General features: G+C 66.3%; 372 protein-coding genes, 4 tRNA genes, 1 other RNA gene and 3 pseudogenes. 148 read left to right on the forward strand and 232 right to left on the reverse strand.

Going from position 1 to position 432749, the window contains the following annotated elements:
* Positions 1-863: pseudogene (locus tag AB4Z37_RS05985) on the reverse strand (hypothetical protein); the annotation flags it as partial.
* Positions 864-1138: 275 nt separating this feature from the next.
* Between AB4Z37_RS05985 and AB4Z37_RS05990 the strand changes: the two are divergent.
* Positions 1139-3976, forward strand: coding sequence for an ATP-binding protein (locus AB4Z37_RS05990; RefSeq protein WP_441515788.1), 2838 nt, complete (start codon positions 1139-1141; stop codon positions 3974-3976).
* Here AB4Z37_RS05990 and AB4Z37_RS05995 read toward each other — a convergent pair.
* On the reverse strand, positions 3949-4647 hold the full coding sequence (locus AB4Z37_RS05995) for a response regulator transcription factor (protein ID WP_441515789.1): 699 nt from the start codon (positions 4645-4647) through the stop codon (positions 3949-3951). The genes AB4Z37_RS05990 and AB4Z37_RS05995 overlap by 28 nt on opposite strands.
* A gap of 161 nt (positions 4648-4808) precedes the next feature.
* Positions 4809-4979: a YbaK/EbsC family protein gene (locus tag AB4Z37_RS06000; RefSeq protein ID WP_441515790.1), complete on the reverse strand. Its 171-nt coding sequence runs from the start codon at positions 4977-4979 to the stop codon at positions 4809-4811.
* 56 nt (positions 4980-5035) lie between these two features.
* Between AB4Z37_RS06000 and AB4Z37_RS06005 the strand changes: the two genes are divergently transcribed.
* Entirely contained in the window at positions 5036-5365 is a 330-nt protein-coding gene (locus tag AB4Z37_RS06005) for an autotransporter outer membrane beta-barrel domain-containing protein (protein WP_441515791.1), read from the forward strand.
* Positions 5366-5381: 16 nt separating this feature from the next.
* On the opposite strand, the gene AB4Z37_RS06010 is transcribed toward AB4Z37_RS06005, so the two are convergent.
* The gene (locus AB4Z37_RS06010; RefSeq protein ID WP_441515792.1) at positions 5382-6377 is read right to left on the reverse strand and encodes an alpha/beta hydrolase; all 996 of its coding nucleotides are present in this window, start codon (positions 6375-6377) and stop codon (positions 5382-5384) included.
* Positions 6374-7318, reverse strand: a complete 945-nt coding sequence (locus AB4Z37_RS06015) for an MBL fold metallo-hydrolase (RefSeq protein ID WP_441515793.1) — start codon at positions 7316-7318, stop codon at positions 6374-6376. The genes AB4Z37_RS06010 and AB4Z37_RS06015 overlap by 4 nt, the downstream gene beginning before the upstream one ends.
* A gap of 80 nt (positions 7319-7398) precedes the next feature.
* Between AB4Z37_RS06015 and AB4Z37_RS06020 the strand changes: the two genes are divergently transcribed.
* Positions 7399-8364, forward strand: coding sequence for a LysR family transcriptional regulator (locus tag AB4Z37_RS06020; protein ID WP_441515794.1), 966 nt, complete (start codon positions 7399-7401; stop codon positions 8362-8364).
* A gap of 21 nt (positions 8365-8385) precedes the next feature.
* Here AB4Z37_RS06020 and AB4Z37_RS06025 read toward each other — a convergent pair whose 3' ends face one another.
* Both AB4Z37_RS06025 and AB4Z37_RS06030 read right to left on the reverse strand, forming a co-directional pair.
* A complete protein-coding gene (locus AB4Z37_RS06025) occupies positions 8386-12048 on the reverse strand; it encodes an autotransporter domain-containing protein (RefSeq protein ID WP_441515795.1) in 3663 nt (1220 codons plus the stop codon).
* Between the two features lie 285 nt (positions 12049-12333).
* Positions 12334-16254 (reverse strand): autotransporter domain-containing protein, encoded by a 3921-nt coding sequence (locus AB4Z37_RS06030; RefSeq protein WP_441515796.1) that lies wholly within the window; start codon positions 16252-16254, stop codon positions 12334-12336.
* A 144-nt stretch (positions 16255-16398) separates the two neighbouring features.
* Between AB4Z37_RS06030 and AB4Z37_RS06035 the strand changes: the two genes are divergently transcribed.
* From AB4Z37_RS06035 to AB4Z37_RS06045, 3 genes are all read left to right on the forward strand, one after another.
* Positions 16399-16551, forward strand: coding sequence for a hypothetical protein (locus AB4Z37_RS06035; RefSeq protein WP_441515797.1), 153 nt, complete (start codon positions 16399-16401; stop codon positions 16549-16551).
* An 8-nt stretch (positions 16552-16559) separates the two neighbouring features.
* Positions 16560-17561: a helix-turn-helix domain-containing protein gene (locus AB4Z37_RS06040; protein ID WP_441515798.1), complete on the forward strand. Its 1002-nt coding sequence runs from the start codon at positions 16560-16562 to the stop codon at positions 17559-17561.
* A 225-nt stretch (positions 17562-17786) separates the two neighbouring features.
* Positions 17787-18719 (forward strand): MBL fold metallo-hydrolase, encoded by a 933-nt coding sequence (locus AB4Z37_RS06045; protein WP_441515799.1) that lies wholly within the window; start codon positions 17787-17789, stop codon positions 18717-18719.
* Between the two features lie 52 nt (positions 18720-18771).
* Here the strand turns inward: AB4Z37_RS06045 and AB4Z37_RS06050 are convergent, their stop codons facing one another.
* From AB4Z37_RS06050 to AB4Z37_RS06070, 5 genes are all read right to left on the reverse strand, one after another.
* A complete protein-coding gene (locus AB4Z37_RS06050) occupies positions 18772-19962 on the reverse strand; it encodes a PepSY-associated TM helix domain-containing protein (RefSeq protein WP_441515800.1) in 1191 nt (396 codons plus the stop codon).
* An 8-nt stretch (positions 19963-19970) separates the two neighbouring features.
* A complete protein-coding gene (locus AB4Z37_RS06055; protein ID WP_441515801.1) occupies positions 19971-22259 on the reverse strand; it encodes a TonB-dependent siderophore receptor in 2289 nt (762 codons plus the stop codon).
* 162 nt (positions 22260-22421) lie between these two features.
* Positions 22422-22742, reverse strand: coding sequence for a hypothetical protein (locus tag AB4Z37_RS06060; protein ID WP_441516152.1), 321 nt, complete (start codon positions 22740-22742; stop codon positions 22422-22424).
* Positions 22676-23119, reverse strand: coding sequence for a type II toxin-antitoxin system Phd/YefM family antitoxin (locus AB4Z37_RS06065; RefSeq protein WP_441515802.1), 444 nt, complete (start codon positions 23117-23119; stop codon positions 22676-22678). The genes AB4Z37_RS06060 and AB4Z37_RS06065 overlap by 67 nt, the downstream gene beginning before the upstream one ends.
* Positions 23120-23427: 308 nt before the next feature.
* The gene (locus AB4Z37_RS06070; protein ID WP_441515803.1) at positions 23428-23667 is read right to left on the reverse strand and encodes a hypothetical protein; all 240 of its coding nucleotides are present in this window, start codon (positions 23665-23667) and stop codon (positions 23428-23430) included.
* A gap of 79 nt (positions 23668-23746) precedes the next feature.
* On the opposite strand from AB4Z37_RS06070, the gene AB4Z37_RS06075 reads away from it, so the two are divergent.
* Positions 23747-24478: a winged helix-turn-helix domain-containing protein gene (locus AB4Z37_RS06075; RefSeq protein WP_441515804.1), complete on the forward strand. Its 732-nt coding sequence runs from the start codon at positions 23747-23749 to the stop codon at positions 24476-24478.
* A 45-nt stretch (positions 24479-24523) separates the two neighbouring features.
* On the opposite strand, the gene AB4Z37_RS06080 is transcribed toward AB4Z37_RS06075, so the two are convergent.
* Entirely contained in the window at positions 24524-25249 is a 726-nt protein-coding gene (locus AB4Z37_RS06080; RefSeq protein ID WP_441515805.1) for a LuxR family transcriptional regulator, read from the reverse strand.
* A 424-nt stretch (positions 25250-25673) separates the two neighbouring features.
* On the reverse strand, positions 25674-26591 hold the full coding sequence (locus AB4Z37_RS06085; protein ID WP_441515806.1) for a TIGR01459 family HAD-type hydrolase: 918 nt from the start codon (positions 26589-26591) through the stop codon (positions 25674-25676).
* A 275-nt stretch (positions 26592-26866) separates the two neighbouring features.
* Here AB4Z37_RS06085 and AB4Z37_RS06090 point away from each other — a divergent pair, with 275 nt between their 5' ends.
* The 3 genes from AB4Z37_RS06090 to AB4Z37_RS06100 are packed head-to-tail and all read left to right on the forward strand — an operon-like array spanning position 26867 to position 29564.
* Positions 26867-27850: a dihydroxyacetone kinase subunit DhaK gene (locus tag AB4Z37_RS06090; protein ID WP_441515807.1), complete on the forward strand. Its 984-nt coding sequence runs from the start codon at positions 26867-26869 to the stop codon at positions 27848-27850.
* Between the two features lies 1 nt (position 27851).
* Complete coding sequence (locus tag AB4Z37_RS06095) at positions 27852-28478, forward strand: dihydroxyacetone kinase subunit L (protein WP_441515808.1); 627 nt, start codon at positions 27852-27854, stop codon at positions 28476-28478.
* An 18-nt stretch (positions 28479-28496) separates the two neighbouring features.
* Positions 28497-29564: an ABC transporter ATP-binding protein gene (locus AB4Z37_RS06100; protein ID WP_441515809.1), complete on the forward strand. Its 1068-nt coding sequence runs from the start codon at positions 28497-28499 to the stop codon at positions 29562-29564.
* A 158-nt stretch (positions 29565-29722) separates the two neighbouring features.
* On the opposite strand, the gene AB4Z37_RS06105 is transcribed toward AB4Z37_RS06100, so the two are convergent.
* Genes AB4Z37_RS06105 through AB4Z37_RS06115 form a run of 3 tightly spaced genes read right to left on the reverse strand, consistent with a single transcriptional unit; the run spans position 29723 to position 32804 of the window.
* A complete protein-coding gene (locus AB4Z37_RS06105; RefSeq protein ID WP_441515810.1) occupies positions 29723-30556 on the reverse strand; it encodes a carbohydrate ABC transporter permease in 834 nt (277 codons plus the stop codon).
* Positions 30553-31476 carry a carbohydrate ABC transporter permease gene (locus AB4Z37_RS06110; RefSeq protein ID WP_441515811.1) on the reverse strand — a complete coding sequence of 308 codons (924 nt, stop codon included), beginning with the start codon at positions 31474-31476 and terminating at the stop codon, positions 30553-30555. Before AB4Z37_RS06110 ends, AB4Z37_RS06105 begins: the two co-directional genes overlap by 4 nt.
* Positions 31477-31514: 38 nt before the next feature.
* Positions 31515-32804 (reverse strand): ABC transporter substrate-binding protein, encoded by a 1290-nt coding sequence (locus tag AB4Z37_RS06115; RefSeq protein WP_441515812.1) that lies wholly within the window; start codon positions 32802-32804, stop codon positions 31515-31517.
* A 207-nt stretch (positions 32805-33011) separates the two neighbouring features.
* Here AB4Z37_RS06115 and AB4Z37_RS06120 point away from each other — a divergent pair, with 207 nt between their 5' ends.
* The 3 genes from AB4Z37_RS06120 to AB4Z37_RS06130 all read left to right on the forward strand — a co-directional run bounded on the left by AB4Z37_RS06120 (position 33012) and on the right by AB4Z37_RS06130 (position 36627).
* Positions 33012-34373 (forward strand): FAD-dependent oxidoreductase, encoded by a 1362-nt coding sequence (locus AB4Z37_RS06120; protein WP_441515813.1) that lies wholly within the window; start codon positions 33012-33014, stop codon positions 34371-34373.
* A 153-nt stretch (positions 34374-34526) separates the two neighbouring features.
* Complete coding sequence (locus AB4Z37_RS06125) at positions 34527-35339, forward strand: IclR family transcriptional regulator (RefSeq protein ID WP_441515814.1); 813 nt, start codon at positions 34527-34529, stop codon at positions 35337-35339.
* 328 nt (positions 35340-35667) lie between these two features.
* The gene (locus AB4Z37_RS06130; protein ID WP_441515815.1) at positions 35668-36627 is read left to right on the forward strand and encodes a dihydrodipicolinate synthase family protein; all 960 of its coding nucleotides are present in this window, start codon (positions 35668-35670) and stop codon (positions 36625-36627) included.
* 24 nt (positions 36628-36651) lie between these two features.
* Here the strand turns inward: AB4Z37_RS06130 and AB4Z37_RS06135 are convergent, their stop codons facing one another.
* The gene (locus AB4Z37_RS06135; RefSeq protein ID WP_441515816.1) at positions 36652-37695 is read right to left on the reverse strand and encodes a DMT family transporter; all 1044 of its coding nucleotides are present in this window, start codon (positions 37693-37695) and stop codon (positions 36652-36654) included.
* A gap of 416 nt (positions 37696-38111) precedes the next feature.
* On the opposite strand from AB4Z37_RS06135, the gene AB4Z37_RS06140 reads away from it, so the two are divergent.
* Positions 38112-38921, forward strand: a complete 810-nt coding sequence (locus tag AB4Z37_RS06140) for an acetoacetate decarboxylase family protein (RefSeq protein WP_441515817.1) — start codon at positions 38112-38114, stop codon at positions 38919-38921.
* A 168-nt stretch (positions 38922-39089) separates the two neighbouring features.
* Here the strand turns inward: AB4Z37_RS06140 and AB4Z37_RS06145 are convergent, their stop codons facing one another.
* Positions 39090-40436: a KpsF/GutQ family sugar-phosphate isomerase gene (locus AB4Z37_RS06145; protein WP_441515818.1), complete on the reverse strand. Its 1347-nt coding sequence runs from the start codon at positions 40434-40436 to the stop codon at positions 39090-39092.
* A gap of 65 nt (positions 40437-40501) precedes the next feature.
* On the opposite strand from AB4Z37_RS06145, the gene kdsA reads away from it, so the two are divergent.
* On the forward strand, positions 40502-41359 hold the full coding sequence (gene kdsA, locus AB4Z37_RS06150; protein ID WP_441515819.1) for a 3-deoxy-8-phosphooctulonate synthase: 858 nt from the start codon (positions 40502-40504) through the stop codon (positions 41357-41359).
* Positions 41360-41635: 276 nt separating this feature from the next.
* On the opposite strand, the gene AB4Z37_RS06155 is transcribed toward kdsA, so the two are convergent.
* Both AB4Z37_RS06155 and AB4Z37_RS06160 read right to left on the reverse strand, forming a co-directional pair.
* Entirely contained in the window at positions 41636-43717 is a 2082-nt protein-coding gene (locus AB4Z37_RS06155; RefSeq protein WP_441515820.1) for an autotransporter domain-containing protein, read from the reverse strand.
* Positions 43648-44373 carry a hypothetical protein gene (locus tag AB4Z37_RS06160; RefSeq protein ID WP_441515821.1) on the reverse strand — a complete coding sequence of 242 codons (726 nt, stop codon included), beginning with the start codon at positions 44371-44373 and terminating at the stop codon, positions 43648-43650. The genes AB4Z37_RS06155 and AB4Z37_RS06160 overlap by 70 nt, the downstream gene beginning before the upstream one ends.
* A gap of 514 nt (positions 44374-44887) precedes the next feature.
* On the opposite strand from AB4Z37_RS06160, the gene AB4Z37_RS06165 reads away from it, so the two are divergent.
* Positions 44888-46273, forward strand: coding sequence for a tyrosine-type recombinase/integrase (locus AB4Z37_RS06165; RefSeq protein WP_441515822.1), 1386 nt, complete (start codon positions 44888-44890; stop codon positions 46271-46273).
* Between the two features lie 422 nt (positions 46274-46695).
* On the opposite strand, the gene AB4Z37_RS06170 is transcribed toward AB4Z37_RS06165, so the two are convergent.
* The 4 genes from AB4Z37_RS06170 to AB4Z37_RS06185 all read right to left on the reverse strand — a co-directional run bounded on the left by AB4Z37_RS06170 (position 46696) and on the right by AB4Z37_RS06185 (position 50605).
* Entirely contained in the window at positions 46696-47766 is a 1071-nt protein-coding gene (locus AB4Z37_RS06170; protein WP_441515823.1) for a hypothetical protein, read from the reverse strand.
* 5 nt (positions 47767-47771) lie between these two features.
* Positions 47772-48887 (reverse strand): hypothetical protein, encoded by a 1116-nt coding sequence (locus tag AB4Z37_RS06175; RefSeq protein WP_441515824.1) that lies wholly within the window; start codon positions 48885-48887, stop codon positions 47772-47774.
* Between the two features lie 590 nt (positions 48888-49477).
* On the reverse strand, positions 49478-50212 hold the full coding sequence (locus AB4Z37_RS06180) for an AbiU2 domain-containing protein (RefSeq protein WP_441515825.1): 735 nt from the start codon (positions 50210-50212) through the stop codon (positions 49478-49480).
* Between the two features lie 66 nt (positions 50213-50278).
* Positions 50279-50605, reverse strand: coding sequence for a hypothetical protein (locus AB4Z37_RS06185; protein ID WP_441516153.1), 327 nt, complete (start codon positions 50603-50605; stop codon positions 50279-50281).
* Between AB4Z37_RS06185 and AB4Z37_RS06190 the strand changes: the two are divergent.
* A pseudogene (locus AB4Z37_RS06190) lies at positions 50520-51119 on the forward strand (SOS response-associated peptidase family protein); the annotation flags it as partial. The gene AB4Z37_RS06185 and the pseudogene AB4Z37_RS06190 overlap by 86 nt on opposite strands.
* A 129-nt stretch (positions 51120-51248) precedes the next feature.
* On the opposite strand, the gene AB4Z37_RS06195 reads toward AB4Z37_RS06190, so the two are convergent.
* On the reverse strand, positions 51249-52049 hold the full coding sequence (locus tag AB4Z37_RS06195; protein ID WP_441515826.1) for a hypothetical protein: 801 nt from the start codon (positions 52047-52049) through the stop codon (positions 51249-51251).
* Between the two features lie 215 nt (positions 52050-52264).
* Between AB4Z37_RS06195 and AB4Z37_RS06200 the strand changes: the two genes are divergently transcribed.
* The gene (locus AB4Z37_RS06200; RefSeq protein ID WP_441515827.1) at positions 52265-53686 is read left to right on the forward strand and encodes a hypothetical protein; all 1422 of its coding nucleotides are present in this window, start codon (positions 52265-52267) and stop codon (positions 53684-53686) included.
* A gap of 52 nt (positions 53687-53738) precedes the next feature.
* On the opposite strand, the gene AB4Z37_RS06205 is transcribed toward AB4Z37_RS06200, so the two are convergent.
* The 8 genes from AB4Z37_RS06205 to AB4Z37_RS06240 are packed head-to-tail and all read right to left on the reverse strand — an operon-like array spanning position 53739 to position 67721.
* Entirely contained in the window at positions 53739-55763 is a 2025-nt protein-coding gene (locus AB4Z37_RS06205) for a hypothetical protein (protein WP_441515828.1), read from the reverse strand.
* A complete protein-coding gene (locus tag AB4Z37_RS06210; RefSeq protein ID WP_441515829.1) occupies positions 55760-58159 on the reverse strand; it encodes a sensor histidine kinase in 2400 nt (799 codons plus the stop codon). The genes AB4Z37_RS06205 and AB4Z37_RS06210 overlap by 4 nt, the downstream gene beginning before the upstream one ends.
* A gap of 47 nt (positions 58160-58206) precedes the next feature.
* Complete coding sequence (locus AB4Z37_RS06215) at positions 58207-59124, reverse strand: phospholipase D family protein (protein WP_441515830.1); 918 nt, start codon at positions 59122-59124, stop codon at positions 58207-58209.
* A 3-nt stretch (positions 59125-59127) separates the two neighbouring features.
* Positions 59128-60951 (reverse strand): ATP-binding protein, encoded by a 1824-nt coding sequence (locus AB4Z37_RS06220; protein WP_441515831.1) that lies wholly within the window; start codon positions 60949-60951, stop codon positions 59128-59130.
* The gene (locus tag AB4Z37_RS06225) at positions 60923-62551 is read right to left on the reverse strand and encodes a DEAD/DEAH box helicase (protein ID WP_441515832.1); all 1629 of its coding nucleotides are present in this window, start codon (positions 62549-62551) and stop codon (positions 60923-60925) included. The genes AB4Z37_RS06220 and AB4Z37_RS06225 overlap by 29 nt, the downstream gene beginning before the upstream one ends.
* Positions 62552-62560: 9 nt before the next feature.
* Positions 62561-63388, reverse strand: coding sequence for a phosphoadenosine phosphosulfate reductase domain-containing protein (locus AB4Z37_RS06230; RefSeq protein ID WP_441515833.1), 828 nt, complete (start codon positions 63386-63388; stop codon positions 62561-62563).
* Entirely contained in the window at positions 63385-66768 is a 3384-nt protein-coding gene (locus tag AB4Z37_RS06235; RefSeq protein ID WP_441515834.1) for an ATP-binding protein, read from the reverse strand. The genes AB4Z37_RS06230 and AB4Z37_RS06235 overlap by 4 nt, the downstream gene beginning before the upstream one ends.
* Complete coding sequence (locus AB4Z37_RS06240) at positions 66768-67721, reverse strand: DUF4007 family protein (protein WP_441515835.1); 954 nt, start codon at positions 67719-67721, stop codon at positions 66768-66770. The genes AB4Z37_RS06235 and AB4Z37_RS06240 overlap by 1 nt, the downstream gene beginning before the upstream one ends.
* 92 nt (positions 67722-67813) lie before the next feature.
* On the opposite strand from AB4Z37_RS06240, the gene AB4Z37_RS06245 reads away from it, so the two are divergent.
* Positions 67814-68974, forward strand: coding sequence for a cysteine desulfurase family protein (locus AB4Z37_RS06245; RefSeq protein ID WP_441515836.1), 1161 nt, complete (start codon positions 67814-67816; stop codon positions 68972-68974).
* 311 nt (positions 68975-69285) lie between these two features.
* On the forward strand, positions 69286-74049 hold the full coding sequence (locus AB4Z37_RS06250; protein ID WP_441515837.1) for a DEAD/DEAH box helicase: 4764 nt from the start codon (positions 69286-69288) through the stop codon (positions 74047-74049).
* A gap of 7 nt (positions 74050-74056) precedes the next feature.
* Here the strand turns inward: AB4Z37_RS06250 and AB4Z37_RS06255 are convergent, their stop codons facing one another.
* The 3 genes from AB4Z37_RS06255 to AB4Z37_RS06265 form a co-directional block, all read right to left on the reverse strand.
* Complete coding sequence (locus AB4Z37_RS06255) at positions 74057-74257, reverse strand: hypothetical protein (RefSeq protein ID WP_441515838.1); 201 nt, start codon at positions 74255-74257, stop codon at positions 74057-74059.
* Positions 74258-75101: 844 nt separating this feature from the next.
* Positions 75102-75176: transfer RNA gene (locus AB4Z37_RS06260), tRNA-Glu, on the reverse strand.
* Positions 75177-75342: 166 nt separating this feature from the next.
* The gene (locus AB4Z37_RS06265; protein ID WP_441515839.1) at positions 75343-75678 is read right to left on the reverse strand and encodes a hypothetical protein; all 336 of its coding nucleotides are present in this window, start codon (positions 75676-75678) and stop codon (positions 75343-75345) included.
* 94 nt (positions 75679-75772) lie between these two features.
* Between AB4Z37_RS06265 and AB4Z37_RS06270 the strand changes: the two genes are divergently transcribed.
* The 3 genes from AB4Z37_RS06270 (at position 75773) to AB4Z37_RS06280 (ending at position 78364) form a co-directional block, all read left to right on the forward strand.
* Positions 75773-76747, forward strand: coding sequence for an RluA family pseudouridine synthase (locus AB4Z37_RS06270; protein ID WP_441516139.1), 975 nt, complete (start codon positions 75773-75775; stop codon positions 76745-76747).
* 220 nt (positions 76748-76967) lie between these two features.
* Entirely contained in the window at positions 76968-77879 is a 912-nt protein-coding gene (gene rpoH, locus AB4Z37_RS06275) for an RNA polymerase sigma factor RpoH (protein ID WP_441515840.1), read from the forward strand.
* 143 nt (positions 77880-78022) lie between these two features.
* Positions 78023-78364 carry a hypothetical protein gene (locus AB4Z37_RS06280; RefSeq protein ID WP_441515841.1) on the forward strand — a complete coding sequence of 114 codons (342 nt, stop codon included), beginning with the start codon at positions 78023-78025 and terminating at the stop codon, positions 78362-78364.
* A gap of 254 nt (positions 78365-78618) precedes the next feature.
* On the opposite strand, the gene AB4Z37_RS06285 is transcribed toward AB4Z37_RS06280, so the two are convergent.
* The 3 genes from AB4Z37_RS06285 to AB4Z37_RS06295 all read right to left on the reverse strand — a co-directional run bounded on the left by AB4Z37_RS06285 (position 78619) and on the right by AB4Z37_RS06295 (position 82216).
* Complete coding sequence (locus AB4Z37_RS06285; RefSeq protein WP_441515842.1) at positions 78619-79209, reverse strand: formyltransferase family protein; 591 nt, start codon at positions 79207-79209, stop codon at positions 78619-78621.
* Between the two features lie 100 nt (positions 79210-79309).
* Entirely contained in the window at positions 79310-80890 is a 1581-nt protein-coding gene (locus tag AB4Z37_RS06290; protein ID WP_441515843.1) for a hypothetical protein, read from the reverse strand.
* A gap of 33 nt (positions 80891-80923) precedes the next feature.
* Positions 80924-82216, reverse strand: coding sequence for an adenylosuccinate synthase (locus AB4Z37_RS06295; protein WP_441515844.1), 1293 nt, complete (start codon positions 82214-82216; stop codon positions 80924-80926).
* Between the two features lie 428 nt (positions 82217-82644).
* Between AB4Z37_RS06295 and AB4Z37_RS06300 the strand changes: the two genes are divergently transcribed.
* The 3 genes from AB4Z37_RS06300 (at position 82645) to AB4Z37_RS06310 (ending at position 87153) form a co-directional block, all read left to right on the forward strand.
* Entirely contained in the window at positions 82645-84675 is a 2031-nt protein-coding gene (locus AB4Z37_RS06300) for a pyrroloquinoline quinone-dependent dehydrogenase (RefSeq protein WP_441516140.1), read from the forward strand.
* Between the two features lie 201 nt (positions 84676-84876).
* On the forward strand, positions 84877-85797 hold the full coding sequence (locus AB4Z37_RS06305) for a DMT family transporter (protein ID WP_441515845.1): 921 nt from the start codon (positions 84877-84879) through the stop codon (positions 85795-85797).
* Positions 85798-86010: 213 nt separating this feature from the next.
* A complete protein-coding gene (locus tag AB4Z37_RS06310) occupies positions 86011-87153 on the forward strand; it encodes an FUSC family protein (RefSeq protein WP_441515846.1) in 1143 nt (380 codons plus the stop codon).
* 198 nt (positions 87154-87351) lie between these two features.
* Here the strand turns inward: AB4Z37_RS06310 and serA are convergent, their stop codons facing one another.
* The 8 genes from serA to AB4Z37_RS06350 all read right to left on the reverse strand — a co-directional run bounded on the left by serA (position 87352) and on the right by AB4Z37_RS06350 (position 96723).
* On the reverse strand, positions 87352-88938 hold the full coding sequence (gene serA, locus AB4Z37_RS06315) for a phosphoglycerate dehydrogenase (RefSeq protein ID WP_441515847.1): 1587 nt from the start codon (positions 88936-88938) through the stop codon (positions 87352-87354).
* A gap of 119 nt (positions 88939-89057) precedes the next feature.
* Complete coding sequence (locus AB4Z37_RS06320; RefSeq protein WP_441515848.1) at positions 89058-90230, reverse strand: phosphoserine transaminase; 1173 nt, start codon at positions 90228-90230, stop codon at positions 89058-89060.
* Positions 90231-90367: 137 nt separating this feature from the next.
* The gene (locus tag AB4Z37_RS06325) at positions 90368-90952 is read right to left on the reverse strand and encodes a glutathione S-transferase family protein (RefSeq protein WP_441515849.1); all 585 of its coding nucleotides are present in this window, start codon (positions 90950-90952) and stop codon (positions 90368-90370) included.
* 113 nt (positions 90953-91065) lie between these two features.
* The gene (locus tag AB4Z37_RS06330) at positions 91066-91935 is read right to left on the reverse strand and encodes an outer membrane protein (RefSeq protein WP_441515850.1); all 870 of its coding nucleotides are present in this window, start codon (positions 91933-91935) and stop codon (positions 91066-91068) included.
* A gap of 218 nt (positions 91936-92153) precedes the next feature.
* Positions 92154-92972: an outer membrane protein gene (locus tag AB4Z37_RS06335; protein ID WP_441515851.1), complete on the reverse strand. Its 819-nt coding sequence runs from the start codon at positions 92970-92972 to the stop codon at positions 92154-92156.
* A 350-nt stretch (positions 92973-93322) separates the two neighbouring features.
* Positions 93323-94570, reverse strand: a complete 1248-nt coding sequence (locus tag AB4Z37_RS06340; protein WP_441515852.1) for an MFS transporter — start codon at positions 94568-94570, stop codon at positions 93323-93325.
* 249 nt (positions 94571-94819) lie between these two features.
* A complete protein-coding gene (gene glmM, locus AB4Z37_RS06345) occupies positions 94820-96166 on the reverse strand; it encodes a phosphoglucosamine mutase (RefSeq protein ID WP_441515853.1) in 1347 nt (448 codons plus the stop codon).
* Positions 96167-96522: 356 nt separating this feature from the next.
* Positions 96523-96723: a hypothetical protein gene (locus tag AB4Z37_RS06350; RefSeq protein ID WP_441515854.1), complete on the reverse strand. Its 201-nt coding sequence runs from the start codon at positions 96721-96723 to the stop codon at positions 96523-96525.
* Positions 96724-96824: 101 nt separating this feature from the next.
* Between AB4Z37_RS06350 and AB4Z37_RS06355 the strand changes: the two genes are divergently transcribed.
* Entirely contained in the window at positions 96825-97967 is a 1143-nt protein-coding gene (locus tag AB4Z37_RS06355; RefSeq protein WP_441515855.1) for an alpha-hydroxy acid oxidase, read from the forward strand.
* A 179-nt stretch (positions 97968-98146) separates the two neighbouring features.
* Here AB4Z37_RS06355 and AB4Z37_RS06360 read toward each other — a convergent pair whose 3' ends face one another.
* The 9 genes from AB4Z37_RS06360 to AB4Z37_RS06400 form a co-directional block, all read right to left on the reverse strand.
* Positions 98147-98767, reverse strand: coding sequence for a hypothetical protein (locus tag AB4Z37_RS06360; RefSeq protein ID WP_441515856.1), 621 nt, complete (start codon positions 98765-98767; stop codon positions 98147-98149).
* 138 nt (positions 98768-98905) lie between these two features.
* Positions 98906-99739 (reverse strand): shikimate dehydrogenase, encoded by an 834-nt coding sequence (locus AB4Z37_RS06365; RefSeq protein ID WP_441515857.1) that lies wholly within the window; start codon positions 99737-99739, stop codon positions 98906-98908.
* Between the two features lie 39 nt (positions 99740-99778).
* Entirely contained in the window at positions 99779-100210 is a 432-nt protein-coding gene (locus tag AB4Z37_RS06370) for a GlcG/HbpS family heme-binding protein (RefSeq protein ID WP_441515858.1), read from the reverse strand.
* 139 nt (positions 100211-100349) lie between these two features.
* Entirely contained in the window at positions 100350-102101 is a 1752-nt protein-coding gene (locus tag AB4Z37_RS06375; protein ID WP_441515859.1) for a SulP family inorganic anion transporter, read from the reverse strand.
* Positions 102102-102161: 60 nt separating this feature from the next.
* Positions 102162-102431, reverse strand: a complete 270-nt coding sequence (locus tag AB4Z37_RS06380; protein ID WP_441515860.1) for a helix-turn-helix domain-containing protein — start codon at positions 102429-102431, stop codon at positions 102162-102164.
* 145 nt (positions 102432-102576) lie between these two features.
* Positions 102577-104631 carry an elongation factor G gene (locus AB4Z37_RS06385; RefSeq protein ID WP_441515861.1) on the reverse strand — a complete coding sequence of 685 codons (2055 nt, stop codon included), beginning with the start codon at positions 104629-104631 and terminating at the stop codon, positions 102577-102579.
* A gap of 223 nt (positions 104632-104854) precedes the next feature.
* Positions 104855-105331 (reverse strand): DUF992 domain-containing protein, encoded by a 477-nt coding sequence (locus tag AB4Z37_RS06390; protein ID WP_441515862.1) that lies wholly within the window; start codon positions 105329-105331, stop codon positions 104855-104857.
* Positions 105332-105543: 212 nt separating this feature from the next.
* Positions 105544-106062: a DUF992 domain-containing protein gene (locus AB4Z37_RS06395; RefSeq protein ID WP_441515863.1), complete on the reverse strand. Its 519-nt coding sequence runs from the start codon at positions 106060-106062 to the stop codon at positions 105544-105546.
* A 140-nt stretch (positions 106063-106202) separates the two neighbouring features.
* Positions 106203-107405 carry a pyridoxal phosphate-dependent aminotransferase gene (locus AB4Z37_RS06400; RefSeq protein ID WP_441515864.1) on the reverse strand — a complete coding sequence of 401 codons (1203 nt, stop codon included), beginning with the start codon at positions 107403-107405 and terminating at the stop codon, positions 106203-106205.
* A 183-nt stretch (positions 107406-107588) separates the two neighbouring features.
* Between AB4Z37_RS06400 and AB4Z37_RS06405 the strand changes: the two genes are divergently transcribed.
* From AB4Z37_RS06405 to AB4Z37_RS06435, 7 genes are all read left to right on the forward strand, one after another.
* The gene (locus tag AB4Z37_RS06405) at positions 107589-108848 is read left to right on the forward strand and encodes a glycosyltransferase family 87 protein (RefSeq protein WP_441515865.1); all 1260 of its coding nucleotides are present in this window, start codon (positions 107589-107591) and stop codon (positions 108846-108848) included.
* 190 nt (positions 108849-109038) lie between these two features.
* A complete protein-coding gene (locus AB4Z37_RS06410; RefSeq protein WP_441515866.1) occupies positions 109039-109692 on the forward strand; it encodes a glutathione S-transferase family protein in 654 nt (217 codons plus the stop codon).
* A 259-nt stretch (positions 109693-109951) separates the two neighbouring features.
* The gene (locus tag AB4Z37_RS06415; protein WP_441515867.1) at positions 109952-110113 is read left to right on the forward strand and encodes a hypothetical protein; all 162 of its coding nucleotides are present in this window, start codon (positions 109952-109954) and stop codon (positions 110111-110113) included.
* A gap of 85 nt (positions 110114-110198) precedes the next feature.
* Positions 110199-110360, forward strand: coding sequence for a hypothetical protein (locus AB4Z37_RS06420; RefSeq protein ID WP_441515868.1), 162 nt, complete (start codon positions 110199-110201; stop codon positions 110358-110360).
* 174 nt (positions 110361-110534) lie between these two features.
* Positions 110535-111356 (forward strand): PAS-domain containing protein, encoded by an 822-nt coding sequence (locus tag AB4Z37_RS06425; protein WP_441515869.1) that lies wholly within the window; start codon positions 110535-110537, stop codon positions 111354-111356.
* Between the two features lie 512 nt (positions 111357-111868).
* A complete protein-coding gene (locus AB4Z37_RS06430) occupies positions 111869-112708 on the forward strand; it encodes a lysophospholipid acyltransferase family protein (RefSeq protein WP_441515870.1) in 840 nt (279 codons plus the stop codon).
* Between the two features lie 105 nt (positions 112709-112813).
* A complete protein-coding gene (locus AB4Z37_RS06435; RefSeq protein ID WP_441515871.1) occupies positions 112814-113029 on the forward strand; it encodes a cysteine-rich CWC family protein in 216 nt (71 codons plus the stop codon).
* Positions 113030-113184: 155 nt separating this feature from the next.
* Here AB4Z37_RS06435 and AB4Z37_RS06440 read toward each other — a convergent pair whose 3' ends face one another.
* The 3 genes from AB4Z37_RS06440 to AB4Z37_RS06450 all read right to left on the reverse strand — a co-directional run bounded on the left by AB4Z37_RS06440 (position 113185) and on the right by AB4Z37_RS06450 (position 116080).
* Positions 113185-113880: a glutathione S-transferase family protein gene (locus AB4Z37_RS06440; RefSeq protein ID WP_441515872.1), complete on the reverse strand. Its 696-nt coding sequence runs from the start codon at positions 113878-113880 to the stop codon at positions 113185-113187.
* Positions 113881-113884: 4 nt separating this feature from the next.
* Positions 113885-114589 carry a glutathione binding-like protein gene (locus AB4Z37_RS06445; RefSeq protein WP_441515873.1) on the reverse strand — a complete coding sequence of 235 codons (705 nt, stop codon included), beginning with the start codon at positions 114587-114589 and terminating at the stop codon, positions 113885-113887.
* Positions 114590-114751: 162 nt separating this feature from the next.
* Positions 114752-116080, reverse strand: coding sequence for a hypothetical protein (locus tag AB4Z37_RS06450; RefSeq protein ID WP_441515874.1), 1329 nt, complete (start codon positions 116078-116080; stop codon positions 114752-114754).
* Between the two features lie 129 nt (positions 116081-116209).
* Here AB4Z37_RS06450 and uvrB point away from each other — a divergent pair, with 129 nt between their 5' ends.
* From uvrB to AB4Z37_RS06470, 4 genes are all read left to right on the forward strand, one after another.
* The gene (gene uvrB / locus AB4Z37_RS06455) at positions 116210-119086 is read left to right on the forward strand and encodes an excinuclease ABC subunit UvrB (protein ID WP_441515875.1); all 2877 of its coding nucleotides are present in this window, start codon (positions 116210-116212) and stop codon (positions 119084-119086) included.
* Positions 119049-119519: a tRNA-binding protein gene (locus AB4Z37_RS06460; RefSeq protein WP_441515876.1), complete on the forward strand. Its 471-nt coding sequence runs from the start codon at positions 119049-119051 to the stop codon at positions 119517-119519. The genes uvrB and AB4Z37_RS06460 overlap by 38 nt, the downstream gene beginning before the upstream one ends.
* Positions 119520-119713: 194 nt before the next feature.
* Positions 119714-120169 (forward strand): nuclear transport factor 2 family protein, encoded by a 456-nt coding sequence (locus AB4Z37_RS06465; protein ID WP_441515877.1) that lies wholly within the window; start codon positions 119714-119716, stop codon positions 120167-120169.
* Between the two features lie 324 nt (positions 120170-120493).
* The gene (locus tag AB4Z37_RS06470) at positions 120494-120925 is read left to right on the forward strand and encodes a nuclear transport factor 2 family protein (RefSeq protein WP_441515878.1); all 432 of its coding nucleotides are present in this window, start codon (positions 120494-120496) and stop codon (positions 120923-120925) included.
* Positions 120926-121018: 93 nt separating this feature from the next.
* On the opposite strand, the gene AB4Z37_RS06475 is transcribed toward AB4Z37_RS06470, so the two are convergent.
* Positions 121019-121669, reverse strand: coding sequence for a 3-oxoacid CoA-transferase subunit B (locus tag AB4Z37_RS06475; protein WP_441515879.1), 651 nt, complete (start codon positions 121667-121669; stop codon positions 121019-121021).
* A gap of 20 nt (positions 121670-121689) precedes the next feature.
* Entirely contained in the window at positions 121690-122397 is a 708-nt protein-coding gene (locus tag AB4Z37_RS06480) for a CoA transferase subunit A (RefSeq protein ID WP_441515880.1), read from the reverse strand.
* Positions 122398-122662: 265 nt separating this feature from the next.
* On the opposite strand from AB4Z37_RS06480, the gene AB4Z37_RS06485 reads away from it, so the two are divergent.
* The 4 genes from AB4Z37_RS06485 to AB4Z37_RS06500 all read left to right on the forward strand — a co-directional run bounded on the left by AB4Z37_RS06485 (position 122663) and on the right by AB4Z37_RS06500 (position 126407).
* Entirely contained in the window at positions 122663-124642 is a 1980-nt protein-coding gene (locus AB4Z37_RS06485) for an AsmA family protein (protein WP_441515881.1), read from the forward strand.
* Between the two features lie 155 nt (positions 124643-124797).
* Complete coding sequence (locus AB4Z37_RS06490; protein ID WP_441515882.1) at positions 124798-125367, forward strand: DUF2975 domain-containing protein; 570 nt, start codon at positions 124798-124800, stop codon at positions 125365-125367.
* Positions 125368-125371: 4 nt separating this feature from the next.
* Positions 125372-125632 (forward strand): helix-turn-helix domain-containing protein, encoded by a 261-nt coding sequence (locus AB4Z37_RS06495; RefSeq protein ID WP_441515883.1) that lies wholly within the window; start codon positions 125372-125374, stop codon positions 125630-125632.
* Between the two features lie 124 nt (positions 125633-125756).
* Positions 125757-126407 carry an outer membrane protein gene (locus AB4Z37_RS06500; protein ID WP_441515884.1) on the forward strand — a complete coding sequence of 217 codons (651 nt, stop codon included), beginning with the start codon at positions 125757-125759 and terminating at the stop codon, positions 126405-126407.
* 25 nt (positions 126408-126432) lie between these two features.
* Here the strand turns inward: AB4Z37_RS06500 and AB4Z37_RS06505 are convergent, their stop codons facing one another.
* The 4 genes from AB4Z37_RS06505 to AB4Z37_RS06520 all read right to left on the reverse strand — a co-directional run bounded on the left by AB4Z37_RS06505 (position 126433) and on the right by AB4Z37_RS06520 (position 132169).
* The gene (locus AB4Z37_RS06505) at positions 126433-127248 is read right to left on the reverse strand and encodes an ABC transporter permease subunit (protein WP_441515885.1); all 816 of its coding nucleotides are present in this window, start codon (positions 127246-127248) and stop codon (positions 126433-126435) included.
* Positions 127248-128162 carry an ABC transporter permease gene (locus tag AB4Z37_RS06510; protein WP_441515886.1) on the reverse strand — a complete coding sequence of 305 codons (915 nt, stop codon included), beginning with the start codon at positions 128160-128162 and terminating at the stop codon, positions 127248-127250. Before AB4Z37_RS06510 ends, AB4Z37_RS06505 begins: the two co-directional genes overlap by 1 nt.
* A 4-nt stretch (positions 128163-128166) precedes the next feature.
* Positions 128167-129291: an ABC transporter ATP-binding protein gene (locus AB4Z37_RS06515; RefSeq protein ID WP_441515887.1), complete on the reverse strand. Its 1125-nt coding sequence runs from the start codon at positions 129289-129291 to the stop codon at positions 128167-128169.
* A 214-nt stretch (positions 129292-129505) separates the two neighbouring features.
* Positions 129506-132169: a sensor domain-containing protein gene (locus AB4Z37_RS06520; RefSeq protein ID WP_441515888.1), complete on the reverse strand. Its 2664-nt coding sequence runs from the start codon at positions 132167-132169 to the stop codon at positions 129506-129508.
* A gap of 308 nt (positions 132170-132477) precedes the next feature.
* On the opposite strand from AB4Z37_RS06520, the gene AB4Z37_RS06525 reads away from it, so the two are divergent.
* Complete coding sequence (locus tag AB4Z37_RS06525) at positions 132478-133578, forward strand: NAD(P)/FAD-dependent oxidoreductase (protein ID WP_441515889.1); 1101 nt, start codon at positions 132478-132480, stop codon at positions 133576-133578.
* A gap of 70 nt (positions 133579-133648) precedes the next feature.
* The gene (locus tag AB4Z37_RS06530) at positions 133649-133870 is read left to right on the forward strand and encodes a hypothetical protein (RefSeq protein ID WP_441515890.1); all 222 of its coding nucleotides are present in this window, start codon (positions 133649-133651) and stop codon (positions 133868-133870) included.
* Here the strand turns inward: AB4Z37_RS06530 and AB4Z37_RS06535 are convergent.
* The gene (locus tag AB4Z37_RS06535) at positions 133867-134052 is read right to left on the reverse strand and encodes a YdcH family protein (RefSeq protein ID WP_441515891.1); all 186 of its coding nucleotides are present in this window, start codon (positions 134050-134052) and stop codon (positions 133867-133869) included. The genes AB4Z37_RS06530 and AB4Z37_RS06535 overlap by 4 nt on opposite strands.
* A gap of 347 nt (positions 134053-134399) precedes the next feature.
* Here AB4Z37_RS06535 and AB4Z37_RS06540 point away from each other — a divergent pair, with 347 nt between their 5' ends.
* On the forward strand, positions 134400-134606 hold the full coding sequence (locus AB4Z37_RS06540) for a YdcH family protein (protein ID WP_441515892.1): 207 nt from the start codon (positions 134400-134402) through the stop codon (positions 134604-134606).
* Between the two features lie 15 nt (positions 134607-134621).
* On the opposite strand, the gene AB4Z37_RS06545 is transcribed toward AB4Z37_RS06540, so the two are convergent.
* Complete coding sequence (locus tag AB4Z37_RS06545) at positions 134622-135317, reverse strand: GGDEF domain-containing protein (RefSeq protein ID WP_441515893.1); 696 nt, start codon at positions 135315-135317, stop codon at positions 134622-134624.
* A 588-nt stretch (positions 135318-135905) separates the two neighbouring features.
* On the opposite strand from AB4Z37_RS06545, the gene purE reads away from it, so the two are divergent.
* The 3 genes from purE (at position 135906) to rpsU (ending at position 137961) form a co-directional block, all read left to right on the forward strand.
* Entirely contained in the window at positions 135906-136394 is a 489-nt protein-coding gene (purE, locus tag AB4Z37_RS06550; RefSeq protein WP_441515894.1) for a 5-(carboxyamino)imidazole ribonucleotide mutase, read from the forward strand.
* Positions 136391-137506 carry a 5-(carboxyamino)imidazole ribonucleotide synthase gene (locus AB4Z37_RS06555; RefSeq protein WP_441515895.1) on the forward strand — a complete coding sequence of 372 codons (1116 nt, stop codon included), beginning with the start codon at positions 136391-136393 and terminating at the stop codon, positions 137504-137506. Before purE ends, AB4Z37_RS06555 begins: the two co-directional genes overlap by 4 nt.
* A gap of 170 nt (positions 137507-137676) precedes the next feature.
* Positions 137677-137961: a 30S ribosomal protein S21 gene (rpsU, locus tag AB4Z37_RS06560; protein ID WP_441515896.1), complete on the forward strand. Its 285-nt coding sequence runs from the start codon at positions 137677-137679 to the stop codon at positions 137959-137961.
* Between the two features lie 84 nt (positions 137962-138045).
* On the opposite strand, the gene AB4Z37_RS06565 is transcribed toward rpsU, so the two are convergent.
* The 11 genes from AB4Z37_RS06565 to AB4Z37_RS06615 all read right to left on the reverse strand — a co-directional run bounded on the left by AB4Z37_RS06565 (position 138046) and on the right by AB4Z37_RS06615 (position 150741).
* Positions 138046-138849, reverse strand: a complete 804-nt coding sequence (locus tag AB4Z37_RS06565; RefSeq protein ID WP_441515897.1) for an alpha/beta hydrolase — start codon at positions 138847-138849, stop codon at positions 138046-138048.
* A gap of 83 nt (positions 138850-138932) precedes the next feature.
* Positions 138933-139910, reverse strand: a complete 978-nt coding sequence (locus AB4Z37_RS06570) for a hypothetical protein (RefSeq protein WP_441515898.1) — start codon at positions 139908-139910, stop codon at positions 138933-138935.
* 232 nt (positions 139911-140142) lie between these two features.
* A complete protein-coding gene (locus AB4Z37_RS06575) occupies positions 140143-141237 on the reverse strand; it encodes a calcium:proton antiporter (protein WP_441515899.1) in 1095 nt (364 codons plus the stop codon).
* Between the two features lie 162 nt (positions 141238-141399).
* The gene (locus tag AB4Z37_RS06580) at positions 141400-142236 is read right to left on the reverse strand and encodes an enoyl-CoA hydratase-related protein (protein WP_441515900.1); all 837 of its coding nucleotides are present in this window, start codon (positions 142234-142236) and stop codon (positions 141400-141402) included.
* 80 nt (positions 142237-142316) lie between these two features.
* Entirely contained in the window at positions 142317-143720 is a 1404-nt protein-coding gene (locus AB4Z37_RS06585; RefSeq protein WP_441515901.1) for an NAD(P)(+) transhydrogenase (Re/Si-specific) subunit beta, read from the reverse strand.
* Between the two features lie 22 nt (positions 143721-143742).
* Positions 143743-144066, reverse strand: coding sequence for a proton-translocating transhydrogenase family protein (locus tag AB4Z37_RS06590; protein WP_211966814.1), 324 nt, complete (start codon positions 144064-144066; stop codon positions 143743-143745).
* Between the two features lie 11 nt (positions 144067-144077).
* Positions 144078-145208, reverse strand: a complete 1131-nt coding sequence (locus AB4Z37_RS06595; protein WP_441515902.1) for a Re/Si-specific NAD(P)(+) transhydrogenase subunit alpha — start codon at positions 145206-145208, stop codon at positions 144078-144080.
* A 72-nt stretch (positions 145209-145280) separates the two neighbouring features.
* The gene (locus AB4Z37_RS06600) at positions 145281-145427 is read right to left on the reverse strand and encodes an aa3-type cytochrome c oxidase subunit IV (RefSeq protein WP_441515903.1); all 147 of its coding nucleotides are present in this window, start codon (positions 145425-145427) and stop codon (positions 145281-145283) included.
* A 227-nt stretch (positions 145428-145654) separates the two neighbouring features.
* Positions 145655-147550 (reverse strand): M3 family oligoendopeptidase, encoded by a 1896-nt coding sequence (locus tag AB4Z37_RS06605; protein ID WP_441515904.1) that lies wholly within the window; start codon positions 147548-147550, stop codon positions 145655-145657.
* 156 nt (positions 147551-147706) lie between these two features.
* Positions 147707-148477, reverse strand: a complete 771-nt coding sequence (locus tag AB4Z37_RS06610) for a DUF4198 domain-containing protein (protein ID WP_441515905.1) — start codon at positions 148475-148477, stop codon at positions 147707-147709.
* 11 nt (positions 148478-148488) lie between these two features.
* Positions 148489-150741, reverse strand: coding sequence for a TonB-dependent receptor (locus AB4Z37_RS06615; RefSeq protein WP_441515906.1), 2253 nt, complete (start codon positions 150739-150741; stop codon positions 148489-148491).
* Positions 150742-150941: 200 nt separating this feature from the next.
* On the opposite strand from AB4Z37_RS06615, the gene nikR reads away from it, so the two are divergent.
* The 4 genes from nikR (at position 150942) to AB4Z37_RS06635 (ending at position 157449) form a co-directional block, all read left to right on the forward strand.
* Complete coding sequence (gene nikR / locus AB4Z37_RS06620; protein WP_441515907.1) at positions 150942-151397, forward strand: nickel-responsive transcriptional regulator NikR; 456 nt, start codon at positions 150942-150944, stop codon at positions 151395-151397.
* A 102-nt stretch (positions 151398-151499) separates the two neighbouring features.
* Positions 151500-153035: a sigma-54-dependent transcriptional regulator gene (locus AB4Z37_RS06625; protein WP_441515908.1), complete on the forward strand. Its 1536-nt coding sequence runs from the start codon at positions 151500-151502 to the stop codon at positions 153033-153035.
* Positions 153036-153348: 313 nt separating this feature from the next.
* A complete protein-coding gene (locus AB4Z37_RS06630; protein WP_441515909.1) occupies positions 153349-155499 on the forward strand; it encodes a L,D-transpeptidase family protein in 2151 nt (716 codons plus the stop codon).
* Between the two features lie 297 nt (positions 155500-155796).
* Positions 155797-157449 carry a DUF882 domain-containing protein gene (locus tag AB4Z37_RS06635; RefSeq protein ID WP_441515910.1) on the forward strand — a complete coding sequence of 551 codons (1653 nt, stop codon included), beginning with the start codon at positions 155797-155799 and terminating at the stop codon, positions 157447-157449.
* 138 nt (positions 157450-157587) lie between these two features.
* On the opposite strand, the gene AB4Z37_RS06640 is transcribed toward AB4Z37_RS06635, so the two are convergent.
* Complete coding sequence (locus AB4Z37_RS06640) at positions 157588-157866, reverse strand: DUF2312 domain-containing protein (RefSeq protein WP_441515911.1); 279 nt, start codon at positions 157864-157866, stop codon at positions 157588-157590.
* Positions 157867-158242: 376 nt separating this feature from the next.
* Here AB4Z37_RS06640 and AB4Z37_RS06645 point away from each other — a divergent pair, with 376 nt between their 5' ends.
* The 3 genes from AB4Z37_RS06645 (at position 158243) to AB4Z37_RS06655 (ending at position 161255) form a co-directional block, all read left to right on the forward strand.
* Positions 158243-159691, forward strand: a complete 1449-nt coding sequence (locus AB4Z37_RS06645; protein WP_441515912.1) for a caspase family protein — start codon at positions 158243-158245, stop codon at positions 159689-159691.
* A 95-nt stretch (positions 159692-159786) separates the two neighbouring features.
* Positions 159787-160479 carry a tetratricopeptide repeat protein gene (locus tag AB4Z37_RS06650; protein ID WP_441515913.1) on the forward strand — a complete coding sequence of 231 codons (693 nt, stop codon included), beginning with the start codon at positions 159787-159789 and terminating at the stop codon, positions 160477-160479.
* A gap of 125 nt (positions 160480-160604) precedes the next feature.
* The gene (locus AB4Z37_RS06655) at positions 160605-161255 is read left to right on the forward strand and encodes an OmpA family protein (protein ID WP_441515914.1); all 651 of its coding nucleotides are present in this window, start codon (positions 160605-160607) and stop codon (positions 161253-161255) included.
* A 58-nt stretch (positions 161256-161313) separates the two neighbouring features.
* On the opposite strand, the gene AB4Z37_RS06660 is transcribed toward AB4Z37_RS06655, so the two are convergent.
* The gene (locus tag AB4Z37_RS06660; protein ID WP_441515915.1) at positions 161314-161631 is read right to left on the reverse strand and encodes a DUF1244 domain-containing protein; all 318 of its coding nucleotides are present in this window, start codon (positions 161629-161631) and stop codon (positions 161314-161316) included.
* A 202-nt stretch (positions 161632-161833) separates the two neighbouring features.
* On the opposite strand from AB4Z37_RS06660, the gene AB4Z37_RS06665 reads away from it, so the two are divergent.
* Together AB4Z37_RS06665 and pyk are read left to right on the forward strand one after the other, a co-directional pair.
* Positions 161834-162430, forward strand: a complete 597-nt coding sequence (locus AB4Z37_RS06665; protein ID WP_441515916.1) for a DUF1036 domain-containing protein — start codon at positions 161834-161836, stop codon at positions 162428-162430.
* Entirely contained in the window at positions 162427-163863 is a 1437-nt protein-coding gene (gene pyk / locus AB4Z37_RS06670) for a pyruvate kinase (RefSeq protein WP_441515917.1), read from the forward strand. Before AB4Z37_RS06665 ends, pyk begins: the two co-directional genes overlap by 4 nt.
* Positions 163864-163928: 65 nt before the next feature.
* On the opposite strand, the gene AB4Z37_RS06675 is transcribed toward pyk, so the two are convergent.
* The 4 genes from AB4Z37_RS06675 to ykgO form a co-directional block, all read right to left on the reverse strand.
* On the reverse strand, positions 163929-164354 hold the full coding sequence (locus tag AB4Z37_RS06675; protein WP_441515918.1) for an OsmC family protein: 426 nt from the start codon (positions 164352-164354) through the stop codon (positions 163929-163931).
* Positions 164355-164470: 116 nt separating this feature from the next.
* Positions 164471-165433, reverse strand: coding sequence for an alpha/beta fold hydrolase (locus tag AB4Z37_RS06680; protein WP_441516141.1), 963 nt, complete (start codon positions 165431-165433; stop codon positions 164471-164473).
* Positions 165434-165616: 183 nt separating this feature from the next.
* Positions 165617-166240: a hypothetical protein gene (locus AB4Z37_RS06685; RefSeq protein WP_441515919.1), complete on the reverse strand. Its 624-nt coding sequence runs from the start codon at positions 166238-166240 to the stop codon at positions 165617-165619.
* Between the two features lie 128 nt (positions 166241-166368).
* Positions 166369-166494 (reverse strand): type B 50S ribosomal protein L36, encoded by a 126-nt coding sequence (ykgO, locus tag AB4Z37_RS06690; RefSeq protein ID WP_006611362.1) that lies wholly within the window; start codon positions 166492-166494, stop codon positions 166369-166371.
* Positions 166495-166862: 368 nt separating this feature from the next.
* Here ykgO and AB4Z37_RS06695 point away from each other — a divergent pair, with 368 nt between their 5' ends.
* The 3 genes from AB4Z37_RS06695 to AB4Z37_RS06705 all read left to right on the forward strand — a co-directional run bounded on the left by AB4Z37_RS06695 (position 166863) and on the right by AB4Z37_RS06705 (position 169706).
* Positions 166863-167732: an amidohydrolase family protein gene (locus AB4Z37_RS06695; protein WP_441515920.1), complete on the forward strand. Its 870-nt coding sequence runs from the start codon at positions 166863-166865 to the stop codon at positions 167730-167732.
* 160 nt (positions 167733-167892) lie between these two features.
* Positions 167893-168375 (forward strand): YbaK/EbsC family protein, encoded by a 483-nt coding sequence (locus tag AB4Z37_RS06700; protein ID WP_441515921.1) that lies wholly within the window; start codon positions 167893-167895, stop codon positions 168373-168375.
* A gap of 140 nt (positions 168376-168515) precedes the next feature.
* Positions 168516-169706 carry an ABC transporter substrate-binding protein gene (locus tag AB4Z37_RS06705; RefSeq protein WP_441515922.1) on the forward strand — a complete coding sequence of 397 codons (1191 nt, stop codon included), beginning with the start codon at positions 168516-168518 and terminating at the stop codon, positions 169704-169706.
* A gap of 247 nt (positions 169707-169953) precedes the next feature.
* On the opposite strand, the gene AB4Z37_RS06710 is transcribed toward AB4Z37_RS06705, so the two are convergent.
* The gene (locus tag AB4Z37_RS06710; RefSeq protein ID WP_441515923.1) at positions 169954-171633 is read right to left on the reverse strand and encodes an acyl-CoA dehydrogenase family protein; all 1680 of its coding nucleotides are present in this window, start codon (positions 171631-171633) and stop codon (positions 169954-169956) included.
* A 116-nt stretch (positions 171634-171749) separates the two neighbouring features.
* Between AB4Z37_RS06710 and AB4Z37_RS06715 the strand changes: the two genes are divergently transcribed.
* On the forward strand, positions 171750-172718 hold the full coding sequence (locus tag AB4Z37_RS06715) for a LysR substrate-binding domain-containing protein (protein WP_441515924.1): 969 nt from the start codon (positions 171750-171752) through the stop codon (positions 172716-172718).
* 144 nt (positions 172719-172862) lie between these two features.
* Complete coding sequence (locus AB4Z37_RS06720) at positions 172863-173186, forward strand: hypothetical protein (RefSeq protein WP_441515925.1); 324 nt, start codon at positions 172863-172865, stop codon at positions 173184-173186.
* A 26-nt stretch (positions 173187-173212) separates the two neighbouring features.
* On the opposite strand, the gene AB4Z37_RS06725 is transcribed toward AB4Z37_RS06720, so the two are convergent.
* The 6 genes from AB4Z37_RS06725 to AB4Z37_RS06750 all read right to left on the reverse strand — a co-directional run bounded on the left by AB4Z37_RS06725 (position 173213) and on the right by AB4Z37_RS06750 (position 179194).
* Positions 173213-174790: a gamma-glutamyltransferase family protein gene (locus tag AB4Z37_RS06725; RefSeq protein ID WP_441515926.1), complete on the reverse strand. Its 1578-nt coding sequence runs from the start codon at positions 174788-174790 to the stop codon at positions 173213-173215.
* Between the two features lie 25 nt (positions 174791-174815).
* Complete coding sequence (locus AB4Z37_RS06730; RefSeq protein ID WP_441515927.1) at positions 174816-175676, reverse strand: aldo/keto reductase; 861 nt, start codon at positions 175674-175676, stop codon at positions 174816-174818.
* A 134-nt stretch (positions 175677-175810) separates the two neighbouring features.
* A complete protein-coding gene (locus tag AB4Z37_RS06735) occupies positions 175811-176830 on the reverse strand; it encodes a glycosyltransferase family 4 protein (protein ID WP_441515928.1) in 1020 nt (339 codons plus the stop codon).
* Entirely contained in the window at positions 176830-177636 is an 807-nt protein-coding gene (locus AB4Z37_RS06740) for a UDP-2,3-diacylglucosamine diphosphatase (protein ID WP_441516142.1), read from the reverse strand. The genes AB4Z37_RS06735 and AB4Z37_RS06740 overlap by 1 nt, the downstream gene beginning before the upstream one ends.
* Before the next feature lie 333 nt (positions 177637-177969).
* Positions 177970-178599 (reverse strand): DedA family protein, encoded by a 630-nt coding sequence (locus AB4Z37_RS06745; RefSeq protein ID WP_441515929.1) that lies wholly within the window; start codon positions 178597-178599, stop codon positions 177970-177972.
* Positions 178600-178612: 13 nt separating this feature from the next.
* Entirely contained in the window at positions 178613-179194 is a 582-nt protein-coding gene (locus tag AB4Z37_RS06750) for a class I SAM-dependent methyltransferase (protein WP_441515930.1), read from the reverse strand.
* 328 nt (positions 179195-179522) lie between these two features.
* On the opposite strand from AB4Z37_RS06750, the gene AB4Z37_RS06755 reads away from it, so the two are divergent.
* The 3 genes from AB4Z37_RS06755 (at position 179523) to AB4Z37_RS06765 (ending at position 183065) form a co-directional block, all read left to right on the forward strand.
* Positions 179523-180197, forward strand: a complete 675-nt coding sequence (locus AB4Z37_RS06755) for a response regulator transcription factor (protein ID WP_441515931.1) — start codon at positions 179523-179525, stop codon at positions 180195-180197.
* A gap of 5 nt (positions 180198-180202) precedes the next feature.
* Complete coding sequence (locus AB4Z37_RS06760) at positions 180203-181591, forward strand: sensor histidine kinase (protein ID WP_441516143.1); 1389 nt, start codon at positions 180203-180205, stop codon at positions 181589-181591.
* Positions 181592-182024: 433 nt separating this feature from the next.
* Positions 182025-183065 carry a hypothetical protein gene (locus AB4Z37_RS06765; protein WP_441515932.1) on the forward strand — a complete coding sequence of 347 codons (1041 nt, stop codon included), beginning with the start codon at positions 182025-182027 and terminating at the stop codon, positions 183063-183065.
* A gap of 18 nt (positions 183066-183083) precedes the next feature.
* On the opposite strand, the gene AB4Z37_RS06770 is transcribed toward AB4Z37_RS06765, so the two are convergent.
* The 5 genes from AB4Z37_RS06770 to cpdR form a co-directional block, all read right to left on the reverse strand.
* The gene (locus AB4Z37_RS06770) at positions 183084-184250 is read right to left on the reverse strand and encodes a PepSY-associated TM helix domain-containing protein (protein WP_441515933.1); all 1167 of its coding nucleotides are present in this window, start codon (positions 184248-184250) and stop codon (positions 183084-183086) included.
* Entirely contained in the window at positions 184243-185235 is a 993-nt protein-coding gene (locus AB4Z37_RS06775; protein WP_441515934.1) for an extracellular solute-binding protein, read from the reverse strand. Before AB4Z37_RS06775 ends, AB4Z37_RS06770 begins: the two co-directional genes overlap by 8 nt.
* Before the next feature lie 83 nt (positions 185236-185318).
* Positions 185319-187664 carry a TonB-dependent siderophore receptor gene (locus AB4Z37_RS06780; RefSeq protein ID WP_441515935.1) on the reverse strand — a complete coding sequence of 782 codons (2346 nt, stop codon included), beginning with the start codon at positions 187662-187664 and terminating at the stop codon, positions 185319-185321.
* A gap of 564 nt (positions 187665-188228) precedes the next feature.
* Positions 188229-188303 (reverse strand) — tRNA-Val (locus tag AB4Z37_RS06785).
* A gap of 121 nt (positions 188304-188424) precedes the next feature.
* The gene (gene cpdR, locus AB4Z37_RS06790) at positions 188425-188784 is read right to left on the reverse strand and encodes a cell cycle two-component system response regulator CpdR (RefSeq protein ID WP_441515936.1); all 360 of its coding nucleotides are present in this window, start codon (positions 188782-188784) and stop codon (positions 188425-188427) included.
* A 208-nt stretch (positions 188785-188992) separates the two neighbouring features.
* Here cpdR and AB4Z37_RS06795 point away from each other — a divergent pair, with 208 nt between their 5' ends.
* Together AB4Z37_RS06795 and hisN are read left to right on the forward strand one after the other, a co-directional pair.
* The gene (locus tag AB4Z37_RS06795) at positions 188993-189880 is read left to right on the forward strand and encodes an N-formylglutamate amidohydrolase (protein ID WP_441515937.1); all 888 of its coding nucleotides are present in this window, start codon (positions 188993-188995) and stop codon (positions 189878-189880) included.
* Between the two features lie 667 nt (positions 189881-190547).
* The gene (gene hisN, locus AB4Z37_RS06800; protein WP_441515938.1) at positions 190548-191330 is read left to right on the forward strand and encodes a histidinol-phosphatase; all 783 of its coding nucleotides are present in this window, start codon (positions 190548-190550) and stop codon (positions 191328-191330) included.
* Positions 191331-191449: 119 nt separating this feature from the next.
* Here hisN and AB4Z37_RS06805 read toward each other — a convergent pair whose 3' ends face one another.
* Positions 191450-192370, reverse strand: a complete 921-nt coding sequence (locus AB4Z37_RS06805; protein ID WP_441515939.1) for a LysR substrate-binding domain-containing protein — start codon at positions 192368-192370, stop codon at positions 191450-191452.
* Positions 192371-192515: 145 nt separating this feature from the next.
* Between AB4Z37_RS06805 and AB4Z37_RS06810 the strand changes: the two genes are divergently transcribed.
* Positions 192516-193280, forward strand: coding sequence for a sulfite exporter TauE/SafE family protein (locus tag AB4Z37_RS06810; protein ID WP_441515940.1), 765 nt, complete (start codon positions 192516-192518; stop codon positions 193278-193280).
* Between the two features lie 18 nt (positions 193281-193298).
* Here AB4Z37_RS06810 and AB4Z37_RS06815 read toward each other — a convergent pair whose 3' ends face one another.
* Complete coding sequence (locus AB4Z37_RS06815; protein WP_441515941.1) at positions 193299-194213, reverse strand: LysR family transcriptional regulator; 915 nt, start codon at positions 194211-194213, stop codon at positions 193299-193301.
* 100 nt (positions 194214-194313) lie between these two features.
* Here AB4Z37_RS06815 and leuC point away from each other — a divergent pair, with 100 nt between their 5' ends.
* Positions 194314-195735, forward strand: coding sequence for a 3-isopropylmalate dehydratase large subunit (gene leuC / locus AB4Z37_RS06820; protein ID WP_441515942.1), 1422 nt, complete (start codon positions 194314-194316; stop codon positions 195733-195735).
* A gap of 2 nt (positions 195736-195737) precedes the next feature.
* Complete coding sequence (leuD, locus tag AB4Z37_RS06825) at positions 195738-196331, forward strand: 3-isopropylmalate dehydratase small subunit (RefSeq protein WP_441515943.1); 594 nt, start codon at positions 195738-195740, stop codon at positions 196329-196331.
* A 43-nt stretch (positions 196332-196374) separates the two neighbouring features.
* Here leuD and AB4Z37_RS06830 read toward each other — a convergent pair whose 3' ends face one another.
* A complete protein-coding gene (locus AB4Z37_RS06830) occupies positions 196375-197016 on the reverse strand; it encodes a LysE family translocator (protein ID WP_441515944.1) in 642 nt (213 codons plus the stop codon).
* 179 nt (positions 197017-197195) lie between these two features.
* Entirely contained in the window at positions 197196-198143 is a 948-nt protein-coding gene (locus AB4Z37_RS06835; RefSeq protein ID WP_441515945.1) for an alpha/beta fold hydrolase, read from the reverse strand.
* Positions 198144-198387: 244 nt separating this feature from the next.
* Here AB4Z37_RS06835 and AB4Z37_RS06840 point away from each other — a divergent pair, with 244 nt between their 5' ends.
* A complete protein-coding gene (locus AB4Z37_RS06840) occupies positions 198388-198855 on the forward strand; it encodes an Hsp20 family protein (RefSeq protein ID WP_441515946.1) in 468 nt (155 codons plus the stop codon).
* 100 nt (positions 198856-198955) lie between these two features.
* Here the strand turns inward: AB4Z37_RS06840 and AB4Z37_RS06845 are convergent, their stop codons facing one another.
* The gene (locus AB4Z37_RS06845) at positions 198956-199663 is read right to left on the reverse strand and encodes a hypothetical protein (protein ID WP_441515947.1); all 708 of its coding nucleotides are present in this window, start codon (positions 199661-199663) and stop codon (positions 198956-198958) included.
* Between the two features lie 513 nt (positions 199664-200176).
* Between AB4Z37_RS06845 and gltB the strand changes: the two genes are divergently transcribed.
* Positions 200177-204937: a glutamate synthase large subunit gene (gene gltB, locus AB4Z37_RS06850; protein ID WP_441515948.1), complete on the forward strand. Its 4761-nt coding sequence runs from the start codon at positions 200177-200179 to the stop codon at positions 204935-204937.
* A 21-nt stretch (positions 204938-204958) separates the two neighbouring features.
* The gene (locus AB4Z37_RS06855; protein WP_441515949.1) at positions 204959-206410 is read left to right on the forward strand and encodes a glutamate synthase subunit beta; all 1452 of its coding nucleotides are present in this window, start codon (positions 204959-204961) and stop codon (positions 206408-206410) included.
* Between the two features lie 135 nt (positions 206411-206545).
* Here the strand turns inward: AB4Z37_RS06855 and AB4Z37_RS06860 are convergent, their stop codons facing one another.
* A complete protein-coding gene (locus AB4Z37_RS06860; protein WP_441515950.1) occupies positions 206546-208225 on the reverse strand; it encodes an SGNH/GDSL hydrolase family protein in 1680 nt (559 codons plus the stop codon).
* A gap of 225 nt (positions 208226-208450) precedes the next feature.
* On the opposite strand from AB4Z37_RS06860, the gene AB4Z37_RS06865 reads away from it, so the two are divergent.
* A complete protein-coding gene (locus AB4Z37_RS06865) occupies positions 208451-209587 on the forward strand; it encodes a pyridoxal-phosphate dependent enzyme (protein ID WP_441515951.1) in 1137 nt (378 codons plus the stop codon).
* Between the two features lie 15 nt (positions 209588-209602).
* On the opposite strand, the gene AB4Z37_RS06870 is transcribed toward AB4Z37_RS06865, so the two are convergent.
* A complete protein-coding gene (locus tag AB4Z37_RS06870; protein ID WP_441515952.1) occupies positions 209603-211054 on the reverse strand; it encodes a lytic murein transglycosylase in 1452 nt (483 codons plus the stop codon).
* A gap of 297 nt (positions 211055-211351) precedes the next feature.
* Here AB4Z37_RS06870 and galU point away from each other — a divergent pair, with 297 nt between their 5' ends.
* On the forward strand, positions 211352-212224 hold the full coding sequence (gene galU, locus AB4Z37_RS06875; RefSeq protein WP_441515953.1) for a UTP--glucose-1-phosphate uridylyltransferase GalU: 873 nt from the start codon (positions 211352-211354) through the stop codon (positions 212222-212224).
* Positions 212225-212247: 23 nt separating this feature from the next.
* Here the strand turns inward: galU and AB4Z37_RS06880 are convergent, their stop codons facing one another.
* The gene (locus tag AB4Z37_RS06880; protein WP_441515954.1) at positions 212248-213747 is read right to left on the reverse strand and encodes a sensor domain-containing diguanylate cyclase; all 1500 of its coding nucleotides are present in this window, start codon (positions 213745-213747) and stop codon (positions 212248-212250) included.
* Between the two features lie 144 nt (positions 213748-213891).
* Here AB4Z37_RS06880 and AB4Z37_RS06885 point away from each other — a divergent pair, with 144 nt between their 5' ends.
* Both AB4Z37_RS06885 and AB4Z37_RS06890 read left to right on the forward strand, forming a co-directional pair.
* Positions 213892-215052: an OpgC domain-containing protein gene (locus AB4Z37_RS06885; RefSeq protein ID WP_441515955.1), complete on the forward strand. Its 1161-nt coding sequence runs from the start codon at positions 213892-213894 to the stop codon at positions 215050-215052.
* A 69-nt stretch (positions 215053-215121) separates the two neighbouring features.
* Positions 215122-215388 (forward strand): hypothetical protein, encoded by a 267-nt coding sequence (locus tag AB4Z37_RS06890; protein ID WP_441515956.1) that lies wholly within the window; start codon positions 215122-215124, stop codon positions 215386-215388.
* Between the two features lie 21 nt (positions 215389-215409).
* Here AB4Z37_RS06890 and AB4Z37_RS06895 read toward each other — a convergent pair whose 3' ends face one another.
* The gene (locus AB4Z37_RS06895) at positions 215410-216399 is read right to left on the reverse strand and encodes a zinc-dependent alcohol dehydrogenase family protein (RefSeq protein ID WP_441515957.1); all 990 of its coding nucleotides are present in this window, start codon (positions 216397-216399) and stop codon (positions 215410-215412) included.
* Between the two features lie 105 nt (positions 216400-216504).
* Between AB4Z37_RS06895 and AB4Z37_RS06900 the strand changes: the two genes are divergently transcribed.
* Positions 216505-217404: a LysR family transcriptional regulator gene (locus AB4Z37_RS06900; RefSeq protein WP_441515958.1), complete on the forward strand. Its 900-nt coding sequence runs from the start codon at positions 216505-216507 to the stop codon at positions 217402-217404.
* 152 nt (positions 217405-217556) lie between these two features.
* Here AB4Z37_RS06900 and AB4Z37_RS06905 read toward each other — a convergent pair whose 3' ends face one another.
* Positions 217557-219209: an outer membrane beta-barrel protein gene (locus AB4Z37_RS06905; RefSeq protein ID WP_441515959.1), complete on the reverse strand. Its 1653-nt coding sequence runs from the start codon at positions 219207-219209 to the stop codon at positions 217557-217559.
* A gap of 315 nt (positions 219210-219524) precedes the next feature.
* Between AB4Z37_RS06905 and AB4Z37_RS06910 the strand changes: the two genes are divergently transcribed.
* Entirely contained in the window at positions 219525-220538 is a 1014-nt protein-coding gene (locus tag AB4Z37_RS06910) for a KpsF/GutQ family sugar-phosphate isomerase (RefSeq protein WP_441515960.1), read from the forward strand.
* A gap of 116 nt (positions 220539-220654) precedes the next feature.
* Here AB4Z37_RS06910 and ubiA read toward each other — a convergent pair whose 3' ends face one another.
* Together ubiA and AB4Z37_RS06920 are read right to left on the reverse strand one after the other, a co-directional pair.
* Positions 220655-221608 (reverse strand): 4-hydroxybenzoate octaprenyltransferase, encoded by a 954-nt coding sequence (gene ubiA / locus AB4Z37_RS06915; RefSeq protein ID WP_441515961.1) that lies wholly within the window; start codon positions 221606-221608, stop codon positions 220655-220657.
* Positions 221609-221736: 128 nt separating this feature from the next.
* Complete coding sequence (locus tag AB4Z37_RS06920; protein ID WP_441516144.1) at positions 221737-222390, reverse strand: hypothetical protein; 654 nt, start codon at positions 222388-222390, stop codon at positions 221737-221739.
* 263 nt (positions 222391-222653) lie between these two features.
* On the opposite strand from AB4Z37_RS06920, the gene AB4Z37_RS06925 reads away from it, so the two are divergent.
* The 6 genes from AB4Z37_RS06925 to AB4Z37_RS06950 all read left to right on the forward strand — a co-directional run bounded on the left by AB4Z37_RS06925 (position 222654) and on the right by AB4Z37_RS06950 (position 228659).
* A complete protein-coding gene (locus AB4Z37_RS06925; RefSeq protein WP_441515962.1) occupies positions 222654-223412 on the forward strand; it encodes a 16S rRNA (uracil(1498)-N(3))-methyltransferase in 759 nt (252 codons plus the stop codon).
* A 164-nt stretch (positions 223413-223576) separates the two neighbouring features.
* Positions 223577-224734, forward strand: coding sequence for an ATP phosphoribosyltransferase regulatory subunit (locus AB4Z37_RS06930; protein ID WP_441515963.1), 1158 nt, complete (start codon positions 223577-223579; stop codon positions 224732-224734).
* Complete coding sequence (hisG, locus tag AB4Z37_RS06935) at positions 224731-225708, forward strand: ATP phosphoribosyltransferase (protein ID WP_441515964.1); 978 nt, start codon at positions 224731-224733, stop codon at positions 225706-225708. The genes AB4Z37_RS06930 and hisG overlap by 4 nt, the downstream gene beginning before the upstream one ends.
* Positions 225709-225810: 102 nt before the next feature.
* On the forward strand, positions 225811-226860 hold the full coding sequence (locus AB4Z37_RS06940; RefSeq protein ID WP_441515965.1) for a glycosyltransferase family 2 protein: 1050 nt from the start codon (positions 225811-225813) through the stop codon (positions 226858-226860).
* The gene (locus AB4Z37_RS06945; protein ID WP_441515966.1) at positions 226857-227735 is read left to right on the forward strand and encodes a ChbG/HpnK family deacetylase; all 879 of its coding nucleotides are present in this window, start codon (positions 226857-226859) and stop codon (positions 227733-227735) included. Before AB4Z37_RS06940 ends, AB4Z37_RS06945 begins: the two co-directional genes overlap by 4 nt.
* Before the next feature lie 78 nt (positions 227736-227813).
* A complete protein-coding gene (locus AB4Z37_RS06950; protein ID WP_441515967.1) occupies positions 227814-228659 on the forward strand; it encodes a DUF2076 domain-containing protein in 846 nt (281 codons plus the stop codon).
* Between the two features lie 112 nt (positions 228660-228771).
* On the opposite strand, the gene AB4Z37_RS06955 is transcribed toward AB4Z37_RS06950, so the two are convergent.
* Positions 228772-229560, reverse strand: a complete 789-nt coding sequence (locus AB4Z37_RS06955) for a L,D-transpeptidase (RefSeq protein ID WP_441515968.1) — start codon at positions 229558-229560, stop codon at positions 228772-228774.
* A 308-nt stretch (positions 229561-229868) separates the two neighbouring features.
* Between AB4Z37_RS06955 and AB4Z37_RS06960 the strand changes: the two genes are divergently transcribed.
* On the forward strand, positions 229869-230630 hold the full coding sequence (locus AB4Z37_RS06960) for a protein phosphatase CheZ (RefSeq protein ID WP_441515969.1): 762 nt from the start codon (positions 229869-229871) through the stop codon (positions 230628-230630).
* Between the two features lie 156 nt (positions 230631-230786).
* Here the strand turns inward: AB4Z37_RS06960 and AB4Z37_RS06965 are convergent, their stop codons facing one another.
* Positions 230787-231311, reverse strand: coding sequence for a hypothetical protein (locus AB4Z37_RS06965; RefSeq protein ID WP_441515970.1), 525 nt, complete (start codon positions 231309-231311; stop codon positions 230787-230789).
* 373 nt (positions 231312-231684) lie between these two features.
* Between AB4Z37_RS06965 and AB4Z37_RS06970 the strand changes: the two genes are divergently transcribed.
* The 4 genes from AB4Z37_RS06970 to AB4Z37_RS06985 all read left to right on the forward strand — a co-directional run bounded on the left by AB4Z37_RS06970 (position 231685) and on the right by AB4Z37_RS06985 (position 236694).
* Positions 231685-231981 (forward strand): co-chaperone GroES, encoded by a 297-nt coding sequence (locus tag AB4Z37_RS06970; protein WP_441515971.1) that lies wholly within the window; start codon positions 231685-231687, stop codon positions 231979-231981.
* A gap of 150 nt (positions 231982-232131) precedes the next feature.
* Entirely contained in the window at positions 232132-233775 is a 1644-nt protein-coding gene (groL, locus tag AB4Z37_RS06975) for a chaperonin GroEL (RefSeq protein WP_441515972.1), read from the forward strand.
* A 207-nt stretch (positions 233776-233982) separates the two neighbouring features.
* Positions 233983-235188: a hypothetical protein gene (locus tag AB4Z37_RS06980; RefSeq protein WP_441515973.1), complete on the forward strand. Its 1206-nt coding sequence runs from the start codon at positions 233983-233985 to the stop codon at positions 235186-235188.
* A 30-nt stretch (positions 235189-235218) separates the two neighbouring features.
* Complete coding sequence (locus AB4Z37_RS06985; protein ID WP_441515974.1) at positions 235219-236694, forward strand: phytoene desaturase family protein; 1476 nt, start codon at positions 235219-235221, stop codon at positions 236692-236694.
* 43 nt (positions 236695-236737) lie between these two features.
* Here AB4Z37_RS06985 and AB4Z37_RS06990 read toward each other — a convergent pair whose 3' ends face one another.
* Positions 236738-237148 (reverse strand): META domain-containing protein, encoded by a 411-nt coding sequence (locus AB4Z37_RS06990; protein ID WP_441515975.1) that lies wholly within the window; start codon positions 237146-237148, stop codon positions 236738-236740.
* A gap of 252 nt (positions 237149-237400) precedes the next feature.
* Positions 237401-239065, reverse strand: a complete 1665-nt coding sequence (locus AB4Z37_RS06995) for an L-lactate permease (protein ID WP_441515976.1) — start codon at positions 239063-239065, stop codon at positions 237401-237403.
* 469 nt (positions 239066-239534) lie between these two features.
* On the opposite strand from AB4Z37_RS06995, the gene AB4Z37_RS07000 reads away from it, so the two are divergent.
* Positions 239535-241280, forward strand: a complete 1746-nt coding sequence (locus AB4Z37_RS07000; RefSeq protein ID WP_441515977.1) for an ABC transporter ATP-binding protein/permease — start codon at positions 239535-239537, stop codon at positions 241278-241280.
* A 211-nt stretch (positions 241281-241491) separates the two neighbouring features.
* Here the strand turns inward: AB4Z37_RS07000 and AB4Z37_RS07005 are convergent, their stop codons facing one another.
* From AB4Z37_RS07005 to AB4Z37_RS07025, 5 genes are all read right to left on the reverse strand, one after another.
* On the reverse strand, positions 241492-242466 hold the full coding sequence (locus AB4Z37_RS07005) for a TorF family putative porin (protein ID WP_441515978.1): 975 nt from the start codon (positions 242464-242466) through the stop codon (positions 241492-241494).
* A gap of 462 nt (positions 242467-242928) precedes the next feature.
* A complete protein-coding gene (locus AB4Z37_RS07010; RefSeq protein WP_441515979.1) occupies positions 242929-243291 on the reverse strand; it encodes a hypothetical protein in 363 nt (120 codons plus the stop codon).
* A 391-nt stretch (positions 243292-243682) separates the two neighbouring features.
* Positions 243683-244999: a glycolate oxidase subunit GlcF gene (gene glcF / locus AB4Z37_RS07015; RefSeq protein WP_441515980.1), complete on the reverse strand. Its 1317-nt coding sequence runs from the start codon at positions 244997-244999 to the stop codon at positions 243683-243685.
* Positions 244999-246237 (reverse strand): FAD-binding protein, encoded by a 1239-nt coding sequence (locus AB4Z37_RS07020; RefSeq protein ID WP_441515981.1) that lies wholly within the window; start codon positions 246235-246237, stop codon positions 244999-245001. The genes glcF and AB4Z37_RS07020 overlap by 1 nt, the downstream gene beginning before the upstream one ends.
* 9 nt (positions 246238-246246) lie before the next feature.
* Positions 246247-247740 (reverse strand): FAD-linked oxidase C-terminal domain-containing protein, encoded by a 1494-nt coding sequence (locus AB4Z37_RS07025; RefSeq protein WP_441515982.1) that lies wholly within the window; start codon positions 247738-247740, stop codon positions 246247-246249.
* Positions 247741-247931: 191 nt separating this feature from the next.
* Here AB4Z37_RS07025 and AB4Z37_RS07030 point away from each other — a divergent pair, with 191 nt between their 5' ends.
* Positions 247932-248321, forward strand: a complete 390-nt coding sequence (locus tag AB4Z37_RS07030; RefSeq protein WP_441515983.1) for a c-type cytochrome — start codon at positions 247932-247934, stop codon at positions 248319-248321.
* 37 nt (positions 248322-248358) lie between these two features.
* On the opposite strand, the gene AB4Z37_RS07035 is transcribed toward AB4Z37_RS07030, so the two are convergent.
* The 4 genes from AB4Z37_RS07035 to AB4Z37_RS07050 form a co-directional block, all read right to left on the reverse strand.
* Positions 248359-248718 carry a hypothetical protein gene (locus tag AB4Z37_RS07035; protein ID WP_393011831.1) on the reverse strand — a complete coding sequence of 120 codons (360 nt, stop codon included), beginning with the start codon at positions 248716-248718 and terminating at the stop codon, positions 248359-248361.
* Positions 248719-248767: 49 nt separating this feature from the next.
* Positions 248768-249463 (reverse strand): TetR/AcrR family transcriptional regulator, encoded by a 696-nt coding sequence (locus AB4Z37_RS07040; protein WP_441515984.1) that lies wholly within the window; start codon positions 249461-249463, stop codon positions 248768-248770.
* A 237-nt stretch (positions 249464-249700) separates the two neighbouring features.
* Entirely contained in the window at positions 249701-250015 is a 315-nt protein-coding gene (locus tag AB4Z37_RS07045; RefSeq protein WP_441515985.1) for an AzlD family protein, read from the reverse strand.
* A complete protein-coding gene (locus AB4Z37_RS07050) occupies positions 250008-250739 on the reverse strand; it encodes an AzlC family ABC transporter permease (protein WP_441515986.1) in 732 nt (243 codons plus the stop codon). The genes AB4Z37_RS07045 and AB4Z37_RS07050 overlap by 8 nt, the downstream gene beginning before the upstream one ends.
* A gap of 370 nt (positions 250740-251109) precedes the next feature.
* Here AB4Z37_RS07050 and AB4Z37_RS07055 point away from each other — a divergent pair, with 370 nt between their 5' ends.
* The gene (locus tag AB4Z37_RS07055) at positions 251110-252570 is read left to right on the forward strand and encodes an amidase (protein ID WP_441515987.1); all 1461 of its coding nucleotides are present in this window, start codon (positions 251110-251112) and stop codon (positions 252568-252570) included.
* A 309-nt stretch (positions 252571-252879) separates the two neighbouring features.
* On the opposite strand, the gene ftsH is transcribed toward AB4Z37_RS07055, so the two are convergent.
* The 15 genes from ftsH to AB4Z37_RS07130 form a co-directional block, all read right to left on the reverse strand.
* Positions 252880-254802: an ATP-dependent zinc metalloprotease FtsH gene (ftsH, locus tag AB4Z37_RS07060; RefSeq protein WP_441515988.1), complete on the reverse strand. Its 1923-nt coding sequence runs from the start codon at positions 254800-254802 to the stop codon at positions 252880-252882.
* 293 nt (positions 254803-255095) lie between these two features.
* Positions 255096-256178 carry a tRNA lysidine(34) synthetase TilS gene (tilS, locus tag AB4Z37_RS07065; RefSeq protein ID WP_441515989.1) on the reverse strand — a complete coding sequence of 361 codons (1083 nt, stop codon included), beginning with the start codon at positions 256176-256178 and terminating at the stop codon, positions 255096-255098.
* 3 nt (positions 256179-256181) lie between these two features.
* Positions 256182-257207: a tol-pal system protein YbgF gene (gene ybgF / locus AB4Z37_RS07070; protein ID WP_441515990.1), complete on the reverse strand. Its 1026-nt coding sequence runs from the start codon at positions 257205-257207 to the stop codon at positions 256182-256184.
* A gap of 172 nt (positions 257208-257379) precedes the next feature.
* Positions 257380-257877 (reverse strand): peptidoglycan-associated lipoprotein Pal, encoded by a 498-nt coding sequence (gene pal, locus AB4Z37_RS07075; RefSeq protein WP_441515991.1) that lies wholly within the window; start codon positions 257875-257877, stop codon positions 257380-257382.
* A 283-nt stretch (positions 257878-258160) separates the two neighbouring features.
* Positions 258161-259477 carry a dicarboxylate/amino acid:cation symporter gene (locus AB4Z37_RS07080; protein ID WP_441515992.1) on the reverse strand — a complete coding sequence of 439 codons (1317 nt, stop codon included), beginning with the start codon at positions 259475-259477 and terminating at the stop codon, positions 258161-258163.
* A 94-nt stretch (positions 259478-259571) separates the two neighbouring features.
* Positions 259572-260333 (reverse strand): N-acyl amino acid synthase FeeM domain-containing protein, encoded by a 762-nt coding sequence (locus AB4Z37_RS07085; protein ID WP_441515993.1) that lies wholly within the window; start codon positions 260331-260333, stop codon positions 259572-259574.
* A 163-nt stretch (positions 260334-260496) separates the two neighbouring features.
* Positions 260497-262836 carry a putative bifunctional diguanylate cyclase/phosphodiesterase gene (locus AB4Z37_RS07090; protein WP_441515994.1) on the reverse strand — a complete coding sequence of 780 codons (2340 nt, stop codon included), beginning with the start codon at positions 262834-262836 and terminating at the stop codon, positions 260497-260499.
* A 189-nt stretch (positions 262837-263025) separates the two neighbouring features.
* Positions 263026-264294, reverse strand: a complete 1269-nt coding sequence (gene tolB, locus AB4Z37_RS07095; protein ID WP_441516145.1) for a Tol-Pal system beta propeller repeat protein TolB — start codon at positions 264292-264294, stop codon at positions 263026-263028.
* Between the two features lie 98 nt (positions 264295-264392).
* A complete protein-coding gene (locus tag AB4Z37_RS07100) occupies positions 264393-265346 on the reverse strand; it encodes a protein TolA (protein ID WP_441515995.1) in 954 nt (317 codons plus the stop codon).
* 1 nt (position 265347) lies between these two features.
* Complete coding sequence (gene tolR / locus AB4Z37_RS07105; RefSeq protein WP_441515996.1) at positions 265348-265806, reverse strand: protein TolR; 459 nt, start codon at positions 265804-265806, stop codon at positions 265348-265350.
* A gap of 86 nt (positions 265807-265892) precedes the next feature.
* The gene (gene tolQ / locus AB4Z37_RS07110) at positions 265893-266606 is read right to left on the reverse strand and encodes a protein TolQ (RefSeq protein WP_441515997.1); all 714 of its coding nucleotides are present in this window, start codon (positions 266604-266606) and stop codon (positions 265893-265895) included.
* Positions 266607-266864: 258 nt separating this feature from the next.
* Positions 266865-267878, reverse strand: coding sequence for a Na+-dependent transporter (locus AB4Z37_RS07115; protein WP_441515998.1), 1014 nt, complete (start codon positions 267876-267878; stop codon positions 266865-266867).
* 263 nt (positions 267879-268141) lie between these two features.
* Positions 268142-269161: an LLM class flavin-dependent oxidoreductase gene (locus AB4Z37_RS07120; protein ID WP_441515999.1), complete on the reverse strand. Its 1020-nt coding sequence runs from the start codon at positions 269159-269161 to the stop codon at positions 268142-268144.
* Positions 269162-269331: 170 nt separating this feature from the next.
* The gene (locus AB4Z37_RS07125; protein ID WP_441516000.1) at positions 269332-269997 is read right to left on the reverse strand and encodes a sulfite oxidase-like oxidoreductase; all 666 of its coding nucleotides are present in this window, start codon (positions 269995-269997) and stop codon (positions 269332-269334) included.
* A 19-nt stretch (positions 269998-270016) separates the two neighbouring features.
* Positions 270017-271288, reverse strand: coding sequence for a bifunctional alpha/beta hydrolase/OsmC family protein (locus AB4Z37_RS07130; protein WP_441516001.1), 1272 nt, complete (start codon positions 271286-271288; stop codon positions 270017-270019).
* A gap of 193 nt (positions 271289-271481) precedes the next feature.
* Between AB4Z37_RS07130 and AB4Z37_RS07135 the strand changes: the two genes are divergently transcribed.
* Complete coding sequence (locus AB4Z37_RS07135) at positions 271482-272336, forward strand: alpha/beta fold hydrolase (protein WP_441516002.1); 855 nt, start codon at positions 271482-271484, stop codon at positions 272334-272336.
* A 35-nt stretch (positions 272337-272371) separates the two neighbouring features.
* Here AB4Z37_RS07135 and AB4Z37_RS07140 read toward each other — a convergent pair whose 3' ends face one another.
* The 5 genes from AB4Z37_RS07140 to AB4Z37_RS07160 form a co-directional block, all read right to left on the reverse strand.
* On the reverse strand, positions 272372-273445 hold the full coding sequence (locus AB4Z37_RS07140; RefSeq protein WP_441516003.1) for an alpha/beta hydrolase: 1074 nt from the start codon (positions 273443-273445) through the stop codon (positions 272372-272374).
* Between the two features lie 50 nt (positions 273446-273495).
* On the reverse strand, positions 273496-274230 hold the full coding sequence (locus AB4Z37_RS07145) for a helix-turn-helix transcriptional regulator (RefSeq protein WP_441516004.1): 735 nt from the start codon (positions 274228-274230) through the stop codon (positions 273496-273498).
* A 94-nt stretch (positions 274231-274324) separates the two neighbouring features.
* Positions 274325-274831, reverse strand: coding sequence for a DUF2852 domain-containing protein (locus AB4Z37_RS07150; protein WP_441516005.1), 507 nt, complete (start codon positions 274829-274831; stop codon positions 274325-274327).
* 135 nt (positions 274832-274966) lie between these two features.
* Positions 274967-275635, reverse strand: coding sequence for a TetR/AcrR family transcriptional regulator (locus AB4Z37_RS07155; protein ID WP_441516006.1), 669 nt, complete (start codon positions 275633-275635; stop codon positions 274967-274969).
* Between the two features lie 114 nt (positions 275636-275749).
* Complete coding sequence (locus tag AB4Z37_RS07160) at positions 275750-276454, reverse strand: glutathione S-transferase family protein (RefSeq protein ID WP_441516007.1); 705 nt, start codon at positions 276452-276454, stop codon at positions 275750-275752.
* Between the two features lie 232 nt (positions 276455-276686).
* Between AB4Z37_RS07160 and AB4Z37_RS07165 the strand changes: the two genes are divergently transcribed.
* Positions 276687-277061, forward strand: a complete 375-nt coding sequence (locus tag AB4Z37_RS07165; protein WP_441516008.1) for a winged helix-turn-helix transcriptional regulator — start codon at positions 276687-276689, stop codon at positions 277059-277061.
* Here the strand turns inward: AB4Z37_RS07165 and AB4Z37_RS07170 are convergent.
* Positions 276994-277710: a TetR/AcrR family transcriptional regulator gene (locus tag AB4Z37_RS07170; RefSeq protein WP_441516009.1), complete on the reverse strand. Its 717-nt coding sequence runs from the start codon at positions 277708-277710 to the stop codon at positions 276994-276996. The two genes, AB4Z37_RS07165 and AB4Z37_RS07170, sit on opposite strands and share 68 nt — an antisense overlap.
* Before the next feature lie 95 nt (positions 277711-277805).
* Here AB4Z37_RS07170 and AB4Z37_RS07175 point away from each other — a divergent pair, with 95 nt between their 5' ends.
* Positions 277806-278447 (forward strand): glutathione binding-like protein, encoded by a 642-nt coding sequence (locus tag AB4Z37_RS07175; RefSeq protein WP_441516010.1) that lies wholly within the window; start codon positions 277806-277808, stop codon positions 278445-278447.
* A 91-nt stretch (positions 278448-278538) separates the two neighbouring features.
* Here AB4Z37_RS07175 and AB4Z37_RS07180 read toward each other — a convergent pair whose 3' ends face one another.
* Together AB4Z37_RS07180 and AB4Z37_RS07185 are read right to left on the reverse strand one after the other, a co-directional pair.
* Positions 278539-279102: a TetR/AcrR family transcriptional regulator gene (locus AB4Z37_RS07180; RefSeq protein WP_441516011.1), complete on the reverse strand. Its 564-nt coding sequence runs from the start codon at positions 279100-279102 to the stop codon at positions 278539-278541.
* A gap of 18 nt (positions 279103-279120) precedes the next feature.
* Positions 279121-279588, reverse strand: coding sequence for a nuclear transport factor 2 family protein (locus AB4Z37_RS07185; protein WP_441516012.1), 468 nt, complete (start codon positions 279586-279588; stop codon positions 279121-279123).
* Between the two features lie 119 nt (positions 279589-279707).
* On the opposite strand from AB4Z37_RS07185, the gene AB4Z37_RS07190 reads away from it, so the two are divergent.
* A complete protein-coding gene (locus tag AB4Z37_RS07190; RefSeq protein ID WP_441516013.1) occupies positions 279708-280130 on the forward strand; it encodes a GFA family protein in 423 nt (140 codons plus the stop codon).
* Here AB4Z37_RS07190 and ybgC read toward each other — a convergent pair.
* The 8 genes from ybgC to AB4Z37_RS07230 form a co-directional block, all read right to left on the reverse strand.
* On the reverse strand, positions 280112-280573 hold the full coding sequence (gene ybgC / locus AB4Z37_RS07195) for a tol-pal system-associated acyl-CoA thioesterase (protein WP_441516014.1): 462 nt from the start codon (positions 280571-280573) through the stop codon (positions 280112-280114). The two genes, AB4Z37_RS07190 and ybgC, sit on opposite strands and share 19 nt — an antisense overlap.
* Positions 280566-280979: an NUDIX hydrolase gene (locus AB4Z37_RS07200; protein WP_441516015.1), complete on the reverse strand. Its 414-nt coding sequence runs from the start codon at positions 280977-280979 to the stop codon at positions 280566-280568. The genes ybgC and AB4Z37_RS07200 overlap by 8 nt, the downstream gene beginning before the upstream one ends.
* Positions 280976-282022, reverse strand: a complete 1047-nt coding sequence (gene ruvB, locus AB4Z37_RS07205) for a Holliday junction branch migration DNA helicase RuvB (RefSeq protein WP_441516016.1) — start codon at positions 282020-282022, stop codon at positions 280976-280978. The genes AB4Z37_RS07200 and ruvB overlap by 4 nt, the downstream gene beginning before the upstream one ends.
* Complete coding sequence (locus tag AB4Z37_RS07210; protein WP_441516146.1) at positions 282019-282432, reverse strand: cytidine deaminase; 414 nt, start codon at positions 282430-282432, stop codon at positions 282019-282021. The genes ruvB and AB4Z37_RS07210 overlap by 4 nt, the downstream gene beginning before the upstream one ends.
* A gap of 22 nt (positions 282433-282454) precedes the next feature.
* Positions 282455-283072: a Holliday junction branch migration protein RuvA gene (ruvA, locus tag AB4Z37_RS07215; RefSeq protein WP_441516017.1), complete on the reverse strand. Its 618-nt coding sequence runs from the start codon at positions 283070-283072 to the stop codon at positions 282455-282457.
* Positions 283069-283578 (reverse strand): crossover junction endodeoxyribonuclease RuvC, encoded by a 510-nt coding sequence (ruvC, locus tag AB4Z37_RS07220; protein WP_441516018.1) that lies wholly within the window; start codon positions 283576-283578, stop codon positions 283069-283071. The genes ruvA and ruvC overlap by 4 nt, the downstream gene beginning before the upstream one ends.
* A 38-nt stretch (positions 283579-283616) precedes the next feature.
* Positions 283617-284990 (reverse strand): magnesium transporter, encoded by a 1374-nt coding sequence (gene mgtE, locus AB4Z37_RS07225; protein WP_441516019.1) that lies wholly within the window; start codon positions 284988-284990, stop codon positions 283617-283619.
* A 257-nt stretch (positions 284991-285247) separates the two neighbouring features.
* A complete protein-coding gene (locus AB4Z37_RS07230; RefSeq protein ID WP_441516020.1) occupies positions 285248-285994 on the reverse strand; it encodes a YebC/PmpR family DNA-binding transcriptional regulator in 747 nt (248 codons plus the stop codon).
* 293 nt (positions 285995-286287) lie between these two features.
* Here AB4Z37_RS07230 and AB4Z37_RS07235 point away from each other — a divergent pair, with 293 nt between their 5' ends.
* The gene (locus AB4Z37_RS07235) at positions 286288-288051 is read left to right on the forward strand and encodes a methyl-accepting chemotaxis protein (protein ID WP_441516021.1); all 1764 of its coding nucleotides are present in this window, start codon (positions 286288-286290) and stop codon (positions 288049-288051) included.
* Between the two features lie 76 nt (positions 288052-288127).
* Here the strand turns inward: AB4Z37_RS07235 and AB4Z37_RS07240 are convergent, their stop codons facing one another.
* The 3 genes from AB4Z37_RS07240 to ssrS form a co-directional block, all read right to left on the reverse strand.
* Complete coding sequence (locus tag AB4Z37_RS07240; protein ID WP_441516022.1) at positions 288128-288949, reverse strand: TIGR00282 family metallophosphoesterase; 822 nt, start codon at positions 288947-288949, stop codon at positions 288128-288130.
* Position 288950: 1 nt separating this feature from the next.
* Complete coding sequence (locus AB4Z37_RS07245) at positions 288951-289550, reverse strand: 5-formyltetrahydrofolate cyclo-ligase (protein ID WP_441516023.1); 600 nt, start codon at positions 289548-289550, stop codon at positions 288951-288953.
* Positions 289551-289676: 126 nt separating this feature from the next.
* Positions 289677-289838: non-coding RNA, 6S RNA (gene ssrS / locus AB4Z37_RS07250), on the reverse strand.
* A 640-nt stretch (positions 289839-290478) separates the two neighbouring features.
* On the opposite strand from ssrS, the gene AB4Z37_RS07255 reads away from it, so the two are divergent.
* Positions 290479-292560, forward strand: coding sequence for a pentapeptide repeat-containing protein (locus AB4Z37_RS07255; protein WP_441516024.1), 2082 nt, complete (start codon positions 290479-290481; stop codon positions 292558-292560).
* On the opposite strand, the gene AB4Z37_RS07260 is transcribed toward AB4Z37_RS07255, so the two are convergent.
* Positions 292557-292685 carry a hypothetical protein gene (locus tag AB4Z37_RS07260; RefSeq protein ID WP_441516025.1) on the reverse strand — a complete coding sequence of 43 codons (129 nt, stop codon included), beginning with the start codon at positions 292683-292685 and terminating at the stop codon, positions 292557-292559. The two genes, AB4Z37_RS07255 and AB4Z37_RS07260, sit on opposite strands and share 4 nt — an antisense overlap.
* Between AB4Z37_RS07260 and AB4Z37_RS07265 the strand changes: the two genes are divergently transcribed.
* Both AB4Z37_RS07265 and AB4Z37_RS07270 read left to right on the forward strand, forming a co-directional pair.
* The gene (locus AB4Z37_RS07265) at positions 292684-294756 is read left to right on the forward strand and encodes a pentapeptide repeat-containing protein (RefSeq protein ID WP_441516026.1); all 2073 of its coding nucleotides are present in this window, start codon (positions 292684-292686) and stop codon (positions 294754-294756) included. The genes AB4Z37_RS07260 and AB4Z37_RS07265 overlap by 2 nt on opposite strands.
* A gap of 45 nt (positions 294757-294801) precedes the next feature.
* Entirely contained in the window at positions 294802-299148 is a 4347-nt protein-coding gene (locus AB4Z37_RS07270; RefSeq protein ID WP_441516027.1) for a hypothetical protein, read from the forward strand.
* A gap of 161 nt (positions 299149-299309) precedes the next feature.
* Here AB4Z37_RS07270 and AB4Z37_RS07275 read toward each other — a convergent pair whose 3' ends face one another.
* Positions 299310-299693 (reverse strand): cell division protein ZapA, encoded by a 384-nt coding sequence (locus AB4Z37_RS07275; RefSeq protein WP_441516028.1) that lies wholly within the window; start codon positions 299691-299693, stop codon positions 299310-299312.
* Positions 299690-300016, reverse strand: coding sequence for a DUF4164 domain-containing protein (locus tag AB4Z37_RS07280; RefSeq protein ID WP_441516029.1), 327 nt, complete (start codon positions 300014-300016; stop codon positions 299690-299692). The genes AB4Z37_RS07275 and AB4Z37_RS07280 overlap by 4 nt, the downstream gene beginning before the upstream one ends.
* A 328-nt stretch (positions 300017-300344) precedes the next feature.
* Between AB4Z37_RS07280 and tkt the strand changes: the two genes are divergently transcribed.
* The 8 genes from tkt (at position 300345) to AB4Z37_RS07320 (ending at position 309476) form a co-directional block, all read left to right on the forward strand.
* Positions 300345-302336 (forward strand): transketolase, encoded by a 1992-nt coding sequence (gene tkt / locus AB4Z37_RS07285; RefSeq protein ID WP_441516030.1) that lies wholly within the window; start codon positions 300345-300347, stop codon positions 302334-302336.
* Between the two features lie 175 nt (positions 302337-302511).
* Complete coding sequence (gap, locus tag AB4Z37_RS07290; RefSeq protein WP_441516031.1) at positions 302512-303519, forward strand: type I glyceraldehyde-3-phosphate dehydrogenase; 1008 nt, start codon at positions 302512-302514, stop codon at positions 303517-303519.
* Between the two features lie 77 nt (positions 303520-303596).
* Positions 303597-304793 (forward strand): phosphoglycerate kinase, encoded by a 1197-nt coding sequence (locus AB4Z37_RS07295; RefSeq protein ID WP_441516032.1) that lies wholly within the window; start codon positions 303597-303599, stop codon positions 304791-304793.
* Between the two features lie 132 nt (positions 304794-304925).
* Positions 304926-305951: a class I fructose-bisphosphate aldolase gene (locus AB4Z37_RS07300; RefSeq protein WP_441516033.1), complete on the forward strand. Its 1026-nt coding sequence runs from the start codon at positions 304926-304928 to the stop codon at positions 305949-305951.
* A complete protein-coding gene (locus tag AB4Z37_RS07305; RefSeq protein WP_441516034.1) occupies positions 305948-306610 on the forward strand; it encodes a thiamine phosphate synthase in 663 nt (220 codons plus the stop codon). The genes AB4Z37_RS07300 and AB4Z37_RS07305 overlap by 4 nt, the downstream gene beginning before the upstream one ends.
* A gap of 201 nt (positions 306611-306811) precedes the next feature.
* Positions 306812-307936: a tetratricopeptide repeat protein gene (locus tag AB4Z37_RS07310; RefSeq protein ID WP_441516035.1), complete on the forward strand. Its 1125-nt coding sequence runs from the start codon at positions 306812-306814 to the stop codon at positions 307934-307936.
* A 120-nt stretch (positions 307937-308056) separates the two neighbouring features.
* Positions 308057-308848 (forward strand): inositol monophosphatase family protein, encoded by a 792-nt coding sequence (locus tag AB4Z37_RS07315; protein ID WP_441516036.1) that lies wholly within the window; start codon positions 308057-308059, stop codon positions 308846-308848.
* A gap of 76 nt (positions 308849-308924) precedes the next feature.
* The gene (locus AB4Z37_RS07320; protein WP_441516037.1) at positions 308925-309476 is read left to right on the forward strand and encodes a hypothetical protein; all 552 of its coding nucleotides are present in this window, start codon (positions 308925-308927) and stop codon (positions 309474-309476) included.
* On the opposite strand, the gene AB4Z37_RS07325 is transcribed toward AB4Z37_RS07320, so the two are convergent.
* Together AB4Z37_RS07325 and AB4Z37_RS07330 are read right to left on the reverse strand one after the other, a co-directional pair.
* On the reverse strand, positions 309448-310473 hold the full coding sequence (locus AB4Z37_RS07325; RefSeq protein ID WP_441516038.1) for an SAM-dependent methyltransferase: 1026 nt from the start codon (positions 310471-310473) through the stop codon (positions 309448-309450). The genes AB4Z37_RS07320 and AB4Z37_RS07325 overlap by 29 nt on opposite strands.
* 32 nt (positions 310474-310505) lie before the next feature.
* Complete coding sequence (locus AB4Z37_RS07330; protein WP_441516039.1) at positions 310506-311321, reverse strand: DUF1295 domain-containing protein; 816 nt, start codon at positions 311319-311321, stop codon at positions 310506-310508.
* Between the two features lie 205 nt (positions 311322-311526).
* Here AB4Z37_RS07330 and AB4Z37_RS07335 point away from each other — a divergent pair, with 205 nt between their 5' ends.
* The 3 genes from AB4Z37_RS07335 to AB4Z37_RS07345 all read left to right on the forward strand — a co-directional run bounded on the left by AB4Z37_RS07335 (position 311527) and on the right by AB4Z37_RS07345 (position 314218).
* Positions 311527-312543: a flagellar motor protein MotA gene (locus AB4Z37_RS07335; RefSeq protein WP_441516147.1), complete on the forward strand. Its 1017-nt coding sequence runs from the start codon at positions 311527-311529 to the stop codon at positions 312541-312543.
* A 27-nt stretch (positions 312544-312570) separates the two neighbouring features.
* Positions 312571-313599: a peptidoglycan -binding protein gene (locus AB4Z37_RS07340; RefSeq protein ID WP_441516040.1), complete on the forward strand. Its 1029-nt coding sequence runs from the start codon at positions 312571-312573 to the stop codon at positions 313597-313599.
* A 166-nt stretch (positions 313600-313765) separates the two neighbouring features.
* Positions 313766-314218: a GNAT family N-acetyltransferase gene (locus tag AB4Z37_RS07345; RefSeq protein ID WP_441516041.1), complete on the forward strand. Its 453-nt coding sequence runs from the start codon at positions 313766-313768 to the stop codon at positions 314216-314218.
* A 120-nt stretch (positions 314219-314338) separates the two neighbouring features.
* Here AB4Z37_RS07345 and AB4Z37_RS07350 read toward each other — a convergent pair whose 3' ends face one another.
* A complete protein-coding gene (locus tag AB4Z37_RS07350) occupies positions 314339-316192 on the reverse strand; it encodes an ABC transporter ATP-binding protein/permease (protein WP_441516042.1) in 1854 nt (617 codons plus the stop codon).
* A 202-nt stretch (positions 316193-316394) separates the two neighbouring features.
* On the opposite strand from AB4Z37_RS07350, the gene rpmE reads away from it, so the two are divergent.
* Entirely contained in the window at positions 316395-316619 is a 225-nt protein-coding gene (gene rpmE, locus AB4Z37_RS07355; RefSeq protein ID WP_441516043.1) for a 50S ribosomal protein L31, read from the forward strand.
* Between the two features lie 138 nt (positions 316620-316757).
* Here the strand turns inward: rpmE and rcdA are convergent, their stop codons facing one another.
* Both rcdA and AB4Z37_RS07365 read right to left on the reverse strand, forming a co-directional pair.
* Entirely contained in the window at positions 316758-317264 is a 507-nt protein-coding gene (rcdA, locus tag AB4Z37_RS07360; protein WP_441516044.1) for a protease adaptor protein RcdA, read from the reverse strand.
* Between the two features lie 324 nt (positions 317265-317588).
* Positions 317589-317780, reverse strand: coding sequence for a DUF1192 domain-containing protein (locus tag AB4Z37_RS07365; protein WP_441516045.1), 192 nt, complete (start codon positions 317778-317780; stop codon positions 317589-317591).
* A 181-nt stretch (positions 317781-317961) separates the two neighbouring features.
* Between AB4Z37_RS07365 and AB4Z37_RS07370 the strand changes: the two genes are divergently transcribed.
* Together AB4Z37_RS07370 and AB4Z37_RS07375 are read left to right on the forward strand one after the other, a co-directional pair.
* On the forward strand, positions 317962-318960 hold the full coding sequence (locus AB4Z37_RS07370; RefSeq protein WP_441516046.1) for an NAD(P)H-quinone oxidoreductase: 999 nt from the start codon (positions 317962-317964) through the stop codon (positions 318958-318960).
* Positions 318961-319235: 275 nt separating this feature from the next.
* Complete coding sequence (locus AB4Z37_RS07375) at positions 319236-322112, forward strand: EAL domain-containing protein (protein WP_441516047.1); 2877 nt, start codon at positions 319236-319238, stop codon at positions 322110-322112.
* Positions 322113-322216: 104 nt separating this feature from the next.
* On the opposite strand, the gene AB4Z37_RS07380 is transcribed toward AB4Z37_RS07375, so the two are convergent.
* Both AB4Z37_RS07380 and AB4Z37_RS07385 read right to left on the reverse strand, forming a co-directional pair.
* Positions 322217-322729, reverse strand: a complete 513-nt coding sequence (locus AB4Z37_RS07380) for a methylated-DNA--[protein]-cysteine S-methyltransferase (RefSeq protein WP_441516048.1) — start codon at positions 322727-322729, stop codon at positions 322217-322219.
* Complete coding sequence (locus AB4Z37_RS07385; RefSeq protein ID WP_441516049.1) at positions 322722-323336, reverse strand: bifunctional transcriptional activator/DNA repair enzyme AdaA; 615 nt, start codon at positions 323334-323336, stop codon at positions 322722-322724. The genes AB4Z37_RS07380 and AB4Z37_RS07385 overlap by 8 nt, the downstream gene beginning before the upstream one ends.
* A 132-nt stretch (positions 323337-323468) precedes the next feature.
* Here AB4Z37_RS07385 and AB4Z37_RS07390 point away from each other — a divergent pair, with 132 nt between their 5' ends.
* Positions 323469-323912, forward strand: coding sequence for a nuclear transport factor 2 family protein (locus AB4Z37_RS07390; protein WP_441516050.1), 444 nt, complete (start codon positions 323469-323471; stop codon positions 323910-323912).
* A gap of 72 nt (positions 323913-323984) precedes the next feature.
* Here AB4Z37_RS07390 and AB4Z37_RS07395 read toward each other — a convergent pair whose 3' ends face one another.
* On the reverse strand, positions 323985-324689 hold the full coding sequence (locus AB4Z37_RS07395) for a YqgE/AlgH family protein (protein WP_441516051.1): 705 nt from the start codon (positions 324687-324689) through the stop codon (positions 323985-323987).
* Between the two features lie 138 nt (positions 324690-324827).
* Here AB4Z37_RS07395 and AB4Z37_RS07400 point away from each other — a divergent pair, with 138 nt between their 5' ends.
* Positions 324828-325676 carry a protein-disulfide reductase DsbD domain-containing protein gene (locus tag AB4Z37_RS07400; RefSeq protein ID WP_441516052.1) on the forward strand — a complete coding sequence of 283 codons (849 nt, stop codon included), beginning with the start codon at positions 324828-324830 and terminating at the stop codon, positions 325674-325676.
* 167 nt (positions 325677-325843) lie between these two features.
* The gene (locus AB4Z37_RS07405; RefSeq protein WP_441516053.1) at positions 325844-326329 is read left to right on the forward strand and encodes a peroxiredoxin; all 486 of its coding nucleotides are present in this window, start codon (positions 325844-325846) and stop codon (positions 326327-326329) included.
* A 148-nt stretch (positions 326330-326477) separates the two neighbouring features.
* Here the strand turns inward: AB4Z37_RS07405 and rnhA are convergent, their stop codons facing one another.
* Genes rnhA through ispH form a run of 3 tightly spaced genes read right to left on the reverse strand, consistent with a single transcriptional unit; the run spans position 326478 to position 328882 of the window.
* On the reverse strand, positions 326478-326927 hold the full coding sequence (gene rnhA / locus AB4Z37_RS07410) for a ribonuclease HI (protein WP_441516054.1): 450 nt from the start codon (positions 326925-326927) through the stop codon (positions 326478-326480).
* Positions 326924-327901, reverse strand: coding sequence for a homoserine kinase (locus AB4Z37_RS07415; RefSeq protein ID WP_441516055.1), 978 nt, complete (start codon positions 327899-327901; stop codon positions 326924-326926). The genes rnhA and AB4Z37_RS07415 overlap by 4 nt, the downstream gene beginning before the upstream one ends.
* Before the next feature lie 6 nt (positions 327902-327907).
* Positions 327908-328882, reverse strand: coding sequence for a 4-hydroxy-3-methylbut-2-enyl diphosphate reductase (gene ispH / locus AB4Z37_RS07420; RefSeq protein ID WP_441516056.1), 975 nt, complete (start codon positions 328880-328882; stop codon positions 327908-327910).
* A 215-nt stretch (positions 328883-329097) separates the two neighbouring features.
* Here ispH and AB4Z37_RS07425 point away from each other — a divergent pair, with 215 nt between their 5' ends.
* The gene (locus AB4Z37_RS07425; protein WP_441516057.1) at positions 329098-329796 is read left to right on the forward strand and encodes a DUF1013 domain-containing protein; all 699 of its coding nucleotides are present in this window, start codon (positions 329098-329100) and stop codon (positions 329794-329796) included.
* Positions 329797-330016: 220 nt separating this feature from the next.
* Here the strand turns inward: AB4Z37_RS07425 and AB4Z37_RS07430 are convergent, their stop codons facing one another.
* From AB4Z37_RS07430 to AB4Z37_RS07445, 4 genes are read right to left on the reverse strand one after another with little or no spacing between them, the layout of a single operon-like run.
* On the reverse strand, positions 330017-330826 hold the full coding sequence (locus tag AB4Z37_RS07430) for a MetQ/NlpA family ABC transporter substrate-binding protein (protein ID WP_441516058.1): 810 nt from the start codon (positions 330824-330826) through the stop codon (positions 330017-330019).
* A 27-nt stretch (positions 330827-330853) separates the two neighbouring features.
* Positions 330854-331630: a MetQ/NlpA family ABC transporter substrate-binding protein gene (locus tag AB4Z37_RS07435; protein ID WP_441516059.1), complete on the reverse strand. Its 777-nt coding sequence runs from the start codon at positions 331628-331630 to the stop codon at positions 330854-330856.
* Between the two features lie 25 nt (positions 331631-331655).
* Positions 331656-332321, reverse strand: a complete 666-nt coding sequence (locus AB4Z37_RS07440) for a methionine ABC transporter permease (RefSeq protein WP_441516060.1) — start codon at positions 332319-332321, stop codon at positions 331656-331658.
* Positions 332311-333420, reverse strand: a complete 1110-nt coding sequence (locus tag AB4Z37_RS07445) for a methionine ABC transporter ATP-binding protein (RefSeq protein ID WP_441516061.1) — start codon at positions 333418-333420, stop codon at positions 332311-332313. Before AB4Z37_RS07445 ends, AB4Z37_RS07440 begins: the two co-directional genes overlap by 11 nt.
* A 368-nt stretch (positions 333421-333788) precedes the next feature.
* On the opposite strand from AB4Z37_RS07445, the gene AB4Z37_RS07450 reads away from it, so the two are divergent.
* From AB4Z37_RS07450 to AB4Z37_RS07460, 3 genes are all read left to right on the forward strand, one after another.
* On the forward strand, positions 333789-334763 hold the full coding sequence (locus AB4Z37_RS07450) for an aliphatic sulfonate ABC transporter substrate-binding protein (protein ID WP_441516062.1): 975 nt from the start codon (positions 333789-333791) through the stop codon (positions 334761-334763).
* A gap of 25 nt (positions 334764-334788) precedes the next feature.
* Positions 334789-336195, forward strand: coding sequence for an FAD/NAD(P)-binding protein (locus AB4Z37_RS07455; protein ID WP_441516063.1), 1407 nt, complete (start codon positions 334789-334791; stop codon positions 336193-336195).
* Positions 336196-336471: 276 nt separating this feature from the next.
* Positions 336472-336681: a cold-shock protein gene (locus tag AB4Z37_RS07460; RefSeq protein WP_441516064.1), complete on the forward strand. Its 210-nt coding sequence runs from the start codon at positions 336472-336474 to the stop codon at positions 336679-336681.
* A gap of 159 nt (positions 336682-336840) precedes the next feature.
* On the opposite strand, the gene AB4Z37_RS07465 is transcribed toward AB4Z37_RS07460, so the two are convergent.
* The 11 genes from AB4Z37_RS07465 to AB4Z37_RS07515 form a co-directional block, all read right to left on the reverse strand.
* Positions 336841-337497 (reverse strand): DsbA family protein, encoded by a 657-nt coding sequence (locus AB4Z37_RS07465; protein WP_441516065.1) that lies wholly within the window; start codon positions 337495-337497, stop codon positions 336841-336843.
* Positions 337498-337615: 118 nt separating this feature from the next.
* Positions 337616-337882: a hypothetical protein gene (locus AB4Z37_RS07470; protein ID WP_441516066.1), complete on the reverse strand. Its 267-nt coding sequence runs from the start codon at positions 337880-337882 to the stop codon at positions 337616-337618.
* 128 nt (positions 337883-338010) lie between these two features.
* Positions 338011-339921: a propionyl-CoA synthetase gene (locus tag AB4Z37_RS07475; protein WP_441516067.1), complete on the reverse strand. Its 1911-nt coding sequence runs from the start codon at positions 339919-339921 to the stop codon at positions 338011-338013.
* A 164-nt stretch (positions 339922-340085) separates the two neighbouring features.
* Positions 340086-340322 (reverse strand): hypothetical protein, encoded by a 237-nt coding sequence (locus AB4Z37_RS07480; RefSeq protein ID WP_441516068.1) that lies wholly within the window; start codon positions 340320-340322, stop codon positions 340086-340088.
* 130 nt (positions 340323-340452) lie between these two features.
* On the reverse strand, positions 340453-341868 hold the full coding sequence (locus tag AB4Z37_RS07485) for a tetratricopeptide repeat protein (protein ID WP_441516069.1): 1416 nt from the start codon (positions 341866-341868) through the stop codon (positions 340453-340455).
* A gap of 76 nt (positions 341869-341944) precedes the next feature.
* Positions 341945-343192 carry an RNA polymerase sigma factor gene (locus AB4Z37_RS07490; RefSeq protein WP_441516070.1) on the reverse strand — a complete coding sequence of 416 codons (1248 nt, stop codon included), beginning with the start codon at positions 343190-343192 and terminating at the stop codon, positions 341945-341947.
* 14 nt (positions 343193-343206) lie between these two features.
* Entirely contained in the window at positions 343207-343557 is a 351-nt protein-coding gene (locus AB4Z37_RS07495; protein ID WP_441516071.1) for a YciI family protein, read from the reverse strand.
* A 124-nt stretch (positions 343558-343681) separates the two neighbouring features.
* The gene (locus AB4Z37_RS07500) at positions 343682-344068 is read right to left on the reverse strand and encodes a DUF1850 domain-containing protein (RefSeq protein ID WP_441516072.1); all 387 of its coding nucleotides are present in this window, start codon (positions 344066-344068) and stop codon (positions 343682-343684) included.
* Positions 344069-344078: 10 nt separating this feature from the next.
* Complete coding sequence (locus AB4Z37_RS07505; RefSeq protein WP_441516073.1) at positions 344079-346220, reverse strand: TRAP transporter permease; 2142 nt, start codon at positions 346218-346220, stop codon at positions 344079-344081.
* 222 nt (positions 346221-346442) lie between these two features.
* On the reverse strand, positions 346443-347390 hold the full coding sequence (locus tag AB4Z37_RS07510; RefSeq protein ID WP_441516074.1) for a TAXI family TRAP transporter solute-binding subunit: 948 nt from the start codon (positions 347388-347390) through the stop codon (positions 346443-346445).
* A 171-nt stretch (positions 347391-347561) separates the two neighbouring features.
* Positions 347562-348059 (reverse strand): hypothetical protein, encoded by a 498-nt coding sequence (locus AB4Z37_RS07515; protein WP_441516075.1) that lies wholly within the window; start codon positions 348057-348059, stop codon positions 347562-347564.
* Positions 348060-348188: 129 nt separating this feature from the next.
* On the opposite strand from AB4Z37_RS07515, the gene AB4Z37_RS07520 reads away from it, so the two are divergent.
* Entirely contained in the window at positions 348189-348605 is a 417-nt protein-coding gene (locus AB4Z37_RS07520; protein ID WP_441516076.1) for a DUF1330 domain-containing protein, read from the forward strand.
* A gap of 25 nt (positions 348606-348630) precedes the next feature.
* On the opposite strand, the gene AB4Z37_RS07525 is transcribed toward AB4Z37_RS07520, so the two are convergent.
* The 10 genes from AB4Z37_RS07525 to AB4Z37_RS07570 form a co-directional block, all read right to left on the reverse strand.
* A complete protein-coding gene (locus tag AB4Z37_RS07525; protein WP_441516077.1) occupies positions 348631-349620 on the reverse strand; it encodes an NAD(P)-dependent oxidoreductase in 990 nt (329 codons plus the stop codon).
* Positions 349621-349741: 121 nt separating this feature from the next.
* The gene (locus AB4Z37_RS07530; RefSeq protein WP_441516078.1) at positions 349742-349969 is read right to left on the reverse strand and encodes a hypothetical protein; all 228 of its coding nucleotides are present in this window, start codon (positions 349967-349969) and stop codon (positions 349742-349744) included.
* A 22-nt stretch (positions 349970-349991) separates the two neighbouring features.
* Positions 349992-350252, reverse strand: a complete 261-nt coding sequence (locus AB4Z37_RS07535; RefSeq protein WP_441516079.1) for a hypothetical protein — start codon at positions 350250-350252, stop codon at positions 349992-349994.
* A 31-nt stretch (positions 350253-350283) separates the two neighbouring features.
* Entirely contained in the window at positions 350284-350901 is a 618-nt protein-coding gene (locus AB4Z37_RS07540; protein WP_441516080.1) for a PAS domain-containing protein, read from the reverse strand.
* 546 nt (positions 350902-351447) lie between these two features.
* Positions 351448-352926, reverse strand: coding sequence for an amidase family protein (locus AB4Z37_RS07545; RefSeq protein WP_441516081.1), 1479 nt, complete (start codon positions 352924-352926; stop codon positions 351448-351450).
* Positions 352927-353254: 328 nt separating this feature from the next.
* Positions 353255-365647 carry a filamentous haemagglutinin family protein gene (locus tag AB4Z37_RS07550; protein WP_441516148.1) on the reverse strand — a complete coding sequence of 4131 codons (12393 nt, stop codon included), beginning with the start codon at positions 365645-365647 and terminating at the stop codon, positions 353255-353257.
* A 244-nt stretch (positions 365648-365891) separates the two neighbouring features.
* Entirely contained in the window at positions 365892-366857 is a 966-nt protein-coding gene (locus AB4Z37_RS07555; RefSeq protein ID WP_441516082.1) for a FecR family protein, read from the reverse strand.
* A 108-nt stretch (positions 366858-366965) separates the two neighbouring features.
* Positions 366966-367478 carry an RNA polymerase sigma factor gene (locus AB4Z37_RS07560; RefSeq protein WP_441516083.1) on the reverse strand — a complete coding sequence of 171 codons (513 nt, stop codon included), beginning with the start codon at positions 367476-367478 and terminating at the stop codon, positions 366966-366968.
* The gene (locus AB4Z37_RS07565) at positions 367475-368230 is read right to left on the reverse strand and encodes an STN domain-containing protein (RefSeq protein WP_441516084.1); all 756 of its coding nucleotides are present in this window, start codon (positions 368228-368230) and stop codon (positions 367475-367477) included. The genes AB4Z37_RS07560 and AB4Z37_RS07565 overlap by 4 nt, the downstream gene beginning before the upstream one ends.
* Positions 368231-368365: 135 nt before the next feature.
* Positions 368366-369514, reverse strand: a complete 1149-nt coding sequence (locus tag AB4Z37_RS07570; RefSeq protein ID WP_441516085.1) for a tetratricopeptide repeat protein — start codon at positions 369512-369514, stop codon at positions 368366-368368.
* A gap of 370 nt (positions 369515-369884) precedes the next feature.
* Here AB4Z37_RS07570 and AB4Z37_RS07575 point away from each other — a divergent pair, with 370 nt between their 5' ends.
* Positions 369885-370400 carry a hypothetical protein gene (locus tag AB4Z37_RS07575; RefSeq protein WP_288933976.1) on the forward strand — a complete coding sequence of 172 codons (516 nt, stop codon included), beginning with the start codon at positions 369885-369887 and terminating at the stop codon, positions 370398-370400.
* Positions 370401-370579: 179 nt separating this feature from the next.
* Here the strand turns inward: AB4Z37_RS07575 and AB4Z37_RS07580 are convergent, their stop codons facing one another.
* The 3 genes from AB4Z37_RS07580 to AB4Z37_RS07590 are packed head-to-tail and all read right to left on the reverse strand — an operon-like array spanning position 370580 to position 373219.
* Entirely contained in the window at positions 370580-371287 is a 708-nt protein-coding gene (locus AB4Z37_RS07580; RefSeq protein WP_288933975.1) for a class I SAM-dependent methyltransferase, read from the reverse strand.
* Positions 371288-371330: 43 nt separating this feature from the next.
* Positions 371331-372395, reverse strand: a complete 1065-nt coding sequence (locus tag AB4Z37_RS07585; RefSeq protein ID WP_441516086.1) for a UbiA family prenyltransferase — start codon at positions 372393-372395, stop codon at positions 371331-371333.
* Positions 372396-372436: 41 nt separating this feature from the next.
* Positions 372437-373219 (reverse strand): putative nucleotide-diphospho-sugar transferase, encoded by a 783-nt coding sequence (locus AB4Z37_RS07590; RefSeq protein ID WP_441516087.1) that lies wholly within the window; start codon positions 373217-373219, stop codon positions 372437-372439.
* Between the two features lie 151 nt (positions 373220-373370).
* Between AB4Z37_RS07590 and AB4Z37_RS07595 the strand changes: the two genes are divergently transcribed.
* The 4 genes from AB4Z37_RS07595 to AB4Z37_RS07610 all read left to right on the forward strand — a co-directional run bounded on the left by AB4Z37_RS07595 (position 373371) and on the right by AB4Z37_RS07610 (position 376918).
* Positions 373371-374480, forward strand: coding sequence for a glycosyltransferase family 2 protein (locus AB4Z37_RS07595; protein ID WP_441516088.1), 1110 nt, complete (start codon positions 373371-373373; stop codon positions 374478-374480).
* A 78-nt stretch (positions 374481-374558) separates the two neighbouring features.
* Entirely contained in the window at positions 374559-375587 is a 1029-nt protein-coding gene (locus AB4Z37_RS07600) for a glycosyltransferase family 2 protein (RefSeq protein WP_441516089.1), read from the forward strand.
* Positions 375588-375778: 191 nt separating this feature from the next.
* Positions 375779-376243, forward strand: a complete 465-nt coding sequence (locus tag AB4Z37_RS07605; RefSeq protein WP_441516090.1) for a DUF2306 domain-containing protein — start codon at positions 375779-375781, stop codon at positions 376241-376243.
* 255 nt (positions 376244-376498) lie between these two features.
* Positions 376499-376918 carry a hypothetical protein gene (locus AB4Z37_RS07610; RefSeq protein WP_441516091.1) on the forward strand — a complete coding sequence of 140 codons (420 nt, stop codon included), beginning with the start codon at positions 376499-376501 and terminating at the stop codon, positions 376916-376918.
* A 493-nt stretch (positions 376919-377411) separates the two neighbouring features.
* On the opposite strand, the gene AB4Z37_RS07615 is transcribed toward AB4Z37_RS07610, so the two are convergent.
* The 10 genes from AB4Z37_RS07615 to AB4Z37_RS07660 all read right to left on the reverse strand — a co-directional run bounded on the left by AB4Z37_RS07615 (position 377412) and on the right by AB4Z37_RS07660 (position 384389).
* A tRNA-Phe gene (locus AB4Z37_RS07615) sits at positions 377412-377487 on the reverse strand.
* Between the two features lie 173 nt (positions 377488-377660).
* The gene (locus AB4Z37_RS07620; protein ID WP_441516092.1) at positions 377661-378635 is read right to left on the reverse strand and encodes a Bug family tripartite tricarboxylate transporter substrate binding protein; all 975 of its coding nucleotides are present in this window, start codon (positions 378633-378635) and stop codon (positions 377661-377663) included.
* Positions 378636-378722: 87 nt separating this feature from the next.
* Positions 378723-378917, reverse strand: a complete 195-nt coding sequence (gene yacG / locus AB4Z37_RS07625; RefSeq protein ID WP_441516093.1) for a DNA gyrase inhibitor YacG — start codon at positions 378915-378917, stop codon at positions 378723-378725.
* Positions 378907-379530, reverse strand: a complete 624-nt coding sequence (locus AB4Z37_RS07630) for a Maf-like protein (protein WP_441516094.1) — start codon at positions 379528-379530, stop codon at positions 378907-378909. The genes yacG and AB4Z37_RS07630 overlap by 11 nt, the downstream gene beginning before the upstream one ends.
* Before the next feature lie 272 nt (positions 379531-379802).
* The gene (locus AB4Z37_RS07635) at positions 379803-380273 is read right to left on the reverse strand and encodes an arsenate reductase ArsC (RefSeq protein WP_441516095.1); all 471 of its coding nucleotides are present in this window, start codon (positions 380271-380273) and stop codon (positions 379803-379805) included.
* A gap of 4 nt (positions 380274-380277) precedes the next feature.
* Positions 380278-380772, reverse strand: coding sequence for a UPF0262 family protein (locus AB4Z37_RS07640; RefSeq protein ID WP_441516096.1), 495 nt, complete (start codon positions 380770-380772; stop codon positions 380278-380280).
* Positions 380769-382064 (reverse strand): histidinol dehydrogenase, encoded by a 1296-nt coding sequence (gene hisD / locus AB4Z37_RS07645; RefSeq protein ID WP_441516097.1) that lies wholly within the window; start codon positions 382062-382064, stop codon positions 380769-380771. Before hisD ends, AB4Z37_RS07640 begins: the two co-directional genes overlap by 4 nt.
* An 86-nt stretch (positions 382065-382150) precedes the next feature.
* On the reverse strand, positions 382151-382639 hold the full coding sequence (locus tag AB4Z37_RS07650) for a DUF2948 family protein (protein WP_441516098.1): 489 nt from the start codon (positions 382637-382639) through the stop codon (positions 382151-382153).
* Between the two features lie 18 nt (positions 382640-382657).
* Positions 382658-383947, reverse strand: coding sequence for a UDP-N-acetylglucosamine 1-carboxyvinyltransferase (gene murA, locus AB4Z37_RS07655; protein ID WP_441516099.1), 1290 nt, complete (start codon positions 383945-383947; stop codon positions 382658-382660).
* A 265-nt stretch (positions 383948-384212) separates the two neighbouring features.
* Complete coding sequence (locus tag AB4Z37_RS07660) at positions 384213-384389, reverse strand: hypothetical protein (RefSeq protein WP_441516100.1); 177 nt, start codon at positions 384387-384389, stop codon at positions 384213-384215.
* A 110-nt stretch (positions 384390-384499) separates the two neighbouring features.
* On the opposite strand from AB4Z37_RS07660, the gene AB4Z37_RS07665 reads away from it, so the two are divergent.
* The 3 genes from AB4Z37_RS07665 (at position 384500) to AB4Z37_RS07675 (ending at position 386981) form a co-directional block, all read left to right on the forward strand.
* On the forward strand, positions 384500-384940 hold the full coding sequence (locus AB4Z37_RS07665; protein WP_441516101.1) for a nuclear transport factor 2 family protein: 441 nt from the start codon (positions 384500-384502) through the stop codon (positions 384938-384940).
* 192 nt (positions 384941-385132) lie between these two features.
* Positions 385133-385207: transfer RNA gene (locus tag AB4Z37_RS07670), tRNA-Thr, on the forward strand.
* Between the two features lie 94 nt (positions 385208-385301).
* Positions 385302-386981 (forward strand): hypothetical protein, encoded by a 1680-nt coding sequence (locus AB4Z37_RS07675; protein WP_441516102.1) that lies wholly within the window; start codon positions 385302-385304, stop codon positions 386979-386981.
* A gap of 143 nt (positions 386982-387124) precedes the next feature.
* On the opposite strand, the gene AB4Z37_RS07680 is transcribed toward AB4Z37_RS07675, so the two are convergent.
* Complete coding sequence (locus AB4Z37_RS07680) at positions 387125-387364, reverse strand: hypothetical protein (protein WP_441516103.1); 240 nt, start codon at positions 387362-387364, stop codon at positions 387125-387127.
* A gap of 199 nt (positions 387365-387563) precedes the next feature.
* On the reverse strand, positions 387564-391007 hold the full coding sequence (locus tag AB4Z37_RS07685; RefSeq protein ID WP_441516104.1) for a phage tail tape measure protein: 3444 nt from the start codon (positions 391005-391007) through the stop codon (positions 387564-387566).
* A 501-nt stretch (positions 391008-391508) separates the two neighbouring features.
* On the opposite strand from AB4Z37_RS07685, the gene AB4Z37_RS07690 reads away from it, so the two are divergent.
* Entirely contained in the window at positions 391509-392072 is a 564-nt protein-coding gene (locus AB4Z37_RS07690; protein ID WP_441516105.1) for a recombinase family protein, read from the forward strand.
* A gap of 188 nt (positions 392073-392260) precedes the next feature.
* The gene (locus AB4Z37_RS07695; RefSeq protein WP_441516106.1) at positions 392261-392752 is read left to right on the forward strand and encodes a hypothetical protein; all 492 of its coding nucleotides are present in this window, start codon (positions 392261-392263) and stop codon (positions 392750-392752) included.
* Positions 392753-392791: 39 nt separating this feature from the next.
* Here AB4Z37_RS07695 and AB4Z37_RS07700 read toward each other — a convergent pair whose 3' ends face one another.
* The 5 genes from AB4Z37_RS07700 to AB4Z37_RS07720 form a co-directional block, all read right to left on the reverse strand.
* The gene (locus AB4Z37_RS07700) at positions 392792-393040 is read right to left on the reverse strand and encodes a hypothetical protein (RefSeq protein ID WP_441516107.1); all 249 of its coding nucleotides are present in this window, start codon (positions 393038-393040) and stop codon (positions 392792-392794) included.
* Positions 393037-393435: a hypothetical protein gene (locus tag AB4Z37_RS07705; RefSeq protein WP_441516108.1), complete on the reverse strand. Its 399-nt coding sequence runs from the start codon at positions 393433-393435 to the stop codon at positions 393037-393039. The genes AB4Z37_RS07700 and AB4Z37_RS07705 overlap by 4 nt, the downstream gene beginning before the upstream one ends.
* Positions 393432-393623, reverse strand: a complete 192-nt coding sequence (locus AB4Z37_RS07710) for a hypothetical protein (RefSeq protein ID WP_441516109.1) — start codon at positions 393621-393623, stop codon at positions 393432-393434. Before AB4Z37_RS07710 ends, AB4Z37_RS07705 begins: the two co-directional genes overlap by 4 nt.
* A 486-nt stretch (positions 393624-394109) precedes the next feature.
* Entirely contained in the window at positions 394110-395069 is a 960-nt protein-coding gene (locus AB4Z37_RS07715) for a helix-turn-helix domain-containing protein (RefSeq protein ID WP_441516110.1), read from the reverse strand.
* A gap of 78 nt (positions 395070-395147) precedes the next feature.
* On the reverse strand, positions 395148-395327 hold the full coding sequence (locus AB4Z37_RS07720; protein WP_441516111.1) for a CopG family transcriptional regulator: 180 nt from the start codon (positions 395325-395327) through the stop codon (positions 395148-395150).
* A 525-nt stretch (positions 395328-395852) separates the two neighbouring features.
* Between AB4Z37_RS07720 and AB4Z37_RS07725 the strand changes: the two genes are divergently transcribed.
* From AB4Z37_RS07725 to AB4Z37_RS07735, 3 genes are all read left to right on the forward strand, one after another.
* Positions 395853-397037: a type I restriction endonuclease gene (locus tag AB4Z37_RS07725; RefSeq protein WP_441516112.1), complete on the forward strand. Its 1185-nt coding sequence runs from the start codon at positions 395853-395855 to the stop codon at positions 397035-397037.
* Positions 396979-398481 (forward strand): N-6 DNA methylase, encoded by a 1503-nt coding sequence (locus AB4Z37_RS07730; protein WP_441516113.1) that lies wholly within the window; start codon positions 396979-396981, stop codon positions 398479-398481. The genes AB4Z37_RS07725 and AB4Z37_RS07730 overlap by 59 nt, the downstream gene beginning before the upstream one ends.
* A 473-nt stretch (positions 398482-398954) precedes the next feature.
* Positions 398955-400193 (forward strand): aspartyl protease family protein, encoded by a 1239-nt coding sequence (locus AB4Z37_RS07735; RefSeq protein WP_441516114.1) that lies wholly within the window; start codon positions 398955-398957, stop codon positions 400191-400193.
* 8 nt (positions 400194-400201) lie between these two features.
* Here the strand turns inward: AB4Z37_RS07735 and AB4Z37_RS07740 are convergent, their stop codons facing one another.
* The 8 genes from AB4Z37_RS07740 to AB4Z37_RS07775 all read right to left on the reverse strand — a co-directional run bounded on the left by AB4Z37_RS07740 (position 400202) and on the right by AB4Z37_RS07775 (position 409488).
* Positions 400202-401656, reverse strand: coding sequence for a GntP family permease (locus tag AB4Z37_RS07740; RefSeq protein WP_441516115.1), 1455 nt, complete (start codon positions 401654-401656; stop codon positions 400202-400204).
* 4 nt (positions 401657-401660) lie between these two features.
* The gene (locus AB4Z37_RS07745; RefSeq protein WP_441516116.1) at positions 401661-402680 is read right to left on the reverse strand and encodes a patatin-like phospholipase family protein; all 1020 of its coding nucleotides are present in this window, start codon (positions 402678-402680) and stop codon (positions 401661-401663) included.
* Between the two features lie 211 nt (positions 402681-402891).
* Entirely contained in the window at positions 402892-403254 is a 363-nt protein-coding gene (locus tag AB4Z37_RS07750) for a hypothetical protein (RefSeq protein ID WP_441516117.1), read from the reverse strand.
* Between the two features lie 263 nt (positions 403255-403517).
* Positions 403518-405140 carry an ABC transporter ATP-binding protein gene (locus AB4Z37_RS07755; RefSeq protein WP_441516118.1) on the reverse strand — a complete coding sequence of 541 codons (1623 nt, stop codon included), beginning with the start codon at positions 405138-405140 and terminating at the stop codon, positions 403518-403520.
* A 7-nt stretch (positions 405141-405147) separates the two neighbouring features.
* Entirely contained in the window at positions 405148-405981 is an 834-nt protein-coding gene (locus tag AB4Z37_RS07760; RefSeq protein ID WP_441516119.1) for an ABC transporter permease, read from the reverse strand.
* A gap of 2 nt (positions 405982-405983) precedes the next feature.
* Entirely contained in the window at positions 405984-406961 is a 978-nt protein-coding gene (locus AB4Z37_RS07765) for an ABC transporter permease (protein ID WP_441516120.1), read from the reverse strand.
* Positions 406962-406985: 24 nt separating this feature from the next.
* Entirely contained in the window at positions 406986-408602 is a 1617-nt protein-coding gene (locus tag AB4Z37_RS07770) for an ABC transporter substrate-binding protein (protein WP_441516121.1), read from the reverse strand.
* Between the two features lie 40 nt (positions 408603-408642).
* Positions 408643-409488: a VOC family protein gene (locus tag AB4Z37_RS07775; protein ID WP_441516122.1), complete on the reverse strand. Its 846-nt coding sequence runs from the start codon at positions 409486-409488 to the stop codon at positions 408643-408645.
* Positions 409489-409732: 244 nt separating this feature from the next.
* Between AB4Z37_RS07775 and AB4Z37_RS07780 the strand changes: the two genes are divergently transcribed.
* Positions 409733-411172 (forward strand): FAD/NAD(P)-binding protein, encoded by a 1440-nt coding sequence (locus AB4Z37_RS07780; protein WP_441516123.1) that lies wholly within the window; start codon positions 409733-409735, stop codon positions 411170-411172.
* 228 nt (positions 411173-411400) lie between these two features.
* Here the strand turns inward: AB4Z37_RS07780 and AB4Z37_RS07785 are convergent, their stop codons facing one another.
* Both AB4Z37_RS07785 and AB4Z37_RS07790 read right to left on the reverse strand, forming a co-directional pair.
* Complete coding sequence (locus AB4Z37_RS07785) at positions 411401-411817, reverse strand: PaaI family thioesterase (RefSeq protein ID WP_441516124.1); 417 nt, start codon at positions 411815-411817, stop codon at positions 411401-411403.
* On the reverse strand, positions 411814-413040 hold the full coding sequence (locus AB4Z37_RS07790; RefSeq protein ID WP_441516125.1) for an MFS transporter: 1227 nt from the start codon (positions 413038-413040) through the stop codon (positions 411814-411816). The genes AB4Z37_RS07785 and AB4Z37_RS07790 overlap by 4 nt, the downstream gene beginning before the upstream one ends.
* Positions 413041-413225: 185 nt before the next feature.
* On the opposite strand from AB4Z37_RS07790, the pseudogene AB4Z37_RS07795 reads away from it, so the two are divergent.
* From AB4Z37_RS07795 to hemA, 4 genes and pseudogenes are all read left to right on the forward strand, one after another.
* Positions 413226-413687, forward strand: a pseudogene (locus AB4Z37_RS07795) (LysR substrate-binding domain-containing protein); the annotation flags it as partial.
* A gap of 89 nt (positions 413688-413776) precedes the next feature.
* Complete coding sequence (locus tag AB4Z37_RS07800) at positions 413777-415915, forward strand: methyl-accepting chemotaxis protein (RefSeq protein WP_441516126.1); 2139 nt, start codon at positions 413777-413779, stop codon at positions 415913-415915.
* Positions 415916-416106: 191 nt separating this feature from the next.
* A complete protein-coding gene (locus AB4Z37_RS07805; RefSeq protein WP_441516127.1) occupies positions 416107-417171 on the forward strand; it encodes an MBL fold metallo-hydrolase in 1065 nt (354 codons plus the stop codon).
* A 147-nt stretch (positions 417172-417318) separates the two neighbouring features.
* A complete protein-coding gene (hemA, locus tag AB4Z37_RS07810) occupies positions 417319-418548 on the forward strand; it encodes a 5-aminolevulinate synthase (protein ID WP_441516128.1) in 1230 nt (409 codons plus the stop codon).
* Positions 418549-418646: 98 nt separating this feature from the next.
* Here the strand turns inward: hemA and AB4Z37_RS07815 are convergent, their stop codons facing one another.
* Entirely contained in the window at positions 418647-419297 is a 651-nt protein-coding gene (locus tag AB4Z37_RS07815) for a response regulator transcription factor (RefSeq protein ID WP_441516129.1), read from the reverse strand.
* Positions 419298-419609: 312 nt separating this feature from the next.
* On the opposite strand from AB4Z37_RS07815, the gene AB4Z37_RS07820 reads away from it, so the two are divergent.
* Positions 419610-423119, forward strand: coding sequence for a PAS domain-containing hybrid sensor histidine kinase/response regulator (locus AB4Z37_RS07820; RefSeq protein WP_441516130.1), 3510 nt, complete (start codon positions 419610-419612; stop codon positions 423117-423119).
* A 42-nt stretch (positions 423120-423161) separates the two neighbouring features.
* On the opposite strand, the gene AB4Z37_RS07825 is transcribed toward AB4Z37_RS07820, so the two are convergent.
* On the reverse strand, positions 423162-423839 hold the full coding sequence (locus tag AB4Z37_RS07825; protein WP_441516131.1) for a response regulator: 678 nt from the start codon (positions 423837-423839) through the stop codon (positions 423162-423164).
* Between the two features lie 336 nt (positions 423840-424175).
* Here AB4Z37_RS07825 and AB4Z37_RS07830 point away from each other — a divergent pair, with 336 nt between their 5' ends.
* Entirely contained in the window at positions 424176-425945 is a 1770-nt protein-coding gene (locus tag AB4Z37_RS07830; protein ID WP_441516132.1) for an MFS transporter, read from the forward strand.
* A 90-nt stretch (positions 425946-426035) separates the two neighbouring features.
* Here AB4Z37_RS07830 and AB4Z37_RS07835 read toward each other — a convergent pair whose 3' ends face one another.
* From AB4Z37_RS07835 to AB4Z37_RS07845, 3 genes are read right to left on the reverse strand one after another with little or no spacing between them, the layout of a single operon-like run.
* Positions 426036-426497, reverse strand: coding sequence for a secondary thiamine-phosphate synthase enzyme YjbQ (locus AB4Z37_RS07835; RefSeq protein WP_441516133.1), 462 nt, complete (start codon positions 426495-426497; stop codon positions 426036-426038).
* 43 nt (positions 426498-426540) lie between these two features.
* Positions 426541-427446: a hypothetical protein gene (locus AB4Z37_RS07840; protein WP_441516134.1), complete on the reverse strand. Its 906-nt coding sequence runs from the start codon at positions 427444-427446 to the stop codon at positions 426541-426543.
* Positions 427446-428069 carry a 2-hydroxychromene-2-carboxylate isomerase gene (locus AB4Z37_RS07845; protein WP_441516149.1) on the reverse strand — a complete coding sequence of 208 codons (624 nt, stop codon included), beginning with the start codon at positions 428067-428069 and terminating at the stop codon, positions 427446-427448. The genes AB4Z37_RS07840 and AB4Z37_RS07845 overlap by 1 nt, the downstream gene beginning before the upstream one ends.
* Before the next feature lie 276 nt (positions 428070-428345).
* Here AB4Z37_RS07845 and AB4Z37_RS07850 point away from each other — a divergent pair, with 276 nt between their 5' ends.
* From AB4Z37_RS07850 to AB4Z37_RS07870, 5 genes are all read left to right on the forward strand, one after another.
* The gene (locus AB4Z37_RS07850; RefSeq protein ID WP_441516135.1) at positions 428346-428735 is read left to right on the forward strand and encodes an AtpZ/AtpI family protein; all 390 of its coding nucleotides are present in this window, start codon (positions 428346-428348) and stop codon (positions 428733-428735) included.
* A gap of 81 nt (positions 428736-428816) precedes the next feature.
* Positions 428817-429566, forward strand: a complete 750-nt coding sequence (locus AB4Z37_RS07855; RefSeq protein WP_441516136.1) for a F0F1 ATP synthase subunit A — start codon at positions 428817-428819, stop codon at positions 429564-429566.
* Between the two features lie 56 nt (positions 429567-429622).
* Positions 429623-429850, forward strand: a complete 228-nt coding sequence (locus AB4Z37_RS07860) for a F0F1 ATP synthase subunit C (RefSeq protein ID WP_211968243.1) — start codon at positions 429623-429625, stop codon at positions 429848-429850.
* A gap of 100 nt (positions 429851-429950) precedes the next feature.
* On the forward strand, positions 429951-430508 hold the full coding sequence (locus tag AB4Z37_RS07865) for a F0F1 ATP synthase subunit B family protein (RefSeq protein ID WP_441516150.1): 558 nt from the start codon (positions 429951-429953) through the stop codon (positions 430506-430508).
* 6 nt (positions 430509-430514) lie between these two features.
* Positions 430515-430997, forward strand: a complete 483-nt coding sequence (locus AB4Z37_RS07870; RefSeq protein WP_441516137.1) for a F0F1 ATP synthase subunit B family protein — start codon at positions 430515-430517, stop codon at positions 430995-430997.
* A gap of 85 nt (positions 430998-431082) precedes the next feature.
* Here AB4Z37_RS07870 and AB4Z37_RS07875 read toward each other — a convergent pair whose 3' ends face one another.
* Both AB4Z37_RS07875 and AB4Z37_RS07880 read right to left on the reverse strand, forming a co-directional pair.
* Positions 431083-431775, reverse strand: a complete 693-nt coding sequence (locus AB4Z37_RS07875; RefSeq protein WP_441516151.1) for a hypothetical protein — start codon at positions 431773-431775, stop codon at positions 431083-431085.
* A 124-nt stretch (positions 431776-431899) separates the two neighbouring features.
* A complete protein-coding gene (locus AB4Z37_RS07880) occupies positions 431900-432487 on the reverse strand; it encodes a GNAT family N-acetyltransferase (RefSeq protein ID WP_441516138.1) in 588 nt (195 codons plus the stop codon).
* Positions 432488-432749 lie beyond the last annotated feature (262 nt).

The raw sequence follows: 432749 nt of genomic DNA on the forward strand, positions 1-432749 counted from the left end.
AGGTTGAGGTTGCTGCCGATGATGGCAGCGCCGCCCGCACCGGCGCTGTCCCTGAGACGCGTGGGGCCGGGAGAGCCGGCGAGACCGCCAGCCGCACCGCCGCTGCCGGCACCGCCACGGGTGGGATCGCTGGCATTCGCCGTGCCGGCACCGCCCCAGCCGCCATTGATCGTCCCGTTGTTCACGATGGTGAGACCCGAACCAAAGATACCGGCCCCGCCGCCGCCGCCTGCGCTGGAGAGATAGTAGACGCTGCCATCGCCACCGTTGCCGCCGGCGATCAAGCCATAGTTGATGACGGTGCCGCCGCTGCCGATAACGCCCGCGCCGCCACCGCCGCCGCTGCCGCTGCCCGACGAAGCGGTGTTGCCCATATGGGTCACATCGATGTTGCCCGAGCCGCCAGCGCCACCGGCGCCGCCGAAGATCGAACCGAAGTTGGTGAGGCTTCCTCCCGTGATCAGCCAGGCGTCGCCGCCGCCGCCACCGCCGCCGCCGGTGCCGGTGCTGGTCCCGGTGCCGCCGTTGCCGCCGCTCCCCCCCCTCGACACTCCGGGGTTGTCGACGGTGCCGTTTGTCGAATTGGCGAGACCGCCGCCCCCGCCGCCACCGAAGTCACCATTGGCGCCAGCGCCACCCTGGCCGTTTGCATTGCCCGCCTGGCCCGGGTTACCCGCGCTGGTCTGGTACACCGCGCCGCTGTCGCCGCCGGCGCCGCCCGCGAACGCAGGTCCAGCTTCGAGCGCCAGCGCGAGCAGGCCGACCAGCGCGGTCGATCCGAGCAGCGCCCGCCGCCGCGCCATGGCGACATGCAACCGGGTGGCGCGCGTGTGATGTCGGGAGGTCCGGGAGATGTTGTGCATGGCGAGCAGGCCGCTCCAATTTCACTCAAAAGGACAGAAATTTGATCAGGTCCGGTTTACCTGCCTTCACGCCAGAATTGCGTTCCAATGCGCCTGCGCGTTGTAAGTGCATGTAAAAGGCGGCGGGGGCACGCCGACGCCAACCGCGCCCTGCGAGCGGGTCGCGCAAGCCGCGACTGCGCACGGATGCTGCGCCTTCATCTCGGGGCGGGTTTGGGCTAGAGCAGCGGAATTCGCATCCTCCCCATCCGACCGGCAGCCCATCCATTGTGACCTTGATCGCTCGTCCTGACGCACACCGCTGCCACACGCGGGGTGTCGTCATCCTGATGCTCGTGCTGGCGGCGTTTCTCGCGGGCCTCACGTGGCCGGGCCGCGTTGCCGCAGCTGACGGCGACAGCATCGATCTGGCGCGCATCGCAGACCATCACGCGCTGTTTCAATCCCTGACGCTGCTCGAGGATCGCGCTGGCCAGCTGTCGGCCATCGAAGCGCTCGCCCAGCCGGGATGGAGCGCTGTGACCGCGACAGCGCTGGCGCGCGGCTATTCCCGCTCGGCGTTCTGGCTGCGCGGCACCTTCGAGAACAACAGCCGCCTGCCGGTGACGCGCTGGCTGGCGGTCGGCGCCCCGCGCCTGGAGGACGTGCGCTATTACCGCTTTGCGGCGGGCGCAACCGTCCCCTCCGAAACGCTGCAGGGCGGCAACCGGGTGCCGCTCCAGAGCCGCCCGGTCCGCGCGGCCCGCTCCGTCTTTCCGGTGACGCTGGCGCCGGGCGAGCGCATCGTGGTCGCAGTGCGGGTGCAGAGCCGCTCGTCGGTCAGCATCGACGTCGACCTGTGGACGCCGGCCGCGTTTCAGGAGGCGGAGACCCCCGACGCGCTGATCGAGATCCTGTTCGTCGGATCGATGGCCACCATGGCGATCTTCACCCTGCTGATGGGCCTGATCCGGCGCGACCTGGTCTTCCTGACGCTTGGTGGCGGCGCGTTCGCCGAGATCGTCTACGATCTCGCCTTCCAGGGGCTGCTGTACCGCTACATCCTGACCGATGGCGGCGAGATCGTGCTGCGCACACCTGGCGTGATGGGCGCCGTCGCCCATGTGCTGCTGTGCACGATGGGCATCCTGTTCAGCGGCATGTACCGCATCGCGCTGTGGCGCGTGACGCTCGGCGCCTACAGCTGCATCCTGCTGGCGGGCGCCGTCTATGCCGCGCTCGGCGACTACCGCACCGCCGCCGCCAGCCTGACGAGCCTCGAGGTCCTCTATGAGGTGGTCTGGATCGTCGCGCTGCTGGACTGCTGGCGACGCGGGCTCGGCAATGCCCGCCTGGTGCTGCTGGCGAGCGGCCCGGCGACGCTGCGCTTCTTCCTGTATCTCGGCCACATCCTCGGCGCCTGGCCGGCATCATGGTCGGTCGGATCCGAGATCGCCTGGAACAATCTCACCGTCATTCTGCTGCTGATCCTGGTGACGGCCGTCCGCTCCAAGGAGATGCAGCATGAGCGGGAACGGGCGCAGCGCGAACTGCTCGACCACAAGGAGCACGAACGCGAGCGCCTGCAGCACGCGGTCGACGAGCGCACGCGCGAGCTACAGTCCGCGCTGCTCGCCGCCGACGACGCCAACCGCGCCAAGTCGGATTTCCTCGCCGTGATGAGCCACGAGATCCGCACGCCGATGAACGGCATGCTCGGCGCCATCCACCTTCTCAAGTCGATGCCGCTGGACGACCGCGTGCGCACCACCGTCGATGTCGCCGAGCGCACCGGTGCGGCGATGCTCGCGACCATCGGCGACATTCTCGACTTCGCGCGGATCAGCAATAGCCAGTTCGACACCGACCATGCGCCATTCGACCTGCGAGCGCTGCTCGCCGACGTCGAGACGATCATGGGTCTGCGGGCGGCCCAGAACGGCATCGCACTCGTCGTCGTCGTCGATGCGGCGCTGCCGGCCGCCGTGACGGGCGACGCCGACCGGTTGCGGCAGATCCTGCTGAATCTCGTCAGCAATGCAATCAAGTTCACGGATGTCGGCGAGGTCCGCCTCGTCGCGGCGCCGGATCCGGATCGGGGCGACACCATCGGGCTGACGGTGACCGACACGGGCATCGGCATCGCGGCGAGCAAGCTCTACACGCTGTTCGAGCCGTTCGTGCAGGCGGACACGTCGGTTGCCAAGCGCTTCGGCGGCACGGGCCTCGGCCTTGCGATCTGCCGGCGCCTGACCGAGGCGATGGGCGGCACCATCACGGCGGAGAGCAAGGTCGGGCATGGCAGCACGTTTCATGTCCGCCTGCCGCTGCCGGCGGCCGATCCGAACGACATCGCCGCCCCGACACGCCCGGACGACGACGCCCCGACCCCGCGCCGCCTCCTCGTCGTCGACGACGACGAGAGCAACCGTTTCGTGCTCGCAGGCCTGCTCCGGGCAATGGGGCATCAGGTCGTCGAAGCCGCCGACGGCGCCGGCGCGCTGACACGGCTGGCGATCCATCCGGTTGACGTGATCCTGACCGACCTGCAACTGCCGGACATGACCGGAACCGATCTCGTGCGCACCATCCGCGCCCTGCCCGACATGCGCAAGACGCTGCCGACCGTCGCGGTCACCGCCAACGTCTCGGCGGGCGTGATCGAACGCTGTCTGGCGGCGGGGATGGACGGCTATCTATCCAAGCCGGTGATGCCGCAAAATCTGCGGCGGACCATCGACGCGGTCTGCGCCGGCCGAACGCCGGACACGACCGCGTCCGTCGCGAACGCGCACGACTTCCTCCTCGAACTGCAACGCGAGTTCGGTGCGGAGGCCACCGGCCAGCTGGTCGAGCAGGCGCTCTCGTCCGTCGAGCGGGGAGCGGCCGACATCGACCTGTCGCTGCGGCGTGGCGACCGGCTGGCCGCGCGTCATGCCGCACACCGTCTGGCAGGATCAGCGGGGCTCGCCGGACTGACGACGCTCGGCCTCGCCGCCGCCGCGCTCGAGGAACGCCTCGCCGGTTCGCTCGTGGACGGCATCGACAGCGATGCGGACGCGACGCTCGCGCTGGCCCGGCGATCGGCGCAGGACCTGCGGCGTGTCTATGCGGAACTGGCGCAGAACCGGTAGCCCACGCCGGGCACGGTCACGATCAGGCGGGGCGCGCGCGCCGCATCGCCGAGCTTGCGCCGCAAGGTGCTGACGATGACATCGACCACCCGTGACGGCCCGGCATCCCCTTCCGAAGCGATCGCGTCAAGCAGATGGGCGCGCGAGACCGTCCGGCCGGCGGCAGCGATCAGCGCCGCCAGCACATCGAATTCGGACGGCGTCAACGACACCGGCTGTCCATCCGGATCGGTCAGGACACGCGCGGCGGCATCGAATGACCATCCCTCGAACCGGATCGCGCCGCCGCCTTCGCCGGGACGGCCGAGCAGCTCCAGCAGGCTGGCAGTCAGCTGCTGCGGATGGAACGGCTTCACCAAATAGTCGTCGACACCGAGTTCCGCCGCAACCGCGCGGCTGGCGGCGGAATCATCCCGTGTGGTGATGCAGATCGGCACGTCCAGACGTGTGCGCAATTGTCGCACAAGCGCGAGCCCTTCCTCGTCCGGCAGGCCGAGATCGAGCGCGATGGCGTCGACCGGCTGCCCGGGCAGCCGCAACGCCGCGCGCATCTCCGCTGCGGTCGACGCTACCGTCACGGTAACGCCTTCCTTCTCCAGGTAAGCCGCCAGAAGCGTCTGTACAAAGACCTCGTCCTCCACCAGGAGGACCGATGGACGCCGCTCTGCCATGGTCGCGTGATCCAGCCCCTTGTCGAATCGACAAATTGTCCCAGTCCGACCCTTAGTCCATTGCGCCGGGATCAGGCACCCGGAAAATGTGCAGGGCAGGCTGGCATCTCGTCAGGGCGCGTCCGATCCGCAACCTTCAGTTGCCAGTCGCGAGCAACACCTCATTCGGTGAACCGCGCATGCCGGGCATCTGCCAGCAGTTCCTGAAACGTACTGCCGGCGACATGGACCAGGCTGGCGTGGTCGCCTCCCTCGAAATAGATCTCCGGCTCGTTTGCCAGGCTGTCGTCGACGATGACTTTCAACCCGTAGGCCGCCCCGAGCGCCGGCACGGCGCCTCGCTCGCAGTCGTGAGACAGCGCTTCGATCTGCTCCCGCGCTGTCGGTGATGAGCGGCACGACGGCGACGACCTTCACCACGCTGGGGCTGCGGACCTCCGGCGACTTCGCCCTCGGCAACCTCAACGCTACGGCGCGCGGCACGCTCGGCTGGCGGCATGCGTTCGGCGACGTGACCCCGGTTGCGGTGATGGCCTTCGCCGGCGGCACGCCGTTCACCGTCGCGGGCGTCCCGATCGCGCGCGACGCGGCGACGATCGCTGCCGGGCTCGATCTCGCCATCGCCCTCAATGCCACCGTCGGCATTTCCTACACCGGGCAGCTTGCGTCCCACGCGCAGGACAACGGCGTCAAGGCGCGGCTGGACTGGCGGTTCTGAGCCCGGCCGCGGCCTGTCACGTCTCAACGTCCGAGGATGCCGCCGCGCGTTCGCGCGGCGCTCCAGCCGATGTGAGAAAGCCGACGACGGCATCCAGCACCTGCCAGCGGTTCTTTTCCATCACCACCATGTGGGTGCCCTCGCCGATCTCGAGCCAGCGCCGATAGGCGCTGTTGTTCAGGCGCTGGAACAGCGCCTGCATGCGCGGCAGCGGGACATCGAGGTCCCACTCCGCATGGACCAGCAGCACGGGAACGGTGATGGCGCCGGGATCGTAGAACGGCCGGCCGACGGCCCAATACTCGCGGACATCCTGGATCACCCCCGCCGGCGCGCGCACGATGCCATCCTGCGCGCCGCTGTCGCTGGCGATCATGACCTCGGCCCAGCGCGCGAACCACTCTGGGGGCAGGATCTCGTCGCGCCGGTGCGCCGGCACGCCTTCGAGCCAGCGCTGGCGAAACGCCCGCACATCGAAGCGGCGATAGGCCTGCAGCACCCCGCCCGGATCGATCCGCGGCGGTCCGTCGCTCAGCCATTGCGGCGCGATCAGCATCAGCTTCTCGATGCGGTCGTTGTGCGCGGCGGTGTAGGCCCCCGACACGGTGCCGCCCCATGACATGCCGATGAGCGACAGGCGCGACAGACCGCGCGCCGCCAGGATGTGATCGATCGCGCTGCCGAGATCGCGCACGGCGGCCTCCGTGCGCACCTGCGGCGGTGCTGCGTCCGGCGCGCCGAGCATGCCCGCCGGCCGTGTCGAGGCGCCGAAGCCGCGGACGTTGAGCGCATAGACGTCGAAGCCGGCTTCGGCGAGGACGTCCATGAAGGCCCCCTGCCCGACCGCGACGTCGTACAGGCTTTCCGCCGGCAGCGTCGCGCCATGCATCAGGAGGACGGTGCTGGCCGGCGTGAACGGCGCCCTGTCGGCGCGATGCTTGCGGCGAATATGCAGCGCGATGCCCGGCTCATCGCCGGGAATGAGATAATTCTCGGTGCTGATCCGTGTCATCGGTTCGTACCCGCGATCGGTGAGGCGAACTGCCAGGCGAAGCCGCCGTCACGGCGGCGCACGTAACCGGCAGCGGTTTCCGCGAAATGAGAGGAGAAGCACAGGCTGCCGCTGGCGGCGGCCTGCTCGAGCATCCAGCGCCGCGAGCGCTCGGCCGGCACGATGAACTCGCAGTACACCGAGCGCAGATCGGGACGATAGACCTGCAGCGGATGATGCATGACGTCGCCCATGAACCACGCCTCCTCGCCCCTGGAGCGCAGCCGGATCGAGGCGTGATCGATGCTGTGGCCAGGGGTCGGGTGGAACGACAGCCCCTCGGCGACCTCCGAGCCGTCGACGGTGATCGCTTGACCAAGACCAGCCTCGAGCACCGGCAACATGCTGTCCCTGTAGACGCGCGCCAGCGGCTTGTGGTCGGGCGGCCCCAACGCGGCCGGCGGCAGATCCGGCGCCGGCGTCTGCCCATCGCAGCTCGCGGCATAGCGGGCTTCGATCGCCGAATAGATATGCCGCGCGTTGCGAAACGTCGGCACCCAGGCGCCATCGTGCAAATGCGTGTTCCAGCCGACATGATCGGCATGAACATGGCTGATGAGCACGAGATCGACCTGCTCGGGCGCAACGCCCGCATCCTTCAGGTGCTGCAGGTAGGGCGTCTGTAGATTGTGGAGCTTGGGAGCGGCGGGGAGCGATTTGCCGTTGCCCGTCGCGGTGTCGATGAGAATGGTCAGGCCGGCATGGCGGACCAGCCAGGAATGCGTGCCCTGCTCCAGCCGCCCGGTGGCAGGATTGTACGAGCCCGGCGACAGCAACGAGCCGTGGTCACGCAACGCTGCGCTATCGAGATCGGGATAGAGAATGGCCGGATCGGTGTCGGTCCAGCGCAGTTCGAGAATACGGGTGACGAGCGCGTCGCCGACCCGAAACTGGTCTGCCATCAGCGTGCCTCCATGACGGTTGCCGTGGGATGGCAGGGAAGCTAGTGTCCTCCCATTCATTACACAAATCGATCTGCCCGATGCGCTCCATCGACCATTTCAATCTCAGGTCATTCGACCTCAACCTGCTGGTGGCGTTCGACGCGCTGATCACCGAGCGCAGCGTCACGAAGGCCGCGCAGCGGCTGCGGCTCGGCCAGCCGGCGATGAGCCATGCGCTGTCTGCGCTCAGGCTGCTGCTCGACGATCAGATTCTGGTGCGCATCGGCACCACCATGCAGCCGACCGCGCGGGCACTGGTACTGGCGCCACGCCTGCGCGAGCTTCTGGTGCAGATCCAGGGCGCCCTGACGCCGCAGGCCGCTTTCGATCCCCTGAAGGAAGAGCGCATCTTCCGCCTCGGCTTCTCATCGGAGCTCGAGGTTCTGCTGATGCCAGGATTGACCGCGCATCTGCGCCGGCACGCGCCGGGGATTCGCCTGCTGACACGCCAGACGTCGCGCAGCGATGTGCACACGATGCTGGATACGGCGGAACTCGACCTCGCCATCGGCTGCTTCGACTTCGGCCTCGAGCGCCATCGCGGCGTCCAGTTGTTCGAGCAGACCCTGGCGTGCTGCTTCAACCCGGCGCTGATCAAGCTCAAGCAGCCGATCAGCGAAGAGACCTATGTGACGCGGCCGCATGCGCTGATGACGCTGAAGGACGACATCCAGGGCTGCCTGTCCGAGGCGCTGGCCCGCATCGGCCGCGAGCTCAATGTCGTGCTGGCGGCGTCCGATTTTCTCACCGTGCTGGCCGCGGCGGCCGAAGGGCCGGTCCTGGCGACGCTGCCGGCCCGCATCGCCCGCCGCTATGCGCCGCGGTTCGCCCTGACGGTGGCCGCGGTGCCACTCGACCTGCGCGTCCCCGCCGTCGCGATGGTGTGGTCGGCGCGCAACGATCGCGACCCGGCGTCCGCCTGGCTGCGCGACGCGGTGCGCACGGTTCTGGCGACCCGCGACCTGCCGGGCGGACAGCGGCGCGATCGCCGGTTGACGGCGTGATCGCGCCGCGCGCGAGGCGTGTCACCACGCGTAGCGCACGACGCCCTTGCCGGCATAGCTGCGACTGACGTTCGAGAACTCGCCTTCGAAGGTCGCGCTCGCGGACCAGCCGTTGCGCCAGGTCACTTCCGCCGCCGCGGTGGTGAGCGCCACTTCGCGCGCCTGCGCCGCGCCGTTGACCACGAACGAGGCGCCCGGCAGCGCCTGGAAGGTCGCCGCGATCGCACGGTCCGGATTGAAGTCGTGCGCCCAGGCGGCACGGCCGCGCAGCGTGACAAGCGTATCGCCCAGCGCGAACGACTTGTCGGCGCGAACGCCGAGCTCGCTGCGGCTGTCGGTGACGCTGCGGGAGTTATAGCTCAGCGCGAACGCGGTGCTGCCGGCGAGCGTGCGTTCCGCAGTGGCCGGCAGGTCGAACACGGTGAACTGGCCGGCGGCATAGGGCGTGAGGCCGACGCCGCCAAGCCACGGCGTCGCGACGCGATAGCCGCCCTCGAGACGTCCCGCATAGGCGTTGGCGTTGAAGCGCGCCTGCAGCTGATCGGCCCCGGCAGCCGTGACGGTGCGGTTGGTGGTGATGTCCTGCCAGCCATAGGCCAGCGCGCCGCTGAGATACGCCGCGCCGACGGTGTGGCGCACGAAGGCGCCGGCCTGGAACAGGTCGGAGCGGCCGGAGCCGCCATTGGCGACGCTGAAGCTGGTGCCGCCGCCGGCGAGCGCGAAACCCGCCAGCGTGTCCGGCGACAAGCGATAGTCCGCCCCGACGGCCGAGCCGAACACGCGGCTGGTCGCGGTGTTCGATCCCGCCGCGCCGTTGCCGTCGGTGGTCTGCGTGCCGCCATAGCCTGCGGCCCACACGTTCCAGCGCGGATCATAGGCGTCGCGCGGCGGCGCCTTGGTGATCATGCCCAGGGCTTCGCGCTCGGCGACGCCGCGCCGGCCGCCGGCGGCATAAGCCATCGCGTCATCCGCGAACGGCAGCGCGCCGGGTGATCCGCGGCCATCGGCGAAGGGATCGCTGAGCACGCCGAGGAACTGGTTCATGGCATTGAACGTCGTCTGCTGCACGCCGGTGGCGGCTTCGCCCGAGGCCTGTGTCAGGCCGGCCGGCGTCAGCGCGCCATACACCGCGGCAATGCCGCCCGTGGTGTTGAAGAAGGTCGTCAGCGCATTGGCGACCCGCTGCTGGTTGCCGTTGAGGCCCGACGGCAGCGAGAAGCTCAAGGTGAGGTCGAGGTAGACGTCGCGGGCGTCGTAGCTCAGGCTGGCGCTGAGGTTGCCCGCCGGCGCACCGCTCAGCACCAGCGAGCCGAACGCGCCGCTGACACCGCCGGTGGCAGTGAGGATGGTGTAGCGCCTGGCGATATAGCTGCCGGCGGCGAAGTTCGCCCCCGCTGTCGCGCCACTGATGGTCGCAGTGCCGGCAACAGCGGCAGAAGATGATGTCGCAGGACTGACCTGGACAAAATAGAGGGCACCGGACTGCAGGGCGAGGTTGCCGCTGACCGCGATCGACGACCCTGCGGTGCCATTGCCGGGCACGAACACGCCGCCGCTGGCGACTGTGGTCGCCCCGACGGTGCCGCTGCCGCTGAGCGCGGCGCCATTCAAAACCGTGACCGGGCTCGACGCGATCATGCCATTGACCTGCAGCATGCCGCTGCTCACGGTGGTCGCGCCCGTGTAAGTGTTGATGCCGGTGAGACCCAGCACACCGCTGCCGGTCTTGGTCAGCGCGGTTGCCCCGGCACCGTCCTGGATCACGCCAGCGAAGACCGTCGACGTCGCGCTGCCGCCACCGACGGTCAGCGTCGCGCCGCTGCCACTGTTGGTCACAGTGCCGTTGCCTGTCAGCGAGCCGATGGCGTTGGAGAAGCCGCCGAGATCGAGCACGGCGCCGCCGGCGATCGTCACAGCCGAATTGTTGCCGAAGGCGCTGGTCGAGCCGGCCTGCAGCGTGCCGGTGGTGACCGTGGTCGGACCGCTGTAGGTGTTCACACCCGCGAGAACAAGCGTGCCGGCATAACCACCCGCGGTGTTGACGACGACGTCACCGGCGCCGGACAGCGCGCCTGTCAGGGTCGTCGTGCTGCCGGTCAGCACGTTATAGGTCGGGTCGCCGGTCGCGACGATGGCGTTGCCGATGGTGAAGCTGCCGTTGAAGTTCACGGTGACGCCGGACGTGCCGCCGTTGAGCGTCAGTGTGCCGCTGCCAAGTGCCTGGCCACTGCCGACGGCGAGGGTGTTGCCCTCATTGATGGTGGTGCCGCCGCTGTAGGTGCTGGCCCCCGACAGCGTCAGGGTGCCACCACCGCTCTTGACGAGCGCGACGCGGCCGCCCTGGTTGGTGACGTCGGTGCCGCCAGTGGGATTGGTGCCACCCGAACCGATATAATCGGCGATGCCGTCGGCAATCGACTGGTTGCCGGCGCCAAGACCGAGGACGCCAGTCGTGCCGCTCGCGCCCTGAAAGAAGATGCCCGAACCCAAGGCGCTGCCCGCACCACCTCCGGTGCCGCCGCCGGCGCCGCCCGCAACGCCATTGCCGTTGACGCCGAGCGCGCCGCTGATGCTGACCGTGCCGCCGGCCTGGACATAGACCGCGCCGCCGGCACCGAGGCCGCCGCCACCGCCATCCAGCGGCTGGCCGGAGTTCGCATGTGCCGTGCCGCCGCCGAAGCCACCTTGTCCCGCGACCACGGAGCCCGAGTTGTAGCCGGAGCCGCCGCCGCCGCCGAAGCCACCGTGCCCACCGGTCGCCGGCTGCCCGCTTGCGGCACTGGCTGCCCCGCCACCGCCGCCATACCCGCCGCCCCCCGCCGCCGCGCCCGAGTGGGCCCCCGCGCCGCCACCGCCGCCACCGAAACCGCCCCGACCTGCGACCGCCGTACTAGCATCGATGCTGCCCGCGCCGCCGCCGCCGCCGCCCAATCCGCCACTGCCGCCGACCACGGCGCCGAACGACGAGCCGCCGCTGCCGGCGCCACCATTGGTCCCACCACCGTTCGTGCCCTGGCCGGACGTGCTGTTGCTGCCGACGGCGAGACCACCACCGCCGTTGCCGTAACTCGCGTTGGTGCTTCCGCCATTACCGCCCATACCGCCGCCGCCGCCAGCGAGGTTATTGACGAATGAGCCTCCCTGGCCACCGCTCGCCTGGTTGCCGCTGAAGCTGACATTGCTCAGCGTCAGCGCGCCGTTGCTGGACACGAACACCGCGCCGCCGAGCCCGGCGCCGCCGCCGCCGCCGTCGATGCCGCTGCCGCCCTGGGCCTTGCTGCCGGACACCGAAAGATTCGCCAGCGTGACCGTGTAGGTCGTGCCGGTGGTGCCGGCATCGCCGATGAAGAACGGCCGGTAGCTGCCACCGCCGCTGATCACCGGGTTATTGCCGTTGCCGTCGATGGTCAGGTTCTTGGTGATGAGCGGCAGCTCGCTTGCCAGCGTGACGGTGCCGCCGACCTGAAACACGATGGTGTCGCCGCTTGCCGCCGCGGTGATCGCCGCCCGCAGGCTCCCATTGCCGCTGTCGGCGGTAGAGGTCACCACCAGCGTGGCCGCATCGGCCTCGCCGGGCACAGCCAATGCCGTTCCGAGCATGGCGACGCCGGCCAGCGCCGAGCTCCCAAGAAAATGCCGCCGGGCGCGAGACGGGGACAAAGGCAGAACCAGTCGGTTGGTCATGAAACGTCTCGAATGGAAGTCGAACAGGAGCGGCGGCAAAGGGATCGGACCACGCCCATAGCAAACCGGTCAGCGGTAAAATGTGCCTATTGTCTCAGGCGTCGATTTCCCCCGGAGAGTGATGCAGCCACGGCACACGGGACCAGATGCGGCCCGGATCGAGCCCATCATGACCGCGCCCGATTTCCGCCTGACTGCGCGACGCGGTGCGCACGGTTCTGGCGACCCGCGACCTGCCGGGCGGGCAGCGGCGCGACCGCAGGCTGACGGCGTGATCGACGCGCATCACCACGCGTAGCGCACGACGCCCTTGCCGGCGTAGCTGCGGCTGACGTTCGAGAACTCGCCGTCGAAGGTCGCGCTCAGCGACCAGCCGTTGCGCCAGGTCATCTCCGCCGATGCGGTGGTGAGCGCCACTTCGCGCGCCTGCGCCGCGCCGTTGACCACGAACGAGGCGCCCGGCAGCGCCTGGAAGGTCGCGGCAACCGCGCGGTCCGGATTGAAGTCGTGCACCCACGCGGCGCGGCCGCGCAGCGTCAGGATCGCATCACCCAGCGCGAACGACCTGTCAGTGCGGAGACCGAGCTCGCTGCGGGTGTCGGTGACGCTGCGCCCATTATAGTTCAGTGCGAACGCGTTGCTGCCCGCGATCACACGTTCAGCGGAGGCCGGCAGATCGATGGTGGTGAACTGGCCGGCGACATAGGGCGTCAGGCCGACGCCGCCAAGCCATGGCATCACGACGCGGTAGCCGCCCTCGATCCGCCCCGCATAGGTGTCGGCGTTGAAGCGTCCCTGCAGCTGATCGGCGCCTGCAGCCGTAACCGTGCGATTGGTGGTGACGTCCTGCCAGCCGTACGCCAATGCGCCGGACAGATAGGCCGCGCCCATCGTGTGACGCACGAATGCGCCGGCCTGAAACAGGTCGGAGCGGCCGGTGCCGCCATTGGCCACACTGAAGCTGGTGCCGCCACCGGCGAGCGCGAAACCCGCAACGGTATTGGGTGCGAAGCGATAGTCGGCGCCGACCGCGGTGCCGAACACCCGGCTGGTGGCGGTGTTCGATCCCACGGCGCCGTTGCCGTCGGTGGTCTGCGTGCCGCCATAGCCGGCGGCCCACACATTCCAGCGCGACGCCAGCCCATCCTGCGGCGGCGCCTTGGTGATCATGCCCAGGGCTTCGCGCTCGGCCGCGCCGCGTCTCGCGCCGGCATACGCCATCGCGTCGTCGGCGAACGACAACGGAGCGCCGCCAGCCGTCCCGCGGCCATCGACAAAGGGATCACCCAGGAGACCGAGAAACTGGTTCATGGCGTTGAAAGTCGTCTGCTGCACGCCGGTAACCGTTTCGCCGGAGGCCTGCGTCAGGCCCGTCGGCGTCAATGCGCCATACACCGCGGCAATGCCCCCCGTGGCATTGAAAAATCCCGTCAGCGCATCGGCGACCTGTTGCTGGTTGCGGTTGAGGCCGGATGGCAGCGCAAACCTCAGCGACAGGTCGAGATAGACGTCGTTGGCGTCGTAGCTGAGGCTCGGGCGGAAGTTGGCCGGCGTCCCCAATGTCGCCAGCGTTCCGAACGTGCCGCTGACACCCCCGGTGGCGGTCAGGATCGTGTAGCGCTTGGCGACATAGCTTCCGGTCGCAAAACTTGCGCCCAGCGTGGCGCCGTTGATCGTCGCGGTGCCCGTGACCGCCACCCGCGAAGCGGCCGCGGGCGTGAGCAGCGCCAGGTAGATCGCGCCGGATTGCAGCGCGAGATTGCCGCCAACGGCGAGCGTGGCGACCGAGGAACCGTTGCCCGGCGCGAGTATGCCGCCGCTGGCGATCGTGGTCGCGCCGACGGAGCCGCTGCCGCTGAGCACCGCCCCGCTCGCGACCGTCGTCAGGCTCGACGATGCGATCGATCCGTCGACCTGCAGTATGCCCGCGCTGACCGTCGTCGCGCCGGAGTAGGTGTTGACGCCGGTGAGATCGAGCACGCCGCTACCCGTCTTGGTCAGCCCCGTCGTCCCGGCGCCGTTCTGGATCAGGCCGGAGAACACCGTCGAGGTGTTGTCGCCTCCCGCGGTGAGGATCGCAGCGCTGCCGCTGTTGGCGACGGTGCCGGAGCCTGTCAACGAACCGACGGCATTGGAAAAGCCCGCGAGATCGAGCACCGCGCCGCCGGCGACGGTCATCGCCGAGTTGGTGCCAAAGGCGCTGGTCGAGCCGGCTTGCAGCGTGCCCGCGATCACCGTGGTCGGCCCGCGATACGTATTGAGGCCGGAGAGAACCAGCGTGCCGGCATAGCCGCCCGCGGCATTGACGACGACGTCGCCGGAGCCGGACAGCACGCCGGTCAGGCTGGTGGTGCTGCCGGTGAGCACGTTGTAGGTGGGATCTCCGGTGGCGACGATGCTGTTGCCGATCACAAAACTGCCGTTGAAGTTCACGGTGACGCCTGCGGCGCCGCCATTGAGCGCCAGCGTGCCGCTGCCGAGCGCCTGGTTGTTGCCGACGACCAGGGTACTGCCTTCGTTGATGGTCGTGCCGCCGCTATAGGTGTTGGCGCCCGACAGCGTCAGGGTGCCGCTACCGCTTTTGGTGAGCGCGCTCTGCCCGCCGGTGCCGCCGAGCCCATCCGCGGCGGCAGCGCCGCCCGAGCCATTTTGATCGGCGATGGCATCGGAGATCGTGTAGCTGCCGGCACCGATCGTCAGCGCCGAGCCCTGCAGGAAAAAGCCCGCGCCGAAGGCGGAGCCCGTGTTGGCGCCTGAACCACCCGTCGCGGTGTTGCCCGTGACGCCGCCGCTGCCGTTGATGGTCAGCGTGCCGCCCTTGGCGACAAAGACGGCGCCCCCCATGGCGCCGCCGCCGCCTCCCGCGGCCGAGCCGCCATTGCCGGCACCAAATCCGGCCTGCCCTGCAATGGGACCGCTGCCACCGCCCGCGCCGAAGCCACCATTGCCTCCCACGCCCGTTGTAGACCCGAAACCGGCGGCGCCACCTCCGCCGCCGTATCCACCATTTCCGCCGGTGCCGCCAAATCCGTTGCCGCCGATGCCGCCGCCGCCGCCGCCGAAGCCGCCCTTGCCTCCCGTGACAAAGCCAACCGCACCGCTGCCGCCCCCGCCGAAGCCGCCCGCAGTACCGGCCGTGGTCCCGTTCGGTCCGCCGCCACCGCCGCCGAACCCGCCGTTCCCCCCTTGCGTCGGGTTGCCTGCCTGGCCACCAAATCCACCGCCGCCAGAGCCGCCGAAGCCGAAGGCATCCTGGCCGCTGCCACCGCCACCGCCGCCTTGGGCGCCGCCCGTCGTGCCATAGCCGTTTCCACCGCGCTGAGCGGCGAGACCGCCGATGCCGAGGCCGCCGTTCTGCCCATTGGCGGTGAGGCTACCGCCGGCGCCGGTGTATCCGCCGCCACCGCCGCCGGCCGGATATCCGATGCCGCCGGAGCCGAAAACGCCGCCACCACCCGCGGCGCCGTTGCCGGAGCCGCCGCCTCCGGCACCATACAAGCCACCGCCCCCACCGCCATTGAGACCACTGGAGTTTGTCGCCCCCCCGGCTCCGCCGAGGCCGCCACCACCCCCGCTCGTCCCCGTGGCACCGGCACCGCCGATGGCGCTGTTGCTGCTGAATGAGACGCCGGACAGGGTCACATTTCCTGATTGATTGACGAACAGCGCGCCACCGGCACCCATCCCACCCCCGCCGCCACCGCCGCCGGCACCGCCTTGCGCAACGGCATTGGCAAGGGTCAGGTTGTTGAGGGCGACGTTCTGGGTCTGCGCAACGATCGAGCCGGCAACGGCCGCGCTGGTCTGGGTTGCACTGTCGACGCCGACGAGAAAGATACGCTGCGAGCCGTTGCCGCTGATCGTATTGCCGTTGCCATTGATCGTCACCGAGTTGAGGATCGGCGACAGCGCGCCGGACAGGGTGACGCTGGTCGCGATGTTGATGGTCACCGGCGAGGACTGCGCATTGGCATAGGCGAGTGCGTAGCTCAGCGTCCCGGCTGCGCCGGTGGTCCCGCTCGGCGTTGTCCCCGGATCGCTCGCGATCGTGACCGTGCAGGTATTGCCCGCGCATTGGGCATGCGCCGCCGCGAGGCCAAAGAGACTCGAGACGATGAACGCGACGACGGTCCATCCAGCGTGATGAGCGGCGGCAGGCGCAAGCGCCCTGCCCGAAGACAAAGGCAGAACCAGTCGGTTGGTCATGAAACGTCTCGGACAGGAGTTGAACAGAACGGCGGCGAAGGGGTCGGGACACATCCTTAGCAAACCGGCCGTCGGTAAAATGTGCCTGCTGTCTCAGGCGCCGATTTCCCCCAACGGTGATGTAGCCACGGCACAGGAGACCAGATGCGGCCCGGATCGAGCCCGAGCCGCGCGGTGCCCCATGGCGCCCACACCATGGCCATGTCCGCCGGACGCTTCACGCCGCCGTCGCTTGCGCAGCGATTCCTGGATCGCTACATGCCAGGGATGGTGGTGGTGTGGGGCAACATCCTGTGAACGACGGCATGGTGGCTAACGACGCCGAGCGCGGCGCCGGCGCGCTCAGGCAGTTGCGCGAAGCGACGGTGGACATCTGCGACGTCATCCCGCTCACCGCGGAGGAGGATTTCCGCGTCACCACCGTGACGAGGATGACAGGCAACGCCCTGCTGGTCGATTCGTCCGTGACCGCGCTGGAGTATGACCGCACCCCCGCCCACATCGCGCGCGGCGGCCTCGACCACTATCACATCGTGCTGTGCCTGCGGGGGGAGATGTGGTTCGGCGCCGGGCGGCGCGAGCTGACGCTGCGCCCCGGCGACATCGGCCTCGTCGACATGGCCGTGCCGAACCGGACAGTGCTGCGGGACGCGACCGGCGCCCGTGCCCGGATGATGTCGGTGATCCTGCCGCGCGCGCTGCTGGCGCCGCGGCTTGCCCACCCGGATTCGGCGATGGCCTTCCTGCCCGCGAGCCATCCTCATGCGCGCCTCCTCGCCAGCCAGTTCGACGCGCTGTGGCGCCCCGAGCCCGACGCCGGCGGCGCCGAGGCGACGATCGTCGCGATGGCCGACATCATCGCTGTCGCGGCGGGCTGCACGGCCGACACCGAACACGGCGCCGAGGGGGCCGAGCGCCATCTCTATCTCGCGATGATCAAGCGCCATATCGCGGCCCATCTCGAAACCCCTGCGCTCACCGTCCAGGAGCTGTGCCAGCGTTTTGAGATCTCCCGCGCCACACTTTATCGGCTGTTCGAAGCCGATGGCGGCCTCGCGCACTATATCCAGGAGCAGCGGCTCAACCGCGCCCTGATGCTGCTGATCGCCCCGGCGGCACAGGGCCGGCGCCTGATCGATCTCGCGGTCGACCTGCAGTTCAGCAGCGATTCCACCTTCGTGCGCGCGTTCCGCCAGAAATTCGGTCTGACGCCCGGTGAAGTGCGCAAACGCGCCGAGGCCTGGCTGCGCGACACCGGCACGGCACCGACCACGGACAACTTGCTGCACCAATTGACGCGGCGCTGATCCCCGGCACGGCGACGCCGCCCGATCACGATCGCCCGGGAAGGCGTCATGCGGGAGGGCCTTGCATTTTCGCGGCGCGTCGTCGAGGGTCACCGACCATCGCCGCCGGGCATGCCGACGATTTTTGCGCGCGGCGGCATATCGCAACGACACGACCACGGACGCCGCGACCCATCGATCCCGGCCCTCGCTGCGGCCGTGGACATCCAGGGGAGGATTGCCGGCGTGACTTCTGCTACCGATCCGGCGACGGCGCGCGCATCCATTCCACGCGCCGACTTCGGCCGCGTCTCCGTGTTCTTCGGCGAGAAGAACGGCAAATACCCCGATGGCAACCAGGTGCTCGTCCGCGGCGCGGACGTGCGCGCGGCGTTCGACGCACCGCTGGTCTCCAACTCCATCGGCCCCGCATTCGACGCCACGGAGCTCGTGGTGATGGGCCATGTCCATGAAGATCACATGGCCGGCCTGCACCGCCTGCCACGCGCCTCTGTGCATGTGCATGAAGCCGATCTCGATGCCGCGCGCAGCTGGCAGGGCCTGCTCGCCGCATTCGGCGTGACGGATGAGACGCGCATCGCCGAGATGCTGACGCGCTTCCAGCAAACCCTGTTCTACGCACCGCGCCCCGACGCGCAGGGCTACACCGACGGCGCGACTTGGGATCTCGGCCGGGTGACGGTGCGCGCCATCCATGCGCCCGGCCACACCGCCGGCCACTGCGTGCTGCTGGTCGAGCAAGAGGGCGTCGCGTTCATCGGCGACATCGATCTCACCGGCTTCGGCCCCTACTACGGCGACGCCAGCTCGAACCTCAGCGACTTCCGCCGCAGCCTCAAGCTGCTGCCGGACATTCCGGCGACGGTGTGGGTCACCGCCCATCACCGCGGCGTCTACACCGATCGCGAACGCTTCCTGGCCGACCTCGCCGCCTACACCGCCAAGCTCGACGAGCGCGGGCAGCGTCTCCTTGCCATGCTCGGCGACACACCGAAGACGCTGGACGAATTGGTGAGGCAGCGGCTGCTTTATCCGGCGAGCTATGACAGCCCCTGGGTGGACGACGCCGAAGCGCGGACGATCTCGCTGCATCTGGAAGAGCTCGTCGCCGATGGGCGGGTGCGAATGGACGAGCGCGGCGCCTACCGCCGGGGATGATCGATGCGAACAGCCGCCGGCCGGCTGCCGATCACCGGCGGCCGACGCGGCACTAGCGGCGCACCGCGCTCGCAGCCCGCCTCTTGCGCCACCATAGCCAGGGCCCCGTCAGGGACAGCACCGCCACGGCAATCCCCAACGCACTGACCAGCAACCGGCTTGGCAGGCCGGCGATGCGGCCGCTATGCAAGGGATATTGCAACGCCAGCACGGCATCGCCCGACAGCCGGCGCGCATCACTGTCGATGCGCAGCACGCTGCCGTCACGCGCGGCGATCCAGACGATGTCCGGCCCGAGCCCCGTCCAGACGCCCCGCTCCGGCGCCGCCATGGCGACGAGATAGAGCCCCGCCCCCTGCAGATAATGTGCATCGGCGGGGCGCCGTCCGGGAGCGACGTCCGCGGCTTGGCGCAGGGCGGTCGTGAAGCCGATGGCCTCGGAGGGCGGCGTCGGCGGCGCGTCGCGATCCGGCGTCACCGGCAGCATCGCCTGGACCGCGGGCTGAAACACCTCCGTCCGCAACGTCAATGCGACGCCGCTGACCGCCACGGCCAGGAGACAAACCCAGCACCACAATCCGCCGGCACGATGGATATCGAAGGTCAGGCGAAAGGAATTGCGTGTCGGCTTGATGCCGAAGGCCGGGCGCCACTGCCCCAGGAAGGGGCGCGAGCGCGGAAAGGTGAGACAGAGCGCGACCAGACAATCGACGCACCACAGCAACGCGACGATGCCCATCACACGCTCGCCGGCGGGCCCGATGCCGAGCGTATAGTGCAGGCGGAACAGGAAAGGCACCAGCACCGGAGCGGCCAGGCAGCAGCCCGTGCTGTCACGCTGCCCAAGGATCTGCCCGCTGGCCGGATCGACGAACACCTGGTCATAGCCAAGGGACACCGCCGGATCGCGCGCGGCCACGGTCATCAGGACACTGCCGCGCGATGGCGTCGGAAATCCGATCCGCGCAACCTCAGCGCGCGGATCGTGGCTCTCCACGGACACGATCAACCGATCGATCGGCAGGATTGCACCGGACGTCGCCCGGAACAGCGCCGGATTGAGCCAGGCATCAAGCTCGTCGTCGAACGCCAGGATGGCGCCGGTGAGCCCGGCGATCACGAGCACGCCTGCCAGCGTCAACCCCATCCAGCGATGCGCGCGCACCAGCCACGGCCGCACGGTCCAGCGACGTCGGGCACTGGACGGCAGTGCGACCACGCTGTCGACGGACGAAAACGACATTCCGCCCGTTACCAGCGGTAGGCGATGCGGCCGACCACGGCGCGTCCGGGGCCAAGCCAGCAGGCATAGGTCTCGAAGCACATGCCGTTGCGGCGATTGAACAGGTTGGTGCCATTGATGGACAGACGCCAATGCTGCTGAAAATCGTAAGCGAGGTTGGCATCGACCAGGGTGTAGCCCGGCACCTTGAAGGTGTTGAGATTGTCGCCCCAGGTCTCGCCGATGTAGCGCACGCCAGCGCCGACGCCGAGGCCGGCGACAGGACCGCTGGCGAAACGATATTTGGCCCACAGCGACGCCATGTCGCTCGGCGTGTTGTACGGCGTGTTGCCCTGGGTCGCGTCGTTGGTCTTGGTGAACTTGACGTCCTGGTGGGTATAGGCGGCCGTCAGGTCCAGCCCGTCCGTCACGCTGACGAGCGCTTCGACCTCGATGCCGCGGGACCGGGTCTCGCCGACGGCCGTCGAGTAGAGAGGATTGACGGGATCGGCCGTCAATCCGTTCTGCTGCCGGATGTCGTAGGCCGCGAGCGTGACCATGCTGCGCGAGCCCGGCGGCTGGAACTTGATGCCGATCTCGTTCTGGGTCCCGGTCAGCGGCTTGAAGCCCTGCCCGTTCCGATCCGTGCCGATCTGCGGAATGAATGACTGGGCGAAATTATAGTAGGGCGCCAGACCGCCATCGAGGTTGTAGATGGCGCCCGCACGGCCGCTGAACGCGTTATCGTCCTGCTCGCTGGCGATGTTATTGACCTGCTCGTACTGGCTGGTCCTCGCAAAGTCCCCTCGCCCGCCGAGCACCACGGTCAGGCGGCCGAGCTTGATCTGGTCCTGCGCATAGACGCCGACCTGCGAGGAATTTCCGGTCAGACGCGTATCGTCGAACACGGGAGGGATGAAACTCACGCCATAGACCGGATTGAAGATATTCAGATCCGGCAGCGCGCCGTATCCCTTCTTCGCGCGGGTGTCCTGATATTGGTAATCGAGGCCAAAGAGCAGGGTATGGTCGAGCATGCCGGTCGAGAGCTTCTTCTCGGCCTGGTTGTCGACATGGAACGTCGACAGCGTCGCCTGGGCGATTCCGCTCTGGCGGCTCAGCGACACGTTGTCCGCCGCAAGCCCCGGATACCATCCGTAGGTGGCCTTCGAATTGAAGTCGAGATGCGCAAGGCGCAGGTTCTGCCGGAATGTCCAGCCGTCGTCGGCCTTGTGCTCGAACTGATAGCCGAACGAATACTGGTCCTTCGTCGTTGCGTTGAAGGACGGATCACCCGCAAAGAAGCTGTTGGACAGGCGGCCATAGGGATTGGGCAGAAACGTGCCGGAGGCCGGCAGATAACCGGCGACGCCGCCGGCACGGATATGCATGTAGGTCGCCTCGATGTTCAGCCTGGTCGAGGCGTCCGGCTGATAGGTCACCTGCGGCTGAAAGAAGATGCGGTCGTCCGGCATGTAGTTGACGTAGGTGTCGCTGTCGCGCGCGATGCCGGTGAGGCGGTAGAGCAAGGTCCGGTCGTTGTTGACGGGACCGCTGAGATCGAACTGAACCTGCTTGCGATTGAAGCTGCCGTATTGGACGGCGATTTCATGCAGCGGATCCTCGGTCGGCTTCTTGCTGACCAGACTGACCAGACCGCCGGGATAGTTCTGGCCGAACAGCACCGAACTCGGCCCTTTTAGAATGTCCACCCGCTCCAGGGCATAGGGCTCGCTCGACCACGACGTGTCGGGGCTTTCGATGCGCGGCAGGCCGAGGCCGTCGAGATAGAAGCCGGCGGTCGACTGATTGAAGCCACGGATCGAATACCAGTCCATGCGCGCGTCCGGCCCGTAGAGATCGGTCTGGACCCCGGCCGTGTACCTCATGGCGTCGTTGACGGTCCGGGCGTCGCGGTCGACCATCTGCTGACGCGTCACCACGGAGATCGACTGCGGCGTCTCCATGATCGGTGTGTCGGTCTTGGTCGCCGCGGCGCTGCGCGAGGCGACATAGCCCTGGACGGGCCCCCAGGCTGTCTCCGCCCGTTGCGCCGCCGGATTGCTGCTCGCCGCTGGCGCTGTCGCCGCATGGCGTTCGGCAGCGCGCCCGCTGCGCATGGCCGAGCGCGACGACCGATCGGCGCGCGCCAGCTTGGGCTTGCTGCGTCTTGCCTGCGGCGCCTGGATTTCGACGGGAGGGAGCGCGGTGACGCCGGGAGGCGATCCCTGAGCCGAAGCGTCGTGGACCAGGAAGGAGGCGAGCACCAGACAGCTCGAGGCGGCGATTGCGCTCTTGGCGGCGCTATAGCTGAACATTGAGAACGTACGCTCCGGACGTGCATGAGAAGAAGAAGCCGGACCTCCTTGAGCGAGATGCTGTTCGTGTTCAATCTGTGCGCGGCTAGAACGTCTCCAGCTTAGAAGTATTGTATGGTGTTTGTTGCTGCACGCTGGCACCGCCCTCGCAGTTCAGCTCGGTCACCGAACGTCTGCCAAGGCATGCGGCTCGATCAGCAAACCCTGTCGTTCATCGCGACGACGGGACCTGCTGAAGCGCACGACGACCGCATATCGGGCGCTTTTCGCTTTCGCACGGCGCGTGAGCAAGGCATCGCCCGCCGGCAGAAACGCGAGATCATCAAGACTCGCACAGCGCAGGCACGCAGGCCCCGGAGTCTCCATCATCAAAAATTCGCCCGTGCTGCCGCAGCAATGGCATGTCCACTCGGCATTCAAAGGCTGGACGACCACCATTTCGGGGGCGCGGCTGGTCTTTTCCGCCAAGCGCTCGCGCTGCATCTCGGAGAGCTCAGGCGTAGCGTTTGCGCGAGCGTGTCGTCAGCGGCCTGGAGGGGGCCAGCGGCTCCATTCGTCACGCAGCTTTCGAAGCGTACGGGCGCTATTCTGTCCCAGAGCCCGCGACCTGATCCTGCGACGGGCAGCAACGGCTGCTGGCGAACAGCGGCGCCATACGCCTCGATCGGCACCAACGCCGCAACAGGGCGGCCATGCCGGGTGATGATCGTCGAACACCCCTTCTCGGCGGAACAACGGCGAACGGCCCCGTCGATGGCCGCGACCGGCACGATCTCGGCGGACGACCAACGGGTCGGCAAGCAGGGTGTCGGGAATGCCGCACGCCCAACCTGGAATAGATGCGGGTACACAGACGTCACCGGAATGATTCAAAAAACGCCGGCAGTGGAGGCTTTCTTCAGGCTGGACGTGTTCAATCCCGCGCGCGGTTCATCATCAACGATATCATTCGACGGAGCGACAGCACTTGCCGCCCACAGGCACGGGAACGCTGCGCACGTTCTGCACTGAACGGTGGCGACACGGAGCTGCAGATTTCGGTCGCGCAGGAAACGCTATCTGCGACGATCGTATGACGAGATCGATGCCACGAATTGTGGCCCTCGTCGGCTGTCAATCTGGGAATTCCCTAGTTGCGTTGCACCATGCATCGGACCAGGATGCATCGCTACGGAAGTGCGGTCGCTCCGAAGGCAGGATTGAAGCGAAGCAGTTCATCCGCATGAGATGGGCTCTCGAACGGAGCGTACCATTTGCCGCAAGCACGCGACCTGCGCGCGATCGGCGCACCGGCCATCATGGCCGCAATGACAAGATTGGCGCACCAGCCGTCGGAAGCGATCGCCATCAACACGGCGGCATGATCCATCGCTTTACGGCGAGGCGCATCGGAGGAGGACACGTTCAACGGCAATGGTCGGCCGCTTGTCTTCGAAGAGCGATCCGGTCGGGGTTTGGGGGATTGAGATAGCCACGGTTGTTGAACAATGACCCTTGCCGCAAAGCCTGTCGTGCTGCTGGCTGGTGAGAACAGCTTCATCGGCCTGCTGAAATACATTGTCGAACAGGAGGGCTTTCATGGCGTCCTGGCTGACAATATGACGGATGTGATTTCGCTCGCCGAAGTCCGGCGGCCGCAACTGATCGCGCTCGACGACCTGCCACCACACGGCTCGGCGCTCGCGGTCCGGGAGAAGATCTACAGCAGCGCCAGAACCGGCCACATTCCGGTGATGGTTCTGCTGGCCGACACGACCAGCACCGATGACCTGGACACCCGGCATCTTGAACGCACCGACTACCTGCTCAAACCATTTTCTCCAAACGACTTCATCGTCCGGATGCACAGCCTGCTGCGCCCAACGCTGGAAAACCGGGCAAACGTTCTCAGCTTCGCCGACATCGTCGTGGAGCTCGATGCCCACCGCGTGTATCGTAACAAGAGCAGTGTCCATCTCAGCCGGGTCGAGTTTCAGCTCCTCAAGCATCTGGTCGGCAGCCCGCGAAAGGTCTTTTCGCGGGAAGAGCTGCTCATCGCCGTCTGGGGCCGCAACATTCACATCATCCCGCGCACGATCGATGTCCACATGAGCCGCATCCGCAGGGCATTGAGCCCGTGCGGCGAGCCGAGCTGCATTCGCACGGTTCGCGGCATCGGCTATTCGCTCGATTCCGAACCCGACACGCCGCCTGCCCCGCAGCAACCCGCCGATCAATAGAACGTCACGGCAGGCGGATACGATGCGGCTGGACCTGACGACGGCTCACGCACCGATGATATTGCAATGGAACGCGACGCCGACGGCTTGCGGGAGCGTGGTGCAATCGAGCTTGCCAAGAATGGAGTGCAGATAGATTCGCACCGCGCTTGGCGAAATGCCGAGATCGACTGCAATCTGCTTCGGGGTGCGGCCATTGCTGATCGCCTCCAGGCACTGCACTTCGCGAGTGGACAGGGGCGCCTTCGGCAACGTCAGGGAAAATCCTGCCAGGCGGATCGCCCGGTCATGGATGAGCTGCCCGATCATCTGGAGATCGCGCAGGCAGACGACACGCTGGGTCGTCCAGTCCTGTTCCGTGACATCCGAGGTCACGGAAAAAATCGCTCTCTCGCCATTCGCGCCGCGGATCGGCCACGACATCCCGCGACGTCCGACACCGTATCGCGTGGCTTCGGCGAAGAAGTGGCGCGCATCCACCGAACTGTGATCGACCTCCCGCCAGTCGATGGGCAGAAAACTGCGACGTCCGGCCTTGATGATCGGATCGATGCGCAAATAGTCGCGCTGCATGTACAGCGAGGTCCACTGCGGATCACAGGTCAGCAGCATGATCGGGCTTTCGCTCTCCACCCCGGGGATGCGGATCGCGTGATAGATGACGTTTGCCAGTCCATAGACCTCTCGAATGTTCTGCAAGGCCTGCTCGATGCCGGACAGCGTGTGGGCCGATGAAATCAGGTCCAGCAGCGCAACGAAACGATCAGGCATCAACGATCTCCTGGAGATCACTCCAGTCCCGGTCCGCACCATGGCGTTCACAGGTGGACAACATCGTTCCCGCATCCGACTTGGGATGTTCAAAGCCTCCCTGGAAATGACGTCGCGTTTCTGGGCCGAGCACGCTGTCGTTCGCAACCACCCTCCGGCGAGGGGCAACCTGCCGGCAGCCCGGCCTGCCGAAGCGTGCGCTGAACAGCCGGTTCGGCGTCACGATCTGCGCGCTTGTCAGCGCGCAGAAAATTCGGATCAAGCACCTCAAGATTTTCAATTTCTGGTTGAGCTATTAGCACTTTCTCTCGCGGGCAACAAGATCGCACGGGTCGCGTGACGGATACGCGCCGGCGCGCTGCTGCTCCATCAATCTTGTCCAAGGTTTGGCGAAGAAGTCCCGAGCCTGATCGCGACGCAATGATTACCACCGCAGGTGTTTCAGCGTCGCGGTCGGCCGCAGTGCCTGATCGGTGAGCCAGCGCGACAACAGATCATCGGCAATCTCGCCGTTTGCGCCGCTGTACTCGGGCGCATGAATACCACCGGCGATGAACACCGCAGGCAGGCCCATCGCGATCGCTCCACGGACATCGGTGCGCATGGCATCGCCGATCGCAAGAACGCGATCCGCACGGACCGCGCCACCCCGGATCTCGGCGGCCCGCGCCAGCGCGCGCTGGTAGATCGCACGATGGGGCTTGCCCATATGGATCACCTCGCCGCCGATCGCTTCAAAATGCTGTGCAAGAGCGCCTGCGCAATACACCTGCCGAGCGCCGCGGTGAACGATGATATCCGGATTGGCGCAGATCATGCGAAGCCCGCGCTGGCGCATGACTTCGAGGCGCTCGCGATAATCCTCCGGTGTCTCCCGCTCGTCGTGCACGAGACCGCTGCACACCACCCAGTCAGCTTCCGCCAGATCGACCAAGGATACATCCAACCCGGTGAAGATCGCCCGATCGCGCTCGGGACCGACATGATGCAGGCGGCGGCTCGACAACCCTGCGATTTCATCGCGGGTGACGTCTCCCGACGTGACGATGCCGTCGAAAGCATCTACAGCGACACCCAGCCCTTCGAGCTGGCGCTGCACCGACGCCGCCGGCCTCGGCGCGTTGGAGACGAGCAGCACCGATCCGCCCGTTTCACGGAAGCGGCGCAGCGCGGCGCTGGCCGCGACGAAAACGTCGACGCCATTGTGCAGGACGCCCCAGACATCGCACAGCACGAGATCGCACCCCGGGGCGAGTGCCCGGAGGCCTTCGGGATTTGGCACCACAACGTCACCACCTTCCATGATCGATCGACGACCACGCACGCCCGCATCCCGCAGCACTGGATGTAATCAGATCGGGCGCGGTGGCCGTGCGACGTTTCCGTAAAAGTCCGGCGACGCTTGTGCGCGTGCCCCCATGGCGACGGAGCTTTGCAACGCGGGGGGCCGCCGCCCCGGGGAGGTCGGATCGACAACAGCCGATTTGACAGCCAAGTCCACGACCTTTATTCTCATAAAATGGTCATTTATCCCGATATTCGGGATAAGAAACAAATGGGGGGACGATGCACCAGTTGGCACCGGATCAGGCCCGCCAGCAGCGGGCGAAAAAGCTGATGAACGCACCGGACGCGTTCGTCGATGACATGCTCGAGGGGCTCTGCGCCGCCTATCCGTCCCTTCGGCAGGACGGCCCGGGCGGTCGCGTGATCAGAACGCAGCACGCGCTGCGCCGGGACAAGGTCGGCGTGGTGTCGGGTGGCGGATCGGGCCACCTGCCGCTGTTTACCGGCTATGTCGGGCGCGGCCTGCTCGACGCCTGCGCGATCGGCGACGTGTTCGCAGGCCCGTCGGTCGAAGCATGCGCTGCGGCCATCCGCGCCGCCGACGGCGGCCGCGGCGTCCTGCGGCTGTACGGCAATTACGGCGGCGACCGCATGAACTTCGACCTTGCCGGCGACCTTCTCGAGGCGGAAGGCATCCGCACGACCACCGTTCTCGGCAGCGACGACATCGCCAGCGCATCCCCCGCCGAAAGCGGCAAGCGGCGCGGCGTCGCCGGCATCCTCTATGCTTACAAGCTTGCCGGCGCGATGGCCGACCGGGGCGCCGATCTCGACGAGGTCACCCGTATCGCCGCCAAGGCGGTGAGCCATGCCCGCACCATCGGCTGCGCGCTGTCGCCGTGCCAGATCCCCGGCGCGGCCGCGCCGACCTTCACCCTCGGCGACGACGAGATCGAAATGGGCATGGGCATCCACGGCGAGCCCGGTATCTGGCGCGCGGCGCTGCGCCCGGCGGATGCGATCGCCGACGAAATGGTCGAGCGGCTGCTGGGCGACCCGGCCCAAGTCCGATCGCACCGCATCTCGGTGATCGTGAACAGCCTCGGCGCCACGCCACTGGAGGAGCTTTTCATTCTCTACCGCCGCATCAAAGCGCAGTTCGCCGCAGCCGACATCGACGTCGTGCATTCCCTGGTCGGCCGCTGGGTCACGTCGATGGAGATGGCTGGCGTATCGCTCAGCCTGCTTTACCTCGACGACGAGCTGGAGCCGCTGCTCACAGCGCCCTGCGACTGCCCGTTCTGGAAGGTCTGACATGGGCATCACAGCTTCCACTGTCCGCGATGCCGTTCGTCGCGCCGCCACCGCTGCCCGCATGGCCGAGCATGAATTGAACACCGCCGACAGCAAGCTCGGCGACGGCGATACCGGGTTGATGCTGCGGCGGTTGCTGGAGCGCGTCAGTACGGCGCTTCCGGTCACGGAGGACGACATCGGCAGTGTCTTCCAGGCCTGCGGTGTCGCCAGTTCGAGCGCGACGGGATCGAGCCTCGGCACGCTCGGAACCATCGCGATGCTGACCCTCGCCAAGGCGACGCGCGGCCGGAGCGACATCCCCTGGACCGAGCTCGGCGCCCTGCTCGTGGGCGTGCGCGATGCAATGCTCGCGCGCGGCGGCGCCACCCTCGGCGACAAGACCGTCGTCGACACGCTGGACGCCGTGGCCGCGGCGGTGGACGGACTTGCCGACCGCGAGCACGTCGCACAGGCCGCAGTGGCTGCGGCGGCGCAAAGCCTCGCGACATTCCGGCCGCGCGCCAATCGCATCGGCCGCGCCCGGATGTTCGCGGACCGGAGCATCGGCCTCGACGACCCGGGCATGCTGGCGCTCACCCGGCTGATCGAAGGCCTGCACCAGCCTGATCCGGCGCAGGCCGGCTAACGAGAGCGAGGACTATCCGTGGCACGTGTTCAAGTCTGCGATGCGCGCAAGACGTTCGGCGCAACCCCCATTATTCGCGGTGTCTCGATCGACATCGCCGATGGCGAATTCGTCATTCTGGTCGGCCCTTCGGGCTGCGGCAAGTCGACCCTGCTGCGCATGGTGGCCGGCCTTGAATCCATCACCGACGGTGAAATCCGGATCGGCGAGCACATCGTCAACGATGTGCCTCCCAAGGAGCGCGACATCGCGATGGTGTTCCAGAACTACGCGCTCTACCCGCACAAGAGCGTCCGCGACAACATGGCGTTTTCGCTGAAACTCAAAGGCACGCCCAAGCCCGAAATCGAGGACCGCGTCGGCAAGGCCGCCGATATTCTCGGCCTCAGTCCGCTGCTCACGCGCTTTCCGCGCCAGCTCTCCGGCGGCCAGCGCCAGCGCGTCGCCATGGGCCGGGCTATCGTCCGCGACCCGCAGGTGTTCCTGTTCGACGAACCGCTGTCGAACCTCGATGCGAAGCTTCGCGTGCAGATGCGGACCGAGATCAAGGAGCTGCACCAGCGGCTGGGGACGACCACGATCTATGTGACCCACGACCAGATCGAGGCCATGACCATGGCGGACAGGATCGTGGTGATGCGTGAAGGGCGCATCGAGCAGATGGGCTCGCCACTGGAGCTGTACGACTGCCCCGAGAACCTGTTCGTGGCGAGCTTCATCGGCTCGCCCGCGATGAACCTGATCGAAGGACACATCGCCCAGGGCGGCGTCCCGGGTTTCGTCACCGAAAGGGGACTTGCGTTGCCGCTCAGGGAGGTGCCGGCGGGCGCCGGCGGACGGGCCGCCGTCTATGGCATCCGCCCGGAGCATTTCGTCATCGACGAGGCGCACGGCCAGCCGGCCGAGGTGATGGTGGTCGAGCCGACCGGCTCGGAAACCCAGGTGTTCGCGCGGATCGGCGGCGAGACCCTTGTGGTCCTGTTCCGCGAGCGCATGACCATCCGACCCGGCGACACGCTGCCCCTCGCTCCCAATCCCAATCTCATCCATCTGTTCGACGCGGACAGCGGCCGGCGCATTCGCTAGAGCGCTGCCCCACGGAGCGCCCCGGGCCTCGTGCACCTCGCGGCGCACGGTCTCCTGCACGCTGTCCATCACACAACCGCCGTCCGCACCTTGCCCGGTGCGGACGGCGGAAACGCATGTGCCGACGGTGACCGCCCGGACGTGGACGTCCGATCAGCCTATCCCTTGACCGCCCCCGCCATCACGCCGCGCAGGAAGTAACGCTGGACGCTGAGGAAGAGCACGACGACCGGCACCGTCGCCAGCGTGCCGATGGCCATGATCTCGCCCCAGCGGATATCGAACGACGTGATGAACTCCGCGATGCCGAGCGGAATCGTTTTCAGTTCGCTGCTCGAAATCATCACGCTCGCGAACAGGAACTCATTCCACGACAGAACGAACACGAATACCGCCACGGAGAAGATCCCGGGTAGCGCCAGCGGCAGAATGATGACGACGAAGGTATACATGAACGAGGCGCCGTCGACCCAGGCCGCTTCATCGATCTCCCGCGGGATGTTGCTGAAGAACGAGTTCAGCATCCACAGCGCGAACGGGAACGTGAGGATGCAGTGGCAGAGGATCAGCCCCAGCAAGGTGTCCGTAAGCCCCAGCGCGCTCACGATCATGTAGACCGGGATGAAGAGCACGACCGCGGGAAACAGGTAGCTGAGCAGACCGCCGAACAGGAACAGACGCTTGCCCGGAAACTGGAAGCGGGTGACGCTGTAGGCGGCGAGCGTGCTCATTGCCAGACAGATCGCAGTCGTCGCCACGGCGACGATCAGGCTGTTCCTGAACAGCGCGATGGTGTCCGAGCTGGCCAGAATATGCTGGTAGGACACGAGCGTCAGCTCGTTCGGCAGCAGCCGCGGCGGCCGGACGAACAGCTCCGACCCCGGCTTAAGCGAGGAGATGATCATCCAGAACAGCGGAAAGCCGATGAAGATCGTCAGCAGGCCTGCGGTGGCATAGGTCAATGTCCGCGCCACGAGATGTCGGGATGTCATGCGTTGTCCTGCCTCCGCAACAGCCACAAATACAAGGTGCTCAACACGATCAGAATGCCGGCGAGGACGACAGACAAAGCCGCGCCCGAACCGAACCGGAAGAAGCCCATGGCCTCCTCATAGATCCAGATCGGCCAATGCTGCGTCGCCCCGCCGGGACCCCCGCGGGTGATCAGCCAGATGATGTCGAAGAACGTCACGGTCCAGATCAGCCGCAGCACGAACATCACCTTGGTGATTGCGGCGAGATGCGGCAGCGTCACATAGCGAAACTCCTGCCAGGCGTTGGCGCCGTCGACCTGTGCAGCCTGATACTGCTCCTGGGGAATGCCTTGCAGGGCGGCCCAATAGGAGATCATCACGAAGGGGAAGCCGCGCCAGATGTTCGCCAGGATGACGCTGACGGTCGCTCCGAACGGAAGCGCCAGCGGCGACTGATCCGCCTGCAGGAGATGCGCCGACTGCAACACCGCGCTGACGATGCCGAACGATCCGTCGAGCAGCCACCGCCAGAACAGCGCCAGCGCGATCACCGGCACCACATAGGGCAGCAGCAGGATGGTGCGGATCAGCTTCATGCCCGGCAGGTTCTGATTGATGCACAATGCGGCCACCAGGCCGAGGCCGAACTGCCCGATCAGCGAGAAGAACGTCCAGACCAGGGTGTTCCAGGCAACGGTCCCGAGCTTGGGATCGCGCAGGATCATTCCGAAATTCTTCAACCCGACGAACGTCTCGTCATCGGCGACGAAATTGACGGAGAACAGGCTGAGGCGAAAGACGTCAAGGACGGGATAGACCACGAAAACGCAAAGGAAGACGACCGCCGGCAGCACGAACAGCAGGCCAGTGCGGGTCTCGTGGTTTCTGAGCCATTTCGCCTTGAGGGTCCGCAGGAATGTTGGACGCGACGGCGGCATGATGACCGTCGTCGATGCAAGGCTTCCAGGTGCATGCATCATCGCGCCAGCACCTCGAGCTGGAAGCGAAGCTGCTCGTCGATCTGATCCACGGCGGCCTCGACGGAGAGCTTGCCGAGGGCGGCATTCTGGATGGCGTCGCCGACGAACGAGGTGGCTTCGATCTGCCCGGTGATCGGACTGAGGCCGGCTTCGAGACCATAGCGATACCATGTCGGCATCACCTCGTTGAAGATGACGTCGAGCTGCGGCTTGAAACGCTTCACGGTGTCGTTCGCCTGGAACATGTCGCTGTGGAACGCGCTCTTGGTCGCCGGGATGGCGAAAATCGGCCGCGAGTTGGCGCGTTCGGCGACACGGCCGGGCTCGTAGAAGCAGCGCAGCAGCTTCTTCGACGCATCGACCTTGTCCGGCGTGGATTTGCCCACCAGGTAGTAGTAGCCGCCGCCCAGCGAGGCCACCGGCTTCTTGCCGGCGCTCGGCCCCGGGAACGGGAAGACATCGAACTTGTCGAGCATCTCCGGGTTCTGTTCTGCGGCCATCTGGACGACCGCTCCCCACTCATTGGCCATCGCCACCTGCCCCTTGATCAGCGCGGTGCGGTATTCGGCCCACGACCATTCGAGGCTCGCCGGCGGCGACGCCGCCTTGTAGAGCTCGATCATGAAGGCGAGCGCCTTCTGCGCCAACGGCTTCTGGCTGCCGAACACATACTCGCCGCTCGTCGGATCGAAGACGGTCCCGCCCGCCGAATAGAGAATCTGGAAGTAGGTCTGCGGCGCGACCAGCGAGCGTCCCATCGGGACGGCAAACCCGAAGCGCGCCTGTCCGCCGTCCGCTGCCGGCTGGTTCAACGCCTTGGCAGCCTGCAAAAGCTCGTCCCAGGATCGCGGCACCTTGAGGCCCGCTTTCGCAAACAGATCCTTGCGGTACCAGACCTCCTGGTGCAGCGCCCAGTCTGGAAGCCCCCAGATCTTGTCGTTCTTGCTGACCGCGTTGAGATAGGAGGCGATGAAATCGCTCCGGCCGAGTTCATCGACCAGATCGCTCACGGGCTCCAGCCCGCCCTTCGCCTGCATGAAGGCCACGGCGCCTTCCAGCGTATTCATGATGTTCGGTGCATCATTCTTGCGCATGGCGGTGATCAGGCGCGTGTACATCGACCCGAACGGCACGGTCTCGAATTTGACGGCAAGACCGGGCTGCTTCGCCGAGCATTCGGCGATCTGCTTCTGAATGACGTTGGCTTGCGACGCCGTCGTCAGATTGGTCCAGAAGCTGATCTCGACGGCCCCCGCGGGACCTGCGCCGACGAGACATCCGATCAACGCGGCGCCTGCGATGAGCGCCCCTGCAGACCGGCTCCTGTTTCCCAGGCGCTGTGTCACGCGGTCCATTGGCATGCGGTCGTCCTCCCTTTGACACATGTTTGACTTAGTTGTTAGTTATATCCCGCAATGTGGACCACAATCCCAATTTGTGTCAACAGTGCTATCGGCAATATGGCAAACTGGTGGAGGATGGCTTTGGCAACGATGATCGAGCCCGCTCGCGAGATCCCGCTGATCGACGGGTATGACGTCATCGTCGGCGGCGGGGGGACGGCTGGCGTGCTGGCCGCGGTCGCGGCCGCCCGCAGCGGCGCGCGCGTGCTGCTGCTGGAACGGGCCGGCTTTCTCGGCGGCCATATCGCCACCCAGCTGCTGGAGCACAGCGCCGGCTGGTTCGACGCGCTCGGCCAGCAGATCGTCGGCGGCCTGCCCGAGCGGCTTGTCGAGCGTCTCGTGGAGGCCGGCGCCTCGCCCGGACATGTGCGGGACGACACCGGCTACACCAAGTTCCGCGTCCCGGTGAACCATGAGGCCTACAAGTCGATCGTCACCGCATGGCTGGTCGAAGCCGGCGTCGAATTCCTGGTGTTCTCGCCGATCTGCGGCGTGCTGCGCGAAGGCAACGCCGTCACCGGCGTGATCGTCGAGAACAAGTCGGGCCGCACAGCCTTCTCGGCCAAGGTGGTCGTCGATTGCACCGGCGACGCCGATATCGCCGCCCTCGCCGGCGCCGAATTCCACTCCGATCCGGACAACGTCACTCAGCCGGTCAGCCTGCTGTTCAAGGTCGGCGGTGTCGATCACCGGGCGCTGCTCGACTATGTCGAAGCCAATCCGGCGGATTTCAAGCTCGGTCTTGATCCGCGTGAGCTGCGCGACCAGCCGTTCGTCAATCTCTGGGGCTTTGGTCAGTTGCTGAAGCAGGCGCAGGCGGACGGCGTGCTGTCGTTCGCTCGCAACGAGCTGCACTATGCCGGCGCGATCCAAGAGCGCGAGGCCGTGATCAACCTGACCCGTCATGCCGCCGATGCGACAAAGGCCGGCGAGCTCGCCCGGGCCGAACACGTGCTGCGGCAGCAGATCATGGAGGGCCTGCACTTTCTCCGTCGCTATGTCCCGGGGTGCGGCAACGTCTTTCTCTCGGCCACTGCCGCCTGCGTCGGTGTCCGCGAAAGTCGCCGGATCAAGGGGCGCTATACACTCACCGACGAGGACGTCCGCTCCGGCCAGCAGTTCGACGACGCGATCGCGCTCGGCGGCTTTCCCATCGACAGCCACGATTCGCGCGGCCCGAGCATGGACGGCGCCGAGCATGTGCGGCGGGCATACGGCATCCCCTATCGCGTGCTGGTGCCCAACACGATCGACCGCCTGCTGGTCGCCGGCCGCTGCATCTCCGCGGCCCGCAAGGCGCTGGCGAGCGCGCGCATCACCGGAACCTGCATGGCGATGGGCCAGGCGGCGGGACTGGCCGCGGCGATCGCGGCCCGCTCTCATCTCAGCACCCATCGGCTCGACGTCGGCGAGCTTCGGGGGGCCCTGGCCGAGCAGGGCGCCATTCTCTAGGTTCGGGAACAGACGGCAGGCGATCCACCGGATTCCAATCTCGTGTCCCGGATTGTGGACAATGTGCAAGCCGCTCCATTAAGCTGCCGCACCGCATTGCAACCGAGGTCGATCTCATCTTTGGTTCGCCGCGCCCCCGACCCGAGGAGCCCCATGGATACCGGAAGCCCACGCCCGAGCAGCACCGACAAGCCGGAACGCCCGTCCGGTCGGGCACAGCCAGCGGACGACACCAACAAGTCGATCGCCAAGATCATCCGGATCCTGGAATGCTTTTCGACCACGCATCGTTCGCTGTCGGTGGCTGAGATCAGTGAGCGATCGGGATATCCGCGCAGCACGGCCCATCGGCTGTGCGCCTCGCTGCGTGAGGGCGGGCTGCTCGACCAGGAGCGCCAGAGGGATCGCTATCGGCTCGGCCTGAAGCTGTTCCAGTTCGGCAACATCGCATTGTCCAACATGGATCTGCACCGCGAGGCACGGCCCTTCATCGAGCAGCTCGGGCGCCTCACCGGACAGCTGGTCCATCTCGCGGTGTTCGACGGCCATCAGGCGATCGTGATTCACCGTTCCGATCCGGCGGCCGGGCCGACACCGCTGACCTTTATCGAAACCGCGCCGATCCATTGCACCAGCGTCGGCAAGGCCATCCTCGCCTTTCAGCCGCCGGATATCGTCGACAAGCTGATCGGAAATGGCCTCCCCCGCTACACCGACACCACGATCACCGATGAGGACGCGTTGAAGGCCGACCTCGCCGCCATTCATGCGCGCGGCTATTCGCTGGATGAAGGCGAGCATCAGCCGGGCCTGCGCTGCATCGGCGCGCCGATCCATAACCACGACGGGCGGGTCTTTGCCGCGGTCAGCATCAGCGGCCCGGCCTGGAAAGTGCCGGCGACGGAGACCGACAACCTCGCCCGGATCGTCAAGCACACGGCCAACCAGATTTCAGCGGCGCTCTGACGCGTCCCGACGGGCGGCAACGAACGGCCGCTCGATCGCCGCCGCCGGCCGGGCCGTGTCCCGCCGGCGACGATGCCCCGAAGACCGATTCGCGAAGACGCTTCCCCGACGCGCGCCGCCGACGGTCGCACCATCTCCTATTACGCTGCGAAACAGGCACCGCTGCCCGGCGGCGTGTGCGCGCTGTCGCATGCCCGTGCCCTCATTTTGGTCAATCCCGAAATTCGGGATATAATTCCAATTGACAGGACAAACGATCGATGGAAAATTTGTGACGATCCCTCGCAGAGTTCCCTCTGCGCAGCCCGCAGCCCCTTCGGAGAAGGCAATGTCCAATCCCGTGCTGACGCGTCCCAAAGCATTCCTCCATGGTATTATTCCACCATTGACCATTCCATTCGATCAGAAGGGCGAGGTGATCTATTCCGCGCTCGGCGAGGTGGTCGATCAGGCGATCGACAACGGCGTCACCGGCATCGTCGTCGGCGGGAGCACGGGCGAAGGCCACACGCTGGATCGCGACGAATTCGCCAGGATCATGGAACGCAGCCATGAAGCGCTGCGCGGTCGCGGCGCCTTCGTCGCCGGGCTGATCGTCAACAGCACGCGTGAGGCGATCGAACGCGTGAAGCTGCTCAAGGGACTGAACATGACCGCCCTGCAGATCACTCCGGTGCACTATCTGTTCAAGCCCGATGCCGAACGGACGATCGAACACTTCCGGGCGATCTACGAGGAGACCGGCATCCCGATCCTCATCTACAACGTCATTCCCTGGAATTACCTCAGCGCCGACATGATGCTTCGGATCATGCGCGAGGTCCCGGGCGTGGTCGGCATGAAGCAGAGTTCCGGCGACCTCAAGTCGGTGTCCGATCTGCTCGGCGGCGCATCGGCCGACAATGTGGTGCTCACCGGCATCGACGCCCTGCTCTATCCGTCATTCGCGCTCGGCGCGCACGGCGCCATTACGGCGCTCACCGCCGCCGTTCCCGGCGTCTGCGTCCAGCTCTGGAAGCACGTTCAGAACGGCGATCATCCCGCCGCGCTCGATCTGCACCAGCGGCTCAACACGCTCTGGAATGCGCTGAGCCACGACAATCTGCCGGCCTGCGTCAAGTACATCCAGCACCGGCAGGGGCTGGGCCTGCATCTGCCCCGCGCGCCGATGCAGCCGGTCTCCGACCAGCAGAAGGCGGTGATCGATGCCGCGCTGGCCGGCCTCCCCATCACGCTGCGCCCGTCCCATTCCACGGTCCTCCACGACCTGAAGCGGCACAGCGCCTGACGCTGGCGTGCAACAGCGCATCGATCATGGAACGGGCGACTTGCCACGCCACGCCTGTGGCATGCGGCGGCGCCCGTTCTGCATCGGCCCGACGAGACCGTCCGCCCTGGTATCGATCTCCTCCGTCTGCGGCGGACACGGCTGAAGGCGGGGCGCGGCGTCATCGCCGCCAGGCATGGTCAACGCCTTATCCACCACTGCGGGCCCTGCGGTCTTCCGCTCACCGCCGAGCAGATAGAGACCCGAACCAATCACGATGAGCGCACCGAGCAGCGTCCATCGATCGGGAACGTCGCCGAAGACAACGAAGCCGAGCGCGATCATCCAGACGATCTCGGTATAGATGAACGGCGCCAGCACCAGCGCCGAGGCGCGACGGTGCGCGATGATCAGAAGCCAGTGGCCGATGGCGCCGAACGCCCCGATCGCGATCGCAACCGCCCAGACCAGCCATGAATCGGGCATCGTCCACACCTGCGGCATCACCGGCGCCAGCAGGACGACGCCGGCGACACCCGAATACACCATGGTGGTCTCGGACGAATCGCTGCCCGCCAGCACGCGGGTCGCGACGTTGTAGAACGCATAACAAAGCGCACCGGCAACCGACAGCAGCGCAACCGGATGCAGCCCGTTCAGGCCGGGCCGCGTCACCACCAGCACGCCGGCGAAGCCGACCACGATCGCCGTGATCTGCCGCACCCCCGGCCATTCGCCGAGCAGCGGCCCGGTCAGGAGCGCGACAAAGAACGGCGTCGCGAACATGATGGACATCGTTTCCGCCAACTGCAGGTGCTGCAGCGCGATGATGTTGAACGCCGTCGCCAGCAGCCCCATCAGAGACCGAAACAGCTGAAGACCCGGCCGCCGCGCGCGCAGGACGCCCGGCCGCGTCACCGGATTGAGGACGGCCAGCACCAGAATGACGCTGCCCAGATAGCGAATGAACGTCGTCTGCACCGGATCCATGACATGGTTGAGCCACTTTCCGCTGGCGTCGAGGCAGGCGAAATAGAACAGCGCCGCACACATCAGGGCGATGGCCACAAGGCGGTCGCGGTCGGGCATCGGCAGCGCACGTGCAGACCGATCATCGCTCGTGGTCGCCGACCCACGCAGAGGATCTGCCGCCGGAGCTAACGTCACCGCCTCGCGTCGCGACAACGATGCGTGCGGCCAACGCCGGCGAAGGATCGAGGCGATCTGAGGCATGAGGTCATCCACGTCGCGGTTCAACACCACGACAGTAGCCGCGCGCCGCCGGTCCCCGGATCAAGAGATCATGAAGTGATTGTGCAGATCATGTTGCGACACGGCGGCGGCCCGCCTTGGAAATGACATCGGAATTTTACCTCGCCGCAACAGCATCGCTGATAGCATCGGACACGCTCGCGACAGCGCTAGGCAGAGGTTGGCGTGGCATGCCGCCCGGCCGCTGCGGCTCATCGATCCCACACATGAAAACCATACACAGGGCATCCGCCATGCTGACCGGTTTCACCGCCCCCCTGACGCCGACAGGACGATCGTCTCTCATTCCCGCGCCGCCGTGGCACTACGCCGCGTGGATCTTCACCATCGAGTACGAACTCGATCCAGCCGTGGCGGGACGTTTCCTGCCGCCGGAGCTCGGGCGCGCGACGGGACTTGCCTCGATGAACTTCACCGAATGGCAGGTGACGTCGGACGGCTCCGAGCTGCAGGACCCCGCCTATGCACAATACAAGGAGAGCTTCGTCCTGATCGAGACCGAACTCGCCGACGGTTCGCATGCCAACTTCACACCCCTGATCTATGTCGACCAGGATCTTTCGATGATGCGCGGCTGGCTGCAGGGTCTGCCGAAGAAACTCGGCAGCGTCTGGATGACGCGCAGCTTCGGCCTCGATCATTTCGCGGCGGCTCCACTCCAGGCCGGTACCCGGCTCGGCGCGACGCTGGCGGTGAAGGACCGCCGCCTTGCAGAGGCGCGTTTGCGCCTGACCGGCGAGCCCGGCGACAAGCTGGGCTTCTTCAAGCTGCCGACTTACGGCCTTGTCGGTTTTGCCAATCTAATCGAGGACCCCACGCCGAGCCGGCCGCGCCTCGTCCGGCATATGTCAGAAGGCGCGGTGCATGGTCCGTATCATGCAGCGACCGCCGAGCTGCAGGTCTTCGAGAGCCCGCGCGACGAACTCTATGATCTGCGGCCGCACCGTATCACCCGCGCCGCCACCCACACCTTCGCCTGGACTGTCGCCAGGGTGTTCAATCCCACGGCCAGCGTCATCGAACGCGAGGCCATACCGGCCTGATCGCACTGCGCATATCCCGGATCAACGCAACACAGCCTGTGCGTGGCTTCCCGTCCCGGGAGGCCATGCACAGGATGCTGACGCTATTCTGATCGAATTTATCGCGTGAAGCGCGTGCGCACGGTCCCGCAACAATTCCTGTCGCAGGACCGCAGACAGCACCTGGGCTCAGGCCGGCCTGGCCTGGCGGCCTTCATCCAACACGGCCGCGCGTGGCAGCAGGCCCACGAAGCGAGCGGCCGAATCCTCGACCACCAGCACCTCGCAACCGCCGCGACGGAACAGTTGCATGGCCTCGAGCGCCGGCGCATCGTCGCGAACCGTCCCCCTCGGGCTCTCCATGTGCGCCTCCACCAGGATCGTCAGATCCGGCTGCGCGCCCCGCCCCAGGGCCTGTTCGACCGCCTCATTGGTCAGCACGCCGACTGGACGCGCGCGAGCGTCGAGAACCACTGCGACGCCGGAAACGCGGGCGCGGCGGCACATCGCCACCAATGCCTGGGCGAGCGTCGTGTCCGGCGACAACACCGGGATGCCCTCCAGCGGCCACATCAGATCGCGCACATGCATCAATTCCCGGCCAAGGCTGCCGCCGGGATGAAGACGCGCGAAATCCTGACGCGTGAAGCCGCGCCGCGCCAGCAGGATCAGCGCCAGCGCATCGCCCAGCGCCATCATCGCCGTGGTGCTGGTGGTCGGCGCCAATCCCAGCGAGCAGGCCTCCTGCATGACGCCGATATCGAGCACGATGTCGGCCGCCCGGGCGAGGGAGGAGCCGGAGCGACCGGTCATCACCGCGACAGCGGCCGGCAACGCCCGCACGGCCCGCACGACCTGCAGCAGCTCGGCCGTCTCCCCGGAATTCGACAGCGCCAGGAAGATGTCCCCGGGGCCGACGCGCCCGAGGCTGCCATGCATGGCATCGACAGGGTCGAGCACAATCGAGCGCGTGCCGGTCGAAGCCAGTGTCGCCGAGATCTTCTCGCCGACAATGAGCGACTTGCCGACCCCTGACACCACGACGGTGCCGGGTGCGGCCAGAATGCGATCGGCGAGGACGCAGATCTGGTCGTTGATGCGGCCGGACAGCGCATCGAGCGCCATGGCCTCATGGCGGATCACGTCCCGTGCATGCTCCAGCATCTGCTGCCGGCTGATGGGGCGGATCCGCGTCGCGGCGCTCAGCTGAGCAAGCGGCGGCGCGGCGCCGGGCGCGAGATGGAGCGGAGCGATCGGCTTTGGAGAAACGGAGGTCGGAGAAACGAGATTGCTCATCATCAATAACCTTTCCGCAAGCGTCAACAACCGTCGGCTGTTTGATGCGGAGCATACCCCGGGCCACGCTGCGTCCTGCATCATCTTTCCATAAAGCAACTGCATCCGTTTCTTGACGGCGGTATGCGCGGCAGTGTGACTTCCACGCATCGCACCGTGTCGTGAGGCGTGAACGCCTGCGCATGACGGCAACCAAAGCTTTGCAAAACGTTGTTCGAAGCAAGGCTCAAGTTGCCACATCCTCGCCTGATAGTGCCGCGCGTCGACAACGCCACATTCTCCGGCAACCAGCGGATGACATTCAGATGCCCGAGCAACGCGTGATCACCATCGGACGTAGCGCTGTCGGCAACGAGCTGCCGATCACCCTGATCGCCGGTCCCTGCGCCATCGAGAGCCGCGCTCATGCGCTCGAGACCGCGCATGCGCTGGTGGAGATGACGGGTCGGCTTCGCCTCAAGCTGATCTACAAGAGCTCGTTCGACAAGGCGAACCGGACCAGTCTGGACGGCGCACGCGGGCTCGGCATGGCGGAAGGGCTCGCCATTCTCGCCGAGGTCCGCGAGACCTGCGGCTGCCCGGTGCTGACCGACGTCCACGCACCGGAGCAGTGCGCGCCGGCCGCCGCCCATGTCGACGTCCTGCAGATTCCGGCTTTCCTCTGCCGCCAGACCGATCTCCTGATCGCGGCCGCGAAAACCGGTCGGCCGGTGAACGTCAAGAAAGGTCAGTTCCTTGCACCGTGGGACATGATCAATGTCGCCCACAAGCTGGCGCAATCGGGCAATTCCGACATCCTGCTCTGCGAGCGCGGCGCGAGCTTCGGATACAACACCCTGGTCTCCGACATGCGGGCACTTCCAATCCTCGCGCGCACCGGCTTTCCCGTCGTGTTCGATGCCACCCATTCCGTCCAGCAACCGGGCGGCCAGGGCGCGCGCTCCGGCGGCCAGCGCGAGTTCGTCGAGGTGCTGGCGCGGGCCGCGATCGCCATTGGCGTGGCGGCGGTGTTCATCGAGACCCACCAGAACCCCGATGCGGCGCCGAGCGACGGGCCGAACATGGTCCCGCTGCAGGCGCTGCCGCAGCTGCTGGAAACACTGATCGCCTTCGACGAGCTTGCCAAACGCAATCCCTGCAGGCTCCCGGCCGATGCCGCGTGATCAACGACGCGGCTCAACGCGCAGGGAATGTCATTCCGCGCGCGATATGGAGCGCTTTCAAGCGAAGAGGATACCGGTTCGCAGAAAACGCATCACGAACGCGCGAAACGCCGGCGGCGGCAACGGATCAAACAGCAACAAGCGCCAGCCGTGCGTGAACATCCGCCTTGCCGCTGCAGCGGGAGGTTCGCAGTTCCGCTCTGAATGGAAAAAAATGGCGCGCCACCCCCACCGAGCATTTCATGCTGACGGCTCGCTGATGCGATCGGGCCCCGGCTACCATGCGTATCGCACCATACCCCTTCCGGCATAGGATCTGGTGACGTTGGAGAACTCGCCGTCGAAGGTGGCGACCGCCGACCAGCCGTTCATCCACTTCATCTCGGCTGACGCCGTGGTCAGCGCGGAGTCGCTCGCCAGCCGCGCGCCGTTGACGACGAAGCTCGCGCCGGGCAGCGCCTGGAAGGTGGCGGCGATGGCGCGGTCCGGATTGAAATCGTGCGCCCAGGCGAAGCGGCCGCGCAGCGTCAGCACGCCGCTCGACACGGCGAGCGATTTGTCGGTCCGGAATCCCAGTTCGCTTCGGCTGTCGGTCACGCTCTTCGCGGCATAGGCGAGCGCAAAGGCCGGCGTGCCTGGCATGGCCTGCTCGGCATAGGCCGGCAGCGCGAAGATCGTGGCCTGGCCGGCGGCGTAGGGCGTGATGCCGATGCCGCCGGTCCACGGCGCGAGGAAGCGATAGCCGCCTTCGAGGCGGCCGCTCCACGCATTGGCATTGAAGGCGGCACGCAACCGATCGACGCCGGCGATGGTCACGGTGCGGTCGGTGCTGATGTCTTGCCAGCCATAGGCGAGCGCGCTCGAGAGGTAGAACGGCCCGTCGCTGTGCCTGACATAGCCACCGGCCTGGAACAGGTCGGAGCGGCCCGACCCAAAGCCGTTGACGGCAAAGCTGGTGCCGCCGCCGGCCAGCGCAAAACCGATGAGCGTGTTGGGCCCGAGCAAATAGTCGGCGCCGACGGCGGTGCCGTAGATGCGGCTGGTGCTGCCGTTGGTGCCAGCCACCGTGTTGCCGGCGGTGGATTGCGCGCCGCCAAAACCGGCGCCCCACACGCTCCAGCGCTGCAAGGCTGAGGGCGGTGCCTTGGTCAGCATCGCAAACGCATCGTCGCGCATGGGCGCGGCATAAGCGCTCCCGGCAAAGCCGGGCGCGCCAGACGCTGTGCCGTCGCCGCCGTTGCGCGCGATGAAGGGATCGGTGAGCAGGCCCATGAACTGGCCCATGGCGTCGAAGGTCGCTTGCTGCGAAGCGGTTGCGGTCTCACCCGAGGCCTGGGCGAGCCCAAGCGCGGTCAGCGCGCTGTAGATGATAGGAATGCCGCCGTTGCTGTTGAAGTAGTTGGTGATGGCGGCGCCGACGCCTTGCTGGTTGCCGCCGAGCCCGCTGCCCGGCGGCGGAACGAAGCTCAACACCAGATTGAGATAGGCATGGGTCGCGTCGTAGCTCAGTGTCGTGCGCAGGTTCGACGGCAGATTGGTCTCGGCCACCGCGCCGAATGTGCCGGAAACGCCGCCCTTCGCGGTCAGGATCGTGTATTGCCTTGTGATGTAGCTGCCGGGCGCGAAGACGGCGCTGACGGTCGCGCCGCCGAGCGTTGCCGTGCCGCCCACACTGACAAAGGACGCCGTCGCGGGACTGAACTGGACGAAATAGAACGCGCCCGACTGAAACGCGAGATTGCCCGAGACCGCGAGCGAGGGGCCGGCGGTGCCGTTGCCGCCCAGCAGCGCGCCGCCGCTGTTGACCGTCGTGTTGCCGACGGTGCCGGTGCCCATCAGCAGGCCACCGCTGTTCACCGAGGTGAGCAAGGAGGACGCGATCGAACCGCCCACGCTCAGGATGCCGCCGTTCACCGTCGTCGCGCCGGTATAGGTGTTGACGCCGGACAGCGTCAGCGCGCCCGTCCCGATCTTCACCAGCGCCCCGCCGGTGGAGCACGCGCTGCCGCTCGCGCCGCAGTCGCTGATCACGCCGCTCACCTCTTGGCTGAGATTGTTGCCGCCGACGGTGAGCTCCCGCGCGCCCAGATAAAAATTGCCAGCGCCCGCAATCGAACCGGCGCTCAGCTTGCCGTCCCCGGCAGGTCCCACCGATCTCGAAAAATCAACCGTGCCGCCGGCAGCATTGGTGATGGCCGCGTTGCCTGCCGTGCTGGTGGCGAAGAAGTACAGGAAGCCGCCGTTGTTGGTGATGGTAGCGTTGCTGGCCGTGCTGGTGCCGGAGAAAGTCAACCGGGCGTCGCCCCCATTGTTGGTGATGGCGGCGCTTCCGGCCGTGCTGGCGTTGGAGAAATCCATTGCGCCGTAGTTGGTGATGGTGGCGCTGCCGGCCGTGCTGCCGTTGCGGAACGAGACCCCCCCGGGATCCCCCCACCATCACCTCCCCCATCGCCATGGTTGGTGATGTGGGCACTGCCGGCAGTACTGGTGTTGTAGAAATTCAAGTAACCGTCGGTGATAGCCGCGTTGCCCGCCGAGCTGGTGTTGTAGAAATTCACGTCACCGGTAGTGGAGGTGATGGCCGCGCTGCCGGCCGTGCTGCTGTTGCGGAAATTAACGCTGACCCCGTTGAGGATGGTGGCACTGCCGCCGTTGATGGCGATGCCTGCACCATTGAAATTCAACAACTGGCCGTTGGCGAACGTGTAATTTCCCGCCCCGGCGTTGAAGGTCCAGCCGCCGACGTTCGTTCGGTTGGCTTCATCGTTGGAGGGGATTGACAGGCTGGTGATGTGCGATGCGCCGAAGGTGGCGGTACCTGACGGCACTGCGCCGCCGCTCCAGTTGCGGAAGCTGTCGTAAACGCCGCTGACGGGAGCAGCGAGCCAGGTCGCATCCTGGGCCGCCGCCGGCAAGCTGGCCCAGACGGGCGCTGTCGCGGCCAACAGCGCCGCACGCAACGGCCTGCCGCAGACGCCGCGCAGCCCGACACAATGATAACGCGCACCGACCATCTTCCGCCCCCGACCTCGAACGCCCGCGCGCCTGTCCGGCATCGCAGTCCGCCTTCGGCCCGACTCCCCACATCAACCTCGGCCAATCCTGCCATAGCGGGGCGGCAAGGTCCCGCGATTGCGGCCAGGACATTCTGAAATTTTTCTGATATTTGCCGCGCCCCGCGCGCTTGCGCACATTTTCAGGGTTTCTTCGGCGGTGCGCACGGTTGCCCGAAAGCTGAACCCGCGCAGCAATGAGAGCATCACGCCACGCGCGATGCAGCGCGTCTTCGGTTAGCGAAGCGCGGGTCCGCAGTCCTGTTCTCAATCGTAGAGAATTGGCGCTCCCTAGGGGAATCGAACCCCTGTTTCAGCCTTGAGAGGGCCAAATAATGGATCCGCCTTCGTCCGTCATCGTTCGCCAGTATTCAATAATTTCAATAGCTTAAGCGTCCACAATACGGTACTGTTCGCCCATATACATTGTCGGATATTCGACGGATATTCGACGTAAAACTCCGCGGCGAAAGCTATGTCGAAGACGCTCACCGAGGCTCAGATCACGACGGCTAAGGCGCGCTCCCGGCTCGAGCTTGGCGTGCATTGGCGTCGCCTCGATGCCGAAGCCCATCTGGGCTATCGCAAAGGAAAACGGGGTGGCGTTTGGCTTGTCCGCTGGCGCAATCACCACGAAGGCGGCAATTACAAACAGGCGCCAATTGGCATCACCAATGACATCAATGACAAGCTCGCCGACGGAATTCTAACCTTTGAACAGGCCGTCAGAACGGCTCGGGAGGCGGTAGCTCGAGCCAGAACAGAAGCCGCGGCACAGGCGGCGGGCCCGGCGCCCACCGTGCGATCGGCCGTAGAAGCCTACGTCAAGGATCGAGATACTCGAGAAAGACGCCGAACAGGTCGCGACGTCCAATCCGACGCCGGTACGAAGCTTCGGCGCTACCTCCTTGGTCAGGAAAAGCGCGGCAATCAGGAAGCTATGGACGCTGCTCCTCTCGCATCGGTGCATCTGCATGCCTTGAATGAAGCCGACTTGATAGCTTGGCGTGAGGGTTTACCGGCGGACTTAAAGGTCACTACCAAGCAGCGGTTCGTCAATGACCTCAAGGCCGCACTAAATGCCGCGTGGCCGCGGCTTTCCGCAGATCGGAAGAAACTAAACCCGGCGTTCCTCGCCATTGTGAAGGCCGGCTTTAAAGCCGAGCGGGTCGATGATGATGATGACCTGTCGGTCGCTCGGGATAACCAGATTCTCACGGATGAGAAAGTTGGCGCGATCCTTCAGGCTGCGTGTGAAGTCGATCAGGAGCAAGGATTCGATGGCGATCTATATCGTATCATCGTATGTCTGGCCGCGACGGGCGCGCGGTATGCCCAGGTCAGGCGAATGCGCGTAGGCGACGCCCAGGTTTCTGCACGGCGTCTGATGCTGCCGGGTTCCTACAAAGGGCGTGGCGGCAACAGCGGCTCAGACCCGGTTCCAGTGGGTGACGACGTGGTTGAGGTGCTTTTGCCTGCAATCGCCGGGCGGCCAAGCGAGGCACCTCTTTTCGAGCGATGGATCCATGAACAGGAGCCGGGGGGTATCGCGTGGAAGAAGTCTGAACGCGGTCCGTGGAAAAGAGCCGAACTTGCACGTCCGTGGAAGGCCATTCGCGAGCGCGCCGGTATGCCGGAGGTGATTCCCTATGCTTTGCGGCACTCGAGCATCGTGCGCGGTCTCCGAAAAGGCTTGCCCATCCAACAGGTCGCTAAACTGCACAACACCTCAGTCAAAATGATCGAACGGCGCTACGCGAAATACATTGCGACGGCCTTGGAAGACCTCGCAAGGGCGGCAGTCGTGCCCCTGGTACCGCGGAGCGATGGAAACGTGGTGTCAATGCGGAAACGCGCGTAAGGATCATCCTGCCGTCTTGATCGAATTCGTTCGTCGGATGGTGCCCGTAGCCCCCTTGCATCACTAGCAGTGCGTTCGCCTTGCGAGCTGTCGGGGGTTCGAGTCAGTAGACCGCTACAGCGCGAAACCCACTTTTGAGAATAGTGGGGGACGCATGGTAGCGGGGGAGCGTTTCCATCGAAGCCCCCCGGCAAATCCCTGCCGTTTTCGGTGTTCGCGGCCAAGAAAGCGGTGCTCGCTGGCTAGACTAGGCAGGCCCTTCCGCTTCTCCAAGGCTCTTGGACATTGGAAGAAAGGCACGGAGTGGGCTACCAGCCAAAGGACGACATCATCAACGTTCCGTAGGGGCTCATCGAGCTCCGTTAGGGATTCATTTGATATATGGAGCCATAGGGGTTGCGCCGGGCTACTCTTCTCGGCAGCTACTGCTTTGGCTTCATTTCGACCTTTCCAGATCTCAGTTCCCAGTCATTTCCGTTGCGGGTCAAAACACTATAGTAGAAGGTTTTGCCTTTTTCCTTTTTTGGCTCCTCACCTGCTTGCCCCCCAGAAGAACCGGTAAGTCCCATTGAAATCCAGTTGACCATGGATTGAAACTTCGAGATGCCCGCGTTCCACTTGCGTATCTCTGAAGCCTCTTCGCGCATTTTCTCAGCCAGCTCCATTGTCGCCTTCGAGTCTTCCTGCATGTCGCTACCGATCTCGGCCAGCTTGACCGCACTCGTCCCTGGGACGGCGGAGGCGTCGAGCCCGTTGGCGCTGCCGACATGCTGTGCGAAAATGGCATTTGCAAAAAGCTTGGATTCGTTGAAGTCCTTCAGATCTTTCTCAGAACTCTTGATAACCTGATCCAGCCGGTCGGCGGCGCGCTCTGCGGCCTCTTGGCGCTTCGCAAGCGCCGGCAAAAGCTCGGTCTCGAAATCCGCCCAGCTCAACCCGACGCTTCGACCTGTCAACCTGGAGTAAAACTCTATTGTCGGGCTCGATGCCAGTTTTCCAATTTTGTCGCTGAGTTTGCCGGCAACTTCCGTCGTGTCCTTGTACGTTGAAGCAAGACCTTTTAGGTCATCACGCGCTTTCTTCAGCTGAGCGATTTCTTCTTCCCTCGCTCGCCCTGCCCTGTCGAGACGCTGCAGCTCATCACTTGCTCCCGTCAACGTCCCGCGACCCTTGCCGCCACTTGCGATCTTTTCGATGGCCTCTTTGTTGTTCAGGGCCGGAAGCGGCTTTGGCACCACACGGTTCAGTTCAAGGGTGTTGGTCTCCAGCTGCTTGAGCGAAGCCTCATCCATCATCGATTTTGGCAGCGCTCGCTCGACATTTTCATTCAACTTGTCCAGCGCCAGCCGGAATGCAGTGGCATTCGGAGCGACGGCCTTGATGATGCCAAATATCGTATTCGTTGCTAGTTCAGTAAATTCATCCGCAGCGAACGAGGGCGCGGACCAGCTTACTGCCAGAATGGCAAGCATCCCTAGGGATAGGCGCTTCATCGAGTTCATCCTTGCCGGTCATACAGGGCGGTCACTCTCTGCAGATCGTCCTCCGCAACGTGCTGCAGAGCCAAAATCCTGGCCTCCAATCCTACGAGGGCTGAATACCCCTGCAGATACCCTTGAAATAGACCAAACGCCTGCGGCGATCCGTGAACATTGTCTGCAACCTCGACACAGCCATCCATTTTTGTTCGAGGTTCGGCCGATGTTTCGCGATCATTCCAATCCGATTGTTTCCGGACCATTCTGGACCAACTATCGGCCCTCCACGTATCGCTCGGCTTCATCGAAACTTGGAAGGCTCGCCTCCCGCCGTAAGCCCTCAAAGAAACAACGTCGTATTGCACCGTTTCGAGTGATCGCGTCTCTCGGACATCGCTTAAGAACCCCGAAACGTGAGTACCAGCTCCGCTGGGATTGACGTCGCGCAAGACTTCGTGATGCGTTACAGATGAAGCAACGCTGCTCATCAAGCACAAAGACTTTGGGTTAGATGCGCTTCTATTTTCATCTTGATCTGGGACAGGCTGGCTGTAGTCCTTCGGGAGAAGTTTCGCGAACGGCTGGGATGCGATTTCCGCGGTTCTGAGCTTGTACTTTTCGTTTATGAGCGGAAGCCGCGTCTTGATGCCGCCGTCGCCTGTCATCGTTTGGAGAGAACTCCGGATATTGAACAGCACCGTTTTGAAGCGCTCGGAATCGGTATCGGAGGCGCGGCGCTTTGTTCGACTGCTATCGTAACGATCAATCAGCGCTGCCGCGTTTACAAGATGATTGGCTGCGATGGTAATGCCCGGCGGCCGGGTCGTCGCAGCGATGGCCGCAAACAGACTATTCGAAAGATCGTACAGCTTTTTCCGGTCTTCTTGAAGACCTGCAAGAGCCTCCTTGTCTTGCGGACGACGGCTTAGGGCAGAAATGTTGTCTGCAACGCTCTTGAACCTGCTCTGCGCTTCGATGACTTGCGTCAAAGTGATTGTCTCGGACGGAATCTCAGTGATGTATCGCTGAACGTTGTCAAGCGTCTCGTTCATCGCCTGGAGCGCAGCGAACATCTCCAGCTGATTCCGAAGTATCAGGTCGAGCTTTAGATTGATGGCGCCCAGTTCGAGCTGCATGTCGCCCGAACGCTTCATGAACTCAAGTGATTGATTTATGAGGCTAAAGACGGGGACACCGCCACTTCCCTCAGCTCGGGCGGGCTGATGGAGCCAAAGGGGACTTCCGAGCGCCAACAGAGAGCCGCCCCCAAGCAAATGAATAAACGTGCGACGCCTCATTGGTGCTTTACTCCCCCGGAAAGCAATTCCTCGATGCAAGACACAAAGCTCTTATCAGTGAGTTTGGCCGCTCGCGCCAAAAGTTCAAGTCGGCGTCGGTGAAATTTCTCGATGAACGGTTTTTAATGTTGTGATGCAGTGTTGCGACGGCGCCCCGGCTATCCTTCGACCAGGAGAATGTCTTCGTTCGGTTAGCCGCGCAAATTTGCATTCTGTCTGGAATGTCTGTTGGAGGTCACTAAGGGACGTCAGCGCCCGTCCGCACCAATGTCCACTTGATCCCAAGAGCAGTCCATCCGATCGGGTGGGATTGTGAAGGCTCTACGTTCAGTCGACTTCTATCTGAGCGTTGCGGGCCTCCCTCAATAGCTGGCCAGCAGAGGTTTACGCCTTGCGATTTCTTGGGCCTGGACAGGCGAGAATCGAAATTAGGCTGGCTGCTCGCCGACCATCGAGAGCAGCGACGCCTGCGCCTCGGCATAGGCCTTGTCACCGGGATGGCGTGGCTTGGCCGGCGGGGGATTGAACGTGACATCCGGAAGCGGCAGCGGGTTGCGGCCGTTGAGGTAAAGCTCGATCAGCGCTTCGTGGAGCACGTGCAGGAATCCGAACATGCGCTTCATCTCGTCGATGTTGGTCTTCGCGAGGAACGGATCGATCTCGGAGACACCCCGCTTATTATGCGCAAGGTGGTCTCGGACCTCACCGTAGACGGGCTCATAGATCTTGCGCCACGCCCTCACCTCCTTCCGCAGCTCGCGCACGTCGTCGATGACGGTGTCGTGCCGGTCCTTGACGTAGTCGGCGGCCTGCTGAGGCGTGATGACTTCTCCCTTGCGCTTGCGCAGGGCGTCCCGGCCGAGCTCCGGCAGGTTCTGCTCGACGGCCTTCAGCAGGAGGTCGACGTTGTGCGCGGACTTCTGATCGAAGATGCGGCCAAGCCAGATGAAGGTCGACACCAACAGGGCGTGGTTCGTCGTCAGCCAGAACATGGAATTGCGGTTCACGGCCGCGAGGACATCAGGGCGCTCGGCGAGCAGATCGCGGATTCCGAGGTAAGCGAAGAAGGTCTGCTGGGCCGCCTCTTCCTCCTTCCGGAAGGTCTCGATCTCCTCCTGGATGTCGGGCGGCGTCGGCGGAACGTAGGGCTTCTTTTCGTTCATCTTCGGAGCGCACCATTCAATCCGACGGCCCTGCAGATTTCTGCGAGGTTCGAGTGCATGACGATCTCAATACTGGCTAATCGGCGGCAACGGCTGGCCGAGGAAGACCATCCAGGCGTCGAAAACATTCTGCAGGATTGACGACAGAGCGCGCCGGTCGCCGTCGTTGGTCGCGACCACGATCTGCTCGACGCCGCCATACTTGCCTTCGCCCCAGCGGCATTGCCCGAATCCGAAGTCGCCCGGAGCGATGTCGTTCGACACGTCAATGCGGCCGGTCCGTGGGCGGTGGTGCTTGAAGGCGACGGTGCGCAACGGAGCCGAGGGTCGCGAGCTCGCCACGGCCCGGTGGGGAATGCCATCGTCATCGAAGGCGCTGATGGACGCCACCAAGAAACGAGCCGAAAAACTGCAAGCCAAGGGCAAGGCAGTGGATTTCAAGGAATTGCTCAGAATGGAGCCGGACGGCGGTACGACCAACATCCGCAATGTGAAGAGCAAGCACTGGACGCGATGGCTGGGGACCGAAAATCGCTGCATAGTGCCGTTCAACTCGTTCAGCGAGTTCAACAAGGCCGAGGGCGGCGACATCTGGTTCGCGCTCGACGAGAGCCGTCCCCTCGCCTGCTTCGCCGGCATCTGGACCAACTGGACGTCTGTCCGGAAGGTCAAGGAAGGCGAGACCACCAACGACCTCTACGCGTTCCTCACGACGGAGCCGAACGCCGAGGTCCGCGCCATCCACCCGAAAGCGATGCCGGTCATCCTGACAACACCAGAAGAAGTCGAGACCTGGATGACGGCTCCACCGGACGAGGCCCTGAAGCTGCAGCGGCCTCTACCGGATGAGACACTTCGGATCATCGCCCAGGGCGTCAAGGAAGATCCGGTGAGGCCAGCAACCTGATCATTGAGGCCGACGAGCAGGCGAGGCCCTCGTCCGTCATCGCAAGACTCATCGACGTCGACATAGACGCCTTCCATGCGTCCGTCGAACAACATGACAATCCGGATCTCCGTGGCAAAATTACCAGGTTCATTTTTGCTCCACGGGGACGTTCAACTCGGGGCGAGGCACGCGAGCGGGTTTAGGCCATTCCTTCAACTTCAGACTGTCAGATATGACAAGATCTTCGATCGGCGGGATTGGCTTTCCCGGATGTGACCGGATCAACTCTTTCCTTTTTTCCAACCGCTTCACTTCTAAAGTCAGCACATCATCGAGTTGAATGGGAAAAACATAAAGATCTACGAAAGGCTTGGCGTCGTTGCCCAATTGCCCCGCATGCGCGAGCTCCAAGACTCGGTAGTGCGCCGCAGCGCGCGAGAGATAAGGCTGCACCTTTGCGTTCACCATCTTCGCGTTGGCCGCGATGAATTCTCTCAAGGTCTTTGCGTTGGCAACGATCTCCGTCACGAGCGTTTTCTCTCCTTGAGGGAGATTGTTCAGCCATTCGCGGTCGAACAAGCTTTCGAGCAACAGAAAGCGCTGCGAGTCGGCCTGTCGGGCTCTAAGATCTCGGGATAAGAGGCGATTCACATCGGACATGCGCATGAACGGGCCGAAAAATCCATCAAGTTGCGCCTGAATTTCGTTGACCTCGCCGTCATTGGCTTTTTGCCAGATGCTCGCTTCCGTATTGGCCAGCGACGCCTTCAGCGTCCGCGAGCTGATCAAGGAGCTAACAATGAGTGCTACGATGCCCGTAATAGCCGTGATCAGCGCAAAGTAATCCTTCGGCTCCCACCCGCCGGTTGCCGGCGCCGCCGCGGGCGATGCCGGTGCTGCGTTGGCCCCAGTTGCCACGAGGAGCGAAAAAATATCGGCACCAGTCATCGTTCACCTCCACGAGCCCAGCCGCGACGCACCTTGTAGTGATGGGCATACAATCAATTTGCGACGCCGAACTGAACAGCTCACCACAATAAGTTCGCTTTTTGTTCCAGTCTCAAGCTAATGTCAACCGGGATGTAGAATGATGGGTCCCGGCTACACTGAGCGGCAATGCCAGGTCTGTGAACCTTCGGGCGCGAACATCCTCGATCTTGAGCATGGCGGATATGGACATTTCAGCACCATGCGACTGCGGCGATCCCGATTGCCCGGGCGGCGTGCCTGTACGACACCCGTTCGGGATCTCGGTCGACATGGTCTCCGACGACTTCGCCGGAGCGGAACTCTATCTCACCGTGCGAACAACGTCGTGGGATTTCGACGGTGAGCGCACAGATCTGCACGATGTCTTCAGCCTGCTTTGGGCAGCCATGCTGCGTGCCCGAGAGGTGGCTTCAGGCCGACTCGTGACAGTGTTGAATGGGTTCTCTGGAATTGATAGCGAGATTTACGCTCGTCTCATCCGTCTCGATCAACCCGGCACGCTGCCGAGCGGCATGAGAGCACAGGCGCTAGCTTTAGCAGCTGAATCCTTTGATGTCGGCAATCTTATAACTGATGCGTTTGGTCAACCAAGCGGTGACAGTGCGAGCGACGATATTGACCTGGATTCGCCTGAACCGCAGTGGATAAAGAACGTTCGCCGACGCTATCGGCTGGCGGAATTCAAAGACAATGAAGTTCGCCAACGCGCCTATCCCAAATGGATCTATTTCGGGTCGACCAAGCGCGGCATCAGCGCTGTACAGATCGACGAAAGCGCAGCGACCACGTTGAAGGCGGCTCTCTCGGTATTTCAATCAACGTCAGTTCCCGGTGTGAACGCACGACTTTATCGTTCGCAACGCATCCGCAATGCCGCAGAAGATAAGGCTCTGGCGCAACTCAATTGGCTCGTGGGCGAAATAGACGGCTCGTCGCGCCCTCCACTTGTCATCCCTGTGGATTCTCATCTGATTGGGATCGGTGAGCGGAGTTTGGCAGCCGTCCGCTCATGGAGTGGGCGAGACAACTATGATGCCGCACGCGACGAACTCAACACAAGGCGAGCCAACGAAGCCAGGCTCCTCTTTGATGATAACATCTGCCGGTGGGCGGACGTTATCGACGACGGCCGCTTCGAGCTGCTTGTCTATGATCTGCTCGCCGTGGAGAGAGGCGTGCACCGTGTTCGTCAGGTAGGAGCGAGCCGCGAACCCGACGGCGGTCGAGACCTCTTAGTCGAGTGGTCTACCGCGCCGGATCGCGGTGGCAATACCTGGAAGGAAAAGACAGGCCTGAAGATTTCGGCCGTTCGAAACATAATCGTACAGGTCAAGATTCGCCAAAGAGCGGTCAACAAGGGGGATCTCTCTGACCTACGCGACACCCTTGAGCACTATCGCAGCGACGGGCTTCTTGTCGTCGGATATCCCCGCTTAACTGTCCCCTTGATGGACCACCTCGATGCATTACGCCGTAGAGGCGATTGGTGGGTCGACTGGTGGAGCCGGAGCGAGTTGGAAGAACGGATGCGCCGTCATCCTGAGATCGCGGCTCGCTATCCCGATATTGTCACGCTGACTCCATCACAGGCTTGAATAGTTTCTCCGCGTTCATCGTGGTCAGACCGTATCGCAACGGCATCTGGGATCAGCCCTGCTTTGGATCCGTTGGCCCCGCGGCCTCCGGCTTCGCGCCCACAGGGCCGTCAGGTTCAGCAGCTGGTGCTGCGGCAGGCGTACCGGCCAGCGCAGTTGGGAGTGATACGGCATCGGTGATCACGAGGACCAAGGCTGCGAGCTTGGGATCGACCTTGATGTTGGTCGCGGGATTCCTGGCGATTTGCGCGATCGTGATCTGTTCGATTACACCGCCCTGGTTTGGAATCGCCGCCTTGATGGGGGCATAGCCCGTCTTATCGTTGCGCGGGACCAGAAGTCCCTTCTGAAGGTCCGAGGACAGCGTTTTCGCCTTCTGCAGCTGCGCGAGCACCGGCCTCGTCTTCACATCCAGGTTTTCGGGCGGCATAGCGTCGATCTTTGCGAGCAGCTCGTCGATGGCCGCCTCCGTCAAGATCAATCTCGTTTGCTCCTTGCCTTCCTCGTCACGACCGACATAGCAGACGCCACCTTCTCGGGCGGCCACTTCGAGATCGTACTTCTTCAGCCCTTCCGGCGAATTGTAGTGGGCTTCGACCTGGACCGCGAAGGTGCCGGGCATATGCGCGACGAGACCAATGCGTCCCATTTCGGCGAGCAGGCGTTGCTGCAATTCGAGCGCATGCGCTTCCCTGAGCCGCAGATGGAGACCGTACCGACCGTCGGCTGAGAGCATCGCACGGATCTGCTCATGCGTGAGAGTAACAATATCCTTTGCGTCCCACCGAAGGAACACGCGCTTGTCTCCTGGCAGCTTCATTATGGGCGTCTTGAAGCTGGTCGCCCCGTAGGTCCACGATTTCGGTGAGATCTCGGTCACGGTGCCGCTCAGCAGCAACACGCGCTTCGCACCTTCTTTGCGCACGAGATCGCATGCCGCCGTCATGACGACGTAGGCGTCTGGCGGCTCGCCGGGTGCAGCTCCGTCGAGAAGATCCTTCCTGATCAGGACATCGCCGAAGCCAACTGGATTCTCGTCGACCGTCGTCTTGACCTTCAGGCGCTTGGGATTCTGCCAGATCGTCCTGAAGACCAAATCTTGAAGGTCGGTGGTTCCCGCGATGTGTGGTGCCGGGTATTGCGATGGATCGATCTCGTTCAACGCTTGCGCCGCGTCGATCGTAGGCTCGTCTCCCTCGATTTCGTGGGCCAGAACGCGATCGAAAACGTCGAGCATGTAGCTGCCGAGCGGCTGCCCCTCATAGGCCAGCAGGACGTCCCTGATCTGGGCGTAGTCGGAGAGGTCGAGCCGGCCGATGCCGTGCAGGAATCGCTTCGAGGCCTGCTCCAGTCCGGTCTTCCACCCGTAGACGAATCTCGCGACGCGGAGCGCATCGGCTCGATGCGTCGCGAGCCGCTCCAGCGTCGTTTCAAGCGTGCGCCCTTCCAAAAGCGGTGCCTTCCGATAAGCGCGGAACAAGGCGCCCAGGAGACCCGCACCGTCACGAAAGCGCTCCTTCTTGTCGCCCAACAGCTCGCTTCTGGACATCAGCACCACACAAGGCGGCTCTTTCTCGTGTCCCTGCAGCATCGGCGCAAGAGCGGCGAGCGAAAGGTCGATATCGCCCTCTTGCTGGGTCGCACCGAGAAAGAGATCCACGAATACGAGTGGCACGCCAATCGCCTCTTGCGGAGGGACGCGCCCGGACTGGATGACGTCGAGGCCAGCGGCCTTCAGCCGCGCCTCCAGATCGTCGAGATATTTCCGGTCGGTTGCGATCGCTTGGCGATAGCCCTGGAAAAGCGGATCCCGCAATGCGGCGGGAAGTTTACCTTCCGCTCCCCACACGGCTGCAACGAATTGATCGGACAGCTGAAGCTGCTCAGGCTGCATGTCCGGATAGGCAGGGAATATCTCGGCCAGCGCCGCTTCTGAGGGATTTGCGTCAGCCCAAAAGGTCGACCATATCTCCTGTCCGTCGAGATCTGACGCCTTGGGCACTTTGTCGTAGGCGTCGTCAATGACCACCGCGGATTTGATTCCGCTGCTTTCGAGGAGTTCTTTGAGCACGGTCATTTCACCACCGCGCTTTCCGACAGCTCCAGGATGAATTCATGAAGCCGGCCGGTTTCTCGATCGGGCTTATCCGAAAGCGTCAACGTGGCACCAAGGCTTTTTGCATGATCGCGGGCGACGAATAGCCCGAGCCCGCGCCGCTTTCCTCTTTCCTTCAGCGACCAGAACGGGCGGAAGACTCGTTCGATGTTTTCCGGAGCGATACCGGGTCCATTGTCCGAGATGGTCAAGGTTGGAGGGTCCTCTTCGAGCGTGATGTTCAGTCGCGGCGCATAGTCGGTCTGTCGCTTGGCACGGGTTTCCATCCAGTACATCGAGTTGATCACGAGATTCTGAACGATCTGGACCACCATGCCTTTTACCAACCTGACGCGGACGGGATGCTTGGGATGCTTGAAGGAAGGCTTGATCGCGTGTCGCCGGAACTTGGCAGCATGCCCGTCGAGCACTTCCTGCACGAGATCGACCAGATCAAAGGTTTCGGACCGCTGGCGACCGGACACGCTCAATTCGTCGAGAACGCGCAGCCGCTTCGTGACGGTCTTCATCTCGGCCCGCAGCGTTTCGAGCTGGGATCGCACTTCAGTCGGAAATTCTTGGCCGTGAAGGCGCTCGAGAACGCCGAGCGCGCTCTCGGCGGCGCGGGCCAATTCATGGGCGACCGATTCGACCATGAGGCCGACGCCCGCCATGTCGATCATCTGTCGGCTGTCCTCCTCGACCTGTTCGATCTTCATTTGCGCGCGCGAAGACAAATCTCGGAATTCGTTGAAGGCGTGCTGTAGCGCGTCGAAGGATTCGCGCTCTTCCTTCGGAATGAGCTGACGCACCTTGGTCAGCGCATTTTTCGCGCGCGTTTCCAGGGTGTCGATATCGGCCTTCAGATCGTCGAGCTCGATCGGTGCCTTCTTGTATTTGCGGTCAGTCTCCCTGAAGAAATCCCAGAGCATATCCCGTATGACGTGCTGCAGGATTCCAATCAGTGCCCGCTCTTCGTCGGTGCGCCTCAATCCCTCGCGATTGGTCTGATCGACCAGTTTCGGGTTCTTGGCGCGCGCTATGCGCACATGACCGACGAACTGTGCCTTGTTCAGAACGTAGCCGGGCCGGCTCAAGGCCTTGCGGTCCAGGCCCAGCCAATCATCCTCTTCATTTCCATACGGGAAGACGCGGAAGTCGTCCCTGAAGAGCATGATGCCGGACCAGTTTCGCTGCAGGTCTCGGACTTCCTTCTGATTGCCCAGCTGATCGATTCCACCGAGGAGCCGCCGGTTGTACCAGTACGCCTCGAAGTCGAATGGACCGAGCGTCTGCAGCGCGGACGCGGGAAGCTCGTGCGATGCGTCCTGCAAGAGATCTGCAAGCTCCTGCGACGAGCGTGAGACGTCGTCAATCTCCTTGGGGTGGGGATACCCCAGGCGTACGGCCTCCATATGAACGCTGAGCACGCCGCCTGAGAACTTCCCAGAGAATTTGGCGTGGGCATTTTCGAGCAGCAGACGATTCATGACCGGAATCGTCACCCGCGTACCATTCCAGACGAGCGCAATGCGCTTGCGCTTGCGGACATCGACGAACGGATCCGTCAGGCGCGCGAACTCGAGCCGGGCCATCTCCTCGACGCGCTTCTCGGTCCAATCCTCCGTGAGATCGCCGATCACAAGCGTCGTTCCGCTAAAAGCAGCGTCGCTCTTGATTTCACCCTTTTTGGCTTCAACGTCGATATCTTCGACTCGTGCCTCGATGTCCGCGAACTTATTCCAGTCCACCTCGAGCACGTTGAATCGGCGATCGTTTGAACGAGCTGTCACGACGGTGAGGCGATTGCCTAGCCGCATCGACGACAGGCGGCCGATGCCTTTTTCGCCCAGATAGGGCGACGTTCCGCCTGCACCGAGCGCCTTTTCCACTTCGCGTTTGCGGGAGGGGGTGCCGATGGTCAGGAAATTTTCGACGAGCTCGTCGAGCGACATGCCGCTTCCGGTATCCGCGACTTCGATCGTATTGCCGGCGGCATATGCCTCGTCGAGGGCAGCGAGGAATTCCCGCAGAGATGTGGCTTTGTCGACGATCGAATTGAAAGCGTCGACCGACTTCTTGCCCGCGGCTGGGTCGAGCGCTTTGCTGACGGCAACCTTCAGGTCCGCGAGCATGCCTGCCAATGCAGCCTTGCCCGGCTTCGGCTCCTTGCCAGCCACCGCCAGATTCCCCGAAGCCTTGCTCCGCAATCGCAGATAAGCGTTCCGCCGGAGCACGACATTGAATGAGATGGTCGCGCCTGTCTTCGAACCCGCATCGAACGCATTCTTGATAAGCTCATAGAATGCGATGATGTCCGAACTGATCAGTTCGGATCCGAGCTCCAGAACAGCGCGGGCGTTGACGCGAAAGCTCAAACAATTCCCCCTAAAGCGAAGCCAGATCGCTTTTCAGTCGATCCTGCTCACCCCAAAACGCGCCGATAGCGAAGCACTTCGCCGGTCGGTTCCATTCTATATCGGTCCGGAAAGTAATACTGAAGCCAGGCGGCCAGGATTTCCCACATCTCCTCCGTGGCATACGGGGCGGTGCCGCCGGCAGCAGCTATCAACTCGACGGCCTTTGCCGCATCCAGCCCGGTCTCGGCCTCGCGCTCGATGAGCCTGACCAGGGGCATTTGGTTGAGAGCGCCGGACATGACGCGGTAGAACTGGATCTCGCTCAGCCCTTCGCCGACCTCAAGGCATGAGATGTCCGCACGTGCCGCCTCAAACGCGGATTCCACCATCCTGCGGCGCGCATTCACCGGATCGGAATATACGTCCCAGAGCTTCTCCGGCGACGGGCAGGTTGGCAACCAAGATGCCGACAGACCGCCGATCTCGGCTGCCAGCGGTCGGGGGTCGAAGCCCGACTTCATCAAGAGATCGACCTGACGTCGGATCTCGTCCCTGTAGCGCGCATCTGCCGGCATCGACGTCGCCAATAGCCTCTGCTCGAGAGCGCGCAGATCGGCATCGGGGCCGTCCGCCGTTCGCAGGATCTCGATGTTCGACGGCGCCCTCCATCCGAGCGCCCTTCCGGTCAGGTTGGCCGAACCGAGCCGGTAGCTCTGATCGAACCGGTAGAGCTTGGCGTGCAGCATGTTGTTCAGGAACAGCCGCGTGCCGGGGCGCACTGAGACCAGATCGAATACTTCGAGGTCGCTCACGCCGGCAGCGACCTCCGCCGGGATCCATCGCGTTACCATGTCGACTCGGACATCCGGGGACAGTTCGCCGAAGATGCGTTCAACCACCTCGGCCTTGACGAACGGCGCGATCAGGCAAGACTCTGAGCGCGCCGTGCGGGCCGCTTCGAGCAGCATATCCCCGAGGGCCAACGATCAATCCTCGCGTTCGTCGGTGAGGAAGTCGCGCGCCATCCGACCCCAATCCTGGCGCATCCGTCTGATCCTTTCGCGGTTTGGCACGTCTTCGAGCTCCTGGCGTGCCCACGCGGCGAACAGCATCTTGATGGTATCCGACGCGTTGATGATCCGGTTGACGAGATCCTTTTCGGTCGCCTGTGTCGTGTCAGCGTCGAGCGTCTTGATCAGAAGATTGTAGGCCGGATGAGACCTGTTGAAGACGATCTCCGTGACGCCACCTGGCTTTGATTCGACTGCGAAGAAGGCATCCATGTCGCTGGCGGCTTCGACGAAGATGACCTTGCGGCGACGCAGCAGGACGGCCGCAGCGATTTCCTTTGCGACGTCTTCCTCGTACTTCTTCTCCTTAACGAGGTCTTCGACGAGTTGGTCCTGCGCCGCGTCGTTGAACACTTCCGCATCACTGGGAGCCGTATGGCCGGCATCGGCGCGTTCCTTGAACTTGGTGGACGCCCTGTCCTCGACGTTGGTGTCGTCGTGTCGCTTTCCCGGCCCGCGGCGTCCCTTGCCTTGATCGGCGATCGCGTTGCGCAAGGTCGAAAGGGTCTTCTCGATGTAGCGTACAATTTCGATCAACGGTACACGATGGTCGCCCTCCTCAGTGAGCCGCCGCTTGAAGTCGACATAGGATTCGTTCGGCTCGGCCTCCGTCTGCCATTCGAAATTGACCATATGCGAGAAGGTGGTCGCGGCTTGTTTGTTGTTGGTGACGCCGAATATCTCATCAAGCTCGGGCGGGAACTCGACTTCAAGCCCCCACCAGCGTTCCCGCGGGTCGTAGCTATTGGTCCAGGATGGATCGAGGTCCAGCTCACGGCCGGCGCGCACTATCGAGACGCCAATGTTCTTGGCTGCGTGCTTGCCGTAATCCTTAGCTCCTCGATCGGTGCCGTCGGCGGGCAGCGTCGCGGGTGTGGCCCAGGACGCCCTGACGTGAACGATGTGAGTTTTGCTCCCAAACTCGATGTGGAATTCCTCGTCCCGCTCGCCAAACCTCTGGAACATCGCAGTGGTGTCGAAGGGTGCGGGAGTTGCCGAAGGTGCACTCAAGTACAATGGATCGTTTACTTGAGCATCCTGCTCCTTCACGACCCGGCCGCCTTCAGCCGCGCACAGGCGTAGCCGCAACGAGCCGTCCGCGATGAATTTGCGGTAGATGCGTCCCACAAGCATCCCGGTGTTTTCCAGGGTGTGCTTCGCGCCCTTCCAGGTCAACCTTTCTTCGTCGAACTTGCTCCAGACGACGAGCGTGCCGGTCGTCTCGAGCCCGACCGACAGCGACCGCCACTCGGCCGGCACCGGATCCAGGACGGGCTCCGGAATCATCTGCATGCTGCCCGCTTCGATCTCGTCGACGTCGAGGTAGCACCGCACGGCGTTGGCCGGTCCCCGCTGCCAGGTCCAAACATCGACCCGCCTGCCTTGCGAGATCGAAGCGTTGGGAAGCCCGATCCCGAAGCGTCCTATTCCCGACCGGTCGTCGAGATGGGTCCCGTAGCCGAATTGCAGTGCGTGGCGCAGGAGATCGGGCGTCATGCCGGTGCCGTTGTCGAGGACGCCGATGCTCTTGACGCGCCTGCGCCGTCGTTCTCCGACTTGGATCATCTCCTCGTTGCAGATCAGCTCGACAACGGAAGCCGTGGCCTGCACCGAGTTGTCGATCAGCTCGGCGAGTGCATATGCCGTGTTACGGTATCCGCTGTCGCGCATCGCCTTGATGGCGAGCTCCGCCGGAATGATGTAGCTGTCCTTAGGAAGTTGCTTCGCCCCGACCCCCATTGCCCCACACGTCCTCCCAATTGACGAAAGCGTCAGCCACGCTTCCAAAGCCCGGTAGATCGGTATCGACCACCGTCACGATCTCGGCCGTCGCATTTCCGCCCGCGGCCGGACCCCGGATGGCCCTTCCGACCATCTGGCTGTACAGGACAAGCGATTTGGTCGGTCTGGCGATCACTGCCGCGCTCGTGTTAGGCGCGTCAAATCCGGTCGTCAGCACACCGTAGTTGCAGACGACCTGCGGCTCAACTCCATTGCCCTTGAACCTCCGTAGTATACGCTCCCGAGAGGCGCGGTCTGTCGAGGCCGTAACCACGTGGGATTCGGTGCCTCGAAGTGTCAGGATCGAGGACAGCAGATGGGCGTGGGCGACGGAGGCCGCGAAAACGATTATGCGGCGGTGCCGCTTCGCCAGATCCTCAATGGTGTTGAGTACCTGCACGTTGCGGCGATGGTTCTCGCCCAGGCGGGCGATTTCGTCCGATTCCTCCGCGTAGGCCTGCTTTCCCTTGTGCTCGTCCGCCGCAATTTCCAGGACGCGGAAAGTCGGGCGGGCGAGAAAGCCCCGGTCGATGAGGAAGTCAACGGCATTGTCGTAGCCCCCGACCTCGATCGTGATCTTCCTGTTGTCGAAGAATGACGCCAGCTCCGCGTCTTTAGCAATGTCCGACCAGGTGCGGCCTGGAGTGGCCGTTAACCCCAAGAGGGCATTGGCGGGCCTCTTCTCTGAGATGAACGAGATGAGCGCCCGGTAAGTGGGAGCAATGGCCTGGTGCGCCTCATCGACCACTGTAAGCGTCGCGCGGTCGCCCAAGCGCAGGATCATGTTCGGATCCCGACGGTACAAAGCGTACAATTTGGCAAAGCCTGCAACCAGGAAACCGGATCGGGCGTGCGAGAGGTCGGGTTCGTAGTCCCCCCAGTAGCGGTAGACCGTCGCCGCGGACCGGCCGCGCGAGGACCACGCTCTTTCAAATTCGGAGGCTGCTTGTTCGAGAAGTTCCGAGCTTTGAGCAAGCCAAACCACGAGACGATCGCCGGCGCGATTATGCCACTCGCACACCAGGTGCATCGCGGTCCTGGTCTTACCCGCCCCCGTCGGCATGTGGACGAGAGCCTTGTGAGGATGCTCCAGGAGGGCATCACGAGCCCGATCGGCCACGGACAATTGGTGCGCGAACAGAGGATAGGCCGGGTCGACCGTCCGTTCGGCCGATTCCTCGCCGCCGGGCGCGCGCTCCGGCACGACGACGCCGAAGAATTCGAGCAGGTGGTCGCCCACGCCCTTTTGGCGCACGATGGCTGATAACCGGTCGAAGACGCGGTTTCCTGCCGCACGCAGTCCCAACTTCTCGGCGAGCTCCGTCGCCTTCGCGAGCGGCAGCATCGCGATCAGCCGATCGCGCGATACCGGATCGCGCAGCATTTGCCACGGTTCGGCCAAGTGCAGGGCGAGAGCGACGAGATTGTCCTTGGTGAGCAATTCCGGACTCATGATGGCGACGACGCCCAAGGTCGCCTCGCCCACAAAATCCCGCAGCGCAGTTTCAGGCGCTCGCTCCAGCAGCTCTCGGATCGAAATGCCGGGGACGGAGACCATCCTTACGGTTCACTTATGGCAGACGACGCAGGAGCCCGCGTCCGCATAGAGCTCCTCGATTTCCGGCGACGCATTAGGACGAAGCGGATTTGGCGGCACCGATCTGCGCATCTTTTCAATTCGCTTCTCGTGGTCGGCGCGGATTGCCGCGACGCGCTCCGGCCGAATCAGTTCGGCGAGCGATTCGCCCTGGCTCCAGGTGAAGGGCGAGCCGTTTTCCAGTGCCGTCTTCTCGTAGGCCTGTGCCTCTTCGAACCGGTCGGGATGCCGCTCGTTCAGACGGACCCATTCAATCTTTTGCTGGAAGAAGCAGAAGGTGCATCCACTGCGGGAGCGCCATTCGTAATACTTGGGTAATCCAAGCCCAGAGCCGTCCAGGATCTCCGTGACGCCTGCTTTGGCGATGCCCGCTTCCTTGAACGGCAGCTTCACGACAAGATTGTCGAAGGTCGAGGTGTATCCGTCCCGGAAGTCCTCGTCCGCTCGGATGGCCACATAACTCACCACCTTCGTTCCAGCCTCTAGCATAGGCCTGACCCAGGCCTCGAACGGCCTGATCTTCAGCATGCGGGTGCACCAGCGGGTCCGCACCGAAGGCAGGAAGCTCTTGTAGCGCTTAAGCCAGAAGTCGAAGTCCCGGTCTGGATTGAGGCGGACAATCGGCTTGCCGAGAATTCCTTCGAGCTTGTCGAGAAACGCGTAGACCTCCGGCAACTCCTTGCCGGTATCCGTGAAGAAGTATTCCATATCGATTTCGGGATGGAATTGCCGCATGTAGACGGCGAGCGCTGCGCTATCCCGCCCTCCCGACAATCCCAGCACGTGCCGCTCGGTCATGCCTTCGCTCCCACCTTCGGCTCGGCCGACGGTCGATCGGAAGGCTCGGCCATATAGCGCGCACTGATCTCGGCGAGAGCCGCAAGGATGATGTTCTTCCGCTGCTTCGAGGCCGACTTCATGGCCTGCTCGACGGTGGCGATGACCTCGCGTACCGCCTGTGCGTCATGGTCAGATACCGCGAATTCGTGCGAGCGGGTGTCCTTTCTATCGCCCATACCAACGACCACGGCCATCGCATGGCGCTTGGGCTTCCGCCCGTTCACGATAGCAAGCGCCTCGAGCCGGATGAACCGCTGCGCAAAGGCGACGATCTCGACGCGCGCGCGATCGAGATCTGCGTCGGTCCAATCCTTCGCCGGTTTATGCGCGGCAAGGCTCGCGATGCTTTCGATATCGACCTTGTCGCCGAGTGGCTGCGCCAACCGCAGGACGAATGCATCGAGATCGAAATCGCCTGATATTTTCTTGACGTTCTCAGCCCTGTCCCGGAGGACGTCTGCGGCATCTGCGACGCCATCCATGTCGAGTTCATGCAGCATGAGCACCAGAAGCTCGTCGAGCATGCCCTGATAGCGGCCTTTGAGCACACGTACCGCAGCGCCGATCCGCGCGATCACCTCTCGGATGCGTTTTCCGTCACTCGTGGAGTCCTCGCCCAAAAACAGCTTCGGAAGCTCATCGAACAGGAGCGTATTCGGATCCGAGGCATGGCGGAGGATGTCGCGGATCGGCAACACCTCAGCGTCGAGCCGCGATGTCCGTCTGGTCCACGGCTCCAAGGCGTCGAAGCTTGCGACCAGAGCCCGGGCGACATCGAGCGGAGAAGTCGAAGCCACCGCGTCCGCCCCCTCGAGTTCGATCAGCACGTCGCGCACCCCGTCGAGGAGCTTGCGGCCCGCGGCGGGAATTTCCAGCCAACGGACCTGGATGTCCTTTGGATCGTTGATGAGCAGGTCGGCATCGTAGTCGGTCCAAAGCGGCTGGAACACGTGCTGCCTGTAGTAGGCCAAGTGATCGCGCCGCGATAGCGCGTATGCAAGGCCCAGCACCGCGTGGACGCCGTCCTTGATGCCAAACGGTGGATCGCGCCAGACGTCGAAGATCTCGCCGAGCGTCACAACCCGCTGCGCGTTCTTGCGCAGAAAATCGTCGGTCGCGCTCCACAACGGCGCCAGTTCCGCTGGATCAATGTCGTCGGTACCAGGAACGACGTACTTCCACTTTCTCCCCACCCGCCTGTATAGCTCGGTCTTTTCCAGCAGAGAGATGAACAGTCCCGCCTCGGCGGGCAGGCCCGTCATTCCGAGACGCTCGATACCCTCGCTCGCCACCATCGCCTTCAACAGCGTGTTCTTGGCGGTGTTGGCATTCGAAGACGGCGACACCCTGATCAGGAGTTCGTTGAAAAGCTTCGGAGCGGAGCCGTACCGGTCATCGGCTAGGTCAGAGGCGAGCGAGCTGAGGTCGGCCGCCGAGAGGCGCTTGTTCGCGCCTCCTCTGCGCACCCACACGGCGGAGTCCAACACCAGACGGAGAACGTTTTCGAGCTGGCTTTGCGCAGACGAAAGCCGCGCGGTCACTTCGCGTTTTGCCACCGGGTCGCCGTGGAGCTCGGGCCGCTCCTCGTTGATGCGTTCGAGTGCAAGTGCTTCCTTTGCGGCGTCCAATACCGCCGTCGCGTTAGGCGAAACCCCGATCAGGACATCGTTGTCTGCCGACAACGCCTGCCGCGCCGCAGCGATAACAATTTCCACGGACTCGTTTGCGGTCGGTATCGGCAGCAGCAACAGCCCCATCGCGCCCTTACCAACCTTGTAGCGCTCGACCCGGCTTTTGAGCTCGGAAGCCGGCACGACGTCGAGGTCGAACCAACGCAAGGATCCGGTCTCGTGATAATGACGTTTGGCGACGACCGGCTGGAATGAGGCGAGCGAGCGCAGCGATGTGAAGTCGGGCTGGAGCTGTTCCGATAACGCCTTTTCGAGCGCGGCCTCGATATCGAAATCGCTGCCCGCATAGACCCCGTAGGCACTGAGATGCTTTCGGAAGACGATCAATGAACGGATCGCGAGATCATCGAGCGCGGCGCGTATATCGGTTTCGGAAGCACCCGGTATGCAGTTCGATAGCAACGTCTTGGTTGCGGCGATCCCGGACCGCTCGCGGAAGAGTTCGATGACCGCGATCGCCTTTACGAGATCGACATGGAGGCGCTCACCCTGCGCCGCTTCGCAGCGCTCGACGACTTCGACCGCCGAGGACCACCGGTGCCCGTCGGGGGACGCTAGGATGGAAGGCTCGAGATTGGAACGAAGGTAGTTCCAGAGGCGAGGAACATCGTAGGTGTCGCCGTCGTCGGACGAGCGCAGGAATTCCTGGAAACCGTACGGTTCGGCCGAGTTTAGAAAGCCGAACATGCTGCGTTGGTTCTGCCCGAAGCGGCGGCGCGAGATTGGGCCCAGCAGCGCAGTCACAATCGGATGCAACGGCAGACACTTCGCCAGCGCGCTACCGATCTTGCCGGCATCGCCACGCCTCGAATTCGCGATGGACTCCGCGACCGCCCTGATCGATTTGGACCTATCGGGACCGGAGCCGTCCATCTGGATCGCCCTGGCGAGCAGTTCGAGCTGCTCTTCGCCGGCAGTATCTACGAGAAGATCGATGTATCGACCCTGCACCTTCGACCACTCGTCGCGCTGCTCGCGCGACAGGCGCTGGGCATATTCCTCAAACGCCTGGTGGAGGATGCCGATCACGACAAGACGGCCGCCGCTCCTGCTCGCGATCTCAGCCACCTGCTGGAAGAAGAAAATGTCGGTATTCTCGCCGACCACACCCTCTAGAAATTTCCCCATTTCGTCGAGAACGAGGATGAGCCCACCCCGCGTCCGCGGCTCCTCCTTGGCCACTTCGGACAGAGCCTCGAGCACCTTTGCCTCGGTCCACTCGCCCCGCGGGCGCCGATAAAGCTTCGCCGTCGCGAGAGCTTCGCCAACTGCGGCGACGGGCGAACCGCGCCGGCCGACGATAGGCAGCATCCGCCAACCCTTCGACAGCGGCGGCAAAGACTTCCACAATTGATCGGCAGGCTTCTTGCCGATGATCTCGGCCGCGCGGGCCCTGCGCTTCGTATCCCCGCCCAAAATCGCATTGAGGGCGACGACAAGACTGGACTTCCCGCTTCCATAAGGACCCGTCCAAGTAAACGCCGAGTGCCCAGTTTCCGCAACGTGGCGCCCCATCGTTAGGAGTGTCTGGACCGCGGACTGCGGGCACAGAAACCCCTCCAGCGCGCGCGGATCTTCGAGATCGGTGTCGATCCGAATAGCCCTCTGGAAGCGCGGCGCGACGTGAACCCTTTCGGAAAGCGTCATCAGCCCATCTCCCCCTGCCGGCTCTTCTTGTAGGACGCTTTGATCAGCGAGTTGAGAGCGCGACCATCGAAATCCCCTCCGCGAACAACCTGACGAAGACCGGCCGTCTCGGACCACCGGAAGAGACCGTCAGATTGATCCTCTAGTTTGACGAGACGATCGGCTAGGCCCGCCTCGTCGAGCAGGAAGACGCGGCCGGGCGAACCCGGCTCGTGCGCAATCATCTCGAAAGACAGCGTCCGGGTCGAACCAACCCGCTCCCAGAAGGAGTTTAACGCCAAGGCGAAGACGCTTGCGGGAAGCGTAGGCTTCGGACCACGCGCGAACTGATAGTCGTCGCGCCGCCCGATCGTCCGGATGAGGCCCAACTCGGCAAGAGGGGACTCGAGCGCATCTTCTGGAGCCCCAACGAGAGAAGCCGCCGTCGACGAGTACGTCCGGAGGAAGCATTCAACGTCGCGGCGCACCGTCGTCTCGGACGCTTTGGGCCATCCGCGCGCCGCGGCGAGCTTGAGGAGCCCTTGGATCAGGTCATCACGCCTGAAGGTCTGCGCGCCGAAATGGTTGAACGCCCAGAACCACGTCGTCTTGGTCGCGCGACCGCAAAGCTTCCAGTGGAGCAGCCACATGGTGGCATGATGCTCCATGAAGGGATCTTGCCCCGACGGACCGAAAATCAACTTCCCGAAGGCGGTCGGCCTGACGCAGTCACCCTCATCCTCGATGATCTCGGTGACGGTCGCCCAATGCCGTATGGAGGCGACCATATTCTTGCCCACGCCGAACCTTGCGATTGCATCGTCGGCAAGAAACACGGTACGCTTGTTGTTGGGCTCGTCCGCCGTCTCCAACGTGGCATCGATGGCTTTTTTCAGCCATCCGTATCGTAATGGGAAGGTCTCGTGACCGGAAAACTGCGAACGGTAGTCTTCCTCGAACAGCGGACTTTTCACGGACCCGGGCTCCCCTGGCGGATGTCTCCAGGTGGACAGTAGGCGTCGCTTCCGGTAGGGTCAATGTGCAAACTGGATGAAGTCCCCAGCCCATGACCGAACGACCCGTTTATCTAGACAACATGGCTTCCACCCCCGTCGATCCGCGCGTCGTCGAAGCGATGGCACCTTTTTGGTCGACGGCTTTCGGCAATCCGCATTCCGTCGAACATGCGTTTGGTTGGCAGGCTGATGAAGCGGTGGAGCGGGCTGCGGCTTCGGTTGCGGCACTGATTGGCGCTGACGCGGACGAGATCATCTTCACCGCGGGAGCAACCGAAGCGAACAACCTTGCCATCCTCGGCTTGGCTCACCGCGCACCTGCCGGGCGGCGGCGAATGCTCGTGTCGGCTGTCGAGCACAAGAGCGTGCTCGCCGCAGCCCGCGCTGCCGCGGGCAGGTACGGGACGATCGTCGAAGTCATTCCGGTCGACGCGGAAGGACGGATCGACCTCGATCGTCTCGCCGGGATGATCTCGGAGGATGTTATCTGTGTGGTGGCTATGGCCGTCAACAACGAGATCGGTACCGTTCAGGACATTCCGGCCGTTGCGGCGATCTGTGCTACGGCCGACGTTCATCTCGTGTGCGACGCCGTGCAGGCTCCATTGGGCGTCGACCTTGATGTGGACCGGTGCAAGATTCCGCTGCTCGTTCTGTCTGCGCATAAGATCTACGGTCCCAAGGGAATCGGAGCACTCTACGTTCGCCGCGATGTCCAGAATATGATCGAGCCTCAAGTCTACGGTGGCGGACAGCAGCGTGGGTTGCGGGCAGGCACGTTACCGACGCCCCTTTGCGTAGGCTTCGGGACCGCGGCCGAACTTCTTGGGACGGAGGAGGCTATCGGAGAACGGGCGATGATCGCATCTCTCCGTGACCATTTTGAAGACGGCCTCCGAAGGCTTGGACATCCCGTCGTGATCAACGGTGGCGGGGCCTCTCGCCATCCGGGCAATTCGAACGTGAGATTTCGCGGACGGGATGGTCGGGATCTGATCGCAGCGCTTCAACCGAGGTTCGCAGTCTCCTCAGGTTCGGCCTGCTCATCTGGAATCGTCGAACCTTCGCACGTGTTGCGAGCAATCGGTCTGACGGGTGAGGAAGCGAATTCTTCGGTGAGATTTAGCTTCGGTCGATTCACCACCGAGGCAGATGTTGCAGCGGCGATGGAGGCACTTTCCGACGCGATCTTCAGCGATGAGGCTGCGTAGCGAACAACTTGGTCTCGTCGGGAATCGCGGATCGGCCCGATCCCGCACAGTCATCTAAGTCTTTGATAACGTTCGGAAATACTCGAATGAAAATTGGTCTATTTTCCCGCCGGCGCTTTGAGTCGACGCGCTTGAGTTCGAGATGAGCATCCCGGTGCTGGCAGAAGCTGTTCGGCAGGGATGGCCACTCCTGCAGAAATCTCGGATTAGGCCCTGCGCGGCGGGTTGTGGCGCCCTGCCCAACCTCGAGGCACTTGTCGCTGGCGCCTCACTACTTTGGTCCGGCCCGTCGCGCCTATACGATCCGTGCCATGCTGGAGCGGGACAAAGCACGGGCGCGCGCAGGCACGGGGTGGTCTTCTCCAGATCCGTTGCTCCTCGCTTACGTGTTGGCGGATCGCGACAAGATCCTCCAAGTCTACAGGATAAAGCCCGACCTCATCCGGGAGCACTTTGGCACCGAGCAATCCGTGCTCTCCAGCGGCTATCGCTATCGCCAGGTCTTTGAGGTCGTTCAGAACGGCGCCGACGCCATCCTTGAAGCGGCGGAGGCGGCAGAGGGTGGCGGCAGGATCCTAGTCAGAGCGACCGAGACGCATCTATACGTCGGTAACACCGGTGCACCTCTCAACAAGGACGGCATCGTTGCGCTTCTGGGCGCCAATTCCTCTCGAAAGGGCAGAAATCAGATCGGCCGCTTCGGGCTGGGATTCAAGTCGCTGCTCGCGCTCGGCGGCACGATCGACCTGTTCAGCCAATCAATCTCCATGCGGTTCGATCCGGAAGCCTGCCAGCGGACGATAGCCGAGGCACTACAGCTACCACCCGGGGAGATGCCCCCCGGCCTGCGGATGGCCGAGGTTGTCTCCTTCGCCGATGAAGCAGAGCAGGACGAGCACCTAGCGGAGCTCGGCTCTTGGGCAACAACCGTTCTCCGCGCCGAGATCAAGGCGGAAGGCCTGGGCGAACAAATCCTTCAGGAGCTCAAGAACTTTCCGCGCGAGTTCGTACTGTTCTTGCCGGTCGAGGTGTCGCTGGAGCTAGAGCTCGGTAACGGGACATCGCGAACAATTCACCGAGTGCACGACGGCGACACCGTCATCCTTTGCGAGGGCGACAACGAGGAGCGATGGCTCGTAGCTGAACGCGACGTCCCTATAACCGACGCCATGCGCAAGGACGCGGGCGCGCTCCATGGCAGGAAGGAGATACAGGAAATACCAGTCATTTGGGCCACGCCGCTCGACTCCTCCGAGGACAGTGCCGGCAAGTTCTGGGCCTTCTTCCCGACGGAGACGCGCAGCCGGGTGTCCGGCATTATCAACGCACCGTGGAAAATCGACTTCGGCCGCTCGGCCCTCGTTCCGGGAGAGTTCAACACAGCCCTGATGAAAGCGGCCGCCGCACTCATCGTCGATACGATTCCTGAGCTCTGCCTACCGGATGACCCTGGACGTACATTAGATGCCCTGCCCCGAACCCTCGAACCAAAGGACGAGCCCGCGGCGCCGCTCGTCGAGGAGATGTGGACCCTACTCGCCAAGACCGCCGTTGTTCCTGACGGGACGGGCAGCCTGCATTGCGTAGAAGAACTTTCATTGCATCCGACGGAAGATCAAGCGCTCGCAGAGCGTTGGCTCTCGGTTGTTAAAGCCGAGCACGCGCTCAACGAAGTTGTTCATCCTTCTTGCTTGAAGCGCCCTCGCATGTCCCGCTTGCGGGAACTGCGCTCCCGCTCCAAGCGCGAGCTGACAGAGCACGACTTATGCTGGTGGCTCGAAGCAGCATGCGATTCCACTGTTCCGAGCGGTAAGGCATGCTTGGCACTAGTATCAGCGCTAAGCAAGTCGGTGGAGTGGTGGTCCTTTAGGGAGCCCGTTCGCCAAGCCAAAATCGTTCTCGCCGACACGGGCGAGCTTGTGGCTGCGCAAGACGCGGTCGTTGACGGAGCAACCACAAAGATCAGTGAGATCTACCAGGTCGAGCCAAAGCTGCTTGCCGACGTCACGTCGCGCAAAGTTCTAGTGGAGGTGCTCTCGATTAAAAGCCTCGACTACGACGAATGGGAGCGCCGTATACGACGACTTGTTGGGAACGCGCGCGGCCAACAAGGAATGCGAGAGACACTTGCTTGGAAAGCCGGGTGGAGACTTCTGAGAGCTGCACCGCCGGTGGTACTCGAAAAACTTTCCGATCTCTTTGACCAGATAAAGATACAGTGCCTGGACAAGGGCTGGCGATGTCGGCACGAAGTTTTGCTGCTAGGGCGCATTCTATCCGAAGATGAGGTAGGCTTAAGCGCCAGTCTCCTCGTCAATTCCGAGCTTCACAAGGCGGACACATCGATCCTCAAGCTCATAGGTGTCGGTGATGTCCCCTGCGACAGTCTGCATGAATTCGAGCATTCCAGCGCGCCGAGTGAATACATCGACGCAATGCGAAAGTTGTATTGGCCTCATCTGAGGGACGACAGCCCGAATCCGCACACACACCTGATCCGCATCATCGACGATTTTTCAGCACCGCATGGCTGGGAGCTCGTGGAACGGACAACTGGGCACATACGGGCTCGTATTTCGCAATACTTTCTCGAAACTGTCGCGTTCGACGCAGTTCGTCCCGTCACATTCGGCCATAGGTCCCGGCCCGAGACCTATCCGAAAATCGACATGATGAGTCCCGCGGCGTGGTCGCTTCTGAAGCGCGGAATAGTCGAAGCGCACGGCCAATCGGTGAGCGTCGAGATACTCGCTACGCGGCTCGAAGGACTACGAACGCTCGACAGCCATCCTTTCAAGAGATGGCAACGCGGCATCGAGGGCCTCGTCGCCTGCATTCCCGACGACGATTATTCCACGCTTCCGACAAAGCGCAAAAAGAGAGCTGATGAAGAAGAGCGCTCCTTTTGGATCGCCCTATCCAGTCATTGCGAGCAGGACGACGTGTCAGTGGAAGAATGTCGCGTCATTTACGAATGGATGGCGGAAGCGGGCTGGTATCCGTCGACCGTCGGCACTGCGATCGCCAACGCTGCTCTCAAAGACTGTTATGTGACGCAATCCTATGCACTGGCTGAGGCCGCTCGCGAAGCCGCCGTACCCGCCATTGTGCTCTCACCGAGTGCGGCCGCCATGTGGCTCAAGAACGGCGCTCAGGCCTTGGAGTCGCAAATACGAATTGAAACTGCGTCGAAAGACGAAATACCCGTGTCACTTATCGAGGTGGTTCCGGAGTTCGCCCAGATTCTTGCCGACGAAGCGAAAGGCTCGACCTTAGTAAGGTTCGTAACGGGACTTGCGCTCAGGGTCGCAGGAACGCGCATCAAAAAGCCCTGCATCCTTGATGCGGGAGAGCTCTTGTTGGATCGATACCAATTCGACGACCTACCGTGGAAAGCGCAAATACGGTCCCTCATCGATGAAGCCGTTACCGCGAAATGGTTCTCGGGTGATGCGACCGCTGCGCTCGACCAGCTCCTCGGTCACAGTGTATTTCGTCTCCGCGCATCGGTGGCTGAGGGTCACGATCTTCCTGACCGGCTCCTTCGCGCGGTTCGCAAGAACTCAAGACAATTGTTGGACAGCTTTGACCAAGGAACGCGCACGGCGATTTCCAAAGTTGTCGCGAGTGACGGTCGAAAGCTTGCTCAGCTAGCGCTCCACGTGCATGGACCAGCTACGCTTTCCCATCTATCGGAGGCACTCAAAGATAATGGGCTCGAGCCACCCGCTAGGTGGGGCACGCAGGACGCCCGGGATTTCGTAGCGTCGCTTGGTTTTCCTCCGGAATTTTCAGTCAGCCCGTCCCAGAAGCGTCCCTCGGAGCTATCAGCATCTGGGCCTATGCCGCTTGGCGACCTGCATGCGTACCAGGAAGATATCGTGACTGCACTTGCTCCCATTGTCGCTTCACGCGGAGCCAAAGCACGTACCAAGGTAAGCCTACCGACGGGCGCGGGGAAAACGCGGGTCGCAGTCGAGGCGGCGGTTAAGCACGTGCTCGCGATGAAGGCCGGTGACAAATATGTGCTGTGGGTCGCTCAAACTGACGAGTTGTGCGAGCAAGCGGTCCAAAGCTTCCGTCAAGTCTGGAGCAACCGTGGCAAGGACTGGACCGACCTCAGGATTGTGCGCTTGTGGGGAGGAAATCCCGACCCGACGCCATCGGCGGATGATGCACCGACGGCTGTTGTAGCGACGATTCAAACATTGACTTCGCGGCTTGGGAAAGACCGTCTCGCGTTTCTTAAGAGCTGTGCTTTAGTCGTCATTGATGAGTCGCACCACGCGATCACCCCGAGTTATACGCAGCTACTGGACTGGTTCCTTCCAGAGGAGGCTGCTGATGCTGACGAGAACTTACCTCCTGTCATAGGTTTGACGGCTACACCGTTTCGCGGCACGAAAGAGGAGGAAACGAAGTGGCTCGCGAACCGGTTCGGTCGAACCGTGCTGCCTCCTGCGGCGAAGCAGCCTGAGCTATATGACCAGCTGCGCCGGGACGGCATTCTCTCGAATGTCGAAGCCGAGCCGCTTCCCTACGAGGCTCCCTTCAAGTTTACGCCAGACGAACTAGATCATTTCCGCCGCTTTAACGAGTTTTCGGACAGCGCGCTGCGACGACTGGCCGACGACCGCGATCGCAACAACCTAATCGTCGATTGCGTTAAAAATGTCATTCAAGACGGGCCCGTCCTGCTTTTCGCCAATTCGGTCGAACACGCCCAGCACCTGAGCGCCCGACTATGCCTCTCAGGCGTGCCGGCGGCATCCATCTATGCGGATACCGACTCGGGAGTGCGGCAGTATTTCATCCGTCAATTTCTCGACGGCCGCATCAAGGTGCTCACCAACTATCAGGTACTCGCGACCGGCTTCGACGCGCCAAAGACAGCGACGATCCTCATTTCGCGTCCGGTATTCAGCCCTGTGCGCTATATGCAAATGGTCGGCCGCGGACTGCGAGGGCCCAAGAACGGCGGCACCGAAACCTGCAAGATAATTACCGTGGTGGACAACCTGGTGCAGTATGGGGACCGCCTCGCCTATCATTACTTCATGCGTCACTATTCGTAGGCGCCTTCTAGCGCTGGTGACCGAGCCGGATTCCAAGCTTGGGCGCCATTTGGCGGAGTGAGCCTTCAGAGCGCTTTGTGAGCTTCGCAATATTTGCGACCGGCGTCTTCGCTTTCGAATGAGCGCGCAGCTCCTTCACGTCGGCCTTTGTGTATTCGCGACGCACGGGTTTCTTCTTCGTAGCCCTCTTCTTTGCCTTCTTCGCCACTTTTAGCTCCTCGATTCGAGAGTGGGCGTACTAGCACAGCAGCATTGATGCGCAACTCTCCATCGGTTGGCTCTATGCTGGTCCGATGTGTGTGCCTCAACACCGCGGCCGATATACCCATGCCGCCGAATTCTGATAGGATCGCGATGGTGCGGTGGTGGGCGGACGAGTTCGACCAGCTGAGGGAGCACCATCGTCATCAAAATGTTGACTGAGGAAAAGCGCGTTCAAGGTGGGGTCGCTTCCTTAAGTCGCACGTTCATTAGTTCGACATGTTGGAGTCAAGGAGCGCCAGAAGTGAGCGCACCACTACTAGGCGCCGACGTCCGATCGTTGTCGTGACGACACGCCCAGCTCCTATCAACTCGTAAAGCTTCGTGCGTCCCAAGCCGGTCGCTTCGCATGCATCGTCAATCGTGCAGGAAAGCCGTTGGGCGAATGGCATCGTGCTCAGTTCTGCGGCTTTCGGAGCGGATAGACTGTCTTGTGACTGTTGTCCGCTGGTTTTCTCCCGTCGATTGTATCTCACATAGCCCTCCTATTCGCACACGCTTGACAGGAGAGTTGGCTGTACGACGAGCAACATCAATGCGCACGTCCGAGGGCGCTGGCGTACGACAGCGCACGTCAGCGATGGTTTGAACATTTCTGGATACCCAAGCGCGACGAGGAAATTTCTCGCGAATGCTTCAGCCACAGTGAGAGGCGAGGCTAATCTGCCGACGAGGCTAGTCCGCTAATGTCGGCAGCAAAATTCCCCCAGCGTTCGCTGCTGTTCACCAGCGTCTTATTCAACCAATATTCAACGAATGCGGCTGGCGGCTAGCTAAGTGCCTGAGTTTGCTGGCGCTCCCTAGGGGAATCGAACCCCTGTTTCAGCCTTGAGAGGGCCGCGTCCTAACCGCTAGACGAAGGGAGCGTTGGCGGAGGGAATAACCTCGAACGGCGTTCGCCGCAAGCGTGCAAATGCAACAATCCCGGGAATGGTCAACGAAGGCCGGTCTCGGCCCGGCCGCCTGGCCCACCGGGTGGGAACCGGGCCGGCAGCCCCGAATCTCGCGATTCCGGACCCGTGGCCCCGGTCCTTACGGCTCGTTCGCAAACTTCAGCCGGCCGGCAGGCTTCAGCGTGCGGGCGTCGAAGGTGCGGATTTCGGTGACGCCGCCCACATCCAGGGTGACGATCAGGCGGTCGGCGGCGATCCCGGTGGCGACGATTTTCGCCCCCCGCGGCAGGGTGGCGGTGAGGTCGGCGGCCGGAAGGCTTCCCTCGCTGCGGAAAAGGCGGTAGCCGATGGCGATGAACACCGCGGCGATGCCGATGCCGGTGGTCAGGCCGGCGATGATCATCATGCGGCGGACCCGGGCGGCCAGCAGCGCGGTCTGTTCAGGATTGGGGTCGGGCGTCACGGCGTCGGTCATGCGGCCCCTTCAAGCAGGTTTGGTGATGGGTGACAATGAACTTCGGGGCGATGAACCCGCCGAAGACGCTCTTTCCGCAGACGGGGTGCGACAGGTGGTCGTCTCCGGCGACGAAGGCTCGCCACGGCTCGACCGCGTGCTCGCCGTGCGCAGCCTCGGCCTCTCCCGCTCGCGACTGAAGGCGCTGATCCTTGCCGGCCATGTGGCGCGCGACGGCCGCGCCCTCACCGACCCGTCCGCCCATGTCGCCGCCGGCGACGTCGTCACCATCGATGTGCCGCCGCCGGTGCCGGCGGAGCCGGAAGGCGAGGACATCCCGCTCGACATCATCTTCGAGGACGACGACATCATCGTGCTCGACAAACCCAGGGGCCTCGTGGTGCATCCCGCCGCCGGGCACGAGACCGGCACGCTGGTCAATGCGCTGATCGCCCATTGCGGCGCCAGCCTTTCCGGCATCGGCGGGGTGCGGCGGCCCGGCATCGTGCACCGGCTCGACAAGGACACCACCGGGCTGATGGTCGCCGCCAAGAACGACCGCGCCCATGCCTCCCTCACCGCGCAGTTCGCCGACCACGGCCGCACCGGCGCGCTGCGCCGCGGCTACATGGCGTTCGTGTGGGGCGTGCCGGACCGGCCGCGCGGCACGGTCGACGCGCCGATCGACCGCCATCCTCACGCCCGCGAAAAGATGGCGGTGCGCCAGGGCGGCCGCGACGCCATCACCCACTGGGAGCTGATCGAGAGCTACACCGGCCGCGATGGCAAGGGCGTCGCCTCGCTCATCGCCTGCCAGCTCGAGACCGGCCGCACCCACCAGATCCGCGTCCACCTCGCCCATATCGGCCACCCGCTGCTCGGCGACGACGTCTATGGCTCCGGCTTCAAGACCAAGGCCCGGCAGCTAGGACCTCAATCCCAGGTGGTATTGGAAGCCCTCAACCGCCAAGCGTTGCATGCATACCTCCTGGCCCTGGAGCACCCGGGAACTGGAGATGTTCTTCACTGGGAGGCAGGCCTGCCGGAGGATATGCTTCTCCTGCAAACACAGCTGCGCGCGGCGACATGACGCAGGCCATCTTGAAAAGATTCAGAATTACAATACTTTAATCCGTGTCACAGCAACGTGACAGGGCAGTATCCTTCCCCTAATCCACCCCTTTCATGTATTGTGCACCTGCGTTGGATATCCCAGCGCGGAACAACGCAGCGCTTGCTGGCTTTGACACAGCAGCAGGCCTGCCTGGCCCGCCGCTATCGGGGGTCTGAAAACACTGGAGGGCGCACAAATGGCCCGAGCAGCTACCTTACCGGTTCTCAGTGGAGAATCCGGTCTTGCCCATTACCTCGCCGAGATCCGCAAGTTCCCGATGCTGGAACCGCAGGAGGAGTACATGCTCGCCCGCAGCTGGCGGGAGCATGGCGATCGCGACGCGGCACATAAACTCGTCACCAGCCACCTGCGCCTCGTGGCCAAGATCGCCATGGGCTATCGCGGCTACGGCTTGCCGATTTCCGAGGTCGTCTCGGAGGGCAATGTCGGCCTGATGCAGGCGGTGAAGCGCTTTGAGCCGGAAAAGGGTTTCCGTCTCGCCACCTACGCTATGTGGTGGATCAAGGCGTCCATTCAAGAATACATCCTGCGGTCGTGGTCGCTCGTGAAGATGGGTACCACCGCCAACCAGAAGAAGCTGTTCTTCAACCTGCGCAAGGCGAAGAGCAAGATCTCGGCACTGGACGAGGGCGATATGCGCCCCGACCAGGTGCAGACGATCGCCAAGCGTCTCGGCGTGACCGAGCAGGACGTCGTCGACATGAACCGCCGCCTCGGCGGCGACGCGTCGCTCAACGCGCCGATCCGCGACGACGGCGAACCCGGCGAATGGCAGGACTGGCTGGTCGATACCTCGCCCAACCAGGAAGCCGTGATGGCGGAGAGCGAGGAGTACGATCATCGCCGCGACGCGCTCAGCGGCGCCATGGGCGTGCTCAACCCGCGCGAACGCCGCATCTTCGAGGCACGCCGCCTCGCCGATGAGCCGATGACGCTGGAAGACCTCGCCGCCGAGTTCGGCGTGTCGCGCGAGCGCGTGCGGCAGATCGAGGTCCGCGCCTTCGAGAAGGTGCAGGCGGCGGTCAAGAGCGCGATGGCGCGCATGGAAGCGAACCGCCAGCAGCTGGCGCACGCCCACGCGCACTGACGCCTCGACGAGGCAATGACGAAAAGCCGGCGGCAACGCCGGCTTTTTTTGTTGGCCGCGGATGCTCCGCATGAACCCGCCCCGGCGGCCGGCCGACCAATGGACATGACACCCTTGGCAGAGATCAGCCGTCGGAGGCGTCCATGCCCATCATGCTCCGCAGCAGCGTCGGCCCGTTCGACGACACCTTCATCCAGCGCCTCGCCCGCATCGAGCGCAGCCTGATCGCCCATGGCGTGTCGCCGTCGCAGTTCACGATTGTAAAGGACCGCGCGCTCGCCGATCCGCCGAACTGGGACTACACCATCAGCCGCGGCGATCAGTCATGCCGGCTGACGCTGCCTGATGATTTCACCTTGATGAACCATGTCGACGCCTGCTGCCGCGCCCTCGACGACGAGCCCGCGACCGCCGCGCGCGACGCCGACAGCGACACCGTGGTTACGCAGCTGATGGAATGGATGGAGCTGCTGGCGACGGTATGAGCGCGATGCCGATCACCACGGCGCTTCATGCTGGACAGCACGGCGGCGTTGAACATCTTCACGCAGAACACACCCACCGCGTCATTGCCGGGCGAAGACCCGGCAATCCAGCTTATTCACAACAGAACGTGCGTCTCTAAAGCTGGATCACCGGGTCACGGCGCTACGCGCCGGCCCGGTGATGACGCAGAAAATGTAAAGTCGCAGCATCGTCACCCGGGTGAGCGCAGCGACACCCGGGATCTCAGTCACCTCTAGCGCGGCAGCGCCGGCGCCTTGGTGGCGAACTGTTCGTCCTGGGGTTTTGCCGGCAGCGTGCCGAAGGCCTTGGCGTGATCGATCGCCTGCGCCAGCAGCTTGAGCCCGAGCGGCGCGAGCGCACGCTCCCACAGCTCGCGCGCGGTCTCGCCCTTCTTCACGAAGCACCAGTCCTGCACCACGATGGCGCCGGCATCCATGCGGTCGGCGAGGTGATAGATGGTGCCGCCGGCGATCGGATCGCCTTCCTTGACGGTCCACTCCACCGCGGCGATGCCGCGATGGCGCGGCAGCAGCGAGGGATGATAGCCGATGGCGCCGAGCCGCGCCGCGGCGATCGCCTCGCGACTGACGCGGGCATGGCTGTGGGCGGTGATGATGATATCGGTGCCGGGCGCGATCTCCGCCGGCACCACCAGCTTCGGATCGGCCTGCACCACCACCTCGACACCCGCCTGCCGCGCCTGCGCCGCGAGGCGGTCGTCGCCGTCATGCACCACGACCCGCGCCACGCCGACGCCGTGCTGGCGCAGCATCTCGAACACGGTCACGCCGAAATGGCGGGAGCCGACCAGCGTCAGCCGCATTCTCTCACCCCTACCCCTGTCTCACGCCCGCCGGCCGCATCTTCGGTGCCGGGCGCCGCCCGTTGCGGACGTCACTGAAACAAACGCCGGAACGGCCGCGCTACTGGCCCCACGCCATGAACGCCTCGTTGAATGCGCGCTCGCCCGGCGCGCCCTTCTCGACCGCGAGAATGGCGCGGCGCTGATTGACGTAGACCAGCGGAATATCGAACCACGAGCGCTCCTTGAGCAGCTGCAGGTTGCGCGACTTGTCGGCCTCGATGTTCGACAGCCCGACCAGGAAGAAGCCGTCGGTCACCTTCACCGCGAGGCCCGCCAGCGGCAGGCCCTTGGTCTGCTCGTTGGACTTCATCAGGATGCCGGGCACGTTGGCGACCCCGCCGCCGGCAAAGTCGGGCGGCAGCGCGAACGTCAGCTCGGCGGTATGGCTGGCCGGCAGCGACGTGTCCATGTTGCGGCGGATCGTCATGCTCATCTTGAGCTTGCGCTCCGGCACCTGGATGTCGGCGCGGATCGCGAGATCCTGCGGCTGGCCGCCAGTGCCGCCGACCTGATCGGTGCGCCACACCACCGTGCCTTCATAGCGCTTGCCCTGCGGATCCGACGGATCCTCGTCGTAGAGCACCACCTTCTGCGCCACCGGCGCGATCTGCGAGCCGGGCTGGCCGACCCGATCGGCGATCTTGGGCCGCGCACCGCTGTCGGAGGCCGGCGCCTTCGGCGCCTCCGCCACCGGCTGCGACTTCATCAGGCCCTTGACCGTGCCCCACAGCTTGGGGCCGACCAGGAAGCCGACGCCGGCAAGCGTGAGCACGAGGCCGAGCACGATGGCGAACGCCAGCGGGAAACGGCTCGGCGGCCGTGGCGGCTTCGCCACCTTCGCGGGCTTGGGCAGCTTGGCGGGCTTGCCGCGTCCGGCCGGCGAACGGTCCGGCGTATAGGCGGCATCGCCAGGCAGCGCATCGTAGGGGACCTCCGCCATCGGATCGACGCGGTTGTCCATGTTCGGCTCGATGCGGTCGAACTCGGGCGAGGGCGACGGCACGTTGGCGTAGGTGCGCCGCGCGGCACGGTTGGCCTGGGCCGCGGCGGCTCCGAGATCGTCGGCGTCGGCGATGACATCACGAAAGCCGCGCACGCCGGGCGGCGTGGCGCGTGCCGCACCCTCGCGGGTCGCCGGCACGGGCGGCGGCGGCGGCACCGGACGCGCGGGCTCGCTGTGCGGCGGGTCGCTGTCGGCCTGCTCCGGCGCCGGCGCGGGCACCGGTACGTCGGCCCGCAGGTTGCGCGGCGGCCGCGGTTCGTCATGGCCGAGCGGGGTGCGCTCGCTGCGCGGCGCCGGACGGTCGCGCGAGGCGGCCGTCGCATCGCTGGTCGGGGTGGCGCGGGAGCGCACGCTGCTGCGCAGCGCATCGCCCGGACGGGCGCGTCCCAGCGGATCGGGCTTGGGCACATCGATGCGGGCCCGCTGCGCGGCCTCCGCCTCGACCTTGCGCACGGCCTCTTCCAGCGCCAGGCGCTCGCGCGTGATCTCGCTCTCGGTCAGCGGCGGCTCGACGCTGCGCAGCTGTGAAATCAGCGCCGCGCGCGCCCGTTCATACAGTGCACGCCGCGCCTCGCCAGGAGCCCCGGGCTCGAGACCGGCAATCGCGCGCGCGATAAGCGGATAGTAATCTGCCATGAACGTCCCGCCTGCGGTCCGAACCGCTCCCGGTTAGGCCTCGAAAGGATTCTGCACCAGGATTGTATCTTCGCGTTCCGGGCTTGTCGAAAGCAAGGCGATCGGACAGCCGACCAATTCCTCGACACGCCGGACATACTTGATCGCCTGCGCCGGCAGCTCCGCCCAAGAGCGCGCGTTGGCGGTCGGCTCCTTCCAGCCCTCGATGGTCTCGTAGATCGGCTTGACGCGCGCCTGCGCGCCCTCGCCGGCCGGCAGGTGATCGATCACCTTGCCGTCGAGCTCGTAGCCGATGCAGACCTTGATCTCGTCGAAGCCGTCGAGGATGTCGAGCTTGGTCAGCGCGAGGCCGTTGATGCCGCAGGTGCGCGCGGTCTGGCGCACCAGCACCGCATCGAACCAGCCGCAGCGCCGCTTGCGCCCGGTGTTGACGCCGAACTCCTTGCCGCGCCGCCCGATCTCCTCGCCGATCTCGTCGGTGAGCTCGGTCGGGAACGGGCCGAGGCCGACACGGGTGGTGTAGGCCTTGCAGATGCCGAGGACATAGCCGACTGCGCCCGGGCCGAGGCCCGTGCCGGTGGCGGCCTGCGCCGCGACGGTGTTGGACGAGGTGACGTAAGGGTAGGTGCCGTGGTCGACGTCGAGCAGCGCGCCCTGCGCGCCCTCGAACAGGATGCGCTTGCCTTCGCGGCGCTTGTGGTCGAGCAGGTTCCACACCGTCTCGGCGTAGGGCAACACCTTCGGCGCCAGTTCAGTGAGCTCCTTGAGCAGCCCAGCGCCGTCCACTTCCGGAATGTTGAGGCCGCGGCGCAGCGCGTTGTGGTGCGCCAGCAGGCGATCGATCTTGTGCGGCAGCGCCGGCAGGTCGGCGAGGTCCATCAGGCGAATCGCACGGCGGCCGGCCTTGTCCTCATAGGCCGGGCCGATGCCGCGGCGGGTGGTGCCGATCGCGGTGCCGGTGTTGGACGATTCGCGCAGCGCGTCGAGCTCGCGGTGCAGCGGCAGGATCAGCGTGACGTTCTCGGCGACGCGCAGGTTCTCCGGCGACACCGCGACGCCCTGGCCGCGCAGCCGCTCGACCTCGTCGAGGAAGGCCTGGATGTCGAACACCACGCCGTTGCCGATCACCGACAGCTTGGAGGAACGCAGCACGCCCGACGGCAGCAGCGCCAGCTTGTAGGTGTTGCCGTCGATCACGAGCGTATGACCGGCGTTGTGACCGCCCTGGAAGCGGACGACGATGTCAGCCTGCTCCGACAGCCAGTCGACGATCTTGCCTTTTCCTTCGTCGCCCCACTGAGCGCCGACGACGACAACATTGGCCATTCGCGTGGATCCCCTGAAATCCTTGATCTGAAGAGGGTGAACGCCTCGCCTTGCGGCCGGGGCCGCGCGCATGTGAGACAAATCAACCGGATAAAGGAAGCAGGCTCCAGACGCAAGCCAAATGGGCGCTTTCCAGTGTTGCCGCGACCAGCCAAACCATTGATATCCCCGAAAAATCTCGTGTTCCTGACGCGGAACGCACTCTGCCTTGCACCGCCGGCCATGGTTTTCCGGCGAAGGCCTGGAACCGAAAGCCGAACCGCAACCCGGCGGGCACCGCGGCCCGCTGCAAGCCTCGCAGAATGTTCCGAAGGCACGTTGGGCGGAACCCCGAACGCTCCGCCCGTCGCAGATCCATGCTATCGGTGCGCAGCGCCCTCCACCGGCCGCCCTGTCGAGGCCACATCCTCCTGGAGACAACCTTGATGATGCGCCTTCGCCCCCTGCTCGCGCTTGCCGTCATTGCGGCGACATCACTGGCCCCGGCCCGCGCCTGGGAATTCTGGGGCGGCGACGCCGGCGGGACGCGGTTCTCGCCGCTCGCGCAGATTACGCCGGCCAATGTCGGCAACCTGATCCGGGCCTTCGACTTCCGCACCGGCGACGCCGCCAACCGGCCGGCGGCGCTGATGGCCCGCACCAAGCTCGAGGTCACGCCGCTGCTGGTCGAGGACAGCCTCGTGTTCTGCACCGCGTTCAATGACGTCATCGCGCTCGATCCCGGCACCGGCGCGCAGAAGTGGCGCTTCGATCTCAACATCCCGACCGACCTGCGCCCCGCCAACCGCTGGACCTGCCGCGGCCTCGCCGCCTGGCGCGACGACACGAGGCCACGTGACGCCGCCTGCGCCAACCGCCTGTTCATGGGCACCAACGACGCGCGTGTCGTCGCGCTCGACGCCCGCACCGGCAAGCGCTGCAGCGATTTCGGCGACAACGGCGAGACGAAGCTCGATCCCGGCACCACGCTGGAATGGCCCGGCGAATTCCAGATCACCTCGCCGCCGGTGGTGGGTGACGGCGTCGTGGTGGTGGGCTCGTCGATTTCCGACAACCGCCGTGTCGAGGGGCCGCGCGGCACCGTGCACGCCTTCGACGCGCGCAGCGGCCGCCCGCGCTGGCAATGGGATCCGCTGGTGCATGACGGCATCACCGCGGGCACCGCCAATGTCTGGGCGCCGATGTCGGTGGATGCCGCGAACGGCCTCGTCTTCCTGCCGACATCGTCGCCGAGCCCGGATTTCTGGGGCGGCGCGCGTCCCGGCGACAACGCCCACGCCAACTCGGTGGTGGCGCTGCGGCTCGCGACCGGCGAACGTGTCTGGTCGTTCCAGACCGTGCATCACGACGTCTGGGACTACGACCTGCCGGCGCAGCCGACGCTGGCGCGCATCGACACCGGCAACGGCGAACGCGACGTCGTCATTCAAGGCACCAAGCAGGGCTTCGTGTTCGTGCTCGACCGTCTCACCGGCCAGCCGGTGTGGCCGGTGGAGGAGCGCAAGGTGCCGCAGCATGGCGCCGACGGCGAAGTGCTGTCGCCGACCCAGCCCTATCCGACCCATGTCCCGGCGCTGGCGCCGCAGACCATCTCGCCCGACGACGCCTTCGGCCTGCTGCCGTTCTGGGACAAGGCGTCCTGCCGCGCGCAGTTCGCGAGCGCGCGCAACGAGGGCCTGTACACGCCGCCGTCAACACAAGGCACGCTGCTGTTTCCAATGACCGGCGGCGGCATCAACTGGGGCGGCGTGGCGTTCGATCCGGTGCAGCAGATCCTCTATGCCAACACCAGCCGCGCGGTGCATCGCGTCACCCTGATCCCGCGCGCCGCCGCCACCGACTTCAAGACGCCGCCCGGCCACGACTTCGGCCCGCAGCGCGGCGCGCCGTTCGCCATGACCCGTGCGCTGGTGATGTCGCCGCTCGGCATGCCCTGCAACACGCCGCCCTGGGGCGAACTGGTTGCCGTCGATCTCAAGGCCGGCCGGATTCTCTGGACATCGACCGTCGGCACCACCGAGGATCGCGCGCCGCTCGGCATCGCCTTCCATTTCGGCGGACCGCTGGTCAACGGCGTGCTGGTGACACAGGGCGGCCTCGTGTTCACCGGCGCGCTCGACGCCTATCTGCGCGCCTTCGACGCCACCACCGGCGCCGAGCTGTGGCAGGGCCGCCTGCCGGTTCCCGGCATCGCCAATCCCATGACCTATCGCTGGAACAACGAGCAGTATGTGGTGATCGCCGCCGGCGGCCACTCGGAGGCCGGCACCACCGTCGGCGACAGTCTCGTCGCGTTCCGCCTGCCGCGCGCTGGCGAAGCGCCGTCGCTGTGGTCGCGCACCATCGATCGGCCCGGCGGCCGCTTCCGCGCCGGCGCCGCCGGCATCGTCGCTCTGCTCGTCATGCTGATCGGCATCACATTATGGGTCCGCCGCCGCAGGCGTGCACGCACCGCCTGACGCATGCGGTGCGGATGCACCGCTCGGCCGCATCACATCGCGCCGTCGCATGCCCATGCGCGCGTCAGGCAAATCGGCATGGGACGGTCCCGGCATTGGCTGTTGTGATCACGCGCCAGCTGCGCGACACAAGGAGCGTGCCGAATGAGTGGCCGCCCCGCGTGGGGTCCACTCGCACCTTTCCCCCAAAATACCTGTTCGATGACCATCGTCGTTCGTCCGCAGCCGTCACCGTCCATTCTCGCGCGGCTCGCCAATCAGCCGTATCTCCTGCTGAGCCTGACCTCGCTGTTCTGGGCCGGCAATCTCGTGCTCGGCCGCTTCGTGGTCGGCCACATTCCGCCGTTCACCCTGGCGTGCCTGCGCTGGGGCGGCGCGGTGCCGGTCGTGCTGCTGATGGCCTGGCCCCATCTGCGGCGGGACTGGCCGGTGATCCGCCGCTCGCTGCCGATGCTGCTGCTGTTGTCGGCAACCGGCTATGCCGGCAACAACGTGCTCGCCTATTACGGCCTGCAGTACACCCAGGCGCTGAACGGCCTGTTGATCCAGTCGTCGGGTCCGCTGTTCGTGGCGCTGTGGTCGCTGGTGCTGTTCGGCGTGCGGCTGACGCTGGCACAGGCGCTCGGCATCGCGATCTCGCTGACCGGCGTGTTCGTCATCCTGCTACACGGCGACCTCGCCGCGATCGCCAGCATCCATCTCAACAAGGGCGACCTGATGCTGACGCTCGCCCTCGTGGTGTTCGGCATCTATGCGGCGGTGATGCCCAAGCGCCCGCCGATGCATCCGCTATCGCTATTCGCCTGCACGGTAACCGGCGGCGCGCTGCTGCTGGTGCCGCTGATGGCGACCGAGCTGGCGCGCGGCGAACTGCCGGCGTTCGACCTGACCACCGCGCTGTCGTTCGGCTATGCGGTGCTGTTTCCCTCGATCTTCGGCTACCTCTGCCTCAACCGCGGCATCGCCCTGATCGGCCCCAACCGCGCCGCACCGTTCGTGCACCTGATCCCGGTGTTTGGCTCGGTGATGGCGATCGCGTTCCTTGGCGAGCGGCTGGAGCTGTTCCACATCCTGGGCTATGCGCTGGTGCTGGGCGGCATTTTCATGGCGTCGCGCAAGTAGCAGGCTTGCCCCATCTGGTTGCGGCGGGCGCCACACCCACTGCGTCATTGCCGGACTTGATCCGGCAATCCAGCTGACTCAAGACGCAACGGAAAGGTCTCAAGCTGGATCACCGGGTCTCGACGCTCCGCGTCGGCCCGGTGATGACGAAGCATCTGGTCCCGGCGGCATCTCTGTGCCAGCATTTGGCCGCATCACATCGGAACCAGGATCTTGCCGCTTCTTCCCCGTCCCGCGCTTCTCGCCGCTTGGCTCCGCACCCGCCTGAACCGGCGGCGGGCCCAGCTGGTGCTGACGCTGCGCATCACCGTCTCGGCGCTGCTGGCGCTGGCGCTGGCGCTCGCCCTCGGCATGCCGCTGCCGCTGTGGGTCGTGATGACCGCGCTGATCCTGACCCAGGCGAGCGTCGGCCGCTCGCTGCGCGCCGCCATCGACTACATGATCGGCACCCTCGGCGGCGCGATCTATGGCGGCGCCATCGCGGTGCTGATCCCCCACGACAGCGAGATCGCCCTGCTTGCGGTGCTGGCGCTGGCGGTGGCGCCGCTGGCGCTGATCGCCGCGCTCAATCCCCGCATGAACGTCGCCCCGATCACTGCCGTGATCGTGCTGCTGCTGCCGGCCATCACCCACCACAGCCCGCTCGATTCCGCGATCAACCGCGTGCTCGAGGTCGCGCTCGGCGCATTCACCGGGCTCGTGGTGTCGCTGATCGTGTTCCCGTCCAGCGCCCACCGCCAGGCGATCGAGGCCGCCGTGCGCACGCTCAACTTGATGGCGAGCGCGTTCAGCCAGCTGATCTCCGACCTCACCCACGGCCGTGACGTCGAAACCCTGCACGAGATCCAGGATGGCATCGGCACCGCGCTGGTCCGCCTCGATGCGGTCGCAGCGGAAGCCGGCCACGAGCGCTCGGCGCGCCTCGCCTCGGAGCCCGAAACGGGCCCGCTGCTGCGCACCCTGCTGCGGCTGCGTCATGACCTCGTCATCATGGGCCGCGCGGTGGCGCTGCCGCTGCCGGACGTGCTGGCGTCGCGCCTGGCGGCGCCGCTGTCGCAGGTGAGCAAGGCCTACACTGCCTACATGCGCGGCTGCGCGCGGGCGTTGTCGGCACGCGAGAACCCGCCACCGCTCGACGACGTGCGGCTCGCGCTGGAAATGTATGCGGTCGAACTCTCGAAGGTCCGCAGCGAAGGGCTGACGCGGGCGCTGTCGGCGGAGACCATCGAGCATTTCTTCGCGCTCGGCTTCGCCCTCGATGAGATCCACCAGAACTTCCGCGACCTCGAGCGCTGCGTCACCGAATGGGGGCCGGGCCCGACGCCGGCCACCGCCCCCGCCGCCGCGAAAAATTGAACCCGCGGCGCCGCGGCTGCGCGATGCGCGGCCGACGAGGTGACGGCAGCGACAACGACATCGCCGGCGTCGCCCGCCTTGTCGCCGACGTCATCGCCGCGACGGGCGGCGAGCGGCCATGACGAATACGTCATACCAAACAAAAAGCCGCCCCGAAGGATCGGGGCGGCTCTTCGAATCGTCCGTCAGCGCCAGGGCTCAGAAGCGCAGTGCCTTGGCCTGCTTGACATGCGGCAGTGCCAGCGTCTTGGTCAGCACGTCGGCCGGCGCTTCGCCGTCGATCTCGACCAGCGCGATGGCGTCGCCGCCCGGCGCGTTGCGGCCGAGATGGAAGGTCGCGATGTTGACCTTGGCATCGCCGAGCAGCGAGGCGAACTGGCCGATGAAGCCCGGCTTGTCCGCGTTGGTGACATAGATCATAGACTTGCTGAACTCGGCGTCGACGCGGATGCCCTTGATGTCGACGAGGCGCGGCTTGCCGTCGTGGTAGGCCGTGCCGGACACCGAACGCTCCTGCTTGTCGGTGGTGACGGTCACCGTGATCAGGCTCTCGTAGTCACTCTGCGCGGCACGGGTGACCTCGTCCACGGTCATGCCGCGCTCCTTGGCCACGACCGGCGCCGACACCACGTTGACGTCGCCGAGCATCGGCCGCAGCAGGCCCGACAGCGCCGCCGAGGTCAGCGCCTTGATCTTCATCTCCGCGACATGCCCCTCATAGGTGATCTGCACCTTGGTGATGCCGGTCTCGGTGAGCTGGCCGGCGAACGATCCCAGCTTCTCGGCGAGATCGATGAAGGGACGCAGCTTCGGCGCTTCCTCGGCCGTGATCGACGGGAAGTTCACGGCATTGGAGATCGCGCCGTTCAGCAGGTAGTCCGACATCTGCTCGGCGACCTGCAGCGCGACGTTCTCCTGCGCTTCCGAAGTGGAGGCGCCGAGATGCGGGGTGCAGATCACGTTGGGATGGCCGAACAGCACGTTCTTGGTGGCCGGCTCCTCGACGAACACGTCGAAGGCCGCGCCTGCCACGTGCTTGGCATTGAGCGCATCGACCAGCGCCTGCTCGTCGACGAGGCCGCCGCGGGCGCAGTTGATGATGCGCACGCCCTTCTTCATCTTGGCGATGGCGCCGGCGTCGATGATGTTGCGGGTCTTGTCGGTGAGCGGCGTATGCAGGGTGATGAAGTCGGCGCGCCTGAACAGCTCGTCGAGCTCGACCTTCTCGACGCCGATGTCCCTGGCGCGCTCCTGCGACAGGAACGGATCGAACGCGACCACCTTCATCTTGAGGCCCTGGGCGCGATCGCAGACGATCGAGCCGATGTTGCCGGCGCCGATGACGCCCAGCGTCTTGCCGGTGATCTCGACGCCCATGAAGCGGTTCTTCTCCCACTTGCCGGCCTGGGTCGAAGCGTCGGCCTGCGGGATCTCGCGCGCCAGCGACAGCATCAGCGTGATGGCGTGCTCGGCGGTGGTGATGGAGTTGCCGAACGGCGTGTTCATCACGATGATGCCCTTGGCGGTCGCCGCGGGGATCTCGACATTGTCGACGCCGATTCCGGCGCGGCCGATCACCTTGAGGTTCGCGGCCTTCTCCAGCATCTTGGCGGTGACCTTGGTCGCCGAGCGAATGGCGAGGCCGTCATAATTGCCGATGATCTCGGCGAGCTTGTCCTTGTCCTTGCCGAGGGCCGGCTGGAAGTCGACCTCGATGCCGCGATCCTTGAAGATCTGCACGGCGGCGGGCGACAGGGCGTCCGAAATCAGAACCTTGGGTGCCATCTGAGTTGTCCTTCATCTCCCATGGAGGGAGGGACCGGCCACGTCGGCCGGCGGGTGAACCAGGAAAAATGCAACAGAAGCGGAAAGCCCTCCCGGATCGCGGGAGGGCTCAAAGCAGGTCAGGCCGCCTTGGCGAGCGCCGCCTTGGCTTCCGCAAAGGCCCAGTCGAGCCAGTGCGTCAGCGCGGCAACATCGCTCGCCTCGACCGTGGCGCCACACCAGATGCGAAGGCCCGGAGGCGCATCGCGGTAGTGACCGAGGTCGTAGCCGGCGCCTTCCTTCTCCACGGCGCCGACCAGCGCCTTGGCAAACGCCGCCTGGGCGTCCGCCGGCAGCGCGGTGATCGCGGGATCGACGACCTTGAGGCAGACCGAGGTGTTGGAGCGGATCGCGGGATCAGCCGCCAGGAAATCAACCCACGGCGTCTTCGCCACCCAGTCGGTCAGCACCCTGGTGTTGGCGTCGGCGCGGCCGATCAGGCCCTTGAGGCCGCCGACCGACTTCGACCAGTTCAGCGCATCGAGGTAATCCTCGACGCACAGCATCGACGGGGTGTTGATGGTCTCGCCAACGAAGATACCGTCGATCAGCTTGCCGCCCTTGGTCATGCGGAAGATCTTGGGCATCGGCCACGGCGGGGTGTAGCTCTCCAGCCGCGCGACGGCGCGCGGGGACAGGATCAGCATGCCGTGGGCCGCCTCACCGCCGAGCGCCTTCTGCCAGGAGAAGGTGACGACGTCGAGCTTGGGCCAGTCGAGCGGTTGGGCGAACGCCGCCGAAGTGGCGTCGCAGATGGTCAGGCCTTCACGGTCGGCCTTGATCCAGTCGGCATTGGCGACGCGCACGCCGGAGGTGGTGCCGTTCCAGGTGAACACGACGTCGGACGCCGGATCGACCTTGGAAAGGTCCGGAATCTCGCCATAGCCGGCGCTGAGCTTGGTGACGTCCTTGAGCTTGAGCTGCTTGACGATGTCGGTGACCCAGCCGTCGCCGAACGATTCCCAGGCGATGGTGGTGACCGGGCGGGCGCCGAGCAGCGACCACAGCGCCATTTCGACGGCGCCGGTATCGGACGCCGGCACGATGCCAATCTTGTAGTCGGCCGGCACTTCAAGCACTTCGCGGGTCAGGTCGATCGCAAGCTTGAGCTTGGTCTTGCCGATCTTGGCGCGGTGCGAGCGGCCGAGCGCTGCATCCTTGAGGGCTTCGGGGGTCCAGCCGGGGCGCTTGGCGCAGGGGCCGGAGGAAAAATGCGGAATGTTGGGCCGCGTGGCAGGCTTGGCTGCAGTCATGATCTACCCTTCCAGATAGCTGCCTCTCGGTGGGGAGAGGTTTCCCGCTGGCGGCTTTAGAAAAAACGGCGGTTTTCGTCAAGAAACTTCGGCGCGAGGCCATCACAACCCCGGCAGGCCTGCCGTGCGGACCGGCCTCAGCCGGCGAGGCCAAGCGCCTGTTCGGCCTCACGGATCCAGCGCTGGACGGCTGGATAGGCGGCGAGATCGAAGCCCCCTTCATGGGCGACACGGGTGTAGGCGAGCAGCGCCACGTCGGCGAGCGAGACGGCGTCCGTCGCCAGAAAGCGATGCTTCTGAAGGTGCTCTTCCATGCGCGCCAGCGCCGCCTCGCCGCGCCGGACCTTGTCCGGATCGCGTTCGTCACGGCTGCGGCCGAGATACACCATCTGGAAGCGGCACACCGCCACATAAGGCTCGTGGCTGTACTGCTCCCAGAACAGCCACTCGTCCATCTTCGCCGCATCGAACGGATCGGACGGGATCAGCGCGCTGCCGCGGGCGAGGTAGCGGATGATGGCGTTGGACTGCGCCAGCGTCCGGCCGTCATCGAAGCGGACGACCGGCACCTGCCCGGCGCCGTTCATGGCGAGGAAAGCGGGCGTTCGGCTCTCGCCTGTCATGATGTCGACGGCGATCCAGTCATAGGGCAGTGCGAGATGATCGCAAACCCACTTCACTTTCAGGCAATTGCCGGACTTGGTGTCGCCGTAGATCTGCATCACACCCCCGCTCGCTGTCGCCTCACGCGATCAGCGAACCAGAGCGATAGGGCAGAGTCAACGCAGATCAAGGCGACACGCGGCGCGCGCATTGCCGCGCCGCGGGCGGAGCCTCAGAACTTGTAGCCGACGCCGGCACGGACGGTACTGATATTGATGCTGATGTCCTTGATGTTCGTGAACTTCACGTACTCGTACTCAGCACGGGCGAACACACCGCCGATCAGCATGGCCTCGAGGCCGAGGCCGGCTGTGTAGCCGTAGACGAATGTCCCGCCGCCCCCCTGGGTGGTCGACTGAACGAGCGGCGGATCCGACTGCACATACTTGCCGGTGGTCGAGTTATAGTAATCGTTGGTCTCCACAGTCGTCGCGGTTCGGGTGATATCCGCACGGCCGAGCGCGAGACCCGCAAACATGTAAGGCATGAAGTTGTCAATCGCCCAGCCAGCGCGACCGCGCAGCGTGAGCACATCAGTCACCTTCGCAGCGGCGGTACCGCTCAGCTGGATACCGCAAATGTCAGTCGTCGCCGGAGGGGGAGCGGTGCAACCTTGTGGAATATTGATGGACGGCAAACTATTCGTGGCCGAACCGTTCAAACCGGACAATCGACTGTAGTTGGCTTCGATGCCAAGCACGACGTCATCCCACTGCGCGTTGTAGCCGACAAAGCCGCCGAAGCTCGTGCTCGTCGGGCTGGATTTTCCAAGCAACGTCCAGTTCGACACCGTACTCGCGTAACGGATGTTCTGATACAGGAAGGATGTCAGCGACGACGTCGCCTTGCTGAAATCCATGTTGGCGCTGGAGTAGCCGACCTGGCCGCCGACATAGGCGCCCTGCCAGTTGACGGCCGAATGGCTCAGGCCGTCGGTGATGCCACCGCGCAGGATCGGAAGATCGGAGAGATCGGGAAGATCGGCCGCCTGCGCGCCCTGCGCCATTCCGGCCACTACCGCTGCCAACATCCACCGACGCATGAATACACTCCAACCACCACGACCGATGCTGCGGAGTATCACGCGTTAACCTTAATCATTCGTTGCCTTAACGCCGATTTCGGCGCAGCGCCGGCCAGGCCCTGCGATTCGCCGCGCGTGCCGCAGCGCTCACGCAAAAGCGGCCCCGCGAAAAGTGAAGCCGCAAAAGAAAAACGGCGCGGAAGCGATCCGCGCCGTCAAGGTGGTGGAGAAAGCGATCAGCCCTTGGTGATGAGCGGCGGCGGCGCGTAGACCGGCGTCGGCTCGAGCGACCAGCGAACGCCGAGACGGACGTCCTGCGAGGTGATGTCCTTGAACTCGATGGTCCGGCCACGGGTGAAGCCGAAGTAATTGGTGAGCGCGCCGGTGCTGCCGTTGCCGAGATCGACATAGCGGTAGGCGAGTTCGATGGTCGTGCTCGGCGTGACCTTGTAGGCGAGACCGGCGTGAGCGGCCCAGGCGAAGCTCCACTTCGACGCGTCGGGCGCGAACGCGACGCTGAGGTTCGGCGTGTTGATGTCCTGGAAGCCAGAGATCGTGTTGCGCGACATGCCGACGCCGGCGCCGATGAACGGCGTCACGCACCACCAGGTGCCGAGATCGACATAGGCGTTGGCGAGGAACAGCCATTCCGACTTGCTGCCGTGATACTCGTCGGTGCCGATCACGTTGCCGTTGAACGACACGATGTCGAGGCCGTGCAGGTTGGCCTTGCCGCGATATTCACCGGTCAGGTCGGCGCGGAACCAGTTGTTGAAGCGATAGCCGACGCCGACGCCGTAGATGCCGGCGCTGTCGAAGCCGAGACCGTTGGTCCGCGGAACGGTGATGCCCGGATCATGGTAACCAGGAGTGTCCAGCCGCTTCACGCTCTGATTGCTCATGCCGATGTCGCCACGCAGGTACCAGCCACCGAAATCGGCGGGCGGCGGCGGGGCATAAGCCGGCGGGGGCGCGATCGGAAGATCGGCAGCCAGCGCCGCAGTCGACAATAACGAGGCCGCGGTCGCGGCAAGCAGATACTTCAAATGACGCATGGATCGGTCCCTTTCGTCCGGTGAGGCAGACGACGCAAAAGGCCTCACAAAAAAACTCACGGCCGGGACGATCGCATCAAATGCTTAAGCGGCGCTTAACCCTAATAATTAAGGTTGATTTTCGGTGAGGAGCCTGCATTTCGGCAACATGTTGCGGCGGACGGTGCGGGTTCCACCGGCCATCCCTTAACGATCCGTTGACGCGATGAAGGGGCGCGGCCTTGCCGTGGCGCCGGAACAGGACAGCGAGAGTCTCTGATCCGGACGCGACACCGGATCAGAGACTCAAGCGGCGACCTGCCGAGAGCATGGGATTCGACAGGCCGATTCGTCGTCCACGAGCGGACGCATCAGGCGCGCGAGACACGCCGGAGGTTGGGCAGGAACACCGCGAGCAGGCCAAGCGCGGGCAGATAGGCGCAGATCGAATAGACGAAATCGATGCCCATGCGATCGGCCACCTCGCCGAACACCGCGGCACCGATGCCGCCAGCGCCGAACGCGAAGCCGAAGAACAGCCCCGAGATCATGCCGAAGCGATGCGGCATCAGCTCCTGGGCATAGACGATGATCGCCGGCATCGCCGACGCCATGATGAAGCCGATGATGACACTGAGCACGGCGCTCATCGTGAGGCCGGCGTGCGGCAGCAGCAGCGTGAACGGCAATGCGCCGAGGATCGACACCCAGATGACGTAGCGGCGGCCGATGCGGTCGCCGATCGGCCCGCCGAAGAACGTGCCGGCCGCCACCGCGCCGAGGAACAGGAACAGATAGAGCTGCGCGCTCTGCGTCGACACGCCGAACTTGTGAATGAGATAGAACGTGTAATAGCTGCCGATGCTCGCCATGTAGAAGTACTTGGAGAACACCAGCACGATCAGGATCGCGAGTGCCGTCGCGGTGCGCGCGGGCGACGGCGCATGCGGATCGCGCTCGCGCGCCACGGCCTTGCGCGGCACGATGCGCGGCTGATACCAGCGGCCGATCCGCCACAGGATCACGATCGCCAGGAACGCGATCGACGAGAACCATGCGAGCGACGGCTGGCCGAACGGCACCACGATCAGCGCCGCCAGCACCGGCCCCATCGCCGAGCCGAAATTGCCGCCGACCTGGAACACCGACTGCGCGAAGCCGTAGCGCCCGCCCGAGGCGAGCCGCGCGATGCGAGCCGATTCCGGATGAAACACCGCCGATCCCAGACCGATGAGCGCCGCGGCCAGCAGGATGACGGCGTACTGATGCGCCACGCTGATCAGCAGCAGGCCGATGAAGGTGAAGCCCATGCCGATCGCGAGTGAGAACGGCATCGGCTTCCTGTCGGTCACGATGCCAACGACCGGCTGCAGCAGCGACGCCGTGACCTGGAACACCAGCGTGATCAGGCCGATCTGGGCGAAATCGAGCGCGTAGTTGTCCTTGAGGATCGGATACACCGACGGGATCAGCGACTGCATGGTGTCGTTGAGGAAGTGCGAGAAGCTGATGCTGCCGAGCACGACATAGGCCGGCCCCGCGGCATTGGCCGCCGGAGACGCCGACGTCACGCTCGGCACCGCGACCGCATCTGCATTGATGACGACAGGCTTGTTCACGGCAATGATCCGGCAGGCTGGAACGCCTCCATGCCCGCGCGGAAGCCGCGGCGGGTGACGTCAGGCGCAAAGATTGATCGAGACGCAGAAGAGGGGCGATCGGATCGCCCGCCCCTTTCTAGGGTGCCGGCACGTCGGGAGCCAGCGCCTTTTCACCATGGCTGCGTTGCAGCAAACGGAGACTGCAGCGACGGCGTGTAGGGATTGTGCAGGACTTGTAGAAGGATCGTCGAAGGGATCGTCGGGAGGTCAGGCCGCCGCGGCCTGACTGAGCGCCGACACCACGCTGTCGACCACCTCCTCGACCACGTCGCGGTCGTCACCCTCGCCCATCACCCGGATCACCGGCTCGGTGCCCGACGACCGCACCAGCAGCCGGCCATGGCCCTTCAGCCGCTTCTCCGCGCTCGAGATCGCCGATTTGACCTCGGCGTTGTCGAGCGGCTTGCCGCTGCGGTAGCGGACGTTCTTGAGGATCTGCGGCAGCGGGTCGAAGCGATGGCAGACCTCCGACACCGGACGCCCGAGCTTCTGGATCACCGCCAGCACCTGCAGCGCCGAGACGAAACCGTCGCCGGTGGTGTTGAAGTCGGACAAGATGATATGGCCGGACTGCTCGCCGCCGACATTGTAGCCCTGCGCCAGCATCTGCTCGATCACATAGCGGTCGCCGACCGCACTACGCACCAGCGACAGCCCCTCGCCTTCAAGATAGCGCTCGAGGCCGAGGTTCGACATCACCGTGGCGACGATGCCCGGCTTCGACAACCGGCCGTCCTCCTTCCAGCTCTGCGCCACCACGGCGAGCAGCTGGTCGCCATCGACGACATGGCCGCGCTCGTCGACCACGATCAGGCGATCGGCGTCACCATCGAGCGCGATGCCGATATCGGCCCGCATCTCGCGCACCTTGTTGCGCAACGCGTCCGGCGAGGTCGATCCGCAATCCTTGTTGATGTTGAAACCATCGGGCTCGACGCCGATGGAGATCACGTCGGCCCCCAGCTCCCAAAGCGCCTCCGGCACCACCTTGTAGGCGGCGCCATGGGCGCAATCGACCACGACGCGCACGCCATCGAGGCTGAGCGAGCGCGGCAGGGTGCGCTTGGCGAATTCGATGTAACGATCATGAACGCCGTCGATGCGGCGGGCACGGCCGAGGCTGGCGCTGGCGGCGAGCTTCTTGGTGATGCTCTCGTCCAGCAGCTGCTCGATCTGCAGCTCGACATCGTCGGACAGCTTGTAGCCGTCCGGCCCGAACAGCTTGATGCCGTTGTCGTCGAACAGGTTGTGCGACGCCGAGATCATGACGCCGAGATCGGCGCGCATCGAGCGCGTCAGCATCGCCACCGCCGGCGTCGGCATCGGGCCGACCAGCAGCACATCCATGCCGACCGAGGTGAAGCCGGCGACCATGGCGTACTCGATCATGTAACCGGACAGACGGGTGTCCTTGCCGATCACGACACGATGACGATGATCGCCGCGCTGAAACACGAGGCCGGCGGCCTGCCCGACCTTCAGGGCGAGCTCCGGCGTGATGACACCGTTGGCGCGTCCCCGAATCCCGTCGGTTCCAAAATATTTGCGAGTCATAACTCCCCCGCTCCGCGGTCCATCCCCCTGGACCGGCGAGCTCAAACTATATGTCGAGCCCGCTTATAAAGCTTTTGAGACGGTGGCGACTTCAAAAAATATGATGAATCATTACTGGGGGAAACGCCATCCCAGCAGCAATGCTTTGAAATCAAATGGAAAATTGACACCCCGCCACGGCAGCTGCCTGGCCGGCCAGCGCTGAGACATCCGCCCCGGGTGTACCGCCACCGTCGCGCCGTGGCGCGGAGCCCCGCAAATGCCGGCCGGGCCGCGCCACTGACCACGAATCGACGTTCCGTCGCGCGGCCGGTCGGTCCGGCCGAACGGTGCCTGCGCGCGCAGCCCGCTGACGATCAGTGCGGCGGCGCGGCCTTTGGTGCGGCCTTTCGACCCGCATCGCGGGTCGGTGCCGGCTGCACCACGCTGACCGGATCGGAGCCCGGGAATGTCTCCTCGAGACCCTCCTCCAGTGCCTGGTCGAGGGCCGCCTTGTGCGCCTGCGCCGCGCGCTTACCTGCGTCGTTATGCTTTGCGTGTGATCCCGTATCGGCCATTATGCTCTCCACGCCTGCTGGATGGGACAACGTCCAGCGACCCCTGCCGTTCCCGCGTCCAGCGGCCGACCCAGCGAACAAGAGGGCTTTTGCAAACTCCCATGAAAGACATCACCTGCATCGAGGACCTGCGGCAGATCCACAAGCGACGCGTGCCGAAGGCATTCTTCGATTATGTCGACGGCGGCTCCTATGCGGAGGAGACGCTGCGCGCCAACCGGGAGGACCTGCAGAAGATCAAGTTTCGCCAGCGTATCCTCGTCGACATCTCGCAGCGCGACCTGTCCACCACCGTGCTCGGCGACAAGACCAACCTGCCGCTGATCCTGGCGCCCGTCGGCTCGACCGGCATGCAGCACGGTGACGGCGAGATCCACGCCTGCCGCGCCGCGCAGGCCGCCGGCATCCCCTACACGCTGTCCACCATGTCGATCTGCTCGATCGAGGACGTCGCCGCCAATGTCGACAAGCCGTTCTGGTTTCAGCTCTACGTCATGCGCGACCGCGGCTTCTGCAAGGCGCTGATCGAGCGCGCCATCGCCGCCAAGTGCAGTGCGCTGGTGCTGACCGTCGACCTGCAGCTGCTGGGACAGCGCCACGCCGACATCAAGAACGGCCTGTCGGTGCCGCCGCAACTGATGAAATTCAAGAACATCGTCGACTTCATGAGCAAGCCGGCGTGGCTGTCAGGCATCCTGCGCGGCAAGAGCCGCAACTTCGGCAACATCGCCGGCCATCTGCCGGGCGCCGACGACCTCGCTTCGGTGTCGGCCTGGGTCAATTCGCAGTTCGACCTGTCGCTGAACTGGAAGGACGTCGAGTGGATCCGCAGCATCTGGCCGGGCAAGCTGATCCTCAAGGGCATCCATGACGTCGAGGACGCCCGTGAGGCGGTGCGCACCGGCGCGCAGGCGCTGGTGGTGTCGAACCATGGCGGCCGCCAGCTCGACGGCGCGCCGTCGTCGATCTCGGTGTTGCCGAAGATCGCGGACGCCGTCGGCTCGCGCATGGAGGTGCTGTTCGACGGCGGCATCCGCTCGGGCCAGGACGTGATGCGCGCGATCGCGCGCGGCGCCCGGTCCTGCATGATCGGCCGCTCCTATATCTACGGCCTCGGCGCCGGCGGCGAAGCCGGTGTCGCCAAGGCGCTCGACATCATCGCCAAGGAGCTCAGCGTCACCATGGGCCTGTGCGGCGTCAACCGCATCGACGAGATCGGCCCACAGGTGATCGCGGAAGGCTGACATCGCCATGCACACCCGGCGTCGGCGCAAGGCCGACGCCGGCCCGATGTGTACTTTGCCGTCAGCCGCGCTCAGTCCGAGAACTTCAGGGGCAAGACGATCGATTACGTGAACGATCGTTTCGTCTTCAACCCGTGAGCTCGTCCCGCCTGCTTGCGACACGATCTGCGCTCCAGCCCTTACATTGGCGGCGTCAGGCCGTCCTTGCCGACGCTGATGCGCGGCGCGGTGAGGCTGCCGTCCTCGTTGCGGGTTGCGAGCGCGATGATCTTGGCGCCGGCTTTGAGGTCCGCGCGGTCACCCGGCACATAGGTGACGATCGGCGTCTCCGGCGTGACCATGACGATCTTCTCGCCGTCCTTGTATTTCAGGGTCAGCCGCTGGCCATCATTGCTTTCCACCGTCTGGTCGACGGTGGCGTTGGTCATGGTGCTGTTGGGCCGCAGGTCCCAGGGCCGGAAGCCTTCCGCGGTGCCGCGCATCGCTTCCGGAAACAGGTGCACCGACAGCGCCTTCTGGCTGCCGTCGGCCTGCGGCATGGCGGCGACGCCGATATAATCGCCGGCCTTGATGTCGGACAGCGCGATCTTGACGATGCCGCTGACCTGGACATTGTCCGGCGTGCGCAGCGTCAGGTGAGTGCCGTCACGCGCAGTGACCGCCAGCGTGTTGCCGTCGACGCTGTCGATGGTGGCACGAATGCGCGAAGGCTGGGGTTGCTGGGCCGGTGCCGGGCAAACCGCCGGCAGCATTGCAAGCCCGAGCGCCGTGGCGAAAAGCAGAACGCGTGATGATGGCATGAAGACATCCGTGAGGTGTGAGGTCAGCCTCCCCTCAACCCCACCGTGTCGGCTCTATTCCCGCGACGCGCCGCCTTCACGCAGCCGTGAGCGCGCCCGCGCCCGCATTGTGTCCGGACGTGTCTGCCCGCACGCGGTTCAGACTTTCGCGAGATCGGCCTCGACCAGCGCCCGCAGCTCTGCCGTCACCTGTGGCATCTGTCCGAACCACAGCGAGAAGCCGCGCACAGCCTGGTGGAGCAGCATGCCGAGCCCGTCGGCGGTCTTGAGGCCCCGCGCTGCGGCGGCGGCGAGCAGCGGCGTCACCAGCGGCGCGTAGACGAGATCTGCGACCACCGCGTCATCGGGCAGTGCCGCGATGTCGACCGCGAGCGGCGGCTGACGGGTCATGCCGAGCGAGGTGGTGTTGACCAGGAGGCCGACGCGGCCCATCAAGCCTCCGACGGCCGACCATTCCACGGCCTCGACCCGCGCGCCGAAACGCGCGGCCAGCTCCTGCGCCCGTGCCAGCGTGCGGTTGGCGACATGCACGCGGGTGATGCCGCGCTCGAGCAGGCCGAACACCACGGCCCGCGACGAGCCGCCGGCGCCGAGCACCAGCGCCTCGGACGCCGCCGTCCAGCCCGGCGCGCAGGCATCGAGATTGCCGACAAAGCCTTCGACATCGGTGTTGGTCGCACGCAGCACGCCATGATCGAGCCACAGCGTATTGGCGGCACCGACCGCGTGGGCGCGCGCGTCGGCCTCGGCGAGCGCCAGCACGCGCTCCTTGTGCGGAATGGTGACGTTGGCTCCGACATAGCCGCGCGCGGAGAGATGCGAAACGAAGTCCGCGACCGCATCGGGCGGCACCGGCTCGATGCGGTAGTCACCGGCGATGCCGAGCGTCTTCAACCAGTATTTGTGGATGAGCGGCGAGCGCGAATGCGCCGCCGGCCACCCGATCAGACAAGCCGCACGCACCTCACTCATCGGAGCGGTCCTTTCATCGGCGGGGATCACAGACCCGCATCAGACTCCGGCATCGGCCTTGAGGCCGGCGAACTCGATGGCAGCGATGGTGCAGGCCTCGTCGTTGTCGGACGTATCGCCGGAGATGCCGACCGCGCCGATGATCGCGCCCGCGGCATCACGCACCAGCGCACCACCCGGCATCGGAGCGAACCGGCCGCCACTGATCTCGGCCATGGCGGCGGCGAACTCCGGCTGCTTGGCGGCGCGCACCGACAGCGGCCGCCCTCCCGAATTGAAGCCGAGGCAGCCATACGCCTTGGCGCGGGCGATATCGGGGCGAAACAGGCCGCCGCCGTCCTCGCCGGAGAACGCCACCAGCACGCCACGGGCATCCAGCACGGCCACGCCGACCGGTTTCAGCTTGAGATCGCGCGCCTTGATGAAAGCACCTTCGATGATTTTGGCAGCCTGGGCGAGCGTCAGCGACATGGTAGGGCAGTTCCTCAATGTGAATGGGGCGGACGGCAGCACTCCTGCCGCTCTCCCGGTGTCCCGCCTCGCAGGTTCGCTGCGTTTCCGGCGGGCTCCAAGCGAACACGGCGGTCAAACCACGGCAGGCTACGCAGAGTCAATCAACCGCGGCGGGCGGCAGCGCCGGCTCGTCGCTCTCGGTCGCGCCGGGAGCCTGCATGGCGGCCCGCGCCTGTGCGACCGCGGCCGGCACGCTCGCCATGAACCGCACCTCGGGCTGCCGCACGCCGTGGCGCAACAGCATCCGCCGTACGGCCGGGCGGGCCCCCGCGACATAGACCCGCGCCCGCCAGCGTGCCGCCTTGCGTACGAAGCCGTTGAGCGTCGCGGCCGCGCTGGAATCGAGCAGCGGCACCGCCGACAGATCGATCACATAAGCCTTCGGGTGCTCGGCGATCTGGTCGAGCGCGGCGGCGACGCTCGCCGTCGCCCCGAAGAAAAACGCGCCGGAAATGCGCACCACCACGATGTCACGGTCGGTGGCCAGCGCCGCGTCATAGGGCACACGGCCGCCGTTCGCGGTGTCGGCGCGATCGTCCTCGCGCAGCGAGGGCATCTGCTCGACATCGACCGTCTGCGCCATGCGGTGCAGGAACAACAGCAGGCTGAGGCCGAAACCGGCGAGGATGCCTTCGGTCAGGTCGCGGAATACGGTGAGCAGGAAGGTCACCAGCAGCACCAGGGCATCGGCGCGCGAGGCCCGCAACAGCGTCGCGAACGCGTGCCGCTCCGTCATGTTCCAGGCCACCGTCGCCAGCACGCCGGCGAGCGCGGCAAGCGGGATGTAGCTCGCCAGCGGCGCGGCAAGCAGCATGAATGCCAGCAGGAACAGCGAATGCAGCATGCCCGACACCGGACCGCGCGCGCCGGACCGCACATTGGTGGCCGTGCGCGCGATGGTGCCGGTGACGCAGATGCCGCCGAACAGCGCGGAGGCGATGTTGGCAACCCCCTGGGCAACCAGCTCGCAATTGGAGCGATGGCGCCGGCCGGTCATGCTGTCGGCGACCACCGCCGACAGCAGGCTCTCGATGCTGCCGAGCAGCGCAAACGACAGCGCCGACGGCAGCACATCGAGGATCTTGGCGACGCTCAGCGCCGGCAGATGCGGCGCGGGCAGGCCACGCGGAATGCCGCCGAACCGCGAGCCGATGGTGTCGACCGGCAGATCGAGCACGACCGCGACAATGGTCGCCGCCGCCACCGCGATCAGCAGGCCCGGCCACTGCGGCCGGACGGCGCGCAGCCCGGCGATGATGACGATCGCCAGCCCCGACAGCGCCACCGCCGACGGGCTGACCGTCGGCCAGGCGACGGCGAGCGCCTGCAGCTTCGGCCACAGCGGCCCCGGCTCCCCGCCCGCGAGCGTCAGGCCGAACAGGTCCTTGAGCTGGCTTGCCAGGATGATGACGGCAATGCCGGCGGTGAAGCCGACGGTCACCGGATAGGGAATATACTTGATGAAGGTGCCGAGCTGCAGCAGACCCGCGGCCATCAGCACGAGACCGGCGATCAAGGTGGCGAGAATCAGGCCGTCGATGCCATGGGCCTGCACGGTGGCGGCGACCAGAACGATGAAGGCCCCGGCCGGACCGCCGATCTGAAACCGGCTGCCGCCGAGCAGCGACACGATGAAGCCGCCGACGATCGCGGTGGTGAGGCCGCGGTCCGGGCTGACGCCGGAGGCGATCGCGATCGCCATCGACAGCGGCAGCGCGACGATCGCCACCGTCAGGCCGGAGATCAGGTCGGCGCGAAAGTCCGCCAGGCGATAGTGCTCGCGCAGCACAGTCACGAGCTTGGGCGTGAACAACGCGGTGAAGCTGGGAGGCAGAGCTGTGGCGGCCACGATCGTCCTTTCCTGCCGCTGGCGTGGAGAACCCGGCGGCGCGCGACCACCGGACGTCGGTCAGCGCAAATCTGGCGGCGGCTTGGGCTGCTTGAGGCGGACGCCGCGTCCGCCGATGACGCTCTGGGCATTGTCGCCGATCAGCTCGACCCCGGCCCGGTCGAGCGCCTCGACCACCTTGGTCAGGGTATCGATCACCCCGCGCACCGTGCCCTCGCTCGCCTCCATGCGCTGGATGGTCGGCAGCGACACGCCGGCCATCTCGGCGAGTTGCCGCTGGTCGACGCCAAGCAGGGCTCGGGCGGCGCGCATCTGGGCGGAAGTGATCATCCGGACATCTCGATGATTGATGTTTTATACATCAATACTACCGTAATTAGATTGCATTCTAAAACACCTGGATTGATCTTTGTCAAAATAAAAAGGGGCCGCGGCAAGCGGCCCCTTCATTGCTGGTATTGCGTAACCGCCGGCGTCAGGCGGCGGCGGAGCGATGTGCGGCGATGATCTGCTCGGCCGCCCGGCCGGTGACTTCGGCCATGTGGTCGAAGCGGCGGGTGAAGCCGCCGGCACCGGCGGTCGCCGAGCGCAGCTCGACGATCAGGTCACCGATCTCCGCTTCCGGCATCAGCGCCTTGACCGCATCCCAGCCGCTCCAGTTCTCGCGGGTGTCGAACGACAGGATCTGGCCGCGCCGTCCGGACAGGATGGCGTTGATCCTCGCGGTGGCATCGGTCGGGCAGACAATCTCGACCTCGCAGATCGGCTCCAGCAAGACTGGCTGACACTGCGGCAGCGCCTCGCTCATGCCCGCCCGCGCCGCCGTGCGGAAGGCGAGGTCGGACGAGTCGACGCTGTGATAGGAGCCGTCGGTGAGGGTCACCGCGACATCGATCACCGGGAAGCCGAGCGGCCCGCGCAACAGGCCATCCTTGACGCCCTCTTCCACCGCCGGGATGTAGTTGCGCGGCACCGCCCCACCCACGATCTTCTCGGTGAAGGCGAAGCCGGTGCCGCGCGGCAGCGGCTGGATGTCGAGCACGACGTCGCCGAACTGGCCGTGCCCGCCGGACTGCTTCTTGTGGCGGCCGCGCTGGGTGATCGGCTTGCGGATGGTTTCCTGGTAGCCGACCCCCGGCGCGTGCTGCTTGACCGTCACCCCGAAGCGATCACGCAACCGCTCCAGCGCTACGCGCAGATGCATTTCGCCCTGCCCCCACACCACGATCTCGTGGGACACCGGATCGTGGATCATGGTCAGCGAGGGGTCTTCGTCGCTGAGGCGCGCCAGCGCCTGACCGAGCTTGACGTCGTCCTTGCGATCGACGGCGGCGAGCGCGATCGCCAGCACCGGCGACGCCGCGGCAATTTCGGTGAGGGCCCGCGGCGCGGTCTTGCCCGACGACAGCGTATCGCCGGTCCGGACCGGATCGAGCTTGCCGAGCGCGACCACCTCTCCCGCTTCGGCCGACGTCCGCTTGGTGTCGTTCGCGGCGGACGCCGCCGACATGCCGGAGATGCGCGCAGCCTCGCCCCGCGACGACTGCACGGTGGCGCCGTCATCGAGATGGCCCGCCAGCACACGGCTGAGCGACAGCTTGCCGCCGTGCTGCAGATGCGCCGTCTTCAGCACATAGGCGATCGCATCCTTGCCCGAGACCTGGACACCGAGACGCTGCGCCGTCGCCTCCACGCCCGGGCACTCGTGCCGCAGCGCCTTCATCAGCCGCAGCACGCCGTTCTCGCGGGTCGCCGACCCCAGCAGCACCGGGCAGATCTGGCCCTCGCGCAGCTCGCGCGCCAGATCGTCGAACACCGCATCGCGCGGCGGCGGAATATCCTCGAGCAGCTGCTCCATCAGGCGGTCGTCGTGATCGGCGAGCTTCTCCAGCATGGTGAAGCGGGCTTCCTTCTCGCGGTCGAGATCGCCGCCCTCCAGCGTCACCACCTCGGAGGGCAGATGCTCGCGGTAGACGAAGGCGCGTTCCAGCGCGAGATCGACGAACCCGCTGATGATGTTGTCGGCCCAGATCGGAATCTGCCGCAGTACCAGTGGCACGCGCGAAGCCGGCTGCAGTGTCGTCAGCGTCTCGCGGACGCGGGCATCGGCCTTGTCGATCTTGTTGAGGAAAAGGAAGCGGGGAATGCCGAGATCTTCCAGCTCACGCATGATGATCTGCAGTTGCGGCAGCTTGCGCTCGTCGGCCTCGCACACCACCACCGCGGCATCGACCGCCGGCAGCGCGGCACGCATGTCATGGATGAACTCCACCGAGCCGGGGCAGTCGAGGAAGGTATAGATGTCGCCCATGAAGCTGACGGTCGCCGCCGTGAGCGCCACGCTCATACGATGGCTGCGTGCCTCGGGAGAGGAATCTCCGAAGGTGGTGCCAGTTTCGACGGTGCCTGCTTTGGGGATCGCGCCGGTTCGCGCAAGGATGGCTTCGAGTAGGGTGGTCTTACCGCTCTGGAATGGGCCCACCAGCGCAATGCACCGTGGACCGCGGGGACTTCTGACGTCATGTCCCATTGCCGCCTCCTGACTGGAGCTCGGCCCATGATTGGGTCGGCACAGGGATCGTCTCAGGCACCCGGGTCGTTGGCAAGGATGAAACTTGCGGCTCTGCAGCATGACGGAACACGCGGCAGTCGTGGCGCGAATGGAACTCGCACAGCGGACGGCGGCCCGGGGGCATGAAAAAGGCCCGCTTGCGCGGGCCTTTACGAATGATGCGGGACGGCTGTCGAGGGCTTCAGCGGCCCGGCCGCAGCGTCAGCTCGGCGACGCCTGCCGCAACGCTGACACCCACCTGTCCCTGCAGGCTGAGCGGCTGCAACGCGAACGAATTCGCCGAGCCGCCGACCAAGGCATTGCCGCCGACGCCGACGCCGACTGTCGCGCTGCCCTGCACGCCAGCATAATTCCCTGCGAGATCGCCCTGCCCGATACGCGCGGTCGGCGCGAACACCGCCCAGGCCAGCGAGCTCTTCTCGGTGATGCCGAGGTCGATGCCGACCTTGCGGATCTGCGCGACGTAGTAGTCGCGGCGGCGACCATCCGCCCGCAGCACGCAGGACAGGTTGGTGACTGAGCCGACGATGAAGCCCACGCTGGCGCCGCCACGGCATTCCAGCACGCCAACCTGAACGGGCTGTTGGGCGGTGGCGGCCGTGAACGATGCAACGAGCATGACAGCGGCAGCTCCGACGAGGGCTGAAAGACGACGCATGATGCGATCTCCGGTGATGGTCCTTGGTGAGAGTCCCGGGTGGCGGGAATCGAACGGCGGTGAAACGACACGCGAACACTGCAGGCTGCCATTAATTCATAGCCGCACTGAATGTTCAATGAACGTTCGACGACAGCCTCCACGCCACGGAGCGCTGCGACAAAAAAAAGAGGCCCGCTGACGCGGGCCTCTCTATCAACCGATCGATCGTCTTAGTGGTGACGATGACGACGATGAGCGCGGCGGGCCGGGCGAACGTCGGCCGGGCGCAGCTCGACGTCAACGATGCCGGCAACGGCGGAGATGCCGGTCTGGCCCTGCAGGCTGAGCGGCTGCAGCGAGAAGGCGTTGGCCGAACCGCCGACGAGCAGGTTGGCACCGACGCCGACGCCGACGGTCGCGTTGGCACCGACGCCGCCGTAGTGACCGGCGAGAGCACCCGGACCCACGCGATAGGTCGGAGCGTTGACGGCCCAGGCGAGACCGGTCTGCTGGGTCACGCCGAGGTCGAGACCGAAGCGGTGGATGCTGGCGATGTACGGCTGGACCGAACGACCGTCATTGCTGCGGAAAACGCACTCGAGCTCGGTCGCCGAACCCACGACGAAACCGACGTTCTGACCGCCCTGGCATTCGAGGATGCCGACCTGCACGCCCTGCTGCGCATTGGCGGATGCAAAGGAAGCGATAAGCGTCGCGGCGGCGAGGCCGAGAAGGGCTTTGAAGCGCATATTGTGAGACTCCGGAGATTTTAAGAATTGGAACGCGTGAGCGCGGCCCGACGATGAAGCAAGTGCCGTGTCAAAAACAAGGCACTTTCTAAAAAAAGCCGCGAATTCTGTGATGAACCTGAACGAAAGCGGCTCAAAGGTTACCGAAGGTTGCCGCAAAAGCGCTGAATGCGCTTGCAGGCATCCTCCAGATCGGAGGTTTTGGTGGCGTAGGAGATTCGGAAGGCCGGGCCGAGGCCGAACGCCGAGCCCTGCACCACCGCGACGCCCTCGCTCTCGAGCAGTTCGGTCACGAAATCTTCATCAGTCGCGAGCGTCTTGCCTGACGGCGTGGTCTTGCCAATGGTGCCGGCGCACGACGGATAGACGTAGAACGCGCCTTCCGGCCGCGGGCAGTGGATACCGGTGGCCTGATTCAGCATCGCCACGACGAGATCGCGGCGCTCCTTGAACACCTTGTTGTTCTCGCCAATGAAGTCCTGCGGGCCGTTGAGCGCCTCCACGGCCGCCCACTGGGCGATCGAGGACGGATTGGAGGTCGACTGCGACTGGATGGTCGCCATCGCCGCGATCAGCTCGCGCGGACCACCGGCATAGCCGATGCGCCAGCCGGTCATGCAGTAGGCCTTCGAGACGCCGTTCACCGTCAGCGTGCGGTCAAGCAGCTGCGGCTCGACCTGCGCCGGCGTCGTGAACTTGAAGTCGTCATAGACGAGGTGCTCATACATGTCGTCGGTCATCACCCAGACATGGGGATGGCGCATCAGCACGTCGGTGAGCGCCTTGAGCTCGGCCTCGGTGTAGGCCGCGCCGGTCGGGTTCGATGGCGAGTTGAGGATCAGCCACTTGGTCCTCGGCGTGATCGCGCGCTCGAGATCGGCCGGCTGCAGCTTGAAGCCGTGCTCGGCGGTGCACACCACCGGCACCGATTCGCCGCCGGCGAGCGCCACCATCTCCGGATAGCTGACCCAGTAGGGCGCGGGAATGATCACCTCGTCGCCGGGATTGATGGTCGCCATCAGCGCGTTATAGAGCACCTGCTTGCCGCCGGTGCCGACCGAGATCTGGTTCGGCTTGTAGACGAGGCCGTTCTCTCGCTGAAACTTGGCGATGATCGCCTCCTTCAGCTCGGGAATGCCGTCCACGGCGGTGTACTTGGTGTTGCCCGCCTCGATGGCATGGATGGCCGCCAGCTTGATGTTGGCGGGGGTATCGAAATCCGGCTCGCCGGCGCCGAGGCCGATGACGTTGCGGCCCGCCGCTTTGAGCTGCCGCGCCTTGTCCGTGACCGCGATCGTCGCGGACGGCTTCACACGGGCAAGCGAGGCAGACAGGAAGGGCATCATCTTCTCCTAGCAGGCGACGGCGCACGAACGCGCGCGAGTCGGGTTTTTCAGGCAGGGCGGCACCCTAAAGCGAGCGCCGCTGCATCGCAAGAAGCTTGGCCGGAAACTCCGCCGGACTTTAAGAAAGCCTTCAAAACCCGCCGCTTAGGATCGGCAACATTCGGCAAATTTTGCGGTCTGATGGCTTATTTTCGACCACGCGATGCCCTCCGGGCCATTCGCAGCGGGGCCTGGCTCACGGCTGAGCGGGCACGCGGCTACAGCGTGCTGCTGCTCGCCATCGCAACTGCGGGTCTTTTGGCCTGGATCGCGCTGTCGCACCACATGGTCGATCGCAACGGCAAGCCGCTGGGAACCGACTTTTCCAGCTTCTATGCCGCCGGAGCCCTCGCCCGTGAGGGCCAGGCCGCCGGGGCCTATGATCCGCAGCTCCACCACGCCCGCCAGCAGCAGACCTTCGGGGCCGCGACGCCGTACTACGCATGGCAATATCCACCGGTTTTCCTGCTGGTGGCGGCGCCCCTCGCCGCGCTGCCCTATCCGGTCGCGCTGGCGCTGTGGCAGGGCGTCACGCTTGTGCTCTACCTGATGGTGATCAGGCGGATTGTCCGTCCGGTCCGCCCGGCCGCGGGGCGCCTGTGGCTGCTCACCGCCGCCGCCTTTCCCGCCGTTTTCATCAACCTCGGCCATGGCCAGAACGGCTTTCTGACCGCCGCGCTGCTCGGCGGCGGAGCCTTGCTGCTGACGCATCGTCCGCTGCTCGCCGGCGTGCTGTTCGGCCTGCTCGCCTACAAGCCGCAGTTCGCACTGGTGATCCCGGTGGCCCTCGTTGCCGGCGGCTACTGGCGCAGCGTCATGGCCGCCACGCTCACCGTCGCGGCACTGGCCGCCGTCACCACGGCACTGTTCGGCGTCGCGCCGTGGCAGGCGTTCATCGCGTCCATGGAAGCCTCGCGCCGCGTGCTGCTCGAGGCCGGAGACGTCGGGTTCGAAAAGCTGCAGAGTGCGTTCGCCGCGGTGCGGCTGCTCGGCGGCGGCGTTGCGCTCGCCTACGCCGTGCAGGCGATCGTTTCGGGCGCTGTGATCGTCTCCGTCGGCTGGGCCTTTCGCGTGCTGCGCGACGACACCGAGAAGGCCGCGCTGCTGCTGGCGGCGACGCTGCTCGCTTCGCCCCATGTACTCGACTACGACCTGATGGTGCTGGGCCCCACGATCGCATTTGCCGTGGCGACCGGCCTTTCCCGCGGCTTCCGGCCTTATGAGATCAGCCTGCTCGCGGCAGCCTGGACCGTGCCGCTGCTCGCCCGCGCGGTGGCCGGCGTCAGCACCATCCCGCTCGGCGTGCTGGTCGTGGGCGCGCTCTATATCCTGCTGCTGCGCCATGCCGTCGCCGACCGCGACGGCGCGGCGCTCTGCAATCAGCGCATGGCAAACGCCTGACGCTCCGGCTCCGCGCGCGCTCCGGCCGCGCGCGAGGACAGCATGTTTTGCTGTGACGGCCGCATGCTGCAACGCACTTCGACTTTTTCAAAGTTTTGGGGGTTGCGGCGCAGCACCTCACATCCCATTGTTGCACCGGCGGTTGGCAAGCCGCAGTGTCTGCATGCGCGGATGGGTGGCCTGAAGATCGATGTACAAGCTCTATACAATGCAGCGCTCCGGCAACAGCTACAAGGTTCGCCTTGCGCTGGCATTGTTGAACACACCCTATCGCGCCATCGAGATCGACATCCTCAAGGGCGAGAGCCGCACGCCCGATTTCCTCGCCAAGAATCCGAACGGCCAGGTGCCGCTGCTGGAGGTCGGCGAGAGCCGCTATCTTGCGGAGTCGAATGCCATCCTGTGGTATCTCGCGATCGGCACGCCGCTCGCGCCGGAGAGCCGGCTCGACCGCGCCGACGCCATGCAGTGGATGTTCTTTGAGCAGCATGCACTGGAGCCGAACATCGGCGCCGCCTATTTCTGGCTGTCGCTGGTCAAGGGTGGCCGCGAGCTCCATGCCTATTCGCTGGAAGACTGGATGGAGCGCGGCTACCGCGCGCTGCAGGTGATGGAGCAGCATCTGCAGACCCGCGACTACTTCGCCGCCAACCAGCTCACGGTCGCCGACATCGCGCTCTACGCCTACACCCACGTCGCCGACCAGTGCGACTACGACCTGTCCAGCTTCCCGGCGGTCCGCACCTGGCTGAGGCGCATCGAGCAGGAGCCGCGCTTCGTCGCCATGAACTGGACGCCGGCCGAGGTTCCTGAGGGCGAAGCTGGCGTCACCGCTGAAGCGTGATCGGCGACATCAACGGGGGCAAACCGGTTTTCGACCGTCCATCGCCTTGGTTTCGCCCCACTCCACGCGGGCGCCGCCGCAATCTTGACCGTCATCTCTGGGACATTTGCAGCCGTGCAGGTGATTCGCGCGCCGCACCTCCACGATCCAACCGATCGTGAAAGTCCTGCGCGCCGCGATTGATGAATGTTGACATGAGCGATGCTCCGGCGGGCGCATGGACTGGCCGGAATGCTCTCCAGCCTGGGAATCGAGCCGCATGAAACGGTTGCTGGGTGCCGGACACGGTTTTGGCGACCGCACGGCACTTGCCGCCTCTCGCGCCCACAACATGATCGCAGCCTCGCTGGCGATCGGAAGCCTGTCGCTGTGCCTGATCCTCAGCATCGCCGCCGTGTCGCTGCGCCTGATGGCGGCATGATCACGTACGCGCAGTATCGGGCCGTGTCGCCGCCTCTTCGCACCGCCACGCCGACGCTCCCGGTCATCGTGACCAGGAAGCGCTGATGAGAACGCCCGTCCTGCTGGTGACGATATCGCTGGCGGCCGCCATCGTGCTGGCCACGCTGGCGATCGCCACCACCACGCGCGGCGACAACGCCGCGTTCGAATCCTCCGCCGGACCGCTCACGGTCGGGACCGTGGCGGGCGGCCCGGTGCATCCCTGACGTCTCGCAGACTGCTGCCACGGGCAACCGCCATCCCGCGGCGTTTGAATCAAATCTCATGAAATTGGTGCCGACCGCGTTGCCAGCGCATTAGCCCCGGCGGCGAAAATACGATGTTACCGCAATCCGGAAGCCACGATCCGGCGTTAGGCTGGCGCGCAAACGGTGAACCTCATGCGCTTGGACTGGCGAACGGTATCCGGTGCTCTTGCGGCTGCGGCGCTGACGACGGCGATCGTCGCCAGCGAACGCCACGTCGTCGTCATGACCGATCCCGCCTCGCTCCATGTCGGCGCGGTTGCGCTGTCGGCGATGCTCGGCGGCATGTTCGCGGGCGTTGCCAGCGCTGCGATCGTCATCGCCTTCGCTGTGTCATCCCTGCTGGCCAATCCGGTGATCGCCGGCGGCCCCGACCTCGCCCGCGTGATGCTGCTGGGCATCGCGACCCTCGCCATTGTGCTCATCATCGGGCTGCTGCGCAGGCGATTTGTCGCCGACATCGCACGCGAGCGCGAGCGCAGTGCGGCCCTGCAGCGACTGTCCGGCGCACTCGATTCGATGGACATCGGCGTGGTGCTGCTCGACGCCGACACCCGCGCGCAGTTCATCAACCGCGCCTTCCGCGACATGTTCCGGCTGAGCGACGAACAGGCCGCGAGCAAGCCGCCTTTCGTCGCGCTGATGTATCATGGCCGCGACACCCGCGCCTACGCCATGCCCGAGGACGAGGTCGGCACCTATATCTCCACACGAATCGCCCAGGTGCGCAGCGGCGACCCGACCCCGGTCGACCTGCGGCTGAGCGATGGCCAGGTGCTGCGCTTTCGCTGCACGGTGCTGCCGGAAGGGGGGCGGATGCTGACCTACATCCCGATCACCGACCTGATCCGTCGCACCGACAACCCGGCCGAACGCGACCGCCTGATCGCCCGGCGCACCGGCCACGGCGACTGGCTCGGGCGGCAGGCCGGAGGACTGCTGGGCGCGGCGGAATAACCAGCCGGCGGCTGTGGACAAGTCGCTCAAAAGTCTCCATCCGAATGCGCCGCGCGTCCGCCCGCACCCTAAGCTAGCTGATTGAACCAGCGAGCAATTCGGGGTTTCCCTCAGCGCCGCATGCGGCAATCGCGGCCGTGCTGCGCGTCATAAATGCACAATAAATCCTCACTAGCCTTCCGCCGTACGCTGATCGACCCCCCGTCGCTGATCATGCGTGCCGGTGCGTACCGGCAAGGCTTGTGATCGAGGTACGCGCCTTTCTGAGAGACGAGCATTTGACACGGCAAACCCAGTCTCCATCTTGCCGGGCAATGCTATTCGGGCGGTCCTCGTCAGTCGCCGCGTCTGGCCGGGGCCGCCTTTTTTTTGGCGTCCTTGCCGTCAGTCCGCTTCGCGACCGTGCCGCCGGACAGCGGAGTTGATGTTGCTCACGCCTGCCTGTCGCATTCCCGCCGCCGATCCGCTATCTGATCGGCCGACATTTCAACCGGACCTGACACCTGACCCCGATGATCCGCGTCCCCCTGGTCGTTCTCACCCTGCTCGCGCTCACGCTCGTGCTGCTGCCGTTCCAGCTGATCGGCATCATGTTCGACAACCGCCTGCAGCGCATCGTTCCGCACCTGTTTCATCGTGCGGTCTGCGCCATCATCGGCATTCGCATCCACCAGGTGGGACAGTGCGGCACCGATCGGCCGATGCTGATCCTGTCCAATCACGTCTCCTGGCTCGACATCATCGTCGTGACCGCCGTGACCCCGGTGGTGTTCGTCGCCAAGCATGAGGTGGCGAGCTGGCCGCTGTTTGGATGGCTGGCGAAACTGCAGCGGACCATTTTCATCGAGCGCGAGCGGCGGCAGAAGACCGGCGCGGTCGCCCGCGAGATGGGGGATCGCCTGACCGGCGGCGACACCGTGGTGCTGTTCGCCGAAGGCACGTCCAGCGACGGCAACCGCATCCTGCCGTTCCGTTCGGCCCTGATCGGGTCGGTCCATCACGCGCTCGGCAGCTCGACGCACCATTCCAGCATCACCGTGCAGCCGCTGTCGCTCGCCTATGTCGGCTTCGGCGGCGTTCCAGCCGGGCGGGCGCTGCGCAACAAGCTCGCCTGGTATGGCGACGTCGACCTCATCCCGCACATGCTCGACGTGCTGCGGGCCGGCGCGGTGGACGTCACCGTGAGCTGGGGCGCTGCGGTGGCCTACGACATGAGCACCGACCGCAAGCAGATCGCCCGCGAAGCCGAGCGCTCGGTGCGGCGGATGAATGCGGCAGCATTGCGCTACCCGCCTGGCCGCCAGAGCGCGCCTGCGCCGGAGACCGCGGACCCCGTCCCGGGCGTCGCCTGACACCCTTGCGCAGCGCGACCGATTGTCGTTCTGTCTCCGTCGGACGCGTCTCATGATGGTGCGTCCCGCCGCAATGACACCGGCGTCATGAGAGATGCGTGAACCGTGACGGAACGCTCCGCTCGACCAGCCACCGAAACGCCGGCGCGGCGGCTCACCTGCGCCCGCTGCGGCACCGCATTCGGCTGCGACCTGTCGAGCGAGTGCTGGTGCCATGCGGAGACCGCACGGCTGCCGATGCCGACGTCCGGAGGCGACTGCCTGTGCCCGGCCTGCCTGCGCGCCGCCGCGGCGGTCGCACGCTCCGGGGCGGGCGCCTAAGACGCGGCGACTGACTAGAGTGCGTTCGCTTTTGGTGACAGCGCGAACACGCCCTCAATATTGCTTTGACGCATGGTTGTTTTGACGCGTTTTCGTCACGCGAACCGGCGCCCACCCCGGATCAGGTCCGGGGGCATGCTTCGCTCGAAAACACTCTAGACAGCGTACCCCGGCGATTTGCGCGCGAGGCCGCCGAACGCGTCCAGCAGCCGTTCACGCCAGGCGTAGACGGCATCCTCCTCCTTGAGCAGCCTGAACGGGCTCGTCGCCCGTGCCCACTGGAAGCCGCCGAACACGATGTAATCGGCATAGTTCGGCGCGTCGCCGCCGATGAAGGGCTGGGCGCGCAGCGTCAGGCGAAGCGGGTCGAGCGACTTGCGGAACACCTCGACGCCCTTGTCACGGGTCGCCGCCGCCTCCTCCAGGGTGCGGCCGAGCCGCGCCTCGCGCGTGCTGCGAAAATAGGCCTGGTCGTCCGGCGACAAATGACCATGGATGTCGGCGACGATCAGCGGAAACAGGCCGCCGACAATGGCAACGTCACCCCAGCCGTTGATCATGCGCGCCATCGCCCGCCCGCCGTCGCCGCCAAACAGCGACGGGCGATCGGGATAGGCATCCTCGAGATGGTTCGCGATCACCCAGGAATCGACCACGGCCTTGTCGCCGTCGAGCAGCACCGGCACCTTCTCGGAGCCGTGCGGCGCGATGGCGGCCTTGTCGGTGAAGCGCCAGGGGATCGTCTGCGCGTCGAGCCCCTTGTGCGCGAGCGCAAGGCGAGTGCGCCAGCAATACGGGCTGAACGGGCGCGCGTCGTCGGTGCCGACCAGTTCGTACAGCTTGCGCGTCACGCCGTCAGCCCTTCACCACCGAAGCGGTCTGGCCGAACAGGATCTTGCGCTCCTCCTCGGTGCGGATGCCGGCCGCATTGGGGTTGACCTGCTTGGCGAGCGCGTAGGCGCGCTCGGTCGCCGGCCGGCTCCGGATCGCCTCGAACCAGCGCTTGAGATGCGGGAAGTCCTCGAGCTTCTGGCCCTGGCGCTCGTAGGGCACCACCCAGGGATAACTCGCCATGTCGGCGATCGAATAGTCACCTGCGAGGAATTCGCGGTCGGCGAGGCGCTTGTTGAGCACGCCATAGAGACGGTTGGTCTCGTTGACGTAGCGGGTAATGGCGTAAGGCAGCTTCTCCGGCGCGTAGATGGCGAAGTGATGATTCTGGCCCGCCATCGGTCCAAGCCCGCCCATCTGCCAGAACAGCCACTGCAGGGTGTCGTAGCGCACCCGCACGTCGGCGGAGAGGAACTTGCCGGTCTTTTCCGCGAGGTAGGTCAGGATCGCGCCGGACTCGAACACCGAGATCGGCTTGCCGCCGTCCTTCGGCGCATGGTCGACGATCGCCGGCATGCGGTTGTTCGGCGCGATCGCCAGGAATTCGGGCTTGAACTGATCACCGGTGCCGATGTTCACCGGAACGATGTTGTAGGGCAGCCCGGCCTCTTCGAGAAATATCGTGATCTTGTGGCCGTTCGGCGTGGGCCAGTAGTGCAGGTCGATCATCGGGCGATCCTTGAACGTGACGGCGGAAAGCCGGATTGTCGGAAACAATCCGGCCGACATCATAGAAATAGATGCCGTTGCATGAAAATCGAGTTCACCCAATCCCCGCGGCGAAGTCAATGGCGCCCGCCCCGTCTCTCGCCGAATTGAGGGCGCCCGCTCTCAGCGAGCAGCGGGAACCGCCGGCGATGTGATCGAACCGGTCGCTTCCGGCTCCTGACGCGGCGACTGCCTTGCAGTGGCCCGGCCGGGCTCACCGGCCGCCGGGCCGACACGCCCCCTCGCCACCCGGGTCCGCAACAGCGAGGCGCTGTAAAACCGCCCATCGCCCCCCTGGACGAGATCCGCGTCCATCTGCGCCTTGAATAAGGCGTTCTGCAGCATCGAGGTGCAGCGGTTTTCGCGGCTCTGACTGGCCGTCCCGGGCTCGGCAAGTCCTCCGAGCAGGCTCAGGCATGTCCGCCACATCAGTTTGGTGATCAGGAACAGGTGCGGTTGAAACGCCTCGATGCCATGCGCGACGTCGTTCATCTTCCTGACGAACATCCGCCAATCCGGCAGATATCCGTTGCCGTTGTTCATGATCGACAACGCGTATTCCTTGGTGGTGCAGACATGCTCCGCATCCAGCGAGAACGTCGGAGCGACGCTGCCGTCGGCATTGACCCGCGCAGGCTTGGCCCCCGGCAGCGCACAAAAGCGGGTCAGGTTGTCGACGAGCAGCCACATGTTGAGTTCGAGAGAATCCCGGTAGAGCGGCAGAAGGGTTACGACCGGCCCTGCGCTGGAAAAGCTCAGGTTCAGCAGGTCGTCGACCATCGTCGTCGCCTGGTTGAGTGCGGTGTTGGCATGCACCGCCGCCTTCACCGACTCGGACAGGACCGGGATCTTGCCGAACAGCTTGTCGCGGATGTCGGCCAGATAGACGTTGCTCTTGTCGTTGAACAACGTCGTCAGCGCCAGACGAAACAGCGCGTAGTCCAGGCGGGCCATCTTCTCGTCGAAGAACTGGCAGATCGCCGGCGGCTGGAAATTGAGGGCTTCCAACGAACCGATGGCCGCCGTCGTCGAGCTGGTCAGGACGATCCGCGCCTGGTCACTGGGATAAAGGCACTGATAAGCCTCGGACGCGACCTCCAGCGCCGCCTTCAGGTTGGCTTCGATCGCGAGCTTGTCGGTGTCGTTATGGCCGCCCTGGCGTGCCGCCGCGAGCAGCACGCCAACCAGCAGATAGGATCTGAACAGTCGGTGGCTCTTGGTATGTGCGACGAACAGCACATAGTCCTCGGCCTCGGCGATGATCCCGCCGCGGCGGTCGATCTCCGCGCAGCCCCCGAGCAACCCGAGAATGACGAGCGTCGCGACGGCGCGCGACAGCACCTTTGAAAACATGTCCGCCCCCGAATATTTATTTTTGCAATCAATGCGCAAGTCTCGACCGATTCGGCGCACATGCGCGACGGTCGAGCCCGCGTCGAGGCGGGCTGACAATGTCCCTGTCCACAGGTTTCCGGGAACCGAGGGGGGATCGCCGCGACGCGGCCTGCCGCCGTCATGCACGGACGACAAAATCTGCGCCGCTCCCTTTCTCACGCGCGATTTGGCTCTATATTCCCCGCCATGGCGACACCTCCCGACAAGCCCAAAAAACCGAAGACACCGAAATCCAAGGCGCATCGTCCCGACGTGCAGCCGATCGCGCCGGCGCTCGCCGAGCTGCTCAATCCCGCGATCAATCGCGGCGAGAGCGGCGTCGGCTCGCAGACCGGCCTGCAGCCGCCGCCGGACAATTCCTGGGACCGCCGCGCCGGCGGCGAGGCTGCGGCCCACCGCGCCCGTGCGTCGACCCGCACCGTCGATGGCAACGCAGCGCTGCCGCCGGATCCGCTGCCCGACCGCAACATGACGCGCAACACCAAGGCAGCGCGGCACAGCCCACTGCGATCGCAGCCTCAGCCGCCGGGCGCGCGCGCCGCCCCGGAGGCCAGCGGCCTCGAGGAAGCGCCGCAGGCCAACTACGGCACCTCCGCGACCATCCCGACCATGGATCCGGAGCTCGCCAGGCAGCTCGGCTTCGACGTCGAGGACGACGACACGCTGGCGCGCCCGGCGCGCAACAAGATGGAAGCTCTCGGCGTCGCCGCGACGGCGGACGCGCTCGAGAGCCTGATCCGTGACGGCCGACCGGAATTCCGCAACAACGACGGCAGCCTGCGCGTGTGGACACCCCACCGCCCGGCGCGCCCGGAGAAATCCGAAGGCGGCGTCCGCTTCGAGCTCAAGTCGGAATACGTCCCCAAGGGCGACCAGCCGCAGGCGATCAAGGAGCTGGTGGAAGGCATCGAGCGCAACGACCGCACCCAGGTGCTGCTCGGCGTCACCGGCTCGGGCAAGACCTACACCATGGCGCAGGTGATCCAGGCGACGCAGCGCCCGGCGATCATCCTCGCGCCCAACAAGACGCTGGCCGCCCAGCTCTACGGCGAGTTCAAGAACTTCTTCCCGGACAACGCGGTCGAGTACTTCGTCTCGTACTACGACTACTACCAGCCGGAAGCCTACGTTCCGCGCACCGACACCTATATCGAGAAGGATTCCTCGATCAACGAGCAGATCGACCGCATGCGCCACTCGGCGACGCGCGCGCTGCTCGAGCGTGACGACGTCATCATCGTCGCCTCGGTGTCCTGCATCTACGGTATCGGCTCGGTCGAGACCTATACCGCGATGACCTTCGCGCTGAAGAAGAACGAGCGCGTCGACCAGCGCCAGCTGATCGCCGATCTCGTGGCGCTGCAGTACAAGCGCATCAGCGCCGATTTCACCCGCGGCACCTTCCGCGTCCGCGGCGACACCATCGACATCTTCCCGGCGCACTACGAAGACCGCGCCTGGCGCGTCAACCTGTTCGGCGACGTGGTCGAGAGCATCGAGGAGTTCGACCCGCTCACCGGCCACAAGAGCGACGAGCTCGAGTTCATCAAGGTCTACTCCAACTCGCACTACGTCACGCCGCGGCCGACGCTGATCCAGGCCATCAAGGGCATCAAGGCCGAGCTGAAATGGCGGCTCGACCAGTTGCATGCCCAGGGCCGGCTGCTGGAGGCGCAGCGGCTCGAGCAGCGCACCACCTTCGACATCGAGATGCTGGAGGCGACCGGCAGCTGCGCCGGCATCGAGAACTATTCGCGCTACCTCACCGGCCGCCGGCCGGGCGAGCCGCCGCCGACCCTGTTCGAGTACGTCCCCGACGACGCGCTGGTGTTCCTCGATGAAAGCCATGTCACCGCGCCGCAGATCGGCGCCATGTTCCGCGGCGACTTCCGCCGCAAGGCGACGCTCGCCGAGTACGGCTTCCGCCTGCCCTCGTGCATGGATAACCGTCCGCTACGGTTCGAGGAATGGGACGCGATGCGGCCGCAGTCGGTCGCGGTGTCGGCAACGCCGGCGGGATGGGAGATCAACGAGAGCGGCGGCGTGTTCGTCGAGCAGGTCATCCGCCCGACCGGCCTGACTGATCCGCCGGTGCACATCCGCCCGGCCCGCACCCAGGTCGACGACCTCGTCGGCGAGGTGCGCGCGACCGCTGCGGCCGGCTACCGCACGCTGATCACGGTGCTGACCAAGCGCATGGCGGAGGATCTCACCGAATACCTGCACGAGCAGGGCATCCGCGTGCGCTACATGCACTCCGACATCGACACCATCGAGCGCATCGAGATCATCCGCGACCTGCGGCTTGGCGCCTTCGATGCCCTGGTGGGCATCAACCTGTTGCGCGAGGGCCTCGACATTCCCGAATGCGCCCTCGTCGCCATCCTCGATGCCGACAAGGAAGGCTTCCTGCGCAGCGAGACCTCGCTGATCCAGACCATCGGCCGTGCCGCGCGCAACGTCGACGGCAAGGTCATTCTCTACGCCGACCAGATGACCGGCTCGATGCAGCGCGCGATCGCCGAGACCGATCGCCGCCGCGAGAAGCAGGTCGCGTACAACGTCGCCAACGGCATCACGCCGGAGAGCGTCAAGAAGTCGATCGGCGACATCCTCAACAGCGTCTATGAGCGCGACCATGTGCTGGTCGAGGTCGGCGACGGCGGCCTCGCCGATGACGTCGTCAGCATCGGCCACAATTTCGAGGCCGTGCTTGCCGACCTCGAAACGCGGATGCGGGAAGCCGCGGCCGATCTCAACTTCGAGGAGGCGGCGCGGCTGCGCGACGAGGTCAAGCGGCTGCGCGCCACCGAACTCGCGGTCGTCGACGATCCTACGGTCAAGCAGCGCACGGTCACCACCAAGGCCGGGGCCTATGCCGGCAGCCGCAAGTACGGCGACGCCGCCAACCTGCCGCCCAGCCAGGGCAAGGGCACGCGCGCGCGCAAGCCCGGCCTCGACGAGATGGGCCCCGGCATGGAGTCGAAACCCTATCGCCCCGGTGCCTCGCCGCGCTCGTCGGCCGGTGCACCGGGCAAACGCGGCGGCTGGAAGCGGCGCTGACGCGCCGCTGTTCCGCAGCCTCCCCGACAGCTCCTCGCCTGCCTCAGCACCGTCATCTTCATGTCAGCCTCCCACCTCCGCTCCGCTGCCCCAGATCACCTTTGACGACTTCGCCAAGGTCGACATTCGCCTCGGCCGTATCCTCGAGGTGCTGCCCTTTCCCAAAGCGCGCAATCCGTCGTGGAAGCTGCGCATCGACCTCGGCGATCTCGGCGAGAAATGGTCGAGCGCCCAGATCACGAACTATGCGCCTGACGAACTGATCGGCACACTCGTGGTGTGTGTCGCCAACTTTGCGCCGCGCAACATCGCCGGCTTTCTCTCCGAGGTGCTGGTGCTCGGCGTCGCCGACAGCGCCGGCAAGGTGATTCTGCTGTCGCCGCGGAGCCCGCAGGCTGGGAATTTTCTGCCTAACGGCGCGAAGATTTATTAACCCCGCGCACCGCCATTCACCGCAGCGGCGCACGACGCGTGCACATACGCGGCGCATCGTCCGTCATTATAGGCAATGTCGGGGGGCTTCTAAGGAATCGGTAACGCTTCACATCCATTTGGCTTGATCAACTGGCGCTTCATTCACTAGTGCAGGGCGCGTCTTGTCGTTTTCTGCGTGCTGCGAGTCTGGTTATGGATGCCTCTTCCGCCCGCCAATGCGTGCTGGCCTTTCTCGAAGCCTTCTATGCCGGCAATGCCGAGCGCGTCGCACAATGCTGCGACGACGGCTTCACATCCGTGACCTACGCCCCCGTGGAGGTGTTTCCGCATCTGGGGTTCAAGCAGGGCAAGGAATGGATCGCCGAATCGATTCGGATTCACGACGAGCGGTTCTCCAGCCGTCGTCATTCCCTGCGCTTCATCGCCGTCGAGGGATTGCGGGTGGCGACCCTGTCCGACGTCAGCCTGGTCAAGCGCAACGACCAGCGCGTCGTCAAGCTGACGGTCGGTGAGTTCTTCACCATGACCGGCGGCCGCATCCTGGAGCATCGCGCATTCTTCGATTCGCTCGACCTGCTGCAGCAATTGCTCGGCCGTGACCTCACCGAGGCCTTTGCCGCCAGCGCCAGGCAGGCCATGCTCCGCTAGCACGGAGCCGCTTACCCGACCTGCGGCCGCCGGCAGGCCGCCTTGCGGCGCCGGGGCCCACCCTGGAGCGTTTCAGGATCCGCGTGGGTGTCCCGGGATCCCTGACGGGAACTGCCCACTGTCTGGTCTGCGCTGCCAAACTGGGCCGGCTGGTACACCACGGCATTTGTGCAATGCAACAATTGCAATGGTCATCAGGCCTGTCCCCCTCTATATGGGGTGCAACACGTTGGACTGCAGCATCCCTTAGGCCCCGCGCCGCGAATGGCGCCTGTGGCCCGTTTTGCTGTTTTTTTGCTTATCAAAATCTCCAAGGCCGATCGCATGACAGAGCACAGTCTCTGGCGTTTTTCGCGCGCGTTGCATCTTGCCATCAATGAGGGCGAGCTGGAGCAGTTGAACGCCATTCTCGATGAAGAGGTCGATTGGGCAATCTATGGCCCGATCGACATGTTTCCGTTCCTCGGCGCGCGGCGCGGCAAGGAGGCCGTGCTCGAGGTCTGCCGGCAGATCGCCGACAACATCAGCATTCGCCGTTTCGACCGCGAATCGGTGATGCTGGGCGAGGAACAGGCGTCCTCGCTGGTGCGCTATTCGCTGATCGCGGCGGACTCCAGCAAGCCGATCAGCGTCCGTGCCGCCTACTTCACCCAGTTCAAGCGCGGCCGGCTGTCCTGCATGCGCATGGTGCTCGACACCTTCGACCTGGTGGAGCAGGCGCTCGGCCACCCGATCCACCTGCCGGCCGCAGTCTGACGGCGCGCAGGACAGCGGCATCACGATTGAAACAACAAACGCCGTCCCGGTGACCCGGGACGGCGTTTGCATGTTCACGCGTGTCGGGCGCGATCAGGTGTTGGTGAGCGCCACGCGGAAACCGGCCTCGGTCTTGGCCTTGACCTCGTCGAGCGTCACGCCGTCGGCGAGCTCGATCAGCGTCATGCCATCCTTGCCGTGCTTGTCGATGGTGAACACCGCGAGATCGGTGATCACCATGTCGACCACGCGCTCGCCGGTCAGCGGCAGCGAGCAGCGTTGCAGCAGCTTGGCGCCGTCCTTGGCGACATGCTCCATCACCACGACCACGCGCTTGACGCCGGCGACGAGGTCCATGGCGCCGCCCATGCCCTTCACCATCTTGCCGGGGATCATCCAGTTGGCGAGGTCGCCGTTCTCGGCGACCTGCATGGCGCCGAGGATCGACAGGTCGATGTGGCCGCCGCGCACCATCGCGAACGAGTCGGCGCTGGAGAAGTAGCTGGTGGTCGGCAGCTCGGTGACGGTCTGCTTGCCGGCGTTGATCAGGTCCGGGTCCTCTTCGCCCTCATAGGGGAAGGGGCCCATGCCGAGCATGCCGTTCTCGCTCTGCAGCTGAACGTCGACGCCTTCGGGGATGTAGTTGGACACCAGCGTCGGGATGCCGATGCCGAGATTGACGTAGAAGCCGTCGCGCAGTTCCTTCGCCGCGCGGGCGGCCATCTGTTCACGGGTCCAGGCCATGGGGATTCTCCTTCGCTGGGTCAGGCTGCCGGGCGCTTGCGCGTGGTGCGCTGCTCGATCCGCTTCAGTTCGGTGCCGACCTCGATGATGCGGTTGACGTAGATGCCGGGGGTGTGGATGTGGTCGGGATCGATCTCGCCGGCCGGAACCAGATGCTCGACCTCGGCGATGGTGATGCGCGCCGCGGTCGCCATCATCGGGTTGAAGTTCCGCGCGGTCTTGCGGAACACGAGGTTGCCGGCAGTATCGCCCTTCCAGGCGTGCACGATCGCGAGGTCGGCGAACAGGCCGGTCTCCAGGATGTACTTCTCGCCGTTGAACTCCTTCACTTCCTTGCCTTCGGCGATCAGCGTGCCGACGCCCGTCTTGGTGTAGAAGCCGGGAATGCCGGCGCCGCCGGCACGGATGCGCTCGGCGAGCGTGCCCTGCGGATTGAACTCGAGCTCGAGCTCACCGGCGAGGTACTGCTGCGCGAACAGCTTGTTCTCGCCGACATAGGACGAGATCATCTTCTTGATCTGGCGCGTCTCCAGCAGCCGGCTAAGGCCGATGCCGTCGACGCCGGCATTGTTGGAGACCACGGTGAGGTTCTTCACGCCCGACTCGCGCAGCGCGTCCGACAGCGTTTCGGCGATGCCGCACAGACCAAAACCGCCGGACATGACCATCATGCCGTCCTTGAGGATGCCGTCGAGCGCGGATTTCGCGTCCGGATAGACCTTGTTCATCGCTGTCCAACCTGATCGAAGAGGGAGGGAAGTTGCAGAGACTATTAGGCGAAATCGTCAAGACCCGTCAATCTGGCGGGCCGCGTCCCAGCCGCGCGGCAGGCGCCGGTCGCGCAGGCCCCGCACGGGGCGCAGGCAGGACCGCCCCGCGCCCCCTCGGGGGGCCGCCGATGGCCTTGAAAGCGTCAAGAAAAACCATCAAGTTGCAACCGAACATGGCCGAACTCGCGGTCCGCCAAGCCAGCAACCTGATCCGGATTACAGTTTGACGATAGCCCAGGGAATTAAGCGCCTCGGGACGCCGATCGCGGCGTTTCTCGGTGTCGTCGTGATCGGGCTGGCGGCGGTCTCCTGGCTGACCGATCGCGCTGCCGTGTTGCGCGCGGTCGAGAACCAGCTGCGCGCCGCCACCGGCCTCGACCTCGTCGTCGACGGCGACAGCACTGTCTCGTTGTTTCCGGGCAGCTATGTCGTGCTCCATCGCGTCGGCCTGCGCGGCAGCAGCGCGGAGCCGCCGCTGCTCGTCGACAGCCTGACCGCGAACCTGCGCCTCGTGCCGCTGCTGATGCGGCGGTTCGAGATCGCCGACGTCACGCTGGAGCAGCCGCGCATCCTGGTGACGCGCTCGGCCGACGGCCGCAGCAACTGGACGCCGATCGTCGAAACGCTGGCACGGACCATCAAGCCGGGCGTCGACAGCCCGGTGTCGTTCTCGGAAATCCGGGTCAAGGACGGCTTCCTCGTCTATCGCGACGATGCGCGGCAGGTGAAGGAAACGGTGACCGGCGCCGACATGTCGTTCGCCTGGCCGTCGATCTCGCGCTCGTTCGCCGCGACAGGCCAGTTCGACTGGCGCGGCGAGCGCATCGACGGCAGCGTCAGCATCAATGACTTCATCGCCGCACTGTCGGGCGAGCGCTCCGGCATCAAGGCCCGCATCGCCGGCCGGCTGCTCAAATTCGCGTTCGATGGTGCCGTCGCCGACCGCGCCAGCCTGATGATGGAAGGGACGCTGACCGCGGACTCCACCTCGCTGCGCGATGCGCTGCACTGGATCGGCCACGATGTCCCCGGCGAAAACGGCTTCGGCCGCTTCGCACTGAAGGCGCGCGCCAATCTCGTCGGGCCGTCGGTGGCCCTGACCAACGTCAACATGGAGATCGACGGCAACGTCACCGAGGGCGTGCTGACCTACAGCAACGACACCCGCCAGACGCTGCAGGCGACGCTGGCCTCCGAGACCCTCGATATCTCGCCCTACATCAGCACCATCCGCCTGCTCGCCAGCGGCGCGCGCGACTGGAACAGGCAGACCTTCGACTTGCGCAGCCTGGCGTCGACCGACCTCGATGTGCGCCTGTCGGCCGCCAAGGTCATGGCGGGAAGCCTGCGTTTCGGCCGTACCGCAATCGGCGCCAACCTGCGCAACGGCACGCTGGCGCTCAGCGTCGGCGAAGCCCAGGTGTTCGGCGGCGTGCTGCGGGGATCGTTCGGGCTCGCCCGCGCGGATGCATCCGCCAGCATCAAATCCCAATTCCAGTTCATGGATGTGGACCTCGAGGCGTTTGCCGCGGAGGTGTTCGGCAACCGTAAGCTCGCCGGCCGCGGCAATCTCAACGTCGCGCTCGAGGCCGCTGGCTCCAGCGCCTATGAACTGACCCAGTCGCTCGACGGCACCGTGACGCTGACCGGCCACGATGGCGCGCTGCTCGGCTTCAATGTCGATCAGCTGCTGCGCCGCCTGGAGCGCCGCCCGCTGTCCGGCGCCGGCGAATTCCGCAGCGGCCGCACGCCGTTCTCCGTCCTCAACGTCGCGCTGAAGTTCGAAAATGGCGTCGCCACACTCGACGACACCCGGATCGAGGGGCCTTCCGTCCGTGTGACGCTGAGCGGCACAGCAAGCGTGCCGTCGCGCGAGTATGACCTCAAGGGCGTCGCCAGCCTGGTGTCGGCCCCGAACGCGCCGCCGGCCTTCGAGCTGCCTTTCGTGGTCCAGGGGCCATGGGACGATCCGCTGATCTTCCCGGATTCCGATGCCCTGATCCGCCGCTCGCCGGCCTCCGCCCCGCTGCTCAACGCGGTGCGCGACAGCCGCACCCGCGACGCCGTGCGTTCGGTGATCGACCGCTTCAAGGGCGGCCCGAAACCAGCCCCCGAGACATCGGCGGCTGCTCCGGAGGCGCCCTCGCCGGCCACCTCCGAAACCCCGGCCAAGGACCCGGCTCCGGCCGCCCGCGCCAACTGACGCCCAAGCGGCCAGCTTCCGCTCTCTCCCCCTCTCCACCTTCAGGGCCGCGCCCGAACGGTCGTAGCCATGCCGCGGGGCGCCGCCGTCACTTTTCTGCCTCAATTTATCGTAAAACAATAAAAATATAACGTAAGGGATAATGGAGTTGTTCCATGGATCGAATCGGCCTGATTCCTCCGGCCGAGGACGACGTCTCGGTCCGCCTCCACCGCATCGGGCAGGTAGTGGCCATCGGCGCGCTGCTCTGCGCCGCTGTCATCGTCGGCAGCACGGCGGTGATCTGGTCCAACGACCAGTTGATTCATCGCTGGGTGGCGTGGCCGAGCCCGCTCGGCATGCGTCCCATCACCATCACCCTCGGCGCCCGGATGATCGGCATGCTGCTCGCGCTGGTCGGCGCGATCCCGGTGCTCTACGCGCTGGTGCAGCTGTCGCGGCTGTTTTCCGCCTTCGCCGGCGGACACGTGTTCGAGGACGACAACGCCGCGCGCATCCGCGGCATCGGGCTTGCGCTGATCGTCAAGGCCGTGCTGTCGCCGCCGGTCCAGATCCTCACCACATTGAACCTGACGCTCAACAACCCGCCGGATGCCCGCACGATCGGCTTCGAGATCGAGGCCGGGCATCTGATGACGGTGCTCGGCGGCCTCGCGCTGATCGCCTTCGCCACCGTGATGCGTGACGCCACCCGCCTGTCCCAGGAAAACCGCGAAATCGTGTGACCCCATGCCGATCATCGTCAACCTCGACGTCATGCTGGCGCGGCGCAAGATGCGCTCCCGCGAGCTTGCCGCCCGCATCCATCTGACCGAAGCGAACGTCTCGCTGCTCAAGTCGGGCAAGGTGCGCGGCATCCGCTTCGATACGCTGGAGCGCATCTGCCAGGTGCTCAACTGCCAACCCGGCGACATCCTGACCTACATCCCCGACCACGACAGCTCGGACCACCCGCTCGATCTGCCGCAGGCCACGCGCAAATCGGCGTAGCCGCGCTGCGCTGACGCCATCCACGTCATGCTCCCGAACGCCGGCTCGCCGGCGAACGATGACGCTCGCCCGCGCGCCGGCCACGGCCGGACGCTCCGCCCTTCAAAACCGCCGAGACTTCATCGTGCCCGCACCCCACCCCCTCGCCGTATCAGCCGCTGTCACCACGCTGCTCGCCGTCACCGCGGCGCAGGCGGAGCCATTCGACAGATCCTGGCTGTCCCCGGCGCCGATCGCCTCCAGCGCCAGCTTTAGCTGGCGCGGCGGCTATGCCGGCCTCCATGGTGGCTTCGCCCGCTTCAGCGCCGACAACCTCGCGCCGGCGCAGGGCGGCTACCTTGCCGGCGCGCAGGGCGGCTACAATGTCCAGGTCAGCGGCAGCACCGTGCCTGCGGTGTTCGGCATCGAGCTCGAGGGCAGCTATCTGTGGCGGCAGACGTCGCGGCCGCAGACTGCGGCCGGCAGCATCGCGCCGCGCTGGATCGGCGCGGCGAAGCTGCGCACCGGCATCGTGCTCGGCCGCTTCCTGCCCTACGCCACCGCCGGCCTCGCGCTGGTGCACAGCGAGGAGCCGGTCGCCGACGGCCGGGGCTGGCAGATCGGCTATCTATACGGCGGTGGCCTCGAATATGCCGTGACTGACACGGTCTCGATCAAGGCCGAGTACAACTACCTGCAGCTCGGCCGTACGCCGAGCGACAATCGCCTCGAATTCATGTCGAGCCGGCCGCTGACCGCCCAGACCATCAAGGCCGGCGCCAACATTCGATTCTAGCCTGTTCTCGCCTGTTCTCGCCACTTCACAGCGGCGCGGCGCTCTCGCCCTCGCGGCTCGACAGCTTGGAGGCGAGCGAGGCCGCGACGATGACCACCGCGACCGCCGCGACAACCAGGGTGCAGATCGCATTGATCTCCGGCTTCACGCCGAGGCGCACCTCGGAATAGATCCGGATCGGCAAGGTGGCCGAGCCCGGGCCGGTGGTAAAGCTCGCGATCACGAGATCGTCGAGCGACAGCGTGAAGGCGAGCAGCCAGCCAGCGATCACCGCCGGCAGGATCAGCGGCAGCGTGACGGCGACGAACGCATGCGCCGGTGCGCACCCGAGATCCATCGCCGCCTCCTCCAGGCTGCGGTCGATGCCGCGCAGGCGCGACTGCACCACCACGGCGACGAAGCACATGGTCAGCGTGGTGTGGGCGATCGTCACCGTCCAGAAGCCGCGCTCGGCCGCGGTCGCCACGAACAGCAGCAGCAGCGACAGTCCGGTGATGACTTCCGGCATCACCAGCGGCGCATAGAGCATACCCGAGAACAGCGTGCGGCCCCGGAAACTCTCCCCCCGCGACAGCGCGATCGCCGCGAGCGTGCCGAGCACGGTGGCGGCGGTTGCCGAGGCGACCGCCACGCGCAGGCTCATCCAGGCGGCATCCAGCATCGCGCGGTCGTGGAAGAACTCCGCATACCAGCGCAGCGACCAGCCGCCCCACACCGTGACGAGGCGCGAGGCGTTGAACGAGTAGACCATCAGGATGACGATCGGCAGATAGAGAAACGCAAGGCCGAGCGCCAGTGAGATGGCGTTGAAGGGCGAGAAACGCCGGGTGTGTCGGGCCATCAGCGCGCCCCGTCGAGCTGGCGGCGCTGCAGCTTCTCGTAGACCAGCAGCGGCACGAGCAGCACCAGCAGCAACACCACGGCGATGGCGGAGGCCACCGGCCAGTCCTTGTTGGTGAAGAACTCCAGCCACAGCGTCTGGCCGATCATCATGCGGTCGGAGCCGGCGAGCAGGTCGGGAATGACGAACTCGCCGACGATCGGGATGAAGCACAGCAGCACACCGGCGCCGACGCCGGGCAGCGACAGCGGCACCGTCACCAGCCAGAACGCCTTCAGGCGCGAGCAGCCGAGGTCGGCCGCCGCCTCCAGCAGCGCCCCGTCGAGCCTGGCGAGCGTGGCGTAGAGCGGCAGGATCATGAACGGGAAATACGAGTAGACGATGCCGAGATACATCGCGCTGTCGGTCGCCAGCCAGACCAGCGGCCGATCGATGATGTGCAGCTTCAGCAGCACGGTGTTGAGCAGGCCGTCGTGCTGCAGCACGTTGATCCAGGCATAAATGCGGATCAGGAACGAGGTCCAGAACGGCACGATCACCAGCATCATCGCCAGCGGCTGCCAGCGCGCCGGCAGCCGCGCCATGGCATAGGCCATCGGATAGCCGATGACGAGCAGCAGCGCGGTCGCCGTCAACGCCACCGTGAGGCTGCGCAGGTAGGACAGCACGTAGAGATCGTCGGAGGTCAGCAGCGAAAAGTTCGCGACGTCGAGCTGCGCCAGCGCCGCCCTGAACGCCTGCCAGCCCTGGTCGAGCGGAAACAGCGGTACATAGGGTGGCTGGGCGATCGCCGTCTGCGACAGGCTGATCTTGAGCACGAACGCGAAAGGCACCAGGAAGAACAGCACCATCCACAGATAGGGCAGGATCGCGGCGAGCCGCGCCGGCCGGGTGAAGACGCGACGGCCGGTCATGGCGTCACGCCTCCAGCACGACGCAGGCGTCCGGCGCGAAGGTCGCGACCACACGCTGCCCCGCCGCAACCCCGTCGCCGGCCCGGCGCGAGCCGTTCGCTGCCGACACCCGCAGCACACAGCCGCCATCGAGCCGGATACGGCAGACCGATGCGGCGCCGAGATAGGTGACGTCGAGCACCTCGCCGGCCAGCCGGTTGCGCTCCGTCTGGTCCGCGGCGTCCGCCGGCACAAGGCGGATCTTCTCCGGCCTGATGGCGATGCAGACCTCGTTCGCGGCGCGATCGGGCGCGGCGGCGGTTGCGACGATCGGCCCGGCGTCGCGGCCGGCGACGGTGATCTCGCCGGCGCCACGCGCCGTGACGGCGCCCTCGATCATATTGATGTCGCCGACGAAGCCGGCGATCCAGCGCGAGTTCGGCGCCTCGTAGAGATCGCGCGGCGTCGCGACCTGGACGAGGCGGCCGCGGTCCATCACCCCGATGCGGTCGGCGACCGTCATCGCCTCGTCCTGGTCGTGGGTAACGATGACGAAGGTGGTGCCGAGCCGGCGCTGCACGTCGAGCAGCTCGGCCTGGGTGCTTTCGCGCAGCTTCTTGTCGAGCGCCGCCAGCGGCTCGTCGAGCAGCAGGATGCGCGGCCGCCGCGCCAGCGCCCGGGCGAGCGCGACGCGCTGGCGCTGGCCGCCGGAGAGCTGGTCGGGCTTGCGGGCGGCAAGCTCTTCGAGCCGAACCAGCGCCAGCATCTCCTGGACGCGCTCGGCAATCTGTGGCTTCGGCATGCCGGCGCGGCGCAGCCCGAAAGCGATGTTGTCAGCGACCGTCAGGTGCGGAAACAGCGCGTAGCTCTGGAACATCATGTTGACCGGCCGCCGATAGGGCGGCACCGGCGCGATGTCGGTGCCATCGAGCAGGATCTGGCCGTCGTCCGGCGCCTCGAAACCCGCCAGCATGCGCAGCAGCGTGGTCTTGCCGCAACCGCTCGGCCCGAGCAGGGCGAAGAACTCACCGGCCTGGATGTCGAGCGAGAGGCCATCCACCGCGGTAAAGCTGCCGAAGCGTTTGACGACGGATGCGACGCGCAGCAGCGGCTGCGCGCCTTGTGTGGCGGTCTGCCGACGATCAGCCATGCCCCATTGCCCCCTCGACCGCAGGACCAACACCCGCCGGCGCACCGCGCCCCCGCCGCTTCACCAAGATGCAGAACCTCCTTCAACCTTGATGACGAAAACCGGTCTCCGGAATCGGCCGGACCGGCAGCAAGGTCAAGGGGATTTTGGCCGCAGCGGGCGGATCGTCCCCGCCGCGGCGGGGCAGCCGGCCTGACGGAACGATGGCGCGCCGTCAGCCGGTCTTGCGGGCGTCGGTGTCGTGCCAGGCCGCGCCCACGAGGGCGGCATATTGCGCGATCGGCGCCGGGCGGCCGAGGAAATAGCCCTGCACCTGGTCGCAGTTCTCCTGGGCGAGGAAGGTGAGCTGCTCCTGGGTCTCAACCCCCTCGGCGACGATGGAAATGTCGAGGCCGTGGCCGAGGCCGATCATGGCGCGGATGATGGCGGCGGACTGGGCATTGCGGCCGAGATTGAGCACGAAGGTGCGGTCGATCTTGATCTTGTCGAACGGGAACGCCTGCAGATAGGTCAGGGACGAGTAGCCGCTGCCGAAGTCGTCCATGGCGATGCGCACACCCAGAGCCTTGAGCCGGCGCAGCAGCGACAGGCCGCGGTCGAAGTCGTCGATCAGCACGCCTTCCGTAATCTCGAGCTCCAGCCGTCCCGGCTGCAGCCCCGTTTCCAGCAGAATCGAGTGCACGAGGCCGACGAGATCGCCGTGCTGGAACTGGGCCGGCGACAGGTTGACCGCCACCTGCATCGGCTTCGTCCACGATGCCGCCTCGCGGCAGGCCTCGCGCAGGATCCATTCGCCGAGTTCGACGATCAGGCCGCTCTCCTCGGCCAGCGGAATGAAGTCGCTGGGCGGCACGAAACCGCGCGTCGGATGGATCCAGCGCGCCAGCGCCTCGAAGCCGACGAACTCCGGGTCGATGACGCCGTGACCGGTGAGCGCCTGGGGTTGGTAATAGAGCGACAGCTGGCCGTTGCGAACGGCGGCGGCGAGATCCTGGTGCAGCACGCGGCGGTCGCGGATCTGCTGATCGGTCTCCGCCTCGAACACGATGACCGAACCGCGGCCCTTGGCCTTGGCTCGGAACAGCGCCACGCTGGCGTTCGCCAGCAGCGACGCGGCGTCGGCGCCGTTGCGCGGGAAGATCGAGATGCCGATGGTCAACCCGGTACGGACCGACTTGCCGTCGATCATGAACTCGGCCCGCATGCAGTCCATCAACTGCTCGGCGAGCGCAAGGCCGGCGCGCGGCTGCGGACCGTCGATGATCAGGCCGAACTCGTCGCCGCTGAGGCGCGCGACCACGCCGCCGCGCGCGACCTCCAGGATCCGGCGCGACACCTCGATCAGCAGCTGATCGCCGGTCGAATGGCCGAACACATCGTTGATTTCCTTCAGCCGATCCATGTCGATCGACAGCACCGCGAACTCCTCGTTGGTACCGCCGCAGGCATCGATCATCTGGGTCAGCGCCTGGATGAAGGCGGCCCGGTTCGGCAGGTCCGTCAGGGTGTCGTGATACGCCATGTGCGCGATGCGCGACTCGGTCTGGCGGCGATCGGTGATGTCCTCGTTGGTCTTGATCAGGTATTGCGGCTCACCCGCCTCGTCGAGTACCGTGACGCGCCGCGTCAGGAACAGGCGCAGGCCGTTGCGGGTCTGGATCGGCTGCTCCTCGACGGTCGAGCCCTTCTTGCGGATCGCGATATTGTCACGCTCCACGATCAGCCGCGCGGCAGATCCGTAGATCTCCTCCACGGTCGAGCCGACCACCGCCTCGCGCTCGCGGTGGAAGATCTTTTCGGCGCCGCGGTTGACGAACAGGTACTGACCATCGCTGACGCGCTTGACGTCCAGCGCGAGCGGGATGTTGTCGATGATCATCTCCAGGAACTTCTTGGTGTCTTCGAGTTCGCTGGAGAGGTTGCGGCGTTCGGTGACATCCTCGAACAGCGCGATCAGGAATTCGGGCTGACCGTTCTCGTTGCGTGCGACCACGCGGTTGCTGTCGAGCACCCGCATCTGGCCGTCGCGCTCGACCGAAAATTCCGAGCGCAGCCGTCCACTCGGCGAGGCGATCGCGGCGCGGTCGAGCTCGTTGACACTGATCGACGCCCGCAGCGTGAACAGCTCGTCGGCGAGCTTGCCGATGAGCTGTTCGCGCGGCAGTTGCGAAAATTGCTCGAAGGCGCGGTTGGCGAGGATATAGCGGCCATCCTCGATGCTCTTGGCGGCAACACAGACCGGTATGTTGTCGATCACCGACTCCAGGAAGCGCTTGGTGGTGGCGAGCTGGCGTGACAGCTGGCGCTGTTCGGTGATGTCCTCGTGGGTGGAGATGGTGCCGCCATTGCGCAGGCGGCGATGCTTGACCAGGATCGCGCGCCCGTCCGGCAGTTCGGTGACGTAGCCGGCGTCGCTCGTCACGCCGCGGAAGAATTCGCCGGGATCGCACTCGAACCCGGACACCCGGCGACGCATCTCGAACAGCTCACGGCCCGACATGCCGAGATGCAGGTCGGAACGCGACAGGGTGTAGAGCCTGAGATAGCTGTCGTTGCAGAACACCAGGCAGTTCTCGGCATCGACCATGACGATGCCAAGGCTCATGTTGTTGAGCGCGGCCTGGACGAAGGCGGTGTTGCGGCGGTTGCTGCGCTTGGCGCGCTCCAGCGCCGACATGATCCAGACGATGACCGCGGCGAGGCAGGAGAAAATGGCAAAGCCGGTCAGCAGGATCAGCCAGATCATGTTGGGATCGGCGCCGGTCTCGACGGCGACGCTGTCGCCGGCAAGCGCGACCGCCGACATGAGCCCCATCACGAGCATGCATGCCGCCGCGGTTGCGAGACCGATCGCTTTGCCGCCCCCCCGACTGTGCATGCCACTCACCAGCCACTCGCGCAATTCGGGGAGCGAGTTTCTGTTTGCAGCGGTATGAATCGGGTAAACGCGTACCCGGCCGGGCTCCGAACTTGACTTAAATTAAGGCAAATGCCCATTCATGATTAATGCAGTGATAAAACAGAGCGCTGACCTCGCCGTGCTGTGGTTAACAGAGCCTGAACACCATGGCGCCGTGCCGCATGGCGCTGTGGTTTGACGTCATCAGGGGCAAGAACCACGTTCCGGGATGACGTCATGCAGGCGGGCAGGCAACGACCCATGACGTGGGATGATGGACGAAGCTGATGGACAGGATTGATTGTATCGTCGTCGGAGCGGGCGTCGTCGGCCTCGCCATTGCCCGCCGGCTCGCGCAGGCCGGCCGCGAGGTCGTCGTTGTCGAAGCCGCCGACGATATCGGCACCGGCACCTCGTCGCGCAACAGCGAGGTGATCCATGCCGGCATCTACTATGCCGCAGGCAGCCTGATGGCGCGGCATTGCGTCGCCGGCAAGCACGCGCTCTACGCCTATTGCGAGGACCATGGCATTCCACACAGGCGCTGCGGCAAGCTGATCGTCGCGACCTCGGCCGAGGACAACGCCAAACTCGGCGCCATCCGGGCCCGCGCAGCCGGCAACGGCGTCGACGATCTCGTCCTGCTCGATGCCGCTGCGGCACGCGCGCTCGAGCCGGCGCTGAACTGCACGGCGGCACTGCTGTCGCCGTCGACCGGGATCATCGACAGCCATGCCTACATGCTGGCGCTGCGCGGCGACGCCGAGGCGGCCGGCGCCATGATCGCCTTCAACGCACCGCTGCAGCGTGCGGTGATCGCGGCGGACGGCATCACCGCCGAGGTCGGCGGCGACGCGCCGATGACGCTGGCTTGTCGGCTGCTGGTCAATGCCGCGGGGCTCCAGGCGCCGGCGCTGGCCCGCGCCATCGACGGCCTGTCGCGCGAGCATATTCCCACCGCCTATCTCGCCAAGGGCAACTATGTCAGCTGCAATGCCCGCGCGCCGTTCACCCACCTGATCTATCCGGTCCCCGAACCTGGCGGCCTCGGCGTTCACCTCACCCTCGACATGGCGGGGCAGGCGAAGTTCGGGCCGGATGTCGAGTGGGTCAGCACGATGGACTATGAGGTCGATCCCGCGCGTGTGGCACGCTTCTATCCGGCGATCCGCCGCTACTGGCCGGCGCTACCCGACGGCGCGCTGGCGCCCGGCTATGCCGGCATCCGTCCGAAGATCGTGCCGCCGGACATCGCGGTGCAGGACTTCCTGATTCAAGGCCCGCGCGATCACGGCGTCGATGGGCTGATCAACCTGTTCGGCATCGAATCGCCCGGCCTCACGGCATCGCTCGCGATCGCCGACCATGTTGCGCTGCTGGCCCGATAGCCGCCGTGACGACGCCACGCGCCTGGTTGCGTGGCGGCACCGCGATAAGGCCTGGCGCGGAGATGCGCGGATGCTCAAATACGAAAGCCTGTCCCGGGCAAGGCCGCCCGAAACAGGCTTTTCGTCCATCATGGCGATGTCGCCGGCACGCCCACCGCACTTGCGCTGTTTTTTTGTTCGCAACGCCTGGCTGAGATTGTCCAGTCCTGAAGTCCGTCGTTTTGTCTCAGCCGATCAGCGGGATGTCAGTGATGAATCTGTCAGTGATGGAGATGAGGAATTTCAGTCCTAATGGAGCGTATCGCTCACGGCTTGCTTCAACCGCTCGATCTCGTCCTTGACCATCAATTTACGGCGCTTCAATTCGACGATCCACAGATTGTCCGTGGACAGATGCCTCATGGCATCGTGCAATTCGCTTTCCAGAACCCGATGTTTGCGTTCCAGTTCAACGAGATGCGCCTCAATTGCCATCAGAAGTCTCCTCTATCAGATGGACCTCAGCTCTGGACCTGGACGGGTCATAGTACATTAGCCGGCGCGGCTGTCGACAGGAACGTGTTACAGCTCAGCGAAATGTCATTGCATAAGGAAAACGATCCAATTTGATTCGCCTCTGCGTCCATCGCAATGCTCGGAAGCAGTCAGTGCGCGCGGCATCTCGCTTCTGCACAACACGACAGAAGCCGTGTCTTCTCCACAGCCTGGATGGCGGCGCCGCGCCCACTTGATCCGACCGCTGGCAGGGATCATGATTTTCTGCAATGAGATTGTGGAACCGCGCCGGTTCCGGCGCCCCCGCAATCCAACTGCAGCGCATGATGACCGAACAGGACAATCAGGAATTCGCTCTGGAACTGGCCCGGCTGCAGCAGGAACATCGTGACCTCGACGCCGCCATCGAGGCGTTGCAGCACTCACCCGCCCCTGACCAGCTCCGCCTGCAGCGGTTGAAGAAGCGCAAGCTGCAGTTGCGCGACCGCATCACCTTCATCGAAGACCAGATCACCCCCGATATCATCGCCTGAGCCCGCGCTACGGCTTCAGGAGCGCATCCTGCGGCGCTCGGCCTTGCGGGCATACATTGCCTGATCGGCACGCTCGAGCGCACCCTGTGCGTCATCGGATGGCGTGAGCACGGTGACACCGGTGGACGCCCCCGACGACATCGAGTGACCGCGGAACACGAAGGTCAGGCGGTCGATCGCATCCTCGAGTGCGGCGGCCTTCGCCTTCGCGTCGGCCTCGGTCAGATTCCACAGCAGCACCGCGAACTCGTCGCCGCCGAGACGCCCGACCATGTCCGAGGACCGGACGTGGCTGAGCACCACATGGACGATCGCCTTCAACACCGCGTCACCGGCAGCGTGGCCGAACGTATCGTTGATCGGCTTGAGACGGTCGACGTCGAGCGCGATCACCGCACCGCTGGCCCGGTAGCGCCTGATATAGGCGATGGCCCGCGTCAGCTCGCGCTCGAAACCACGGCGGTTGAAGATGTCGAGCAGGGGATCGGTCTCGGCCCAGGCTTCCAGCTCCGCGATGCGTCGTTTCGCCTCGGCAAGTTTCGCGGTGAGCTTGCGGATCCGCGTCTCCAGCCGGACGCGTTCGGCCACCGGCCGGGGGGACGCGGACTTGGTCGTCGCGGTCTTGGTTCCCGCCGCCTTGGTACCGACAGTCTTGGTTCCGACAGTCTTGGCGCCGACAGTCTTGGCGCTCCGCGGCCGCTTCCCGGGCACGGCGGCGCGCGTCCGGCCAGCAGGCGTCGCGGCAGTCTCGGCGGGAGACGGCCGGCGCCGGCGCCCCGGCGGCTTCATGGTGTGCGACTGGCGCGATCTGGGCATGGCGTCGGGTGAACACTCACAGGGGGAACCGGGACCATGGGCCGCAAGTTCCGCCCCTCGCCACCCCGGGCTGCCGGAAAACGCAAGTGTCCAAATTCCCTAGTGTGGCGACTGGCAATTGCCTATTCCCTTTGCGGCGCGTCTCTCATAGGCAATTGCGAGACAAAAGCCACACTAGCCCTTTGATCTTGCTCGTATCCCTATGTCTCCGAATGACCGTACGAGCGCGCGGCAAATTGGACGGTCATGCGGAGACGGGACGTGAGTGTCCCGATTCGCGCCGACAGGATAATGTATTCCAGCGGAGCCGCCAGCCCGCGCGGCGCCCGGCACGGCCGCCGGGCAGCACCCCCGCGCGACGGCCAAATCGTTGACGCCGCATGGGTTCCGAGCGTATGCCGCATGTCGACATCTTTGCGGACAGTCTACATATCTGCCTGCTCCGCGATCTGATTCCGGATTTTCAGCGAAGACCGATCTGAAATGACAGCCAAAGTCGCCATCATCATGGGAAGCCAGTCCGACTGGGAAACCATGCGCCATGCGTCGGAGACGCTGACCAGCCTGGGCGTCGCCCATGAGACGCGCATCGTGTCCGCCCATCGGACGCCGGATCGGCTCTACGCTTTCGCCAAGGGCGCCAAGGCTGCCGGCTTCCACGTTATCATTGCCGGCGCAGGCGGCGCGGCACACCTGCCGGGCATGACCGCCTCCCTGACCGAGCTGCCGGTGTTCGGCGTGCCGGTGGAGTCCAAGGCACTGTCGGGGGTGGATTCGCTCTACTCCATCGTGCAGATGCCGGCCGGCATCCCGGTCGGGACCCTGGCCATTGGCAAGGCCGGCGCCACCAACGCGGCGCTGCTCGCCGCCAGCGTGCTGGCGCTGACCGATGCCGGCCTCGCCGGCCGGCTCGCGGACTGGCGCAAGCGGCAGACCGATGCCGTGGGCGAGCGCCCGGAGGGCTCGGCGTGACGTCGTCTTCAAGGCAGGTGAAGCTGAAGCCCGGCGACACCATCGGCATTCTCGGCGGCGGACAACTGGGGCGGATGCTGGCGCTGGCGGCGGCTCGTCTCGGGCTGCGCGCCCAGGTGTTCTCGCCGGACCCGGACTCCCCGGCATTTGACGTGGTGCAAAGCGCCACCTGCGCCGAATATGCCGATGTCGAGGCGCTCGAGCTGTTCGCCACCGACGTCGACGTCATCACCTATGAATTCGAGAACGTGCCGGCGGCGACTGCCATGATCCTGGCAGCGCGGCGCCCGGTGCTGCCCGACACCAAGGTGCTGGAGACGACCCAGGACCGCCTCGCCGAAAAGAACTTCGTGACCCGGCTCGGCATCGCCACCGCGCGTTACGCTGACGTCGCTTCGGTGCAGGACCTCAAGGCCGCGCTGGCGGAGATCGGCACGCCCGCGGTGCTGAAGACGCGCCGCTTCGGCTACGACGGCAAGGGCCAGGCCATCATCCGCGAGGGCGACGACCTCGAGGCGGCGTGGGCCGACCTCGGCACCAAGTCCGCCATCCTCGAAGCCTTCGTGCCGTTCGAGAAGGAAATTTCCGTGATCGCGGCGCGCAGCGCCGACGGCCACGTGGTCTGTTTCGACGTCACCGAGAACGAGCACAGCGACCACATCCTGAAATACTCCCACGCACCGGCCCGGATCCCCGAGGCCCTGGCGGCGGAGGCGCGCGGCATCGCCACACGGATCGCCGAGGCGCTGGACTATGTCGGCGTCCTCGCGGTCGAGATGTTCGCGCTGCCGGGAACCGGCGCCGCGCTGCTGGTCAACGAGATCGCCCCGCGGGTGCACAATTCCGGCCACTGGACGCTGGACGGCGCCTCGGTGTCGCAGTTCGAGCAGCACATCCGGGCCATCGCCGGCTGGCCGCTGGCCAATCCGGTCCGGCATGGCGACGTGACCATGACCAACCTGATCGGGGACGAGATCGCCAGCTATGAGCAGTGGCTGACCGTGCCCGGCGCGACGGTGCACCTGTACGGCAAGGGGGCCGCCCGTCCGGGGCGCAAAATGGGCCATGTCACCGAGGTTAAACCCACGACGCCCGGGCCCTCCGGCGACTGAGCGGACCCTGTCGAAAAAGGCTGGAGCCATGCGCAAAAGTGGCCCCGGCCGGTGGACATTCACAGCTTGATCTGTTATGTCCGCGCCCTTGATACGAATGACGTGGCCTCTGCCGGTCCTTCGCAATCTTCCGAATTCAAATTTGATTAGACCACACAAAAGGATGCTGCGTGCAGGTTCTTGTCCGCGATAACAACGTCGACCAGGCTCTCAAGGCGCTGAAGAAGAAGATGCAGCGCGAGGGCATTTTCCGCGAGATGAAGCTCCGCGGTCATTATGAGAAGCCGTCCGAGAAGAAGGCTCGCGAAAAGGCCGAGGCCGTTCGCCGCGCCCGCAAGCTCGCGCGCAAGAAGCTGCAGCGCGAAGGCCTGCTGCCGATGAAGCCGAAGCCGGCTTTCGGCGCTCCGGGTGCTGACCGTGGCCGCCCCGGCGCAGGTCCGCGCGGCCCGCGCTGATCGTCGGCACGACGTTTCAAGAGATCGCGAACGCGGGTCCCTCGAGGCCCGCGTTTTTCGTTGCCGGGGCAACATCTGCCGCGCTCAGGATGCCTCGTTGAGGAAGCGGCGCGCGATCGCCAGCGCGCCATGGTCGTCGAGATCGACATGGGTTCCCTGCGCGAAGCCCTCGAACAGCTTCGGCGCCGGGGCGAGCGCGAACAGCCGCTGCCCCAGCGCGAAGGGCACGACCTGATCCTGCTCGCCATGCATCACCAGCAGCGGCACCTTGAGGGCGGCAATGCGCTGGTCGGACGCAAAGCGGTCGCGCATCAGCCAGCGTACCGGCAACCAGGGAAACTTGCCCGCGGCCACCTCCACGATCGAGGTATAAGGCGCCTCCAGGATCAGCCGCGCCACGGGCTGCGTGGTGGCGAGCGCGACCGCGACCCCGCTGCCTAATGAATAGCCCCACGGCACCAGCCGCGCCGGCGCATAGCGCGCGGCGGCAAAGTGATAGGCGGCGGCACCATCCCGCAGCAGCCCCTCCTCGGTCGGCGTCCCGGTCGAGCCGCCGTAGCCGCGAAACGACACCGCCAGCAGTCCCGTGCCGTCGGCGACCAGGGCGCGGAAGCGCGGTACGCGCCATGCCAGCACCTCGCCATTGCCATGGAAGAAGATGACCACCGGCTTTCCCGGCTTGGGCGGAACGTGCCAGGCGATGATCCGTTCGCCGTCTTCGGTATCGAGCTGAAGCGCTTGCGCCGCCGGAAAACCTGCAGCCGCGGGCGTCACCGCCTCGGTCTGCGGCACCGGATACAGCAGCGAACGCTGAAACGCGAACAACACGGCGACCACGGCGACATAACCCGCGGCCGCGACAAGGGCAGCCCAGCGCAGCAGCGTCACGGCACGCTCCTGTTCATGATCTGGATTGGGTCCCCGTGCCCCGTCCACGGAGCGGCGGGCGGCTGACGGTCATGACGGTGCCGCTACTGCGGCACCACCGCATGGATCATCGAACGCGCCGCGGACAGCACGTCGTCGGCAACGTTGGGGCGGGACGACGACGCGGTCGTCTGCAGGTCGAGCGGACGCCCCGCCGGAATATCGGCCGGCGGCACCGGCCGGTTGGCGTCGGCCACGGTCGACGCCGGAGCCGCAGAAGGCAGCAGAGGCCTCGTGGGGACAGCCTCGACCGGCGGCACGGCCACGGTCACCGGCGGCGGCAGGGGCTGCACGGTCGGCCGCGGTTGAGCCGGCGCGGCAACGATGCTCGCCGTCGCCGCCTCACGCGGCGGCATGACCGTGGCGGCCGGCTCGCGCGTATTCTCGCGAACAGCCTCGCGCGCGGGCTCGGCAGTCCGCGGCGCTTCCGCTGCGCGCGGCGGCTCGGAGGTTCGCAGCCGCTCGATGGCGGCCCGGGCAAGCTCGTTGGCGTCGCGGTCGCGCCGCTCGTCAGCGACTGACGGCGTCAGCACTGCGGTCTCGGTAGCGGAGGCAGTCGCCGCCGCCGGAGCCATTGGTGCGGCCGGCGCGTTGTGGACGACCGCCTTCTCACGTGGCGACGGGCGCCTCAGATCGATCACCCTGACGGCTTCCGCCGGCTTCTCGGCCTTGGTCTCGGTTGATTTAGTTTCAGTGGACTTGCCCCTGGCCGCGTCCGGCGTCGCCACGGCGGTCTCCGCCTTGGACGCCGCATCCTTGGCGATCTTGGATGTCGCGGTCTTGGGTGAGGTGTCCTTGGTGGACGCATCCTTGGGCGTCACATCCTTAGGCATCACATCCTTGGGCGTCACATCGCTGGCGCCCTGGTCATTGCTGCTCGCCGGCGCCGTCTTGGCGTAGGACGCCTTGGTGTCCGACTGCGCCTTGGGAACGATGTAATAGTTAACAATATAGGCGCCCACCACCGTCGCGATGATGGATGGAAAAATCTGCAAAAAGAATTGCGATACGTATTTCAACATGACGTCCGCGTGACCCCACCGCCTTGATCCCCGCGGGAGTGATGCTGGAACTTTTGGGCCGATTGAGGGATCAACTAAGACGGTTCGGTGGCAACGTTGACAAACACGTCACCATTCCTCGTTCCCGGTATTTCACAGGCTCGCCCGATCTGCCGCGCGATGGTGTTCCGCGCTGCCGCGAGCGTCCAGCCGGCGGCGACAGGCCGGCCCGAAACCCGGCAGCGGCGCCGCTCTAGGGCGAGAAAATCTTGAACAGATAGATCGCGAACACGACGAGGTGGACAAAGCCGAACAGCACATTGGTGCGCGGCGTGCTGAACGTCAGCATGCTGACGGCGATAGTGAGGAGGAGCACGACCATGTCCTGCTGGCTCAGGCCCAGCACCAGCGTCTTGCCCATGGTCACGGCGACCACGGCGACGGCCGGGATGGTCAGGCCGATGGTCGCCAGCGACGATCCCAGCGCCAGGTTGATGCTTTTTTGCAGGTCGTTCTTGCGGGCGGCGGAGATCGCGGCAAGGCCCTCGGGCATCAGGATCAGCAGCGCGACCACGACGCCGGCGAAGGCCGGCGGCGCGCCCATCATCTCGGTGGCGGCGTCGACCACCAGCGAGAATTTCTTGGCCAGCAGCACCACGGCCAGCAACGCGACGACCAGCAGCGCGAAATTGATCGTCAGCTTCTTGCCGAGCGGAATGCCGCTGTCGGGCGAGTCGTCGGTCTCGACGATGAAGTAGTCGCGGTGCAGCACCGTCTGGGTGTAGAGGAACACGGCGTACAGCGCGATCGTCACCAGGCTGACGAAGGTCAGCTGGCCGACGGTATAGACCGGCCCGGGCGCCGCGGTGGTGAAGTTCGGCATCACCAGCGTCATGGTCGCCAGCACGACCAGCACGCTGAGATAGATGCTCGAACCCGTCATCTGGAAATTCTGCTCGCGGTAGCGCAGGCCGCCCGCGAGGATGCAGACGCCCACAAGGGCGTTGCAGACGATCATGACGACGGCGAACACCGTGTCGCGGGCAAGCGTCGGAACCTCCTTGTCGCCGAGCATGATGGTGGCGATCAGCGCGACCTCGATGATGGTCACCGACATCGTCAGCACCAGCGTGCCGAACGGCTCGCCGATCTCGTGGGCGATGACCTCCGCGTGATGGACCGCCGCGAACACCGTGCCGAACAGGATGAACAGCAGCACCACCGCGAACACGAGGCCCGGCAGTGTTCGCGAAAAGTCGACGCCCAGGATCGTCGCACCGGTGAAGAACAGAACGGCCAGCAGCGGAAACAGCCACGACGATCGTGGCATCGGGCCATGGAGGTTCATGATGGCTGGCGCCCCACTCAGTTCGCGATACCGCGCAGGATGCGCCGACACCAAGAGCGGACGCAAGGGGGAGCACGCGCGGGAGCGCCCCTCAGCCAGCCCTCTTAAGTCTGGCAAAAAAGGCAACAGCCGAGACGGCCTGACGCCCTCTCCGGCCGGCCCTCAGGAGGTCCGGCTGAAATCCGGCGGCCGCTTCTCGACGAAGGCCCGCACCGCCTCGCGATGTGCCATCGTACCGGCGGCTGCGACCATGTTGGCGGCCTCGTGATCGAGTGACGACAGGAAGTCCGCCGTCAGGGCATGATCGAGATTGTCCTTGATCGCGGCAAACGCCGCCGCCGGACCGGCGGCCAGGCGTGTGGCCCAGGCCAGCGCCTCCGCCTGCAGCTGCGCGTCCGGCACCACGCGGTTGACGAGCCCCAGCGCCTCGCCGCGGCGGGCATCGATGCGCTCGCCGACCAACATCAGCTCGCGGGCCCGCGCCGGCCCGGCGAGGCGGGTCAGCAGCCAGGAGATGCCGTAGTCGCCGGTCAGGGCGATGCGGGCGTAGCCGGTCGCCATGAAGGCACTCTCGGCGGCGATCCGCAGGTCGCAGGCGAGCGCGATGGCGAGGCCGGCGCCAGCCGCCGCGCCGGGCAGCGCCGCGATGATCGGCTTGCGCAGCCCCATCAGCGCGCCGGTCAGGGTGCGCTGGCGCTCGCGCAGACGCGCCACCTTGTCGTCGAAGCTCATCTCGGACGCGGAAGCGCGATCCCCCATGCCCTTGACGTCGCCGCCGGCGCAGAACGCCGTGCCCGCCCCGGTGAGCAGCAGCGCGCCGATGGCGGGATCCTCGCCCATCTGGCGGATCATCCGCCGCAGCGCCGGTGTCAGATGATCCGACAGGGCGTTGCGGGCGTCGGGACGGTTGAGGGTGATGATGGCGACGCGGTCGCGCACGGAGCACAGCAGCTCGGGCGTTCCGGTCTCGATCGCCTGAGCGACCTCTGGGGCAGTCATGGCGGCCTCCTGCATGAGCGCCGCCGCAATATAGACCTGTCAGTGCCGTTTTGGCACTGACAGGTGAGTGCGAATTGCCGTTACATCGCCTTGACGATGCTCTCGGTGACCTTCTTGGCGTCGCCCAGCAGCATCATGGTATTGTCGCGATAGAACAACGGGTTATCAATGCCTGCGTAACCCGACGCCAGCGACCGCTTGATGAACATCACGGTGCCGGCCTTCCAGACCTGCAGCACAGGCATGCCGTAGATCGGCGAGGTCGGGTCTTCTTCGGCCGCCGGGTTGGTGACGTCATTGGCGCCGATCACGAAGGCGATGTCGGCCTGGGCAAACTCGGAGTTGATATCCTCGAGCTCGAACACCTCGTCGTAGGGCACGTTGGCTTCCGCCAGCAGCACGTTCATGTGCCCGGGCATGCGGCCCGCCACCGGGTGGATGGCATACTTCACCTCGACGCCTTCCTTCTTCAGGATGTCGCCCATCTCGCGCAGCGCGTGCTGCGCCTGGGCGACCGCCATGCCGTAGCCCGGCACGATGATCACCTTCTGGGCGTTCTTCATGATGAAGGCCGCATCATCCGCCGAGCCCAGCTTGACCGGCTTGGCTTCGCCGCCCCCCGCGCCGCCGCCGGCCGCCGCGGTCTCTCCGCCGAAGCCGCCGAGGATGACCGAGAAGAACGAGCGGTTCATAGCGTGGCACATGATGTAGGACAGGATCGCGCCCGACGAGCCGACAAGGGCGCCGGTGATGATCAGCGCCGAATTGCCGAGGGTGAAGCCGATGCCCGCGGCGGCCCAGCCCGAGTACGAGTTCAGCATCGAGATCACGACCGGCATGTCGGCGCCGCCGATCGGGATGATCAGCAGCGCGCCGAGCACCAGCGCGATGATGGTGATCAGCCAGAAGTCGACCTGGCTCTGCGACACCACGAGGCCGTAGATGAAGTAGACCAGCGCGAGGCCGAGCACGATGTTGATGATGTGGCGCGCCGGCAGGATGATCGGCTTGCCGCTCATGCGGCCCGACAGCTTGAGGAACGCGATCACCGAGCCGGTGAAGGTCAGCGCGCCGATGGCGACGCCGAGCGACATTTCGACGAGGCTCGAGCCGTGGATGTTGCCGCGGCTGCCGATGTCGAAGGCGCCGGGCGCATAGAACGCCGCCGCCGCGACCAGCACCGCCGCCATGCCGACCAGCGAGTGGAAGGCGGCGACCAGTTCCGGCATCGAGGTCATCGGCACGCGGCGGGCGATCACCGCGCCGATGCCGCCGCCGATGGCGATGCCGAGGATCACCAGCAGCCAGGCGATGCCACCGGACGGCGGATGCGCCGCAAGCGTGGTGCCGATGGCGATCGCCATGCCGGCCATGCCGAGGAAGTTGCCCTGCCGGCTCGACGCCGGGCTCGACAGCCCGCGCAGCGACAGGATGAAGAGCGCGCCGGCCAGAAGATACAGCAGCGCGGAAAGATTGGCGTTCATTTCAATGCCCCCCAGATCGCGCTTACTTCTGCTTCTTCTTGTACATCGCCAGCATGCGCTGGGTGACGAGGAAGCCGCCGAAGATGTTCACCGATGCGAAGATCAGCGCGACGAAGCCGAAGCCCCGCGCCCACAGCGAAGCCTCGCCGTCGCCGACCAGCGCGACGCCGACCGCGAGCAGCGCGCCGACCACGATCACCGAGGAGATCGCATTGGTCACCGACATCAGCGGCGTGTGCAGCGCGGGGGTCACCGACCACACCACGAAGTAGCCGACGAACACGGCAAGGACGAAAATCGACAGCCGAAACACGAACGGATCGACGGCCTGCACGACATGTTCCATGGCGGCTCTCCTTATGCGCTCTTCGGCTGGAAGTTCGGGTGGATGACCGCACCGTCCCTGGTCAGCGCGGTGGCCTTGACCAGGTCGTCGTCCCACTTCACCGCGAGCGCCTTGGTCGACTTGTCGACCAGCGTCTCGATGAAGGCGAACAGATTCTTGGCATAGAGCGCGGAAGCCGAAGCGGCGACGCGGCCGGCGAGGTTCGGGAAGCCGACGATCTTGACGCCGTCGAGGTCGACGACCTCACCCGACTTCACGCCCTCGACATTGCCGCCCCGCTCGACCGCGAGATCGACCAGCACGGAGCCCGGCTTCATCGACTTCACCATGTCGCTGGAAACGAGGCGCGGCGCCGGCCGGCCCGGGATCAGCGCCGTGGTGATGACGATGTCCTGCTTCTTGATGTGCTCGGCGGTCAGCGCGGCCTGCTTCGCCTGGTACTCCCTGGACATTTCCTTGGCGTAGCCGCCGGCAGTCTCGGCCTGCTTGAACTCGTCGTCCTCGACCGCGATGAACTTGGCCCCGAGGGACTCGACCTGCTCCTTCACCGCCGGGCGCACGTCCGTCGCGGTGACGATCGCGCCGAGGCGACGGGCCGTGGCGATCGCCTGCAGGCCGGCGACGCCGACGCCCATCACGAATACCTTGGCGGCGGGCACGGTGCCGGCCGCGGTCATCATCATCGGGAAGGCACGGCCGAACGCGTCGGCCGCCTCGATCACGGCGCGGTAGCCGGCGAGATTGGCCTGCGACGACAGCACGTCCATCACCTGCGCGCGGGTGATGCGTGGCATCAGCTCCATCGCGAACGCGGCGACGCCGGCATCCGCCATGCTCTTGAGCGCGGCGTCGTTGCCGTAGGAGTCCATGATCGCGATGACCAGCGCGCCGCGCTTGTAGGCGGCGAGCTCGCTCGCCTCCGGCCGCTTCACCTTGATGACGATGTCGGCGTCCTTGACCGCATCGGCGGTGACGGTTGCGCCCGCTGCCTGGTACTCGGCATCCGGCACGCCGGACTTGACGCCCGCACCCGGCTCGACCGCAACCTCGGCGCCCAGCGCCTTGAATTTCTTCACGGTCTCGGGCACCGCCGCGACACGCGGTTCGGCCGCATCGATTTCTTTGGCAATGGCAATTTTCATGTTTCCCCCCTGCGGCCGAACGGTCGCACACAATTCAGCCGCCGGCGACGAGCGCCGGCGGGACAGACGTGATCAGAGAAGGAAGATCGCCATCAGCACGACGAGCAGGACGACCGCGGTGGTGCCCCAGGTAACGAACTTCAGGAAGCCCTCGTAGGTGGCTTCGTGCGCGGGATAGTCGTTCCCGTCAGCGGTGGTGTAAGCAACTTCGTTGGCCATCGGTCCCCTCCAGCATCTTAAAAAAGGTATCGGGAATTAGCCCAATTGTGCATCAAGGGCAATGTCCGACGCTACCTTATCTGCCTGATTAAACGGCCCTAAACGGCCGATTAAAGAGCGCGCAAGCACCGCTTGCAATGCGATTCGGCCAAGTTTTTTCACGATGTGGGATTTGGGAGGCGGGCGCAGTCGACCGTGACTGCGCCCAACGGCCGGATCGTCCGCCGTCAGCCCATCGCCTCGAGCTCGGAAATCATGCCTTCGATCACCGACAGGCCGCCGTCCCAGAAGGTCGGGTCCTTGGCGTCAAGACCGAACGGCTTCAGCAATTCCGAATAATGCCGGGTGCCGCCGGCGGCCAGCATCGCGAGATAACGCTCGGCGAAGCCTTCGGCAGCGCGCTCGTAGACCGCGTAGAGCGAGTTCACGAGGCAGTCGCCGAACGCATAGGCGTAGACATAGAACGGCGAGTGGATGAAGTGAGGGATATACATCCAGTAGGTCTCGTAGCCTGGCTTGATCTCGATCGCCGACCCGAGACTCTCGCCCTGCACCGACAGCCACAGCTCGCCGATCCGCTCGGCCGTCAACTCACCGTTGCGCCGTTCAGTGTGCAGCGCGCGCTCGAACGAGTAGAACGCGATCTGCCGCACCACCGTGTTGATCATGTCCTCGACCTTGCCGGCGAGCAGCGCCTGGCGCTGCTTGCCCTCCTTGGTCGAAGCCAGCAGGCGCTTGAAGGTCAGCATCTCGCCGAACACGCTCGCGGTCTCGGCCAGCGTCAGCGGCGTCGGCGCCATCAGCGCGCCGTTCTTCGCCGCCAGCACCTGGTGCACGCCGTGGCCGAGCTCGTGCGCCAGCACCATGACGTCGCGCGGCTTGCCCTGGTAGTTGAGCAGCACGTAGGGGTGCGCCGACGGCGTGGTCGGATGGGAGAACGCCCCCGGCGCCTTGCCCGGCCGCACTGGCGCATCGATCCAGCGCTCGTCGAAGAAGCGTGCGGCGATGTCGGCCATCTGCGGCGAGAACGCGCCGTAGGCACCGAGCACCATCTTCTGCGCATCCGGCCAGGCGATAGTGCCGGTGGCGGCGAACGGCAGCGGCGCGTTGCGGTCCCAGTACGGCAGCGTCTTCTTGCCGAACCAGCGCGCCTTCAGCGCGTAATAGCGATGCGAGATGCGCGGATAGGCGGCGCGCACAGACGCCACCAGCGCATCCACCACCTCGCGCTCGACGCGGTTGGAGAGGTGGCGGGAATCGGCGATGTCGCCGAAGCCGCGCCAGCGGTCGGAAATCTCCTTGTCCTTGGCAAGCGTGTTGGTGATCAGCGCAAAAGTGCGCTCGTGCGCCTTGAAGGTCTTGGCCAGCGCCTGCGCCGCCGCCTTGCGCTTGTTCGGCGCGCGATCCTGCATCAGGTTCAGCGTCGGCTCGATCGCCAGGTCCTTGCCTTCGACCTTGAAGCGCAGCCCGGCAATGGTCTGGTCGAACAGCCGGTTCCAGGCGGCGTAGCCGCTGACCGACTTCTCGTGGAACAGCTGCTCGACACGGTCTTCGAGCTGATAGGGCTTGTCCTTGCGGATATCCTCCAGCCACGGCCGGTAGTGACCGAGCTCGGGCGTCTCCATCGCCTGCTCCAGCAGCGCATCGTCGACGCGGTTGAGCTCGAGCGTGAAGAACAGCAGGTGCACCGAGGCCGCCGTGATGCGCTCGGAGACGTCGCCATAGAACTTGGAAATCGCCGGATCGACGGTGTCGCCGGCATGGACGAGACCGGCGAACGACACCAGCCGTCCGGCGAGGTCGTCGATCGCCTCGAAGGCGCGCACGGCCTCCGCGAGCCAGATGCCGCCTTTGGCCGCGGCGACCCCTTCGGCGAGCTTGCCCTTGTAGGCGGTCTCGAACCCGACGCAGTCGGCGTCGAGCTTGTCGAGGTCGCGCGCGATCTCCGGCGCGTCGATCGACGGATAGAGATCCGCCAGGTTCCACTCCGGCAGCCGGCCCTGCGTACTCTTTGCCGCAGCCTTGCGGGCCGGCTTCGCAGCGGCCTTCGGGGCGGTCTTGACGGCTTTGGCGGGCTTGGCTGTGGGCTTGGCGGCGCGGCGGGTCGCAGGTTTCGCAGGCATGAAAGGGGTGAACCTCGGAAGCGGAGACGAACGGACGGACACAGCGCGAACCGACGGCACACGCCCGCGTCCAACCACAGCATATGTGCCGCAAGCGGATTCGATCAACCGTCGATCCCATGACGTTCCGATGACCGGGCCGTCATGCCGCCGGCATCAGGGTGCGGCGACGTGGAACGCCAGGGTCGCGTTGTAGAGGTCGCTGTCGGCGAGTTGCCGCAGTTTCGCCGGCTTCACCTCGTGGTCGATCGCGAGCAGGTGCGGGCCGGCCTTGACCAGCGGGATCGCGACGATGCCCGTGGCGTCGCTGCGGAATTTCGGAATGTCGTTCTCGGCCATCGCGGTGACGCCATCGCCGCGCTCGACCAGAACGCCGGCGAGCGGCCTGCCGCGGAACAGCACCTTGACCCGCAGGGTCGCGCCGGGTGCGGCGATCGCCGGATCGGACTGCGGCACCAGCTCGAGCTCGTGGCCGAGCACCCTGCTCCAGGGCGCGTCGCGGCCGGTGACGGCCTTGGCGAACTTCACCGACCACATGCCCTTGCGCGCGTCGGGATACATCAACTTGCTGCTGTTGCGGAAGCTGCCGTCGGCGGTCTGCACCCAGAAACCGTTGTCGTAGCGCGCCGCCAGCAGTTCGGCCCGACCGGTATCGGGGGCAGTGAGCACGAACGTGCCGTCGACGACCGCGGGCGTCAGCTTGCCGATCAGCGAGGTCGCGCCCTCGCGCGTGATCGCTTCGATATCCAGCACCTTGTCCGCCAGCGGCGGCGGCCGGTCCCCGGGATGGCCGTAGTTGACCACGACGCGCGCGCCGGCGCCCTCGCCGGTGCGCGACAGCCAGAGGTCATGGGCCTCGGCGGCCGGTGCCACGGCGAGACTGGCCGCGACGGCGGCGAGCGACAGGAAACGGACCATCGTCTTCATGTCATGCGTCTTCATTTCACGACCATTTTGGTTGTGGGGAGCGCCATGGCCGCAGGGACAGGCAGGCGATAGCTCAGGCCCGCGAGCAGCGTGAGCCGCGCCTGAGGGCTGGTGACGATGTCGGCGGACGACGCCGTGACCGGATCACCGAGATTGATCGCGATCTCGCTGGTGCGGTCGCCCGGATACCATGTCGCCTGGGTGAACGCGGTCCAGCCCTCGGGCCAGCCATAGGCCAGCCGCCCGGTCACCCGCGAATACGGCGAGGTCGTGAGCTGGCCATCCTGGGTCAGCTTCTTGCGGCCGACAAAGGTGACATAGGCCGAGCCAAACAGGCGCTGCGCATTCCACGTCGCGACGTCGAAATCGACGCCGATATTGGCGACATAGTCAGGCACGTTGGGGACATAGAACGACGGCGCGCTGTCGAGCAGCCGCGCGGTGACCTCGCCATAGTTCGCGAACAGCGCGAGGCTGCGGTCGGGGGCCTTCACCAGCAGCAGGCGGGCGTCGAGGTCGAAGCCATCGCGGCGGGCATGGCCGAGAAACGACACCGGCAACCCCGGCGCCTGCTGGAATGATTCATTCTCCGAGAACGTGCTCCACGCATCGACCTGGAACGAGAAACGATCGAAGCGCAGCTGCGCACCGACCTCCTTGCTCTCGATCTTGAACGGCTTGATCCCGGGATTGCCGATCACTTCCAGGGCGGCGTCGATGCTGCGGAAGCCCTGCCCGTAATTGGCGTAGAGTTCGAGCCACGACAGCGGCGTGATCGACACCCCGGCCTTGGGGCTGAGCACGCCCGGCGACAGCGCCTGCGAATTCGCCGGCGTCAGATTGTCCTTGAGGTCATAGAAAAACCGGTCGTAGCGACCGCCGCCGGTGAGCTTCAGCCATTCGAGCGGTTTGACCTGTAGCTGGGCGAAGCCGGCGAGACTGGTCTGGTCGATGCCGAGGTTCGCCGTCGGATTGACCAGCGCGCGGGCGACCGTGCTGCCCTGGAAGGCGCCGATGCTGTCGGTGCGCCAGTTGCCGCCGACGAGAAGCTGCACCGGCAATACGTCGCCGACGGCGCCGGTCCACACCTTGCGGACCGTACCGCCCGCGGTGACGCGATCGTCCTGCTGCCAGCGCTGGCCGCCGCCGAAATCGGCGTAGCGGTTCGACAGGCTGTGGTTGACATAGAGCACGCCGGACAGCTCCTGGTCGGGCGCGCCGGCGCTGTAGTTGGCGACGAGGTTCTCGTAAGTGCGGTTGCCGCCGTCGGTGCTGTTGACCGCCGTCCGCGGCGACAGCGTGCCCGCGAGCACCGCATCGCGGTTGATGTAACCGGGGGCGCCGAAGGTGCTGCCGTAGGCCTGCAGGTTCACCGACAGCTGGCCGTCGGTGCCGACGCGGGTCGTCACCGTATTGAAGGCGTTGTAGCGGTCGACGCCGCTGTTATCGCGGCTGCCGTCGGTGTGGTAGCCCTCCCAGGCGATGTAGGGATCGACCGTGTTGCCCTGGCTGCTGTAGGTGATCAGGCCCCGCCCGGTGCCGAACGAGCCGCCGGAGACGGCTGCGCCCGCGAACGGCTCCGAGCGCTTGGTGACGATATTGACGGAGCCGCCGAGACTGGAATCGCCGTACTCGACCGAGAACGGCCCGCGGATGATGTCGACGCGCTGGATGGTCTCGGGAATGAGGATGTTGAGGTCGGCATAGTTCGGTGTGTGCAGCGACGACACCTGGTTGATCGGCACGCCATCGATAAAATAGGCGATATCGCGGCCATGCTCGGCCTCGGTGTAGCCGCGCATCGCAATGCCGTAGCCGATGCCGCCCTGACCGAAATTGGAGATGTTGACGCCGGGCAGCGACCTGAAGAGATCGCCGTAGGTGGCGATCGGGCTGCGGCTGACCCACGCCGCGTCGAGCGTGGTGCTCGCCGCCGGCAGCGCCGATGCCGCGGTCGACAGGTCGTTGCGGCGCGGCCCCTGCGCGGCGCCGGGCCCGCCCGTCGTGACGGCGGCCGGCACGGCCGGCACGAGACGCGGCGGCTGGACCGCGCGAGGCGCGGTCGCCTGACGCTGCGCGGCGGCGCGTCGGTCGGCGGAGCGGCGCTTTGCCACCACTGTCGGCGCCGTCACGGTGACCGGCGCGAGCTGTCGCGCCTCGTTCTGCGGCACCGTCGTCTGCGCCGACGCCGGCGGCACGGCCATCGCGGCGCCGATCAGAAATCCCGAAACGGCCGCTGTCGTCCGGCCTCCACGCACTGTCATGCCCGCACAGGGCCGCGCAGATATGCCTCCCGCGGGAGAAACACCTCCTGCAAGCCCCACCCCTCTCTGGAACGGACCGCGTTTTCGTCGCACAGTCGCGACCGCGCCCCGCTCGAATGACTCCGGCGCAGCGACGTTATCCATCCCGGTATGACGTTACAAGAAAAACGTCATACCCATTCCCCGATCGTGGATCCCCGATGCAACGCACGACCATCACTCTCGATGACGACCTGCTGAGCGAAATCGACGCGCTGGTGCAATCGCGCGGCTACCAGAACCGCTCCGAAGCGATCCGCGACCTCGCGCGCGCCGGCCTGCAGCAGGCGCGCCAGGACAGCAGCGAGGGCGACTGCGTCGCGGCGCTGGTCTACGTCTACGACCACGCCGCGCGCGACCTGTCGCGCAAGCTGGTGCAGAACTTCCACGGCCACCACGACATGGCGCTGGCCACCATGCACGTGCACATCGACCATGACAGCTGCCTGGAGATCGCGGCGCTGCGCGGCACGAGCGCCGAGGTGCAGCATTTCGCCGAACACGTCATCGCCGAGCGCGGCGTCCGCTACGGCCGCGTCGTGATGATCCCGACGGGCGAGAGCCAGCCCGCCAGGCAGGCGAAGAAAAAGAAGCGGCCGCCGCACCACCATGACTGAATGGATGACTGAACTGTTGATATCGGACCGCGCGGCCGCCGCCTTAACAGCACGTTAACGTTCTGCGCAGACATTGCCCCAATTCGGGACAGGAGTTGAGTGATGTCGACGCGTATCCTTATCGCTGACGACGACGCCGTGCAGCGTCGTCTGATCGAGAACATGGTGCAGCGATTCGGATACGAGGCGGTGGTGGTGGACAGCGGCGACGCCGCGCTCGCGACGCTGATTTCGCCGGATGCCCCGACCATCGACGCGGTGGTGCTCGACCTCGTGATGCCCGGCCTCGACGGCATGGGCGTGCTGTCGAAGATGCGCGAGGCCGGTATCGCGACGCCGGTGATCGTGCAGACCGCCCATGGCGGCATCGACAACGTCGTCTCGGCGATGCGCGCCGGCGCCCAGGACTTCGTCGTCAAGCCCGTCGGCGCCGAGCGCCTGCAGGTGTCGCTGCGCAACGCGCTGACCACGAGCGCCCTGAAAGGCGAGCTGCAGCGTATCCGCCACAGCCGCGAGGGCCGCCTCACCTTCCGCGACATCGTCACCCGCAGCGAGGCGATGGACAAGGTGCTGCGCATGGCCCGCAAGGCCGCCGGCTCCGGCATCCCGGTGCTGATCGAGGGCGAATCCGGCGTCGGCAAGGAGTTGATCGCCCGCGCCATCCATGGCTCGAGCGAGCGCAGCAGCAAGCCGTTCATCGCGGTCAACTGCGGCGCTATCCCCGACAATCTCGTCGAGTCGATCCTGTTCGGCCACGAGAAGGGCGCGTTCACCGGCGCCACCGAGAAGCACACCGGCAAGTTCGTCGAGGCCTCCGGCGGCACGCTGTTCCTCGACGAGGTCAGCGAGCTGCCGCTGTCGGCGCAGGTCAAGCTGCTGCGTGCGCTGCAGGAGGGCGAGGTCGAGGCCGTCGGCGGCCGCCGGCCGGTCAAGGTCGACGTCCGCATCATCTCCGCCACCAACCGCCAGTTGCTCGACCATGTGAAGGCGGGGCACTTCCGCGAGGACCTGTTCTACCGCCTGCACGTGCTGCCGCTCACCGTGCCGCCGCTGCGTAACCGGCGCGAGGACATCCCGCACCTGCTGCGGCACTTCCTCGCGCGGTTCTGCGCCGAGGAGAACCGCCACATCACCAGCGTCGACGGCAACGCAATCGCGCTGCTGTCCCAGGCGGAGTGGCCCGGCAACGTTCGCCAGCTCGAGAACACCGTGTACCGCGCGGTGGTGATGAGCGAAGGCGATGGGCTCGGCATCGCCGACTTCCCGCAGGTCACCGTCCCGGGCGGCGCGTTCGCGGGCGCACACGGTGACGCCGAGCCGCCGATGCTGGCAGCGCCGCCCGTCGCGCCTCTGCAGATCATGCCGGCCGCCGCGCCAGTGGTCGCCGCCGCCGACATCCCGATCGCCCCGCCCCTGCCGGCCGCCGGCACGCTGGCGATGCTGGCCCATGACGGCGAGGTGCGGCCGCTCGAGGACATGGAAGCCGAGATCATCCGCTTCGCCATCTCGTATTATCGCGGCCAGATGTCCGAGGTGGCGCGGCGGCTCAAGATCGGCCGCTCGACCCTCTACCGCAAGCTCGATGACGCGGCCGCCGAGCCGGCTCCGGGTTCCGCGGGCGCGCGCGACCGCGACTGACCCACGCCCCCGCCGCCACGGGAACACGCGCGTGGTGCACTGCAAATTGAACCGTTGCGGCTTGGTGACAGACCAAGGAAAAGCGCGTCGCGGCACGCGCAAGACGTTGCACCACCGGGGAATCTGCAGTCAGTTTCGCGTGAGTTGATCCATCGGCTGCTAGCCGCCCGAGTCGGCCGCGTGTATGTCTTTGCCGCTGCGTCGATGTGCACCAGGCCCGCTTTGAAACCGGTGCTTTTGCAGTAGGTTGTCGATCGAATCAGATCAGGGAGGGCAGGCCACCGGCGGAACCGGGCCTGCAAGGGGTATGAGAATGCATGACGCTTCGAAAGGCCGGACCGCTTACGACCGCATGATCATGGCGGTGGCGGCGAGCTTCCTCATGGTCTCCTCGACCGCCGTCTCGACCAGTGCCCTGGCCCAGTCCGCCCCAGCGAAGAGCCCCGCGGACCTCGCGATCGACGCCGCGGTGCCGATGCCCGAGCCCGCCAACGTCCCGCCGCCGACCGCCGCCGATATCGCGCCGGCTGCCGAAGCGAAGCCGGTCGACGCCAGCCCCGCCACGGCCGCCGCACCGCTGGAGAGCAAGCCCAAGGACGCGGCCGCGACCATCCCGGACAAGGCGCCGGACACCGCAGCCGCGCCGACCGCGCCCGCAGCAGACACCGCAGCCAGGGAAACCCCGGCGGCTCCGGCGAAAGACAGTGCGACCAGGGATGCTGCGCCGGCGCCGGTGCAGGCCGCCTCCAGCGTGCCTGCCGCCGACCAGCCCGTCGCCGACAAGCTGCGCGACCTCATCGCTACCCGTGGCAGCAAGCTGTTCGATCGCAAGGCCGAGCGCGCCGCGGTGGAAGCATTCTACAAGGGCCGTGACTACGCCCCGGTGCTGACCCAGGGCGGCGTCGCCACCTCACGTGCCAAGGCGGCGATCGCCCGCCTCAAGGACGCGGCCAGCGACGGCCTCGATCCGGCCGACTATCCGACGCCGGATTTCGCCGCGGCGACCACCCCTGACGCCCAGGCGGAAGCCGAGCTGCGGCTGGTGGCAAGCCTGCTCGATTACGCCCGCCAGGCGCAGAGCGGCCGCATGCACTGGTCGCGCGTCAGCGCCGACATTTCCTATCCCGAGCATCCGACCGATCCGGCCCAGGTGATCGCCAACGTCGCCGCCGCCAAGGACGTCGCCGCTGCGCTCGATTCCTACAATCCGAGGCACAAGGGCTATCTCGCGCTGAAGGCGAAGCTCGCCGAGCTGCGCGCGCGCTCCGAGGCGCCGACGACGCCGATCGCCGACGGCGAGCCGCTGAAGTTTACGCCGGCCCGCAAGAAGCAGCCTGCCGTGGTGACGGAGGATCCGCGCGTGCCGCAGCTGCGCGTCCGCCTCGGCGTCACCGAGAATGCCGACGACACGCATTACGATCAGGACGTCGCGGGCGCGGTCCGCAAATTCCAGGCGAACAACGACCTGAAAGCCACCGGCATGCTCGATGCGCCGACCATTCGCGCGCTGAACAGCCCGAAGAAGGACCGCCAGATCGACATCGTGCGCGTCAACATGGAGCGCTGGCGCTGGCTGCCACGCGACCTCGGCGCCCCCGCGGTCGGCGACGCCTATGTGATCCTCAACATCCCCGACTACACGCTCAAGGTGATGCAGCACGGCCAGCAGGTGTGGACGACCCGCGTCGTCACCGGCAAGCCAGGCACACACGCGACGCCGCTGCTGACGGAAACGATGAAGTACATCACCGTCAACCCGACCTGGAACGTGCCGCCGTCGATCATCTACAACGAGTACCTGCCGGCGCTGCAGCAGGACCCGGGCGCGCTGGAGCGCATCGGGCTGAAGCTCGAGCGCAGCCGGGACGGCAGCATCCATGTCTGGCAGCCGCCGGGCGAGCGCAATGCGCTGGGACGCATCCGCTTCAACTTCCCGAACAAGTTCCTCGTCTACCAGCACGACACGCCGGACAAGCACCTGTTCGCCAAGGAAGAGCGCGCCTACAGCCACGGCTGCATGCGGGTGCAGAACCCCGACCAGTACGCCGCGACGCTGCTCAACATCACCATGCCCAACGAGCACTACACGCCGGAGCGCATCCGCAGCATGTACGGCTCGAGCGAGATCGACCTCAAGTTCCCGACGCCGATCCCCGTGAACATCACCTATCAGACCGCGTTCGTGGACGACGCCGGCAAGCTCGAATTCCGCAAGGACATCTACGGCCGCGATGCCCAGATGCTGGCGATCCTGCGCGGCAGCGAGGGCAAGGACCTCGAAGCGGTGGTCGCCCATGCCCAGCCGAGCTACAGCCGACCGAAGGGCGACATCCCGCAGGGCGTAGCGATGAACAATGACGGCGGCGGCGCCAGCAGCGGCTTCAATTTCTTCGAACGGCTGTTCGGCGGTCCGCCGGTTCCGCCGGCGCCAGTGCGGCCGCAGCGGCGGGTCTACACCCGCTGAAGCGCGGCACCTGACCCGCCAAACGGGAAATTCATTTGATATGACAAGGGCTTCGCGCAAGCGGAGCCCTTGTTCGTTAACCACGACCGCATCGGGATGGTATGCGGCGGCCCTTTTTTGCCATAGTCGGCCGGTTAGCTGTTCACGGCCGGTTGATCGGGGGGCCGTCAAAGCTCGATTAACTGATCGTCATTTAAGACTGCATTCACCATCCTCGCCGCACGGGGTGACGCGGGTGGTTCCGACTTGAAATCGGGTCGTCTGACATTTGGGTCGTCTTAAGGGGATCGTTCTGACGTGCTGAGCCGTTTCGCACGCAGCTCTAGCTTGGTGTCGATTCCGCGCGCCGGTGTCCGCCTTGGAGTGGCGGCCCTGCTGCTGCTGGGCGGCGCCCGCAGTGTGCACGATGCCACCGCGTCGGGAGACACCCGCACCCTCTCCTTCCACCACACCCATTCCGGCGAAAACCTCACCGTCACCTTCAAGCGCAACGGCCGCTACGACGAGGCCGCGCTGAAGCAGATCAATCACTTCCTGCGCGACTGGCGCTCCCAGGATTCGACCGTGATGGACCGCCATCTGTTCGACATCCTGTGGGAAGTCTACCGCGACGTCGACGGCAAGCAGCCGATCCAGATTATTTCCGCCTACCGCTCACCCGGCACCAACGCGATGCTGCGCCGTCGCTCGGCGCATTCCGGCGTCGCGCGGTTCAGCCAGCACATGCTCGGCCACGCCATGGACTTCTACATTCCGGGCGTGCCGCTGGAGCAGATCCGTTTCGCCGGCCTGCGGCTGCAGCGCGGCGGCGTCGGCTTTTACCCGACCTCGGGATCGCCCTTCGTGCATCTCGACACCGGCAATGTGCGGCACTGGCCGCGCATGACCCGCGAGCAGCTGGTGCGTGTATTCCCGAGCGGCCACACCGTGCACGTGCCGAGCGACGGCAACCCGCTGCCCGGCTACCAGCTCGCGCTCGCCGAGGTCCAGCGCCGCAAGGCCGGTGGCGATGGCGACGCCTCCTCCGGCAAGCCCAGCCTGCTGGCCGCGCTGTTCCGCGGCAAGCAGGCCGAGGAAGACGATGAAGGCCCGGCCGCGCCCGCAGCCGCGGCCACCGACGATCCCGCCAAGGCGACGCCGGTGGCGCTCGCCGCATCCCTCGATGCCGGCAAGCCTGCCGGCCCGATCCCGCTGCCGCGCGCCAAGCCGGTGATGCCCGTGACCTATCAGGTGGCATCCGCCGAAAGCCAGACGGTGTCCCTGCCCGCGCCGAAGCCCGCCCCCACCAGGACGGCGCAGGCCGAACCGCCCGCGCCCGCGGCGACCGCACCGAAGCCGCAGACGCCGGCCGACATCATCAATGCCCGCGGCTTCTGGGATGACGATGCCGGCAAGCCGAAGCAGGCGACGCCCGAACAGGTCGCCCGGCTCGCCGCCCGGAACGCCTTCGCCGCGGCTGACCCGCAGTCCACTGCCAGCCTGCCCAAAGATGCGCCCGCCAGGGACAGCCAGGCGCTGGCGTATGCGCCGCCGTCGCCGCCGATCGATCGCAGCCGCATTGTCGCCGCCAGCGCACCGATTCCACGTTTCGCCCGTCCGGCGGCCGCCGCACGCAACACCGACATCAATACCGTGGTGATCAAAGGCCAGCAGAACCGCCCGTCGGCGATCACCACCGCGCTGCGCCTGTCGCCGGCGACCAACGCCAACAGCGTGTGGATGCGGGCGATGATCCTCGCCCCGAGCGCCAGCACCGCCATGCTGACAAGCTCGATCAGTGACCAGGACATGACGGTGATGCGGCAGCTGTTCATCAAGCCGACCTCGACGGTGGCGATGACCTTCTCGAACGACCCGCAGCTCGGCCTGACCTGCGAGCGCTTCTCCGGCTCGGCCTACGCCACCCTGGCGACGACCTCATTCACGGTGCGCACCGCCTCGCTGCGCTGAACCGTCCGGGCCCGCGGCCGACGCCCCTCACGCCAGACACGTCCACGGCACAACGCAACCACCCGGCGCGCCTTGCGGCGGCCGGGCGGATGCATCTGTCAACCGATCGGACGATGAAAGACCGGACGGCGCCCGCCGTCACAGCATGCCGAGCGCCTGCATGTAGGTCTCCAGGATCGTGTCGTGCTCCTGGCGCTCGTTGGCGTCCTGCTTGCGCAGGCGGATGATGGTCCGCAGCACCTTGACGTCGAAGCCGTTGCCCTTCGCCTCCGCATAGACGTCGCGGATGTCGTCGGAGATCGTCTTCTTCTCTTCTTCCAGCCGCTCGATGCGCTCGATGATGGCCTTGAGCTGATCTTTGGCGAAGCGGGTCGCCGGGGCTTCGTCTTCTTCCTTGAGGGCGGCTGAGGTGGCCATCGCAATACTCCCGAATGATACCTGACCGGAACGTCAGCGGTTCCCTGACCCGGAGCATGCTCCGTGCCGCCTGAGATCACCTTGTCCCGTGGACGTCGTCCAAAGGCCCCGCCCCGTTCGCCGGACACGGCGACGGCAGGGCAACTGGAAATGACACTCAAGAGATGGCAGCCCGCCGTCAAGGCGCGTCACGGCTCATCCACAGCGACCCACAGGGAAGTTGCCGGCCACGGCCCGACCGGCGGCACGACCACGCTCACGGAACCCCGCGACACAGCGCGATGCGCGTGAACCTCCGCCTGCCGCCGCCAGACACACCTAGGCTGCCGGCCCAGAGGTCAATGGCGGCCGCCAGACCATCGCCCGAGGTGGTGTCATGCTCCGTTCCGCCCGCCTGCTCCACACCCTTGTGATTGCCGCCATATCCCTGCTGGGATCACTGTTGGCCGCCCCTGACGCGGCCCATGCCCAGAGCCGTGTGGCTCTGGTGATCGGCCAGTCCGCCTACCGCTCGGTCACCGAGCTGCCCAATCCCGCCAACGACGCCAGAATGATGGCGCAGCTGCTGACCGATGCCGGCTTCGACGTGATCAGCACCGCCGACCTGTCTCAGACCGACATGCGCACGGCGGTGAGCAAATTCGCCGGCAAGATTGCCGACACCGGCCCGGACACCATCGCGCTGTTGTTCTATGCCGGCCACGGCCTGCAGATCGACGGCGAGAACTTCCTGGTGCCTGTCGACGTCGACCCCAAGCGCGAGGCCGACATTCCGCTGCAGGCGGTGCGACTGAACGACGTCCTCAACACGCTCGCCTCGGTGCCGAGCCGGATGCGCATCCTGCTGCTCGACGCCTGCCGCAACAACCCGTTCCCGGAGCTGGCCAGGACCGCGGGCCACGGCTTTGCCATGGTCGACGCCAAAGCCAACGCCGCCGGCACCTTCATCTCCTACTCGACCTCGCCCGGCGCCGAGGCCGAGGACGGCCGCGGCGTCAACAGCCCCTATACCACCGCGCTGCTGAAAGCCGCGCGCGAGCCCGGCCTCTCCATCGAGGAGACGTTCAAGCGCGTGCGCGTGGCGGTCAACCAGGACACCAGTGGCCGGCAGACGCCGTGGGACAGTTCCTCGCTGACCGACGCCTTCCGCTTTTTCCCCACCAAGGATCAGAACGACGTCCGGCCGCCGGCGACGCCGACCCGCTCCGCCGATGAATGGAAGAAGCAGTTGCAGGGCAAGCCGCCGCAGGCCGCCTACGACCTCGTGATCGCCGATGACAGCGTCGAGGCCTATGAAGCCTTCGTCGCGCTGTACGCACAGCCGCCGTTCGCGCCGCAGGTGCGCGGCCTGCTCGACCGCCGCCGGCACATGATCGCCTGGCAGACCGCGATCTACATCAACACCAGCGCCGGCTTCGAAGCCTACCTGAAGCTCTATCCCGACGGCGATCTCGCGGCGACCGCACGCAAGCTGATGGAACGGCTGCGCAACCGCCCGCTGCCGGCGAACGCGCTCGCCAATGTGGCGCTCGGGCCGACCTGCCCGTGCGGCCAGCCCAGCCCGCCGACCAAACAGAAGGCCGATGACGATCGCCCGGCCAAGCGCAGCGTGAAGCGCGCCAAGCGCGACGACGACGACACACCGCCGCGCCGCCGTCGCCGGCCGCCGCCCGACGAGGAGGTCGTCTATGAGGCGCCGCCCCGGCCCGTCTATGTGCCTCCGATCGTCGGCGGCATCGGGATCGGCATCGGCCGCTTCGGCGGTGGCGGCGGCGTCATGCGTGGCGGCGGCGGCACCTATGGCGGTCGCGGCCAGCGCTACTAGCGTGTTTTCGAGCGAAGCATGCCCCGGTGTGCGATCTTAAGGGATCCGCCGCCGTGGTGTAGACTGGCCGTGCGATGGCTCGGGACCCGCGCCGCATGATCGTCCGCCTCCGCCTCCGGATCGGCCTGGTGCTGCTGCTCCTGCAGCCGGTGCTGCCGTCGCACGCCGCGGTCGATCGGATCGATGTCCCGTCGTCGCCGCCAGCATCCCCGGCACAGCCTCCACCCGCCACCGAGCAGCCTGCGCTGCCTGCCGAAGGACCGCCACCGACCTTCGATGACAAGGCCGTCGCCGCTGACCCGGCGATCCGGCAGTTGAGCGGCCGCATCGCGGCCAATCCCGCCGATCGCGCGGTGTGGTACCGGCGCGGCCAGCGCTATGCCGTGCTGGGCGCCTATCATCTGGCGATCAAGGATTTCAGCGAAGCCATCCGCCTCAACCCCCGCGACGTCGAGGCCTACAACAACCGCTGCTGGACCCGCACGGTGATGGGCGATCTCGGCGCCGCGTCGAAGGACTGCGAGGAGGCGCTGCGGCTGCAGCCCGGCTTTGCCGATGCGCTCGACAGCCGCGGGCTGCTCAATCTCAAGAGCGGGCGGGTACACAGCGCCATCACCGACTTCAGCGCCGCGCTTGCGGTCAATCCGCGCCTCGCCTCGTCGCTGTACGGGCGAGGCCTTGCGAAGCTGCGCGACGGCGCGGTTGCCGATGGCGAGCAGGACATCCGCAGCGCGAAGACCATCAACCCGAACATCGCCAACGAATTCGCCAGCTACGGGCTGCGGTGAACATCGGCGCCGCCGGGCCTTGAACCGGGCGCTCGCTGGCCGACACCAAGAAGACGACAGCCGAAGGCCGGCGGTTCCGCAGCCGTCCTCCGGGACAGGTCGAACGACGGCATCAGGAGGATGCGATGTTGACATCGTTCCGCGCAGCCACATCAGCCCCGCGCCGTGTCGCCATGGCCGGCGGTCTCGTCCTGGCGCTGAGCGGGGGTTATGCCCTGGCCGGCGACGGCGTAAGCTCCGATCAGATCCTCAACGCCCTGACGGCGAAACCGCGGGTGACGCGCAGCATGGCCGCGCCCCACCCCGATCAGGCCGCAGCGGCTGCGGAAAGCAAATTCATCGCCAGCCTGCGCAACCGGCCGACGCGTTCGCTGTCGCTGACCGAGCGCGACGAGATCGCGACCATCGCGCGCGACAAGCCGAACATCGAACTTGAAATCACCTTCGACTACAACTCCGCCGACATCAGCGCGAAGGCGCTGCCCCAGGTCGAGGCGCTCGGCAAGGCACTGTCGGATCCGGCCTTGAGGGGGGCGACCTTCGTGGTCGCCGGCTACACCGACGCCAGTGGCGGCGAAGCCTACAACCAGGATCTCTCCGAGCGCCGCGCAGATTCGATCAAGCATGCGCTGGTCGAAAAATACGGCGTCACCGCCGCGGACCTCGTGACCGTGGGATACGGCAAGACCAAGCTGAAGAACCCGGACAATCCCACCGACCCGGCCAACCGCCGCGTGCAGGTGGTCACCATGACGGACAAGGCGCCCACGCAATAGCCCGGGACCACCACGCGCGCGTGCATCGCAACACGTGTCGGATGCAACCAGCAGCGATCTAGTGCCCCGGATGGCTCTTCTTCATCGCCGCGAGCTGCGCCGGGGTCGCGGCCGCCTGGTATTTATCCTTCCAGGCGTCATAGGGCATGCCATAGACCGCCTCGCGGCTCGCGTCCTTGGTCAGTGCGACACCACGCTCGTCGGCCGCATCCTTCAGCCAGTTCGACAGGCAGTTGCGGCAGAACCCGGCCAGATTCATCAGGTCGATGTTCTGAACGTCGGTGCGCTCCCGCAAGTGCGCCACCAGCCGGCGGAAAGCCGCCGCCTCCAGCTCTGTTCTGGTTTTGTCGTCGAGCGGGGCGTTGGTATCGGACATGGCGTGATCCCGAATTGTGACCTGCGTGCCCCCACAGATAAGGAATTGTCACAGATTTTGCCATATCGCAGGCCAAATCGGTGCGCTGCCTCGCCCAGGGGCGACAATGGCCGGGCCGCGCGACCGAGGAATTGATCGCGATCGCCGTTGACAGGGTCGGTCGGTTACGCGAAATCAACAATCGATTGATAAATCTGACGAAATGACCGCACCCGATCGTTCGCACCTTGCCCTCGTCCGCCCGCGCGCCGCACAGCATGTGCTGGCGATGCTGACGGCTGTGGTGGCGCTTGTCGCGCTGTGCGGCTTCAGCACGCCGGCGGCTGCGGACTTCCGTCTTTGCAACAACACCTCGAGCCGCGTCGGCATCGCGCTCGGCTACAAGGATGCCGAGGGCTGGACCACGGAAGGCTGGTGGAACATCTCCGCGCGCAGCTGCGAGACTCTGCTGCGTGGCACGCTTGTCGCACGATACTATTACATCTACGCCGTCGACTACGATCGCGGCGGCGAATGGTCCGGGCAGGCGTTTATGTGTTCGCGTGACAAGGAATTCACCATCAAGGGCACCGAGGATTGCCTCGCCCGCGGCTACGACCGCACCGGCTTCTTCGAGGTCGACACCGGTGACCAGCGCGCCTGGACCGTGCAGCTGACCGAATCCGCCGAACAGCAGAAGCCCGCGCCGGGCTTGCCGGGCCTGCCCAATTCTCCCCCCTCAGGCGGAGCGCCACAGCTCGGTGTGCCGCCCGCGACGCCGGGAATTCCCCCCGCAGCACCAGGACAGAAACCGCAATGAGACGCCTGCGGCGCATCAAGATTCTCGCCACCCTCGGCCCGGCCTCCTCCGACAGCGCGACGCTGCGCAAGCTGTTCGAGGCGGGCGCCGACGTGTTCCGCATCAACATGAGCCACACCTCGCATGACAAGATGCGGGAGCTGGTCACCACCATCCGCAATGTCGAGACCAGCTATGGCCGGCCGATCGGCATCCTGGTCGACCTGCAGGGCCCGAAGCTGCGGCTCGGCCAGTTCGCCGAGGGCGCGGCCCAGCTCAACAACGGCGAGACCTTCACCCTCGATTCCAACCCGGCGCTCGGCGACAAGACCCGCGTGATGCTGCCGCATCCGGAGATCCTCGCGGCACTGCGCCCCGGCCATGCGCTGCTGCTCGACGACGGCAAGGTGCGGCTGATCGCCGAGGACACCACGCCCGAGCGCGCCATCACCCGCGTGGTGATCGGCGGCAAGATGTCGGACCGCAAGGGCGTCAGCCTGCCGGACACCGACCTGCCGGTGTCGGCGATGACCTCCAAGGACCGCGCCGACCTCGAAGCCGCCGCGGAAGCCGGCGTCGACTGGATCGCGCTGTCGTTCGTGCAACGTCCCGACGACGTGGTCGAGGCCAAGAAGCTGACGCGCGGCCGCGCCGCGGTGATGTCCAAGATCGAGAAGCCGCAGGCGATCGACCGCCTGCCCGAGATCGTCGAGGTGTCCGACGCGCTGATGGTGGCGCGCGGCGATCTCGGCGTCGAATTGCCGGCCGAGCGCGTGCCCGGCCTGCAGAAGCAGATCACGCGGCTGGCGCGTCGCGCCGGCAAGCCGGTGGTGATCGCCACCCAGATGCTGGAATCGATGATCCAGTCGCCGGTGCCGACGCGCGCCGAAGTCTCCGACGTCGCCACCGCGGTGTTCGAGGGCGCCGACGCCATCATGCTGTCGGCTGAATCGGCCGCGGGCAAGTATCCGGTCGAGGCGGTCGCCACCATGAACCGCATCGGCGAGGAAGTGGAGCGCGATCCGACCTACCGCTCGGTGATCAGCGCGCAGCGTCCCGATCCGGAAGCGACCGTGGGCGACGCCATCGCCGACGCCGCGCGGCAGATCGCCGAGACGCTCGACCTCTCGGCACTGATCTGCTGGACCAGCTCCGGCTCGACCGCGCTGCGCGTCGCGCGCGAGCGGCCGAAGCCGCCGGTGGTGGCGATCACCCCGAACCTGACCACGGGGCGCAAGCTGTCGCTGGTGTGGGGCGTGCATTGCGTGATCGCGGAAGACGCCCACGACCAGGACGACATGGTGGAGCGCGCCGGCCGCATCGCCTTCCGCGACGGCTTCGCCAAGGCCAGCCAGCGCGTCATCATCGTCGCCGGCGTTCCGCTCGGCCGCCCCGGCACCACCAACATGGTGCGCATCGCCTCCGTCGGCCCGAACGGCGACGCCAAAGCATAAAGCAGGCTTTGCCTGTCATCGAACCACGGCGCTCCACGCGCCGTGGTTCATGCTTCTGATCGTGCTCAGCCGACCAATGCGGCGTCGAGCGAGATCTCGGCCTTGAGCAGCTTCGACACCGGGCAGCCGGCCTTGGCCTTGGCGGCGAGCTCCTGGAAGGTCTTGTCATCGGCGCCCGGAATCTTCGCGCGCAGCGTCAGGTGCACGGCGGTGATGGCGAAGCCGTCGGCGACCTTGTCGAGCGTCACTTCCGCCGTGGTCTCCATGTGCTCCGCGGTGAGCTTGGCCTCGCCGAGGATCAGCGACAGCGCCATGGTAAAGCAGCCGGCATGCGCGGCGCCGATCAGCTCTTCCGGGTTGGTGCCCGGCTTGCCCTCGAAGCGACTGGCGAAGCCATAGGGATAGGCGTTGAGTGCGCCGCTCTTGGTGGAGATGGCACCCTTGCCGTCCTTGATGCCGCCGCTCCAGACGGCCGAACCGTGTGTCTTCATGTCCAACTCCTTGTGCTGTGGCGGCCCGTCGAGAACCGGCGGCCCGCCTGTCGCATGATCGTCGATGGATATGTCAGCTTGATGCGCGCGCATCTTGCACGCGCGGAGCGTCCGGCTCAAGGCTCGGCGAACTGGCGAACCGGGGCGAGTTCCGCGACCATGGCCTCGACCGCCTCGATCACCAGGTCCGGCGCGGCGTTCTGGACCATGTGGCCGACGCCTGCGAGTTCGACCAGTTGCGCGTGCGGCACGGCCGCGACGAAGGCGCGGGCATGCACGTTGATCGGCACGATGGTATCTGCATCGCCGGCGATCACCGTGGTCGGCACCGCGATCTCACTGTAACGGCCGACCTGCGCGATCACACTGGCCTTGAGCGTGACACGGTCGTGCGCATTGGCGAGGAATTCGGACGGACGCAGCAGCAGCGCCAGCGCGGCCTCGCCGACATATCGCGCGGGCATCGCCTGCGGCTCGAAAGCGGAGCGTGCGCCCGGCTCGAGAACCGGCAATCCCGCCGGCAGCGCCATGGTGCGCGCGAACAGCGGTCCGACGACCGGCACTGTCGCCAGCGTATCGTGCCAGGCGACGCCGCTGCCACGCCAGGGATGGGTGACAGGCGCCAGCATCACCAGCCCTGCGACGCGGTCGGGATGGTTGAGCGCCATTGCCGGCCCCAGCGTGCCGGCCAGCGAATGCACCACAAAGATCGCGCGCGTGATGCCGAGCTTGCCAAGCGCCTCGTCGATCATCGCGGCGTGGATCACCGGGGTCGCATCGTCGAGACGCTCCCGAACGCTGAAGCCGTGCCCCGGCCGGTCGATCAGGATCACGCGGTGGCGCCGGGCCAGCCGGTCGCCGAGCGGCAACCGCATCGACTGCAGGTTCGAACTCGCGCCATGCACCAGCACCAGCGGCAGGCCGGCGTCGTGCGGCCCGATGTCGACGACATGCAAGCGCCCGCCAGCCACCTCGATCAGGCGCCCCGCCGGGCGATAGATCCGTTCGATGACGGCCACGCCAATCCACGTGATCAGCGCCAGCACGACCAGCGCGACCGCAACCCACACCCCAATCATCGAGATCATCCGGCGCTTCACACCTCGAGATACGGCCCAATCAACCGATGGTTTCCGCCCCACGCCCCATCGGCGCGCGAAACACCGTCGACAGCGATCTGTCTGCTGGAATGGCGGATCTGACATTCGCTTCAGTCACAAAGGGGCCTGCCGCAACGTGATGCGAATGTGAGAACAGGGACACTAGATATCCCGCCCCTCGACCTTCTCGGCCAGCCCCTTGACGAGATCGGGGACTTTCTCCAGCCGGGGGTTGAGGGCCAGCGCCTGGCGGAACGCGGCAAGCGCGTGCTTGTCGTCGCCATACTCCTGCATGATCATGCCAAGCCCCGCCAGCGCGCCGAAATGGCGCGGCTCGCGGGCGAGCACCTGGCGGATGTCCAGCAGCGCATGGACGTAGTCGTTCTTCAGGTAATAGACCGTCGCCCGCCGGTTCCAGCCCTCGATATACTCAGGCCGCAGCTTGACCACCGCATCGAGCAGCTTCAGCGCGACGTCGAGCTGTTTCGTCTCGATGGCGGCGCTGGCCCGTGCCATCAGCAGCGCGGCGGTATCGCTGGGGGTAGACGACCAGATCGCCCAGATCCGCGCCTCGACATGCCTGGCGCTGGCCTCGTCGGGCGCAACCTTGAGGGCGCCGAACAGGAAATCGAGATTTCTGGTCTTGTCGCCGCCGACACGCGGCAGCTCCTTGGGAGGCTCAGGCAGCTTGGCCGTGGGCGGACCGAGCTGCGGCCGCTGGGCGACGGCGGGCGCGGCTCCAATCATCGCGACGACGGCCGTCGCGGCGAGTACACGCATTGCCATGGACAGGTTAGCCATGGGGGAAGTCTAGACGTGCTTTTTCGCACTGCAAAGCGCGACAGCGTCAAACAGGCGTGATGTGGACAACCCAGGACTCCGGCAGATCACCGGAGCACGGCGTCGACGCTCAATCAGCCCTGGCGGGCCTTGAAACGGCGCTGGACCTTGTTGATCACGTAAACCCGGCCCTTGCGACGGACCAGACGGTTGGCGCGGTGGCGGCCACGCAGCGACTTCAGCGAATTACGGACCTTCATGGGACAAACCTGCTCGTTGAAAGGCCGCCCTAGGAGGCCGAAAAACAAGGATAAATTCGGGAACGTCCCGCCGGCAGTCGAGCTGCGCGAGACCGGCGGTTTCTAAGCCATGCGACAGTGGAATGTCAATGCGACCGCACGTGTTTTGTCGCTCTTTCCCCTAGCTGCCGCGGCGCCCGGAACTCGCCTTCCGAAACCTTAGTATATGATTTTGCTGACATAAACGAGATTCTCGCGCGATATTGCGCCGGCTGGCACCGGGAATGCCTCGCGCCAGCGCTGGAAACATCTCTTCCGCGGCTCCAAAATTCGTTATAGAATATAATCAATTTCAGGCTGGCCTTATCCTCCTGCTGCCGGGTGCTTGCATGCTCAATCTCGACGACGTCATCGCCATCGACATCCACACCCATGCGGAGGAGCCCTGCGGCACCCACGGCGACGACGGCTATGACGATTTCCAGGCCGCCATGGCCGACTACTTCAAGTCGCCCCACAAGCACCCGCCGACGGTGCCGGAGACCGCCGCCTACTACCGCGCCAAGAAAATCGCCGCGGTGATCTTCCCGGTCGACGCCGAACGCGAGACCGGCTTCCGCCGCTACAACAACTACGAGATGGCGGAGCTGGCGGCGCAGAATTCCGACGTCCTGATCCCGTTCGCCAGCATCGACCCGGCCAAGGGCAAGCTCGGCGCCCGCGAGGCGCGCAAGCTGATCGCCGACTACGGCATCAAGGGCTTCAAGTTCCACCCGACCATGCAGGGCTTCTATCCCAACGACCGCATGGCCTATCCGCTCTATGAGGCGATTGCCGAGGCCGGCTCCATCGCCCTGTTCCATACCGGGCAGACCGGCGTCGGCTCGGGCATGCCCGGCGGCAACGGCATGCGGCTGAAATACTCCAACCCGATGTACATCGACGATGTCGCGGTCGACTTCCCCGACATGAAGATCATCCTCGCCCACCCCTCCTTCCCCTGGCAGGAGGAGGCACTGTCGGTCGCGACCCACAAGCCCAACGTCTACATCGACCTCTCCGGCTGGTCGCCGAAATACTTCCCGCCGATCCTGGTGCGCTACGTCAACACCATCCTGCAGGACAAGATGCTGTTCGGCTCCGACTGGCCGGTGATCACACCGGACCGCTGGATGGCGGATTTCGCCAAGCTCGACATCCGCGATGAGGTGCGGCCGAAGGTGCTCAAGGGCAACGCGCGCAAGCTGCTGAACCTCTGACCGCTCGCCTCGGCCGGTCGACGCCGGACGCCGGACGCCTCCTGCGCCGGGCGGCCCTGACCTGCGCCGGCATTGCTTGTCGGCACGGACGGCTTTGGGCATGGTGCGCCCCCGTCGGTGTGGCCAGCGCCGCATCCGCATACCGTTCCAGGATGAGTTCATGAGTCTCGAATCGGTCCGCGCGTTCTTCGCCGCGCACGCCCCCGACATCACCGTGCTGGAAGCGCAGCAGAGCTCCGCCACCGTCGCGCTCGCCGCCGAGGCGTTCGGCGTGACGCCCGAGCGCATCGCCAAGACGCTGTCGCTGCGTGTCGGCGACCAGGTGCTGCTGGTGGTGACCTGCGGCACCGCGCGGCTCGACAACAAGAAGGCGCGCGCGGTGTTCGGCGGCAAGGTGAGAATGCTGGGCGCCGAGGAGGTGGTGGCCGCCACCGGCCATCCGGTTGGCGGGGTCTGCCCGTTCGGCCTGCCGACACCGCTGCCGGTGTATTGCGACGTGTCGCTGCGGGCGTTCGACGAGGTCGTCCCGGCGGCGGGATCGACCAACAGCGCGGTGCGCATCACACCGGAACGGATGGCGCGCCTGACGGCGGCCGAATGGGTCGACGTCTGCGAGCCCGCTCCAGTGCCGGCCCAGGCTTGATGCCCATTGAGGCCGTGTATTCAAGCATTGCGCTCTCGGAAAAAGGTCTGATCGCACAGGCCTGCGACTTTGCTGTACAAGGGGCCGCCGGCCGAACCAGGGTCGGCAGCCCCAAACCACCAAGAAGCCGGGAGGCACTTATGAAACTGAAATTCTTGTCCGCCGTCGCCGCTTGCAGCCTGTTGCTGGGCGGTGCCGCGTCGGCACAGGGCGTCAAGATCGGCATCCTCAACGATCAATCGGGCGTCTATGCCGACTACGGCGGCAAATGGTCGGTGGAAGCGGCGAAGATGGCGATCGAGGACTTCGGCGGCGAGGTGCTCGGCCAGAAGATCGATCTGGTCACCGCCGACCACCAGAACAAGCCCGACCTCGCGGTCAGCATCGCCCGCAAGTGGTTCGATGTCGACAAGGTCGACATGATCACCGAACTGACGACATCGTCGGTGGCGCTGGCGATCCAGGACCTCGCCAAGCAGGAGAAGAAGATCGACATCGTGGTCGGCGCCGCCACCTCGCGCATCACCGGCGACGCCTGCACGCCCTACGGCTTCCACTGGTCGTTCGACACCCACGCGCTCGGCGTCGGCACCGGCGGCGCGCTGACCGAGCAGGGCGGCGACACCTGGTTCTTCCTGACCGCGGACTACGCCTTCGGCTACTCGCTGGAGCAGGACACCGGCGACATCGTCAAGTCCAAGGGCGGCAAGGTGCTCGGCGCGGTGCGCCATCCGCTGAACTCGTCGGACTTCTCCTCGTTCCTGCTGCAGGCACAGAGCTCGAAGGCCAAGGTCATCGGGCTCGCCAATGCCGGCCTCGACACCTCCAACTCGATCAAGCAGGCGGCCGAGTTCGGCATTGTCGCCGGCGGCCAGAAGCTCGCCGGCCTCTTGATGACGCTCGCTGAAGTGCACGGCCTCGGCCTGCAGGCGGCGCAGGGCCTCGTGCTGACCGAAGCGTTCTACTGGGACCGCGACGACAAGTCGCGCGCCTTCAGCGAGCGCTTCTTCAAGCGCACCGGCCGCATGCCGAGCATGATCCAGGCCGGCACCTACTCGGCGACGCTGCAGTACCTCAAGGCGGTCAAGGCCGCCGGCACCAAGGACAGCGATACGGTGGCCAAGAAGCTGAAGGAATTGCCTGTTGACGACGCCTTCGCCCAGGGCAAGGTGCAGGACAACGGCCGCATGGTGCACGACCTCTACCTGTTCGAGGTCAAGAAGCCGTCGGAATCCAAGAAGCCGTGGGATTACTACAAGCAGCTCGCCACCATCCCCGGCGACAAGGCGTTCCCCTCGGCCAAGGAGAGCGGCTGCCCGCTGACGAAGTAAGCCGCTCGTTCAGCGATCGTGACATCAAAGCGGAGGCGAAAGCCTCCGCTTTTTTTATGCTGAATCGCGGTGTCGAAGGCGCATACACGCCGGCCAGGCTCATCCTCATGGTGAGGAGGCGCGCTTGCGCGCCGTCTCGAACCATGAGGCCCAGGTGCAGCGGCCACGTCCCTTCGAGACGCGGCCTGACGGCCGCTCCTCAGGACGAGGGGAAGCGCATCTCATGCCGCGACGTCGCGTGCCCGCCCTACCCCGCCAGCACGCTGTCGATCAGCGCCGCCTCGGCATCGTCAGCCGCCAGCGGATCGCGCGGCAGCAGGCGGTGGGTGAGGACGAGGCGCGCCAGCGCGAGGCGATGGGGCGCCTTGAGCGTCGCCGCTTCATGGGCAAGACCGATCGCCGTGGTGATGTGGTAGAGCGCGGATGCCGCCTGACGCGCCTGCGGCTCGGCCTTGCGCGCGGCGACGTCAGCTGCGAAGGCGCAGACCCGATCGAGCTGGCCGGCGAACAGTGCCTGTGTCGGCGCATCGAGCACCGCTGCTTTCAGCAGTGCATCAAGATGCGCCTGTAGCGCCGGCAGCGCATCATCGCGGGCGATGGCGCGCGGCACGTCGAGCGCGACGATGTTGGAGGTGCCTTCCCAGATCGAGCCGAGATGGGAGTCGCGCAGCAGCCGCGCGTCCGGCCACTCCTCGATGTAGCCGCAGCCGCCGCGCACCTCCATGGCATCGCCGGTGACCTTGCGGGCGTCGCGGCAGGCGCGGAACTTGATCAGCGGCGTCATGATGCGCGCGAGCTTGGCGCCCTCCGCCTCGCCGCGGTTGGCGCGATCGAGCGCGTCCGCGGTCAGGAACATCATGGTGCGCGCCTGCTCGCTCCACACCAGCATCTTGGCGAGCTGGCGGCGCATCAGCGGCAGCTCGATCAGCCGCCTGCCGAATGCCTGGCGGCGGCGGGCGATGAACAGCGCCTCCGTGGTCGCGCGCCGCATCAGGCCGGCGGCGCGCACGCCATTGGACAGCCGCGAGTTGTTGACCATGTCGGCCATCTGGTGGAAGCCGCGGCCGCGCTCGCCGACGAGGTAGGCTTCCGCGCCCTCGAGGCGGATCTCGCCGCTCGCCATCGAGCGGGTGCCGAGCTTGTCCTTGAGGCGCAGGATCCGATAAGCGTTCGGCGTGCCGTCGCCCCTGATCTTGGGCAGCAGGAACAGCGAGATGCCTTTCAGGCCCGGCGCATCCTCGCTGCGCGCCAGCACCATCGCCAGATCGGCATCGGCATTGGAGCAGAACCATTTATCGCCGGTGAGCTGCCAGGTGCCGTCGGCCTGCAGCACGGCGCGCGTCGCGGTGGCGGCGACGTCGGAGCCCGCCCCCTGCTCTGTCATGAACATCGCGCCCTGGGTCAGCTCGTCGAAGTCGAGCGTGGTCAGCCGCTCGATGAAGCGACCGACGAGGTTGGGATCGCCGTAGCGCTTCAGCGTCCGCGTCAGCGAGTCGGTCATGCTGACGGGACACATCAGGCCGAACTCGGCCTGCACGAACAGATAGGTCAGCGCGTACTTGGCGGCCGGCGGCATCGGCTCCGACCAGCCCAGCGCGCCACGATGCGACACCGCGGCAAGCCCGAGCTCGGAGAACGCCAGCTTCTCCATCTCCACATACGCCGGATGCTTTTCCACCACGTTGCAGTCCTCACCGGTGCGGCGGCGGACGCTGAGTGTCGGCGGATTGCGGTCGGCGACGCCGGCGAGCTCATCGAGCCGGCCGCCGGCAAGGCCGCCGAGGTGGTCGAAGGTTGGTGCCAGATGCTTGAACAGCGTGGCCGGCAGATAATGGGCGAACAGCGCCGCGGCATCACGGTCGGCGCGGTAGAGGTTGAGACCGCGCGAGTCAGGGATCGGGCCAGCGAGATCGAGATCGGCCTTCATGGCGAAGCCTCCGGGCATGGACATAGGCGCCATGGTCGCGCCTTCGATTGATAGCGTCCAATATTAATTTCCGTGTTATCAATACAGCTGGAATATCAATCGCCGGGAGCCGGACCATGGACCTCCGCCAGCTGCGCTACTTCGCCGTGCTCGCCGAGGAAAAGCATTTCGGCCGCGCGGCGCAGCGCCTGTCGCTGTCCCAGCCGCCGCTCAGCACCGCCATCCGCCAGCTCGAGGCCGAGATCGGCGCAAAACTGTTCGAGCGCACCAGCCGCCATGTCAGCCTGACCGCGGCGGGCCTCGCGCTGCAGCGCGAGGCCCAGGTGCTGCTGCGCCGCGCCGAAGAGGCCCGCGCGCTGGTGAAGGCGGTGGCCGAAGGTCACGGCGGGCGGCTGCGGGTCGGCTTTGCCGGCTCGATGCTGTACCGCGGCCTGCCCGCCCTGCTCGACGACATGCGCCGCGCCGCACCGGACATCGAGCTGACGCTGCAGGAGCTGAACTCCACCGAACAGGTCGACGCGCTGCGGCACGACGAGATCGACCTCGGCTTCATCCACGGCCGCGGCACGCCGGACGGCCTCGCTGGCTTCCGCTATCATGCCGAGCCGTTCGTCGCCTGCGTGCCGAGCAGCCATGCCTGTGCGCGATCGCGCATGCTGCGCCTGACGCGGCTGCAGCACGAGGACTTCGTGTTGTTCTCGCAGCGCGTGTCGCCGGATTATTTCCAGTCAGTCATCGCCACCTGTCTCGCCGCCGGCTTCATGCCCCGCGTGCGCTACGAGGTACGGCACTGGCTGAGCGTGGTGTCGTTCGTCGCCAACGGGCTCGGTGTCGCGCTGGTGCCGCGGACACTCGCGACATCGCATCTCGCGGGCGCCGCGTTCGTGCCGATCGAACGCTCCAACATCATGTCGGAGACCTGGTGCGTGTGGAAAGCCGGCGAGCAGCGCCCGGCGCTCGACAAGCTCATCCATGTCGCACAGACGCAGTCGCGCGCAATCGACCGGGCGAGGCGGCGGCAGCGATCGGCAACGGTGGCTGCCAGCCGACGAAACGATGACAATTCCGTGATTGACTCGTTTTGATGCAGTCCATGCCGCCCGCCCGGGCGTTTGATGTCATGGAACCGAAGGGCAACGACCGGTCTTGCCGGGTCGACCGGCGGTGGCATCCCGCGCAGCGCCATTGGCACGATTGATGCTTCGCTCTTCGACCAAGGAGGTGATGTGATGCGCACAGTCATTTTCTTGGCCCTGACCCTCGGGCTTTTGACGCCAGGGAGCGCGACCGCCCATGACGCGGACGGCCGGCCGAACTGGATTGCGGAGGGGGCCTACAAGGGAAAGGACGGTGTCCACTGCTGCGGTCCGACCGACTGCGAGCTGCTGGATTCCCGTGACGTACAGGTGCGGCCCGACGGCATCTGGCTCGCCCGCTTCAAGGAGCTGGTGCCGTTCGACCAGGCAACGCCGAGCGAAGACGGCAAGATCTGGCGCTGTCATTCGCTCAGCGGCGAGCGGCGCTGCTTCTTCATGGGTTACGGTACCATGTAGCGCAGCTGCGCAGGCCGCATGACGGCTCAGTAGCCGAGCGCCATGCCATCCTTGCGATGGTCGCTGGCGCCGAGCAGCACGCCGCGCGCGTGATCGATGTAGATCGCCTGGCAGCCGCCGAGCGGAGCATCGACCCATTGCAGCCTGTGGCCACGCTCCGCGAGATCGTCCCCCACGGCACGGGCGATGGTCGGCTCGAGCTGCAGCACACCGTCGATGGCGAACGAGCGCGGCGCGTCGGACGCCGACTGGATGTCCATCCCCAGATCGAACACATTGGACAGGAACTGGGCGTGGCCGGTGGCCTGATAGTGGCCGCCCATCACACCGAACGGCATCACCGCGCGGCCGTCCCTGACCACCATGCCGGGAATGATGGTGTGCATCGGCCGCTTGCGCGGCGCCAGCGCATTGGGATGCGCCGCGTCGAGACGAAAGCCCCAGCCGCGGTTGTGCAGCAGCACGCCGGACTGCGGCGCATAGATGGCGCTGCCGAAGGCGGCGAACAGCGAATTGATGAACGACACCGCGTTGAGGTCGCGGTCGACCACGCTGATGTAGACGGTGTCGCGATGGACGACCTCGTCCCAGTCGACCGCGGCGGAAGCGCGGGCCGGCGAGATGGCGCGGCGCAGGCGGCCGATCGTGGCATCGCCAGTGAAATGCGCCGCGTCCAGCGGCCCGAATGCCGGATCGCAGAAATAGGCATCGCGGGCGCGGTAGGCCGCCTTGGTCGCCTCCGCCAGCAGATGCACCCGGTCGGCCTCACCGAGGGATGCCAGTTCGTCGCCATCGAGCATGCGCAGGATCATCAGCGCCGCCAGCCCCTGTCCGTTCGGCGGGCACTCGTAGACGTCATGGCCGCGATAGCGTGCGGTGATCGGCGCCACCGCCTCGCCGCGATGGGCGGCGAAGTCCGCGGCCGTGTGGCAGCCGCCGAGCTGCTGCAGCACAGCGGTGAGTTCACCCGCGACCTCGCCTTCGTAGAACGCCGCCCGGCCTTCGCGCGCGATGCGCCGCAACGTCCGGCCGAGCGCCGGCTGGCTGCGCCGCTCGCCAACCTCCGGTGTCCGTCCCGCGGGCAGGAATTGAGCTGCCGCGGCGGCATTGCCCTGAAGCTTGGCGCGGAAGCGCTGCCAGTCGAAGGCGACGCGCGGCGTGATGCGAAAGCCATTCTCGGCCGCGTCGATCGCCGGCTGCAGGATGCGCTCGAGCGGCAGCGCGCCATGGGCGGCATGGAGATGACACCAGGCATCGACCGCGCCGGGCACCGTGACCGCGTCGGCCGACGTCGGCGCGATCTGGGTCAGCCCGGCGTGCTGGAGCCGCGCGAGATCGGTGGCGGCGGGTGTCCGCCCCGACCCGTTATAGGCCACCGGCACGCCGCCGCTGCGGGCATAGAGCACGAAGCAGTCGCCGCCGATGCCGGTCATCGCCGGCTCGACCACGCATTGCACGGCGACCGCGGCGATCGCGGCATCCATGGCATTGCCGCCGGCCTGCAGGACGGCGAGCGCCGCCTGGGTCGCCTGCGGATGCGAGGTCGCGGCCATGCCGCGGTCGCCGACCGCCAGCGACCGGCCCGGAGTCATGAAATCACGCATGGCGTCTCCCGTCTGCTGGCCGCGCTCAGAGCATCGGCAAATGGCGTGGCGCCGGACCACGAGGAAAGGCAGCATCGAGGGCGGCGATGTCATCGGCGCTGAGCACAAGCCGCAGCGCGCCGGCATTGTCGGCGGCATGGGCGGCGGAGGCGGCTTTCGGGATCGGAAACACCGCGGGCCGCCGCGCCAGGAACGCCAGCGCCACCTGGCGCGCCGTCGCCTGATGGCGCACGGCCACCGCCGCCAGCGCCTTGCCGCCGGCGGAGCGGGCGTGCGGGAAGTCGTTGTGGCCGAACGGCGAATACGCCACCACGGCGACACCATGGCGCTCGCACCACGGCATCACGCCATGCTCGATCGCCCGCTCGTTGAGATGATAGAGCACCTGGTTGCAGGCGATGCGGCCGGGACCTGCGACCGCCAGCAGTTCATCGAGATCCTCGACATCGAAATTGCTGACGCCCCAGGAGCGGATCTTGCCGGCGGCGACCAGGTGCTCCAGCGCCGCGACGGTATCTTCCAGCGGATGGTTGCCGCGCCAGTGCAGCAGGTAGCAATCCAGCCGGTCGGTCTTCAGCCGCGCCAGCGAGCGTTCGCAGGCGGTGACGGTGCCGCGCCGCGAGGCATTGCTCGGTAGCACCTTCGACACCAGGAAGCAGTCGTCGCGCCGCCCGGCGATGGCCTCGGCCACCACCAGCTCGGCATCGCCATACATCTCTGCCGTGTCGATGTGGCTGATGCCGAGGTCGAGCCCGCGCTGCAGGCTCTCGATCGCCGCCTTGCGGTCACCGTGATCGATGTACCAGGTGCCTTGCCCGATGATCGAAACGGGATGGCCCGCGGGGCCAAACGGCCGCAGCGTCGAGGAAACCGTCGAGGCAGTCATGGGCATTCACGCGAAGGCATCACCGAGGGGCCGTGGAGGCCACATTCCCTGCGGATCGGGAAGACTGTAGGCGGGACCGCCCCACCTTAAGTCCCGCGCGATGCCTCCGCAATCGTCCGCCGACGCGAGAACGGCTACCCGGCGCCGACGAGCAGGCCGTGGGCCCGCCGGACATTGTCCAGGAATTGGCCGACGCTGTGCCGCCAAGTGAAGCCGAGGGCGTGATTGCGACACTTGTCCCCGGGAATGTCGAGCGCCTGCAGGGCGGCGCGCCGCAGGTCGGGGTCGAGGCAGCCGCAGCCGGACTCGCCGAGCACGTCGAGCGGCCCCATCACCGGGAACGCCGCCACCGGCAGGCCACTGGCGAGCGCCTCGAGCAGGACGATGCCGAAGGTATCCGTGCGGCTCGGGAACACGAACACGTCGGCGGCGGCATAGACCTCCGCCAGTGCCTCGCCGGTGCGCTGACCGAGGAAATGCACGTCCGGAAACTGCGCCGGCAGGCGGTCGCGCAGCGGCCCATCGCCCACCACCACCTTCGAGCCCGGCAGGTCGAGGCCGAGAAACGCCTCGACGTTCTTCTCCACAGCCAGCCGCCCGACAAACAGGAACACCGGACGCGGAAAGCGCCGGGAGGGCCGCGGCCGGGGCCGGAACAGCTCGGCATCGACACCGCGCGACCACGGCATCAGCTTGGCAAAGCCGTGCGCCGCGAGATCGCGCGCCAGCGACGGCGAACCCACCATGGTGCCATCGCCGCTGTTGTGAAAGCGGCGCAGCGCCGCGTAGCTCAGCGCCAGCGGCACCGGCAGCCTTGCCGCGAGATATTCGGGAAAGCGGGTGTGATAGCTGGTGGTGAAGGCGTGGCCGTCCTTGCGGCAGACATGCCGCGCCACCCAGCCGATCGGGCCTTCGGTGGCGATGTGCACGGCGTCGGCGCGCGAAGCGGCGATGGCACGGCGCACCGCGTCCGGCCGCGGCCACGCCAGACGGATCTCGCGATAGCCAGGCAACGGCAGCGTCGGAAAATCGTCGGGCGTGAGGAAATGCACCGCGGCGCCGAATGCCGGCGCTTCGCGGGCGAGGTGCTCGAGCGAGCGCACCACGCCATTGACCTGCGGCCGCCAGGCATCGGTGACGACCAGGATGCGCATCACGCCGCCTTCGCCAGCGGCTCGGCCGCCGCCGCCGCGGCATGCTGATGCTGCGGCCGTGGCCAGTGGACGATCTCGAACCGCCCGTCGGCATGCTCGACGACCGCCGAGCAGGATTCCACCCAGTCGCCGGTGTTGATGTAACGCACGCCGAAGCTGTCGTGCATGACCGGATGGTGGATGTGGCCGCAGATCACACCCTGCACATCATGGCGCCGGGCCGCCGCACACAGTTCCTGCTCGAAATGGCCGATATGGCTGACCGCCTTCTTCACGCTCGCCTTGGCCCAGGCCGAGAACGACCAGTAGGGCAGCCCGCAGCGCGCACGGATCCGGTTGAGGCCGGCGTTCAGCACCAGCGCGGTGCGGTAGGCCCAGTCGCCGACCAGCGCCAGCCAGCGGGCGCGGCGCATCACGACATCGAACTGATCACCATGGATCACCAGATAATCGCGCCCGTCGGCGCCGTGATGGATGGCATGATCGACGAGTGCGATGCTGCCGAACATCGTACCGGCATGGGCGCGCAGGAAATCGTCGTGGTTGCCCGGCAGATACACCAGCCGGACCCCACGGCGCGCCTGGTCCAGCAGTTCCTGCACCACGTCCTGATGGGCCTGCGGCCAGTAGCAGTCAGCATTGAGGCGCCAGCCGTCGAGCATGTCGCCGACCATGAACACGGTCTCGGCATCGTAGCGGCGCAGGCACGCCAGCAGCAGCTCCGCCTGGCTGCCGCGGGTGCCGAGATGGGCGTCAGAGACAAACAGGGTCCGGACACGCACGGTCTCCCGAGGCGGTGGCGACATGTCAGGGGCCGGGGGCGGCGCGGCGGCCTCACGCAGCAATGTCGCCATCACGCTCGCAAGGCCCGCCATCGCCTGGGAGGCGTCGCGGGCGACGGTCTTGCGCACGGTGGCACGCTGCCAGCCGATCCCGGCCGCGAACGCCAGCAGCGCCAGCGCCGCGCCCCAGTAGCGCCCGGCCACCATCGTGCTGGCGAGCTGATGGCCGGAGAGCAGGATCGCCGCCACCACCACGGCACCGGGCACAGCGGAACGCGACAACGACAGCTTCATGTCCACCTCCACATCAGCTTCCAGCTCTGCTTCCACAAGTCCGCTTCAAGTCGGCATGCACCGTCAGCCGCGATCCGCCACCAGCGCGCGGCGCTGCATGACGCGCGACCGGCACACGCGCACCACGACGAGAATCAACGTTTCGGCGGCAATCAGCGCGATGGCCGTCCAGAAGCCGACCACAGTGACATCATGACCACTGCTGCGCAGCATGTAGCCGAGGCTGAGAAACGGCATGTTCCAGATCAGCGCGCCGAGCGCCGTTGCAACGGTGAAAGCCAGCAGATCGAGCCGCAGCACGCCTGCCGGCAGGGCGAGATAGACCCGCGCCACCGGCACGGTCTGGCCGAACAGCGTCACCCAGAAATGGTTGTTGCGATAGGCATCGGTGAGCCGCTGATAGAGCTCGGGCCGCAGAAACACATATTTGCCGAAGCGCGCGACCAGCCGGGCGACGCGCGCGCCGCCCACGGCGCGGCCAAAGCCATACCAGGCGAGCGCGCCGCCGACCGAGCCGGCGACCGTGACGATGACGAGCAGCGCCAGCGCGGTGCCGTCCATCGCCGTCGTGCCGAGCAGCATCAGCAGCACATAGGACGGCACGATCGGCACGAATTTTTCGGCGAAGGCCAGTGCGCCGACTCCGGCGAGGCCGAAACCGAGCCATGTCGAGAACAGTGCCGCGGCGTCCATCACAGCCTCGCTGTCATGTGGCCGCCGGCTGCCGCCGTGCGATGCGATAGACCGACGCCGGCGGCACATTGCGCATGGTCTGCCCGATGCGCACCGCCTCGAGATCGAGCGCGCGCAGGATCGCGTCCGGCACCGGGCAGCGCGGCCCGTAGGTAATCTGGTAGAACGCGCCGCCCGGACGCAGATAGTGAAACGCGCCGCTCATGATCGCCGTGACCTTGCGCGGCGGCATGGTCAGAAGTCCGAGGCCACTGACCACGGCGCCGACCGTTCCCGGTTCGAACAGCTGATACTTCTCGATCCATGACGCATCCATCCAGAGGATGCGCGCCTGCGGAAACCGCTCCAGCAGCAGCCGCACGAAATCCGAGCCGTACTCGATCAGCGTCAGGTCCTGCTCGCGCACGCCGCGTTCGAGCAGCGCATAGGTGAAGGGGCCGGTGCCCGGGCCAAGCTCGAGCACCCGACCGGTCTGTGCATCGATCTCCTGCGTCATCAACGCAGCCACCGCGGGCCCCGATGGCGCAACCGCGGCGACGCGGATGGGATTGCGGACCCAGGCGGACAGGAACGGCAAAACGTCGGCGAATTGCATTGCGATCATTCCATGCTACGTGAACGCTGCGCCGGCCAGCGAGGGGCTGGCCGGCCGGCGCGCGTCTTCCACCGATCCGCATCCGCTGCGCTGAACAGAGCCTTTACGCTGAACAGCGCCTTGGCGGCATCGAGCGCCGGAGTTCGACTCACCCGATCGATCGGCATGCGCCGTATCCCATGGCTGGATTGCGCTAATCTGTCGTGATGCGGCGTGCTTCGGGAATGAAAGGTGCCGCCCGGCGGGACGGCTGCCGCAAGGTTGCCTTAATGCGGTGCCGATAAATGCGGCGCGCACATTCGGGCGCGGGGACCGAAAGACAACATCGATGCGAATTCTCTTGGTGGAGGACCAGCCGGAAATGGCCTCCGCGTTGCGTGTCGCCCTGACGCGCCACGACATGGTGATCGACCACGCACTCAACCTGTCCGAGGCCGAGATCTTCGCCGCCGACGGTAATCATGATGCCGTGGTGCTGGATCGCCGGCTGCCGGACGGCGACGGCCTGTCGCTCGTGCCCAAGCTGCGTGCGAACGGCAACGCCGTACCGGTGCTGGTGCTGACCGCACGCGCCGATCTCGCCGACCGCATCGCCGGCCTTGACAAGGGCGCGGATGACTATCTTGCCAAGCCGTTCGCACTCGAGGAGCTGCTGGCACGGCTGCGGGCGCTGCTGCGCCGCCCCGTCAACATGCGCTCCGATGTCGTCCGTGTCGGCCGCCTCGCGTTCGACCTCACCCATCGCGAGGCCAACGTCGATGGCAACGCCCTCGAGCTGCCGCGGCGCGAGCTGCTGGTGCTGGAGACGTTGGTGCGCAGGATGGGCCGCATGGTGCAGCGCGGCTCGCTGATGGAGGCGGTGTTCGGCCTCGACGACGACGTCCAGCCCAATGCGCTCGACACCCACATCTCGCGCCTGCGTCGCAAGCTGACGGACTCCGGCGCCGGCGTCACCATCAACGGCGTGCGCGGCGTCGGCTATCTGCTGCGTGAGACACCGTGAGCGTGCTGCGGCCGCGCTCGCTGAAATGGCGCCTGGTCGGGCGCCTGGTGGCGATGCAGACCGTGATGCTGACGTTGCTGGTGATGCTGATCCTGCCGGTCACCGCGGTGCTGTGGCGCAGCGGCCTGCTCGACAGCTATGAGGGCAGCACCCTCGATATCCTGAAAGACGCGATCGCCCGCGACGCTTCCGGCCGGCTGGTGGTGCACACCACGCCGGATCTCGCGACCCTCAAGGCCGAGGTCTCGGACCTGTGGTTCGTGGCGCGCGACGCGCAGGGACAGCAGATCTCGGAAGGCACGGTGCCGCCCGACTTCGAGCCGATCGCCCGCGCGCTCGACCATGTCAGCGACGCCCGTCTCGGCTTCGGCGAGGGCTTGCCGCCGGCCGGTGTCGTGAAGTGGGTGGAGACCGAAGCCGGCAAGGTGCAGATCCTCACCGGCACGCGCGGGCGCATGTCGGTGCGCAAGATCTTCTCGGTGACGCAGCTGCTGTTCCTCAACGTCATCCTGCCGCTGGTGGCGCTGATGGCGCTGGCGACGCTGGTGGCGACACCACTGGTGGTGCGCCGCGCCATCACCGGCCTGCGCCAGACCGCCGCGCAGGCCGAGCACATCGATATCGACCGGCGTGGCCTGCAGCTGCCGCTCGACACCGTGCCCGCCGAGATCGTGCCGCTGGTGCGGGCGATCAACGGCGCGCTGACGCGGCTCGACAAGGGTTATGAACGGCACCGGCGCTTCCTCAGCGATGCCGCCCACGAGCTGCGCACGCCGATCGCCATTCTGTCCACCCGCGTGTCGTCGCTGCCGCCCGGCCCCGAAAAGGCGCGGCTGCTCGAGGACGCCACGCGGCTGACGGTGATGACCGGCCAGCTGCTCGACCTGCAGCGCCTCGACCAGAAGGCCGACGCGTTCGGCCCGGTCGACCTTGTCGCGCTGTCGCAACGCGTGGTGCTGGATCTCGCGCCGCTCGCCTTCAACGCCGGCTACGAGATGGCGTTCGAGCCGCAGACTGACGCGGTGATGGTCAAGGGCGACCAGATGTCGATCGAGCGCGCGCTGACCAACCTCGTGCAGAACGCCATTGACCATGGCGGCCGCCGCGGCACCATCGCCATCATTGTGACCACCGCTGGCCGGATCGAGGTGTCCGACGAGGGCGACGGCATCCCCCCCGAGGAGCGCGACCACATCTTCGAACCGTTCTATCGCCTGCAGGAGGGCGGCCAGGGCGCGGGCCTCGGCCTCGACCTGGTGCAGAAGATCATGCACCTGCACGGCGGCCGCATCGAGGCCGACGCCAGCCGCTCCGGCGGCGCCTGCCTGCGGCTGATCTTCCCGGCCGTCGAGGCTGCCGGCCCGGCGCCTGCGGCGCAGGTCGCCACCGCATAACGGCTCCGCATGGGTCGTCTCAGGCGCCTTGTCTGACTGCGCGCTGCCGCTGTTCGCGGCGCTCGCGATCGTCGGCCTGCCGCCACCGCAGATCATGCGCCCCGCCCGCCCCAGCAGCATCAGGAGGAGACGGTGCGGCCGGAGCGGTGAAGACAACGCTGAGGATTGCTGATCGACTTTCGATGATGCTATTGAATGCGAGACGCGTCAGAATTCGCGAGCTGTGCATTTCATGGCCATCAACACATCCCGCTCCCCATAATGGCCACTACCACTCTTCAGCGCTCCAGCGAGGATATTTGAAGCTCGCCCTCCTTCCTTGTGACCGGCGCACACTCAGCCGTCGCGAAGCCCCACTCGAATACCTCTTCTCAGAATCTGCCTAACCGACCTTCCTTCTTCTTTTCGATTGCACCGCTCTGGAGTGAGCTTCATGAAGCGATATTTTGCCCTCGCGACCCTGGCACTTGGTTTTCTTGGCGGCGCGCCGGCTCTGGCGCAGACGCCCGCCAAGATGACGTTGACAGGCGTCCCGCCACGGCAAGACGCGATTTTCCTGTCCGGCAACGCCTGGTCCGTCTTCGCCAGTGGAACGATCGACAAGGATGCAGCCGCGCGGCTGAGCGCCTACATCAAGTCGAACGACATTCCCCAGGGATCTCAGATCTTTCTCAACGCGACCGACGGCGATACGCCTGCAGCCATTGCGCTCGGCAAGGTCATTCGTGATAACGACCTCTCCACTTATGTCGGGACACAAAAGGCTGCCGGCAAGCGAAATTCAGCGCCCGGACAGTGCCTCGATGCCTGCGCTCTTGCTTTCATGGGGGGTAAATTCCGGTACGCACCCGACAAGTCGCGCTACGGTTTCCGCCGCGCCATTGCTCAGGATCCTACCGTCGCCCGGTATCTCCAGGAGATGGAGATCAACAGCGGAGCCCTGAGCATCCCCGGTTCGGCCAGCGACCCGAACTTCATTGAACCGACATTGGCTCAGCTGAATCAATTCGACGTCACAAACAACGGCAAGACCCGCACCACCTGGACCGTGCACACGCTCAAGGCCGACAGCCCTGGAGATGTCGACGTCACCTATCTCAAGGGACAGCGCGACACGACGCAGGGCATCAACAAATTCATCCTCCAGTGCATCAAGAAAAAGCTGCAGCTCCTCGTCATCTTCGACCCGCAGGGCCGTGAGGATGAATACATGGCCTACAACGTCGACTACCTCTTCATCGACGGCAAGAAGACGCAAATTGACAAGTCCCGCCTGAACCGCCAGGTCGTCAACGGCTGGATCAATGCGGGCTACCGATTGACGGATGCACAGATTGCGGCCATCGCCCAGGCGAAGACGCTCGGCGTGGTGAGTCTGCCGACGCCTCAAGCCGGAATGTTCGCGGGCTTCGATTCCCTTCCGGTCGACAGTCCGGACACCATCGGCAACTTCGTGCAATCCTGCAAAGGCTGACGGCGCGCGGCAGCCGCCTCACTCGCCGGGAGCGAGGCGGCCGTGTGGTAGCTGCGCCATGCGACGTAGCCGGCGGCGCGACAGATAGAGCAGGACGCCCGTCACCACGAACAGCGGCATCAGCGCCGCGGCGATCATGAACGCCAGCCGGCCGGGCCAACCCAGCACGGCGCCGCGATGGATGTCGAGCACCGCCGCGAGCATGCGCTCGCCAAAGGTCTTGTCGGCGTAGATGTCCGACGTGATCAGCCGGCCGGATGCGGCGTCGATGCGGAATTCGTCACGCACGCTCTCGAGCGTGGAGTCGGGCGCCCACGACCGCACCCGCACTACCGCCCCGGCCTGCAGCGTCAGTTGCGCGGTGGCGAAGCGCGAACCCTGCTCGTGCAGGAAGGTCGACCATGCCCGATCGAAGCCGACGGCGGCGACTTCGGGCGCAGCGCCACGCGGCGGCTTCTTCTGCATCGGCGCCGCTGTCGCCGGCGGGCGCGCCAGCAGCCATTTCGCACCGTCCTTGTACCATTCGAAGGAATACCATAGCGCGGTGAGCGCGATGACGAGATAGACCGGCAGCACCCAGGTGGCGACCACCGAATGCAGCGAGCGGTGCAAGCCCCGACCGCGCAGCGCGAGCTCCGGCTTCAGCCATGCCCGCAGGCTGCGCACGCGGCGCGGCCAGCGCAGCACCATGCCGGAGATCAGCATCACGATCAGGCCGAGCACGGTCGTGCCCGTAATCGTCCGGCCGTAGCCGTTGCCGTCGCCGGGCAGCAGCAGCCAGCGATGCAGCTTGCGCACGGTGGCGAAAAACTCCTCGCCGCGCGGCACACCGAGCACGCGTCCGTCAGAGGGATCGACATAGAGCGACGACGGCCGCGCGCCGCCGGAACGCACGAAGCGCAGGTGCACCGCGGCCGCATGATCGCTGGACATCGTCACAGCGGAGACCTTGTCGAGATTGTAGGGTGCCGGCAGGCGCGCGACCAACTGGTCGGGCGTCAGCGCCGGCACCTCGCGCGGCTCGACCCTCTCCAGTCCGGCGTTCAGGGCAGCGACGATCTCCTCCTCGAACGACATGATCGCGCCGGTGATCCCGACCAGGGCCATGATCAGCCCGAGCAACAGCCCGATCACCGAGTGGATGCGCAGCAGGGCCGTCTTGACCGATGGCCACCGCCTAGTCATCGAAGCCGGCCTTCTTCGCGAGAGCGACCGCGGCCTGCTGCTGCGCGGCGATCGCATCGATCGGCAGGGTGTCGGCGGTGAAGGCGCCGATGTCGCGGACGAGCGCCGCGCGCTCCGCCGCCGCGACCACAGGATATTCCAGCTCGGCGGCGGCAAAGAGCTTCTGGGCCTCCGGCGTGACCAGGAATGCGATGAAGCGTTGCGCTGCAGCCCGGTGAGGCGCGTGTCTGGCGATCGCGATACCGGTCAGGTTGACATGCGTATCGCCGCCTTTGAACGCCGTCGGCACAGCCCGGACCTGCTGCGCCCATCGGCGCCAATCGTCGCCGTCCCGCCCGTCACGCAGCTGCGCCAGCGCCACCGTGTTGCCGAGACCGATGTCGCAGGCGCCTTCGGCGATGGCGCGAATGACGTCGTTGTCCTTGCCGGCCGGCTTGCGGGCGAGGTTCGCCCTGAGGCCGCGAAGCCAGGCTTCGGTCGCCTCCGCGCCGTGATGGGCCAGAAATGCGGCGATCAGGGCGATGTTGTTCTGGTGCAGCGGCGAGCGCATGCACAGCCTGCCGCGCCATGCCGGCGCGGCGAGATCCTCATAGTCGACAGGGCCGACCGCGCTGTCCTTGCGCACCATGACGACGCGGGGACGGACCGCGAGCGCGATCCACTGGCCATCGCCACCGCGCAGGTTCGCCGGCACGGCGGCATCGAGCGCCGCGGATGTCAGCGGCTGTGTCAGGCCGTAGCGGACGAGCTGGGTCGTCTTGTCGAGCCCGATGGTCAACAGCACGTCGGCGGGCGACGTCGCGCCTTCCGCGGTCAGCCGCTTGACGAGATTGTCCGCGACGAATTCGACGCGAACCGTGTCGCCGCTTGCCGCCGTGAAGGCGGCAACCACCGGCGCAATGAGATCCGCGTCCCGGATCGAATAGACGGTGATCTCGTCCGCGCGCGCGGGCGCCGCCTCTCCGGCGACCGCACAGGCCAACACGACCGCGCTCCCGAGGGCGGTCCACACACGGCCATCCCGCCGCGCCGGCGGACACGCCCTGCGATGAACGAAGCCGCCCGGCACTAGAACTTCACCGTCGCCGACAGCGACACGCGCCGCGCGTCGCCCATCGCCACGAAATACTGGCTCACCGCCGAGGGGTAATAGACCTTGTCGAACAGGTTCTTGACGTTGAGCTGATAGAGCACCGGCAGGTTCTGGTGCCTGGTCTCATAGGTCGCGAAGGCATCGGCGACGACATACGACGGCAGCGTGAAGCTGTTCACGGAATCGCCGGGCCGGTCGCCGACATAATGCGCGCCGCCGCCGATACGCAGCCGGCCCGGCAGCGCGTCGCCGAAATCGTAGACGAGATAGAGCGAGGCCGTATTCAGCGCGACATTCTGCAGCGCCTTGCCGGTCAGCGTCGGATCCTCGGTGACCCGGGCATCGGTATAGGCATAGCTGCCGATCATGGCCCAGCTGTCGGTCAGCCGGCCCGTGACATCGAGCTCGACGCCGCGCGAGCGGACGCGGCCCGCGGTGCGATATTCGACAATGCTGGTCGCAGGGTTGAGCTGCGACACCAGCACGTTCTTCTTGTCGATGTCGTAGAGCGCGAGCGTGCCGGAGATGCGGCTGTTGATGTCGAACTTGACACCGGTCTCCCACGACACGCCTTCTTCCGGCGCGAGATTGGAGCCGATCACGACCCCGCCGGCGAGCGGCGCGATCGACGACGTCGGCTTCAGCGACTGGGTATAGCTCGCATACAGCGATACCTGTTCGTTGAGCTTGAGGATCGCGCCCGCGAGCGGCAGCGCCTTGTCGCCGGACAGATCGGTGTTGGCCTTGAACGGCCGGCCGCGGCCGGCCAGCTGCTCGTACTCCATGTAGCGCACGCCGCCGACCAGCGCGAAACGGTCGGTGAGATGGAGCGTGTCCTGGAAGAACAGCGCGCGCGTGCCGAGCTTGTCGGTCTGGTCGCTGTCGGTCGCCGACACCGCGGTGCCCGGCCGCAGCAGGCCATAGACCGGATTGTAAAGATTGAAGACATTCGGCGTCGACTGCCGGATCATGTCCTTGCGGTAGATCGTGCGATATTGCGCGTCGCCGCCGATCAGCACCTCGTTGCGCAGGTCGCCGAGCCAGACCGTGCCCTGCAGATAGGAGGTGCCGTAGCTGACATTGCTCAGCGCCCCCTGCGTGCCGTCGTTGCTGCGCGTGACGATGCCGGTGACGGGATTGACGGCAGTGATGCGCAACTGGTTCGCGCTGGAGGACTCGGTGTTGTAGCTGTAGCCGGCGTAGAGCTTCCAGTCCTGGCTGAACCGATGCTCGATCGAGGCCTGGATCAGGTCGGACGTTCCCCACATGCTGTTGTAGGGCTCGTCGAGCCGGCGCGTCGCCGGGATCGCCAGCGGCCGCATGGTGCGGGAATCGAGCGCGGTGCCGCGGTCGAACGGGTAGATGAAATCACGGTGCTCGTAATTGAGCTGGATCGTGGTGTTGTCGCCATACCACGCCAGCGACGGCGCGATCAGCGTTTCCCGGCGCTGGCCAAAATTGCGCCAGTAGTCCTCGTTCACATTGTCGACGATGAAGCGATAGGCAAGACCGTTCGCGCCGATCGGGCCGGTGAGGTCGAAGGTGCCGTTGAAGCCGTTCTTGCCGCCGCCGAAGGTCGACCCGAGCAGCGTGACCGAACCATACTGATCACGTTCGGGGCGCTTGCTGATGGTGTTGACGACACCGCCGGGGTCCATGATGCCGTACAGCAGCGATGCCGGGCCTTTCAGCACCTCGACGCTGTCGACCTCGGCGTTGAAGCTGCGGCCCTGCACCAGCGGCATGCCGTTGCGCATGATCGAACCGTCGCGGTTGTCGCCGAAGCCGCGCCGGATAACCGCGTCCTGGGTGCCGGCCAGCGTATTGGTCTGGGTGATGCCGCTGATATTGATCAGCGCGTCGTCGAGATTGCGCGGCAGCTGGTCCTTCAACACTTGCGCGGGCACGACATTGACGACCTGAGCTGTGTCGAGCGGCGATGCAGTGCTGCGCAGCGTGGTCGCGCTCGGCATCGCGCGATAGCCGAGCCTCGCGATTTCCTTCGCCGCCGCGGCAGCCGCGGCACGTTCCTGCGGCGTCGGCGCGGCAGGCGCGGCGCTGCGGCTTGTTTGGCGCGCGGCGACCGCCCCGCCTCCGCTTGCGGGCGCCCGCGGCGCTCGTGTCGCCTTCGGTCTCTGCGTCGGCGCGTCGACCGTCACCGCCGGCAGAGGTACGCCCGTTTGTGCGCTGGCGCTGGTCGACGGGGAAAAAGCATCAGCCAGCAGGACCGCCGCACCAATCACATAACCCGCACGGCACTTGTCCGCACGCTTCCGACGATCGCCGACGATCCGGCGATCAGCATTGATCCGCACCACCATTCACTTCCAGGTCAGAACACCACATTCGCGGCTGCCCCTAGCAGCCGACGCGCATGCAGAGAACCTCGCGCGGGTTTGAATCGCTCTAAGCTCGCTTGAATCGCTCCAAGATGAAAGCGCGGCAGATGAAGCCGTGCGACGATCGTGGCGCTGCGGACGGGCCCGGTGACGACGATGCCCGTGGGCGGGCATCTTTAACGGACAAAATGTCGCAGACGCGCGGGAGCAACGACGCGGAAGCTTCGTATTTGCGAACACCGGCTTTGCGTCACATCGTCCGCGCAGATCCGCATGCCGCTTCGACGATGCGCCGTATCCGGCGCCGCTGCGGCCCACAGCAGGAGGGGCATCAAGGAGCCACAGGCCATCCGGCCTGCACCTCGCCGCCCCGGATCGAGCGCGCCAACCGGTCCCCGGAGACACGAGCAAACCCCCACGCAGAACAGAAGCGCAGGCCACACGGACGATGCTGGATTTTTGGCGAACCCCAGGCGCTGAGAATCCCAGGCTCTGAGAACCCCAAGCTCTGAGAACCCCAAGCGCTGAAACGGCAGCGGTTCGGAATGGTGGGCGCGACAGGGATCGAACCTGTGACCCCTACGATGTCAACGTAGTGCTCTCCCGCTGAGCTACGCGCCCGAAACCGTGAATAAGGGTGGCGTCCCTATATCGGCTCAGATCGTCCCAGGCAAGGACCTGGGAGCGGGTTCTTTGGGGGTCTTTTGCGGTTCGGGGCGGTTTTTTTACCCCCCGAGCGGCCTCAGGCCGCCAGCATCTTGTTCACTTCGCTGACCAGTTCCCGCAGGTGGACCGGTTTCGCCAGCACCTTGGCGTTCTTGGGGGCTTCCGAATCGGAGTTCAGGGCCACCGCGGCGAAACCCGTAATGAACATGATCTTGATGTCGGGATCGAGCTCGGAGGCGCGGCGCGCCAGCTCGATGCCGTCCATTTCGGGCATCACGATATCGGTCAGCAGCATCTCGAACGGCTCTTCCCGCAGCCGCTGATAGGCCGAGAGCCCGTTGTCATAGGACGAGACCTGGTAGCCGGCGTTTTCCAGCGCCTTGACCAGGAACCGGCGCATGTCGTTGTCGTCTTCGGCGAGGAGAATCTTGTGCATGGCGTCCGGTTCGATTCAGGAGGGAACGGTTTGCCCTTATTAGCCAGACAGAGGGTAAATTTCGGGTGAAAGGGAACAGGGCTCGCCGGCCAGGCCGCGAACAATCCGGCAAGATGACGAATAAAACATACACTTCGCCGGCCAAAATATGCTGTCATCGGCGTCCAGACCGTTCGAGACAGGACCACGACGGAAGGCAGCGCCCTGCATGACCCGGTTTGACGACGGCCTGTCGTCCCCCTTCGAGATCGTCGAGCCTCTCACCTGGCGGGCGCCGATCATCTTCAATTCCCCACATTCGGGGGCGGTTTATCCGCCTGAGTTCATCGAGGCGTCGCGGATCGACCTGCCGGCCCTGCGCCGCTCGGAAGACTCCTTCATGGACGACATGATCGAGGGGCTGAGCGCCGACGGCATCGCGGTGGTCCGCGTCAATTTCCCCCGCTCCTATGTCGACGTGAACCGTGAGCCCTATGAGCTCGACCCGCGCATGTTCAATGGCCGCCTGCCGAGCTTCGCCAACACCCGCTCGATGCGGGTCGCCGGCGGCCTCGGCACCATCCCGCGGGTGGTCGGCGACGGCCAGGAAATCTATCGCGAGCGTTTGAGCGTCGAGGACGGCCTCAGCCGGATCGAAGCGCTGTACAAGCCCTACCACCGGGCACTGCGCCGGCTGATCGGCAAGGTCCATGAGATGTACGGCACCGCCATCCTGGTGGACTGCCACTCGATGCCGTCGGTTGGCATCTCGCGCGACGAGCCGCGCCGGCCTGACGTCGTGATCGGCGACCGCTATGGCACGAGTTGCGCACCGCTGCTGACCACACTGGTCGAGGAAACCCTCGCGGCGCTGGGCTACACGGTGGGCCGCAACAAGCCCTATGCGGGCGGCTTCATCACCGAGCACTATGGCAACCCCGCCGGCGGGCTGCACACCATCCAGATCGAGCTGAACCGGGCGATCTACATGGACGAGCGCAAGCGGGAACGCAGCGAGCGCTTTGCCGAGGTCGCGACTGACTTCGCCGCCCTCGCCCGCACCCTGGTCGCGCTGCCGCTCGGCAATCTCGGCCCGTTCGAGGCCGCCGCGGAGTAGCCGACAGCGCCGGCTCGTCCCCCCTCCCCCTCCTCGACCCGCCAAGCTTCTGGCAAGCCGCGCGGCTGGAACGATCGTCGACAAGAAAAGCCGACAAGAAAGAAAAAAGGGCCGCTTGCGATGGCAAGCGGCCCAAGTCTAGGGAGGAAACGCCCAAGGAGGGCAGCGGTAACGCAAAGCGCTACCGCACCGCAACAATATGCAGCCGCGACGCACAAAATGCAAGGGGAATCGAAACCTTTCGCATGCGGCCAGCGCATAACTGATCTGTTGCGTAAGCAACCAATGTCACAATTATTTCAAAGCGAATTCAATGGCTTGAATAAAAACAACCGTCGCCTGAGCCATGCCAAAATGGCTAAACCAAGCCCAAGTTATGAATTAATAATTCTATCCTTGAGCCTCCATCCGCTAAAGATGTGAACGGTTGCTCTCCCCCGCCAGCCTTCCCGATTCCACTATTCAACCCCGTCCCGCAACTTCAGGGGCGCCGTCTCCCGGGGCGAACATGGCCAGGTTCTTCCTGAGGTCCCTCCTGAGGTCCCTCCTGGCCTCCCGCCCCCGTCGGGTCGTTGTCCGCCTCACGCGCGGTGACGACACACGATGTTTATGATTCTAGTGTGGGTTGGAATCAGCCTTCCCCGACGGCCCTGCCGGAGGAGCCCCTGTGACGCTCGTCGATTTTTCCGCCTTTCTCGACCGCCTCGCCTCCGCCTCCGGCGAGACCATCCTGCCGTTCTTCCGCACCTCGCTGGGGGTGGAGAACAAGAGCCTCGGCAAGGACCTTGATCCGGTCACCGAGGCGGACCGCGCCGCGGAAGCGGTAATGCGGCGGCTGATCAAGGCCAACTTTCCCCAGCATGGCATCGTCGGCGAGGAGTTCGGCGACGAGCGCGCCGACGCCGAGTACGTCTGGGTGCTCGACCCGATCGACGGCACCAAGTCCTTCATCTCCGGCCTGCCGATCTGGGGCACGCTGATCGCCCTGATGCGCCATGGCGTGCCGGCGTTCGGCATGATGCACCAGCCTTATATCGGCGAGCGCTTCACCGGCGACGGCGGGGCGGCGACCTACTCCGGCCCGTCGGGCAAGCGCAAGCTGGCGGTGCGCCGCTGCGCCACCCTCGCGGACGCCACGCTGTTCACCACCAGCCCGCGCCTGATGAACGAGACCGACCGCGCCACCTTCGGCCGGGTGGAGACCACCACGCGGCTGTCGCGCTATGGCGGCGACTGTTATGCCTACTGCATGCTCGCGGCCGGCCATGTCGACCTTGTCATCGAGACCGAGCTCAAGCCCTATGACATCGCCGCGCTGGTGCCGATCATCACCGGGGCCGGCGGTATCGTCACCACTTGGGACGGCGGGCCGGCGCAGAACGGCGGCCGCATCGTCGCCGCCGGCGACCCGCGGGTGCACGAAGCCGCGCTGAAGATTCTCAACGGCTGACGCCACGCGCGAGGGGCCACGTGCGTCCCGAAACGAGATCGGCCGGGACAAACGCCGGTCATGACGCGTTCGGCGACAAGCGCCCTGTTTCCAAGTCCCCTGTTTCCAAGTCCCCTGTTTCATTGGCTTCTTCTTGAGTCGGGCTCTCGGATCGTCGCGCTGGCGCGCAGGTGCAGCACCAGCTGCTGTGCGGGCTTCGGCAGCGCCTTGAAGCTGCGCATGCACACCACGAGGCGCCGCTGGGTCCAGGCGTCGCGAATGCGCACCACCGAGACCTTCATGGTCTTGCTGGCGCGCCGCGCCGCGACCTCCGGCATCATCGCGACCCCGACACCGGCCTCGATCACCTGACATACCGCGTCGAAGGTGCGGAAACGGGCGCGCAGCCGCAACCGGCGGCCGAGCCGCGCGGCGTGGCTCGCGATATGGTCCTGCAGTGCGCTGCCCTCCGACAGGCCGACGAAATCGCGCTCCAGCACCTCGCGGAAATCGATCTGGCGGCGGCCGGTGAACTCGTCGTGCGGCGACGTCACCAGCACCAGGCGATCGTCGCAGAACGGAAACATCTCCAGCGTGTCCGGCACCACATGGGCGGCGGCAAGGCCAAGATCGGCGACGCCCGAGGCCAGCGCCGGTCCGATATGCGGGCTCTCGCGCTCCTCGACATGGATGCTGATCTGCGGATTGCGCACCAGATACGCCGCCAGCACCTTGGGCAGGTGCTCGGACATGCCGGCGGTGTTGGCCAGCATGTGAATGGTCGCCTTGGCGCCGCGCGCATAGGACGCAAGATCCCCCTGCAGCGCCTCGACGTCATGCAGCACGATACGCGCATGATCGAGCAGGCTCTGGCCGGCGGCGGTCAGCTCGACGCCGCGGCGTTCGCGCTGCAGCAACGGCACCCCCAGCGCCTCCTCCATGCCCTTGATCCGCGCGCTGGCGGACGCCAGCGCCAGCGCCGAGCGCGACGCGCCGTGAGTGATGCTGCGCGCCTCCGCCACCGCGACGAACAATCTGAGATCGACGAGATCGAAACGCACCGGCGCCTCCTGGATCGGCGCCGGGTTCCGGCCCGCGCCTGCCTTCGGATCTTCCGAAGGGATAAAACTGAACCTCGAGATTGTGCCGGCGGCCGCGCTGGGTCAATCTACGCGCCGTCTTTCCCGCCCAGCCGGTTACCTCAGCATGCTCACTGCCTCGCCTTCGCTGCTCGTCGCCATTGCCGCCGTCTTCATGCTCGCCGGCTTCGTCAAGGGCGTGCTCGGCCTCGGCTTGCCGACAGTGGCGATCGGGCTGCTCGCGACACGGATGCCGCCATCCCAGGCGCTCGCCATCGTCATCGTGCCGGCGATCGTCACCAACATCTGGCAGACCTTCGTCGGCCCCTACCTGCGCGACATCGTGCGCCGGCTGTGGCCGCTGATGATCGGCACCTGCCTCGGCATCTGGTCCGGCGCCGGCCTGATGACCGGCCCCTATGCCCGCTTCGGCACCGTCGTGCTCGGCACGCTGCTGGTGATCTATGCGGTGATCGGGCTCGGCAATGTCCATTTCAGCGTGGCCCGGCCACACGAAAAATGGGTCGGCGGCATTGTCGGGGTGCTCACCGGCCTCGTCTCGGCGGCGACCGGCGTGCAGGTCATCCCCTCGATGCCGTTCATGCAGGCGATCGGCATGGAGAAGGACGAACTGGTGCAGGCGCTCGGCGTATTCTTCACCACCGCGACCATCGCGCTGTCGTTCAACCTGACCAGCGCCGGGCTGCTCACCACGTCCACGGCGCTGCCCGGCGCGCTGGCGCTGCTCGCCGCCTTCCTCGGCATGTATATCGGCCAGATCGTGCGGGTGCGGATGGACGCCGTCACTTTCCGCCGCTGGTTCCTGGTGGGCATGGGCCTGCTCGGCCTCTATCTCGCCGTCAACACGCTGATCACGATTCACGCCGGCTGAGCCGGCGCCCGATCGCGCTCACCCATCCACCGGGTCGAGCAGCGCCCAGAACCTTTCGGCAGCCGCGCTCTGGCGCGCCCGCGCCCGGAACAGGCGGATCTCGATCGGAATGTCCCATGCCGCGTCGCCCGCCCGCACCAGGCGGCCCGCCGCAAAATCGTCGGCGACGAGACTGAGCGGCGACCACGCCACACCACGCCCCTCCCGTGCCATCGCGACCAGCACGGTCGCGACATGGGAGGTGAAGCTCGCATGCAGGAACGCAGGCGGGCCGTCGACGCCGCGCACCGCCTCGACGATGCGTCCCATGCCTGATTCTGCACTGTAGGCAAGATGCGGCAGCGGCCGCGCCGCCTCGCCCGGCAGCGGATAGCGCGGCTGGCCGGGCCGTGCGGGATCGGGCGCGCACACCGGCACCAGCATGTCGTCGCCGAGATGCGTCGAACGGAACTGATGCGCGTCGAGCAACGTCTGCGCCGCGGGATGATGATGGCACAGCAGGAACTGGGCCTGGCCCTGCAGCATGATGCGCTCGCATGCCGCCATGGTGTCGGCGACGAGCCGCACGCCCTCACTGAGCGCGGCGCGCTGCTCGACCCCGCGCAGCCATGCGGGAAAGAACGTCAGCGACAGCGCGTTGGTTGCGGCGAAGCGCAGCGTCCCGGCGGACGCCCGCGACGCTTCCATCGCCTCCTCGCGGCCAAGATAAAGCCGCCGCAGCGTCTCCTCGGCCACCGGGCGAAAGCGCTCGCCCGCCGCCGTCAGCACAACATTGTGGGTGCTGCGATCGAACAGCGCCGCGCCGACCCAGTCCTCCAGCGCACGCACCCGGCGGCTGAACGCCGGCTGGGAAATATTGCGTTTCTCCGCGGCACGCGAGAACCCGCCGCAGTCGACGATCGCCAGAAAATCTTCCAGCCAGCTCAGGTCCATCGCGCATGCCTTGTGTGCATCAATTGATCGGGTTTTGGCATTGGCCCGCCACCAGCACCCGCGGCAGGTTGCAGAGCTATCTTTTTCCGGTGGATTTCCAATGGCTTCCCCACGCACACTGTATGACAAGATTTGCGATGCGCACAGCGTGCGCCGGCTCGACGACGCCGGCCGGATGCTGCTCTATGTCGATCGCACGGTGCTCAACGAATACACCAGCCCCCAGGCCTTCAGCGCCTTGCGGGAAGCCGGGCGCAAGCCGTGGCGACCGGCCGCCGCGCTCGCGGTGGTCGATCATGTCAACCCGACCGCGGCGCGGCGCACGGCGGCGATGCCGGATGCCGGCGCGACCCAGCAGGTCGACTACCTCGCCCGCAACTGCCGCGACTTCGGCATCGAGCTGTTCGACGTGCTCGACCCGCGGCAGGGCATCGAGCATGTGGTGGCGCCCGAGCAGGGCTTCGTGCTGCCGGGCATGGTGGTCGCGGCCGGCGACAGCCACACCACCACCTACGGCGCCCTCGGCGCGCTCGGCTTCGGCATCGGCACCTCCGATATCGAGCACTATCTCGCGACCCAGACGCTGGTGTACCGCCGGCTGAAGACGATGCGCGTCACCGTCGACGGCGTGCTGCCGGCGGGCGTCGTCGCCAAGGACATCGTCATGGCCGTCATCCGCCGCATCGGCGCCGACGGCGCCACCGGCTTCGCAGTCGAGTTCGCGGGATCGACGATGCGCGCGCTCGGCGTCGAGGGCCGCATGACCATCTGCAACATGATCGTCGAGGCCAGCGCCCGCGGCGCGGTGATGGCGCCCGACGACGCCGTGTTCGCCTACCTCAAGGACCGCCCGCGCGCGCCGCAGGGCGCGCTGTGGGACGCGGCCTGCGCCAGCTGGCGACAGCTCGCCAGCGATCGCGACGCAGTCTTCGACCGCGAGGTCGCGCTCGCGGCCGGCGACATCGCGCCGATGGTGACATGGGGAACGAGCCCGGACCAGGCGGTGCCGATCGACAGCTGCGTGCCCGATCCCAGCGCAGCGGCGACGCCCGAGCAACAGCGCGGCGCGCAACGCGCACTCGCCTACATGGGCCTTGCGGCCGGCACGCCGATGCAGGCCATCCGCATCGACCGCGCCTTCATCGGCTCCTGCACCAACGCGCGCATGGACGACCTGCGCCAGGCCGCGCGCGTGGTCGCCGGCCGCCGCGTCGCGGACGGCGTGCGCGCCATGGTGGTGCCGGGCTCGAGCGCGGTGCGACGCGCGGCCGAGGCGGAAGGGCTCGACCGCATCTTCATCGACGCCGGTTTCGAGTGGCGGCAGTCCGGCTGTTCGATGTGCCTCGCCATGAATGACGACGTGCTGGCGCCCGGCGAGCGCTGCGCCTCCAGCACCAACCGCAATTTCGAAGGCCGCCAGGGCGCGCACGGCCGCACCCACCTGATGAGCCCGGCGCTGGTCGCCGCCGCCGCGATCCGCGGCCATCTCGCCGACCCGCGCACGTTCGAGGGAGGACGCTGACCATGCAGCCCTTCACCACCGTATCCGGCCATATCGCGCCGCTGCCAGCCGCCAACATCGACACCGACGTCATCATGCCCAAGCAGTTCCTCAAGGGCATCGACCGCCGCGGCCTGCGCGATGGCCTGTTCTTCGACCTGCGCCGCGATCCCTGCTTCGTGCTCAACCGCGCGGGATTCACGGACGCCCGGTTCCTCGCGGTCGGCCCGAACTTCGGCTGCGGCTCGAGCCGCGAGCACGCGGTGTGGGGCCTTGCGCAGTTCGGCATCCGCGCCCTGGTCGGCAGCAGCTTCGCCGGCATCTTCAACGACAACTGCGCGCGCAACGGCATCCTTACCGTGTCGCTCGGCGACGATGCCCTCGCGCAGGTGTTCGCTGCCGCCGGCGATGCCGCTGCCAATATGATGGTCATCGACCTGCCGGCGCAGACCCTCACGCTCACAGCGACGGGCACCCGCATTCCGTTCGCCATCGATGCCCTGCTGAAGGACGCGCTGCTGGGCGGCACCGACGCCGTCGGCGCCACGCTACGTGACGCCGACGCGATCCGGTCGTTCGAGGCCGCGCATTTCGCCGCCAGTCCCTGGCTGGCGTGATCGACGGCGTGGGCCGTCGCCGATGCCGAACAGGCGTGCGGGCTTAGCCGCGCGCGTCGAGCAGCGCGACGCGAACGCCGAGATAGACGAACACCCCGCCGAGCGCGCGGTTGATCCAGGCCAGAAGGCGCGGCGAGCGCTGCACCCGTCCGGCGGTGCGCGCCGCGGCCACGGCGACCGACAGATTCCACGCCGTGCCGGTGACGTTGAAGATCACGCCCAGAACGAGGAACGCGAGCGCCTTCGACGGCGACGCCGCATCGACGAATTGCGGCAGGAAGGCGAGGAAGAACAGCGCGACCTTCGGGTTCAGCACATTGGTCAGCGCGCCCTGCCAGAAGATCTGGCGCAGCGTCCGCACCGGGGCCGCGGCCGGCGTCGGTGATGCTTCGCCACTCGCACGGGTCAGCACCATGCGCACACCGATGTAGCAGAGGTATGCGGCGCCGATCAGCTTGATCACCGTGAACGCTGTCGACGATGCCGCCAGCAGCGCCGACAGCCCGACGGCGGCGGCAACGATATGGACGAAGCAGCCGAGACCGATGCCGAGCGCGCCGGCCGCGCCGCCGAGCCACCCCAGCTGCACGCTGCGGCCGACCACATAAGCGGTGTCGGGACCGGGCGTAACGTTGAGCAGCACGCCCGCGGCGACGAACAGCCAGAAATCATGGATGCCGAACATGCGTATCCCCACAAATGTTGGAGCTCGCGGCTCCGCAGAGGTTCCGGGTTCGCGCCTACGGCGCCTCTTTTGATCATTCCGGGATGGCCCGAAGGGCCAGACCCGGAATCTCGATCGATCTCCCGCTCCCCCAAAACCTCGCCGCCACACGCCGACTGACGCGGCGGCGGGATCAGGCTTCACTTGAACAGCGGCGTGCCCGGCACGAAGGCGTCGAACGCTGCCCAGAACTGCGAACGGTAACGCTCCTGCTCCTGCAGGATCTCATGCTTGGCGCCGGCGATCACGAGATGCGAGCCGGCCCGCAGGTGATAGGCGAATTCCTCGATCGCGGCGGTCGACACGATGGTGTCGTTGCTCGCCGCCAGCATCAGGATCGGCTGGCGGATCTTCGAGGGATAATCGAGCGCGCGGAAACCATGCATGGTGCGGAACGCGGTGTCGGCCCAGGCGATGGTCGGCGCGGCGATGCCGAGTGTCGGGTCCTCTTCCAGGATCGCGGCGTTGCGGGCATAGCGCACGGGATCGCTGGTCACCGGATTGCCGACGAACGGCCCGGTGCCGACAATGACGTCCTCGCCGCGCGGCACATAGGCGCCTCCCAGCCCGGCGAAGCGCAGGGTGCGCAGCAGGGCGCGCGCCGGCCACGCCGTGACGCGGCCGGGCAGGTCGATCATCGGCGCCGTCATCACGATGCGGTCGAACCAGCGCTTGCCGGCATAGGCGAGCCGCAGCATCACCGCGCCGCCCATGGAATGGGCGAGCGCGAAATAGGGCGGCGGACAATCCGGCAGCACGATCTGCTGCACGAAGGTCTCGACATCGATCTCATAGTCGGAGAACCGCCGCACATAGCCCTTGCGACCGTTGCGCAGGCCCCGCGCGGAATGGCCCTGCCCGCGCCAGTCGATCATCGCCACCGCGAAGCCGCGGTCGCGCAGGTCGCGCACCGTCTCGAAATATTTCTCGATGCATTCGCCGCGTCCGGTGAACAGGCAGACCGTGCCCTTGCGGTTGGCGGGTGGTGCCCAGCGCGCGAAGCGCAGCTCGACCCCGTCGGGGGTCCTGATGGTGCCGCTGACGACGTCCTCGGGCACGGGATTGGCAGGAATCGAAAGGAGCGTCATGCGGTCGACCGGAAACCGAAAAGGTGGTGGAAACGCTGGGATTTCTTGACGGCTGGAAACAGCGCTGGCGGGCGCGGCATCCCCCTTGAACGCCGCAAGGCCCCTCCCATATCATCTTCGTGCAGGCCACTACAGTGGTTCGGATGCCAACCGGTCCGGATCAACAGGCTGCACAAACGACGTCTTGAATGCCCGGCCATGCGGCGGGCGAAACGACAACTCGCTCTTATGAGGAGATCAGACCATGCGTACGTTCGACCTGACCCCGTTCTATCGTTCCACCATCGGCTTCGACCGTCTGTTCAACCTGCTCGACCAGTCCGCCGCCGAAACCGCCCCCGGATATCCGCCCTACAACATCGAGCGCACCGGCGATAACGCCTATCGCATCAGCGTCGCGGTCTCCGGATTCTCCCAGGACGAACTGTCCATCGTCGCGAAGGAAAACACGCTGACGATCAAGGGTGAGAAATCCGTCTCCGACAACAAGGACAAGTCCGAAGTGCTGTACCGCGGCATCGCCGCCCGCGCCTTCGAGCGCGTCTTCCAGCTCGCCGACTATGTCCAGGTCAAGGGCGCCTCGCTCGAGCACGGCCTGCTCCATGTCGACCTCGTCCGCGAGATTCCCGAGGCCAAGAAGCCGCGGTCGATCGCGATCACGAGCGGCAGCAGCCAGACCATCAGCGCCCAGGTGACCCAGGCCGCCGCGTAACGGCGACTTCGACCTCCAGATTGGCTCCAAGTATATGTGAAAGCGCCCCGGTGCCCCGGGGCGCTTTTTTCATGCAATCCGGCTCACTCGAAGCCCTGGCTCATTCGAAGCCCTGGACCGGAGGCATGTCCTGGGTCGGCAGCAGCTGGACCGCGGGCTTGGCCGCGGCCGGCTTGGGATCTGCGGGTTTGGGCTGCGCGGCGGCCTGCTGGGTGGGCGGCGCCGTGCCGACCGTGCGCGGCTCGGCGGCCCGTGGCTCGGATGCGGCAGCCGGCCCGGGTTCCGGCTTGGCCGCGGCCGGCGGCGCCTGCGGGGTGCGGCTGGCGACCTTCGGCACCGGCAGCGGCGGGCGCAGGGTGCGGACATCGGCCTTCTGGGGCTGCAGCCGCGTCGGCAGGCCCGGCGGACCATAGGCACCGCGCAGTTCCGCCTCGCTGATTTCGGCGGGCAGGAACCGCATGATCCGCCCGGTGCGGGCATCCAGCACCACACGGCCATCGTCGCCGTCCGGATTGAGGGCGGCGATGGTGTAGACCAAGCGCCGCCGCAGCGGCGGCCCCAGCGGCTCGAAGCCGCGCGACTGGATGATCCGCACCACCTCGTACGGCGGCACCGCCTCCTCGTCGAGGCCGACCCCGGCTGGCGGTGGCCGGTCAGGCCCGCGCCGAAGGATCGCGCCGCCGTCCGGATAGGGCGTGCGGATTTCGTCCGCCACCCGCGTCTGCGCCTGGACGGCGGTGGCGGCCAGAACCGCTGCCCACGCAAGCCCGGCCGCCGCAGCCAACCTCCCCGATATGATACGGCTCATCGCATGCTGCTCCTGAAAATGCCTCCCGGTGCCCCTGGTGCGATCGGGAACAGAGATTCTTCAGGAAATTCGGCGGTCCTTGGGCCGGATCGCGGCGTGACCGCCCCAAACCGGGGCGCAAAATGGGCATGTGTCGTGCCTCGAATTCCGGCATGCAGGCGCCGAAACGAACGCATGGGGGCGAGGACTCTCACGCGCTTGTGTGATAAGAAAAAATTTGGCAGTCTCTGAGCTAGGACAGTACGCCTGTCCCATTTTTCCGGGAAACCGGCAGGAAGCTGACGACGCGGCGGCAACCTGGATGGGCAGGCGACCTGGATGGCAGATGTCCGGCCGGAAACGGCCAACATTTAAAAAACAGCGTCTCCTGAAATGGCTCGCCCGGTGCGATGCGGCATTCACCTGATGCCGCCGCGCCGAAGCTGCGCCGACGTAACGACCACTTCAACGTCTTTTGGGCGTCATCATGGCGCGCTGAAAACGAGGGAACTATCGGGGGTGAGAGGGTTGGACATGAGCGGATCAAAGTTCGAGCGCGACGAAATCGGTGCCCATGCGCTGTCGGCGGACTGCAATCCGAAAATGGCCAAACCGACCGCGGCTGACGCCGCCGCCCGCGAGCACACTCGCGAGCACACCTGGCGTCCGCCGGCCGAGGGCCTCTACGACCTCAGCCTGGAGAAGGACTCCTGCGGCGTCGGCTTCATCGCCAACATCAAGGGCAAGAAGTCGCATCAGATCGTCTCCGATGCGCTGTCGATCCTGTGCAACCTCGAGCACCGTGGCGCCGTCGGCGCCGACCCGCGCGCCGGTGACGGCGCCGGCATCCTGGTGCAGATCCCGCACGCCTTCTTCGCTCGCAAAGCCAAGGAGCTCGGCTTCACCCTGCCCGCGCCCGGCCAGTACGCCGTCGGCGCGGTGTTCATGCCGCGGGAGAAGCCCTGGCGTGAGGTGATCCAGAGCATCGTCAGCGAGCGGATCAAGTCCGAGGGGCTCACCCTGCTCGGCTGGCGCGATGTGCCGACCGACAATTCCTCGCTCGGCGAGACGGTCAAGCCGACCGAACCCCACCACATGCAGGTGTTCATCGGCTGCGACGACTGCGCCGACCAGGACGACTTCGAGCGCCGCCTCTATATCCTGCGCAAGGCGATCTCCAACGCCATCTACCAGCGCCGCGAGCGCTCGCTGGCCGGCTATTACCCGGTGTCGATGTCGTGCCGCACGGTGGTCTACAAGGGCATGTTCCTCGCCGACCAGCTCGGCAAGTACTACCCCGACCTCCACGAGGCGGACTTCGAGAGCGCCCTCGCCCTCGTGCACCAGCGCTTCTCGACCAACACCTTCCCGACCTGGTCGCTGGCGCATCCCTACCGGATGATCGCCCATAACGGCGAGATCAACACCCTGCGCGGCAACGTCAACTGGATGGCGGCGCGGCAGGCTTCGGTGTCGTCCGAGCGGTTCGGCGAGGACATCGAGAAGCTGTGGCCGATCTCCTATGAAGGCCAGTCGGACACCGCCTGCTTCGACAACGCGCTCGAATTCCTGGTGCAGGGCGGCTACTCGCTGCCGCACGCGGTGATGATGATGATCCCGGAGGCGTGGGCCGGCAACCCGCTGATGGACGAGCACCGCCGCGCCTTCTACGAATACCATGCCGCGCTGATGGAGCCGTGGGACGGCCCGGCGGCGATTGCCTTCACCAACGGCCTGCAGATCGGCGCCACGCTCGACCGCAACGGCCTGCGGCCGGCGCGCTACCTCGTCACCAAGGACGACCGCATCCTGATGGCGTCCGAAATGGGCGTGCTCAAGATCCCCGAGGACCAGATCGTCACCAAGTGGCGGCTGCAGCCGGGCAAGATGCTGCTGGTCGACCTCGAGAAGGGCCGCCTGATCCCGGACGACGAGATCAAGGCGTCGCTGGCACAGAGCCATCCCTACCGCGCCTGGCTGGACCGCACCCAGATCGTGCTGGAAGAGCTGCAGGACGCGCCGGGCAAGGGCGCGCGCTCCAACCTGCCGCTGCTCGATCGCCAGCAGGCGTTCGGCTACACCCAGGAAGACATCAACATCCTGCTGAGCCCGATGGCCTCGCTCGGCGAGGAAGCCACCGGCTCGATGGGCACCGACACCCCGATCTCGGCGCTGTCGGACCGTCCCAAGCAGCTGTTCACCTACTTCAAGCAGAACTTCGCCCAGGTCACGAACCCGCCGATCGACCCGATCCGCGAGGAGATCGTGATGAGCCTCGTGTCGTTCATCGGCCCGCGGCCGAACCTGTTCGACCTCGAGGGCATGTCGCGCTCCAAGCGCCTCGAGGTGCGCCAGCCGATCCTGACCGACGCCGACCTCGAGAAGATCCGCTCGATCTCCGAGATCGCCGAATCGCACTTCAAGTCGCGCACGCTCGACACCACCTTCCACGCGGGCTTCGGCGCGGCGGGCATGGAGCAGGTGCTCGACGAGCTGTGCGGCCGCGCGGAAGCGGCGGTGCGCGAGGGCGTCAACATCATCATCCTGTCGGACCGCATGGCCGGCACCGACCGGATCCCGATCCCGTCGCTGCTCGCCTGCGCCGCCGTGCATCACCACCTGATCCGCACCGGTCTGCGCACCTCGGTCGGCCTCGTCGTCGAGTCCGGTGAGCCGCGTGAAGTGCATCACTTCGCCTGCCTCGCGGGCTACGGCGCGGAAGCGATCAACCCCTATCTCGCGTTCGAGACCCTGATCGCGATGAAGGACAAGCTGCCTGCCAAGCTCGACGACAAGGAAATCGTCAAGCGCTACATCAAGGCGATCGGCAAGGGCCTGATGAAGGTGATGTCCAAGATGGGCATCTCGACCTACCAGTCCTATTGCGGCGCGCAGATCTTCGACGCCGTCGGCCTCAAGGCTGATTTCGTCGCCAAGTACTTCGCCGGCACCCACACCCGCATCGAAGGCGTCGGCCTTGCCGAGATCGCCGAGGAAACCGCGCGCCGCCACACCGAGGCGTTCGGCGACTCGCCGGTGTTCAAGAACGCCCTCGACGTCGGCGGCGAATACGCCTTCCGTACCCGTGGCGAGGACCATGCCTGGACCGCGGAATCGGTGGCGGCGCTGCAGCACGCCGCGCGCGGCAACTCGCTGGAGCGTTACAAGGCGTTCGCCAAGATCCTCAACGAGCAGAGCGAGCGGCTGCTGACCATCCGCGGCCTGTTCCGCATCAAGAGCGCCGAGGAAGAGAAGCGCAAGCCGGTGCCGCTCGCCGAAGTCGAGTCGGCCAAGGACATCGTCAGGCGTTTTGCGACCGGCGCGATGTCGTTCGGCTCGATCTCCCGCGAGGCGCACACCACGCTCGCGATCGCCATGAACCGGATCGGCGGCAAGTCGAACACCGGCGAGGGCGGCGAGGAAGCCGACCGCTTCAAGCCGCTGCCGAACGGCGATTCGATGCGCTCGGCGATCAAGCAGGTCGCTTCCGGCCGCTTCGGCGTGACGACGGAATACCTCGTCAACTCCGACATGATGCAGATCAAGATGGCCCAGGGCGCCAAGCCCGGCGAGGGCGGCCAGCTGCCGGGTCACAAGGTCGACGCCACCATCGCAAAGGTGCGCCACTCGACCCCGGGCGTCGGCCTGATCTCGCCGCCGCCGCACCATGACATCTACTCGATCGAAGACCTCGCCCAGCTGATCTACGACCTCAAGAACGTCAATCCGGACGGTCAGGTGTCGGTCAAGCTGGTGTCCGAGATCGGCGTCGGTACCGTCGCGGCGGGCGTCGCCAAGGCGCGCGCCGACCATGTCACCATCTCCGGCTTCGAAGGCGGCACCGGCGCGAGCCCGCTGACCTCGATCAAGCACGCCGGCAGCCCGTGGGAAATCGGCCTTGCCGAGACCCACCAGACGCTGGTGCGCGAGCGGCTGCGCAGCCGCATCGTGGTGCAGGTCGACGGCGGCTTCCGCACCGGCCGTGACGTCGTGATCGGCGCCCTGCTCGGCGCCGACGAGTTCGGCTTCGCCACCGCGCCGCTGATCGCGGCCGGCTGCATCATGATGCGCAAGTGCCACCTCAACACCTGTCCGGTGGGCGTGGCGACGCAGGACCCGGTGCTACGCAAGCGCTTCACCGGCCAGCCCGAGCACGTCATCAACTACTTCTTCTTCGTCGCCGAGGAAGTCCGCGAGATCATGGCCTCGCTCGGCTTCCGCACCTTCAACGAGATGATCGGCCAGAGCCAGTTGCTCGACCAGAACGCCCTCGTGGCGCACTGGAAGGCCAAGGGCCTCGACTTCTCGAAGCTGTTCTTCAAGCAGCAGGCCGCGCCGGGCACCAAGATCCATCACTCCGAGCTGCAGAACCATCACCTCGACAAGGTGCTGGACCGCAAGCTGATCGCGGACGCCCAGGCCGCGCTCGACCGAGGCGCCCCGGTGAAGATCTCGGCCGAGATCAACAACACCGACCGCAGCGCCGGCGCCATGCTGTCGGGCATGGTGGCGAAGCGCTTCGGCCATGACGGCCTGCCGCTCGACACCATCCATGTGAAACTGCAAGGCACCGCCGGCCAGGCGTTCGGCGCCTGGCTCGCCCGCGGCGTCACCTTCGAGCTCGAAGGCGAAGGCAACGACTATGTCGGCAAGGGCCTGTCGGGCGGCCGTATCATCGTCAAGCCGCCGGCCCATTCCGGCGTCGTCCCCGAGGAATCGATCATCGTCGGCAACACCGTGATGTACGGCGCCATCGAGGGCGACTGCTACTTCCGTGGCATTGCCGGCGAGCGTTTCGCCGTGCGCAATTCCGGCGCGATCGCGGTCGTCGAGGGCGCTGGCGATCACTGCTGCGAATACATGACCGGCGGCGTGGTCGTCGTGCTCGGCCGCACCGGACGCAACTTCGCGGCCGGCATGTCGGGCGGTGTCGCCTACGTGCTGGATGAAGACGGCAGCTTCGAGAAGCGCTGCAACCTCGCGATGGTCGAGCTCGAACCGGTGCTGTCCGAGGAGATGATCGCCGAGAACGCCTTCCACCAGAACGGCGACCTCGAAGCCCATGGCAAGGTCGACGTGCTCGCCAACCTGACCGGCGACGACGTCGAGCGCCTGCATGTGCTGATCACCCGCCACGGCAAGCTGACGGGCTCCGCCCGCGCCGCAGAGATCCTGGCGAACTGGAAGACGTTCCTTCCCAAGTTCCGCAAGGTCATGCCAGTGGAATTCCGCCGCGCGCTGAACGAGATGAAGAAGCGCGAATCCGAAGAACCCAAGATCGCGATCGGCGCGTAGTCATTCGAGGCATACGTTTCTATGGGCAAGATTACCGGTTTTCTTGAAATCGACCGCAGCGATCGCGTCTATGCGCCTGTCGCCGACCGGCTGAAGAACTATCGCGAATTCGTCGTTCCGCTGGATGAAAAAGGCCTGCGGGACCAGGCGGCACGCTGCATGAACTGCGGCATCCCCTATTGCCACGGCACCGGCTCGGTCGCGCCGGGCACGCCGGGCTGCCCGGTCAACAACCAGATCCCGGACTGGAACGACCTCGTCTACAACGGCAACTGGGAAGACGCCTCGCGCACGCTGCACTCCACCAACAACTTCCCGGAGTTCACGGGCCGCATCTGCCCGGCGCCGTGCGAGGCGTCGTGCACGCTGAACATCGACGACAACCCGGTCACCATCAAGACCATCGAATGCGCGATCGTCGACCGTGCCTGGGACAATGGCTGGCTGAAGCCGGAAGTCGCCGCGGAGAAGACCGGCAAGAAGGTCGCCGTGGTCGGCTCGGGCCCCGCGGGCCTCGCCTGCGCCCAGCAGCTCGCGCGCGCCGGCCATGACGTTCATGTCTACGAGAAGCATGCCAAGGCCGGCGGTCTGCTGCGCTATGGCATTCCCGACTTCAAGATGGAGAAGGGCATCATCGACCGCCGCGTCCAGCAGATGGAAGGCGAAGGTGTCACCTTCCACTATGGCAAAGCGGTCGGCGGCAAGGACGGCATTGATCCCGCCGAACTGCTGCGGCTGTACGACGCGGTCGCGCTGACCGGCGGCGCCGAGGCCCCGCGCGATCTGCCGGTGCCGGGCCGCGACCTCGACGGCGTTCACTTCGCCATGGACTTCCTGCCGCAGCAGAACCGCCGCGTCGGCCACGAGCCGCTCGGCGACGTCAGGGAAATCCTCGCCACCGGCAAGAATGTCGTCGTGATCGGCGGCGGCGACACCGGCTCGGACTGCATCGGCACTTCGAACCGCCACGGCGCCAAGTCCGTGACCCAGCTCGAGATCATGCCGCAGCCGCCGGAACGCGAGAACAAGGCCCTGACCTGGCCGAACTGGCCGCTCAAGATGCGGACCTCGTCGAGCCACCAGGAAGGCGCCGCCCGTGACTTCGCGGTGCTGACCCAGAAGTTCAGCGGCGAGAACGGCAAGGTCACCAAGCTGCACTGCGTGCGCGTCGACGAGCGGCTGCAGCCGATCGCCGGCTCGGAGTTCGAGATCGAGGCCGACCTCGTGCTGCTGGCGATGGGCTTCGTCCATCCGGTGCACGACGGCCTGCTCAAGACCCTTGGTGTCGACCTCGACCCGCGCGGCAACGTTCGCGCCTCGACCAACGACTACCGCACCTCGGTCGCCAAGGTGTTCACCTCCGGCGACATGCGCCGCGGCCAGTCGCTGGTGGTGTGGGCGATCCGCGAAGGCCGGCAGTGCGCCGCCTCGATCGACCAGTTCCTGATGGGATCGACCACGCTGCCGCGCTGATCCATCCGCACGGACTTCAGACTTCGAAAGCCCCGCGCCGCGCGCGGGGCTTTTGCTTTTGGCGTGCCGCACCAGCGTCACGCAATAAGCGCAAGAGCCTGTCTCGCGGCGACGCCGACCGCCGCTCCGAAAATCTCAACGGGTGAAGGCGAAGATGCCGTCGTCCGGTGCCGATGCCGAGCGACCGATGCTGCCTGGCGGACGCGGCGCGCCGTCTCGCGGTCGCGGGCGGCTCTGCTGCGGCGGCGGAGAAGGCCGGCTGTCGAAGCCGAAGAAGCCTGACGGCTGTTCTGCGGCGGACGGCGGCGCAGCCCGCCTCTTTTTCGGCGCCGCTGGCGGAGCCGTCGGCGCGCCGGCCGGCTCCGGGCCGGCAGATGCCACCGGCGCCGCGTCGGCCTTGTTATCAGCCTTGCCGTCCGGCTTGGCCGATGGCGCAGCCACCACCGGCGTATTGCCCGGCTCGAGCCGTCCGACCTCGCGGCGCGGCCACGCCGCATCGTCGGCACGGCCCGCGGGCGGTGACAGCGCCTCACCCTTGACCAGGGTGCGGGCCGCCAGCGCATCGACCGCCGTCGGCCGTGTGCCGGGTCCGCCGAGCAGCTCGTCCGAGCCGATCGAGGATGCCACCAGCGGCACCACCGGCCCAGCCAGCGGCCGCGGCGGTGGGCCCCCCGGCCGCACGCTCGTGTCCGGCACGGCCGGCTCGTTCGGCAGCGCCACTGGCGTCGCCCGCGCCAGCAGGCGCGAAATCTCACGCTCGACATAGTGCGCGAGCTTGCGTGCGCCGGCCTTGGTGAAGAACACGCCGTCCGCCGTGCGCAGCCGGCGAATCTGGCCTTCGAAGTCGGGGCCCTGCGGCATGAAGCGGCCGGCTTCGTCGACGAAGCCGTCCCACACGTCGACATAGGTGATGCCGGCCTTGCCGGCACCGTCACGGTAGAGCGCATCGAGATAGAGCATGTCCGCCGTGGCCTTCTGGCCGCGCACCGCGGGCAAGCCGACCCACACCACCGGGACGCCCTTGCTCTTGAGCACGGCGATCAGGTCCTCGATCTTCCTGGCGTAGAGCTCGGCCCAGCGGTCGTCACGGAATTCGGCACTGCCGCCGGCGGCGCGCGCGCTCTTCTCAGGCGCTGCGATCGACGGCGTCTCGCTGTCGGCATCGTCGGCGGGCGGCTCCGTGCCGGCCGGCTTGTCGCCGTCCACCTTGGCACGCGCGTCCTTCTTGTCCTTGTCGGCCTTCTTGTCCGCCGGCGCCTTGGGATCGGCCATCTCGCGAATCGACACGCGGTCGTTGAGGCCAAGCATGACCACGATTGCATCCGCTTTCTCGGCAGCGAGGATGCCCCTGGCGGCAGCGGCCCAGTCGGCCGGCTCGCCCTTCGGCTGATAACGAATCAGGCCCGAAACCGTCTTGTGCTTGCGGACGACGCCCATGTCGGGCTGTTCGGAGAACGCGTCCTCGAGGCCGTAGGCGAGCCAGTCGGCCATCGCGTCGCCGAGCACCAGCACGTTACGCTCGGCCGGCGTCTCACGCTTCTCTGCCGGCGGTGCATGCGAGTAGTCGACCGCACGCTGCTGCTGCGGCGCGGGCGCCGGTCCGGGAAAGATCTCGCGAAACGGCGAAAAGAAACCGCCGAAGCCACCGCCGCCACGCTGCGGCGCCTGCCGCGGCGGCGGCCGGCCGAAACCAAAATCGAAGAACTGCGCGGAGGCCGGCGCCACGATGCCAAACAGCATCACCGCCGCCGTGGCCGCCGCAATCAGCGGGCCGGCTTCGGACAGGATGCGTCGCAGTGGCGATCGTCTCGGCATCAACGTGACAGCGACCCGGTGGAGCTCTGGTATCCGGGCAAAATAATAGCCGATTCAGGCCGCAAACGGGCAGCCCGGCGGGCCCGTTTCAACCGCTCTCCCATACATGGAACCAGGACCGAAAACACCATCTTTCACGCCCGATGGCAGAAACGTGCTTAAATTCCGGGCGGTTCCCCTGCCTTTCGCGTTCGTGCCGCGCCCCAACCATCATCAGGTCCTGCCATGCCCGCTGACGCCACCTATCTCGACCCTGTGACTGGCCAGACGTTTCCGCTGGCGACGCCGCTGTGGCGCTCGCCCGCCGGCCACCCCCTGATGATCTCGGAGCTGCCCGGGATCGGGCGCGACGCCATCGACACCACGACCCGCTCGATCTGGCGCTACCGCGCCGCCCTGCCCCTCGCGATCACCCGGCCGGTCAGCCTTGGCGAGGGCATCACCCCGCTGGTGGAGGGCCGCCTGCCGTCGGGGCCGGTGCACTTCAAGCTGGAATGGTTCGCCCCCACCGGCAGCTTCAAGGATCGTGGCGCTTCGGTGATGCTGTCCTATCTGCGCCAGGCCGGCGTCCCCGCGATCCTGGAGGACAGCTCCGGCAATGGCGGCGCCGCGATCGCCGCCTATGGCGCGGCTGCCGGCGTGCGGGTGCGCATCCTCACCCCCGCCACCACCCAGCCGGCGAAGATCGCGCAGATGCGTGCCTTCGGCGCCGAGGTACAGCTGGTGGCTGGACCACGGGAGAATTCGGAGACGGAGGCGATCCGCCAGTCGGCAGAGACCTTCTACGCCAGCCACAACTGGCAGGCCTTCTTCCTGCAGGGCACCAAGCTCCTCGCCTACGAGCTGTGGGAGGAACACGGCTTTGCGCCCCCCGACAACATCGTGATCCCCGTCGGCGCCGGCAGCAACGTGCTCGGCTGCGACATCGGTTTTCGCGAGCTGCTGCGCGCCGGGGAAATCACCAGGCTACCGCGGCTGTTCTGTGCGCAGCCGCAGAACTGCGCCCCCTTGCACGCCGCCTTCGTCGCCGGCTCCGAGACCCCGGTCGACGTCACCACCGCGCCGACCATCGCGGAAGGGACCGCGATCAAACGCCCGGTCCGCTTCACGGAGGTGCTGCAGGCCGTCCGCCGCTCCGGTGGCGGCACGGTCGCGGTGTCCGAGCAGGAGATCACGACGACGGTCGGCGTGCTGGCCCGGATGGGGCTCTACGCCGAGCCGACCTCGGCGGTCGCGGCCGCGGCCGCCGAGAAGCTGCTGGCGTCGGGCACGATCACGCCGGACCAGCGCACCGTGGTGCTGCTGACCGGCAGCGGCCTGAAGGCCACCGCGTTCATGACCGAACTGTTCGGCAAGGCCTGACGTCGCCTGCGGCGCTCAGCGGCCGCGCAGCCGTTCCAGCATCTCGGCGGTGGCGAAGCCGTCGGCGGCGGCGCCGATGGACGCCTGGAACTCACGCAGCGCCTTGCGGGTCTCGCCGCCGAGCTGGCCGTCCGGCTCGCCGCGGTAGAAGCCGCGCTGCACCAGCAGTTGCTGCAATTCAAGCCGCTCGGCGCGGCTGAGCACCCGCTCCTGCCGCGGCCACGCCTGCACGAACGGGCCGCCGCCACGCAGGCGGTCGGCGAAATGGCCGATCGCGAGGGCATAAGCCTCCGCCGGGTTGTAGCGCAGGATGCTGCGGAAGTTCTGCAGCATCAGGAAGCCCGGCCCTTCGCTGCCGGCCGGGGCCAGCAGGAAGGCCTTGTCGGAGGTGCGCGGGAACGGCTTGCCGCCGGCGCGGCGGATGCCGAGCTGCTCCCACTGCGCCACCGTCATCTGCTTGGCGCGGTCGGCCAGCATGTAGTTGAAGCCGCGGGGCACCTCGACCTCATAGCCCCAGGTCTGGCCGCTCTGCCAGCCGTCCTTCTTGAGGTTGTTGGCGGTTGAGGCGATCAGGTCGGCGACGTTGTCGACGACGTCCTTGCGGCCGTCGCCGTCGAAATCGACCGCATAGCGCTTGAACGCCGTCGGCATGAACTGGGTCGGGCCGAACGCGCCGGCCCATGAGCCCTTCATCTGCTCGGGGCGCAGGTCGCCGTGATGCAGGATTTCCAACGCCGACAGGAATTCGTTACGGAAATAGGCCTGGCGACGGCCGATGCACGACAGCGTCGCGGTGGAGCGCAGCACGCTGCGGTCGCCGCCCTGGGTCGAGTAATTCGATTCGACGCCCCAGATCGAGGCGATGACATAGCGATCGACGCCATAGGCCTTCTCAACCGCGTCGAAGGTGGTCTTGTACTGCGCCAGCACCTCGCGGCCACGCTGCATGCGCGCGTCGCTGACGAGGACATCGAGATAGTCCCAGAGCGCCTTGGTGAATTCGGGCTGCGAATCCATCAGGTCCATGATGCGCAGGTCCGGCGTCAGGCCGTCGGTGAAGCGCCGGTAGCTCTCCAGCGAAATGCCGCGCCGTGCCGCCTCGGGCCACAGGCTGGCGATGCAGTTGTCGAAATTGGCGGCGGCGTCACGGATCGCCTGCGCCGTCATCTGCGGATGGCCGGACGCGCCGTCCTCGCCGCTCCACTCCTTAGTCCCGCCGGAGCCGCCCGGCGCCGGCTGGCTCTGCGGCGCGAAGATCGACGGCAACGAGAATGGCAAGGTGGCCTGGGCGGTGGTGCGCTGGACGCCGCCCGCCGGCGCCGCCGGCCGGACCGGCCGGGCAACCGAGCCGGTGGTATCGAGCATCACCGGGCCGCCGCCGTTCGAAGTCTGCGCCTGCGCCGGTCCGACGAGGGTCGCGAAGGCCAGAGCCGCCACACCGATCCGCTTCAGCGCGCTTGCCGTCATCGTGGGGTCATTCCTGATCCGTAAAAGCCCTGCCCGGGTCCTAAAAGGCGCCGACAGGGTTTCCATCAGCTTAACGAGCCGGCGACTTTTTGGCGCCCCCGGCATCCCGCAGCCTGGGCCGTTATGTCGCATCGGTTCAAGGCCGCGCCATGACGGCCGACGCCGGTTCGACCCAGGACCGCTCGAAAGCCGCCGCGGGGACGCCGCAAAAGCTCCGGAATCTGCTACGACATCAAGGTGACGGGCCGCCGTCCACGGTCCGCCGCCTGAACCCTGTCCACCTTCGATAGAGACAACATGAAAATTCGCAAAGCCGTGTTTCCCGTCGCCGGTCTCGGTACCCGTTTCCTGCCCGCCACCAAGGCGATGCCCAAGGAAATGCTCACGGTCGTCGACCGGCCGCTGATCCAGCACGTGGTGGATGAGGCGCTTGAGGCTGGCATCGAGCACCTGGTGTTCGTCACCGGCCGCAACAAGGGCGTCATCGAGGACCATTTCGACCGGCCCTACGAGCTCGAGGACACGCTGAAGGAGCGCGCCAAGACCAAGGAGATGGAGTTGCTGGAGCGTGACCAGCCGGAAGCCGGCTCGACCTCGTTCACGCGCCAGCAGCAGCCGCTCGGCCTTGGCCATGCGGTGTGGTGCGCCCGCGAGATCGTCGGCAACGAGCCGTTCGCCGTGCTGCTGCCGGACGTGCTGGTGAAGCATAAGCCGAGCGGGCTGAAGCAGATGATCGACGCTGCCAACGCCGTCGGCGCCGAGAAAGCCAACATTGTCGCCGTCGAGGAAGTGCCGATGGAGAGCGTGCACATGTACGGCGTCGTCGGCGTCGGCCAGCAGCGCGGCGACCTGTTCGAGCTCGCCGGCATGGTGGAGAAGCCCAAGCGCGAGCAGGCCCCCTCCAACCTCTCGATCACCGGGCGCTACATCCTGCAGCCGGAGATCTTCAAGATCCTGGAAACCCAGGAGCGCGGCGCCGGCGGCGAGATCCAGCTCACCGACGCGATGCTCGGCCTCGCCCGGACGCAGCCGTTCTACGGTTTCAAGTTCAAGGGCAAGAGCTACGACTGCGGCTCGAAGTCCGGCTTCCTCGCCGCCAACATCGCCTATGCGATGGACCGCGACGACCTGCGCGAGGGGCTGCGCGAGGAAATGAGGAAGTACTTCTGAACGAACACGCCGGCGACGGGCGCCTACGCCACCAGCGACAGGTACCCGACGCCCGCGACGAAGGACTGGTTGCGGCCGCGTGACTTCGCCTCATAGAGGGCCTTGTCCGCGGCCTCGATCAGCAGCGATGGCGAGCCGCCCTGGCTCGGGACCATGGCCGCGACCCCGATGCTGACCGTCGTGGCCCATTTTTCGGCGGACAACTGCTCGACATCGCCGCGGATCTTCTCAGCGACCAGCGACGCGGTCTCGATCGACAAGCCCGGCAGCAGCACGGCGAATTCCTCGCCGCCATAACGCGCGGCGCAGTCGGCGGAGCGGCGCACGCAGGCCCGGATGGTGGCGGCGATCCGCACCAGCACCTGATCGCCGGCCTGATGGCCGAACATGTCGTTGAACGCCTTGAAGTGATCGGCGTCGATCATCAGCAGCGCCAGCGTATCGCCCTGGCGCATGGTACGGCGCCATTCCTGGGCGATCACGGTGTCGAACTTGCGCCGGTTCCGCAACTGGGTCAGCGCATCGGTGGTGGCGAGCTGTTCGAGGCGGTCCTCGGCAAGTCCACGGCGATTGATCTCACGTGCCAGGAACAACGTCGCGGCCACCACCAGCACGATCAGCCCCAGCATGATGGCGCCGATGCGCTGCGCCTCGCGGCGCCACAGACTGAAGATGGTGTCCCATGATTTGCCGGCGACCACCAGCAGCGCGTGGCCGCTGTCACGCCACACGAACAGGCGGACGATGCCGTCGACGGCACTCGCCCGCGATGCCGCGCCGCTCGGCTGCGTCAGCGTCTGGTGCATGCCCGGCGCCCCGCTCATGTCCTTGCCGATGATGTCGAGATCGAACGGCGTACGCATGATCACGACGCCATCGCGGCGGAACACGGTGATGGTGTCGTCGGGCTGCAGCTGCAGGCGGTCGAACAGGTCGTGGAAATAGCTAAAGCGCAGCGAGCCGACCACAACGCCGACGAACGCGCCGTCCTTGGCGGTGATGCGGCGGCTCAGCACCAGCGAGTAGGTGCTGTGATGCAGCCCCGGGCGGCTGATGTAGAGGCCGCGGTCCGGATCGGTGCGATGCACTTCGAAATAGTCTTCGCCGGCATGGTTTTCCGGCTTCGGCGTCAGGGTCGAGGAATCCAGCACCAGATCGCCCTGCGCATCGAACACCTGGATCACGCCGAAATGCTGCGCGGTGGCGGCATGATCGAACAGGATCAGGCTGAGCAGCGGCTTGCTGACGGTCTTCACCTCGGGCTCGACGAAATTGGTCGCGACATTGCGCAACGACAGGTCGTAAAGCTCGATGTTGCGGCTGATGTCGGCATCGATGGTCGACGCCAGGTTTTCCATCGTGCGGCGCGCCAGCGCCTCCTCGCCGCGCCGCATGTCCAGCAGTACGCTGCCGCACACCGCCGAAAAGGCCAGCAGAGTCAGGACGCAGAACAGCATCAGCACCGCGGGCGAGATCCGCCGGGGCTTGATGTCCGATCTGACATCCGTATCGTTGCGCTGCATCACAATACCATCGTTGGGCCTGCGCACTGATGCGCCCAATTGATTGCTGCAACCTTTAGATGATTGCGATCATACCCACGGGGGTTAACAAGGCGTTGCGCCGATGCATGGGATTTGGCAGAGGATGGCTGGTTCCGTCATTTCATGATCATGCGTGACCCGACCGCCGCCGCAAGCCCGCCAAAGGACCCGCTGCCGGCGATGCGGCCGCTCGGCCGCGACCTGCAGCTCGACGCCTGCCGCGGCATCGCGTTGTGGTTCATCTTTCTCGACCACATCCCCAACAACATCGGCAGCTGGTTCACGCTGCGCAACTACGGCTTCAGCGACGCCACCGAGGTGTTCATGTTCGTCTCCGGCGTCACCTGTGCCGTCGCCTATGGCCGGACACGGCGCCGCCAGGGCTGGCGCGGCGTGGTGGCGCACACGCTGCGCCGCGGCTGGGACATCTATGCCGGTTTCCTGCTGCTGATTTTGGCCTGCGCCATCGTGGTGTTCACAGCGGGGGGCGGCCGTCTCGCCGACGACAGCAACACCCGCATCCTGTTCGAGCAGCCCGGCCCCACGCTGCTGCATGCCGCGCTGCTGCAATACCGCCCGGTGAACACCGACGTGCTGCCGACCTTCGTGCTGTTTCACCTGCTGTTCGCGCCGCTGCTGCTGGCGCTGCAGCGTGCGCCGAACATGACGCTCGCAACCTCGTTCGGCCTCTACGTCCTGGTGCAGCACTTCGGCTGGAACATTCCGGCGTGGCCGGCCAATGGCTGGTATTTCAATCCGCTCGCCTGGCAGTTGCTGTTCGTGCTCGGCGCGTGGTGGGCACTCCGTGGCAGGAAGCGGCTGCGCAAGCAGATCGCCTCACGCACGGCGCTGTGGCTCGCCGCCGGCTATCTCGCTTTCAGCCTCGTCGTGGTGATGAGCTGGACGCTCACCCCGCTCACGGCCCTGGTCCCCGATGCCCTCGCGCGCGCGATCTATCCGATCGACAAGCCCGATCTCGATCCGCTGCGGCTGCTGCATTTCCTGGCGCTCGCCATGGTTGCGGCCTCGATCGTGCCGCGCCGCCGGGATGGCCTGCTGACACCGCCGCTCGTCGCGGCGATCCGCTGCGGCGAGAACTCGCTACCGATCTATTGCCTCGGCGTGCTGCTTGCGCTCGCAGGCCACATTGTGCTCACGCGGCTGTCCGGCGCCCTCGCCATGCAGGCCGCCGTCAGCATCGCCGGCATTCTGCTGATGATCCTCGCGGCCAACGCGATCACCGCGGCGGCAAGGCTGAACCGGCAGCGGCGGGGCCTGTTCTGATCCGCCGGCGCGCCCCTTGACGGGGGACGCTCCGGCTCTGCAATAGTGTCCCGCGATCGAGGACCTGCCGTGAGCCCCTATGACCCGCTGCGCGACTACCTGAAGGCGCAGACCCGCGACGAATTCGTGCTGACCAATGAGCAGATCGAGGACATCCTCGGCTTTGCGCTGTCGCGCGCCTCGCACCGGGCGTCATGGTGGGAGACCGAGCGCAGCCCGCAGGTCGGGGCGCCGCAGCGCGTCGCCTGCCTTGACGGTGGGTTCAATGCGACCCGCCTCAGCGACGGCTCCGGCGTGCGTTTTCGCCGGGCCGGACTGCGCCGCCGCTTCAAGTGACGGCCGGATCGATGGCCGAGGTCAGACCTTGACCACGATCTTGCCGAACTGCTCGTTGCTTTCCAGGAAACGATGCGCCTCGACGATCTCCTCGAACGGGAAGGTCCTGGCGATGACGGGCTTCAACGCCCCTGATGCCAGCCCGTCGAGGATGAACGCCTTGGCGGCGGCGAGCCGCGCCGGATCACCGATGATCTCGTGGACGAGATAGCCGCGCAGCGTCAGCGTCTTGCTGAGCACCGCGAACGGCGGAAACGGTGTCGGCTCCGGGCTCAGGCCGCCATACTCGATCAGGATGCCGCCCCGCGCCATCGCCGCGGTCAGCGGCGCGAAGATCGGCCCGCCGATCGCATCGAGCACGACGCGCACGCCATCTCGTCCCGCGATCTCGTTGAGGCGGGCCTCCAGATCCTCCTCCGCCGTGGCGACCACATGGGCCGCGCCAGCGGCGCGCAGGTCCTGCGCCTTGCGCGACGTGCGGGTCACCGCGATCACTGTCGCGCCGACGGTGTTGGCGATCTGGATCGCGGCGAGGCCGACGCTGCTCGACGCCGCCGTGATCACCACCACATCGCCCTTGCGCAGCCCAGCGATGTCGATCAGCGCGCCATAGGCGGTGAGATAGGCCATCCACACGGCGGCCGCGGCCTCCCAGCTGAGTGACGACGGATGCCGGACCACCTGCGCGGCGGGAAAGGTGATGAGATCGCCGTAGGCCGGCCAGCGCACCATCGAGATCGGCGGGATTACGCTGACAGCATCGCCGGGCGCCACTTCAGTGACGCCGGCGCCGACCGCCTCGACCACGCCGGCGGCCTCGAGGCCGAGCCCCGAGGGCAGCGTCGGCGTCTCGATATACGTCCCGGCCCGGAGCAGCGCCTCAGCCCGGTTCAAGCCCAGCGCCTTGACCCGGATCCGGGCCTCGCCGGGACCCGGGGCCGACAGCTCGACCGTCTCGATCCGCAGCACCTCCGGCCCGCCATGCTCATGAAAACGAATGATCCGCGCCATGACGTCACAACTCCAAATCTTTTGAACTGAATGAGCTATGACAGCGCTGGAATCCGCGATAAATTCCCTCTCGTGAAGATCAATCAAAACTAACAGTTTCTAATCATGGATCGCCTCACCAGCATGGCCGTGTTCGTGCGGGCCGTCGACCTCGGCTCCTTCGCCGCTGCGGCGGCCGCTCTCGACCTGTCCGGACCGATGGTCGGCAAGCACGTCCGGTTCCTGGAGGAACACCTCGGCGTGCGGCTGCTCAACCGCACCACCCGGCGGCAGAGCCTGACCGAGTTCGGCCGCGCCTATTACGAGCGCTGTCGCGCGGTGCTCGCGGAGGTCGATGCCGCGGATGCGCTGGCCGCCGACCAGCTCGCCGAGCCGCGCGGCCGGCTGCGCGTCACCATGCCGGTGCTGTTCGGCCGGCGCTGCGTCGCCCCGATCCTGCTGGATCTGGCGCGGCAGCATCCGGCGCTGGAGCTGGAGCTATCGTTCAGCGATCCGCTGTCGGACCTCGCCGAGAGCGGTTGCGATCTTGCTGTTCGCACCGGAGATCTGCAGGACATGTCCGGGGTGATCACCCGCCGGCTGGCGCGCCAGCGCATGATCGTGTGCGCCGCGCCGTCCTACCTCGCGGCCCAGGGCACGCCGGAACGCGTCGCCGAGCTGCAGCAACACCAGGCGATCATCTATGGCCGCACCGGCCGCACAGCGCCGTGGCGATTTCCGCGCCCCGACGGGCCCGAGCAGCAGATCGTGCCGCCGAGCCGGCTGCGGCTCGACGACCTCGAGGCGATCGCGGACGCGGCAGCCGCAGGCCTAGGGCTTGCCTGGCTGCCGAGCTGGCTGGTGCGCGAACGCCTCGCCGCCGGCACGCTGGTGCGGCTGCTGCCGGATGAAACCGAGTTTCCCTATGACAGCCACGCACTGTGGCTGCAGACCCCGCAGCTGCCGCGCAAGGTCCGCCTCGCCGTCGACACGCTGGCGGCAGCGCTGCCGAAACTGATGGCCTGACGGGCGCCGGACGCGCGATCAGGCCACCGCCTCGACTGCGGCCCTGCCCTCGGCGATGCGCCCGACGAACTCCTGCGCCGTCATCACATGCACCGTGGAGAACGCCAGCACGGTCAGCGTGGCGCGAGGCGACGCGCGGCAGACGCAGCCGCCTACTGCTGCGCGCGCACGCCGAGCGTGATCACGGTGGCGTTGGAGTTGAAGCCGGGCTGGTTGCTGTCCAGCCAGTCGTGCCGGATCTGCCCCTTGATCTGGAAGGTGCGGTTGAGCTTGTAGACGAGGTCGGCTGATACGGTGAAACGGTTGTCGAAACGACCGAGCCCGCGATAGTCCGAGGTGCCGTAGCCGAACCGCGCGGTGGCGACCAGCCAGCGGCGCAGGGCATGCTCGACCTGCCAGGTGTAGTCGCGCGTCACCACGCCGGGCACGCCGGGCAGCGGGCTCTCGTCGATCGACGAGGCGGCGATGAACTTCGCGGTGGTCAGCGGCGTCACCGTCCAGACCAGCGACGCGCTGGTCAGAAGGCCGCTGATCTGGCTGAGACGCGCATCGCGATAGTTGCGCATCAGCCAGCCGACCGCGGCCTCGCCGGTGATGAGGCGGGTCAGCTCGAAGCTCGAACCGCCCTTGATGTAGCCGCCATCGGAATCGCGAAGGTAGCCATAGCGATCGACGGCCTGGTCATGGATGCGGGTGTCGCCCTCGACCTCGACGAACGGCTTGACGCCCGGGCGCAGATCGTAAGCGACACGCGCGATGCCGCCATACTGGGTGAAGTCGCGATCGTCGTTCGAGGTGGACGAGCCGTCGGTCAGCTTCGACCACTGGTACGAGGTGTGATCGATGGTGCCGCTGACCGCGACGTTGAGGCGATTGAAATCGTGATCGACGCCGAGCGTGCCGCCGGTGGTGGCGTACACCGGGTATTTCGCAAGACCGGTCTGGATGTTCGGGCTGCCCGGATTGTCGGTTGCAACGCGCAGCCGCAGCTCGCCGTTGATCCGGGTGTCGCGGGTGACGTCGATGCGGCCGTCGACGCGGCCGGTGAAATCGGGGCGGTCGATATTCATCGGCGCGCCGTTGTTCGCGGCGACGTCCGGCGGCAGCGTCATGCCATAGCCGGTGAAGGAGCCGCGCAGGTCGGCGCTCAGCGCATGACGCGTCCAGTTCGAGGTGACCACCAGTTCCGGCGCGATCATCCAGAATGCCGAGCCGCGCGCCGGCGACAGCCGGCTCGGGTTGGTGTCATAGCCGCCGGTCAGCTCGACCGCGGCGTGCGACAGGAACGAGCCGTAGTAGATGCCTGGGGCACCGAACGGATCCGTGTCGATCGGCAGGCGGCGGCGCGGCGGCTGGCCCGGAATGTTGCCGGCCGCCGAGGCCGGCACCGGCACACCCGCGGCCGAGGCCGATGGCGGCGCGGCAAGCTTGGGCGGTCCGCCGGCCACCGGGCCGGCCGGTACCGGCGGCAGCGCGGCATTGTTGGTCAGCGGACCGCGCAGCGGCCCGCCCGGCAGCGGCCGGGCCATCGGCCTGGCCTTCGGCTTTTTCTTGCGGCCGAACGAATCGTAGCCGGTCACCGCGGCGCCGAACCCGGCGGGATTGCCGTAGGTCGGGATCGCCCCGAGGCGGGAGGGGGCGGGCGGCGGCGGAGCGGCCGTATCATCCGCGGGCTTGCCGGCGTTGCCCTGAGCCCCCTGGGCGACCTGCCGCAGGTTGGGGTTCTTCGGGGCGAAGCCGCCTGCTTGTGGATTGAACAGATCCCCGGTCAGCGCCTGCGCCCCGGCAGGTGTCGACAAGGCCACCAGGGCGGCGGCGAGGCATAGCGGCAGGGCGCGCCACGGGTGCGCGCCCAGGGGGCGGCCCGTCCGGAGGGCCTTCAGCCGCCAGCCTCCAACCACAATATACCTCTATAAATCATACACTTAACGAAAATCAGACTGCCGGCCGGCAGCCCAAACGTCGTTAATGGAGTTAAAACAAAGATGGTTAACGGCCGGTTAGGGTGTTGCGCCCAGCCGCGTCGCCTTGCGCGGCGGTCCGTGCTAGACACCGCCAACCGAGCGCGGGCCGATCGCCCGCCGCCACAATTTCCCTGCATCAAGGGTGTCAGGCCTTTCATGACCCAACGAAAACCACGAGCCGCCGAGCTTGTGACCGAGCATCCCCCCGCCATCGCATCCGCCCTGCGCACGCTGGATGCCGAGGCGAGCGGCATCACCGCCCTCGCCGCCGCCCTGCAGAACGGCCTCGGCGCGCCGTTCGCGGCGGCCGTGGAGCTGATTCGCAACGCACGCGGCCGGGTGATCGTCTCCGGCCTCGGCAAATCCGGCCACATCGGCCGCAAGATCGCCGCGACCTTCGCCTCCACCGGCACGCCGGCGTTCTTCGTCCATGCGGCGGAGGCGAGCCATGGCGACCTCGGCATGATCACCGCCGACGACGTCATCATCGCGCTGTCGTGGTCCGGCGAGACCGTCGAGCTGAAGAACCTGATCAACTACTCCCGCCGCTTCCGCATCGGCCTGATCGCGCTCACCGCCGAGGCCGAATCGACGCTGGGCAAGGAAGCCGACATCTGCCTGACGCTGCCGAAGGCACGCGAGGCCTGCCCGCACAACCTCGCGCCCACCACCTCGTCGCTGATGCAGCTCGCGCTCGGCGACGCGCTGGCAGTGGCGCTGCTGGAGAGCCGCGGCTTCACCGCGGTCGATTTCGGCGTGCTGCACCCGGGCGGCAAGCTCGGCGCGATGCTGAAATTCGTCCGCGACCTGATGCACACCGGCGCCGCGATCCCGCTGAAGCCGCTCGGCACCAAGATGTCGGACGCGCTGGTGGAGATGACATCGAAAGGCTTCGGCTGCGTCGGCATCGTCGATGGCAAGGGCGAGCTCGCCGGCATCATCACCGACGGCGACCTGCGCCGCCATATGCGCGCCGACTTGATGACTGCGACGGTCGACGAGGTGATGACGCGTCAGCCCAAGACGATCTCGCCGGACACGCTCGCCAGCGAAATGCTGGAAATGCTGAACTCGTCGAAGCCCGCGGTCACCGTGCTGATCGTCGCCGAAGGCAAGAAGCCGGTCGGCATCGTCCACGTCCACGACGTGCTGCGGGCGGGCGTGGCCTGAGTTCAGCCTGATCTGTCGGACGTAGCCCGGGTGAGCGAAGCGACACCCGGGGAAATATCACACGATGAACATCCCGGATATCGCTGCGCTCATCCGGGCTACGCGCTGAATACCGATCAGGCGGCCGCGCGCATCACCGCATCGGCAACGAGACCCGCGAACAGCAGCAGGCCCGCATCGCGGTTCGACTTGAACAGCTTGAGGCACAACGCCGGATCGCCGATGTCGAGACGGCGGATCTGCCAGGCAAGGTGCACGGCGAACACCGCAAGGCCGAGGAAGGCCAGAGCACCGGCGCCCGCGAGCCAGAACGCGGTGCCGATCAGCACCACCGCGAGGCTGTAGAAGAAGACGAGCGCGGGCCCGGTGTGCTCGCCGAACAGCCGCGCCGTCGACTTGATGCCGATCAGCGCATCGTCCTCGCGATCCTGGTGGGCGTAGATGGTATCGTAGCCGATCACCCAGGAAATCGAGCCGGCGTAGAGCACGAACGCCGCGACGTCGAGCCGCGCCAGGATCACCGCGAAGCCCATCAAGGCGCCCCACGAGAAGGCGAGACCGAGCACCACCTGCGGCCAGTAGGTGATGCGCTTCATGAACGGATAGATCGCGACCACCAGCAGCGAAGCGATGCCGGTGGCGATGGCAAAGCGGTTGAACTGCAGCAGCACCACCAGTCCGATCAGAGCCTGCAGCACCATGAACAGCGCGGCCTGGGTCACCGTGACCTGGCCCGATGGAATCGGCCGCGAGCGCGTGCGCTCGACCTTGCCGTCGAGGTTGCGGTCGGTGATGTCGTTCCAGGTGCAGCCGGCGCCGCGCATCACGAAGGCGCCGATGAAGAACAGCACCACCGTCGACGGCAGCAGGCGCAGATTGCCGGCAACGCCGCAGGCCAGCGCCGCCGACCACCAGCACGGCATCAGCAGCAGCCACGAGCCGATCGGGCGATCGAACCGCGACAGGCGCAGGTAAGGCCGCGACCACAGCGGCGCGCGGGTGTCGACCCAGTTGTGGGTCGAGTCGGCGACGCGAGCGCTCGTGTCCGCTTTTCGAAGTTCGCTGTACATCGCGGCCATCTCTTTCACGCGCTTCGAAAAGCAAAGGACACGAGCAGATACGTTTCGAGCGCCGCCCTTCGATCCAAAGTCCCTGGGACGAGAGGGACTTCAGATCGGGGCAGGCGCATCCGACACGCCTATCGCGTCAGCGCGTTGCCGTTCAGGGTTTCGAAGGTGGCGCCGCCGCGCTTGGTGGCCTCCCGTGCCTCGGGAATGGCGGAGCTGGTGCCGAGCACGTCGGAGAGGCTCGGTCCGGCCGGACCGGCGGCCTGCTGGGCCGCGACATTGCACACCGTGGCCTTCATCTTCTCGGTATTGGCGTGGCCGTTCTTCATCTGCTGGCCGATTTCGGCCGGAATGCCGCAGCGCTTGGCGTTGGTCTCGATGAATTTGATCATCTTGACCTCGGCGCCGGAGAAATTCTTGATCAGCGCGCAGGCTTCGGCCGGCGGCGCCTTGTGCTCGCTGGCGGCCTTGATCAGGCCCGCCTTCTTCTCGGCGTCCTGACGCAGGGGCAGGAACTGCTTCATGCACTCCTCGCCGCCGGGCGGCGGACCGCCGGCCTGGGGCGGCGGCGCACCACCGAAAGCGCCGGCCCCGCCCATCACCGGGGCGGCACCGGCCGGCGGAAACGGCGATGGCTGCGAGCTCTGTGAAGCGCCGTTGACCGGCGGAAAGGGCGAAGCCTGGCTCTGCTGCCCCGGCAGCGGCGCCGGAAATGCGCCCTGGGCGCATACCTCGGCGGCCGACACCAGAAGGCCCGCCAGGGCGAGCGGCGCAATCCATGTGATCGCGCGCGGCTTATACGGATGTTGGACGGTCACGAATGATCCTCCGGCAAGAGTCCTGGTCCCCCGACGCTCGGCATCCTCTGGCCACCGCGGCTACGCGAACGATCGGGCCGGGCCGGCGGGATTGGTTTGCTGGCCTTCTACGATTCCCCAAGCCCCTTAACAACCCGTCGAATGGGGCGACAGCACGGCGCAGGGCGCCCCGGCGGCTGGCAAGCCGGCGTTCTTCGGCTAGAACACGGAACCTCGCTGGATTCACTGAGATGCCAAAGACCGATTTCCGCAGCCCCCGCCTGTTCACCGACGCCACCCTGGCGCCCGGCGCAATGGTCGTGCTCGACAAGGACCAGAGCAACTATCTCGGCAACGTCCTGCGCCTGTCGGCCGGCGACGGCGTGCTGGCGTTCAACGGCCGGGACGGCGAGTGGCGCACCACGATCGCCGGGCGCAAGCGCCCCGAGCATCTCATCGTCGACACCCAGACCCGGCCACAGGACCACCTGCCCGACATTCATTACGTGTTCGCGCCGCTCAAGCACGCCCGGCTCGACTACATGGCGCAGAAGGCCGTGGAAATGGGCGCCGCGCGGCTGACGCCGGTGGTCACCCGCTTCACCCAGACCAGCCGCGTCAACACCGAGCGGCTGCGCGCCAATGTGGTCGAGGCGGCCGAACAGTGCGGCATTCTCAGCCTTGCCGGCGTCGATGAGCCGCTGCCGCTGCCCCGCTACCTCGACGGCCGCGATCCGGCGCGCCTGCTGGTGTTCTGCGACGAGGACGCCGAGGTGGCTGATCCGCTGGCGGCGCTGGCGACGCACCGGCCGCCCACCGGGGGCATCGACGTGCTGATCGGCCCGGAGGGTGGCTTTGCCGAGGAGGAGCGCGCGGCGCTGCGGCGCCAGCCCCGCGTCGTCACCCTGTCGCTCGGCCCCCGCATCCTGCGGGCAGACACCGCAGCGGTCGCCGCCCTCGGCCTCGTCCAGGCAGTTCTGGGTGATTTCACCAAAGAAAACACGCTATAGTTGCATCGCCATTTCCCGTTAAGCGACTTCGGCGAATCGAGGTCGAAACCGTGCGGAGGGCATGTTAAAGGGCGGCCCCGTAATCGATTTCCCGCGGCCCGGCCCTTCGCCGGACCACACGTTCCGACGAGATCGGACCCGACGTCCGACGGAGAACCAACCGCATGAGCCAGACCGCCCCTCGCGCGGCCAGCCCCGCCGCCCCGGCGGAGACGCTGCTGGCGTCGTTCGCGCAGGCCGGCTACGCCAAGGCGGAACCGGCGATCCTGCAGCCAGCTGAGCCGTTCCTCGACCTGTCCGGCGAGGACATCCGCAAGAGCCTCTACCTCACCACCGATGCCGGCGGCGAGGAACTGTGCCTGCGGCCCGACCTGACCATCCCCGTGGCCCGCGACTATCTGGCCTCACCGATTGCCGGAAAGCCGGCCGGCTTCTGCTACCTCGGCCCGGTGTTCCGCTATCGCGGCCAGCGCCCGAACGAGTTCCTTCAGGCCGGCGTCGAATCGTTCGGCCGCACCGACCGTGCCGCCGCCGACGCGGAAATGCTGGCGCTCGGCCTCGAGGCCCTGGCGGCGTTCGGTGTCAGCGAAATCGATGTCCGCACCGGCGACGTCGCGCTGTTTGCGGCGCTGATCGACGCGCTGGCGCTGGCGCCGTCGTGGAAACGCCGCCTGGTGAAGGACTTCAACCGCAAGACCTCGCTGGCGCAGGATCTCGAGCGCCTGACGCTGTCCACCGACACCGCCCGCAAGGACTATGAAGGCGTGCTCGCCGCGCTCGCCGGCTCCGACCGCAAGGCGGCCCATGCGCTGGTCACCGACCTGATGTCGATCGCCGGCGCCACCCAGGTCGGCGGCCGCTCGGTCGCCGAGATCGCCGACCGCTTCCTCGAGCAGTCGACGCTGACCTCCGGCACGCTGCCCAAGGACATCCGCGTCCTGATCGAGCGCTTCCTCACCATCACCGGCGAGCCCGACGAAGCGCTGGCCGAGCTGCGCACCCTCGCCGCCGACGCCAAGCTCGACCTCAACGCGGCGATCGACCAGTTCGAGAGCCGCATCGGCTTCATGGCCGCGCGCGGCATTGAGCTGTCGCGCACCCGCTTCGCCACCTCGTTCGGCCGCGGCGTCGATTACTACACCGGCTTCGAGTTCGAGCTGCACCGCAGGGGCAACGGCGTCGAGCCGCTGGTCGCCGGCGGCCGCTACGACAACCTGATGAGCCGCCTCGGCGCATCGACGCCGATCCCGGCGGTCGGCTTTTCGATCTGGATGGAGGCGCTGACCCGGTTCGCCGCCGCCCCCGCAGGGAGCCCGCGATGACCGAGCCTTTCGTTCTCGCCGTGCCGTCCAAGGGCCGGCTGCAGGAAAACGCCGACGCGTTCTTCGCCCGCGCCGGCCTGACGCTCGCCAAGTCCGGCGGCGCGCGCGACTATCGCGGCACCATCAACGGCCTCGACAATGTCGAGATCGCCTACCTGTCGGCGAGCGAGATCGCCGCCAATCTCGCCCGCGGCGCGGTGCACCTCGGCATCACCGGCGAGGACCTGATCCGCGAGAACATCGTCGATGCCGACCGCCGTGTCGCGCTGATCGAGCCGCTCGGCTTCGGCTACGCCAATGTCGTGGTCGCAGTGCCGCAGGCCTGGATCGACGTCCGCACGATGGCGGACCTCGACGACGTCAGCACGGCATTTCGCGCCCGCCACAATCGCCGCATGCGGGTGGCGACCAAGTACATCAACCTGACGCGCAACTTCTTCGCCGGCCATGGCGTCGTCGACTACCGCATCGTCGAGAGCGCCGGCGCGACCGAAGGTGCGCCCGCCGTCGGCACCGCTGAGCTGATCGTCGACATCACCACCACCGGCGCGACGCTCGCCGCCAACGGCCTCAAGGTGCTCGACGATGGCGTGATGCTGCGCAGCCAGGCCAACCTCGTCGCCTCGCGCGACGCCGACTGGTCGCCGCAGGCGCGCGAAACCGCGCGGATCATTCTCGATCACATCGCCTCGCGCGCCCGTGCCAACGTCTTCAAGGAAGTGCGCACCCGCTTCAAGGGCTGCGACGCAGCGCTGCTGGACGAAGCCCGCACTCGGTTCGGCGTGGTGGCGCCGTTCGGCGGGCCGACCTCGTCGGGCATGCTGACGCTGCACTGCCCGCCGGCGCAGATCTATGCACTTGCCACCTTCCTGCGCGTGCACGGCGCCGACACGGTGTCGGTGGCTTCGCTCGAATACGTGCTCGACCGCGACAACCCGCTGTACACCAAGCTGGACGCATTCCTTGCGACGTGATCGCCCCTCGTGCGACGTGATCGCCACTTGCAGACCGTCCGGCAGTCACTACCATCATGGCGAGCGACGTCCGCACCTCCGCGGCGTCCCGGAAGATGATCGATGATGCTCGGCGCTGACGTTTCCAACCTGTCCGGCGACGCCCGCACGGCGGCGGCCCAAGGGCTGTCGATCGTGGTGCCGGTCTATAACGAGGCCGCCGGCCTCGAACGGCTGCACCAGCGGCTGATTGAGCTCGCGCGCTCGCTGAAGCAGCGCCACGGCCTTGCGATCGAGGTGGTCTATGTCGACGACGGCAGCGCCGACGACACGCTGAAGATCGCCCGCGCCCTGCCCGCCACCGCGCTCGATGTCCAGGTGGTGTCGTTGTCGCGCAATTTCGGCAAGGAGGCTGCGCTGATGGCCGGCCTCGACTACGCGCGGCGCGGCGCGACGCTGTTCATGGACGGCGACGGCCAGCACTCGCCGGACCTCGTGCACAAGCTCGTCACGCACTGGATCGAGGACGGCTACGACGTCGTGTATACGGCCAAAGCGCACCGCGACAACGAATCATTCCTGCGGCGGCTGTCGGTGCAGGGCTTCTACCTGCTGATCAACTGGGGCGCGCGGCAGAAGATTCCCGAGGATGCCGGCGACTTCCGCCTGCTGTCGCCGCGGGCGACGCAGGCCCTGCGCCAGCTGCCCGAGCGCAACCGCTTCTTCAAGGGCCTCGCGAGCTGGATCGGCTTCCGCCAGATCCGCGTCGACTACGAGCCCGAGGCGCGCGCCCATGGCCGCACCTCGTTCAACGCCGCGCGGCTGATCGGCCTGTCGATCGAAGGCCTGACCTCGTTCTCGGTGGCGCCGCTGCGGGTGGCGAGCCTGCTCGGCCTGCTGCTGGCGACCGCAGCGTTCCTGTTCGGGCTGTCGATCCTGTGGGAGACCGTGGTCAGCGGCAAGTCGGTGCCCGGCTATCCGTCGCTGGTGGTCGGCCTGATGACCCTTGGCGGCGTGCAACTGCTGATGATCGGCATCGTCGGCGAGTATATCGGCAAGATCCTGTCCGAGCTGAAGGCGCGTCCCGTCTACTTCATCGCCGAGCACACGGTGAAGCCGGCCGAGCCCGACAAGGCCGCCGCCGACACCCCGGTCGGAACCGCCGCCGGATGAGCGCGCCCGCCGAGCGCCGCATCTGGCTGTGCGCCGACGACTATGGCCTCAGTCCCGGCGTCAACCGCGCCATCCGTGAACTGATCGCGCAGCGCCGCCTCAATGCCACCTCGGTGATGGTGGTCGGCCCCGCGATCGGCCGCGACGAGGTCGAGGCACTCAGGCAGGTGACGGCCGACGGCGCCTGCGCCATCGGCCTGCACACCACGCTCACCGCGCCGTTCAATCCGCTGACCCTGCATTTCAGCCCGCTGCGGGGCGGCGCATTCCTGCCGCTCGGCGCAATGCTGCGCGCGAGCCTGTTGCGCCGGCTCGATCCCGACATCGTCGCGGGCGAGATCACGGCGCAGCTCGCCGCGTTCGCCGAGCTGTTCGGCCGCCCGCCGGATTATGTCGACGGTCATCAGCATGTCCAGATCTTCCCGCAGGTGCGCGACGCCTTTGTCAGGGCAGTGAAGGCCGCGGCACCCCGCGCCTGGGTACGCCAGTGCGGACGGGCGCTGCCGCTCGCCGAGCGCCTCGCCAATCCCAAGGCGCTGCTGCTCGACACCCTGAGTGCACGGTTTCGCAGCCTCTGCGCCCGCACCGGGCTCGGCTGCAATCCTGGATTTGCCGGTGCCTATGATTTCTCGCACCCGGTGGACTTCGGCACCGTGATGCCATCCTTCCTGCAGGGTCTGCCCGACGGCGGCCTTGTGATGTGCCATCCCGGCCATGTCGACGAGGTGCTGGTCAGCCTCGATCCGCTGACCGATCAGCGCGAGCGCGAATACGCGTTTCTCGCCAGCGACGCGTTCCCGCAGCTGCTGCAGGCGAATGTTATAACGCTGCAGGCGCCCGCCGCTTCCGCCACTTTGTCGCATACCAAAAATTAATCTGCGGAACTTCTTTTTGCGTCACAAACGGCACCTAGATTCCGGACGCCGACGCATCGACGCCGGAGGAGGACACCTATGACCCCGCAAGAACGCCAACTGATCGACGACCTGTTCAACCGGCTCGCCGGTCTGGAGAACACCCCGCGCGATCCCGAGGCGGAGAAGGCCATCATCGAGGGCCTGCGCCGCGCGCCGAACGCCGCCTACGCGCTGGTGCAGACCGTGCTGGTGCAGGACGAGGCGCTCAAGCGCGCCAGTGCCCATATCGAGGAACTGGAGAGCCGTGCAGCGCAGCCGGCGCCGGCCTCCGGCAGCTTCCTGGATTCGATGCGCGATGCGGTGTTCGGCCAGGGCGGCTCACGCGGCTCGGTTCCCAATGTGCGCCCGGCCGATCCGGCGCCGCGCCCGGTCTGGAATAGCGGCCAGGTCCTGAACAATGCGCCGACCGGCGGCTATGCCGACCCGCGGGCCGCGGCCGGGTATGCGCCGCCTGCGGGCTATGGCGCCGCGCCCGGCTATGGCGCGGCCCCTGCCGGCGGCGGTGGCAGCTCGTTCCTCGGCACCGCGGCGGCGGCCGCGGCCGGCGTGATCGGCGGCTCGCTGCTGATGAACAGCATGCGCGGCCTGATGGGCGGCGGCACTCACCAGTCGTTCGCCGACGCCGGGCCGTTCGGCGGCGGCTCCAGCCTCAATCCGTGGGGTGGCGGCGACCAGTCGGGCGGCAGCCTGGCACGCGATGCCGGCGTCGACGACATCGGCCGCAGTGGTGGAGATGCGCGGCAGGGCCTGTTCGACCAGGCTCCGAGCGAACGCGGCTCCGACGACCGCGGCTTCGGCGGCAGCGACAACTACGCGTCGAATGACGACAGCGACGACGACGGTTTCGATTCCGACGACGGCGGCGGCAGCGACTACGCCTGACCGCGCGCAGCTGACGCGTTGCCTTTGACGGCTCACACGACAACGGCCGCCCTCACGAGCGGCCGTTGTGTTCCTTCGCCGGAGCCGAACGCTTCGCTCCCAATCCAGCGCGTCAGATCACGATCACCCGGGCGCCGACATTGACGCGATTGTAGAGGTCGATGACGTCCTCGTTGCGCATGCGGATGCAGCCCGACGACACGTTGGTGCCGATGGTCCACGGCTCGTTCGAGCCATGGATGCGATAGAGCGACGACCCCAGATACATCGCGCGCGCGCCGAGCGGATTTTCGGGACCACCAGCCATATGGCGCGGCAGGTCGGGACGGCGCTTGAGCATCTCCGCGGGCGGTGTCCAGTCCGGCCACTCGCGCTTCGCCGAAATCGTCTTGGTGCCGGACCAGGTGAAGCCGGGCTTGCCGACGCCAATGCCATAGCGCAGTGCACGGCCGTCGGCTTGCACCAGATAAAGGAATTTGTTCGGCGTATCGATCACGATGGTGCCGGCTCGCTCCCGGCCGTCATACGACACCATCTGCTTTTCGTACTTCGGATCGAAGCCCTGCTGGGCGGGCACCACCGCCTGCTGGCGCGGCAGATAACCCTGCTGCTCCATCTCCTCCTCGGGCATCGGCGCCATCCGCCGACCGCGCGGCGTCAGCTCGTAGCGTGGCGCCGGCTCATAGGTCCCCGCGGGGTACCCGGGCGCGGGCCCCGCGCCACCACCGCCGAACAGGAACTGAATGAAGCCACCGCCCATGTCATTGGAGGCGACGCGCACCGGCGGCGCCGAACGGTTGTAGACGACATACGGCTCCGCGGCGCTCTGGGCGCACGCGGGAGACGCAGCGGCGCCGAGCGCGCAGGCGCCGGCGAAGACAACGGACACGGTTTTGAACATCGACGTACTCTGCACGTTTCGTCGGGACAGCGCGCACGGCACCGGCGCGTCATCGCCGATCCGTCACGCGGACGATTAGAGGTGCAAATCGCATCGGTTTGGTAAACGCCGGTGGCCGCAGGATTCACCACGCCGCGCGATCGCCGCCCGATCTTCCGACAGCGTTTATTTTCGATGAACGCGGCGGCACCATGGTTAACCGCTGGTGTGCAGCGGCGCAGCGGACCGCCCCACGCCCGCTCCGCTGTGAACCTGACGTTAAAACACCCTGCATTACAACAGCTGCATCAAAGGGCCTGGGGAGTGTCATGGCTGTTCGTAAACGTTTTCGCATCGAGGAAGTGCAGTACGGCAGCATGCCGGAGCCCGAGCCCGTTCAGGCCGGAGAGATCAGCCCGATGCACAATGAGATCATGAGCGAATTGCGGGCGATCCGCTCGCAGATGGCCGCGCCGCATCACAACAGCGACACGCCAGCCCCCGGGACGTCGGACGTCGCCGAAGCGCAGGCCCTGCTGCAGACCTACCGCGCGCAGATCGAGCAGTGCGAGAAGCTCAAGATCGAGCTCGACCTGATCCACGAAGCGATCAACCGCACCAAGCAGGAAATCGCCGTGCTGCACGGCAAGAGCTTCAACGGCGACGAGATGTCGAGGGTGACCGGCGAGCTCGGCGCGGTGGTCGGCGGCACCGAGGAAGCCACCCAGCAGATTCTCGAGGCGGCCGAAGCGATCGACCAGGCCGCCAGCGCGATGTCCAAGATCACCTCGCCGGATCAGCAGGTCCAGCTCAGCGAGGAGATCCAGGATCGCGTCGTCGCCATCTTCGAGGCCTGCAACTTCCAGGACCTCACTGGTCAGCGCATCAGCAAGGTGATGAACACGATGAAGTTCATCGAGCATCACATCAACGTCATGATGGAGATCTGGGGCGGCGTCGACGCCATCAAGGCCCACGCACCGGCGATCATCGACGACCGCGTCGGTGATGCCCGCCTGCTCAACGGTCCGAAGGGGATGGACGACGAAGGCCACGCCTCGCAGGACGACATCGACGCCATGTTCGGCTGATCCCCGCCGATCCGCTGCACACGAATTCGGGGCGGCCATCGGCCGCCCTTTTTTTCGGCCCGGATTCCTCCATCGCGAGGCGGCCATCCGCCAAACGTCAACGCCCCCGGGAGCCGATCCCGGGGGCGTCGTTTCTGTCGACCAGCTATCGCGGCGTTACGCGCGCGGCGCGCAACGGACGTAGATCATGGTGCCGTAGCGACCGTCGGCATCCTTGTCGAGGAAGCGGGTGATCAGCACACGGCCGTCGAACGAGACGATCTCGCGGTCCTTCTCGCCGCCGGCCGGTCCGGGCGGGCCGATATAGTTCTTGCCGCTACGGCTACCCTTGATGCGCAGCTCCTGCGGGGTGGCCTCGTCGGCGAGATGCATGATGACGCCGCCCGACGTGCCGGGATTGATGACGTAGGGCTGCTTGCACTGGCCGCGCGCATTGGCCTCGGTCCGCAGCCGATCGTCCGGCTTGTGATAGGCGCCGAAGCCCCAGCGGCCGACGAGCTCGTCCGGGCGGATGCTGCCGGGAATCTCCGGCTCGACGGCCGGCACCTCAGGCATCGGCGGCGCCTGCGGCCCGCCGAACCCGCCAAAACCCTGAAAGCTGTTGCAGGCACCGAGCGAGGCGAGCAATGCCGATGCGGCTGCAAGATGCGCGGCGCGGCGCGCAACACGTGAGATGTCCATCTGATCCCCTGAACGAAGAAAACCCAGTTACGCCTGCTCCGACGGCAAGCACAATGAAGCCATCGGACCGGCAGACGTCCCGCCACCGCCGCCGCGACATGGTGTCCAGATCATCTTATAATGACATCACCAAGGCCTTAAATCCCTTTCGCGCCGGTTTTTGCGCTGCCGCAGGCCGAATCGGCCCGCCGGAAAGGCCCTTTGCTTGACAGGATCGGCGCCAAGCCATATTTCCCGAACGCACTTTTAGCACTCCCGAGGGTTGATTGCTAAAGGATGTGTTCGGGCGCATCCGCGCCCCGAAATCTGGCGGGCCAGCCTGCCCATCCGCCGGCGCTCACCTCGTTCATCTCGCAGACCAGAGGAACTCCCCATGGCCAAAACGAAATTCCGCCCGCTGCATGACCGTGTGGTCGTCAAGCGCATCGACGCCGACGAGAAGACCAAGGGCGGCATCATCATCCCCGACACCGCCAAGGAAAAGCCCTCGCAGGGCGAAATCGTCGCCGTGGGCCCGGGCGGCCGCGACGAGACCGGCAAGCTGATCCCGATCGACCTCAAGGCCGGCGACAAGGTGCTGTTCGGCAAGTGGTCGGGCACCGAGGTGAAGATCGATGGCGAGGATCTCCTGATCATGAAGGAGTCCGACATCATGGGCGTGCTCGGCTGAGCACCTGATCCCCTCGCCCGGCGCGCGCGGCCTGACACCGCCGCGACGGGCGCGGACCGTCTTCCCGTCAATCACCCATTGGCCCGCCCGGTGCGCCTCGGACGTCGAAGTCCGGCACAGGGTCGGGAACCACACCAGGAGTAAGGTTACATGGCAGCCAAGGACGTCAAATTCTCCGGCGATGCGCGCGAGCGGATGCTGCGCGGCGTCGACACCCTCGCCAACGCGGTCAAGGTGACGCTCGGCCCGAAGGGCCGCAACGTCGTGATCGACAAGAGCTTCGGCGCTCCGCGCATCACCAAGGACGGCGTCACCGTCGCCAAGGAGATCGAGCTCGAGGACAAGTTCGAGAACATGGGCGCGCAGATGGTGCGCGAGGTCGCCTCGAAGACCAACGACACCGCCGGTGACGGCACCACCACCGCGACCGTGCTGGCCCAGGCCATCGTGCGCGAGGGCGCCAAGGCGGTTGCCGCCGGCATGAACCCGATGGACCTCAAGCGCGGCATCGACATCGCGGTCGCCGCCGTGGTCAAGGACATCGAGAAGCGCGCCAAGCCGGTCGCCGCCTCGTCCGAGGTTGCCCAGGTCGGCACCATCTCGGCCAACGGCGACGCCACCATCGGCAAGATGATCGCCCAGGCGATGCAGAAGGTCGGCAACGAGGGTGTCATCACCGTCGAGGAAGCGAAGTCCCTGGACACCGAGGTCGACATCGTCGAGGGCATGAAGTTCGACCGCGGCTATCTCTCGCCGTACTTCGTGACCAACCCGGAGAAGATGACCGCCGAGCTCGAGGACGTCTACGTCCTGCTGCACGAGAAGAAGCTGTCGGGCCTGCAGGCCATGCTGCCGGTGCTCGAGGCCGTGGTGCAGTCGGGCCGTCCGCTGCTGATCATCGCCGAGGACGTCGAGGGCGAGGCGCTGGCGACGCTGGTCGTCAACCGTCTGCGCGGCGGCCTCAAAGTCGCCGCCGTCAAGGCGCCGGGCTTCGGTGATCGCCGCAAGGCGATGCTGGAAGACATCGCGGTGCTGACCGGCGGCCAGCTGATCTCCGACGACCTCGGCATGAAGCTCGAGAACGTCAACCTGCAGATGCTGGGCCGTGCCAAGAAGGTGGTGATCGACAAGGAGAACACCACCATCGTCAACGGCGCCGGCAAGAAGCCGGCGATCGAGGCCCGCGTCAACCAGATCAAGGTCCAGATCGAGGAAACCACCTCGGACTACGACCGTGAGAAGCTGCAGGAGCGCCTGGCCAAGCTCGCGGGCGGCGTCGCGGTGATCCGCGTCGGCGGCGCGACCGAGATCGAGGTCAAGGAGAAGAAGGACCGCGTCGAGGACGCCCTCAACGCGACCCGCGCGGCCGTGCAGGAAGGCATCGTTCCGGGCGGCGGCACCGCGCTGCTGCGCGCCAAGAAGGCTGTCGGCCGGATCTCCAACGACAACTCCGACGTCCAGGCCGGCATCAACATCGTGTTGAAGGCGCTGGAAGCTCCGATCCGCCAGATCGCCGAGAACGCCGGTGTCGAAGGCTCGATCGTTGTCGGCAAGATCCTCGAGAACAAGACCGAGACCTTCGGTTTCGACGCTCAGAACGAGGAATATGTCGATCTCGTCGCCAAGGGCATCATCGACCCGGCCAAGGTCGTGCGCACTGCGCTGCAGGACGCCGCTTCGGTCGCCGGCCTGCTGGTGACCACCGAGGCCATGGTCGCCGAGCTGCCGAAGGATGCGGCACCGGCGATGCCGGCCGGCGGAGGAATGGGCGGCATGGGCGGCATGGGCTTCTGAGCCCGGCGCTTTTCGCCCCGCTTCGAACGATTGCAAGGCCGCCTTCGGGCGGCCTTGTTTTTTTCACGTTCATGACGATCACTGCGTCGGTGACACAGGACCTTCCGATCGGCGGCAGCAGCGTGCGAAAAGAAATTCCTCGCCTATTGCGTGCGGTTTTGAGAATGTCCGGCACCACGTTCCGCTGAATCTTCCTCGAGGCCCGATATGCGCGCGACCGGTTTTCCCCTGTTCCTCGTTCTCGCCACTGCCGTCAGCACGGCCCCGGCGCTAGCCCAGGCGAAAAAAGAGGCGAAGGTGCCGCCCGCCGGCAACGAGGTGCGCTATTTCACCTCGATCGGCGGCATCATGGACGACCAGGCCGACACCATCCTGAAGGAGATCCGCAGCAGCGGCAAAGTCACGAGCGCGGTGCTCGACGTCTGCTTTCCCGCGATCGGCAACGCCGACCGCAAGGACCGCTTCGTGGCGACCCTCACGGTGGACGGCGCCAAGCTGACGGGAACCACGCAGAGCGGCGACGGCAAGCAGCCGGTGACGGTCAACCTGACCCGCAAGGCGTCGGCGAACGGCGTCAGCTTCGAGGGCAAGGTCACCATCGGCAGCAGCGTCTCCAACGTCAACTCCGCCGACAATGGCGACATCAGCGAGAAGGAATTCAGGGAGGGGCAGGACGCCGACGACCAGATCACCCCGGCGCCGGCGGACTTCACCAGTGTCTCGCCCGAAGCTGTGGCGGTGCGCCTCAAGCCCGAAGGCGTCCTCGACTTCGTCAACGGCCTGCGCGGACAGAACGTCGAGGTGTCGCTGAGCAGCCTGCTGCCGTCATGCACCGAGCTGCGCAAGGGCGAGCAGGTGGTGCATCTCAACATCAATCCGGAGCGCGCCGCCGAGTTTGTCGCCAGCATGAAATCGGCCCCGGGGGTCACCGCCGCCGGCTGGACCTCGGGCAAGCTCGACATGGAGCGGACCGTGCGTTTCGCGGCCACCGACTGGCGTGATGGCGGCCGGCTCGACCGCGAGCGGCTGGCCACGACGCTGTCATCGGTAATAGCCAAGGCGCTGTCGGCGACTGCACTGCCGACCAGCTGGAACGACAGCAATGGCGAGCTCAAGCTGACCTTCAAGCGCCCTCATGCCGCGCTGCCGGGGCTTGGCCTCGTGCAGACCATCACCTTCAGCGCGATGGTCGCTCCCGACAAGCCCGGCGGCAGCGACAAGCTGCTGCTGTGGCTCGGCTATCCCAGCATCAGCACCATCGACGAAAGCTCCGGCAACAAGCTGAAGCTCGCCGACGCGGCCGATTCCAGCGGCGAGGAATCGATGCCGGTCGACGAGGGCGACACGCTCACCGTCGTGGCGCGCGAACTCAAGGCCCAGCGCTGGGATTCCGAAAACAACTCCTGGAAGTGACAGGCGCACGCCCGCTCCGAGGCCCGTCCGATGCCACACCGTGACGTGGTGGTGATCGGTGCCGGCCTCGGCGGCCTGACCGCCGCAGCGCTGCTCGCCCGTGCCGGCTGCAAGGTGGTGGTGATCGAGCGCAGCAATTCGGTCGGTGGCGCGGCGTCGAGCTACAAGGTCGGCGACCTGTTCGTCGAAGGCTCGCTGCACAAGACCAGCAACCCGAACGACACAAGTGATCCCAAGCATGACGTGCTGGTCCGCGCCGGGGTCCGCGATGCCGTGACCTGGGTGCCGGGCGGCGCTCTCTACGAGCTGCGCGGCGGCCCGCTCGACACGCCGTTCACCCTGCCCGGCAATCTCACGGATGCCCGTGCGGCGCTGATCCAGCGCTTCCCGCATGCCCGCGACGGCATCACGGACATCCTGCGCGAGATGGCGGCCGCAGCGACAGCGCCGCTGCCCGCCGCGAATGCATCGCTCAGCCTGCAGCAACGGCTCGACCGCGCCTTCGGCAACGACGATGCGCTGAAGATCGCGCTCGCGGCCAATCTCATCGACTACCACGACAATCCGGCGACGCTGTCCTGGGCGTTCTTCGCCCGCGCACAAGGCCGCCTCCTGACCAGCGGCACCGCCTTCGTTCACGGCGGCTCGCAGCGGCTGTCGAGCGCGCTAGCGCGCGCGATCCGCAGCGCCGGCGGCGAGGTGCTGCTGCGGCGAAGCGTCAGCGCCGTCACTCCCGGGCCGGACGGCGGCTACTGCGTCACCCACACCGCCAAGGACGGCAGCGCCGGGCAGACCGTCGTGACGGCACGCGTGGTGAGCAACGCCGCGCCTGCCGCCACTGCCGCGCTGCTGCCCGCATCGCAGGCTGACGCGCTGCGCATGCACTATGCGGACGAAGCACCGTCGATCTCGCTGTTCATGCTGACGCTCGGGCTGTCACGCCCGCCGCGCACATTCGGAGTGAGCGGCTACGCCACGCAATTGTGGCCACGCTGGATGCGGCGCCTTGGTGACTACCCCGCGGCGGCTTCGCTGTTCGCCGACGAGCCGGACGGACGGATGCCACCGCTGGCAATCGCCGACTATGCGGCGATCGCCTCGGGCGTGCCGGCACCGCCCTACGTGCTGTCGCTGATCGGCCCGGACCGGCCGTCGAACTGGCCGCAGCACGACGTGGAAGCTTACCGCGCGCGGCGGGCGCGCTGGCAGGCCGCGATCGTGCAGCACCTCGACGGCGTCTATGCCGGCCTCGCCGGCGCGGTGGTGGCAAGCTCGTTCAACACCGCGCTGTCGATGCGGCAGTATCTCGGCGCACCGGACGGCGCGGTCTATGGCTTCGCGCCGATGCCGCATCGCACGCCGCGTTCGCCGCGCACACCGCTCGCGGGGCTCTACCTGTCGTCGGCCTATGCCGGCTTCGGCGGCTACACCGACGTGATCGCGACCGCCGCAGCGTGCGCCGAGGCGATCCTCGGCGATCCCCCGCATCCCGAGCGCAGCGAATGACCGCAAAACGCGTTCACGATTCCCTCAACAGCGAACGCACGCTCTAATTGGTGTTGAGACGAAAGCGCAGCGGCCGCGGTCCGACGAACGAGATCACGTCGCCCTGACGCTTCCAGCTGGTCGCCTCGCCGAGCGAGGCCACCAGCGCATCGTCGAGCTGCGCCTTGTCGGCCGGGCAACCGCGATCCTCGATCGCCTGCGCCATGAAGATCACGCTGTCCCCCGCCACCGAGAACTGGCCGCGACCGCCCTTGCACCACAGCTCGAGCCGGACCTCGCCGCGCTCGCTGATCTCGAGCGAGGGAATGCGCTTGGAGCCGGGCAACGGCCGGCTGTCCAGCGTCATTTCCAGCCCGAACGGAAACTCGGCCTGGGCGCGTGCCGGCGTCGCGGACAACGCCGCGGCCAGCGCTGCCGGAACAAGCGAAAACAGGATCGATTGCGAAGGGATCATCACCAACAACTCTCATATGGACGCGCACCATGGCACGCGGAATCTTGAAGCAGCGAACTGCGTCGTTTCGACGACGACGGGCCTGGCGATCCCCGCTCCGCCACCGCACGACACAAATGAAATCCCCGCGGCACGGGCCGCGGGGACCGGCAATCCCATGAGCGAACCTGGTATCCTTCGACGCGTTTTCTTCGCGCGAACCGGTACCCGTCCCCGGATCAAGTCCGAGGGCACGCTTCGCTCGAAACCGCTTTAATGCAGCACCATCGCGGTGAACGGATGCACATAGGCCTGCAACATCACGAGCACACCGACCAGGCAGGCCAAAACGATCGAATGCCCGAACACGAAGCGCAGGATCGTGCCTTCATGTCCGAACCAGTTGGTCGCGGTGGAGGCCACCACGATCGACTGCGCGTCGATCATCTTGCCCATCACCCCGCCGGACGAGTTCGCCGCCCCCATCAGCACGGGCGGCAGCCCTAGCTGCTCCGAGGTGATCTTCTGCAGGTTGCCGAACAGGATGTTCGACGAGGTGTCCGACCCGGTCAGCGCGACGCCGAGCCAGCCGAGCAGCGTGCCGAAGAAGGGATACAGCACGCCGGTGGCCGCGAACGCAAGGCCGAGCGTGGCGTCGAGGCCGGACAGCCGCGTCAGCGTGCCGATCGCCAGCATCGCCGAGATCGTGATCAGCGAGTAGGCGCACAGCTTGATGGTGCGGCCATAGATGCCGACCATCCTGCCCGGCGACAGGCCCATGACGAAGCCGGAGATGATCGCCGCGATCAGCATGCCCGTTCCCGTAAACGACAAGTACTGGAACAGGAACTGCGCTCGCTCAGGTGTCGGCTTGGGAACGACAGGCGCGACCTTGGCGATCGCTTTGTCGAGGCCCGGAATGTCGTAGTTGTAGCTGAAAATCGGATTCACTGCATTCTTGAACCAGCCCGTGCCCCAGATCAGCAGGATGACGCACAGGATGATCCAGGGGGTCAGGGCCGACCACAATTCGCCTTGTGTCAGCGGCGCGGTGTCGAGGGCTTTCGACGGCGGCGCGGTGCCGGCGGACTCGTCACGGCCGCGCAGCGCCGGCGACAGCCATAGCTCCTTCGGCTGCCAGATCTTGAGGAAGCCGATCAGACAGGCCATCGAAATCAGCGAAGCGCCGATGTCGACGATCCACGGATTGACGTAATTCGAGATCAGGAATTGCGGGACCGCGAACGACACGCCCGTGACCAGAATGGCCGGCCACACCTCCTTCATGCCCTTCCAGCCGGCGAACGCCCACACCACCCAGAACGGCACGATCAGCGAGAACACCGGCAGTTGCCGGCCGACCATGGCGCCGAGCAGATAGGGATCGAGGCCGGTGACCGATGCGAGGCCCTGGATCGGCGTTCCCAGCGCGCCATAGGCGACCGGCGCGGTGTTGGCGATCAGCGACAGGCCGGAGGCCGCAAGCGGCGAGAAGCCGAGACCGATCAGGATCGCGCCGGTGATCGCCACCGGCGTGCCGAAACCCGACGCGCCCTCGAAGAACGCACCGAACGAAAACGAGATCAGCAGCAGTTGCAGCCGCCGGTCCGGCGTGACGCCGCCGACCGCGCGCTTGAGCGCTTCGAAGCGGCCGGTGGCCAGCGTCAGCTGGTACATGAAAATGACGTTGAGCACGATCCAGCCGATCGGGAAGAAGCCCGTGACCGCACCGAGGATGGAGGCGCGAATCGAGAGGCCCGCCGGCATGGTGAAGATCAGGATCGCCACCAGGTTGGCGACGATCAGCGCGATGATCGCGGCGATATGCGCCTTGACCTTGTTGGTCGCGATCAGGATGAGCAGCGTGACCACCGGAATCGCGGCGGCGATGGTCGACAACACTTTGCTGTGAAGCGGATCATAGATCTGGTCCCACATGGTCGTATCTCCCCACGGATTTTTGATTCGCCCGGTCGCCTCGGCTGGCCGAACGTCTTTGGGGTGATGCGGGAATCAGGCAGTCGGGCGCTGGCAGGCCTTCAAATCGAGCCGAAGGTTCTTCTTGCCAAGAACGAAGCCCCTTTGTTCTTGATGTCTCGCTCCCCAGCCGTCCTCACATGCTAGTGTCCCGGTTCGCAAATTCGCTGCATTTACAGCAACCTTCGTACGAACTTGCGAGCCGATCAGGACACTAGCAACTTTACTTTTCTAGTGTGCCTTATGAACGCGACGTTCCCGGATGAGCCAGCCGTGCAATCGCAGGAACTTCGTGTTCAGCACACTAGGGTCGGAATGAAGGTTTGGACAAGCTGTTGTATACCACGTCATATGCGACTTTAGTCTTAGGCGCGGCGATTCCGTCGCCATATCAGGGTGTTAACGCCCTCCTCCGAGGAGATTCCTGTCTGTGAACAGCATCCGCTCGACGCTCGCGGCCATCTGGCGCATTTCCAGTCCCTACTTCCGCTCCGAGGACAAATGGGCCGGCCGCGGGCTGCTCATCGCCGTGGTGCTGATCGAGCTCGGCACCGTGGTCATCGACGTGCTGCTGAACCAGTGGCGCAACCGCTTCTACAACGCGCTGCAGGAGCGCAACTGGGACAGCTTCGTCAGCGAGCTCATCTACTTCAGCGTGGTCGTCACGGTGTTCATCGCCATTGCGGTGTACCAGCTCTATCTCAACCAGTGGCTGCAGATCCGTTGGCGCAAATGGATGACCGAGAACTATCTCGCTGACTGGCTGGCCGATTCCACGCACTACCGCATGCAGCTGCAGGGCGATGCCGCCGACAACCCCGACCAGCGCATCACCGACGACGTCAAGCTGTTCGTCGACCGCACGCTGGCGATCGGCCTCGGGCTGCTCAATTCCGTGGTCACGCTGGTCTCCTTCGTGGTGATCCTGTGGGGCCTGTCGGAAGCCGCGCCACTGCACCTGTTCGGCAGCGAGCTGCCGATCCCCGGCTACCTCGTGTGGTTCGCGCTGGTCTACTCCGTCATCGGCACCTGGCTGACCCATCTCGTCGGTTGGCCGCTGGTCAGCCTCGACTTCCGTCAGCAGCAATATGAAGCCGACTTCCGCTTCAATCTCGTGCGGGTGCGCGAGAACGCCGAGCAGATCGCGCTGCTGAAGGGCGAGCCCGCCGAGCGGCAGCGGCTGCTGACGCGCTTCGGCAGCGTGGTCGACAACTGGCTCGCCATCATGAGCCGCACCAAGAAGATCACGGCGCTCACCGCGAGCTACTCGCAGGCGAGCGTGATCGTTCCCTACGTGCTGGTGGCGCCGGCCTACTTCGCCGGCAGGACCCAGCTTGGCGGCATGATGCAGGCGGCCTCGGCCTTCGGCAGCGTGCAGGGCGCACTGTCCTTCTTCGTCACCACCTACCGCTCGCTGGCGGAATGGCAGGCGGTGATCAACCGTCTCGACGGCTTCATCCGCGCCGTGGACGCCGCCAAGCGCACGGCTTTCACCGACGCGCGCATTGCCGTCGTCACCGGCGACACCGATGCGATCGGCCTCGACGAACTGCTGGTGCGGCTGCCCAACGAGCAGCCGCTGGTCGCCGCCAGCGCCTTCCGCATCCGCCCCGGCGAGCGCGTGCTGGTGAGCGGCCCGTCCGGCGCGGGCAAGTCGACCCTGTTCCGCGCCATCGCCGGCATCTGGCCGTTCGGCAACGGCACCATCGCGGTGCCGGCCGGCGCCCGGCTGATGATGCTGCCGCAGCGTCCCTATTTTCCGGTCGATTCGCTGCGAACCGCGCTGGCCTATCCGTCGCCGCGGGACGCGTTTTCGCCGGCGCGGCTGCAGGAAGTGTTGGCCGAGGTCGGGCTGCCGACCCTCGCCGCGCGGCTTGACGAGGAGGCTCACTGGAACCGGATGCTGTCGCTCGGCGAACAACAGCGGCTCGGCATCGCGCGGGCGCTGCTGGAGAAGCCCGACTTCCTGTTCCTCGACGAGGCCACCGCGTCGCTGGATGAGCCGTCGGAGGCGGCGCTCTATCGTCTGCTGCAGGACAGGCTGCCGGAGACCACCGTCATCTCCATCGGCCATCGCGCCACGCTCGATGCCTTCCACGGCCGCAAGGTCAGCCTGACGAAGCAGGCCGACCACTTCACGCTACAGGGCCGAACAGAGGAGACCGCCGGCGCCTGAAGCCATGGCGGCAACACCAACCCGGGATCGGACCGCAGCCGCGGTCCCTCCCGGGAGCCGTTTTGAGGATCCGGTCCACGCGCGGAACGGCCCTGGATATCCTTCCGGCTTCACGACTGCTTCGGCGATATGCCGGCGACGCCAGCAAAACAAAAGGGGCGGCAGATCGCTCTGCCGCCCCCCTTCGGGTCCTGTTGGAGTCCCGAACCGCTTACTTCAGGTTGGTCATCGCCGTCAGGTCAGCCGACAGCTTCGCGATGAAGGTCGAGCCGCACCAGTTGGTGCCCGCACCACCCGGGTTGATCGCGGTCACGCTGGTCGCGCCGCTGGCGTTGAACGCGCTGGTGAAGGCGTTGCAGTTCCCCTTGTTGAGGTCGCTGTCCGAGTACCGCAGATCGAGCGTGAACACCTTGTAGGTGAAGCCGATGCCGATGTTCCAGGTGTTGTAGTCGGCGTACTTGATTCCCGGGCCGAACGGCGGGGTGAGCGAGTAGAACGAGTCGGTGGTGCCCAGCCACTGGCGGCCGAACTCACCCGACACATAAGCGCCGATGCCGCTCGAACCGAACCACGTGGTCGGCGCGATCGCCTTGCCGGTGATCGAGGCGTAGGTGCCGTCGGCGCCCGAGTTCAGGAACGACGGGGTGTAGAACACGTTGCCGCCGAGCGAGAAGTTGTCGTTGATGGTCCAGGTGACCTTGGCGTAGCCCTCGTAGAAGCTGACGTCCTTCTTCATCACGTTGCCGTTCGGCAGCACTGCGGCTCCGACGGGGCAGACCACTGCGCCGATGCAGCTGCCACCCGGATACAGGTAGCCCCAGACACCGAAGTCGAAGGCGAAGGCGCCGAAGGTCGGGCGGATACCGCCGTAGATATCGACTTCGGCGGCGGCACGGTTGGCGAACGAGATGCTCTCGAACGAGGTGCCGACGTAGAGCTGCAGGTTGGGGTTGATGTTATAGCGCGGCTCGAAATAGGCCGTCACCGACGGCTTGTGGTTCGACTGGGTGACACCGCGGAACACGTAGTCGTTCATGATCGCCGAGCCGAACGCGATATCCCAGGACGACACCTCAGGCGCCGCGGGCGGAGCCTTGGTGTACACCTTGGCCGGCAGATCAGCAGCCGAGGCCGCTCCGATGCCCAACGCGAGCAGCGCCGCGACCGACAAACCCAACTTCTTCATGACGATCCCCATCACCGTTGAAACTTCAGCCTCATTACCGAGCGCCCGAAAGGGCTAGGGACATGGCGGCTGACGGAAACTTTTTCCTCAGTCACAATCGGGGAAACTAGGCCAAATCGCGAAGCAAAAAAGGCAAGCATCTGCCGACTTTTTAGGCTATCTGGCCGCGCAACGGTAAGTTGTCGGCAAGTGTTGCATCTCCAACACAGTTCCTAGGACTACATCCCTCTGGCAGGGGCAGTGACCTGGCCTGTCCGCAGCTGTTCTCCAGCACATCGTCGGAATGGAGCGAATCACTTTGACTGCAACTACAGGTCTCCCGGCGAGACAAGAGTCGCCGCAGATCTATCAACAGCAAAGGCCGCGGTGCATCCACCGCGGCCTTCGCCTTGAGACCTGAAAAGGTCCGACGCTGTCTTCGTATCCGTTCGGCGGCGCCCCCAGCGCGGCGGAGCGGATATGTCAGCTGTGCTCGCCTCCGTCGGCGGTATGCTCGGACGGCGGGGCGCCCCAACCACCGGACTGCACCGGGGTCAACGCGGCTTCCGGCTCGGCATGCTCGACCGGCGCAGGCGCTGCCTTGGGAGCAGCCTTGCGCTTGGCGGGCGCCTTCCGGGCCGCCTTCTTTGCGGTTTTCGCCGCCGTTTTCTTGGCTGCTTTCTTGGTTGCCTTCTTGGCGCTCTTCTTTGCGGCCTTCTTGGCCGGCGCCTTCTTGGCCTTCTTCGCCGCCTTCTTGGCGGACTTCTTCGCTGCCTTCTTGGCAGCCTTCTTCACAAGCTTCTTTGCTTTCTTTGCCTTCGCCTTTTTCTTCTTCGCCTTCGCCATCATGGTCCTCCTGTTGCCGCGATCGAAGTCAGAACCCCAAACGTGAGAAATTCAAAAGTCAGAAATTCAAAAGTCAGAGGTTTTAAAGAGTCGGAAATCCAGTAGCGACGATTCGGGAGATTTGAATGCCGGCGATCTGATCGGACATCGGCTGAATGTCCGGAATGTCGCCGGTGCGCGATGCGGCACCGCAGCGCCGCGCCCGGCCGATGGCCCGGCTGCCTGATCTCGATCGGTCTGCGTCTGCCTGCCGTCATTCGCCCGCAGGTCTCTCGTCAGCTCGTTCACGGCTGCGCCACTTACCTGCCCAGCCCCGGTCTCGCGACCGCCAGTTTTCCACGCGTCAGTTCTTCACACAGTCAGTTCTTCACGCAGTCAATTCGTCACACCGTCAGTTCAGCTGGGGACGAGGACCGCCCGTCGCCCAATCGAGCAGCTCGATGGTGTGGACGACCGGCGTCGATGTACCCCCGGCAATCTGCACCATGCATCCGATATTGCCGGCGGCGATCACATCAGGCTTCACGGCTGCGATGTTGGCGACCTTGCGATCGCGCAGTCGGTTCGCAATGCCGGGCTGCAGTATGTTGTACGTCCCCGCCGAGCCGCAACACAGATGGCTCTCAGCTATATCTTTCACCACGAATCCGCTCTTGGAAAGCAATTCTTTTGGAAGCTGCGTGATTTTCTGTCCGTGCTGCAGCGAACATGCGGAGTGATAAGCGACGACAAGGTCGTTGCGCTCACGCGGCCAGGCGACGTCGAGACCTGCGATATACTCGGTGACATCCTTCGCGAGCGCGGCGACCCGCGTGGCCTTGGCGGCGTAGACTTTGTCCTCCCGCAGCATGTAGCCGTAGTCCTTGATGGTCGTTCCGCACCCCGAAGTGGTAACAAGAATGGCGTCGAGACCGGACCGCGCTCGCTCGGCATCCCAGACGTCGACGTTGTGCCGCGCGCGCTGCAAGGCGTCGTGATCCCGCCCCATGTGATGTGTCAGCGAGCCGCAGCACTGCTCGTCCGCCACCAGCACCACCTCGATGCCTTGACGGGTCAGCATGCGGATCGCCGCGGCATTGATGCCCGGTGACAGCACCTGCTGGGCGCAGCCCTGCAGCAGTGCGACACGTCCACGCTTCGTCCCGAGCGCCGGAAACACCGTGCCGCCCGCCGCGCCGCGCGGCGGCAGGGAGGCCGGCGCCAGCGCCAGCATCGCTTTGATCCGGTTAAGGAAAGTCGGTCGCGCGGGATCCGGCTCGGCAGGCCCGAGCAGCACGGCGAACGGCCGGCCGAGCCGCACCAGCGTCATGCTCAACCGGAACAACGACGGCCGCGGCAGCACGTAGGCCAGCACGCCGCGCAACAGCCGCTCGGTCCACGGCCGCGCATACTGCTCCTCGACCCGCACCCGCGCCTGGTCGACGAGATGCATGTAGTGGACCCCGGATGGACAGGTGGTCATGCAGGCGAGGCACGACAGGCAGCGGTCGATGTGCTTGGCGACCTCCTGCGTCGGCGCCTTGTCCTGCTCGAGCATCTCCTTGATCAGGTAGATGCGGCCACGCGGGCTATCGAGCTCGTCGCCCAGCAGCACATAGGTCGGGCACGTCGCGGTGCAGAAGCCGCAATGCACGCAGGCCCGCAGGATCTTGTCGGCCTCCGCAATGTCGGGATCGGCGAGCTGCGCCAGCGAAAATTCGGTTCTCATCAGCCGGCGTCCCTGACCATCCGGTGGCGGTTGAAGATGAGCTTCGGATCGAAGCTCTGTTTGACGCGCCGGCCGAGCGCAGCGAGTCCGGCTTCCTGCGGAGGGAAGACGTCGATCGCGCCGCGCACGGCCTCGCCGGCGCGAATCAGCGTGGCGTGCCCCCCAGTGCCATCGGTGCGGGCCCGCACGCGCGCGGCAAAGGCGTCCGGCGCCGGTGGCACCGCCAGCCAGATCAGGCCTCCGCCCCAGTCATAGAGCACCTCGCCGCCGGTCTCTTCGGCAAGCGCGCGGCCGAGCGTCCCGCCGGCGGCCGGCGGACACACGATGCGCCACACCGGCCAGGCACCGCGGGCACCGGCGGCGGCGAACGGTGCCACGTCACGGATCGCCGCCCACAGCGGCCGGGATGCCTCCTCCGACACGGTATCGACCTTGCCAAAGGCGCCGAGCGCGTCGCTGAGGGAACCGGTGCGATGGGCCACCGACGCCGCAATGCCCTCGAGCCGCAGCAGCGTCAGCCCCTGTGCACCGGCAGCGAGCGCCCCCAGCGCCGCGCCGCTGTCCTGCAGCGCCGCCGCCGGCAAATGGGCGGCAGCGGAGACGTCGTAGGGCGATCCCAGCGCCGCGGTCATGGCACGGTTGGCGGTGGTCTCGTCGAGCCCGCGCAGCATCAGCGTGGTCTCGCTCTCGGCCTTCGGCATCACCTTGAAGGTGACCTCGGTAACCACGGCGAGCGTGCCCCAGGAGCCGGCGATCAGCTTGCAGAGATCATAGCCGGTGACGTTCTTCACCACCTTGCCGCCGGCCTTGAAGGCCTCACCAAACCCCGACACCGCGGCGGCGCCGAGCAGGTGGTCGCGCGCGCCGCCGGCCCTGATGCGCCGTGGCCCGGCGAGCCCCGCCGCCACCATGCCGCCGATGGTGCCCGCGCCGGGAGTGGTGCCGAGCAGCGTCGCGGTATCCATCGGCTCGAACGCGAACTCCTGCCCCTTGGCATCGATCAGCGACTGCACGTCGGCGAGCGGCGCGCCGGCCTGGACCGTCAAGATCAGCTCGCTCGGCTCATAGCCGACCACGGCGCTGAGCGCGGACAGGTCGAGCACGGCATTGGTCACCATTGGCCGGCCGATGCCACGCTTGGTGCCATGACCGATGATCTCGAGCGGCTGCTCGGTGGCCAGGGCCGCCTGCACCGCCTGTTCCACGTCCCGGGCGTCCCGGGCTTTCAGCGTTTCCACGATCGGCACTCAGAAGCGGGGGATGTCAGGGAAGGCGAGCTTGCCGCCGTGGACATGGACGCGGCCGAGCTCGGCACAGCGGTGCAGGGTGGGAAACACCTTGCCCGGGTTGAGCAGGCCCTGCGCATCGAAGGCGCATTTCAGCCGCTGCTGCTGGGCGAGGTCGACCGCGCTGAACATGTCCGGCATCAGGTCGCGCTTCTCGACGCCGACGCCGTGCTCCCCGGTCAGCACGCCGCCGAGCTCGACGCAGCAGCGCAGAATGTCGGCGCCGAACGCCTCCGCCTTGTCCATCTCGCCGGGCTTGTTGGCATCGTACAGGATCAGCGGATGCAGGTTGCCGTCGCCGGCGTGGAACACGTTGGCGACGCCGAGGCCATACTTTTCCGACAACTGGCGGATGCGCGTCAGCACCTCCGGCAGCCTGGCGCGGGGAATGGTGCCATCCATGCAGAGATAGTCCGGCGAGATCCGCCCGACCGCGGGAAACGCCGCCTTGCGGCCGGCCCAGAACAGCAGCCGCTCCTGCTCGGAGGTCGAGATCTGCAGCGTCGCCTGGCCACACCCCTTGGCGATCGTCTCGACCCGCAGGATCAGCTCATCGACCTCGACGCCCGGGCCATCGAGCTCGATGATCAGCAGCGCCTCGACATCCAGCGGATAGCCGGCGTGAACGAAGGCCTCCGCCGCATGGATCGCGGGTTTATCCATCATCTCCATGCCGCCGGGAATGATGCCGGCAGCGATGATCCGCGCGACGCACTCGCCCGCCGCCTCGACGCTGTGGAAGCCGACCATCAGCGCCCGCGCCGTCTCGGGCTTGCGCAGGATGCGCACGGTGATCTCGGTGATGACGCCGAGCAGTCCCTCCGAGCCGGTGATGATGCCCATCAGATCATAACCACAGGTCTCGGCGGTCTTGCCGCCGATCCGCAGCACCTCGCCGCTCATCAGCACGATCTCGCAGCCGAGGATGTTGTTGGTGGTCATGCCGTACTTCAGGCAGTGCACGCCGCCGGAATTCTCCGCGACATTGCCGCCGATGCTGCAGGCGATCTGCGACGACGGATCGGGCGCATAGTAGAAGCCGGCATGGGCGACCGCCTGGCTGATCGCAAGGTTGGTGACGCCCGGCTCGGTCACCACGGCGCGGTTGTCGAAATCGATCTCGCGGATGCGCTTGAACTTACCGAGCCCAAGCAGTACGCCGTCGGCGAGCGGCAGCGCCCCGCCCGACAGCGACGTGCCGGAGCCGCGCGGCACCACCTTGATGCCGTGCTGATGGCAATAGCGCAGCACTTGCGACACCTGCTCGGTGGTGTCGGGCAGAACCACCACCATCGGCAACTGGCGATAGGCAGTGACGCCGTCGGATTCATAGGGGCGCATCTCGGCGGCACTGTCGATCACGCCCTCGCCGGGCACGATGCGGCGGAGGTCGGCGACGATGCTCGCCCGTCGCGCCAACACCGCCTGATCCGGTTCGGGCATTCTGATCGACATCGCATCTCCCCGCGCGGGCGCTCGGAACGCGCCACTTGTCATGATTTTGATCCGGCCGAATCAAGCATGTCCGCAACACCGGCGCAACGCCGCGATGGTTCAACGCCGCAGACGCCGCCACGCGCTTGTGCCGGACACGACGGAGATGGCACACTTCGCATCGCAATCCAAGATTCTCGGGAGACGTCATAATGAAAGCTCTGGTTCTGTCGGCGTCGCTGCTTGCTGCGGTCATGGCCGCCACAGGCGCGAAAGCCCAGGATGTGGCCGCCGGCGAGGCCTCGTTCCGCAAGTGCACGCCCTGCCACGCCATCGGCGAAGGCGCCAAGAACAAGGTCGGACCGGAGCTCAACGGTTTGAACGGCCGCAAGTCAGGCACGGCGGACGGCTATTCGTACTCGGAGGCCAACAAGAACTCGGGCATCACCTGGGATGAAGCCACCTTCAAGGACTACATCAAGGATCCGCGCCTCAAGGTGCCCGGCACCAAGATGGCGTTCGCCGGCATCAAGAACGAGAAGGAAGTGAACGACCTGTGGGCCTATCTCGCCCAGTTCGGCGCGGACGGAAAGAAGAAGTAACGCGCCATCCGCCGGGCGCGCCGGACGCGCCCCTCGCTCAGTCCTCGGAACGGCGCACCGCCCCATCAGGGCTTGCGCCGTTCGGCTTCAAGCGCCCGCTCTGCATCAGGGCCACCCGGCCGAGCGGGGTCAGCTCGATCCGCGCGCCTTCGCCGCGCGTCAGCCGGCGCGTCACCAGGCCGCGATCGACCGCATCCTCCCACACCGTCAGCCGCGGGCAGGAGCTGCGCCAGGCTTCCATGAGTTCCGTGTAGGTATGCGGTTCGCGGGCGACCCACTCCAGGAGATCGAGCAGCAACGGATCGATGCTGTCGGCGGCCACGCCGCGTGACGCGCGTTTCGCTCGCCGGTTCGGAGATTCGGCCGTGCGGCCGGCTCCGCTCTTGGCATCGGTCACGGGCACGTCTCCCTCTCCTGGGACGCCGCCGCGGACCGAGGTGACCGGATCAGCCGGCCAGCACCGTGGTCTTGGCCGGCGCCGGTGCCTGCACGGGCAGCGCGGCCTGCACCACGAGCCCCCGCGCCCGGGCGTCCATCACCCCCACCGCGCGCAACGCCAGCAGCGTCACGGTCTGCACCACGTCGCGCAGCCGGATCGGGTCATCAAGATCGTTTGGCGCCAACGGGCCGATCAAAGCCTCATGCAGAGCGCCGAGCAGCGCCGTGGCGGCGAGCTCCGTATCCTGGGCCGGCAGGTGGCCGGCGCGCACCGCGGCATCGATCCGCAGCTTGATCTCGGCGGCAATGGCGCGGCGGCTGGCGAGCCGCGATTCGGTGACGTCGACATCCACCGGCTCGGCCAGGATGCCCCAGGCGAGCTTGCGATGGGACACCACATGGACGGCGATGGTGGTGACCGCCGCGGCCAGCGCCGAGGACGGCCCCGGCGCCGCATCCGCCGCGCGACGGATGGCGGTCAGCTCGTCATGGGAGACGTCAGCGATCAGCTCGGAGATCAGGTCGGCCTTGGACGGGAAATAGCGATACACCGTGCCGGCCGCGACATTGGCGCGGGTCGCCACTGGTGCGATCTGGACGGCCGCCATCCCGCCCTCGGAAGCCGCTTCACGCGCTGCGTTGAGGATCGCGTGCCGGCGCGCCGCAAGGCGGCGCACGACCTGATGAGTGCGACGATAAACCATTGAGTGTCTTGTCCCTTCTAAAACTGAACAACAATTCAGGACGGGTGACAAGATGGTCGGTTCGCACTGCAACATAGTGCCGGGCCGGGCGAATCAGAGATCGTCATCACGCAGGCGATCACCCTCGCGTCACGGCATCGACGGGAAATCCCGGCGGATCGCGCATGGCGACGGTCACGGCCATCCGCCGCGGCACGTCTTCACCGAACGCGAAGACACCCTAACCGTGGAAGCCAATTAACCGTGGAAGCCAAGCGCGCGGGCGAGCGCCGCCACCGCCATGCCAGTGAACACCGCGATGAAGTCGTTGCGGCGGATGATGGTGACAATCATCGCGGCCGCGATCGCGAACATCACCACCGGCCCGCCATTGACCGCGACCGGCAGCGACGCCGCCACGATGATCGAGCCTGGCAGCGCCTCGAGCATGCGGCGTACCCGCGGGGTGATGGTGACGTAGCTCATCAGCCAATAGCCGCCGACACGCGACAGCACGGTGACAACCATCATGACCGCGAACGCGATCATCACATCGCTGCGCAGCTCAGTCATCGCCCATCACTCCTGCGCTGACGCTGCCGGCAACCGCACCGCTGATGATGAACCAGTAGCCCGGCACCAGCCAGTGCACGAAGAGCGCGACAATCCCTGCAATGCCCCAGGGAATGGCGCGGCGGGCGCCCTTCCAGGCCGGCACCAGCATCGCCGCGTAGAACGCCGGCATCACCAGGTCGACGCCGTACTTCTTCGGGTCCGTGAGCTGCTCGGCGAGCAGGTAGCCGGGGATCGAGGACAGCAGCCAGGCGAAATAGAGCACGATGCCGCCGCCGACGAAGAACCAGGCGTTGGCGCCGCCATGTTCGCGATAGCGCATCGCCGCGAGCCAGCCGCCATCGGTGACCAGCAGCATGGATGGATAAGCCTGCCAGGGCGGCAGCGTGCCGAACCACGGCTGCAGACTGGCGCTCATCAGCGCAAAGCGGATGTTGACCGTGGTAGTGACCAGCGCCAGCGTGGCGATGGTCGACGCGGTGAGCACGTCGGGCCAGGATTGCACCGCCACGAATTGCGACAGGCCGCCATAGACGATGGCCATCATCACCTCGACCTCGGCAAGCGAGAACTGCTTCTGGGCGCACTGGGCGCCGAACGCGAGGCCGAAGGCGAGCGTGCCCGGCAGCATCGGCGCGATGGCGTAGATGCCGGGGATGATGGCGTCACGCGCCCAATAGGCGCGCGTGGCGTGATGAGGCTGCAGGTGGGGTGCGTGCGACATGACAAGAAATGCTGTGCTCGCTGTGCATGAAGCGCGCCTGCCGATCCGTCAACCGGGCCCGCGCGCCCGGCCGCCCTGCAATTTCGCATTGATCGGACCATCGCAACGCTGTCCGCGACAATTCCGGTCCGGCGCAACGGCGATCAAATCGCCGACGCGGAGCGATGCTAGGGTGCCGCCGCGAATGCCGCCCCGGCGTCGTGGTCACCGCGCCCCAGACGCGGATTTCGGGAGAACAGCCGTGCCGATCACCCCCAGCCGACGGCAGATCATCGCCGCTGCCGGCGCTGCCACCATCACGGGACTGGCAGGACCGGTGGCGGGCGAGCCGCCCCCCGCATCACAGCCAACAACACCGACGAGGAAACCCATGAGCGGACTGGATTACGCCACACTGCGCGACCAGGTGGCCGCGCTGCGCGCCAAGACGATCTCGGCCGTGGAGCTGCTCGATCAGAGCATCGCCCGCATCGCGCGGTTCGACGGCCAGATCAATGCCGTGGTGGTGCGCGACTTCGACCGTGCCCGCACGGCGGCACGCGAGGCCGACGCGGCGCTGGCGCGCGGCGAGACCGGTGCCCTGCTCGGCGTCCCCGTGGCGATCAAGGAATCCTTCAATGTCGCCGGCCTGCCCACCACCTGGGGCTTTCCTTCAGCCAAGGGCTGGATCGCGAAGGAGGACGCCGTGCTGGTGTCGCGGCTGAAGGCCGCAGGCGCCGTGGTGATCGGCAAGACCAACGTGCCGATCAGTCTCGCCGACTGGCAGTCCTACAACGACATCTACGGCACCACCAACAACCCGTGGGACACCGGCCGCTCGCCCGGCGGCTCCTCGGGCGGCTCGTCCGCGGCGCTCGCCGCCGGCTACGTGTCGCTGGCGCTCGGCTCCGACATCGGTGGCTCGCTGCGGATCCCGGCGCACTTCTGCGGCGTCTTCGCCCACAAGCCGTCCGCGATGCTGCTGCCGCGGCGCGGTCACACCCCACCGGGCGTGCCGCCGCTGTCGTCCTTCATCGACCTTGCGGTGGTCGGCCCGATGACGCGCAGCGCCGCCGATCTGTCGCTCGCCACCTCCCTGCTCGCCGGCCCCGACGACGACGAGGCCGTGGCCTACAAGCTCGTGCTGCCGCCGTCGCGCGCGGAGTCGCTGAGGGATTTTCGCGTGCTGGTGCTCGACAGCCATCCGCTGCTACCCACCTCGGACGCCGTCCGCGGCGGGCTCGACCGCATCGCGCAGGGGCTGGAGAAGGCGGGCGCCAAGGTGGTCCGGCGCAGCGATGCCATGCCCAATCTCGTGCTGCTGGCGCAAACGTATATGACGCTGCTGACCTCGGTGTTCGGCGCCGATATCCCGGAAGATGCTTACCGGGCCACCCAGGCCGCGATCGCCAATGTCCCGGCATCGGTCGACACGCTCGACGCCATGCGGGGCCGCGGGCTGGTCCTGTCGCACCGCGACTGGATCAAGGCGGACCGGGTGCGCAGTGCGCTGGCCGCGAACTGGCGCGAGCTGTTCCGGACCGTCGACGTGGTGCTGTGCCCGGTGACGCCGACCCCCGCCTTCCCGCATGACCATTCGCCGGACCAGCGCGCGCGGGTGCTGGACGTCGATGGCAAGAGCGTGCCCTACCAGGACATCCTGGTGTGGCCGGGCATCGCCACCCTGACCGGCCTGCCGGCAACCGCCATGCCGATGGGCCGCGCGCCGAACGGCCTGCCGGTCGGGATGCAGATCGTCGGCCCCTATCTCGAGGACCGCACGCCACTGCGCTTTGCCGAGCTCGCGGAGGCGGCATTCGGCGGCTTCACGGCGCCCCCCGGCTTCACCTGAGAGTCTGACTGGAACAGCAACCACCGAACAGCATATTTGTCGTCGCCGGGCTTGTCCCGGCGACCCCGATAAGGCGGGCATTGCGTCCCTGATCGAGGTGGCCGGCAGACCTTAGTCCTAGCGATCCGTCGAAGACGGATCGCGCTGCGCGGCCACGACGGAGAAAACAGACAGCGCGCAGTCTGCTCACGATGGCCTGATGTAACGCGCGGTATTTCCGATCAGTCTCTGAGACGCTCAAGCCATCCGCAAAAAGAAAACGCCGCGTTTCCGCGGCGTTTTTTATTGGGTCGTCGTTGAAGCGCCGGATCAGGCCTGCGGCGCCGGCTCGGTGCCGATATCCGGCTCCGGACGCGGCCGCGGCTTGCCGGCCGGCGGCACCGCGGAGGTGCGCGGTCCGGTCGGCTCGAGCACCGACTCGCGGTTCGGCTTCTTGCCGCCGAGCAGGTCGACGATCTCGTCGCCGGTCAGCGTCTCGAACTCCAGCAGGCCCTTGGCCAGGGTCTCGAGGTCGTCGCGCTTGGTGGTCAGGATGTGGGTCGCCTCCTTGTACCCTTCCTCGACCAGACGGCGGATCTCGACGTCGATCTTCTGGGCGGTGGCTTCCGACACGTTCTGGGTGCGCGACACCGACATGCCGAGGAACACCTCGTCCTGGTTCTCGCCATAGGACACGGTGCCGAGCTCGTCGGACAGGCCCCAGCGCGTCACCATCATGCGGGCGAGACGGGTCGCCTGCTCGATGTCGGACGCGGCGCCCGAGGTGACCTTCTCCTTGCCGAAGATCAGCTCTTCGGCGACGCGGCCGCCCATCATGATGGCGAGACGCGAGGTCATCTGCTCCAGCGACATCGACAGCTTGTCGCGCTCGGGCAGCTGCATCACCATGCCGAGCGCACGGCCGCGCGGAATGATGGTGGCCTTGTGCACCGGGTCGGTCGCCTTGACGTTGAGCGCGACGATGGCATGGCCGCCTTCGTGATAGGCGGTCAACATCTTCTCTTCCTCGGTCATGACGAGCGACTTGCGCTCGGCGCCCATCATCACCTTGTCCTTGGCGTCCTCGAACTCGCTCTGGGTGACCATGCGCTTGTTGCGCCGGGCCGCCATCAGCGCCGCTTCGTTGACGAGGTTCATCAGGTCGGCGCCCGAGAAGCCGGGGGTGCCGCGCGCGATGGTCTTGAGGTTGATATCCGGCGCCAGCGGCACCTTGCGGACATGCACCTTGAGGATCTGCTCGCGGCCGACGACGTCCGGGTTCGGGACGATGACCTGGCGGTCGAAGCGGCCGGGACGCAGCAGCGCCGGATCGAGCACGTCCGGACGGTTGGTCGCGGCGATGAGGATCACGCCCTCGTTCGCCTCGAAGCCGTCCATCTCGACCAGCAGCTGGTTCAGCGTCTGCTCGCGCTCGTCGTTACCGCCGCCGAGGCCGGCGCCGCGATGACGGCCGACCGCGTCGATTTCGTCGATGAAGATGATGCACGGCGCATTCTTCTTGGCCTGCTCGAACATGTCGCGGACGCGCGAGGCGCCGACGCCGACGAACATTTCCACGAAGTCCGAACCGGAGATGGTGAAGAACGGCACGTTGGCTTCGCCGGCGACCGCGCGGGCGATCAGCGTCTTGCCGGTGCCCGGAGGGCCGACCAGCAGCAGGCCGCGCGGAATGCGGCCGCCGAGGCGCTGGAACTTGCCGGGATCACGCAGGAACTCGACGATTTCCTGGAGGTCCTGCTTGGCCTCATCGACACCGGCGACGTCCTCGAAGGTGACGCGGCCATGGGCCTCCGTCAGCATCTTGGCGCGCGACTTGCCGAAGCCCATCGCCTTGCCGGCGCCGCCCTGCATCTGGCGGCTGAGGAAGATCCAGACGCCGATCAGGGCGATGAACGGCAGCCATGACACCAGCAGCGACACGAACCACGGCACGTTGTCGCCGGGCGGACGCGCGGTAATCGAGACCTTGGCGTCATAGAGCCGCTTCACCAGGGACGGATCCTGCGGCGCATAGGTCTGGAAGCTGCCGCCGTTGGTAAAGGTGCCGTGGATCTCCTGACCCTGGATCACCACGTCGCGGACATGGTTCTGATCCACCTCGGACAGCAGCTGCGAGAACGAGATGTCTTGCGAGGAGGCGCGTTGCCCCGGATTCTGGAACAGCGTGAACAGTGCCAACAGCAGCAAGACGATGATGACCCAGAGGGCGAAGTTGCGCAGATTGGCGTTCATTCGGATTCCTTCGTGGCTGCGCGGACCGCAGCCGTGCGTCCTTCGAGATGCTCGGGGCGTCGACGTGGTGACCAGGGCTCAGATGGCGGTTCTGAATGCCAGGATGCCTGTCGACTTGTCGGTTTCCCGCCTCGCGCGATGAATTGGAAGTCCCGGATTCGGGGCCCCGCCACAGGGTTACAATTTAGGTGCCCACCCGGCTACTGCCAAGGGAACCTGTTGGGACTATTTAGCGCATTTTACCGCTATTCCAGGTGAAATCAGGGCAAGTTTCGCGCTGTCCCCTGCCGTGGTTAAAGTTTGTTCGGGGATGGGCGCACACGGGACGATTTTCGTGGCGGCGCCGGAGCGATGCTCAGGTTCCCGGCCATCTCCACCACGGCTCCGGCGAGGGTCTGCTTCAGCCGCCCCTGCCCGGCCCAGGCCGCATCCATCGCCCGCAGCAGGGTTTCGGTCTTGCTGAGCTCGGCCGGCCCCTCGTCGCCTGCCCGGTCGATCGCCCGGGCCAGCAGGCGCAGGCGGATTTCCTCGGGAGCCGCGAAAAAACCCACGGCATCAATCGCCGAGTGGCGCCCGGCGCGATCGATTCGCACCAGCGCGCGCTCCGCGGCGTCGGCGACCGCCTCGATCGCCGCGTTGGCGCGTGCGAGCCGCCCGGCAAGCCGGGCCAGGTTGCGCGCATCGCAGCCCTCCTCGGCGAGCACGGGCATCAAGGCCCGCAGGCGCGGCCTGGTAAAGGTACGGTCCTGATTGCTCGGATCGGTTGCGTAGGCGATGCGTGCTCGTTTCAGTGTCGCCACGAGGCGCGCCTTCGGCATGTCCAGCAGCGGCCGCACCAGCATCAGGCCATCCCGCGCGGAGGTCCGCGCCATCGCCGCGAGGCCGGCAAGACCGCTGCCGCGCGACAGCCGCATCAGCACCGTCTCGGCCTGGTCGTCCCGGGTGTGCGCGGTGAGGAGGTGCACGGTGCCATGGGCGCGCGCGAGATCGGCCAGCAGGCGATAACGTGCGGTTCGCGCCGCGGCAGGGATGCCGGCTCGCGGCTTCGGCCCACGCCAGCGCAGCGTGTGATGCTCGACGGAGAGCGTCGCCGCCAGCGCCTTGACGGCGCGCGCCTCGGCCGCCGCCTCGCGGCGCAGGCCATGATCGACGGTAACTGCGATCAGCCGCGGCCCGCGCCGTAACGCCCGCCGCCAGCGCGCCGCCAGCGCCATCAATGCCATGGAATCGGGGCCGCCGGAGACGGCCAGCACCAGCGCCGGCGCGTCCTTCAGGTCAGCGAACAACGCGCGCGCCTCGGTGGCGGAGATCGGCGCCGCGTCAGGATCATGCCGCGCGGCGCGCTCGCGTTTCAGCGGATCCCGCGCCGCGGCCATGGCCTAGCACTTGGCCCGCTTCTGTTCGCGCTCGACGGCCTGCTTCACCCCGGTCGACGCCCGGGGATATTTGCGCGCGACCTCACTGAGCGCCGCGCAGGCCGCCTCGCGCTCCTTCAGCGCCGCCAGCGACTGGCCGAGCCGCAGCAGGGCATCCGGCGCCTTGGCCGAGGTGTCGTACTTGGAGGTGACGTTGAGGAACGTCTCCGCCGCATCACGATAGCGCTGACGCTGGAACATGCTCTCGCCCAGCCAGTACTGCGCGTCGCCGACCAGGCGGTCGCTCGGGTACTTCTGCACGAAGTTGCGCATGGTCTCCTCGGCCAGCCCATAATCCTTGCGCTGGATGTAGCCGATGCCGAGATCGAACTCGTCCTTCGGCGTCGCGCCCGGCGGCAGCGTGGTCAGGCCGCCCGGCGCGGCTGGCCCGGGAGCCCCGCCGGGGCCAGCGTTGGCGAGATCGAGCGGCTCGCCCGGACCACGCCCGCCCGGCGCGCCGACCGGCGGCGCAGCAACCTGGGCATTGGGATCGATCGTCATCTGGCCGCCGCCGAGGGCTCGCGGCGCCCCCGGCGCGCTCGGATTCTGGTTCGGGTCGAACGCGTCATTGCGCCGGCCGGCCTGCCGCGTCTGAGGCACCTGCTGGATCGGCGCCGACTGCTGATAGGTCTGCTGGGGGTAGGGCTGCTGCTGGGGATAGCCCTGCTGCGGCGGCGAATCCTGGTAGGTCTGCTGCTGCGGCGGATAGGACGGGCTGGCCGCCATGCCACCACCCGCGCCGGGCCGCCCGGCCTGGGCCTGCGGCGCCCCCTGAGCCCCCTGCAACTGGCGCAGCTGCTCTTCGAGCATCCGATTGCGGTGCTGCAATTCCTCGTTCTGTCCGGTCAGCTGACGGACCTGGTTCTCGAGACGCTCGACCCGCTGCGGATCGTTGTCGTCGTCCATCTGCGCCATCGCGCGCACGGGCAGCACAACGGCCGCCGCGACGGCAAGCGCCGCGCAGGCCGACTTATGAAATCTGGATGACATGGATGCCTGATGAAAATGAGAGTCGATCGACGACGCTTTATTGAGGCATGCAGTACGCCGAAAATGTGGCTTTGACAAAGGGCGTGACGGCTCGCACCGCCCTGCCAACGCAAAACCGGCGCCCTGCGGCGCCGGTCACGTTCTCGTGTCGCGATCGATTGCGCCGACGACGTCAGGAGCTGGCGTTCAGCACCGTGACGGCGCGGCGGTTCTGCGACCAGCAGGAGATGTCGTTGCAGACCGCGACCGGGCGCTCCTTGCCGTAGGAGATGGTGCGCATACGGCTCGGGTCGATGCCGCGCGACGCCAGGTACGAGCGCACCGACTGGGCGCGACGGGCGCCGAGCGCGATGTTGTACTCACGGGTGCCGCGCTCGTCGGCATGGCCCTCGATGGTGAAGGAGTAGCGGCTGTAGGTCTGCAGCCACTGCACCTGCTTGTCGAGCGTCGCGGTCGCCTGCGGCGACAGGTCGGTCTGATCGCTCTCGAAGAACACGCGGTCGCCGACATTGACGACGAAATCCTGCTGGCTGCCCGGCGTCGCCGCATTGGCGAGTCCGCCATTGGCGCCATCGAGGCCGTTCTTGTTGGCGCAGGCACCCATCGACAGCGCGACAACCAGCACAGCAGCCAGCTTCAGCCCCTGGAGGATACGCATCTGATTCATCATTCCGGAGCCTCCACGCTCACGTTTTACCGATCCAGGACCCGGTCTACAGGGCGATGGTTAAACGAACGTTCCGTCAACCTTGATGAGACCTTGCCAAGCCCGTTCAAAAGCCCCCGGTCGGCGTAAAGCAATTGCGATGGTTAATGGGTCGTAAATATGGCGCGCGAGGGAAGCGACCTCACCGGAATGCGGAATGCGCCGGGCTGTGACCGCGACGACGCACCCCGGCGCATCGCGCCGGGAACTGCAGTGTTTTCAAGCCAGCGAACCGTATCGCGCGGGATCAGAGGTCGACAGCGGCCTCGCCGTTGAGCACCCGCACCGCCTTGTCGCGGTCGAGGTCGTTCTCCCATGCGGCGATCACGACGGTGGCGACGCAGTTGCCGATGAGGTTGCCGACCGCGCGTGCCATGCCGATGAACCAGTCGACCGACAGCACGAGGACGAGCCCGATCGCCGGGATCGAGGGAACCGCGCTCAGCGTCGCCGCAAGAATGACGATGGCCGACCCGGGAACGCCATGCGCGCCCTTCGATGTCACCAGCGAGATCGCCAGCACCAGCAGGAGATCGCCGACCGACAACGGTGTGTTGGTCGCCTGGGCGATGAACACCACCGCAAGCGTCAGGTAGATCGAGAAGGCGTCGAGGTTGAACGAATAGCCGGTCGGCACCACGAGGCCGACCACCGACTCCTTGACGCCCATTCGCTCGAGCTTGCGCATCACCTGGGGCAGCACGGCGTCCGAGGACGCGGTCGCCAGCACGATGGTCAGCTCTTCGCGCAGGTAGGCGAGGAATTTGAAGATGCTGAGCCCCGCGAGCCGCATCACCGCGCCGAGCACGACCAGCACGAACACCAGGACCGCGGCATAGAACAGCACCACCAGCGAGACCAGTTGCTTCAGCGACCCGACGCCATAGCGGCCGACCGTATAGGCCACCGCCCCGAGCACACCGAGCGGTGCCAGCCTCACGATCAGGCTCATCGCCTTGAACAGTACCGTCGCCGCGGCCTCGATCACCTTGCCGACCGGGGCGCCCTTGTCGCCGACCAGCGACAGGCTGACGCCGAACAGCACCGCGAAGAACAGCACCTGCAGCACGTCGTTGCGGGCGAGCGCATCGAACGAGGTCGAGGGAATGATGTTGAGGATGAACGCGCCGATCCCGCCGCCCTGCAGCTTGTGGGCGTTGTCGGCGTAGCTCGCCAGCGCCTTGGGATCGAGCGCCGCGGTGTCGATGTTCATGCCGTGGCCGGGGCCGAACAGATAGGCGAGCACAATGCCGAGCGCGAGCGCCAGCGTGGTCATCACCTCGAAATACACCAGAGCCTTGACCCCGACCCGGCCGACCTTGCGCAGGTCGCCCGCCCCCGCGATGCCATGCACCACGACACAGAACACGATCGGAGCGACGATCATCGAGATCAGCTTGAGGAAGCCGTCGCTGAGGACCTTCAGCCCGATCGCGACGTCGGGCCAGGCCATGCCGATGATGATACCGGCGACCAGCGCCACCAGCACCTGGGCGAACAGGGACTTGTAGAGCGGCGTCGGCTTGGCGGGCAGCGGCGCGGCGGCAACTTCGGCAGTGGTCATGATGCGGGAGCCCTTCGGTTCGGTCGGTGGACCGTTCGAAGCAAGCCCTATGCCATGACCCGGGCGGCACGCGCCGCCAGCCGTCCCCTCCCGCCTAGCCGCGGGGCACGATCGAGGCCACGTTCATGGCCGGCTCGGGCAGACTGACAATCGTATCCGTGGGCGAGGCATGCCTGCGCTCGAACAGCATGCGGCGCTCGAAGAACGTCGAGCGGAAGTAAGGATAGCGCTCAAAGATCTTGTCGCGGACCACGGCATACTCCGCCGCCATCAGGCTGAGCGGCTTGGTCAGCGTCGGATAGGGCCGCGGCTCGCACAGCGGATTCTGCAGGAACACGCGGCGGTAGAACGCCTGGTGCTCCTTGCGCACCGTGGCGGTGCCGAGGTCGGCCTGGAAATAGGCACATGCGACGTAGCCGAGCCGCACGGTCACATAGGGCAGCTCGGGAAACCGGCGGGCGCGGGCCGGCTCGGCGACGAAACGATTGGGGTCGACAATGATCTTGCCACGCGCGAGTTCCGGCTCCAGCAGGTCGGGAAAGGCGTCGACCGCCGGCGTCACCGGATTGTCCGGGGTGGCCACGCTGATGCGGATGGAGCTCGCCAGCACGCCGTCGATATGGATACCGAACGTCCAGGAGTTCTTCAGATCGTCGAACCTGTCGGTCAGCCGGCCATCGGCCCGCGGCTCGATCGCGCCCTCGTTGAGGTAGGCGCGATAGCGCATCTGGTAGATGTCTTCCTTTTCCGCGTCCGTCTCGGCCAGGCGATAGTCGACGTGATTCAGGATATCGAAGTGACGGTCCTGAGGATTTTTATTCGCGTGCACGACAACGCCCACTGCATGTCCTCGCATGATTGCGAGCCTTCCCAGCCTGGAACCGGGTAAAATGTTAACGGTTTCTTAACGCACGCGCAAAGGTCGTATATGTTTAGGGTTAATCCTTAAAATAGCAAAAACGCGACATTAAAAATTCATGAATCGGGGCCGGGGCGACGGACCTTGTCCGGAGCGCGCCTCAGGCCAGTGAGCGGGTGGGCTCGGCGTCCACCGGCTCTTCCTTCGGGCGCCGGCCATGGGAGGCGTTGAGCAGCTGGCGGATCTGGTGGATCGGCACCGGCGGGCTGAACAGGTAACCCTGGGCCTCGGTGATGGTGCCTTCGATCCCGATCAGTTCCAGCTGGTCGTTGGTTTCCACCCCCTCGACCACCACGCTCATGCCGAGGTCGGCGCTGAGCCGGGCGACGCCACGCAGCAGCGTCAGCGGGCGATCCTTGTCGATGCCCTCGAGGAACGAGCGGTCGATCTTGACCTTCTGCAGCGGAAAATTGTTGAGGTAACTGAGGCTGGAATAGCCGGTGCCGAAATCGTCGAGCGAAATCCGCACCCCGGCGGCGCGCAGCTGCGCCAGCACGTCCAGCGTCCACTGGGTGTTGCGCAGCAGCGAGGATTCGGTGATCTCGATTTCAAGGCGGTGCGCCGGCAGGCCCGAGACCTCGAGCGCATAGCGCACGTCGCTGAGCACGTCACGACGGTGGAACTGCTGCGACGAGAAGTTGACCGCGACACTGACCGCGGACGGCCACTGCATGCATTCCATGCAGGCCTTGCGCAGGATCCAGCGGCCGAGATCGACGATCAGGCCCATGTCTTCGGCGACCGGAATGATGTCGGACGGCGGCACGAAGCCGCGCTCCGGATGGTTCCAGCGCAGCAGCGCCTCGCAGGTCGAGATGCGGCCCGTCTTCAGGTTGACCAGCGGCTGGTAGAACAGCTCGAACTCCTCGTTGGCGAGCGCGTTGCGCAGCTCCAGTTCGAGGGTGCGCCGCGTCTCCACCACCTGCGCCATCTCCTCGCGGAAGAAGCAGAAGGTGCCGCGGCCGTCGCCCTTGGCGCGATACAGCGCCATGTCGGCGTTCTTGAGCAGCACGTCGACATTGGCGCCGCTCGACGACGTCGTCGAAATGCCGATGCTGGCGCCGATCTCGACGAGATGCTGGTCGATCTCGTAACGCTCGCTGAGACGGTTGACGACCCGCCGCGCCAGTGTCGCCGCGTCCTCGATCGACTTGATGCGTGGCTGGAACACGACGAACTCATCGCCACCGAAGCGGGCGACGAAATCGTCCGGCCGCAACATCTCGCGCAGCCGGTCGGCGACCGTGCACAGCAGGCGGTCGCCACAGGGATGGCCGAGGGTGTCGTTGACCTGCTTGAACTGGTCGAGATCGATGAACAGCAGCGCCGACAGCACGGCCTCCCCGCCGGTCGGCGCCGCCAGCAGGCGCTGGATCTCGTTGCGGAAATTGAGGCGGTTCGGCAGCCCGGTGAGCTCGTCGAACTGCGCCATGCGGTTGATGCGCGCCTCGGCGTTGCGCCGCTCGGTGATGTCCTCCACCAGCACGACGGTGCCGCCGCCGGCCATCGGCTGGACCGTCCATTCCAGCGCCCGCTCCGGCGTGATGGTCGGATCGAACGTGGTGATGTTGCCGGCGCGCGAGGCCTCGATTTCGGCGACGATGGCATTGGCGCTCGGCGCCGACAGGGTCTTGGCGACAATGGAGGCGGCTGCGAGCTCGCGCACGGTGGCGCCGCGGTGCACCAGCTCGCTCGACACCCGCAGCATGTCGGTGAAGCAGTTGTTCATGACCGCGAGGCGGCCGTCGGGGCCGAACATGCAAAGGCCGTTCGGCATGTTGTTGAGCGCGGTATCGAACTGGCCGGCGATCGAGGTCACCCGTTCGCTGGCGACCAGCGCCTTGACATAGACCTGCTGCAGGCTGAGCGTGATGCGGCGCAGGCCGATGAAGAACAGCAGGTTGAGGAACGCAAAGCCGACATAATAGACGTCGCCGTGCAACAGCAGCGCCAGCGACATCGGCCCGCAGGCGAGGATGATCTGCAACTGTGCGATGCCGGGCCGGCCATAGTTGCGGCCCGAGCCGGCGGCGGTGTAGGCGACCGTGACCGCGGTGCACAGCATATGCGCGACCGGATCGTCGCTGCCGAGCAGCACCACGAGGCACCAGATGCCGAGCGCGCTGGCATAGAGCCCGGCGCCGAAACGGTAGCGCTTCTCCCAGCGCTCCGCGCTGGACGGGTCCAGCGGCATGGTGCGCTTGGCATAGTGCTGCATGTCGAAGGCGCGGAAGGTGCCCACCGCGATGATCAGCAGCGCGCACGGCCACAGCAGGTTGTTACCGGTCTTGTAAGCGGTCATGACCGCGGCGATGGCGGCGCACAGCGCGCCGGCGAACATCGCCACCGAGTTCTGAAACAGCGAATCCACCAGCGCCGCGTAGATCGCGGGCGTCAGCGTCTTTTCGCTCGGCTCCTGTTTCAGTTCGGCAAGCTGCATGGATTCGCGTCTGCGCGGGTGTCGACCCGGCCAGTCTTAGCGTGCGCTCATGAAGCATTCCTGAGGGAACATCGTTACCGAGTGGTATTCACACGACCAAAACGCGCCAAAAATGCTCATTAAATCAGCGCCATAGGCAATGTTTGCCCAGTACACCGCGTGGGCTTCCAAAGATTCTTGCGTTTTCGTTTACGATAACAGCGGCGACCACGCCGGATCGGAGGCGAACCCCGGGGTCGGCAGGCGCTGTTCGTTGCGGCCGTCGGTGTTGACCGTGAACAGCGACGGCCCCGCGCCCTGGTCGCGGAAGAACATCACGACACGGCCGTTGGGCGCGAAGGTCGGGCCTTCGTTATGGAAGCCGGAGGTCAGGATGCGTTCCCCGGATCCGTCCGGTTTCATGATGCCGATCGCGAACTGGCCGCCGCCCTGCTTGGTAAAGGCGATGTAGTCGCCGGCCGGCGACCAGACCGGGGTCGAGTACGTTCCGCCCCCATCCTTGCTGAACGAAATGCGCTGCGCTGCCCCGCCGGTGGCCGGCATCACGTAAATCTGCGGCTTGCCGCCGCGGTCGGATTCGAAGCAGATGCGCTGGCCGTCCGGCGAATAGGACGGCGAGGTGTCGATCGCCGGGGTGTCGGTCAGCCGTGTGGTGGACTTGGAGCGCAGGTCCATCACGAACAGGTTCGAGTTGCCGCCCTGTTGCAGGCTCATGATGATGCGCTGGCCGTCCGGCGAGAACCGCGGCGAGAACGACATGCCCGGGAAGTTGCCGACGATCTCGCGCTGGCCGGTCTCGACATTGAACAGGTAGACTCGCGGGTCGCCCTGGCCGAACTCCATGTAGGTGATTTCCTGGGTCGAGGGCGAGAACCGCGGCGTCAGCACGAGGTCGGCGCCGCGGGTGAGATAGCGCACATTGGCGCCGTCCTGGTCCATCAGCGCCAGCTTCTTGACGCGCCGCTCCTTCGGGCCGCTCTCGTCGACAAACACCACGCGGCTGTCGAAATAGCCCTTCTCGCCGGTCAGCTTCTCATAGATCTGATCGGAAATGATGTGGGCGATGCGCCGCCAATACTCCGGCGAGGTGAAGTACTGCTTGCCATCAATCTGCTGGCCCGACACTACGTCCCACAGGCGGAACTCCGCCTTCAGCCGGCCGTCGGGCTGGCGGGTCATGCGGCCGGTCACCAGCGCCTGGGCATTGAGGGTGCGCCAGTTCTGGAACTGCGGCGCGACGTCGATGCTCGAGATCCTCTCGATGAATGCCGCCTGGTCGATCGGGGCGAACAACCCGCTACGCCTGAGATTGTTGGTGATGACCTGGGTCACCCCTGCTCCGACCTCGCCGTCGGCGGGCGAGCCAGCGATGAAGTTCGGGATGGCGATAACGAGAGGCGCGACGTTGCCCTCAGTAATCTTCAGGCGTGTCTGCGCCGAAGCCCAGTGTGGCAGCATCAGCCCGGCTGCGGCTCCAACGCCACCAGCCAGCACACCTCGCCTCGTCATTTGCGAAAAATCGAGCACAGACATCGTCAGTTCATTCCAATCAAAAGTCAGCTTCTGAACATCGTTTTCGGATCAAAATCGATGACCATGTCTTTCCACACGTCATACGTTTCGTCGCGCAGCATCGTGTAGGGCTGTCCCTGCAGCACCGCCCGCACTGCAGCGTCCGCGGCGGCCTGCATCCGCGGCGAGGTGATGCGCGAGACGATCTGCGGGGCAGACGCCAGCTTGCGCTCACGGGTCAGCACGATCCGTACCGACACAAACAATTCCTCAGGACGATCGCCGCCGGGCTGCACGTTCCAAAGGCTCGCGACACGCGAGACGAACGCCCCGATCTCCGATTGTGACAGCGTCTGTGCGTTGGCACGGGCCTCCCCAAGAGACGCGGACGCGTTCAGCGCCGCACCGGTGACGGCATGGCGGGTTGGCTCGCGCTTGTCGATCAGCGCGGCGATCTTGCTCTGGTCGAACTTGTAGTCCTGCTTCGGCTTGGGCGGCTGCGGCGGCGCGGCCTTCGCCTCCGGCTTCGGCGGCGGCTTCTTGCTATTGTCCTTCTTCAGCGCCTCGGCGATCGGGTCGACCTTCGGGTCCGGCTGCTTCTCGACCGGCTTCGGCTCGTCCTTCTTCTCGACGGCCTGCTTCGGCGGATCGGGCTTCTTCTCCACCGGCTTCTCGGCCGGCTTCGGCGGCGGCTCGGGGGAAGCCGCCGTCACGATTTCCTTCTTCTCGGTGATCTTGCCGACCGGATCGTCCTCCGGCGGGGTCGCATCCGCGACCTTCTCCACCAGCGGCTTCGGATTGTCCTTCTTGCCGGACTTGGAGCCGGCGGTGATCTTGGAGAGCTGATCGGCGGAGATGATATCGACCGGCATCGATTCGACCGGCGTCGCCTCGAGCGACCGCGTCGAAAACGACACGATGCTCCAGCCCAGCACAGCGGCGTGCAGGGCCACGGAGGCAACCAGAGTCTTGTCGATCTGGACCTTGCCGATCTTCACCTCAGCTCCCCTGCTCGACCTCGGTCACCAGCGCCACGCGCTTGAACCCCGCCGACGACAGCCGGCCCATCACCTTCATGACGGTGCCGTAGTCCACCTTCTTGTCGCCGCGCACGAAGATGCGCTCGTCCATGCCGTTGCGGGTTTCGGTGATCGCCTTCAGCTTGGGCACGAGGTCGTCGACTGCGATCTGGGTGTCGTTGAGGTAGACCTCGCCCTTGAGGTTCACCGACAGCGTCAACGGCTCCTTGTCGTTGTCGAGGCTCTTGGCCTGGGTCTGCGGCAGGTCGAGCGGCACGCCGACGGTGAGCAGCGGCGCCGACACCATGAAGATGATCAGCAGCACCAGCATCACGTCGACCATCGGCGTGACGTTGATCTCGGCCATGACATGGGCACGCCGGCTGCCGCGGCCACGCCGCCGCCCGCCACCAGAAGCACCTGCTGCGCTCATCCCCATCAGAGACTACCCTCGGCCACGGTTATCCCAACACGCTGGTCCCACACGACCACCCCGTCCTGCACGGACGCCGGCCTCCCCAGGCCTTACGCCCGCTCATCGATCTGCCGCGACAGGATCGCGGAAAACTCGTCGGCGAACCCTTCCAGCCGCTGGGCCTGGCGGTTCACCTCGGAGGAGAACTTATTGTAGAAAATAGTCGCCGGAATGGCAGCGATAAGGCCGATCGCGGTGGCGAACAGCGCCTCCGCGATGCCGGGCGCCACCACCGCCAGCGACGTGTTCTTGGACGCGGCGATCGACTGGAAGCTCGACATGATACCCCAGACGGTGCCGAACAGGCCGACGAACGGGCCGGCCGAGCCGACGGTCGCCAGCACCAGCAGGCGCCGTTCCAGGCGCTCCACCTCGCGGGCGATCGACACGTCCATCACCTTCTCGATCCGCATCTGCAGGCCGGCAAAAGACCGCGCCTGGCTCTCGAACGAGCGCTTCCATTCGCGCATCGCGGCGACAAACAGCGCCGCCATCGAATAGGTCGGCTTGGCGGAGAGGCCGCGATAGAGCTCCTCGATCGACTGCCCCGACCAGAATGCCTGCTCGAACCGGTCCATGGCGCGGCGCGTGCGGGCGAACAGGAAGATCTTGTCGATCGCGATGGCCCACACCCAGACGGAGCAGCCGAGAAGGCCCAGCATCACGCCTTTCACAATCCAGTGAGCCTGCCAGAACAGGGCGATCAGCGACACGTCGGCCGAGGCCATCGGCAGAGCCGACTGAGCGACGTCGGCTGGATTCATCGGCAGTATCCTCTCAAATTGTCCCTCGCGAAATCCCGGCGGGCAGCGACGCTGGCACGCGCGGCAACCACGGCCGAACACCAAGTCCTTCATGTCGCATGGGAAAAGCCCATCACGGAGCTGCCCCCACTTTCCCCGGCAACATGTCAAAACAAGGGCTGTCGGCGCGGTTTTTCGCCCTCCCACCAAACGCTCATCGTGGTTAATGCGACGTTACTTTAGCGGGCCCATACTTCGGTAAAATGGCAGGCTGCGGCCCTAACCGGCGGATTCGGCCTTGTTTTCCAATCCCGAAGCCGCCGTCCCGGTGCCGGTTCCCGCCATCACCAGCGGCCGCAGCAGCAGCGGCGAGAGGTAGATCGGGAACTGGCTGAGCGCGAAATACAACCATGTCGCCCCGGGCAGCACGCCGCCGGCGGCGGCCAGCATCAGGCCCATGTTGCGCTGGCACGCCATCACCCCGAGCGCGAGCGCAACATCGCGGCTCGTCCGGCGAAACACCGCGACGGTGGCCGCGAGCAGCACCAGGAACACCGCGAAGGCGAGCGCGGTGAGCAGCAGCATCCGCCCGGGCGCGGCGAGCCACTCGGCGGCCACCGTTTCCATCATGCCCGCGACCACCACCAGCAACGCCACGATATTGACGCCGTCGATCGGCTGGCGGTGGCGCTGGATCGCGGCGGCGCCCACCACGCGGCGAAGCACGGCTGCGGCCAACAACGAACCGCCGAGCAGCGCCGCGAGCTTGGCGCCGAGCAGGAGCGGCGACAGCTTCAGCGCGTCGCCAAGAAACACCATCGCAAACGCCGGCGCCGTCAGCGGCAGCAAGGCGGTGCAGGTGACCAGCGTCACCAGCACCAGCGTCGCATCGAGCCCCATCAGCGTCGCGAGCGCCGGCGCCGCCATCATCGGCGACGCCACCATCTGCAGCATCAGCCCGAGAAACAACTCGGGCGCGCGCAGGTTCAGCCCGGTCAGCACGAAGGCGAGACCGACCAGCAGCGGCACGCCGATCGCATTCCACGCCGTCGCCGCCGCGATCAGGCCGGGACGCCGCAGATAGCCGCGCAGCGCGGCGCCGTCGACCCGCATGAACGAGATGCAGAGCAGGATGAAGATCGCCTCGCTGACATAGGGCTTCATCATCGTGCCGAGCGGCGGGCACACCACCCCGATCACGACAATGGCCGCCAGCCCCCACACGCCCTGACGGCCGATCCAGGCGAGCAACGCGACAGGCAGGGCAACGACAGCGGAAACGGCAGACGGCATGGCTGGACACTTCGTGTGATGAGCCGCCGCACAGCGCGGAGCGCCGGAGCAGCGGCGAGAATGTCAGGAAAGGGCGGCATCGATCGCCGCAGGGCGCGCGATCGCCTTAAGCCATCTTGTCCGACGCCATAGCGCTGTGGCGCGCCGGGGAGGTGCGCCACCAGGCGCGAAGCGAGACGCCTCGCCGCTGCGTCCTGGCCGATCGCTGCATCATGGCCGTCACTGTGCCACCCCCGCGCCGGCGGGACAACACCCGGTCATCCTCAGCCGGCCTTCGTGGCGGCGGGAATATCGAGCGGCTGGCGGATGGCGATATCGGCCAGGATCTCATAGGAGCGCAGGCGCGCGCGATGGTCATGGATCGCGGAAGCCACCATGACCTCGTCGACGCCGGTCTGCGCGATGAACTGCGTCAGGCCGCGCCGCACCGTCTCGGGCGATCCGACGAAGGCATAGCGCAGCATACCGGAGGCCTGCACCTTCTCCTCCGGTGTCCAGTAGGTCTCGATGTCCGGGATCGGCGCCGGCAACTGGCCACGCGCGTTGCGGAAGATGTTGGTGAAGCTCTGTTGCGCCGAGGTGAACAGAAAGCGTGCCTCCTCGTCGGTGTCGGCCGCGATCACGTTGATCCCGGCCATGGCGTAAGGCTTCTGTGACTGCTCCGACGGCTCGAAACGGGCGCGGTACATGTCCAGCGCCTGCATCAGCGCATCGGGTGCGAAATGCGAGGCGAAGGCATAGGGCAGGCCGAGCATGGCGGCGAGCTGGGCGCCGAACAGGCTGGAGCCCAGGATCCAGATCGGCACGTTGAGCCCGGCACCGGGCACGGCGCGCACGCCCTGCCCCGGCTGCGCCGGCGCGAAGAACGCCTGCACCTCCAGTACGTCCTGGGGAAAGTTGTCGGCATTGTCAGGCGAGCGGCGCAGCGCCCGCAAGGTGCGCATGTCGGTCCCGGGCGCGCGGCCGAGGCCGAGATCGATCCGTCCCGGGAACAGCGATTCCAGCGTGCCGAACTGCTCGGCGATCACCATCGGCGCATGATTCGGCAGCATGATGCCGCCGGACCCGACGCGGATGCGCTTGGTGCCACCAGCGACATGACCGATCACCACCGCAGTGGCGGCGCTCGCGATCCCGACCATGTTGTGGTGCTCGGCAAGCCAATAGCGCTGGTAGCCCCATTCGTCCGCATGCTGGGCGAGGTCGAGGGTGTTCTTCAGCGCAATCGCCGGCGTTGCTCCGGCGGGCACGGGCGCGAGGTCGAGAATGGAGATGGCGGGCAAAGGTCAGACTTTCCGATGATCCGGTGGCGAGGCCGGGTCGCGCCGCCGCGGCACAGACCCCCACCGCAGATGCCCCCTCCCCGCCCGCCGCGCAAGGGCACCGGCCCGCCCTGCATGCCGCCGATGCAGGATTGGGCGGTCCGCTGCGGGGGACCGCGGCGGTGCCGGCCTCAGGGGTCGTCGGAATAGCGTTGCTCCTGCCAGGGATCGCCGCGGTTGTGGTAGCCGCGGACTTCCCAGTAGCCCGGCGCATCGACGCGGCGAAACTCGATCCGGCGCAGCCACTTGGCGCTCTTCCAGAAATAAAGGTGCGGCACCACGAGGCGCAGCGGGCCGCCATGGTCGGCGCTGATCGGCTGTTCGCTCCAGCGGTGCGCCAGCAGCGCGTCGGGCGCGGCGAAATCGGCCAGCGTCAGGTTGGTGGTGTAGTTGTCGTAGCCGTGCAGCACCACGAAGCCGGCCTCGTCCTTCGGCCCCACGATCTCCAGGAGATCGCGCGTGGCGAGGCCCTCCCAGACATTGTCGTAGCGCGACCAGGTGGTGACGCAATGGATGTCGGACATGAAGCGGCGTTGCGGCTGGGCGAGAAATTGCGCCCAGTCCCAGGACACCGGGTTCTCGACCGCGCCGTCGACCACGAGCCGCCAGCGCTCCGGCGCGATGTCCGGCGCGCCGGTGAGATCGAGCACCGGCCAGTCGCGGGTGAGATGCTGCCCGGGCGGCAGCCTCTCCTCCTCCGGCCGCGCGGTGCGCCCGGTCAGGAAGCGGCCTTCTTCCGCCCACTTCTGCTTGCTGCGGGTCAGTTTGCTCTCAGGCGGATCGGTCTTGTCGGTCATCACGTGTATCCTGGCAGAATCAGGCCTCTTCCTTGCACGTTTTCTCCATGTCGCTGAAGTGCTGCTCGGGCGGCTCCGACGCCATCGGCAATGGCGGGATCGTCCCCTTGTGGGTCTCGACCGCCGCGCCGCGCTCCAGCGTGCGATGGACCGGACACTTGTTGGCGATCTCGATCAGCCGGTCCTGCTGGGCGGCATCGAGCGCCCCCTCCACCACCACCTCGCGGCTGAACACGTCGCGCGGCTCCTCGGTGCGCTTGGCGTGGGTGACGGTGACGCTGACGCGGTCGAGCGGCCAGGCTTTCTGGTTGGCATACATGCGCAGCGTCATCGCCGTGCAGGCGCCGAGCGCGGCGCTCAGCAACTGGTAGGGCGATGGCCCCGAGCCGAGTCCGCCGACGTCGACCGGCTCGTCGGCAAGGAAACGTGAGCCGGCCGCACGCACCTCGACCTGGTAGCGTCCCGCACCGGTCTCGGCGATGACGACGGCGTCGTCGCGCGGCGCCGCCGGCGTGGCATGCTCCGCCTCCGCGTCCGCGAGGTAGCGCGACGCCCAGGCCGCGATCACCTCTGCGGCATAGTCGGCATCGGCTCCGCCGGTCAGCAGATGGTCCGCGCGGTCGAGCGACACAAAGCTTTTCGGGTGGCGCGCAGCGAGGAAGATCGCCGACGCATTGTCGATGCCGACGATGCCATCGAGCGGTGCATGCAGCACCAGCAGCGGCCGCTTCAACTGCGCGATGGTCTGCCCGGGATCGTGGGCGCGCAGATCGTCGATGAAGGAACGGCGGATGGTGAACGGCGTGCCGCCGAGATCGACCTTGGCTTCGCCGCGCGAGGTCAGTTCGTCCAGCTTGTCGCCGAACAGCTTGGTGACATGGCCGACCTCGAACGGCGCGGCGATGGTCGCCACCGCCGCGATGTCCGGGAGCTGTGTGGCGGCCGCGAGCACCGCGGCGCCCCCAAGGCTGTGGCCGACCAGCAGCGACGGCGCCATGCCCTGCTGCGCCATCCAGGCGCTGGCGGCGACGAGATCGCGGACATTGCCGCTGAAGGTGGTGTCGGCGAAATCGCCGCCGCTGTCGCCGAGCCCGGTGAAGTCGAAGCGCAGCACCCCGATGCCCCTGAGCGCCAATGCGCGGGCGATTCGCACAGCGGCGCGCGACTTGCGGGTGCAGGTGAAGCAGTGGGCGAACAGTGCGTAGGCGCGCGGACGACCGTCGGGCAGATCGAGCTGACCGGCGAGACGCTGCCCCTCGGCACCATCGAAGTCGAAGCGTTGCGTGATCATCGAAGCCACCCTGGTGTTGGCCGCCGTCGCACGGCGTGGCGGAACCCGCGCGCATCATGACGGCCACCTCGCACCGGGGCCAGTGCGAAATGCCGGCACCCCGCCGAAAGTCCCTCATGACTTGTGAGGTAATCGCCTGCGGTGCGCGCCCGTGGCTGACTGATCGTCGACCTTCAGCCCAGGGAGACTTCACATGAACGTCATCACCGCAGGTTTCACCGACGCCGACACCCGGATGCCGCTGCGCCCGGTCATCACCACGCGGGACGGCCTGCGGCTGTTCCACAAGGACTGGGGCACCGGCGCGCCGATCCTGTTCGTGCACGCCTGGTCGATGAGCTCCGACTTCTGGGAGTACCAGATGGTGCCGCTGGCGGCGCAGGGCCTGCGCTGCATCGCCTTCGACCGCCGTGGCAATGGTCGCTCGGAGGACAACGGCACCGGCTACAGCCTCGACGCGCTGTCGGACGACCTCGCCTGCGTCATCGAGCAGCTCGACCTCGACAACGTCACACTGGTCGGCCATTCGCTCGGTGCCAGCGAGGTCGTGCGCTACCTCGCGCGCCACGGTTCAGGGCGGGTCACGCGCGCCGTGCTGGTCGCCGGCGGCACGCCACCGCTGGTGAAAAGCGCGGACAATCCCGACGGCATCGACAAGGCGATGTTCGACGCCGTCCGCGACGCCCTGCTCACCGACCGCGCCAAGTGGCTGCGCGACAACGCCGCGCCGTTCTTCACCGCCGACACATCGCCGGGCCTGCAGGACTGGACGATGGCGATGATGATGCAGTCGTCGCTGCGCGCGATGGTGGAGACCGTGTATCTGTCCTCGATGAGCGACCTGCGGCCGGACCTGCGCCGGATCGACGTGCCGGTGCTGGTGATTCACGGCACCGCGGACCAGTCGATCCCCTATGCCTTCGGCCAACGCACGCTCGACCATGTCGCCGACGGCCGCATGATCACCTATGAGGGCGCCCCGCACGGCCTGCTGGTGACCCATGCCGCGCGGCTGCGCGACGACATCGCCGCCTTCGCCGCCGGCTGAACGAAGACCGCCCGCACACGGGCGGTCTCCACGCCTTACATGTGCACGCCCATGCGCAGCAGGCGGTCCACCGCCGCAGCCATCGGCGTGTGCGGCGGCGAGATGCGCGCATCGACCTGCGGCAGCGCCGCCTGCAGGAAGTGCTCGATGCGCTGGTGCGCCGTCTCCGCCAGTTCGCCACCCATGGCGGTGAAGCCATGCACGCCACCGGGATAGACCGCGAGCTCGGCGGGGTTGCCGGCCGCCACCCAGCGCGCATGCATGAACAGGCTGTCGTCGAGCAATTGATCGAGCGTTCCGACCGAGAACAACGCCGGCGGCAGCCCGGCAAGGTCGGCGTAGAGCGGCGAGACGTCGGGATGCCGCCGGTCGATCCCCGGCGGCACGAACGCCTCGCCGATGCGTTCGCCCACCCGCCGGGTCGTCACCGTCTTCGCCGGATCGACCCGCAACTGGCTCGGCGTCATCGACAGGTCGTAGGCGCCGAACGCGAGGTTGGCCGCGGCGAAAGCGTCACCGAAGCCGGCGTCGCGCAACCGCAGCAGCGTCACCGCGGCGAGGTGCGCACCGGCGGATTCACCACCGATCAGCAGACACGCCGTGCCGAACAGCGGCTCGGCATGGGCGATCAACCAGCGCGCCGCGGCCTCGCAATCGTCCGGCGCCGCGGGATAGGGATGCTCCGGGGCGAGACGATAGTCCACCGAGATACAGGCGACGCCGAGTGCCTCCGCCAGGCGCTCCATGTCGCCGTCGCGCATATCGGCCGAGCCCAACGTCCAGCCGCCACCATGCATGTGAAGGTAGACGCCACGCGGCACCGGCGGCGCGATCACCCGCAGCGGCACCAGATGACCGCCCCGCCCCGGCGCGTGCAGCAGCTTGGCGCGCGGCGACGGTGCCGTCACCGGAATCGGGCCGTCGCCGCGCGCGAAGGCACGCCGCAGGCTGGCAAGATCACGGGCCGCGACATTCGCGGCGCTGAGCCGGCGCGCCACCGCATCATTAATGGCGCGGGTCTCCTCGGACACGGCGGCGGGGCGGAACTCGGCGGCGGCCGGATAGCGGGCCCCATGACGGTCGAGTTCGCGATAGAGGCTGCGGTCCATGACGATTCTCCTTGTGCGTCTTGGGGCACAGGAGATGGACCACACCCGCGTCAGTTTCTGGCAGCAGTCTGCGCCTCGTCCCGGGCGTGCTTGGCCGCGGCGCGACCGCCGCGGTCATTCTCCCGCCACGCCTTGATCAGCGCCTGGCGCGACATCGGATAGGGCTCGTCGAGCACGACCAGTTCACTGATGCGGTCGGAGCGGAAATGGCGGAAGGCGGTGCGCAGCTCGCACCAGGCGACGACGAGGCGAACCGCCTCGAAATAGACCAGCGCGATCGGCCACACCACGCGCTCCGTCGCCTGGCCGCTCTCGTCCTGGTAGGCGACGCGCAGCTTGCGCTGGCCGCGGATGGCGCCGCGAATCACCGCGGGATCGATCGCATCCGGCACCTGCGCGCGTGACGAACCGCTGAACAGGGCGGCATTGGTCAACGACGCGGTCAGCGGCACCGGCAGCACCGCGGCGATCTTGGCGAGCGCGTTCTCCGCGGCGCTGGCGAGATCGGCATCACGGCGCTGGGCCACCCACTGCCCGCCGAGAGCCAGCGCCTCCAGCTCGTCCTCGGTGAACATCAGCGGCGGCAGGATGAAGCCGGGCTTCAGCAGGTAGCCAACCCCCGCTTCACCCTCGATCGGCGCTCCCAGCGCGATCAGCGTATCGATGTCGCGATAGATCGTGCGCTTGGACACGCCGAGTTCCTCGGCGAGCGCAATCGCGCTGACGGCGCGGCGGTGACGGCGCAGCGCCTGGATGAGATCGAAGAGGCGGACGGAACGGGACATGCGCGATCAGCAACAGGGAATCCGCGCGCACAATAAAACCGCCCGCTTGTGGGGGACAAGCGGGCGGCCGACACAGCTTTCAGGTCGTGGGGCGTTATGCCTGAGGCTGGTTGTTGGGCGGCGGCGTCGGGCGCGAACGGTGCTCGGCCATGAACTGGTCGAACTCGGCCTTGTCCTTGGCGTGCCGCAGACGGTCGAGGAAGCCCTTGAACTCGGCCTGCTCTTCCTCGAGCCGGCGCAGCGTGTCCTCGCGGTACTCATCGAACGCGCGGTTGCCGCTGGACGGGCCACCGTAGCGGCGGCCATCGCCGTTGCCACCGCCGAAGCCGTGCTCTTCCATGCGCGAGCGCATGCGGTCCATCTTCCACTGCAGCCGCTCCATCTTGTCCTGCCAGCGGCCGTACTGCGTCCAGCAACCCATCTTTCTGCTCCCGAGTGTGAAGAAAAGAAGTGCGAGGCCGATCGGCCACCACAGGATGAAACCGAGCACCGTCAGCGCGATCCATGCCGGATGCCAGGTCGAGTGGAGAAACTGCGGGTGCCGCCGATCATCCCATCCAGGGCGCTGCCCCCAACGGCTGAATTGCGCGGTGTCAGACATCTGCCTCTCCCAGTGACGGCGAAGTGCCGCCTGTGAATGTAAATAACATTTACATAGATAGACCGTCGCGATTTTTTGTCAAGCCGGGCCCTCCCGGCGGCATCGGGAATATTTGGGACCGATTCGGCCCCGATCTCAGACCTTGGCGGCCGCCGCCGGCCGCTCGGTCGCAAAGCCGAGACCACGCAGATAGATCAGCACACCGGCCTCGAGCAGTTCGTCGGGCGACATCGGCAGCTTGCGCCGTGCCGCGTCGCCGCGGCTGAACAGCGAGGCGATGCCGTGGGACATCGACCAGATATGCAGCGCCACCATCAGCGCCGGCGGCCGCGGCAGCCCCGCGGGTGTCAGCGCCGCAAGGCGATCGGCTGTCATGCGGATCACCGCGAAGGCGCGCTCGCTCGCCGCCAGCAGTTGTGGGTTGCCGTCGAGCGACACTCCGGATTCGAACATCGCCGAGTAGAATGCCGGCTCGTCGCGGGCGAAACTCAGATAGGCGCGGCCCAGCCGCTCGAAGGCCGTGATCAGGTCGGGACGGCCGTCGTCCCACGCCGCGATCAGCACGCTTTCGAACTGCTCGAAGCCGCGCAGGGCGATGCTGGCCAGCAGTTCGTCACGGTCACGGAAGTGGCGATAGGGCGCCGCCGGGCTGACGCCGGCCGACCGCGCCGCCTCGGCGAAGGTGAAACCTCCAGGCCCCTTCTCGGCAATCAGGCCGAGCGCGGCTTGCACCAGCGCCTCCTTGAGGTTGCCGTGGTGATAGCCGCGCTCGGCGCGGGGTTCCTTGTCTTTATGCCAGCTCATGTAAAGGGCTTTTACATGACTTGCGGCGATCCGTCACGGACCGCGAGCGCCCCGGGGCGGCTGTTTTTCCGCCGCCGAGGACAGCAGCCCCGCACATGCGGAGCCGCCGCAGTCTCAGTCCGCGAGGCCCGCCAGCACCTCGGCGAGCGGAACAACGCCCGTCATCGCCTTGGACGCCGGCAGCGCCGCGCCATCCTCGACCGCCAGCGCGAAACGCACCGCCGGATCCGCTTTGAGCCGCGCCCGCAGCGCGCGGATTTTCGGGGTGGCCTCCGGCGCAATCGCCTGATGGAAATCGGCCCAGCGCGCCACCCCGACGAACACGGCATCCGCCAGCGTCGGCCGGTCACCGAGCAGGTAGGGGCTGTCGCCGATCATCGCCTCGAGCTGGGCATGGCGGCGACCGACCAGGTCGCGGCCGAAGCGGCGCAGCGCGTGGCGGTAAGCCTCGTCTCCGTCCGCCATCTCCAGCGCCACCCACAGCGGACTGAAGGCGGCGGTGAAGCCGGTGTTGAGGAAGGCGACGATCTGGTGCAGGCGGTCGGCCTGGGCCGTACCCGGCGCAAAACTGATGCGTCGCTCACCGTCGCGGGCCTCGAGCCAGAGCGCGATCGCCATGGTCTCGCTCAGCGGCGGCGCGTCGGCGGTGACCAGCACCGGCGTCTCGCGCCGGCCATTGATGCGGCCAAAGGCGTCGGTCAGCATGTCATCGGGCATGTGCACCCGCGACAGGCGATAAGGTTGCCCCAGCCATTCGAATGCGGCAACGAGGCCGAGCGAGCTGCCCAGCGGGAAGCCCGTCAGTAGGGTCGGTGTCATGATGTCTCCGTGAATCCGTCAGGTTCACGCCGCGGCGTGACGCGAACTTAAGGGCGCGCCGCTTGAAGTAAATGACGCACAAAAATGTAACCGGAGACCCGTGCGCTGAACGCGAGGTTGCTGCAATGATGCGGCCCACGCGCATCATGGCATGGCCCTGAGGCCTTTCACGTCGCGGGCTCGTACATAGCTTGCCGAGAGCACAACGAAGTTACGAAGCAGGATACTGGTAATGCTGGACGTCGTATCGAACTGCCCGATCGAAGAAGCGATGCGCGTGCTCAGCGGCCGCTGGCCGACGCTGCTGCTGTACTATCTCAAGGACCGGCCCAAGCGCTTCAGCGAGCTAAGGCGCGACAACCCCACGATCTCCCACCGCATCCTGACGCTGGAGCTGCGCAAGCTCGAGCAGGCCGGCATCGTCACGCGCACCGCGCAGGGCGGCTTTCCGTTGCATGTGGAATACGACCTGACCGCGCACGGCCGCGCGCTGGTGCCGCTGATCGACTCGCTCGGAACCTGGTGGAGCGCTGCGCGAGCTAGCGGCGCGGTGCCGCCGGCGCAGCGCCGCCCGCACACACAAAGTCGATCGCCCGTCGCGCAATGACCTCGAGGTCGGCGCGCGGCGTCCAGGCGCGCGCGCGGATCGCGATGGTGTGGATGGCGGAGCCGGCGACCTGCACCAGCAACTCGACATCGGTGTCCGCCGGCAGCTCGCCGCGCGCGATCGCAAGCTCGAGCAGCTTGCGCAGCGCCTTGTCGGTCGCCGCCAGCGCGCGCAGCACGGTGCCGCGGATCTCCGGATCCGCCATCGCCTCGGAGCCCGCCGTCATCACCGTGAAACAGCCGCGCGGACCGTGCTCGCCGGCGAGATAGACGTCGAGCGCAGTCGCGAAGATGCGCTCCATCGACTGGCGCAGCGTCAGCGCCGGATCGAACGCGGTGGCGAACTGGCCGCCGACGTCGTCACGGTAGTGTTCATAGGCTTTCAGGAACAGCTCGCGCTTGTCGCCGAACGCGCCATAGAGGCTGGGGCGGTTGATCCCCATCGCCGCGCTGAGATCGTCGAGCGAGGTCGCCGCATAGCCGCCGTCGCGAAAGCGGTCGAGCGCCCGCGCCAGCGCCACCTCTGGCGTGAACGCGCGTGGCCGGCCGCGCTTGCGCACGGGCGCGGTTTCGGCCGCCGCATCTGCCCGCAGCGCGGCGTCGTCCCCGACGGGCGGCTTGGATGGCGGTCCATTTCTTTTTTGTACCATTTCGCAAGAAATCCTTGACCGCATCTATTTTATGCGAGACGGTACATAAATTAAACCCCAAACCGTTCGCCGCAAACCCTCAAGGGAGATACGTCATGGACCTTTATTTTTCGCCCCTCGCCTGCTCGATGGCGACCCGTATCGCGCTATACGAAGCTGGTGCCGATGCGACCTACCTGGAGGTCGATCCCAAGACCAAGCAGGTGCAGCGCGATGGCTCTGATTTCAGGGACGTCAATTCGCTCGGCCTCGTGCCGACGCTGCGCACCGACGACGACGTGGTGCTGACCGAGAATGCCGCGATCCTGCAATATGTCGCCGAGCGTTTTCCCGGCGCTGGGATGGCCGCCGAGAATGCGCAGGAGCGCGCCCGCCTGCAGCAGTGGCTGTGCTTCATCGGCACCGAGCTGCACAAGGGGCTGTTCTTGCCGCTGCTCGACCGCAAGGCGCCGGCCGACGTGCACGCCTACACGCTGAAGAAATACCTGTCGCGGCTCGACTACCTCAACCGCTATCTCGATGGCCGCGCGTTCGTGCTCGACCACTTCAGCGTCGCCGACGCCTATCTCGCCACCGTGCTGAACTGGAGCATGGCCACCCCGATGATCGACTTCAAGGCGTATCCGGCGGTGACCGCGTATCTGACCCGCATGCGGGCGCGGCCCAGCATCGCCCGCGCCATGGCCGAGGAGCTCGAGCTCTATAAGGCCGAGATCGCCCGTCACAAGGCGGCTTGAACCCTGCGTCCCGACGGTCGCGACTAAACCTTGCTGGACCAAACCGCTGGACCAGACCTTGGCGGCGACGCGCATCCCCCTGCGCGTGCCGCTACTTTTCCGACAGCAGCCGCGCCCGCGCCGCGGCAAGCGCCCGCGTGAACACTTTGGTGTCGTCGAGGGCCCGCGTCAGCACCAGCGCGCCCTGGATCGCCAGCACGGTCTGTTCGGCCATCTGGCGCGCCACCGTCTTGTCGTGGCCGAGCTTGCGCAGCGCCGCGGCCAGCGCCTCGATCCAGCCGGCGAAATAGCCTTTCACCGCGTCCGCGAACAGATCGCGCGCGGCGCCGAGCGCCACCACGCCGACCAGGCAGACCCGCTGCCCGGAGCGAAAATAGTCGTCGACGGATGCGAACATTGCGGCAATGCCGGCGGCCGGATCCGCGGCGGCGCGCAGCGGCGTGTAGATGCGGTCGGCGAACCAGCCGTCGACCGCGGCCAGCACCTCCCGCGCCATCTGCTCCTTGCCGCCGGGAAAGAAGTTGTAGAGGCTGCCCTTGCCGAGCCCGGTCGCCTCCGAGATCAGCGCCAGCGTCGCGCCCTCGTAGCCATGGGCGCGAAACACCTCCGCCAGTTGCGGCAGCACATCGGCCCGCTCCGCAATCACTCTCGCCATCGTCTCAATTGCTCCGTCTCACTCCGGCGTGTCGCCGAGGCCTGCCACATCCGCCGGGCGCGGCCCCGGCGCCGCCCAGTGGAAGCGGCGCTCGCTCTCCCGGATCGCGACATCATTGATGCTGGCCTCGCGCCTCCGCATCAAGCCGGCGTCGTCGAATTCCCACTGCTCGTTGCCGTAGGAGCGGTGCCACTGCCCCGCGGCGTCATGCCATTCATACTGGAAACGCACCGCGATGCGGTTGCCGTCAAACGCCCACAGATCCTTGATCAGGCGATAGTCGTGCTCCTTCTCCCACTTGCGGGTGAGGAAGGCGACGATCGCGGCGCGGCCGACCACGAACTCGGAGCGATTTCGCCACCGGCTGTCCTCGGTGTAGGCGAGCGCCACGCGCGCGGGATCGCGCGAGTTCCAGGCATCCTCGGCCATGCGGACCTTCTGGATGGCGGTGTCACGGGTGAACGGCGGCAGCGGCGGGCGGGACATGCAACATCTCCTGGCTTTGTACTGATAGGTACAATTTGTACCCATCGGTCCAATTCGTCAAGTCTATTTCACGGAGTGCCCGATCCGTTTATGGGAAGGGCCCGAGACGGAGACCATCGATGACAGAACGCGTGGCAGCCTGCGCCTGCGGCCAGCTCCAGATCCGCTGCAGCGGCGAGCCCGCGCTGGTGCCGCTCTGCCACTGCGTGCAGTGCCAGCGCCGCACCGGCAGTCCATTCGGCGTCGGTGCCTTCTTCGACGCCGCGGCGACCGCCGTGTCCGGCGCATCACGCCGCTGGCAGCGCACCGCCGACAGCGGCCACACGGTCACATTCCATTTCTGCGAAACCTGCGGGTCGAGTGTGTATTGGCACGCGGCGAAGCTGCCGGACCACATCGGCGTCGCGGTCGGCTGCTTCGCCGACCCGCAGTTTCAGATGCCGACGCTGGAAGCCTATGGCGAGCGGCGCCATCGCTGGGTGGCGGATCTTCAGACCTGCCGCGTGGCGGCAGCGCCCGGCACTCAGGATCCCGAGTCCTGATCCGCCTTCATGGCGATGCGCAGCGCCTTCGGGATTGGCCGTGCCCGGCCGCCGGAGACGAATGCGACCTTCACCCTGGCCTCGACCAGAACCTCGTCGCCACGACGCACCTGCTGCGCGAGGGTGATGGACGCGCCCTTCACCTCCACCGGCGTCGTCGACACCTCCAACAGGTCATCCATGCGTGCCGGCCGCAGATAGTCGATCTGCATGGCGCGCACCACGAAGGCGAACCCCGGCGCCTCGGCCTCGGCGGCGGCAAACAGCGCGTGCTGGTCGGCGCCGAGCAGGCGCAGGTAGTTGGTGCGGCCACGCTCCATGAAGCGCAGGTAGTTGGCGTGATAGACGATGCCGGTGAAATCGGTGTCCTCGTAATAGACACGGACCAGCATGACATGCCGGCCATCGACGATGCGGCCGTCGAGCGCTGCAGAATCAGCCATGGCCCGCCACCTGCTTCGCGGCCAGCGGCAGCACGTGATCGCGCGTCAGCGGCGCAATGCAGATGTCCGGCGGCGACGCCGGATCGACCCAGATCATGTCGGCGATCTCGGCGCGCGGCGTGATGGCGCCGGTGACGGACGCCGCATAGACCGCCGCGCGCACCCGCCAGCCGGTCTCGTTGGCGGCCGCCGCCTCGAAGGTGCCGAGCGCACGCACAGATCCCTCCACCGGGATGCAGCCCAGCTCCTCGTCGAGCTCGCGGGCCAGCGCCGTGACGTCGTCCTCGCCGGCATCGCGCTTGCCGCCCGGCTGCATGAACGCCGCCGTGCCGCGCTTGCGCACCAGCAGCACTCGCCCGGCGGCATCACGGATCAGCGCGGCGACCACCTCGACCGTCGGCGTCATGCGTCGTCGTCCTCGTTGAACAGGCCGAACTGCGAGGGATCACGCGACGGCTCGGCGATGCCGAGATGGCGGAAGGCGTGCGAGGTCAAAAGTCGGCCACGCGGCGTGCGCTGGATCAGGCCGCACTGGATCAGGTAGGGCTCGATGATGTCCTCGATGGCGTCGCGCGGCTCCGACAGCGCCGCCGCCATGGTCTCGACGCCCACGGGGCCGCCGCCATAATTGAGCGCGATGGTGGTGAGGTAGCGGCGGTCCATGGCGTCGAGCCCGGCGGCATCGACCTCGAGCGCTCTCAGCGCCTTGTCGGCGATGGCGCGGTCGACCGCGTCGGCATCGGCGACCGAGGCGAAGTCGCGGACCCGGCGCAGCAGGCGGCCGGCGATGCGCGGCGTGCCGCGCGCGCGGCGGGCGATCTCGTTGGCGCCGTCCGGCGTCATGCCAAGGCCGAGCACCCGCGCGCCGCGCACCACGATCTTTTCCAGTTCCTCGATGGTGTAGAAGTTCAGCCGCACCGGAATCCCGAAGCGGTCGCGCAACGGATTGGTCAGCAGGCCCGCGCGCGTGGTGGCGCCGACCAGGGTGAACTTCGACAGGTCGATTTTCACCGAACGCGCCGCCGGCCCCTCGCCGATGATCAGGTCGAGCTGGAAATCCTCCATCGCCGGATAGAGCACTTCCTCCACCGCCGGGTTGAGGCGGTGGATCTCGTCGATGAACAGCACGTCGCGCTCTTCGAGATTGGTGAGCAGCGCCGCAAGGTCACCGGCTTTGGCGATCACCGGCCCCGAGGTGGCGCGGAAGCCGACCCCGAGCTCGCGGGCGACGATCTGCGCCAGCGTGGTCTTGCCGAGCCCGGGAGGACCGACGAACAGCACATGGTCGAGCGCCTCGCCGCGCTTGCGCGCGGCATCGATGAACACCTGCAGGTTGGCGCGCGCCTGCGCCTGTCCGACGAACTCGGACAGATTCTGCGGCCGCATCGCCGTGTCACCGATGTCGTCGGTACGGCGCTCCGGCGTGATCAGGCGGCTGTCGGCGCTCACTCGCTCCCCCGGCGGTACTTGTTGGGCAGCAGCTCGGCGACGGTCGTCACCATCGGCGCGCCGTTGCCGGGCACGATGACCCGCGCCCTGGCGTCATAGTCGTAGATCAGCTCGCGGCAGATGCCGCAGGGCGACACCACCGCGATATCGCCGGGCTCGTCGGGCTTGGGATGGCGCACCGCGACGATGGTCTCGATGCCGTGATCGCCGGTCTCGGTGATGGCGCGGCCGATCGCGATCGCCTCGGCGCACACCGCGATGCGGCCGATATAGGCGTCGATATTGACCCCGGTGACGATGCGGCCGTCGCGCGTGCGCATCGCCGCGCCGACTTCCTGCCAGTCATTGCGATAGCGGCTGCTGATCGCGTCGGTGGCGGCGGCGATCAGTTCCTTGTCTTGCTCGCTCAGGCTGGACACGCAATCCGCTCCTTCATTTCGACAGCTCCTTCAGCCCGAGGCGAATGAGCTGCGCCGTCTCGGCGCCCTCGCCGGCGCTGCGCACGGCGGTGGCGACGGCCGCGGCCGCCTGCGGCTGACCATAGCCCAGATTGACCAGCGCCGAGATGGCGTCGGCCACCGGCCGCGGCGCATTACGCTCCTCGATCGCACCCGACAGTTGCACCACCGCCGGATCGATCGAGGCGATCGCAGGGGCCTTGTCCTTCAGCTCGGTCACGATGCGCTCGGCGACCTTGGGGCCGACCCCCGGGGTGCGCGCCACCGCCGCCTTGTCGCGCAGCGCGATGGCATTTGCGAGGTCGGAGGGAGGCAGGGTGCTCAGCACCGCCAGGGCAACCTTGGCGCCGACCCCCTGCACCGTCTGCAGCAGGCGGAACCACTCGCGCTCGAGATCGGTGCGAAAGCCGAACAGCTTGATCTGGTCTTCCCGCACATAGGTCTCGATCGACAGCACAGCAGCCTCGCCCGCGCCGGGCAGGGCCTGCAGCGTGCGCGAGGCGCAGTGCACCTGATAGCCGACCCCGCCGACGTCGAGGATGACATAGTCGTCGCCGTAGGAATCGATGACGCCCTTGAGCTTGCCGATCATGACGCGGCCACCCGCAGCGTCATGGACTGACGGTGATGCGCATGGGTGATCGCGATGGCCAGCGCGTCGGCGGCGTCGGCGCTCTTCGGGGCGGCCTTCGGCAGCAGGATGCCGAGCATGACACGGATCTGGTTCTTGTCGGCGTGGCCCGCGCCGACCACGGTCTTCTTGACCTGGTTGGGGGCGTATTCGGCCACCGAGAGCCCGAACCGCGCCGGCGTCAGCATGGCGACGCCGCGCGCCTGGCCGAGCTTGAGCGTCGCCGCGCCGTCCTTGTTGACAAAAGTCTGTTCCACCGCGGCCTCCGCCGGGCTGTATTCGCCGAGCACCTTGGCAAGGCCGTCATGGATGGCCACCAGCCGCTCCGCCAGCGGCAGGGTGTCGGTGGGTTCGATCGAGCCGCAGCCGACATAGATCAGGCGGTTGCCGTCACTGTCGATCACCCCCCAGCCGGTGCGGCGGAGGCCGGGGTCGATGCCAAGAATACGAATCGCGCGCGACGTCATGTCCTATGATAGCCCAAACCGCCGCACGCGTCCGTGCCTCACAGCAGGGTGCCGCGCAGGATCAGCAATGCCACGCTGAAATAGATCATCAGCCCGGTGACGTCGACCAGGGTCGCCACGAACGGCGCCGACGCGCTGGCCGGGTCGAACCCGGCGCGCTGCAGGGCAAACGGCAGCATCGAGCCGGCCACCGAGCCGAACGTCACCACGCCGATCAGCGCCGCGCCCACCGTCAGCGCCACCAGCACCCAGTGCTCGCCATAATCGTAGAAGCCGAGCTTCTGCCACAGCACGATGCGGATGATGCCGATCAGACCCAGCATCGAGCCGAGGATGATGCCGGTCGGCAGCTCGCGGAATGCGACCCGCCACCAGTCGGACAGTTTCACGTCATGCAACGCCAGCGAACGGATCAGCAGCGAGGTCGCCTGCGAGCCTGAATTGCCGCCCGAACTCATGATCAGCGGGATGAACAGCGTCAGCACCAGCGCCTTTTCGAGCTCGCCCTCGAAGTGCTGCATGGCGCTGGCGGTGAGCATCTCGCTGACGAACAGCAGGCACAGCCACACCCCGCGCTTGCGGATCATGTCCATCAGGCCGATCTGCATGTAGGGCTCCTCGGTCGCCTCCATGCCGCCGAACTTCTGCACGTCTTCGGTGCTCTCCTCGATGATCGCGTCCATGATGTCATCGAAGGTGACGATGCCGCGGACATGGCCGGCCTTGTCCACCACCGGCACCGCGAGCAGGTCGTATTTGGTGATCAGCCGCGCCACGTCCTCGCGGTCGGCGAGCGGCGTGGTGGTGATCGGGGCGCGCTCCGCCGCCAGCACCAGGATGTTGGCGGTGGGCTCACCGGAGATCAGCCGGCGCAGGCTGACCGCGCCGACGAGGCGCCGGCTCAGCGGATCGAGCACATAGATTGCGTAGACGGTCTCGCGGGTGCGCTCGACCTGGCGGATGTGCTGCAGCGTCTGCTCGACCGTCCAGTTCGCCGGCACGCTGACGAACTCCGTCGTCATCATGCTGCCCGCGGTGTTTTGCGGATACTCCAGCAGGCCGGCGATCGCGGTGCGGGACGCCTCGTCGAGCTTCTGCATCAGCTCGGTGCGGACCGGATCCTCGAGCTGCTGCACGATGTCGGCGGCCATGTCGGCCGACATGCCGGCGATCAGCGGCACCGCGATCGGACGCGGCAGCGCCTCGACGATCTCGGCGCCGAACAGCAGCTCGGGCTTGTCCAGGATGCCGACCGCCCGCTCGGTCGGCAGCAGCGCCAGCACCTCGGCGGCCTCGACCGCGGTCAGCTGGTTGAGCACCTCGACGTTGTCGGCGACATCCTCATGGGTCAGCCGGGCGGCGATCGACGCCGCATCGAAGACATCGTCGGAGATGGCGTGGGTATCCGTCATAGCTCACCTTGTCGAACCGCCGGCAGAGGCGGGGTCGGTGAGCTCCCAGAAGCGCTCTCAGACCACCAGGGCCGCTACCGGCAATGTACGTGGACTGTCGCTTGGCATGGTTGAAGGGATCCAATGGTGCGGGACCGACTGCGATCAATCGCCGCATAGCGCTGACATGATCCTTCGAGGCGCAGGCGTCAAGCCAAAAAAGTCGGGGGAGGCATGGCCTCCCCCTTTCATCCTCGACAGTGCAAACGCGTGCGCGATCAACCGCCCATCTTGGCGACGAGTGCGTCGGAAATCTCGAAGTTGGCGTAGACGTTCTGGACGTCGTCGTGCTCGTTCAGCGAGTCCATCAGCTTGAGCAGCTTCTCGCCGGTCTCGTCATCGACCGCCACGGTGTTCTGCGGCTTCCAGGTCAGCGCCGCCTTGCGCGGCTCGCCGAACTTGGCCTCCAGCGCCTTGGCGACCTGCTGGAACGAATCCGGCGCGGCATAGACCTCGTGGCCGCCCTCGCTGGACTGAACGTCGTCGGCACCGGCGTCGATCGCGGCCTCCAGCATGGCGTCGGCCGACGCCACGCCGGCGTTGAATTCGACGATGCCGACGCGGTCGAACATGAACGACACCGCGCCGGTCTCGGCGAGGTTGCCGCCGGACTTGGTGAAGTAGGAGCGGATATCGGACGCGGCGCGGTTGCGGTTATCGGTCAGCGCCTCGACAATCACGGCGACGCCGCCGGGACCATAGCCCTCGTAGCGGATCTCGTCGTAGTTCTCGCCTTCGCCGCCGGAGGCCTTCTTGATGGCGCGCTCGATATTGTCCTTGGGCATGTTCTCGGCACGCGCCGCGATCACCGCCGCCCGCAGGCGCGGGTTCATCGCCGGATCCGGGGTGCCGAGCTTGGCGGCGACGGTAATTTCACGCGCCAGCTTGCCGAACAGCTTGGACTTCTGTGCGTCCTGCCGCCCCTTGCGGTGCATGATGTTCTTGAATTGGGAATGTCCGGCCATGCGGAAATCTCTCTGACTGGGCGCTACGTCGTGTCCGCCGGCCTGCGCCGCGGGTCAGAGGTTCCCCGGATGCCCGAGGGGCGGATTCGGGGGCATCGGTCTGGCCCGGCGCACGGCGGATTCGGCCGCGGGTTATAGGCTCGGAACTACGGAAAATCAAAAAAACCTCGCGGTTTCGGGTATCGGGATAGGGAAATCCGGCGAAAGCAGGCAAATTCCGCTCCGGTTAACCCCTCGGTTACGGCCCGATGCAATGGTGTCCATTAACCATCATCCGTGGTCGGTGAACTCCCATGGTTTTTGCTTTGTTCCGGAAGGCTGCCGCCGAGGCGCCTCCGATGAAGGCGGCCGTCGCGAGCGATACCGGGGCCTCGCCCCCCGATGCAGCCTCCCCGCCTCCCGAAGACAACACCGCCGCGCAGATCCTCGAGCTGCTCGAGGTCGAGCTGCAGGCCATGATCCGCCAGCTCGAGCGCGCAGCCGCCTCGGTCGCGGGCGGGGCGCGCTCCACTGCCGACACCCTCGCCGACATCCGCCGCCGGACCGAGACGCTGACCGGCCGCGCCGGCGAGGCGCGCTCGACCGCCGCCACCTTTTCCGACGCCGCCGACAAGTTCACTGAATCAGCAGGCGGCATCGGTGCGCAGGTGCGCGACGCCGGCAAGCTCGCGGACGAAGCCGCCGCCGCGGCGCATGAGGCCAGTCTCAACGTCGATCGCCTGCGCGATTCGTCGGCTGCCATCGGCAACGTGGTCAACCTGATCGCCAGCATCGCCAAGCAGACCACGCTGCTGGCGCTCAACTCGACCATCGAGGCGGCGCGGGCCGGCGACGCCGGGCGCGGCTTTGCCGTGGTCGCCTCGGAGGTCAAGGCGCTGGCGGTGCAGACCCAGGGCGCGACCGAAGAGATCCGGCAGAAGATCGACGCGCTGCAGCAGGACGCCACGACCTCGATCGCCGCGGTGCGCCGCATCTCCGAGGCGATCGCCGCGATTCGCCCGGTGTTCAGCCATGTCAACGGCGCCGTCGCCGAGCAGAGCGCGACCACCGGCGAGATGGCCCGCAACGCCGCGGCGACCACGAGCTTCATCGCCGCGGTCGGCGACAGCGCCGGCGACATCGACGGCGCGACGCGCCAGGCCGAGATCCATGGCGGCGAGGTGGCGAAGGCCGGACAGAGCGTCACGGCGCTGGTGGACAAGCTGAAGGCGCGCTGCGCGGTGCTGCTGCAGCAGGGCGACACGACACGCACGCACAAGGACGAGCGGCTGCCCTGCCATCTGCCGATCGTCCTGCGGACGCGCAGCCGCGAGATCACGGGCAGCATCTACGAGGTATCGCGCCAGCAACTGCTGGTCGAGGGCGCGGGCCTTGCGCTGCTTCCGGTCGGCGAGACGCTGGCGGCGGTGAGCGACCAGCTCGGCGAATGCCGCCTGCGCATCGCCGGACACAGCGATCTCGGCACGCAGCTCGCGTTTGCGAGCCCGAACACGGCGCAGACGGAACGGATCGAGGACCTGCTGTTCGCGATCCACGACGACAACACCGAATGCGTGGCGCGGGCGATGGACGCCGCCGGCAGGATCAGTGCGCTGTTCGAAGCCGCAATCGCCCGTGGCGAGATCAGCGCCGCCGATCTGTTCGACACCGATTACCAGCCGATCGCCGCCACCGCCCCGCAGCAGGTCCGCACCCGCTATCTCGCCTGGGCCGAAGGCGTGCTGCCGCAGATCCAGGAGGCGGTGCTGGCGAGCGCGCCTGGGATGACGTTCGCCGCCACGGTCGACCGCAACGGCTACCTGCCGGTGCACAACAAGATCTATGCCCAGCCACAGCGTCCCGGCGACGTCGCCTGGAACACCGCCAACTGCCGCAACCGGCGCATCTTCGACGATCCGACGGGCCTCGCCGCCGCGCGCAACACCCGCGCCTATCTGGTGCAGAGCTACGCCCGCGACATGGGCAACGGCGTGAAGATACGGATGCGCGAGATCGACGTGCCGATCCGTGTCGGCGGCCGGCACTGGGGCGGCTTCCGCACCGCCTACAAGCTCTGATCGCGCGCGGCCACGGTCACGCGCACCTGCCCCGGAAATTCCGGATGGGTGGCGTCAGGAAGGATGCTCGCGATGTTCAGGTCCAGAACGATGGCGCGGTCTGCTCGAGCCGGCCGCCGAGCCGCACCGGCGCGATCCGCGTCGCAAGGCCGGTCTTGTCGTCGGTCTCGATGGCGACGCCGCTGAGCGTTGCCGGGCCGAACGCCGGCTCGAACCGCGCCGATGGGATGCCGCTGAGGAAGCGCTGCAGCGGCTCCTCCTTCTGCATGCCGATGACGGAGTCATAGTCGCCGGTCATGCCGGCGTCGGTCATGTAGGCGGTGCCGCCGCTGAGGATCTGATGGTCGGCAGTCGGGATGTGGGTGTGGGTGCCGACGACGAGGCTGACGCGGCCGTCGCAGAAGTGGCCCATCGCCTGCTTCTCGCTCGACGCCTCGCCATGGAAATCGACGATGATGGCGTCCGCCGCCTCGTGCAACGGACAGGCCTCGAGCTCGCGGTCGATGGCGCGGAACGGGTCGTTCAGCGGCTCCATGAAGATGCGGCCCATGGCGTTGATCACCAGCGCGCGCGCGCCGTTCTTGGCCTCGACCAGCGCAGCGCCGCGCCCGGGCGTGCGCTTCGGAAAATTCAGCGGCCGGATCAGCCGCGGCGCGCGCTCGATGAAGACCAGCGCCTCCTTCTGATTCCAGGCATGGTTGCCGAGCGTCACCGCATCGGCACCGGCATCGATGAAATCCTGATAGATCGCCTCGGTGATGCCGAAGCCGCCAGCGGCGTTCTCGCCGTTGACGACGACGAGGTCGAGCTTCCAGTCGCGGATCAGGCCTGGCAGACGGTCGGTAATCGCAGTGCGGCCGGTCTTGCCGACCACGTCGCCGATGAAAAGGATCCGCAACTCAGTGTCTCCGCGTCTCGATGGTCTCGTGTTCGGTGGCAATATAGTCGAGCGGGACATCGTGCGGCAATGCAGGAACGTGCTCCACCTGCTGTGCGGCGAACGCCAGCCCGATCGTCACCGGCGCCCCGCCCTGCCCACGCAGGCGCGCGAGCGTGCGGTCGTAATGCCCAGCGCCATAGCCGATGCGATGACCGGCGCGGTCGAACGCGGCGAGCGGCACCAGCACGATATGCGGGTCGGACAGCGGCGCATCCGCGGCCGGCTCGAGGATGCCGAGACCGCCACGCACCAGCGTATCGCCCGGCTGCCACCGCCGGAACAGCAGCGGCGCATCGCGCGTGACCACGACCGGCAGCACCAGCCGCGCACCGCGCGCGGCCAGCGCCCGCATCAGCGGCTGCGGATCGAACTCGCTGCGGATCGGCATATAGCCGGCCACCACCTGCCCCGGCGCCACGTTGAACGGCAGGGGCCGCACGGCGAGCGCCTGGGCGGCGGCCACGCGCAGCGTGGACGGCAGCGCGTCGCGGCGCGCCAGCACGACCTGCCGCAGCTCGACCTTGGCATGATCCGCGCTGTCCATCTCCGCACTGTCCATGAATCGCTCGCCCTCACAGCCGCCCGGCGCGACGCCGGCCGGCATTACGCCGGCCGTGCGAACCGCCGGTGCAAGCCCGCCGGTGCAAGCCCGCCGGTGCAAGCCCGCCGTGGAGGAAAGAGAAAGTGCGAAGCCACGGTAACCGTTGAAGCGCTCGATCCCGGAGTTCCCTACGAAAGTAGGTGGGCGCCATATGCCCGGGCCCACGGGCCCGGCCAGGGACAGCTCCCGGAAGGATCGATAAGGCCCCGGGGATATTATGGCTCCTGACGAGAGACGCAGCCTCGCAGAACCAATGTAGCGACGATTGCGCGCCGTCGCCACCCATCCGCATGAACTTTCCGAGATTCGCGCAACAATTTGCAGGAGACGGCAATGCCGCGGCCCAAACGGCCCCCGACGGCAAGCCATTCGGGCAATATCCCGCGCGACATCCCTCTCAAGCAGGCCTGTCGGCGTGCCCCACGATCAGGGCTGGCCGACATCCGATCGGCCCCGTCCGGATTGACCGGCATCGACGGGCTGCGGCCGCTTCAGTCCTCACACGATCATCGACGCGCTGGACCGACAACGAGGTCGTCGACGCGCCGAAGACACTGCGATCACCGGGCGCTCGCGCGCCTTGCCGCGGCCGGGACGCGAGACATCGGCTGGCGTCGTGACCACACTCAATTTTGAACATTGTTTGCCCAACTAGACATTGCCGACTTTTCAGCGATCCACTAGTGTCTCTCTCGCAGAGTGAAACGTCGATCGTTTTGAAGCGATGGTGATCTGCGTCTGTCGGATTATTTGACCTCCCTTTTTCTCTCGATTCTTTTCCACCAAACCCTTTTGCACAAAAATGATAAGAGCGCGGTGTGATATGCACGCGGCATCATCCGTTTATTTCCAGTATTTGAATCCTGAATATCTGGCTGCTCGAACGATGGCATCGTGGCCTGCTGCGGCGCGCGGCCTCGCCGTATTGCTGCTGCTGTTGTTGTCGCAGGCGGCTGCGCTGGCGGACGACGAGCCGACCTTTGCGCTGCGGGTCAAGGCGCAGTGCCCCGGTTGCGACGTCCAGCGCGCAAACTTCGCATCGACACCCTGGGTCAACATGAATTTCGCGGGGCAGAATCTGTCCGGCGCGGATTTCAGCAATGCGACCCTGAGCGGCGTGAGTTTTGCCGGCGCCAACCTGTCCGGCGCGAATTTTTCCGGCGCGACCATCAACGACAGCGGCGGCGTGGCGACCGTCTTCACCGGCGCCAACCTGACCAATACCAACTTCACCGGCGCGGTAATGTCGGCCGCGGACATCCAGTACGCGACCCTGAGCTGCACCAACTTCACCAACGCCAACATGTCGGGGGTGATCGCCGGGGCTGCATTGCCGGGCCTCAACAGCGGTTGCGCGCCGGTGTTCACTGGCGCCACGGTGGACTGCAATATCGCCGCGTTCTCCGGCCAGTTGCAGCTGAGCGGAGCCACGATACCCTCGGGGTGCAGTCAGTCGACGCCGCAGGCCGCGCAGGATAATGTGGCCGGCAGTCCGGCCTGGTCGTGCGCCGGCACAACGCCCAGCGGATTCGACAACTGGACCTATGTCGCCGCCTCGGGCGGCAGTGACAGCAACGCCTGCACATCTGCGGCGCCCTGCGCCAGCATTGCCGCGGCCCTCGCGGCCTGTCCGTCCACCGGTTCGTGTGGAGCCCTCGTCTACTACGGTTCTTTCTCAGTCGCGCAGCCGATCGCGCTCGGCCCGAACCGCGGCATCTACGGCGCCTGCCTGAACGCGCCCGCCTCGCCGGACGCTTCGCAATATTATTCGGTCATCACCATGACCTCCGCCGGGGCGCCGGTCGTGTCCGCGTCCGCCGCGAAACAATCGGCCCTGTCCTTCCTGCACCTCGCGGCCAGCGGCGCCACCGGCAATTCCGGGGTCAGCGTCGGCCTGCAGGCGACGGGCGGATCGAGCGTGACGTTGACCAGCGTCTCCATCCTGGCGGGCAAGGGCAACGACGGCGTGTCCGGTGCGAGCGCGACCACGGTCGGGGCGAACGGCGCCGCCGCGAGCGGTCAGAACGGCGGCACGAGCACCTGCGGCGCGCAGGGCGGACAGGGCGGCAACGGTCAGAACGGCACGGCCGAACTGAATCCGTCCGGCCTCAAGATCTATCCGACATGCAGCCCGAGCTGTACGGGCACTTGCAGCGGCAACAACGGCGCTCCTGGCGGCGCCGGGGCGTCGGGCAATTACTCCAACGGCGGGCCGGTCGGCAACGTCGTCTGCGGCACCAACATCACCTACAACTGCGACAATGGCACGGGACATCCGGGGCAGAGCGGCGCCAACGGCCCCTCTGGTCCCGGCGGCGTCGCCAGCCAGAATGTCACCGGCAACTATACGTCCAGCGGATGGCAGCCGAGCGTCGGCGGCGGCGGTCAGGCGGGCGGCAACGGTGGCGCGGGCGGTGGTGGCGGCGGCGGCGGCATGTGCGCGGCCAACAGCTCCCCGTTCAAGGAGAACGTTCACTCCGGTCAGATCGGTGGTGGCGGCGGCGCGGGCGGTTGTGGCGGGCCGGCCGGCGCCGGCGGCACCCAGGGCGGCGCGTCGATGGCCGCTGTGCTGGACGCCTCGACGCTCACGGTCACCAATGTCTCCATCACCGGCGGGACAGGCGGACGCGGCGGCAATGGCGGCAGCTCACAAATCGGCGGTCAAGGCGCTGCCGCAGCCGGCGGCGGCGTCAAGGGCGGCGGATACAGCCAGGGCGGGCCCGGCGGCGCCGGCGCGCCTGGCGGCAGCGGTGGAGGCGGCGCCGGAGGCAATGGCGGCCCTGCGTTCGGCATCGTCCTGGTGAACGGCGCTGCCGTCACAGGAACGCCGTTCTACTACACCGGCTACAGCGGTGACGTCGGCCTGCCGGGAAGCGCCCCGAACACCGCGAACAACAACCTTCCGGCGCTCAGCGGCGCACAGGGCACCCCCGGCCGCGTCGCGAATACGGCCACGTTCCAGTACTAGCCGCCGGTCCGAAGCTCTCGCATCACGCCGCAAACGCCCATCGCGACGTCGGGATGCAGGACATCGGAAACGGCCGCGCCCGAAACAAACGACCAGTCTTCAGTTGTCTCGAGAGGGAACGCCATGTTTCGTATCTTGCGCGACGCTGCGATCGTCACCGCGCTGGGAGCGGCAAGCCTGGTCGCGACAAGCCTGGTCGCGACAGGTCAGGTCGCAACAAGTCTGGCAGGCCCGACGACGGCGCGCGCCGCGCCCGACGAGACCCCAAGCAAAGGGCAGTCCTACGCCTGCGACAACGTCTCCAACAGCGGCACGGACTTCACACACGCTGCCACCGCCGGCCAGAACTACGCAGGACAAAACCTGCGCAACGCCAATTTCAGCGGAACGAACCTGACCGGCACCGTGTTCGACGGCGCCGACCTCACAGGCGCGAATCTGACAGGCACGACGCTCGGCGCCGCCAACGGGCAGATGACGAGCTTCTCGCAGGCCAATCTGACCAATGCCTGCCTGCAAGGCGCCACCATCCAGGGGACCGCGACCGCCCCGGGCGCCTCCTTCCAATTCGCCAATCTCAGCTGCGCCGCAGTGACCGACAGCGACATCACGGCCGCGGTGTTCGGCCCCGTCATCACGGCGGCGCCGACCGGCGGGGTGTGCCGCACGACGTTCGCCAACACCCGGATGACCTGCGAATTCCTCGCGCAGTGGAATGTGCTCGACCTCAGCTTCGCGGATGTCTCCGCCTGCAAGGCTCAGCTCGCCGGGCTGAACCTCAGCGGCGCGGTCATGGTGGGGGTCCAGTTCCCCTACTACAATCTTGCCCAGACCAATTTCTCGAACGCGAACCTGACGGCGGCGAACTTCTACTCCGCGACGCTGTCCAACGCGCTGTTCACCACGGCCAATCTCCAGTTCGCGACCCTGAGCTCGGTCACCGCCGACAGCGCCGACTTCACCGGCCAGGCGCGCCTCTCGGGCGCCACTCTGTCCTACGGCAATTTCGAGAGCGCAAAATTCAACAACGCGGTGTTCGAGGCGTCCAACAAGATCCCCGGCGCGACCATGTCTTTCGGCAACTTCCACAACGCGAACTTCACGCTCGCCGCCATGGTGGGCGTCAACCTGTCGGGCTCCCTGCTCTACGACGGTACGATCATGAGTTCGGCGACGATCCAGAATGCCAATCTCGCCAATACGACCCTCTGGAACCTGGCGCTGCCCAACACAAAGCTGAGCGGCATCACCTTCGACAACGCCAATCTGATCAACGCCAACCTGTCCGGGGCGACCCTCACCAACAACGGCACATACCGCCCCGCGTCGATGGTGAAGACCAACCTCCAGGGCGTCAACCTGACCAGCGCCAGTCTCGGCGGGGTCAACATGACCAATGCCGCGGTCGCGCTGCAGAGCGGCGTTCCGCTGTTCAAGCAGACGGCCAATGTCTCCGACCTGATCGGCGATCTCGACAAGGGCTGGCTGACGACGGAGCTGGCGCAGATGTTCGAAAACAACGGCTTCGCGCTCAGCGCCTGCGACTCGCCCGGCGTCGCCGTGGTTCAAAAGAACCAGACCTGGAATGTGGTGCTGAGACAGAAGAAGCCGGTCGGCCCATCGGGCGCCGCCTATCATGACTTCATCCTGACAGCGGTCGTCAGCAATGCGGTCGTGACCGGGCTGACCGTCAGCGGATATGCCGATCAGGCCGCGAAGCAGCTGTTTTCGATCGACGGCGACTTCACCGCGGCGCTGAATGCGCAAACCCTTCCGCGCGCGGTCCTCGAGGCCTTCGCCTCGGCCCATTACGCCCTGCCGCCGTGCGCCGACCCGACGATCGCGACATTCAAGGTCGGCAACTACTGGACGGTCGCGACCAACGCCAACTCCTATGTCGCGCCGGTTGTCGGCTATACCGGGTTCAAGATCGTCGACAATGGCGGCACGCAACTGCAGGTCTACGGCACCGCGATCACCACCGTCTATCAGGGCGACGACGGACGGCTGCAGTTCACATCATTCACGGTAGCGACGACGCGACTGAACGCAGACAGCTTCACGCCCACCACGATCATGCCGAACGGCAATACCTACGGGGCAAATCTCGCTGCCGGCATCAGCCTTGACGACATGCTGACGGCTCCCACGCCGCCGCCGCCGCCAACCCGCGCGCCGGGCTCCGCCGGCCATTGATCTTCACAAACCATCCGCCCCACCCCGCTTCGAGGACGACACACCATGGCGCACGAACCGAACCCCACGATCGAAACCCTGCACTTCGACCTCGGATTTCTGCGTCATAGCTATGACAAGCCCTACGTCCAGACGCCGCTCGGCCGTTTCGCCGTCCATCCACACACCGACGCCACCCGTGCGCAGGCCCGGATCGACAACCGCGCCATCGCCAGCATGCCGCAGGCGGCGCTCGCCAAGCTGACCCATTACGCTGTCGGCGTGAAACTGCCGGTGAAAGCCCCCTTCCTGCTGCGCGTTCACAACGACGACGGCGCCAACGGAACGCTGCCGACCCTGTTCGGCGTGAAGATCGTGGTGCCGATCAAGGCGCTGCGGGAGTACCGCCGGGGCGATCTCGCGCGCCTGCTGCCGCGCCGGCCCGCCCATATCGAACTCTTCGGCATGGTGCCGCCTGCGGACAGTGCCGCCGCGGACGACCATCTCGACTTCCTGGCCGACGCGGATCTGGTGATCGATCTGCCGACAACAACGGCCACGGCGATCGCGTTCTCGTATCCGGCCCTCGCCTCGACCAGCAACAAGCATGCGGCGGTTATTTCGGAGCTGTACATCAGCCGATCGAAGTACCTGTCGCCATTCTCGAACTATATCCGCCAACTCGGCGAGGCCTCCCAGGACGGGACAGGCTTCGCCGTCATCTCACAGCTGCAGGGCGAGGACGACCAGCCGATCACGCTCAATCCGGCGCTGACGGGCGGAACGCAGAGCGATACGATCATCTGCCAGTACAATCTGAGCCCGGACATCATCGGAACGCCGCCGACGAAGACGACGCCGGCAAAGCCGCCGACAACCCAGACGGCGTCGACACTGATCGACTACGCACTGGTCGCCATGACCAACGATCCGGGACTGCGCAACAGTCACTGGTCGGTGAATCAGGGCCAGCAGCAGAACCGCTACCATGCGGGCGTCACCGGAAGCGGCGTCGTCAACAAGCAGATGGCCGCGCTGCGGCGGACCGCATCCCGCCGCGCCATGCGCGCGGCCGCCGCCGACCCGGTCGACGCATCGGGTTACGAATTCACCATCAACAACAAGACGCCGGGCCATGGCCTGGACATCGATGACAGCTCGATCACCTTCGACACCACCTCGCAGGTGTTCTCGATCCAGGTCAAGAACACCTTCATGAGAACCCTCGCGACACATATCAAATTCTACGATGTCGACGGCAACGTCATCTCCAACCCGCCAAGCCTCTATCCGAACATTCAGAAGATCTTCACCGAAGCGAAGGAGATGCTGCATCTCGACACCGACGAGGAATTCGTGCGGTTCATTTATTCGGTCTACGCGATCATGGACATTCCGATGCCGTTCGGAGCGACCACGATCGACGTGAAATGGCCGGAGAGCGCGGCAAGCGCGGATCTGCTGTTCGGTGGCCTCGGCATCGGCAAGTGGGACACGACCGCGGACATGCTGGGCCTTCTGGCAACGGTATTGTTCCAGTTCGTGTCACCGGTCATTTTCCTGATCACCGGCGCCTGGGTCACGCACTCGGACTGGTACGAAAAACTGATGAGCGACCCGGCGGTCGTCGCGCTTGTCATCATTCTCGCGGTCTTCCTCGTCGAGCCGATCCTGTATCTGATCGGTTTTGGCCGCTACGGCCTCAACTACGCCATCAACCTGATCGCCAGCAAGCTGGTGGCCATGATCATGGGCAACGCGGCGAAATACATTACCAAGGCAGCAGTCAAGACGCTGGTCACCGACGGCAGTGAAGTTCTGATCGACTTCTTCGTCTTCAAGATCACGGTCAGCGAGCTCATCGATGCGATCCCGTTCGTCGGCTGGGCGGCAGAGATCGCAGGCGTCGCCGCAACCGGCGGCGCGCTGCTGGAAGCCGGCATCGACATCCTGCAGTCGCCAGCGACTTACACGGTCAACGTCACGCGCCGGCTGGAAGTGGTGGCGACCGTCTCGCCCGACCCGCTTCATGGCACGCTCGAAAACCCGGCGATCTGGCCGACCGAGGCGACCCATTTCAAGGCCGTGCTGCAGTACAAGAACGGCACCGCCTATACGCTGACCGGCGCGCTGCCGGTCGAGCAATCGGAACGATCGACCCCGATCACCGTGACGTTCGACGACGTGCCGACCGGCGGCGACCTCCAGATTACCTTCGGTGTCTACTCGGACACCAACTGGCTGGCGGGCAACTGGAGCAGCGCCTGGACGCCGGCGGTGCTGCCACCCGGCGCGCAGACGCTGGATATCACCGGCTCGATCATCGAGAATCTGGTCCCGCTGACGATGGATACCCAGTATCTGTTCGATTCGAAGATCGTCTACACCGCGGCGAGCGGACACCAGTGGAGCGCGACGGCACAGCCTTCCGCGGTGATCACCGACCTCAATCCCGACGGCCTCAATGACGTGGTGGCGATTACGTCGAACAACAACGCCTACATGCTGGGCTACACCTGGCAGGCCTCGAACCAGAACGTGCCGGTGCAGGGGACATCGACGCCGACCAACGCCCTGCTCTACACGTTCCAGAACATCAACACCTTGTCGAATCCGGAGGCCGCACTCAAATTCTCGAATGCGGGCTTCTCGGCGACCACGTTCCTCGCCTACGAACAATTCGGCCCTGAGCCGCTGTTCTCGGCGCCGAGCTCGGTTCTGTCGGACCTCAATGACGGCGTGATCGACGCCACCCTGCAGCAGTCGTTCGCCAGCGCCGGCTATCCCCTGCCGACCGACATCTCCACGGTAACGCTCACGACCGTGCAGTCGACGGTCGAGTGGACGATGACGCTGCCGAACCAGAACGCCCCGACCTACCAGCTCAACCGCCAGTCGGACGGCTCGGTGTGGGTGTATCTGTACCCGACCGATACCGTCGGCCAGAACAACTTCTACCTCGATAGTTCCTCGAACGTTCACCAGTTGCGGGCGGTGACGCTCGACGACACGACGCCGTTCGACATGAACCAGACCCAGACCCACGGCGCCTTCGTGATGCAGACCGTCAACACGGTGGTCGTGCATCCCGCCAACTATGCCATCGCGGTCAGCTTCGGCAACCATCACATGGAAATCGTGCCGATCCTGCAACAGGCGGTCCCGGATGCCGAAGCGGTCGCCGGCATCATCGCCGGCGGCAAAGGCGTCCGGCAAGGCCTGATGCTCGGACCGAAGGCCGTCGCCGTGACACAGGACGGGCGCATCCTCGTGCTTGAAATCATCAACCGGCGCGTCCAGTCGTTCGACATCAACGGCAATCCGGTTCCAAGCTTCGAGATCGCCCGCGTGGCGACGCTCGACGCCAGCGACTACGCGGCTGACCTCAATGCGGGATTTGTCAGCGTCCCCCTGCGCAACGCGTTCGCGGCCGCCGGCTACAATCTGTCGCAGCACTGGCAAGTCAGCGCGGGCAACGACCTCGTCGACATCAAGCTCGCCGGTAACGGCCAGCTGCAGCTTTCGCTCAATGGCGGCCCGCTGTCGTCGAGCTGGACGATCACCGACACCGACGGCACGGTCTATGCCGCAGCCCTCGTTCCCGGCGCGATCGAGGTGACCCAGCCGAACAACGCGACGTTCCAGATGCCGTTCGAGGCCAGCGTGGATCTCGATCTCGGCTATCTCGGCGCACGGGGACTGGCTGCGTTCAAGGCAGCGAGCGTTCCGGTCTCCCAGCAGGCAAGCGTGACCGGCAACGGCCTCTACGTCGCCCCGGCAGACTGCGAAAGCGACCTGACGCAGAACATCGTTCCGCAGGCGGTCACGGACGCGCTCACGAGCGTGCAGGTGACGCTCCCGGCGGGTCAGAGCGTCATCTCGATTGTCACCAATGACGTGCAGGCCGAAAGCACGGTGTGGGTGATCAACGATGCCGATGCCGACGTCACCTACCAGATCGAGGTCGACGCGGTCGACAACACCAAGCTGCAGGCGATCGAGATCAGCCCCTTCATGTACCTTCATGTCGACGGCAAGCAATCGCCGGTGGCGACAAGCTTCCTGCCCGACGATTTCGAGGCGCTGCGCGCCCAGGCGGAGAACGCGAACGAGAAGTATCTCGACATGGCGACGGAGATGAAAGGCTATATCTACGTGCTCGGCTACTCCGGCTCGGGCGCGCAGCCGTCGAACTACTTCCTCGACATCTACGATCCGCTCGGACGCTGGCTGTCGCGCACGCCGGACACCAAGCTCAACCCGGCGGCGATCGGCGTCAACGCCGGCCGCATCGCCATCGACATGTGGCGCAACCTGTTCACACTCAATTTCGAGGCTATCGCCGGCCCGAACGGACGCGTGGAGCCGTCCGTCAGCATGTGGACGCCATCGACACCGACGGTGCCGAGCTGAGCCACGTCCAGCGGTTCAGTGAGACCGGAGTTGCCGCAAGGTGACGGCTGCCTGCCACGTCCGTGCCAGCCGCGCACGGACAGAATGCAGCGGATCGCAAGTTGAAATGACTGTTCGCAACGTTCGACGCGCGGCGCATTCCACAGGAATGCGCCGTCGGATCATCCGATCGCGACGCCGCCGCCGAGCGTGCGATTGAGCGTCTGGGTCATCTTCTCAAGCCGCTCGGCCGCCGAGTTCAGCGCCAGCGAAATCGCCGTCTGCGTCGCCTTGGCCCGCTCGCCGGCAGCGAAGCGCGCATCCTGCAGCGCGTGCATCTCGTCCTCCAGCCGCAGGATGCGCTGATTGGCATCGAGCAGCTCGTCGGCCAGCATCAGTGCCGACATCACCGTGAGGCGCGCATCGCCGATCTCGCCGAACTTGCCGCGCAGGCTGGTGATGCGGCTCTCCAGGCTCTCGGCAAGCTGCAGCAGCCGCCGCTCCTGGCCTTCCTCGCACGCCATGCGGTACTGGCGGCCGTTGATGGTGACGCTGACGTGGCTCATGTCGCTCCTCCGTTGCCGAGCACCGCACGGATGGTCGCGATCGCTGTATCGAGCCGCTGCGAGATCTCGCGATTGACGCGTTCGAGCTCGCGCGTGCGCACCAACGAGCCGTCGAGCTCATGGGCGAGGCGGGAGCGGTCGGTGCCGAGTGCCTGGATGCGGGCCGCCAGTTCGTCCTCGTCGCGATCGGCCTCGTGCCGCCGCTCCACCGCCGCCTCCAGGGCATCGAGCGCCGCCGCAAGCCGGCGCGTCGCCGCCTCGACCTCGCTGGGCCCGCTGGACGTATCGGAACCGGTGTAGCCGGTGGATGGACGATCGATCATCAGCTCCCCGAAACAGACTGACCTGCAATCCTGCCGGGGCGCAGATGCTGCAAAGGCCGCAAAAACCGCACCTCGGCAAAGATTTAGCTGCCAAAATTTACAAAGTACCGCAACCGAGTGCAATCCGACGGGAAAACTATGCACCGCTATCGGCGGAACCCGGTGGGGGGACGCCGCATAAGGACTTGGGCGTCGGGGGGCTGTGAGTGCTTGGACTCGGCGGATGCAGGTGCTATTCCCCCGGCTCCTGCAGAGGTTTCCCCCTCCGGGCGGCTGAAATCTCCGCCATCTGCGACGTTTTCGCCCAATTTCAGACAGGCTGGTGCCCATGACTTCAAGCGTCGATCATTCCCGTTTGGCCAATGCGATTCGCGCGCTGTCCATGGACGCCGTGGAAAAGGCCAAGTCCGGCCATCCGGGGCTGCCGATGGGCGCCGCGGATGTCGCAACCGTCCTGTTCACCCAGTTCCTGAAATTCGACGCCACCGACCCGACCTGGCCGGATCGCGACCGCTTCATCCTGTCGGCGGGCCATGGCTCGATGCTGCTCTACGCGCTGCTGTACCTGACCGGCAGCCCGACCATGACGCTCGACCAGATCAAGAATTTCCGTCAGCTCGGCTCGCTGACCCCCGGCCACCCCGAAAACTTCATGACCCCGGGCGTCGAGACCACCACCGGCCCGCTCGGCCAGGGCGTCGCCACCGCGGTCGGGTTCGCGATGGCGGAACGGCTGCTGGCCGCCGAATTCGGCAATGATCTCGTCAGCCACCACACCTACGTGCTGTGCTCGGACGGCGACCTGATGGAAGGCATCAGCCAGGAGGCCATCGCGCTTGCCGGCCACCTCAAGCTGTCGAAGCTGATCTTCCTCTACGACGACAACGGCATCTCGATCGACGGCCCGCTCAGCCTCGCCGACAGCGTCGACCAGGTGGCGCGCTTCAAGGCCTGCGGCTGGAACGCGGAGCGGATCGACGGCCATGATCCCAAGGCGATCACTGCAGCGATCACTGCGGCGCGGGCGTCGGACAGCCCGACCCTGATCGCCTGCAAGACCACGATCGGCTTCGGCGCGCCGAAGAAGGCCGGCACCTCCAAGGCCCACGGCGAGCCGCTCGGCGCCGAGGAGCTGGCCGGCGCCAAGAAGGCGCTGGGCTGGGACTACGGTCCGTTCGAGATCCCCGACGACGTCCTCAACGCCTGGCGCGCCGTGGGCAAGCGTGGCGAGGCCGCCCGTGCCGACTGGCACAAGCGCTTCGACGCGGCCGCGGCTGGCCCGCGGGCCGAGTTCCAGCGCCGTGTCATCGACCGCAAGCGCCCGGCCGCCCTCGATGCGGCGGTGGCGAAGCTGAAGGCCAAGCTGGTCGCCGAGGCGCCCACCGTCGCCACCCGCAAGGCCAGCGAAATGGCACTGGAAGTGCTGGTCGCCGAGGTTCCCGAGCTGTTGCTCGGCTCCGCCGACCTCACCCCGTCCAACAATACCCGCACCAAGGACCTCAAGGAAATCGGCCCCGGCCGCTTCGACGGCCGCTACATCCACTACGGCATCCGTGAGCTCGGCATGGCCGCGGCCATGAACGGCCTCGCGCTCCATGGCGGCTATATTCCGGCCGGCGGCACCTTCATGTGCTTCACCGACTATGCCCGGCCGGCGATGCGCGTCGCCGCGCTGTCGCACACCCCGGTGGTCTACGTGATGACCCACGATTCCATCGGCCTCGGCGAGGATGGCCCGACCCACCAGCCGGTCGAGCATCTGGCGGCGCTGCGCGCCATTCCGAACATGCGCGTGCTGCGCCCGGCCGACGCGGTGGAAACCGCCGAGTGCTGGCAGATTGCGCTGGAACGCACCAACGGCCCGACCGTGCTGGCGCTGTCGCGCCAGAACCTGCCGCCGCTGCGCACCACCGCCGATGCGACCAATCTGAGCGCGGCCGGCGCCTATGAGCTGGTCTCAGCCGACGGCGAGGCCGAGGTCTCGCTGTTCGCCTCCGGCTCGGAAGTGTCGATCGCGGTCGAGGCGCAGAAGCTGCTCGCCGGACGCGGCATCAAGGCCCGCGTGGTCTCGGTGCCGAGCCTGGAGCTGCTGCTGGCGGCCGAGGACAGCGCCAAGACCCGCGTGATCGGCAAGGCCCCGGTCAAGGTCGCCATCGAGGCCGCGGTGCGGTTCGGCTGGGACGGCGTGATCGGCGCCGACGGCATCTTCATCGGCATGCAGGGCTTCGGCGAGAGCGCCCCGGCCAAGGACCTCTACAAGCACTTCGGCATCACCGCGGAAGCCACCGTCGAGGCCGTCGCCAAGCGCCTCGGACGCTGACCATTCGCCCCGGCGGCCGCACGGTCCGCCGGGGCTCGATCTCCCCGTCCCGAGCCCCGTCCGGGACAGGTAACCCTTTCCGGCCATTGGCACTTATTACACATTGCAACGGGGGGCCTTTCGGGGCAAAAACCGCCGCACGTGACGTTTTTTTGAACAATCAGGAGATCAGTGAATGGCAGTCCGGGTCGCGATCAATGGATTTGGCCGTATCGGCCGCAACGTCCTGCGGGCGATTTATGAAGCCAACCGCACCGATATCGAGGTCGTCGCGCTGAACGATCTCGGCCCGGTCGAAACCAATGCCCACCTGCTCCGCTTCGACTCGGTGCACGGCCGCTTCCCCGGTGAGGTGAAGGTCGAGGGCGACTCGATCGATCTCGGCCGCGGCAAGATCAAGGTCACCGCCGTGCGCGATCCCTCGACCCTGCCGTGGAAGGATCTCGGCATCGACATCGCGCTGGAGTGCACCGGCATCTTCACCGCCAAGGACAAGGCCTCGGCCCACCTGACCGCCGGCGCCAAGCGCGTGCTGGTCTCCGCCCCGGCCGACGGCGCCGACGCCACCATCGTCTACGGCGTCAACCACGCCGCCCTGACCAAGGACCACCTCGTGGTCTCCAACGGCTCCTGCACCACCAACTGCCTCGCGCCGGTGGCCAAGGTGCTGAACGATACCGTCGGCATCGAGACCGGTTTCATGACGACGATCCATGCCTACACCGGCGACCAGCCGACGCTGGACACCATGCACAAGGATCTCTACCGCGGCCGCGCCGCGGCGATGTCGATGATCCCGACCTCGACCGGCGCCGCCAAGGCGATCGGCCTCGTGCTGCCGGAACTCAACGGCAGGCTCGACGGCGTCTCGATCCGCGTGCCGACCCCGAACGTCTCGGTGATCGATCTCAAGGTCGTCACCAAGAAGGCGACCACCAAGGAAGAGATCAACGAGGCGATGAAGCGCGCCGCCGCCCAGGAGCTCAAGGGCATCCTCGGCGTCACCAGCCATCCCAACGTCTCCATCGACTTCAACCACGATCCGCACTCCTCGACCTTCGCGTTCGACCAGACCAAGGTGCAGGGCGGCACGTTCGTGCGCGTGCTGTCGTGGTACGACAACGAGTGGGGCTTCTCGAACCGCATGGCCGACACCGCGGTCGCGATGGGCAAGCTGCTCTGATCCTCAAGATGTCCGGCGGTGGCAAATGCCCCGCCGGACTTTTTCGTTTTTCGCTGTTTGCAAGGTGATGTTGCGTGATGAGCAAGACGTTCCGAACCCTCGATGACGTCGACGTGAAGGGCAAGCGCGTCCTGGTGCGCGTCGATCTCAACGTGCCGATGGACAACGGCCGGGTGACGGACCTCACACGCCTCGAGCGCATCGCGCCGACCATCACCGAACTGTCCGACAAGGGCGCCAAGGTCGTCCTGCTGGCGCATTTCGGCCGCCCCAAGGGCCGCGACGCCAAGGACTCGCTGAAGCCCGTGGCCGCGGTGCTGGCCGATGTCATCAAGCGCAAGGTGGCGTTCGCCGACGACTGCATCGGCGCGGCAGCCGAGCAGGCCGTCGCTGCGCTCAGCCCCGGCGACATCCTGTGCCTGGAGAACACCCGCTTCCACACGGAAGAGGAAAAGAACGATTCCGCCTTCGTCGCGGCGCTGGCAAAACTCGGCGACCTCTGGGTCAACGACGCGTTCTCGGCCGCGCACCGCGCCCACGCCTCGACCGAGGGCCTTGGCCGCGTGCTGCCGGCCTATGCCGGCCGCACCATGCAGGCCGAGCTCGACGCCCTCGGCAAGGCGCTGGAGGCCCCGGCCAAGCCGGTGATCGCCATCGTCGGCGGCGCCAAGGTCTCGACCAAGCTCGACCTGCTGGAAAACCTCGTCGCCAAGGTCGACGCGCTGGTGATCGGCGGCGGCATGGCCAACACCTTCCTGCACGCCCAGGGGGTGAACATCGGCAAGTCGCTAGCCGAGAAGGATCTGGCGCCGACCGCGCTGCGCATCCTCGACAAGGCGGAAGCGGCCAACTGCGCCATCATCCTGCCGGTGGACGCGACGGTGGCCTATCACTTCCAGGCCAATGCGCCGTCGCAGGCTTACGGCCTCGACGCCATCCCGGCCGACGGCATGATTCTCGACGTCGGGCCGCGCTCGATCGACCGCGTCAACGCCGCGATCGACGATGCCGCGACGCTGGTCTGGAACGGCCCGCTCGGCGCCTTCGAACTCAATCCCTTCGACAAGGGAACCGTGGCGGCCGCCAGGCATGCCGCCGCGCGCACCAAGGCGAAGAAGCTGGTGTCGGTCGCCGGCGGCGGCGACACCGTGGCCGCGCTGAACCATGCCGGCGTCGGCGAGGACTTCACCTATGTGTCGACCGCTGGCGGCGCCTTCCTGGAATGGATGGAGGGCAAGCCGCTGCCGGGCGTCGAGGTGCTGAGGACAAAATGACGCGCGCCTTCCGCAAGCCGGAGCGGGCGTGATACATCCACGCCGAGCCGGCTGAGCCGCCCCGGAACACTGATCCCGTTCGATCCCAAAACCGCATTCGATCCCATCGCCAGACCTTAGGAGACGATCCCGATGAACCTCGCCGACCTCAACAAGATTGCCCGAGCCATGGTCGCACCGGGCAAGGGTATTCTTGCTGCCGACGAGTCGTCGGGAACCATCAAGAAGCGCTTCGACGCCATCGGCGTCGAGTCGACCGAGGACAACCGCCGCGACTACCGCGAGATGCTGTTCCGCTCCAAGGATGCGATGAGCAAGTACATCTCCGGCGTCATCCTGTATGACGAGACCATCTGGCAGAAGGCCAAGGACGGCACGCCGCTGGTCAAGCTGATCGAGGCCGCCGGCTCGATCCCCGGCATCAAGGTCGACGAAGGCACCCAGGCGCTGCCGGGCTGCCCGGGCGAGCTGATCACTGTCGGCCTCGACCGCCTCGCCGAGCGGCTGAAGAAGTATTACGAGCAGGGCGCGCGCTTCGCCAAGTGGCGCGCGGTGATCGATGTCGGCAACGGCATCCCGAGCCGCACCGCGATCCAGACCAACGCCCATGCGCTGGCCCGCTACGCCGCGCTGTGCCAGGCCGCCCAGATCGTGCCGATCGTCGAGCCGGAAGTGCTGATGGACGGCGACCATGACATCGCGCGCTGCTACGAGGTCACCGAGGCGGTGCTCAACGAGACCTTCCAGCAGCTGTACGTTCAGCGGGTCGCCCTCGAGGGCATGGTGCTGAAGCCGAACATGGCGATCGCCGGCAAGAAGAGCGCCAGGAAGGCTTCGGTCGCCGAGGTCGCCGAGCAGACCGTCAAGCTGCTCAAGGCCTGCGTGCCGAGCGCCGTGCCGGGCATCGCCTTCCTGTCGGGCGGCCAGAGCGACGAGGAGGCCACCGCCCACCTCGACGCCATGCACCGCATCGGCGGCCTGCCGTGGGGCCTGACCTTCTCCTACGGCCGCGCGCTGCAGGCGGCGCCGCAGAAGGCCTGGGCGGGCAAGGCGGACAACGTCGCGGCCGGCCAGCAGGCGTTTACCCACCGCGCCGAGATGAACAGCCTCGCCAGCAAGGGTGAGTGGAAGGCCGAGCTGGAAAAGAAGGCGGCGTGAGCGCCAAGCCGACACCCGTCCCGCCCCGTCCGGCGCCGCGCCTCTACCTCGCGACGCCGGCGGTGACCGACCCTGCGCCGCTCGCGGCCGCGCTTCCCGCCCTGCTGGACGGCGTCGATGTCGCCGCCGTCCTTGTCCGCCTCACCCCGAGTGACGACCGCACCCTGACCGAGCGCGCCAAGAAGCTGGTTGCGCCGGTGCAGCGCGCCGACGTCGCCTGCCTGCTCGACGGCCATCCCGGTATCGTCGCCCGCTCCGGTGCCGATGGCGCGCACCTGACCGGGGTCGCCGCCATGACCGAGGAGATGCCGGGCCTCAAGCCGTCGCGCATCGCCGGGGTCGGCGGTCTCATCACCCGCCATGACGCCATGGTGGCCGGCGAGGCCGGCGCCGACTACGTGCTGTTCGGCGAGCCCGATGCGGATGGCAGGCGCCCGTCGGCCGAGGCCATCTGCGAGCGGCTGGGATGGTGGGCCGAGCTGTTCGAGCCGCCTTGTGTCGGCTTTGCCGCGACGCTCGAGGAGGCCGGCGCGTTCGCCGCCGCCGGCGCCGATTTCGTGCTGGTCGCCGACCTCGTCTGGAGCGACCCGCGCGGTCCGCGGCAGGCGCTGCTGGAGGCCGCCCAGGCGATCCGTCTGGATTCGACGCACGGCACGTAACGTTCGCAGCAATGTTGCCGCGAAGCCTCCATACGAACGCCCAAACACCCAGCACACGTGTATTGATAGACCCCATTCTTCCGACGGCCCTGCGTCGCCGGAGCCAGCCGCCGGTCCGGACCCGGACCCGACGTTTTGACGAAGTTCAGCCGGGCGCCCCATGGCGCGCAGGCCGGTCATCGAGCCGGTGAGGAAAGAAGGATGCCGACCGGAACAACCGCCCTGCAAGCCCTGCTGCTGGCGACATGCTGCCTCGCCTTCGGCACGCTGCCCGGCGCCCAGGCGCAGATCTCGCTGAGCCCGCCCGGCGTGCCGCAGCCGTCGCCGAAGGCCGCGCCGCCGACCGCCGGCAAGCCCCCCGCCCCGAAGCCACCGGCGCCTGCCGCTGCCAAGTCGGCTCCCGCGGCTCCTGCCGCGACTGCCCCCAAAGCCAATACCAAAGCCGCCCCGGCCCCCGCGCCGGCGGCCGCGGCCGCACCTGCGGACGATCCCAATGTCGACCTCGCCTTCGGCGCCTATCAGCGCGGCCAGTACGGCCAGGCGCTGCGGATCGCGACCCAGCGCGCCGCCGACAAGGGCGACATCAAGGCGATGACGCTGCTGGGCGAGCTCTATGCCAACGGCTTCGGCACCAACCGCGACGATGCCAAGGCGGCGCTGTGGTACAAGGCCGCCGCCGATCGCGGCGACCGCGAGGCGATGTTCGCGCTGGCCATGTTCCGCATCGCCGGCCGCGGCGGCCCGGCCGACCGCAGCGAGGGCGCCAAGCTGCTGGCATCGTCCGCCAAGCTCGGCAAGGCGGCGGCGGCCTACAATCTTGGCCTGCTCTATCTCGAGGGCCAGACCTTCCCGCAGGACCTCAAGCGCGCCGCCGAGCTGTTCCGCCAGGCGGCGGACGCCGGCAGCCCCGAGGCACAATACGCGCTCGCGACCTTCTACAAGGAAGGCCGCGCGGTGGAGAAAAGCCCTGCCGAGGCCGCCAAGCTGCTCCAGAAGGCCGCGATCGCCAACTACCTCGACGCCGAGGTCGAATACGCAATCGCGCTGTTCAACGGCTCCGGTGTGCCCAAGGACGAGGATGCCGCGGTGAAGCTGCTGTGGCGAGCCTCGCGCCAGGGCAGCCCGATCGCCCAGAACCGCCTCGCGCGGGTGCTGGTGGCCGGGATCGGCGCGCCGATGGACAAGGTGGAGGGGCTGAAATGGCACCTGATCGCCAAGACCGGCGGCAATGGCGACCTGATGCTGGAAGCGGAACTGGAGAAGCTGTCGCCGGAGGACCGCGCCAAGGCCGAGGCCCGCGCACGGCACTGGCTGACCGGCAAATGACCTCTGCAACAGTCCTGACCTGAACGCCCCTTGACGTTGCCGCCGGCACAGGGCACCCAACCGGCAACACCCCATCGACCTCCAACCAAGACCCTGCCCGGGTCGCCGTGAAATCGAGCCATGATCCCCTCAGCCCTCATCAACGTCATGGTGAAAGCCGCGCGTCGCGCCGGCCGCAGCCTCAAGCGCGATCTCGGCGAGATCGAGAATCTGCAGGTCTCGATGAAGGGCCCGGCCAACTTCGTCAGCGCCGCGGACAAGCGCGCCGAGGAGATGCTGTACGACGATCTCGCCAAGGCGCGTCCGGGCTACGGCTTCCTCGGCGAGGAGGGCGGCGCGCGGGAGGGCACCGACAAGAGCCACACCTGGATCGTCGATCCGCTCGACGGCACCACCAACTTCCTGCACGGCATTCCACAGTTCGCGATCTCGATCGGCCTGCTGCGCGAGGACACCCTGATCGCCGGCGTGATCTATAATCCGGCCAATGACGAGCTCTATGTCACCGAACGCGGCAAGGGCGCGTTCCTCAACGACCAGCGCCTGCGCGTCGCCGGCCGCAAGCAGCTCAACGAGAGCGTGATCGCCTGCGGCCTGCCGCATATCGGCCGCGGCAATCTCGGCCTCGCCCACCGCGAGCTTGGTGCCATGATGCCGAAGGTCGCCGGCCTGCGCCGCTTCGGCGCGGCGTCGCTCGATCTCGCCGGCGTCGCCGCCGGCCGTCTCGACGGCTACTGGGAACGCGACCTGCAGCCCTGGGACCTCGCCGCCGGCATGCTGATGATCCGCGAGGCAGGCGGCAAGGTGTCGGGCATGCAAGGCAGCGACGACCCGCTCAAGACCGGCGACGTGGTCTGCGGCAACGAGACCATCCATCGCGAATTGCTCAAGGTCCTCAAGGCGGTGCCCTGACGGACCCCGGCGGCTCCGCGGCAGCTGGAACCGGCTGCCCTGCTCACCCGTCAAACCCGCATGCACCCGCGATCAATTGATCGCGGACGCGATAGGCTTTAAATTGAAGCTCAATCGAGCTTCAACCATGCAGACGTCCGCCGCCAAACTTCCGTTGCACCGATCCCCCATCGGGATCGGCTTGATGGCCGGGCCGACCATCGTGCTCGCGGTCGGCCTGCTGGCATGGCTTGCGCGCGATCCGCTCGATCGTTTCAAGGTCGTCGCCATCCTGCACGACGCCACGCAGCCGCGTTATGCGGTGATCTATCATTACGATCACGCCGATAGCTCCGCCGCAGTGACCGCGGCGTGGATCGCCTCGGGCCGTCCGCCCGAAATCGGCTCGACACGCCGGCCGCGCGGCGGCCCCGCGCTGGTGTGGCCGGGCCTGCCCGACCAGTTGCGGATGCGCTGGGAGAAGGATAACCCACGCCTGATCGCCGAAGTCGACGGCCCCGCCGAGGTCCACAGCGGCGAAGCATTTTCCAACTGCTCCTACGATTCGGCCGAAACACCGGCGATCTGTGTCGACCCCAAACGCATCGAGGTGCGCTCGGTCACGCCGCCGCCAGCCGGTAGTGGCTGACGCCCCATTCCTCGCCGCCAGCATGGCCGAACAACCCTGCGGTGGCGAGAAAAAACCAGCGCCAGCGCCGCATCCACAGCCGCGTCTCCTCGCCATAGACCGGTCGCAGAACCTCCTTGATCGCCTGGCGGTGGGCGTCGAAGTTGCGCAGCCAGTCCTGCGCCGTGCGCTGATAGTGCACGCCGTTCCAGCGCCATTCCCGTTCCACCGTGAACAGGTCGGCATACTGCCGGATCAGGCGATGGCTCGGCATCACGCCGCCGGTAAAGAAATGCTGCGCGATCCAGTCGGCGCGGTCGCCGTGATCGAACAGGTAAGCGCCGCAGCGATGCGTGAAGATGTGCATGAAGAAGCGGCCCTGCGGCGCCAGCCAGCCGCAAACCCGCGTCAGCAGTTCGCGCCAGTTCATCATGTGCTCGAACATCTCGACGGAGACGATGCGATCGAAGCGCTCGGCGGGCGCGAAATCGTTCATGTCCGCGGTGACGACCGTGAGGTTGCGCAGGCCACGCGCCCGCGCCTGCCCCTCGATATGGGCCCGCTGCGATTGCGAATTCGACACGGCGACGATGCCGGCGCGGGGGAATTCCCGTGCCATCCACAACGACAGCGAGCCCCAGCCGCAGCCAAGCTCGAGGATACGCTGGCCATCGGCGAGGCCGGCGCGCACGCAGGTCTGCCGCAATGCCTCCTCCTCGGCCTGCTGCAGCGTTGCCCCGGCGGTCGGATAGAAGCAGCTGGAATACTTGCGGTGCGGCCCCAGCACCATGCCGAAGAACGCCGCCGGCACCTCGTAGTGCTGGGCATTGGCGGCGCCGGTGTGCTCGGCGATCGCCCGCGCGGTCATCTGGCGGGCGAACGCCGCATCGCTCGCCGCATCCCCGCGCGACAACCGCTGCGCGGTGCGGGCGCACAGCGCCTGAATGCCGGCGCGCACCATCACGTCGGGCAACGGCGCGCGCTCGGCGGCCGCGATGAGACTGGCGATCATGGTCATGGCGGCATGCGCTCCATCGGAGACAACTGAACTCAGCGGTCCGCCGCGACGCGCGGCGACCAGGGAAAGAAGCGGCTGGTGCGCGCCTGATAGGCGCGATACGCATCCCCGCGCGAGTGCAGCATCTGCTCCTCGAGCGGCGGAATGCCGGTGACATGGACGAGGATCCAGTACATGATCAGTGGCGCCGGCAGTGTCGCGAAGCCCCAAGGATAACCGAGCGGATCGGCGAGCGAGATCGCCATCACCGGGTAGGCCAGCCAACCCAGCCACTGGAAGAAATAGTTGGGATGCCGCGACAGCCGCCACAGCCCGGCGTCGCACACCCGGCCGCGATTGGCGGCAGCGCTGCGGAAACGCTTCAGCTGCGTGTCCGCGACCGCTTCGCCGGCGATGCCCGCGGCGAGAAGCAGCGCGCCAAGCAGATCCTGTGCATCGAGCGGCCGTGGCGCGTGTGCTGCAACGAATATCGCGAACACCAGCGGCAACGAGCCCAGCGCCTGGTTCTGCAGGAAAACGAACATCCGGCGCGGCGCTTCCGCGCCCCAATCTGCCGCGAAACGGGCATAGCGCGGATCGTCGGCAATGCCGGCACTGCGCTGGGCGATATGGCGGCCGAGCCGCAACGCCCACAATGCGATCAGCGCCGCGACCAGCCACTGCCGCGGCATAGGGGCCGACGCCTGCAGCGGCCACAGCGCTCCGGCCGCACCGATGCCGCCGAGCGAAAACGTCCAGATGGTGTCGACCCAGCCCGAATTGCCGGTGCGCTGCTGCACCAGCCACGCCCCCGCCATGCACACGGCGAAGGCCGCCGCCATCAGTACCAGCGCCACCACAAATGCCATCGCTCCGCGCCTCCCGCCCTATCACGGGCCATTGACATTGCTGAGATACGAGCGCCTGCGGAGGCGGTTTCAACGCTGCGCGACGACCACCCGACCGGTTCCGCACAGTGCGGCTTTGCGGCCATGCTCCACCTTTCTTCCCGCCGCCGCTGTGCCATATTGGCGGAACGATACGCCTCACGTGCAAGGACAGCAGACCCTCGACATGGCGCAAGGTACCCCAGACCGCTTCGCGGACGAAATCGCCCCGACAAAGCTCTCCTCGCCGCGGATCTTCCTGGTCCGCATGCTGGTTTTCCTGATCCTGTGCGCGCTGGTGCTGGTCGTGCTGTACAAGCAGGTGTGGGCCGCCTTCCTCGCCAATCCCGGCCTCAACGCGCTGATCGGCGCCGTGCTGGCGATCGGCATCCTGCTGTCGTTCCGCCAGGTGATCCGGCTCTATCCCGAAGTCTCGTGGGTCAACGGCTTCCGCATCGCCGATCCCGGCCTCGCGGTCGACCGCCGGCCGCGGCTGCTGGCGCCGATGGCGGCGATCCTCGGCGACCGCGTCGGGCGCATGAGCATCACCCAGCAGACCATGCGGCACCTGCTGGATTCGATCGCGACCCGGCTCGACGAAGCCCGCGACATCTCCCGCTACATGACCGGGCTTCTGGTATTCCTCGGCCTGCTCGGCACCTTCTGGGGCCTGATCGAGACGGTCGGCTCGGTCGGCAAGGTGATCGACGGGCTCAAGGTCGGCGGCGACGCCGGCGCGGTGTTCGACACGCTGAAGGAAGGCCTCGCCGCCCCGCTCGGCGGCATGGGCATCTCGTTCTCGTCCTCGCTGTTCGGCCTTGCCGGCTCGCTGATCCTCGGTTTCCTCGACCTGCAGTCGAGCCAGGCGCAGAACCGCTTCTACACCGACCTCGAGGACTGGCTGGCCACCACGGTGCGCGAGTACTCGTCGGAACGCGGCGGCACTGGCGCGGCGTTTGCGGGTGCGGACGGCACCCAGCTGCAGGGCGCGATCGAACGGCTGCGCACCACCGTGGAGGACATGGGGTCGCACCGCGCCACCACCACCGCGATGGCCAACCTCGCCGACGCGATCCAGGGCCTGGTGCAGCACATGCGCACCGAGCAGCAACTGATCCGCGAATGGGCCGACGGCCAGGGCGAGCTCAACCGCGACATCGGCAAGCTGCTGGAGCAGATTGCCCGCCAGCCCGAGAAGAACTGACGCCGCCCGATCACGGAGATTGCCGATATGGCGCTTGCCCGCGGACGAAGGTCCGATTCCGGCTTCAACTACTGGCCCGGCTTCGTCGACGCACTGTCGACGCTGGTGCTGGCGATCGTATTCCTGCTGTCGGTCTTCCTGGTGGTGCAGTTCTTCCTGTCCCAGGAGGTCACCGGCAAGGACAAGGCGCTGGAGCGCCTCAATGCCCAGATCGCTCAGCTCACCGACCTGCTGTCGCTGGAGAAGTTGAGCAAGCTCAACATCGAGGACCAGCTCGGCCAGATGCGCGCCGGTCTCGCCTCGGCGGAGGCCGAACGCGACCGCGTCAAGGGGCTCTATGACGGCCTCGCCGCCACCGGCAACGACGCCGCCGGCCGCGCCAGCGAGCTCGGCAAGGCGCTGGATTCGGAGAAGCAGCTCACGAGCCGGGCGCTCGCCCAGGTCGAAGTCCTGAACCAGCAGATCAGCGCGCTGCGGCGCCAGCTCGCCGCGCTGGAGCAGGCGCTCGATGCCTCGGAGAAGAAGGACAAGGAGGCGCAGAGCCGCATCGCCGACCTCGGCTCGCGCCTGAATGTGGCGCTGGCGCAGCGGGTGCAGGAGCTGTCGCGCTACCGCTCGGAGTTCTTCGGCCGGCTGCGCACCATTCTCGGCAACCGGCCCGACATCCGCGTGGTCGGCGACCGCTTCGTGTTCCAGTCGGAGGTGTTCTTCGACACCGGCCAGGCGCAGCTATTACCGGAGGGCCGCGCCGAGCTCGACCAGCTCGCCACCGCCCTGACCGACCTCGACAAGCAGATTCCCAGCGAAATTCCCTGGGTGCTGCGCGTCGACGGCCACACCGACGTGCGGCCGATCGCCAGCCCCGAGTTCAAGTCGAACTGGGAGCTGTCGGCGGCGCGCGCCATCTCGGTGGTGCAGTACCTGATCTCCAAGGGCGTGTCGCCGCAGCGCCTGGTCGCCGCCGGCTTCGGCGAATTCCAGCCGCTCGACCCCGCCAAGACGGATGAGGCCTACGCCCGCAACCGCCGTATCGAGCTCAAGCTGACGGAGCGGTGATGCGGAGCGGCGACGTCGCCACTTATGATGCGTCATTGCCGGGCTTGGTCCGGCAATCCAGCTTGTTCCGTGACCACGTCGCGCGCGAAAGCCGGATGCGCGGGTCAAGCCCGCGCATGACGCCGGGGGTTACGGACCGCGCGCTCAAAGCGACGACGGCACAATAATGCCCGAGCCCAGCATCACCCTCCGCCCCTACCGCGCAACCGACGAGGATGCGGCGATCGAGCTGTGGCAGCGCACCTGGCAGCTCGCCTATCCCGCGATCGATTTCGCCGCGCGGGTGCCGTGGTGGCGCGAGCGCTGGCGCGCCGAACTCGTCCCGGCCGCGCAGATCGTCGTTGCCGAAGAGGACGGCACGCTGGCCGGCTTCGTCACCATCGATGCGAGCGGCTATCTCGACCAGTTGGTGGTCGGCCCGAGCCACTGGGGATCACCGATCGGCCGGCTGCTGGTGGATGAAGCCAAGCGGCTGTCGCCGGACGGCATCACCCTGCTCGTCAACAGCGACAACGCCCGCGCCATCGGCTTCTATCACAAGCATGGTTTTGTCGACGCCGGCGACGACGTCAATCCGGTCTCCGGCCGCCCGGTCAAGCGGATGCGGTGGACACCGTGATGATGGTGCGGCTTCCGCCCTCAGGATGAGGGGCGGTGTTGTGGCCGCTGACCCGGGTCCGCGCGATCCGTCAAGGACGGATCGCGCTTTTTGGCCCGGCTTTGGGGACGATGATTGCCGTCAGATGCCTTCGAACTGCAGCCGCGCCAGCTTGGCATAGAGGCCATCGGCCGCGACAAGGCTCGTGTGCGTGCCCTGCTCGACGATCCTGCCGTTCTCCATGACCAGGATGCGGTCGCATGACAACACGGTGGCGAGGCGGTGCGCGATCACCAGCGTAGTGCGGTGCTGCATCAGGTCCTCCAGCGCGGTCTGCACCAGCGTCTCGCTCTCGGCATCGAGGGCCGACGTCGCCTCGTCGAGCAGTAGCAGCGGCGCGTCGCGCAGGATGGCGCGCGCGATCGCGATGCGCTGGCGCTGGCCGCCGGACAGCGTCACGCCACGCTCGCCGAGTTCGGTGTCGAAGCCCTTCGGCAAGCGGCGGATGAACTCGGTGGCGTGGGCCTGCTCGGCGGCGCGCTCGACGTCGGCATCGCTGGCGTCGGGCCGGCCGAAGCGGATGTTATCCCGCGCGGTGCCGGAGAACACCACCGTGTCCTGCGGTACCAGCGCAATGCGGCTGCGCAGGTCCTGCGGCGTGACGTCCGGAATCGGCACGCCGTCGAACGACACGACACCGCCCGACGGATCGTAGAACCGCATCAGGAGGTGGAACAGCGTGCTCTTGCCGGCGCCGGACGGACCGACCACCGCAACGCGCTCGCCGGCGCGGACCGTGAACGACACACCGTCCACCACCACATGCTGCGGCCGCGTCGGATAGGCGAACCGCACGTCGGTGAACGCGATGTCGCCGCGCGGGGGCTGCGGCAGTGTCTTCGGCGCCGCGGGCGCGGCGATATCGGGCTGCACCCGCAGGATCTCAAACAGCCGCTCCGAAGCGCCGGCCGCCGCCGAGATCTCGCCCCACACCTGGCTGAGCTCACCAAGGCCGCCGGCTGCGAACGCGGCATAGAGCACGAACTGGCCGAGCCGGCCGGCGCTGATGTGGCCGGTGAGCACGTCGTGGGAGCCGACCCACAGGATCGCGACCACGCTGGAGAAGATCAGGAAGATCACGATCGCCGTGAGGAAAGCCCGGGCGCGGGTGGAGTAGCGCGCGGCGTCGAACGCGCGGCCGACCTCGGCGCCGAACCGCGACGATGCCAGCCGCTCGTTGGTGAACGCCTGCAGGGTGCGGATCGCGCCGATCAGCTCGGAGGCATAGGACGAGGCATCCGCCAGCGTGTCCTGCGCGCCGCGCGACAGCGTGCGCACACGCCGGCCGAACGCCACCAGCGGCAGCACGATCAACGGGATCACCGCGAGCACGAAGCCCGAGAGCCGCGGGCTGGTCACCACCATCATGCTGGAGGCGCCGATGAACAGCACGAGATTGCGCAGCGCCACCGACACCGAGGCGCCGACCGCCGACTTGATCTGGGTGGTGTCGGCGGTGAGGCGCGACACCAGCTCGCCGCTGTGGCTGCGGTCGAAGAACGCCGGCGACAGCCGCACCAGGTGATTGAACACGTCGCGGCGCAGGTCGGCAACGATGCGCTCACCGAGCGTGATGACGAGGTAGTAGCGCGAGGCGCTGGCGAGGGCGAGCACCGCCACCACGCCGATCATCACGCCGAAATAGCTGTTGATCAGGGCGACGCCGCTCGGGCTGAAGCCGAGGTCGATCATCCGTCGCACCGCGATCGGCACCGCCAGCGTCGCCAGCGAGGCCACGATCAGCGCGACCAGCGCTGCCAGCGCCTGACCGCGGTAGCGCGCCACATAAGGCCACAGCGCCAGCAGGGGGCGCAGGCGATTGCCGCGGGCCGGCTTGGCCTCCGCTGCGTCCGCTCCGTGCTGCGGCGCCGGCCGCGTCGTCGTCGCCGCCGGCTCGGCCCGGCCCCGCAGGTCGCCCTGCTCCATCGCGCTCATCTCGTCTGACCTGCCATGCTGTTGGTTCGGCCTGCTTTTTCAGCGCCTCAGATAGGCCGGACGGCGGCCGCTGGCAAACAGGACAGAACGTCCTCGGCAGCTTGTTTCCGAGCCCGCCATGCGTTATAGAGCGGCCCGAATTCGCCCCCGAAAACACGGATCACGTCAGGACGAGCGCGCCGCGCGCCAAGAGGATTTTGCGATGAAAACCGAAATTCACCCGAATTATCATAACATTAAGGTCGTCATGACCGACGGGACGGAGTTCATCACCCGCTCGACCTACGGCAAGGAAGGCGACACGCTGAACCTTGACATCGACTCCAAGTCGCATCCGGCGTGGACCGGCGGTCAGCAGCAGCTCCTCGACCGCGGTGGCCGCGTGTCCCGCTTCCAGAAGAAGTTCTCGGGCCTGCTCAAGAAGTGACCAATCCGGGGTTGCAAACTCCGTCGACTGCAAACAAAAACGCCCCGGCTCGGCCGGGGCGTTTTTCGTATGCGGGATCAGCTGTGATCGTCGCAGCAGACCGGCGCGGAACAAGCGCGCCGGAACCGGCCAGTGACCTCAGCGCTCGAAGGCGGCCTTGAGGCGGTCGAGCTGTGGCATCAGCGGATTGCCCGACTGCACCGGCTCACTGGCATGCATGCTGGCGTCGAGGCGGCGCACCTTGGTCTGCAGGGCCATCGAGCGCGTGATCAGCTCCCGCAGCGCCTCCGGCAGCTTTTCGACCATGTCCGTGGCACCGGGATCGGCCGCGGTCAGCTTGACCTTGGTCTTCTCGCGATTGGCTTGTGCCAGCGACATCTCGCCTTCCTTCACCGCGCGATGCAGCAGCAGCCAGGATGCGAGCTGCATCAGCCGCGTGGTCAGGCGCATGCTCTCGGTGGCATAGGTCAGACCGACAGAACGCTCCAGCGTCTTGGCCTCATTGCGCCCGGCGCCATCGAGATAGGCGGCCGTCTCCTCGACCAGATCCATGCCTTCACGAAACAACGTCCCGAACGCCGCGGAATTGGTCAGCCGTTCACTGAACATGACAAGGCCGGCTTCGCTTTGCGCAATCTCCGACATGGTTAACGCCTCACTCAACAGCACGCAGAATATGATGAACAAATCATTGCGCGCCGGCTTCCGAGAGTCCAGTCGCGACAACGAACGACCGTGCAATATGGTTTCCAGCGGAATGAAGGCTGTGAGTAAAGATCGAGCGGTATCGAAAGATCAAAAAAGAGCCGCCGTTTCCGGCGGCTTTTGAAGTTGATAACAGGGAGGCGTCAAACAGAGTGGACAGGAGCCACTCGGTGTCCAAAAGATGGACACCCAAGTAATGAAGGAGAAAGCTTAATCTCCCGTAAATGAGGGGTTTTCTTCAGCTTTCGTTTGCCAAACCGCCGATCATGACTTGAAGAACTGGTTGGCGGCGTCGCGCGACGCCTTCTTCTTGCCGAGCGCGGTCTCGAGCCGTGCGATCTCCTCGCGCAACAGCGCGATGCGGTCGTTCAGCTCTTCGACCGACAGCAGCGACAGGTCCTGTCCGATCTCATGGCTGATCTTCTTCTTCGGGCGGTCGTCGTCATCCAAGGCCATCGTCACATTCTCCACGCATGCCGGTTCCAGCGATCCTTCACGGCCTCCGCCGCGCGACCGCCGACACGCCCCTGCACGCTTTCTTGATCCGCCGCGGCACGGCGGCAGTCCCCGCGCCGCCCGAACACGCTATAAAGCGTGCCGTTCCGACCATAGCCGCCTTCCAGCGCAAGGACCAACCATGGACAAGCTGCCCACCGAGATGACCGTCGTCGCCATCAGCCAGCCGGGAGGTCCCGACGTGCTGAAACCGCAGACGCGGCCACTGCCGCAGGTCGGCCCCCATGACGTACTGATCAAGGTCGCCGCGGCGGGCGTCAACCGCCCCGACGTCGCCCAGCGCAGCGGTGTCTACCCGCCGCCGCCGGGCGCCAGCGACCTGCCCGGCCTCGAGGTCGCCGGCGAGGTCGCCGCCATCGGCGCCGACGTCACGCGTTACAAGGTGGGCGACAAGGTGATGTCGCTGGTCGCCGGCGGCGGCTACGCCCAGTACTGCCTGGCGCACGAAACCCACGCCATGCCGGTGCCGGCCGCTTTCACCCTGCAGGACGCCGCGGCCACGCCGGAAACCCTGATGACCGTGTGGCACAACGTGTTCGAGCGCGGCGGCCTGAAGGCCGGCGAGACGCTGCTGATCCACGGCGGGTCCTCGGGCATCGGCACCATGGCGATCCAGCTTGCCAAGGCGTTCGGCGCCAAGGTGATCGTCACCGTCGGCTCCCAGGACAAGGCCGAGGCCTGCCTCAAGCTCGGCGCCGACCGTGCCATCAACTACAAGACCGAGGACTTCGTCGCCGAAGCCAAGGCCGCGACCGACGGCGCCGGACCGAACGTCATCCTCGACATGGTCGGCGGCGACTATATCGAGCGCAATTATGACGCCGCCGCCGTCGACGGCCGCATTGTCCAGATCGCCTTCCTCAGCTCGCCGAAGGCGACGGTGAACTTCTCCAAGCTGATGGTGAAGCGACTGCACCACACCGGCTCGACGCTGCGGCCTCGGTCAGTGGCCGACAAGGCGGCGATGGTGGAGGCGATCACCGCCCAGGTGCTGCCGCTGCTGCAGACGGGGCGGATCAAGCCCTTGATGGACAGCACTTTCCCGCTGGAAAAGGCGAACGAAGCGCATCGCCGGATGGAAACCAGCCAACATATTGGCAAAATTGTGCTCACGGTCTGACCGGACGCGACACAGCGGAAACCCTTGGTTTTCCTTCATATTTGTGCCATTGAAAGCACATCGGGAGCGGTCGGTCCGCCCCTCGCGGAACGCACGGCGCACCCCGCCGTGCAATGAAATTGTCCGTGGGTTGGCTGATCCCAGGCCGCACCGAAACTCACAATGATGCTAGTGTTTCGGATGCTAGTGTTTCCAGGTTCTGACGTTCGCATGCGTGTTGGCTGCAGAAGGATATGAACGTTGGAACCGGAACACGTGAACGCGGAGAGCTGACATTGCGGTTGATCCGATGGCTCGCGCCGGTGGCGCTGGGCCTCATCATGCTTGCTTCCGCGCCGGCTGCACGCGCCGTTGACGCCGTCAGCGTCCGCAGCGATGCGCCCGCGATCGACCTCACGGCAATCCTCGACCATCAGCACAGCGACACCGACCGCATCCAGGTCTCCACCGCGCCCGGCCCCGACGGCATCGTCCGCCGCATCGAGGTGCGCGCGCGCGAGGGCGGCCAGAACTGGGTGGTGTTCGCGCTCGCCAACAACACCGACGACCAGCTCGACCGCCTGATCGTGGCGCCGCACTACCGCATCGTGTCGTCGGGCCTGTTGTGGCCAGACCTCGGCATGTCGCGCATCGCCACCATCACGCCGTCCACCGGTGACCGCCCGGAACGGCAGGACAGCGCCACCGCCGACATCTACCGCGTCACCCTCGATCCCGGCTCTGTGATCACCTTCGTGGCCGAGCTGCGCACTGACAAGCTGCCGCAGCTCTACCTGTGGGAACCGGAAGCCTACAAGGACAAGGTCAATTCCTTCACGCTCTACCAGGGCATTGTGATCGGCATCTCCGGCCTGCTGGCGCTGGTGCTGACCATCCTGTTCGTGGTCAAGGGCAGCATCATGTTCCCCGCCGCCGCGGCGCTGGCCTGGGCGGTGCTGGTCTATATCGGCGTCGACTTCGGGTTCTGGGGCAAGGTGCTGGACATGTCCGCCGGCGCCGAGCGGATCTGGCGCGCCGCGGGCGAGGCCATCCTCGCCGCGACCCTGCTGGTGTTCCTGTTCGCCTATCTCAACCTGTCGCGCTGGCATGTGCGCTACTCGCACATCACGCTGCTGTGGCTGGCCTTCCTCGGCTCGCTGGTGGCGCTGGCGCTGTTCGATCCCGCGGTCGCCTCAGGGATCGCCCGCATCTCGCTGGTGATGATCGCTTTCGCCGGCTTCGCGCTGATCGTCTACCTCTCGACCCACGGCTTCGACCGCGCGGTGCTGCTGATCCCGACCTGGTTCCTGCTGGTGGTGTGGGTGGTGGCGGCCGGCATGACGGTCGCCGGCAGCGTTACCAACGACATCGTCGGCCCGGCGCTGCTCGGCGGTCTCGTGCTGATCGTCATGCTGATCGGCTTCACGGTGATGCAGCACGCTTTCGCCGGCGGCGGCGCGACGCAGGGCATCGTCTCCGATGTCGAGCGCCGGGCGCTGGCCCTTGTCGGCTCCGGCGACCTGATCTGGGACTGGGACGTTTCCTCGGACAAGGTGTTCACCAGCCCGGAAACCGAGACCCTGCTCGGCCTCAAGCGCGGCACGCTGGAAGGCCCCGCCGCCAAATGGCTCGAGGTGCTGCATCCGCTCGACCAGGACCGCTTCCGCGCGGCGCTCGACAGCGTGCTCGACCAGCGCCGCGGCCGTCTGGTGCAGGACTTCCGCCTGCGCACCCCGGACGGTCATTTCATGTGGTTCGCACTCAAGGCGCGGCCGGTGGTCGGCTCCGACGGCGAAGTCTCCCGCGTGGTCGGCACGCTGACCGACGTCACCGAGATCAAGAATTCCGAAGAGCGCATGCTGCACGATTCCGTGCATGACAACCTGACCGGCCTGCCCAACCGCAAGCTGTTCATGGACCGCCTCTCGGCGGTGGCGAACTTCGCCAAGACCATGCCCACCATGCGACCCACCGTGATGGTGATCGACCTCGACCGCTTCAAGCAGGTCAACGACTCCGTCGGCATCGCGGTCGGCGATTCCATCCTGCTGACGCTGGCGCGCCGACTCACCCGCATCCTCAAGCCCCAGGATACCCTGGCCCGCCTCGCCGGCGACCAGTTCGGCCTGATCCTGCTGTCGGAGCAGGACCCGGCGCGCATCACCGCCTTCGCCGAGACCATCCGCAAGACCATCCGCGCCCCGATCGCCTTCAACGACCGCGAGATCTTCCTCACGGCCTCGATCGGCCTCGCGCTGTCCGATCCGCAGGCGCCGCTGAGCGACGAGATCATCAAGGACGCCGAGCTTGCGATGTATCATTCCAAGCGGATCGGTGGCGACCGCATCGACGTCTACAAACCGGCGATGCGCTCGCGCAAGACCGACCGCCTGACGCTGGAATCGGAATTGCGCCGCGCCATCGAGCGCGAGGAGATCACCATCCTCTACCAGCCGATCGTCCGGCTGGAGGACCGCTCGATCGCCGGCTTCGAGGCCTTGGCGCGCTGGGACCATCCCAAGCTCGGGCGGATGTCGCCAAGCGAGTTCATCAGCATCGCCGAGGAGATCGGCCTGATCGTCGACCTCGGCATGTTCGTGATGGACCGCACCGCCAAGCAGCTCGCGATCTGGCAGCGCACGATGCGCTCACGCGAGCCGGTGTTCGCCAGCGTCAACGTCTCGTCACGGCAACTGCTGCGCCACGACCTGATCCATGACATCCGCACGGTGCTGTCGCGCTCCGCGGTCGCCCGCGGCACGCTCAAGCTCGAGCTCACCGAGTCGCTGGTGATGGAGAACCCCGAGCACGCCGCGCAGATGCTGCAGCGCATCCGCGAACTCGGCACCGGGCTGTCGCTCGACGACTTCGGCACCGGCCACTCCTCGCTGTCCTACCTGCAGAAATTCCCGTTCGACACCATCAAGATCGATCAGTCGTTCGTGCGCACCACGAGCCGCGGCACCCGCCCGGTGATCCTCAAATCGATCGTGTCGCTGGCCCACGACCTCGGCATGGAAGTGGTGGCGGAAGGCGCGGAGACAGACTCCGACGCGGTGGAGCTCTACCAGCTCGGCTGCGAATTCGCCCAGGGCTTCGCCTTCGGCGAGCCGATGGACGCCGACGCCGCGACGCGGCTGCTCACCGAGGAGCGGCTGGAGGCGGCGCAGTAGGGTCGCGCCGCTTCGTCGCCCGGATGAGCGCAGCGATATCCGGGTGAGCGGCGGATGTTGTTATCCCGGATGTCGCTACGCTCATCCGGGCGACGCGTCGGCGACTATGTCTGAAACAAATCCGCCGTCTCCTTGCCGACGCCCTCGTGCGCCAGCAGGAAGCGCTTGGTCTCGATGCCGCCGCCGAAGCCGGTGAGCGAGCCGTTGGTGCCGATGACGCGGTGGCAAGGAATGATGATCGGCAGCGGATTGGCGCCGTTGGCCGCGCCGACCGCGCGGATCGCCGCCGGACGCCCGATGCGCTGCGCCAGCTTCTGGTAAGTGGTGGTCGCGCCGAACGGAATGGTCTGCAGCGTGGTCCACACCGCATTCTGGAACGGCGTGCCGCTCAGCACCAGCGGCAGCGCGAAGCTCTTGCGCCTGCCGGTGAAATACTGGTCGAGCTGGCGGCGGACCTCCGGGAAGGCCTGGGGATCATGCCGCCAGCCGTCGCGCGGATGATGCACGCGGCTGCCGCTCTGGAAGCTGAGCAGGTGCAGGCTGTCGCCATCACCGGCGAGCAGCAGGGGCCCGATCCGGGTGTCGATGTAGGTATAACGTTCGACACCCTCAAACATGCAAGACCGCTCCCGGACCACCGGCCGGATGCCGCACGGCCTGCGGTGACTTGCGCCGCGTCCGCAGCTCCGACGGCGCCCGGCCGTAGAGCGCGCGGAATGCGGCATTGAAACGGCGCAGGCTGCCGAAGCCGGCGCGGAACGCGATCTCGGTCATGCTGTCACCGGTGGAATCGAGCAGGCGCTTGGCGCGCTGCAGCCGCGCGGTCTGCGCCGTCTGCAGCGGGCTTGCACCGACATGCTGCTCGAACAATCGCGCCAGATGGCGCGGACTGACACCGAGCCGGGCGGCGAGCGCGGCGACGGAGCCGTCGTCGAGCGCGCCGTCCTCGATCAGCTTCATTGCCCGCGCCACCGTGGTGCGGGTGCCGTTCCAGGCCGGGCAGAACGGCGCGGTTTCGGGGCGGCAGCGCAGGCAGGGCCGGTAGCCGGCGCGCTCGGCGGCAACGGCGGTCGGGAAATAGCTCACGTTGCGGGTCAGTGGCTGCTTCACCGGGCAGACCGGACGGCAATAGATGCGGGTGGTCCGCACGGCGGTGAAGAACCGACCGTCGAACGCGGCGTCCCGCCGCAGCCGCGCGGCGTTGCAGGTCTCGAAGCTCAGCATGCGGCAATTCTACCCGGAAACCACGAGCGCGGAAGGGGGCGGCGGTGATCAGGTCCGATTCCGGCGAGCGAACGACGGCCCGCGGCCGTAGGTGCTCCGGGCCACGCCCGCAGAAGCATGCCAGGAGCGCCCATGACATCCCCCTCGAGCAAGGACCTGATCACCCGCGCCTGGCGCGTGTTCGCCAGCCGCGATGTGGCGGAGATCGCCGCGCTGTTCACGCCGGACGCCGAATGGCTCGCGCCGCGGCACAACGCCACGGCGGTCGCACTGCGGCACGCCGATCACATGATCGGCGCCGAGCCGATCGCCCGTTTCATCGCCACCGAGATGCGCAAGCTGTTCGCCGATGTGACGATCACCTTCGCCGGCCTGTATGGCGACGGCCCGACGGTCGTGGTGGAAGAGCGGATGCGGGCGACGTTGCCGGACGGGCGGCCTTACGAACTCGACTACTGCTTCGTGTTCGCGCTGCAGGATGGACGGATCCACCGGGTGCGCGAGTATATGGACACCCTGAAAGGCTGGCGCCTGGTGTTCGGCACCGCGCCACCGGACCATCCCACGTCGTCATGAAACAACCTGCGCGATCACGCCGGAGCGCGGCGCCAAAGCCATGCCGCCGATGAGCGCCGGCGGCATGGGATATCAGGCGTGGCCGGCTTCGCTCGACAGCGTCGCGAGATCGATGCCGAGCTTGCTCAGCGCCCGCTGATATTTGTCCGCGACGTCGGTGCCGAAGATCAGATCGGAATCCGCGTCGCAGTGCAGCCAGCCATTGTCCTGGATCTCGCTCTCGAGTTGGCCCGGAGCCCAGCCGGCGTAGCCGAGCGCCAGGATGGCATGACGCGGGCCCTTGCCGGTGGCGATCGCCTTGAGGATGTCCAGCGTCGCCGTCAGGCACACGCCGTCGTCGATCGGAAGCGTCGCGTTCTTGATGAAGAAGTCGCTGGAATGCAGCACGAAGCCGCGGCTGGTCTCCACCGGCCCGCCCTTCATCACCTGCATGTTCTCGGCATCGGCCGGCAGCACGGTGAGGCCGGCCTTGTCGATGATCTCGAGCTGCAGCAGCAACTCCGAGAAGTCGATGCTGCCGGCCGGCCGGTTGAGGATGATGCCCATCGCGCCTTCCGACGAGTGGGCGCAGACATAGATCACCGAGCGCGCAAAGCGCTCGTCCTCCATCACCGGCATGGCGATCAGGAGTTGACCATCGAGATAGCGGCGGGCGTGTTCGCCCGCGGCATCCGACAGGTCGGCATGATCGGCATCCGGCAGCGCGATATTGCTGTCTTTTCCGGGCCCTGAAAGGCCGGTCTTACCGGCCTTCGGCCTTTTGGCGATCCTGTCCATCGGCAGAGGGCTTTCTCTGTTCCTGGCCATCCTGATATTGGGTGCTGGCCCTGTCAATCAACCGTGAACGACGCTCCACGCAATTGGATCACAACCAATTCAAGTGTTTCACGCCGTTCGGGATTGTAAAGACGTCACATGGTCGTATCGGTTCCAATCCGCCCCCGGATGCGATGGGCGCACGCGGTCCTCGCCGTCTGTGTCGGCGGGCTCGCCGCGACCTCTGCTTTTGCGGAGGACGCCTCGCCCTGGGTAAAGGACCAGCACTCCTCGGTCCGGCTGGTCGCCGGATCGCGCACGGACGGTGTGCTGCTCGGCGGCATTGCGTTCAAGCTCCAGGACGGCTGGAAGACCTATTGGCGCACGCCCGGCGACTCCGGCGTTCCGCCCCGGTTCGATTTCGCCGGTTCGGACAACGTTGCGTCGGTGAGCGTGCTGTGGCCGGCACCGATGCAGTATCCGGACGGCGCGGGGGGAACGTCGTTCGGCTACAAGCACCAGTTGCTGCTGCCGCTACGGATCATGGCAAAGCAGCCTGACAAGCCGGTGACGTTGCGCGCCACGATCAGCTATGCGGTCTGCGAAAAGCTGTGCGTGCCGGTCGAGGCCAGGAGCGAGCTCGCGTTCACCAGCAGCGCGAGCGCCGAGGATGCCGAACTGATGGCCGCGCTGCAGACCGTGCCACAGCCGGCCCGGGTCGGCGACGACAATGTGCTGGCGGTGCGCGGGGTCTGGCGCGAGGGCGACAAGGTGCTGGTGGACGTCACCGCCCCGGCGAACACCGAGACCACTCTGTTCGTCGAGGGGCCGACCCTGGACTGGGCGCTGCCGCCCCCGCAACTGGTCGACAAGTCCGGGGACGGCCGGCAGCGGTTCTCGTTTGCGCTCGAAGGGCTGCCGTCCGGCACTCGCGCCGAGGGCGCGGTGCTGAAGCTGACCCTGGTCGGTGCCGGCCATGCCTACGAGATCGACGCCACCCTCGACTGAACCACCCGCACTGCGCTCCGTGACGGGTGGCGCGCCCGGGATACCGCGCTGTGATTGCGCCAGATGACAGCCATGATATGACTGCCTCCCCATCGTCCACTTGCGTCTTTTCGCACCCGCAAGATCACCCATTCGGGACTGCGGGCCACGCGTCCAGGGAGCTCCATATGACCATCAAGATCGGCGACCGCCTGCCCGACGTCAAATTCCGCATCATGACCGGCGAAGGCCCGCAGGTGAAAACCACCGACGACGTCTTCAAGGGCAAGACGGTCGCTCTGTTCGCCGTTCCCGGCGCGTTCACCAACACCTGCCACAAGATGCACCTGCCGAGCATCACGCTCAATGCCGACGCCATGAAGGCGAAGGGCGTCGACACCATCGCGGTGACCTCGGTCAACGACGTGTTCGTGATGAAGGCGTGGAAGCGCGACACCGACCTCGACAACAAGACCGAATTCCTGGCCGACGGCAACGCCGACTTCGCCAAGGCGATCGGCCTCGAGCTCGACGCCTCCGGCAACGGCCTCGGCATCCGCTCCAAGCGCTATTCGATGCTGGTCGAGGACGGCGTGGTGAAGAAGCTCAATGTCGAGCCGAACCCGGGCGCCGTCGAGGTGTCGGGCGGCGACACCCTGCTCGGCCAGCTCTGAGCAAGCTCAAGGCGTCATTCCGAGGCGTCGCGCCAGCGACGACCCCGGAAGCCGGGCCGCAGAAGGTACTGCGCTTCGAGATTCCGGATAGCCGCTCAAGCGGCTTCCGGAATGACAGGATAGGTTCTGCTGATAGATGCGGCGGCGGTCAGCGGATCGCCGCCAGCCCTTCGCGGGCGAGCTGATCGACACGCTCGTTCTCGACATGGCCGGCATGGCCCTTGACCCAATGGAAGCGCACCTCGTGCTGCTTCAGCGCGGCATCCAGCCGCTGCCACAGGTCGACATTCTTCACCGGCTTCTTGTCCGCGGTGCGCCAGCCGTTCTTCTTCCAGCCGTGAATCCAGCTGGTAATGCCCTGGCGCACATACTGGCTGTCGGTGGTGAGGTCGACCACCGCCGGACGCTTGAGCGCCTCCAGCGCCGAGATCGCCGCCATCAACTCCATGCGGTTGTTGGTGGTGTCGCGCTCGCCGCCCTTCAATTCCTTCTCCTGCTCGCCGTAGCGCAGCAGCACGCCCCAGCCGCCCGGCCCGGGATTGCCCGAGCAGGCGCCGTCGGTGAAAATCGTCACATGCGGCCGCGCCGTATCGCTCATGCGCCCGCTCCCGTCTCGATGCCGTAGTCGCCGATGCTGTTGACGCCCTGATGGAAGCGCAGCTTGCGCAGGTATTCCTGCGGATCCTTCGGCTTGACCAATGCACCCGGCGGCACGTTGAGCCAGTCGACGAAGCGCGTCAGCAGAAAGCGCATGGCCGCCCCCCGCGCGAGCAACGGCAGCGCGTTCTGCTCCGCTGCAGACAGCGGCCGCACACGGTTGTAGCCGTTGAGGAAGGCACGCGCCTTGGTGACGTTGAAGGAGTGATCGATCTCGAAGCACCAGGCGTTGAGGCAGATCGCGACGTCATAGGCGAGGATATCGTTGCAGGCGAAATAGAAGTCGATCAGGCCCGAGAGCTGCTCGCCGAGGAACAGCACATTATCGGGAAACAGGTCGGCATGGATCACGCCGGTCGGCAGCGTCCGCGGCCAGGCGTGCTCGAGATCGTCGAGCTCCCTGGCCAGCAGCGCCCGCGCGCCGGCCTGCAGCTCGTCGGCCCGCGACTCCACGGCAGCGAACAACGGCCGCCAGCCCGCCAGCGACAGTGCGTTCGGCCGCGTCATGGTGAAGTCGGCGCCCGCCAGATGCATTTGCGCAAGCGCGCCGCCGACAGCGGCGCAGTGCTGCACGTTCGGCCGGCGCGGCCACACGCCCTCGACGAAATCGATGATCGCCGCTGGACGGCCGGCCAGCGTGCCCAGCGCCTCCCCGCCCCGCGTCAGCACCGGCTGCATGCAGCGCAGGCCGTGACCGGCGAGATGGGTCATGAGGCCGAGGAAGAACGGCAGGTCGCGCGCGTCGACCCGCTTCTCGTACAGCGTCAGGATGAAATAACCGCGTGAGGTGTGCAGCAGGAAGTTCGAGTTCTCGACGCCCTCGGCGATGCCCTTGTAGGACAGCAGATCGCCGATGTCGTAGCGCGACAGGAACTCCGCGAGCTCCTCGGCGGACACGTCCGTGTAGACCGCCATGAAGATTTACTCGACGGCGGTGGCTTGCCGCAGCGGACGCGGCAGCGGGAAGAACTCGGTCTCTTCCGCCGCGGTCACGGTCTCGACGCTCAGCTGGTAGTGCTCGGCGAACGCGCCCATGATCTCCTCGACGATCACCTCGGGCGCGGACGCGCCGGCGGTGATGCCGAGACGGGTGATGCCGTCGAACATGCTCCAGTCGAGCTCCGCGGCGCGCTGCACCAGCACCGCGCGCGGACAGCCCTCACGCTCGGCGACCTCACGCAGGCGCTGCGAGTTGGACGAGTTCGGCGAGCCGACGACGACCATGGCGTCGACGAGATGCGCCACCTTCTTGACCGCGAGCTGGCGGTTGGTGGTGGCGTAGCAGATGTCTTCCTTGTGCGGGCCGGCGACGCCGGGGAAGCGCGCCTTCAGCGCCGCGACGATCTCGGCGGTGTCGTCGATCGAGAGCGTGGTCTGGGTGATGTAGGCGAGCTTGGACTCGTCCTTCGGCTCGAACGCGGCGACGTCCTCGACGGTCTCGATCAGCGACACGGCGCCGGCCGGCAGCTGGCCGAGCGTGCCCACCACCTCGGGATGGCCGGCATGGCCGATCAGGATGATCTCGCGGCCGCGCTTGAAATGGATTTCAGCCTCGCGGTGCACCTTGGTGACCAGCGGGCAGGTGGCGTCCAGTGAAAAGAAATTCCGCTTCTCCGCCTCGCTGGGAACTGCCTTGGGCACGCCATGGGCTGAGAACACCACAGGCGCGTCGGTATCCGGAATTTCCTCGAGCTCCTCGACGAAGATCGCGCCCTTGGCCCGCAGGCTCTCCACCACATAGCGGTTGTGAACGATCTCGTGCCGGACATAAACCGGGGCGCCATACAGCGCGAGTGCCCGTTCCACCGTATCGATGGCCCTGACCACGCCGGCGCAGAAGCCGCGAGGAGAACAAAGGTAGACCTTGAGGGTCGGTTTGGCTGGCTGAGAGGGCATTTTTATCCCGGAATCTGGCCGGAAATGGCTAGTACGGAATTGGGCCGCTCTTGTGTCCGTGTCAAGGCCGATCGGCCCGGGAAACCGGCTCGCAGACACGCAAACCATTGCAATTTTGCCCTCCGAGGGACTATATAAGCGCCAATTCCCGTCATCGCTGATGACCAATGGTTTCGCCCCCAAGACCGCTGGGCGAAGCACGAAGGAGATTTGCCATGAGCAACGCCCCGCTGATGCCGAAAGCGACTGCCGTGTGGCTCGTCGACAATACCGCCCTGTCGTTCGATCAGGTCGCCGACTTCTGCAAGATGCACGTGCTGGAGATCCACGCCATCGCCGACGGCGACGCGGCCCAGGGCATCAAGGGCATGGACCCGATCTCGTCCGGTCAGCTCACCCGCGAGGAGATCGAGAAGGGTGAGAAGGATCCGGACTACCGCCTCAAGCTCGCCGAATCCAAGGTTCGCCTGCCGGAGGTGAAAAAGAAGAAGGGCCCGCGCTACACCCCGGTGTCGCGCCGCCACGAGCGCCCGAGCGCCATCCTGTGGCTGCTGCGCAGCCATCCGGAACTCAAGGACGCGCAGATCATGCGCCTTGTCGGCACCACCAAGACCACGATCCAGAGCGTGCGCGACCGCACCCACTGGAACGCGTCGACGCTGACCCCGATGGACCCGGTGACCCTCGGCCTGTGCTCACAGATCGACCTCGACTTCGAGGTCCAGCGCGCCGCCAAGGAGAAGCCCGCGGTCGAGCAGTACGGCGGCGCTACCCTGCTGCCGGCCTCCGAGACCACCCGCAAGGACGCCGAGCCGGAGCACAGCGCGAGCCAGGACGATCTCGACGACGCTGCGGTGTTCGCCAAGCTCAAGACCATCGGCGGCAAGAAGCACGACGACGAAGACGAGGAGTGAGCGGCGGGCGGTCCCAGGGATCGCCACTGCACCGTCTCCGGGCGCGCATCATGGGCGCCGCCCTCATCCGATGAATATCATGATGGCCGGGCTCGTCCCGGCCATTTTCTTTGACAGAGCGACAAGACGTGCGCCCAAAAATGGATCACCGGGCCTCGACGTTTCGTCGGCGGCCCGGTGATGATGCTGAAAGACAAAGCGACCGCTTCGTGAGCCCGCCTCACCACGCCGGCAGCACGGCGCCCTTGAACTTGGTGAGAATGAACTCCTTGATCTGCGGCGTCTGGTAGCTTTCCACCAGCGCCTTGACCCAGGGCTGATCCTTGTCGGCCGCGCGCACCGCGATCAGATTGGCGTAGGGGCCCTTGGGATCCTCGCGCAGGATCGCGTCCTTCACCGGATCGAGCCCTGCCTGCGTTGCGTAGTTGGTGTTGACGGCGGCGACATCGACGTCGTCGAGGGTGCGTGGGGTCTGCGCCGCATCGATCTCGGTGATCTTGAGCTTCTTGGGATTGTCGACGATGTCGGCGACGCTCGGCTTGAAGCCGACGCCGTCCTTGAGCTTCAGCACGCCCTTGTCCTGCAACAGCAACAGCACGCGCCCGCCATTGGTCGGATCGTTCGGAATCGCGAGCGACGCGCTCTGCGGCACCGCATCCCAGCTCTTGTATTTCTTCGAATAGAGCCCGATCGGAAAGTTCACGGTGTAGCCCACCGCCTCGATCCTGTAGCCGCGATCGGCCTTCTGGTTGTCGAGATACGGCTTGTGCTGGAACGAGTTGGCCTGCAGTTCGCCGGCCTCCAGCGCTGCGTTGGGCACGACATAGTCGGAGAACTCGATGATCTGGATGTCGAGGCCCTTCTGCGCCGCGATCGGCTTCACCGCCTCCATGATCTGCGCATGCGGTCCGGGCGTGACGCCGATCTTGATGGTCTTGCGGTCCTGTGCCGAAGCCGCAGCGGCGGCGCCGAGCAGGCCGATCGCCAGCGCACCGGCAGCAATCGACTGGATGAGATATCTGCGCGTCATGGCATGATCCTTATGAGTTTCGTCCGCTCACCAGGTGGCGATGTAGCTGCCCTTGAAGCGGGTGTCGAGGAACTGGCGGACCGGCTCGGAATGATAGGCCGCGATCAGCTCCTTGACCCAGGGCTTGTCCTTGTCTTCCTCGCGCACCGCCAGGATGTTCACCCATGGGCCTTCCGCACTCTCGCGCGCCAGAGCGTCCTTGGCCGGATCAAGGCCCGCCTGCACCGCATAGTTGTTGTTGATGGAGACGAGGTCGACATCCTGCAGCGAACGCGGCAGCTGTGCCGCGTCAAGCTCGACGAAGCGCAGCTTCTTCGGGTTGTCGATGATGTCGGCGATCGTCGCGGTGACGCCGACACCATCCTTGAGCTTGATCAACCCGTGCAGCGCCAGGATCTGCAGGCCGCGCGCGCCGTTGGTGGGATCGTTGGCGATCGCGACGGTGGCGCCCTGCGGCAGGTCGGCGAGCTTCTTGACCTTGATCGAATAGACGCCCTGGGGCGAGGCGATGGTGGTGGCGACCTTGACGATCTTCCAGTTGGTCTTGGAGATCTGGTTCTTGAGGTACGGCTCGTGCTGGAACGAGTTCGCTTCGATGTCCTTCTGCGCCAGCGCCTGGTTGGGAATGACATAGTCGGTGAACTCGATCACCTTGATGTCGAGGCCGCGCTCGGCGGCGACCTTGCGCACCACGTCCAACACTTCGGCATGGGGGCCGGCGGTGACGCCGACACGGATGGTCTCGGCCTTGGCGACGCCGATCAGCGCGGCGAGCGCGACAACGGTTGCGGTGACGATACGCATGATTGGCAGGTCCTCGTGACGGAGATCAAGAACGGCGGGAGCGCTTGTCGAGCCGGCGCGCGAGAGTGTCGCCGATGCTCTGCACGCCCTGCACCAGCGCGATCAGCACCAGCACCACGACGAGCATGACGTCGGGCATGAAGCGCTGGTAGCCATAGCGGATGCCGAGGTCGCCGAGGCCGCCACCGCCCACCGCGCCGACCATGGCGGAGTAGCCGATCAGGCTGACGAGGGTGAGGGTCAGCGCCAGCGTGACCGCCGGCAGCGCTTCGGGCAGCAGCACCTTGCGCACGATCTGCAGCGGGCTGGCGCCGAACGCGCGCGCCGCCTCGATCAGGCCCTGGTCGACCTCGCGCACCGCGGCTTCGACGACTCGGGCAATGAACGGCACCGCCGCGATGGTCAGCGGCACGGTGGCCGCCGCGGTGCCGATCGAGGTGCCTGCGATCAGCCGTGTCAGCGGCACGATCGCGACCACCAGGATGATGAACGGCGTCGAACGGGTGGCGTTGACCACGAGGCCGACGAGGCGGTTGGCGACCGGCGCGGGCAACAGCTCGCCGGCGCGGCTGGTGGCGAGAAAGATGCCGAGCGGCAGGCCGATGAGCGTGCCGAACAGGCCGGCCAGCGCCACCATGCGCAAGGTGTCGAGGGTCGACCAGCCGATCATGGCCAGAAGTTCAGGCGACATAGCCGAGCTGCTCCACGGTGTTGCCGCCGGCCGCGAGCTGGGCGGCGATCTGCGTCACCTGCTCGGGCAAGGCGGGAATGGCGACGATCAGGGTGCCGAACGGATGACCCGAGATCATCTCGACCTGGCCATGTAGGATATTCACATCGACATCGAATTGGCGGGTAAGCTGCGACAGCAGCGGCTGGCTTGCCTCATGGCCGCGGAACGACAGCCGCAGCACGGCCTGGCCGCCTGTGGCCGGCCGCTCCGCGACGAGCTGGTCCTGCAGCCATTCCGGCACATGACTGCCGGTGACCGAGCCGACGAAACGTTGCGTCACCTCGTGGCGCGGCGAGGCGAACACCTCGAAGGTCGCGCCTTCTTCAACGATGCGTCCCTGCTCCAGCACGGCGACGCGATCGGCGAGCGCCTTCACCACCGCCATCTCGTGGGTGATGAACAGGATGGTGAGGTTGAGGTCCTTGTTGATCCGCTTGAGCAGCGCGAGAATCTGGTCGGTGGTTTCGGGATCGAGCGCCGAAGTCGCCTCGTCCGACAGCAGCACTTTCGGACTGGTGGCGAGCGCACGGGCAATGCCGACGCGCTGCTTCTGACCGCCCGACAGCTCCGACGGATAGCGATCACGCTTGTCGGCTAGGCCAACCATGTCGAGCAGCGGCAGCACGGTCTTGGCGATGTCGCGCTTGGCGACGCCGGCGATCTCCAGCGGCAGCGCGATGTTGTCGAACGCGGTGCGCGACGACAGCAGGTTGAAGTGCTGGAAGATCATGCCGATCGAACGGCGCGCGGCGCGCAGCCCACGCTCGTCGAGCGCGGTGATGTCGGTGCCGTTGACCACGACGCGACCGTTCGTCGGCCGTTCCAGGCCGTTGATGAGGCGGATCAGCGACGACTTGCCGGCGCCGCTGCGGCCGATGACCCCGACGATGGCGCCATCGGGCACCACGAGATTGATGTCGCGCAGCGCCACCACCGCCGCGCTGTCGCCGCGCGCCGCATAGGTCTTGCCGACCCCTTCGATCTCGATGCCCGCCGCGATCTGGCGGGTCGCAGTCTCCACAGGCACCCCCGTCTGTCGGGGCCAAGGCGCATTCATCGCGGAACCGGCTTTCGTCGTCTGACGCTGGAAATGGCGGATTTATTGCTGTTCTTCGCTTATCCAGAAACAGTTGACGCTGCAATGCACCCAAGCCACAAAGCAATACAACGACTGCGGTTTTTGCCGCAGCGATCAATTTCTTTCAAGCAGTGAACAGCCGGCAACGCGCGTATCCTACGCACATATCCGGCGATTTCAGCACCTGCGCAGTCGCCGTGCAAACGGTGCTCGCAGCGGCTCTTCCCCGCCCAAAATACCGCGAGGGGCGCATTTTCCAGCAACGCGCGCCCGCACAGGACAAACCTGCCCGCGGCTCGGCCCAAAATGGCAACTCAGTCTCGCAGGCGTCACTTAGAGTTGCGGCCATGATCATCCGCTATGCCCGTACTCTTCTCGCCGTCTGGTTGCTTCTCTTTGGCGCTTCGCACACCGCTGCTTTCGCCGACAGCGCCAAGCCCGCCGATCAGATCCGCATCGGCCTGCAGAAATCCTCGACACTGATCGCGATCCTGCGCGCCAATGGCGAGCTCGAGAAGGCGCTCGCGCCGCTCGGGGTCAAGGTGTCGTGGCACGAGTTCTCGAGCGGCCTGCCGCTGCTGGAATCGCTCGGCGTCGGCAACCTCGATTTCGGCGCCGACGTCGCCGACACCGTGCCGATCTTCGCGCAGGCCGCGGGCTCGAAGCTGGTCTATGTGGCGGAGGAAAGCGCCTCGCCCGCGGCGCAGGCCATCCTCGTCGCCGGGAATTCGCCGATCGCATCGCTTGCCGATCTCAAGGGCAAGACGGTCGCCGTCACCAAGGGCGCGGGCAGCCACTACCTGCTGCTCGCCGCGCTTGGCAAGGCCAGCCTCACCTTCAAGGACATCACCCCGGCCTATCTTGCGCCGGCCGACGGCCGCGCCGCCTTCGTCACCGACAAGGTCGCGGCCTGGGTGGCGTGGGATCCGTTTCTCACCAGCGCGCAGCAGCAGTCCGGCGCACGCGTGCTCACCGATGGCAGCGGCGGGCTCGCGAGCTACAAGCGCTACTATCTCGCCTCCGAAACCTTCACGGATCGCCGCGACGACGTGCTAAACGTCGTGTACGCAAAGCTGCGGGACACCGGCGCATGGGTGAAGGCACATCCGAAGGAGGCGGCGAAGCTCCTGGCCGATCTCTGGGGCATCGACGCGGCAACGGTCGAGACCGCCAATGGCCATCGCAGCTACGGCGTCGGCGCGGTGACGCCGGACAAACTGTCCGAACAGCAGAAGATCGCCGACGCCTTCTTCAGCGAAGGCCTGATCCCGCGCAAACTCGACACCGCGGCGGTGAGAATCTGGACACCCAAAGCGCCGTGACAGCAGTGCGCGGCGCAGTGCCAGCATGACACAGCATCCATCGGCGGCGCGCGCGGCCGTCGCGATCATCGGCGGCGGCGTCTCCGGCGCCAACGTGGCGCTGGCGCTGAACCGGCTGGCGCCGGGCGCCTTCGACATCGTCGTGATCGAGCCGCGCGACGCGATCGGCCGCGGCCTCGCCTACAGCAGCGAAGATCCAGCCCACCGCATCAACGTGCCGGCGTCGCGGATGGAGACCGATCCCGACGACCCCGAGCATTTCGTCCGCTGGCTGACTGCCCGCGACATCGTGCGCACCGATCCCGGGGCGTTGTTGCCGGATGGCCGGCTGTTTCCCAGCCGCCATGCCTATGGCAGCTATGTCAGCGGCCAACTGTCGGCGATCGCCGGCCTCGTGCATCGGCGCACCCGCGCGACCACGGTCAGGCGCGTCGATGGCCGCTATCACGTCGCGTGCGCCGATGGCGGCACCGTGGTCGCCGACACCGTGGTGCTGGCGATCTGCCATCCGCCGCCGACCATTCCCGCAGCGCTCACGTCCCTCGCCGGCACGCCGCGCCTCGTCGCCAATCCGTGGGCAACGGGCGCATTCGACGCCATCGCGCCCGACGAACGGCTGCTGATCGTCGGCACCGGGCTGACCATGGCCGATATCGTGGCAACGCTGGAGCGGCGCGGCCATCGCGGCGCACTGACGGCGATCTCGCGCCGCGGCCAGCGCTCCAAGCCCCACACCACGCAGCCGGCGGAGCCTTATGGCGACTTCCTGTCACCGCCGCCGGCGACCGCGCTCGCGCTGCTGCGCCGCATCCGGGCGACCCTCGCGTGCGCCACCGCCGAAGGCCTGTCCTGGCACGCGGTGCTGGATCAGGTTCGCCTGCAAGGCAGCGACATCTGGCGATCCCTGCCGGTCAACGAGCGCCAGCGCCTGCTGCAGCATCTGCGGCCGTTTTGGGACACGCACCGCTTCCGCCTTGCACCACAGGTGCACGACGTGCTGGAGCGCCGCCTGCATGACGGTGCACTGAGCATCGAGGCGGCTTCACTTCGCGGCGTGCGCGATTGCGGCGATCACCTCGACGTCACGCTGCAGCCCCGCCACGGCGCAGCGCCGCGCCTGCTGGCGGTGGACCGCATCGTGCTTGCGACCGGCCCTGCCCATGGCAGCCTGTTCCGCGACGACATGCTGCTGCGGCAGATGCTGCAGGACGGTCTCGCTCGGCCCGACATCCATGGCCTTGGAATGGCGGTCGACGACAACAGCCGGGCGATCGACGCCGATGGTGCGGCACAACCGCGCCTGCTGGTCGCAGGGCCGCTGGCGCGCGGCACCTTCGGCGAACTGATGGGCGTGCCCGACGTCGTACGGCAAACGCGGCGCGTGGCCGAGATGGCCATGCATGTGCCGGCTTCGTCGAGCGGCCGACGGTGAAGGCACGCCGGCGCAGCGCCGAAGCCGTGGCCTGAAGGTCTCTCGCTCCGCAGATCTCTCATTCACGACAGGAACCGCCTTGCGGCGCGCAGGTGATTCGCGCGTCTTGCTTTTTCGGTCCATATCGCCTATATGGTCCGCATTCGACTACGAGCTCTGCCTTGTTGAGCGCGCCCATTTGAGGGCTCTTTTCCCAAGACATCGCTGCAAATCGGATGGAACCCGCATGACATTCATGCGGGCAGCATGCGCATATTCGCGCCTTGGAGAAGACACATGTCGACTGGAACTGTGAAGTGGTTCAACACGCAGAAGGGCTTCGGCTTCATCGAGCCGAGCGATGGCTCGAAGGACGTGTTCGTTCATATCAGCGCGGTTGAACGCGCCGGCCTGAGCACGCTGAACGAAGGTCAGAAGGTCTCGTACGAGCTCAAGACCGACAAGATGCGCGGCAAGGTCAGCGCCGAGAATCTCAGCCTCTCCTGATCCGGCGGCCACATCGGGATCACCGCGGATGTACCGGGATCCCAGGCTGCCAGAGAGGCTTCGCTGACGACGTCCTCACCCTCCGGGTGAGGACGTTTTTATTTGGTTCGCTGGATCTGCCTGCCGGCGGCACGACGGAGAACACGGCCCCGCTCGCCTTTATTTCGCCTTCGGCTGCTGCTTCGCCATCGCCCGCGCATCGGCGATCGCCCGCTTGAACATCGCGGCATCGAGCACGCCCGGCACACGGAAGGTGCCGATGATGAACGACGGCGTCGAATTGAAGCCGAACGCCTCGGCCTGGTCATTGTTGCGCTTGAGCAGCGCCTCGATGTCGTCCTTGTGGGCCAGCATGTCGGCCTCGGCCTTGGCGACGTCGACGCCGGCCTTCGCCAGCGTCTCGCGCAGGGTCGTTTCGGTGAGCCGGCCCTTGGTCGTCATCAGCGCCTTGTGGCTCGCGTCATACTTGTTCTGGTAGCGCGTCGCCAGCACGAGACGGGAGGCGAGGCCCGACGGCGGACCGAGGATCGGCCACTCCTTCATCACCAGGCGGACCTTGCCGTCCGCCTTGACCACCTCAGCCAGTTCCGGCGCCAGCTTCTTGCAGTACGGGCACTGGTAGTCGAACCATTCGACGATGGTGATGTCGCCTTCGGGATTGCCCATGGCGGGGATCTCGGGATCGCGCAGCACTTTCTCGCGCGACAGCACGTTATCGGCTTCCTCGGCACTGACGCTGCCGGCGCCGAGGGCCATCACCAGGCCGACCAGCGAGGCCGCCACCGCCCGCCGCAGCGTTGCCAGTTCAAACATCATGTTGCCCCGTTTTATCAGTCGTTCCGGTTGTGGACCCGGACGCCGAACGGCGACGGGGCATGGAGGGTGGGAAGCACAGGACGGCCGGCACGGCAAGCGGCGGCACCGCCGCTCACTGTTATTTATTGTCCATCATGTAGTCCTGGATCTTGCGCAGGTCGCGCTTGCCCTGCTGCGCCTGCAGGGTCACGACATGGTCACGATCCCTGCGGCAGGCGACATAGCCGTCCGAACCGGGCTTGAAGCCGCGGGACTGGCAGTAGGCGTCGTCGTCGGGAACAGCGGCGGCGGCCTGCGGCCGGTCTTCCTGCTGCTGCGCGCAGCCGCCGAGCAGGATCCCGGTCAGGGCGGCGGCGAGCAGGATGAGGCGGCTGGGTCGGGTCATGTCGAATCCATGGCAGGGTCGGTATCAAGGGTCGGCGGGCGCGCCGACTTTCGAACCAAAATCATGGATTTGTAAAGGCGGCCGGCCGCGGTTCGCGCCGCCGGAGCCCCTTGGTGACACGGCCAGACCTAGCCACCGATCCCCTTGCCCTTCAACGCCTGGCCGATCTCGCCGAGAACTGCGGGATCGTCGATGGTCGCCGGCATGGTCCAGCTGTCGCCGTCGGCGATCTTCTTCATGGTGCCGCGCAGGATCTTGCCCGAGCGCGTCTTCGGCAGCCGGCCGACGGTGATCGCAAGCTTGAACGCCGCCACCGGCCCGATGCGTTCGCGCACCAGCGCGATAACCTCGCGTTCGATCTCCATGGGCGGCCTGGACACGCCGGCCTTCAGCACCAGGAAGCCACAGGGCACCTCGCCCTTGAGGGCGTCCTTGACGCCGAGCACGGCGCATTCGGCGACGTCCGGATGGGAGGCCAGCACCTCCTCCATGCCGCCGGTGGAGAGACGATGACCGGCGACATTGATGATGTCGTCGGTGCGACCCATCACGAACACATAGCCGTCGGCGTCCTTGTAGCCGGCGTCGGAAGTCTTGTAGTAGCCGGGAAACTCAGTGAGGTAGGCTTCGCAGAAGCGCTCGTCCTGCTGCCACAGCGTCGGCAGGCAGCCGGGCGGCATCGGCAGCTTGATCACGATCGAGCCCATGGTGTTGGCGGCAACGGGCTTGGCCGCCTCGTCGACCACGTCGACCTGATAACCCGGCATCGGCACCGTGGGGGAGCCGTGCTTGACCGGCAGCAGCCCGAGCCCGACCGGGTTGCCGGCGATGCACCAGCCGGTCTCCGTCTGCCACCAGTGATCGACCACCGGCACCTTGAGCTGGGCCTCCGCCCATTCCACCGTCGGCGGATCGGCGCGTTCGCCGGCGAGGAACAGGGTGCGGAACCGCGACAGATCGTAGTTGCGGATGAACGTGCCGTCCGGATCGTCCTTCTTGATGGCGCGGAACGCGGTCGGCGCGGTGAACAACGCCACCGCCTTGTGCTCGGCGATCACCCGCCAGAACGCGCCGGCGTCGGGGGTGCCGACCGGCTTGCCCTCGTACATGATCGAGGTCGCGCCATGGAACAGCGGCGCATAGACGATGTAGCTGTGCCCCACCACCCAGCCGATGTCGGAGCCGCACCACCACACCTCACCCGGCTTCACGCCATAGAGGTTCTCCATCGACCACTTCAGCGCCACCGCATGGCCGCCATTGTCGCGCACCACGCCCTTGGGCACGCCGGTGGTGCCGGAGGTGTAGAGGATGTAGAGCGGATCGGTCGCCTTCACCGGCACGCAGGGCGCGGCCTTGCCGGCGGCCAGCGCCGCGCGGCGCAGCTCGGCCCAGTCGTGGTCGCGACCGGCGACGAGATCACAGCGCTCCTGCGGGCGCTGCAGGATCAGGCAGGCGGCGGGCTTGGTGTTGGCGAGCGCGATCGCCTCGTCGAGCAGCGGCTTGTATTTGACGATGCGGCCAGGCTCGAGGCCACAGCTCGCCGACAGGATCAGTTTGGGCTGCGCGTCGTCAATGCGGGTCGCCAGCTCCTTGGCGGCGAAGCCGCCGAACACCACCGAATGCACCGCGCCGATGCGCGCGCAGGCGAGCATCGCCACCATCGCCTCCGGCACCATCGGCATGTACAGCAGCACGCGGTCGCCCTTGGCGACGCCAAAATCCTGCAGCACCGCGGCTAGCGTCTTCACCTCCTCCAGCATCTCGCCATAGGTCAAGGTCGACACCGTGCTGGCGAGCGGCGAATCGTGGATCAATGCCAGCTGGTTTGCCCGGCCGTTCGCGACCTGACGGTCGAGCGCGTTGTGGCAGGTGTTGAGCACGCCGTCGGGAAACCAGCGGCCATAGACCCCTTGATCGGGATCGAAGATGGTGTTGGGAAACTCGAACCAGTCGATGTCGCGGGCGGCCTCGCCCCAGAACCCCTGGGGATCGCGCATCGCGCGCGCATAGACCTCGTGATAGCGGCTGGTAGTCATGGCGTTTCCTCCCGAAGGCTCGTTCGCGCGGCCCCGCGGCGGAGCCTGATTTTGGCCGCCATTGTCACGGGAACCGACGTCAGTTCAAGCCGAAAGGACATGGCCATTGGTATGAGCCGTAATCCGCCAGCGCAGGCCCGTTCCGTGCCTCGCGAAACGCGGGGTCAGCGCGGCGGGCCGCAGCGACGCAGCCGCAGCGCGGCGAGGTGTTTCTCGTAGAGCGCCAGCCAGCGCCGTTCCGCCGGAGAGCGCCACTCGTCGGCGTTCAGGCTGACGAATGCTCCGGGTTCGGCGATGGCCGCCTCCAGGCGGACAAACTCCGCGGTCTCGGCGAAGTCGAGGCCGACCAGCACGCGACGTCCCTGCGCATCCATCCCGTAGCTATCGTCGCCAGTGCCCATGGCGACACTTGAGAAGCGGGGGGCGGCATCGTCAACGTCGTTCCGATCTTAACCTAACCGGTCAACGTTAAGGGCGCCGGACGGGTAGCATGGTGGCTGTGCGCCATTGGAAAGCCGCGTACACCGCGCGTCAATTCTCCGGCGCGATCGCACGCAATTCCGCGAGCCGCTTCTCCATGGCGAGGCGGACATCGTAGTTCGGCTTGCCGAACGACGCGTTGCGCGCCGCGATGAAATCGCGTTGCGCCCTGCGCAGCGCCGCCGCCGTGCGCTCGTCGGCGGCCTTCACTGCCCGCGCATAGGTGACGTCGAGATCGCGGTCGAGCCGGCTCAGTCCGGCATCGGCACAGATCACCTTCTCCACCGCGCGGCGCGCCGTGGCGCAATCGAACGCTGGCCGTGTCGCAGGTGCCGTTCCCACGGTCGCGGCCACGGCAGCAGCCTGATCCGCCGTCCTGGCCGCCCCCTGCAGCGGCATCCGGGCGCCGATCCGCTCGATCTCCAGCGCCAGCGATTTGCGGTTGGCGACCGTCGCCGCAAGCTGCGGATTGATTCGCAGCGCGGCGTCGAAATCCGCCAGCGCGCGCACGCGATCACCCTTTTTGCGCCACACGACGCCGCGGTTGGCGAGGGCGAGCACGAAGGCCGGATCGAGCCGCAACGCAGCATCATAGTCCGCCAGCGCGCGATCGAGATCATCCTTGAACTGGTAGGCGTCCGCCCTGTTGGTCAGGAAACTGGCCTTCGGCCGAAGCCGGATCGCCTCATTGTAATCGGCGATCGCCTTGTCGTAGTCACGCTGGCCGGCATAGGACAGACCGCGGTTGTCGAAATATTCCGGCACCGTCGGATCGATGCGGATCGCCTCGCTCTGATCGGCGAGCGCAAGATCGCTGCGTCCGAGTTTCTGGTAGGCGGCGCCGCGATTGGTGAAAGTCCGGGCGCGGGAGGGATCGAACCGGATCGCCGCATCATAGTCCTGCACCGCGGCGGCAAGGTCGCCCTTGAAGTAGTAGGCGGCGCCACGATCGGACAACGCCTGGGCATCGGCCGGGTCGAGACGAAGCGCCTCGTTGTAGTCGGTGATGGCGCGGTCGAACTGGTGCATGTTGTTGAAGACGTTGCCGCGCCCGCCGAACGCCTTGGCATCGTTGGGATCGAGCCGGATGGCCGTGTCGAAGTCGGTCAGCGCCCGCTCCAGGCTGCCGGCGTACCTCCGCATCTCGCCGCGCAGGCGGTAGGCGCGCGCACTCGTGGCGTCGAGCATGATGGCGCGATCGAGATCGCCCATCGCGTTCGCGGTCTGGCCGAGATGGTCGAACGCGACGGCCCGCACCAGCAGCGCCGCGACCCGCACAGCGTCTGATGCCGCCGGCGCATCGATGACCGCGGTGCAGCCGCCGATCAGCGCGTCCGGTGCCACCTTGCTGCCATCCACGCAGGCCACCGCATCCGCCGGCGGCTCGGCGCGGGCCGGACAGGTCTCGAACGCCGCGAGTGCGACGAGGACTGCCCCCCATCGGTAAACCGCAGCGATCGACCTCATTCCGCGCTCCGCTCCCTGCCGTGCAACCGGATTGTCGCCCGCGGACGCCCACCGGTTCAAGAGGCGGTTAGCGCTGCTATCCTCCACCCGCCTCGAGCTCAGCCAAGCGCCTCGCCAGCCAGCGCCGCTCGGGTTCCAGCCGGACGAGAGCGAGCGCCGCGCGATAGGCATCGCGCGCCGCATCGCGACGTCCGAGCCGGCGCAGCAGGTCGGCGCGCACCGCCGGCAGCAGGTGGTAGCCGGCGAGCGGTTCGCGCGCGGCCAGCGCATCGACGAGATTGAGCGCCTTCTGCGGGCCGTCCACCATCGACACCGCGGCGGCGTGATTGAGCGCGACCACCGGCGACGGATTGAGCCGCAGCAGCACCTCATAGAGGCCGACGATCTGCGGCCAGTCGGTGGCCGCAAAATTGTCCGCCTGGGCATGCAGCGCGGCAATCGCCGCCTGCACCGCATAGACGCTGGGAATCCCGGGCGCGCGCAGTGCCGCGTCCACCAGCGCCGCGCCCTCGGCAATCCGATGTCGATCCCAGCGCGAGCGGTCCTGGGATTCCAGCTGGATCAGATCCCCCTCCGCCGACGCGCGGGTGACGCGCCGGGCATCGTGCAGCAGCATCAGGGCGAGCAGTCCGGCCACCGCCGGGCGCTGCGGCATCAATGTCCTGAGCAGCCGGCCGAGCCGGATCGCCTCACCGCAGAGATCGGCGCGGGTGAGGTCATCGCCCGTGGTCGGCGCGTAGCCTTCGGTGAACACCTGATAGACCACCGCCAGCACGCCATCGAGCCGCTCGCCGAGCTGATCGGCCTCAGGCGTCTGATACGGAATTCTGGCGACACGGATCTTGGTCTTGGCGCGCACCAGCCGCTGCGCCATCGTTTCCTCGCTGACCAGGAACGCGCGGGCGACCGCGTCCGTGGTCAGGCCGCACACCGCGCGCAAGGTCAGCGCCACCTGGGTTTCCAGATTGAGCGCCGGATGGCAGCAGGTGAAGATCAGGCGGAGCATATCGTCGTCGAGCACGCCGTCGCTGTCCTCCGGCGCGGCTTCACTGGCGATGGCCGCCTCGATCTCGAGCTGGCGTTGCTTCTCGCGATAGGCGACGCGGCGGCGCACACGATCGATCGCCTTGTGGCGCCCGACATTGACCAGCCAGGCGCGCGCGTTGGACGGCACCCCGTCTTGCGACCATTGCTGCAGGGCGGCGGCGAACGCTTCCTGCAGACCCTCCTCGGCCAGTTCGAAATCGCCGACGAGGCGGATCAGGGTCGCGAGGACCCTGCCCGCCTCATCACGGAACACGCGCTCGATCGGATGAGCGCTCACGCAAGCCGCCTGCTTCACATCACCGGCCAGATCGGCCGCACCTCGATGGCGCCGGTTCGCGCGCCGGGAATGCGCGCCGCAATCGCGCTGGCCTCATCGAGATCCTTGGCCTCGACCATGTAGTAGCCGCCGAGCTGCTCGCGGGCCTCGGCGAACGGCCCGTCGGTCGTCAGCGTCTTGCCATTGCGGACCCGAACCGTGGTCGCCATGGCGGAGGGCCGCAGGCGCTCGCCGCCCTTGAAATGGCCGCTCTGGATGATGCCTTGCGTGAAGGTGCCGTACTCGGCGGTGGTGGCGGCCATTTCCGCTTCCGGACGCGCCGCGTTCTCGGCTTCATTCTGATAGATCAGCAACAGGTACTGCATGGGGTCGCTCCATGGTTGACGAGCAGGATAGCTCAGCAATCAGTCGAACGGGCCTTGGCCGGATCGACAGCGCCGCGAATTTTTTCTGCTTTTTTTATCCCGGGCCTGGAACCCGCTCTCCCCCTCAAGGGGAGGCTGCGGTGGCGCAGGCCCGAACCACCGCGGTGCCCATGCCGACCGGGTGGCCCAGGATGTCCGGCAGGGCCCGGCAACTGCCGCCGGTGCAGATCCGCCATTCGCCCGCCGCCCCGGAATTGCCCAGCACCAGTTCCGGTAGAGCCGCGACTTGCGGCGCCCAGCGCCACCAGCCGTCAACCAGATGCGCCTCCGGCGGCGGCTCCATGCCGGCGCCGGAGCCTTTCACCCGCGCCGCGACGAGGCGCAGCGCGCCGCCGTCGATCCGCCAGTCCTCCTGCCAGTCGACCTTCTCGACCGAATGCGTCCACACCAGCGTGAAGACGGAGACCTGCAGCACCGCGGTGACACCGGCGGCGGCGAGGCAGAGACCCAATGCCGCCCCCTCAGGCCGCGACCGGCTCGGCGCTCTCGCGCTTGCGCCACTGCCAGGCGACGACCAGCGCGCCGATCACATAGCCGACGGCGTCACTGTAGGCGAACTCGCCGAACAGGCAGATCGCGGCAGCAAAAGCCACGACGCGTTCCAGCACCGACAGGCGAGTGAACAGGAAGCCGATTGCCACGATGCCGAACAAGCCGATCGCCGCCAGCGCCTTGACGGTGGCGTAGACCACCGCGCCGTAGAAGCCGAGCTGCAGCGCCATCGGGTCGCCGTCCTGCAGCATCAGCGCCGGCGAATACACCGCGATGAACGGGATGACGTAGCCTGCGAGCGCGATGCGCATCGCCTCCCAGCCGATCTTGTCGGGATTTTCCTTGGCGATCGGCGCCGCGGCCAGCGCAGCCAGCGCCACCGGCGGCGAGAGATCGGCCATGATGCCGTAGTAGAACGCGAACATATGGCTGACGATCAGCGGCACGCCGAGCTTGGCGAGCGCCGGCGCCGCCAGCGCCGCGGTGATGATGTAGGTCGGGATGGTCGGGATGCCGGTGCCGAGCAGGATCGACAGGATCATGGTCAGCACCAGCGCCAGGAACAGGCTCTTGTCGCCGAGCCCGATCACCCAGCTGCCGAAAATGGTGCCGACCCCGGTCTGGGTCATCATGCCGATGATGGTGCCGACAATGGCGCAGGCGATGCCGACCGTGAGCGCCGCCTTGGAGCTGTCGGCAAGCGAATCGCGGCAGGACGCGAGCGTGGCGCGGCCGCCCTTCGTCACCAGGCAGGCCAGCACCAGCGCGCCGATCACTCCGGCGACAAGGCGGATGTCGAGCCCCTGCCGCAGCAGTGCGCCAACGACGAGCGCGAGCCCAACCCAGAAGATGCTGCGCAGCAGCTGGCCGGGCAGCCCGAGCGCGATGCTGGCGCCGAGGATCAGGCCGACGGTGAGCGACAGCCCCATGGTGCCGGCATAGAGCGGGGTGAAGCCCTCGAACAGCATGTAGACCAGCGCCGCCAGCGGCAGCACCAGGAACCACTTGTCGCGGAGCGCCTTCAGCACGCTCGGCATCTCCGAGCGCTTCATGCCCTCGAGGCCATGCTTGCCGGCTTCGAGATGCACCATCCAGAACGCCGAGGCGAAATACAGGATCGCCGGGATCACCGCGGCCTTGACGATGACGGCGTATTCGACGCCGAGCGTCTCGGCCATGATGAAGGCGACCGCGCCCATCACCGGCGGCATGATCTGGCCGCCCATGGAGGCGGTGGCCTCGACGCCGGCGGCGAAGGCGCGGCGATAGCCGAAACGGATCATCAGCGGAATGGTGAACTGGCCGACCGTCACGACATTGGCGACGCCCGAGCCCGAAATCGTGCCCATCATGCCGGAGGAGAACACCGCGACCTTGGCCGGGCCGCCGCGGGTGCCCCCGAACAGGCCCAGCGAGACATCGTTGAACAGCTGAATCATGCCGGCGCGCTCCAGGAACGAGCCGAACAGGATGAACAGGAAGATGTAGGTCGCCGAGACATAGATCGGCACGCCATAGAAGCCCTCGGTGCCGTAGGACAGGTGGCCGATGATCTGGTCGAAGCCGTAGCCACGGTGGTTGAGCGGCGACGGCAGGTACTGGCCGAAGAACCAGTACAACAGGCACGCGCCGCACATCAGCGGCAGCGCGAGGCCCATCATCCGCCGCGTCGCCTCGAAGATCAGGATCACCAGCAACGAGCCGACGACGAGATCGAGCTGCGACGGATCGCCGTCGCGCAGGATCAACTCCTTGTAGAACAGCCACTGGTAGAGGCCGCAGAAGAAGCCGACCGCCCCCACCAGCCAGCCGGCGGCGCGCCCGGCATTGCTCTTCGCCGTGTAGTTGCCGATCAGGCCAAAGGTCAGCAGCAGCAGGAAGCCGACATGAACGCCGCGCACCACCTGGCTCGGCAGCACGTTCCAGGCGGCGATCACCAGCTGGAAGACGGCGAAGGCGATGCCGATGGCATAGGCGAGCCGCCCCCACCAGGTCGGGCCGAAGCCGTCGGGAAAGCCGTGCTCGAAATTGTCCAGCTCGACCTTCACCGGCCCGGCCGGTGCATGCGCGTCCGCCATCTCAGTGCCCCGCATCCGAAGTTCGTGATACATCGCGGCGCACTCCTGCACGAACTTCGGATGCAAGAGGGGCACCGGTAGGTCTATGATTCTAGTGCCGCTTTTCGATCTGAAGGTCCTGGGAGGAGCTTGCGGCCAGTGGTGCAGGAACTTCAGATCGGCGGCACTAGAATATCCCCTGCCCTGAAAGCGCCGCGCCCCGTTGCCGGGGCGCGGCGGTCAGTCTGCCCGCTGACGCGGGCGTCATGGGCGCCCCTACTTGAGGACGCCCTTTTCCTTGTAGTAGCGGATCGCGCCGGGGTGCAGCGGCACCGGGCTGCCGCTCGCGGCGGTCTCGAGCTTGATCTCCTTGCCGGCGACATGGGCGTTGGCAAGCTCGGGCAGCCCTTCGAAAATGATCTTGGTCATCTGGTAGACGAGATCGTCGGACACCGCCGAGCTGGTGACGAGATAGTTGATCACCGCGGCGGACGGCACGTCGCTGTCCTGGCCGGTGTAGGTCTTGGCCGGGATGGTCACGGCGACGAACGGCGGGCCGATCTTCTCGACCGTCTCCTTGGGGATCGCCACCACGTTGATCGCGGTCGAGTTGCTGAGGTCGCGCAGCGAAGCGACGCCGAGGCCCGCCGACTGCAGCGTGGCGTCGAGCTGGCGATTCTTCATCAGGTCGACCGATTCGGCGAACGGCAGATATTCGACCTTGCCAAGCGTCTTGTAGCTCATGCCGGCGGCGGCGAGGATCGCGCGCGAATTCAGCTCAGTGCCTGATTTCGGCGCGCCGACCGAAAGACTGCGGCCCTTGATGTCGGCGAGGGTCTTGATGCCGCTGTCGGCGGTGGCGACGAGCTGGATGTAGTTGGGGTAGATCGCCGCGATGGTGCGCAGCTTGCCGAGCTTGGCCTTGAAACCCGCCTCCTCGTCGCCATCCCATGCCGCCTTCAGCGTGTCGCCGAGGGTGAAGGCGATCTCGCCACCGCCGCGCTCGATCAGAATGACGTTCTCGACCGACGCCTTGGTCGCCTGCACCTGCGTCTTCACGTTCGGGATCTTGTCGCCGAAGATCTTTCCGATCGCGACGCCGAGCGGATAGTAGACGCCGGAGGTGCCGCCGGTCAGCACGTTGATGAACTGCTGCGCGGACGCGGCCTGCGCCGACATCAGCAGCACGGCGGCCGCCGTCGCGGCGAGCCATTTCGATGGCATGTGATTTTGCTCCCCAGTCACGGGGCGCAAGCCTAGCGGAAGAGGCCACCTGGTTGACATATGCACGGTCTGCGGCAGGACGCCGCACGCGCGCCGGCAGCAGATTGGCGGGAGCGCTGCAACCAGCGCACGTCACCGCACGACTTCAGAGAGCGATGGTTCAGCGGAAGGTTATTCGAACTTCATGTCGATGCAGCGCTGCACGTCCGGCTGGTTGCCGCCGATGGCAACCGTGAAGCACGCTTTCGCCGCCAGCTTGGTGTTGTCGCTGGCCCACATCACATAGCCGCCCGGGCCGAAGAACGAGTTGGTGTTGGGGCCTTCGGTCTCGGCGCCGTCGAAGGAGTAGCTGGAATCGGTCGTGAAGATCCGCTCCTTCTTCTGGCAGTTGCCGCCCTCGGTCTGGATCTGGATGAAATCCTTGTTGTCCTTGGTGACGATGATCGAAGCCGCGCAGCGGAAATATTCCGATGTCCTGGTGTTGAAGATGTAGGCAAAGGAGCGGCAGGTCGAGGTCTGCAGCTTGCCGGCGCTGAGGCCGCGGCCGCAGGAGATACGCTGGTTGCTGCTCAGGCGGATATCATCCGCGGCGACCGCCACCGAGACCGACGCGGCAGCCAGGCACGCCACGGACACGGCAAGCGACAGGGTTTTCAGAGATACGGACATCCACCAGCTCCCAAGGCTCGTCAGCGGCGGCACGATAGCGGGACGGGCACCGAAGAGATAGCGGGAAATTCGTCGGTCGCCACGCTAGGATCGGTGGGCAACAACAATACGAACCGGGAGACCAGCACGATGAGCGGCCATATCGACCCGACCAAGGAACGCTATCAACTGTTCAGGGAGCTGCCACGCACGGGGCCGATTCATATGCTCAACCTGGTGCGCTTCCGCACTGAAGCCGCCTATCCCGACGGCCGCAAGGCCACTGGCGCCGAAGCCTACGCCGCTTATGGCCTCGACAGCGGCCCGGTGTTCAAGCGGCTCGGCGGCAGCATCGTCTGGCGCGGCACCTTCCAGTTCACCCTGATCGGGCCGGCCGAGGAGCGCTGGGACGAGGTGTTCATCGCCCAGTATCCCAGCGCGGAAGCCTTCATCGAGATGCTGCGCGATCCGGTCTACCGCGAGGCGGTGAAGCATCGCCAGGCCGCGGTGGAGGACTCCCGGCTGATCCGCCTCAGTCCGGCCGAAACCGGCACGCATTTCGGCTAGGTTGGTGCGCTCCTGGTCCGCGCGGTCACGCCCGCGCGGCGGGCGCGCGCGACCATGCGGCCGCATTGACCGCGCCGTCGGGAATTGCACCGCGCAGGATCGCCTCGACCTGCCGCACGGTGTCGAACGCCTGCGCCTCGGCGGCCTGCGGTGTCAGCCCGCCGATATGGGGCGTCGCGATCACGTTCGGGCAGGCGGCGAGCACGGGCGACGGCATCTGGTCGGGTGCGCGGCCAACATCCATCGCCGCACCCGCGATGCGTCCCTCGCGCAGCGCCGCGGCGAGCGCTGTTTCATCCACCAGTTCGCCGCGTGACAGGTTGACGAGGCAGGCCTCGGGGCGCATCCGCGCCAGCGCCGCCGCGTCGATCATGTTGGCGGTCTCGGGCGTGGCGACCGCGAGGCAGATCACATAGTCCGAGCGCGCCAGCAACTCGGCCAGCGCGACGTGCGCGACCGCAGGATCGTCGATCCGCGCGTAGGGATCGGTGACAAGCACGCGCAGGCCGAGTGCGCGGAGCAGCGGCGCCAGGCGGCGCGCGATCGCGCCATAGCCGATCAGGCCTGCGGTGGCGCCGGCGAGCTCGCGGCCCATGCGGACCTCCGGGGACCGGCCGGCCTGATAGTCCGCGGTGGCGCGCGAGATGCCGCGCGACAGATCGACCAGGAAGCCAACGGCAAGCTCGGCCACCGCGGTCATGAAGCCGGGATTGGCCCGCGTCACCAGCACGCCGGCGGCGCTCGCGGCCGCGACATCGATGTTGCGGATATCCACCGCGACACGCAGCACGGCGCGCAGCGCCGGCAACTGCTGGAAGGACATGGCGGGGATCGCGGTGGCGCGGTCCGCGACAATGAGGTCGACACCGTCGGCCGCGGCGATCAATCCCGCCGGATCGAGCGGCTGCTCGCCCTCGTGCAGGCGCACCTCCGCGAACGCGCGCAACGCCGCGAGCGCCGGCTCGCCATAGTACTGCCGGCGCGCCTGCGGCGTGTGGGTGAGAAGCAGTTTCACACAGGACCTCGGGGACCGCCGACCGACTCACGGCCGCTTGTGAGGCCGCACCTTAGGAGACGACGACAGCCGCCAGCAAGCAACACCGCGACTCCCGACGGCGCCCCGCGACGACGCCTTCTTACTCCCGAGGGTCGCGGGTCGGTTCGCTCGGGCCGCGCTGCAGCGGCGGATGCGGACGGGCGAGCCCGGTCACGCCGGGCGGCTGTTCAGTAGAGGCGGTCCGCACCTCGACGCGGTTCAGCGTGGTGATGAGCGCGAGCGCGACAATCGCCACCATCAGGATGGCGAAGGCCATGATGGTCAGATGGGCATTGCCGAGGTTGGGCGGTCCGGGATCCTGGGTCATCGGACGGCTCCCTGTCTCGATCTCACCAGTGGGCCGGCTGTTCGCTTTCGGCTGTCCGGATCGGCACGATCACAAAACCGCGATTGGTCACGACCAGCGCCACCGCCACCAGCGCCAGAAGCGCGATCGCCGCGGCGAGATCGAGGTAGCGGGGATCGCGCAGATGGTTGTTGATGTCATCGTCCGTGACGATGCACTCCTCTGCGGAAGCAGGGGGGCAACGCACGGGCGGCGGACCGGGTTCCGTCATGGCCGACAGACGCGCCGGAACCGCCCTGCGCAAGACGCAGGCGCCGCGGCGCAACACGCGGCAGCTAGTCGAGCCGCCGGCGCGGCAGGGTGGTGAGCCCCTCGAACCGGCGCGCGTCGAGCGCCTCCGGCCCGGTGTAGGCGAACGATTCTTCGCCGCTCTGCACCTCGAGGATAGTGCCGGGAAAGCGCACCGCCCGTTGCTTGTCGTCGAGCATCACCCGGCCGACCGCCAACACATTCTTGAGCTCGCCGTCGGGCTGCACCACGCGGTAGGTGGCGCGGTAGGCGCCGCCCAGCCGCCGCGCCTGCTCGATCAGCCTCTGGACATCGCCGACGTCCTCCGGGGCGATGCGCGGCAGAAACGCCTGCGCCGTGGTTCCCGCCTCCGCCTCGGCGACGGGAATGCCGAACAGACGCGCGACCTCAGCATCGGCATAGATACGATCGGCCACCAGATCCCAGTCCCATGCGCCGACAATCTGGAAGGTTTCGGCGCCGAAGCCCTTGCGCTCGGGCTCCGGCATGATTGCAGCCTCGCCGAAATCCGGCCCTGTCTCGATCAGCTCGAGCAGCGCCATCGTCAACAGCTGCTTGAGGAAGCCGTGGTTGAGCTGGGAAGCCAGCACGATCGCCGCCTGGATATGGTCCCCGAGCGCCTCGATCCGATCCCTGTCCGACATCCCCATCTCCCCGACTTGCCCCGCGCCACCGTCCGCTCACCCAAACCGGACGACCGCACTTCCATGACGTTTCCTCGATGCTACCCGTGCAGGATCATACGGCCACCCGATCGGCAGACCCCGCCCATGGCGGAAGCTGCCGCAACGCAGCACGACGGAACGGATACAACCTGCGGCCAACAGGACTGCCACACCCGAATGGAGGCCAGATCACAGCGCAAACAACGAGATATCAACACGATGATTCTTCTTGGTCTTGCTCACCTCAATGCCTCACGTGCAATGGATCAAAACAGAGCAAGGTCATGAAAAACCCGAGGGTCAGTCGCAGCGATAATACATCCGCGGCCTCGAATATCCCCGGGGATCATTTTTATACCGCTCATCTGATCGCTTTTCGAGCACTTTGTTCCGATGCTTCACGGCGATGACGTCGCATCGATCGATCGGAACCCTACTGGGGCACCGCAGCCGCACCGGGAATCGTCTCGCGTGCAACATCATGCGTGACACCGCGGCCGATCACGACCGCCGTCACAGGCGCGATCAGCCGCGCAGCGGCGGCGGCGCAAAGCCACCGAACAGCTCGTCGAGCAACGCGGCGAAGCGCAGGGTGGTGCGGTCCTCGAGATGCGGTCCGATGATCTGAATGCCGATCGGCGTGCCTTGCGCGGCACGCCCGAGCGGCCGCGCGGTGGCCGGCAGAAACGCAAAGGTCGCAAGCGCACCGCACCACAGCGCCTGCTCCCAGTAGGCGATCTCGCGCCCCGCCACGGTCACGGTCCGCGCCCAGCTCGCGCCGTCATGGCTGTGCGCCATGATCGCGCTCGGCATCACCGGACAGATCACTACATCGTGATCTCGGAAGAAGTGCGCCCAGGCGCGCACGGTGCGGGCCTGCACCTCCTTGGCGGCGAACACCGCGGCCATGGTGGCGGCCGCCGGCGACACGCGGCGCGCATGGGCCGCGGCCACGGGGCGCGTCGCCTCGAGCGCCGCGACCATGGCGGCGATCGATTCGGGTGTCGCGTCGCCGGCGAGCAGCGGCAGCACCAGTTGCAGATAGGCGTCCGCCACGCGACCGCTGTCCGCGAACGGCCGCGCCTTGAAGTCGACATGTGCGCCGGCGCGCTGCAGCGCCGTGCCGACCCGCGCCAGCAGCGCAACGGTCTCGTCGTCCGCCACGAGGCGCGAATCATCGATCCACACCGCGATGCGATGGTCGCGCAGCGCCGCATGGCGCGGCGGGCCGAGCTGCGGACGCCAGCGTGGATGGCTCGCCGGTGCGTCGTCGATCAGCACGTCGAACAGCAGTTCGAGATCCTGCGCGCTGCGCGCCATCGGCCCGAGGGTGGCGAGCCCGGTCGAGCCGACGATGCCCGGCGGCGGCGGAATGTGGCCTTCCTCCGGGATCACGTCGAGTGTCGGCTTGTGGGCGTAGATGCCACAGGCATGCGCCGGCACGCGCAGCGAGCCGGCGATGTCGCTGCCGATCTCGAGCGGCGTGAAGCCCATCGCGAGCGCCGCCGCCGAGCCGCCGGAGGAGCCACCAACCGCATGGCCCGCGCTCCACGGGTTGCGGGTGACGCCGAACACGCTGTTGTAGGTCTGGATGTCGCTCGCCATGGTCGGCACATTGGTCTTGCCGAACACGTTGGCGCCGTCACGCGCGGCGCGGGTGATGACGCCGGCATCGACCTCCGGCACATGGTCGCGCAGGCCTTCGAAACCGACCACCGTGCGGATGCCGCGGGTGCGGATGCTGTCCTTCACGGTCATTGGCAGGCCGTCGAGCCGGCCGAGCGGCGTGCCCGCGGCGCGGCGCGCATCGGCGGCGCGGGCACGCGCCACCGCGCCGTCACGATCGATGGTCACCACCGCGTTGACCTGCGCGTTCAGCGCATCGATGCGGTCGAGATGCAGCGCCAGCAACTCCTCGGCCGAGACATCGCGCCGCTCCAGCGCCGCCAGCATCGCCCGCGCCGAACCGAGAAGGTCGGGCCCGAATTGTTCGCGTTGTCCCATCGCCCACGCCCGTGTTGGCCGCGCAGTGATTGTTGCGCCGGCTCCCTCCCCACCCCCCGTCCGGACTCATTCCGGCCGGCGGGTCGCCGGGAATTCCGGCGCGACCTTAGGCAGGCACAATTTGGCAGGCAACAACACGATCGCCGGCACGATGGGCGCGCGGCGCTGAATAGACGCGGATGTCGGGACGTTGCGCGCAGGGGCAAGCCGAACTGCGCTTGAAGCAAAGGGCTGACCGCGCGCGGACATGCATCATGCCCGAGCACGGCGACCGGCCGCAGCTGCAGGTGCGTCCGCTGCCCGGTCCCGGGGCAGCGGACGATTCCACCTAAAGCCGCTCGCGCTCGCCTTCGGTCAGCGCCCGCTTCTGCTGCTCGGTCAGGTCGCCGTTGCCGATGACCTGAAACTTGCTGGTCGGATCATAGCCGGATGGCTCACGCCGGCTCTGCTGATCGTCCGGCCGGCCGCGCCGGCGCGGATCGTCCTCACCGCCACCGCCGCCATAGCCGAGGACCTCGACAATGATGACCGATGGGCGGCCGCTGGCGGCCGGCGCAGGCGCTGCGGTCTGCTGCGTCGCCGCCGTCGCATTGCCAGCGGTGAGGGCCGTGCTGATGCTCGGCGCCTGCACGGTCGGAATGCCGGACGAGGTGCCCTGCACCTGGATGTTCGCGGCATTGACGACCTGCAGCGCCGCCAGGTTGATGTTGCCGGAGACGCGGATGCCGGCTTCGCCGGCGTCGATGGTGCCGAGCGGCGCGATCAGGTCGATGTCGCCGACCTTGACCTCCGGAATCGGATTGAGCGTGTCAATGCCGGCACCGGACGACGGCACCTGCGGCGACAGCGCGACATTGCCGTAGCGGTCGTAGACGCGCCGCGGCGGCGTGTAGATGACCGTGGTCTTGGCGCCGCGGCCGGCATTGATGTCGCCACCGGCCGACCAGGCGATGATGTTGCCGCCGAACGTCGTCATGATGCGCGACAGGCCGAGCATGACGCTGCCCTTGGCGTAGATCTGGATGTCGCCGGAGCCCTGGGTGATCACGCCCGCGGTGGCCGGCGGCGCGACGCCATCGGTGCCGATCACCAGCTTGCCGCCCGGCGTCAGCATCTGGATGTCACCGCCGAACAGCGTGCGGACACCCGAACCACCGAACATCGTGATGTCGCCGGACGAGACCGCCGCATCGGGGAACAGCGCGGCGATCGCCTCACGTCCCCGCAGATAGCTGCGGTAGCGCGGGCTGGTGTTGTCGTTGTACTCGCGCCCGCCGGCGGTCAGCTCGGCGAAGTAGACGCGGCGCAGGAAGATCTGCTGCTGCTCCGGCCCCAGCGCGCCGAACGCGGCGCGTGCCTCGGCGTCGGTGCCGGCAAAGCCGTAGCGCTGCTGCAGCCACGCCGCGAGCTCCTTCTCGTAGGTCCTCGCGACCCTGCCCGAGCCTTCGAGCGGCATTCCGGCCGGCAGCATGTTGGCGGGGTCGAGGTAACGCAGCAGCGCCGCGTAGTTCGGGCCGCTGGCACCGCCGCCCGCCTGCATGACGATCCCTGCGCCTGGCCGCGCGTCGCCGGCGACCACAGGCCCGACGGAGGTAACGTTCGCCTTGTTTTCCATCAGGATGTTGCGTCCCGCGGAGATCTGCAGCGTGCCGGGACCGCCGACGTTGAAGCTGCTGTAGACGATGTCGCGGCCGGCCTGCACCACCGAAACATCGGTCTCGGCACGGTGAACGAACAGGTTGCCGGTCGAGGAGAAGTAGGAATTGTAGTAGCCGCCGTTGCCATCCTCGGTGTCGCCCGGCGCGGTGCCGCTGCCGACGATGTCGCGACCGGCCATCATTCGCACCGGCCCGGCGCCCTGATACCAGACCTGTCCGGCACGGAACGGATCGGTGGCGGCAAAGGTGACGATGCGGCCGCTGCCGACACCGACCAGATCGCCGTTGATCGCATAGAACCGCGCGGGATCGCCCTGGCCGCCATCCGCCGTGGCGGTGTTCGGCCCGAAGGCGAACAGCGGGTCAATCCCGATGTCCGGGCGTGCCTGGTTGCCGGTGGCGGACAGATTGCTGACGCTGCCCCCGGTCACCGTGATCGTGCCGGCGAACGCCGGGTTGAACGGCGTTGCCAGCGACCGCGGCGATGCGCTCGATCGTGCCACCATGAAGCCGCCGGCATAGATCGAATCCGCGGCGAGGAATTCCAGCTTGCCAGTCGCCGAGGGGGCCAGCAGCAGCGGCGCATAGACACCGCTGCCGTTGAGGCCGTCGGCGATCGCGTTGCCGTAATACAGGCTGCCGCCAGCCGTCACCGCGCTGAGGATCGACGGATACATCACCCCGGAGTCGGTGGCCGGAAGATTGCTCGCGAGGCTGAGCGGCACCAGGTCGCCACCTGCGGAGAACAGGTTGATCGCAGTATGATCGGTCCACAGCGAGAACCAGCTGGTGCCGGCGCCGGCGTCGCTGCCGCGGGTGAACGGGGTGGCATTGACCATGGTGACACGGCCTGGATCGCTGGCCCCGGCAATAACGAGGTCGCCACCGGTTGCCAGCGTGAAGACAGAATCGCCGGGCGTCAGCAGCAGGCCACCGATCACGTCGGCGCGCGATGATTTGAACAGGTCATAGGCCCGCGTTTCACGGGGCGACTGCGCGATGCCGATATTGCCGTACAGCCTGTGCAACTGGCCGATTGATCCGACATCGATACGGCTGGCGCCACGCAGGTTGGTCGCCACGCCGTTGTAGAGGGCGTCCGCCGAAACCGCCGCCGGGTTCAGCGCGCCGCCGATGCGCACATCGAGATCGCCGCCGCCTGTCAGTGTCAGGCTGCCGCCGGCGCCGACACGGCCGGTGCTGCCGACCGCAAGCACAAGGCCCTGCGTGCGCTGGTTGATCTGCTGGTCGGTGAGGCTGGTGCGCTGCGCCAGAATGCCGGCATTACCACCAACATCGAGGCGCAGATCGCCGCCGCCGAGCGTGCCGAAGCCGGTGAAGCCGATCATCTTGTCGGCGCCGCCGAAGCTCACATAGCTGCCGAAATTGATCCACCATGCCGTGGCCTGGTCCTGCGATCCGCCCAGCATCGTCCCGGTGCCCTGGCGCCACAGCCAGTTGCCGACCGCGGCGCTGTTGTAGCCTGAGTCCGACGGATTCGGCCGGCCGCCGCCAGAAACCGGGAGGGTCATGATATCGCCGGTCAGATTGCCGCCGGCCCTGACGGTGAGGTTGCCGCCGCCGGTCGGATACCACGCCCGCGCCAGGCTGGCGGCGCCGCCGTCGACGAACTTCTCGTAGGCGCCATCGGCGTCGCTGAGGATCTTTCCGTTGGCATTCGGCGCGCGCGGGAGATTGTAGAGGTCGCCCGCTCCAGTCGGCGCCGAGGAAGTGCCGGCCGTATAGACGCCGAACAACGACGACATGTTGAGGTTGCGTGCCGCCAGCAGATCGAGATCGGCGGCGCCGGTGCGCACCACGCTGAACCGCGTGCTGCCAGCTGTCGGCTCGAACGTGTCCTTGGCCGTGTTCAGGCAGTGGGACGGCGTATCGGCGCAGTAGCCCGCGGCCGTTTGATCGAGCCCGAGGTCCTTGAAGAACTTGTCGGTGATGACCGCGCCGGCAACGACGCCGGGAATGCCGGCGTCCGTGAGCTCATCGGCTGCGGCCTTCGTCCAGGTAAAGACCGGCTTGACGGCGCACCAGGTGGGATTGGCGGCGCACATCCCGACCCAGCCGAGCGCCACCTCGTCGATCGGCGCCCCGACATAGACCGAGGTATCATTGGGATCGCCCCATGCGTCGACGCCCGCCTGCGTCCACACCAGCGCGCCACCGGGCTTGGATTTTCCGAACAGGCCGTAGTGCCGATCCGCCAGCAGCACGTCGCCGTGGGCCGCGTGGGGATCGGTCAGACGATTGTCGGCCGCCTGCGTGTCGGCGCCGGCAACGAGACGCACCGACCACGATTGCGAGCCTTCCGGCAACATCTTGGCCAGCGCCCACAGCTTGCCGGCGGCGCCGGACCGCAGATCGACGGACGCGACGCCGTCCGGCAGCTTGATGTCGGTGTCCGACGGCAGGTAGGCGCCGTATGGCAGCGTGAGCGCGCCGTTCAGCACGTAGGCCGCCGTTCCCGGCAGGGCGATGCCCTTCGGCCAGGTCAATGCCGCCAGCGCTGCGATGGCCGGCAAGGTCATTCCGGCATCGAACCGCGTTCCTGCGGGCAGCGTGACGGTGGCGCCGACAATCGCGCCTGCCGCGAACAGGATGTTGCCGGCGGCGTCGCGCACATTGGCGCTCAGGACGGTGCCGGCAACCAGCTGCAGCGGCGCGCCGAGGGTGCTGGCCACCGGGATCACCGTGCCGGCGGCAAAATTCGACGCCTTGATCGGCAGGTCGTAGTTCAGCGTCCTGCCGCCACTGAAGCGGCTGCCGTCCGCCAGCACCACGCCCGTGCGCGGCACATAGACGTCGCCGCCGGTGAAGTCCTTGCCCGGCAGCAGCAGCCAGCCCTTGTCGTCCTGTGTTTCCGGCGGCGGCATGAAGCCGTCGGTGATGCTACCATAGATCGTGAGATCGCCGCCGGCGCGCAGCGTCAACGTCCCCGCCTCTCCCGAACCGTAGACGCCGGTGCGCTGCGCATTGGGATTGAGGCTGGCATAGCGATAGCCGGACAGGTCGAGATCGCCCTGCACCACCAGATCGCCCCCCGGCAGCTTGCTGACCACCTCGATGCCCGGCCGCAGATGGAAGGCATCGCGATAGGTCGCATTGTTGAGGCCGGCAAGCTTGCCGGCGGTCAGGCTGCCGCGTCCGAGCGCGGCGGTGATGAACGCCGTGCTCGCTGCGTGCTTGCCATCGAGCCAGGCCTGATCGATCACCTGATACGGGCGGCCGCTGGCCGCGGGGGCCGGCGCAGTCGGCGCATCGGAATAGCTCTGCATGGCGTTGACGTTGATCGCCCGCGCGCCTTGAATGTTCGGCAGGCCGCTGACGTCGATATCGATGTCACCATAGGTCGCCGCATCAGGATCCGTCGTCTTGCCGGTGCTGCCGATGCGCGGCGCATTGAGATCGAGCGTGCCGCGGGCACGGCCGTCGTTCTGGCCCGCCGATGTCCCGACCGGCGCGCTGGTGCCGTGGCGCAGGTCGATGCGCGCGCCCTGGGCCAGCGTCAGCCGGCCGTCGCCTGAACCGAGCTCGACGATGGCGCGGTTGGGGCTGTCGATGATCTTGCCATAGCTGTCGACGCGCAGCCCCGTGCCATGGGCATCGAGCACCGCCGTCCCGGTCAGGGTCAGCCCGTGTTTCGCGGCCAGCCGGATGGAGCCGACCCGCTCACCGCTGGCATCGATTGTTCCCACCACGGTCAGCAGGCCGTTGTCGAGCGAGACGCTGATGTCGTTCGCCTTCAGCTTGCCGATGGTGAGATCGCCCTGCTTGATCTGGAAGCCGCGCGCGCCGAACACGCCGCCGGCGGTAAGGCGGGCATTCAGCGCCGCGAAGTCGCCGAGCGACTGCGCGCGGACGCTGGCACTGCCGGCGCGATAGGGCACCAGCGTGCCGCCCGCATCGTAGCGGCCGCTGGTCGTGCCGATGATCGCGCCCTGCAGATCGACGAGCCCGGCGGCCGCGTCGAGCGCGATCGCGGTCAGGCTGCCGGCGTTGTTGTTGCGCGCCGACAGGTCGATCACCGAACCCGCCGCCTGGCGGATGTTGCCGCCGCTGCTGTCGAGCGTGACCTCGCCGCCCCAGCTGTACTTGCGCAAGTCGTTGAAGACGACTTCACGGCCCGCCATGTCGATGCGGGATGCGCCGGTCAGCACGATGTCGCCCGTCGCCTTCAACGCCAGCTTGCCGCTCGGCAGCACGATCGACGTATCGAGCGTCAGGCTGTTGCCGCTCAGCGTCAGTTGCGCGCCCAGCGTATCGGTCCTGACCTCGCCGGCAACCCCGGCGCCGACAAGGCGCAGGTCGCCGCCCGCGGTGATGCTGCTGACCGAGCCGCCCGCACCGGTCATCAGCGGCGCCGTGATGGTGAGGTTGCCGCCGCTGTAGCCATAGCCTTGTCCCGGCACATAGGCGCCGCGCGCCTGATAGACCGACAGCGAGCCCTTCTGGTTGGCGGTGATGCGATCGGTGGCGGACAGGTTGACGCTGGCGAAGCCGAGCACCAGCCGGCCGTCGGTATCGTTGCCGCTGGGGCGGGAGTTCGCGCCGTAGCCCAGCACGATGCGCTCCGCGGCGACGTTCAGCGTGCCGCTGCCGGTGCCGGCGCCACCGGCGACGACGTCACCCGGCGGCAGCGTCGATCCGCGCCAGATGAAGTTGCCGGTGCGGATGGTGGCGACATCGGCGGCACCGCCGGCGCCATAGATCGCAGGCGTGCCGAGCACGAGATTGGCGAGCGTCGACCTGCCGGTCGCCGCATCGACCGTGTCCAGCGTCACCGAGCCGAAGATGTTGACGGCATTGGATGCCGACAGCGTCAGCGTCTCCAGCCCCGGCGCGCCATATCGCGTGTCGCCGCGCAGCAGGCGATCGAGCAGCGCCTGGTTCATCGCCAGCCCGCTCGGCAGCACGTTGCGCGCGGCCGCATCGGCCAGCACGGCGCCGTCGCCGATGTTAATGCGGCTTACCGCCAGCGTCAGGTTGCGGGTGCCGTAGCGCACCGCGTCGTCCATCTGGAACTGGTTCGGCGTCACCAGGGCGATGGTGCCCTCCGAATAGATTTCGGTCTGCCCGCTGCAGGTCGCGCTGCCGCAGACGCCGATGCGCACGCCGCTGGTCATGATCGGGCTCGCCACGGCGCTGCTCGGCACCAGGTCGAGCACGCCGTTGGAGACCATCAGGTAGCTGCCATCGGTGGCGTAGACGTAGCCGTTCCGCGAATCGTAGGCCGCGGCGCCCCTGCCGATGGTGTTGATGCGGGCGCCCTGCTCGATGACAATCCCGCTGCCGGTGACATTATTCTGTCCATTGGCCATCAGGAAGACTTCGGGTGCCGACAGCAGCGCGCCCTGGCGCAGATAGACATAAGGCGTGCGATCGTAGCTACCGACGAGACGGCCGCCCTGGCCATACTGAACGTACTGCATGCCGCCGATCACCAGCCGCGATGCGCCGAGCGCATTGAGCGTGGCCGAATCGAGGGTCACGCCGGTGAAACCAGCCGACGCAGCGCCGCCCGCGGCGACGACCTCGATGTCCGCGCCGCCGCCGGACGCAGTCGTGGCCATGACCGACCCGCCATAGCCGCCGCGCAGCGCATCGAACAGCGCGGTGCCATCGAAACGGAAGGCCGCGCGGCCGGCGCCCGGATTCAGATCCAGCAGCAGGCTGCGGGCGTCGATCGGCAACATCGCCCGCGGCACGCCGCGCTTGGCCGCATCGGCGACGATATAGTCGGCATAGCTCGTCTCGTTGTACTGCGACATGCTGCGCACGGCGCTGGCCGGCGTCAGCACGACCGGGCTGGCAAGGCTGTCCCGGATCGCCGTATCGGCAATGCCGAGGCGGCCGGACGCGACATACGACCCGTTGCCCAGCGGCATGGCCCCGGCCATCGCAACGCGCGACTGCGCGGCGCCGATCTCGACCCGGAATGCGCCGGGCAGCAGTGCATAGGTCGAGGGCATCAGCGTGTAGGTGCCGGCCGGCAGACCCGGCACGCTGCCGTCCAGCGTGATCTGACGCCCGACGAGCGGATTGCCCGCGCCGGCATCGGCCGCGACCGGCGCGTAACTGCCCCCGAAGTTCGGGACGATGGCGTACACGGCATTGCCAGGTGCACTGAACCCGTAAGCCGGATTGACGTTGCGCAACGCCGTGCGCAGCACGTCCACCGATCCGCCACGGCCGCTGATGAAGCCTGCGCCGGTCAGGACGCCGCCGCCGGACAGATCCACGATGGCGCCGGTTTCGACGATCGCGCTCTTGCCGCCGAACGCGATGCCGGTCCGCAGGATGCTGCTGTTGCCGACGAAATCGGCGCCGCCGGCACCGGTCAGGCGGACCTCGCTGCCATTGTAGAGATAGCTCAGGCCGTCGGCGGTGCCGCCATAGGGCATGACAAGGCCGCGGCCGCTGACGGATGTCAGGCTGCCCGGCAGCAGTGTCACCCTGGTGGTGTTCGAGCCGTCATATTGCCCCGTCCCGATGGTCAGCTTGCCGAGCGGCGCACGCACCACCCCGGCTTGCTCGACGACCGCGGCGGCCAGCGTCAGGTCGCCGAACACCGCATAGGGAACAGGCGGCGCCTCGGCTGAGGTCGCCTCGATGCGCAGAACCTGCGCCGGATCATAGCCGACACGTCCGTTCGAACTGCCGTAACCCGCCTGCACCTGGGCGACGACGCCGGTTGCCGGATAGACCTGTGCCGCGCGTAGGGTGATGCTGCCGGGGCTGATCAGCGAGGTGCTGATGAGGGGCGCGTAGGGACGCACGCCCTGCAGGAAGCGCAGATCGCCGTCGCTGCGCAGGCGCGTCAGCCCGAACATCGCCTGGACGCTGTCGCGGACGTCGATCAGCTTGGCGGCGACGTCGAGACGAACGTCGAGCCGTGTCGGCGGCGCCGTCCACACCGGCGCGCGCGACTTTCCGGGGATCTGCGTGGTCGTGGCATAGTTGGACTGGCCGAGGCGCACATAGGCCGCATCGAGAATGATGCGGGCATCGCGGGTCGCCCCCGCAACCGGCATCAGCAGGTCGCTGTAGAGGCTGAGGCTCTGCCCGAGATGCAGCGCCACATGTCCGTCGAAGGCGATGGCGCTGCTCATGACCGACAGGTTGTCGAAACCGCCGCGCGCAACGGCGTCGGCGCCGAGCCGCGCATAACCGTAAGCGAATGCCGGATCCGCCGCGCCCGCCTGCAGCGAACCTGCGAGAACCGGTCCGCCCTGCGCATTGGTGAGCACCACCTGCCGCTGCGCACGCACCGCCGGATCGGCCAGCGGATTGTTGACCGGATCATACGACAGCGTGGTGTATTCACGCATCTGCAGCGCAACATTCAGGCTGCCGCCAGCCGCGCCGGCGCCGCCGGCGCGCGCCACCATGGCGCCATCCAGATAGAGGCCGTTGTTGGAGGCCAGCGAGATGCTGCCGCCATTGCCGGCGACATTGATCGCACCAAGGCCGAGAACGTCCAGCACCGCCGCGGTACCGGATGCGTCGAGCACGGCGCCCGGCCGCACCACGATGAAATTGTTCGAGGCCGTCGCCTGGCCCAGCGCACCATCGATCTCGCCGCCGATGACGATGCTGCCGCCATTGCGCACCAGGCCATAGCGGCGCCCACGGCCATCCAGCGCCGTCGCAGCCACCGCCGCCACGTCCAGCGTGGCGTGCTCGCCGACCCAGATCGACCGGCTGCTGGGCGCGGCCGCGACCTGGTCCTGCTGCATCTCGGCGAGATCGACGGTCTTCAGCGAGATGCTGCCGCCGGATGCATGCAGTGCGCCGTCCACCGTCAGCTGGCCGACGCTGGCGACCGCGATCGACTGCCCGGCGTCGACATTGATCACGGCATTCGCGCCGATCGTCAGGCCCATCTGCGGCAGGTCGCTCGCCAGCGCCTGATTGCTGCCGGCCTGCAGCGACAGGCTGGCGCCCTTGCGCTGCACCAGCACACCGGTGACCGCGTTCTCCAGATAGAGCGGCGGCGTCCACACCTGCAGCCGCGCGGCCGCATCGGCCGCGGCCTGGTTGGTGGCGGCTACCCGGTAGACCGGCATGGTGACATCGATGCGGGTGCCGTCGGCGACGGTCACGCCGCGGTTGCCGATGATGCTGTAGCTGGAGAAGCCCCTGGCGAACAAGCTGGGATCGAGCACCAGCGTGCCCGCCTGCGGCGCTGCTGCGCCGCCGATGACCACACGCCCGGCCTGCACCGACAGCGCGCCGCCGCCATTGACGCCGTAGCCGCGCAACACAGTGCCGAGAGTGAGGTTGCCGCTCGTGCCGAGACCGCCGGCATTGGCCGCAAACGTGGCGTTGCCGCCCCGGCCGCCCTGCACCGTGCCATTGGCCAGAAAGATGGCGCCGGAGGACACATCGATCTCCGAGCCCTGCTCTAGAACGACGTCGCGCGTCGACTGCAGCGACACGGAGCCGCCATCGACACGGGCCGCACGGCCCGGCGCATCGGAATCGGCGCGCAGATCGGTCGACAGCCCGCTGAGATCGAGGGCCGCGCCCTGACGCAGCGCCACCGACGACACCCCGCCGGCGAGCAGCGAGACATTGCCGACGACCTGCGACGAGAACGCGTTGGTGGAGCTGACGCTGCCGCCATGGGCCGTGACTCGGGCCTTGATGTCGACCACCGGTGCGGTCAGGTCGAGGGCGCCGCCATGGGCGAGCGTCAGGTTGCCCTCGATCGCGATCGCGCCGCGGGTGCCGAGCTCGAGGCGGCCAAGACCATAGTCGCTGAGACGCCGGGCATCGAACCACGCGGTGTTGGCGCGGCCCGCCGGGGTGCCATCGCCGGCGCCGAGGCCGGGCGAGACGTCGGCAATGCTGCCGATCCGCACATCGGTGTTGAACAGATCCGTCCGGCCCTGCGCCGTGTACTGGCCGAGCGCCAGCGTTCCTGCGAGCGGCGCGGCATTCTGGGTCTGCTTGTAGCCATCGACGGCCGCGGCGACGCGGGCGCTGGTCTGGCGCTGGCCGGTGATCACGTCGGCGACGACATCGGCTTCCATGATCGCCGTCGGCGACGACAGGATCAGCCGGCCGGCGTCGCGGCCGACCGTGTAGCCGGCTTCATAGCGCGATGTCGCTGACGGGCCGAGCAGGCTCGTCCAGACCTCGGTCAGCGCCGGCGAGATGCGGCCCTGGATCATGTGCGTGCGGACGAAGCCGCCGGCGACGGCGATGAACTTCATGTCGGCCGGCGCATCGTCGAAACGATAGATCCGGCCGTCGCTGCCGATCAGGCTGCTGGAGAGAATATTGCCGCCGGCATACGCCACCGAGCCGCCGGAGATGTCGAAATGCGCGCCACGCTGCGCCACCACCGTGGGCGCCGCCAGCGTGATGGTGCCGCCGACCGCGGTCCATTCGCCGATGGTGTGCGCGGTGTTGGCGAGGTAGCCGCCGACCTCGAGCAGGCCGCCCTTGGTGTAATAGCGATCGCCGGCATAGCCGCCGGTTCCGGCGGGAACCAGCACCAGGTTGCGGATGTCGATCCAGACGTTCTGGTTGATCAGCGCGCCGCTGTCGCGGTTCTGCGGCGAGTCGCGCAGGTCATTGCCCTGGATGTTGACCTGCACCTGGTTGGCCGACATCGGCCGGGCGACCCCCTGCACACCGGAGACGTCGATCGTCGAACCGGATTCGGCGAAGATGCTGCGGCCGGCGCTGACCGCGACCTGGCCGCCCTGCGCCATGGTCAGCGACTTGTCCTGGAACGTGGCGACGCCGCCGGTGACGATCTCGACCCGGGACTGATCGAGCCGGTCGGCGAGCACCGACAGGTTGTTGAACTGGCCGGTCGCCAGCACGTTGAGCCCCGAGGCGGCGATCAGCGCATCACGCTTGGCATTGAGCGCGGTCTCGGCGGAGTCGAGCTCCGGCAGGATGGCGCTGATGCTGCCGCCCGCGAGCGTGACGCTCCCCGACGCATCGCTCGCGGCGTTCAGCAGATGGATCGTGCCGCGCTGGTTCACCGACGTGGTCGAGACCAGCACGCCACTCTGGGTCACGGTACGGCCCGCCAGCGTGATGTCGCCCTGCTGCGACAGCACGAGGCCGCTGTTGCTGACGCGGCCGCTGCTGCTGCCGGCGGAGAGCAGCGGCGCGATCTCGCTGCCGCGCGTGGTCGAGAACTGGTTGCCCTGCGTGCCGTAGCCGGGCCGCAGGATGAAATCGTCGCCGGCGGCCAGCAGGGCCTGGCCCTTCGGCGTCGCGATCGAGCCGGCGTTGACGACCTCGCTGCCGAGCAGCAGCACGAAGCCGCCGCCCGCCGTCACCGACGACGGCGCGTGAGTGGAGATCGAGGCGCCGGCCTCGACGACGACCTTGCCGCCGGCCGCGGTGAAGCTCGGCACATAGCTGCTGGCGGTCCGCGCCGAATAGATGCCGTTGCCAAGCAGCTGCTGGTCGGTGATCCGCGCGGTCGACGCAATCAGCGCCCCGACATTGATCTGGCTGGCGCCGCCGAACACGATGCCGTTCTGGTTGATGACGTAGACCTGGCCGTCGGCCCTGATATTGCCGAGGATCTGGCTCGGCGCGGTGGCGCCGGTGACGCGATTGAGCGCGACCCAGCCGGCATTGCCCTGCTGATCGAACGTCAGCGTGGTGCGCGCGCCGACATTGAATGAATTCCAGTTGAGGATCGCCTGGGCCTCGGTCTGCCGGATACCGACCTGGGTCTGGCCGGCCGCATCGACGCCTTGCGTCGGCAACTGGGCACCGCGCCACAGCGCCGAACCGGCCACGGCGCCCGGCGCCACCTGCAAGCCGCCGGGGGCGAGGCCATTGGGCACGCTCACAGCAGCCTGGCCGCCTTGCGCCGCCGCGCGCGCGGCGCCTTGCAGCGCCTGCATGTCCTGGATCGCGCGCACCGCTCGCAGCATCGAGCTCTGGGTCTGCTGCGTCATTCCGGCGGCCTGCCGGGCCGCAAGCACGGCTGCATCCGATGCGATGTTCGGCGCGGAGACCGGCGGACTGCCGCCGTTCAGCGTCGCCGCATGGCTGTCGTTCCCGATCAGCATCAGGCCGACGACGAGGCTGCTGGCACCGGCCAGCAGGGCACGACGCCTGCGATGCGACCGAATGCGCTCTTCAGACTCCCGCGCCGGCGCGGTTACGGGAGAACAGTCCAGCACATCGATCGAACACATGGTCGGCTCCTGACAGGTGGGCGCCATTCATGCGCGCATGAACGGCACCTCCCCCCAGACCGATCGCGGCGGCCAAAACCGTAAAAATTTTTATCCGCCTGTTTCCGGCGGATTTTCATGTCAGCAGGATGACCCCGCCGGGCAGCGTTCGATTCTTCAGGCCCAGCGCCTGATTCAGGCGCGGCAAAATGTCGTCGATGCGATCGATCCGGAAGCGCCCGCTCACGGTCTTGCGGGCGAGATCACGGTCCAGCAGGATCACGCGGCCGGAACGGTAGCGATTGATTTCTGCGACGACCTCCGCCAGGGGCGTCATGCGAAAGATCAGCATGCCGTTCTCCCAGGCGGTCACCATCTCGACGTCGGCGGACGTCGCGGGATCGAGACGATCGCGATCGTACCTGACCTGCTGGCCTGCACCGACGACGGCTGCATCACTCTGTCGCAGGACGCGAAGTTCGCCTGCCACGCAGGTCACGCGGACCACGCCGTCATGGCATTGCATGTCGAAGCGGCCGCTCGTCGCCGTCACGGAGCCGCCCCCCGCCAGCACGATCAGGCCGCGTCCCATCGGCGCCGACGCCACGAACGAGGCCTGTCCGGCGATCAGTTCGACGCGGTCTGCATCGGCCTGCGGCGGCCGCATCGCCACGCTGGTCTGCGTGTTCATGTGCACCGACACCCCGGCCTGCAGTGCCAGCAGGTTCTGTTCGCCGGTTCCTGTGCGATAGTCGGCCGTGAACTCGGCCAGCGACGGCCAAAGGTCGAGCGGCGGTCGAACAACGGCGACAGCGGCCGACGCCGCTGCCAGGCCCGCGCCGATCATTGCGCGCCGTGTCATCCGACGGGACGGCGACGGCAGTTCGGTCGAAATCTCGCCGCGCTGGCGGAGATGGCGCGCCGCCGGCTCGAACTGCTGCCACAGCCGACTGGCCCGCGCGAACGCGGCCTCATGTGCCGCGCTCTGCGCGCGCCAGCGCCGCGCCGCCGCGAGGTCCGCGGCGCGCAGCCCGGCCGTGCGTCCCTCACCGAAGCCCAGGCGGTGCACCCAGTCGATCGCCTCGCGGTCCAGGGCGCTCAAACCATGATCCTTGTCGTCAACCATCGATGTCCGCCCGGTCATGGCCGTGACATGGCACGTGAGACGTCGGCTCAGGGGCATCATGCGCGCGGTGGTGTAAGTGCCGCATCATCGGCCCTGCCCGGCATTGATGCGCGACAGACAGTATTCGTGAGCGGATTTCAATTCCTTTTCGACCGTGCTCAGTGAGACGCCGAGCCTTCGCGCGATCTCGCTGCGCGGCAGGCCGTCGAGCCGCGCCGCCACGAGGATGTGCCGCTGGCGCGGCGGCAGCTCGGCCATCAGCCGCTCGACAAGCGCCAGTTCCGAGCGTGCCTCCAGCGTATCCGCGGGTCCCGCCGCCTCATCGATCAGATCGATCGCCTCGATCCGCTCGAGCGTCTGATAGCGGCGGTCCGTCGCGAGACGGTCACGCGCGACATTGAGCGCGATCCTGAAAAGGTAATTGCCGGGATTGCGCACCGGCCCGACGCTGCTGGCATGATGCAGCCGCAGCCAGGTATCCTGCACCGCCTCGCCGGCGAGCTCGGAGGATCCCAGCCGCTGCGTCAGGCGCGCCTTCAGCTGATCATAGCCGAGCACCAGAAGCTGACGCAAAGCCTGCAGGCCGGTATCCGTCATGGCACCGCAGTCGGCGATGCGGCCGCACATTCCCGCCTGTCATCCAGCGCGCCGGGCTGGATCACGATCGTGATCGGCTGCGCGAAGCCCGGCGGCGGCGGCCCGATCCGCACGCCGCGCAGCCGCGCCGCGATGCGATCATGCCCACCATCGGCCGGGGCAAGGCCCCTGGCCTGGAGGACCTCGCCCGATGAGCCGATCCAGAGCCGTGCGGCGACACGCCTGTCGTCCGGCAGGTCAGGCCCTCTGCAGAACGTGCGGCGCAGCGCCGCCTGGATCTGGCCGTAATAGGCCCGCTCGCCGGCGGCCTTGCGGGCGCCGTCCTGTGTCGCGACACCCTGTCGCGTCAGGATGAAAAAGCCATCGTCTCTGGTATCCGGCTGCAGCCCCGTACCTGCTAGCAGGATCTGCAATGCGATCGCCGGCGTGTAGACGCCATCAACCTCGGCGGATCGCCGGCTGATTGCCAGATCGCCTTCGTAAAGAATGTCCCGGCCGGACAGCCGCGCGAAGATGTCCAGCGCATCAGCCAGCGGCTGGGCCGCGATATGGAAATCCAGCGCACCGAACCTGGCGCTGTGGCGGTCGGCGGCTTCGGCGCGGAGCGGCAGACCTGAAACGCACTGCATCATCACAACAAACGCCGCCACCCAACCCAGGAGCTGCGGCGGCAGCGCTTGCGATCCCCGCGCGATCTGCATCCGTCCGCAGTCTGTCCCGTGCTCCAACGCCCCGTTGCCCGGGAGCGGCAAACACTTAGTCACCATCTGTGACAATTGGACGAAGACCGCCCGCCCCCTTCGCGGGTCAGCTGCCCGTCAGCGCGCGAGCGGTTCGGTGCGGACGGCCGCGCGCAAGGTTCAGAACCGCACGGCCAGGCACATCGATCACCGGGCCAACGGTAATGGGGCGCCGTTCCGCCAGGGAGAGACAGGTGACGGCGCAGGCGACGATGGGACCGAGGAACTGGTGCGGCCCGGCCAGTACGACAGATGGCCGCGACTGAGGAGGCTGGCGACAACCACGATCGCCACGATGCCGATGCCCCAGGCCCAGCGCACCATCGTTCGCCGTCGGCGCCACGCTGCGATCTCGTTGCGCCAGATCCGGAGGCGGCCGCGTTCTTCGGCATCCGTTTCGATGTACAGCAACTCATCGATATGGACCAAGGCCTCGTCCCACCGTCCGGCGGCATTCGCGCCGTGGAGCAGGGCCTGCACCTTGCCATGCCTGATGGCGCGCCTGTCGGCCTTCAGCGCATCCAGCAAGGTGCTCGTCGGAGGCGTGCGGTCGGCGACCGCGAGCATTCCCTCCAGGATGACGACGGCCGCCTCGGCCGACGACCGATAGTTCAAATCGAGCGCCAGTCCGCGCACCGCCTGCCAGGGCGCATCCGGATCGGACAGCTTCGCCCCCGCATCGACCGCAGCGACAAAGGCGTCATGGACCGCTTTCGCAAGTCCGGCAGCGGACGGCCCGAAGCCGTTCCGGACAACGAAGGCCTCGAAATCCTGCGAATGGATCCCTGCCTGCCGGCAAGCCGCGATCAGCGGAGAGAGCGATGGATCGGCTGACGGCCCGCGCGGCGGACCGCTCCGCGTTGCCGCCTCATGAACCGGCGCTGCCGGCCGGCGCAGCGTTGCGGCGGCTGGCGCATCGGCCGCCTGCGGCGAACGCTCACCCGCGATGGCCGCGCTCGCCAGAACACGATCGCGATGCGCCTTGTAACGGGTGCTACTGTCAGGCGCGAGACCGATCGCAATGTTCAGATTGGAGAGCGCGCGCTGGACATCACCCCTGGTCTCCCAGATCAAGCCGCGCAAGGCGAAGGCTTGGGCGTCCGCCGGATCCAGCGCTACCGCCCGGTCCAGATCGTCCAGGGCCTCATCGTCATCCCCGCTGCGGGCCAGAAGCAGGCCACGTTCGCGATAAGCCCCGGCGTTCTGGGGATTGTCGGCGATGAGCCGGCTGCATGCGGCGATCCCGGCATCCAGATCCGAGGCCGAGGGGGCAAGGCGTTCAATGAAGGACATCATGACGCTCCCCATCCCACGCCGCGGTCACGCGCACCCGACATCCCCCAGGCAACGTCCGGCCCCTGGCCGACCGGTTGCGCTCCGCTGCGATCGGCCTCCGGCATGTCCATTGTCCCTCTGGATTCGCGCCGAACCGTCCCACGCGTTGCAAGCAGCCGCAACTGCAATCTGACGTTTTGCCACATCGGCGACGGCTGCGCGCGCCATCCGTCCGAGCGACCATGGCCAACAAGGCAGGCCGGATGCAGGCGCGCCGCACCGAATACCGCGCTCCGGCCAACGCTCAAGCTCCCTCGTCCAGCCGAGGATCGCGGCCGATGGACTTGGGTGCGGGCGTCCCCTATCGTCGTTGCGTCTTGGGGGATCGTCCATGCGCCGACGATGGCTGGCCGTACTCACCTTGGTCGCGATCCTGGGCGGTCCCGGCGCCGCGGGCGCTGACGACGACACCCGCTCGCCCGAGGATATTGCCCGGGACGTGGCCCGCGCCCGCAATCACGAGATGTCGATACCGGACCTGTTTCACCAGTTTCCGCAGCTCGCACCGCCGGCGCCGAAACCGCTCTACCTCTATTATCGGCAGCGCCGCACCTGCCGCGTGGTGCAGGCGACCTACGACTACGAAGCCTGGGTTCAGGACGACAAGGGCAACCGGGTGCCTGCCCATATCGAGCTCTATTTCTGGCGGCCGCTGGGACCGGTCGGCGGCGCCGAGCATACCTGTGACAACACCACCTGGTGTCCGTTCACCGACAGGCAAGCCTACGGCACGATCTCGATCCCCGGCCTGAGCCCCGGCGGCGGCGCGTGCACCAAGAGCGTCTTCCACGCCTGCGCACGCGTCAATGACACGAGCTGGTGCACGGCGGACAATGTCCTGGAGTGATGCGGCGCCGATCGCTCGCGGCGCTCACCACTGATTGCGCGCGACGCCCTTGCGATCGACGCGAAAGCGCGCGCAAGACGAGGAAGGCGCCGTCGGGGCGACCAGCCGATTCAGGGCTTGGCATCAGCGGTCAGATTTTTTGCGCCGCCAAAAACCGGCCGCCGCAGCATGGGCTGACTTTACCGCGGCTTCTTGCGTGTTGCGATGACGGCAGGCCGCCCTGCCCACCCCGGGAAAGGCGCGGGGTACCGCACGACCTCGACATGGTCGAAGTAGCGTTCGAACTGCTCGGCCATGAATTCGATGTTAGGCGCCAGCATATGTGAATGGGTCTTCCGCCCGTCATCCTCGACGTAGCTCCACATGATGCCGGTAATCATGACCTTGCCCGCATTGTGCGTGGGAGCCTGATAGGGCAGGTCGACACCGGTGATCAGCCTGGGATCGGCGAGCGGCACGAAGCAGGTCCCCGACGGCGCCGTCCACGCCCACAGGTTCTCGATCAGCCGCTGCATGTCGTCGATGGTATCGACCAATCCATAAGCGTACCACATGCAAGAGGTCAGCCCCCAGCGATCATTCCACTCGGGAAACGGATCGCGGAAATCGCGCTGCAGCAGCGGCACCTCCTCGTTGCCCTGTCTGGCCAGCTTCAGCATCGCCGGCGAGAGGTCGATGCCCGCGCGTTCGACCTGCGGAAAATGACGCAGGAAGAAGCCGGTGCCGCACGCCACATCGAGCCAGGTCGTCCCCGGCGTCAGCAGCTTGCCGAGCAAAGCGAGCTCCGCCTCGGTGTCGGAGCGCACCAGCGGCGCGAGAAGAAACTCCTGCTCATACTTGGCGGCATAGTCGTCGTCATACAGCCGAACGATCGCATCGCGCTTCATGTCCTACCCTCTTACGTCGCCGGGATGTAGCCGGCCGCATTGTTCAACGCCGCCGGCCCGCGAGGCGGTTGGGCAGATCCGCGACATGGATGATCGCCTTGATCTCGGCCACCTGCACGGCGACGCTTCGATAAAACAGGATGAGGTGCACGACCGGTAGCCACACCCATGTCCGGTCGCTGACGGCCAGTTGCAATGCTGCCGCGAAGGGAAGCCAGAGCGTGTAGAAGGCTTCATTGATGAACGGCACGCTACGGCGAATGGTCCAGGCCTCCGCGGTGAGCGCAAACTGAAAGCCGAGACGATATTTGATCGCCTCGAGGCTGCAATAGATGACCAACGCCACGGCCAGCAGCGGCGCCCATAGCAGCGTCGACATCGCGACGATCGCACTGACGGGCAACTCCACGTAGAGATTGAACGCCGTCAGAAACCGCGAGATTGCCTCCGGAGGCAGCCTCGTCGCGAACGTCACCGTGCCCGACCGCAGGTCGTTGGCGCGGTCCGCGACCTGATGGTGCAGGATGCCCTTGAGGCCGAGAACGGCCGCCCACACGGTGATCGCGACCGGAAACAGCCCCGCCATCGCGGCAGCGAAGGGCCGGTCCGGCGGCGGCGCGCCGAAAAGCGACAATGCGATCAGCGTCGGCGTCACGTGCGACCCCAGTGCGTCACAGACGAGCCCCGCCACACCCCGTTCTTTCAGCCGGATGCCGGGCAGCGAATAGATGGTCGGCCAGAGATAGTTCAAGCTGAGCAGGACCAGCGTCGTCAGCGAGTAATCGGCTGCGAAGGTCGGCGCAAATCCGGCAAGCACAAACGCCAGACACAATGCCAGGCGGCGTGTGCCACCGACGCCAACCATGTGGTTGGGCTTGCCGGCCCGCAGATCGGTGTCAACGTCGCAGACGTCGTTGATGACATGGCCGTAGGCCGCCACACACGATATCGAACATGCAAAGCAGGCCAGCATCAGGATCGCATGCCCGGGGGCGTAGCTCGCTCGGTCGATGCCCAGGTAGAGGATGGCCAGAAGGGGGGGAATCTTCGAGAACCACCAGTTCTCCGGACGCATCGCGCGGAGAGTCTGGCCGGCTGCCTTCGTCACAGCCCTCACGAGCGTTCCGCGTGCTGGGCTTGGCGGTCCTCTCATGTGAGCAGCCATGTTCCTGTCTGCTTCATCAACGCGCGCTTGTTCTCCAGGCCCGTCGTCCAGTTGGCGTGAAACGTAAACGGTGACAGGGCGCCGTGCATGGGCGCCGTTGCGGATGGCGCCTGCAGCAGGCCGCGGTAGCTGAGCCCATTGAGAAACAGCCCTTCCGGCAATGGATAGATGACCGACATCCAGCGCGGATCTCGTATGAACAGCGCATCGCATGTCGCCTGCTCGTCGAGCGTGGCCTCTCCCGGGCGGCGATTGTCGTACACCGCCAGCAGTTCGTCCAGCAGTCGCAGCGCATCGTCCGACGCCGTCAGGGAGACAAAGCCCCAGCAGCACACCGGCGGGAAACGGCGAACCGCCTCGGTCTGGAACGCGAGCGGATACTGCCCGGCGACCGCTCGGAGGTACCACAGCGGGTCAGCCAGCCAGGCGACATCGACATCGGCATAGACGACGTGATGGAATTGCTCGAGCAGCCGGCGCAGATAGCGCACTTTCGCCCAGTTGATCGCAACGAAGGCGGGGGTGCCGTACTCGACATAGCCGGGCCCGGAAAAGTCCGCGGATGGCTCGCAAAACTGCGAGAACGGGACGACACGCGCCCCGGCGGCCTCCACGATCGGATCGATCGCATCGCCCGCGCTCTCCGGCCGCGCCACATGGACGATACGCGGGTCGATGCCGACACCAGCGATCCCGGCCAGCGCGTTCTGCAGAAAATCCTCGACGCCGCGGGTAGCCAACAGGGCGACAACGGTGTGTTCGTTCATGCGTATCCTTCAAACCTGCGGGGGCCTTCCGGCTTGGGCGTTGTTTTCGAAAGTGAAAACGCCCGCTCGCAACAACCGCGACTTGCTCCACCGCATACATCAACGGCGCGCAGAGGCAAAGTTACCGTTGCATAGGGCCTTGGATATGATAGTGCTTTCCGTGAATAAAACGGGCCGATGGCAGCCCCACGCGACGGTGGCTGCCCTGCCGACGGTCGGGGCTGTCGGCATATTTATTTCAGCAAAGTCATTCGCGATCAAAATGTCTGGTGAGAGAGACGATAGCCCGGCGCGCGTTCGGGAGCTCGAACGGCGCGTCGCCGAGCTGGAACGGCGCGTCGAGGCGCTGGCCCAGGCATTCTCGCGAAATCGGCACCAGGTCCGCCGTCCCTGGCTGCGCCCGCCATTGTGGATTCTGGAGCAGCATCAGCCAAAGCCGCTCGCCGGCGTGACGAACGCTCACGACCAGCCTTTGCCGACGGAGTCCCTGCCGAAGATCGCGATCGCCACGCCCACCCTCGACCGACGCGATTTTTTGCGGGCAACCATCGACAGTGTGCTCGGCCAGAATTATCCGCGCCTGGACTATCGCATCCAGGATGGCGGGTCGACCGATGGCACCCAGGCCATGCTCGCTGACTACGGATCCAGGCTGTCGTGGCACAGCGGCAAGGACGATGGACAGGCGCACGCGATCAACAGCGGGTTGTTGCAGAGCGACGGCGAGATCATGGCCTATCTCAACAGCGACGACCTGCTGATGCCCGGCACGCTGGCCTACGTTGCCCAGCTGTTCAAAAGCCGTCCCGAGATCGACGTCGTCTACGGACACCGCATCTTTGTTGATGGACACGGCCGGGAGATCGGGCGCGCCGTGCTGCCGTCCCATGATGCGAAGGCGATCTACTGGGCCGATTACGTTCCCCAGGAAACGATGTTCTGGCGGCGTCGGGTCTGGGACGCCATCGGGCCGTTCGACGAAGGCCTGCATTATGCCTTCGACTGGGATTTCGTGCTCCGCGCGCACAAGGCCGGATTCAAGTTCCTGCGCGCTCCGCGGTTCCTCGCCTGTTTTCGCGTCCACGACCAGCAGAAGGTCGCAACAATGTACGACCAGGGCCGTATCGAGATGCAGGAGGTGCGCCGCCGCTACCTCGGGCACGAACCGTCGAATGGCGAAATCGTCAGGAGGATGGTGCCCTACCTCACGCGCCAGTTCGCCGTTCACTGGCTCTACCGGAGCCGCGTCCTGCAGTATTGAGCCGCAGACCACGGGTGATCATCGCGCGGCCATCGCACAGCAAGGGTTCTCATGCACGGGACGACTGGACATCAGGACGTGGCGCATGCGTCCGCCACCGAGGACACCGCAACCGCGCCCCACGCCGACAGCAGCGACGAGCGCTGGCGCGCAATCGAGACCAGGCTCGCCCGTCTCGAGCGCCGCGGCAGCGCGATCTCCCGGACTTTGGCCAGCAGCCCCTATCAGATGCTTCTCGGCCGCCTGCGACCGCGCCTCTGGACATTCGAGCAGTATGCATCGCGGCGCCTTCGCATTCCGCCGCACTACGCTCTGGAGCGGCCGCCGGAGAACGCGCCGTCGATCGCGATCGTAACGCCGTCCCTGGATCAGGGGTTCTCGATCCGCGCGACGATCGACAGCGTGCTGCACCAGGACTATCCGAAGCTCGATTATCTCGTCCAGGACGGCGGCTCCCGCGACGGGACGCCGACGATCCTGGAGAGCTACGGCGACAGACTGAACTGGCGCAGCGAGTCCGACACCGGGCAATCGAATGCGATCAACCGCGGATTCGCCGTGGTTCAGGGCGATATCATGGGCTATCTCAACAGCGACGACGTGCTGCTGCCCGGCACGCTCGCCTATGTCGCAAACGCCTTCGCGCGCCACCCCGATGTGGATGTCGTCTACGGCCACCGCATCTACATCGACGTCGACGGCTTCGACGTCGGGCGCTGCGTGCTGCCTCACCATGACGCCGAAACCCTGAAATGGGCCGACTACATCCCGCAGGAGACCATGTTCTGGCGCCGGCGCGTGTGGGACGCGGTCGGCCCCTTCGACGAAACCTTTCGCTACGCGCTCGATTGGGACTTCATCCTGCGCGCCCAGTCTGCCGGCTTCCGCTTCATGCGCCTGCCGCGCTTTCTCGCCTGCTTCCGTGTGCACGAACAACAGAAGACGATCGATCTGCAGGACGTCGGTGCGGCAGAGATGCGGCGGCTGCGAACACGCGAACTCGGGGAGATGCCCGGTCAGCTCGAGATCAGGCAGGCGATCTCCGGCTACATCCTGCGCCAGATGGCCTTCGACTGGATGTATCGGCTCGGACTGCGACGTTACTGACGCGGTCCGACGCCGAAAGCCGGCAGGCAAGCCGCCAATGGACATCGCAGAAGTGCCGGCATGCCGAGACGAATCTCACCTTCGCGATCTTCCCCCGCGACGCCAGCTACGTCAGGCGTTTTAGCCGGCGCAAAGCTTCAGGGAAGCGGCGTGACAGGGGCGCTTCGCAGCCACCTGGGAGATCGACATGCATGTCGCCTGAGCCGGCCGGACGAAGGCCTGTTACGCGAGTCCTGGCGTGCGTTGTGGCTGGAACGGGAGCATTGGCGACATCACCAATTGCTTCGGGTGGCGAGGTAGCTGGTCTCGGCTTCGGGATGCTCACGGTGTTGTGGATCGGCACCACTGTGGCCGCCTGGGTTTCAGCGGTCCGCGGAAGGCTTGAGCGGCATCGGATACTCATGCGCTTCAGCTACGCGCTGACCTTCGGAGCCGTTGTCATTCGCCTGCAGATTCCGATCGGCTACGCGTTGCGCTACAGCAGCTATTCCAGCATGTCTCCGATACTGGCGTTTACGTCGTGGCTGCCCAACGTCTTGATCGTTGCCCTATATTCGACGTTGGAAGCTCGGTGGCGTTCGCGAGGGGGCAAAGGCGTTCGACAAAACGCTGGAGCAACTGCGGGTCATGCGCCCTCGGGCGCAGGCGCCATATGAATGTGAAGTCGCGCGTCAAACGCACCAGCGAAGCGGTGCGGGAGATCATCGATCTGATTGGCATCCAGGAGGCAGCTTCAAGAGCGCGTCAGCACACGAAGCGGGATGGTGCCCAGGGGCGGCGCATCGATTGGCTGTAAGCAGCTAACATTGCTATCGAATTTCTAATCGAAAAAATTTCTACTCACACCCCTACTCACACGCTCGGGAGATGCAACGACGCGCTATGATGCACCAGCAGTAAGGGGAAGCGTCATGTTCGAGTGGTTCAAAGCGCCACGCAAAGCTGAAGACGCGAGGATTGCTATCTTTCAGCTGGTGCATATGCTTTCACATTCGAAGGAGACGATGGGAACTGGCTCCGTTGCAGGTATGCTGCGTAAAATCGGCGCCGTCGTCCACGAAGAGGAGGACAGCGCAGGCCATTTGCTCCATGTGGTGATGCCAATCCCAGAGGATGATTTTGACATTCGCCTAGTGACTAATGCGGATGAATGCCATCTCTCCATTCGAGGCGGGCAAACGTATGCCGGATTTTCGTCTTGGTGTCCGATTCCCTCGGATCGAGTGTTTGTTGAGCTACGGCCTGACGTTCGGTTTGGCGTAACGCGACGCGCGCGATTACTCTTTGATGCAATCAAAGGTGTACAAGTCGCGGTAAACGCGACGCGCTGAACAGCTTCCTTTCTTAAATTTCCAAGCGGGACAAAATATCGTTTAGCTGATTGGTCGCTTGCTTAATGTGATCAGAGTCGCCGCGAAGCTCAGAACCGAGCTTGGTAGATGGCTCGATTCTCTTTAACTCAGGACCTTGAGCGACCGAAGGAGGAGCACCGCGCAAAATCGGCTGGAGCCGGCACTCCAGCGTAGCAATCGTTTCAGGATGCATTCCTACTGCATCATGTGGAATCTGCACCTCGCGACCAAATTAAATTGCTAGCTGATATACCCGTACCGAATCACGGGCGAGAAAATCCGCAACCGCTCGCCTGTGGATAGAAAAGCGGAATCGAACCACCGCCCAGTCCTGTGAGTAGGACGGAAACCGCGAAAATCGGCCCTACTCTCATTCCTACTCACGGCACGGATGCGCGTGGTTGCTCATAGTGCGAACACGAGGGGGACAAACAGGAACCGAACCACGGACAGGTTTGGGAGTAGAAAGTCATGGTGCCCAGGGGCGGAATCGAACCACCGACACTGCGATTTTCAGTCGCATGCTCTACCAACTGAGCTACCTGGGCGACTTGCCCGGACGAAAGCCGGGAAGCGGGGCGGTTTATAGAGAGCCCCGCCCGCCCTGTCCAGTCACGCACTGACAAAAAATGGTCATGGTCCCCAGCCGCTGGCCGGTCGCAAGGCCTTGGCGGGGAACGATTTCTTGCCGCCCGGGGCGCCGGCCCCGGAAACGGCGGGGTTAATTGTCGATCCGGATCCGGGCGTCGCGGATCACCGGCCCCCATTTGTCCATCTCGGCCTGCAGGTGGGCGGCCAGCGCCTGCGGGGTCGAACCGACGATCTCGGCGCCGAGATCCTCCAGGCGCGGCTTCACCGAGGCGTGCTGCAGCGCCGCCACGGTGTCGTGGTTGAGCCGGGCGAGGATCTCCGGCGGGGTCTTCGCCGGGGCGTAGAGCGCGAACCACGACGACACGTCGAAGGTGGGCACGCCGGCCTCCGCGATGGTCGGCAGTTCCGGCGCGGCGCGGATGCGCCGGGCCGTGGTGGCGGCGAGCCCGCGCACGCTGCCGGAGCGCACATGGGGCAGGATGGAGGAGACATTGTCGAAGATGATGTCGACCCGTCCGGGGATGACGTCGTTCATCGCAGGCGCCGCGCCGCGATAAGGAATGTGAGTCATCTGCACCCCGGCCATGCGCTTGAACAATTCGCCGCACAGGTGCAGCGAGGTGCCGTTGCCGGAGGAGGCGTAGCTGACCTTGCCCTCGTTGGCCTTGCAGTAGGCGATGAATTCAGCCACCGACTTCACCGGCAGCACGTTGCTCGCTGCCATGATGTTGGGCTGCAGCACCAACAGCGACACCGGCGCGAAATCCCTGACCGGATCGTAGCCCAGCGACGCATAGAGAAAGCGGTTCACCGCGAGCGGCACCGACATCACGACGAAGGTATAGCCGTCGGGCTCCGCCCGCGCCGCCGCCTCGCTGCCGATGTTGGCGCCGGCACCGGGCCTGTTCTCGACGATGACCTGCTGGCCCCAGACTTCCGACAGGCGGTTGGCGAGCAGGCGGCCAATCACATCGGTGGCGCCGGCGGGCGGGAACGGAATGATCAGCCGCACCGGCCGTGTCGGCCAGTCCGCGGCGAAGGCCCGCGGCATGGCCAGCAACGGCGCCATTGCGGCGGCGCGCACCACTCCCCGGCGATCGAGCATCGCGTCCCTCCTCCCTCACCGCCCGCGGTCCGGACGTTATTTTGGAACGAGTGTGGCGAGCGGCCCTGCGAAAAGCAATGCGGCGTGTCAGTCGCCGGGAATGCTGTCGGCCTCGTCGTCGCTGTCGTCGCCGGGAATGACGTAGGAGCCCGACAGCCAGCGGCCGAGATCGATCTTGCGGCAGCGCTCGGAGCAGAACGGCGCAGCCTCCGGCACGACCGGCTTGCCGCAGATCGGGCAGCCCTTTTTCTTCGGCGGCCGCGACGTGTCGTCAGGAGGCATTCAACCATCCATGGCGGATCGGATAGTTCTCGCCGCCGAGCAGCGACACCGTCTCGTAGAGCGGCAGGCCGACCACATTGGTGTAGGAGCCGACCAGCTTGACCACGAACGAGCCGGCAATACCCTGCACTGCATAGCCGCCGGCCTTGCCGCGCCATTCGCCGGAGCCGATGTAGGTCTGGATGTCGTCTTCCGTCAGGCGCTTGAAGCGCACCCGCGTCTCGACCAGGCGCTGGCGGAACGCCTCCTTGGGCGTGACGATGCAGATCGCGGTGTAGACGCGGTGGTTGCGGCCCGACAATAGCCGCAGGCATTGCGACGCCTCGTCCACCAGCTCCGCCTTGGGCAGGATGCGCCGGCCGACCGCCACCACGGTGTCGGCGGCGAGGATGAAGGAGCCGCGCAGCTCGTCGTCGAGCTTCACCGACTTCAGCGCCGCTTCCGCCTTGGCGCGGGCAAGGCGCGTGGCGCAGGAGCGCGGCAGTTCCCCCCTCGTCGGGGTCTCGTCGACATCGGCGGGGCGCAGCGTGTCCGGCTCGATGCCGGCCTGGTTGAGCAGGCCGAGACGGCGGGGCGAACCGGATGCGAGAACGAGCTTGGGGCGGCCGAGCATGAGGGCGAAATCTTGTTCCGAATCAGGGAAATGCCGCGAGGTCGTCGCCCACGGACGGGAATGGCGCGCGGAAATTATCGGAACGGGGCGCGTTCCACAACCACGACAGGGGGTTCGCGCACCCAAGTCCCGGCGAGACGGATCAAGGCGATCTGCCTCCTGATCTCGTCATGCCCGGGCTTGTCCCGGCCATGACGGGAATAAAGAATGCGCTGTTCCCCGAAAATCGACGACCAGCGGGCACCAAGCCACATCTCACGGGCTGCCGCCCCCTACGCCTGTCCGCGGCCGGTGCTGCCGAAGCGGCGGCGGATGCGCAGGAGGAGGCCGTCGCAGACGTCGCGGTAGGCCTGCAGGCGCTGCTCGCGGCTGCCTTCGGTGTCGGTGGGATCAGGCGTCGGCCAGTACTCGACATCCGCGGCGATGGTATGGGTCAGTTCCAGCGCCTTGTGGTGGGCCTCCGGCGACAGCGTGATGATGAGGTCGAAGTTCAGCCCCTCCCAGTCCTCCAGCTCGGCGAAGGTCTGCGGCTTGTGGCGGGAGATGTCGCGGCCCATCTCCTGCATCACCGCGACGGCGAACGGATCGAGCTCGCCCTTCTTCACCCCGGCGGAGCGGACATAAAGGGTGTTGGGAAACATGCCCTGCAGCAGGCCTTCCGCCATCGGCGAACGCACGCTGTTCAGCCCGCATGAGAACAGCACGGCCTGCGGGTTGCGTCCGCGTGGCGGCGCGCCCGTCACGCCCCTACCCCTTCCAGTGCAGGACGGAGATCAGCGTGAACAGGCGGCGCGCGGTCTCGAAATCGATTCGCACCTTGCCGTCCAGCCGCTCCATCAGCGTGCGCGAGCCCTCGTCGTGGATGCCGCGGCGGCCCATGTCGATGGCCTCGATCTTGTCCGGCGTCGCGGTGCGGATGGCGTGGTAGTAGCTGTCGCAGATCATGAAGTAATCCTTCACGATGCGGCGAAACGGCGTCAGCGACAAAAGGTGCACCACCACCGGGGTCGCATCCTCGCGGCGGATGTCGAACATCAGGCGGTTGCCGGTGATGCCGAGATGCAGCGTGAACGGCCCGCCGTCCGTGCCCTCGGGCGCGAACAGGTTCTGCTCGACGAGGTCGTAGATCGCGATCGCCCGCTCGTGCTCGATGTCCGGTCCGGAGCGGCCGATCGACTCCTCGTCGAGCGTCACCGCGACGATTCGCTTCTGGCCGTCGTCCGGGGCGGGCGGGGTTTTCATCGCAGGTTGAGGCGCAGTCCGACCGAGCGCGCGTGGGCGTCGAGGCCTTCGGCCTTGCCGAGGGTCATCGCGGCCGGACCCAGCGCGCGCAGTTGATCCGGACCACACCGCAGGATCGACGTCCGCTTCATGAAGTCAAGCACGCCGAGGCCCGAGGAGAACCGCGCCGAGCGCGCAGTGGGCAGCACATGGTTGGAGCCGCCGACATAGTCGCCGATCGCCTCCGGGGTATGGCCGCCGAGGAAGATCGCGCCGGCATTGCGGATGCGCACGGCGAGCGCGTCGGGATCGGCGGTCATGATCTCGAGATGCTCGGCCGCAATCGCATTGGCGAGCGGCACGGCCTCGTCGAGCGTGGCGACCTTGATGACCGCGCCATAATCGGTCCAGGACGCCCGCGCGATCTCGGCGCGCGGCAGCGTCGCGAGCTGGCCCTCGACGGCGGCGACCACCCGCTCGGCAAGGCTGTCGTCGTCGGTGATCAGGATCGACTGGGCGTTGGCGTCATGCTCGGCCTGGGCCAGGAGGTCGGCGGCAATCCAGTCGGCATTGGCGCTGCCATCGGCGATCACCAGCACCTCGGAGGGGCCAGCGATCATGTCGATGCCGACCTTGCCGAACACCAGCCGCTTGGCGGCGGCGACATAGGCGTTGCCGGGGCCGACGATCTTGGCGACGGGACGGATTGTCGCGGTGCCGTAGGCGAGCGCAGCCACCGCCTGGGCGCCGCCGACGCGGTAGATCTCCGAGACGCCGCCGAGATGGGCGGCGGCGAGCACCAGCGGGTTGAGCCTGCCGTCGGGCGCCGGCACCACCATGACCACGCGATCGACGCCGGCGACCCTGGCCGGCACCGCGTTCATCAGCACCGACGACGGATAGGCGGCGGTGCCGCCGGGCACATAGAGGCCGACCGCCTCGATGGCGGTCCAGCGATGGCCGAGCTCGACGCCCAGCGCATCGGTAAAGCGGTCGTCCTTCGGCAGCTGGCGGCGGTGGAACAGCTCGATGCGGTCGCGTGCCAGCGTCAGCGCCGCGATGGTGTCGGGGTCGCACGCCTTCACCGCGGCGTCGATCTCGGCGGTGGTGATCCGCAGGCCGGCGGCATTGAGCGAGAGGCGGTCGAACTTCGCGGTGGCCTCGAGCAGCGCCGTGTCGCCGCGGGCGACGACGTCACCGACGATGGCGCGCACCGCCGCCTCGATGTCGGCGGCAACCTCGCGCTTGACGGCGAGGAAGGCTTGGAAGCGCCCGGTGAAATCAGCGCTGCGGCTGTCGATGCGGATCGGCATGAATTTGTTCCGGAAGCGTCATGCCCGTCACGGGGCTGAACAGGCGCCCCGGGGCCCCTGCTCAATGGCGCGCCGGTCCGGCGGCGTCAACCCTCTGCGGTCGGCTTCGGGGAACCGGTCGGACCAAGCGGCGGCGCCGCCTCGTCCAGGGTCTCGCTCATGGCGTCGGCATCGAGGCCGAGATCGGCGAGCTCGCATTCCAGGCATTCCAGCTCCAGCCGCAACGCGCCACCACCGGAAAACAGCAGCATGGCGCTGCCCGAGGGCGAGCGGCCCGGGTTGAACTCGATGCCGATCAGGTCGAGCACGGTCTGGGGGGCCGACAGGTCGATCTTGCGGGCCTGGCAGGCCAGCACGCGGTCGAACCGCAGCGCCGAGAACAGGCGGCAGGCCTGCGGCATGCCGTCGAGGGCCTGGTCCCAGTCGAGGCGGCGCATGCCGATGACGAGGCGCTTGTCGCGCGGCCGCCAGATGATGTCGCCGACGGCGACACGGGCGTCCTGGACATGGGCCGAGATGACGCAGAGATCATCGGCGTCGAGAGCCGCCAGTTTCCGTCGCGCCGCCTGTCCCATGGTCCGCCGCCCGTCGTCTCAGCCGCTGATGCGCTCGATGGTCGCCCCGCAGGCCGACAGCTTGTCCTCGAGGCGCTCGAAGCCGCGATCGAGATGGTAGACGCGGTTGACCATGGTCTCACCTTCCGCCGCCAGCGCCGCGATCACCAGCGACACCGAGGCGCGCAGGTCGGTCGCCATCACCGGCGCGCCGCGCAGCTTGTCGATGCCGTCGATGGTCGCGGTCTCGCCGTCGAGATGGATGCGGGCGCCGAACCGCGCCAGCTCCTGGACGTGCATGAAGCGGTTCTCGAAGATGGTCTCGGTGAGCTGCGAGCGGCCCTTGGCGCGGGACATCAGCGCCATCAGCTGCGCCTGCAGGTCGGTCGGGAAGCCCGGGAACGGCGCGGTCGACACCGTCACCGGGTTGATGCCGGCGCCGTTGCGGGCGATGCGGATGCCTTCATTGGTCGGGGTGACGACCGCGCCGGCCTCGCTGAGCACGTCGAGCGCCGACTGCAGCAGCTCCGGCCGGGCGCCGGCGAGCAGCACGTCGCCGCCGGTCATCGCCACCGCCATGGCGTAGGTGCCGGTCTCGATGCGGTCAGGCAGCACCTCGTGGCGCGCGCCGTGCAGCTTCGCCACGCCCTCGATGACGATGCGCGAGGTGCCGGCGCCGCTGATCCTGGCGCCCATCTTGTTGAGGCAGTCGGCGACGTCGACGATCTCCGGCTCGCGCGCGGCATTGGTGATGACGGTCGTGCCCTTGGCAAGCGTCGCCGCCATCAGCGCGACATGGGTGCCGCTGACGGTGACCTTGGGGAATTCGATCTCGGCGCCGATGAGGCCCTTCGGCGCCCTGGCGATGACATAGCCGCCGTCGATCTGGATGTCGGCGCCGAGCTTTTCCAGCGCCATGATCAGCAGGTCGACCGGGCGGGTGCCGATGGCGCAGCCGCCGGGCAGCGACACCTTCGCCTCGCCCATGCGGGCGATCAGCGGCGCGATCACCCAGAAGCTGGCGCGCATGCGCGACACCAGCTCATAGGGGGCGGTGGTGTCGATGATGTTGGCCGCGGAGATGTGCAGGGTCTGGCCCTGGTACGCGCGGTCGCCCGAACGCTTGCCCGCGCTCATGATGTCGACGCCGTGGTTGCTCAGGATCCGCTGCAGCAGCGCGACGTCGGCGAGGCGCGGCACGTTGTCGAGGATCAGCGTCTCGTCGGTCAGCAGCGCCGCGGTCATCAGCGGCAGGGCGGCGTTCTTGGCCCCGGAAATCGAGATGGTGCCGTTGAGCTTGTTTCCACCGACAATACGAATGCGATCCATGCCGCCCCCTGCTGCGTTGCTGCACGCGCTGACTTAAGCGCATGGGAGCGGCAATGCAAAAGCTTTCCAGAGAATTCTGCCCGCCCCGAAAAAACAGTGTTCTCAGGCCATTACGGCGAAAGTCGGATCGGCGGGGCGCCGCGGCCGCCACGGGCGGCTCAAAGGAAAGCCCCTCACGGCCGGATCTGTCCCGGCCAACACAACCGGCAAACCGCCCGTTTCAACAAAGGCTTGAGGATGCGCCCGGCATACGCGGCGCCCCTCCTCACGCGTTCTCGCCCTCGACGCCTGTGCCGTCATCGGGCGCGACATCCGGTTCCCGAGGGGCCGCCGGGGTCTCCCGGGCCTCCTCGGCACGCCCGCGCGCCTGGGCTTTGCGGCGCTTGAGGTTTTCGCGGAGCGCGGCACTGAGACGGTCGCGCCGTTTGGGATCGTCGGACATTCAGAACCTCTTCATCCGGCACGCGGAGCAATGGCAGAGTGGCGGCCCGGAGATCTTCCGAACCCGAGAGATAATCCATCCCGCAGGGGATCGTCAGGAGGCTACGTCCTATGACCGCCAATGCCCTCGCCGACCAGGCGCAACGCACCCTCGACGGCTGGCACCGCTTCGTCGCCAGCGGCGACCAGGCTGACCTCGCGCCGCTGCTGTCGGAGCGAATCGTGTTCCGCTCGCCGGTCGTCCATACCCCGATCCCGGGCAAGCCCGCCACCATGCTGGTGCTCGGCGCCGTGGTGCAGATTTTCCAGGATTTTCAATATCATCGCACCTTCGTGGCGGGCGCCCACGACGTCGCCCTGGAGTTCAGCGCCAAGGTCGACCGCTTCGATCTCAAGGGCCTCGACCTGATCCGGTTCGACGCCGACGGCCGCATGATCGAGTTCGAGGTGCTGGTGCGCCCGTTCAAGGCGCTGGAGGCGCTCAACGCCGCGATGACCGCCCGGATCGGCCCGGAACTCGCCCGCCTCAAGCAGGCCGGCGCGCCGGCCTGACGCACGACCTGGCCGGTTCCGGCGCCCGATCGGCGGGAAACCCGCCGATTTCCACCGCCGAAACGGCCCGCTGACAAAAAGCGGGGTGTGGATGACCGTTTCCATGCATCCAGACGCTTGCGCCGCCGCATGGCATGTGGCAAAGGTCGCCCCGCCGAGCGGCCTGCCATGGCAGATTCCCGCGCCGGACGTGCTGCCGTAGCTCAGTGGTAGAGCACTTCATTGGTAATGAAGAGGTCGACAGTTCAATCCTGTCTGGCAGCACCATCCATCCCCTTGGATGTATTGATTTTCTTGGAAATTCGGTCCTGAGTGCCACACGAAAGTGCCACACAGACCTATGGTTTCCTTGAAGTATTCTATGGCTAAGCGAGCCCGCTCCAGCGTTCCCCAATTCCGAGTCCGCGTACCCACGAAGGTGGTTGCTCGCCTTAGGGGGAAGCGCGTCCTGCTGAACCTTTCGAACAAGAACGATCGCCCCTGCATCAAGGTTGCGACGATCGGCGCTGATGTGGCGTTCAGCCTCGAAACGACTGACCGCGTCGTGGCAGAGTCCCGGCAGGCAAACGCGCTCGATCATCTCAAACGACTGTTCGAACTAACGGAGGCTGATCCGGTTCGGCTCTCACACAAAGACTTGGTCGCGCTGAGTGGAGAGACCTATCGTCTCTACAACGAAATACACGGCGACAATCCGGGCGAGCCCTCAGCATGGGCCTACCATAAGGCACTTCACCGGGCTGCACTTGAAGGCCGCGTTCAGAACCCACCACCTGCAGCGCTTCTGGCAAATGAAGCAGACGTAGCGGTCCAGGTCTTCGGCAATGATCGCGATCTAACTGAAGCGGTCAACGCCCTCCCAGCGGGTCAACACGACGCTTTGGAACATCGCTTCGGATTGTTGGCCGATTGGGTTCTGATCCGCCTCCGCATCAATCTTGCCGGGGAAGATCGCCCGCGCTTCCTGCGGCTTGTCGGGACTGCCGCGCTGGATGCGGGCTGGAATCTCCGCCGCAACTCGGAGGGCGACTACTCTCCCGATCCGAAGGCGCGACGCTTCCCGACGGTCGAGTCCGTTGCAGCTATAAAGCCGAAGCAGACGATTACGGGCCTGCTTGAGCTGTGGTGGACGGAAGCAAAGAAAACGGGTCGCAGCCAGCAGACTTATGACACGTACAAGGGCGCCATCGATCGCCTGATCAAGCATCTTCGTCATGATAATGCTGGACGGGTCTCTGAACAGGACATGCTGGACTTCAAGGATGCGCGCCTCAAGACCGTCTCCGCCAAGACCCTGAAAGACGGCGATTTGCCCGGCATCAATGCCGTATTCAATTGGGCAGTAGACAATCGGAAGCTTGCGAAGAATCCGGCAAATGCGATCAAGGTCAGGTCAGAGAAGAAAACCCGGACTCGCCCTAAGGGCTTCACGGATGACGAAGCCAGTGCGATCTTCAATGCCTGCCTTGCCTACAAGCAGAGGCCCAAAGAGGACGCTAAGACCGCTGCGGCAAAGAGATGGGCTCCGCTGATCGCGGCCTATACCGGCTGCCGAATTGCGGAGGCGTTACAATTACGCAAAGAGGACATTCGAAAGGACTCCAAACGCCATGTGTTCGATCTAAATCCACTGGCCGGCAGTATCAAATCGGGGACATATCGACTTGTCCCCGTTCACCCGCATCTAATCGAGTTGGGCTTGCTCGAATTCGTCAAAGAGGCGGATGACGGACCGTTGTTCGCGAAGGGCTCCTATAAGAGAGTCGTGGATTTCGTGCGACCGATCGTGTCTGACGAGCGTGTCCAGCCAAACCATGCGTTGCGGCACCGTCTCAAGACGATCAGCCGCAATCTTGGACTGGACCACCGAGTGGTGGACGCCATCCAGGGGCACGCGCCGCGAACGGCAGGTGAGGACTATGGAGACGTGTCGGTGCTCGCAATGTCGCACGTTATCGACAAGCTTCCGAGGATCGAGCCGCGTAAGCCGGATCAGAAGTTAGATCAAGAGACGGCCGACGAAGCCACACCGGCCGCATGATTTGAGAGCCGAGCGAGGGTTCTGCTAAACTGACGATCGTCGATCAGGTAGCCGATCACGTTGGTCCATACGCAGAAAAAGCCCCGACAATTGCCGGGGCGTTTCAAAGTGCTGGAGATGCGGAGGTCGTTGCCCCGTTCCTTTCAGAAAGCACCCACATAGACCCGATCAAGGTCAATCGCGTCGGTCGGGTCTGCGAGCCAATCTCTGATCCATTGATCCACCGGACCATGCATGCGGAGCGCGTCCCACAACGAGTCGATTGCATTCGTGATGAGGCGTCGGTCAGCAGAATGGATCGATAGATCCTCGCCATCATTTGGACGGGCTACGTATCTGCCGGCTTCGTTCTGGATGATATTATAGCTGCGATAGTGACTCATCTGATTCCCCCTTGGCTCATTTAGCCTCTGATACGAACGATCCGCGATCGGACCGCCTGAACTCAACACGGTCCCCAACCCGTCCGTCCATATGTTTTCGTGCAAATTCGCAAGGCGCTGAGACGGCAGAGAAAAGAGAGCCCGACCGCTTGGTCACTTTGCATGAATGCAAATGAACTAAGCGCCGGCTCCGTCTTTCTCAGGTGTATTCAGATTCGGTATCGTGAGCGCGCCAGTTCATCTGCTCGTCGATCCGGCGCTGTACCAGAAGCGCGAGTGCCTGCGGATCATGCGATCCGCCATTAATGTGGATCGCAACCTGACCGCCAACGCCCATGCGAGCATCGCTCGCACCGGGAGATTGGTAAGCCGGTGGGGGTACGTTCCGCGTAGCATCAACCGCAGATGGAACGTTTTGAATCGCCCGTCTGAGCTGATATTTTCCCGGGCGCTCCCAGCTGTAGGAAACGGCATCACCGTGATTGCCAGAGATCATCTGGATTGCGCCGTCCTCTCGGACGTTCCCGGTTGCCATTCCAACGTGATGCGGTGCGACCATGATGTCGCCGCGCTTCACTGCGCCTTCGACAGCCGAACCCCAGCGATAGAAGCTTGCGGCAGCTGCGCTGCCAGTACCCTTGATGCCATTCTCACTGAGAGCGGCATTGACGAAGCGGGCGCACCAGGCATTGACGTTTCCACGCGGATCGTGCCGGATGAAGTTGGCAATCTCCCGGGTGTCGGTCCACTCGTTTTTGCCCACGAACCGCTCAGCCGTTCTGACCGGATCGCCGAGTCCCGTGATGGAAGACTGCGGATCGGGGTCCGCCATCTGTCCCATAAACTTGCTGACGCCCGACTTCCAGAAACGATTCTGGCCGCCACGATCGTTCGCCGCCCCTTGTGGAGCATAGATGCCGGCCATGCGGTCCATGTTGCCGCCAGCCCGCTGCCAGTTCCTGGCGACGGTTAATGCGGTCTTGTCGATACCAGCATCCAGGCTGCCGAACTGCATCTTCTTCCGCCAGTTCGTCGACGGATCCATGATCCCGCCGGGATTGTTGCCACTTAGGTTTTGCCCCTGACCGGTTTCATGAGCCATGATGCCGGCCAACAGCGCCGGGCTGACGCCGCTGCCCATCGCGGCAGCAACTACCTGATCGTACTTGCTGGCCATCGGAGTGCCGGCAAATGTGCGTTCAAACGCAGCTTTGTTGAGGCCGTCTGCCATGCTGCCACCAGCACCAGAGAACGACGGCACGCGGTCACGGCGAATGATGCCGCCGCTACCGACTCCGAAATTCGGCAGGATGCGTCCGGGGCTGCTGTTGAAAAGAGATGTCGGGCTTGCGCTGCCGGACCCGAGAGCTGCCAGCCGTCCGCCAGTGTTGAAGGCGCTTGCGACAGCGCTACCCGTTGCGCCGATGCTGCCACCGGTGAAGAAGGCGGCCCGTTCGATCTTTGCTCCCAGGTTGTCGATCTTGGAGCCGACATCCTCACGGAATGCAGTCGGGTGGAACATGTTCCACCCCTGCATCTGCTGCAACGCCTTGTCGTTCTCGATTCTCTTAAGCGTCCAGTTGTCGATGCGCTTCTGGTGATCGGCCTTGCTCTCACCAGGACGTCGTGGACCGGGAGGAGGATTCTCCTTCTGCTCACGCTCCTCCGCCATCTTTGACATCTTGTTACGGAGGTAAGCTCCTAATGCTCCGCCGACGAGCAACCCCGCACCGATCGGGCCAGAGAAGATCGCAGCTACAGCTGCAACGATTGCGACGAAACTGCTCAATACGCCGATCACCGGACCCATTAGGGTGAGTGCGCCCACCAGGGCAACGATCTGACCGGTGAACTTGCCGATCGCCTCAGGGTCGGAGGAGTTCTTGCCGAACATCTCCATGACGGTCTTGCCGGCGGACGCGATCTGACCGGCGATCGACCTGATACCCTCCGCAAAGCCCTTACCAAACAACCGCCACTTCTCAGCGGTGCCGGCACCAAACCCGGTGGCGAGAGCGCGGACAGCTTCGCCCCACTCTTTCAGACCAAATCCACTCCGAAGCCCGTCCACCAATGCGGCGACGTGCATCTTGATGCTGTCCCAGTCGAAGGTGTCGCCTATCGCGATCAAGGCGTCGCTGATCTGGTTGAACATGTTATCGAGACCGGCACCGATCTTTTCAAAGCCGAGACTGAAAGCCGCGCTGATTGTGGACCAGCGCCCCTGCATAGACTTGATCTTCTTCAGATAGGTGCTGTCGAGAAAACCTTGCTTGGTTTCGACGTCGCGCAAGACATCCCGTAGCTTGTCCCGACCGAGGACGAGAGTGAGCAGCTCGTCCATCCATTCGCGACCGCCGATCTGCTTGGCGACCTTGGTACGCAGCTTCTCCGGCATGGCCGCGAGGTTGTCCAACATCTGAGTGATTGCCTTCACTGGACTGTTCCGCATGGCAGCGGCCATGCTGCTGCGACCGCCGAACCCCAGGGCGTTGGCTGCCATGTTGAGGTCTTTGGCTTGCTGACCATGTGAGCTGTCTGCTCCGGACACTTGCGACGTGAGGAACGAGAGGAAGTTACCCGCCTTGTGCGGCTGGATGCCGAGAGATATCGCAGTCGAATTCAGCGCCGCCAGCTGCTCCGGAAGCAGCTTGGTGGTTGCCAATGCGGAGAGGCTCCGGCGCATCGCACTCACGATCTCGGTACCGTCAGCAGCGGTCGCGTTGTTCGCCACGGCAATCGCGTTCAGGATGTTGCTGAAACGGCCTTTATCCCAGGTCATCTGCGTCGCGAGACGACCAAGCAGCTTCGCAACATCTCCCACCGGAACATCAAGTCCGGCCTGCGCCTTGAGCGCAAGTTCGCCAAAGTCTCCTGCAACGCGCTTGCTGATGCCGGCCTTTAACCCCTCGGTCGCAACGTCCAGCGCCTTTGCGGTGCCGATCCCAAACTTAAGCCCGGCCCGATCTGCGAAGCTCTTACGGAGGTCTTCGACTTCCTTCGGAGTCAGGTCACCGTACATCTGACTCCGAACCTCTGCCGCCTGCACCTCCATCCGCCTCTTGAGAGCGCCAGCAACCCCGGCCCCCATAACTCCACCGCCCACCACGATCGTGCTGATGCGTGGTACTGGCAGGCGACCGACGGAGGCGCCACGGATGCGGCCGATGTCACCGAAACTGGCGCCGCGTGATCCCGTACGTTCGGCACGACGCTCCGAAGCGATGCGCCGGCTGATCTGGTGCTGATAGTCCGCTTCCAGCCTGTTGAGCTGTGCGTACATACGGCGAGCATCATTGACCCTCTGGTCGGCTGCTCGCTTCCAGTCATCTGCAAATGACCGGCTCGCCTGCTTGCTTGTGTTGGCTGCACCGCGCATCTGTCCAGCGAGGTTCTGAGCGGCGCGGCTGAAACCATCCATTGACTGGATGCCGGTTCGGCCCAAACCGATGAGCGAACTGTTGAAGCTCTTGGATAGGGACTGCAGCCTCCGAACTTCGGCTAGGAGCTTCCGCACTATCGGGCTCGCCTCGTCGGTCGCGGTGAGCCGGGCGTGGATATCGAGATTATTGTGGTCGGACACTGTTTTTTCTTTCTTGTTAGCGTCGTGCATCAGCGCGCCGCAAATGACTTTTTGCAGCACGGACGAGTGCGCAGAGGCAGGGTGGATTGACGCCAGCGCTCCACGGTCTGCCGCAGCTCCATCTGTCAAACAAACTGGAGGGTCGGCAGGGATGTTGGGAAAAGGTCCTTTTAGAGCTGAAAAGTATGAGGTCCTTTCCCGACCCATCCCCCCATGCCCCATAAAAAAATTGACCATTCCGAAAAGCTCGGCTGCCATTTCCGATGGGGTCGGAAGCGAGCCCGGTGGAGGCCGGCAGGGCAAGGACGCGAGTCCGCAGCACGACGCGATGCGGCCGATCAGAAGCCAATCCATCGTAAGCGGGAGCCTGATCGATGCAGGCACAGTGCGGATACCGGCCGTGTTGCGAGCCCTGAGCCTATCCGGCTCCGTGTCTCGCAAGGGTATACGGTAGCGAGACGACGACCTGAGACGAAAAATGTGTCTCAATAGGGTTGACTCATGAGATATGAGACGACATTGTCTCGGGGTCTAGAGCCAAATGAGACAGGAGCCCTTGCCATGACCGTTATCGGATACGCTCGCGTCAGCACCGCCGACCAGGACTTGACGATCCAGGAAGCCGCTCTCCGGGCTGCCGGCTGCGATATCATCAGGACGGAGAAGCGGTCCGGTACCACCACGGCGGGCCGCGATGAGCTTCGGACCGTCCTGGACTTCATGCGCAAGGGGGACGTGCTGGTCGTCACCCGCGTTGATCGGCTCGCGCGGTCGATTGGCGACCTGCAAGACATCGTCCGCGAGATCAAGGCGAAGGGCGCAGCCCTGAAGGCCACCGAGCAGCCGATCGACACTAGCACGGCAGCCGGCAAGGCCTTCCTCGACATGCTTGGAGTATTCGCGGAGTTCGAAACGAACCTCCGGAAGGAACGTCAACTGGAAGGTATCGCCAAGGCCAAGGCGAACAACGTCTACAAGGGGCGGAAGCCCTCTATCGACGTGGCGAAGGTCCGAGAACTGAAGGCGGCCGGGGTGGGTCCTGCAGCGATTGCGAAACAGCTCAAGATCGGTCGTGCGTCGGTCTATCGTGCGTTGGGGGAAGCAGGGCAGGAGGCGCAACGGTGAGAGCCAACGCGACCGGGCGAGCGCTCCAGCGCGTCTCAATCACCGTCGCACCTCCAAACGAAGGCCGCCTCTAGAGCGGGACATCAGCTCCGGGCGGGTCCTCCGCCCTTGCATGCATTGTTAAGCGCACGCGGGAGATTCATACTTGGCGTGTTGAGTCCGATCTGTTGCAACACGGAAAGCCTATTATGCGTCGTCAATTGATCCTGTTTTCGTCGGTAGTCGCGAGCCTCGTTCTGACCAACCACCAAGTCGAAGCCGGCGAATTCGTATTCGAACCAGCGCCGGCCAGTGCTGAGCGCATCGATCCAGACAAGCTCTCGGAAGTGGAAATTCCATCTATGGACCTAGCCCGCAGCCTTGCGCATGCCGCCAAGGTCGGGACCAAGGTGAGAACGGCCGGGGGAATGGCCTGCTTCAAGGCTGATGAGCACGAATACCGATGTGCGAAGCTTCATGCCAACTCCGGACGGTCTGGTCTGATTGTGGCTCTTGACGTGGACGAGCCGGCAAAACAGGTCCTAGACCAGTACTGCTTCACGATCGCTCGGGCTTGGCGCGACGGCCGATGTGCCTTCAACGCCACTTTTGTCGTCGCCAGACGCGGCATGAATCAGATGGAAGACACGTTCGTTTACCTGACCGAGCAAATGAAGCTCACGCACTGGTCAAAGTACTAGACGACCTACAGCGTAATTGGGGCGCGACTACCTTGACGCCTATTCCCGCTCGATTTCTGCCAACCTCTTCAGAGCTTCATTGAGCGCGGCTTCCTCAGCGGAGGTATCGCGAACCCGGCGAAGCGCCGCGCGTGCAGCTTCGACGTCCCCCCGCGCTTCCGCGAGGCGGCGCTGGCGTTCGCGTTCTAGCAGATGCCTCGCCCGTGCGGCCCGAACATCATCTGGAACAGAGGCGCAGAAATCGGCCGTAGCAGCGGCGCTATTGGAGCGGTTGTATCGCATGTTCATCTTCCTTCTCGGATCGCGGCGACCCGCGCATCCATCATTTGAGCGGTCAAGCCGGTCACCTTCGAACGAACCTCATCCCAGTCATCGGGAACGGATCGTTTCCGATCCGCCTCGACTCGTCGGCGCATGAAATCGGTCAGCGTTTCGCCCGGTCGGCGCTCATCTGAGGCAGCCGGCGTGTCCTGGACCTTCAAAAAGGCGCCCGGCAGGTGGTTGCGCAGGCTGGTGACGAAGTCGGCCTTGCTGACGCTTCCGCGGCCTGGCATCGCGATCAGTCCATCGGAGGTCATAACGCTGCCGGCAAGATCGATGCTTGCTTGGCGGACGGCGTCCGCGTTGGGTTGGTAGCCTTGGCGCCGCGCTTCCGCGAGAATCAGGCTTTCGATGTCGGTCATCGCGCGGACTCCCTCTTCAGGCGGTCAATCAGCGCCCGCCGCATCCAACTCGACCTGTTGGGACTCGACGGATCGTCATTTGTGGCCGCCTTGTCGATCTCTTCCAGGAGTAGTTTTGGAATCGCGATACTGATGTTCGCCATTGGACTGCTGACCAGATCGTCGGTAGTGAACTTGATATGCGCCATGGGCATTCTCCATAAAAAAAAGCCCGCTCGGTTTTGCCGGCGGGCTCAGTGAATGTCTTTCAAAAAGAAAATGGCCACCTAGAAGGGCGGCCATTATTCATCGTGAATGTGTAGCAGTGTATCTGGAATAATACTCAATAGACCACAAAAGTCAATGGCGTCATGGTACCGGCTGTGGTCTCGACCGAAAATCAATTGTTCCTTTTTATGGTACGCAACCAGGGTTGAGCGCAATCCTAACCTCCACTGCAACCGTGGTTGAGTTCACACACTTCAAATGAGCCTGCCACCTATCAGCCTCTCGCACTCGTCACGCGCGCCATCAACCCCAAAATGCTCCACATGCGTCAGCCGTGGCCGCTGATGCACGTTTGCGGATCGGCTAAAGGAACGACAGCCCCGGCCGGAGAACGACGGGCGAGCGCGTTGGCCTGCAATGACCATCGGCCAAGTTACGACCGCCGATCTGCGATCCGGCAGCCTCGATCAGACCCAGACCCTCTGCTTGAAACGCTCCGATTTGATCATCGCTTCGAACTGGGTCCAGCGTCGTTCCCGCAGCCACCGCACCGGAGTGGTAACGTAGCGCGGGTTGTCCCCCAGGTGCTTCTTGTACATGCGGAGCCCATCCATGATCTGCGTAGAGGTCGTATCGCCTGCTAGTGCGATCTTCCGAAACTCCGTGAGTGCTTCTGCCCGGTATTTCTCGAGCTGGTTAGGGAAAGCTTCAAAGAACAGGTTGAACCTCTCTTGGACGTGAGCTTCCGCGGGACCGGTTGGATGGGCCTCCTGCTGATTATCGTTCGCATGCAAACCATCCACCGATTTCGGCTTCGCACCATCATCGAGACAGCCGGCATCGCGCCCCGCGCCAGCGGATGTGTTCTCTTCACCGGGTTCTTTCACTGAGTTCTTTTCACTGAGTTTACCCGTCTCCGAAGACGGGGCGGCCCCATCACCGATGACGCCACCGTCCCCCCGCTGGTGACGGGACGGCCCCTGCGTTGGTGACGGGACGGACCCTGCACCGGCGACTGCTTCGGCGCCGCGCTTCGCCACCCACGGCTGTCCCCGGTGGAAGCGCAGGACGTGCTGGCTGCTCCGCTTCAAGCCGCCTGCATAGGACCGATGGACAACGCTCAGAAATCCAGCCCTGTCGAGCCGTTTGATGGACCGCTCGACTGTCGAGACCGATACGCCTAGCTCGGCAGCGATCGTCGGCTGAGCTGGATCGCACTGTCCGGTCATGTTACTGCGATGACCGATGAGGGCCAGCATCACGAGCACATCCACTTGCTCTAATGATTTCGGATACTTTCGCCCTTTCGCCTGCTCTTTTGCTTGCTCCTTGGTCAAGGCAAACAGCAGATCGAGGCGATCAGTTGGCTGGACGTAAAAAGCGCCTTTGTCGTCGTCGCGCTTGTCGGTGCGAGGATTTTCTGACATATTGATGCTGTGCTTTCAGACTGATCTGAAGCCCCTTGGCGTTGGCGCGCCGGGGGCTTTCTCTTTTCATGGATAGGGCTACTTCGCTGTGGCCTGGAGCTGCCGCAGATGCACGGTCACTGCCTGCCGCATGAACTCCGAACGGGAGAGTCGCAGTTCGATGCGCGCCTGATCCAGCGCGGCAAGCTGGTCAGCCGGGAGGTTGAAGCCGACATAGCTGCGAGCGTTGTCGGGGTGGAAGTGCATGTAGGTTCCCATTGGATTTGTCTCCTAAAAGCAAAAAAGGCCGCAGCGGATGCTACGGCCAAGGGCGGACGGATAAGGCCCCACCTCCGGCAGGGCCTTTGTTCAATTAAATAGCGATGTTCAAGATGATGTAGTGAGTCCTGGGCTGAATTGCAAATTTTTGATGCTACGGCGCTCGACCCCCGCTATTGCCTCACTCCCCGGCTCACTCTCTTCAACGCTTGAGGGGTCAGCAGCTTCGTCACCATGTCTCAGGTTGTCGCATTGCGCTCCGTGCGTCAGTTGCATTCCACGCGGCATTTCCAGTCGCCGACATATCCAGCACACAGCTCACCTCCATAGGGAGGGACGGTCATGCGACCGCCGGATATTGAGCCGACCGCATGACATTTCCCGGGCCGGATGCGGACCCGGCGCGGACGAGCCCGAGCAAAAGCGAATGGAGAGTAAAGCTTGCCGGTCGATTTGCTACTCGGCAAATCGCAGGGAGTGCTGTAAACGATTCGAACGCATAACGAGGGGACGAAGGATCGAGAAATGGCCAAGGGGGAAGCCGGCAACAAGAACCTGTTTTGCCAATCTTCGGACCTACACAATGAGGCGGCAGTTGAAAATCTGATGGTCACGCCGCTGGTGAAGTTCCTCGGCTACAAGGACTCTCAGATTAAGTTTAAGAAGGACATCTCTCCTGAGAAAATCGCGCTCGGGTCGAAGTCGGTCAAGTACCGTCCTGACTACCTGCTCTTCTACGATGGAAAGCCCAGAGTCGTAATTGATGCAAAAGCACCGAGCGAAAGTCTTGCCAATTGGGTTCAGCAAATCTCGTCCTATGCCATCACGCTGAACCAGCAATTCGAGGGGATCAACCCAGTTCGGTACATGATCCTATCGAACGGAAAAAACACGCTTGTGTTCGAATGGACAGAAGGCAAGCCGCTCATTGACGCAGAGTTTCACGAATTTCAGACGGGTCATCCCAAGCTGAAGCGCATGCAAACCCTGCTTGCGCCAAAGGCAACCGCCGATGTTGCTAGTCCTGTCCAAGCAGCGCACCGCTTCGAGCGCAAGTCTATTGAGGACGTGAACGCGGTCTTCGCCCGCTGTCACCAGCACATCTACACCAGCGACAATATGAGTCAGGCGGCCGGCTTCACCGAATTTGTGAAGCTGGTGTTCTTGAAGCTTCTCTCGGACCGTAGGGTTCGGGACACATCTGGCGATCTGATCTGGCAAGAGCGCTTCGACGTTCCAGCTTCCGACGTAACCTTCTCAACTCGGTGGATCAAGGAACGGGAGACGGATACCGCGAATCCGATAGACACGATTCAATTCCAAAACCTGATTAAGGAGATCGAAGGAGAGATCAACAAAGGCAATCGCAAGCGCATCTTCGACGCAAACGACAAGCTTCGTCTCAATCCAGAGACTATCCGCTATGTGGTGTCAAAGCTGGAGGGAATTTTTCTCTTTGGGATTGATGTCGATCTCAACGGCCGGCTTTTCGAGACCTTCCTTTCTGCCACCATGCGCGGCAAGGATCTTGGCCAGTTCTTCACTCCAAGAAGCATCGTCAAACTCGGAACCAACCTCGCGAATTTGCGCGCCGATAAACTTCACATTGATATCGTGYTCGATGGCTGCTGCGGTACCGGCGGATATGTGGATGAAGATCGACAACAACACGACTCTGTCTGCCGAGGAGAAAGCCAAGCTGCGGTCTGACGTCGCCAATCATTCGCTCTACGGTGTGGACGTTGGCAGAGACCCTAATCAGGCCCGTCTCGCGCGAATGAATATGTACCTGCATGGCGACGGAGGCACCTCGATCTTTGAGGCGGATTTCCTCGATAAGCAGCTTCGAACTGAAGATGTCGGCGAAATTGAAACAAAGGGCTATATCGACCAACTGCGAAAGCTGCTTGCCCAAGCAAAAGATGGCTTCTGTGACGTGGTCCTCACCAATCCCCCCTTCGCGAAGGAATACGATCGGGGTAACAAGGTGCAACAAGCAATCCTTGAAGACTATGAGATCGGCGAAGACAGGCAGAAGGTCAAATCCAGTCTGCTATTCTTCGAGCGCTACTATGACGTTCTTCGCGAGGGAGGGCGCCTTGTCTCCGTCATAGATGACGGGCTGCTAAGTGGTCGTGGTTATCGACCTTTCAGAGAGTTTCTTAGAAAGAAGTTCATCGTCAGAGGTGTGGTCTCGCTGCCGGGAGATGCATTCCAGCGTTCTCAGGCTCGCGTGAAAACTTCCCTAGTGGTGCTGGAGAAGCGAAAGAGTGAAGATCAGGAACAGACCCCTGTGTTCATGTATGCTTGCCGGTTTGTCGGGATCGACGATCCTAAGCGCCAACGAGTGCTGCCAATTGACCGAAAGAACCGCGAAGCGGCAAACAAGGAAATCGCCGAAGCATCGAAGCTCTTTAAGGCCTTCCTAGCCGGCGATGCTAACGCTTGTGCTGGCTACATTGTGCCGGCCGACAAGGTGCAGGATCGACTCGATGTAAAGTCATGCTTCGCTAAGACCGGCCGAATGATTTCGACTTGGAGCAAGAAGGGGATATCGACTACCACGATCGGCGACCTTCTGGATGAACACACCTTCTCAGAAGACGAGACAATCATCCCAGAGGACTCTACCGAAGAGGTGACGTACTTGGTCGTCGGGTACGACGGCGTGGCTAGGCAGGGTGAAACTGTCATGGCCAGCGATCACAAAGGCAGTCGACTCTACCCGGTGAAAGCCAACCAAATTGTAATCAGTCATATCAATGCCGTGCACGGATCAATCGGGTTCGTCTCGGATGAGTTAGCCGGCTGCGTCATAACGTCGGAATACACGGCGCTCGACGCCAAGGGGATTCTTCATCCCAAGGTCATCTGTGCCATACTTCGCTCGCCTGAAATTCGCTCGGAGCTATTGGTCCGTGCGAGCGGCGTAGGACGGACCAGAATTGATTGGGCGGTGATGAGGGACATCGTGGTTCCAAAACCTGCTGCGGTCATGGCCAAAGAGCTGGTTCGCAAGATGGAGAGCGCCGAAGAGATGATCCGCAAAGCTGCTGCTCTACAGGCAGAAGTTAGATCACAGCTTGAAAGCAGTTTTGAGCTGGCGACAGATGCCGCAATTGCGACCCTTCAGCAATTCAAGCCACCGAAGTGAAATCGAGAGATGTACTGACGAGCGGCCTTGGAGCCAACCAACAGTATGAGGTAGTCTCCAAGCCCAAGGCGTCACGCAAGAGTGCCACACAAAAACAGATCGCTGGACCGAAAAACGCAACAGAATCAATATCAAACGGGATTGCCGCGTTAGTTCAATCCTGTCTGGCAGCACCATTCTTCCTCTCCAGAGACATTAATCTCCCTCTCCAGAGACATTGATCGCAATCGCGCGGCCACAGCGGCTTGATGTCGCGGGCGCAGGGCTGCACGTTTCGCCGTCGCCAGTCGTCTACGATGGGCAGGTTCTCTTTTTGATTCCTGCCAGACATTGCCCGATCACGTTCCGGATTTTTCAAGCCCATGCACCATGGTGACCGCGCCCGACGGCGGCCGCGCCGCTGCAGGCCATTGAGCCCTGCCGCACTCTGGACAGCCGCTTCTCTGATCATACTGGTGGGGTCGGCCGGTTCTGTGGCCCGGGCCGATGTCCGCCCCGAGGATCTCCCGCCCCCTCCGGGCGCGCTCGAACGCGATCTCGGGCAAAGGGCGACTGCAAAGACGGCACCCGCGGTCCCCGGCAATGCCACCAGCCTGTCCGAGCCGAACGAAATTCCGTTCATACTCGAAGAAAGCCACATCATCATCCCCGTATCGATCGACGGCGGCCCGGCGAGACCATTTCTGTTCGACACCGGCGGACAGCTCGTGATCACGCGCGAGTTCGCCGCAAGCATCAAAATGCAGTCGCTGCGAACGGCTCACGTCGGCGGCGTCGGCGCGAAAGTCCTTCACGCCGACATCGTGAAGATCGGTCGCGTCACGGTCGGCGCGGCGACACTCGAGCAGGCGACGGCCCGCGTGCTCGAGCTCCCCAACATCATCGTCGACCGTGGCTCACGGCCACGGCTCGCCGGGCTGATCGGCGCGGAGCTGCTCGCCCACTACGCCGTCTCGATCGACTATGAGCGCCGCGTCCTGACATTGAATGCGCCGGGATTTCGGCCTTCCGCGCCGTTATTCACGCTGCCACTCGGCCTCGCCATGTCGCCGGACGGCCTCAGCCACCCGTCGATCAGCGCCGAACTCGACGGCGTCACCGGCGATTTCCTCATCGACACGGGAGCGAACGGACAGATCGTCCTGTCCGAAAAATTCCAGCGTGAGCATCAGCCGTATGCCGGCAAGACGCTGCATTTCCTGACGCCGGGTGGCGTCGGCGGTCGCGCGCATATGCGGCTGGGGTTCGGGCGGCAGTTTCGCATCGGCACGTCCAGCCTGCCGTTGCCTCTGGTGGCCGGCATCGACCCCGGCGGATCGAGCCTGTCGCGCTCACCGCTTGCCCATGTCGCCGGGGTCATCGGCCACGGCGTGCTCTCCCGCTTCGTCGTCACCGTCGATCGCCCGTCGGGACGGGTGTATTTCGAAGCGGCGGCCGATCATCCACGTCCGCCGAGCTTGTACGGCACCGGAGCAATCCTCGACAAACCGGACCATGACGCGTTCGAAGTCATCGATATCCTGAGCAATACGGCCGCCGAGCGGGCCGGCCTGCGGCGCGGCGACCGCATCGTCGAAATCGGCGGCCGTGCCGCGCGTGACCTCGGCATCACCGATGTCCACATGTCCGCGCGGACAGCGATGCGCGGCGTGACGCTGCGCACTTCGGACCAGCGCCAGTTCGATCTGACCTTTAGCCCGCTGCTGCCGTAGTCCGCGCGTCAGAACGACCCGACCACCCCACCCATCACGATCACCGCGACCAGCGCGGCGATCGAGCTGACGACGCCGACCATGACGATATCCCTGTAGCTGTCGCGGTGGGTCAGGCCGCAGATCGCGAGCAGGCTGACGACCGCGCCATTGTGCGGCAGGATGTCGAGCGTGCCCGAGCCGATCACCGCCACGCGGTGCATCAGGCCGGGATCGATGCCGGTACGCGTGGCGATGTCCATGTAGGTTTGCCCCAGCGCATCGAGCGCGATGGTGAGGCCGCCGGATGCCGATCCCGTCAGCGCCGCCAGCAGGTTGGTCGCCACCGCCAGCGACACCAGCGGGCCGCCACCGATGCCGAGCACGGCGTCGCGCACCATGGCGAACGCCGGCAGCGCCGCGACGACAGCGCCGAAGCCGACGAGGCTCGCGACGCTCAGGGCCGGCAGCACCGAGGCATTGGCGCCGGCGTCCATGGTCCGCCGCAGCGCCGGCAGCCGCGCCCAGTTGCAGGCGATGACGGTGACGATCGCCGCTGTGAGCGCGACCACGACCGACCACACGCCGGCGACGGCGGCGAGCGAGGTGCCGCCCCACTTGTCCTCGGCGAGATAGGCGACGTCGAGCCACGGCAGCACGACCAGCGACATCACGAGGTTGACGGTGACGACCACGACCAGCGGCAGCACCGCGTTGACGACCGGCACCGCGGCCTCGCTGTGGTGGCCGTGACGCATCTCGGCGGGATCGAACTCGCGCGCCGTGGTCGCGCGCTCGCGCACCAGCTCGTCGGCGCCGGCCTGCACCGCGGCATCCACGAGCGCTTCGCCATAGCCCTCGCCGGCCTGCCGCGCCGCGCGCTCGGCGCGCGCCAGCCACCACAGCCCGACGCCGAGCATGATAATGGCGGCGATGATGCCGAGACCGGGCGCGGCGAACGGCGTGGTGCCAAAGAACGGCATGGGAATGGCGTTCTGGATCGACGGCGTGCCGGGCAGCGCCGACATGGTGAAGGTGGAGGTGCCGAGGATGACCGCGGCCGGCACGAGGCGACGCGGAACATTCGCCGCGCGAAACAGCGACTGCGCCATCGGCACAATCACGAAGAACGCGACGAACAGGCTGACGCCGCCATAGGTAACGAGCGCGCCCGCGAGCACGACCGCGAGCATCACCCGCTTTTCGCCAAGGCGCTCGCCGATGAAGCCGGCCACAGCGGTGACCGCGCCTGAGTCGTCCATCAGCTTTCCAAACACCGCGCCGAGCAGGAAGATCGGGAAGAACTGCGCGAGGAAGCCCGCCGCGCTGACCATGAAAACCTGCGTCCAGCTGGCCAGCAGCGGCGCGCCGCCGAAGGCGGCAGCCACCAGCGCGCACAGCGGCGCCAGCAGCAGCACGCTCCAGCCACGAAACGCGAGCCAGATCAAAAGGCCAAGCCCGACCAGGATGCCGAGCAGCCCCATGGCTTCAGCACTCCGCCAGGAGGATGTCGAGATCGGCGGTCGAGCGCACGCCGAGGTCGGCGCCGTGCGCCTCGATGAATTCGCCGGCGGCGCGCCGCCCTTCCTCCCGCAGCTTGGCGATGAACGCCCATTCGGCGTTGAGCTTGGACGACGCGCCGAATGTCGCGAGCATGTCGCTCTTGATGCGGTGGGTCTTCATCTGCGCCCAGCGCGCGCCCTCGCCGGTGCCGGGATCGGCGACCTGGCGCAGCAGAGCGATCATCCGCAGCTCCTTGGCGAGCGGCGAGTTGAACGAGATCTCGTTGAGGCGGTTGAGGATCTCCGGGGCGGTGCGCGGCACCTCCTCCCGCTCGGTGGGATTGATCTGCACGAACACGGTGTCCTGTGCGTCGGTCTCGCGCACCAGCGGCGTGATGGTGGGATTGCCCACATAACCGCCATCCCAATAGGGCTCGCCATCGATCTCGATCGCCGGAAACATCGTCGGCAGGCAGGCGGATGCCAGCAGCACGTCCGCGGTGATCTCGGCGTTGCGGAAGATGCGCCCGCGGCCGGTGCGCACCCGCGTCGCGGTGACGAACAGCTTGATCGGCGCGCGCGCCAGGCGCTCGAAATCGATGCTTGCAGTGAGGATATCGCGCAGCGGGTTGAAGCCGAGCGGGTTGAGATCGTACGGCGACAGCACGCGCGATATCAGGTCGGTGTAGAGATAGGCAGGCGAGGTGTCGAGCGACCACCGGCCCAGCAGGCGATCGAGAAAGGACCACTGCAGCGGGCTGAACGCGGCGGCGCGCGACACGCTGCGCCAGTATCGTTCCAGCGCCTCGCAGGCGCCGGCCGCACCGCCCGCGGCCCAGCCGTCCACCAGCACGGCAGCGTTCATCGCCCCCGCCGATGTCCCGGAGATGCCCGCGATCTGAAGCCAGGGCTCCTCGAGCAGCCGGTCGAGGACGCCCCACGTGAACGCGCCATGCGAGCCACCGCCCTGGAGCGCCAGGTCTATGAGCACGGGGCTTCGATCCATGGGTTCACACCCTGCCATCGTCATCCTGCGGCAGGGCGACTATGTCCCAGGCCGGGCGGACACGCGAGCCAAAGTTGTGGTCACGGTTCGCCGCACGTCCGGTGCCGCAGAGCGATTCGGTTGCGGACACAGCCGCAGATTCCCGTCCAGCGGGGCGCTGCGCCCCGCGAATCGCATCGCCATGAGGAGGTGGATGGCCGCCGGGACCCGCCTACGCCTGGCTCGCGCCGACCTGCCGCGACCGGCTGCGCTCGCGCAGCAGCATCACATTGATTGCGACACCGACGATCAGCGACGGTGCGACGGCGATGAACATCGCCAGCGGCGACAACGGCTTGGGGGTGATCAATTCGAGCACCATCGCCGTGATCAGCCACATGGTCGCGAACGACACGGCAAAGTCGATGCGAGGAACGCGCAGCCAGTACAGGACGGCCGCGATCACCGTCGCCGGCGCGATGGCGGCGCCGATCATGTACACGGTCAGTTCCGGCGGCGTCGCAGCGTCGATCACCATGGCCGCCAGCAGCCACAGACTTCCGAACATCGCGGCCACGTCGACAGGATGCCTCATCCCGGGTCCCCTTGCGCCAATTTGGCGCAGGGAGTTTCACCCACACGCTCCTGATCATCAAGGGGTTACCGCCCCGGTGCTGCGGCCATCCCGCGCCGATCCACAAACGGATCACAGACAGCAGCCCCGGCTGTTTAAAAATTTTCATCAAATCAACAGCATACAGGACTAAAGTCTCAGTCACCGCCTGCCCTGCGACATAGCGGAGGCGCCGGCCTCCGACACTGCGCCGGGCGATCATGGATCCCGAGACCTGCGCTGCGTCAAGCCGGCACCGCCGCGCGCGCGAGGCTGAACTCCCGCCCCGGAATCGAGGCGAGCAGCGCCTTTGTGTAGGGGTGCTGCGGGTGGCCGAATACCCGCGCCACCGGGCCGCTCTCCACCACCTCGCCGTCCTTCATCACCGCGACGAGATCGCAGATCTGTGCCGCGACGCGCAGGTCATGCGTGATGAACACCATCGAGAGGTCGAGCCGCGCCCGCAGGTCGGCGAGCAAGGTCAGCACCTGCGCCTGCACCGAGACGTCGAGCGCCGACACCGGCTCGTCCGCCACCAGCACCTTGGGCTTGAGCGCGAGCGCGCGCGCCAGCCCGATACGCTGGCGCTGACCGCCCGAGAATTCGTGCGGATGGCGGTCGACCGCCGCGGGATCGAGCCCGATCAGGCCGAACAATTCGCGTGCCAGCGCCAGCGCGCTCCCACGCGGCATGCCATGGACGATCGGCCCCTGCGCCACCAGCTCGCCGGCGGTGCGCCGCGGATTGAGCGATGCGAACGGATCCTGAAACACCATCTGGATGTTGCGCGTTTCCTCGCGCATCGCGCCGTGGTCGAGCGCCGCGAGATCCTTGCCGTCGAGCACGATGGCGCCGCCGTCGGGATCGATCAGCCGCATCAGGCAGCGCGCCAGCGTCGACTTGCCCGAGCCGGATTCGCCGACGATGCCGAGGGTCGCGCCCTTCGGCAGGGCCAGCGACACGTCCTTGACCGCATGGGTGACGCGGGCGCCGCGGCCGAGAAAGCCGCCGGTGCGATAGGTCTTCGACACATGATCGATGGTGAGGATCGCCTCGTCCGCCAGCTTGCGCGGCGGCGGCACGGTCAGGCGCGGCACGGCGGCGATGAGCTGGCGCGTGTAGGGATGCTGCGGCCGGTTGAGCACCTCGTCGGCGGTGCCCTGCTCGGCGATGCGCCCCTGCTGCATCACCACCACGCGATCAGCGATCTCGGCGACGACGCCGAAGTCGTGGGTGATGAACAGCACCGCGGTGCCCTTGCGCCGCTGCAGGTCGTGGATCAGCTTGAGGATCTGCGCCTGGGTGGTGACGTCGAGCGCCGTGGTCGGCTCGTCGGCGATCAGCAGCCTGGGATCGAGCGCCAGCGCCATGGCAATCATGGCGCGCTGGCGCTGGCCGCCGGACAGTTCGTGCGGATAGGCCTTCGCCGCCCGCGCCGGATCCGGGATGCGGACTTCCTCCAGCAGCTCCAGCACCCGGGCGCGGATCGCCGCGCGCGACAGATCGGTGTGGATGGAGAACATCTCGCCGATCTGGTCACCGATGCTGCGCAGCGGATTGAGCGCGGTCATCGGCTCCTGGAAGATCATGGCGATGCCGGCGCCGCGCACCCTGCGCATCGCGGCCTCGTCGAGCGCGGCAAGGTCGCGTCCCTCGAACAGCACCTGGCCGCCGGTGATCGCGACCCCGCCGGGCAGCAGGCGCATCACCGCATTCGCCGTCATCGACTTGCCGGAGGCGGATTCGCCGACGACGCAGACGATCTCGCCGGCATTGACCGCGAACGACACATCGTCGATGGCGAGCGGGCGGTCGGCGCCGCGCGGCAGGCGGACACTGAGATGGTCGAGGGTGAGGATGGCAGTCATCGGTCCGTCAGCCCCGGCCTTTGAGTCGTGGATTGAAGGCGTCGTTGAGACCCTGGCCGACCAGCGACACCGCCAGCACCGTGACCAGGATGGCGACGCCGGGGATCGCGGCGACGTACCACTGCACGCGCAGCACGTCGCGTCCCAGCCCGATCAGGTTGCCCCACGACGCGACATTGGGATCGGACAGCTTGAGGAACGCCAGCGCGCTCTCCAGCAGGATCGAGACTGCCATTACCACGCTGGCGTAGACCACGATCGGCGGCAGCGCGTTGGGCAGGATCTCGCGGAAGATCAGCCCGACGTCGCGCACGCCCAGCGTCTTCGCCGCCTGGACGAATTCGCGGTTGCGCAATGACAGGAATTCGGCCCGCGTCAGCCGCGCCGGGGCCGGCCACGACACCACGCCGATGGCGATGGTGACGGTCGTGAGGTTGGAGCCGAACACCGCGACGAGCACCAGCAGGAAGATGAAATTCGGCAGCGTCTGGAACGCCTCGGTGATCCGCATCAGCACGGTGTCGACCCGGCCGCCATAGAAGCCGGCGATGGCGCCGATCACCACGCCGATGGCCACAGCGACGAGGGTGGCGACCAGCCCGATCAGCAGCGAGATGCGGGCGCCATAAAAGATCTGCGCCGCGATATCGCGGCCGGAGTTGTCGGTGCCGAGCCAGAACCGCGGGTTCTGCAGCGGCCACACCAGCGGCCGGCCGGCGAGCGCCAGCGGATCGCGCGGGAACAGGAATCCAGCGCTGAGCGCCATGGCGACGACGACGAGCAGCAGCAACAGGCCGATCACCGCCGGCGGGCTGCGGAAGTAATGGCGGAGCGCCTGCATGGTCACACCCCCGAGGTGATGCGCGGATCGAGCCGCGCATAGAGCAGGTCGACCAGAAAGTTCACCGCGATCACCAGCAGTGCCGAGATGAAGACGATGCCGAGCAGGGTGTTGAGGTCGCGCTGGATCACCGATTCATAGGCGAGCCGGCCGAGCCCCGGCAGCGAGAACACGCTCTCCACCACCACCGAGCCGCCGAGCATGGTGCCGGCCTGCAGCCCGATCAGCGTCACCATCGGCAGCAGCGCGTTGCGCAGCACATGGCGCGAAATCACCCGCGTCTCGTCCAGCCCCTTGGCGCGGGCGGTGCGGACGAAATCGAGGTTGAGCACCTCCAGCATCGAGGCCCGCATGATCCGCAGGTAAATGGCGAGGAAGATGAAGCCGAGCGTCAGCGTCGGCAGCACGAGATGCTGCGCGATGTCGAGCGTGCGCCAGATCCCGCTGCGCACCACCGTGATGTCCTCGAAGCCGCCCGGCGGCAGCCACTGCAGGTAGATCGAAAACACCACGATGATCATCAACCCCAGCCAGAACGACGGCGTGGCGTAGAAAATCAGCCCCAGTGTCGAGATCAGGGTATCCGGCCATTTGTTGACCGACCGCGCGGCGACGACGCCGAGCACGAGGCCGGCAAAGAACGCCAGCGACAGCGACGCGCCCATCAACAGCAGCGTGACCGGCAACCGCTCGACGATCACGGTCGCCACCGGCTTGCCGTAGATCGAGGAGAAGCCGAGGTCGAAGCGCACCAGCCGCCACAGGTAATCGGCAAGGCGCGCCGGGATCGACAGGTCGAGGCCGTAGAAGTGGCGCAGCTCCCGCGCGGTGGCGGCGTCGCCGCCACCCATCTGGGCCATCATTGCGTCGACGGTGTCGCCGGGCGCGAACTGCAGCAGCAGGAAAATCCCGATCAGGATCAGGATCACGGTCGGAATCGAGGCGGCGAGCCGCCGCCCCGCGAGGTTCAGGATACGCATGACGTCAGGTTAGCGGATCGGCCATTACTCCGCGAGCCACAGATCGTGCCAGGTCGAGGAGCCCCAGCGCGGCGTATTGGAGTGGTTGCGGGCCTTGGTCGAGATCACGCTGAGGAACAGCTGCTCGATCGGCGTCCAGATCGGCAGCTCGGCATTGGCGCGGCGCACGAAGTCGCCGTATAGCGCCTTGCGCTTGTCCGGATCGATCTCGGTGGCGGCGTCGTCGATGACCTTGTCGATCACCGGATCGGTCCAGTCCCACTGGTTGGTCCACGGCGCGCCCTTGGGCTGGCCGGAGCGGTACCACACCGTGGTCGAGACCGCCGGATCGTTGCGGTACTGATGCCAGCCGGACGCGAGATCGAAGGCGTGGTCGTCATAGACCTGCTTGAGGAAGCCGCCGCCGTCGTTACGCACGATCTCGACCTTGATGCCGACCTCCGACAGCGACTGCTGGATGAAGGTGGCGAACAGCGAGATGTCCTCGCCCCACGGTGCGGGCAGGAGCCGTAGCGAGAAGCGCTCGCCCCCGGCACCGGCCTTGAAACCGGCCTCGTCGAGAAGCTTGATCGCGCGCGCCTTGTCGTAGGGGTACTGCGGCCCGTTGTCGGCCGGGAAGAAGTCCTTCGAGACCGAGGGGATCGGGCCGACGCCGAGCTTGGCAAAGTCGCCAAGGAAATTCTCGATGAAGAACGGGATGTTGAGGGCGTGGGCGATGGCCTGACGCACGCGCAGGTCGGCGAGTTCCTTGCGGCGGAAGTTGAACTCGATGGTGTTGGTGCGCGGGTTGCCCTCGTTGCCCTTGGTCGAGACGATGAAGCGCTTGTCCTTGCCGAGGCGGTTGAGATCCGAGATCGTCAGGCTGGAGAACGGGCTGTAGTGCAACTGACCGGCCTCGAGCTGCGCCGCGGCGGCCGAGCGGTCGGTGATCACCCGCCAGATGATGCGGTCGAGATACGGCCCTTCGCCGCGCCAGTAGTTGGGATTGCGCTCGGCGATGATGTGCTGGCCGCGCTCGTACTGCACGAACTTGAAGGGGCCGGTGCCGACCGGGGCAAGGTTGACCGGATTGGCGCGGATGTCGCCGCTCTCGTAGAGGTGCTTCGCCGAGATGTAGCCGAGGTCCGGCAGCGCCCGCAGCAGCAGGTTGAGCGGCATCGGCCGCTCGTAGCGGAACACCGCCGTGTGCGGATCGGGCGTATCGACCGCGGTCAGGAACAGCTGCAGGGTCGAGCCGTAGTTGAGGATCTTCTTCCACATCTCGAGCGCCGTGAAGGCGACGTCGGCGGACGTGAACGGCTTGCCGTCATGCCAGGTGACACCCTTGCGCAGCTTGAAGGTGATGGTCTTGCCGTCCTTGGACGATTCCCAGCTCTCCGCCAGCACGCCGACCGTGTGGCCATTGGCGTCGAGATCGACCAGCGATTCCTGGATCTTGCCGCCGATGATGTAGACGCCGGTGGAAGCCTGCAGGCTGGGGTTCAGCTGCCGCTGCTCGGCATTGTAGTGCACGGTGAATACGCCGCCCTTGCGCGGGGTCTCCTGCGCAAACGCGCGCCATGGCAACGCGACATTGGCGGCGATCGCCGCCGACGTCATCAACGCGGCGCGGCGGGTGATCTCAAAACGGTCGAAACTCATCAGCTTCCTCTATCAACGCATGTGGGGCGCGGCGCGCCGCTCACGCCTGAACGAAATGGAGAACGGTGCCGCTCGCGGCCGACGCCGGCACGCTGACGCCGCCATCATGGGCGACGGCGCCGGGAATGGCGCGGGCCTTGGCGAGATCGTCGGTCGCGATCACGATGACGACGGCACCGCCGGCGGGTGTGCCCTGGCGCACACCGTCGGGATAGCGCCTGGCGAACGCGGCGGCGTCATAGAACAGGAAGTCCGCACGGCGGCCGCCGGTGGCGACGCGCACGCCCTCGGCCGTCTCGGTCGCGCCCTGGTCGATCAGGCGGCCAAGCTGCGCGGCGGCGTCCTTCGGCTTGTCGGTCAGCACCTCGACCCGCACCAGGCCCTTGGCGCCATTGGCATGGGTCTTCAATTCAGGAATCCACACCGCCTCCGGCGTGAGATGCTGGCAAGCGAAGATGCGCACGCCGCCCGGCGCCTCGTCGGCGGGCCAGCGAAAGATGTTGAATTTGGCCTCGCTCTTGCCGCCGTTCGGCAGATCCACCGGCCGGCCGAAATGCACCGGACCGTCGGCGGCAAGGCCCCGCGCCTTGACCTCGGCGACGCCGGCCGCGGCATCATCGGTGGTGAAGGCGGTGCGCTCGATGCCCTCCCCGGCCTTGAGGAACTGGACCGTGGCCTGATTGTGCGGCGTCTCGTTGAGGATGCCGAGCAGCTCGAGATAGTCGTCGCCGAACACGATGGTGTAGTTGCCCGAGCCGAGATGGGCCGAGTGCGTGCCCCGCGGCGACACCGTGAAGCCGAGCTTCTTCCACGCCGCAGCGGCAGCATCGAGATCACGGACAGCCACCACCACGTGGTCGAGACCGATGAGATGTTTGAGCGGCATGCGTCGTCCTTCCAAGGTCCTGTCAGCGGTCATCAGGGGGAATGCCGCGCCTGGAGGCCGTGCGCGCCCCCTGGGAATAGCCTGAGAGATTTTCTTGATTTTGGATATTTTTACTCCGCAGCACAAGATATGCGCACCGGATAAGTTAACCGTTCTCCGCAGAAGCACCACTCCAGTATTTTCTTCTGCACTGCGGTCGCTCCACATCGTTGAGATGGACGATGGGGAATGTTAGATCGCGCTCATGGATGACATTTCAGCGCACCAGCACGACGCGGCGGTCGCCCGCGACCTCGCCTGCCTCGGCCTGCCGCCGGACAACTGGCCTGCGACCGTAACCGGACCGGACGGTGCGCCGGTCCTCGACGTGCTGATTGTCGGCGCCGGCATGAACGGCATCGCCGCTGCGGGCGCCCTGCTGTTCAAGGGCGTGCGCAACATCGCGGTGATCGACCAGGCCGCGCCCGGCCGCGAAGGCCCGTGGATGACCTATGCGCGGATGGGCACGCTGCGCTCGCCCAAGACCCTGCCGGGCCCCGCGCTCGGCATTCCCTCGCTCACCTACCGCGCCTGGCATGAGGCCCGCTTCGGCACCGCGGATTGGGAGCGCCTCTACAAGATCCCGAACGAGCTGTGGGCCGACTATCTCGGCTGGCTGCAACGTGTGCTGTCCCTGCCTGTGCGCCATCGCAACCGTCTCGTGGCACTGACGCCCGCCGGCTCGCACCTGCGTGCACGGCTCGACGCGGACGGCGCACCGCAGGAGCTGATCGCGCGGCGTGTGATCCTGGCCACCGGCCGCGGCGGCGCCGGCGGCGATGCCTGGCCGGCCTTCGTCGACCGTACGCTCGCGCCCGAACGCGCCGCCCATACCAACGACCCCATCGATTTCGACCGGCTGCGCGGCCAATCGATCGCCATCCTCGGCGCTGGCGCCTCGGGCTGGGACAATGCGGCCACCGCGCTCGAACAGGGCGCCGCCCGTGTCGACATGTATGTGCGCCGGCCGGTGCTGCCCCAGGTCAACAAGGGACGCGGCTCCGCCTTTCCCGGCTTCCTCTACGGCTGGTCGGCGCTGCCCGACGCCGAGCGCTGGCGCTACATGGCCTATTTCAACGACGTGCAGTCGCCGGTGCCGCACGAGACGGTGCACCGCGCGCTGGCGCAGCCGGGCTTTCACATCCATCTCGGCCATCCGGTCCGCGCGGTCGCGCGCGCCAATGACGGCGTCGCGGTGACGCTCGCCGGCGAGGCTGAACCAAGACGCCATGACTTTCTGATCGTCGCCACCGGCTTTCAGGTCGACGCCCGCGCGATTCCCGAACTCGCTGATGTCGCTGGCGACGTCGCGACCTGGGGCGACCGCTACACGCCGCCAGCCGCGCTCATGCGCGACGACCTCGCCCGCCATCCCTATCTCGGCCCCGGCTTCGAACTGACCGAGCGCATCCCCGGCCGCAATCCGGCGCTGACACGCATCCATCTCGTCAACCATGGCGCGGCGCTGAGCCACACCGCGATCGCCAGCGACATTCCCGGCGTCAACATCGCCGCCGAGCGGGTGGCGGGGGCGATCAGCGCGTCGCTGTTCTGCGAGGACGCCGATGCCATGCGCGCGCGGGTCGAGGCGTTCGACGAACCGGAGCTTCAGGGCACGCCATTCTACGTGCCGAGTACCGACTAGTCCGTCGCCCTTCGAGGCTCACTAATGCTCGCACCTCAGCCTCTGATCAGAAAAGCCCACCGGCCTTAGTATTTGTCGTCGCCGGGCTTGTCCCGGCGACCCCGACAAGGAGAGCACTGCGCCCCTAAGCGAGGTGGCCGGGACAAGCCCGGCCACGACAGAGAAAGACGTAGAATGGTCCGGATGACTTCATCCAGGGCTAAATCGAGCCACGGCAGCCGCGTGCCCTCACGCGCGCGGATACAGCACCATCTGGGTGCAGCGGAACAGCGCGATGGTCTTGCCGCTCGCCTCGCTCTTCACCTCGGCATCCCACACCTGGGTGGTGCGACCGCCATGGGTCAGACGCGCCTCGCAGGCGACGCCGCCTTCGAGCGCAGTGCCGAGGAAGTTGGACTTGAGCTCGATGGTCGTGAAGTTCGTCGCACCGTTCGGCAACGACTGCAGGCAGCCATAGCCGCAGGCGGTATCGGCCAGCGCCACCACGCTCGCCGCGTGCAGGTAGCCGTTGGGCGCCAGATGGTGGCCCTGGACGTCGAAACGCCCCTTCACGAAGCCTGCGCGCACCTCGCTCCATTCGAAGCCGAGCACGCCAGGCAGCTTGCCCTCCTGCCGGGCCGTCACCACCGCCACTGCATCCGTCATCTCGTGCTCTCCTTCGTTCTGGAAACGCGCAACATCCCGACCATGATGGCGGCGGCGACGCCATTGGCCACGACGCTCACCAGGATCGCCACCGTATAGCTGTGGCTGCGATCGAAAATGAAGCCCGCCGCGCTGGGACCGATCAGCGTGCCGAAGGCGACGCTGGTGTAGAGAATGCCGATCAACCCGCTGACATTGCGGCCGCCGAAGAAATCCATCACCACCGCCGGCAGCACCGCGACCCAGCCGCCATAGAACACGCCGAACACCAGCGCGAACAGCGCCAGCGACCAGGCCTGCGCCGCCACGGCCCAGATCATCAGCGCCAGCGCCATGCCGATGAACATCACCAGCAGCGACTGCTGCCGTCCCAGCCGGTCGGCGACACCACCGAGGCCGAAGCGTCCGACGGTGCTGCCGATGCCGATCGCTCCCATCAGCAGCGCTGCGGTCGCCGGCGCGATGCCGTGGTCGAGGGCGAAGGGTACGAGATGGACGAACGGCACGAACACCCCGAACGAGCACACGAGGCATGCGGCATAGAGGCCGATGAAGCGGCCCGAGCGCACCGCCTCGCCGATCGACAGGCCGCTTGCCTGCGTGGCCCTGCCCGCGGTCTGGAGCGGATCTCCATCGGGCGCAAGGCCGCGGCGCTGCGGGTCGTTCTCGATCAGCAGCGCCATGCCTGCGCCGATCACCACGGTCAGCACCCCGAGGATGATGTAGGCGTCGCGCCAGCCGAGCGCGGCGATGATCACCGCCGCCAGCGGCGGCATTACCAGCGTGCCGACGCCGATACCGGCGGTGGCGAGCCCCGAGGCGAAGCCGCGGCGGCGCACGAACCAGCGCTGCACGGCGCCGACCGCCGGCACATAGGCGCAGCCGACGCCGCCGCCGACGCCGAGCCCGTAGGCCACGTAGACCTCGGTCAGGGTCCGCGCATAGCCGGCGGCGCCGAGCCCGACGCCGGTCAATACCATGCCGACAACGGCGAGAGGCCGCGAGCCGAAGCGATCCGCCAGCGGTCCGCTGACGATGCCGAGGCTGAAATAGAGAAAGCCGGCGAGCGAGAACACCAGCGCCACCGAGCCGCGCGAGGCGCCGAAATCGCTCTGCAGCGCGCCGATGAAAGCGCTGAACGAATAAGCGCTGCCGAAGCCCATGCAGGTGACCGCGAAGGCCGCGGCGACGACAAACCAGCCGTAGAACACGCCCCTGCCCATATTTTCCTCATTGGAATTGGAATAGCTAACGCCAGGACTATGACGATAAGCCGCACCGATGACGCGGTAATCGGAAGAAGCATGAATATGAGCTGCGATTCAGCGCAGCACAAACCAGATTTTCTAAGCTTGAAATATTGGAAAAACTAAATGCAGAGCCGCGATGACCGCCGCAATTCCGGGCTTCCTCCCCTGAACGCGCGACGCGCCTTGAGGTGATCGCCAGCAACACACTGGCCGACTTCAGCCGTGACGGCGTCGATGTCGCTGTTCGCCATGGGCTCGGGCGTTATGGCGGCCTCGCCAGCGGCCGTGTGGTGAGCGTCGAGATCGTGCCGGTGGCGGCGCCGGCGCTGGTCGAACGGCTCGGACGACCGGCCACGCCCGCGGCGCTGACGCGCTGGCCGCTGGTGCACGACGCCGAGGGACGCCCGTTGCGGTTGGTGGATACCACCATGCTGGAGGCATTCGCGTGTTATCTGGTGTATCCGGACGCGCGCGGCGCCTCGCCCAAGATCGCCGCCTTCCGCCGCGGGATTCTCGATGCCGCATGGCAGGATACATCCGCTGGCGCGCAGCCCGCGACGTCACCTCCTGCAATGACCATGACCCATCCATCGGGTCGTCCAGGCGCGAAAACCCGCTGAAAAAGCGCAAATTCTCCAATTTTTGTTAACTCGGTATGGCCATACTCCGCGCGCCGCAAAGAGCAGACATGCCGTGCGCAGGGGGAAACATGGGCTTTTCATGGACACGACGGTTGTCGCGTAGCGGCCTGCGGCCGCAGCTCGGTCTCAAGGGCAACCTCTTTCTCGCCTTCGCGCTGATCGCGGCGATGGCGCTGGTGATCAGCGGCTCCGCCAGCATCCTGCTCGACCGGCTCGGGCGCACCATGGCGGACCTCTCCGGCCGCGACATTCCCCGCCTCGCCGCCAGCATGCAGCTCTCCACGCTGAGCGAAAGCCTGTCTTCCAAGGGACCGGCACTGCTGTCGGCCCGCGACGACGCCTCGCGCGTCGATCTCACCAAGGATCTGAAAGCCACGCAGGCGTCGGCCATCGACAAGCTGCGCGAGATCGCCAGTCTCGGCGCCGACAAGGCCGTGGTGAGCGCGCTGGAAGAGACCGTCAAAAGCATCGACGACACCATCAACAGCCTCGGCAACGCCGCCAAGGAGCGGCTCGACATCGTCGCCGACCGCGAGAAGCAGTACGACACGCTGCGGCTGGCGCAGAGTCATTTCCAGGAATCGGCCGCGCCGGAAATGGCCGACGCGCAGACCCGCCTCAACGCGCTGCTGACATCGGCCGAAATCGACGGCGACCTCGTCAAGGAGGTCGCCTACAGCGTCGAGCGTCTCAGCACCATCATCTCCGACTGCAACAGCATGACCGCCGACATGATGGGCGCGATGTCCGCCTCCAACACCGGCGACATCGACACCCTGCAGGAGAGCTTCGCCACCACACGCAAGCATATCGAGCCGCTGCTGAAGTCGCTCGCCACGGTCAAGAGCGCGGCACCGCTGCATTCCACGGCGATGAAGCTGATCGCCTTCGGCGAAGGCAAGGCCAGCGTGTTCAAGCTGCGCCAGAAGGAGCTCGACGCCCTCGACTACGGCCAGTTGATCCTCGAGGAGACGCGCAAGCTCAACCGCGGCCTCGAGATCAGCGTGCGGCAGCTCGTCGCCGACGTGCAGACCAACACCAACACCGTGACCACGGGCGCCAAGGGCACGATCGCGATCGCGACCATCGCCATGCTGGCGCTCGGCGCGCTGACGCTGGTCGGCTCCGCGCTGTTCGTCTGGCTCTATGTCGGCCGCAACATCCTGCGCCGCATCGGCAACCTGCAGTCGGTGATGCAGCGCCTCGCCGACGGCGATCTCGCCGCCGAGGTCGTCCCGAGCCGCCAGCAGGACGAAGTGGCGAGCATGGCGCGGTCGCTGGAAGTGTTCCGCGACGGCCTGGTCCGGGCCCGCGACATGAGCCGCGACCAGGACAAGGACCGCGAGAGCAAGGCCGCGCGCACCACGCGGATGGAGCAGCGCATCGCCCATTTCGAGGACAGCGTGCGCAGCGCGCTGGACGGGCTGATGACATCGGCAAATTCGATGCAGTCGACCGCGCAGGGCATGGCGGCCACCGCGGGCCGCTCCAGCGAGCTCGCCAATGCGGTGGCCTCCGCCGCCGAGGAGACCGCGATCAATGTGCAGACCGTCTCCGCCGGCACCGAGGAACTGTCGTCCTCGATCGCGGAGATCAGTCGCCAGGTGACGAGTTCGTCCGAGGTCGCCGGCAGGGCCGTCGAGGAAGCCGGCCGCACCGACGCCACCATGCAGGGCCTCGCCGACAGCGCCAACCGTATCAGCGTCGTGGTCGACCTCATCCAGACCATCGCCTCGCAGACCAACCTGCTGGCGCTCAACGCCACCATCGAGGCGGCGCGAGCCGGCGAAGCCGGCAAGGGCTTTGCCGTGGTCGCTTCCGAGGTCAAGAGCCTCGCCAACCAGACCGCCAGCGCCACCGAGGAGATCCGTTCGCAGATCACCCAGGTGCAGCAGGTCACCGCCTCCGCCGTCGCCGCCATCCGCGGCATCAGTGAGACCATCGGCGTGATGAGCGAGTACACCACCACGATCACCACAGCGGTCGAGCAGCAGGGCTCGGCCACCCGCGAGATCGCCCGCAACATCCAGCAGGCGGCGTCCGGCACCACCGAGGTGTCCAGCAACATCGTCGGCGTCAGCCAGGCGTCCGCCGAGGCCGGCTCCGCCGCCGAGCAGGTGCTGTCCGCCTCCAGCGCGCTGCGCCGCGACGCCGACGACCTGCGCGACGGCATCCACGCCTTCCTCGCCGACATCCGCGCCGCCTGACGCCGGCCGCGCGGACCACGGGCAGTTGCGAGAGCCGCGGACGGCGTGGGGCTGCCATGCATCGCCGCGGCCACCGCAGGAACCTGCCGTAGGGGGGAATTTTCAAACGCGCGTTTGAGGCGGGCACGGCACTTTCGGCTGGCGTAACGCCGCCGGGCCGGTTAAGCCGGACTCTGGAGGTTCCGACACAGATGCACGCCAACGCCCCGACGCCGACCAAACCCGCCGATCCCCTGCGCTATCCCTTCGAGACCGCACCACAGCCGGACGAGGTGATCGAGCTGCGGCCGGGTGTGCTGTGGGTGCGTCTTGCGCTGCCGTTCCGCCTCAACCACGTCAACATCTACCTCCTGCAGGACGGCGACGGCTGGACCATGGTCGATGCCGGTTTCGGCAATGAGGAAACCATCGCCGCCTGGACGAAACTGTTCGAGGGCCCGCTCAAGGGCGTGACCATCACCCGCCTGATCGTCACCCATGCCCATCCCGATCATGTCGGTCTCGCAGGCTGGATTGTCGAACGCTTCAACTGCCCGCTGCTGATGTCGCAGGTCGAATACCTGCAGAGCGCCTACCACCAGCACCGCGGCTCGGACGAGCGCAAGCAGGCGCAGCGGCTGTTCTTCCGCCGCCATGGCATGGACGAGGATCTCACCGACCAATTGCTCGGCCGCGGCCAGGAGTATCTCCAGCGCGTCTCGACGCTGCCGGCGTCCTATCGCCGCCTGTCCAAGGACGACGAAATCACCATCGGCACGCGACGCTTCAAGGTCATCACCGGCGGCGGCCACGCCCTCGACCAGGTGATGCTGTATTGCGCCGACGACAAGCTGTTCCTGTCTGCCGATCAGGTGCTGAGCAAGATCTCGCCGAACGTCAGCGTGTGGGCGGTCGAACCCGACGCCAACTCTCTCGGCGAGTACCTGACATCGCTGGCCGAACTCGACCGTGTGCTGCCTGACGATGTCCTGGTGCTGCCGGGACACGGCATTCCATTCTTCGGGGTCAAGATCCGGATCAAGCAGCTCGCCGACCACCACGAGGAGCGCTGCCGCATGATCGCGGACGCTTGCCGCACTGCACCACAAACCTCGGCGCAGCTCGTGCCGGTGGTGTTCAACAAACACAAGCTCGACGCCCACCAGACCGGCTTCGCCGCGGGCGAGCTCATCGCCCATGTCAACCACATGCTGGCCGAGGGCCGGCTGACGGTCGCCCCGTCCACCGACGGCATCCTGCGCTTCGCCACCGTCTGACCGGGCCGGAGCTTGACCTTGGTCAATTTGTCCAAGGTGTTTCCAGGGATATTGGGGCTGCGCAAATGCGCCTCGACAGCTAGACTGGAAACGCTCTAAAAAAGGCCGAGAGCGCGCCTGCCGCGCCAGCGCCGCCCGGGATTTGAGATGGATTACAATCGCTTCTTCAGCCAGGCCCTCGATCGCTTGCATGACGAGCGGCGCTATCGCGTGTTCGCCGACCTGGAACGGATCGCCGGACGCTTCCCGCATGCGACGTGGCACTCGCCGCGCGGCCAGCGCAATGTCGTGATCTGGTGCTCCAACGACTATCTCGGCATGGGCCAGCATCCCAAGGTGGTCGGCGCCATGGTCGAGACCGCGACCCGCGCCGGTACCGGCGCCGGCGGCACCCGCAACATCGCCGGCACCAACCATGCGCTGATCCAGCTCGAGCAGGAGCTCGCTGACCTTCATGGCAAGCAGGCGGCGCTGGTGTTCACCTCCGGCTATGTCTCGAACCAGACCGGCATCTCCACCCTCGCCAAGCTGCTGCCGAACTGCCTGATCCTGTCGGACGCGCTCAACCACAATTCGATGATCGAGGGCGTTCGCCAGTCCGGCTGCGAGCGCGTCGTGTTCCGCCACAACGATGTCGCCCATCTCGAGGAGCTGCTGCGCGCCGCCGATCCCGAGCGGCCGAAGCTGATCGTGTGCGAGAGCCTCTATTCGATGGACGGCGATGTCGCGCCATTGGCGAAGATCTGCGACCTCGCCGAGCGCTATGGCGCGATGACCTATGTCGACGAGGTGCACGCGGTCGGCATGTACGGACCGCGCGGTGGCGGCATCGCCGAGCGCGATGGTGTGATGCATCGCATCGACGTGCTCGAAGGCACGCTGGCGAAGGCGTTCGGCTGCCTCGGCGGCTACATTGCCGCGAGACCTGAGATCATCGACGCGGTGCGCTCCTATGCGCCGGGCTTCATCTTCACCACCGCGCTGCCGCCGGCGATCTGCGCCGCCGCGACCGCGGCGATCCGTCATCTCAAGACGTCCCAGTGGGAGCGCGACCGCCACCAGGACCGCGCGGCACGGCTGAAGGCGATCCTGACCGCGGCCGGACTGCCGGTGATGCCGAGCGACACCCACATCGTGCCGGTGTTCGTGGGCGATCCCGAGCGCTGCAAGAAGGCCTGCGACCTGCTGCTCGAGGACCACGGCATCTACATCCAGCCGATCAATTATCCCACCGTGCCCAAGGGCACCGAGCGGCTGCGCATCACGCCCTCGCCATATCACGACGACGCGCTGATGGATCAGCTGGCGGAGGCAATGGCGCAGGTGTGGGACAAGCTCGCGCTGCCGCTTCGCGAAAAGGCGCTGGCGGCCGAATAGCCGCGCTGTCGACGGCCAAGCTGCGCTCGAAAGCACGATAGCCAGCGCGCGGCCCGCAAGCAGGCCGCGCGCGTCTTCACCCCGTCGACCCCGTTCCTTCAGCCATGCGAGTGCCGCGAACGCGGCGGCTGCTCGGACAGCACGATCCGCATCAGGTCGGCGGCGTTCTTGGCTCCGAGCTTGTCCATGATCCGGGCGCGATGCACCTCGATCGTGCGCGGGCTGATGCCGAGCCGCCGCCCCGCCTCCTTGTTGGATGCGCCACGCGCCACCTGCGACAGCACATCGCGCTCGCGGCTGGTGAGCAGCTCGCGGCCCGGAAAATTGGCCAGTCCCTCGATGTAGCCGTTGGTCAGGCGATGATGCGCCGTCACCACGTCACGGATCCTGTCGATCAGCACGTTGGCCGCAAACGGCTTTTCCAGCACGTCGCTGGCACCGCTCTTCATGGCCGCCACCGCCATGGCGATGTCGGCCTGCCCGGTGATCACGATCACCGGCGGCGGGAAGCGGAGCTTGAAGATATCCTCGAGCAGCTCGAGTCCCGTGCGGCCCGGCAGGTTGATGTCCATCACCACACAGGCCGGGACATTGTCCTGGACCACCTCCAGGAACGAGAGGCCATCACCAAACCCTCTCGGAACAAAACCTTCGATCTTCAACAGCAGCGAGAGCGCATCCCTGACCGAGGAATCGTCGTCCACGATGAAAACCGGAAGGTCGGCAGCAAATGGATGCTTCAAGCCCATGCGCGCTGGTCCCTGCCCTGCGCTTAAGTACAACCATTACGTGTATATGCTGATTCGCTGCGGTTTACAAATCCGTAGTAAAAAAAGCTGGCCAAGCATAGAGATTCCGCCATGCCATGGCCGCCCGCGAACATCTATCTTTGTGACCTACGCAATTTTTAGTTGCATGGGCAACTCCCTGGACCCGGTTCGGTAACCTCCTGACAAGGCCGGCTAAAATCCCTGTCGCCGGCCACGACGGTGCGCTAGATTTTTCACAAGGCTGCGCCCCATGCCGGGACGCGAGCACCGGGCCCGGGACAAAACGTCACAATGCATAACTGGGGCGTGATCGCCGTCGCCTTCGGCTACATCGGCCTGCTGTTCGTGGTCGCGAGCTATGGCGACCGCCTGTCGCAGGCCCAGCGCGCCCGAGCCGGCATCCTGATCTATCCGCTGTCGCTGGCGATCTACTGCACGTCGTGGACGTTCTTCGGATCGATCGGCTTCGCCACCCGCACCAGCGTCGAATTCCTCGCCATCTATGTCGGCCCGGTGCTGCTGATTGCCTTCGGCACGCCTCTGCTGCTGCGCATCATCCACCTCGCCAAGGCCCACAACATCACCTCGGTCGCCGATTTCGTCGGCGCCCGCTATGGCAAGAGCCAGGCGGTGGCCGCCGCCGCCGCGGGGATCGCGATCATCGGCTCGGTGCCCTATATCGCGCTGCAGCTGAAGGCCGTCGCCTCGTCGCTGGAGACCATCCTCGGCGAGGACCAGTCGCTCGATCTTGCGATCTCGCATATCCCGCTGGTCGGCGACATCGCGCTGGTGGTGACCGTTGCCATGGCGCTGTTCGCCGTCCTGTTCGGCACCCGCCAGACCGATGCGACCGAGCACCAGCACGGCCTGATGCTCGCGGTTGCCACCGAATCGATCGTCAAGCTCGTGGTGTTCCTCGCCGCCGGCGCGTTCATCACGTTCTGGATGTTCAGCCCGCATGAACTGGTCGAGCGCGCCCTGAAGACGCCGGAAGCGGCACGCGCCATCAGCCACGCGCCCTCGATCGGCAACTTCGTGACCATGACGCTGCTGTCGTTCTTCGCGGTGCTGCTGCTGCCGCGCCAGTTCCATGTCAGCGTGGTCGAGAACACCCGCGACGCCGAGGTGCGGCGCGCGCGCTGGCTGTTTCCGCTGTACCTCGTTGCCATCAACCTGTTCGTCATCCCGGTGGCGCTGGCCGGCCTCGTCACCTTCCCGTTCGGCGTCATCGACAGCGACATGTTCCTGCTGGCGCTGCCGATCGCCGACGGCTCGACGCTGATCAGCATGATGGTGTTCGTCGGCGGCCTGTCGGCCTCGACCGCGATGGTGATCGTCGAATGCGTGGCGCTCGCCATCATGGTGTCGAACGACATCGTGGTGCCGCTGATGCTGCGGCGCAGCCCGGCATGGCGGGAGGGCGGACAGAACTTCGCGGGCTTCCTGCTCAACACCCGGCGCCTTGCGATCTTCGCCATCATGCTGATGGCCTATCTCTACTATCGCGCGCTCGGCAACGCCCAGCTCGCCGCCATCGGGCTGTTGTCGTTCGCGGCCATCGCCCAGCTTGCGCCGTCCTTCCTGCTCGGCATGGTGTGGCGGCGCGCCACCGCGCGCGGCGCCATCGGCGGCATGCTGGTCGGCTTCGCGGCGTGGGCGTACACGCTGTTCCTGCCGAGCCTGTCCGATCTTGGCCCGGACAGCATGATGTGGCTGCAGCATGGCCCGCTCGGCATCGAACTGCTGCGGCCGCAGGCCTTGCTTGGCTCGGAGCTGCCGCCGCTGATGCACGGCGTGCTGTGGAGCCTGACGCTCAATTGCCTCACCTATGTGCTGCTGTCGCTGATGCGCCAGCCCTCCGCGATCGAGCGTGTGCAGGCCGACCTGTTCGTCCCCAACCAGCTGACGCCGATGACGCCGAACTTCCGGCGCTGGCGCACCACCGTGACGGTGCAGGACCTGCTCGGCACGGTCGCGCAGTATCTCGGCCCCGAGCGGGCCCGACTTGAGTTCGAGACCTTCGCCGCGCTGCAGCGCATCAGCCTGGAGCGCGCGGCACCCGCCGATTTCCGCCTGCTGCGGCACGCCGAGCACCTCATCGCGTCGTCGATCGGCGCGGCCTCGTCGCGCGTCGTGATGTCGCTGTTGCTGCGCAAGCGCACGGTGTCGGCAAAAGCGGCGCTGAAACTGCTCGACGATGCCCACGCGGCGCTGCACTTCAACCAGGAGATGCTGCAGACCGCGCTCAACCATGTGCGGCAGGGCATCGCGGTGTTCGACGCCGACCTGCAGCTGATCGTCTCCAATCGCCAGTTCGGCGAGCTGCTCGACCTGCCGTCCTACATCGTGCAGAACGGCGTGCCGCTGCGCGACATCCTCGAGGTGCTGGACAGCAAGCCGACGCCGAGCGCCCCGGGCCACAGCCTGATCGAGAAGCGCCTCGCCGCCTACACCACTGAAGGCGAGCCGTACCTCGAGCGGCTCGCCGACCGCAACCTGGTAATCGAGGTGCGCGCCAACCGCATGCCCGGCGGCGCGCTGGTCATCACCTTCTCCGACATCACCCCGAGCGTGGAGGCGGCCGAAGCGCTGGAGCGCGCCAACGCCTCGCTGGAGAACCGCGTGCGCGAGCGCACCGAAGAGCTGACGCGGCTGAACTCGGAACTGGCACGCGCCAAGAGCACCGCCGAGGACGCCAACGCCTCCAAGACCCGCTTCCTCGCAGCCGCCAGCCACGACGTGCTGCAGCCGCTCAACGCCGCACGGCTCTATGTCACCAGCCTCGTCGAGCGCGGCGGCGACAACGCCCGCCTCGTCGAGAACATCGACGAATCGCTGGAGGCGATCGAGGACATCCTCGGCGCGCTGCTCGACATCTCGCGGCTGGATGCCGGCGCCATGACGCCGTCGGTGTCGAGCTTCCGCATCGGCGACCTGATGCGCTCGCTGGAGATCGAGTTCGCGCCAATGGCGCGCGCCAAGGACCTGACGCTGACCTTCGCGCCCTGCTCGCTGCCGGTGGAATCCGACCGCGTGCTGCTGCGCCGGCTGCTGCAGAACCTGATCTCCAACGCCATCAAGTACACCCCGCACGGCCGCGTGCTGGTCGGCTGCCGGCGGCGCGGCGAGGTGCTGCAGATCGACATCTACGACACCGGGGTCGGCATTCCCGTGGCGAAGCGGCGCGAGATCTTCAAGGAATTCCACCGGCTCGACCAGGGCGCGCGGATCGCGCGCGGCCTCGGCCTCGGGCTGTCGATCGTCGAGCGCATCGCCCGCGTGCTCAATCATGCCATCACCATCGACGCCAATCGCGGCGGCGGGTCGCGCTTCTCGGTGACGCTGCCGATCGCCTCGGCGATCACCTTCACCGCCGCCGTGACCAGCGCGACGCCGCTGGCGCGCGCGCCGATGAGCGGCACGCGGATCGTCTGCATCGAGAACGATCCGGCGATTCTCGACGGCATGAAGACGCTGCTGAGCGGCTGGGACGCCCAGGTGATCGCCGCCCTCGACCTTGCGGGCGCAATCGATGCCATCGCGGCGGCGGACGGGCCGATCACCGGGCTGCTGGTCGACTACCACCTCGACCGCGGCAACGGCGTCGCCGCGATCCGTGACATCCGCCGCCGGTTCGGCGCCCAGATCCCGGCGATCCTGATCACCGCCGACCGCAGCCCCGCGGTGCGCGCGGCGGCCACGGAGGAGCACATCGTCGTCCTGAACAAGCCGCTGAAGCCGGCGGCGCTGCGCGCCCTGCTCGGCCAGTGGCGATCCCAGCAGATGATCGCCGCCGAATAGCGAGGGAAGGCCCGCGGACGGACGAATGGCTTTGGCGCCGGCTTATTGCGGCGGAGCGTCTGCGGGGCGCCACTGGGCGCCGGAGATCTTGGCGGCGGCGATCACCGCCTGGGTGCGGCTCTCGACCCCGAGCTTCTGCAGGATTGCGGAGACATGGGCCTTGATGGTCGCCTCGGAGACGCCGAGCTCATAGGCGATCTGCTTGTTGAGCAAGCCCTCCGACAGCATCATCAGCACGCGCACCTGCTGCGGCGTCAGGGTGACGAGCCGGTCGCGCAGCCTCGCCATGTCGGGATCGCCGGCAGCGGCGAGATCGACATCTGCCGGGAGCCAGACATCGCCCGCCATCACCCTGGCGATCGCCGTGCGCAGCGTGTCGACGCCGAAACGCTTGGGAATGAACCCGGACGCGCCGAAATCCATCGAGCGGCGGATGGTGCCGGCATCGTCGCTCGCAGAGACGATGACCACAGGAACCGCCGGGTACTGGGCGCGCAGGTAAATCAGCCCGGAGAAACCGCTGATCCCGGGCATGCTGAGGTCGAGCAGGATCAGGTCGACGTCGGCATCGCGCTCGAGCTGCGAGGTCAGCTCCTCGAACGTACCGGCCTCGTCGATCGCAGCATCGGCGAGCACGCTGGCGACGGCCTCACGCAATGCCCCGCGGAACAAGGGATGATCGTCGGCGATCATGATGCGGGTGGTGCTGGATGCGGTCATCGAAGCCATGCGCAGGACAATTTCACGGCCATGATCTGTCGCAGATCAAAAGCAAAAGCAAATGTTTAACAGGCTCAGGATTGTTCACCGGCAAGCCGCATCTGGCAAGGCCGTCGACGCCGCAGGCGCCGCGCGCAGTTAACACAGCCAGCCGCCCGGCGCATTTTGTGCATTGCAAAAGCGACACTCCGGCCATCCCACGAGGGCCGAAAGTCGTATTGGGCCTGATTTCACGCCAATGTTAACTTGCACCTCGATTTGTCGCGCTCACGAGACAGGCAATGCCCGGAGCGCGGAGAAAAAGCTGCAAGCCAGCCAGATCGGGGGAAACGACAGATGACATCGACGACCATTACACCCGCCAGGTCCGAAGGCATGACGAAGGACGAACGCTTCGTCATCTTCGCATCCTCGCTCGGCACCGTCTTCGAATGGTATGACTTCTATCTCTATGGATCGCTCGCCGCGATCATCGGCGCGCAGTTCTTCAGCGCCTATCCGGAGAGCACGCGCAACATCTTCGCGCTGCTCGCCTTCGCCGCGGGCTTCCTGGTACGCCCGTTCGGCGCCATCGTGTTCGGCCGCATCGGCGACATCGTCGGCCGCAAATACACCTTCCTGGTGACGATCCTGATCATGGGTCTGTCGACCTTCATCGTCGGCCTCCTGCCCAACGCGGCGACCATCGGCATCGCGGCCCCGATCATCCTGATCGCGCTGCGCCTGCTGCAGGGCCTCGCGCTCGGCGGCGAGTATGGTGGTGCGGCGACCTATGTCGCCGAGCACGCGCCAGCGAACAAGCGCGGCTTCCACACCTCCTTCATCCAGACCACCGCGACGCTCGGCCTGTTCCTGTCGCTGCTGGTGATCCTGTTCTCGCAGGGATACGTCAACAGCCACTTCGCCGGCACGGCCTGTGATGCGGCCGGCGCCTGCGCGTCGATCGCGGCCCCCTATCCGCCCGCGACGGACCCTGCCATCGCCGGCAAGGTTTTCAAAACCGCCTTCGAGAACTGGGGCTGGCGCATTCCCTTCATGGTCTCGGTGCTGCTGCTCGGCGTCTCGGTCTGGATCCGGCTGCGGTTGAATGAATCGCCGGTGTTCCAGCGCATGAAGGACGAAGGCAAGACCTCCAAGGCGCCGCTCACCGAGGCGTTCGGCACCTGGAGCAACGCCAAGATCGTGATCCTCGCCCTGGTCGGCCTCACCATGGGCCAGGCGGTGATCTGGTACACGGGCCAGTTCTATGCCCTGTTCTTCCTGCAATCGATCCTCAAGGTCGACAGCTATACCGCCAACCTGCTGATCGCCTGGTCACTGCTGCTCGGCACCGGCTTCTTCCTGTTCTTCGGCGCCCTGTCCGATCGCATCGGCCGCAAGCCGATCATCATGGCAGGCTGCCTGATCGGTGCGCTCACGCTGTTTCCGATCTTCAAGATGATCTCGACCAACGCCAATCCGGCGCTGGAAAAGGCCTATGAAAGCGTCAAGGTGCAGGTGGTGGCGGATCCCGCGAAGTGCGGCGACCTGTTCAACCCGGTCGGCACCCGCGTGTTCAGCGCGCCCTGCGACACCGCCCGCGCCTTCCTGGCATCGTCATCGGTGAAGTACTCCACCATCGACGGGCCAGCCGGGTCACCGGTCAAGATCCTCGTCAACGACAAGGAAGTGCCCTACACCGACGCCAAGACCTCGAACGGCGCGATCACCGCTGCGGTGCTGGCTGCCGGCTATCCCAAGCCGGGTGATGCGAGCATCGTGAAGATGGCGCACCCGTTCGACATCTTCCGTCCGCAGGTCGCCGCGATCATCGGCCTGCTGTTCATCCTGGTGCTGTACGTCACCATGGTCTACGGCCCGATCGCCGCCATGCTGGTCGAACTGTTCCCGACCCGCATCCGCTACACCTCGATGTCGCTGCCCTACCACATCGGCAACGGCTGGTTCGGCGGCCTGTTGCCGGCGACCGCGTTCGCGATCGTCGCCTCGACCGGCGATATCTACTCCGGCCTGTGGTATCCGGTGATCTTCGCCGCGATCACCTTCGTGATCGGCGTGCTGTTCGTGCCGGAAACCAAGGACGTGGACATCACCGATCAGCACTGATCCAGATGCCGACGGGGCGGCCAGGGCCGCCCCGCAACACTCCCGACGGCCGCGCTCCCAGCGCGGCCGTTTTGCTTTGCCCTAACCTTGCTAAGCCAATCGAGCGCCGATGTACTGCAGCACCACCTCGCGCCGGTGCGGACGCGCGCGATGCTCGATCAGGTAGATCGCCTGCCAGGTGCCGAGCGTCAGCCGGCCGCCCACCACCGGCACCTGCAGCGCCGTCGCGGTCAGCATGGTCTTGACGTGGGCGGGCATGTCGTCCGGCCCCTCGGTATCGTGGCGCCAGTCCGCGCTCTCCGGCGCCAGGTGGTCGAGCGCCATCATCAGGTCATCGCGCACCGTGGGATCGGCATTCTCCTGGATCGTCAGCGATGCCGAGGTGTGCCGCACGAACAGCGTCAACAGGCCGTCCCCCGCGCCCGCGTCGGTGACGAAGCGGGCCGCCTGCGCGGTGATGTCGGTGAACCCTGCGCCGCGGGTCGCGATTGTCACGGTGGCAGTGGCGACGGTATCGACCGCCGCCGAGCGGATGGCGGAGGACGCGGTCATGCCTCTCTCCCGAAACCAGTGTCCCGGCGCCGGCGCGGCGCGCTCACTCGGGCTTGCCGGAGGCGTCGGACTTCATGCGCCCTGCGAGATCGAGCAGTTGTTTCCAGGCGCGCTCGACGACCCCCTTCTGCCGCTCGAACGCGCGTTCGTCCAGCGGCTGCGCGTCGCTTTTCCTGTCCGGCGGCGTCTTCGCGACCTCGCTGGTCCGCGGCTCGCTGATCAGCAGGTCGCCTTTCGGCGCGACTGCCGCCGCAGCGGAGCCGGGCTCCACCTTGGCGTCGATCTTGCCGGCAGGCGCGCCACTCTCGACCTTGCCGACTTGAACAGCATCGGCCTGCGGCGCCCCGATCGGGGGCGGCCCGGCTTGCGGCGCGCGGGCCGTCGGCGTGACCGACGCGGTCGACGCCGGCGGCTCGCGCAGCTCCAGCTCGTTGCGCAACCGCGCCGTCTCGGTCCGCAGCCGGGAGGCCTCGTCGCTCAACCGCGCCACCTCCGCGTTGAGGCGCGCGGTCTCGGTCTTCAGCTGCACGACGTCGGCGCTGCTGCTGTCCGCCGCGGCGCGTTCCTCACTGTGCACATCCACCTGCGGCTGGATCTGAGGCTGAACCTTGGATTGAACCTGGGGCGGCATCGCGGAGGACGGTTGTGGCTGTGGCTGCACCTGCGGCCGCACCGGCCCGGCCTTCGGCCGCGACGGCCGGCTCTCGAAAGTGTCAGGCTGCACATTGTAGGCACGATAGGCGTGCGCCCCGGCCCCACAGCCGGCCGCGCGACCGCCGGCGCCACCGTCCAGCCGCAGCACACCATCGGCGCCCGGCGCGAGCACCGCGCACGGCTCCATCGCGGAGGCAGATCCCGCCCACAGGACACACACCGCGATCATGGCGGCGATCGGGATCCTGGTGCGAACACCATCCCCATATGAAGTGTGGAACAAGGCGACACTCATCAGACGTCCGGACGATAAGGCCTGCGCTGCGATTTCAACGCATCGGCCAGCAGTTCGATCCGGTCTTGCCCCCAGAACACCTCGCCGTCCAGCACATAGACCGGCGAGCCGAACACATCGGCAGCCACCGCCTCGTCGCGGTTGTTGGCATACCCCGCGGCGATGTCGCTCGCGGCAGCCCGCTCGACCAGCGCGCGCCCCGGCAAGCCGACGCCATCGGCCAGCGCGACCAGGGCCTGCGGATCGGCGAGATTGCGCTGCTCTTCCCACACCGCGGCGAAGGCGCGGCGCAGAAAAGGATCGGGGTCATGGCCGGCCTCGACGATCGCGATCACCAGCTGGTCGGCGAGGGTCGCGTTGAACGGCCAGTAGGCCGGGCGGATGTGGAACGACAATCCGCGCTTGTCCCGCCAGCGCTGCAGCTCCAGCAGGCGATAGCGCTGGCGCACCGGATGGCGCTTGGCGAGCGGCAGCCCGCCGGTCTCCGAGAACAAGTCGACCAGCATCACGGGCTTGTGATTTACCCTGCAATCATAATCACTTACGACCTTGCGAAAGGCGGCGTGGCCGATATAGGCCCACGGTGACTGGACGGAAAAGTAATAATCGATCTGACGCTGCATATCCGCTTCCGAAACCGGCGACGATGAAATGGCGGTCATCCCAACAGAGCGCCCCGCGGCCCGCAAGGCGGATGTTGTGAAAAGCCGGCTGCCGCGCTGCGGCATTGTCCGCATCGGATCGTCGCCAGGCAAGTTTAGATCAACCATTTCAATGTGATAATAGGTGATTACGACTTCTTGACTTGCCAGAGGGTGGTCAGTATGGTCCGCGCGGTTTCGTGGGTGGCGGGGGCGTTTTTTCAATCGCGCGCGCGTGTGCTTGGGGTGTCGACGACAATGGCGGACGACACGCACAGCAATCAGCAGGGCGACGGAAACAACCGACGACCGCCGGCCGACGAGGCTGCGCTTTCCGCAAGGCTAACGCATCTGGACCAGCGTCTCTCCAGCTTGAGGCAGAGCCGTGACAGCCAGAGCGCCCAGCAACGCGGCGAGACGGAGACCGGCTCCGCCAAGGCTTCGGCCATGGCGCGCGGTTTTCGCCTTTCCTCCGAGCTGGTTGCAGGCGTTGTCGTCGGGGCGGTCATCGGGTGGGGCATCGACCTTTTGCTGTCGACGTCTCCCTGGGGATTGATCGTGTTCTTCCTGTTCGGCTTCGCGGCCGGTGTCCTCAACTTGATGCGGGCAGCAGGCGTCGCTCCCAGCGACCACGCCGATCGGTCCTGACCACCACCCCCGGCCGCGCGAGACGAGACATATTGGTTTTCAGTCCGGCGACCGCCGGCAAACGATGAGAGACGAAACCGGATGGCCGATCCGATTCACCAATTCGAGATCCACAAGATCTTCACGCTGGGCCATATCGGCAACCAGGAAATCGCCTTCACCAACTCGTCGCTCTACATGCTGATCGCGGTTGCGGTCGTCACCGTGCTGATGATCGGCGGCAGCGCCGGCCGCCGGCTGATCCCGAGCCGCTTCCAGTCGCTGGCCGAGCTATCCTACGAATTCGTCGGCAATACGCTGCGCAGCAGCGTCGGCGACGAAGGCATGAAGTTCTTCCCGTTCGTGTTCTCGCTGTTCATGTTCATCCTGACGGCGAACCTGATCGGCATCATCCCCTACACCTTCACCGTGACCAGCCATCTGATCGTGACGCTGGCGCTGGCGCTGATGGTGTTCCTCACCGTGCTGCTCTACGGCCTCTACAAGAACGGCTTCAAGTTCTTCAAGCTGTTCGTCCCGCACGGTATTCCGATCTACATCCTGCCGCTGATCATGGTGATCGAGGTGATCTCGTTCCTGTCGCGGCCGGTTTCGCATTCGGTGCGTCTGTTCGCCAACATGCTGGCGGGCCACATCACCCTGAAGGTGTTCGCCGGTTTCGTCACCTCGCTGTCGGCGCTCGGCGCGCTCGGCATCTTCGGCTCGGTGCTGCCGCTGGCGATGACCACGGCGCTGACCGGCCTCGAACTGCTGGTGGCTTTCCTGCAGGCCTACGTCTTCACCATTCTCACCTGCATTTACCTGAACGACGCGCTTCATCCGGGACATTGAGACCCCGGACGAATTTCACCAACCCTCAAACCAGTCTTCAAAGAAGGAGTTTCGTTATGGATCCAGTCGCAGCAAAGTACATCGGCGCCGGCATCGCTTGCCTCGGCATGGGTGGCGCGGGCATCGGCGTCGGCACCATCTTCAGCCAGTTCCTCAACGGCGCGCTGCGCAATCCGTCGGCGGCCCAGGGCCAGTTCGCGAACCTGATTTTCGGCTTCGCCGTGACCGAAGCGCTCGGCATCTTCTCGCTGCTGATCGCGCTGCTGCTGCTGTTCGCCGTCTAAGCATACCCACCCCGAAACGGCTCTCGCGGGCAGCTGATGCCCGCGACTGACGACAGAGGAGATGTCCGTGGCTGAAAGTCATGGCATGGAGAAAGCCGGCATGGCCAAGGCGCACGACGCCAAGGCTGCGACCGGCGCCCACACCGAGGCGGACAGCCACGGCAAGGGCGGTTTTCCGCCCTTCCAGGCTGAGACCTTCGCCTCGCAGCTGGTGTCGTTCGGCGTCGCTTTCGTCCTGCTCTATGTGATCGTCTCGAAGATCGCGCTTCCGCGCGTCGGCGGGGTGCTCGCAGCGCGCCAGGGTCTGATCGACAACGATCTGGCCGAAGCACAGAAGCTGAAGGACGAATCCGACGCGGCGCTGAAGGCCTATGAGAGCGAGCTCGCCTCGGCGCGTTCGCGGGCGCAGGCCATCGGCAACGAGACCCGCGACCAGCTCAACGCCCAGTCGGAAGCCGAGCGCAAGGCACTCGAAGAGCGTCTCGCCAAGAAGCTCGACGAAGCGGAAGCTTCGATCGCGACGACCCGCAAGGCAGCGATGGGCAATGTCCGCTCGATCGCGACCGATGCGGCGGCTGCGATCGTGCAGCGCCTGACCGGAACGCTTCCCGACGGCACCGCTGTCGCGAGCGCCGTCGACGCGTCGTTGAAGGGATAAGCGGCGATGTTGCAAGCAGAAGACTGGGTTGCGGTCGCATTCCTCATCCTGATGGGCATCTTCGCCTATTTCGGCGTCCACCGGACGCTGCTGAAGGCGCTCGATAACCGCAGCGACCGCATCAAGAAAGAGATCGACGACGCCCGCCGCCTCAAGGAAGAGGCTGCCAAGCTCGTCGCCGAGTATCGTGCCCGCCGCGAAAGCGCCGAGCGCGAGGCCCAGGAGATCGTGGCCAACGCCAAGGCCGAGGCCGAGCGCGTTGCCGCCGAGGCCAAGGCCAAGATGGAAGATTTTGTCGCCCGTCGCACCAAGAGCGCCGAGAGCAAGATCGCCATGGCCGAGGCCCAGGCCCTGGCCGATGTCCGCGCGGCAGCAGCGGAAGCCGCTGTGACCGCCGCCGGCTCGATCATGTCGCAGACGGTCAAGGGCTCGCTCAACGAGAACCTGATCGCCCAGAGCATCCAGGACGTTCGGCAGAAGCTGAACTGATCGGCCCGGGACCAACTCGAACTCACAAAAAAGCCGGTGCGAAACTCTCGCACCGGCTTTTTTCTTGGTCGTGCGTCCTGCCGTCTCAGCCCTGCTCGGCCTTCGCGCGGCGGCGGGACGAGCGCGGCGCCGGCTGCGGCTTGAGGCCGTTCGGATCGAAGCCGATATAGAACACGTAGGCATCTCCCGCGTCGCCCTTCGGCGCCGGATAGACCACGTCCTCGGCAACAAAGCTGTAGACCGTGCTGTCGCTGCTGTCGGCCATGGCGACGCTGGTCCGGTAAGCCTTGGTGAAGATCACCTTGTCGCCGACGCCTTCCTGCACCACGGCGACGCGAATCGGAATGTCGACGGTCGGCGGTGCGCCAGCCGGCCCGACGATCACCCGCCCTTCGATACCGATCCGGGCGGTGACCTGGCCTGCGTTGAGATTGCAGTCACGGGCCGTGCGGGTGATGGTGATCTGGTAGCGCAGGTCTGAACCGCTGGCGGGCTTGCCCGGCAGCCCCACCGCCAACGTCGATGCGCCGGCGCGAATCGCAACCGCGGGACAGGTCAGCTGCGCATCCGAAGCTTCCTGAGCCGCCGAAGGCGCCGGTTCACCGACCGCCTGCGACTTGGAACCGAACAACTGGCTGAAGCGCGACCCGATCGAGGACTCGCTGCCAGGCGATGTCCCCAGCAAACTGCCGCCGCCGCAGCCCGTCAAGGCGAGCGCGGTCACGGCGAAGAGCGCCACACGACCCAGGCTCCGCGGAGCAGCAGCCCGCAACACCATCGATTTCTGCTTGATCATCTTCCCCTGAATCCCGAAATCTCCTGATTTCGAGCGGGTTTATAGCAGTGCAAAGGCGGCAAACCAAAGGCACAATGACGCGCCGGGGCGATCCCGGGCGCTCCTGTCAGCCGCGGAAATCCTCATTCAGCAGCCCGAACAGGTAGTGGTCCTGCCACACCCCGTTGATGCAGAGATAGCGGCGCGCCTTGCCCTCGCGCGCAAAACCGCATTTTTCCAGCACCCGGACGGACGCCGTGTTGCTGGGAATGCAGGCGGCATCGACCCGGTGCAGGTTGAGCTCACCGAACAGTGACGGCAGCAGGGTGCGCAGCGCCGCCGTCATGTAGCCCTGGCCGGCGAACGGCGCGCCGATCCAGTAGCCGATGGTGCCGGCCTGCACGATGCCGCGCCGGACATTGGCCAGCGTCACGCCGCCGACCAGCGCGTTGTCGCCCTCGCGGAAGATCAGGAACGGATAGGCCTTGTCGCCGGCCATATCCTCCTCGTAGCGGCGGATGCGGCGGCGGAAACCCGAGCGGGTCAGGTCGTCCGATGGCCAGATCGGCTCCCACGGGGTCAGGAACGCCCGGCTGGCCTCGCGCAGCTGCGCCCACTGGGGGAAATCCGACATCTGCGGCGCCCGCAGCAGCAACCCGTTCCCGCGCGGCGCCAGCGGCGGAGGAGCGCTCGACGGCAACCGAAACAGGGCCATGCCCGACGCCTTTCCTTGCGATCTGGCCTTATTCTAGAGCATCGGCCGGAAGGCTGTGAACCCCGTTTTCCGGCCGCCCCGCCGCAACGAACGCACGAATCGGACGTCGATCACGCGATCCTAGTGTCCCGGTTCTAACATTCGCATCACTTTGCGGCGGGCTCTTTGCGAATGTTAGAACCATAGGGACACTAGCAAATATAAGATTCTAGTGTGGTTTTGGATCTGACATTCGCTTGATGGACTCGCGGCGATACTGAAG

Origin of the sequence: Bradyrhizobium sp. 2TAF24, from assembly GCF_052115025.1 — a bacterium.
Taxonomy (GTDB): domain Bacteria; phylum Pseudomonadota; class Alphaproteobacteria; order Rhizobiales; family Xanthobacteraceae; genus Bradyrhizobium_A.

Coding starts and splice junctions, on each gene's coding strand:
- AB4Z37_RS05995 (WP_441515789.1), bottom strand. CDS start 4,647: ATGGCAGAGCGGCGTCCATCGGTCCTCCTGGTGGAGGACGAGGTCTTT.
- AB4Z37_RS06005 (WP_441515791.1), top strand. CDS start 5,036: ATGAGCGGCACGACGGCGACGACCTTCACCACGCTGGGGCTGCGGACC.
- AB4Z37_RS06010 (WP_441515792.1), bottom strand. CDS start 6,377: ATGACACGGATCAGCACCGAGAATTATCTCATTCCCGGCGATGAGCCG.
- AB4Z37_RS06015 (WP_441515793.1), bottom strand. CDS start 7,318: ATGGCAGACCAGTTTCGGGTCGGCGACGCGCTCGTCACCCGTATTCTC.
- AB4Z37_RS06020 (WP_441515794.1), top strand. CDS start 7,399: ATGCGCTCCATCGACCATTTCAATCTCAGGTCATTCGACCTCAACCTG.
- AB4Z37_RS06025 (WP_441515795.1), bottom strand. CDS start 12,048: ATGACCAACCGACTGGTTCTGCCTTTGTCCCCGTCTCGCGCCCGGCGG.
- AB4Z37_RS06030 (WP_441515796.1), bottom strand. CDS start 16,254: ATGACCAACCGACTGGTTCTGCCTTTGTCTTCGGGCAGGGCGCTTGCG.
- AB4Z37_RS06035 (WP_441515797.1), top strand. CDS start 16,399: ATGCGGCCCGGATCGAGCCCGAGCCGCGCGGTGCCCCATGGCGCCCAC.
- AB4Z37_RS06040 (WP_441515798.1), top strand. CDS start 16,560: ATGGTGGCTAACGACGCCGAGCGCGGCGCCGGCGCGCTCAGGCAGTTG.
- AB4Z37_RS06050 (WP_441515800.1), bottom strand. CDS start 19,962: ATGTCGTTTTCGTCCGTCGACAGCGTGGTCGCACTGCCGTCCAGTGCC.
- AB4Z37_RS06055 (WP_441515801.1), bottom strand. CDS start 22,259: ATGTTCAGCTATAGCGCCGCCAAGAGCGCAATCGCCGCCTCGAGCTGT.
- AB4Z37_RS06060 (WP_441516152.1), bottom strand. CDS start 22,742: ATGCAGCGCGAGCGCTTGGCGGAAAAGACCAGCCGCGCCCCCGAAATG.
- AB4Z37_RS06075 (WP_441515804.1), top strand. CDS start 23,747: ATGACCCTTGCCGCAAAGCCTGTCGTGCTGCTGGCTGGTGAGAACAGC.
- AB4Z37_RS06080 (WP_441515805.1), bottom strand. CDS start 25,249: ATGCCTGATCGTTTCGTTGCGCTGCTGGACCTGATTTCATCGGCCCAC.
- AB4Z37_RS06090 (WP_441515807.1), top strand. CDS start 26,867: ATGAACGCACCGGACGCGTTCGTCGATGACATGCTCGAGGGGCTCTGC.
- AB4Z37_RS06095 (WP_441515808.1), top strand. CDS start 27,852: ATGGGCATCACAGCTTCCACTGTCCGCGATGCCGTTCGTCGCGCCGCC.
- AB4Z37_RS06105 (WP_441515810.1), bottom strand. CDS start 30,556: ATGACATCCCGACATCTCGTGGCGCGGACATTGACCTATGCCACCGCA.
- AB4Z37_RS06110 (WP_441515811.1), bottom strand. CDS start 31,476: ATGCCGCCGTCGCGTCCAACATTCCTGCGGACCCTCAAGGCGAAATGG.
- AB4Z37_RS06120 (WP_441515813.1), top strand. CDS start 33,012: ATGATCGAGCCCGCTCGCGAGATCCCGCTGATCGACGGGTATGACGTC.
- AB4Z37_RS06125 (WP_441515814.1), top strand. CDS start 34,527: ATGGATACCGGAAGCCCACGCCCGAGCAGCACCGACAAGCCGGAACGC.
- AB4Z37_RS06130 (WP_441515815.1), top strand. CDS start 35,668: ATGTCCAATCCCGTGCTGACGCGTCCCAAAGCATTCCTCCATGGTATT.
- AB4Z37_RS06135 (WP_441515816.1), bottom strand. CDS start 37,695: ATGCCCGACCGCGACCGCCTTGTGGCCATCGCCCTGATGTGTGCGGCG.
- AB4Z37_RS06140 (WP_441515817.1), top strand. CDS start 38,112: ATGCTGACCGGTTTCACCGCCCCCCTGACGCCGACAGGACGATCGTCT.
- AB4Z37_RS06145 (WP_441515818.1), bottom strand. CDS start 40,436: ATGTGGCAACTTGAGCCTTGCTTCGAACAACGTTTTGCAAAGCTTTGG.
- kdsA (WP_441515819.1), top strand. CDS start 40,502: ATGCCCGAGCAACGCGTGATCACCATCGGACGTAGCGCTGTCGGCAAC.
- AB4Z37_RS06155 (WP_441515820.1), bottom strand. CDS start 43,717: ATGGATTTCTCCAACGCCAGCACGGCCGGAAGCGCCGCCATCACCAAC.
- AB4Z37_RS06160 (WP_441515821.1), bottom strand. CDS start 44,373: ATGGTCGGTGCGCGTTATCATTGTGTCGGGCTGCGCGGCGTCTGCGGC.
- AB4Z37_RS06165 (WP_441515822.1), top strand. CDS start 44,888: ATGTCGAAGACGCTCACCGAGGCTCAGATCACGACGGCTAAGGCGCGC.
- AB4Z37_RS06170 (WP_441515823.1), bottom strand. CDS start 47,766: ATGAAGCGCCTATCCCTAGGGATGCTTGCCATTCTGGCAGTAAGCTGG.
- AB4Z37_RS06175 (WP_441515824.1), bottom strand. CDS start 48,887: ATGCAGCTCGAACTGGGCGCCATCAATCTAAAGCTCGACCTGATACTT.
- AB4Z37_RS06180 (WP_441515825.1), bottom strand. CDS start 50,212: ATGAACGAAAAGAAGCCCTACGTTCCGCCGACGCCGCCCGACATCCAG.
- AB4Z37_RS06195 (WP_441515826.1), bottom strand. CDS start 52,049: ATGACTGGTGCCGATATTTTTTCGCTCCTCGTGGCAACTGGGGCCAAC.
- AB4Z37_RS06200 (WP_441515827.1), top strand. CDS start 52,265: ATGGCGGATATGGACATTTCAGCACCATGCGACTGCGGCGATCCCGAT.
- AB4Z37_RS06205 (WP_441515828.1), bottom strand. CDS start 55,763: ATGACCGTGCTCAAAGAACTCCTCGAAAGCAGCGGAATCAAATCCGCG.
- AB4Z37_RS06220 (WP_441515831.1), bottom strand. CDS start 60,951: ATGGGGGTCGGGGCGAAGCAACTTCCTAAGGACAGCTACATCATTCCG.
- AB4Z37_RS06225 (WP_441515832.1), bottom strand. CDS start 62,551: ATGGTCTCCGTCCCCGGCATTTCGATCCGAGAGCTGCTGGAGCGAGCG.
- AB4Z37_RS06230 (WP_441515833.1), bottom strand. CDS start 63,388: ATGACCGAGCGGCACGTGCTGGGATTGTCGGGAGGGCGGGATAGCGCA.
- AB4Z37_RS06235 (WP_441515834.1), bottom strand. CDS start 66,768: ATGACGCTTTCCGAAAGGGTTCACGTCGCGCCGCGCTTCCAGAGGGCT.
- AB4Z37_RS06245 (WP_441515836.1), top strand. CDS start 67,814: ATGACCGAACGACCCGTTTATCTAGACAACATGGCTTCCACCCCCGTC.
- AB4Z37_RS06250 (WP_441515837.1), top strand. CDS start 69,286: ATGCTGGAGCGGGACAAAGCACGGGCGCGCGCAGGCACGGGGTGGTCT.
- AB4Z37_RS06265 (WP_441515839.1), bottom strand. CDS start 75,678: ATGACCGACGCCGTGACGCCCGACCCCAATCCTGAACAGACCGCGCTG.
- rpoH (WP_441515840.1), top strand. CDS start 76,968: ATGGCCCGAGCAGCTACCTTACCGGTTCTCAGTGGAGAATCCGGTCTT.
- AB4Z37_RS06280 (WP_441515841.1), top strand. CDS start 78,023: ATGCCCATCATGCTCCGCAGCAGCGTCGGCCCGTTCGACGACACCTTC.
- AB4Z37_RS06285 (WP_441515842.1), bottom strand. CDS start 79,209: ATGCGGCTGACGCTGGTCGGCTCCCGCCATTTCGGCGTGACCGTGTTC.
- AB4Z37_RS06290 (WP_441515843.1), bottom strand. CDS start 80,890: ATGGCAGATTACTATCCGCTTATCGCGCGCGCGATTGCCGGTCTCGAG.
- AB4Z37_RS06295 (WP_441515844.1), bottom strand. CDS start 82,216: ATGGCCAATGTTGTCGTCGTCGGCGCTCAGTGGGGCGACGAAGGAAAA.
- AB4Z37_RS06300 (WP_441516140.1), top strand. CDS start 82,645: ATGCGCCTTCGCCCCCTGCTCGCGCTTGCCGTCATTGCGGCGACATCA.
- AB4Z37_RS06305 (WP_441515845.1), top strand. CDS start 84,877: ATGACCATCGTCGTTCGTCCGCAGCCGTCACCGTCCATTCTCGCGCGG.
- serA (WP_441515847.1), bottom strand. CDS start 88,938: ATGGCACCCAAGGTTCTGATTTCGGACGCCCTGTCGCCCGCCGCCGTG.
- AB4Z37_RS06320 (WP_441515848.1), bottom strand. CDS start 90,230: ATGACTGCAGCCAAGCCTGCCACGCGGCCCAACATTCCGCATTTTTCC.
- AB4Z37_RS06325 (WP_441515849.1), bottom strand. CDS start 90,952: ATGCAGATCTACGGCGACACCAAGTCCGGCAATTGCCTGAAAGTGAAG.
- AB4Z37_RS06330 (WP_441515850.1), bottom strand. CDS start 91,935: ATGCGTCGGTGGATGTTGGCAGCGGTAGTGGCCGGAATGGCGCAGGGC.
- AB4Z37_RS06335 (WP_441515851.1), bottom strand. CDS start 92,972: ATGCGTCATTTGAAGTATCTGCTTGCCGCGACCGCGGCCTCGTTATTG.
- glmM (WP_441515853.1), bottom strand. CDS start 96,166: ATGACTCGCAAATATTTTGGAACCGACGGGATTCGGGGACGCGCCAAC.
- AB4Z37_RS06350 (WP_441515854.1), bottom strand. CDS start 96,723: ATGGCCGATACGGGATCACACGCAAAGCATAACGACGCAGGTAAGCGC.
- AB4Z37_RS06355 (WP_441515855.1), top strand. CDS start 96,825: ATGAAAGACATCACCTGCATCGAGGACCTGCGGCAGATCCACAAGCGA.
- AB4Z37_RS06360 (WP_441515856.1), bottom strand. CDS start 98,767: ATGCCATCATCACGCGTTCTGCTTTTCGCCACGGCGCTCGGGCTTGCA.
- AB4Z37_RS06365 (WP_441515857.1), bottom strand. CDS start 99,739: ATGAGTGAGGTGCGTGCGGCTTGTCTGATCGGGTGGCCGGCGGCGCAT.
- AB4Z37_RS06370 (WP_441515858.1), bottom strand. CDS start 100,210: ATGTCGCTGACGCTCGCCCAGGCTGCCAAAATCATCGAAGGTGCTTTC.
- AB4Z37_RS06380 (WP_441515860.1), bottom strand. CDS start 102,431: ATGATCACTTCCGCCCAGATGCGCGCCGCCCGAGCCCTGCTTGGCGTC.
- AB4Z37_RS06385 (WP_441515861.1), bottom strand. CDS start 104,631: ATGGGACATGACGTCAGAAGTCCCCGCGGTCCACGGTGCATTGCGCTG.
- AB4Z37_RS06390 (WP_441515862.1), bottom strand. CDS start 105,331: ATGCGTCGTCTTTCAGCCCTCGTCGGAGCTGCCGCTGTCATGCTCGTT.
- AB4Z37_RS06395 (WP_441515863.1), bottom strand. CDS start 106,062: ATGCGCTTCAAAGCCCTTCTCGGCCTCGCCGCCGCGACGCTTATCGCT.
- AB4Z37_RS06400 (WP_441515864.1), bottom strand. CDS start 107,405: ATGCCCTTCCTGTCTGCCTCGCTTGCCCGTGTGAAGCCGTCCGCGACG.
- AB4Z37_RS06405 (WP_441515865.1), top strand. CDS start 107,589: ATGGCTTATTTTCGACCACGCGATGCCCTCCGGGCCATTCGCAGCGGG.
- AB4Z37_RS06410 (WP_441515866.1), top strand. CDS start 109,039: ATGTACAAGCTCTATACAATGCAGCGCTCCGGCAACAGCTACAAGGTT.
- AB4Z37_RS06415 (WP_441515867.1), top strand. CDS start 109,952: ATGAAACGGTTGCTGGGTGCCGGACACGGTTTTGGCGACCGCACGGCA.
- AB4Z37_RS06420 (WP_441515868.1), top strand. CDS start 110,199: ATGAGAACGCCCGTCCTGCTGGTGACGATATCGCTGGCGGCCGCCATC.
- AB4Z37_RS06425 (WP_441515869.1), top strand. CDS start 110,535: ATGCGCTTGGACTGGCGAACGGTATCCGGTGCTCTTGCGGCTGCGGCG.
- AB4Z37_RS06430 (WP_441515870.1), top strand. CDS start 111,869: ATGATCCGCGTCCCCCTGGTCGTTCTCACCCTGCTCGCGCTCACGCTC.
- AB4Z37_RS06445 (WP_441515873.1), bottom strand. CDS start 114,589: ATGATCGACCTGCACTACTGGCCCACGCCGAACGGCCACAAGATCACG.
- uvrB (WP_441515875.1), top strand. CDS start 116,210: ATGGCGACACCTCCCGACAAGCCCAAAAAACCGAAGACACCGAAATCC.
- AB4Z37_RS06465 (WP_441515877.1), top strand. CDS start 119,714: ATGGATGCCTCTTCCGCCCGCCAATGCGTGCTGGCCTTTCTCGAAGCC.
- AB4Z37_RS06470 (WP_441515878.1), top strand. CDS start 120,494: ATGACAGAGCACAGTCTCTGGCGTTTTTCGCGCGCGTTGCATCTTGCC.
- AB4Z37_RS06475 (WP_441515879.1), bottom strand. CDS start 121,669: ATGGCCTGGACCCGTGAACAGATGGCCGCCCGCGCGGCGAAGGAACTG.
- AB4Z37_RS06480 (WP_441515880.1), bottom strand. CDS start 122,397: ATGAACAAGGTCTATCCGGACGCGAAATCCGCGCTCGACGGCATCCTC.
- AB4Z37_RS06490 (WP_441515882.1), top strand. CDS start 124,798: ATGGATCGAATCGGCCTGATTCCTCCGGCCGAGGACGACGTCTCGGTC.
- AB4Z37_RS06495 (WP_441515883.1), top strand. CDS start 125,372: ATGCCGATCATCGTCAACCTCGACGTCATGCTGGCGCGGCGCAAGATG.
- AB4Z37_RS06505 (WP_441515885.1), bottom strand. CDS start 127,248: ATGGCCCGACACACCCGGCGTTTCTCGCCCTTCAACGCCATCTCACTG.
- AB4Z37_RS06510 (WP_441515886.1), bottom strand. CDS start 128,162: ATGACCGGCCGTCGCGTCTTCACCCGGCCGGCGCGGCTCGCCGCGATC.
- AB4Z37_RS06515 (WP_441515887.1), bottom strand. CDS start 129,291: ATGGCTGATCGTCGGCAGACCGCCACACAAGGCGCGCAGCCGCTGCTG.
- AB4Z37_RS06520 (WP_441515888.1), bottom strand. CDS start 132,169: ATGCACAGTCGGGGGGGCGGCAAAGCGATCGGTCTCGCAACCGCGGCG.
- AB4Z37_RS06525 (WP_441515889.1), top strand. CDS start 132,478: ATGGACAGGATTGATTGTATCGTCGTCGGAGCGGGCGTCGTCGGCCTC.
- AB4Z37_RS06530 (WP_441515890.1), top strand. CDS start 133,649: ATGCTCAAATACGAAAGCCTGTCCCGGGCAAGGCCGCCCGAAACAGGC.
- AB4Z37_RS06535 (WP_441515891.1), bottom strand. CDS start 134,052: ATGGCAATTGAGGCGCATCTCGTTGAACTGGAACGCAAACATCGGGTT.
- AB4Z37_RS06540 (WP_441515892.1), top strand. CDS start 134,400: ATGACCGAACAGGACAATCAGGAATTCGCTCTGGAACTGGCCCGGCTG.
- purE (WP_441515894.1), top strand. CDS start 135,906: ATGACAGCCAAAGTCGCCATCATCATGGGAAGCCAGTCCGACTGGGAA.
- AB4Z37_RS06570 (WP_441515898.1), bottom strand. CDS start 139,910: ATGTTGAAATACGTATCGCAATTCTTTTTGCAGATTTTTCCATCCATC.
- AB4Z37_RS06575 (WP_441515899.1), bottom strand. CDS start 141,237: ATGAACCTCCATGGCCCGATGCCACGATCGTCGTGGCTGTTTCCGCTG.
- AB4Z37_RS06580 (WP_441515900.1), bottom strand. CDS start 142,236: ATGACTGCCCCAGAGGTCGCTCAGGCGATCGAGACCGGAACGCCCGAG.
- AB4Z37_RS06585 (WP_441515901.1), bottom strand. CDS start 143,720: ATGAACGCCAATCTTTCCGCGCTGCTGTATCTTCTGGCCGGCGCGCTC.
- AB4Z37_RS06590 (WP_211966814.1), bottom strand. CDS start 144,066: ATGGAACATGTCGTGCAGGCCGTCGATCCGTTCGTGTTTCGGCTGTCG.
- AB4Z37_RS06595 (WP_441515902.1), bottom strand. CDS start 145,208: ATGAAAATTGCCATTGCCAAAGAAATCGATGCGGCCGAACCGCGTGTC.
- AB4Z37_RS06600 (WP_441515903.1), bottom strand. CDS start 145,427: ATGGCCAACGAAGTTGCTTACACCACCGCTGACGGGAACGACTATCCC.
- AB4Z37_RS06605 (WP_441515904.1), bottom strand. CDS start 147,550: ATGCCTGCGAAACCTGCGACCCGCCGCGCCGCCAAGCCCACAGCCAAG.
- AB4Z37_RS06610 (WP_441515905.1), bottom strand. CDS start 148,477: ATGAAGACGATGGTCCGTTTCCTGTCGCTCGCCGCCGTCGCGGCCAGT.
- AB4Z37_RS06615 (WP_441515906.1), bottom strand. CDS start 150,741: ATGACAGTGCGTGGAGGCCGGACGACAGCGGCCGTTTCGGGATTTCTG.
- nikR (WP_441515907.1), top strand. CDS start 150,942: ATGCAACGCACGACCATCACTCTCGATGACGACCTGCTGAGCGAAATC.
- AB4Z37_RS06625 (WP_441515908.1), top strand. CDS start 151,500: ATGTCGACGCGTATCCTTATCGCTGACGACGACGCCGTGCAGCGTCGT.
- AB4Z37_RS06630 (WP_441515909.1), top strand. CDS start 153,349: ATGCATGACGCTTCGAAAGGCCGGACCGCTTACGACCGCATGATCATG.
- AB4Z37_RS06640 (WP_441515911.1), bottom strand. CDS start 157,866: ATGGCCACCTCAGCCGCCCTCAAGGAAGAAGACGAAGCCCCGGCGACC.
- AB4Z37_RS06645 (WP_441515912.1), top strand. CDS start 158,243: ATGCTCCGTTCCGCCCGCCTGCTCCACACCCTTGTGATTGCCGCCATA.
- AB4Z37_RS06650 (WP_441515913.1), top strand. CDS start 159,787: ATGATCGTCCGCCTCCGCCTCCGGATCGGCCTGGTGCTGCTGCTCCTG.
- AB4Z37_RS06655 (WP_441515914.1), top strand. CDS start 160,605: ATGTTGACATCGTTCCGCGCAGCCACATCAGCCCCGCGCCGTGTCGCC.
- AB4Z37_RS06660 (WP_441515915.1), bottom strand. CDS start 161,631: ATGTCCGATACCAACGCCCCGCTCGACGACAAAACCAGAACAGAGCTG.
- AB4Z37_RS06665 (WP_441515916.1), top strand. CDS start 161,834: ATGACCGCACCCGATCGTTCGCACCTTGCCCTCGTCCGCCCGCGCGCC.
- pyk (WP_441515917.1), top strand. CDS start 162,427: ATGAGACGCCTGCGGCGCATCAAGATTCTCGCCACCCTCGGCCCGGCC.
- AB4Z37_RS06675 (WP_441515918.1), bottom strand. CDS start 164,354: ATGAAGACACACGGTTCGGCCGTCTGGAGCGGCGGCATCAAGGACGGC.
- AB4Z37_RS06680 (WP_441516141.1), bottom strand. CDS start 165,433: ATGATTGGGGTGTGGGTTGCGGTCGCGCTGGTCGTGCTGGCGCTGATC.
- AB4Z37_RS06685 (WP_441515919.1), bottom strand. CDS start 166,240: ATGGCAATGCGTGTACTCGCCGCGACGGCCGTCGTCGCGATGATTGGA.
- ykgO (WP_006611362.1), bottom strand. CDS start 166,494: ATGAAGGTCCGTAATTCGCTGAAGTCGCTGCGTGGCCGCCACCGCGCC.
- AB4Z37_RS06695 (WP_441515920.1), top strand. CDS start 166,863: ATGCTCAATCTCGACGACGTCATCGCCATCGACATCCACACCCATGCG.
- AB4Z37_RS06700 (WP_441515921.1), top strand. CDS start 167,893: ATGAGTCTCGAATCGGTCCGCGCGTTCTTCGCCGCGCACGCCCCCGAC.
- AB4Z37_RS06705 (WP_441515922.1), top strand. CDS start 168,516: ATGAAACTGAAATTCTTGTCCGCCGTCGCCGCTTGCAGCCTGTTGCTG.
- AB4Z37_RS06710 (WP_441515923.1), bottom strand. CDS start 171,633: ATGAAGGCCGATCTCGATCTCGCTGGCCCGATCCCTGACTCGCGCGGT.
- AB4Z37_RS06715 (WP_441515924.1), top strand. CDS start 171,750: ATGGACCTCCGCCAGCTGCGCTACTTCGCCGTGCTCGCCGAGGAAAAG.
- AB4Z37_RS06720 (WP_441515925.1), top strand. CDS start 172,863: ATGCGCACAGTCATTTTCTTGGCCCTGACCCTCGGGCTTTTGACGCCA.
- AB4Z37_RS06725 (WP_441515926.1), bottom strand. CDS start 174,790: ATGCGTGATTTCATGACTCCGGGCCGGTCGCTGGCGGTCGGCGACCGC.
- AB4Z37_RS06730 (WP_441515927.1), bottom strand. CDS start 175,676: ATGACTGCCTCGACGGTTTCCTCGACGCTGCGGCCGTTTGGCCCCGCG.
- AB4Z37_RS06735 (WP_441515928.1), bottom strand. CDS start 176,830: ATGCGCATCCTGGTCGTCACCGATGCCTGGCGGCCGCAGGTCAATGGC.
- AB4Z37_RS06740 (WP_441516142.1), bottom strand. CDS start 177,636: ATGTCGCCACCGCCTCGGGAGACCGTGCGTGTCCGGACCCTGTTTGTC.
- AB4Z37_RS06745 (WP_441515929.1), bottom strand. CDS start 178,599: ATGGACGCCGCGGCACTGTTCTCGACATGGCTCGGTTTCGGCCTCGCC.
- AB4Z37_RS06750 (WP_441515930.1), bottom strand. CDS start 179,194: ATGCAATTCGCCGACGTTTTGCCGTTCCTGTCCGCCTGGGTCCGCAAT.
- AB4Z37_RS06755 (WP_441515931.1), top strand. CDS start 179,523: ATGCGAATTCTCTTGGTGGAGGACCAGCCGGAAATGGCCTCCGCGTTG.
- AB4Z37_RS06765 (WP_441515932.1), top strand. CDS start 182,025: ATGAAGCGATATTTTGCCCTCGCGACCCTGGCACTTGGTTTTCTTGGC.
- AB4Z37_RS06770 (WP_441515933.1), bottom strand. CDS start 184,250: ATGACTAGGCGGTGGCCATCGGTCAAGACGGCCCTGCTGCGCATCCAC.
- AB4Z37_RS06780 (WP_441515935.1), bottom strand. CDS start 187,664: ATGGTGGTGCGGATCAATGCTGATCGCCGGATCGTCGGCGATCGTCGG.
- cpdR (WP_441515936.1), bottom strand. CDS start 188,784: ATGCACAAGATTCTCCTCGCCGAAGACGACAACGACATGCGCCGGTTC.
- AB4Z37_RS06795 (WP_441515937.1), top strand. CDS start 188,993: ATGACCCGGTTTGACGACGGCCTGTCGTCCCCCTTCGAGATCGTCGAG.
- AB4Z37_RS06810 (WP_441515940.1), top strand. CDS start 192,516: ATGCTCACTGCCTCGCCTTCGCTGCTCGTCGCCATTGCCGCCGTCTTC.
- AB4Z37_RS06815 (WP_441515941.1), bottom strand. CDS start 194,213: ATGGACCTGAGCTGGCTGGAAGATTTTCTGGCGATCGTCGACTGCGGC.
- leuC (WP_441515942.1), top strand. CDS start 194,314: ATGGCTTCCCCACGCACACTGTATGACAAGATTTGCGATGCGCACAGC.
- leuD (WP_441515943.1), top strand. CDS start 195,738: ATGCAGCCCTTCACCACCGTATCCGGCCATATCGCGCCGCTGCCAGCC.
- AB4Z37_RS06830 (WP_441515944.1), bottom strand. CDS start 197,016: ATGTTCGGCATCCATGATTTCTGGCTGTTCGTCGCCGCGGGCGTGCTG.
- AB4Z37_RS06835 (WP_441515945.1), bottom strand. CDS start 198,143: ATGACGCTCCTTTCGATTCCTGCCAATCCCGTGCCCGAGGACGTCGTC.
- AB4Z37_RS06840 (WP_441515946.1), top strand. CDS start 198,388: ATGCGTACGTTCGACCTGACCCCGTTCTATCGTTCCACCATCGGCTTC.
- AB4Z37_RS06845 (WP_441515947.1), bottom strand. CDS start 199,663: ATGAGCCGTATCATATCGGGGAGGTTGGCTGCGGCGGCCGGGCTTGCG.
- gltB (WP_441515948.1), top strand. CDS start 200,177: ATGAGCGGATCAAAGTTCGAGCGCGACGAAATCGGTGCCCATGCGCTG.
- AB4Z37_RS06855 (WP_441515949.1), top strand. CDS start 204,959: ATGGGCAAGATTACCGGTTTTCTTGAAATCGACCGCAGCGATCGCGTC.
- AB4Z37_RS06860 (WP_441515950.1), bottom strand. CDS start 208,225: ATGCCGAGACGATCGCCACTGCGACGCATCCTGTCCGAAGCCGGCCCG.
- AB4Z37_RS06865 (WP_441515951.1), top strand. CDS start 208,451: ATGCCCGCTGACGCCACCTATCTCGACCCTGTGACTGGCCAGACGTTT.
- AB4Z37_RS06870 (WP_441515952.1), bottom strand. CDS start 211,054: ATGACGGCAAGCGCGCTGAAGCGGATCGGTGTGGCGGCTCTGGCCTTC.
- galU (WP_441515953.1), top strand. CDS start 211,352: ATGAAAATTCGCAAAGCCGTGTTTCCCGTCGCCGGTCTCGGTACCCGT.
- AB4Z37_RS06880 (WP_441515954.1), bottom strand. CDS start 213,747: ATGCAGCGCAACGATACGGATGTCAGATCGGACATCAAGCCCCGGCGG.
- AB4Z37_RS06885 (WP_441515955.1), top strand. CDS start 213,892: ATGATCATGCGTGACCCGACCGCCGCCGCAAGCCCGCCAAAGGACCCG.
- AB4Z37_RS06895 (WP_441515957.1), bottom strand. CDS start 216,399: ATGGCGCGGATCATTCGTTTTCATGAGCATGGCGGGCCGGAGGTGCTG.
- AB4Z37_RS06900 (WP_441515958.1), top strand. CDS start 216,505: ATGGATCGCCTCACCAGCATGGCCGTGTTCGTGCGGGCCGTCGACCTC.
- AB4Z37_RS06910 (WP_441515960.1), top strand. CDS start 219,525: ATGACCCAACGAAAACCACGAGCCGCCGAGCTTGTGACCGAGCATCCC.
- ubiA (WP_441515961.1), bottom strand. CDS start 221,608: ATGTACAGCGAACTTCGAAAAGCGGACACGAGCGCTCGCGTCGCCGAC.
- AB4Z37_RS06925 (WP_441515962.1), top strand. CDS start 222,654: ATGCCAAAGACCGATTTCCGCAGCCCCCGCCTGTTCACCGACGCCACC.
- AB4Z37_RS06930 (WP_441515963.1), top strand. CDS start 223,577: ATGAGCCAGACCGCCCCTCGCGCGGCCAGCCCCGCCGCCCCGGCGGAG.
- hisG (WP_441515964.1), top strand. CDS start 224,731: ATGACCGAGCCTTTCGTTCTCGCCGTGCCGTCCAAGGGCCGGCTGCAG.
- AB4Z37_RS06940 (WP_441515965.1), top strand. CDS start 225,811: ATGATGCTCGGCGCTGACGTTTCCAACCTGTCCGGCGACGCCCGCACG.
- AB4Z37_RS06945 (WP_441515966.1), top strand. CDS start 226,857: ATGAGCGCGCCCGCCGAGCGCCGCATCTGGCTGTGCGCCGACGACTAT.
- AB4Z37_RS06950 (WP_441515967.1), top strand. CDS start 227,814: ATGACCCCGCAAGAACGCCAACTGATCGACGACCTGTTCAACCGGCTC.
- AB4Z37_RS06955 (WP_441515968.1), bottom strand. CDS start 229,560: ATGTTCAAAACCGTGTCCGTTGTCTTCGCCGGCGCCTGCGCGCTCGGC.
- AB4Z37_RS06960 (WP_441515969.1), top strand. CDS start 229,869: ATGGCTGTTCGTAAACGTTTTCGCATCGAGGAAGTGCAGTACGGCAGC.
- AB4Z37_RS06965 (WP_441515970.1), bottom strand. CDS start 231,311: ATGGACATCTCACGTGTTGCGCGCCGCGCCGCGCATCTTGCAGCCGCA.
- AB4Z37_RS06970 (WP_441515971.1), top strand. CDS start 231,685: ATGGCCAAAACGAAATTCCGCCCGCTGCATGACCGTGTGGTCGTCAAG.
- groL (WP_441515972.1), top strand. CDS start 232,132: ATGGCAGCCAAGGACGTCAAATTCTCCGGCGATGCGCGCGAGCGGATG.
- AB4Z37_RS06980 (WP_441515973.1), top strand. CDS start 233,983: ATGCGCGCGACCGGTTTTCCCCTGTTCCTCGTTCTCGCCACTGCCGTC.
- AB4Z37_RS06985 (WP_441515974.1), top strand. CDS start 235,219: ATGCCACACCGTGACGTGGTGGTGATCGGTGCCGGCCTCGGCGGCCTG.
- AB4Z37_RS06990 (WP_441515975.1), bottom strand. CDS start 237,148: ATGATCCCTTCGCAATCGATCCTGTTTTCGCTTGTTCCGGCAGCGCTG.
- AB4Z37_RS06995 (WP_441515976.1), bottom strand. CDS start 239,065: ATGTGGGACCAGATCTATGATCCGCTTCACAGCAAAGTGTTGTCGACC.
- AB4Z37_RS07005 (WP_441515978.1), bottom strand. CDS start 242,466: ATGAAGAAGTTGGGTTTGTCGGTCGCGGCGCTGCTCGCGTTGGGCATC.
- AB4Z37_RS07010 (WP_441515979.1), bottom strand. CDS start 243,291: ATGGCGAAGGCGAAGAAGAAAAAGGCGAAGGCAAAGAAAGCAAAGAAG.
- glcF (WP_441515980.1), bottom strand. CDS start 244,999: ATGAGAACCGAATTTTCGCTGGCGCAGCTCGCCGATCCCGACATTGCG.
- AB4Z37_RS07025 (WP_441515982.1), bottom strand. CDS start 247,740: ATGTCGATCAGAATGCCCGAACCGGATCAGGCGGTGTTGGCGCGACGG.
- AB4Z37_RS07030 (WP_441515983.1), top strand. CDS start 247,932: ATGAAAGCTCTGGTTCTGTCGGCGTCGCTGCTTGCTGCGGTCATGGCC.
- AB4Z37_RS07040 (WP_441515984.1), bottom strand. CDS start 249,463: ATGGTTTATCGTCGCACTCATCAGGTCGTGCGCCGCCTTGCGGCGCGC.
- AB4Z37_RS07045 (WP_441515985.1), bottom strand. CDS start 250,015: ATGACTGAGCTGCGCAGCGATGTGATGATCGCGTTCGCGGTCATGATG.
- AB4Z37_RS07050 (WP_441515986.1), bottom strand. CDS start 250,739: ATGTCGCACGCACCCCACCTGCAGCCTCATCACGCCACGCGCGCCTAT.
- AB4Z37_RS07055 (WP_441515987.1), top strand. CDS start 251,110: ATGAGCGGACTGGATTACGCCACACTGCGCGACCAGGTGGCCGCGCTG.
- ftsH (WP_441515988.1), bottom strand. CDS start 254,802: ATGAACGCCAATCTGCGCAACTTCGCCCTCTGGGTCATCATCGTCTTG.
- tilS (WP_441515989.1), bottom strand. CDS start 256,178: ATGGCCGCGGCGCGGGATCCGCTGAAACGCGAGCGCGCCGCGCGGCAT.
- ybgF (WP_441515990.1), bottom strand. CDS start 257,207: ATGTCATCCAGATTTCATAAGTCGGCCTGCGCGGCGCTTGCCGTCGCG.
- pal (WP_441515991.1), bottom strand. CDS start 257,877: ATGATGAATCAGATGCGTATCCTCCAGGGGCTGAAGCTGGCTGCTGTG.
- AB4Z37_RS07080 (WP_441515992.1), bottom strand. CDS start 259,477: ATGACCACTGCCGAAGTTGCCGCCGCGCCGCTGCCCGCCAAGCCGACG.
- AB4Z37_RS07085 (WP_441515993.1), bottom strand. CDS start 260,333: ATGCGAGGACATGCAGTGGGCGTTGTCGTGCACGCGAATAAAAATCCT.
- AB4Z37_RS07090 (WP_441515994.1), bottom strand. CDS start 262,836: ATGCAGCTTGCCGAACTGAAACAGGAGCCGAGCGAAAAGACGCTGACG.
- tolB (WP_441516145.1), bottom strand. CDS start 264,294: ATGCTGCCACACTGGGCTTCGGCGCAGACACGCCTGAAGATTACTGAG.
- tolR (WP_441515996.1), bottom strand. CDS start 265,806: ATGGGGATGAGCGCAGCAGGTGCTTCTGGTGGCGGGCGGCGGCGTGGC.
- tolQ (WP_441515997.1), bottom strand. CDS start 266,606: ATGAATCCAGCCGACGTCGCTCAGTCGGCTCTGCCGATGGCCTCGGCC.
- AB4Z37_RS07115 (WP_441515998.1), bottom strand. CDS start 267,878: ATGCCGTCTGCCGTTTCCGCTGTCGTTGCCCTGCCTGTCGCGTTGCTC.
- AB4Z37_RS07125 (WP_441516000.1), bottom strand. CDS start 269,997: ATGACCGACAAGACCGATCCGCCTGAGAGCAAACTGACCCGCAGCAAG.
- AB4Z37_RS07130 (WP_441516001.1), bottom strand. CDS start 271,288: ATGATCACGCAACGCTTCGACTTCGATGGTGCCGAGGGGCAGCGTCTC.
- AB4Z37_RS07135 (WP_441516002.1), top strand. CDS start 271,482: ATGAACGTCATCACCGCAGGTTTCACCGACGCCGACACCCGGATGCCG.
- AB4Z37_RS07140 (WP_441516003.1), bottom strand. CDS start 273,445: ATGGACCGCAGCCTCTATCGCGAACTCGACCGTCATGGGGCCCGCTAT.
- AB4Z37_RS07145 (WP_441516004.1), bottom strand. CDS start 274,230: ATGTCCCGTTCCGTCCGCCTCTTCGATCTCATCCAGGCGCTGCGCCGT.
- AB4Z37_RS07150 (WP_441516005.1), bottom strand. CDS start 274,831: ATGTCTGACACCGCGCAATTCAGCCGTTGGGGGCAGCGCCCTGGATGG.
- AB4Z37_RS07155 (WP_441516006.1), bottom strand. CDS start 275,635: ATGAGCTGGCATAAAGACAAGGAACCCCGCGCCGAGCGCGGCTATCAC.
- AB4Z37_RS07160 (WP_441516007.1), bottom strand. CDS start 276,454: ATGACACCGACCCTACTGACGGGCTTCCCGCTGGGCAGCTCGCTCGGC.
- AB4Z37_RS07165 (WP_441516008.1), top strand. CDS start 276,687: ATGCTGGACGTCGTATCGAACTGCCCGATCGAAGAAGCGATGCGCGTG.
- AB4Z37_RS07170 (WP_441516009.1), bottom strand. CDS start 277,710: ATGGTACAAAAAAGAAATGGACCGCCATCCAAGCCGCCCGTCGGGGAC.
- AB4Z37_RS07175 (WP_441516010.1), top strand. CDS start 277,806: ATGGACCTTTATTTTTCGCCCCTCGCCTGCTCGATGGCGACCCGTATC.
- AB4Z37_RS07180 (WP_441516011.1), bottom strand. CDS start 279,102: ATGGCGAGAGTGATTGCGGAGCGGGCCGATGTGCTGCCGCAACTGGCG.
- AB4Z37_RS07185 (WP_441516012.1), bottom strand. CDS start 279,588: ATGTCCCGCCCGCCGCTGCCGCCGTTCACCCGTGACACCGCCATCCAG.
- AB4Z37_RS07190 (WP_441516013.1), top strand. CDS start 279,708: ATGACAGAACGCGTGGCAGCCTGCGCCTGCGGCCAGCTCCAGATCCGC.
- ybgC (WP_441516014.1), bottom strand. CDS start 280,573: ATGGCTGATTCTGCAGCGCTCGACGGCCGCATCGTCGATGGCCGGCAT.
- AB4Z37_RS07200 (WP_441516015.1), bottom strand. CDS start 280,979: ATGACGCCGACGGTCGAGGTGGTCGCCGCGCTGATCCGTGATGCCGCC.
- ruvA (WP_441516017.1), bottom strand. CDS start 283,072: ATGATCGGCAAGCTCAAGGGCGTCATCGATTCCTACGGCGACGACTAT.
- ruvC (WP_441516018.1), bottom strand. CDS start 283,578: ATGACGTCGCGCGCGATTCGTATTCTTGGCATCGACCCCGGCCTCCGC.
- mgtE (WP_441516019.1), bottom strand. CDS start 284,990: ATGACGGATACCCACGCCATCTCCGACGATGTCTTCGATGCGGCGTCG.
- AB4Z37_RS07230 (WP_441516020.1), bottom strand. CDS start 285,994: ATGGCCGGACATTCCCAATTCAAGAACATCATGCACCGCAAGGGGCGG.
- AB4Z37_RS07235 (WP_441516021.1), top strand. CDS start 286,288: ATGGTTTTTGCTTTGTTCCGGAAGGCTGCCGCCGAGGCGCCTCCGATG.
- AB4Z37_RS07245 (WP_441516023.1), bottom strand. CDS start 289,550: ATGGACAGTGCGGAGATGGACAGCGCGGATCATGCCAAGGTCGAGCTG.
- AB4Z37_RS07255 (WP_441516024.1), top strand. CDS start 290,479: ATGGCATCGTGGCCTGCTGCGGCGCGCGGCCTCGCCGTATTGCTGCTG.
- AB4Z37_RS07265 (WP_441516026.1), top strand. CDS start 292,684: ATGTTTCGTATCTTGCGCGACGCTGCGATCGTCACCGCGCTGGGAGCG.
- AB4Z37_RS07260 (WP_441516025.1), bottom strand. CDS start 292,685: ATGGCGTTCCCTCTCGAGACAACTGAAGACTGGTCGTTTGTTTCGGGC.
- AB4Z37_RS07270 (WP_441516027.1), top strand. CDS start 294,802: ATGGCGCACGAACCGAACCCCACGATCGAAACCCTGCACTTCGACCTC.
- AB4Z37_RS07275 (WP_441516028.1), bottom strand. CDS start 299,693: ATGAGCCACGTCAGCGTCACCATCAACGGCCGCCAGTACCGCATGGCG.
- AB4Z37_RS07280 (WP_441516029.1), bottom strand. CDS start 300,016: ATGATCGATCGTCCATCCACCGGCTACACCGGTTCCGATACGTCCAGC.
- tkt (WP_441516030.1), top strand. CDS start 300,345: ATGACTTCAAGCGTCGATCATTCCCGTTTGGCCAATGCGATTCGCGCG.
- gap (WP_441516031.1), top strand. CDS start 302,512: ATGGCAGTCCGGGTCGCGATCAATGGATTTGGCCGTATCGGCCGCAAC.
- AB4Z37_RS07295 (WP_441516032.1), top strand. CDS start 303,597: ATGAGCAAGACGTTCCGAACCCTCGATGACGTCGACGTGAAGGGCAAG.
- AB4Z37_RS07300 (WP_441516033.1), top strand. CDS start 304,926: ATGAACCTCGCCGACCTCAACAAGATTGCCCGAGCCATGGTCGCACCG.
- AB4Z37_RS07310 (WP_441516035.1), top strand. CDS start 306,812: ATGCCGACCGGAACAACCGCCCTGCAAGCCCTGCTGCTGGCGACATGC.
- AB4Z37_RS07315 (WP_441516036.1), top strand. CDS start 308,057: ATGATCCCCTCAGCCCTCATCAACGTCATGGTGAAAGCCGCGCGTCGC.
- AB4Z37_RS07325 (WP_441516038.1), bottom strand. CDS start 310,473: ATGACCATGATCGCCAGTCTCATCGCGGCCGCCGAGCGCGCGCCGTTG.
- AB4Z37_RS07330 (WP_441516039.1), bottom strand. CDS start 311,321: ATGGCATTTGTGGTGGCGCTGGTACTGATGGCGGCGGCCTTCGCCGTG.
- AB4Z37_RS07335 (WP_441516147.1), top strand. CDS start 311,527: ATGGCGCAAGGTACCCCAGACCGCTTCGCGGACGAAATCGCCCCGACA.
- AB4Z37_RS07340 (WP_441516040.1), top strand. CDS start 312,571: ATGGCGCTTGCCCGCGGACGAAGGTCCGATTCCGGCTTCAACTACTGG.
- AB4Z37_RS07345 (WP_441516041.1), top strand. CDS start 313,766: ATGCCCGAGCCCAGCATCACCCTCCGCCCCTACCGCGCAACCGACGAG.
- AB4Z37_RS07350 (WP_441516042.1), bottom strand. CDS start 316,192: ATGAGCGCGATGGAGCAGGGCGACCTGCGGGGCCGGGCCGAGCCGGCG.
- rpmE (WP_441516043.1), top strand. CDS start 316,395: ATGAAAACCGAAATTCACCCGAATTATCATAACATTAAGGTCGTCATG.
- rcdA (WP_441516044.1), bottom strand. CDS start 317,264: ATGTCGGAGATTGCGCAAAGCGAAGCCGGCCTTGTCATGTTCAGTGAA.
- AB4Z37_RS07365 (WP_441516045.1), bottom strand. CDS start 317,780: ATGGCCTTGGATGACGACGACCGCCCGAAGAAGAAGATCAGCCATGAG.
- AB4Z37_RS07370 (WP_441516046.1), top strand. CDS start 317,962: ATGGACAAGCTGCCCACCGAGATGACCGTCGTCGCCATCAGCCAGCCG.
- AB4Z37_RS07380 (WP_441516048.1), bottom strand. CDS start 322,729: ATGTTTGAGGGTGTCGAACGTTATACCTACATCGACACCCGGATCGGG.
- AB4Z37_RS07385 (WP_441516049.1), bottom strand. CDS start 323,336: ATGCTGAGCTTCGAGACCTGCAACGCCGCGCGGCTGCGGCGGGACGCC.
- AB4Z37_RS07390 (WP_441516050.1), top strand. CDS start 323,469: ATGACATCCCCCTCGAGCAAGGACCTGATCACCCGCGCCTGGCGCGTG.
- AB4Z37_RS07395 (WP_441516051.1), bottom strand. CDS start 324,689: ATGGACAGGATCGCCAAAAGGCCGAAGGCCGGTAAGACCGGCCTTTCA.
- AB4Z37_RS07400 (WP_441516052.1), top strand. CDS start 324,828: ATGGTCGTATCGGTTCCAATCCGCCCCCGGATGCGATGGGCGCACGCG.
- AB4Z37_RS07405 (WP_441516053.1), top strand. CDS start 325,844: ATGACCATCAAGATCGGCGACCGCCTGCCCGACGTCAAATTCCGCATC.
- rnhA (WP_441516054.1), bottom strand. CDS start 326,927: ATGAGCGATACGGCGCGGCCGCATGTGACGATTTTCACCGACGGCGCC.
- AB4Z37_RS07415 (WP_441516055.1), bottom strand. CDS start 327,901: ATGGCGGTCTACACGGACGTGTCCGCCGAGGAGCTCGCGGAGTTCCTG.
- ispH (WP_441516056.1), bottom strand. CDS start 328,882: ATGCCCTCTCAGCCAGCCAAACCGACCCTCAAGGTCTACCTTTGTTCT.
- AB4Z37_RS07425 (WP_441516057.1), top strand. CDS start 329,098: ATGAGCAACGCCCCGCTGATGCCGAAAGCGACTGCCGTGTGGCTCGTC.
- AB4Z37_RS07430 (WP_441516058.1), bottom strand. CDS start 330,826: ATGACGCGCAGATATCTCATCCAGTCGATTGCTGCCGGTGCGCTGGCG.
- AB4Z37_RS07435 (WP_441516059.1), bottom strand. CDS start 331,630: ATGCGTATCGTCACCGCAACCGTTGTCGCGCTCGCCGCGCTGATCGGC.
- AB4Z37_RS07440 (WP_441516060.1), bottom strand. CDS start 332,321: ATGTCGCCTGAACTTCTGGCCATGATCGGCTGGTCGACCCTCGACACC.
- AB4Z37_RS07445 (WP_441516061.1), bottom strand. CDS start 333,420: ATGAATGCGCCTTGGCCCCGACAGACGGGGGTGCCTGTGGAGACTGCG.
- AB4Z37_RS07450 (WP_441516062.1), top strand. CDS start 333,789: ATGATCATCCGCTATGCCCGTACTCTTCTCGCCGTCTGGTTGCTTCTC.
- AB4Z37_RS07455 (WP_441516063.1), top strand. CDS start 334,789: ATGACACAGCATCCATCGGCGGCGCGCGCGGCCGTCGCGATCATCGGC.
- AB4Z37_RS07460 (WP_441516064.1), top strand. CDS start 336,472: ATGTCGACTGGAACTGTGAAGTGGTTCAACACGCAGAAGGGCTTCGGC.
- AB4Z37_RS07465 (WP_441516065.1), bottom strand. CDS start 337,497: ATGATGTTTGAACTGGCAACGCTGCGGCGGGCGGTGGCGGCCTCGCTG.
- AB4Z37_RS07470 (WP_441516066.1), bottom strand. CDS start 337,882: ATGACCCGACCCAGCCGCCTCATCCTGCTCGCCGCCGCCCTGACCGGG.
- AB4Z37_RS07475 (WP_441516067.1), bottom strand. CDS start 339,921: ATGACTACCAGCCGCTATCACGAGGTCTATGCGCGCGCGATGCGCGAT.
- AB4Z37_RS07480 (WP_441516068.1), bottom strand. CDS start 340,322: ATGGGCACTGGCGACGATAGCTACGGGATGGATGCGCAGGGACGTCGC.
- AB4Z37_RS07485 (WP_441516069.1), bottom strand. CDS start 341,868: ATGAGGTCGATCGCTGCGGTTTACCGATGGGGGGCAGTCCTCGTCGCA.
- AB4Z37_RS07495 (WP_441516071.1), bottom strand. CDS start 343,557: ATGCAGTACCTGTTGCTGATCTATCAGAATGAAGCCGAGAACGCGGCG.
- AB4Z37_RS07505 (WP_441516073.1), bottom strand. CDS start 346,220: ATGTATCACGAACTTCGGATGCGGGGCACTGAGATGGCGGACGCGCAT.
- AB4Z37_RS07510 (WP_441516074.1), bottom strand. CDS start 347,390: ATGCCATCGAAATGGCTCGCCGCGACGGCGGCCGCCGTGCTGCTGATG.
- AB4Z37_RS07515 (WP_441516075.1), bottom strand. CDS start 348,059: ATGTCCGTATCTCTGAAAACCCTGTCGCTTGCCGTGTCCGTGGCGTGC.
- AB4Z37_RS07520 (WP_441516076.1), top strand. CDS start 348,189: ATGAGCGGCCATATCGACCCGACCAAGGAACGCTATCAACTGTTCAGG.
- AB4Z37_RS07530 (WP_441516078.1), bottom strand. CDS start 349,969: ATGACCCAGGATCCCGGACCGCCCAACCTCGGCAATGCCCATCTGACC.
- AB4Z37_RS07540 (WP_441516080.1), bottom strand. CDS start 350,901: ATGTCGGACAGGGATCGGATCGAGGCGCTCGGGGACCATATCCAGGCG.
- AB4Z37_RS07545 (WP_441516081.1), bottom strand. CDS start 352,926: ATGGGACAACGCGAACAATTCGGGCCCGACCTTCTCGGTTCGGCGCGG.
- AB4Z37_RS07550 (WP_441516148.1), bottom strand. CDS start 365,647: ATGCTGATCGGGAACGACAGCCATGCGGCGACGCTGAACGGCGGCAGT.
- AB4Z37_RS07560 (WP_441516083.1), bottom strand. CDS start 367,478: ATGACGGATACCGGCCTGCAGGCTTTGCGTCAGCTTCTGGTGCTCGGC.
- AB4Z37_RS07570 (WP_441516085.1), bottom strand. CDS start 369,514: ATGATGTCCTTCATTGAACGCCTTGCCCCCTCGGCCTCGGATCTGGAT.
- AB4Z37_RS07575 (WP_288933976.1), top strand. CDS start 369,885: ATGCGCCGACGATGGCTGGCCGTACTCACCTTGGTCGCGATCCTGGGC.
- AB4Z37_RS07580 (WP_288933975.1), bottom strand. CDS start 371,287: ATGAAGCGCGATGCGATCGTTCGGCTGTATGACGACGACTATGCCGCC.
- AB4Z37_RS07590 (WP_441516087.1), bottom strand. CDS start 373,219: ATGAACGAACACACCGTTGTCGCCCTGTTGGCTACCCGCGGCGTCGAG.
- AB4Z37_RS07605 (WP_441516090.1), top strand. CDS start 375,779: ATGTCGCCTGAGCCGGCCGGACGAAGGCCTGTTACGCGAGTCCTGGCG.
- AB4Z37_RS07610 (WP_441516091.1), top strand. CDS start 376,499: ATGTTCGAGTGGTTCAAAGCGCCACGCAAAGCTGAAGACGCGAGGATT.
- AB4Z37_RS07620 (WP_441516092.1), bottom strand. CDS start 378,635: ATGCTCGATCGCCGGGGAGTGGTGCGCGCCGCCGCAATGGCGCCGTTG.
- yacG (WP_441516093.1), bottom strand. CDS start 378,917: ATGCCTCCTGACGACACGTCGCGGCCGCCGAAGAAAAAGGGCTGCCCG.
- AB4Z37_RS07630 (WP_441516094.1), bottom strand. CDS start 379,530: ATGCTCGGCCGCCCCAAGCTCGTTCTCGCATCCGGTTCGCCCCGCCGT.
- AB4Z37_RS07640 (WP_441516096.1), bottom strand. CDS start 380,772: ATGAAAACCCCGCCCGCCCCGGACGACGGCCAGAAGCGAATCGTCGCG.
- hisD (WP_441516097.1), bottom strand. CDS start 382,064: ATGCCGATCCGCATCGACAGCCGCAGCGCTGATTTCACCGGGCGCTTC.
- AB4Z37_RS07650 (WP_441516098.1), bottom strand. CDS start 382,639: ATGGGACAGGCGGCGCGACGGAAACTGGCGGCTCTCGACGCCGATGAT.
- murA (WP_441516099.1), bottom strand. CDS start 383,947: ATGGATCGCATTCGTATTGTCGGTGGAAACAAGCTCAACGGCACCATC.
- AB4Z37_RS07660 (WP_441516100.1), bottom strand. CDS start 384,389: ATGTCCGACGATCCCAAACGGCGCGACCGTCTCAGTGCCGCGCTCCGC.
- AB4Z37_RS07665 (WP_441516101.1), top strand. CDS start 384,500: ATGACCGCCAATGCCCTCGCCGACCAGGCGCAACGCACCCTCGACGGC.
- AB4Z37_RS07675 (WP_441516102.1), top strand. CDS start 385,302: ATGGCTAAGCGAGCCCGCTCCAGCGTTCCCCAATTCCGAGTCCGCGTA.
- AB4Z37_RS07680 (WP_441516103.1), bottom strand. CDS start 387,364: ATGAGTCACTATCGCAGCTATAATATCATCCAGAACGAAGCCGGCAGA.
- AB4Z37_RS07690 (WP_441516105.1), top strand. CDS start 391,509: ATGACCGTTATCGGATACGCTCGCGTCAGCACCGCCGACCAGGACTTG.
- AB4Z37_RS07695 (WP_441516106.1), top strand. CDS start 392,261: ATGCGTCGTCAATTGATCCTGTTTTCGTCGGTAGTCGCGAGCCTCGTT.
- AB4Z37_RS07700 (WP_441516107.1), bottom strand. CDS start 393,040: ATGAACATGCGATACAACCGCTCCAATAGCGCCGCTGCTACGGCCGAT.
- AB4Z37_RS07705 (WP_441516108.1), bottom strand. CDS start 393,435: ATGACCGACATCGAAAGCCTGATTCTCGCGGAAGCGCGGCGCCAAGGC.
- AB4Z37_RS07710 (WP_441516109.1), bottom strand. CDS start 393,623: ATGGCGCATATCAAGTTCACTACCGACGATCTGGTCAGCAGTCCAATG.
- AB4Z37_RS07715 (WP_441516110.1), bottom strand. CDS start 395,069: ATGTCAGAAAATCCTCGCACCGACAAGCGCGACGACGACAAAGGCGCT.
- AB4Z37_RS07720 (WP_441516111.1), bottom strand. CDS start 395,327: ATGGGAACCTACATGCACTTCCACCCCGACAACGCTCGCAGCTATGTC.
- AB4Z37_RS07730 (WP_441516113.1), top strand. CDS start 396,979: ATGAAGATCGACAACAACACGACTCTGTCTGCCGAGGAGAAAGCCAAG.
- AB4Z37_RS07740 (WP_441516115.1), bottom strand. CDS start 401,656: ATGGGGCTGCTCGGCATCCTGGTCGGGCTTGGCCTTTTGATCTGGCTC.
- AB4Z37_RS07745 (WP_441516116.1), bottom strand. CDS start 402,680: ATGGATCGAAGCCCCGTGCTCATAGACCTGGCGCTCCAGGGCGGTGGC.
- AB4Z37_RS07750 (WP_441516117.1), bottom strand. CDS start 403,254: ATGAGGCATCCTGTCGACGTGGCCGCGATGTTCGGAAGTCTGTGGCTG.
- AB4Z37_RS07755 (WP_441516118.1), bottom strand. CDS start 405,140: ATGACTGCCATCCTCACCCTCGACCATCTCAGTGTCCGCCTGCCGCGC.
- AB4Z37_RS07760 (WP_441516119.1), bottom strand. CDS start 405,981: ATGCAGGCGCTCCGCCATTACTTCCGCAGCCCGCCGGCGGTGATCGGC.
- AB4Z37_RS07765 (WP_441516120.1), bottom strand. CDS start 406,961: ATGCGTATCCTGAACCTCGCGGGGCGGCGGCTCGCCGCCTCGATTCCG.
- AB4Z37_RS07770 (WP_441516121.1), bottom strand. CDS start 408,602: ATGAGTTTCGACCGTTTTGAGATCACCCGCCGCGCCGCGTTGATGACG.
- AB4Z37_RS07775 (WP_441516122.1), bottom strand. CDS start 409,488: ATGCCGCTCAAACATCTCATCGGTCTCGACCACGTGGTGGTGGCTGTC.
- AB4Z37_RS07780 (WP_441516123.1), top strand. CDS start 409,733: ATGGATGACATTTCAGCGCACCAGCACGACGCGGCGGTCGCCCGCGAC.
- AB4Z37_RS07785 (WP_441516124.1), bottom strand. CDS start 411,817: ATGACGGATGCAGTGGCGGTGGTGACGGCCCGGCAGGAGGGCAAGCTG.
- AB4Z37_RS07790 (WP_441516125.1), bottom strand. CDS start 413,040: ATGGGCAGGGGCGTGTTCTACGGCTGGTTTGTCGTCGCCGCGGCCTTC.
- AB4Z37_RS07800 (WP_441516126.1), top strand. CDS start 413,777: ATGGGCTTTTCATGGACACGACGGTTGTCGCGTAGCGGCCTGCGGCCG.
- AB4Z37_RS07805 (WP_441516127.1), top strand. CDS start 416,107: ATGCACGCCAACGCCCCGACGCCGACCAAACCCGCCGATCCCCTGCGC.
- hemA (WP_441516128.1), top strand. CDS start 417,319: ATGGATTACAATCGCTTCTTCAGCCAGGCCCTCGATCGCTTGCATGAC.
- AB4Z37_RS07815 (WP_441516129.1), bottom strand. CDS start 419,297: ATGGGCTTGAAGCATCCATTTGCTGCCGACCTTCCGGTTTTCATCGTG.
- AB4Z37_RS07820 (WP_441516130.1), top strand. CDS start 419,610: ATGCATAACTGGGGCGTGATCGCCGTCGCCTTCGGCTACATCGGCCTG.
- AB4Z37_RS07825 (WP_441516131.1), bottom strand. CDS start 423,839: ATGACCGCATCCAGCACCACCCGCATCATGATCGCCGACGATCATCCC.
- AB4Z37_RS07830 (WP_441516132.1), top strand. CDS start 424,176: ATGACATCGACGACCATTACACCCGCCAGGTCCGAAGGCATGACGAAG.
- AB4Z37_RS07835 (WP_441516133.1), bottom strand. CDS start 426,497: ATGACCGCGTCCTCCGCCATCCGCTCGGCGGCGGTCGATACCGTCGCC.
- AB4Z37_RS07840 (WP_441516134.1), bottom strand. CDS start 427,446: ATGAGTGTCGCCTTGTTCCACACTTCATATGGGGATGGTGTTCGCACC.
- AB4Z37_RS07845 (WP_441516149.1), bottom strand. CDS start 428,069: ATGCAGCGTCAGATCGATTATTACTTTTCCGTCCAGTCACCGTGGGCC.
- AB4Z37_RS07850 (WP_441516135.1), top strand. CDS start 428,346: ATGGCGGACGACACGCACAGCAATCAGCAGGGCGACGGAAACAACCGA.
- AB4Z37_RS07855 (WP_441516136.1), top strand. CDS start 428,817: ATGGCCGATCCGATTCACCAATTCGAGATCCACAAGATCTTCACGCTG.
- AB4Z37_RS07860 (WP_211968243.1), top strand. CDS start 429,623: ATGGATCCAGTCGCAGCAAAGTACATCGGCGCCGGCATCGCTTGCCTC.
- AB4Z37_RS07865 (WP_441516150.1), top strand. CDS start 429,951: ATGGCCAAGGCGCACGACGCCAAGGCTGCGACCGGCGCCCACACCGAG.
- AB4Z37_RS07870 (WP_441516137.1), top strand. CDS start 430,515: ATGTTGCAAGCAGAAGACTGGGTTGCGGTCGCATTCCTCATCCTGATG.
- AB4Z37_RS07875 (WP_441516151.1), bottom strand. CDS start 431,775: ATGGTGTTGCGGGCTGCTGCTCCGCGGAGCCTGGGTCGTGTGGCGCTC.
- AB4Z37_RS07880 (WP_441516138.1), bottom strand. CDS start 432,487: ATGGCCCTGTTTCGGTTGCCGTCGAGCGCTCCTCCGCCGCTGGCGCCG.